Annotated in this window: 395 protein-coding genes, 3 tRNA genes, 1 other RNA gene and 4 pseudogenes (2 of these 403 only partly in view); 243 read left to right on the top strand and 160 right to left on the bottom strand. The window is 41.4% G+C overall.

The genetic code is table 11. The annotated features are described in order from the left end of the window. Positions 1–829, top strand: the 3' portion of a protein-coding gene (locus MuYL_RS15890) for a S1C family serine protease (protein ID WP_094571501.1). 272 nt of this gene lie to the left of the window's left edge; 829 of the gene's 1101 nt are visible here — the last part of the coding sequence; its start codon lies beyond the left edge, outside the window; the stop codon is at positions 827–829. Positions 830–952: 123 nt separating this feature from the next. Here the strand turns inward: MuYL_RS15890 and MuYL_RS15885 are convergent, their stop codons facing one another. The 4 genes from MuYL_RS15885 to pdxH form a co-directional block, all read right to left on the bottom strand. Then, positions 953–2077 (bottom strand): NADH-quinone oxidoreductase subunit D, encoded by a 1125-nt coding sequence (locus tag MuYL_RS15885; protein WP_094572981.1) that lies wholly within the window; start codon positions 2075–2077, stop codon positions 953–955. A 269-nt stretch (positions 2078–2346) separates the two neighbouring features. Then, on the bottom strand, positions 2347–3189 hold the full coding sequence (locus MuYL_RS15880) for a cupin-like domain-containing protein (RefSeq protein ID WP_094571500.1): 843 nt from the start codon (positions 3187–3189) through the stop codon (positions 2347–2349). Positions 3190–3387: 198 nt separating this feature from the next. Further along, positions 3388–3885, bottom strand: coding sequence for an NADH-quinone oxidoreductase subunit C (locus tag MuYL_RS15875; RefSeq protein WP_094571499.1), 498 nt, complete (start codon positions 3883–3885; stop codon positions 3388–3390). Beyond that, complete coding sequence (gene pdxH / locus MuYL_RS15870; protein ID WP_094571498.1) at positions 3882–4529, bottom strand: pyridoxamine 5'-phosphate oxidase; 648 nt, start codon at positions 4527–4529, stop codon at positions 3882–3884. The genes MuYL_RS15875 and pdxH overlap by 4 nt, the downstream gene beginning before the upstream one ends. Before the next feature lie 229 nt (positions 4530–4758). Here pdxH and MuYL_RS15865 point away from each other — a divergent pair, with 229 nt between their 5' ends. Then, complete coding sequence (locus tag MuYL_RS15865) at positions 4759–5322, top strand: YqgE/AlgH family protein (RefSeq protein WP_094571497.1); 564 nt, start codon at positions 4759–4761, stop codon at positions 5320–5322. Positions 5323–5391: 69 nt separating this feature from the next. Here the strand turns inward: MuYL_RS15865 and purE are convergent, their stop codons facing one another. From purE to MuYL_RS15850, 3 genes are all read right to left on the bottom strand, one after another. Then, complete coding sequence (gene purE, locus MuYL_RS15860; RefSeq protein WP_094571496.1) at positions 5392–5889, bottom strand: 5-(carboxyamino)imidazole ribonucleotide mutase; 498 nt, start codon at positions 5887–5889, stop codon at positions 5392–5394. 135 nt (positions 5890–6024) lie between these two features. Next, on the bottom strand, positions 6025–7164 hold the full coding sequence (locus tag MuYL_RS15855) for a 5-(carboxyamino)imidazole ribonucleotide synthase (protein WP_170309757.1): 1140 nt from the start codon (positions 7162–7164) through the stop codon (positions 6025–6027). A 66-nt stretch (positions 7165–7230) separates the two neighbouring features. After that, the gene (locus MuYL_RS15850; RefSeq protein WP_094571494.1) at positions 7231–7617 is read right to left on the bottom strand and encodes a hypothetical protein; all 387 of its coding nucleotides are present in this window, start codon (positions 7615–7617) and stop codon (positions 7231–7233) included. Positions 7618–7807: 190 nt separating this feature from the next. Between MuYL_RS15850 and MuYL_RS15845 the strand changes: the two genes are divergently transcribed. Next, entirely contained in the window at positions 7808–9271 is a 1464-nt protein-coding gene (locus tag MuYL_RS15845; protein ID WP_094571493.1) for an isocitrate/isopropylmalate family dehydrogenase, read from the top strand. Between the two features lie 116 nt (positions 9272–9387). On the opposite strand, the gene MuYL_RS15840 is transcribed toward MuYL_RS15845, so the two are convergent. Continuing rightward, positions 9388–9576, bottom strand: coding sequence for a hypothetical protein (locus MuYL_RS15840; protein ID WP_094571492.1), 189 nt, complete (start codon positions 9574–9576; stop codon positions 9388–9390). Positions 9577–9848: 272 nt separating this feature from the next. Between MuYL_RS15840 and MuYL_RS15835 the strand changes: the two genes are divergently transcribed. Together MuYL_RS15835 and MuYL_RS15830 are read left to right on the top strand one after the other, a co-directional pair. Next, a complete protein-coding gene (locus tag MuYL_RS15835; RefSeq protein WP_211710164.1) occupies positions 9849–10508 on the top strand; it encodes a fasciclin domain-containing protein in 660 nt (219 codons plus the stop codon). A gap of 71 nt (positions 10509–10579) precedes the next feature. Continuing rightward, a complete protein-coding gene (locus MuYL_RS15830; RefSeq protein WP_094571491.1) occupies positions 10580–10993 on the top strand; it encodes a hypothetical protein in 414 nt (137 codons plus the stop codon). 351 nt (positions 10994–11344) lie between these two features. Here MuYL_RS15830 and MuYL_RS15825 read toward each other — a convergent pair whose 3' ends face one another. Both MuYL_RS15825 and MuYL_RS15820 read right to left on the bottom strand, forming a co-directional pair. Then, positions 11345–11848, bottom strand: a complete 504-nt coding sequence (locus MuYL_RS15825) for a hypothetical protein (protein ID WP_157740891.1) — start codon at positions 11846–11848, stop codon at positions 11345–11347. A gap of 639 nt (positions 11849–12487) precedes the next feature. Beyond that, on the bottom strand, positions 12488–13399 hold the full coding sequence (locus MuYL_RS15820; protein ID WP_094571489.1) for an alpha/beta hydrolase: 912 nt from the start codon (positions 13397–13399) through the stop codon (positions 12488–12490). Positions 13400–13583: 184 nt separating this feature from the next. Between MuYL_RS15820 and MuYL_RS15815 the strand changes: the two genes are divergently transcribed. Together MuYL_RS15815 and MuYL_RS15810 are read left to right on the top strand one after the other, a co-directional pair. Then, on the top strand, positions 13584–14309 hold the full coding sequence (locus tag MuYL_RS15815) for a cytochrome b/b6 domain-containing protein (RefSeq protein WP_094571488.1): 726 nt from the start codon (positions 13584–13586) through the stop codon (positions 14307–14309). Positions 14310–14311: 2 nt separating this feature from the next. Beyond that, complete coding sequence (locus MuYL_RS15810) at positions 14312–15067, top strand: molybdopterin-dependent oxidoreductase (protein WP_094571487.1); 756 nt, start codon at positions 14312–14314, stop codon at positions 15065–15067. Positions 15068–15129: 62 nt separating this feature from the next. Here the strand turns inward: MuYL_RS15810 and MuYL_RS15805 are convergent, their stop codons facing one another. Together MuYL_RS15805 and MuYL_RS15800 are read right to left on the bottom strand one after the other, a co-directional pair. Beyond that, positions 15130–15660 (bottom strand): NADH-quinone oxidoreductase subunit B, encoded by a 531-nt coding sequence (locus tag MuYL_RS15805; RefSeq protein WP_094571486.1) that lies wholly within the window; start codon positions 15658–15660, stop codon positions 15130–15132. Further along, the gene (locus MuYL_RS15800; RefSeq protein WP_094571485.1) at positions 15650–16321 is read right to left on the bottom strand and encodes an NADH-quinone oxidoreductase subunit A; all 672 of its coding nucleotides are present in this window, start codon (positions 16319–16321) and stop codon (positions 15650–15652) included. The genes MuYL_RS15805 and MuYL_RS15800 overlap by 11 nt, the downstream gene beginning before the upstream one ends. On the opposite strand from MuYL_RS15800, the gene MuYL_RS15795 reads away from it, so the two are divergent. Both MuYL_RS15795 and MuYL_RS15790 read left to right on the top strand, forming a co-directional pair. After that, entirely contained in the window at positions 16320–17534 is a 1215-nt protein-coding gene (locus MuYL_RS15795; RefSeq protein WP_094571484.1) for a BaiN/RdsA family NAD(P)/FAD-dependent oxidoreductase, read from the top strand. The two genes, MuYL_RS15800 and MuYL_RS15795, sit on opposite strands and share 2 nt — an antisense overlap. A gap of 34 nt (positions 17535–17568) precedes the next feature. Continuing rightward, positions 17569–18531 (top strand): glycosyl transferase family 90, encoded by a 963-nt coding sequence (locus MuYL_RS15790; RefSeq protein WP_094571483.1) that lies wholly within the window; start codon positions 17569–17571, stop codon positions 18529–18531. On the opposite strand, the gene MuYL_RS15785 is transcribed toward MuYL_RS15790, so the two are convergent. Beyond that, entirely contained in the window at positions 18528–19193 is a 666-nt protein-coding gene (locus MuYL_RS15785) for a hypothetical protein (RefSeq protein WP_157740889.1), read from the bottom strand. The genes MuYL_RS15790 and MuYL_RS15785 overlap by 4 nt on opposite strands. 71 nt (positions 19194–19264) lie before the next feature. Between MuYL_RS15785 and MuYL_RS15780 the strand changes: the two genes are divergently transcribed. Next, on the top strand, positions 19265–20275 hold the full coding sequence (locus MuYL_RS15780) for a threonine aldolase family protein (RefSeq protein WP_094571481.1): 1011 nt from the start codon (positions 19265–19267) through the stop codon (positions 20273–20275). A 45-nt stretch (positions 20276–20320) separates the two neighbouring features. On the opposite strand, the gene MuYL_RS15775 is transcribed toward MuYL_RS15780, so the two are convergent. Further along, the gene (locus tag MuYL_RS15775; protein ID WP_094571480.1) at positions 20321–21346 is read right to left on the bottom strand and encodes an aldo/keto reductase; all 1026 of its coding nucleotides are present in this window, start codon (positions 21344–21346) and stop codon (positions 20321–20323) included. 159 nt (positions 21347–21505) lie between these two features. On the opposite strand from MuYL_RS15775, the gene MuYL_RS15770 reads away from it, so the two are divergent. Next, positions 21506–22591, top strand: coding sequence for a DNA topoisomerase IB (locus tag MuYL_RS15770; protein ID WP_094572979.1), 1086 nt, complete (start codon positions 21506–21508; stop codon positions 22589–22591). Positions 22592–22705: 114 nt separating this feature from the next. Here MuYL_RS15770 and MuYL_RS15765 read toward each other — a convergent pair whose 3' ends face one another. Beyond that, positions 22706–24604: a M56 family metallopeptidase gene (locus tag MuYL_RS15765; protein ID WP_094571479.1), complete on the bottom strand. Its 1899-nt coding sequence runs from the start codon at positions 24602–24604 to the stop codon at positions 22706–22708. Positions 24605–24609: 5 nt separating this feature from the next. Beyond that, the gene (locus MuYL_RS15760) at positions 24610–24972 is read right to left on the bottom strand and encodes a BlaI/MecI/CopY family transcriptional regulator (RefSeq protein ID WP_094571478.1); all 363 of its coding nucleotides are present in this window, start codon (positions 24970–24972) and stop codon (positions 24610–24612) included. A gap of 188 nt (positions 24973–25160) precedes the next feature. Between MuYL_RS15760 and MuYL_RS15755 the strand changes: the two genes are divergently transcribed. After that, the gene (locus MuYL_RS15755; protein WP_094571477.1) at positions 25161–25652 is read left to right on the top strand and encodes a c-type cytochrome; all 492 of its coding nucleotides are present in this window, start codon (positions 25161–25163) and stop codon (positions 25650–25652) included. A 54-nt stretch (positions 25653–25706) separates the two neighbouring features. Then, complete coding sequence (locus MuYL_RS15750; protein WP_094571476.1) at positions 25707–26225, top strand: GNAT family N-acetyltransferase; 519 nt, start codon at positions 25707–25709, stop codon at positions 26223–26225. On the opposite strand, the gene MuYL_RS23270 is transcribed toward MuYL_RS15750, so the two are convergent. After that, on the bottom strand, positions 26218–26409 hold the full coding sequence (locus tag MuYL_RS23270) for a hypothetical protein (RefSeq protein WP_157740887.1): 192 nt from the start codon (positions 26407–26409) through the stop codon (positions 26218–26220). The two genes, MuYL_RS15750 and MuYL_RS23270, sit on opposite strands and share 8 nt — an antisense overlap. Positions 26410–26606: 197 nt before the next feature. Between MuYL_RS23270 and accC the strand changes: the two genes are divergently transcribed. After that, a complete protein-coding gene (gene accC, locus MuYL_RS15745) occupies positions 26607–28082 on the top strand; it encodes an acetyl-CoA carboxylase biotin carboxylase subunit (RefSeq protein ID WP_094571475.1) in 1476 nt (491 codons plus the stop codon). Positions 28083–28113: 31 nt separating this feature from the next. Here the strand turns inward: accC and MuYL_RS15740 are convergent, their stop codons facing one another. Continuing rightward, complete coding sequence (locus MuYL_RS15740) at positions 28114–28572, bottom strand: NUDIX domain-containing protein (protein ID WP_094571474.1); 459 nt, start codon at positions 28570–28572, stop codon at positions 28114–28116. A gap of 79 nt (positions 28573–28651) precedes the next feature. On the opposite strand from MuYL_RS15740, the gene MuYL_RS15735 reads away from it, so the two are divergent. After that, complete coding sequence (locus MuYL_RS15735) at positions 28652–29149, top strand: SRPBCC family protein (protein ID WP_094571473.1); 498 nt, start codon at positions 28652–28654, stop codon at positions 29147–29149. A 44-nt stretch (positions 29150–29193) separates the two neighbouring features. Here the strand turns inward: MuYL_RS15735 and MuYL_RS15730 are convergent, their stop codons facing one another. Continuing rightward, on the bottom strand, positions 29194–30489 hold the full coding sequence (locus MuYL_RS15730) for a phenylacetate--CoA ligase family protein (RefSeq protein ID WP_094571472.1): 1296 nt from the start codon (positions 30487–30489) through the stop codon (positions 29194–29196). Positions 30490–30763: 274 nt separating this feature from the next. Between MuYL_RS15730 and MuYL_RS15725 the strand changes: the two genes are divergently transcribed. Both MuYL_RS15725 and MuYL_RS23265 read left to right on the top strand, forming a co-directional pair. Continuing rightward, positions 30764–31675 carry an alpha/beta hydrolase gene (locus tag MuYL_RS15725; protein ID WP_094571471.1) on the top strand — a complete coding sequence of 304 codons (912 nt, stop codon included), beginning with the start codon at positions 30764–30766 and terminating at the stop codon, positions 31673–31675. A 90-nt stretch (positions 31676–31765) separates the two neighbouring features. Continuing rightward, positions 31766–32008, top strand: a complete 243-nt coding sequence (locus MuYL_RS23265) for a hypothetical protein (RefSeq protein ID WP_157740885.1) — start codon at positions 31766–31768, stop codon at positions 32006–32008. Between the two features lie 57 nt (positions 32009–32065). Here the strand turns inward: MuYL_RS23265 and MuYL_RS15720 are convergent, their stop codons facing one another. From MuYL_RS15720 to MuYL_RS15700, 5 genes are all read right to left on the bottom strand, one after another. Next, complete coding sequence (locus tag MuYL_RS15720) at positions 32066–32584, bottom strand: hypothetical protein (protein ID WP_094571470.1); 519 nt, start codon at positions 32582–32584, stop codon at positions 32066–32068. A gap of 61 nt (positions 32585–32645) precedes the next feature. Continuing rightward, positions 32646–33494, bottom strand: a complete 849-nt coding sequence (locus tag MuYL_RS15715) for an SdiA-regulated domain-containing protein (RefSeq protein ID WP_094572978.1) — start codon at positions 33492–33494, stop codon at positions 32646–32648. 107 nt (positions 33495–33601) lie between these two features. Further along, on the bottom strand, positions 33602–34708 hold the full coding sequence (locus MuYL_RS15710) for a Hint domain-containing protein (protein ID WP_157740883.1): 1107 nt from the start codon (positions 34706–34708) through the stop codon (positions 33602–33604). A gap of 27 nt (positions 34709–34735) precedes the next feature. Then, entirely contained in the window at positions 34736–35908 is a 1173-nt protein-coding gene (locus MuYL_RS15705) for a pyridoxal phosphate-dependent aminotransferase (RefSeq protein WP_094571468.1), read from the bottom strand. A gap of 35 nt (positions 35909–35943) precedes the next feature. Further along, complete coding sequence (locus MuYL_RS15700) at positions 35944–37536, bottom strand: flavin monoamine oxidase family protein (protein WP_211710162.1); 1593 nt, start codon at positions 37534–37536, stop codon at positions 35944–35946. A 261-nt stretch (positions 37537–37797) separates the two neighbouring features. Here MuYL_RS15700 and MuYL_RS15695 point away from each other — a divergent pair, with 261 nt between their 5' ends. Both MuYL_RS15695 and MuYL_RS15690 read left to right on the top strand, forming a co-directional pair. Beyond that, positions 37798–39633 (top strand): M61 family metallopeptidase, encoded by a 1836-nt coding sequence (locus tag MuYL_RS15695; protein WP_094571467.1) that lies wholly within the window; start codon positions 37798–37800, stop codon positions 39631–39633. A 450-nt stretch (positions 39634–40083) separates the two neighbouring features. Next, a complete protein-coding gene (locus tag MuYL_RS15690; RefSeq protein WP_245845586.1) occupies positions 40084–42690 on the top strand; it encodes a BamA/TamA family outer membrane protein in 2607 nt (868 codons plus the stop codon). A 9-nt stretch (positions 42691–42699) separates the two neighbouring features. Here MuYL_RS15690 and MuYL_RS15685 read toward each other — a convergent pair whose 3' ends face one another. The 3 genes from MuYL_RS15685 to MuYL_RS15675 all read right to left on the bottom strand — a co-directional run bounded on the left by MuYL_RS15685 (position 42700) and on the right by MuYL_RS15675 (position 46013). Continuing rightward, entirely contained in the window at positions 42700–42993 is a 294-nt protein-coding gene (locus MuYL_RS15685) for a hypothetical protein (protein WP_157740881.1), read from the bottom strand. Between the two features lie 193 nt (positions 42994–43186). Next, a complete protein-coding gene (locus tag MuYL_RS15680) occupies positions 43187–43555 on the bottom strand; it encodes a helix-turn-helix domain-containing protein (RefSeq protein WP_094571465.1) in 369 nt (122 codons plus the stop codon). A 163-nt stretch (positions 43556–43718) separates the two neighbouring features. Beyond that, positions 43719–46013: an ATP-dependent helicase gene (locus MuYL_RS15675; RefSeq protein ID WP_094571464.1), complete on the bottom strand. Its 2295-nt coding sequence runs from the start codon at positions 46011–46013 to the stop codon at positions 43719–43721. Between the two features lie 507 nt (positions 46014–46520). Here MuYL_RS15675 and MuYL_RS15670 point away from each other — a divergent pair. The 4 genes from MuYL_RS15670 to MuYL_RS15655 all read left to right on the top strand — a co-directional run bounded on the left by MuYL_RS15670 (position 46521) and on the right by MuYL_RS15655 (position 49956). Further along, entirely contained in the window at positions 46521–47411 is an 891-nt protein-coding gene (locus tag MuYL_RS15670) for an SDR family oxidoreductase (protein ID WP_094572975.1), read from the top strand. 5 nt (positions 47412–47416) lie between these two features. Continuing rightward, positions 47417–48346 carry an NAD(P)H-binding protein gene (locus MuYL_RS15665; protein ID WP_094571463.1) on the top strand — a complete coding sequence of 310 codons (930 nt, stop codon included), beginning with the start codon at positions 47417–47419 and terminating at the stop codon, positions 48344–48346. Between the two features lie 13 nt (positions 48347–48359). Then, positions 48360–49280, top strand: a complete 921-nt coding sequence (locus tag MuYL_RS15660; RefSeq protein WP_094572974.1) for a helix-turn-helix domain-containing protein — start codon at positions 48360–48362, stop codon at positions 49278–49280. 235 nt (positions 49281–49515) lie between these two features. Continuing rightward, positions 49516–49956 (top strand): hypothetical protein, encoded by a 441-nt coding sequence (locus MuYL_RS15655; RefSeq protein ID WP_094571462.1) that lies wholly within the window; start codon positions 49516–49518, stop codon positions 49954–49956. Between the two features lie 277 nt (positions 49957–50233). Here MuYL_RS15655 and MuYL_RS15650 read toward each other — a convergent pair whose 3' ends face one another. From MuYL_RS15650 to MuYL_RS15640, 3 genes and pseudogenes are all read right to left on the bottom strand, one after another. Next, a complete protein-coding gene (locus tag MuYL_RS15650) occupies positions 50234–50668 on the bottom strand; it encodes a hypothetical protein (RefSeq protein ID WP_094571461.1) in 435 nt (144 codons plus the stop codon). A 207-nt stretch (positions 50669–50875) separates the two neighbouring features. Then, a pseudogene (locus tag MuYL_RS23890) lies at positions 50876–51171 on the bottom strand (DUF1304 domain-containing protein). A 414-nt stretch (positions 51172–51585) separates the two neighbouring features. After that, on the bottom strand, positions 51586–53550 hold the full coding sequence (locus MuYL_RS15640; RefSeq protein WP_094571460.1) for a M1 family metallopeptidase: 1965 nt from the start codon (positions 53548–53550) through the stop codon (positions 51586–51588). Between the two features lie 229 nt (positions 53551–53779). On the opposite strand from MuYL_RS15640, the gene MuYL_RS15635 reads away from it, so the two are divergent. From MuYL_RS15635 to MuYL_RS15620, 4 genes are all read left to right on the top strand, one after another. After that, a complete protein-coding gene (locus tag MuYL_RS15635; RefSeq protein WP_094571459.1) occupies positions 53780–53989 on the top strand; it encodes a DUF2683 family protein in 210 nt (69 codons plus the stop codon). After that, entirely contained in the window at positions 53986–54276 is a 291-nt protein-coding gene (locus tag MuYL_RS15630) for a type II toxin-antitoxin system RelE/ParE family toxin (RefSeq protein WP_094571458.1), read from the top strand. Before MuYL_RS15635 ends, MuYL_RS15630 begins: the two co-directional genes overlap by 4 nt. A gap of 102 nt (positions 54277–54378) precedes the next feature. Continuing rightward, a complete protein-coding gene (locus tag MuYL_RS15625) occupies positions 54379–56385 on the top strand; it encodes a thioredoxin domain-containing protein (RefSeq protein ID WP_094571457.1) in 2007 nt (668 codons plus the stop codon). A gap of 126 nt (positions 56386–56511) precedes the next feature. Further along, positions 56512–57009: an FKBP-type peptidyl-prolyl cis-trans isomerase gene (locus tag MuYL_RS15620; RefSeq protein WP_094571456.1), complete on the top strand. Its 498-nt coding sequence runs from the start codon at positions 56512–56514 to the stop codon at positions 57007–57009. 74 nt (positions 57010–57083) lie between these two features. On the opposite strand, the gene MuYL_RS15615 is transcribed toward MuYL_RS15620, so the two are convergent. Beyond that, positions 57084–58109 carry a LacI family DNA-binding transcriptional regulator gene (locus MuYL_RS15615; protein WP_094571455.1) on the bottom strand — a complete coding sequence of 342 codons (1026 nt, stop codon included), beginning with the start codon at positions 58107–58109 and terminating at the stop codon, positions 57084–57086. A gap of 121 nt (positions 58110–58230) precedes the next feature. Here MuYL_RS15615 and MuYL_RS15610 point away from each other — a divergent pair, with 121 nt between their 5' ends. The 4 genes from MuYL_RS15610 to uxuA all read left to right on the top strand — a co-directional run bounded on the left by MuYL_RS15610 (position 58231) and on the right by uxuA (position 64138). Continuing rightward, positions 58231–59709 carry a xylulokinase gene (locus MuYL_RS15610; protein WP_094571454.1) on the top strand — a complete coding sequence of 493 codons (1479 nt, stop codon included), beginning with the start codon at positions 58231–58233 and terminating at the stop codon, positions 59707–59709. 29 nt (positions 59710–59738) lie between these two features. Continuing rightward, complete coding sequence (xylA, locus tag MuYL_RS15605; protein WP_094571453.1) at positions 59739–61067, top strand: xylose isomerase; 1329 nt, start codon at positions 59739–59741, stop codon at positions 61065–61067. Positions 61068–61119: 52 nt separating this feature from the next. Then, a complete protein-coding gene (locus MuYL_RS15600) occupies positions 61120–62820 on the top strand; it encodes a sodium/sugar symporter (protein WP_094572973.1) in 1701 nt (566 codons plus the stop codon). 130 nt (positions 62821–62950) lie between these two features. Beyond that, complete coding sequence (gene uxuA / locus MuYL_RS15595) at positions 62951–64138, top strand: mannonate dehydratase (RefSeq protein WP_094571452.1); 1188 nt, start codon at positions 62951–62953, stop codon at positions 64136–64138. 31 nt (positions 64139–64169) lie between these two features. On the opposite strand, the gene MuYL_RS15590 is transcribed toward uxuA, so the two are convergent. The 4 genes from MuYL_RS15590 to MuYL_RS15575 form a co-directional block, all read right to left on the bottom strand. Then, positions 64170–64853 (bottom strand): LytR/AlgR family response regulator transcription factor, encoded by a 684-nt coding sequence (locus MuYL_RS15590; RefSeq protein ID WP_245845580.1) that lies wholly within the window; start codon positions 64851–64853, stop codon positions 64170–64172. Then, positions 64853–66352 carry a TlpA family protein disulfide reductase gene (locus MuYL_RS15585; RefSeq protein ID WP_094571451.1) on the bottom strand — a complete coding sequence of 500 codons (1500 nt, stop codon included), beginning with the start codon at positions 66350–66352 and terminating at the stop codon, positions 64853–64855. Before MuYL_RS15585 ends, MuYL_RS15590 begins: the two co-directional genes overlap by 1 nt. A gap of 4 nt (positions 66353–66356) precedes the next feature. Further along, the gene (locus tag MuYL_RS15580; protein WP_211710160.1) at positions 66357–67865 is read right to left on the bottom strand and encodes a sensor histidine kinase; all 1509 of its coding nucleotides are present in this window, start codon (positions 67863–67865) and stop codon (positions 66357–66359) included. A 139-nt stretch (positions 67866–68004) separates the two neighbouring features. Next, positions 68005–68697, bottom strand: coding sequence for a toxin-antitoxin system YwqK family antitoxin (locus tag MuYL_RS15575; protein ID WP_157740879.1), 693 nt, complete (start codon positions 68695–68697; stop codon positions 68005–68007). Positions 68698–68982: 285 nt separating this feature from the next. On the opposite strand from MuYL_RS15575, the gene MuYL_RS15570 reads away from it, so the two are divergent. The 30 genes from MuYL_RS15570 to MuYL_RS15425 all read left to right on the top strand — a co-directional run bounded on the left by MuYL_RS15570 (position 68983) and on the right by MuYL_RS15425 (position 107520). After that, on the top strand, positions 68983–70899 hold the full coding sequence (locus MuYL_RS15570; RefSeq protein WP_094571449.1) for a tetratricopeptide repeat-containing sensor histidine kinase: 1917 nt from the start codon (positions 68983–68985) through the stop codon (positions 70897–70899). Between the two features lie 253 nt (positions 70900–71152). Further along, positions 71153–72223: a fatty acid desaturase gene (locus tag MuYL_RS15565; protein ID WP_094571448.1), complete on the top strand. Its 1071-nt coding sequence runs from the start codon at positions 71153–71155 to the stop codon at positions 72221–72223. Between the two features lie 189 nt (positions 72224–72412). Continuing rightward, positions 72413–73948, top strand: coding sequence for a TolB family protein (locus MuYL_RS15560; RefSeq protein ID WP_094571447.1), 1536 nt, complete (start codon positions 72413–72415; stop codon positions 73946–73948). Positions 73949–73961: 13 nt separating this feature from the next. Beyond that, on the top strand, positions 73962–74882 hold the full coding sequence (locus MuYL_RS15555; RefSeq protein WP_094571446.1) for a sugar phosphate isomerase/epimerase family protein: 921 nt from the start codon (positions 73962–73964) through the stop codon (positions 74880–74882). A 178-nt stretch (positions 74883–75060) separates the two neighbouring features. Further along, the gene (locus MuYL_RS15550) at positions 75061–75654 is read left to right on the top strand and encodes a gluconate 2-dehydrogenase subunit 3 family protein (RefSeq protein ID WP_094571445.1); all 594 of its coding nucleotides are present in this window, start codon (positions 75061–75063) and stop codon (positions 75652–75654) included. Positions 75655–75656: 2 nt separating this feature from the next. Further along, positions 75657–77369, top strand: coding sequence for a GMC oxidoreductase (locus MuYL_RS15545; RefSeq protein ID WP_094571444.1), 1713 nt, complete (start codon positions 75657–75659; stop codon positions 77367–77369). Positions 77370–77551: 182 nt separating this feature from the next. Continuing rightward, a complete protein-coding gene (locus MuYL_RS15540) occupies positions 77552–79231 on the top strand; it encodes a GMC oxidoreductase (RefSeq protein ID WP_094571443.1) in 1680 nt (559 codons plus the stop codon). A 30-nt stretch (positions 79232–79261) separates the two neighbouring features. Further along, positions 79262–80689: a Gfo/Idh/MocA family protein gene (locus tag MuYL_RS15535; protein WP_094571442.1), complete on the top strand. Its 1428-nt coding sequence runs from the start codon at positions 79262–79264 to the stop codon at positions 80687–80689. Between the two features lie 109 nt (positions 80690–80798). Continuing rightward, positions 80799–81419 (top strand): gluconate 2-dehydrogenase subunit 3 family protein, encoded by a 621-nt coding sequence (locus tag MuYL_RS15530; protein WP_094571441.1) that lies wholly within the window; start codon positions 80799–80801, stop codon positions 81417–81419. A 140-nt stretch (positions 81420–81559) separates the two neighbouring features. Next, a complete protein-coding gene (locus MuYL_RS15525; protein WP_211710157.1) occupies positions 81560–82729 on the top strand; it encodes a Gfo/Idh/MocA family protein in 1170 nt (389 codons plus the stop codon). A 184-nt stretch (positions 82730–82913) separates the two neighbouring features. Then, on the top strand, positions 82914–83966 hold the full coding sequence (locus MuYL_RS15520) for a sugar phosphate isomerase/epimerase family protein (protein ID WP_094571440.1): 1053 nt from the start codon (positions 82914–82916) through the stop codon (positions 83964–83966). 58 nt (positions 83967–84024) lie between these two features. Next, positions 84025–85332, top strand: a complete 1308-nt coding sequence (locus tag MuYL_RS15515; RefSeq protein ID WP_094571439.1) for an MFS transporter — start codon at positions 84025–84027, stop codon at positions 85330–85332. Positions 85333–85396: 64 nt separating this feature from the next. Continuing rightward, positions 85397–85837, top strand: coding sequence for a c-type cytochrome (locus MuYL_RS15510; RefSeq protein WP_094571438.1), 441 nt, complete (start codon positions 85397–85399; stop codon positions 85835–85837). A 37-nt stretch (positions 85838–85874) separates the two neighbouring features. Continuing rightward, positions 85875–87125 (top strand): nucleoside permease, encoded by a 1251-nt coding sequence (locus MuYL_RS15505; RefSeq protein ID WP_094571437.1) that lies wholly within the window; start codon positions 85875–85877, stop codon positions 87123–87125. Between the two features lie 14 nt (positions 87126–87139). Beyond that, positions 87140–88030, top strand: coding sequence for a hydroxypyruvate isomerase family protein (locus tag MuYL_RS15500; protein ID WP_094571436.1), 891 nt, complete (start codon positions 87140–87142; stop codon positions 88028–88030). A 53-nt stretch (positions 88031–88083) separates the two neighbouring features. Continuing rightward, the gene (locus MuYL_RS15495; protein WP_094571435.1) at positions 88084–88959 is read left to right on the top strand and encodes a sugar phosphate isomerase/epimerase family protein; all 876 of its coding nucleotides are present in this window, start codon (positions 88084–88086) and stop codon (positions 88957–88959) included. Positions 88960–89014: 55 nt separating this feature from the next. Continuing rightward, positions 89015–89779, top strand: a complete 765-nt coding sequence (locus tag MuYL_RS15490) for a 3-keto-disaccharide hydrolase (RefSeq protein WP_094571434.1) — start codon at positions 89015–89017, stop codon at positions 89777–89779. 92 nt (positions 89780–89871) lie between these two features. After that, entirely contained in the window at positions 89872–92334 is a 2463-nt protein-coding gene (locus MuYL_RS15485; protein ID WP_094572969.1) for a glutaminase family protein, read from the top strand. A gap of 211 nt (positions 92335–92545) precedes the next feature. After that, positions 92546–93343 (top strand): NIPSNAP family protein, encoded by a 798-nt coding sequence (locus tag MuYL_RS15480; protein WP_094571433.1) that lies wholly within the window; start codon positions 92546–92548, stop codon positions 93341–93343. Continuing rightward, positions 93343–94788, top strand: a complete 1446-nt coding sequence (locus tag MuYL_RS15475; RefSeq protein ID WP_094571432.1) for a phytoene desaturase family protein — start codon at positions 93343–93345, stop codon at positions 94786–94788. Before MuYL_RS15480 ends, MuYL_RS15475 begins: the two co-directional genes overlap by 1 nt. 137 nt (positions 94789–94925) lie before the next feature. Beyond that, on the top strand, positions 94926–96209 hold the full coding sequence (locus MuYL_RS15470) for an efflux RND transporter periplasmic adaptor subunit (RefSeq protein ID WP_245845577.1): 1284 nt from the start codon (positions 94926–94928) through the stop codon (positions 96207–96209). 90 nt (positions 96210–96299) lie between these two features. Further along, positions 96300–97757, top strand: a complete 1458-nt coding sequence (locus MuYL_RS15465; RefSeq protein ID WP_094571431.1) for a TolC family protein — start codon at positions 96300–96302, stop codon at positions 97755–97757. Between the two features lie 128 nt (positions 97758–97885). Next, complete coding sequence (locus tag MuYL_RS15460; RefSeq protein WP_094571430.1) at positions 97886–98551, top strand: ABC transporter ATP-binding protein; 666 nt, start codon at positions 97886–97888, stop codon at positions 98549–98551. Between the two features lie 25 nt (positions 98552–98576). Continuing rightward, positions 98577–99806 carry an ABC transporter permease gene (locus MuYL_RS15455; protein ID WP_094571429.1) on the top strand — a complete coding sequence of 410 codons (1230 nt, stop codon included), beginning with the start codon at positions 98577–98579 and terminating at the stop codon, positions 99804–99806. A gap of 30 nt (positions 99807–99836) precedes the next feature. Next, a complete protein-coding gene (locus MuYL_RS15450) occupies positions 99837–101033 on the top strand; it encodes an ABC transporter permease (RefSeq protein ID WP_094571428.1) in 1197 nt (398 codons plus the stop codon). Positions 101034–101155: 122 nt separating this feature from the next. Then, a complete protein-coding gene (locus tag MuYL_RS15445; RefSeq protein WP_094571427.1) occupies positions 101156–102529 on the top strand; it encodes a sigma-54-dependent transcriptional regulator in 1374 nt (457 codons plus the stop codon). Next, positions 102510–103814 carry a sensor histidine kinase gene (locus tag MuYL_RS15440; RefSeq protein ID WP_245845574.1) on the top strand — a complete coding sequence of 435 codons (1305 nt, stop codon included), beginning with the start codon at positions 102510–102512 and terminating at the stop codon, positions 103812–103814. Before MuYL_RS15445 ends, MuYL_RS15440 begins: the two co-directional genes overlap by 20 nt. An 82-nt stretch (positions 103815–103896) precedes the next feature. After that, entirely contained in the window at positions 103897–104670 is a 774-nt protein-coding gene (gene aqpZ, locus MuYL_RS15435) for an aquaporin Z (RefSeq protein WP_094571425.1), read from the top strand. 131 nt (positions 104671–104801) lie between these two features. Beyond that, positions 104802–106472 carry an ATP-binding cassette domain-containing protein gene (locus MuYL_RS15430; protein ID WP_157740877.1) on the top strand — a complete coding sequence of 557 codons (1671 nt, stop codon included), beginning with the start codon at positions 104802–104804 and terminating at the stop codon, positions 106470–106472. Then, positions 106462–107520 carry a glycosyltransferase family 4 protein gene (locus MuYL_RS15425; protein ID WP_094571423.1) on the top strand — a complete coding sequence of 353 codons (1059 nt, stop codon included), beginning with the start codon at positions 106462–106464 and terminating at the stop codon, positions 107518–107520. Before MuYL_RS15430 ends, MuYL_RS15425 begins: the two co-directional genes overlap by 11 nt. A gap of 46 nt (positions 107521–107566) precedes the next feature. Here MuYL_RS15425 and MuYL_RS15420 read toward each other — a convergent pair whose 3' ends face one another. From MuYL_RS15420 to MuYL_RS15400, 5 genes are read right to left on the bottom strand one after another with little or no spacing between them, the layout of a single operon-like run. Further along, positions 107567–108667, bottom strand: coding sequence for a glycosyltransferase family 4 protein (locus MuYL_RS15420; RefSeq protein ID WP_094571422.1), 1101 nt, complete (start codon positions 108665–108667; stop codon positions 107567–107569). 18 nt (positions 108668–108685) lie between these two features. Continuing rightward, positions 108686–109636, bottom strand: coding sequence for a GNAT family N-acetyltransferase (locus tag MuYL_RS15415; RefSeq protein WP_094571421.1), 951 nt, complete (start codon positions 109634–109636; stop codon positions 108686–108688). Beyond that, positions 109629–110636: a polysaccharide deacetylase family protein gene (locus MuYL_RS15410; protein WP_094571420.1), complete on the bottom strand. Its 1008-nt coding sequence runs from the start codon at positions 110634–110636 to the stop codon at positions 109629–109631. Before MuYL_RS15410 ends, MuYL_RS15415 begins: the two co-directional genes overlap by 8 nt. Beyond that, positions 110633–111802: an amidohydrolase family protein gene (locus MuYL_RS15405; protein ID WP_094571419.1), complete on the bottom strand. Its 1170-nt coding sequence runs from the start codon at positions 111800–111802 to the stop codon at positions 110633–110635. Before MuYL_RS15405 ends, MuYL_RS15410 begins: the two co-directional genes overlap by 4 nt. After that, positions 111802–112491: a class I SAM-dependent methyltransferase gene (locus tag MuYL_RS15400; RefSeq protein WP_157740874.1), complete on the bottom strand. Its 690-nt coding sequence runs from the start codon at positions 112489–112491 to the stop codon at positions 111802–111804. The genes MuYL_RS15405 and MuYL_RS15400 overlap by 1 nt, the downstream gene beginning before the upstream one ends. Before the next feature lie 311 nt (positions 112492–112802). Between MuYL_RS15400 and MuYL_RS15395 the strand changes: the two genes are divergently transcribed. From MuYL_RS15395 to MuYL_RS15375, 5 genes are read left to right on the top strand one after another with little or no spacing between them, the layout of a single operon-like run. Beyond that, entirely contained in the window at positions 112803–114305 is a 1503-nt protein-coding gene (locus tag MuYL_RS15395) for a B12-binding domain-containing radical SAM protein (protein WP_094571417.1), read from the top strand. Beyond that, on the top strand, positions 114269–115057 hold the full coding sequence (locus tag MuYL_RS15390; RefSeq protein ID WP_094571416.1) for a class I SAM-dependent methyltransferase: 789 nt from the start codon (positions 114269–114271) through the stop codon (positions 115055–115057). The genes MuYL_RS15395 and MuYL_RS15390 overlap by 37 nt, the downstream gene beginning before the upstream one ends. Positions 115058–115060: 3 nt before the next feature. Beyond that, the gene (locus MuYL_RS15385; protein WP_094571415.1) at positions 115061–116107 is read left to right on the top strand and encodes a radical SAM protein; all 1047 of its coding nucleotides are present in this window, start codon (positions 115061–115063) and stop codon (positions 116105–116107) included. Between the two features lie 10 nt (positions 116108–116117). Further along, entirely contained in the window at positions 116118–117578 is a 1461-nt protein-coding gene (locus MuYL_RS15380; RefSeq protein WP_094571414.1) for a B12-binding domain-containing radical SAM protein, read from the top strand. Beyond that, entirely contained in the window at positions 117578–118399 is an 822-nt protein-coding gene (locus MuYL_RS15375; RefSeq protein WP_094571413.1) for an SAM-dependent methyltransferase, read from the top strand. Before MuYL_RS15380 ends, MuYL_RS15375 begins: the two co-directional genes overlap by 1 nt. Positions 118400–118469: 70 nt before the next feature. Here MuYL_RS15375 and MuYL_RS15370 read toward each other — a convergent pair whose 3' ends face one another. From MuYL_RS15370 to MuYL_RS15345, 6 genes are all read right to left on the bottom strand, one after another. Continuing rightward, positions 118470–119432 (bottom strand): hypothetical protein, encoded by a 963-nt coding sequence (locus tag MuYL_RS15370; protein WP_094571412.1) that lies wholly within the window; start codon positions 119430–119432, stop codon positions 118470–118472. Between the two features lie 78 nt (positions 119433–119510). Then, positions 119511–120776: an O-antigen ligase family protein gene (locus MuYL_RS15365; protein ID WP_094571411.1), complete on the bottom strand. Its 1266-nt coding sequence runs from the start codon at positions 120774–120776 to the stop codon at positions 119511–119513. Further along, a complete protein-coding gene (locus MuYL_RS15360; protein ID WP_094571410.1) occupies positions 120754–121881 on the bottom strand; it encodes a DUF1972 domain-containing protein in 1128 nt (375 codons plus the stop codon). The genes MuYL_RS15365 and MuYL_RS15360 overlap by 23 nt, the downstream gene beginning before the upstream one ends. Further along, a complete protein-coding gene (locus MuYL_RS15355; RefSeq protein WP_094571409.1) occupies positions 121878–122954 on the bottom strand; it encodes a glycosyltransferase family 4 protein in 1077 nt (358 codons plus the stop codon). Before MuYL_RS15355 ends, MuYL_RS15360 begins: the two co-directional genes overlap by 4 nt. Before the next feature lie 10 nt (positions 122955–122964). Further along, the gene (locus tag MuYL_RS15350; RefSeq protein ID WP_094571408.1) at positions 122965–123927 is read right to left on the bottom strand and encodes a glycosyltransferase; all 963 of its coding nucleotides are present in this window, start codon (positions 123925–123927) and stop codon (positions 122965–122967) included. Next, positions 123914–125554 carry a hypothetical protein gene (locus MuYL_RS15345; RefSeq protein ID WP_094571407.1) on the bottom strand — a complete coding sequence of 547 codons (1641 nt, stop codon included), beginning with the start codon at positions 125552–125554 and terminating at the stop codon, positions 123914–123916. The genes MuYL_RS15350 and MuYL_RS15345 overlap by 14 nt, the downstream gene beginning before the upstream one ends. 293 nt (positions 125555–125847) lie before the next feature. Here MuYL_RS15345 and MuYL_RS15340 point away from each other — a divergent pair, with 293 nt between their 5' ends. Beyond that, the gene (locus MuYL_RS15340; RefSeq protein WP_157740872.1) at positions 125848–127254 is read left to right on the top strand and encodes an oligosaccharide flippase family protein; all 1407 of its coding nucleotides are present in this window, start codon (positions 125848–125850) and stop codon (positions 127252–127254) included. Then, positions 127251–128459, top strand: coding sequence for a glycosyltransferase family 4 protein (locus MuYL_RS15335; RefSeq protein WP_094571405.1), 1209 nt, complete (start codon positions 127251–127253; stop codon positions 128457–128459). Before MuYL_RS15340 ends, MuYL_RS15335 begins: the two co-directional genes overlap by 4 nt. A 4-nt stretch (positions 128460–128463) precedes the next feature. Here the strand turns inward: MuYL_RS15335 and MuYL_RS15330 are convergent, their stop codons facing one another. Further along, positions 128464–129273, bottom strand: coding sequence for a glycosyltransferase family 2 protein (locus tag MuYL_RS15330; protein WP_094571404.1), 810 nt, complete (start codon positions 129271–129273; stop codon positions 128464–128466). 292 nt (positions 129274–129565) lie between these two features. Between MuYL_RS15330 and MuYL_RS15325 the strand changes: the two genes are divergently transcribed. The 7 genes and pseudogenes from MuYL_RS15325 to MuYL_RS15300 all read left to right on the top strand — a co-directional run bounded on the left by MuYL_RS15325 (position 129566) and on the right by MuYL_RS15300 (position 135987). After that, on the top strand, positions 129566–130201 hold the full coding sequence (locus MuYL_RS15325) for an RNA polymerase sigma factor (RefSeq protein ID WP_094571403.1): 636 nt from the start codon (positions 129566–129568) through the stop codon (positions 130199–130201). 2 nt (positions 130202–130203) lie between these two features. Continuing rightward, on the top strand, positions 130204–131502 hold the full coding sequence (locus MuYL_RS15320; protein WP_094571402.1) for a hypothetical protein: 1299 nt from the start codon (positions 130204–130206) through the stop codon (positions 131500–131502). Positions 131503–131505: 3 nt separating this feature from the next. Beyond that, on the top strand, positions 131506–132048 hold the full coding sequence (locus MuYL_RS15315; protein ID WP_094571401.1) for a YceI family protein: 543 nt from the start codon (positions 131506–131508) through the stop codon (positions 132046–132048). A 23-nt stretch (positions 132049–132071) separates the two neighbouring features. Next, positions 132072–133004, top strand: coding sequence for a DUF5777 family beta-barrel protein (locus MuYL_RS15310; protein WP_094571400.1), 933 nt, complete (start codon positions 132072–132074; stop codon positions 133002–133004). Between the two features lie 141 nt (positions 133005–133145). Continuing rightward, on the top strand, positions 133146–135323 hold the full coding sequence (locus tag MuYL_RS15305) for an outer membrane protein assembly factor BamB family protein (RefSeq protein ID WP_094571399.1): 2178 nt from the start codon (positions 133146–133148) through the stop codon (positions 135321–135323). A gap of 69 nt (positions 135324–135392) precedes the next feature. Further along, positions 135393–135476: pseudogene (locus tag MuYL_RS23810) on the top strand (TMEM175 family protein); the annotation flags it as partial. Positions 135477–135528: 52 nt separating this feature from the next. After that, the gene (locus MuYL_RS15300; protein ID WP_262493694.1) at positions 135529–135987 is read left to right on the top strand and encodes a TMEM175 family protein; all 459 of its coding nucleotides are present in this window, start codon (positions 135529–135531) and stop codon (positions 135985–135987) included. A gap of 168 nt (positions 135988–136155) precedes the next feature. Here MuYL_RS15300 and MuYL_RS15295 read toward each other — a convergent pair whose 3' ends face one another. The 5 genes from MuYL_RS15295 to MuYL_RS15275 all read right to left on the bottom strand — a co-directional run bounded on the left by MuYL_RS15295 (position 136156) and on the right by MuYL_RS15275 (position 143464). After that, a complete protein-coding gene (locus tag MuYL_RS15295; RefSeq protein WP_094571398.1) occupies positions 136156–136956 on the bottom strand; it encodes a hypothetical protein in 801 nt (266 codons plus the stop codon). 73 nt (positions 136957–137029) lie between these two features. Continuing rightward, positions 137030–137578 carry a hypothetical protein gene (locus MuYL_RS15290; protein WP_094571397.1) on the bottom strand — a complete coding sequence of 183 codons (549 nt, stop codon included), beginning with the start codon at positions 137576–137578 and terminating at the stop codon, positions 137030–137032. Positions 137579–137744: 166 nt separating this feature from the next. Then, positions 137745–138488, bottom strand: coding sequence for an outer membrane beta-barrel protein (locus MuYL_RS15285; protein WP_094571396.1), 744 nt, complete (start codon positions 138486–138488; stop codon positions 137745–137747). 304 nt (positions 138489–138792) lie between these two features. Then, the gene (locus MuYL_RS15280) at positions 138793–140379 is read right to left on the bottom strand and encodes a SusD/RagB family nutrient-binding outer membrane lipoprotein (RefSeq protein ID WP_157740870.1); all 1587 of its coding nucleotides are present in this window, start codon (positions 140377–140379) and stop codon (positions 138793–138795) included. Between the two features lie 34 nt (positions 140380–140413). Further along, on the bottom strand, positions 140414–143464 hold the full coding sequence (locus MuYL_RS15275) for a SusC/RagA family TonB-linked outer membrane protein (protein ID WP_157740868.1): 3051 nt from the start codon (positions 143462–143464) through the stop codon (positions 140414–140416). A 337-nt stretch (positions 143465–143801) separates the two neighbouring features. On the opposite strand from MuYL_RS15275, the gene MuYL_RS15270 reads away from it, so the two are divergent. The 25 genes and pseudogenes from MuYL_RS15270 to MuYL_RS15145 all read left to right on the top strand — a co-directional run bounded on the left by MuYL_RS15270 (position 143802) and on the right by MuYL_RS15145 (position 173815). Beyond that, on the top strand, positions 143802–144887 hold the full coding sequence (locus MuYL_RS15270) for a c-type cytochrome (RefSeq protein WP_094572967.1): 1086 nt from the start codon (positions 143802–143804) through the stop codon (positions 144885–144887). Then, complete coding sequence (locus MuYL_RS15265; RefSeq protein WP_094571393.1) at positions 144884–145339, top strand: DsrE family protein; 456 nt, start codon at positions 144884–144886, stop codon at positions 145337–145339. The genes MuYL_RS15270 and MuYL_RS15265 overlap by 4 nt, the downstream gene beginning before the upstream one ends. A gap of 250 nt (positions 145340–145589) precedes the next feature. Then, positions 145590–148964, top strand: coding sequence for a DEAD/DEAH box helicase (locus tag MuYL_RS15260; RefSeq protein WP_245845572.1), 3375 nt, complete (start codon positions 145590–145592; stop codon positions 148962–148964). 304 nt (positions 148965–149268) lie between these two features. Beyond that, positions 149269–150063: a polysaccharide biosynthesis/export family protein gene (locus MuYL_RS15255; protein WP_094571392.1), complete on the top strand. Its 795-nt coding sequence runs from the start codon at positions 149269–149271 to the stop codon at positions 150061–150063. A gap of 37 nt (positions 150064–150100) precedes the next feature. Then, positions 150101–152452, top strand: coding sequence for a GumC family protein (locus tag MuYL_RS15250; protein ID WP_094571391.1), 2352 nt, complete (start codon positions 150101–150103; stop codon positions 152450–152452). A 60-nt stretch (positions 152453–152512) separates the two neighbouring features. Further along, positions 152513–153817, top strand: coding sequence for a nucleotide sugar dehydrogenase (locus MuYL_RS15245; protein ID WP_094571390.1), 1305 nt, complete (start codon positions 152513–152515; stop codon positions 153815–153817). A gap of 159 nt (positions 153818–153976) precedes the next feature. Further along, positions 153977–154849, top strand: a complete 873-nt coding sequence (locus MuYL_RS15240; protein ID WP_094571389.1) for an N-acetylneuraminate synthase family protein — start codon at positions 153977–153979, stop codon at positions 154847–154849. After that, on the top strand, positions 154846–155997 hold the full coding sequence (locus MuYL_RS15235; RefSeq protein WP_094571388.1) for an acylneuraminate cytidylyltransferase: 1152 nt from the start codon (positions 154846–154848) through the stop codon (positions 155995–155997). Before MuYL_RS15240 ends, MuYL_RS15235 begins: the two co-directional genes overlap by 4 nt. An 11-nt stretch (positions 155998–156008) precedes the next feature. Beyond that, on the top strand, positions 156009–156506 hold the full coding sequence (locus MuYL_RS23805; protein ID WP_094571387.1) for an acyltransferase: 498 nt from the start codon (positions 156009–156011) through the stop codon (positions 156504–156506). Beyond that, positions 156507–157907 (top strand): lipopolysaccharide biosynthesis protein, encoded by a 1401-nt coding sequence (locus tag MuYL_RS15225; protein ID WP_094571386.1) that lies wholly within the window; start codon positions 156507–156509, stop codon positions 157905–157907. A gap of 4 nt (positions 157908–157911) precedes the next feature. Beyond that, positions 157912–159360: a hypothetical protein gene (locus tag MuYL_RS15220; protein ID WP_094571385.1), complete on the top strand. Its 1449-nt coding sequence runs from the start codon at positions 157912–157914 to the stop codon at positions 159358–159360. Positions 159361–159369: 9 nt separating this feature from the next. After that, positions 159370–160065, top strand: coding sequence for a CatB-related O-acetyltransferase (locus MuYL_RS15215; protein WP_094571384.1), 696 nt, complete (start codon positions 159370–159372; stop codon positions 160063–160065). A gap of 303 nt (positions 160066–160368) precedes the next feature. Continuing rightward, positions 160369–161307: a glycosyltransferase family 4 protein gene (locus MuYL_RS15210; RefSeq protein WP_157740866.1), complete on the top strand. Its 939-nt coding sequence runs from the start codon at positions 160369–160371 to the stop codon at positions 161305–161307. A 15-nt stretch (positions 161308–161322) separates the two neighbouring features. Then, a complete protein-coding gene (locus MuYL_RS23800; RefSeq protein ID WP_094571382.1) occupies positions 161323–161901 on the top strand; it encodes an acyltransferase in 579 nt (192 codons plus the stop codon). A 7-nt stretch (positions 161902–161908) separates the two neighbouring features. Beyond that, positions 161909–163072, top strand: a complete 1164-nt coding sequence (locus MuYL_RS15200) for a glycosyltransferase (protein ID WP_094571381.1) — start codon at positions 161909–161911, stop codon at positions 163070–163072. A 397-nt stretch (positions 163073–163469) separates the two neighbouring features. Next, complete coding sequence (locus tag MuYL_RS15190; RefSeq protein ID WP_157740864.1) at positions 163470–164351, top strand: hypothetical protein; 882 nt, start codon at positions 163470–163472, stop codon at positions 164349–164351. Positions 164352–164408: 57 nt separating this feature from the next. Beyond that, positions 164409–165332 carry a glycosyltransferase gene (locus tag MuYL_RS15185; protein ID WP_094571378.1) on the top strand — a complete coding sequence of 308 codons (924 nt, stop codon included), beginning with the start codon at positions 164409–164411 and terminating at the stop codon, positions 165330–165332. A gap of 437 nt (positions 165333–165769) precedes the next feature. Beyond that, positions 165770–165949, top strand: a pseudogene (locus tag MuYL_RS23885) (DapH/DapD/GlmU-related protein); the annotation flags it as partial. Beyond that, positions 165933–166550: an acyltransferase gene (locus tag MuYL_RS15175; RefSeq protein ID WP_094571376.1), complete on the top strand. Its 618-nt coding sequence runs from the start codon at positions 165933–165935 to the stop codon at positions 166548–166550. The pseudogene MuYL_RS23885 and the gene MuYL_RS15175, both read left to right, overlap by 17 nt. A 61-nt stretch (positions 166551–166611) precedes the next feature. Then, positions 166612–167550, top strand: coding sequence for a hypothetical protein (locus MuYL_RS15170; protein ID WP_094571375.1), 939 nt, complete (start codon positions 166612–166614; stop codon positions 167548–167550). Positions 167551–167732: 182 nt separating this feature from the next. Beyond that, on the top strand, positions 167733–168641 hold the full coding sequence (locus tag MuYL_RS15165; protein ID WP_094571374.1) for an NAD-dependent epimerase/dehydratase family protein: 909 nt from the start codon (positions 167733–167735) through the stop codon (positions 168639–168641). Continuing rightward, complete coding sequence (locus MuYL_RS15160) at positions 168614–169756, top strand: glycosyltransferase family 4 protein (RefSeq protein WP_094571373.1); 1143 nt, start codon at positions 168614–168616, stop codon at positions 169754–169756. Before MuYL_RS15165 ends, MuYL_RS15160 begins: the two co-directional genes overlap by 28 nt. Positions 169757–169883: 127 nt before the next feature. Next, positions 169884–170672: a glycosyltransferase family 2 protein gene (locus tag MuYL_RS15155; protein ID WP_094571372.1), complete on the top strand. Its 789-nt coding sequence runs from the start codon at positions 169884–169886 to the stop codon at positions 170670–170672. A gap of 364 nt (positions 170673–171036) precedes the next feature. Continuing rightward, complete coding sequence (locus tag MuYL_RS15150; protein WP_094571371.1) at positions 171037–172950, top strand: polysaccharide biosynthesis protein; 1914 nt, start codon at positions 171037–171039, stop codon at positions 172948–172950. Positions 172951–173095: 145 nt separating this feature from the next. Then, positions 173096–173815, top strand: a complete 720-nt coding sequence (locus MuYL_RS15145; RefSeq protein ID WP_094571370.1) for an RluA family pseudouridine synthase — start codon at positions 173096–173098, stop codon at positions 173813–173815. 69 nt (positions 173816–173884) lie between these two features. Here MuYL_RS15145 and coaD read toward each other — a convergent pair whose 3' ends face one another. Next, the gene (coaD, locus tag MuYL_RS15140) at positions 173885–174346 is read right to left on the bottom strand and encodes a pantetheine-phosphate adenylyltransferase (RefSeq protein WP_094571369.1); all 462 of its coding nucleotides are present in this window, start codon (positions 174344–174346) and stop codon (positions 173885–173887) included. Positions 174347–174527: 181 nt separating this feature from the next. On the opposite strand from coaD, the gene MuYL_RS15135 reads away from it, so the two are divergent. From MuYL_RS15135 to MuYL_RS15120, 4 genes are read left to right on the top strand one after another with little or no spacing between them, the layout of a single operon-like run. Beyond that, entirely contained in the window at positions 174528–175424 is an 897-nt protein-coding gene (locus MuYL_RS15135) for a decaprenyl-phosphate phosphoribosyltransferase (protein WP_094571368.1), read from the top strand. A gap of 56 nt (positions 175425–175480) precedes the next feature. Continuing rightward, positions 175481–176818 (top strand): FAD-binding oxidoreductase, encoded by a 1338-nt coding sequence (locus MuYL_RS15130; RefSeq protein ID WP_094571367.1) that lies wholly within the window; start codon positions 175481–175483, stop codon positions 176816–176818. Between the two features lie 5 nt (positions 176819–176823). After that, complete coding sequence (locus tag MuYL_RS15125) at positions 176824–177555, top strand: SDR family oxidoreductase (RefSeq protein ID WP_094571366.1); 732 nt, start codon at positions 176824–176826, stop codon at positions 177553–177555. Then, the gene (locus tag MuYL_RS15120; protein ID WP_094571365.1) at positions 177552–178145 is read left to right on the top strand and encodes an HAD-IB family hydrolase; all 594 of its coding nucleotides are present in this window, start codon (positions 177552–177554) and stop codon (positions 178143–178145) included. The genes MuYL_RS15125 and MuYL_RS15120 overlap by 4 nt, the downstream gene beginning before the upstream one ends. Before the next feature lie 70 nt (positions 178146–178215). On the opposite strand, the gene MuYL_RS15115 is transcribed toward MuYL_RS15120, so the two are convergent. The 4 genes from MuYL_RS15115 to MuYL_RS15100 all read right to left on the bottom strand — a co-directional run bounded on the left by MuYL_RS15115 (position 178216) and on the right by MuYL_RS15100 (position 182584). Further along, entirely contained in the window at positions 178216–179877 is a 1662-nt protein-coding gene (locus tag MuYL_RS15115) for a hypothetical protein (protein ID WP_094571364.1), read from the bottom strand. A 66-nt stretch (positions 179878–179943) separates the two neighbouring features. Further along, positions 179944–180477, bottom strand: coding sequence for a 16S rRNA (guanine(966)-N(2))-methyltransferase RsmD (gene rsmD, locus MuYL_RS15110; RefSeq protein WP_094571363.1), 534 nt, complete (start codon positions 180475–180477; stop codon positions 179944–179946). Next, complete coding sequence (locus tag MuYL_RS15105) at positions 180453–181259, bottom strand: DUF3822 family protein (protein ID WP_094571362.1); 807 nt, start codon at positions 181257–181259, stop codon at positions 180453–180455. Before MuYL_RS15105 ends, rsmD begins: the two co-directional genes overlap by 25 nt. Before the next feature lie 98 nt (positions 181260–181357). Beyond that, positions 181358–182584, bottom strand: a complete 1227-nt coding sequence (locus MuYL_RS15100) for an acyltransferase family protein (protein WP_094571361.1) — start codon at positions 182582–182584, stop codon at positions 181358–181360. Positions 182585–182858: 274 nt separating this feature from the next. Here MuYL_RS15100 and MuYL_RS15095 point away from each other — a divergent pair, with 274 nt between their 5' ends. The 4 genes from MuYL_RS15095 (at position 182859) to MuYL_RS15085 (ending at position 190432) form a co-directional block, all read left to right on the top strand. Beyond that, complete coding sequence (locus tag MuYL_RS15095; protein WP_094571360.1) at positions 182859–184283, top strand: ATP-dependent DNA helicase; 1425 nt, start codon at positions 182859–182861, stop codon at positions 184281–184283. Positions 184284–184376: 93 nt separating this feature from the next. Then, on the top strand, positions 184377–185273 hold the full coding sequence (locus tag MuYL_RS15090) for a cation diffusion facilitator family transporter (RefSeq protein WP_094571359.1): 897 nt from the start codon (positions 184377–184379) through the stop codon (positions 185271–185273). 179 nt (positions 185274–185452) lie between these two features. Beyond that, positions 185453–185608 carry a lmo0937 family membrane protein gene (locus MuYL_RS23260; RefSeq protein ID WP_157740862.1) on the top strand — a complete coding sequence of 52 codons (156 nt, stop codon included), beginning with the start codon at positions 185453–185455 and terminating at the stop codon, positions 185606–185608. A gap of 162 nt (positions 185609–185770) precedes the next feature. Continuing rightward, the gene (locus MuYL_RS15085) at positions 185771–190432 is read left to right on the top strand and encodes a DUF3320 domain-containing protein (protein WP_094571358.1); all 4662 of its coding nucleotides are present in this window, start codon (positions 185771–185773) and stop codon (positions 190430–190432) included. A 79-nt stretch (positions 190433–190511) separates the two neighbouring features. On the opposite strand, the gene MuYL_RS15080 is transcribed toward MuYL_RS15085, so the two are convergent. Further along, the gene (locus MuYL_RS15080; RefSeq protein ID WP_094571357.1) at positions 190512–191171 is read right to left on the bottom strand and encodes a flavodoxin family protein; all 660 of its coding nucleotides are present in this window, start codon (positions 191169–191171) and stop codon (positions 190512–190514) included. A 187-nt stretch (positions 191172–191358) separates the two neighbouring features. Here MuYL_RS15080 and MuYL_RS15075 point away from each other — a divergent pair, with 187 nt between their 5' ends. Further along, positions 191359–191928 carry an NADPH-dependent FMN reductase gene (locus MuYL_RS15075; RefSeq protein WP_094571356.1) on the top strand — a complete coding sequence of 190 codons (570 nt, stop codon included), beginning with the start codon at positions 191359–191361 and terminating at the stop codon, positions 191926–191928. A gap of 104 nt (positions 191929–192032) precedes the next feature. Here MuYL_RS15075 and MuYL_RS15070 read toward each other — a convergent pair whose 3' ends face one another. Further along, positions 192033–194843, bottom strand: a complete 2811-nt coding sequence (locus MuYL_RS15070) for a S9 family peptidase (RefSeq protein ID WP_094571355.1) — start codon at positions 194841–194843, stop codon at positions 192033–192035. 154 nt (positions 194844–194997) lie between these two features. Further along, positions 194998–195714 carry a DUF4397 domain-containing protein gene (locus MuYL_RS15065; protein ID WP_094571354.1) on the bottom strand — a complete coding sequence of 239 codons (717 nt, stop codon included), beginning with the start codon at positions 195712–195714 and terminating at the stop codon, positions 194998–195000. 228 nt (positions 195715–195942) lie between these two features. Between MuYL_RS15065 and MuYL_RS15060 the strand changes: the two genes are divergently transcribed. After that, entirely contained in the window at positions 195943–196488 is a 546-nt protein-coding gene (locus MuYL_RS15060; protein WP_094571353.1) for a YciE/YciF ferroxidase family protein, read from the top strand. Between the two features lie 74 nt (positions 196489–196562). On the opposite strand, the gene MuYL_RS15055 is transcribed toward MuYL_RS15060, so the two are convergent. The 4 genes from MuYL_RS15055 to MuYL_RS15045 form a co-directional block, all read right to left on the bottom strand. Next, complete coding sequence (locus tag MuYL_RS15055) at positions 196563–198122, bottom strand: M20/M25/M40 family metallo-hydrolase (RefSeq protein ID WP_245845568.1); 1560 nt, start codon at positions 198120–198122, stop codon at positions 196563–196565. A gap of 182 nt (positions 198123–198304) precedes the next feature. Next, complete coding sequence (locus tag MuYL_RS15050; protein ID WP_094571352.1) at positions 198305–198913, bottom strand: DUF2238 domain-containing protein; 609 nt, start codon at positions 198911–198913, stop codon at positions 198305–198307. A gap of 22 nt (positions 198914–198935) precedes the next feature. Continuing rightward, complete coding sequence (locus MuYL_RS23255) at positions 198936–199133, bottom strand: hypothetical protein (protein ID WP_157740860.1); 198 nt, start codon at positions 199131–199133, stop codon at positions 198936–198938. A gap of 93 nt (positions 199134–199226) precedes the next feature. Further along, positions 199227–199622, bottom strand: a complete 396-nt coding sequence (locus MuYL_RS15045; RefSeq protein WP_094571351.1) for a hypothetical protein — start codon at positions 199620–199622, stop codon at positions 199227–199229. Between the two features lie 127 nt (positions 199623–199749). Between MuYL_RS15045 and MuYL_RS15040 the strand changes: the two genes are divergently transcribed. Both MuYL_RS15040 and MuYL_RS15035 read left to right on the top strand, forming a co-directional pair. Beyond that, positions 199750–201465 (top strand): IlvD/Edd family dehydratase, encoded by a 1716-nt coding sequence (locus MuYL_RS15040; RefSeq protein ID WP_094571350.1) that lies wholly within the window; start codon positions 199750–199752, stop codon positions 201463–201465. Between the two features lie 24 nt (positions 201466–201489). Continuing rightward, complete coding sequence (locus MuYL_RS15035; RefSeq protein ID WP_094571349.1) at positions 201490–202257, top strand: SDR family NAD(P)-dependent oxidoreductase; 768 nt, start codon at positions 201490–201492, stop codon at positions 202255–202257. A gap of 50 nt (positions 202258–202307) precedes the next feature. Here MuYL_RS15035 and MuYL_RS15030 read toward each other — a convergent pair whose 3' ends face one another. The 4 genes from MuYL_RS15030 to MuYL_RS15015 form a co-directional block, all read right to left on the bottom strand. After that, on the bottom strand, positions 202308–203165 hold the full coding sequence (locus tag MuYL_RS15030) for a sigma-70 family RNA polymerase sigma factor (protein ID WP_094571348.1): 858 nt from the start codon (positions 203163–203165) through the stop codon (positions 202308–202310). Positions 203166–203319: 154 nt separating this feature from the next. Beyond that, the gene (locus tag MuYL_RS15025; RefSeq protein ID WP_094571347.1) at positions 203320–203511 is read right to left on the bottom strand and encodes a cold-shock protein; all 192 of its coding nucleotides are present in this window, start codon (positions 203509–203511) and stop codon (positions 203320–203322) included. A gap of 127 nt (positions 203512–203638) precedes the next feature. Next, positions 203639–204346, bottom strand: a complete 708-nt coding sequence (locus tag MuYL_RS15020; protein WP_094571346.1) for a DUF92 domain-containing protein — start codon at positions 204344–204346, stop codon at positions 203639–203641. 72 nt (positions 204347–204418) lie between these two features. Next, positions 204419–205189, bottom strand: a complete 771-nt coding sequence (locus tag MuYL_RS15015) for an SDR family oxidoreductase (protein WP_094571345.1) — start codon at positions 205187–205189, stop codon at positions 204419–204421. Between the two features lie 191 nt (positions 205190–205380). Here MuYL_RS15015 and MuYL_RS15010 point away from each other — a divergent pair, with 191 nt between their 5' ends. The 3 genes from MuYL_RS15010 (at position 205381) to MuYL_RS15000 (ending at position 209909) form a co-directional block, all read left to right on the top strand. Beyond that, positions 205381–205788 carry a Dabb family protein gene (locus MuYL_RS15010; RefSeq protein ID WP_094571344.1) on the top strand — a complete coding sequence of 136 codons (408 nt, stop codon included), beginning with the start codon at positions 205381–205383 and terminating at the stop codon, positions 205786–205788. Between the two features lie 14 nt (positions 205789–205802). Further along, positions 205803–207344 carry an MFS transporter gene (locus tag MuYL_RS15005; RefSeq protein ID WP_094571343.1) on the top strand — a complete coding sequence of 514 codons (1542 nt, stop codon included), beginning with the start codon at positions 205803–205805 and terminating at the stop codon, positions 207342–207344. A gap of 111 nt (positions 207345–207455) precedes the next feature. Further along, the gene (locus MuYL_RS15000) at positions 207456–209909 is read left to right on the top strand and encodes an outer membrane beta-barrel family protein (protein ID WP_157740858.1); all 2454 of its coding nucleotides are present in this window, start codon (positions 207456–207458) and stop codon (positions 209907–209909) included. A gap of 21 nt (positions 209910–209930) precedes the next feature. On the opposite strand, the gene MuYL_RS14995 is transcribed toward MuYL_RS15000, so the two are convergent. Next, complete coding sequence (locus tag MuYL_RS14995; RefSeq protein WP_094571341.1) at positions 209931–211133, bottom strand: sensor histidine kinase; 1203 nt, start codon at positions 211131–211133, stop codon at positions 209931–209933. Positions 211134–211301: 168 nt separating this feature from the next. Here MuYL_RS14995 and MuYL_RS14990 point away from each other — a divergent pair, with 168 nt between their 5' ends. After that, entirely contained in the window at positions 211302–212057 is a 756-nt protein-coding gene (locus tag MuYL_RS14990; RefSeq protein ID WP_094571340.1) for a DUF72 domain-containing protein, read from the top strand. 2 nt (positions 212058–212059) lie between these two features. On the opposite strand, the gene MuYL_RS14985 is transcribed toward MuYL_RS14990, so the two are convergent. Together MuYL_RS14985 and MuYL_RS14980 are read right to left on the bottom strand one after the other, a co-directional pair. Next, positions 212060–212953 carry a cation diffusion facilitator family transporter gene (locus tag MuYL_RS14985; RefSeq protein ID WP_094571339.1) on the bottom strand — a complete coding sequence of 298 codons (894 nt, stop codon included), beginning with the start codon at positions 212951–212953 and terminating at the stop codon, positions 212060–212062. Positions 212954–213196: 243 nt separating this feature from the next. Continuing rightward, positions 213197–215578 (bottom strand): GAF domain-containing protein, encoded by a 2382-nt coding sequence (locus tag MuYL_RS14980; protein WP_094571338.1) that lies wholly within the window; start codon positions 215576–215578, stop codon positions 213197–213199. A 366-nt stretch (positions 215579–215944) separates the two neighbouring features. Here MuYL_RS14980 and MuYL_RS14975 point away from each other — a divergent pair, with 366 nt between their 5' ends. From MuYL_RS14975 to MuYL_RS14915, 13 genes are all read left to right on the top strand, one after another. Continuing rightward, the gene (locus MuYL_RS14975) at positions 215945–217270 is read left to right on the top strand and encodes a Pycsar system effector family protein (protein ID WP_094571337.1); all 1326 of its coding nucleotides are present in this window, start codon (positions 215945–215947) and stop codon (positions 217268–217270) included. Beyond that, complete coding sequence (ppk1, locus tag MuYL_RS14970) at positions 217271–219322, top strand: polyphosphate kinase 1 (protein ID WP_094571336.1); 2052 nt, start codon at positions 217271–217273, stop codon at positions 219320–219322. A gap of 151 nt (positions 219323–219473) precedes the next feature. After that, on the top strand, positions 219474–220529 hold the full coding sequence (locus tag MuYL_RS14965; RefSeq protein WP_094571335.1) for an AAA family ATPase: 1056 nt from the start codon (positions 219474–219476) through the stop codon (positions 220527–220529). 95 nt (positions 220530–220624) lie between these two features. Then, the gene (locus tag MuYL_RS14960; RefSeq protein WP_094571334.1) at positions 220625–221506 is read left to right on the top strand and encodes a DUF58 domain-containing protein; all 882 of its coding nucleotides are present in this window, start codon (positions 220625–220627) and stop codon (positions 221504–221506) included. Then, a complete protein-coding gene (locus MuYL_RS14955; protein ID WP_245845566.1) occupies positions 221506–222480 on the top strand; it encodes a BatD family protein in 975 nt (324 codons plus the stop codon). Before MuYL_RS14960 ends, MuYL_RS14955 begins: the two co-directional genes overlap by 1 nt. Continuing rightward, positions 222473–223471: a vWA domain-containing protein gene (locus MuYL_RS14950; protein WP_094571333.1), complete on the top strand. Its 999-nt coding sequence runs from the start codon at positions 222473–222475 to the stop codon at positions 223469–223471. The genes MuYL_RS14955 and MuYL_RS14950 overlap by 8 nt, the downstream gene beginning before the upstream one ends. Before the next feature lies 1 nt (position 223472). Then, positions 223473–224513, top strand: a complete 1041-nt coding sequence (locus MuYL_RS14945) for a VWA domain-containing protein (protein WP_094571332.1) — start codon at positions 223473–223475, stop codon at positions 224511–224513. After that, positions 224510–225265, top strand: a complete 756-nt coding sequence (locus tag MuYL_RS14940; RefSeq protein WP_094571331.1) for a tetratricopeptide repeat protein — start codon at positions 224510–224512, stop codon at positions 225263–225265. Before MuYL_RS14945 ends, MuYL_RS14940 begins: the two co-directional genes overlap by 4 nt. A 48-nt stretch (positions 225266–225313) precedes the next feature. Beyond that, a complete protein-coding gene (locus tag MuYL_RS14935) occupies positions 225314–227128 on the top strand; it encodes a BatD family protein (protein ID WP_094571330.1) in 1815 nt (604 codons plus the stop codon). Between the two features lies 1 nt (position 227129). Further along, on the top strand, positions 227130–227891 hold the full coding sequence (locus MuYL_RS14930; protein ID WP_094572963.1) for a tetratricopeptide repeat protein: 762 nt from the start codon (positions 227130–227132) through the stop codon (positions 227889–227891). A gap of 161 nt (positions 227892–228052) precedes the next feature. Continuing rightward, positions 228053–229381 (top strand): MFS transporter, encoded by a 1329-nt coding sequence (locus tag MuYL_RS14925; protein ID WP_094571329.1) that lies wholly within the window; start codon positions 228053–228055, stop codon positions 229379–229381. A gap of 1 nt (position 229382) precedes the next feature. Next, positions 229383–229871 carry a cupin domain-containing protein gene (locus MuYL_RS14920; RefSeq protein ID WP_094571328.1) on the top strand — a complete coding sequence of 163 codons (489 nt, stop codon included), beginning with the start codon at positions 229383–229385 and terminating at the stop codon, positions 229869–229871. A gap of 369 nt (positions 229872–230240) precedes the next feature. Further along, the gene (locus MuYL_RS14915; RefSeq protein ID WP_094571327.1) at positions 230241–230768 is read left to right on the top strand and encodes a DinB family protein; all 528 of its coding nucleotides are present in this window, start codon (positions 230241–230243) and stop codon (positions 230766–230768) included. Positions 230769–230825: 57 nt separating this feature from the next. On the opposite strand, the gene MuYL_RS14910 is transcribed toward MuYL_RS14915, so the two are convergent. Further along, positions 230826–231260, bottom strand: a complete 435-nt coding sequence (locus tag MuYL_RS14910; protein ID WP_094571326.1) for a DUF6526 family protein — start codon at positions 231258–231260, stop codon at positions 230826–230828. Between the two features lie 136 nt (positions 231261–231396). Here MuYL_RS14910 and MuYL_RS14905 point away from each other — a divergent pair, with 136 nt between their 5' ends. Then, positions 231397–232260, top strand: coding sequence for an aldo/keto reductase (locus tag MuYL_RS14905; RefSeq protein WP_094571325.1), 864 nt, complete (start codon positions 231397–231399; stop codon positions 232258–232260). 98 nt (positions 232261–232358) lie between these two features. Here the strand turns inward: MuYL_RS14905 and MuYL_RS14900 are convergent, their stop codons facing one another. Beyond that, positions 232359–232652, bottom strand: a complete 294-nt coding sequence (locus MuYL_RS14900; RefSeq protein WP_094571324.1) for a YciI family protein — start codon at positions 232650–232652, stop codon at positions 232359–232361. Positions 232653–232811: 159 nt separating this feature from the next. Here MuYL_RS14900 and MuYL_RS14895 point away from each other — a divergent pair, with 159 nt between their 5' ends. Continuing rightward, positions 232812–233969: a galactokinase gene (locus tag MuYL_RS14895; protein ID WP_094571323.1), complete on the top strand. Its 1158-nt coding sequence runs from the start codon at positions 232812–232814 to the stop codon at positions 233967–233969. Between the two features lie 118 nt (positions 233970–234087). Then, complete coding sequence (locus MuYL_RS14890; protein WP_094571322.1) at positions 234088–234618, top strand: RNA methyltransferase; 531 nt, start codon at positions 234088–234090, stop codon at positions 234616–234618. 99 nt (positions 234619–234717) lie between these two features. Here the strand turns inward: MuYL_RS14890 and lpdA are convergent, their stop codons facing one another. Beyond that, positions 234718–236106, bottom strand: a complete 1389-nt coding sequence (gene lpdA / locus MuYL_RS14885) for a dihydrolipoyl dehydrogenase (protein ID WP_094571321.1) — start codon at positions 236104–236106, stop codon at positions 234718–234720. A 430-nt stretch (positions 236107–236536) separates the two neighbouring features. Between lpdA and MuYL_RS14880 the strand changes: the two genes are divergently transcribed. Further along, the gene (locus MuYL_RS14880) at positions 236537–239872 is read left to right on the top strand and encodes a TonB-dependent receptor (protein WP_094571320.1); all 3336 of its coding nucleotides are present in this window, start codon (positions 236537–236539) and stop codon (positions 239870–239872) included. A 110-nt stretch (positions 239873–239982) separates the two neighbouring features. Here the strand turns inward: MuYL_RS14880 and MuYL_RS23880 are convergent. Beyond that, positions 239983–240364 (bottom strand): annotated as a pseudogene (locus tag MuYL_RS23880) (sterol desaturase family protein). 314 nt (positions 240365–240678) lie between these two features. Next, the gene (locus MuYL_RS14865; protein WP_094571317.1) at positions 240679–241860 is read right to left on the bottom strand and encodes an AIR synthase related protein; all 1182 of its coding nucleotides are present in this window, start codon (positions 241858–241860) and stop codon (positions 240679–240681) included. 62 nt (positions 241861–241922) lie between these two features. Between MuYL_RS14865 and MuYL_RS14860 the strand changes: the two genes are divergently transcribed. Continuing rightward, positions 241923–243707 carry a chloride channel protein gene (locus MuYL_RS14860; RefSeq protein ID WP_094571316.1) on the top strand — a complete coding sequence of 595 codons (1785 nt, stop codon included), beginning with the start codon at positions 241923–241925 and terminating at the stop codon, positions 243705–243707. Positions 243708–243888: 181 nt separating this feature from the next. On the opposite strand, the gene MuYL_RS14855 is transcribed toward MuYL_RS14860, so the two are convergent. Next, positions 243889–246063, bottom strand: coding sequence for a glutamine synthetase III family protein (locus MuYL_RS14855; protein ID WP_094571315.1), 2175 nt, complete (start codon positions 246061–246063; stop codon positions 243889–243891). Between the two features lie 547 nt (positions 246064–246610). On the opposite strand from MuYL_RS14855, the gene MuYL_RS14850 reads away from it, so the two are divergent. The 3 genes from MuYL_RS14850 (at position 246611) to MuYL_RS14840 (ending at position 250162) form a co-directional block, all read left to right on the top strand. Beyond that, positions 246611–248230 (top strand): ammonium transporter, encoded by a 1620-nt coding sequence (locus MuYL_RS14850; protein ID WP_094571314.1) that lies wholly within the window; start codon positions 246611–246613, stop codon positions 248228–248230. Positions 248231–248444: 214 nt separating this feature from the next. Beyond that, positions 248445–249494: a porin gene (locus tag MuYL_RS14845; RefSeq protein ID WP_094571313.1), complete on the top strand. Its 1050-nt coding sequence runs from the start codon at positions 248445–248447 to the stop codon at positions 249492–249494. Positions 249495–249571: 77 nt separating this feature from the next. Further along, positions 249572–250162, top strand: a complete 591-nt coding sequence (locus MuYL_RS14840) for a DUF4468 domain-containing protein (protein ID WP_094571312.1) — start codon at positions 249572–249574, stop codon at positions 250160–250162. A 140-nt stretch (positions 250163–250302) separates the two neighbouring features. On the opposite strand, the gene MuYL_RS14835 is transcribed toward MuYL_RS14840, so the two are convergent. Next, positions 250303–251610 (bottom strand): ammonium transporter, encoded by a 1308-nt coding sequence (locus MuYL_RS14835; protein WP_094571311.1) that lies wholly within the window; start codon positions 251608–251610, stop codon positions 250303–250305. Between the two features lie 172 nt (positions 251611–251782). Between MuYL_RS14835 and MuYL_RS14825 the strand changes: the two genes are divergently transcribed. The 9 genes from MuYL_RS14825 (at position 251783) to MuYL_RS14785 (ending at position 260625) form a co-directional block, all read left to right on the top strand. Further along, a complete protein-coding gene (locus MuYL_RS14825) occupies positions 251783–252034 on the top strand; it encodes a hypothetical protein (RefSeq protein ID WP_094571309.1) in 252 nt (83 codons plus the stop codon). A gap of 596 nt (positions 252035–252630) precedes the next feature. After that, positions 252631–253452 (top strand): energy transducer TonB, encoded by an 822-nt coding sequence (locus MuYL_RS14820; RefSeq protein ID WP_094571308.1) that lies wholly within the window; start codon positions 252631–252633, stop codon positions 253450–253452. 80 nt (positions 253453–253532) lie between these two features. Next, the gene (locus MuYL_RS14815) at positions 253533–254354 is read left to right on the top strand and encodes an energy transducer TonB (protein ID WP_094571307.1); all 822 of its coding nucleotides are present in this window, start codon (positions 253533–253535) and stop codon (positions 254352–254354) included. A 99-nt stretch (positions 254355–254453) separates the two neighbouring features. Next, a complete protein-coding gene (locus tag MuYL_RS14810) occupies positions 254454–254849 on the top strand; it encodes a hypothetical protein (RefSeq protein WP_094571306.1) in 396 nt (131 codons plus the stop codon). 107 nt (positions 254850–254956) lie between these two features. Then, positions 254957–257179 carry a phosphoribosylformylglycinamidine synthase subunit PurL gene (purL, locus tag MuYL_RS14805; RefSeq protein WP_094571305.1) on the top strand — a complete coding sequence of 741 codons (2223 nt, stop codon included), beginning with the start codon at positions 254957–254959 and terminating at the stop codon, positions 257177–257179. Then, complete coding sequence (gene gloA2 / locus MuYL_RS14800; RefSeq protein WP_094571304.1) at positions 257179–257568, top strand: SMU1112c/YaeR family gloxylase I-like metalloprotein; 390 nt, start codon at positions 257179–257181, stop codon at positions 257566–257568. Before purL ends, gloA2 begins: the two co-directional genes overlap by 1 nt. A 120-nt stretch (positions 257569–257688) precedes the next feature. Next, positions 257689–259392: a GMC oxidoreductase gene (locus MuYL_RS14795; RefSeq protein ID WP_094571303.1), complete on the top strand. Its 1704-nt coding sequence runs from the start codon at positions 257689–257691 to the stop codon at positions 259390–259392. A gap of 60 nt (positions 259393–259452) precedes the next feature. After that, positions 259453–260112 (top strand): tRNA1(Val) (adenine(37)-N6)-methyltransferase, encoded by a 660-nt coding sequence (locus MuYL_RS14790; RefSeq protein WP_094571302.1) that lies wholly within the window; start codon positions 259453–259455, stop codon positions 260110–260112. 18 nt (positions 260113–260130) lie between these two features. Continuing rightward, entirely contained in the window at positions 260131–260625 is a 495-nt protein-coding gene (locus MuYL_RS14785; protein ID WP_094571301.1) for a metallophosphoesterase family protein, read from the top strand. Between the two features lie 295 nt (positions 260626–260920). Here MuYL_RS14785 and rnhA read toward each other — a convergent pair whose 3' ends face one another. Together rnhA and MuYL_RS14775 are read right to left on the bottom strand one after the other, a co-directional pair. Then, positions 260921–261391 carry a ribonuclease HI gene (gene rnhA / locus MuYL_RS14780; protein ID WP_094571300.1) on the bottom strand — a complete coding sequence of 157 codons (471 nt, stop codon included), beginning with the start codon at positions 261389–261391 and terminating at the stop codon, positions 260921–260923. A 107-nt stretch (positions 261392–261498) separates the two neighbouring features. After that, positions 261499–263592: a heavy metal translocating P-type ATPase gene (locus MuYL_RS14775; RefSeq protein WP_094571299.1), complete on the bottom strand. Its 2094-nt coding sequence runs from the start codon at positions 263590–263592 to the stop codon at positions 261499–261501. A 216-nt stretch (positions 263593–263808) separates the two neighbouring features. Here MuYL_RS14775 and MuYL_RS14770 point away from each other — a divergent pair. Continuing rightward, positions 263809–263882: transfer RNA gene (locus MuYL_RS14770), tRNA-His, on the top strand. A 493-nt stretch (positions 263883–264375) separates the two neighbouring features. After that, positions 264376–265725, top strand: coding sequence for a PhoH family protein (locus tag MuYL_RS14760; protein ID WP_094571298.1), 1350 nt, complete (start codon positions 264376–264378; stop codon positions 265723–265725). Between the two features lie 86 nt (positions 265726–265811). Here the strand turns inward: MuYL_RS14760 and MuYL_RS14755 are convergent, their stop codons facing one another. Next, a complete protein-coding gene (locus MuYL_RS14755; protein ID WP_094572962.1) occupies positions 265812–266585 on the bottom strand; it encodes an XRE family transcriptional regulator in 774 nt (257 codons plus the stop codon). Between the two features lie 86 nt (positions 266586–266671). Between MuYL_RS14755 and MuYL_RS14750 the strand changes: the two genes are divergently transcribed. Beyond that, on the top strand, positions 266672–267028 hold the full coding sequence (locus MuYL_RS14750) for a GIY-YIG nuclease family protein (protein ID WP_094571297.1): 357 nt from the start codon (positions 266672–266674) through the stop codon (positions 267026–267028). Here the strand turns inward: MuYL_RS14750 and msrB are convergent. The 4 genes from msrB to MuYL_RS14730 form a co-directional block, all read right to left on the bottom strand. Next, complete coding sequence (gene msrB, locus MuYL_RS14745; RefSeq protein WP_094571296.1) at positions 267018–267509, bottom strand: peptide-methionine (R)-S-oxide reductase MsrB; 492 nt, start codon at positions 267507–267509, stop codon at positions 267018–267020. The two genes, MuYL_RS14750 and msrB, sit on opposite strands and share 11 nt — an antisense overlap. Positions 267510–267604: 95 nt before the next feature. After that, positions 267605–268213 (bottom strand): fasciclin domain-containing protein, encoded by a 609-nt coding sequence (locus tag MuYL_RS14740; protein ID WP_094571295.1) that lies wholly within the window; start codon positions 268211–268213, stop codon positions 267605–267607. Between the two features lie 162 nt (positions 268214–268375). Beyond that, a complete protein-coding gene (locus MuYL_RS14735; RefSeq protein WP_317043850.1) occupies positions 268376–271528 on the bottom strand; it encodes a DPP IV N-terminal domain-containing protein in 3153 nt (1050 codons plus the stop codon). A gap of 186 nt (positions 271529–271714) precedes the next feature. Continuing rightward, positions 271715–274042: a transglycosylase domain-containing protein gene (locus MuYL_RS14730; RefSeq protein ID WP_094571293.1), complete on the bottom strand. Its 2328-nt coding sequence runs from the start codon at positions 274040–274042 to the stop codon at positions 271715–271717. A 221-nt stretch (positions 274043–274263) separates the two neighbouring features. Here MuYL_RS14730 and MuYL_RS14725 point away from each other — a divergent pair, with 221 nt between their 5' ends. Next, positions 274264–275145: a polyphosphate kinase 2 family protein gene (locus MuYL_RS14725; RefSeq protein ID WP_094571292.1), complete on the top strand. Its 882-nt coding sequence runs from the start codon at positions 274264–274266 to the stop codon at positions 275143–275145. A 102-nt stretch (positions 275146–275247) separates the two neighbouring features. Then, positions 275248–276495: a vanadium-dependent haloperoxidase gene (locus MuYL_RS14720; protein WP_094571291.1), complete on the top strand. Its 1248-nt coding sequence runs from the start codon at positions 275248–275250 to the stop codon at positions 276493–276495. Between the two features lie 45 nt (positions 276496–276540). Here MuYL_RS14720 and MuYL_RS14715 read toward each other — a convergent pair whose 3' ends face one another. After that, positions 276541–277134: a YdeI/OmpD-associated family protein gene (locus MuYL_RS14715; protein WP_094571290.1), complete on the bottom strand. Its 594-nt coding sequence runs from the start codon at positions 277132–277134 to the stop codon at positions 276541–276543. A gap of 137 nt (positions 277135–277271) precedes the next feature. Here MuYL_RS14715 and MuYL_RS14710 point away from each other — a divergent pair, with 137 nt between their 5' ends. From MuYL_RS14710 to MuYL_RS14700, 3 genes are all read left to right on the top strand, one after another. Then, entirely contained in the window at positions 277272–277844 is a 573-nt protein-coding gene (locus MuYL_RS14710; RefSeq protein ID WP_094571289.1) for a peptidylprolyl isomerase, read from the top strand. Positions 277845–278137: 293 nt separating this feature from the next. Next, positions 278138–278593 carry a YcxB family protein gene (locus MuYL_RS14705; RefSeq protein ID WP_245845563.1) on the top strand — a complete coding sequence of 152 codons (456 nt, stop codon included), beginning with the start codon at positions 278138–278140 and terminating at the stop codon, positions 278591–278593. Between the two features lie 76 nt (positions 278594–278669). Continuing rightward, positions 278670–279404, top strand: coding sequence for an AAA family ATPase (locus MuYL_RS14700; protein ID WP_094571288.1), 735 nt, complete (start codon positions 278670–278672; stop codon positions 279402–279404). 10 nt (positions 279405–279414) lie between these two features. On the opposite strand, the gene MuYL_RS14695 is transcribed toward MuYL_RS14700, so the two are convergent. Then, complete coding sequence (locus MuYL_RS14695; RefSeq protein WP_094571287.1) at positions 279415–280833, bottom strand: DUF3863 domain-containing protein; 1419 nt, start codon at positions 280831–280833, stop codon at positions 279415–279417. Between the two features lie 176 nt (positions 280834–281009). Here MuYL_RS14695 and MuYL_RS14690 point away from each other — a divergent pair, with 176 nt between their 5' ends. From MuYL_RS14690 to MuYL_RS14665, 6 genes are all read left to right on the top strand, one after another. Then, positions 281010–281915: a helix-turn-helix domain-containing protein gene (locus MuYL_RS14690; RefSeq protein ID WP_094571286.1), complete on the top strand. Its 906-nt coding sequence runs from the start codon at positions 281010–281012 to the stop codon at positions 281913–281915. Between the two features lie 106 nt (positions 281916–282021). Then, a complete protein-coding gene (locus tag MuYL_RS14685) occupies positions 282022–282783 on the top strand; it encodes an SDR family NAD(P)-dependent oxidoreductase (protein WP_094571285.1) in 762 nt (253 codons plus the stop codon). A gap of 109 nt (positions 282784–282892) precedes the next feature. After that, positions 282893–284722 (top strand): glycoside hydrolase family 127 protein, encoded by a 1830-nt coding sequence (locus tag MuYL_RS14680; RefSeq protein WP_094571284.1) that lies wholly within the window; start codon positions 282893–282895, stop codon positions 284720–284722. Between the two features lie 45 nt (positions 284723–284767). After that, positions 284768–285670, top strand: a complete 903-nt coding sequence (locus MuYL_RS14675) for a helix-turn-helix domain-containing protein (RefSeq protein WP_094571283.1) — start codon at positions 284768–284770, stop codon at positions 285668–285670. Between the two features lie 64 nt (positions 285671–285734). After that, positions 285735–286592 (top strand): SDR family NAD(P)-dependent oxidoreductase, encoded by an 858-nt coding sequence (locus MuYL_RS14670; protein WP_245845561.1) that lies wholly within the window; start codon positions 285735–285737, stop codon positions 286590–286592. 144 nt (positions 286593–286736) lie between these two features. Further along, a complete protein-coding gene (locus MuYL_RS14665) occupies positions 286737–287687 on the top strand; it encodes an energy transducer TonB (RefSeq protein ID WP_094571282.1) in 951 nt (316 codons plus the stop codon). Between the two features lie 59 nt (positions 287688–287746). Here MuYL_RS14665 and mdh read toward each other — a convergent pair whose 3' ends face one another. After that, entirely contained in the window at positions 287747–288685 is a 939-nt protein-coding gene (gene mdh / locus MuYL_RS14660) for a malate dehydrogenase (RefSeq protein WP_094571281.1), read from the bottom strand. Between the two features lie 627 nt (positions 288686–289312). On the opposite strand from mdh, the gene MuYL_RS14655 reads away from it, so the two are divergent. Next, entirely contained in the window at positions 289313–290323 is a 1011-nt protein-coding gene (locus tag MuYL_RS14655; protein WP_094571280.1) for a glutamine synthetase beta-grasp domain-containing protein, read from the top strand. A gap of 60 nt (positions 290324–290383) precedes the next feature. On the opposite strand, the gene MuYL_RS14650 is transcribed toward MuYL_RS14655, so the two are convergent. Next, positions 290384–290782 carry a gamma-glutamylcyclotransferase family protein gene (locus MuYL_RS14650; RefSeq protein ID WP_094571279.1) on the bottom strand — a complete coding sequence of 133 codons (399 nt, stop codon included), beginning with the start codon at positions 290780–290782 and terminating at the stop codon, positions 290384–290386. 115 nt (positions 290783–290897) lie between these two features. On the opposite strand from MuYL_RS14650, the gene MuYL_RS14645 reads away from it, so the two are divergent. The 6 genes from MuYL_RS14645 to MuYL_RS14620 all read left to right on the top strand — a co-directional run bounded on the left by MuYL_RS14645 (position 290898) and on the right by MuYL_RS14620 (position 297738). After that, positions 290898–292256, top strand: coding sequence for a glutamine synthetase family protein (locus MuYL_RS14645; RefSeq protein WP_094572959.1), 1359 nt, complete (start codon positions 290898–290900; stop codon positions 292254–292256). Positions 292257–292262: 6 nt separating this feature from the next. Further along, entirely contained in the window at positions 292263–293363 is a 1101-nt protein-coding gene (locus MuYL_RS14640) for a hypothetical protein (protein ID WP_245845559.1), read from the top strand. 81 nt (positions 293364–293444) lie between these two features. Beyond that, positions 293445–294314: a TIGR01459 family HAD-type hydrolase gene (locus tag MuYL_RS14635; protein ID WP_094571278.1), complete on the top strand. Its 870-nt coding sequence runs from the start codon at positions 293445–293447 to the stop codon at positions 294312–294314. 98 nt (positions 294315–294412) lie between these two features. After that, positions 294413–295450, top strand: a complete 1038-nt coding sequence (locus tag MuYL_RS14630; protein ID WP_094571277.1) for a glycoside hydrolase family 43 protein — start codon at positions 294413–294415, stop codon at positions 295448–295450. Between the two features lie 8 nt (positions 295451–295458). Further along, a complete protein-coding gene (locus MuYL_RS14625) occupies positions 295459–296532 on the top strand; it encodes a glycoside hydrolase 5 family protein (protein ID WP_211710156.1) in 1074 nt (357 codons plus the stop codon). Between the two features lie 33 nt (positions 296533–296565). Beyond that, positions 296566–297738 (top strand): aldose epimerase family protein, encoded by a 1173-nt coding sequence (locus MuYL_RS14620; RefSeq protein ID WP_094571276.1) that lies wholly within the window; start codon positions 296566–296568, stop codon positions 297736–297738. Between the two features lie 80 nt (positions 297739–297818). Here the strand turns inward: MuYL_RS14620 and MuYL_RS14615 are convergent, their stop codons facing one another. Continuing rightward, positions 297819–298421: a nucleotidyltransferase family protein gene (locus tag MuYL_RS14615; RefSeq protein WP_094571275.1), complete on the bottom strand. Its 603-nt coding sequence runs from the start codon at positions 298419–298421 to the stop codon at positions 297819–297821. Between the two features lie 5 nt (positions 298422–298426). After that, positions 298427–299575, bottom strand: a complete 1149-nt coding sequence (locus tag MuYL_RS14610; protein WP_094571274.1) for an XdhC family protein — start codon at positions 299573–299575, stop codon at positions 298427–298429. A gap of 224 nt (positions 299576–299799) precedes the next feature. Between MuYL_RS14610 and moaA the strand changes: the two genes are divergently transcribed. The 5 genes from moaA to MuYL_RS14585 are packed head-to-tail and all read left to right on the top strand — an operon-like array spanning position 299800 to position 304713. After that, positions 299800–300789 (top strand): GTP 3',8-cyclase MoaA, encoded by a 990-nt coding sequence (gene moaA / locus MuYL_RS14605; protein ID WP_094571273.1) that lies wholly within the window; start codon positions 299800–299802, stop codon positions 300787–300789. Positions 300790–300813: 24 nt separating this feature from the next. Further along, a complete protein-coding gene (locus MuYL_RS14600) occupies positions 300814–302010 on the top strand; it encodes a molybdopterin molybdotransferase MoeA (protein ID WP_094571272.1) in 1197 nt (398 codons plus the stop codon). 27 nt (positions 302011–302037) lie between these two features. Next, positions 302038–302508, top strand: a complete 471-nt coding sequence (gene moaC / locus MuYL_RS14595) for a cyclic pyranopterin monophosphate synthase MoaC (RefSeq protein ID WP_094571271.1) — start codon at positions 302038–302040, stop codon at positions 302506–302508. Beyond that, a complete protein-coding gene (locus tag MuYL_RS23535) occupies positions 302468–303655 on the top strand; it encodes an NTP transferase domain-containing protein (protein ID WP_211710155.1) in 1188 nt (395 codons plus the stop codon). Before moaC ends, MuYL_RS23535 begins: the two co-directional genes overlap by 41 nt. Continuing rightward, positions 303652–304713: a HesA/MoeB/ThiF family protein gene (locus tag MuYL_RS14585; protein WP_094571270.1), complete on the top strand. Its 1062-nt coding sequence runs from the start codon at positions 303652–303654 to the stop codon at positions 304711–304713. Before MuYL_RS23535 ends, MuYL_RS14585 begins: the two co-directional genes overlap by 4 nt. 43 nt (positions 304714–304756) lie before the next feature. On the opposite strand, the gene MuYL_RS14580 is transcribed toward MuYL_RS14585, so the two are convergent. Then, entirely contained in the window at positions 304757–305176 is a 420-nt protein-coding gene (locus MuYL_RS14580; protein WP_245845556.1) for a molybdenum cofactor biosynthesis protein MoaE, read from the bottom strand. A gap of 50 nt (positions 305177–305226) precedes the next feature. Further along, positions 305227–305469 (bottom strand): MoaD/ThiS family protein, encoded by a 243-nt coding sequence (locus MuYL_RS14575; RefSeq protein ID WP_094571269.1) that lies wholly within the window; start codon positions 305467–305469, stop codon positions 305227–305229. A 156-nt stretch (positions 305470–305625) separates the two neighbouring features. Here MuYL_RS14575 and fdhD point away from each other — a divergent pair, with 156 nt between their 5' ends. The 11 genes from fdhD (at position 305626) to MuYL_RS14520 (ending at position 316574) form a co-directional block, all read left to right on the top strand. Next, positions 305626–306489: a formate dehydrogenase accessory sulfurtransferase FdhD gene (gene fdhD / locus MuYL_RS14570; RefSeq protein WP_094571268.1), complete on the top strand. Its 864-nt coding sequence runs from the start codon at positions 305626–305628 to the stop codon at positions 306487–306489. Then, a complete protein-coding gene (locus tag MuYL_RS14565; protein WP_094571267.1) occupies positions 306473–306829 on the top strand; it encodes a DUF7009 family protein in 357 nt (118 codons plus the stop codon). Before fdhD ends, MuYL_RS14565 begins: the two co-directional genes overlap by 17 nt. After that, positions 306826–309144 carry an FdhF/YdeP family oxidoreductase gene (locus MuYL_RS14560; protein ID WP_094571266.1) on the top strand — a complete coding sequence of 773 codons (2319 nt, stop codon included), beginning with the start codon at positions 306826–306828 and terminating at the stop codon, positions 309142–309144. Before MuYL_RS14565 ends, MuYL_RS14560 begins: the two co-directional genes overlap by 4 nt. A 10-nt stretch (positions 309145–309154) precedes the next feature. Continuing rightward, positions 309155–309709 carry a histidine phosphatase family protein gene (locus tag MuYL_RS14555; RefSeq protein WP_211710154.1) on the top strand — a complete coding sequence of 185 codons (555 nt, stop codon included), beginning with the start codon at positions 309155–309157 and terminating at the stop codon, positions 309707–309709. A 65-nt stretch (positions 309710–309774) separates the two neighbouring features. Then, a complete protein-coding gene (locus MuYL_RS14550; RefSeq protein ID WP_094571265.1) occupies positions 309775–310089 on the top strand; it encodes a ferritin family protein in 315 nt (104 codons plus the stop codon). 161 nt (positions 310090–310250) lie between these two features. Further along, positions 310251–311114 carry a fumarylacetoacetate hydrolase family protein gene (locus tag MuYL_RS14545; RefSeq protein WP_094571264.1) on the top strand — a complete coding sequence of 288 codons (864 nt, stop codon included), beginning with the start codon at positions 310251–310253 and terminating at the stop codon, positions 311112–311114. A gap of 5 nt (positions 311115–311119) precedes the next feature. Then, on the top strand, positions 311120–312355 hold the full coding sequence (locus MuYL_RS14540; protein ID WP_094571263.1) for a DUF6786 family protein: 1236 nt from the start codon (positions 311120–311122) through the stop codon (positions 312353–312355). Positions 312356–312400: 45 nt separating this feature from the next. After that, positions 312401–313678 (top strand): L-fucose:H+ symporter permease, encoded by a 1278-nt coding sequence (gene fucP, locus MuYL_RS14535; RefSeq protein ID WP_094571262.1) that lies wholly within the window; start codon positions 312401–312403, stop codon positions 313676–313678. Positions 313679–313739: 61 nt separating this feature from the next. Further along, positions 313740–314528 carry an SDR family oxidoreductase gene (locus MuYL_RS14530; protein ID WP_094571261.1) on the top strand — a complete coding sequence of 263 codons (789 nt, stop codon included), beginning with the start codon at positions 313740–313742 and terminating at the stop codon, positions 314526–314528. 42 nt (positions 314529–314570) lie between these two features. Next, positions 314571–315401 (top strand): amidohydrolase family protein, encoded by an 831-nt coding sequence (locus MuYL_RS14525; protein ID WP_094571260.1) that lies wholly within the window; start codon positions 314571–314573, stop codon positions 315399–315401. Positions 315402–315410: 9 nt separating this feature from the next. Continuing rightward, on the top strand, positions 315411–316574 hold the full coding sequence (locus MuYL_RS14520) for a glycoside hydrolase family 172 protein (protein ID WP_094571259.1): 1164 nt from the start codon (positions 315411–315413) through the stop codon (positions 316572–316574). Between the two features lie 115 nt (positions 316575–316689). Here MuYL_RS14520 and MuYL_RS14515 read toward each other — a convergent pair whose 3' ends face one another. Then, positions 316690–318822, bottom strand: coding sequence for a tetratricopeptide repeat protein (locus MuYL_RS14515; RefSeq protein ID WP_094571258.1), 2133 nt, complete (start codon positions 318820–318822; stop codon positions 316690–316692). A 330-nt stretch (positions 318823–319152) separates the two neighbouring features. Between MuYL_RS14515 and MuYL_RS14510 the strand changes: the two genes are divergently transcribed. The 3 genes from MuYL_RS14510 to MuYL_RS14500 all read left to right on the top strand — a co-directional run bounded on the left by MuYL_RS14510 (position 319153) and on the right by MuYL_RS14500 (position 321698). Next, a complete protein-coding gene (locus tag MuYL_RS14510; RefSeq protein WP_094571257.1) occupies positions 319153–320241 on the top strand; it encodes an aromatic ring-hydroxylating oxygenase subunit alpha in 1089 nt (362 codons plus the stop codon). 200 nt (positions 320242–320441) lie between these two features. Next, positions 320442–320978, top strand: a complete 537-nt coding sequence (locus tag MuYL_RS14505; RefSeq protein ID WP_094571256.1) for a YceI family protein — start codon at positions 320442–320444, stop codon at positions 320976–320978. Between the two features lie 99 nt (positions 320979–321077). Beyond that, a complete protein-coding gene (locus tag MuYL_RS14500) occupies positions 321078–321698 on the top strand; it encodes an L-threonylcarbamoyladenylate synthase (RefSeq protein ID WP_094571255.1) in 621 nt (206 codons plus the stop codon). A gap of 35 nt (positions 321699–321733) precedes the next feature. Here the strand turns inward: MuYL_RS14500 and trpA are convergent, their stop codons facing one another. The 4 genes from trpA to trpD form a co-directional block, all read right to left on the bottom strand. After that, on the bottom strand, positions 321734–322504 hold the full coding sequence (gene trpA, locus MuYL_RS14495; RefSeq protein WP_094572953.1) for a tryptophan synthase subunit alpha: 771 nt from the start codon (positions 322502–322504) through the stop codon (positions 321734–321736). A gap of 100 nt (positions 322505–322604) precedes the next feature. After that, complete coding sequence (trpB, locus tag MuYL_RS14490) at positions 322605–323786, bottom strand: tryptophan synthase subunit beta (RefSeq protein ID WP_094571254.1); 1182 nt, start codon at positions 323784–323786, stop codon at positions 322605–322607. Continuing rightward, positions 323783–324412, bottom strand: coding sequence for a phosphoribosylanthranilate isomerase (locus MuYL_RS14485; protein WP_094571253.1), 630 nt, complete (start codon positions 324410–324412; stop codon positions 323783–323785). The genes trpB and MuYL_RS14485 overlap by 4 nt, the downstream gene beginning before the upstream one ends. Position 324413: 1 nt before the next feature. Continuing rightward, entirely contained in the window at positions 324414–325403 is a 990-nt protein-coding gene (gene trpD / locus MuYL_RS14480) for an anthranilate phosphoribosyltransferase (RefSeq protein ID WP_094571252.1), read from the bottom strand. A 295-nt stretch (positions 325404–325698) separates the two neighbouring features. On the opposite strand from trpD, the gene MuYL_RS14475 reads away from it, so the two are divergent. Both MuYL_RS14475 and MuYL_RS14470 read left to right on the top strand, forming a co-directional pair. Beyond that, positions 325699–326667 (top strand): ion channel, encoded by a 969-nt coding sequence (locus tag MuYL_RS14475; RefSeq protein ID WP_094572952.1) that lies wholly within the window; start codon positions 325699–325701, stop codon positions 326665–326667. 112 nt (positions 326668–326779) lie between these two features. After that, positions 326780–327286, top strand: coding sequence for a hypothetical protein (locus MuYL_RS14470; protein ID WP_094571251.1), 507 nt, complete (start codon positions 326780–326782; stop codon positions 327284–327286). 8 nt (positions 327287–327294) lie between these two features. Here the strand turns inward: MuYL_RS14470 and MuYL_RS14465 are convergent, their stop codons facing one another. The 3 genes from MuYL_RS14465 to recR all read right to left on the bottom strand — a co-directional run bounded on the left by MuYL_RS14465 (position 327295) and on the right by recR (position 330101). After that, positions 327295–328110 (bottom strand): SDR family oxidoreductase, encoded by an 816-nt coding sequence (locus MuYL_RS14465; RefSeq protein ID WP_094571250.1) that lies wholly within the window; start codon positions 328108–328110, stop codon positions 327295–327297. 348 nt (positions 328111–328458) lie between these two features. After that, a complete protein-coding gene (locus tag MuYL_RS14460; protein ID WP_094571249.1) occupies positions 328459–329295 on the bottom strand; it encodes a glycosyltransferase family 2 protein in 837 nt (278 codons plus the stop codon). A gap of 188 nt (positions 329296–329483) precedes the next feature. Then, positions 329484–330101, bottom strand: a complete 618-nt coding sequence (gene recR / locus MuYL_RS14455; RefSeq protein WP_094571248.1) for a recombination mediator RecR — start codon at positions 330099–330101, stop codon at positions 329484–329486. Between the two features lie 343 nt (positions 330102–330444). On the opposite strand from recR, the gene MuYL_RS14450 reads away from it, so the two are divergent. Continuing rightward, positions 330445–331950: a sodium:solute symporter gene (locus MuYL_RS14450; protein ID WP_094571247.1), complete on the top strand. Its 1506-nt coding sequence runs from the start codon at positions 330445–330447 to the stop codon at positions 331948–331950. 102 nt (positions 331951–332052) lie between these two features. Beyond that, positions 332053–332760: an LOG family protein gene (locus MuYL_RS14445; protein WP_094571246.1), complete on the top strand. Its 708-nt coding sequence runs from the start codon at positions 332053–332055 to the stop codon at positions 332758–332760. Here MuYL_RS14445 and MuYL_RS14440 read toward each other — a convergent pair whose 3' ends face one another. Next, complete coding sequence (locus MuYL_RS14440) at positions 332761–335106, bottom strand: amylo-alpha-1,6-glucosidase (RefSeq protein WP_094571245.1); 2346 nt, start codon at positions 335104–335106, stop codon at positions 332761–332763. It lies immediately after the preceding gene. A gap of 102 nt (positions 335107–335208) precedes the next feature. On the opposite strand from MuYL_RS14440, the gene MuYL_RS14435 reads away from it, so the two are divergent. Further along, complete coding sequence (locus MuYL_RS14435; RefSeq protein WP_094571244.1) at positions 335209–336444, top strand: TCR/Tet family MFS transporter; 1236 nt, start codon at positions 335209–335211, stop codon at positions 336442–336444. A 90-nt stretch (positions 336445–336534) separates the two neighbouring features. Continuing rightward, on the top strand, positions 336535–337749 hold the full coding sequence (locus tag MuYL_RS14430; RefSeq protein ID WP_094571243.1) for a TCR/Tet family MFS transporter: 1215 nt from the start codon (positions 336535–336537) through the stop codon (positions 337747–337749). Here the strand turns inward: MuYL_RS14430 and MuYL_RS14425 are convergent. Beyond that, on the bottom strand, positions 337746–338342 hold the full coding sequence (locus MuYL_RS14425) for a DUF502 domain-containing protein (protein ID WP_094571242.1): 597 nt from the start codon (positions 338340–338342) through the stop codon (positions 337746–337748). The two genes, MuYL_RS14430 and MuYL_RS14425, sit on opposite strands and share 4 nt — an antisense overlap. A gap of 13 nt (positions 338343–338355) precedes the next feature. Continuing rightward, on the bottom strand, positions 338356–340818 hold the full coding sequence (locus tag MuYL_RS14420) for a bifunctional UDP-N-acetylmuramoyl-tripeptide:D-alanyl-D-alanine ligase/alanine racemase (RefSeq protein WP_094571241.1): 2463 nt from the start codon (positions 340816–340818) through the stop codon (positions 338356–338358). Positions 340819–340876: 58 nt separating this feature from the next. Here MuYL_RS14420 and MuYL_RS14415 point away from each other — a divergent pair, with 58 nt between their 5' ends. From MuYL_RS14415 to MuYL_RS14405, 3 genes are all read left to right on the top strand, one after another. Next, entirely contained in the window at positions 340877–341359 is a 483-nt protein-coding gene (locus tag MuYL_RS14415; RefSeq protein WP_094571240.1) for a regulatory protein RecX, read from the top strand. Between the two features lie 124 nt (positions 341360–341483). Then, a tRNA-Gly gene (locus MuYL_RS14410) sits at positions 341484–341556 on the top strand. Between the two features lie 49 nt (positions 341557–341605). Then, positions 341606–341690 (top strand) — tRNA-Leu (locus tag MuYL_RS14405). A 180-nt stretch (positions 341691–341870) separates the two neighbouring features. On the opposite strand, the gene MuYL_RS14400 is transcribed toward MuYL_RS14405, so the two are convergent. After that, positions 341871–342377, bottom strand: coding sequence for a hypothetical protein (locus MuYL_RS14400; RefSeq protein ID WP_094571239.1), 507 nt, complete (start codon positions 342375–342377; stop codon positions 341871–341873). 63 nt (positions 342378–342440) lie between these two features. Then, complete coding sequence (locus MuYL_RS14395) at positions 342441–343274, bottom strand: helix-turn-helix domain-containing protein (protein WP_157740854.1); 834 nt, start codon at positions 343272–343274, stop codon at positions 342441–342443. Positions 343275–343737: 463 nt separating this feature from the next. On the opposite strand from MuYL_RS14395, the gene MuYL_RS14390 reads away from it, so the two are divergent. The 3 genes from MuYL_RS14390 to MuYL_RS14380 all read left to right on the top strand — a co-directional run bounded on the left by MuYL_RS14390 (position 343738) and on the right by MuYL_RS14380 (position 345132). Beyond that, on the top strand, positions 343738–344154 hold the full coding sequence (locus MuYL_RS14390; RefSeq protein WP_094571237.1) for a DUF4267 domain-containing protein: 417 nt from the start codon (positions 343738–343740) through the stop codon (positions 344152–344154). A gap of 13 nt (positions 344155–344167) precedes the next feature. Continuing rightward, entirely contained in the window at positions 344168–344473 is a 306-nt protein-coding gene (locus MuYL_RS14385) for an NIPSNAP family protein (protein ID WP_094571236.1), read from the top strand. 80 nt (positions 344474–344553) lie between these two features. Next, on the top strand, positions 344554–345132 hold the full coding sequence (locus MuYL_RS14380; protein WP_094571235.1) for a Crp/Fnr family transcriptional regulator: 579 nt from the start codon (positions 344554–344556) through the stop codon (positions 345130–345132). Positions 345133–345320: 188 nt separating this feature from the next. Here MuYL_RS14380 and MuYL_RS14375 read toward each other — a convergent pair whose 3' ends face one another. From MuYL_RS14375 to MuYL_RS14345, 7 genes are all read right to left on the bottom strand, one after another. Next, positions 345321–345734 (bottom strand): (R)-mandelonitrile lyase, encoded by a 414-nt coding sequence (locus MuYL_RS14375; protein WP_094571234.1) that lies wholly within the window; start codon positions 345732–345734, stop codon positions 345321–345323. A gap of 545 nt (positions 345735–346279) precedes the next feature. Beyond that, a complete protein-coding gene (locus MuYL_RS14370) occupies positions 346280–347311 on the bottom strand; it encodes a chemotaxis protein CheB (RefSeq protein WP_094571233.1) in 1032 nt (343 codons plus the stop codon). 474 nt (positions 347312–347785) lie between these two features. Beyond that, the gene (locus MuYL_RS14365; RefSeq protein ID WP_094571232.1) at positions 347786–348784 is read right to left on the bottom strand and encodes an MBL fold metallo-hydrolase; all 999 of its coding nucleotides are present in this window, start codon (positions 348782–348784) and stop codon (positions 347786–347788) included. 13 nt (positions 348785–348797) lie between these two features. Beyond that, positions 348798–349085, bottom strand: coding sequence for a hypothetical protein (locus tag MuYL_RS14360; RefSeq protein WP_094572951.1), 288 nt, complete (start codon positions 349083–349085; stop codon positions 348798–348800). A 200-nt stretch (positions 349086–349285) separates the two neighbouring features. Next, on the bottom strand, positions 349286–349714 hold the full coding sequence (locus MuYL_RS14355) for a VOC family protein (RefSeq protein WP_094571231.1): 429 nt from the start codon (positions 349712–349714) through the stop codon (positions 349286–349288). Between the two features lie 67 nt (positions 349715–349781). After that, positions 349782–350279: an SRPBCC family protein gene (locus MuYL_RS14350; protein WP_094571230.1), complete on the bottom strand. Its 498-nt coding sequence runs from the start codon at positions 350277–350279 to the stop codon at positions 349782–349784. Then, a complete protein-coding gene (locus MuYL_RS14345; RefSeq protein WP_094571229.1) occupies positions 350276–350596 on the bottom strand; it encodes an ArsR/SmtB family transcription factor in 321 nt (106 codons plus the stop codon). The genes MuYL_RS14350 and MuYL_RS14345 overlap by 4 nt, the downstream gene beginning before the upstream one ends. A 346-nt stretch (positions 350597–350942) precedes the next feature. On the opposite strand from MuYL_RS14345, the gene MuYL_RS14340 reads away from it, so the two are divergent. The 5 genes from MuYL_RS14340 (at position 350943) to MuYL_RS14320 (ending at position 358338) form a co-directional block, all read left to right on the top strand. Continuing rightward, positions 350943–351638: a phosphatase PAP2 family protein gene (locus tag MuYL_RS14340; RefSeq protein WP_245845553.1), complete on the top strand. Its 696-nt coding sequence runs from the start codon at positions 350943–350945 to the stop codon at positions 351636–351638. Positions 351639–351718: 80 nt separating this feature from the next. After that, complete coding sequence (locus tag MuYL_RS14335; protein WP_094571228.1) at positions 351719–352903, top strand: metallophosphoesterase; 1185 nt, start codon at positions 351719–351721, stop codon at positions 352901–352903. Positions 352904–353243: 340 nt separating this feature from the next. Next, positions 353244–356672 (top strand): hypothetical protein, encoded by a 3429-nt coding sequence (locus MuYL_RS14330; RefSeq protein ID WP_094571227.1) that lies wholly within the window; start codon positions 353244–353246, stop codon positions 356670–356672. Beyond that, positions 356669–357115, top strand: a complete 447-nt coding sequence (locus MuYL_RS14325) for a response regulator transcription factor (protein WP_094571226.1) — start codon at positions 356669–356671, stop codon at positions 357113–357115. Before MuYL_RS14330 ends, MuYL_RS14325 begins: the two co-directional genes overlap by 4 nt. Then, positions 357112–358338, top strand: coding sequence for a phosphorylase family protein (locus MuYL_RS14320; protein ID WP_094571225.1), 1227 nt, complete (start codon positions 357112–357114; stop codon positions 358336–358338). The genes MuYL_RS14325 and MuYL_RS14320 overlap by 4 nt, the downstream gene beginning before the upstream one ends. 653 nt (positions 358339–358991) lie before the next feature. Here the strand turns inward: MuYL_RS14320 and MuYL_RS14310 are convergent. From MuYL_RS14310 to MuYL_RS14295, 4 genes are all read right to left on the bottom strand, one after another. Continuing rightward, positions 358992–360545, bottom strand: a complete 1554-nt coding sequence (locus MuYL_RS14310) for a bifunctional GNAT family N-acetyltransferase/carbon-nitrogen hydrolase family protein (RefSeq protein ID WP_211710153.1) — start codon at positions 360543–360545, stop codon at positions 358992–358994. A 106-nt stretch (positions 360546–360651) separates the two neighbouring features. Continuing rightward, positions 360652–360843 (bottom strand): cold-shock protein, encoded by a 192-nt coding sequence (locus tag MuYL_RS14305; RefSeq protein ID WP_094571223.1) that lies wholly within the window; start codon positions 360841–360843, stop codon positions 360652–360654. 420 nt (positions 360844–361263) lie between these two features. Continuing rightward, positions 361264–361698: a hypothetical protein gene (locus tag MuYL_RS14300; RefSeq protein WP_094571222.1), complete on the bottom strand. Its 435-nt coding sequence runs from the start codon at positions 361696–361698 to the stop codon at positions 361264–361266. 71 nt (positions 361699–361769) lie between these two features. After that, complete coding sequence (locus MuYL_RS14295; protein WP_094571221.1) at positions 361770–362492, bottom strand: hypothetical protein; 723 nt, start codon at positions 362490–362492, stop codon at positions 361770–361772. A 105-nt stretch (positions 362493–362597) separates the two neighbouring features. Between MuYL_RS14295 and MuYL_RS23245 the strand changes: the two genes are divergently transcribed. After that, positions 362598–362813, top strand: a complete 216-nt coding sequence (locus MuYL_RS23245; RefSeq protein ID WP_157740852.1) for a hypothetical protein — start codon at positions 362598–362600, stop codon at positions 362811–362813. Positions 362814–362891: 78 nt separating this feature from the next. On the opposite strand, the gene MuYL_RS14290 is transcribed toward MuYL_RS23245, so the two are convergent. The 3 genes from MuYL_RS14290 to MuYL_RS14275 form a co-directional block, all read right to left on the bottom strand. After that, the gene (locus MuYL_RS14290; RefSeq protein ID WP_094571220.1) at positions 362892–364313 is read right to left on the bottom strand and encodes an AAA family ATPase; all 1422 of its coding nucleotides are present in this window, start codon (positions 364311–364313) and stop codon (positions 362892–362894) included. Positions 364314–364933: 620 nt separating this feature from the next. Next, the gene (locus MuYL_RS14280) at positions 364934–365320 is read right to left on the bottom strand and encodes an SRPBCC domain-containing protein (protein WP_094571218.1); all 387 of its coding nucleotides are present in this window, start codon (positions 365318–365320) and stop codon (positions 364934–364936) included. A 73-nt stretch (positions 365321–365393) separates the two neighbouring features. Further along, positions 365394–365972: an acetate uptake transporter gene (locus tag MuYL_RS14275; protein ID WP_094571217.1), complete on the bottom strand. Its 579-nt coding sequence runs from the start codon at positions 365970–365972 to the stop codon at positions 365394–365396. A 108-nt stretch (positions 365973–366080) separates the two neighbouring features. Between MuYL_RS14275 and gpmA the strand changes: the two genes are divergently transcribed. Then, entirely contained in the window at positions 366081–366770 is a 690-nt protein-coding gene (gene gpmA, locus MuYL_RS14270) for a 2,3-diphosphoglycerate-dependent phosphoglycerate mutase (protein ID WP_094571216.1), read from the top strand. A gap of 97 nt (positions 366771–366867) precedes the next feature. On the opposite strand, the gene MuYL_RS14265 is transcribed toward gpmA, so the two are convergent. The 3 genes from MuYL_RS14265 to argB all read right to left on the bottom strand — a co-directional run bounded on the left by MuYL_RS14265 (position 366868) and on the right by argB (position 370064). Next, entirely contained in the window at positions 366868–368244 is a 1377-nt protein-coding gene (locus MuYL_RS14265) for an aspartate kinase (protein WP_094571215.1), read from the bottom strand. A 159-nt stretch (positions 368245–368403) separates the two neighbouring features. Further along, positions 368404–369222, bottom strand: coding sequence for a pyrroline-5-carboxylate reductase (gene proC, locus MuYL_RS14260; RefSeq protein ID WP_094571214.1), 819 nt, complete (start codon positions 369220–369222; stop codon positions 368404–368406). Further along, positions 369219–370064, bottom strand: coding sequence for an acetylglutamate kinase (argB, locus tag MuYL_RS14255; protein WP_094571213.1), 846 nt, complete (start codon positions 370062–370064; stop codon positions 369219–369221). The genes proC and argB overlap by 4 nt, the downstream gene beginning before the upstream one ends. 272 nt (positions 370065–370336) lie before the next feature. Here argB and MuYL_RS14250 point away from each other — a divergent pair, with 272 nt between their 5' ends. Both MuYL_RS14250 and MuYL_RS14245 read left to right on the top strand, forming a co-directional pair. Continuing rightward, positions 370337–371653: an NAD(P)/FAD-dependent oxidoreductase gene (locus MuYL_RS14250; protein WP_094571212.1), complete on the top strand. Its 1317-nt coding sequence runs from the start codon at positions 370337–370339 to the stop codon at positions 371651–371653. Between the two features lie 61 nt (positions 371654–371714). Continuing rightward, complete coding sequence (locus tag MuYL_RS14245) at positions 371715–372965, top strand: cation:proton antiporter (protein WP_094571211.1); 1251 nt, start codon at positions 371715–371717, stop codon at positions 372963–372965. Between the two features lie 9 nt (positions 372966–372974). Here MuYL_RS14245 and MuYL_RS14240 read toward each other — a convergent pair whose 3' ends face one another. The 11 genes from MuYL_RS14240 to MuYL_RS14190 form a co-directional block, all read right to left on the bottom strand. Further along, positions 372975–373592, bottom strand: a complete 618-nt coding sequence (locus tag MuYL_RS14240; protein ID WP_094571210.1) for an FMN-binding negative transcriptional regulator — start codon at positions 373590–373592, stop codon at positions 372975–372977. A 68-nt stretch (positions 373593–373660) separates the two neighbouring features. Continuing rightward, positions 373661–374611, bottom strand: a complete 951-nt coding sequence (locus tag MuYL_RS14235) for a Rossmann-fold NAD(P)-binding domain-containing protein (RefSeq protein WP_094571209.1) — start codon at positions 374609–374611, stop codon at positions 373661–373663. Positions 374612–374631: 20 nt separating this feature from the next. Continuing rightward, complete coding sequence (locus tag MuYL_RS14230) at positions 374632–375759, bottom strand: aspartate aminotransferase family protein (RefSeq protein ID WP_094571208.1); 1128 nt, start codon at positions 375757–375759, stop codon at positions 374632–374634. Positions 375760–375805: 46 nt separating this feature from the next. Then, on the bottom strand, positions 375806–376789 hold the full coding sequence (argC, locus tag MuYL_RS14225) for an N-acetyl-gamma-glutamyl-phosphate reductase (RefSeq protein WP_094571207.1): 984 nt from the start codon (positions 376787–376789) through the stop codon (positions 375806–375808). A 3-nt stretch (positions 376790–376792) separates the two neighbouring features. Further along, positions 376793–377980: an argininosuccinate synthase gene (gene argG, locus MuYL_RS14220; protein ID WP_094571206.1), complete on the bottom strand. Its 1188-nt coding sequence runs from the start codon at positions 377978–377980 to the stop codon at positions 376793–376795. Positions 377981–378059: 79 nt separating this feature from the next. Beyond that, entirely contained in the window at positions 378060–378713 is a 654-nt protein-coding gene (locus MuYL_RS14215) for an N-acetyltransferase (protein ID WP_094571205.1), read from the bottom strand. Positions 378714–379150: 437 nt separating this feature from the next. Then, positions 379151–380107, bottom strand: coding sequence for a YpdA family putative bacillithiol disulfide reductase (locus MuYL_RS14210; protein ID WP_094571204.1), 957 nt, complete (start codon positions 380105–380107; stop codon positions 379151–379153). Positions 380108–380313: 206 nt separating this feature from the next. Beyond that, positions 380314–380412, bottom strand: an RNA gene (gene ffs / locus MuYL_RS14205) — signal recognition particle sRNA small type. 43 nt (positions 380413–380455) lie between these two features. Further along, entirely contained in the window at positions 380456–381082 is a 627-nt protein-coding gene (locus MuYL_RS14200; RefSeq protein WP_094571203.1) for a 2'-5' RNA ligase family protein, read from the bottom strand. A 206-nt stretch (positions 381083–381288) separates the two neighbouring features. After that, positions 381289–381528: a hypothetical protein gene (locus tag MuYL_RS14195; protein WP_094571202.1), complete on the bottom strand. Its 240-nt coding sequence runs from the start codon at positions 381526–381528 to the stop codon at positions 381289–381291. Between the two features lie 303 nt (positions 381529–381831). Beyond that, positions 381832–382392, bottom strand: coding sequence for a 2'-5' RNA ligase family protein (locus tag MuYL_RS14190; RefSeq protein ID WP_094571201.1), 561 nt, complete (start codon positions 382390–382392; stop codon positions 381832–381834). 74 nt (positions 382393–382466) lie between these two features. On the opposite strand from MuYL_RS14190, the gene dinB reads away from it, so the two are divergent. Further along, on the top strand, positions 382467–383651 hold the full coding sequence (gene dinB, locus MuYL_RS14185) for a DNA polymerase IV (RefSeq protein ID WP_094571200.1): 1185 nt from the start codon (positions 382467–382469) through the stop codon (positions 383649–383651). Positions 383652–383757: 106 nt separating this feature from the next. Next, positions 383758–384264: an RICIN domain-containing protein gene (locus MuYL_RS14180; protein ID WP_094571199.1), complete on the top strand. Its 507-nt coding sequence runs from the start codon at positions 383758–383760 to the stop codon at positions 384262–384264. A gap of 102 nt (positions 384265–384366) precedes the next feature. On the opposite strand, the gene MuYL_RS14175 is transcribed toward MuYL_RS14180, so the two are convergent. The 4 genes from MuYL_RS14175 to MuYL_RS14160 form a co-directional block, all read right to left on the bottom strand. Beyond that, complete coding sequence (locus MuYL_RS14175) at positions 384367–384855, bottom strand: GNAT family N-acetyltransferase (RefSeq protein WP_211710152.1); 489 nt, start codon at positions 384853–384855, stop codon at positions 384367–384369. A gap of 116 nt (positions 384856–384971) precedes the next feature. Further along, positions 384972–385562 carry a hypothetical protein gene (locus MuYL_RS14170; protein WP_094571198.1) on the bottom strand — a complete coding sequence of 197 codons (591 nt, stop codon included), beginning with the start codon at positions 385560–385562 and terminating at the stop codon, positions 384972–384974. Then, complete coding sequence (locus MuYL_RS14165) at positions 385549–386046, bottom strand: RNA polymerase sigma factor (protein ID WP_094571197.1); 498 nt, start codon at positions 386044–386046, stop codon at positions 385549–385551. Before MuYL_RS14165 ends, MuYL_RS14170 begins: the two co-directional genes overlap by 14 nt. Before the next feature lie 43 nt (positions 386047–386089). Further along, entirely contained in the window at positions 386090–386617 is a 528-nt protein-coding gene (locus tag MuYL_RS14160; protein ID WP_211710150.1) for a hypothetical protein, read from the bottom strand. 195 nt (positions 386618–386812) lie between these two features. Here MuYL_RS14160 and MuYL_RS14155 point away from each other — a divergent pair, with 195 nt between their 5' ends. The 4 genes from MuYL_RS14155 (at position 386813) to MuYL_RS14140 (ending at position 390577) form a co-directional block, all read left to right on the top strand. Next, entirely contained in the window at positions 386813–388528 is a 1716-nt protein-coding gene (locus MuYL_RS14155; protein WP_094571196.1) for a GMC oxidoreductase, read from the top strand. Between the two features lie 60 nt (positions 388529–388588). Continuing rightward, positions 388589–389584: a phosphotransferase enzyme family protein gene (locus MuYL_RS14150; protein ID WP_094571195.1), complete on the top strand. Its 996-nt coding sequence runs from the start codon at positions 388589–388591 to the stop codon at positions 389582–389584. A 17-nt stretch (positions 389585–389601) separates the two neighbouring features. After that, entirely contained in the window at positions 389602–389946 is a 345-nt protein-coding gene (locus tag MuYL_RS14145) for a winged helix-turn-helix domain-containing protein (RefSeq protein WP_094571194.1), read from the top strand. Between the two features lie 127 nt (positions 389947–390073). After that, positions 390074–390577 carry a molybdopterin-dependent oxidoreductase gene (locus MuYL_RS14140; RefSeq protein ID WP_094571193.1) on the top strand — a complete coding sequence of 168 codons (504 nt, stop codon included), beginning with the start codon at positions 390074–390076 and terminating at the stop codon, positions 390575–390577. A 7-nt stretch (positions 390578–390584) separates the two neighbouring features. Here the strand turns inward: MuYL_RS14140 and hemA are convergent, their stop codons facing one another. The 3 genes from hemA to MuYL_RS14125 all read right to left on the bottom strand — a co-directional run bounded on the left by hemA (position 390585) and on the right by MuYL_RS14125 (position 392978). After that, entirely contained in the window at positions 390585–391820 is a 1236-nt protein-coding gene (gene hemA, locus MuYL_RS14135; RefSeq protein WP_094571192.1) for a glutamyl-tRNA reductase, read from the bottom strand. A gap of 156 nt (positions 391821–391976) precedes the next feature. Beyond that, the gene (locus MuYL_RS14130) at positions 391977–392537 is read right to left on the bottom strand and encodes a globin family protein (RefSeq protein WP_094571191.1); all 561 of its coding nucleotides are present in this window, start codon (positions 392535–392537) and stop codon (positions 391977–391979) included. 18 nt (positions 392538–392555) lie between these two features. Continuing rightward, positions 392556–392978, bottom strand: a complete 423-nt coding sequence (locus MuYL_RS14125; RefSeq protein ID WP_094571190.1) for a hypothetical protein — start codon at positions 392976–392978, stop codon at positions 392556–392558. Positions 392979–393345: 367 nt separating this feature from the next. Between MuYL_RS14125 and MuYL_RS14120 the strand changes: the two genes are divergently transcribed. Further along, positions 393346–394662, top strand: a complete 1317-nt coding sequence (locus MuYL_RS14120) for a DUF3943 domain-containing protein (protein WP_170309755.1) — start codon at positions 393346–393348, stop codon at positions 394660–394662. Positions 394663–394686: 24 nt separating this feature from the next. Here MuYL_RS14120 and MuYL_RS14115 read toward each other — a convergent pair whose 3' ends face one another. After that, positions 394687–395466 carry a sensor histidine kinase gene (locus MuYL_RS14115; RefSeq protein ID WP_094571188.1) on the bottom strand — a complete coding sequence of 260 codons (780 nt, stop codon included), beginning with the start codon at positions 395464–395466 and terminating at the stop codon, positions 394687–394689. Positions 395467–395781: 315 nt separating this feature from the next. Here MuYL_RS14115 and MuYL_RS14110 point away from each other — a divergent pair, with 315 nt between their 5' ends. From MuYL_RS14110 to MuYL_RS14070, 9 genes are all read left to right on the top strand, one after another. Continuing rightward, on the top strand, positions 395782–396771 hold the full coding sequence (locus tag MuYL_RS14110; protein ID WP_094571187.1) for a glycosyl hydrolase family 18 protein: 990 nt from the start codon (positions 395782–395784) through the stop codon (positions 396769–396771). Positions 396772–396856: 85 nt separating this feature from the next. After that, positions 396857–397405 (top strand): hypothetical protein, encoded by a 549-nt coding sequence (locus MuYL_RS14105; protein ID WP_157740850.1) that lies wholly within the window; start codon positions 396857–396859, stop codon positions 397403–397405. A 179-nt stretch (positions 397406–397584) separates the two neighbouring features. Further along, on the top strand, positions 397585–398145 hold the full coding sequence (locus MuYL_RS14100; protein ID WP_094571185.1) for a carboxymuconolactone decarboxylase family protein: 561 nt from the start codon (positions 397585–397587) through the stop codon (positions 398143–398145). A gap of 25 nt (positions 398146–398170) precedes the next feature. Further along, entirely contained in the window at positions 398171–400939 is a 2769-nt protein-coding gene (locus MuYL_RS14095; protein WP_094571184.1) for a TonB-dependent receptor, read from the top strand. After that, entirely contained in the window at positions 400940–402190 is a 1251-nt protein-coding gene (locus MuYL_RS14090) for an MFS transporter (RefSeq protein ID WP_094571183.1), read from the top strand. It begins immediately after the preceding gene. Positions 402191–402265: 75 nt separating this feature from the next. Further along, a complete protein-coding gene (locus tag MuYL_RS14085; RefSeq protein ID WP_094571182.1) occupies positions 402266–402814 on the top strand; it encodes a carboxymuconolactone decarboxylase family protein in 549 nt (182 codons plus the stop codon). Positions 402815–402832: 18 nt separating this feature from the next. Then, positions 402833–403411, top strand: coding sequence for a carboxymuconolactone decarboxylase family protein (locus MuYL_RS14080; protein WP_094571181.1), 579 nt, complete (start codon positions 402833–402835; stop codon positions 403409–403411). A gap of 11 nt (positions 403412–403422) precedes the next feature. Beyond that, on the top strand, positions 403423–403962 hold the full coding sequence (locus MuYL_RS14075; protein WP_094571180.1) for a carboxymuconolactone decarboxylase family protein: 540 nt from the start codon (positions 403423–403425) through the stop codon (positions 403960–403962). A gap of 150 nt (positions 403963–404112) precedes the next feature. After that, a complete protein-coding gene (locus tag MuYL_RS14070; protein ID WP_094571179.1) occupies positions 404113–405309 on the top strand; it encodes a DUF3179 domain-containing (seleno)protein in 1197 nt (398 codons plus the stop codon). 69 nt (positions 405310–405378) lie between these two features. Here MuYL_RS14070 and MuYL_RS14065 read toward each other — a convergent pair whose 3' ends face one another. The 8 genes from MuYL_RS14065 to MuYL_RS14030 all read right to left on the bottom strand — a co-directional run bounded on the left by MuYL_RS14065 (position 405379) and on the right by MuYL_RS14030 (position 414541). Further along, entirely contained in the window at positions 405379–406353 is a 975-nt protein-coding gene (locus MuYL_RS14065) for an acyltransferase family protein (RefSeq protein WP_094571178.1), read from the bottom strand. Positions 406354–406535: 182 nt separating this feature from the next. Further along, positions 406536–407054, bottom strand: coding sequence for a PepSY-like domain-containing protein (locus MuYL_RS14060; protein WP_094571177.1), 519 nt, complete (start codon positions 407052–407054; stop codon positions 406536–406538). An 85-nt stretch (positions 407055–407139) separates the two neighbouring features. Further along, the gene (locus tag MuYL_RS14055) at positions 407140–407568 is read right to left on the bottom strand and encodes a MarR family winged helix-turn-helix transcriptional regulator (protein WP_094571176.1); all 429 of its coding nucleotides are present in this window, start codon (positions 407566–407568) and stop codon (positions 407140–407142) included. 72 nt (positions 407569–407640) lie between these two features. Continuing rightward, entirely contained in the window at positions 407641–408723 is a 1083-nt protein-coding gene (locus tag MuYL_RS14050) for an efflux RND transporter periplasmic adaptor subunit (RefSeq protein WP_094571175.1), read from the bottom strand. A gap of 1 nt (position 408724) precedes the next feature. Further along, the gene (locus tag MuYL_RS14045) at positions 408725–411961 is read right to left on the bottom strand and encodes an efflux RND transporter permease subunit (RefSeq protein WP_094572947.1); all 3237 of its coding nucleotides are present in this window, start codon (positions 411959–411961) and stop codon (positions 408725–408727) included. A 12-nt stretch (positions 411962–411973) separates the two neighbouring features. After that, on the bottom strand, positions 411974–413359 hold the full coding sequence (locus MuYL_RS14040) for a TolC family protein (RefSeq protein WP_094571174.1): 1386 nt from the start codon (positions 413357–413359) through the stop codon (positions 411974–411976). Between the two features lie 99 nt (positions 413360–413458). After that, entirely contained in the window at positions 413459–413830 is a 372-nt protein-coding gene (locus MuYL_RS14035) for a hypothetical protein (protein WP_094571173.1), read from the bottom strand. A gap of 99 nt (positions 413831–413929) precedes the next feature. Further along, positions 413930–414541, bottom strand: coding sequence for a WbqC family protein (locus tag MuYL_RS14030; RefSeq protein ID WP_094571172.1), 612 nt, complete (start codon positions 414539–414541; stop codon positions 413930–413932). A gap of 36 nt (positions 414542–414577) precedes the next feature. Here MuYL_RS14030 and MuYL_RS14025 point away from each other — a divergent pair, with 36 nt between their 5' ends. Continuing rightward, positions 414578–415462 (top strand): lysophospholipid acyltransferase family protein, encoded by an 885-nt coding sequence (locus MuYL_RS14025; protein WP_094571171.1) that lies wholly within the window; start codon positions 414578–414580, stop codon positions 415460–415462. After that, on the top strand, positions 415459–416508 hold the full coding sequence (locus tag MuYL_RS14020) for a glycosyltransferase family 2 protein (protein WP_094571170.1): 1050 nt from the start codon (positions 415459–415461) through the stop codon (positions 416506–416508). Before MuYL_RS14025 ends, MuYL_RS14020 begins: the two co-directional genes overlap by 4 nt. Here MuYL_RS14020 and MuYL_RS14015 read toward each other — a convergent pair. Beyond that, complete coding sequence (locus MuYL_RS14015; protein ID WP_157740848.1) at positions 416477–419005, bottom strand: mechanosensitive ion channel domain-containing protein; 2529 nt, start codon at positions 419003–419005, stop codon at positions 416477–416479. The two genes, MuYL_RS14020 and MuYL_RS14015, sit on opposite strands and share 32 nt — an antisense overlap. A 22-nt stretch (positions 419006–419027) precedes the next feature. Then, entirely contained in the window at positions 419028–419447 is a 420-nt protein-coding gene (gene aroQ, locus MuYL_RS14010) for a type II 3-dehydroquinate dehydratase (protein WP_094572946.1), read from the bottom strand. Positions 419448–419484: 37 nt separating this feature from the next. On the opposite strand from aroQ, the gene xerD reads away from it, so the two are divergent. Next, a complete protein-coding gene (gene xerD / locus MuYL_RS14005) occupies positions 419485–420384 on the top strand; it encodes a site-specific tyrosine recombinase XerD (protein WP_094571168.1) in 900 nt (299 codons plus the stop codon). Here xerD and prmC read toward each other — a convergent pair whose 3' ends face one another. Beyond that, the gene (gene prmC / locus MuYL_RS14000) at positions 420385–421254 is read right to left on the bottom strand and encodes a peptide chain release factor N(5)-glutamine methyltransferase (protein WP_157740846.1); all 870 of its coding nucleotides are present in this window, start codon (positions 421252–421254) and stop codon (positions 420385–420387) included. Positions 421255–421287: 33 nt separating this feature from the next. On the opposite strand from prmC, the gene ribD reads away from it, so the two are divergent. The 5 genes from ribD to bioB all read left to right on the top strand — a co-directional run bounded on the left by ribD (position 421288) and on the right by bioB (position 426371). Next, a complete protein-coding gene (gene ribD, locus MuYL_RS13995) occupies positions 421288–422343 on the top strand; it encodes a bifunctional diaminohydroxyphosphoribosylaminopyrimidine deaminase/5-amino-6-(5-phosphoribosylamino)uracil reductase RibD (RefSeq protein WP_094571166.1) in 1056 nt (351 codons plus the stop codon). A 43-nt stretch (positions 422344–422386) separates the two neighbouring features. Beyond that, positions 422387–423274, top strand: coding sequence for a transporter (locus tag MuYL_RS13990; RefSeq protein ID WP_094571165.1), 888 nt, complete (start codon positions 422387–422389; stop codon positions 423272–423274). Then, entirely contained in the window at positions 423274–423888 is a 615-nt protein-coding gene (locus MuYL_RS13985) for an IMPACT family protein (RefSeq protein ID WP_094571164.1), read from the top strand. The genes MuYL_RS13990 and MuYL_RS13985 overlap by 1 nt, the downstream gene beginning before the upstream one ends. Before the next feature lie 74 nt (positions 423889–423962). After that, on the top strand, positions 423963–425309 hold the full coding sequence (mgtE, locus tag MuYL_RS13980; RefSeq protein ID WP_094571163.1) for a magnesium transporter: 1347 nt from the start codon (positions 423963–423965) through the stop codon (positions 425307–425309). 54 nt (positions 425310–425363) lie between these two features. Continuing rightward, complete coding sequence (gene bioB / locus MuYL_RS13975; RefSeq protein WP_094571162.1) at positions 425364–426371, top strand: biotin synthase BioB; 1008 nt, start codon at positions 425364–425366, stop codon at positions 426369–426371. A gap of 73 nt (positions 426372–426444) precedes the next feature. Here bioB and MuYL_RS13970 read toward each other — a convergent pair whose 3' ends face one another. The 7 genes from MuYL_RS13970 to MuYL_RS13940 all read right to left on the bottom strand — a co-directional run bounded on the left by MuYL_RS13970 (position 426445) and on the right by MuYL_RS13940 (position 434719). Continuing rightward, positions 426445–426963, bottom strand: coding sequence for a DUF4251 domain-containing protein (locus MuYL_RS13970; protein ID WP_094571161.1), 519 nt, complete (start codon positions 426961–426963; stop codon positions 426445–426447). A 173-nt stretch (positions 426964–427136) separates the two neighbouring features. Further along, positions 427137–429020, bottom strand: a complete 1884-nt coding sequence (gene htpG, locus MuYL_RS13965) for a molecular chaperone HtpG (protein ID WP_094571160.1) — start codon at positions 429018–429020, stop codon at positions 427137–427139. A gap of 123 nt (positions 429021–429143) precedes the next feature. Then, positions 429144–429800: a PepSY-associated TM helix domain-containing protein gene (locus MuYL_RS13960; protein WP_094571159.1), complete on the bottom strand. Its 657-nt coding sequence runs from the start codon at positions 429798–429800 to the stop codon at positions 429144–429146. Then, the gene (locus MuYL_RS13955) at positions 429801–431318 is read right to left on the bottom strand and encodes a DUF2271 domain-containing protein (protein WP_094571158.1); all 1518 of its coding nucleotides are present in this window, start codon (positions 431316–431318) and stop codon (positions 429801–429803) included. 145 nt (positions 431319–431463) lie between these two features. Continuing rightward, the gene (locus MuYL_RS13950) at positions 431464–431997 is read right to left on the bottom strand and encodes an NADPH-dependent FMN reductase (RefSeq protein WP_094571157.1); all 534 of its coding nucleotides are present in this window, start codon (positions 431995–431997) and stop codon (positions 431464–431466) included. Positions 431998–432024: 27 nt separating this feature from the next. Next, positions 432025–433374, bottom strand: coding sequence for a sensor histidine kinase (locus MuYL_RS13945; RefSeq protein WP_094571156.1), 1350 nt, complete (start codon positions 433372–433374; stop codon positions 432025–432027). After that, complete coding sequence (locus MuYL_RS13940; protein WP_094571155.1) at positions 433364–434719, bottom strand: sigma-54-dependent transcriptional regulator; 1356 nt, start codon at positions 434717–434719, stop codon at positions 433364–433366. The genes MuYL_RS13945 and MuYL_RS13940 overlap by 11 nt, the downstream gene beginning before the upstream one ends. A 498-nt stretch (positions 434720–435217) precedes the next feature. On the opposite strand from MuYL_RS13940, the gene MuYL_RS13935 reads away from it, so the two are divergent. The 12 genes from MuYL_RS13935 to MuYL_RS13880 form a co-directional block, all read left to right on the top strand. Then, positions 435218–436474 carry an efflux RND transporter periplasmic adaptor subunit gene (locus tag MuYL_RS13935; RefSeq protein ID WP_094571154.1) on the top strand — a complete coding sequence of 419 codons (1257 nt, stop codon included), beginning with the start codon at positions 435218–435220 and terminating at the stop codon, positions 436472–436474. A gap of 125 nt (positions 436475–436599) precedes the next feature. After that, positions 436600–437277, top strand: a complete 678-nt coding sequence (locus MuYL_RS13930) for an ABC transporter ATP-binding protein (protein ID WP_073400366.1) — start codon at positions 436600–436602, stop codon at positions 437275–437277. Between the two features lie 440 nt (positions 437278–437717). After that, complete coding sequence (locus tag MuYL_RS13925; protein ID WP_094571153.1) at positions 437718–440105, top strand: ABC transporter permease; 2388 nt, start codon at positions 437718–437720, stop codon at positions 440103–440105. Positions 440106–440209: 104 nt separating this feature from the next. Then, positions 440210–442582 (top strand): ABC transporter permease, encoded by a 2373-nt coding sequence (locus MuYL_RS13920; RefSeq protein WP_094571152.1) that lies wholly within the window; start codon positions 440210–440212, stop codon positions 442580–442582. Positions 442583–442754: 172 nt separating this feature from the next. Next, a complete protein-coding gene (locus tag MuYL_RS13915; protein WP_317043877.1) occupies positions 442755–444851 on the top strand; it encodes an ABC transporter permease in 2097 nt (698 codons plus the stop codon). 125 nt (positions 444852–444976) lie between these two features. After that, a complete protein-coding gene (locus MuYL_RS13910; RefSeq protein WP_094571151.1) occupies positions 444977–447400 on the top strand; it encodes an ABC transporter permease in 2424 nt (807 codons plus the stop codon). A gap of 112 nt (positions 447401–447512) precedes the next feature. After that, the gene (locus MuYL_RS13905; protein ID WP_094571150.1) at positions 447513–449885 is read left to right on the top strand and encodes an ABC transporter permease; all 2373 of its coding nucleotides are present in this window, start codon (positions 447513–447515) and stop codon (positions 449883–449885) included. A gap of 76 nt (positions 449886–449961) precedes the next feature. Further along, a complete protein-coding gene (locus tag MuYL_RS13900) occupies positions 449962–452343 on the top strand; it encodes an ABC transporter permease (RefSeq protein ID WP_094571149.1) in 2382 nt (793 codons plus the stop codon). A 92-nt stretch (positions 452344–452435) separates the two neighbouring features. Further along, a complete protein-coding gene (locus MuYL_RS13895; protein WP_211710148.1) occupies positions 452436–453476 on the top strand; it encodes a DUF4097 family beta strand repeat-containing protein in 1041 nt (346 codons plus the stop codon). A gap of 555 nt (positions 453477–454031) precedes the next feature. Next, the gene (locus MuYL_RS13890; RefSeq protein WP_094571147.1) at positions 454032–456455 is read left to right on the top strand and encodes an ABC transporter permease; all 2424 of its coding nucleotides are present in this window, start codon (positions 454032–454034) and stop codon (positions 456453–456455) included. An 87-nt stretch (positions 456456–456542) separates the two neighbouring features. Then, positions 456543–458912 (top strand): ABC transporter permease, encoded by a 2370-nt coding sequence (locus MuYL_RS13885; RefSeq protein ID WP_094571146.1) that lies wholly within the window; start codon positions 456543–456545, stop codon positions 458910–458912. Between the two features lie 104 nt (positions 458913–459016). Continuing rightward, positions 459017–461373, top strand: partial view of an ABC transporter permease gene (locus tag MuYL_RS13880; RefSeq protein ID WP_094571145.1) — the 5' portion only. The gene runs 91 nt beyond the window's last position; the window shows 2357 of its 2448 coding nt (coding positions 1–2357); its start codon is at positions 459017–459019; its stop codon lies off the right edge, out of view.

Below are 461373 nucleotides of genomic sequence, written 5' to 3'. Positions count from 1 at the left end.
GCGAAACCACCATTCAAAAATTTCAGTAGCTGCTTCTATTGCCATATTTGCGGTATTGTGCACCTTGTTTTTTACCGGCTATTTAAACAACAGGGAATCAAACTACCTGCAATTAAGGGGGGAGATCAATAAGATCAACCGCGCTACCAACCAGTTGAAAACTCAGGTTAATAGCCTTAATCCGCCGCACACCAAAATGGTTAACCCGGGTAATTTTAGGGGAACAGGCTTTGCGATCTCTTCAAACGGATATATTGTTACTGATAATCATGTAATTAGCGGTGCCGACTCTGTTTACGTTCAGGGTACTGATGGTAAAGCATACCGTACTAAGGTAATTTATACCGAACCACAATCAGATATTGCTATTTTGGAGATTACCGATCCGTCTTTCAAAACATTGGGTACCATACCTTATGCATTTAAGAAAGCGGAAACCGATATCGGGGAAAATGTATTCACTATTGGTTTTCCGCGTGATGCTATGGTTTTAGGCCCTGGTTACTTAACTGCGAGCACTGGTTTTAAAGGAGATACCACACAATATCAAATATCGGCTCCTCTTGATTTTGGTCACAGTGGTGGCCCGTTGTTTGACAGTAAGGGGAATATCATTGGCATTGTTAACGCTAAACAAAGCCACGTAGAAGGTGCAGCCTTTGCTGTTAAATCAAGCTATTTACTGAAAGCGATAAAAGATATTCCTGCTGATTCGCTAAACAAAACGTTGAATATAAATAACAAAAATGTACTTGCAGGTTTAAGCCGGGTACAGCAGATTAAAAAATTGCAGAACTGCATTTTCCTTGTTAGGGTTTATAATCAATAAAGATCCCAAAAAACTATCTATATAGTTCAGGGCGCTTTGAGTAATCAAAGCGCCCTGTTTTTTTGCTCCATTTTATCTGACGGGATGATTTAAAGGGTTTTTTATATCTGCAAATTGCGGAGGCTACCTGTCTACCTCGCCCAAAACAAAGTCGATAGAGCCTACAATAGCTATCAGGTCGGCTATCATTACCCCTTTAGCAATTTCGGGCAATACAGACAGGTTATTAAAACTTGGCGCCCGTGCTTTTACCCGGGTAGGGATCTCGGAGCGTCCATCAGCCATAAAATAAAAACCAAGTTCGCCCTTTGCCCCTTCACATCTTACATAATAGTCCTGTGCTTTTGGGGTTATCTTTCTCGGCATTTTTGAGCGCGGATCAAAATCGGGGGTGCGTTTTAATTCATTTTGCAGCCGGCTGAGGCATTGTTCAATCATTTTAAGGGATTGTTCAATTTCATCAACGCGTACCTTGTAGCGGTCCCAGCAATCGCCCACGGTGCCCATAGCACCTTTGCCTACCGGTATTTCAAATTCAAGTTCGGGATAAACAGAATAATTGTCAATGCGGCGGAGGTCCCACTTAAGGCCTGATCCGCGCAGCATCGGGCCAGAGCATCCGTAGTTAATGGCTACATCGAGCGGCAGCACGCCAACATTAGCTGTACGGCTTATAAATACCTGGTTATCGGTTAAAAGCTGGTTAAGTTCAGCCATTTTGGGCTTAAAATAGGTTACAAACTCGCTGCAACGCTCTTCAAAACCAACGGGCAGATCGTAAAATAAACCCCCAACCCAAATGTAGTTGTACAGCATCCGCGATCCAGAGGCCCATTCCAGCATTCCCATAATATGCTCCCTGTCTCTAAAACACCATAAAAAAGGCGTGAACGCTCCAATATCAATACCATAAGTGCCAATAGCTATCAGGTGTGATGCAATGCGGTTCAGTTCGCACACCAGTACCCGGATGTACTCAACGCGTTTCGGAATGTCTTTATCTATTCCCATCATTCGCTCAACACCCATAACAAAAGCATGGCTGTTGTTCATCGATGCCAGGTAATCAAGCCTGTCGGTAAACGGAATGGTTTGCTGGTAGGTTAATGATTCTGCATGTTTTTCAAAGCAGCGGTGTAAATACCCAATATGCGGGATGACTTCCTTTACGATCTCGCCGTCAGTTATCAGCTCGAGCCGCAATACACCATGTGTTGACGGGTGTTGCGGCCCCATGTTCAATACCATGTCTTCGGTGGCTGCACTAGCTATCTTTTGATAGTAATTATTTAAAGCGGCGTCGTATTTTGGATGAGTGGTCAATTTAATTTCGGATGTTCGGTGTCGGATTTATTCCGGTTCCAAATTTAGGAAATTCCTATTCAAATGGTCGTATTTAATTACTGGTCGGGAACATTATTAAATAAAAAACGCCCGCAGCTATTTAACCGCGGGCGACTGATAAACTATAATTACTGACCCCGAATTGGAACTTTCGAAATCAAACTATATTATTTTTAAGCCCAGCTTTCCTTCATTTTGCTGCCCTGGGTGGCCAGCCATGCGTAACTATACATAGCAACTGCTTTTGCTTTACTCTGGCGGCTTTTAAACGTCCATACATCTTTCATAAATTCTTTATGGTTTTTGCTGTCGAGCGTATCAAAGGCCACAGATATGGTTGGCGTTAAGGAGTAGGCAGTATGCCATAACCCGAACGGAATAAACAGTGTTTCGCCGGGGCCCACCGTAAAATTAATGGGTGTGGCATGCTTATATTTTGGAAACTTTTCAAAATCAGGCTCAAAAACATTTAATTCTGAACGCCACGGATCCTCAGGACGGGGATAAAGAAACTCATCCTGCCCGCGCGGGAAAACGGTAAAGCGTTTTTCACCATATAGCTGTGTAATCCATGAATTTAAATGGTAGTAATCGATATGTAAATAAGGGAATTTACCACCCGGGCCGCCAACAAACAGTTCGGTTGCGCCGCCCCATTTGCCTATTTTGAACATCTTATTTTTTAGCCAGTTTGATGTGGCATAATTCAGGTCCAACGGATCGAGCAGTGGCATTAACTCTGGCAATGTGCCCGGAATATCAAATATTATAGGGTAGGGGGCAGGTTTTTCAACGGTGCTGGTTTCAACCATATCCATTATGTCCTTCATTTTGTAGGAGGTTCCCCTGCAATCTGTTTCCCTGTCGGGATAATTTTCTCTGAACCAATCGGGCGTAAAAAGCCCGTTAGCCTTCCAAACCTTTGACGCATTAGTAAAAACCAGCGGAATGCCCGGCTTATAATGCTCTTCCATAAATTCTTCGTAGGAAATATTATCTCTTCTTATAATTTCCATTGTGCCATATCAGTTTAGTTGATCACTAAGATTGTAATGGCTTTTACGTGAAAGAAATTAAAAGGTTATGGTTAGTTATTAGAGACCAGTGGTGAGAGATTAGGTGATAGCAGCAACGACAGCATGTTAAAGAAGGTCTGACAGCAGGGAATAACAATGTAATTATTTAACATTTATAAGCCAGCCGAAACTAATCGCTTAATCTATCTTAATTCCCTTGTAATATTCTGCTGTTTTGTAATCCTTCCGCAGGGGGAAGCCTTCCCAATCGTCGGGTAGCAGGATGCGGCGAAGGTCGGGATGGCCTTCAAAAAATATGCCGGTGAGGTCGTAAGCTTCGCGTTCATGCCAGTCGGCGGTGCGGTAAACTGACGTAATGCTTGGGAAGGTTGGCAAATCGTTCAGGTCGCGGTTGTTCTCCACACTAGCTTTAAGGGTTAACTGTGTTTGAAAGGGGATAGATGCCAGGTGATATACAACACCAAAGCGTTTAGCTTCGATACCATAGTCAACCCCGGTTAAACTGCTTAAAAAATCAAAGTAAGTGTTTGCATTGTTGCGCAGTTCCAGGCAAACCCCGGTAATTTGCCCGGGGGCAATAAGCAGGGCGGGCTGCAGCCCGCCTGTTTCTTCGCCAACAATTACTTCAGCGCCAAATTTTTCAATAAGTAATAACTTAATCTCTTCAAAGATCATGGTGCTAAACGTACTTTTTTCCAGCTTTTGCTATCCATTTTTTTGTAAACTATCCTGTCGTGCAGGCGGCTCTCGCGGCCCTGCCAAAACTCTATCACCTGGGGCTTAACAATATACCCGCCCCAAAACGAAGGCTTAGGCACTTCTTTTTCGTTATATTCTGCAGCTGTTTCTTCCCATTTTTTTTCTAAAACATCACGGCTGTCAATTTCCTGGCTTTGCGGGGAAACCACCGCACCAATCTGGCTGTTTTTTGGACGCGAATGAAAATATTTTTCAGACTCTTCCTTACTTACCTTCTCCAATGTGCCTTCAATGCGCACCTGGCGTTCCATGGAAGGCCAGAAAAATGTTAGGGCACAAACAGGGTTCTTGGTGATCTCTTTGCCTTTGCGGCTCAGGTAATTGGTGAAAAAAACGAAACCACCATTATAAACACCTTTCAGTAAAACAATCCGGGCAGAGGGGCGGCCATCATGGGTTGCCGTAGAAAGCGTCATGGCATTTTGTTCGGGAAGGTTTAATTCCTGTGCCTCGCTAAACCACGCCTCAAACTGTTTTATTGGGTCGGCTTTGGTGCTGTTTTCTGATAACGACGCGACGGTGTATTCTTCCCTCGTGTTCTGTAATTTTTCATGATCCATCACTGCAAACTTACAAATTAAAAAACAGAACAAAGTGGCAGAAAGCCGCTGTAAAAAATCATGACAATAAAATAATGTTAAGGAGAACTTTCTTTGAGAATTTATCGTTAATAAAGTTGAATTTAAACCGGATTTGTTTAAGCTTGATGATTGACTTCGCGGTTCACGCCTCTTTTTCAAACACTGAACATATTTTTGTAATAGTTGTTAAAAGAATAAATTTATAGTTATGCTAAACTCTATACCGGCTGCCGCAGGACGATTACTTATATCGGAGCCCTTTATGATGGACCCCAACTTTAAGCGGGCTGTCATTATCCTTACAGAATACTCCGCAGGCGGTGCCATGGGTTTCATTTTAAACCATGCAAGTGAATATTTACTGGGTGACATTATGCCTGAGCTATCCTACTCCGAAATTCCTGTATTTGTTGGAGGGCCGGTAGCAGGCAATACGCTGCACTTTATACACCGTTGTCCTGAGAAAATTGCGGACGGCATTGAATTAGCCGAAGGTATATTTTCGGGTGGTGATTTTGAAGCTGTGAAAGAATTGATAACCAATTACCAGCTAAACGCCGATGAAATTAGGTTCTTTACAGGCTACTCCGGCTGGACACCCGGGCAACTGGACGATGAAATTACCGGCGACAGCTGGATTGTAGCTAACAACCTAAATGTGGATACCCTGTTTTCAGACAACGAAGAAACCCTTTGGCGCGAAGTAGTGATAGGCCTGGGACAGCGATATGCACATATTGCTAATTTTCCCGAAAATCCTGCTCTTAATTAGTTGGGAATTAGAGACCAGAGCTTGGAGACTAGAGATTAGGAAAAATCTTACATAGGATTCAACAAATCTCTAGTCTCTACCCTCCATTTCTTTTGCAGACTCTTCCACCTTTTTCTTCAAATCATCTTTAAAAGCGATCAGGTTTTTGACAATCTGCTCATCGGCGGTTGAAATGATCTGCGCGGCTAAGATCCCTGCGTTTTTTGCGGCATTAAGGGCTACCGTCGCAACCGGGATGCCGTTTGGCATTTGAAGGATAGAGAGAATAGAATCCCAGCCGTCAATTGAATTGCTTGATTTTACAGGGACGCCAATAACGGGCAAATGCGTTAACGACGCCACCATGCCAGGTAAATGCGCCGCGCCGCCTGCGCCTGCTATTATTACTTTTAATCCCCGTCCTGCTGCTTCGCGGGCATAGGTAAACATCCTGTCAGGTGTGCGGTGGGCTGATACTACGGTAATTTCATAGTCAACGCCTAATTCTTTTAATACATCTGCAGCATCCTGCATAACATGAAGGTCAGACTTGCTGCCCATTATAATGCCTACTTTGGGGTGATTCATAGTTAATGGTTGATGGTTCATAGCCGAAAGTTGTGAAGTAGTCGGCCTATCACCGGTATAAATCTATTTTATTAAAAACTCTTTTGATTAATTGTGGCTATAAATTCTTACCCTGAACTATGAACCATCAACTACTTAACTTATCACTTTCAGTGTCGCCTGCACAAACCTTGCCTTTTCAATCGCTTTTTCCCTGTCGGCATCAATAATGGTTACATGCCCCATTTTGCGGAATGGTTTGGTGAGCGCTTTTCCGTATAAATGTACATAAACGCCCGGGCATTTTAGTACCTTTTCAATGCCTTCATACACGGCAGGGCCCTCATATCCGGCTTCACCTAATACGTTTACCATAATGGCATTATTAAGGCAGGCGGTATCGCCCAGGGGCTGGTTAAATATCGCCCTTAAATGCTGCTCAAATTGTGAAACTACATTACCTTCAATACTCTGGTGCCCGCTGTTGTGCGGCCTTGGCGCAAGCTCATTAACCAGTATTTTGCCGTGTTTGTCTAAAAACATCTCAACTGCCAACAAGCCTACAATTTTCAGGTCCTCTGCAATCTTAACAGCTATTTGTGCTGCATCCTGCTGTATTTCAAAAGGCAGGGTTGATGGCGAAATTAAAAATTCAACCAGGTTAACCTGTGGGTTAAATTCCATTTCAACCAGCGGGAAGGTCTTTACCTCGCCGTTTTCACTGCGGGCTACAATTATGCCTATTTCTTTTTCAAAATCAATCCAGCGTTCAATCAGGCTGGGCTCGGTAAATGCTTTTTCCAGGTATGATTCATCAATAACCTTATAAACGCCCCTGCCATCATAACCATCTCTTCTCAATTTTTGAATATATGGAAAAGGGATGTGGCTTTCTTTTAACTGCGCTGCTGATGAGATCACCTGGAACTCGGCGGTAGGGATATTGTTTTCCTTAAAAAACTGTTTCTGCAGTCCCTTATCCTGTATAAGCCTGATAACCCGGGGCTGCGGATAAACTAAAACGCCTTCTTTTTCCAGTTGTTCCAGCGCATCAACATTTACTTTTTCAATTTCAATGGTCAGCATGTCAACTTTTTTGCCAAAGTTGTACACGGTTTCATAATCATTTAGTGATCCGACTACAAATTCGTCGCAAAGTTTGCGGCAAGGAGCTTCCCGGTCGGGATCAAGCACCTTTATTGTTACGTTGTAATTTATTGCCTGCTGTATAAGCATGCGCCCAAGCTGGCCGCCGCCTAAAATTCCTAGTTTAAGGTCTCCGTAAAATGCTTTCATTATAATGGTGCAAGTTTAGCCTAAATCTTTCAAAAAGCCTAAATGATATGGTAACGGATTAATAACTTATCCATTCTTTTTAACCAGTTTATAATAGAAAATGGCGTGGATAATAAAAAAGACAACGCCGGTTAAGATATAAAATATGGTATCAACGCTGTTTAAGGGCAAAGTAAAATTGGTTAAAATAAAAGCCAATGGCCCCGAAAAGTATAAAAACAGGCGAAAAACCGGCTTCATCCAGATGGAAGGGTACGCCAGGAACAACGCGGGCAGGGCCATCATCAGTAATATACCGTTCAGGTAAAACGCGCCTACCATTATCAACTGCACAGCGTGGCCGTAGTCGGCGCCTTTGCGGGTTATGCCATAATAGGCACTGAAGATCGCTATCGAAATAATGAGCGATAAAATAAATGTTTTGAAAAGATTTAACAGGATTGTTTTACCCATAGTTGATAAAATAAAAAAACAAATTTCATGATTTTTGTTGAGGTATAAAGGGGTGGATATAAAAAATAAAATGGCGGATAGGGTATTATAAGTTTGCTGTCATCAAAGCAGTATTAAGCTGCGGTTCCGGCAACGTAAGCGGTTAGAAACCCATATATTTGCCCAGTATTAACGATAAAAGTTCTTTATAATGAAAACTAAAATAGCCGTAGCTAACGGCGATGGTATAGGGCCTGAAATAATGAAGGCCGTGCTTCGGGTTTTTGAAGCAAACAACGTTCCCCTTGAGTATGAATTTGTTGAAATGGGGAAATCATATTTTGATGCCGGACACTCCACCGGGATGACAACTGCCGCTAAAGAAACTATAGAAAACCTCGGCATCCTGTTTAAAGGGCCTATGGAGACCCCAAAAGGAAAAGGTGTTAAAAGTATAAACGTTACCGCCCGCAAGGTTTGGAATACTTATGCCAACCAGCGCGATTTCAGAACACTCAAAGGGGTTGAAACTGTTTTTTCAAAAGCCGGTATCCCTATCAATCTTACCATCATCCGCGAAAATATTGAAGATACTTATGGCGGCATAGAGCATTTGTTGACCTATGATGTTGCCGTGGGCCGGCGGATAATTACCCGGCCAGGTTCGGCACAGGTGATCCGTTATGCTTTTGAAATGGCTAAACGAAAAGGCTATACCAAACTGGCTTGCGCCCACAAGGCCAATATCATGAAACTTACCGACGGGCTTTTCCTGGAAACGTTCCTGGAAATAGCAAAAGAGTACCCGGAGATTCAATCGTCGGATATTATTGTTGACGACCTTTGTATGAAGCTGGTTACCCAGCCGCAAAATTTCCAGGCTATTGTTTTAACAAACCTGCAAGGCGATATTGTGTCAGACCTGTGCGCAGGTTTAGTTGGCGGCCTTGGTTTTGCGCCATCGGCTAATATTGGCGATAATATTTCCATTTTTGAGGCTGTACACGGTACAGCGCCCGATATTACGGGCAAAGGCATAGCTAACCCAACCGCTTTAATGCTGTCGGGCATATTGATGCTGCGTTACATGGGCTTTACAGAAAATGCTGCCACCATTGAAAATGCCTTGCTTTACACTTTGGAACAAGGGGTACATACCGGTGATTTTGGCGACAAGTTGAAACCATCGGTTGACACCAGCGGTTTTGCTGATGCGGTTATTTCGAATTTGGGCATGATCCCTGCCGACGGCGGTGTTGTAGCCCAGGCTAATATGCAGTTGAAAGCCAATGCCCATCACCACACCCTCACAAAAAATAAGCTGACGGTTACAAAAGGTATTAAGGAAGAAATGGTTGGGGTAGATGTGTTTGTGGAAGCCGGTAACCTGCAGCCTGCTGAACTGGCGGCTTTAGCCAAAAAGCGCTTAACTGATAACTTTGATGTGGTGATGATCTCTAACAGGGGTACGCAGGTTTGGCCGACAGGTTCCATATTTACAGAGCTGGTTAATGAGTACCGGGTGCGTTTTGAGAAGAAAGCGGGTAAAGAGGTTAGCCAAAAGGAGTTGCTTCACATAGCCGCCGCCTTTTCTGAAGATGTTAAGGTATGCTCAGTTGAGTTCCTGATGAAATTTGGTGGTAAGATAGGTTATACGCTGGCCCAGGGGCAATAAGCAAAATTTCCAAAATATATAAATATGCGGTTTGACGATAATTAAGATATCGTCAAACCTTTTTTTCAATGCCTTTATTATGCTGATACCCACCCGCATTTTTGCCACAGGTACGCTCAATAAAGTGTTTTTATGCTGATGATCTTATGGCATACGTTGTAAGTAAGTGCCTCAAACAGGTTGTCAGTAAAAAAATCTTCGGCACTATCGCCCAACTGCCAGCGCCGCCAGGGTATTCGCATGCCGCCAAATAACCCCCGCAGACATTTATCTAAATAGCTGGTTAATAGCTTCTTTTGAGTCATAGGATTACTACCATCAAATATTTAAGGAAATAAACCTATTTAGCCCGGATAAAAGTGGCAAAATGGGAGGTGTAATTTGCTGGTTTGGTTAAAAAAGGGAGAAATAGGTTCATTTTAACTTATTGTTTATTAATTGTTTGTACGCGTTTTTTTATTTCTTTAAAACTATACAGTGTGATTTATGGTTATAACTACTGAATTAATTAAAGCATGGCATTAATAAAGATGCCGGGTAACAATGCTAACTAATAACCATTAATAAATTATTTAACATGAAAAAATCGTTTTTAATTATAGCAGCAGCTATATCAATAGGATTGGTATCAAATAATGTATTTGCGCAAACGCAACCAACGCAGCCAAAGCCGATGCCAACACAGCCGGCTCCAACGCAACCTGCGCCTACGCAGCCCGCACCAACGCCTGCACAGCCTCCGCAAACAACTACACAGCCACCTGCAACCGCTACCCCGGGTGCAAAGGCCGATTCAGTGAAAGATATTCAGGCTACATTAGCCAACGTAGCAGACCTTTCAACATTGGTGGGTGCAATTAAGGCAGCAAATTTAGATGCTACTTTACAGGGTGCTGGCCCGTTCACAGTATTTGCGCCGGGTAATGCTGCATTTGCTGCCCTGCCTAAAGCAAAGCTTGATAGCCTGATGAAAGATCCCACTAAACTGGCAGCATTGGTAAAAGGCCATGTAATTGCCGGTAAGTTTGATAAGGCCGCAATTATTAAAGCCCTTACTAACGCTACCAAAACGGCGACATTGAAAACTGTCGACGGGCAAACCATTACCATTGCTGTAGTGGATAAAAAATTGCAGCTTAAGGATGCACAAGGCAATACTGCCGAAGTAACTTCATTTGATACGCCTGCATCCAACGGCGTAATCCATGGAATCAACGGTGTGTTGATGACTAAATAATAATTGTAAGCTTCAAAGAAAAGCCCGGTACTGTGCAACAGTCCGGGCTTTATAATTGAAACCCTATTGGTATGCTAAAATTATATTACAGGATTTGGGCTGATGCCATCATTTCTCAAAAGAAAAATAAAGCCGGGAACACCAGCTGGCAGCTTTATACGCTGGTACCTATTTCGGCACTGCAGGGAATTAATTTGCTCACGATATTTTACTGGCTGCGAATAATTGTGAGCCGCCAATTGTTGTTGGCTATGCCGGTGAATATTTTTAATGCCCATCCATTAAATAGTTTCATATCCGTATTGGTCACCTTCTTTATTCCATTTGCTATTTTGAATTACCTGGCTGTTTTTAGTAACGAAAGGTATAAGCAGGTTATAGAAACTTATGGATCACAACAGGGAAAGTTATATAAGAAGTATGCACTAATTTCAATCGGCCTGCTAATTATCCCGGTGGTAATTAAAGTGATGTTTTTCGAATGATACTATTTCATGTATGCATCGAGAAAAACAAAAATACTTTTACGAATATACGCGTGTCAAACATTGCCCTCCTGACGCTATGACGGGCCGCCTGTGCACAATGGCTAATCGTGACCTGGATGAAGCCTTTTGTTTACATTGCCTCCGGTTTAACCAACAAGATATCTATTAATCTCTAAATTTATATTTGGTACTCATTCACAATAAAAATACCGCATTGCTGGTTACCTGGCAAGCGGTATTTTGTTTTTAAAATAATATTACAACATAGCGTTTTGGCTACCTAAACGCTGGGCACGAGTAGGCCTGTACGCTTTTAGCCGACCCGTCATACTCGCGCCAGAATGCGCGCTACTTGTTAATAAATGACTTATACTTTGAATGTTTCAAAATAAATTTTCCTTTGTAGAGCCATTTGTAAAAAGGGTAAAAAAACGTATGTGATTTAATAAATTGCACGTCATTATACTTTAATAAGTACGTAATTGAAAAAATCAACTTATCCTTAAAAAAATATTCAGTAGTCTCATAATCGCCTTTTAGACAATTTAAATATATATCCTTAAAATAATTTATATCTGAATTTATATCAAAGTATAAATTATTTTCACCAACCCATAGACTGACGTGATCTTTTAAAATGTTTAAAATAACAATTGTATCTGAATCCATTTTATGAACTAAATAAATTGTCATAAGTTGCCCATCAGCTTCAACAGAACTTTCATTACTTAAGGTATTTTCATCAATCTGGTTAAGTAACATTTCAATATTGTCCAATATCCAAGATTGAAATTTGGATTTATTTGAATTTCTTTTTAATTTATCAATATCTAACATTATTTTTTCTAACAAATCTAAATGGATTAAATGAATTATCTGAATATCCTTTCCAATCTAATGGATTTAAAAAAGCGTGTAAATTGAAGGAAGATGTTGCTACGTTTATATGCGGCACTTTTTTTATAGCCCCCGCAATATTTCTTCCCCTCTGGCGCGAGTATGACGGGCCGCCTGCGCGGAATGGCTACTCGTGACCTGGATGAAGCGTTTGGTTTACATTGCCTCCGGTTTAACCAACAATATATATTAATCTCTAAATTTATATTTGGTACTCATTCGCAATAAAAATACCGCATTGCTGGTTACCTGGCAAACGGTATTTTGCTTTTAAAATCATGCTCCAACATAGCTTGTTGGCTACCTGAACGCGGGACACGAGTACGCCTTTTCGCTTTTGGCCGACCCGTCATACTCGCGCCAGAGGAGGAATATTTTTAACGCCCATCCCTTAAATAGTTTCATATCCGTACTGGTTACCTTCTTTATTCCATTCGCTATTTTGAATTACCTGTTGATTTTTAATAACGGCAGGTGTAAGCAGGTTACAGAAACTTATGGATCACAACAAGGAAAGTTATATAAGAAATATGCGTTAATTTCAATAGACCTGCTGATTATCCCGGCTATTATTAGGGCAATGTTTTTTTAACGCTATTTCATATACATATCTAAAAGCATGAAAACGCTTTTACGGATATTATCTGAATCGAACATCACCCCGTAATGGGGCGCGTCTTTAACAATTATCAATTGGTTTTTAACCCCCGCTTGTTTTAATCGGCTGCTCATCAGTTCAGATTGGGCTGGATTTACCGACTCGTCTTTTTCGCCCTGGACAATCAGGAATGGCGGATCATTTTTATCTATATAGGTTACAGGGCTTGCCGTTTTTGCCAAATCAGGGCGACTGGCAACTGTTGCTCCCAATAATAGGGTGATAGGGGACTTAGCGTCGGGGCTGTCGTTACCTTTAAGGCTTGCAAAATCAGCCGGGCCGTAAAAATCCAGGCATAGCTTTATTTTGAACTTCGGTTTTTCACCGTTAGGATAAAATTCTTTGATGTTGTTATTGTTTGAAACCGCGAGTAATGAGGCCAGGTGCCCGCCCGCAGAAAAGCCGATCAATGCGATGCGGTTTTTATCCAGGTTGTATTTAGCTGCATTATTATATAAAAACTCCACGGCCTGGTTGCAATCCCTGATCTGCGCCGGGAACACAGCTGTTGTACTGTACCGGTAGTCAATTGATGCTACGGCGTACCCACTGTCGGCAAAAGCTTTCAGGGTTTTTGTCATGTAGCCCATATCTGCATATTTATCATTCAGCATCCATGCACCGCCATGGATCCATACAATAAAAGGATAGGCTGACTTTTTAACCGGTGGCAGGTAAATATCAAGCAGATGCTTTTTTAGCGTATCATTGGCGTAGGGGATATCACCTATTAAGGTAGTGCCGGTTGGGAAGATGGCCAGTTTTGGGTTGATAGATTGAGCGAAAGAATTATCAATTAAACTGATAATACAAACCAGGACAAGAACAATATTTAATATTTTTTTCATGGCTCAAAAGTTTTTTAACCTATCAAATATAATGACTAACGGATTGAATGACTGCTGACGTTTTTTTACGAAAGCTATAAATATTAAAGGTTAAATCTTTGAAAAAAAATATTTTATCTTTAGGCTTTGATTAAGGCACATTGGGGTAGTGTATTGAAGATGAGATGGTTTTAAAGATAAAAAAATGGGAAACGGCCAGCATAAGCGTTGGGTAAAGAGCGCACATTTTATCATTACTTTAAGTTTCCTGGCGCTTACCGTTAGTGGCTATGTTATCCTGATGTCGCATCCCCGGCTTTATTGGGGCAAGGCAGGCAACGATCTTACGCCGGCATTGTTCGAACTGCCCATCAGCCGCAATTACCACCACGGCGGCTGGGAAAAGCGCATCCAGTTTAAACACCTGGCTAATTCGCAAATAAGTGCAGTGCGCACTTACAATATTTTTAACCAGAACGGCTGGGGGCGCAGTACCCATTTCCTGGCGGCATGGTTTTTAGTAATAACAGGTCTCATTTATTTATTCACCGGTATTTTCAGCGGTTATTTCCGCAGCAATCTGGCGCCACAAACCCGGGAACTTAGTTTTAGGCTCTTCTGGCAGGATTTCCTGAGCCATTTCCGCAAGCAAGCATACACCGGGGGCCAATATGGGCTGCTGCAAAAAATCACCTACCTGGCGGTTATATTTTTCCTGTTCCCGGTTGTTATCTTGACCGGCTTCACCATGTCGCCCGCTATTACCGCATCCTACCCCTTCCTGCTAAAAATATTTTTTGGCCATCAATCTGCGCGTACCATTCACTTTTTTTCTGCCAGCGCGCTGCTGTTATTTCTGTTGGTGCATGTGGTAATGGTTGTCAGATCGGGTTTTAAACGAAACGTACTTGCAATTACTTTTAGCAGCTAACCATGAAAGAAAAAAAACGCATGACCAGGCGCCGGGCCATTTTTGCAGGGATTACCTCAGCCGGCGCACTGCTTCTTTCGGGATGCTTAAAAAAGATGCCTCCCACTTATGGTAATTTGCTGCGTATGGGGGATAACCTGACCTATATGGCCCAGCGCGGCTTACTTTCGCAGCGGGCATTGGCCATGGAGTATCAAAAAAGCGATATAACTTCGTTTCCGGTTACCGATATCGGCGACCCTGCCGACCCGGCCAGCAAGGCCGCTTATAGCAAAGAATACCAGGAACTGCAACGCTATAACTTTAAAGACTGGGCGCTGTCCGTAGAGGGTTGTGTAGCCAAACCGGGCAAATATTCAATGGAGGAGTTAAAAAAACTTGGAGAGCGCACACAAATCACCCGTCATACTTGCGAAGAGGGCTGGAGCGCCATTGCCGAGTGGACCGGCGTACCACTGGGTACCCTGTTGCAGCATGCCGGTATTTTACCGGCTGCACGTTTTGTGTGTATTTATGGTTTTGATAACTATGGCGAGAGTATTGATATGTTAGACGCTTTTCACCCCCAAACTATCCTGGCGCATACGATGAACGGCGAAAGCCTTCCTGCCCGTAATGGGGCACCCGTTCGCTTACGGGTAGAGACCCAAATTGGCTATAAAAATGTTAAGTACCTGCAGCGGATTGTAGTAACCGATAAATTTGTCGACGCCGGGCCCGATATTTCCAATGGGTGGTCGTGGTATACGGGGATATGATTTTCATTACAACCTGCTGAGTTCTTTCTGTTAGTTGTGGTAAAAACCCAATCAATAGGAAGTTATACCCTTTCTTCAACTTCCGGACTTTCGGTCTTTTCCGGCTTCCGGACTCCCCCTAACAATTTCTCCCCTTCAATTTTTTTCTGCAACTCTAATATAGCGCCTATTAGTGCTTCCGGTCTGGGTGGGCAGCCCTGCACGTATACATCAACCGGGATCACCCTGTCCACGCCTTTTACTACATGGTAGCCATGCTGCCAGTAAGGCCCCCCACAGTTGGAACATGAGCCCATTGAGATTACATACTTGGGCTCGGGCATTTGCTCGTAAAGGCGTTTTATGCGTTCGGCCATTTTAAAGGTAACCGTCCCTGCGATAATAATAACATCCGCCTGGCGGGCCGACGGGCGGGGGAATACGCCATACCGGTCAAGGTCGTAGGTAGAGGCAAAAGCCCCCATAAACTCAATGGCGCAGCAGGCTATGCCGAAGCTTAAGGGCCATAAAGATGATAACCGCGACCAGTTAAGCAGGTCATTCATTTTGGTTATTATAACGCCGCCGTTCTCACTTGTCAGTTCACTGCTCATTGCCAGGTTTTTTAAAAGTTGGTTTAAACATGGGTTTTCTTATTGGCTGCGTTCCGGGTGTTCCGCTTGTTCCACCTGTTCCACTTGTTCCGGGTGTTTCATTTGTTCCTGCTGTTCCCTTTGTTAACACTGTTTCAAGTGGAACAGATGGAACAGGTGTAAGCGCAAATGCCCTTACTTTGTAAACGCTTTGTTCCGCGTTCAGCTTTTCATAAAGTGATTTCGGAATAAAAGTATCGGTTGTTGGAACGATTGGCTTCGGTTTTATCCAGTCCAGGTCGCCTTTCACCCAAACGTACACCAGCCCCAGGATCAGGATCCCTAAAAAAATAAACATTTCTGTCAATGCCAGCCATCCCCAGCGTGGCTCATAATTGTTGATCTCGTGACTGCCAAACACTGTAGCCCATGGAAAAATGAAAACCATCTCGACATCAAACAACAGGAACACCAGCGCTATCACATAAAAGCGTGAATTAAACGGCAGCCATGCGTTGCCTGTTGTTTCTTCGCCGCATTCGTACGACGTAAGCTTTTCAGGATTGGGATTATGGGGTGCAAGCAGCTTATTTATAGAAAAAGCCACGCATACCATTATTATTCCTGTAATAAGGAAGATAAGTATCTTTCCAAATTCTGATATTTGCGACACTTCAGCCATGACAGCAAATTTAACAAAACAAACAGATTTTGACGCTATAATTATTGGCGGCGGCGCCTGCGGACTAATGTGCGCCGTACAGGCCGGCTTTTTAGGCAAGCGAACGCTGGTGATTGAGAAAAATGAAAAGGTAGGTGCCAAGATCCTGATCAGCGGGGGCGGGCGGTGCAACTACACTAACCTGTATACCTCGGCGCAGCAGTTTATTTCAACTAATGAGCATTTCAGCAAATCAACACTTTCGCAATGGACGGTTGAGGATACCATCAGCTTTTTTGAAACCTATGGCATAACAGGTAAGGAGAAAACCCTTGGTCAGCTTTTCCCGGAGAGTGACAATGCCCGGGATGTGGTAAAGGTATTTACCTCGCTATGTTTAGATTTGGGGCAGGAAATCTGGACCGGTGCCGAAGTAAAAGAGATAGAACAGGCTGAAGGTGGCTTTGTTGTTTCAGTAGAACGAGACGGAAGAACGGAAAGCCTGGTGGCGCCAAAGGTGGTGATCGCCTCGGGTGGTTTGCCCATCCCCAAGATGGGTGCTACGGATTTTGGATTGCGAATGGCAAGACACTTTGGCCTGAGAATTAGTGAAACCGCACCGGCGCTGGTACCGCTTACCATAACCGGCAAAGACCAGCCCTGGTACGAGCAGCTATCTGGTAACAGTATTTTTTGCCGCGTTTGGAACGACAGGATCAGCTTTGAAGAGAATATCCTGTTTACACATTGGGGATTAAGCGGCCCGGCTATACTGCAGATTTCGTCGTATTGGCGACCTGGAGAATATATTTATATAGATTTGCTGCCTAACCACAATATAGGCGAGCTGATAAAACAGGAGCGGGAAGCAAATGGCAAAAAAATGCTGCTCGCTTATCTCGCAAACCTTTTTACCCGCAAATTTGCAGAGGCGCTGAGTGACAAATTACCCGTTGATAAAAACCTGGCATCATTAAGTAAAACCGAGATAGAAAGCATCGGCCAATTGATCCACGAGTTTAAGGTGAAACCTGCAGGAGATAAGGGTTATGATAAAGCAGAGGTGATGCGCGGCGGCGTAGCAACAGACGAACTGTCGTCAAAAACGCTCGAAGTTAAAAAGATCCCCGGCATGTATTATGGCGGAGAATGCGTGGATGTTACGGGCTGGCTGGGTGGTTATAATTTTCAATGGGCCTGGGCAAGCGGATTTGTGATAGCGCAAAATTTATAAACCTGAATCTTATAAACCGGTTGTAAACTTTAGTATGGTTTTTAAAAAAATAGTCGAAGAAATTAAAAGGAATAAAGCTGTTTATTATTCTAAAAATATTCTGCGTCAAATTATCCCGACAATATTTTACCAGCGCTCATTAAATAAAAAGTTACTATTAATCGGCAGATACGATAGTAACACAGTGCATGACCGCGTAAACTACTACAACAAACTTAAACAGCCAACGCCAATAGGGGATAACGCTACGGTATTAAAAGAGATGCAGATTTTTAAGAGCCCCAAAACCTATAATTTCGATGCTTTTGAATATCTGCGTTATTTTAAAGGAAGCCTTAGAGCTAATTTTCTTTTTGGAGATATTACTCATATCGCCAATGTGCCGTCCCTGCAAAAAAGCAGGCCCATAGCTGGCGACAATTCAAACGCCGTGTTATTGAAGCTGGATAAAAAACGCCATTTCTTTTTTGTAAAGGATAAAAAACTGTATAGCGATAAAAAGAACATGTTGATTGGCCGCGGCACTATATACCAGCCACACAGGGAAAAATTTATGGAAATGTATTTTGATAATCCGTTATGTGATTTGGGGCAGGTGAACAAAAAAGGTGGTAATTTGAAATGGCTCAAACCGCCTATTTCTATTGATCAGCACTTGCAGTATAAATTTATTTTAAGTTTGGAAGGCAATGATGTTGCTACCAACTTAAAATGGATTATGTCGTCAAATTCAATTGCGGTAATGCCAAAACCGAAATATGAAACATGGTTTATGGAAGGGCGGTTAATTCCTGGTTTCCATTACATAGAAATTAAAGACGATTATACTGATCTGATTGAAAAACTTAATTATTATGCGGGGCACATTGACGAAGCCGAGCAAATTATAAGCAATGCTAAAGCTTTTGTAACACAGTTTCTTGATCAGCAACAGGAGGCTGTTATATCCCTGCTGGTATTGCAAAAGTACTTTGCCAAAACCATGCAGCAAGTTTAATTTTTCCTGGCAGCTTTTACCTGGTTAAAATAATTGATCAATCGGTCGATATTGGCCAGCATATAAACTTTGGCATGGATTTTTTCAACCACTTCCGGTTCATCGCCCATTATATCAGTCATTACATCCTCAAAATTTTCGTTGGTTAGCCGCTTCATTTCGGCGGTGTTGGCACCATAATAGTAAATGGTCTTTTCATTTCCGCCATAGCCTCCGCCGCCAATAGGGATGGATAGCCCTCCGCTTACGCCGCTTCCATAGCCGCCTGTGCCAATGCCTATTCCGGGTTCAAAGCCAATACCCGATCCGCCGATACCGCCTTTTCTACCTTTACCTCCACGGCTCATATAAAGTTTAATCTCATCATTAATTACTACCTTAACAAAATCAAATTCATTTTTTGTCCAGGCTTCGTTTCCCGGTGCGTGTGCAACAACAAAGCTGTCCCTGCCGGTTACAAATGATTTCAGGTCGCTTGCACTTAGCTTAAAGGGGTTTGTCTTGTCATTCTCCCTAAACTCAATGAAGCCCTCGCCTTTAATGGGACCTTTGGCAGATGGGTTAACCCGGATAAAGCCGGCTTCGGTATTTCCTTTAATATCCGTGAAACGACCGGGCTGCCATTTAGCTGACTGTGATTTTGCTGATATAATTGTCAGCATCAAAAATAAAATGATTAAAATTGAGCGCATAATAATTAAAACACAAATAACGCATTTTTATAACATTTAATATGATTGTTGATCTAAGAAGCGATACTGTTACCAAACCTACTCCGGGAATGCTGGAGGCGATGTTTAATGCCAAAATAGGTGATGACGTATTTGGTGAGGATGAAACCGTAAACACACTGGAAGCAAAAGCTGCTGATATGTTCGGTATGGAAGCCGGGATCTTTTGTCCTTCAGGCACCATGACCAACCAAATCGCCATAAAATGCTTCACCCAGCCGCTTGATGAACTAATTGCGGATCAAACCGCGCACGTGTACAGGTACGAAGGTGGGGGCATTGCTTTTAATTCAAGAGTGTCAACACGCTTATTGAACGGTTACCGCGGCATTATTACTGCCGAAATGATTGAACCTGAGATCAACGCGGAGAATATCCATTACCCGCACAGCAGCCTTGTTGTGCTTGAAAATACGGTGAATAAGGGCGGGGGCAGTTGCTACGCACTTGAACAAATAAAGCCAATAGCTGAGCTTTGTGAAAGCAAGGGACTAAAGCTACATCTGGATGGTGCCCGCATTTTTAATGCATTGGCACATACGGGCGATAGTGCAATTGATTATGGCAAATATTTTGACGGAATCTCCGTGTGCCTGTCAAAGGGATTGGGTGCCCCGGTTGGTTCAGTATTTTTGGCCGATAAGGTTACTATTAAATACGCCCGCAGAATCAGGAAAGTTTTTGGCGGAGGTATGCGCCAGGCCGGTTTCCTGGCAGCGGCTGGTATTTACGCGCTCGACCATCATGTTGAGCGATTGAAAATTGATCATTCCCATGCGCAGATCCTGGCAGAGGAACTTGCCAATTGCGGTTGGGTAGCCAATGTATTACCACAGGAAACAAATATAGTGTTGTTTGATACGGTTGAACCGGCCAGCGTGATTCTGCAAAAGCTGGAAGAAAAAGGCATAAAAGCCTTGTCAACCGATAAACACCGCATCCGTTTTGTATTACATCTCGACGTACACCCGGAACAAGTGGAATATACCGTTAATGTATTGAAAAGCCTGTAAGCTGAAGTCCTGAGTTTGGCGTTACAAAGGACTTCAGATACAGCACTAAGATTTAAGCAGCCTGTCGGCCGACTGCCTTTCAACCATCCATTCAGGGTACTCTTTTGCTAACGCGCTTACCTCATCAAGTTTGGTAAGGTCATCTGCAGATAGTGTTAGCTGGGTTGATTTGACGTTTGCATTGAGCTGATCGACGTTTTTGGCGCCGATGATGGTACTGGTAACCCCTTTTTGCTGACGAACCCAGGCCAATGCAACTTCGGCGATCGAAACATTGTGTTGCTTGCCAATGGCTGTCGCCTCATCAATAATATCGTAGGTTTTATTTTTATTAATTGGAGGGAAGTCAAAAGTATCCCGTCGGCTGCCTTCGGCTTTCTCTGAATTGCGGCCATATTTGCCGCCAAGAAAGCCGCCTGCAAGCGGGCTCCACGGCATAACTGCTATGTTTTGATCAGCGGCCAATGGCAGCAATTCCCGTTCAATATCGCGGGCGGCCAGCGAGTAAAAATACTGCAGGCCAATAAATTTGTTCCAGCCATGTTTTTCGGCAATAGCAATTGCTTTCATTACCATCCAGGCCGGCCAGTTACAAATAGCTATGTATCGAACCTTACCTGTAAGCACAATGTCGTTAAGCGCACGTACAGTTTCCTCAACAGCAGTTTTGGGGTCAACACCATGCACATATAAAATGTCGATGTGGTCCATCTGTAAACGTTTCAGGCTGTCATCAACAGATTGAAAAATGTGATAGCGCGAAAGTCCCATATCGTTTACGCCTTCGCCCATACGGCCGCGCACTTTGGTAGCAATTACCAGTTCGTTGCGGTTAAGGCCAAGATCTTTTATTGACTGTCCGAGCAGCTTTTCAGATTCCCCGAACGAATAAACGTTAGCTGTGTCAATAAAGTTGATGCCAGAATCTACTACAACCTTCATTAGGTCGTTTACACCATCCTGTTGTATGGTGCCAATAGCTTCCCAATAGCCTTTACCACCAAAGGTCATGGTGCCGAAGCAAAGTTCAGACACCATCAGTCCGGTGTTTCCTAAAAAATTGTATTTCATAAGTTTGCTGATTTGTATGGAAGTAAAATTCCGCGTTTATTGGTTAAGAATGGTCAGCTGACCGTCAAAAACGAAGTCTAACCATATTCATGTTTACCAGCCTTGTTTTATTTCGTTTATGTTAACAAACTTATCATCCCGGCGGTTGTTGTACCATTAATGAACCGTTTACTAACCAAACTTGAAAAAATAGGGCGCGATCCTAAATCAACTGCTAAAGCTGTTGGCCTGCGCTATGTATCAGATGCCACGCCTGGCTATACCCGAAAAAAATCAGGCAAAGGCTGGAGTTATTATTATGCCGATGGCAGTTTGGTTAAAGACAAAGAACTGGTAACCCGTTTCAACCGGTTGGTTATTCCGCCGGCTTATACAAATGTATGGATCTCCCCTTACGACAACGGGCATTTGCAGTTTACAGGCACGGATGCAGCGGGCCGAAAACAATACCGCTATCACTCTGGCTGGAACAAAATTCGTAACCAGTCCAAATATCACCGCATGCAAACTTTTGCTGCCTATTTGCCGGCTATCCGCAAACAGGTGGACAAGGACCTTGCAAGGCAGACCCTGGACCATGATAAATTAGTGGCCCTTGTGGTACGGTTAATGGAACTCACCAGCATCAGGATAGGGAATGAAGCATACAAAAAATTATACGGCTCATTTGGCTTAACCACATTGATGAACCGCCACGTGAAAGTTGAGGGTACGCAAATAAATTTTGAATTTAAGGGAAAAAAGGGCGTTTACCACAAAGTGTCCCTGCAAAGCAGAAAGCTGTCGCGGCTGGTAAAGCAGTGTCGCGAGATGCCTGGAAAGGATCTTTTTCAATATTATAATGCTGCCGGCGAACGCTGCACCATCGGATCGGGCGAAGTGAACAATTATCTCAAGGAAATTACCGGCGAAGATTTTACAGCAAAAGACTTCCGTACCTGGGCAGGTAGCATAAGTGCCCTTTATGCCTTTAAGCAAGCCGGCGAATTTGAAACGGTTACCGAATGTAAACGGAAAATTGTAAGTGTTTTGGATGAGGTCGCGCTTAATCTTGGTAATACCCGTACGGTCTGCAAAAAGTATTATGTGCATCCCACTATTATCAAAAGCTACGAAGACGGGGCAATCTTTAAATACATTAAAAACATTGACGAGCATAAAGATGTCGATGCATCGGATTTGAATGTTGCTGAAAAAGCGCTGCTTGAGATACTGGAAAAAGAAAAACTGGCCGAAGCCAGTTAGGTTGATTAAGTTAGGTGATATAAATTGGATTGAGCTGATTTGGAGATATCATACAAGAACTATTAACTGACCTTAGTGCTGGTGCTATAACCTTATCAGCTCAATTTGAATTAATTACCTGCTCTTTCGGGTCACTATAAATACGATACCGTTTTTGGCTTTTTCACCGTAAAGTTCTTTGGTTTCATCATCTGTTTTAAGCACCATTTTGTCAATGTCAAATGCTGAAAGTTTTTTCAAATCAGATACAGATGCCATTTTACCATTGATGATCACCAGCTTATCAGAAAGGTGATTGAGGCTGAACCTGGAGTTTGAATTAGCAAACGTCAGGTTTGAATTATAATTAACAACGCCTTTAATGTTATATGGTTTTGCGTTTAAATGGCGGGTGGTCCCGGTGTCAAGAGAAAAGGTATACCTCACCTGAGAGGTGTCCCAGCTTTTACCGCTGGAATAACCCTGTACAATTACATCGTTTTTTGAGTTTTTGCGTAACGTCAATGTTGCGGGTGTAGTTCCGTTTTTAGTTACGATGTTGAAAGCCTGAACTTTGTTAGCACCGCTGTTTGACCCTGTCACTGTTATGCTATTGTCCGAATCATCATTGCCGGCTATATTGCCCGAACCTGATGAACTGCTACCAACAATCATTACCTTGGTTAAGCCATTTGGTTTTGTTCCGGTATCGCCAACACCTGCTATAACAGGGGGATTGCCACCCTTGCCATCTAATTTCTCTTTGAATTTTCTGCCTGCCTCAGAGTTAATTGTGGTGATACAAATCACCCCTTTTTTGTCATCTATGCCGGGAATGAATTTGTTAAGGTTAACACCACTGTACACTACAACGCTCTCAATTTTACCGGGGTCAAGTGCTTTCAAATCGTTGCGGGTTGCTTTAACGCCATCTATAATGTAGTTTGCAGAATCATTTTTGCCGTCAACTCTAATAAAAAATTTACCCTTTCGTATGGTATCTGTAACTTTCGCTGCGGGCATGTTTAACCAGTTGCTTTTAACCGTTAAATTAATGCTGGCTTTAGCTTTATTACCAGCAGTGCTTTTTATCGCACCTATAGTTAGCTTGTTTTCAACAGCTGCTAAACTCTTAACAACAGGGGAGGATTTTTTAATAAGTGCCGCTTTTGAAATGCTGAAAACCAATAATAGCACTACCACAGCCGGAACTAAAAATGCGTAACGGGTAAGGTTGAATTTAGAAGATCTTTTTGCGTTCATCATGATAATTCTTTTTTTTATGGTTGATATGTTAAAATGGTTTACAATCCCCTGCGGCGCGGCAGAAAAGCTAACATTTACCAGGCTATATTGATACTGCTTGCTATCTGTTCCGGTGTTCAATATCCTTCTGTCGGTTATAAACTCTATGTTTTCTCTAACTGCTTTTTTCATCAGCCAAACACCTGGATTGAACCAATAAAATATGGTGCTAAGTTCCGCCAGTAACACATCCAGCGTATGCCATTCACTAACATGGATCTGTTCGTGTAATAAGATTGACTTCAGGTCGGCCGGGTCATGCTTTGCTGGATTGATATAAATGCTTTTCCAGAAAGAAAATGGGCCGCTATCACTATTGATGAGTCTTACCTCGTGATCGTAGATCTTAGCCGCTGTTGAGCTGCGGTAAAGCTTGTACAATGAGTAAAGCTGCACCATTAAGCGTAAGGCAAACAAGGCTATACCTGTCCATAAAACCACTTCGGCCCACACCCAATAATCAGGTTTGGCTATGGGTTTAACCAACGCCTTTGCAGGTACCTGCCAGTTAAGTACTATAACCTGCACCGGTTTTGCTATTTGCTGGTGATTCTCTAAAAAACCGGAAAGGTTTATTTTAGGGTAAATGGTAGCAAATAATATTGCTGCAACCAGGTAAATACGGTTTAAAGTATAAAAGGTAAGGTGCCTTAACACCAGGTAATAACCTGCACAAAACAACAGTAGGGCAATATTTACTTTAAACAGGAAAACGAATAAAGCGGGCATAGCGTTTAGGATTTAGGGTTTTCAATAAGTTTTATGATCTCTTTCAATTCATTGGCACTGATCTTTTTTTCATTGGCAAAAAAAGTAACCAGGTTTTTGTAAGAGTTTTCAAAGTAATCGCTCACAAAGCCGTTCATGAATTTCTTTTTATAGTCCTCCTCCAGTATTACCGGGGCATAACGGAACGAGTTACCCATTTTTTCGCCCGCTACAAACCCCTTGCGCTCAAGGTTTTTTACGGTTGATGCCAGGGTGGTGTAGGGTGGTTTAGGCTCTTCCATCAGGTCAAGAAAATCTTTTATAAAACCCTTGCCGCACTGCCAAACTGCCTGCATTGCTTCTTCTTCTTGTTTTGATAACTTTTCCATCTTTTTACGATTGTTTCGTAAATCTACGACTAATTCGTAATAAACCAAATTTATTTTTATTTATTTAAAAATCAATTGGTATCAGCTGGTGTTGTAATGAAAAAGTTACGCTGTAATAGTTTATATCTTTATTCTTTGTTGGAACATTCAAAGTAATGTTATATTTTAGATGACTTAATCATGACAATATGTTGATCAACAAAAAGATTTGGGTAACATTAGGTTTAGCGTCAGTAGTTTCAATTGTAGCGCTCACTTCCATGGCCCCCGACAAGGAATTTAAAAACCTTAAAGTGCTGCCTAAGCACATTACAGACCGGCAACTTGACCAGGTAATGGATGAGTGGTCTCATTCATTGGGCGTGCATTGCAATTTTTGCCACGTACGCAACGAGGCCGAAAAGAAGATGGATTTTGCAAGTGATGCCAAACCCGAAAAGGAAATGGCCCGCAAAATGTATAAAATGATGAACAAGATCAACCAAAAATATTTTGAGGCAAAAAAGGATTCACTGGGTATGGTGATGAAAAGCGGTGTTAACTGTAACACTTGTCACCACGGCGAGTCACACCCTGAAGTAAAAGTTCCTGAACGCAGAAGAGGCCCGGGTGGCCCTCCTCCGGGTGGTGCACCTAGCCCCGGTGGCATCGGTGTTCCGCAAGGTGATCACAAACAATAAAATAACAAACACCCTTTAGCCTTAAGTTAAAGGGTGTTTTGCTTTATACCAATTATGAACAACGTAATAATTAGAGATGCACGCGAGGATGACCTGCCGGCGATGCTTGAGATTTATAATGACGTAATAGTAAACACAACTGCAGTGTATAGTGAGCAACCGCATACCCTGCAAATGCGGAAAGACTGGTACTATGACCGGGTTAACAACAACTTCCCTGTATTTGTGGCTGCTATTGATGGCAAGGTAGCCGGTTATTGCAGTTTTGGGCATTTCAGGGTTTGGCCATGTTACCGCTATACCGCTGAGTTGTCCGTGTATGTGGAAGCCTCGTTCAGAGGAAAAGGGATCAGCAAAATTATGCTGCAGTCATTAATTGACGCCGCGCTCCAAATGAATATACACGCATTGCTGGCTGGCATTAGCGCCGATAATGAAATAAGTATAAACCTCCACCGTTCATTCGGTTTTACGGAAGTAGCTCACTTTAAAGAAGTAGGGTATAAGTTTAACCGCTGGCTTGATCTTAAATTCCTGGAGTTGCTATTAACAAATGTACCGGTAACTACTTGACGGTTCTTTTGATATATTTATTATATAAATACTCTGCGTAACCCACGCTAACGTAATCAGGGAATTTCCAGTTAGGATACCTTGTTCTTTTTAAATGTTTCAGGTAGCTAAAAAACAATACTCCGATTATTAAAATAACGCCAAGTACCATAAGCACTTTCACAAAAGGAATTAGAATATTCATATAAAGGGGTTTTCCAAGTATTTTTCGATTTTTACGGAAATATCAGCCCTAAGGTTACGTGATATTTGCTGTTTGTAGTAATATTTAATTTAGCTATTTATAATAATATTTTACAATTAGTTATGGAAGAGTTGTGGAACGGCTTATTTCTTCAACGTTCATAAAATTCATTCAATTCTTCTAACTTTGAATTGTCTATGCAAAAAATCCTTGTAGCTAACCGTGGCGAAATAGCCTTAAGAATTATGCGCTCGGCGCGCGAAATGGGTATTAAAACAGTAGCTGTTTATGCAGATGCTGACCGTAATGCGCTCCATGTACGCTATGCTGATGAAGCTGTACATATAGGAGAATCACCATCAAGTAAGTCATACCTTGTAGGAAGCAAAATTATTGACGCCTGCCGCAAAACAGGGGCCGAAGCTATTCATCCCGGGTATGGTTTTTTGAGCGAAAATGCCTCATTTGCCCGCCAGGTTAGGGAGGCGGGGTTGATTTTGATCGGCCCATCGCCCGAGGCAATGGAAATAATGGGCAACAAGCTGTCGGCAAAAGCTGCGGCGCTAAAATATAATATCCCCATGGTACCGGGAACAGAGCAAGCTATTACAGATATTAATGAAGCTAAACTACGCGCTGTCGAAGTGGGGTTTCCTATATTAATAAAGGCTGCTGCCGGCGGCGGCGGAAAAGGGATGCGGGTTGTTGAAAACGTAACAGAGTTTGAAGAACAAATGCACCTGGCCGTATCAGAAGCTGTTTCAGCGTTTGGCGACGGCGCTGTATTTATTGAGCGCTATGTATCGTCGCCGCGGCATATAGAGATCCAGGTGCTGGGCGATAGTCATGGAAATATCCTGCATTTGTTTGAACGCGATTGCTCTGTGCAGCGCCGCCACCAAAAAGTAATTGAGGAAGCTCCTTCGTCGGGACTAACGCCGGCAATTAGAGAGCAGATGGGCAAATGTGCGGTTGATGTAGCAAGATCTGTTAATTACACGGGCGCGGGTACGGTGGAATTTATAATGGACGAGCAATTAAACTTCTACTTTTTAGAAATGAATACCCGCCTGCAGGTGGAACACCCAGTTACTGAGCTGATTAGCGGGGTTGACCTGGTAAAAGAACAGATAAAAATAGCAAGGGGCGAAGCCATTAGTTTTAAACAGGAGGACCTTAAAATCAACGGGCACGCTATAGAGCTGCGTGTTTATGCGGAAGACCCTGACAATAACTTTTTACCGGATATTGGTACCCTGCAAACTTATGTTACCCCAAAGGGGCCAGGGGTTAGGGTAGATGATGGCTTTGAACAGGGAATGGAAATCCCAATATATTACGATCCCATGATTGCCAAGTTGGTAAGTTATGGTAAGGACCGGGAGGAAGCCATTGAACGAATGATTCGCGCTATTGATGAATACCATATCACCGGGATAACAACAACATTGGGTTTCGGAAAGTTTGTAATGCAGCATGAAGCGTTTGTGTCAGGTAACTTTGACACCCATTTTGTAAAAAAGTATTTTACCCCCGGTAGTCTGCAAAACGATGCTGATGATGAAGCAAAGATAGCTGCCATGGTATTTGAAAGACTTTTAGGTGAGAAGAAACTAAAAATTGCTGCCGTAGCAGATGGCGAAATTTCAAATTGGGTTAAGAACAGGCGGTAGGTTTCAGCATGCATTTTTAAAAAGTTTGTAGTTAGATCAGGCTGTTTAGCTCATCAATAAACGCTGCCTGGGCACCGTTTATCTTCAGTTTTGCTTCTTCCAGATCAAACCAACCGGCCCGGTCAACCTCCGGAAACGATTGTTTTTTACCTGATTTTGGCGGCCATTCTATCTCAAAAAAATTGCTGGTTATTATATTGTGATCTATATTGCCTTCCATGGCCCAGGCAAACACGCGCTTGCCGCTTTTTAGTTTTACCGGTGTTAGCGGAATAAATTTGCCTTCGCCTACTGGCTGTCCGGTTTCTTCTTCAAATTCGCGTTTGGCGGCAGTCAATGCCGCTTCATCATCCAAAAATTCCCCTTTGGGGATCGACCAAACACCCATGTCTTTGTTTTTAAAGAATGGTCCGCCGGGATGAACCAGGAAAAGCTCCACCGCGTTACTTGTTTTTCTATAAAGCAGGATACCTGCACTTTGATTTGGCATGGGTAAGATTTGTTGTGAAGTTAATAAACACAAAAACTATTATACCTAAATTTGGATTAATATTAGTTATATTACCAATATGATAGATAATAAGTTTACCAGCTTTAAAATAGTTGGTGATTTTAATACCGATGTAAGAAGTCTTTATGAAGCCTGGGCCACCACAGCGGGAATTGAAAAATGGTTTTTACGGAAGGCTAATTTTTATACTGTTCCACGCCGCACCAGGGAGCCGGAGGAGTTTATTATGACGGAGGATACTTACGAATGGTATTGGCACGGCTATGACGACACTGCTGTTGAAAAGGGGAGTGTGCTTGAAGCCAACGGCACGGATTCATTAAAGTTTACCTTTTCGGGCGGCAGTATCGTTTCTATTTATATTTACAGCCGCAACGGGGTATCCATAGTTGAACTTACCCAAACAAACATCCCGGAAGAAGCTGATCTTTCAAAAAACCTGTATGTGCAATGCCAGATAGGGTGGACGTTTTACCTTGCCAACCTTAAATCGGTGATTGAAGGAGGTATTGACCTGAGGAACAAACGGCTTGAATTGGGTAGCAGCTTTAAATAAAATAGCTGGCCGCCGAAATAGTTTACAGGTATCTATAGTTATAATTAAGCTCTTTTGTCTATAAATTTAATAGCTTTCCGGCTGGCTTCGCTGAATTGCATTTTCAGGATCTCTTCGGTCGTAATATACTTAATGTGCGGACTAACACGCAGTCGGGCCTGTAAATATGCCCGAATGCGGTGATCACACTCTTCGGTCAGTTCGGTGGGGACTACATAAAGTGATACCTGGTCCATCCCGATGTCGTTTGTAGAAACCTCTATTACAAAATCAAGGATCTCTTCACGCTCGTTCAGCAGGTCGAACAGTGCCGGCGGATAAAGTGTTGTGCCCTTAAATTTTATCATTTGTTTTTTACGCCCCATTATAGGCGAAAGACGCAAGCTGGTGCGGCCGCAGGCGCATGGCTCGTCAAAATACATGCACATGTCCCCGGTTTTATAACGCAGCAGGGGCATTCCCTCAACGCCTAAAGTAGTAATGGTTACTTCTCCGGGGGTTCCTGGTTCCACTTGTTGGTCATTTCCGTCTAAAAGCTCCACAATAACAAGTTCAGGTTGATAATGGCCGCCTTTACCTTCGCCGCATTCTGTAAACGCAGTTTGCATTTCGGTGGATGCGTAAGTAGAATATAACTGGATATCCCAGTTTTCCGTTATTTTTTTTCCAAGGATGTTTAATGAGAAATCAGTATTCCGGATGTTCTCGCCAATGCAGATGGCTTTTTTAACCGATGTGCTGCTGATATCAATCCCTGTATCTTTTGCGTACTGAATGAGCTTCAGAATAAATGAAGGAACAGCAACAATAGCAGTTGGTTTTAACCGCTGAATGGTCTCCCACTGCAATGAGGGGACTCCGGGGCCCAGACGGATAATTCCGGCACCTATTCTGCGGATGCCGAGATAATAGGCAATCCCGGCCATAAATTGTCTGTCGAGGGTAAGCATCAGTTGGTAAGTGTCTTCAGCAGAACCGTCGGCACACAAAAAGGAATTGTATTCATTGTAAGCCAAACGGTCAAGGTCGTTTTCAGTAAGCGCTATGGTTACTGGCCGTCCCAGGGTACCGGAGGTAGAGGTATATTCGATCACTTTATTTCGCGGAACACACAAAAAATCATCATTCCGTTGCTGAAGGTCATCCTTAGCGGTGGTTGGAATTAATGACAGGTCATCCAACGTTTTTATGTCGTCAATATTAATACTATGCTTTAAAAAGAGCTCCCTATAAAATGGGGAATGGCGGTTAACATATGCCAGCAGTTCCTGCAGCTTTTGTTCCTGCATTAATGTTATTTCCGGTGCCTGTTGCTGGTTTCGTTCCTCAAAAATTGCCATTATGTATCTGATGCTAACGCTATAGCTCTTAATTTAAATAGGATGATAATATAATACTTCTGAACCTTTATAAACTAATAATGTTTGTTATGGTTTAATATCCGGGCCAATCAGCCACCAAATTTAGCAAAATGTGTGATTTTTTGCCATACGATGATAACTCTGCGGATTAACCGGGCCTGGAAAAGTCAGGTTGACTTAAATGATGGTAAGCCGTAATTGCAATACGGGTTAAAACATCTGTTTAGTACAATTGTAACGTATATAAAATAGTATGGTTAAACGTTCATTGTTAATTGCAGGAATATTAGGAGTTTCAATGTTTGTGAAAGCTCAAAATATAAAATATAAGGACTTTGTTTTTACAGAGGTAACACAAACAAATAACCTTAGTTATGCTCCGGCTGATACACCAAGGGAAAATAAAGCACATTTATTTGATCTGTATCAGCCTAAAGATGATAAATCAACGGGTAGGCCGCTGATCATCTGGATGCACGGAGGCGGCTTTAAATTCGGGTCAAAAGAGGCTAAAGGGATCAGGTTATGGAGTAAAACTTTTGCGCAGCGCGGATATGTATGTGCGGCCATTAGTTACACGCTGAGTAAAAAATTTCCGATCTTTAATTTTGATGAACTAAAACGGAGTTGTTACTATGCGGTATTGGATGCCAAGCAGGCAGTAGCTTATTTTAAGGAACATGCCAAAGAATATAACATAGACCCTGACAGGATCATCCTGGCGGGTAATTCGGCAGGTGGGATGATGGCGCTCAACGCTGCTTACAGCACGAATGCGGAACTGGCAAAATTTGCAGGTGTAACCGGTAATACCGCAACTAATAAAGAGCCGTTAAAGGTTGCGGGTGTAATAAACCTGTGGGGAGGTATTTTTAACCTTGATTGGCTAAAAAATGTACGGGTGCCAATTGTTAATATTTACGGCAGTAATGACGGCACCGTTTCACCAACACACAAAGATGCCCCTTTATATGGCGGCGCGGATGTTCATGATAAAGCGGTAGCGTTGGGGATACCTAATGACCGCAAGATTTTCGAAGGATATTCACATGAATTGCAAAAGCATTTTAATCCTGTTTTTTCAGGCGGTAAGGAAACACAGCAGCGCTGGCTGGAAGCCGGGCAGTTTGCAGCTGATTTTATGTATAAAACGCTATTTAAATAACGGCAAAATATCAAAGGTCGATAGCTGTTTTCGAAACATAATATTAACTTTAATGTTAACAGATAAACAATTAACAAAAACCGCTAAACAATGAAGTATTTAAAAATCATCTTAGTAGTAGCGTTTTTAACTTTTAGCTTGGATTTTGCGCAGGCAGAACCACTTACATTAAAGGTTGAATCAACGTTTTTACAGATCAGGAGGCCGCCACCGCCGCCGCCTCGTCCTCCACTGCCTTTTAGCAGGCGACACCGCAGGCGTCATCACCGGGCACGGATTCATATCCGCTTGCCTAAGCCGCCACCACCACCGCCGGCACCACCACATCCATAATATACCAAAGCCCTTTAATAATTTTGAAGGGCTTTATTTATACCAGTATTTATTGGTTTAAACCACGTTAACCGTTTGCCGACCGCTTTGCTTGCGCCGCTTCCACAACTTTATTAGCTGGTACAGAACGCCCGTGGTGAACAACGCCACCAAAATTAACAACCCCATTTGGATAACAGGAGCATTGGGGCCGTCAGCGATAGGCCCGCTTATTGGCAGCCGGGTAAATGTTTCCACTATGGCCGGGATAAATGAAAGGAACAAAGTAAACGACATCAGGAATACCTGGAGAAAAGCTGCTGTTTTACCAAGAAATTTAAACGAGGGTGCATATATGGCTATAGGTAATACTATTAAAATAACCACAGCAAGATTGTGTCCTGCAGTGGGGTGCCCGGTACGCATAATAGGCAAGCCTGTAAGGCAGGTAATTACCGTTAAAACGATATAAAGCTTTCCCCGATTGTTTAAAGGGTTAATCTGCCCGTCGCTAAAGAGGGCATAAAAGGCAGCAAAAATTGCAATGATACTGATTACTGTGTGAATAATTCCCAGGATTGATAAGTGATTCGGCATGATCTTGTAGTTTAAGCGTTAACAGATGCTTAAATATAACAAAATTGACACTTTATAAAAATCACTTTGTTAATTCAAATTTTAGCACATTGCCAGGTTGAACTTTATCTCCTTCGTTGGAGATATAAAGGTTGTTTGAATTATCGAACGTCATTCCCTCGGGCTGATGAAACGTGCGTGGGTTTAACGTATAAACAGCTTTAACAACCCAGTTAGGGTCGGCTACAACCAATAGTTTATTTACCGATGAAAGAATATACCACTCGCCGGTTTGCCGGTTTTTGCTCAGGGCTGAAGGGTGAAAGGTTATTTTCTTTGTTCCGGTAAGTTCTTCAATCTTCTTAACGTCTATGATGAATTTGCCGTCGCTTTGTAAAGCCCCATCTGCTGATAATTTAAAACTGAATATGGTGTTGGTCTTGCTGCTTTTCTCCATTGCACAACGTTTGCATAGCGCATAAATCAACTGGCTTGCATCATCCGCGAATAGCCCCTCATATTCGCCCTTTGGTAGTAAGCTATCCAATTCTTTAACGGCAGGCTTTGCATTTTTTACATCCAAAGGGAAAGTAAAGAGCACGCCATCGCTGCGCAGCATTACAACCTGGTTGCTGATAATAGCTAAATCTTCATAGTCACCGCTCTTTCCAAATTTTATGGCCGGCACATCTTTGCTGCCGGGTTTAAAGTAAAATAACTTGCCGTCCTCGTCCTGTTCTACAAATAAGGTGTCGGGGTTTCCTTTATTAAATGCTATTCCTGATATCTCTGTCAGATCGTCTGGCATATCGTATTTCACAGGGTTGCTGAAGTCGTAACCTTTAGGACTCCTGGCCTCTTGCTGCCCTACACAGCTAACGAAAAACAAGCAGGTAACTGATAGTATAAGAGAGATTATCGGCTTTGGCATATTGGATATATTAAAGTAGCTGGTTATAAATACCATTAACCCGGCAATTTGTTTAAATAGAAAAGGCCCTTTATAAAAGAGCCTTTTATCATAGAATTAAAATGATTTTATTTCTGCATTACCATAACGCCGTTAAGTACCAGGGTGCTACCGCCGGCTGCCTCAATGTTATAAACATTTTGCACGCCGCCTGCATGTTCCGTTTTTCTTAAAACGGTGTAGGTTTCATATTTACCGTTCTGCTCGTTAAGGCATAATACCCGCTGGCCAATAGTTACTTCACCAATTTTAAAACTGCCTTGTTTAGTTAGCATTGGGTGATTGGGTGTAGCTTTAAGCACTTTGGTATTCAGGTTAATATTGATGGCCGTTGCGGTGTTTTTTTCTTTTGCCGAGATCAGAACCAGTTCGGTGATAGCATAGTTCTTAGCCGCATGTACGGTTAGTTCTTTTACTTTAATAACGGACGATTTGTTTGTTGCCGGGTCAACGGTAATTACTTCATCGCCGCTTTTTACATCCTTGATCATTTTTTTTGCGCCGTTGCTCATGGTCACCTCTTCATCGCCGGGGAAGCAAATGTCGTTACCATAAGTTGCGGCTTCTTCTTTAAGATCTTTTCCGTTATTTAAAACCTTGTATTGCTGAAAGCTCATCTCTTTTGACAGGACGTAGGATAGTTTAAGGATATAGTTCTTTTCAATCTTGTTGATGTCGTCAATATCCTGGAAATATTTAGCCCATACTTTTGCGTCAGCTGTAAAGTCGGGCACCAGGGCCTGGTACTTTTTACCGGTTTCGCTGGTGTAAAACACCATCAGGCCAATTTCCTGCATGCCCTCTTTCGCAATTAGCTTATAAAGGTCTATGCGTTTTTTAAGGCCATCGCCGCCGGTTATAAAATAAGGTTTGCGGTTTTCATACCTGTCAAGGATGTAAGCATTATCAAACTTAACATAGGTGTCCTTGTCGAGGTCGGCAACAGTGTAAGTTAAAGCTTTGTTGTACTCGTCCAGTGTAAGCGGGCGTGGATTCACAGTAGCTTGCTGCGCTTTAGTGGTTAAAGTAATTATAAATAAAGAAATTGTAAGTAATAAATTACGCATGGTATTGAGTTGTGTTTTTTTGTCATCTGAAATGTAGCAAATGATCTTGCCGGATAATGCCAGCAGCCGTAAACGGGAGCCACGACTGCTGGTATTAAGATTTATCACTGTGTACAAAATGACAAAGTTTTATTTTTATGATAATTGTTTAAATGCATCAGCAAATGCCTCCATTTCATCCATGCGGCCAATGCTTACCCGACACCAGTCTGCTCCGTTCAGTTTCCAGTTTCTGATCCCGACTCCGCGTTTCATCATTTCGCCAACAAATTTCGCCCCATCCATTTTTAACGGGAACATTACAAAGTTTGCCGATGACGGAATGTATTCATAGCCCTCTTTCTTCAAAGTAGCGTACAAAAATTCTCTTGATGCGATGGTCTTTTTAAGAGCATCCTGTAAAAAGTCGGTTTCGCGGTAACCTGCAATTGCAGCGGCAATGGTGGTAGCCGAAAGATTGAATGCGCCGCCGGTGTAAATAGAAAGTGCATGAATAGTATCGGGCTGAGCTACAATATAGCCGCAGCGTAAACCGGCAAAACCATAAAGCTTGGAGAAAGTGCGGGCTACAATAATGTTCTGACCTGCTTTTACGCCGCCAATTAATGTAGTGGCCTGTGGATCGGGCAGGTAATCAATATAGGCCTCGTCAACAAATACCATTGTTTTTTTTGATACACGCTCACAAAAGGCTTTAAGTTTATCGGTATCAACTACGGTACCGGTTGGGTTGTTAGGGTTACAAATATAAACCAGGCCGGTATTGTCATCAACCTTAGCTTCCATAGCGTCAAGGTCTAGTTTATAATCTTTTGTTAACGGTACTTTTACCCATTTTCCGCCATTACGCAGGGCGCTGGTTGGCAGATCATCATAAGACGGATCGCCGGTGATAATGCTTTTTCCGCCTTTGCTGTAATGGATAGCAGCCGCAAGCAGCAGAGCAGAAGATCCCGAATTGAGCATGATATTACTTTGGTTGATGCCTTCATACGCCGCAATTTTTCCCGAAAGGGTTGATAGCTGCATAAATGCGTACTGATAGCTGGTATCCAAAGTTTCCTGGATAGCTTTTTTTGCCGCCGGCGATGGGCCGAAAGGATTTTCGTTGGCAAGCAGCCGGGCCTTTAACGCCGGTGCTGCATCTAAAATTACAGTTTCGTCGGTAACAGGCTTTCCGGCGAAGCCCATTTTTCGCATTACGGGCATTGCCGCTAATTTATTAATCGTTCCGGATGCTAAGGCCAGTCCCCCGGCCAGTAAAGCGCTGGACTTGATCCAGTTTCGGCGGTTAAGTGAGTTTGCCATGTCAGTTTTTTTAAATTATGAGTAAGTAAGTCAGTTTATCCTTTAGTTGTTGTTGCCGGGTATTGTACCCGCTGCTCCGTTACACGCCCATGAATTGCCGTTACCACGCTCCGTGCCGATTCAAAAGCACCTGCCATCCATGCATTTAGGTAAGTTAAATGCTCGCCGGCGAAATACACCTGTTTATCGGGCTTTAATAATACCGGGTATTGTGTTTTGCGGGTTTCGCTGCTGTAAACTGCCCATCCGCCCAAATTGTATTTTGTTTTGTGCCAGCTTACCGAAAAGGAGCTTTCAAATTCGGCATCATATTGCGGGTGAATCAGCCTTCCCTTTTGCAGGGCAAGCTTTTCGCGGTCGGCGTAGCTTAGCTCACCTGTGCGTTGTGCTTTTTCATTAAAATTATAATAGCCCAGCAGGATGCCTTTTTTGCCCATATAATCATATGAAGGGTAAAATACCTGCGTCAGATCATTGTTGGTGTGGGTGATGCCGCCGTATATATGCTCATCTTCCTCCCAAAAGCGCCTTTTAAATTGCAGGCCTATTTTCCCTGTTTGGATGTAACTTATATAATCAATGGCCCGGCTAACATCCCCCGAAAAATTATTACTTATATTACTTAAAACAGGCAAGGGGATGGTGCAGATACAAATGTCGCCCTCGATCATGTGTTCGCCCTGCGCATCTTTATAGGTAACCTTTACGCCATTGTCAATATTGGTGATATTTGTTACTTCGGCACCCAGTTTTAAATTGGGGTCAATTTTTTTCTGTAGAGCCTTCGCAATCTGGTCCATGCCACCAATAGCCTGGAACATAGTCATTTGAAGTTCGTAGGTGTATTCGGCAACGTTATAAAAATCAGGATCCATTAATCCCGACTGGATCAGTTCTGCCAGTTTATGCGGATCAGCTATTTTTCCCGGTTTATCACCGGCACCCGGATTTTCAATGTAACCCCTGCGTGCCGATGCTTTGTACAGCCTGTCAGGATCAAGGCCGCCTTCAGCCATCAGGTATTCAATTACTTTTTCTGAATCTTCTTTGCTTAGCCCGGTATCAAGGCTGCCATGGTCAATGCTTTTTGCGAGCAGTTCTGTCATATATCCCCTGATATCGTTATGCACCTCGCGAACACGGATCTTTTTATTGGATAGCGGTCCTTTTCCTTCCGCAAAATAATAAGAACCTTCGTTAACGTTGTTGTAAACCTGAAGCGGGATGCCCAGTTCCCTGCAGTAATGCATGGTAAGCTGGTGGTTATGGGGGATTCGTGAGGGGCCCGCATTAAAATACTGGCCTTCATCAAAACGGGCGGTGACGGTGGGTTTATCAGTTTCTGTGTTGACGCTGCCATTTTTAACGCTCCAACATCGGCCGCCGGCACGCTCACGCGCCTCCAGTACGGTACAATTATATCCTAATTTATTAAGTTCGTAAGCGCAGGTCATTCCGGCCAGGCCACCACCCAAAATAATAATCTTTTTTCCTTTTCCGCTGCCGGTCAAGTTAAAAGCATGGGCAGGTGCGGCCTGCAACATGCCTAGAGCAAGCATAGCCGGATAAGCGCCGCCTGCAAGCATAGCGCCTTTGCTTAGAAAATTTCTCCTGGTTATCGTCTCCAATGTTAAATAAGTGATAGTATTCGGTTGTTATAATAGGCTTAAATTTATGTTATTTTTAACAAAAACCCAATTTTGTTGATAAAATATTGAAGATATAAAATATTAATTACCCTTTTTTGAAAATATGGTGATTAACAAAGGTAATTTTCAGTTAGTGTGAGATAGGATTTGGTAAGAAGTATCACATCTTGTTAGTAATTTTATCAACCCTGAAGCTAATATCCTTTAAATTCAACTTTTATCGTTTACACCAATCTTTGTATGATGAAACTTTACTTTCTAGCCCCTAGGCAAAAAGTGTTAGCATTTGCGTTAGCCGCATTACTTAATCTCTTGCTTGTTTTTCCTGCGTCTGCCCAGCAGGCCAACCAGCAATGGCACTACACTATGGATGTTGACCCGGCAGCGAAAATTGTGCATGTAGGCTTGGAACTTAGCGGCAAACTGCCGGATACCATTATATTAAAAATGCCCACCTGGACAACCGGCTACTACCAGTTTATGAATTTTGGAAAAAGCCTGTCTGCTTTTAGTGCCACGGATAGGGCGGGCAAAGTCCTTGACTTTAAGCAGCAAGACCAAAACACGTGGAAGGTAGCTGTGCCAAAAAACAAAACGGTTGTGCTTAAATACAATATTGAAGCGATCCGAAACTTTGTTGGTGGTAATTATCTGGATACTGCACACGGCTATTTTTCGCCTGCAGGATTATTCCTGTACGCAGATAAAAATATTTTGCAGCCGGTTACGGTTACGGTTAAACAATACCCCGGCTGGACGCATATTGCAACCGGTATGGACGTAGTGGGGAAGGATTCTTCAACTTTCAAAGCACCTGATTTTGATGTGTTGTATGATAGCCCGATCTTGATGGGTAAACTGGAAAAATTACCCGGTTTTAAGGTTAACGGCATTCAGCATGATTTTATCGGCTACAAAATGGGCGAGTTTGACCGGCAGCCGTTTATGGACGACATGAAAAAGATTGTCGAAAGTGGTTCTGCTATCATAGGTGAGATCCCTTACAAGCACTACACGTTTTTAGGCGTAGGGCCGGGCGGCGGCGGCATTGAGCACCTCAACTCGGCATCGGTTGCTTTTTTTAACAAAGGATTAAAAACGCAGGCCGAAAAAATGCGCTTGTATAGTTTCCTGGCACATGAATATTTTCATACCTACAACGTAAAACGGATCCGTCCTATAGAGCTCGGCCCGTTTGATTACGAAAAAGGAAATAAAACTGAGATGTTATGGGTGTCTGAAGGGTTCACTGTGTATTATGAATATTTGATTATCCGCAGGGCGGGTCTTACCAATGCACAGGAAATGATAGGCCAATTAAGGGGTAACCTGTTGAACTATGAGAACAAACCAGGCCACCTGTTTCAGTCTGCTACACAAGCCAGTTTAGAAACCTGGAGCGATGGGCCAAATGGGCGTGTTGCCGACGAGTTTAATAAAACCATATCTTACTATGACAAAGGGCCAGTGCTGGGCCTGATGCTTGACCTTAAAATAAGGCACGAAACCCAAAACCGTAAAAGTCTTGACGATGTAATGCGTAAATTGTATTACACTTACTTTAAAAAGCTTAAACGCGGCTTTACCCCGCAGGAGTTCAGGCAGGCATGTGAAGAAGAGGCTGGCGTACCTTTAAGCGAGTTATTTGAATATGCAGCTACTGTTAAGGAGGTTAACTATCATCCATATTTTGCCTACGCCGGGCTTGATATTGATGATAACTGGAAAAAGCAGCCGGGGGCATGGAGCGGTATTACTGCAGGAATTAAAAATGATGCGATACAGGTTACCGACGTTCAATATCAATCACCGGCGTGGAACAGCGGGTTGCGGATAAATAACAAAATTGTTAGTATTGACGGACAGCCAGCCACCCTGGAAGCATTAAAGGCGATAGCTGCAAACAAGAAAGATGGCGATATAGTAACTATGGGAATCGTAAAAAATGGGCAGCCCGGCGAGGCGAAAATTACTTTAGGAACCCAAAATGCCCGTAGTTTTGAAATTAAGCCAATCGCTAATCCGGATGCTTTGCAATCGGCTATTTACAAAAGCATTTTTGAGGCTGGTAAATAGATTAGCTAGCGTTCAAATTAATTTAGGTTACACTGACAACAGTTTGACCTTTTTTGTTTTTAAGAGACTTAATATCGCTGTTGTATGGTTAAAAAACGATATATCGTGAGTGTTATACGGAGGATTGTATTTTAATTAATTGATATATAGTTATTTATGTAATGGGTAGCATTATTGTATTTCTTAATCGTCATTATAATAATCACCATTTAATATTATTTAGCTATGGAACAGTTTATCTATTTATTTACAAGAATCGCCCTGGTGGCCTGCCTGTTGGTTATTGGTTACCTTTTTGCGATCCCTGAAAAAGAGTCAGCCGAAGAGTGGGATATATGGTAGTTTAAAAGTACCCGGCAACGTATTTTAATTAATTCTGTTAAACAAACCGCGTTTTTGCTTATTTTGTTGTCAATTATTTAATCGTAAAACGGAGCTTACAAAAACCTTATGCTATTAACCGCTACCAGATCATCTGCCAAACGCATGGTAATTTTAAAATACTTGTTCATTGTTGTTCTTGGCGGAATAAGTTGCAAGGGGTTTTCCCAGCCTCAAACCAGTCCTGATAGCATCAGCGTAGCTATAGAGCCCGATTATAACAAGGTATCAAAATTGCACCGGTTTCTGCTGGGCGAGAATTACCGGAGATTATGGTCAGAAAAGGTTAAGCTTAAGATCTTTCACTTGGCGCAGGAGAAAGGCGGTTTAAAGATTCTGCAGCCGGGCGGCGGAATGCAGACCAAGTCACTCAGGCTGCAGGACTCAAGCGGACAGGAGTGGGTATTGCGCACCATTCAAAAATATCCGGAAAAAGTACTGCCCGCTAACCTGCGTCAAACAATAGCTAAAGATATCGTTCAGGATCAGATTTCAGCAGAACATCCTTTTGCCTCTTTAACAGTTCCGCCTTTGGCCCAGGCGCTCGGCATCCCGCACGCACACCCGCAAATAGTTTATGTACCTGATGACCCTGCATTGGGGAAATATCGTAAGGACTATGCCAACCAGGTTTTTTTATTTGAAGAGCGCGAACCATTGGACGTTGAAAAAACCGACAATGTTGCAAAAGTATTTGGAAAGTTAGCGGCAGACAATGATAATCGGGTGGACCAAAAAACCGTTTTAAGGGCCCGCCTGCTTGATTTTTTACTTGGCGACTGGGACCGGCACGAAGATCAGTGGAGGTTTGAACGGATTAAAGACAGTATAGGTGTTTTTTACGAGCCGGTTCCGCGAGACAGGGACCAGGTTTATAACAACTCATACGGTGTGCTGCCGTGGTTAACATCCAGGCACCTGTTTATGGCTAAGTTTCAGAGCTATGGCGATCATATCCGGTCGATAAACCGCTGGAACTTAAATGCGCGTAATTTTGACAGGTTTTTTTTGAATGGCCTAAACCAGCAGGATTGGGAAACACAAATTGCCTTTGTACAAACACAGTTAACCGACCGGGTGATAAAGGATGCGGTTAAGGCAATGCCGGCAAATATTTATGAGCTAAGCGGTGCCGAAATTACAGCTAAGCTAATTTCCCGTAGAGATATATTAAAGCAGCAGGCCTTAAAATATTACAGGTTCATTTCGGCAGTTGTCGAGATTCCCGCAACAGAAAGCAGGGAACATTTTGATATCACTAACCTGGCATACGGGCAGGTGGACGTAAAGATCAGGAAACTTAAAAGGGACGGAAGGTTAGAAAGAGTTACCTATCAGCGGGTTTTTGATCCATCGGTAACCAACGAGATCCGGCTTTATGGCATTGGCGGAAAAGATGTGTTTGCCTTGCACGGGGCAGTGTCTTCGCCAATAACCGTGCGAATGATAGGAGGGAAGGATGAGGATACTTTTACAGCAGATAGTAGTATTAATACAAAGGGAAACCGATATGTTTATGACCGCTCTGACAAAATTAATACGTTTCCAGCAGGCGCGCAGGTTCATCTGCGTACCTCAACCGACACCGGAGTTAATAACTATAATCCGCTTGGTTATAAATACAATTTTTTACAGCCGCTGATATTAGGCAGTTACAACAGTGACTATGGTGTGCAATTTCTTGCAGATTTTATTTATCAGAAGCAAGGCTTCAGAAAATCGCCTTATGCCTTCAGGCAAAGTTTAATGATCAATTACGGCTTTGGGGCAAACTCACTACTGCTGAATTACACGGGTGAGTTTAAACAGGTGATTGGTAAAACCGACCTTCTGATCAATTTATTGTCTAAAGGCCCCAATTACCAGAGCTACTTTTTTGGGCTGGGCAACCAAACACAATTTATAAACAAAGGCGAAAAGAAGAGAGCTTATTATCGTAATGTATATAGTTTTTTAAACGCTGATGTGAGGTTGAGGCATGCCTACGGTAACTGGACAGCCAGTGGAGGTGTTTTGGCGCAGTATTATAACGGCGATGAAGAAAGCAATCATAACAGGTTTTTAAACGATTACAACGCGGCGTATCCTAGCCAAAAGGTATTTGCCCCCCAGGCCAATGCAGGGCTGATTGCAGGGCTGGTTCTTGATACCCGAGATAAGGGTGTAGTGCCGCATAACGGAATCCTTTGGAACACTACAGTATCGGCGTTAAAAGGGCTCAACTCAGCGGCGCACAGTTATGGACAGGTGTCATCTGATTTTACCTTTTTTATAAACCCCGACAAGGACTCGATACTTGTGATAGGTAACCGGATTGGGGGCGGCACAACTATTGGTAATGCCTCCTACTACCAGCAACTGCAGCTTGGTGGAATTCAAAACCTAAGAGGGTTTTACGTCGGTAGGTTTACCGGAAAAAGTATGGCTTATGATAATTTCGAGGTTCGCCTTAAGTTGTTTGACTATGCATCTTACTTGCTGCCCGGCACACTCGGGCTGGTGGGTTTTAACGATATAGGAAGGGTGTGGTCACCAGGCGAAACCTCAGCCCAATGGCATGACGGGTATGGCGGAGGGTTTTATCTGATCCCGGCGCAACTGATTCTTGTACAGGCTGTTATTGGTTTTTCAAAGGATGGTGCATACCCTTATATTTCTGCCGGGTTTAGGTTTTAAAATATGCAATTACATCGACAATGGCCAGCTGCTATGGATCTGCACCTCAATCAGCCCGAGGTATAAACAATACCACGCAATCATTTGAAGGATGAGTAATTCGCGATGCTTCTTATAACCTTTGGTTTCGAACGCCAGTGTTTCATCACCAGCAGTAACAAAAAAGCGTTTTTCTCCTGAACTTGGTGTAAATCTCGATTTTAGAAGGTCAAATACCTTAATCTTTAATTTGCTTTGCGGGTCGTGGATCGTTCCGTCTTTTGCCGCTTCTGTTTTCGAAATTGATAATAGGTAGTTTTCCATGGCAGTAAATTTATCGGGAGCCATGCTGCAATTTTAACTCCAAAACCAGCCAAAAAATCATCTTTGGCTGGTTTTACGGGAGTTTATAGGGAAATTACGAGTATTTTGAGTGAAATAGACAGACATTCAATATTGAAAAACATCCCAATGTTTATACAATAGTGTCATTTTTATTGAACAATTATTTAAAAAACTAAACCATTGCAGGGATCTTATTGCGGAGTTCTTCATAAAGAAGAATAACTTTACGCTGCAGGTTTGCTATTTCAGCTTCGCGGTCAACAATTTTCTTTTGGGCAATAGTTAAATGTGAAACCTGTGGTTCAGTGCCTTCGGCATCCAAGGCTAACAGGTTAATTACGTTCACTTCGTAAATGTTGGCAATTTGCTCCAGCCTGGATAAGTTGATATCGGTAACACCGGTTTCGATCTTTGAAAACGCAGGAATTGAGATCCCAAGTCGGTTTGCTACCTCTTCCTGGCTCCAGCCACGCTGATGGCGTATAGCCCGGATGTTTTTTCCAACAGATTTGTTGGTCTTCTTTTTAGTGTTGTCTGTCATGTTAGTTTGTACAATAGTTTAATTTACAATTAGGATTGTAAATTATATAGACAAACTCTATGCCATATTAATTAATGGGCAAAATGCTTTTGCTGTAGGATTAATAATTGCATTATGCGGGAAATGTGGGGAATCTTCTCTACAGAAATTAATATAATCTTTCTTAATTGTTAACAATACGTAATTTGGCAAACTTTAAAAGCAATTGTTTTTGGCCAATTTCTTTGAAAAATATAGTTGCTTTTATATCGGGTTTGTTGCCTTCAAGGGTTAACACTTTACCATATCCAAATCTCTCATGCTCAACTTCCATACCAACTTGTAATCCAGTTGTGTCAGACGGTGCAAAACCTGCTGAAGGTACGTGTGCCTTGGCCAGTATCGAGGTGGTTTTTACCGGCGGTGCCTTAGGTTTTGAAAAGGTATCGCCACTGGCGTTCCCGCTGCTGTTCTTGCTGGTCCACGCAGTGCGCTCATCACCAAAGAACGGGTTGTTGCTGCTCGCCGGCTTGGCTGTAAAATCAAGCTCAAGATACTGTGCGTCAATTTCATCCAAAAAGCGGCTTGGCTCGCAGCTAATCAATGTTCCAAACTTAAAACGACTGGTGGCGTAACTAATGGTTAACTTACTTTCGGCGCGTGTAGTTGCAACATAAAACAGGCGACGTTCTTCTTCCAAATCGCTGCGGGAGTTGAGTGACATTTGCGAAGGGAATAAATTCTCTTCCAGACCAACCACGTAAACCTGCGGGAATTCCAGCCCTTTTGATGAGTGGATGGTCATTAATGATACCGTATCTGCATCTTTGTTCTTATCATTATCGTCATTAGTTAACAACGCTATATCCTGCATAAAAACATCCAACCCTTTTTCTTCAAGGTCCTCGCGTTCCGAAAACTCCTTAATCCCGTTCAGCAGCTCCTGTATGTTTTCATAGCGGTTAAGCCCCTCAACTGATTTATCTTCATAAAGGTCTTTCAGCAAGCCCGAATGCTGTGCAATATGCAGCGCAGCTTCATAAGCCGACAAGTTTTTGACAATTACCTGGAAGCTCTGGATCATGGTGGCAAACATGCTCACCTTGCCTGCTGTTCGCCCGTCAAGGTATTGAGAGGCGTTAATGATTACCTCAAATGGTGTAACCTGGTTTTTATCAGCACTAACAATAATATGGTCAACCGTGGTGTCTCCTATGCCGCGGCGCGGATAGTTGATCACACGTTTTATAGCTTCTTCGTCGCTAGGGTTAAAGGTGATCCTGAAATAAGCTATCAGGTCTTTTATTTCTTTTCGCTGGTAGAAGGAGAGGCCGCCATAAATCTTATACGGGATCCCCAGTTTACGCAGCGCCTCTTCCATTGAGCGCGATTGCGCATTGGTACGGTAAAGTATGGCAAAATCATGCCAGTTAAGCCCTTTGGTGCTACGTTGCTGCATTATATCTTCAGCAACCAGTTTGCCCTCTTCGTTATCGCTGAAGGCGCGCATTACCTTTATCTTATCGCCTGCTTCTTTCTCGCTAAAAACCCGCTTTTTAAGCTGGTCTTTATTATTGGCGATAATGCTGTTGGCTATATTTACAATGTTTTGGGTTGAGCGGTAGTTTTGTTCCAGTTTAAAAACCTTCAGATCCGGATAATCCTTTTCAAAATTCAGGATATTCTGAATATTGGCCCCGCGGAAGGCGTAGATACTCTGTGCGTCGTCACCAACTACGCAAATATTCTCATTAACTGCGGCCAGTTTTTTCACAATAAGATATTGCGAAAAGTTGGTATCCTGATACTCATCAACCATCAGGTATTTAAACTTGTGCTGGTATTTGTTAAGTACTTCGGGGTGCAATTTTAGCAGTTCGTTGGTTTTGTAAAGCAAATCGTCAAAATCCATGGCACCGGCGCGGTAGCATCGGGTAGCATAGTTTTGATAGATAGTGCCTAACATGGGCCGTTTGGTAGCAATATCATCCGCCTGGATCTGGTCATTCTTCTGGTATTCCATCCACGATACCAGGTTGTTCTTGGCAGCCGATATCCGGTTAAGCACCAGGTTTACTGCATACAGCTTATCATCAAGGTTCATTTCTTTAATAATGGCCCTTAATACGCTCTTGCTGTCATCAGTATCATAAATGGTGAAGTTGCTCGGATAGCCTATTTTATCGGCCTCAATGCGCAGCAGCTTTGCAAAAACAGAGTGAAAGGTACCCATCCAGATGTTTTTGGCATCGGGGCCAACTATTTTGGTGATCCTGTCACGCATCTCGCGGGCAGCCTTGTTGGTAAACGTTAGTACCAGGATGTTAAACGCGTCTACCCCTTTGTTGATCAGGTGCGCCACCCGGAAGGTGATCACCCGTGTTTTGCCCGATCCTGCACCGGCAACTATCATTACCGGTCCGTTTATTTGTTCAACTGCTGCCCTTTGTTCGGGGTTTAATCCCTGTAAGTAATCCAAATTCTGTTCCTCTTTTCTGCAAGGGCGAAATTAGGATTTTTGGCGGAAAGCGGAAAGGAAGAATTCAGGAATTTGGAACCGGGAAGCACAAAGTTGGAACTTTCCTGTTCCGCGGAACAAGTGTGTACATGTGGAACAAGTGGAACAAAGCACAGTCTTACTGAAATTGCATTTTACCCGAAATTGAGCTAAAAATAAGGTTTTCGTTAAAGTGGCAGATGTAAACGGAACAAGTGGAACAGGTGGAACAAGATTTTTTGACCTGAAATGGGAAGCTTTTTTGTACACCCCGGTCCGATTTTCATAATGGTGGAACAAAAGTGGAACAAGCTTTTTTCGGATAACGAAGTAAACTTGTTGGTTCGATATTCGATATTAAACGTTCTTTTAAATATTCCCGTGATAATAATACTTATCCGCAGTGGTTTTGGCTAAATCAAAAGCAGATCCGGCTAAATCAATGCAATGGATGACCGCGATATTTGTATCATCAAAATTGGTAAACTTATGAAAGTATTTGTTACAGGAGCCACAGGCTTCATTGGTACTGCTATTGTGCAGGAATTAATAGGTGCCGGGCACCAGGTGCTGGGCCTTGCCCGTTCGGAAGAATCGGCTGCTAAACTCAGGGCAGCGGGTGCTGAAGTGCATCGGGGCGATCTCGAAGATCTGGAGAGTTTGCGGAGCGGTGCAACTGCGGCAGATGCCGTGATCCATGCCGGTTTTATCCACGACTTTACCCGGTTCGCGGCAGTTTGCGAGGTGGATAAGCTGGCCATTGAAGCCATTGGCCAGGTGCTGGCGGGTTCCGACCGCCCTTTTATCGTTACTTCCGGTACTGCGCTGGTTAGTCCCGGAACGCTGGCTACCGAAGATATTATTCCGCCTTTTAACCCGGCCTGGCCGCGGGCGTCTGAACAAGCCGCGGATGCTTTGGCAGCCCAGGGCGTTCGTGCGGCTGCCATACGCTTATCACCATCAGTACACGGCGATGACGACAAACATGGATTTATTCCCATTCTGGTCAATCTTGCCCGCGAAAAAGGTGTTTCCGCTTATATAGGGGAAGGGCAAAACCGATGGAATGCGGTACACCGGCTGGATGCCGCCCGTTTATTCCGCCTCGCTTTGGAAAATGCTACCCCCGGCGCCCGTTTTCATGGTGCTGCCGAAGAAGCCATTACCGTTAAAACCATAGCCGAAGCCATCGCCAAACAACTCAATATGCCGGTGGTATCTATTGCCCCGGAACAGGCTGGCGAACATTTTGGTTGGTTCGCACAGATGGCCGCGGTAGATTGCCCTGCTTCCAGCAAACTCACCCGCGAAAGGTTGAACTGGCACCCAACTCACGCTACCTTACTTGCCGATATTGAACATGGCGTTTACACAAAATAATAGTTATGAAAATTATTGTAACCGGGTCGTTAGGAAATATCAGTAAGCCGCTCACAAAAATATTGCTGAGCCGGGGGCATGCGGTTACCGTCATCAGCAGCGATCCAAAAAAACAGACGGAGATAGAAGCTTTGGGTGCAACGGCAGCCATCGGTTCTATTGCCGCCGTGGACTTCCTGGCCGAAACTTTTACAGGTGCAGATGCCGTTTACGCGATGATTCCGCTGAGTTATACCGAACCTGACCTGACTGCCTATTTACGCCGAATGGCGCAAAATTATGCGCAGGCCCTTAAGCAGACCGCCGTGAAGCGCGTGGTGGTAATGAGTGGTTGGGCCGCAAACCTGGTGCAGGGTGAAAATGTTGAGGATGTTTTTGATACGCTGACCGATGCCTCCATCACTATTATGCGGCCTGCATCTTTTTATACCAACTTCTACCAGTCTATGGATCTGATCAGGGGCAAGGGGCTAATGGGTAAATTCCTGGCCCTGCGCTATTCCGGACTTTGGGCACTGCTTAAGCGCAAAACAGGCCTGCTGATGGGTAATTACGGCGGGGATGACCGGACTGTTTTCGTTTCTCCGCTTGATATTGCGGATGCCGTAGCAGAGGAATTGTTGTTAAAGCCGGACGGCAAAACCATCCGCTATGTGGGCAGCGAGGAAATGACCTGTAACGAAGCGGCGCGGATTATCGGCACTGCGGTAGGTAAACCCTGGTTAAAATGGGTATTACTTTCTGACAAGCAAATGCTGCAGGGCCTGAAAATGGCTAAGGTTCCGGAAAAGCTGGCCGAAACCCTGGTAGCAATACAGGCGGTGATGCACAGCGGAAAGACTCTGGAAAATTTTCACCGGAGCCAGCCCAAAATGGGTAAAGTAAAACTGGCAGATTTTGCCAAAGAGTTTGCCGCGGTTTATCGTAAAAAATAAGTATATTGTAATTATGAACAGCCCCCAGCCTTTACGGTTCAAAACCATTACCGAATATCACCGGGCGGCAGGATTGCCCAAGCCGGAGCACCCGCTGATCAGCCTGGTGCGGATGGATACCGTTAGGCCGCCAATCACCGAAGGTTCGTTCAGTATGATCTTTGACTTTTATTCCATCTCGCTGAAAAGGGTATATAATGCCAAATTTAAATACGGGCAGCAGGCCAGCGATTTTGATGAGGGCGTATTGTTCTTTATGGCGCCGGGACAGGTATTTGGTATCGAGCTCAGCAAAGAGACACGGCACCGGCCGGAGGGCTGGATGATCCTGATTCACCCGGATTTTATGTGGAACACAACATTGGCGAAGACCATTAAGCAATACGAATTTTTTAATTATTCGGTTAACGAAGCGCTTTATCTTTCGGATAAAGAGGAAATGATGCTCAACGGCATTGCTGACCATATTGAACAGGAATATCACGCCAATATCGATCGTTTCAGCCAAAACGTGATCATCGCGCAGCTGGAACTGCTGCTCACCTATGCGGAGCGGTTTTACCAGCGCCAGTTCATTACGCGAAAGATTGCCAACCACGAGATCCTGACCCGGATGGAAGACTTGCTTTCGGGCTATTTCAACAGCGGCGCATTGGCTAAACAAGGTTTGCCCAGCGTGGCCTACATTGCCGAAACTCTTAATATTTCGCCCGGTTACCTCAGCGGTTTACTGAAGTCGCTCACCGGGCAGAGCACCCAGCAGCACCTGCACGGCAAACTGATTGAGCTGGCCAAGGAAAAACTGTCAACCACCAACCTGTCCGTTAGCGAGATCGCTTATGAGCTGGGTTTTGAGCACCTGCAATCCTTCAGCAAACTATTTAAAACGAAAACAAGTTTGTCGCCGCTGGAGTTCAGGGCGTCTTTTAACTGAACAAGCTTCGTTTTGGTATTTTCTTAGCGAATTTTTAAACTTGTTGCCAAACGCAAAAGCTTTATCAAACAAACCCCCGGCACTTTATAAGCGTGGCTTGGTTTGTCACAAGCTTTTTGTTATTGCGGCTAAGCGACATGCTTAGCCGGACGGGGGTAATGGGAGGATTTACATTGGAAAAATAGATTATTGCGAATCTTTTTTTTAAAGAAAGTGAATAAACCAAAAATAAAAAATGGCACGATTAAACTATAACATTTATACGCATATCAGCGACGATTCCTTGATAAGCACAAGTAAAATGCTTATTCCGGTTCAATCCATTATCTATAATATTTTAAAACCTAACCGTTGGAATCAATACAACGACGTTTCAACAAGCGACGCTTTAGCCATTAATTTTCTGAAAAAAGAGTCGATATTTCGGGGAAACATAGCAATGATGTTTGATGATTTGCCGCAAAGATTAACTTTTACTTTTGGTGTAACCAAATCCTTCGACGAAAATGGGGTACGCTATTTTTTGCGCGCATATATTTTTAAGAATCAGGAATTTAGCTTTTTTGAAAACAGGGTGGAAGAGCTCACGAATTTGGCTTTAGAAAAGTACAACTCCTGGAATAATTACGAAATAAGAATGCATGGCGAAAAAATAAAACTGAGTTCTGATACTTAAATCGTGTAGCGAGGTGCGAGCATATATTTTAAATTAATTTGATCAGTTTTTTTTCACAGTTTAAATTAATCTCACGATTTTTTTTAATGAAATACCGCTCCGCAGTCGCTCGGTTGCAGCCGAGTGACAAATATTATCCGGCCTCTGGCCACCAAGCAGCGCTTGCTGTTTTTAAAAGCTGAAGTCTATGACTCTTAACGACGTTATAAACTGATTTTCAAGTGCAAAAGCTTCATTCAAGTTATTGGGGACAATGCCAACAAATGAATAAATAACCTTAATGTCTAACCCCACCCTTTCTCCCTGATTCAACGATTTGTTCCATCGACCAGCTATTATATTTTCCCAGCGCTTCATTGATAAATTTTAAGATATCACTTTCAAAAAAATCAAATCCCTTATGCTTAAATACGGCGCAAGACAAAAAATGCCTTAGATAATAGTAATCATAACTCTTTGAAACGAAAAATTCGAATGTTATGCTGTCAGGAGCATCTTCAAATAAAATCCCCAGGTTTCCCAAAAAAACAGAATCATTTATTACAAAATTAATTGTCAATCCGTCAGCTGCAATAATGGGGTCTTTCAAATTCCACCCGCTGCCTTTCAATGCTTGTTCCATTTTCAACTCGATTAAAACAAGTTTGTCTCTAATAGTTAAGTATTGAGTATCATTGATATTGGTATAAACATTGTAATTTAATTTTTTCATCTAAAAATATTAATACTTAAATATCGTAAAATCATTCCGCAGTCATCCGGCTACAGCCGGATGACAAACATTATCCGGCCCCGGGCCGCTAAGTGTGTTTGTTGTTTTTAAAATCCAAAAGCTAATCAATCTTATCGAAATTATAAGGTGATCGTCAAATGGAAAACTAATTGGTGACAACACCCGCAATCGCATATCACGGTTCATCTACATCCAAACCAAAACTGCGGCTAAAGCCAGCACAGCGGGCAGCATTTGTTTAACAAGGATAGCTTTTCCGGCTGTTAATCCGCCATACAAACCGGCAATTGTAACGCAGCCTAAAAAAATAGTGCCACATTTTTTGCCCATAACGGATCACCAATCAGTAACGACCATATAAGGCCCGCCGCCAAAAAGCCATTGTAAAGCCCCTGGTTTGCGGCAAGCGCCCGGGTGGGTTCAAATAGTTCTGCCGGGAAGGTTTTAAATGTCGTCCGGCCTTTGGTTGTCCATGCAAACATTTCTATCCATAAAATATAAATATGTTCAAGGGCAACCAATGTTATTAAAACTAAAGCGATAGGTTTCATGGCGATAAACTGGTTTTTATAAATTTATGGTAAATCTTTAATATCCTGCAAAATAAATAGCAAACACAAAAAAGACCCGCCTTTCTCAAAGCAGGTCTTCTTAATTCTATCATCCGAAATCACGCCTTTGTTGGCGTTGTCACCAACAAAACGCTAGGTTGTGGTGTGGCAGTTGCTGTACTCAGCATGCTGCTGATTCTCAAATGCAAAATCTTCATCCAACTTGTTGGTGACAACACCAACAAGGGCATAAAATAGCAAACACAAAAAGACCCGCCTTTCTCAAAGCAGGTCTTCTTAATTCTAAAAATCTGAAATCGAACTTCCGATTCCGAAATCAATCAATTATTTTCCCCAAACATTGTTCTTGCGGTCAACATCAGGCAGCTGCCTGTCCGGATCAACCTCAAGCGACTGGATGGTTACCGTTGAAGGATAAATAAATGTCCAGACACCGCCACGCTGCCAAACGTTTACCGGCAGGTGCAGGGTTTCGGTTTTGCCATTGGTTTGGATGATCTTCAGATCTACCGGCATGGCCAGTTTTTCTTTATTAACCAGGGTAATGAGTGCACCATTGGCGGCATTGCCTTTTACATAGGTAACCGATTGAATGGCCTGGTCAAGCTTGTCGGTGGTAAAGAACCAGGGTTTAAAGAACCAGTTCAGGTCTTCGCCGGATGCATCGTTCATGGCGCGGAAAAAATCATAAGGCAGCGGGTGTTTAAATGCCCAGTGCTTAATGTATTCGTTAAAAGCATAGTCAAAACGGTCGGCACCTAATACTACATTGCGCAAAATGTCCAGCCCTAATGATGTTTTGTTATAATACTGGCCATAGTCGTTAAGTCCCATTGCCTCCGGAGCAGCCATCAGCGGGTCTGTCGCCCTTGCCATAAAGCGGGCAATGCCGTTTGATGGCCTGGCTTTGGCATCAAAATATTCGCCGTTATTGAATTTTTCGGTTGAGTACTGGTTGATAAAGGTGTTAAATCCTTCATCCATCCACATGTATTTACGCTCGTTTGAGCCTACGATCATCGGGAACCAGTTGTGGCCGATCTCGTGGGTTACATCGCCCCATAGTGCGCCGTTTTTAAGATCACTTAAACAGAAGATGGCGCCAGGGTATTCCATTCCCAGCGCTACGCCTGATACGTTTACGGCAGAGTTCCACGGGTATTCAAAATATTTGGCCGAATAGATCTCGATGCTGTTTTTAAGGTACTCTGTTGAGCGGCCCCATGAATCGTTCCCGGCACTTTCGGCAGGATAGGCGCTCATGGCAATGCCTTTACGGCTCGATGGCAGGTTAACTTTTGCACCATCCCAAATAAAGGCGGTTGACGCGGCCCAGGCAATATCGCGGGTGTTCTGCATTTTATAGTGCCAGGTTAAAGTGCCTTTAAATGGATGTGTGGCAGCCTGGCCAACTTCCTCCGGCTTAATTATCATTACGGTCTTATCGCTTTTGCGCATTTCTTCGTAACGCTTTTGCTGCTGCTCGCTTAAAACCTGCGCTGCGTTTTGCAGGTCGCCTGATCCTACAACCGTCATGTTTGCAGGGGCGGTTATGTAGTAATCAAAATCGCCGTACTCGCAATAAAACTCGCCAAGGCCCATATAGGGCAGCGTGTTCCAGCCTTCTACATCGTCATAAACGCACATGCGCGGGTACCATTCGGCAATTTCGTAAACATAGCCGGCTTTAAATTTTTTGCGTCCCATCCGGTCGGCACCATAAAACGGGATTGAAAAGCTATAGTTAACCTTCACCTGGATCTTTTCACCTTTGGGCCCCATAGGGGTTTTCAGCCTGATCTGCATCCGCGCATCAGTTATCACTGGTTCTGTTTTGTAGGTCTGTCCCTTGTAAGTTACCGATACCGACTCGATACGATAACCGCCGCGGCTAAAGCCTTTAACGTCAAAACGGTCGCCGCCGATAGGAGTGGTGGCGCCACCGCGCGAATCAGGTTTAAAAAGGTTCTGGTCCAGCTGCAGCCATAAATGATCCAGGTTATCGGGGCTGTTATTGGTATATGAAATGGTTACTTCGCCGGTAACGGTAGTATCCTGTGGGGTTTCGTTAAGCGATGCCTTTATCAGGTAATCGGCACGGTTTTGCCAGTAATGTTCGCCGGGCTGCCCGCTTGCCGAGCGTGTACCGGCACCGGTTACCGGCCAGGTGATGGGGCCAAATGCATCCAGGTGGTTATATTTTATAGAGTCGGTTTGTGCCGATGCTGAGCCGGCAGCCAGCAGTATGCCCAGCGCACCGAGGCAGTGAGTTAGTGTTTTAAAACGCATTTTGTATTTTGATAATTTTGGGGCCAAATTAGGCAAATAAAATATGAATATGATAATTTGTATTGGGGATGATACAGAGGGGGGATAGTTGATTAAGTGAGTGGTTTATTGGGTTGATAGGGAATAATGAAAAATATATCACTAAAAGACGTTATGTTGTCGGTGAACTGAAAAATGTTACATTTCTTAATGGGAATTATAATGCATAAAAATTCATATTTTTGTTAATATGGAATCCATTCTGATACATCCCGAAAGTGCAGAACAGTTGAAAACTGTTAAAGCTGTCTTAAAAGCTTTAAAAGTTCAATTTGAGCCCCAGTCTAATGTTTTACCCCCGCAGGTTTTAAAAAGCATTGAAAAAGGTATTAAACAATACGAAGACGGGCAAACAATCTCTCTTCAGGAGTTTACTGAAAAACATTTTTCTAAAAAATGAACGTTGAATTAAGGTTCACGCTGGAAGCAGAAGAAACGTTCGACGCATTAGTTACTCAACTGCAAGAAAAATGGGGAGATCGTTTTGTAGTTAAATTTGAAACCAAAGTTTTAAAAGCTCTTAAAACAATAGCAAATACCCCGTTTCTTTATCCTGTAGCTGAAGAAAATACCGGAATTAGAAAATGTATTTTACACAAAAGCTGTTCAGTATTCTACAAAATAAACGAGGACAATATTGTAATTATATGTTTTTGGGATAATCGTCAGGATCCAATATTTTTCTAAACATCAATCACTTTCTCCCGTTTTGTAAAACTTTTATCAAATCCAATTGATATTAATTCAAGTGCATTTAATATTTGCAATTTAGCCGCCTAATCAACCGCTATGAATCAACTCGCCAATTCTACCTCGCCATACCTGCTGCAGCATGCCAATAACCCGGTTAACTGGTACCCCTGGGGGCCCGAAGCCTTAAAAAAGGCCAAAGCCGAAAATAAGCTTATCCTGGTAAGTATAGGCTACTCCGCCTGCCATTGGTGCCATGTAATGGAGCACGAAAGCTTTGAGGATGAAGGCGTGGCCGAGGTTATGAACCAGTATTTTGTCTGCATAAAGGTGGATAGGGAAGAACGCCCGGATGTTGACCAGGTGTACATGAGCGCTATCCAGTTGATGAGCGGCCGCGGCGGATGGCCGCTGAACTGCATTTGCCTGCCCGATCAGCGGCCTATTTATGGGGGTACCTATTTTCGAAAAAACGAATGGACCAGCCTGCTGTTTAACCTGGCCGATTTTTACAAACAAAAGCCCGAAGAAGCTGAAGACTATGCCAAAAGGTTAACGGAAGGTATAAAGCAATATGAATCCGTCCCGTTTGTAAAGGAACAGCCCGACTACACCCGGGGGGACCTGGAGCTGATCATCAAAAACTGGAAAGAATATTTTGATAAAACGGAGGGCGGCATAGGCTCGTCGCCCAAGTTCCCGATGCCCAACAACTGGCAGTGCCTGGTGCGCTATGCGCACTTAATGCAGGATGAGCAGGTGGCTAAGGCGGTGAAGCTCACCCTTCACCAAATGGCTTTCGGGGGTATTTATGACCATGTTGGGGGTGGGTTTGCCCGTTATTCGGTAGATGGCAGGTGGCACGTACCGCACTTTGAAAAAATGCTGTATGACAATGCACAACTGGTAAGCCTGTATTCGGAGGCATTTACCTGGAACCCCGATCCGCTTTACCGGGAAACGGTTGGCGAGATCGTTAATTTTTTGCAGCGGGAACTCATGTCGCCTGATTATGGCTTTTATTCGGCGCTTGATGCAGACAGCGAGGGTAAGGAAGGCAAGTTCTACATCTTTACCAAAAAAGAGATTGATGAGATTCTCGGCGGCGCTGCCGAATTATTCTGCATCTACTATAATATCACCGAAGATGGTAACTGGGAGGAAGAAAACTCCAACGTGCTGTTCAGGAAGGAAAGCGACACAGCACTGGCCGAAAAACTGGGAACGTCCGTTGACGGACTTCTCAATAAAATAACAGCGGCTAAACAACAGGTGTTTGAGGCGCGAAGCCAACGCGTACGCCCGGGCCTGGATAACAAGATCCTTGCATCATGGAACGGGTTGATGCTGAAAGGCCTTTGTGAGGCTTATCGTGCATTTAACCAACCTGAATACCTGCAACTTGCTTTAAATAATGCCGGGTTTATTTTTGAGAACCTGGTAAATGATGCTGACAGGTTGTCACGCATCTATAAAAGGGGCGAACAGAACCAGGTAGCTTTTTTGGATGATTATGCAAATGTGATTGACGGGTTGATTGCCTTGTACGAAGTTACTTTTGATGAGCAGTGGCTAGTGCGCGCAAAAAAGCTGGCTGATCAGGCTATAACGCATTATTATGATGCTGAAAAGGGGATATTTTATTATACCGCTGCCGATGATGAACAACTGATAGCCCGTAAGGCTGAAATTATGGATAGTGTTATCCCTGCATCAAATTCGGTAATGGCACGCAGCCTGAAAAAACTTGGCTTATTATTTGACAATACCGGGTATGAAGAAATAGCGGCGCAGTTATTGCGAAACATTGTACCGCATTTGGCACGTTATGGTTCAAGTTATTCAAACTGGATCATACTGCTGATGGAAGAGGTGTTCGGTATTTACGAAATTGCCATAACCGGCAATGATTTTGAAGAACGGCGCATGGAAATAGAAAAAAATTACCTCCCCAACAAAATAATGTTGGGTGGTAAAAAAGGAAGTTTACCTTTGCTGCAGGACAGGTTTGGTGCTGTTACACAAATATTTATTTGTAAAGACAAAACCTGCGGATTGCCTGCTACCGACGTAAAGTTTGCACTGGCCGGTATTAACGGATTTTAAATATAAGGTCCGGCTTACATGGCTTAATACATAAATAAGTAATCAATAAAATAACATCATAATAAACCGGAAGTGTCCTGATTTGATCCGTTAGATCTGCTGAATCCCGGTCCAAACACATTTACAATGAAAATTAACCCACAACACGTAGTGTCATTAACTTACGATCTGTATGTTGACCAGGACGGTGCTGAAGTATTGCAGGAAAGCGCAACAGAAGAGCAACCGCTTACTTTTTTATATGGAGCAGGACAAATGCTTCCAAGGTTTGAAGAAAATTTAAGTGCCCTTTCAACAGGTGATACTTATGACTTCCGTTTAACTGCCGAAGATGCTTACGGCATCTACGACGAAGAGGCTGTAGCCAATTTGCCATTAGAAATGTTCAACGAAAGCGGCGTTCCGGAAATAGGAACAGTGATTCCTTTACAGGATAACAATGGCAACCGTTTCCAGGGCCAGGTAGTATCAGTAACTGAAGATTCGGTAATTGTTGACCTTAACCACCCGATGGCAGGGCAGGAGCTTCATTTTAAAGGCAATATCCTTAATGTACGCCCGGCAACTCCCGAAGAGTTATCACATGGCCACGCACATGGTGCCGATGGTCATCACGCACACTAATTCTTAATGTAAAGGCCCAATGCTTTGTGCCCTAAAATAATTAAGTAACAGGGACATCAGATTTGATGTCCCTGTTACTTTAATGTTGACCCTCTGATAATCAATTCCGGTTTAATACTTATTGTTTTAGGGACAACCGATGCCATTGTTTGCTCCAGTTCATCAAAATATAAATTTGCTACCGCTTTACCCATATCAACGCTAAACTGATCAATAGTGGTAATTGAGGGACTGGTGATGGCTGTAAAAGCTTCATTTGAATACCCGCAGATTCCTAATTGCGATGGTACTTTTATGTGCAGGTCATTGGCAACCTCCAGTACCCCAAGGGCCGAGAAATCAGATGTTGAAGCAAAAATAGCATCCGGGGCAACCGCAAGTCTTAATAATTTCCTTGTTGCTTCGGCGCCTAATTCTTTTGTCCAGGCGTTCTCCACTATAAAAGCTTTATTGACCGGGATATTGAATTTTTGGAGCGCCCGCAAATAGCCCGTTTTCCGTTGCCTGAAGATATTCAGGTTTTGCGGCCCTTCCAGCAAAGCTATTTGGCGGTATCCCTGTTCAATTAAATGGCTTATGGCCTCAAATGCCGCTTGTTCGTTGTCGTTTATAACTTTTAACGTCTCCAGGTCGTCTGCCACGCGGTCAAACTGGATGAGCTGGATGCCCTGGTCTATCACATTTTGTAAATGATCGTAGTTGTAGCTGTCTGCCGAAACCGAAATTACAATACAGTCCACACGCTGGTTAATCAGGGTGGTAACACATTTTACTTCTTTGTCATGCTGCTCATCCGACTGGCAAATGATCAGGTTATAGCCTCTTTGGTAAGTGATGTCTTCAATTCCTGCAATTACATTGGCAAAAAAGTTTTGATTAATGCGCGGCACAACAACGCCAATGGTTTTGGTTTGCCCCATTCGTAGGTTTGATGCCAGCGTATTGCGCTTATAATTCAATTCGGTGGCTGTTTTCAGTACCAGTTGTTTGGTGGCTTCATTTACGTAGCCATTGCTGCTCAGCGCCCTTGAAACTGTAGAAGCAGTTACATTGAGCTTTTGAGCAATATCATAAATGGTTACACGTTTCTTTCGGTTCATAAATCTTTGTAAAGATGATAAAATATTTTTCTGCAATCGATTGCATATTGAAAAATTAAATTAAATTCGTTGCTTTAAACAAATTATAAACAGCCCCGCTTTGGGCTAATTCATCTTCATCATGTTATTGTTAGGGATTGATATAGGCACGTCCTCGGTAAAAGTTTCCATAGTCGATGCTTCATTACAAAAAGTATTGGCAGCTGCACAGTACCCGGATGCGGAGTCGCCAATTATAGCGTTGCAACCCGGCTGGGCCGAGCAATCGCCTGAAATGTGGTGGGAACACGCGCAGCATGCAATCCGGCTTTGCCATCAAACAGCAGCTTATAACCCGGCAGATATTGCGGCAATAGGGATAGCCTACCAGATGCATGGCTTGGTGCTGGTTGATCAACATCAGCAGGTGCTTCGCAACAGTATCATTTGGTGCGATAGCCGTGCGGTAGCCATCGGCGATAAAGCTTTTGAGGCGATAGGGCCGGAACGCTGCCTTTCGCATCTGCTCAACTCGCCCGGAAACTTTACCGCGTCAAAGCTGGCCTGGGTGAAAGCGAATGAACCGGAGATATATAGTAAGATAGATAAGATAATGCTGCCGGGTGATTTTATTGCCATGAAGCTTACCGGCGAGGTTACCACATCGGTATCAGCCTTGTCTGAAGGGGTGTTTTTTGATTTTAAAACCAATAGCATTTCAGAAGACGTTATCAATTACTTTGGTTTTGATGAGGCGCTCTTTCCTGTTATCAGGGAGGTATTCTCGCCGCATGGTAACCTTTTATCGTCAGTGGCACAAAAACTGAGTTTAAAACCGGGCATCCCGGTAACCTATAAATCGGGCGATCAGCCTAATAATGCCCTTTCATTAAATGTGCTTAACCCCGGCGAAGTTGCAGCAACAGCAGGAACATCGGGGGTGATCTATGGGGTTACAGATCAACTGGGTTATGATCAGCAGTCGCGCGTTAACACCTTCGCCCACGTAAACTACACCGAACAGCAGAAGCGCCTCGGGGTGCTGCTGTGTATCAACGGAGTTGGCAGCATGTACAGGTGGTTAAAACAGGTGTTCGGGCCGGATGAAAGCTACCTGCAAATGAATGCCGGGGCAGCCGGGGCACCATTGGGCAGCGATGGCTTGCGCGTACTGCCTTTTGGCAACGGTGCAGAGCGGATGCTGAATAACAAAATAGTTGGCGCCCATTTTCATAATATCGATCTGAATATTCACGGCCGTAACCACGTGGTAAGGGCCGTACAGGAAGGGATAGCGTTTGCCTTCAGATACGGACTGGATATTATGCGCGAAAACGGCATGAACCCAACCATTATCCGCGCCGGCAAAAACAACTTATTCCTGAGCGAATTATTTACCCAAAGCTTTGTGAATATTACCGGTGTACCGGTTGAACTGTACAAAAACGACGGAAGTGTGGGTGCAGCGCTGGGTGCGGGCATAGGGGCGCAAATCTTTTCATCGCCGAAACAGGCATTTGAACACATGCACCCGGTGCAACTGGTTCAGCCATCAACCCAACACCTTGAACCCGCTTACCAGGAATGGAAAGCCTTACTTGAAAAACAATTAACAAACTAAATAAATCGGTATAATCAATCTATAAAATCATGAGCATAATAACAGGTGAAAAAGAATTTTTTAAAGGTATAGGCCAGGTAAAATACGAAGGACAGCAATCAGATAATCCGCTGGCATTCCGCTGGTACGACGAAAATAAGGTAGTGGCCGGCAAAACGATGAAAGATCATTTGCGTTTTGCCTGCGCTTACTGGCATTCGTTTGTTGGCAATGGCGCTGATCCGTTTGGTGAGCCAACCCACGTTTTTGCATGGAATGAAAAATCTGATGCGGTTGAACGTGCAAAAGATAAAATGGATGCTGCCTTTGAGTTCATTACCAAAATGGGCATAAACTATTACTGTTTTCACGATGTTGACGTGGTTGATTATACCAACGATGTGAACGAGAACGACCGCCGTTTACAGGCATTGGTTGATTATGCCAAACAGAAACAGGCGGCCAGCGGCGTAAAATTACTTTGGGGAACTTCAAACCTGTTCAGCAACCGCCGGTATATGAACGGTGCGGCTACCAATCCTGATTTTCACGTGCTGAGCCACGCGGCAGCGCAGGTAAAAGCTGCTATTGATGCAACTATAGCCCTAGGCGGCGAGAATTATGTTTTCTGGGGCGGAAGAGAAGGTTACATGACTTTACTGAACACCGATATGAAACGCGAGCAGGAGCATTTTGCGAAATTTTTACATACAGCAAAAGACTATGCCCGTAAACAGGGTTTTAAAGGCACTTTCTTTATCGAACCAAAGCCTTGCGAACCAACCAAGCACCAATATGACTACGATGCTGCAACGGTACTGGGCTTTTTGCAGAAATACGACCTGCTTAACGATTTTAAATTAAACCTGGAAGTTAACCATGCAACCCTGGCAGGCCACACCTTCCAGCATGAACTGCAGGTAGCTGCCGATTCAGGTTTGCTGGGTTCAATTGATGCCAACCGTGGTGACAACCAGAACGGCTGGGACACGGATCAGTTTCCGAACGATATAAACGAGGTGACCGAAATTATGATGATCATACTGGAAGCAGGCGGTTTCCAGGGCGGGGGTATTAACTTCGACGCTAAGATCCGTCGTAATTCAACTGATCCTGCCGATCTATTTTACGCTCACATTGGCGGTATGGATATTTTTGCGAGGGCGTTAGTTATTGCTGATAACATCCTCCAAAAATCTGAATACCTAAAATTGCGTAAAGACAGGTACGCTTCATTTGATGCCGGTAAAGGAAAAGATTTTGAAGAAGGCAAGTTGTCATTAGAGGATTTGCGCGCCTATGCAATTGATAATGGCGAGCCAAAAACCATCAGTGGTAAACAAGAATACCTGGAAAATTTGATAAATAGATATATATAGTTTATAATTGTCAAACCAACATATAAAAACCTAATTTTAGTAAACAATGAACCTGAAAACCCTCTCGTATGGCGATTATGCTGTATTCCTGATCTACTTTATTATCGTATCCGGCTATGGCTGGTGGGTTTATAAACGTAAGCATAACGCCGATGCCACTTCTAAAGATTATTTTCTGGCAGAGGGATCACTTACCTGGTGGGCTATCGGGGCTTCATTAATAGCTTCAAATATCTCGGCTGAGCAGTTTATCGGAACAAGTGGGTCAGCCTTTAAAATGGGCCTGGCCATTTCAACTTACGAGTGGATGGCTGCTATTACGCTGATCATTGTAGCGGTATTTTTTATCCCGGTGTATCTTAAAAATAAGATTTTCACCATGCCGCAATTTCTTCACCAGCGTTATAATGGAACGGTAGCAATGGTAATGGCTATCTTTTGGCTGTTGCTGTATATCGTGGTTAATTTAATGTCTATTTTATACCTGGGCGCGCTGGCAATCAGCGGCATCTCTGGGATTGACATTCACCTTTGTATCTGGTTGCTGGCAGCGTTTTCCATTGTTATTACATTGGGCGGGATGAAAGTTATTGGTTACACAGATGTTATCCAGGTGGCTGTACTTATTTTAGGTGGACTGATGGCTACCTATCTTGCATTAACGCTTTTGAGCGAAAAAGAAGGTACCACAGGGCTGTTGAATGGATTCAAAATTCTACATTCCGAAGCTTCTGATCACTTCCACATGATCTTTAAAAAGGACAATCCAAATTATATGGACCTTCCTGGATTAACCGTATTGATAGGCGGCATGTGGATTACTAACCTTAACTATTGGGGCTGTAATCAATACATTACGCAAAGGGCGTTGGGCGCTAATCTTAAGACAGCAAGAGGCGGTATCCTGTTTGCGGCTTTCCTTAAGCTGCTAATGCCGGTTATTGTGGTATTGCCTGGTATCGCCGCTTACCTGCTTTATCAGAAAGGAATGTTCCACCAGGAGATGATGAGCTCATCAGGGGTTATCGATCCAAATAAAGCTTACCCATCATTACTAAACCTGTTGCCTACCGGCCTAAAAGGACTGTCGTTTGCGGCATTAACCGCTGCTATTGTTGCTTCGCTTGCGGGTAAGGCTAATAGTATTGCTACAATTTTTACGCTCGACATCTATAAAAAAGCCATTAACCCCGATGCTACCGACAAAAAGTTAGTGGTTTTGGGTAAATGGTCGGTAGTTGTGGCTATGGTGTTGGGTATTATTTTATCCGAACTGATAGGTAAAGCACTGATGGGCGAAGGCAAGCAGGGCTTCCAGTATATCCAGGAATATACCGGGTTCGTTTCACCTGGCATCTTCGCTATGTTTATTCTTGGCTTCTTTTGGAAAAAAGCTACCTCTAACGCAGCAATGTTTGCTACCGTGGGCGGTTTCATCTTCTCCTGCTTCTTTAAGGTATTACCCCGTTTTGCCGATCTGCGTTTCCTTTCGCCTTATGGCTTTTCAAAACTCGCATTGCAGGATGATAAGGTGACCAGCCTTTATGAGATCCCTTTCCTTGACCGTATGGGTTTTGTATTTATTATTTGCGTGGTTGGAATGTTCATCATTTCCAAAATTGATCAGGCGAGGGGTGTTACAACAAACGGGCTTGAAATTGACAGTTCAATGTTTAAAACTTCAAAAGGTTTTTTAGCGGGTGCACTTATCATCACCGGCATAGTGGTTGCTCTTTACTCCATTTTCTGGTAAAAAATACCCTTAACGCAAAGACATATAAGAGCCGGGAGATTTCAATTTTCCGGCTCTTTTTTATTTATGAGGTCTTGATTCTTGCATCTTCACGCTAATCCCTATTTTTATCGCAAATAATCATATTATCATGTTCAGTAATTTAGAACAAACTTTTCGCTGGTATGGCCCTGCTGACGCTGTTACGTTAACAAGCATCAGCCAAACAGGGGCTACCGGTGTGGTAACCGCGCTGCATCATGTTCCCAGCGGCGAAGTGTGGAGCCTTGATGAAATAGAAACCCGTAAAAGTGTGATCCAGGCTGCGGGGCTCACCTGGTCGGTGGTGGAAAGTGTTAACATTCACGAAAGCATTAAAACGGCAGCCGCCGACCGTGATCAGTACATCGAAAAATATATAGCAACACTTAAAAATCTGTATAAAGCGAACGTTAAAACAGTTTGTTACAATTTTATGCCGGTGCTTGACTGGACCCGTACCGATATTGATTATCGCCTTCCCAACGGTGCTTCGGCATTACGCTTTCATGCACCTGCGCTTGCCGCGTTTGACCTTTATATTCTTGAACGCGAAGCTGCATACATTGAGTTTAATACTGATGAACAAAAGGCTGCAAAAAAATATTTAGACGGGATTGGCAAGGATGCTAAAAAAGCGCTTGTTAAAAATGTCATGGCCGGTTTGCCCGGTACAGATAAGGTTTTGACTATAGCAGAATTTAAGGATCATCTTGAAAAATATAAGAATATTGATGCCGGAATGCTGAAACAAAACCTTGCTTATTTTCTGCAGGCAATAATTCCGGAAGCAGAGCAACTGGGGATAAAAATGTGCATCCATCCTGACGATCCGCCGTTCCCGATATTTGGCCTGCCGAGGGTGATTTCAACAGAAGCAGATCTTGAATTTGTGATAAATGCATCGCCATCGGGCAGTAATGGGCTCACGTTCTGTACGGGGTCATTAGGTGCAAGGGAGGATAACGACTTGCCGGGAATAGTTGACCGCCTGGGCAAACATATTCATTTCCTCCACTTACGTAATGTACAGCGCGAAGCTGATGGAAGCTTTTACGAAGCCAATCATTTAGCGGGGAGTACTGATATGTATGCCGTTATGAAAAACGTGATACTGGAGCAAAAGCGGCGGGCCGAAAGCGGGAGGGAGGATATTGCCATTCCGATGAGGCCTGATCATGGGCATAAGCTTCTGGATGATTTTAGCTATAATACTTTTCCCGGATATTCAGCAATCGGCAGGTTAAAAGGCCTGGCCGAGCTCCGTGGTTTAGAAATGGGGATAAAAAGAGGTTTATAGATCAAATCGTAGAGACGCAATGTTTACGTCTCTACGATGATGATAAGATGTTTCCGTCAAACGCCCCGCCAACGGGAATCACATTTTTACCAATATGCAGTTGGTGCCGCTCAATTCTGTCAACCTTTAATTTGTTAACGATGTAGGAGCGGTGTACCCTTGCGAAAAGCTCGGCCGGCAATAACGAAACCACCTCTGTAATGGTAAGCCGCGACATAATCCTGTGGCCATCATTCATAATGAAACTCATATAATTGCCGGCGCCTTCAAGGTAAAGCAAATCGTCGAATATGATCTTTATTTGCTCATAACCTGCTTTTATAAAAATACTGGCAGCAACTGTAGGCGCTTTTTGTTTAAGCAGTAATTGTTCATTCGCTTTATGGCAGGCTTTCAAAAAGCGGGTAAAGGCAAATGGCTTCAGCAGGTAATCAATGGCATTCAGTTCGTAGCTGGTTACCGCGTGCTCGGCATACGCAGTAGTGAAAATAACCAGCGGTTTTTGCTGAAGGCTTTCCATCAATTCAATGCCGGAAATATCCGGCATTTTTATATCCAAAAATATCAGGTCCACGGATTCTTTCGCCAAATAGTCTATGGCCTTAAATGCATCTGTGAAATATTCGGCCACCTGCATAAACGGTACTTTGGCAGCCAACGATTTGATCACTTCCAGCGCAAACGGTTCGTCATCTATGGCTATGGCTTTTATCATTAAAGGTATTTTTCTATTTCGGTATAAAGTTCTTCACCGTCGCTCGGTTGTTTGGTATCGGCCAGTACAAGTTTGCCGGTTTTGTCGAAAATAAAGTAGCTTGGATATAGCCGCTCCTTTTTTCCGGGCAGCAACTCTTCCCAAAACTGTTGGATCTCGCTATTGCTTTTACGCAAATGTATGCCGGTTATCCCGTTCAGCCTGATAAATTTTCTCCAGTCGGCGTCCTTTTCATCGGCGTCCATATCCAGGTACACAAATACTACATCTTTATCCTTAAAGCGCTGTTTTAGCCTCGGATTAAAGGTTAGTTCCCTTTTGCACGGGCCGCACCAGGTTCCCCAAACGTCTAAATATATTACTTTTCCCTTAAAGGTATTCACCACTTCGTAAATAGATTTTACTTTGTCATAACCTGCAAATACATCAATATTTTTAAGCTGTTCGTTTTGTCTGCCCAATAACTCAAGCGTATTTACCCTGCGCTGTAATATCGCCATATAGCTGCTGTTGGGGAAATTGGTTTTAAAGTCGTCCATCAGCGGTGTAACGTGGCTGATATCTTTTTCCCGGCACTCTTTCCAGATAGCCTGGGCAAGATATTGTTCGGCTACACTTTTGCTAAAGTACTGCTTCATCAAATACCATCGGATATAACTTTTTCCATTTCTTTTAACCACCGCAAACGCGCTGTCAAGTTCCATGTGGTAAACTTTCCGGAACGCTTCTTTGCTGCGCACATCGGTTGGTTCGTACTGCATAAAGATCTTGCTATCCAGGTAGCTAACGTAGTTTTCAACAAAATAATAGTACCAGGGGCCGGCAGGAAATGTTTTTGGGTTGGGTTGCAGACCATCAAAATTTCTGATAATAAATTCACCAACCATTTTTTTATCGGCAGGCATAACACCACGGGCAAAGTAATTGAGCTCATTATAAGCCTGGTAATATATTTCCGATTCGATCAGTTTTTTATCATTGGCGGCTATTTTGGAACCTTTTACACGCGCAATATTTTCGTCCCTGATCTTAAACCACGGCTTTACCAGTTTCTCCTGTAGTTCAGCAACCTGGAGTTTGGCATAAGGATTGGTTTTGTAATCGCCCTGCAAAAAGAAGGGTGGTTCAGTCAGTTTGGCCTGGTAAAGCAGCTTGTTTTCTTCAGCGCCCGTGCCGCTGAAGCCGGTGATCTTCCCCACCGAATCAATCAATAAACTAAGAGATTTCCCCGGGCTTAATAAAATAGTGGTCATTTTATTCTTGTAATAAAACGTGGCGAATTTTTGTGTCGTCACCATAATTTTATCAACAAACCCGCCCTTATCACTAATAGGTATCCTTGTATCATTTTCACTGAAATTGCCATAAACTAACGGGATATTTAAAGTGATTGAATCAGTGCCTTTAAAGTTTTTAATGCGCCCGCTTAGTTTAAATTGGGCAAAGCTATTGAGGCTGGCCATTAACATAATGACCATTAATGTAATTTTATTTTTCATTTTTCTAATATTTTTGGACAGATAGTGTTAGGGAAAGATGGATAAAAAACTCCTGCGTATTTTGCCGGATAACCAGTTCATGTTTGCCGGGATAAAGTAGCGCCAGCCGTTGTTTTACATTTTCAAGGCCGGTGCCGGAGTGATGGCGCTCCGGATCGTTTTCTTTTGGGGGATGAATACTGTTGTGTACATCAAGGTGCAGCATATTACCTTTTTTAAACAGGTTGACAATTATCCATGATTTGGCTTTCAGGCTAATGCCATGCTTATAAGCATTTTCAACAAACGGGATCAGCAGCATAGGTGCGATCTCATCATAGCCTGCAATATTCTCAATACTCACTTCAATATTTATATTGGGCGATGAAGCTATCCGGAGGTTTTGCAGGTCGATATAATTGTGCAGGTAGCTGATCTCGCGGCTCAATGCTATCTTATCCTGGTTGTTTTCATGCAGCATAAAACGCATCATATCGCCCAACTTCTGGATGCCCTCACCTGTTTTTTCTGCATTTTCCATCAACGCTGTACCGTAAAGGGTATTGAGGGCATTAAATAAGAAATGCGGATTGATCTGCGAACGTAAAAATTGCAGCCCCGCATTTGATGTACCCAGTTCTGTTTTTAGGTTATTAAGTTCAGCACTTCTTTCTCGTTTTACTTTATACAAATACAGGCTTATCGGAACGATTACAGCAATCTGTATCATCCAGATAAAGGAAAATAGCACTACAAAACTTAGCCCTGAGTATGACGCTCTGGCAGAATAAGCTCCATTGAAGGGAATGTTGATAGCCAGCGAGATCAACACGATCATTAACCAAAATGGCCCGTTTTCGTTCTGCTGGTAATATTTTGGAATAATGTGATAAAAACAAACAAGGTAGATTATAAAACAGCAGGGGATAATGAGCGCGAGGAAGAAAGCAAACCCCCAATAAGGCTCAAAAACAGCAATGCCAAACATGGCAATTCCCCATAGTAATAAAAACCAAATAATATCGGTAACAATAGTATTAGTTTTCCAGGAAGACTTTGCCTGTTTCAGTGTTAATGCCCAAAATACAAATTGTTTAAAAATTACGTACCCTACTATTGCCGCGTTTACGGCAACGGCTACACCTAATTCCCTGAATAGCGAGTCAGGCAGTACATTGTCGTCGTAAGGCCTGTCAAGGCAGTCTTTTAAAACAAAAAGCCCCCAGGTAACCATTATGCCCGCAATAATGGTTAAAAAAGCATTGTACCACTTTTGCGCAGTGATAAATTTGTTAGGCAGGGAGCAGGCCACCCAAATAAATGAGGCATACACAGTTACATATACTATGATAAATGGAAGCATATAGTTTACGAAGAAATTGAAATGGAGCCCCTTCTCCCTGAAACGGGCCATACCCCAGGCGTTTTCCGAATAGCGTCCGGTCCAATAGCCGTTAACTGAGCCAAATAGGCTATAAATGGCTATCAATAATAAAACAGTTGCAATGCAGATTTCTATGTTCCTGAATTTCATGATACAAGCATACCACGCACTTAGCCGTTTTTAAAATAAATGTGATTAAGGTGAAGAAAAATGTGACGAATTCAGTTAGTTTAAGTTGATAGTTCAGGCATAATGGCTGAATATCCGTTTTAATTGCGGGAATGACCAGCTAGTAAAAATCCAGACTGCCGTCGCTTTCAACAGAGCAACGGATAAAAATACGCGATAAAATAGGTTGCCGGTTTAAAGTTGCCGGCACAAATTGTTTATTTTCTTCGCTAAAAAGCGCAAGGGACAAACTTATAGTTTGGGTGTATTGATACGCTCGTGATACCAGGTGTACCTTGTAATCTGCAAGCCTGCCGCCCGGGCTTACCAATAGTTCAACAAAAGCATCAAAATAATTCATATTAACGCCTTCCGTATCAAACGGAACTTTAAATGCGTTTACAAATGGAATAAAGCCATAGTAAATTCCGCCTGGCTTAAGCGGTCGGGTAAGCCTGTCTGTAACCTTTATCTCCCCATCAAATTTAAACTGGATGTCAGTTGCTGTATCAAGCGGTGCCAGGAAAAGAAACTCGCTTTTGTCGAAATCGTATTTTTCATTTAGCCTTCCTTCTTCATCATAAAAAGTCCAGATGCCGCTGCGTACACCTTTACTATAATTGCCACTGGCTATTAATGTTCTGCGTTTATAAAACGCCGTGTAAGCACCAACTTTGGTTTTTTCATCTGTTTTTAAAACCTTGTACCGCTCAATGACCGAACCCGTTAACCAGTTTTTTTTGTTAACAGTATCCTGTGCAAAACAATTGCATACATAAAACAGGCTTATAACTAAGAAAGAGTAGTATTTCACATTATATTGGTTTCTGCCAATATAAAACAAGTGCAGCCAAATTCAAAAAATAAAAACAGACCGGTTTATTTAGTGCTGTTTTTTGCTAAAGCAGTTATACACCATATTTTAATTGCTGTATCGCTATGGCGATTTATTTAGTTGAGGTTAAATTTTGATTATAAATTTAACTTGAAAAATTAATATTATCCACTATGTTAATAGTTGAAAAAATTTGTACCTTTTGCCGTTTTTTAAACTTTTTCCACAACAACTTTTAGGCAGCATCAATCGTATTAATCCGCCATGAGGGTTTTTATACTATCGTTATCACTGCTGTTGATATTCAAAATATCCGTTGCTCAAATGGCGGCAGGTGGCCGATCACGGAGTGCCGATACGACCGCAGAATATACACAGATAGATAGCTTAAATAACACAGCCTACAATATATATCTTACAACTCCGGATGCCGCACGTAAATTGGCAGAAGATGCGCTTTTACGTTCTCAAAAAGTAGAATATGAATTAGGGAAAGGCCGCAGTTTTTATAATATAGGGCTTATCTACTGGTCGCAATCTTATTATACGGTTAGTTTATTTTATCTTAACTCGGCAATTAATCATTTGCCGGTAACCAGGCCCCTTTATCTTTCCGATTGTTTTAATGCACTTGGCCGTACCTATGCAGATTTGGGTAATTACAACGAGGCGATCGTCAATTTAGACAAAGCGTTACGCCTGTCCGGTAAAGACAGTGGCCGCCTTGCCGAAGTTTTTAGCGAAAAGGCCTACGTTTATTGTGCCCTTAAAAACTATAATAAAGCCATTGCTGATGCCCGGTATGCCCTGCAATTAAACTCAAAAATTAATGCAACGGGTAACATAGCGGTATTATATGCCCGCTTAGGTACAATTTACAGGTTAAAAAAGGACTATCCTTCAGCGCTTAAACATGATAGTATTTCATATGTGATGAGCAAAGTAATGCTTAACAACCGTTTAAGGGCTAAATTATATACGGAATATGCTGTGGTTTATAAGGAACTTAATAAATATGATCTTGCAATTAGCTACGCAAAAAGAGGGGTGAGCCTCGCGGATAGTATTGGGGTTTTCGATGCTGAAAAAGAAGGATATAAGGTTTTAGTGGGAAGCTATGAGCTGAAAAATGATTTGCGGAGCGCGTTGATTTATCAGAAAAGATACGCCGGTATTAGCGATAGCGTAACTGCGCTTGCCAGGCAAAAAACCGTCAGGTTGATCCAAAACTACCATACACTCAATTCAAAACTTAATGATATCAAGTTAATGGAGATCAGTGACAGGGAAAATAAGTCGAAAATAAAGGCCCAAAACAGGTTGATCCTAATATTATTGCTTTCATTGCTGGTTTTGGTGTCAGTGCTGTTCGTTACGTTTTATCTTTATAAACAGAAGAATTTATTAAGTAATAAGCTTAGAAAACAACACAGCGCTTTGTCGGCTCAAAAAGAACTGATTGAGGTACAAGCCGCTAATTTGCAATCTGTTAACGGGCTTAAGGACAAATTGCTTACAGTGATAGGTCACGATTTGCGCACGCCTGTTGCCAATATGGGTAATATTATTGAGATGTTTAATGATGGTTACTTAACAGCTGCTGAAGTAAGCGATTTAATGATAGAAATAGGCCCGGTTATAAAAGGGGCGGAGTTAACACTCTTAAACCTTACAGAGTGGGCGGGGAGCCAGATAAAAGGAAGGAATATAAACTCAACCAATGTTGATGTGTTTTTACTGGGAGTTGAAATGGAACAAACCTTTATGCACCAGCTGCAAATAAAAAGTATCAGCTTTGTTAATAATGCGTACGCCGGGCGGGCAGTATTGGCAGATGAGAACCATATAAAAGTTATTTTACGTAACCTGGTAAGCAATGCGATAAAGTTTACCGGCAACAACGGTAACATTACCCTGGCCACCCAATTTGAAAATAACACCATAATCATCAGTATCAGTGACACAGGCAAAGGAATGAACCTTAATGAAATTGAACGGTTGTTTTCAATCAATACCCACTTCTCCCATTCCGGTACTTCGGGAGAAAGCGGCACGGGGATAGGACTGTTATTATGTAAGGAACTTGTTGAGCTAAATGGCGGGAAATTGGCTGTGAGATCAGCTGTTGGCAAAGGCAGCACTTTTTACTTCAACCTGCCTTTAATACAAGCCTATGTTTAATTAATATAAAATAATTTATTTTTTTTGATAGATATTTTCCTGTTTGTAAAATAATTTAAAAACTTCTCAAATCATACCTCACGATATCGCCAAGGCACTTTTACAGACATTTTCATGACAATTGCAGCCTCGCTTTTGTGTTACCTATTCATTACGGTTGTGTTTTAATTGCTTCCGGTAATGAAATAATACCTACTTTACGATGTTCTATTAGTGTAACAAATATAAACAAACTCTTTTTCCCTCAGTAATAATGGCTTTTTTAAACACAGTGCTTGAACCACCTGCGTACGGGTGGAAAGACCAATTTGGCGAACTTTCGAAGCCTACAAATGGTCAAATTTTAAAGGAATTCTTTTCAAGGCTTAACGTGTTTAAATCAAAAAAGAACTGGTTATCGTTTTTAAGCTGGATGCTGATCGTGTTTTTAACACCTTTTTTAGGCTTATTCATTTTTAAGTACTTTTCAATAACCGGCCTGGTTGTGGCCTTTGTTTACAGCATGATAATTATGGGTACCCATGGCACTATATGGCACCACCGCTATTGTACCCATGGTGCATATAAATTCAAAAACAATTTTTGGCGGTTTGTAACACAAAACCTTACGCTTAAAATAATCCCTGAAGAAATTTACGCGGTTTCACACCACGTGCATCATGCGTTATCTGATCAGCCGGGCGATCCGTATAACGCACAGGGCGGTTTCCTGTACTGTTTCCTTGCCGATGTAAACCATCAGCCAATAAATCGCAGCATGAGCGAAAAGGATTACGCTAAGTGTGTTAATTTAATGAAGCACACGGGGGTTACCACCAATAGCTATAAGCAATATCAAAAATGGGGCACTTTAGTGAGCCCGCTTCGCACCATTACCGGTATTATTTTGAACTGGGGTTTTTGGTTCGCAGCGTTTTATTTAATGGGAGGCCCTGCTTTGGCTTGCGCCGTGTTTGGTTCGGCTGGTATCTGGGCCGTTGGTGTGCGTACTTTTAACTTTGAAGGCCACGGTAAGGGCGAGGATAAGCGAAGGGAAGGGGTAGATTACAATCGGAATGATATGTCAATAAACCAGATCTGGCCCGGATATGTTGCCGGCGAGTGGCACAATAATCACCACCTTTATCCTAAAAGCGCCCGTTCAGGTTTTAAGCCTTACCAGGTTGATATGGCATTTTACTACATAAAATTTTTAAGCATCATTGGGGCAGTTAGCTCATACCGCGATTCGAAAAAGGAATTTTATGCGGACCATTGCAAAGTGGTTATTGATGACAAACAAGAATATGTATCACCGCCAAAGAGTGTTTTGGTGACAGATTGATCCGTAAAAAAATATTAAATTTCAATGCGAAGCCCCTTTATGAGGGGCTTTTGCTGTTTTACAGTACAGGATATAACAATATTATTTGTTTTTTGAAAAAGTAGGCGATTGTTAAAAAAGTATTACATCAATTACAAATGGATTTTTAACTTAGTAAACCAATTAATGTAATTTAATCCTAAATAACCAATGAGACTAAAAGTGTTTTACTTTTCTGTTTTTCTTTTGGCTTGTACTTTTTCATCGCAATACGCAAGCGCCCAAAAATCAGCTTTAGGCATTTTTGATGGGCAGGGCGATGTAGGGATTGTAAAACATAAAGGCAGCGCTGCTTACGATCCCAATCAGCAGGTTTATAATCTATCCGGTTCAGGCGCCAATATCTGGGCCAAATCAGATGCTTTTCATTTTGTATGGAAGCGCTTGAAAGGCGACTTTATTTTACGCACCAATGCAGCATTTGTCGGTAAGGGCGTTGAAGCTCACCGTAAAGTTGGATTAATGGTACGCAACTCGCTTGATTCAAATTCCAGGCATGTAAACGCCGTAGTGCATGGCGATGGCTTAACCTCGCTTCAATTTCGTAAAACCGTTGGCGGCGAAACTGAAGAAATGAAGTCTGCCCTTACGCATGCGGATGTGATCCAGTTGGAGCGACGAGGTAATAAATATACCATGTCGGTAGCCCGCAAAGGCGATCTTTTTGTGGAAGAAGCGATAAGTGATATCGATTTGGGCGACGAGGTATATGTGGGTATTTTCATTTGTTCGCACAATGCCAATGTTACCGAAAAAGCAGTATTTAACAATACCCGGATAGTTGTACCCGCACCGGTAAGTCTTGTTCCATATAAGCAATATTTAGGCAGCGATATTGAAATTCTTAATTTAGAAACACAGAACAGCCGCATAGTTTACCAGTCGCCAAAATCCCTGCAGGCACCCAACTGGATGCCGGATGTGGATAAATTGCTTTATAACAGTGAAGGCTTGCTCTACACATTCAATTTAAAGACAAATAAGCCAACAGTGTTTAATACCGGTTCTGCTAAAAATAACAATAACGACCACGTGTTATCTTTTGATGGCAAATGGTTAGCTATAAGTAGCGCTGATAAAACTGGGAATTCTATTGGCTGGGTAGTGTCAACCAAAGGTGGAGAGCCGCGCCGGCTGAACGAAATTGGCCCCTCATATATGCATGGCTGGTCGCCTGACGGTAAGTATATTGTATTTTGTGGCAACAGGAATAACGAGTATGATGTTTACCGGATACCGGCTGCAGGCGGTCCCGAAGAAAGGCTAACCAATACACCAGGGCTTGATGACGGACCTGAATACTCACCAGACGGAAAGTATATTTATTTTAACTCTGTTCGCAGCGGATTAATGCAGGTTTGGCGCATGAAGGCCGACGGCAGCGAGCAAACACAATTAACCAATGATGATTATAACAACTGGTTTCCCCACGTTTCGCCCGACGGGAAATGGATACAATATATTACCTTCCTAAAGAGTGAGGTAGCCCCAGGCGATCACCCGTTTTATAAACATGTTTATTTAAGGATTATGCCCGTAGGCGGAGGCCCTTCAAAAGTTATTGCCTATCTTTATGGTGGGCAGGGAACCATTAACACCCCATCTTGGTCGCCTGATAGTAAACACCTGGCATTTGTAAGCAATACCAATTTGCTATTTCCAGTATTTCCAACAGCAACAAATTAAAACCTAAAAAACAATGAATTCATCACGCAGAGAGTTTATAAAAAACAGCGCATTGGTTGTTGCCGGTGCAGCTTTATTACCGAATGCTTTATTAGCAGAACCTAAAAAACTGGTTAGATTAGGCGTACAGCTTTACAGCGTACGGGATGCCATGGAAAAAGACCCTATGGGTACCCTTAAAAAATTGAGCGAAGGAGGGATAAAGCATGTTGAGCATGCTAATTATATCAACCGCAAATTTTACGGCTATTCAGCTAAAGAATTTAAAAAGGTATTAGACAGTCTTTCTTTACTAATGCCAAGCGGCCACACCGTAATGACTGCCCTGGATTGGGACAGTTCTAAAAATGACTTTACCGATAAGTGGAAATACACTATTGATGATGCTGCAACTGTAGGTCAAAAATATGTAATAAGCCCCTGGCTTGACGAAAGCCTGCGCACAGACATGGACGGGCTGAAAAAATTTATGGATCAGTTTAACAAATGCGGCGAGTTGTGCAAGGCACAGGGAATGAAATTTGGCTATCATAACCACGATTTTGAATTCAGTACAAAAATTGGCGATGGTAACCTGTATGATTTTATTCTTACAAATACAGATCCTTCATTGGTAGCGCAGCAATTAGATACCGGTAATATGTACGGTTTGCCCGGTGGCGATGCAATGACGATGATTAATAAATATCCTGGCAGATTTGAACTGATGCACGTAAAGGACGAAATAAAAACCACCACCAAAGGCGAAATGGGGCATGGATATGAAAGTACCGTGCTTGGCCAGGGGGTAATTAATATTAAGGATCTTGTAAAAGCTGCCCGTAAAAAAGGCGGAACATCCCAATTTATTATTGAGCAGGAGTCGTATCAGGGCAAAGATCCGGTTGATTGTGTAATAATTGATTTACAAATGATGAAAAAATGGGGTTATTAATAGTATTATTTTAACTTACAGCATCTTTTGAGGCTTCCTGTGTATTGAGATATTCGGGAAGCTTTTTATAATGGTAGCCATTACATACCCCGGGTAATTTTTACCACTGTTAATTTGCATTTTAAATTAATAAATGTTAATTATACATGATTTTTTTGCTCAACCAATTTAACCCTAAATGAACCGGCGTACCGTAATAAAAAATCTGGCTTTGGCAATTGGCGGGGCGGTATTGTTGCCGTCGTGCATACACACTAATGGTACTGTTTATTACCAGCTAAAACACGTTAATATTGATGCCGGCCAGCAAAAATTAATTGCAGATGTTGCGGAAACTATTATTCCAAAAACAGACACGCCAGGCGCGAAAGACCTGAACCTGCCTGCATTTGTTTTGAAAATGATTGACGATTGTTATGATAAAAAAGGGCAGGAAGCATTTGTTACCGGGCTGATTGCATTTAATGACATGATAAAAAAAGAACATGGCGGCGAATTTGGTGCTTTGAACAGTAAACAGCGTGAAGCCATACTTACAGGCATTGAGAAAAATGCTGCAGGTGCACCCAAGGCGCATGGCGGCAAATCCAAACCACAAAAAAATACAGGCCCTGACCCAATAACTGCTTTTTACTGGGGGGTAAAGCAGCAAACCATATTTGGCTACACCACTTCCCAATACTTTATGACCAAACAAATAGTTTACGAACTGGTTCCCGGACGATACATTGTTCATTACCCGGTTAAAAAACTTAATCTTAAGTCGGCTTAACTATGGCTAATTTAAATGTTGACAGCGTTAAGGAGCGTACGTTTGATGCCATCGTCATCGGCTCGGGCATCAGTGGGGGCTGGGCTGTTAAAGAGCTTACCGGTAATGGGTTAAAAACCCTGGTGCTTGAACGCGGTCGGGATGTAAAGCATATAAAAGATTACCCGACTACCAACAAATTTCCATGGGAATTTGAACATCACGGACAACTGCCTTCGGCGGTTTTGGAAGCCAATCCAATTGCAGGCCGCTGTTATGCTTTTGGTGAAGATTCAGCCCACTTTTTTGTTAAGGACAAAGAGCATCCCTATGTGCAGCAAAAACCTTTCGACTGGATCCGGGGATACCAGGTAGGGGGTAAATCATTGTTGTGGGCCCGCCAAACCCAGCGCTGGAGCGATTTTGATTTTGAAGGCCCGGCAAGAGACGGTTTCGCGGTTGATTGGCCAATAAGGTATAAAGATCTGGCCCCATGGTATAGCTATGTCGAGAAATTTGCAGGCATAGCCGGTAATAAGGATGGCATTCCCGAACTTCCCGATGGTGAATTTTTACCCGGATTTCCTTTAAATGATGTGGAGCAATACTTTAGTGATCACGTTAAGAAAAATTATAAAAACAGGCATGTTATTAGTGCCCGTTGCGCACATCTTTCAAAACCAAACCAAATTCATATTGACCAGGGGCGTACCCAGTGTCAAAATCGGGACCTTTGCCAGCGTGGTTGCCCGTTTGGTGGTTATTTCAGCAGCAATGCATCCACTATTCCCTGGGCACAAAAATCCGGTAACATGACCCTGCGTCCTTTTTCGGTGGTTCAGTCTATTATTTATGATGAAAAAAAGGGAAAGGCTACCGGAGTTCGTGTTGTTGATACCAACACCAAAGAGACGATTGAATATTATGCACGGGTAATATTTGTAAATGCAGCGGCTTTAAATACCAACCTTGTATTGCTAAATTCAACATCCAGCCGTTTTCCTAATGGTTTCGGTAATGATAGTGGTGTGCTCGGCAAATATGTTGCATTTCACAACTATTCTGCCAACATCAGTGCTGAATATGATGGCTTTAAAGATTGGACAGTTGATGGACGCTCGCCAACAAGTGGCTATATCCCCCGTTTCAGGAACGTTTATAAACAGGAAACTGATTTTCTGCGTGGTTATGCCGGTGGTTTTAGCGCCTACAGGTACCAGCAACATAAATATGATGGCGTTGGTGCGGGTTTAAAAGAAGGTCTGGTTAAAGGTGAGCTGAGCCCCTGGTATGTGGGTTCGCACATGATGGGCGAAACGATCCCGAAGGAAAGTAACCATGTAAGCCTTGACGCTAAACTAAAAGATGACTGGGGTGTGCCGTTGTTAAACATGTCAATTGATTACGACGACAACGACGAAAAAATGCGGAAGGATTATATAGAGCAGTTAACAGAGATGTTTACAACTGCCGGCTTTAAAAATATCCGGCCACAAACAGATCACCGTGCCCCCGGATTGGATATCCATGAAATGGGGGGAGCCCGTATGGGAAACGATCCGAAGACGTCAATACTTAATAAATGGAACCAGGTGCATGCCTGTAAAAATGTTTTCGTTACTGACGGAGCTTGCATGACGTCAACCTCATGCCAAAATCCGTCGCTCACGTACATGGCTATAACAGCACGTGCTGCAGACTATGCCGTAAGCGAAATGAAAAAAGGAGAAATATAGGATGATTTGCAACTTGCAATTGATGAAATATTTATACAAATTTACCGGAAATCGCCGTTTAAACGCAATAAACACATTATTGTGTTAAAAAAACACAATGAATATTTGTGCAGTAATTTTTTGTTCATACATTTAACAATTAACCAATTTATAAAATTCATTAACCTCTTATTTATTAATATATGTCTGCAAATACTTATGACGCCATTGTCATTGGTTCAGGGATCTCGGGCGGATGGGCTGCTAAAGAGCTGACCGAAAAAGGTTTAAAAACCATCATGTTAGAGCGGGGCCGGAACATTGAGCACATTAAAGATTACGTGAACGCCAACAAAGATCCCTGGGAGTTCCCGCACAGGGGAGGCCGCACACAGGAAATGATTAAGGACTATCCCGTTCTTAAGCGCGATTATCCGTTAAATGAGACTAACCTCGACTATTGGGCAAGTGATAAAGACAGCCCTTACACCGAAGTTAAACGCTTTGACTGGTTCAGAGGGTATCACGTAGGCGGCCGTTCGTTAATGTGGGGAAGGCAATCATACCGCTGGGCCGACATTGACTTTGAAGCTAATTTAAAAGATGGTATAGGTGTTGATTGGCCTATCCGTTATAATGATCTGGCTCCATGGTACAGCTACGTAGAGAAATTTGCAGGCATCTCAGGTAATAAGGATCACCTTGCTATTCTTCCCGACGGCGACTTTATGCCGCCTATGGATATGAATATTGTTGAAAAAGATGTTTCTAAACGTTTGATGGAACATTATAAAAATCAGCGTGCCATGGTTATTGGCCGTACGGCTAATATTACGCAGCCGCTTCAGGCTCGTACCAATTGCCAGTACCGCAACAAGTGTTGGTTGGGATGTCCGTTTGGGGCGTATTTCAGCACACAGTCATCTACATTACCTGCTGCAATGGCCACTAAAAACTTAACGGTACGTCCGTGGTCAATAGTTACCAAGATCCTTTATGACAAGGATACTAAAAAAGCAAAAGGGGTTGAGGTGTTGGATGCAGAAACAAACCAAACTTACGAGTACTTTGCTAAAATTGTATTCGTTAACGCATCAGCTTTAAACAGTGCATGGATCTTAATGAATTCAGCCACTGATATATGGCAGGATGGTTTAGGAAGCAGCAGCGGCGAGTTGGGTCACAACGTAATGGATCACCACTTAGGCGTTGGGGCTTCCGGAACTGTTGAGGGTTATGAAGATAAATATTACTTTGGCCGCAGGGCTAACGGGATCTATATACCACGCTATAGGAATCTTAATGGTGAAAAACGCGATTACATCCGCGGCTTTGGCTACCAGGGTAGTGCTGGTCGCGAAAACTGGGCTCGTGACATTGCCGAAATGAATATTGGTGGTGCATTTAAAGATGCATTGACTGAACCGGGTACATGGGGTATGGGTATAGGCGGCTTTGGTGAAACATTACCATACCACGAAAACAAAATTACCCTTGATAAAACCAAAAAGGATAAATGGGGACTGAACGTACTGTCGTTTGATGTTGAAGTTAAAGATAACGAGCGAAAGATGCGTATCGACATGGAGAACGATGCCAAAGAAATGCTGGAAGCAGCAGGTGTAAAAAATGTTCACACCTACACCAGCGAAGGCGTATTGGGCCGTGGGATCCATGAAATGGGTACCGCCCGCATGGGTCGTGATCCAAAAACTTCAGTATTAAATGAGTGGAACCAGGTTTGGGATGCAAAGAACGTATTTGTTACGGATGGCGCGGCAATGGCTTCAACAGCCTGCCAAAACCCTTCTCTAACGTATATGGCTATGACAGCCCGCGCTGCTAACTATGCTGTTGAACAGTTAAAAAAGAACAACATCTAAACCTATTAAAAACATACTAAACTGAAAACTATGGCTGAAGAAAAAGAAACTACACCAAAATCAAACCCTTCACGGAGGGAGTTTCTGAAAACCAGTACAGTAGCTGCCGCCAGCTTTATGATAGTACCCCGCTTTGTGCTGGGTGGTAAAGGCTATACCGCACCAAGCGACAGGTTGCTGATTGCCGGCGTAGGTGCCGGAGGTAAAGGGCAAAGCGATATTGCTAACTTTTACAAAAGCGGCAAAGCTGAAATAGCATTTTTGTGCGATGTGGATGATAGAAGATCGGCTAAAAGCCGTTCTGACTTCCCTAAGGCAAAGTACTATAAAGACTGGCGGGAGATGTTTGAAAAGGATTCCAAGCATTTTGACGCAGTGTCTGTTTCAACGCCCGATCATAACCACGCTATCATAGCTTACCACGCAATGCAATTGGGTAAACACGTTTACGTGCAAAAGCCTTTAACGCACGATATTTGGGAGGCCAGGATGTTGACTGACGCGGCAAAGAAGTATAAAGTTGTAACCCAAATGGGTAACCAGGGTTCATCAAATGACGGTACCCGCCAAATGTCTGAATGGTATGATGCCGGCCTGATTGGTGACGTGCATACCGTTTACTGCTGGACAAACCGCCCTGTTTGGCCGCAAGGCATAGCATGGCCACCGCCACAGCAAAATATTCCAAAAGAACTGGATTGGGATCTGTGGTTGGGTACTGCACCTAAAAAAGATTACGTTGATAAATTGGTTCCGTTTAACTGGCGCGGCTGGTGGGATTACGGAACGGGTGCACTTGGCGATATGGGTTGCCACCTTGTTGAGGCTCCGTTCAGGGTATTGGGTATCCGTTACGCTAAGGATGTACAGGCAAGTGTGGGTAGTGTTTATGTTGACGAATTTAAAGAAGGACACTTCCCTGAGAGCTGCCCTCCGTCAAGCCACATTACTTTAACTTTCCCTAAAACCGAAAAAACCCAGGGTGATGTTACATTGCACTGGATGGATGGTGGTATTCAGCCTGAAAGGCCGATAGAGCTTGGCCCTAATGAAGATTTTGGCGGCGAGCAAGGCAACGGTACCCTGTTTATAGGTACAAAAGGAAAAATGTACGCAAGTACTTATTCTGACGCTGCCACTTTATTGCCAACGGCATTAACAAAAACAGCAAAAGCGCCGCAAAAATGGGCACGTGTGCCGGGGGGGGCTGATGGACACTACGCGCAATGGGTTGAAGGTTGTATAGCCGGATATGGTAAAACTGAGCTCAGTTCATCGTTTGATAAGGCCGGTCCGCTTACTGAAGCTTTATTAATGGCAAATCTTGCGGTTCGCGGGCATGAGCTAAAAGGCGGAAGGATAAAATTGGTATGGGATAACGATGCCATGAAGATTACAAACTTTGACGCAGTTAACCAGTACGTTAAACGCCAGTACCGCGAAGGCTGGAGCATTTAATAAGTGTGAATTAGTGAGTGAGCGAATTGGTGATTTATTTTAGTCAACAGTCCAGCCGGCCACTAATTCACTGATTCATTCAATCACCAATTAAAAAAATCTAATTAAAATGAATAGAAGAGACGCCATAGGAAGAGTTGCCCTGCTAATGGGCGGTGCTGTGATAGGTGCCGAATTCTTTATTTCGGGCTGTAAGTCAGGTGCCGGAAAAGTTGAGGACCTGTTTGTTGCTGATAATGTTGCTTTTTTAAACGAAGTAGCAGATACCATTTTACCTACTACAACCTCACCGGGTGCAAAAGCTGCCAATGTTGGCCATTTTATGGCTGTAATGGTGCAGGATTGCTATACCCCCGATGATCAGAAAGTTTTTCTGGAAGGTATTTCAAAACTGAACGACGCAAGCCAGAAGAAATTCAGTAACAAGTTCATGGCCCTTACCCCACAACAGCGCACAGAGTTGCTTGTTGACCTGGATAAAGAGCAAAAAGAATACACCGCCAAAAAAGATAAAGATGCGGATGCTGATAAAGCCAGCCATAAAGGCGATAAGGACTACAAAGCTCCGGAAGTGCCAAACCATTATTTCAGGATGATGAAACAGCTTACATTGCTGGGCTACTTTACCTCTGAAATTGGTGCTACCAAAGCCCTGCGCTACATTGCCGTGCCGGGACATTATGACGGTAACTTACCTTACAAAAAAGGCGATAAAGCCTGGGCAACCTGATAAGGTAGTTGAATGGTTGATTAGGTTGAATGAGTTGATTAAGTTTTTTATAGCATACAGCTCATCCGGCCTAATCGGCCTATTCTAACCCAATCAACTTAATCTAACTCAATCAACTTTATAAACTCAAAAAACAACACATGGCTCACAGGAAACTCCGCATGGGAATGATAGGCGGGGGTAAAGACGCATTTATAGGCGCTATTCACCGGATTGCCGCTAACATGGATGGCTTAATTGAATTGGTATGTGGTGCTTTAAGCATACACAAGGAAACTGCTATAGAAAGCGGTCGCATTCTTTTTTTACCCGAGGACCGGACTTATACCAGTTACGAGGAGATGATTACGGCAGAAAGCAAATTGCCTGCGGATAAAAGAATGGATTTTGTAACCATAGTTACCCCAAATTTTGCCCACTTTGCCCCGGCTATGATGGCGCTCGATCACGGTTTTAACGTGGTTATTGAGAAGCCTATCACCTTTACCCTTGATGAGGCAAAACAGTTGAGAGAGAAACTGGAAGAAACCGGCCTTATGTTATTACTTACACACACCTACTCGGGCTACCCGATGGTGAAGGAAGCAAAACAGATTGTAAAAGGCGGTTCGCTGGGCAAAGTGAGAAAAATTTATGTGGAATACATCCAGGGCTGGCTCAGCAAACTTTCTGAGCGGGAAGGAAATGCACAGGCTGCATGGCGTACGGACCCCTCAAAATCAGGTAAAAGCGGTTGTATGGGCGATATTGGCACACATGCCGCACACCTGGCGGAGTATATCTCCGGTTTAAAAATAACCCAGTTGAACGCTTCATTAAATGTAGTTGTTGAAGGCCGGATGCTGGACGACGATGGCGCTATTTTATTGCGTTTTGAAGATAAGGCTACAGGGGTACTTACCGCATCGCAGGTTGCTGCAGGCGAAGAAAATGCGCTTAAAATTCGTGTTTATGGCGAAAACGGAAGCCTTGAATGGGCCCAGCAGGAACCAAACACGCTTACCTTAAAATGGATAGATAAACCTGCGCAAACCATACGAGCAGGCGGAAATTACGGCGACAGGGAATCAACCTATGCGGTGCACAACACCCGTACACCAGGCGGCCATCCGGAAGGCTATTTGGAAGCATTCGGTAACCTTTACAGAAACTTTGCCCTGTCATTACAAGCTAAATTAAATGGCGAACAGCCAAAGGCAGAATGGCTTGATTTTCCGGGAATTGAAGATGGCATAAGAGGTATGGCATTTATTGAGAATGTTGTAGCTTCAAATAACAGTAACGAGAAATGGACTGATTACATTGTTTAAATCTACGGATTTTGGATGTGCGGATTTCTTGAATATATGTTGATTTAATGATTTGAGAATGGTTACGCGTTACTGTTACGCAAGGACCCTGTTTCATTTACTTAATTAAACGATTATCAATACTGATCCGTCATCCACCAATGATATAATGATCAATGACGATTCTACCAACGACTAACAAAAAATGACTACAATTAAAGGACCGGCAATATTTTTAGCACAATTTATAGGTGATACGGCACCGTTTAATAGCCTGGAGGGGATTTGTAAATGGGCCGCAGGGCTTGGATATAAAGGGATCCAGATGCCAACACTTGATCCGCGTTTTATTGACCTTCAAAAAGCAGCAGAAAGCAAAGCTTACGCTGAAGAACTGAAGGGCGAGATAAAATCATACGGATTAGAGATCACAGAACTTTCAACACACTTACAGGGACAGCTGGTAGCTGTAAATCCTGTTTATGATGATCTTTTTGATGGTTTTGCGCCTGAAAACCTGAGAAAGAACCCAAAAGCAAGGCAGGAGTGGGCCGTTCAGCAACTGAAATATGCTGCTAAAGCTTCACAAAACCTTGGATTGGATGCTTCAGTAACTTTTAGCGGCGCATTACTTTGGCCCATGGTTTACCCATGGCCGCAAAGGCCTGCAGGTATAGTTGAAACGGCTTTTACCGAACTGGCTAAACGATGGGAGCCCATTTTAAATGTTTATGAAGATTGCGGCATTGATTTATGTTATGAAATTCACCCCGGTGAAGACCTGCATGACGGGATCACCTACGAAATGTTTTTAGATAAGGTGAACAATCACGCACGTGCTTGCCTGCTTTATGATCCGTCGCATTTTGTATTGCAGTGCCTGAACTACCTGGAGTATATTGATAATTATCACGAACGGATAAAAATGTTCCATGTTAAGGATGCTGAATTTAATCCTACCGGCAAGCAGGGCGTTTACGGTGGTTACCAGAACTGGATAGACCGCGCAGGGCGTTTCCGCTCATTGGGCGACGGCCAGGTTGATTTTAAAGGTATTTTTAGCAAGCTTGCCCAATATGATTACAAAGGCTGGGCTGTACTTGAATGGGAATGTGCCCTTAAGCATCCGGAGGATGGTGCGCGTGAAGGGGCCGAGTTTATTAAGAACCACATTATCCGTGTTACTGATAAAGCTTTTGATGATTTTGCCGCGTCAGGATCTGATGAAGCATTTAACAGGAAAACACTTGGTATTTAATTGATATATTCATAGCGGTAAACCAATTACTAAACTATTATAACCTCAAATTATTAAAATGCAATCTATTAACCGTGCTCAACTGTTCAGGGCTAGTTGCCTGTCGCTTTTAGTTACCTCGTTATCATTCGGTATTCGTGCCGGTATTTTGAATGACCAGGGTGTAAGATTTCACCTCAACGCATCAGAACTCGGAACAATCGCGGCCACTGCTTTCTGGGGATTTCCATTAGCTATTATTGTAGGAGGCTTTATTGTTGATATTATCGGTATGAAAAAGTTGCTGGTATCTGCATTTGTGTTTCACCTTGTGGGTATTTTGCTTACAATTTTCGCAAACGGTTACTGGACTTTATTTTTATCCACCCTTTTGATAGGTATTGCCAATGGCACGGTTGAAGCTTCCTGTAATCCACTGGTAGCATCACTTTTTACGGATAACAAAACCACTAAGCTTAATCATTTTCACCTCTGGTTTCCTGCCGGGATAGTTATAGGCACATTGTTGGTTTTTGGTTTGGATTCAACACTTGCACATGGGGTATCACCAAAACCTTACTGGATCTCCCAGGTTGAGATAGCTGCAATGCTTATTCCTACTTTAATTTATGGCTTTCTGTTCTCTAAATTGGAATTCCCGGTAACGGAGCGTGTAGCTGCAGGGGTGAGTACAAAAGATATGTATAAAGCATTAATTAATCCGTTGTTCCTGTTTATGATAATTTGCATGTTTGGCACCGCAATAACTGAATTATTTACTAACCAGTGGACGGACGTACTTTTTAAAACGGTTACTGATAATGCGATCCTCATATTAACGTTTGTGGCCTCCGTGCAGGTTTTAGGCAGGGCCTTTGCCAGTCCGATTGTTCATAAACTGGCACCACAGGGAGTTTTATTAATTTCAGCTATCCTTTCGGCTTTGGGTATTTACCTGATGATTCATTTACATGGAGATGCCATTTACTTTGCAGCCGTTGTTTTTGGACTAGGAGTCGCTTTTTTCTGGCCATGTATGATCGGGTTTGTAGCGGAAAACCTGCCGCGTACCGGAGCCGTTGGGCTTAATTTGATGGGCGGCGCAGGCATGTTCGGTGTTTCCATATATATGATTTTCATGGGGGGCTACTATGACCGGATCATGGCGCAAAAACTCCCTTCGGGCGCTAGCCTTGATGCCTACCGTTCCGCAGCAGGGGGGACCGATATGGCTAAGGCCTTTGACGCAGCCAGGTCTGCTGCGGGGCCCGAAGTATTGAACACTACGCTTATTATACCGGTAGTGCTGATTTTTGCATTTGCAGGGCTTGTAATTTACATGCGGTCAAAAAATAAAACAGAACCATTAAAAACGGCGGTTGTTTAGAAACAATAAAATATTATTATTGTAATTTATTAATCACCATAAATTAAACACTAGTACACTAACAATGAAAAAAGTTTTTGCAATACTATTTATTTGCGCAGTTATTACTGCTTGCGGAGGAAAGACAAAATCGGGAGACGGGACAGACAGTTCTGCTACAACAACTGCAGATCAATCAGCTAAAGCCCAGCAACCCAATGCGGATACAAGCGCTAACAATACCGGCGCAAGTAAAAACGCGGGTGACGCAGCACCGGCACTTAAGTTAATTGCAGCGGCTGATTGCGCTACCTGCCATAAAGAAGATGTTAAAATAGTTGGCCCTGCTTTTAAAGATATTGCAGCTAAATATCCGCCAACTGATAACAACATCAACATGCTGGCCGACAAAGTAATTAAAGGTGGCAAAGGTAACTGGGGCGATATCCCTATGACACCGCACCCTAGTCTTGCGCTTAACGACGCCAAAACCATCGTTAAATACATTTTATCCCTAAAAAAATAAGTTCCTAAAAAATTAAATTGCTAAGCAAAAACAAACCATGACCACTACGATCAGAATCAAGTTATCTACAATGATGTTCCTGGAATTTTTTATCTGGGGGGCATGGTTTGTTACTATGGGCACTTACCTAACAAAAACGTTAAGTGCAACGGGCACACAAAACGCCGGTGCTTATGCTACGCAGGCCTTAGGCGCTATAATCGCACCGTTCATCATCGGGCTTATTGCTGACAAATATTTTTCGGCGCAGAAAATACTGGGCGTTTTGCACCTGATGGGTGCAGCTTTGCTATGGTACGAAACAACTGTGCCATCATTCGATGGTTTTTACCCGGGCATATTGGCTTACATGGTAATTTATATGCCAACACTTGCATTGGTTAACTCTGTTTCATTTAAGCAAATGCAAAACCCAAGCAAGGAGTTTCCGTGGATCAGGGTTTTTGGTACATTGGGTTGGATCGTTGCCGGTGTAATTATAGGTTGGCTGGGCTGGGAGCAAAGCGGAACGCTTGTTTTAACCTTTAAAATGGCGGCTATCGCCTCTGTAGCGTTAGGCTTACTAAGTTTTACTTTGCCTGACACCCCTCCGGTAAAAAAAGGTCAAAAAACTTCTCTTGGCGATATCATCGGGTTGGACTCTATTGGCTTGCTGAAAAATAAATCTTATTTGGTATTTTTCCTTGCATCTGTGGCTATTTGTATCCCATTAGCCTTTTACTATAATTTTACTAACCCGTTTTTAAACGAGGTAGGTGTTAAACGCGCTGCCGGGATCCAAACGCTGGGCCAGGTTTCTGAATTTGCCTTCATGGTTGCCATGCCTTTCTTTTTTGTAAGGCTGGGCGTTAAAAAAATGCTCGCAATGGGTATGCTGGCCTGGGCTTTACGCTATGTGTTTTTTGCCTATGGCAATGCCGAACATAACTATTGGATGCTGATTGCGGGTATAGTTATTCATGGTGTATGTTATGATTTCTTTTTCGTTACAGGTCAAATTTATACAGATAACCTTGCTGGCGATCGTTTTAAAAGTGCCGCCCAGGGATTTATCACACTCGCAACTTACGGCGTAGGGATGTTGATCGGTTTCTATCTCTCGGGCCCTATAGTTGATCATTGGCAAACCTCTGCTACTACACATAATTGGCAAACTATCTGGCTGATTCCTGGAAGTATAGCGGCAGCTGTTTTATTACTGTTCCTTATATTTTTCAGGGATAACAACCAGCTACAAACCAAACCGGGACTGGATATTGAGGAACCTTCTGCACAAACGGAAATTTAAACTGAACCAATTATATGGCATTTACACAAAACAGGAGATCGGCGATCAAAAATATCGTCGCCGGAACCGCAGCTATCACAGCCACCGGTATGCTAACATCATTTAAAAAAGAAGAGATGCAGGAACAACTGTCTGACAAGCTTAAGGGCAATATCAATCATTCTGTTTCGCCGTGGTGCTATAATGAGCTTACGCTTGATCAGCTTTGTGTAGTTTCCAAAGAAATAGGGATTACAGGAGTTGACCTTTGCGGCCCTAAAGACTGGCCAACGCTTCAAAAGCATGGGATGCATTCACCCATGTGTAATGGTGCCGAAATTAACCTGACCGATGGTTTTGGTGATACCGAGTTTCACGAAAGATTAATAAAGCAATACACCGAGATGATTCCGCTGGTGGCCAAAAATGGGTACACCAATTTAATTTGTTTTAGCGGAAGCCGAAGGGGAAAAGATAATGAAACAGGCTGGAAAAACTGTGAAACAGGGTTAAAGCAGCTCCTTCCGTTAGCCGAAAAACATAAAGTGGTTTTGTGTATGGAATTGTTGAACAGCAAAATTGACCATAAAGACTACCAGTGTAATACCTCGGCATGGGGCGCTGAACTGGCAAAAAGGCTTGGTTCAGAAAACTTTAAATTGTTGTACGATATTTATCACATGCAGATTGATGAGGGGGATATTATCAGGAACATTACAGATCATCACCAATACATCGCCCACTTTCATACCGGGGGGATTCCCGGAAGACATGAAATTGATGATACACAGGAACTTTACTACCCTGCGGTAATGAAGGCAATTGTTGCTACCGGCTTTAAGGGTTACGTAGGGCAGGAGTTTGTTCCCAAGGCGAAAGATAAAATAGCTTCGTTAAAAAAGGCTATACAAATTTGCGACGTTTAACAGGCGATTAAACTATCCGGATTTAAAACACTCTACACTAAATAAACAACCAAATGACAACCAGGAGAAAATTTTTAACACAGGCCGGGCTGCTATCTGCCGGCTTGATGATAGCGCCGCGGTTATTATCAGCAAAAGGAACAAAGGTTGCAGGCTTGCAACTGTACAGCCTGCGCGACCAGCTGCCAAAAGATGTGAAAGGTGTAATAGCCAAAGTAGCCGCCGCAGGGTATAAAGAAGTTGAAACGTTTGGCTATTCAAAGCAAGGCGGCTTTTGGGGCCTGGATGCAAAATCATTCAGCAGCTTGCTGAAAGACCACGGCCTTACCACCCCAAGCGGGCATTTTGGGATGGACGAGTACTTTGTTCATGGCAAAACTACCGAACTTGAAAGTTATATTGAAGCGGCAAACGCTACCGGCATGACCTACGTTGTTGTACCTTCAATTAACGGCGAAGTTTTAAAGAGCGCTGAACAGTTTAAAGAGGTTGCCGCCAAATTAAACAAAGCCGCTGAGCTGTGTAAAAAATCAGGCTTGCAACTGGGTTACCATAACCACAATTTTGAGTGGAAACCAATTGATGGTACTACTTTTTACGACACCATTTTGAAGGAAACTGATCCGAAGCTGGTGCACATGGAAATGGATATATTTTGGGTGGTTCGTGCCGGGCAGGATCCGGTTAAACTATTCAGGGAGCATCCGGGCCGTTTTGCATTGTGCCATATAAAGGACAGGGATAAAAAACAAACTGACTTAAATACCGAAATAGGTAAAGGCAGTATTGATTTTAAGGGCATTTTGAGCCACGCTAAACTTGCCGGTTTAAAACATTTTATTGTTGAACAGGAAAATTATATAAACATTGATCCTTTTGTAAGCATTGCTGAAAGCGCCGCTTATGTAAAGAATGTATTGCATGTTTAAATAGTTAACAGGCTGTAAGCCTTATCGGTTCAATTTAATCCATTAAAACAAAAAAATGAAATACTCAATTTTATTCACTGCAGCATTAACGGGTAGCTTTTTTATGGCGCACGCCCAACAGGCTAAGCCTGAAGATACCGAAATATGGGAGCCAATTCCGAAGGTGGTAACACCTGGCAGCGCCTTCAGGGATGCGCCTTCTGATGCTATAAAATTGTTCGACGGTAAAAACCTGGATCAATGGGTACAGGTTGACGACCAGTCGCCGGCTAAATGGGATGTTAAAAATGACATCCTGACTGTAAACAAACATTACGGAAACATCGAAACCAAACAAAAATTTACCAATTACCAGTTACACATTGAGTGGAAAGTCCCTGCAAGTATTACAGGCTCGGGACAGGCCCGGGGTAACAGCGGGATTTTCCTGGCTTCAATAGGAAAAGGCGACGACGGTTACGAATTGCAGGTTTTGGATTCATACAACAACAAAACCTATGTTAACGGTATGGCAGGCAGTATTTACAAGCAAGCTATTCCTTTGGCTAACCCCGGAAGAATGCCCGGACAATGGCAGACTTATGATGTGATTTGGACGGCACCAACTTTTAACGAAGACGGTACTGTAAAAACAACCGCACACGTTACTGTATTCTTTAACGGCGTGTTGGTTGAAAACAACTTCGAATTAAAAGGCCCAACTAAATATATTGGCAAACCCGAATATATTAAACATGGCCCTTCTCCAATAAAACTACAAGCCCACGGCGACAAAAGCGAACCTCTTAGCTATCGCAATATTTGGGTTAGAGAGTTATAATATTTAATTCACAGTTGGCGGCTCATACTTTATATTTGTGGACCGCCGGCTGTGAATTTTTTATTTTCCCGGTAAAACATTATCTGCACATCATGAAAAAAAAACTTACAACAGCTTTATTGCTGCTGGCTTCCGCCTGTAATTTAGTTAACGGCCAGGTGAAAAAAGCGCCGGCGTATCCGCTGATTACGCACAATACTTATTTCAGCATTTGGTCTATGACGGATAGCTTAAATGCGCACCCTACGAGGCACTGGACCGGCAAAGACCAATCGTTAATAGGAATGATTAAAGTGGATAACACCACCTATCGTTTTTTAGGGAAAGATATGCCGGCCTTTACTACGGTTTTGCCAGCATCAGATGAGATGACTTATAAGTGCCAATACACAGAGACCGAACCTGCGAAGGATTGGCAGGAAGTGAAATTTGATGATGCCAAATGGAAAACAGGAACAGCTCCTTTTTCTGACGATAAGAAACAAGCGAAGACGTTGTGGGCGGGTAAAGATATTTGGGTGAGGAGAACATTCACGCTAAATGATTTGAATATAGACAGGTTATTTTTAAAACTGTACCATGACGACAATATTGAAGTTTACCTGAACGGTGAAAAGATCTTCAACACCGTGGGGTGGACCAGTGATTTTAAGATGATCCCGCTTAAAGACAAGTTTAAAGAGAAACTGCTAAAAGGTAAGAATGTATTGGCTATTCATTGCGCCAACACCGCCGGTGGCGCCTGGCTTGATGTGGGGCTTGCTAATGAACCAAAAGCGAAGTCAACAGGAGTATTGCTTGCTAAACAAAAAGATGTTACGGTAAATGCTACGCAAACCATCTATGATTTTGAATGTGTTGGTGTGGATTTGAAAGTAACATTTACCTCGCCGTTGCTGATGAATGATTTGAATATTTTCGCGAGGCCGGTTTCATACGTTAGCTATAAAGTAAAGTCAAATGACGGGAAAAATCACAAGGTAAAAGTATATTTCGGTGCATCAACCGGTATAGCCGTGAACACACCGGCGCAGGAGGTAACTACGCAGAAATACCTTACCCAATCGTTATCAATCCTTAAAGCAGGTACTGTTGCACAGCCGGTTTTGCAGAAAAAAGGTGATGACTTGCGGATTGATTGGGGGTACATGTACGTAGCTGCTCCGGCTGCAGAAAATGCGGTACAGTATGTAACGCCGCAAAGCGATGCTGTAAATTCGTTCACCGGGCAGGTTATAAATACAAGCAGCAAAGTCACCAAAGGGCGCGGGCTGGTATTAAATACAGTGCTTGATTTTGGTAATATTGGCGGCACAGCAAAAGATAAATTTGTTGAGCTGGGATATGATGACCTGTACTCTGTTCAATACTTTAAGCAAAATTTAAAACCATGGTGGAAAACTGCAGGCGCAACCATAGAGAAGGAATTAACCACGGCTGCTACTGACTACGCTGCTGTAATGCAAAAATGCGACGCCTTTAATAGAAGCATGTACAATGCAGCACTTAAAGCCGGCGGAAAAAACTATGCAGACTTATGTGTATTGGGTTATCGCCAAAGCATTGCGGCTCACCAATTGTTAAAAAGCCCGCAGGGAACCACGCTGTTCTTATCAAAAGAAAACTTCAGTAACGGCTCAATTAACACCGTTGATGTTACTTATCCATCGGCCCCGCTGTATCTTATTTATAACCCGGTATTATTGGAAGGGATGTTGAACGGGATTTTCTTTTATTGCGACAGCAAAGCCTGGGGTCGTGATTTTGCGGCGCATGACCTGGGTACGTACCCGCTGGCGAACGGGCAAACCTATGGCGAAAATATGCCTGTTGAAGAATCAGGTAATATGATAATCCTTACCGCGGCTATTGTAAAAGCAGAAGGAAACGCCTCCTATGCAAAAAAACACTGGAAAACACTGAGTACCTGGGCTAACTACTTGAGCGAAAATGGCTTTGATCCGGGGAACCAGCTGTGTACCGATGATTTTGCGGGCCATCTTGCACGGAATGCTAATTTATCAGTTAAAGCAATTGTAGCCTTAGGTGCTTATGCAGACATGGCTGATAAACTAGGCCAAAAGGCGGTAGCACAAAAATATAAAGCTATTGCTGTGGATATGGCTAACAGGTGGCAAAAACTTGCCGATGCCGGCGACCATTATTCGCTGGTATTTGAAAAGAAAGATACCTGGAGCCAAAAGTATAACCTGATATGGGACAAAGTATTGGGCTTACACTTATTCCCCGCGCAGGTATATAAAAAGGAGATCAATTACTACTTAACCAAACAAAACGAGTTTGGTTTGCCATTGGATAGCCGCAAGACCTACACTAAATCTGACTGGATTATTTGGACGGCTTCCTTAGCTGATAATCCTAAAGATTTTAAAGCGTTGGTTGACCCCGTTTATAAATTTGCAACTGAAACCACATCCCGTGTGCCGCTTAGTGATTGGCATGAAACTAAAGATGGTAAGATGGTGGGTTTCCAGGCCCGCAGTGTAGTTGGCGGTTATTTTATGAAGTTATTGGAAACCCAATGGGTTAAATAATTAGCCTGTTTTAACATTTTACAAAAAGGGATGACGAATTGATGATTTGTTATCCCTTTTTGTTTGATGCTGATAATTACCAGGGCAGTAGAAATAAAAGGCTACTAAGGAAATAATTAGTTACCGGCAGTTATAAAGTTGCCCCGGCTTTAAATAAATTTACGCCATATCCGATTATAAAATTCTTAAATTCACCCAAATTAAACTAAATATGAGTTCATCTTACGTTGCCCGGTATTATTATCTATTGATTTTTTTAACTGCGCTCCTTTGCGTTGGCACAAGCGGATCAGCCAGGGCGGCTGATGGTTATTACTACCAGTTGAAGATCTATCATTTAAAAACCCAGGCACAGGAAGACCGTTTGGACAATTACCTGCAAAATGCTTATTTGCCAGCCCTGCACCGCGTAGGGGTAAAAAGTATCGGTGTGTTTAAACTGGTTGAGGCGGATACTTCAGGCAAAAAGGTTTATGTGTTAATACCCTATAAAACGTTTGAGCAGATAAAAAAAGTCGATCAGCAATTATCTGCAGATCAGCAGTACCTTGCCGATGGCAAAGATTATATTGATGCCGCGCATAACGAAGCCCCTTTTAACCGCCTTGAAACTGTTCTTTTGAGCGCTTTCCCCAAAATGCCGGCACCTGCCGTTCCTGAACTTACGGCAAACAAAACCGACAGGGTTTATGAACTGCGCAGCTATGAAAGTGCGACAGAAAAATATAATGTGAACAAGGTAAAGATGTTTAACGATGGTAACGAAGTTGCGCTTTTTAAGCGGCTTGGATTTAATGCCGTTTTTTACGCTGAAGTATTAGCAGGAAGCCATATGCCAAACCTGATGTACATGACTACCTTTAACAACAAGGCCGACAGGGATAAACATTGGGATGCCTTTTCAAATGACCCTGAATGGAAGGTGCTTGTAGCGAAAAAGGAATTTCAAAATAATGTTTCAAAGGCTGATATCTTCTTTTTGCACCCAACGGCTTATTCTGATTTTTAATGCAACTGAAAAAGCGCGATTACGATGCTGTTGTAGTTGGATCTGGGCCTAATGGTTTGGCGGCTGCTATTTTAATGCAGCAAAACGGATTGTCGGTTTTATTGCTCGAAGGTAAACCAACGATAGGCGGCGGCTTGCGCACTGCAGAACTTACCCTACCCGGTTACCTGCACGATATTTGTTCAGCAGTTCACCCGCTTGCTGCAGCGTCGCCGTTTTTTGAAACGTTGCCATTGGCTGCGCATGGGCTCGAATATATTTATCCTGAGATAGCTGCGGCCCATCCATTAGATAATGGCACTGCTGCCATCCTGACTGGTTCTATTGAAGAGACTGGCCGGTTATTAGGGGCAGATGCTGATACGTACCTTAAATTGATGCAGCCGGTGGTGAAAGACTGGCCTGTCATAGCTGCCGATGTTTTGGGGCCCTTGCACTTTCCCATGCACCCGATAGCCATGGCGAGATTTGGCTTGCCTGCCTTAACATCGGCGAGTCACCTGGTAAAGCGTTTTAAAACACCTGAAGCGAGAGGTTTATTTGCAGGTATGGCGGCACATGCCATTCAGCCACTAAGTAATTTGGCTACCTCTGCGATTGCATTGGTTTTAATGGCCAACGGACATTTAAAGGGATGGCCTATTCCCAAAGGCGGGTCAAATCAAATAGCCAATGCTTTAGCCTCTTACTTTGTATCAATAGGCGGTAAAATAGAGACCAATACCTATATAACTTCATTAAACCAATTGCCATCTGCGCATGCCTTTTTGTTTGATGTTACGCCAAGGCAGTTGCTTAAAATTGCCGGCCACAAATTCTCGCCGTTATACAAATGGCAAATGGAGCGATACCGGTATGGGATGGGCGTTTTTAAGGTTGATTGGGCGCTGGATGCACCTATCCCGTTTAAAGCGGCTGAATGCGGTAAAGCCGGAACCATCCACATTGGAAATACATTTGAAGAAATAGAAGAAGGTGAGCAGCAGATTTGGGATGGAAAACATCCGGAAAAACCATATGTTTTGCTGGCTCAGCCCAGTATATTGGACTCATCCCGCGCTCCTCAGGGCAAACATACTGCATGGGCATATTGCCATGTGCCTAATGGGTCTGAAAAAGATATGACCGCGACAATAGAAAACCAGGTTGAGCGGTTTGCTCCCGGTTTTAAGGATACAATATTAGGCCGCCACACGATGAATACCGTTCAAATGGAAGAATATAATCCCAATTATATTGGCGGCGATATCAACGGCGGAGTAATAGATCTCGGCCAATTATTCACACGGCCTGTGCTGCGATGGTCGCCTTACAAAACATCTGCAAAAGGGATCTATATCTGTTCATCCTCAACCCCGCCCGGGGGAGGTGTACATGGTATGTGTGGTTATCATGCTGCAAAACGGGCTTTAAAGGATGTTTTCAACCGGCGATTGGTAAGCTAAACCTTCTTTTAATATTGGTCCAATTTCTATTTTTTTTTCGCTTTTTTAGTTCGGTTTTAAACTTTTTGTCCGATATCGATCACTTTTTAATTTTCATTTTGATATAAATACCTGAAAATCAGGTTTTATACTTTGGTATGGCTATTGCAAGTAACTATGCTATACAAGGTACTATAATGGATAAGGAAATTACACAGGAAGTTACATCGCAACGAAAAAGAAAAACGGTTGGTATTGTTTTAATAAGCTTAACGGTGCTTATTGCTTTAATATGGATAGTCAGAACAACATTAAAATCATCCATAAAAAAATCAGAAATAACAACCGCGGTTGTTGAAACCGGCAATATTGAAAATACGCTGAATGCCACCGGCGAGGTGTTGCCGGAGTTTGAAGAGATCCTGACCAGCCCAATAAATGCATCTATAAAAAATGTGATTATGGATGCGGGTAAAAAAGTAAATGCAGGTCAATCAATACTTACACTTGATAAATCAGCTACGCAAACCGATTTCGAGAAACTTAAATTTCAGCTGGAATCAAAACAAAATGAAATAAAAAAATTGAAGCTCGATCTGAACAAGAGCTTTTACGATATCCAGTCGAACAATGACATCAAAAAGCTGCGTATTGATAATCTTGCCGATGCAGTAGAAAATGCCAAACGTTTATTTAAAGCCGGCGGTGGTACCCGCGAAGGTATTGAGCAGGCGGAACTGAATTTAAAGGTTGCGCAACTTGAAAAGAAACAGCTTGAAAACGAAGTGAAAAACAAGCAGCAAACCATGCAGATAGAGATAAAGGAGGCCGAAATAGCAGCCGATATTTTAAGCAGCGATCTCGTGGCGCAGCAACGTAAATTAAACCTTGCAAATATTGTGGCTACCCGGGCTGGTGTGGTAACCTTCGTTAACCGTAATATAGGTGCGAACGTGCACGAAGGAGAATCATTAGCCCGGATTGCCGATCTGGGCAGCTTTAAAGTGCAGGGTAGCATCTCTGATAACTCGCTCGATCAGCTGCATACCGGCTTACCGGTTATTGTGTTGATAAACGAAGTTCAGTTACGCGGTCATGTGGTAAATGTATCCCCATCTATCCAAAACAGCATCATTTCGTTCGATATCCAGTTGGATGAGCGCAACAACAAACAGCTTCGGCCAAATATGAAAGTAGATGTTTACCTGGTGACAGCGACCCATAATCATATTATGCGCGTTGCAAATGGCCCGGCTTTTAAGGGCCCCGACTTGCAGGATATTTATGTAGTAAACAACGGCAAAGCTGAAAGGCGCACTGTTCATATAGGCCTTACCAATTTTGATTTTGTGGAGATTAAGGACGGCGTTAAACCGGGCGATGTAGTGATCAATTCGGATATGAGCGGGTATAAAAATTCAAAGGAGATAAGTATTAATTGAGGGTAGAGATTAGAGGTTAGTTAATCAGAGATTGGTTAAGCGCAAAAAAATATACAATCCTCGAATCTTAAAAATCTTAGTTCAGAAATAATGAAAATTCTATACACAATATTACTTTTAACTATCAGTCTCAACGCATTTTGCAGCGGGGAGGCTGATTCAACAAGGCTTACTTTGAAGGAGGTGGTTGCCATGGCCAAAGATAATTCTATCGCAGCCAAACAGGCCGTTACCACCCGCGAAACCAAATACTGGCAGTGGCGTACCTTTAAATCAAACTATCAGCCGCAGTTATCATTAAATGGCAATTTGCCCGCCTATAGCAAGACTAGCACCCCGGTTGTACAGCCTGATGGTACCATAATATTCCAACCAATTCATTATGATAATTCATCCCTAACATTAAACTTCAGCCAAAGCATAACAGCAACCGGTGCTACTATTTATGGGCAAACCCAAATGCAGCGCTTTGATGATTTTGACAGGAACAGCATTTTGTATAATGGCGTTCCTTATGCAATAGGTTTTAGTCAGCCGCTAGGTCAGTTCAACAGCCTGAAGTGGGATAAAAAGATCCAGCCCTTGTTATACAACGAAAGCAGGCAGGCTTATATTGAAGCGCAGGAGCAGATCTCCATAACTGTAACCGGCTACTTTTTTGATCTGCTGCTTGCCCAGGTAAACCTGCAAACAGCCGAAGCAAACCTCATAAATACCCAAAAGATCCTGAAAATAGCTAACCTGAAGTTCGACCTGGGTAAGGTGTCAAAAAATGAGATCCTGCAGTTACAGCTGGAGCAGTTGAACGCAAAAAAAGCGGTAGGCACAGCCAAACGCGATATGGAAATTGCCACCCTCAACCTTCGCAGCTACATAGGACACGAAGGCGATGAAAAAATTGTGTTACAGGTGCCCGAAACCATCAGCCAGATGAGCGTAACAGCCGACAGGGTTTTGACCGAAGCATTTGCAAACAGGTCAGATGCTATCGCTTTTATGCGGCGTATTGCCGAGGCAAAGCGAGACGTTGCCCTTGCACATGGCCAAACGGGATTAACAGCTACGTTAACGGCCAATATCGGCACGTCAAATTCAGCGAAAAATATTGTGGGGGTTTATCGGTCACCGCAGAATCAGCAACTGGTGGAATTACAGTTCTCCATTCCGGTGCTTGATTGGGGACGGTCGAAAGCTAAAATAAAGACTGCAGAAGCAAATCAAAAGTTTACTGAATACTCGGTTGAGCAGGACAAACAGACTTTTAAGCAGCAGATAGTTACCCAGGTATCGCTGTTTAACGTAATGAAAGATCAACTGGCGCTTACTGCAGAAGCTGATAGTATTGCATCAGAGAAATACAAAATAGCCAGGGAAAGATATGTCTTGGGCGACTTAAGTATAACTGACCTCAGCATTGCTTTCCAGGAAAACGACCAGGCCAAGCGCGATTATGTGCAGTCGCTCCGCGATTTTTGGAGCGCCTATTACCAGTTGCGCTATCTGTCACTTTATGACTTCGAAAAGAACGAAAAAATAACTTGTAAGTAAGGGGAAAGGTAAACGGGGAAAGGTAAAAAGCCAAGGTAATTTTTAAGATCAGAGAAATGTAGAACATTAAACAATACTTAAATCAAAGAATAAAAAGTCACTAATTCACCAATTTAATAATTAAACAAATGATAAGCTTACAAAGCATCGAAAAAGTATATCGTACCAATACGGTAGAAACACTGGCGTTAAACAGTATCAGCCTTGAGATAGCCAAAGGAGAATTTCTTTCTATTATGGGCCCTTCAGGTTGCGGTAAAAGCACGCTGCTCAATATAATGGGCCTGCTTGATTTGCCATCAAAAGGAGCCATTACGATAGCTGATCAAAAAACAGATCACCTGTCAGACAAACAGCTGGCACATTTTCGCAATCAGAAGCTCGGCTTTATCTTTCAAAGCTACCATTTGATAAACGACTTGCAGGTATTGGACAATGTTGAATTGCCATTGCTTTACCGCAATGTTTCTGCAAGGGAGCGGAGACAGCTTGCTACTGAAGCGCTTGAAAAAGTGGGCCTTTCAAATCGTGTAAAACATTTTCCTAATCAACTATCGGGAGGACAAAAACAGCGTGTAGCTATAGCGAGAGCTATAGTCGGTCGCCCGGAAATTATCCTGGCAGACGAGCCTACCGGTAACCTTGACAGCGCCATGGGTAACGAAATTATGGACATACTGATGCAGCTTAACCAAAAAGATGGAACTACTATAGTAATGGTTACGCATGATGAAAATATGGCGCACAAAACCCATCGCTTGGTTCGCTTATTTGATGGTTCACAGGTTCAGTAGTCAATCAGCCTAAAAAATTAAAATTATGCTTAAAAATTATTTCAAAATAGCCATAGCAGTTTTACGAAGGAGAAAATTCTTCACCTTTATCAGCTTGTTTGGGATCAGCTTTACGCTTACCATCCTGCTGGTATTAACCGCCTTTATTGATAAAGTGGTAGGTGACAGCTATCCTGATAAAAAGCGCGACCGCTCATTATATGTGTCCCGGATCCAGCTAAGTATGAAAGATGGAAGGAGTTCAGGTCCCGTGTCATTTTACCTTTTAGATCACTACGGCCGCGCTTTGAAAACCCCTGTTAAAGTGGGCATCTCATCGGGCTTTAGCGGCACTAATACCTATGTAAATAACAAGAAAATTGCAGTAAATTATAAATACACCAATGAAGATTATTGGGACATAATGGAATATGATTTTACCGAAGGTAACGCATTCAGCAAGCAGCAAATTGATAATGCCGATAAAGTTGCTGTAATCTCGGAAGATATGAAACGAGAATATTTTGGGGATGTGTCTTCGGTGGTAGGCAAATATATTGAGGCCGACAATGTTAAATACAGGGTAACCGGAGTGGTGAAAAATGTACCTATAACCAGCTATATGGTTTACAGCGATATATACCTGCCATACACGGTAGCAAAAACCGATTTCAGGAAAGATAAGGGTTACCAGGGCGGTTTTTTTGGCGTTTTCCTTGCAAATTCAAAAGCGGATGTCTCTAAAATGCACAACGAGTACGAGGATATGGTAAACAGGCTGCCATTGCCACGTAAGGAGGTAATTAAAATATACAGCCACGCCGATCCCTATATCCGCAGTTATCTTGACGCCGGTGATGAACAGCATTCCGGTATGACTATAGCGATTACGGCAATCAGCATTTTTGCTTTGCTGGTAATGCTGTTACCTACGCTCAACCTGGTCAACATTAATATCACCCGTATAATGGAGCGCTCTTCGGAGATTGGCGTGCGTAAGGCTTTTGGAGCATCATCACGCACGTTGGTTTACCAGTTTATTGTGGAGAATATTATACTAACGTTATTAGGGGGGCTTATAGGTGTAGTACTATCGATTATTGCATTGCAGGTGCTAAATGGTGCCAACCTGATCCCGAACCTGGTGTTAACATTAAACTTTACTGTCCTGGGCATTGGCTTGCTGATATGTTTCTGTTTTGGCCTGCTCTCCGGTGTTTACCCGGCCTGGCGCATGTCAAAACTGAACGTAGTAACCGCGCTGAAAGCGCAATGAAAATTGTCAAATCATTTAAATTAAAATATTATGTTCAAGCATTTATTTAAACTGATATGGAATAAAAAGAAACAAAACTTTTTATTAATGTCCGAGATGTTATTCTCATTCCTTGTACTCTTCGCGGTTTTTACTTTGGGAGTATATTATTATAGCAACTATAAAAAACCAATGGGTTTTGAATATAAAAACGTTTGGGTAGTAAGCTACAATAATGCCTTTAAAACCTCCAATACCGATTCGCTTGATACTTATTACGAAACGCTGAGCCAGAATTTAAGGGCATTGCCCGGCGTAAAGGAAATAAGCTTTTGCAGCGATAATGTTCCGTTTTCTCAAAATTCCTGGGAGGGCGGCGCAAACTATAATGGCAAGCAGGTAGGTGGAGTAAACCAATATACTGTTGATGACACGTATAACACCACCATGACAACGCAATTGCTGGAAGGCCGCTGGTTTAATAAGGCAGATATGGTTGCAAAAAATCAGCCCATTATTATCAGCTCAGACTTAAAGGAGAAATTTTTTGGAACCGGCCAGGCCGTAGGAAAGCTGATTGGCGACGGTGACCAACCCGGTCATGACAAGAAATTAATGAAAGTCATCGGTGTGATACAAGGAATTAAAGCAAATGGCGATTATAGGCCTGCCGGCTATGGGGTTTATCACCGGGTGGATACGGGCTCGTACCATTGGCTCGGACGTATAATGGTGCGCGTTAATGAGGGTACCACGGCTGCTTTTGAAGCGCGGCTTTACAAAATTTTGGCCAATTATATGAAAAATTCGAATGTGGAAATTGAACACCTTACCAAGAAGCGGGTAGAGGCTAATTATTTTACGGTTGTGCCAATGATAGTTCTGGGTATAGTAGGCGGGTTTTTAGTAATTAACGTGGCTTTGGGGCTGTTCGGTGTGCTTTGGTACAACATTAACAAGCGCCGTGGCGAGATTGGTTTACGCAGGGCTGTAGGCGCAACGGGTAGTTCGGTATCAACGCAACTGATAACAGAGTCAATGATTTTGGCAACGCTTTCCTTAATAATAGGGGCTTTTTTTGCAGTGCAAATGCCCTTGCTTAACGTATTTGATTTAGCGGCGGGAATTTACCTGGTAGCGATGGCTCTTTCCATTATATTTATATACCTGCTGGTATTTTTATGCTCGCTGTATCCCGGTAAGCAAGCCGCTGCTATTTATCCTGCGGTGGCGTTGCACGAGGATTAACACCTGAACCGGGATTGTGCGGACTAAGGGATTTTTTGGATGTTGTTTAGCATTCCGGGGTATCCGATAAATCGTCTGATCCGCTTAATCCCGATTCAGAATAATTATACTTGTACTAAATTATGATATTAGTAATTGACGATGATATTGCGGTAAGAACCTCATTACTCCTGTTGTTAAAAGACGAGGGTTATGATGTAGTGGACTGTGCTGAACCAGCTACGGCTATAAAAAGTATAAAGAAGAACGAGCCGCAGCTGATCATCCTTGATCTTAATTTTTCTAATGATACCTCGGGCAGGGAAGGAATGCAGTTGCTTGGCCAAATTAAAGAGCTAAATTCCTCCATTCCTATTGTTTTGATAACCGGCTGGGCAAGTATCGAGCTTGCTGTGCAGGGGATGAAGTTGGGGGCCAATGATTTTATTAATAAGCCATGGAGTAATGATCATTTGCTGCAATCGGTTAAAACGCTGCTCGACCTGAAAGAAAAAAAGACCGAACACCATACCCGTAAGCAGCTTGATAAAACCTATAACTTTCAGCACATAATTGGCGAAGACCCTAAAATGCTGAATATTTTAGAAACCATTGGCCGGGTAGCCGGCACTGATGCATCCATATTAATAATGGGAGAAAGCGGTACGGGAAAGGAGTTGATAGCCGAAGCTATTCATCAAAATAGTTTACGTAAAAACAAGCCGTTTATAAAGGTTAACCTGGGCGGCATCTCCACCTCGCTATTTGAAAGCGAAATGTTCGGCCATATGCGCGGCGCCTTTACCGATGCCCGTTTTGACCGTACCGGCAGGTTTGAAATGGCAAATAAGGGAACTATATTTTTAGATGAGATAGGCGATCTTGATGCCGGGAGCCAGGTAAAGCTGTTACGGGTTTTACAGGATAGAACCTATGAAGTATTAGGCAGCAGCCGCTCCAAAACTGTTGATGTTCGCGTAGTTTGCGCTACCAATAAAAACCTGAACGAAATGGTAAGCAGAACCACCTTTCGCGAAGACTTATTATACCGCATAAATTTAATAACCGTTTATTTGCCGGCCCTGCGTGACAGGCCAAAAGATATCCCCTTACTGGTGAATTACTTTATTGATAATTTAAAAGAAATTTACAGGCGGCCGTCACTTTCGGTAGCACCCGGTGCTATGAAATGGCTGCAGCAATTACCTTTACCCGGTAACATAAGGCAATTGAAGAATATTGTGGAACGAACTATTTTAGTGAGTAAAAACGATGAGTTGGATATCGACGATTTTCGATCGCAACTGGAGCTGTCGCCTGTTAAAAAGGGGGATATCCAGCTGCCGGGCATAGGAACGTTGACGCTGGAAGAAGTTGAGGTTGAGATGATAAAACGGGCAATGGAGTATCATAAAAATAAAATTGCAAAAGCAGCGGTATCTTTGGGCCTTACCCGCAGCGCTTTGTACCGCCGCCTGGATAAATACCAAATCCCTTATGATGAGGCTGAGGACTAAATATATTTTATTTGTTGTAATACTGCACCTGGTAGCATTAGTGCTTACCTATTTTATTTTTAATAAGGATAAGATCTGGTTTATTGTTTCAGAGGTGTTTGTAATTATTTCAATAGTTATAGCAATACAGCTGTACAGGCAGTTGATCCAGCCTTTAAAAACCCTGATGCAGGGTGTGGATGCGATAAAGGACCGTGATTTTAATGTGAAATTCCTCTCAACCGGCAAGCATGAAATTGACCAGCTAACGGATGTTTACAACCAGATGATGGATGAACTGAGAACAGAGCGTACCCGGCAGGAACAGCAGCATTTCTTTTTAGAAAAGCTAATATTTACATCGCCAACAGGGATTGTTATTTTAGATTATGACGATAAGGTGCAGCAAATCAATCCAAAAGCATTGCAAATTATAGGATCAGAAGCAAACAGGGTACTCAATTATCCTATTGATAAACTCAAACATCCATTATTTGAACAGATAAAACTTATACGATCGGGCGAAACCGTTATGGTTAAAGCTGATGGGATAAATAACTATAAACTCCAAAAATCGCATTTTATTGACCGTGGGTTTTCCCGGCATTTTATTATGATAGAGGATTTGACCGCCGAAATTGTAGCCGCCGAAAAGAATGTTTATGGTAAAGTGATCCGGATGATGGCGCATGAAGTTAATAATACCGTTGGCCCTGTAAACTCTATCATGCAGTCGGCCTTGAAAACTGATCAGCTATGGGCAGGCCACAAGTTCAACACGCTGAAGGATGCATTGCAGGTAGCTGTTGACCGCAACCAGAATCTTAATTTTTTCATGCGAAACTTTGCCGAGCTGGTAAAACTCCCCCCTGCAAATAAGCAACCCGTTAACCTGCATCATTTAATCACCTCGGTTGCAAAATTGATGGGTGTTAAAGCACAGGAAAAGCAAATCGAATTTGAGTTTGTTTTAACAGACGGTCAATTCACAATAATGGCGGATGACCAGCAGATGGAACAGGTGTTGATTAATATTGTTAAAAATGCAATTGAAGCAATTGAAACCGGAGGTCAGATTACTTTTACCACTACCGCCAACCGGAAAAGTCTGGTAATATCTGATACTGGGGCAGGTATAAGTCCGGCGCAAACGGCTAATCTTTTCTCTCCTTTTTTCAGCACCAAAAAAGACGGGCAGGGGATAGGCCTAACCCTGGTAAGAGAAATTCTGGTTAACCATGGTTTTGATTTCTCATTAAAAACTATAACTCGCGAGAAAACTGATTTTACTATAACATTTAGCTGATACTTTTATTCCCTTTAGTTTTACTGATTGATAATTAGTTTTTTATATTTATTAAATTTTAAACCTTAATCTTTGATAAATTATGGAAACTAAACCATTAACCAAGTATGTTGCTGAACTCATCGGGACATTTTGTTTGGTATTATTCGGCTGCGGTGCTGCTGTTGTTGCAGGGGCAAACGCGGATGGAATTCCCCCATCCGGAATTGGACTTTTAGGCATCTCACTGGCTTTTGGCCTTAGCGTGGTTGTAATGGCTTATGCAATCGGGCCTATATCCGGCTGTCATATTAATCCTGCCATTTCAATTTCAATGCTGGCAGCGGGTAAACTGAGTTTTAAAGATTGCGCAGGTTATGTAATAGCTCAATGTATCGGGGCGATTTGCGCCTCAGGGATCTTGTATTTATTGTTATCCGGCAAACCAGGTTTTTCAATGGGCGAATACGCGCTTGGTGCAAATGGGTGGGGCGAGACATATTTAGGTAAGTATTCTACCCAATCAGCCTTTATAGCCGAAACTGTATTTACATTTTTATTCCTTATTGTTATTTTTGGAACCACAGCAAAGCGAGCCAACCCAGCCATGGCAGGCCTAGCTATCGGCTTGTCGCTTACCTTAATTCATTTGGTAGTTATCCCTATAACCGGTACTTCTGTAAATCCGGCACGCAGCCTTGGTCCGGCATTATTATCCGGTGGTAAAGCGCTTAGCCAGCTATGGTTATTTATAGTCGCACCAATTTTGGGTGGTCTTTTAGCAGCTGGATTTTGGAAAGCCATCATGGAGGAGAAAGATACGATCGTAAGCAAAACTGTCGAAGTACACGAAGATATTTCCATCAACAGGATTTAATATTTCTTTGAACCATGATCGCATTTTTTGTGATCATGGTTCAATTTTAGCTTAAGGCAACCAATCCCATTGCGTTCGCGTACTGTAATAAGGGTATATAATCCAATCAATCACAGTACATCCTTAAGCAATTGAAGCAAATTTTAGCAGATGTTTCAGCTATTTTAAATAGCCGGGAAAAGATTAAGCTATATAGGCTTATCGTCTTCGACCTTTTTATTGGGCTGATGGATATCGCGTTTTTAGCAGCTTTGCTGGTTGTACTAAATATTTATACAAAGAATGCTATACCGGCTCAACTGTCTTTTCTACCAAATTCGTGGCTAAACCCTGGTTCTTTATGGCTCATTGCTGTTTTTTTTATTCTTTTTAGCGGCAAGAATATTTTCGCTTACATGGGGTTGAAATCGCAGCATCATTTTTTCTACGGCGTATCATCAAGGTTATCAAAAAGGAATTTGTTAAATTATTTATCGGGAGACTACGGCCGTTTTGTCGCTGTTGATTCTTCTGTTCAAATCAGGCATATCAGCCAGCAACCTATTGAGTTCAGTCATTATATCCTAACCAATATTCAGCAAATTGTATCGCAATTTATACTGATTTTTTTTACTATTTGCGCCATATCGTTTTATCATCCCACCTTATTTCTTTTGTTGTTTGTGCTTTTGCTGCCGCCGGTAGTTTTACTGGGATGGCATATTCGCCGGAAATTGAAAAGTGTACGCAGCCAGGTAAAAATCGCGAGCGAGAAAACCCTGCAACACCTGCATGAGTCATTAGCCGGTTATATTGAAAGCAATATCTACGACAAAAATGAGTTTTTTTCGGGCCGTTACGCAGCTTATCAGCAACAGCTAAATGAGAATATAGCCACCCAGCAAACCTTACAAAGTCTTCCACCACGGTTGGTGGAAATCTTCGCCGTTTTTGGCTTTTTAATATTGATAGCAATCAATAAGCTTTCGTCAAGCGCACCGCCGGTAAATATTCTTACTATAGGCGTCTTTATGGCTGCAGCTTATAAGATCATTCCCGGTATTGTGAAAATTCTGAATAGTTCGGGCCAAATAAAAACCTACCAGTTCATCTTATCAGATCTGCTGCCTGATGAGCGCAGCGCAAAGCACCATCCGGTCCAAAAAACCACCAATACAGTCAACTCCGTAAGTATTGAAAATGTTGGTTTTAAATATAAAGAGCAGGTCATTTTAAAAGGCCTGAACGTTAAAATAAATCCCGGAGATTTCATTGGGATCTCGGGGAGTTCAGGTAAAGGAAAAACAACTTTAGTTAATATTTTACTTGGCTTTTTACAAATGGATGAAGGCCGTATCTGCATCAATAATGCAGTATCAGGGGAGGAAGACAGGGTGCTTTGGCGCGACAGGATCTCATACGTTAAGCAACAACCTTTTTTAATAAACGATACCATACTTAAGAACATAAGCCTTTCAGATTATGACTATTGTCAAAAAGGACTGGAATCGGCTATCTCATGCAGCGGGGTTGACCAGTTGCTGGACAACTATCAATGGGGGCTTGATAAGATGATTACCGAGAGTGGAAAGAATATAAGCGGCGGCCAGCGGCAACGGCTAATGCTGGCAAGAGCATTATATCATGATTTCGACCTGTTAATTCTTGATGAACCGTTTAGCGAAATGGATCAGGCATCAGAAAGTGAAATCTTAAGGCGCTTGCAGTGTTTTACAAAACAGGGTAAAATGATCCTTTTTATAACCCATAATAAGACCAGCCTCGGGTTTTGTAATAAAGTAATAACATTTGATGAAGCATAAGAAGCAAACATTGGTAATTCTTAGTCCTGGCTTTCCAAAAGATAAGTCGGATACGGCTTGTTTGCCGCCGCAGCAAGTCTTTGTAAAAGCGTTGAAAGAAGTTTGTCCCGGGCTTAATATAATTGTATTAACTTTTCAGTATCCCTTTTTTGCGTCATCATACGAATGGCACGGGGTAACGGTAATTTCAATTGGGGGTAAAGACAAAGGCCGCATCTTTCGGTTATTAACGTGGCGAAAAGCATGGCTGGCGCTAAAACTACTGCACCAGCAATATCAAATAACTGGCTTACTGAGCTTTTGGCTTGGCGAATGTGCATTTGTTGGGAGTCGTTTTGCTAAAAAGCATGGTTTATTACATTACAGCTGGTTGCTGGGGCAGGACGCAAAAAAGTATAACAAGTATTTTAAATGGATAAAACCTAACGGCGAACAATTGATAGCACTTTCGGATTTTATTGTAAAGGAGCTGCAAAAAAATTATGGTGTAACACCGCTGCACGTGATTCCGGTAGGTGTCGATACCACTTTATTTAGTGCAGCGGCTACCCGGCGGCACATCGATGTTTTGGGGGCGGGGGCATTAATTCCGTTAAAACAGTACCATCTGTTTGTAGAATCAATAAGCTATTTAAAAGAATTTCATCCGGGTATTAAAGCGGTGATTTGTGGCAAAGGCCCTGATCTTGACTGGCTGCGATCATTAACGCACGCAAAAGGGCTGGATAATAATATCACATTTAAGGGGGAATTGCCGCACAAAGAAGTACTGAAGCTAATGCAGCATTCAAAAGTATTCTTACATCCGTCCAACTACGAAGGATTTGGAGCTGTATTATGCGAAGCGCTATATGGTGGGGCACAGGTGGTTTCATTTGTTAAGCCCATGGAAAAAAATTACCGGCATCACCATGTTGTGAACAGCCATGATGAAATGAATACCAGGTTGCTGTCGCTCCTTAATGATAAAAAATTAGATCATGAACCGGTTTTGATGTGCACTATACAACAAGTAGCAAAAAACATGATTAGTTTATTTGTTGATTGACGTTGCCCGGTTTTGCCGGCTATCAGGATATAAGAAAAATTAGTCTTTAAACCAACGTCTTCGCAATGTTATTGATCTTACTGGCGATGGCAGGGAAGGATAGACGGTCCCTAAAATAATTCAAACATAATTCCCGCTTTTCAGCCAAATTTAATTCCCAAATTTTATCTAAGGCATCCAGTAAACTCTTTTCGGAACCTGCTTTATACAACAAACCGCACTTACCATTGTCTGTTATCATCCGGAAAGATGGTATATCCGTTACTATGGGTATACATCCGCATGACATCGCCTCGCTCACAGCTGTACCGCTGCCCTCATAATGCGAACCGGAGATTAGAAAATCAGCGCTGTTAAACCAATATAACAACTCCTCGTGTTCAATTTTTCCAAGTAGTGTAATTGCAACTCCATTGGGGTGATCTTTAAGAATGCATTTTATGTCGGCCAGCAGTTCGTCTGTATGGTATATCATGTATAGGCGGGCGCGGGGCTGTGTTTTCATGTATTCCAAAAAGCCCTTCACCACATTTAAAGGGTCTTTATTCTGATTTAGCCGGCCCACCCATAAAAAAACAGGATTGCCGGATGCTCCGGTTTTCTGCTTAGCTAACTGTCTGTTAATAGGACGAAAATTTGAAGAAACTTCCATTACTTCGCGAATTTTTTTGGCCGATGAAATATTACCGTTTTTTACCCAATCCAATCCGATGTCCATTGATGCAAACAAATAGGCGTCGATAAAGAGGTCTGCCAATTTTTGCGCATATTTTTTAATGCCGGGCATCGGCTTTTCCGCATGATGATGGGCAATGATCTTCGTTTTGCCATTTAATATAATACCCAGTTGAATTACCTGGAGCGGATTATGTAGGCCCTGTATAATAACCACATCCGGGTTGAGTTTTTTTACCAGCTTGTTTATTTTCCGCGCGAAAAATGTTTTCCTGTCGCCAGGCTTTACAAAAAGGTTTTGTACGCCTTTGTAGCTATATTGCCCTTCATAATTTATTTGGTTGATACTATAAACGGTATTTTCTTCAGCCAAACACTCCAGTATGCCGGTGTATCCTTCAATCCTTTTTAACCAGGCCTCAGGCGAGCTAAACTCCAATGATTGTGTGTATCCGACTGAAACGTATCTCATAATATCAATTATTCGCTTTTAAAAAGTATCTATATCTGCTGATGTGAATTTAATTTTACCTGTTTGCAAATCATCACCTAAAACCTTGAATATTACCGGAAACGAAGGGGTCGAATTAAAGCGCATGGCAAATAAACCGTGCAGCGTTGTACCCGGGGACGTATGAAAATGAATTTGCCTGATGCCAAGCTTTCGGGCCAGTTTTTTTAAAGTGTAGATCATGTCATCGAAATCATCTGGCTGCACTAAAATGTCCCCAATTAAAAGTATTTCGCTAAATTTTATCCATAATAATGAATTGCCTGTTTGAAGAACGCTTGTATTTCCATAAGCTTTATATTTTAAATAGGACTCATCGCGGTAAATACCACCGTAACCGTTTTCAAATACAGAATTACTGATGCCGGTCTGTTTAGAAAAATAATGGGTCAGTGTATGTTGTTGGTATTTGGTATAAAGCTTATTTAGCAGGGGTATTTTACCCATAATCGTCTTGAATGGGAAACTCCCGGCATGGATAATGAAACAATCCATTGTATGGGCCACCTGCCAGTCAAGTTTGTTTACAAAACCGGGGAGTGAATTTTGATTAGGAAACCCAAAAAGCAGCCGGATATTTAAATCACGGCACAATTGAAAAGTAGTAAGTGCGAGTTCAATAAATAAGCCCTTATTTCGATGGTCAGGGTGAGTCATTGTATCTGCTGATTGTGCAGCCAGGATAATTTCCCCGCCACATTTTATAAAACATGGAATCACTGCATAAAAAGCTATGGGAACCCCTTGTGGGTTATACGCCATATATCCGGTGTACCCAATGCCCGTAAATGCGGTGTTGTATTTTTTTGCAAAGTAACCCGGCACAACCTGTTTATTATAAACAATGGTATAGAGTTTTTCGACTTCACTTAAATTCGAGGCATTTAACCGTTCTACTGTGTGCAGGCCATTTTCACGACGGTTACTCATAGCTGCCTTTCACTGTTGCGCACATTTGATTAAAGACGGATATAAAAGGATTTACAGTAAAACGTTCGCGCATAAAAGGATCATCCTTGTCATCCGGCGAATTAAAATCAGTAGCCAGCAGCTGTTTATATCCTGCATTCTTTGCAGCAGCAATAACCTGATGATTATAGGAGCCATAAGGGAACGCAAAGCCGGTTATATTTTTTTCAATAATATTTTCAAGGTATAGCTTTGAAAGTACCAGTTCTTCGGCAGCATCGGTGATATTTATCCGTGCCAGGTCATTGTGGTAGTAGCTATGGGCGCCAATGGTTACGAGGTCAGATGCGGCGAGTGATGCTATCTCAGCGGGTGTCATTTGCTTCCAGTAGTCCTCATCGTTTTTTCGGTTTTTAAATGGAATAATGGAATACAATTGCTTCATTATCTGTCTTTTTTTTTCAAAACCACATCCACGAAGCTCGTCAGCCAGGTTTACACCGTCCACGGTGGAAATATATTTATTAAAGCGATTTTTAACATAATGAGTGTCGCTAACGGTTATTTTTGAAGGGCCGTATTTTCCTGCCATCGCCAAAAAATCATTCCATAAAATGTCATAACCTGCGGCCTGTATCGCTGTGATAAAAAAGGTGGCAGGTATTTGATACTGTTCCAGCAACGGCAACACATACTTATGATTATTTGCAAAACCGTCATCAAATGTTAGGCAGATGTTGAATTTATCTGCACTGAATTTTTGCTGATAATAATCTGCCAGCGAAATAATATTAAAGTGTTTTTTGTAAAATTTAAGGTGGGCCTCAAAAGTTTTCCTGGTGATAAATAACGTGTTTAATTTAAGGTGGTCTTGCCTGCAAATTCCGTGATAAACCATTATCCTGCATCCGCGTGCTTTTTGGTAAAAACGCCTGTAAAATCCCAGCTTATGCCCGATATCGGTCAAAATATACCGCGCTTTTAGATGTGCTTTTGAAGCTATTTTCTGTGGCAGGTTCATATTTGCACCAATTCTTTAGCAGTGACAGGAAAGTTAGCGTCAGGACAGTAATCCCTTATGTTATTAATAAGCGCTGGTAGGTTGCCTTTAACATACTTGCAGGCACCGTCGAGATAAATTTGGCTAAATCCTTTTAAGTCTGTCTCGGGTAGCTGGGGCAATATCAACTTGTCAAACAACCTTATCCCGCCGTTGTGAATAACCATTAAAAGGTCGGTCGGGGTAGTAGAGAAAAAATTATTTAACCCTGTTTGGTTTTCCTGCTGTTTTGCAATAACCAGATCCGCAGCAAGTCCTTCAATAATGCCACCCGAATTTAATTGCCAGGTGCTTGCGGCTGTTTTATTTACACTGTGATAAAGCTCCTCATCACTCAATAATCCCGTCTTTCGCGCTAAGCTCAAGTGCTCCCAAATGTTCCAGCTGCCGGTCAATGTCGAGTCGGTTCCAAACAATATCCTGGTGTGTTTTTTTAACTCATTTATATCAGCAGTTTTGTTCAATAAAAAATAATTCGATTCGGGGCACCATACTAATGCTTCGAATTTCTCAGCCTGCTTTGCCGACATGGCTACCGCATGAACGCCCACCAGTTTTCGTCTGAATAGGTTGAATTTTATAAGCAGATCAATCTCTTCAGATGAGATAGCGTCGATCCCCTCACCGATATGAATATTTACGGGGATCGATTTTTTTACCGGGTTATTTAATTTTCGTCTCCAGTTCTTTTCAAATTGTACAGAGTGTAAACAATGGCTGTTTTCAAAAATGTTGATCAACGGGTTTTTTAAACCGGACCTTTCGCCATGATTAACTACCGTTGTAATACCACATAGCAGGTTTTTATACATGCCCCATTCAGATCGCAGCAAGGCAGGGATTTGGAGTACCGCTGCTATTTCGTTATGGTATTCAGCATGAAGATGTTTTCCCCATTCAGTATAATTATTATAACTTTTATTGCCAAGTTGCGGAAATAGGTTAAAATCCAGGTGATCATGAGAATTCACCAGGCCGGGAAATACTATAGCCTTGTCAAATGAAAATTGATTTTGTTCGTGCGGCATTCGGTCTGAATCAATAGTAATTTCAGCGATCTTACCGTGTTCAATCCGGATATTTACCGGCTTGTTGCTACCAACCATATTTACATTCCGCAGGATCATTAACCCCTCCTGAAATGGATCCCGTAAATGATTGGGAACCCCTTAAATTTATCATAAACATGTAACGCATTTTGCTGCTGGTAATAATGCTTTACCGATTCATCAACCCGCTTCTCAACCTCTGCAGCAACAACGAAATTGCATTTTAAAAGAATCTTTTTGAGGGCATCAACGGGGTGTACAAAGTTTCGTACGGCAATATGTCCGTTATGATGTTTAAAAGTACGTTGCCCGCCTGAAGCCAGCACGTTGGGGTGAAAGTCAGTTATAACGATGTCGCCGGTTGGCTTTAATAAGCGCGACCATGATTGAAGCGCCTCTTCAATGTTTTCAATATGCGCAATGGTAAGGGTAGAAAGGATGACATCGTAACTATCGCCTGGAATCTCTGAAAAACGATTATTTGTAATTGTATGCGCCTTTGCAGCAGGGAATTTTTCTTTTAATTTGTGGAGCATCCCCGGCGATACGTCAAAGCCGGTAAGACTGGCCGGATCCTGATTCAAAATAAAAGGCCAGTGCCGCCCGGTGCCACAGCCAATATCGGCTACATCTTTACCATTTACATCAGCGGAAACGAGGAGTTGGCTGAGCAGCAGTTGATCAAGGTCAAGCATAAGGTTGCCCGGCTGATGATCATAACTATCGGCCCATATATCATAAGCTTCAACTACGGGCCTTTCTTTCACTGCGGAAGGAAAGATGTTTTTTGGAAGATATTTTTTTAGAGACGCTATCAAGTTGGTTTGTGATTTAAACTGTGCCCGCAATTGTTTTGGTATAAAGAATACGTGCAATTGTTTATGATGGTTGCCCGACTATTTATTTGATAAACCAGGCAACCCGGCGTTTTAACGCGGCGTAACTACTATTGAGTAATTGTTAATTGGGGTTAAATTGATTTTGTGTGAATGATTTCTCCGTAAGGGCAATACCGGCGGGATAAAAGCCGCCGGTATTACGGAGAAAGCCCCTTGCTATAAATTGTGAAAAGTTTAAGATGAATAAAATATTATTGTTTAACCCTAAAAGCGCAATCAACAAATACCGCATCCCAAACTCCATTTTAAATATTGCGGCTTCGGTTGAGGGAAAATATGATTGGGTAATAGTTGATGGTAATTGTGAAGCCGATCCTTTAAAAAAAATAGAATCTTATTTAAACACCGGCGAATTCAAATACTTAGGGTTTACAGTAATGCCCGGCCCGCAGTTGCGGCAGGCAATTGTTGCAGCCAAAGCGGTAAAAGAAAGGTTTCCGCATACCACCATGATCTGGGGGGGGTATTTTCCTTCCAACCAGCCCAACGCGGTGCTTTACTCCGGTTATGTCGATTTTATTATCAATGGTCCGGGCGACCATGCTTTTCCTAATCTAATTAATGCCCTGGAGCATGATCAGCCTTTTGAGTTTATAAAAAACCTGATCTACAAAGCGCCTGATGGCAGTATCTCTAAAACAGCTAAGGAAGACCTTATAGACCAGGATTCCTTACCGCCCTTGCCTTATGATAAGCTGGATACCTTTTATCCGGTTACCAAATTTTTGGGAAAGACTTATTTAGGTGAAAAAACACTTGCTTATCATTCCAGTATCGGTTGTCCGTTTACTTGTTCGTTTTGTGCGGTGGTGCCAATTTATGAAGCCCGGTGGAAAGGAAAATCTGCTCAGGCAGTTTATAAAGATGTTAAATACATAAAGGACAAATGGGGTGCTGATGCTATTGAATTTCACGATAACAACTTTTTTGTGTCAGAAAAACGGGCTGTGGAGTTTTCAAGGCTGATGAAGGATGAAAACATGACCTGGTGGGGAATGGCCAGGATTGATACCATGAGCAAGTTTAAAGATTCCTCCCTGGCTGCTATCCGCGAGTCTGGCTGCAAGATCATCTTCTTTGGTGCCGAAAGTGGGAATAATGAAGTGCTGGCACAAATGGATAAAGGCGGAACGCAAACGGGCAACCAGATCATTGAATTTGCCGGGCGCCTCAAAAAATTTGATATCATTCCGGAATATTCATTTGTGTTGGGTACCCCAGCCCCAACGCCTGAAAAAGTACAGGCCCAGATTGATTTTGAGATTGATTTTATTAAGAAAGTAAAACAGGTGAACCCTAAAACCGAGATCATTATTTACACCTACAGCCCTGTGCCTACGGAGGGTTCTGAGATGTATAAACAAGTGCTGGCGAGTGGTTTCAGGTTTCCGCAAACACTTGAAGACTGGATAAGCCCGGCCTGGGAAAGTTTTGACTTGCGGAAAAATCCGCTAACGCCATGGCTTACCCCCGATATGATTGATAAAATAAGAAATTTTGAGACGGTGCTGAACGGGGTTTATCCAACAGTTACTGACATCCGGCTTAACCTGATGAAACGAAAGGCTATCCAATTGATAGCAGCCTTGCGCTACAGGATTAATCTTTATAAATATCCGTACGAAATAAAGCTGCTGCAAAAAGTTTGGAGGTACCGTCAGCCGGAAACGCAGGGATTTTAAAATACACATTAACCGTGGTTGAATATAATACACAAAAGAACGATAAGAAAGCTCCAGGTGATAATTTTGGCGAGCTGTATATTGATGTAAGGTACAAGGAAGGCCGTGTATTATCAGATGGACAGGTTATGTTTTTGCCCGATATTGAGCCAGGACATATGCATTTTAACGAATGGCAGATCAGGAAACGATCATCCCAGAAACTGGTCAATTATCTGAAAATAAAAAACAGGCCATTGGATATTTTGGAGATAGGATGTGGAAACGGCTGGCTTTCATCAAAGCTGGCATCAGTCAGTAATTCGACAGTGATTGGGTTAGATGCTAACGAGCCGGAGATTATGCAGGCAAAAAGAGTTTTTACAAATGAGCGGCTCCAATTTATCCGTAGCAACTTTGAGCCGCAATTTTTTAAAGGGCGGAAATTTGATATCATTTTGTTTGCAGCTGCCATACAGTATTTTCCTTCTTTCAAAAACGCTATTGGCGATGCACTATCATGCTTAAAAAACGGCGGCGAGATTCATATAATAGACAGTAACTTTTATAAGCCAACTGAGATGGTAAATGCTGCAAAACGTACAGCGGCATATTATGCAGAGCTTGGTTACCCGGAAATGGCAGCCCACTATTTCCAGCACTCAATTACGGCGTTACAACCATTCAATTATAAGATCCTGTTTAATCCGGCAAGCCTTGTTAACAGGATAATTAATAAAAATCCCTTTTACTGGATTTTAATCAAACACTGAGATATGAGCCGGCAGTCACTATATGAAACTTATAACAGGTATCGCACTTTAAAAACAAGTGTGATATCGGCGCTGCCGGTTGTTATTTTAATGCCCCACAGCGCCTGTAATTGCCGTTGTGTTATGTGCGATATTTGGAAAGACAACAAAAACCTGAAGCAACTCTGTGAAGCCGATATCGCAGGGTTACTTAACGCACTAAAAAAATTCGGAACACAGCAGGTGCTAATGTCCGGTGGAGAAGCTTTATTAAACGCCAACTTTTTCAGGCTGTGCGGGATACTTAAAACGCAGAAAATTAAAGTCACTTTGCTTACTACCGGCCTTACCATAAAAAAAAATGCTGATGAGTTATTGAGATGGGTGGATGACCTGATTGTTTCGCTGGATGGCGATGAGTTGCTACATGATGCTATCAGAAATATTCCAAATGCATTTTATAAACTTAAAGAGGGGGTTCAATATATTAAAGCTATAAACCCCGGTTACCGGATTACTGCCCGCACCGTCATTCATCGCCTCAATTTCAGGAATTGGGAAGCAATAATTAATGAAGCAAGGGCGATGGGAATTAACCAGGTTAGTTTTTTGCCGGCTGATGTAAGCAGTCATGCCTTTAACAGGCAGATGGCATGGGAGGAGCCGAAGCAACACGAGATCCTGGTATCAGCGAATGAATTATCCCAATTAAAGGAGGTAATAATGCGTATAATCAACAAGGACGATAATTTCACTACAGGTTTTATTGCCGAATCAAAAGAAAAAATCATGGATATTCATCGCTACTATGCAGCTTTTTACGGCTTAAACCCTTTCCCGTTTAAAAAATGTAATGCGCCCTGGGTATCAACGGTGATTGAAGCTGACGGAAATGTACGGCCTTGTTTTTTTCATGAGGTGATCGGCAATATCAGAGATTCATCGCTAGATGTAATTTTAAATAGTGAAACGGCGGTTAATTTTAGAAGAACACTGGACATGAGTAAAAATGCTGCCTGTGTTAAATGTGTATGCTCGTTAAATCTTTCGCCGTTTGCAAAACTCGCATAATTAAAAAAGTATGAAACGCATCTTATTTTCACACTCTTACTTTTTACGTTTTGATCCTAAGCAATGGGCTTTAGGGCAACCTTACCCGCCTTTGGGAACAATATATGCTGCTGCTTTAATGCGTAATAACAGTTATGACGTATCCCTTTTCGATACCATGTTTTGCAGCCATCCTGATTCAGTGAAAAACGAGTTGAGAAAAAGCAAACGGGACTTTTTTGTTTTGTACGATGATGGCTTTAACTACCTCACAAAAATGTGCCTTACCAATATGCGCGAGGCGGCATTTAGCATGTGTAAAATTGCCAAAGCCGAAGGTTGCACTATAATTGTTTCGAGTTCTGACTCAACCGACCGCTATGAGCAATATTTAAATGAAGGTGCTGATTTTGTAATAATAGGAGAGGCTGAGCATACTTTGCTGGAGCTTACGGATCATCTTTCAGCCGGTTTAAACGATTTTAATTCGATAAGAGGATTGGCCTTTATTAAAGATGGTAATATTGTTAAAACACCAGGCAGGCCTGTATTAAAGGAATTGGACCAATTACCCTTACCCGCATGGGATCTGGTGGACATAAATGCCTACCGGGAAATGTGGCTGAAACATGCGGGGTATTTTTCATTAAATATGAGCACTACCCGTGGCTGTCCTTTTAAGTGCAACTGGTGCGCCAAGCCAATTTACGGCAATCGTTACAACTCAAGGAGCCCGGAAAATGTGTTAGCTGAAATCAAGATGTTAAAAGCTAACTTCCAAATGGATCACATTTGGTTTTGTGATGATATTTTTGGACTTAAACCCGGTTGGGTACAGCAACTTGCTGTACTGCTGCAACAGGAGAATATAAAAATTAGATTCAAAATTCAGTCGCGTGCAGACCTGCTGGCGGATGAAGCGACAGTGCAGGCGCTGGCTGCATCCGGATGTGAGAATGTTTGGATCGGTGCAGAAAGCGGCTCGCAGAAGGTCCTTGATGCTATGGATAAGGGAATTATGATAGCGCAGATTCGGGAGGCTACTCAATTGATGAAAGAGAACGGTATTAAGCCTTCGTTCTTTATTCAGTTTGGCTATCCTGGTGAACTTAAAGAAGATATTCGGCTTACAATTAACATGATTAATGAACTTTTGCCTTTTGAAATAGGGATTTCTGTTTCTTATCCTTTACCCGGAACATCGTTTTATGAAAAAGTAAAGGCTGATCTGAAGAAAAAGACCAACTGGACGGATTCCGACGAAATGGCGCTGATGTTCAGTAACACATTCCCGCCGTCGTACTATAAACAGCTTCATAAATACGTACATCAGAACTATCACAAGCATCTGGCAAAGAATAGCCTTGTAAACCTGCTGAACAATCCATTTAGCGTTGATATCAAAAGCATAAGGAAAGCTGTTTCAATGCTGTATCATGCGCCTGCAACTTTAATTGAAGGGATAAAACTTAAAAAGTTGGAGGAGGCCTGATGGACAATAAAGGGGGAGCTATTATGGAACAACAGGCGTCATTGGCTTTTACTGCCCAATCGCCGGTTTTTGATGAGCTCTATTCCGGTAACACCATTATTAAATATAAACGGGAGCGCGTTAGGAGCCATGTTTTAAAGTTTTTAAAACCTGGAGGCACTATACTTGAACTAAACAGCGGTACAGGCGAGGATGCATTATTTTTTGCTGGAAACGGTTATCACGTTCATGCTACAGATATCTCCGCAGGCATGCAAAACGAGCTGAAAAGGAAAGTGGCGTTGGCCGGCCTGCAGGAGCGCATAAGCGCAGAAATATGTTCTTATACGCAACTGGATCAGTTGAAAAATAAGGGCCCGTTTGATCATGTTTTCTCTAATTTTGCGGGATTAAATTGTACGGATCAGCTGGATATAGTGTTATCGTCGTTTAACGGCCTGCTGAAACCTGGCGGGACGTTAACACTGGTTATCCTGCCCAAATTCTGCCTGTGGGAAACACTAATGGTATTTAAAGGTAAGTTTCGTACCGCTTTCCGGCGGTTTTTTAGTAACGATGGCAGCAGCGCACACATTGAAGACGTTTGTTTTAAATGCTGGTATTATAACCCATCTTTTGTTATAAATCAGTTAAGAGATCAGTTCAGCCTTTTGGGGATTGAAGGACTATGTACCATTGTGCCGCCATCATATATGGAGGGGTTTGCTGAAAAGCATCCGTCCGTTTACCGGTTCTTGAAAACAAAGGAAGATAAGCTGAAAGGCTCATGGCCATGGAAATTCATAGGCGACTACTATATCATCTCCTTAAAGAAAAGATAAACCTGTTATACTCCCCCAAATAAATATCGCGCTCAATGTCCTGCGTTAAGATGGCAATTTGTAAAGATAATTACCTTAAATGTGCAACAGTATTTTCATAGGTTTGTAAAACCTTATCCACCCTACATTGGTATCTCCCCAATAATTTATTTTGGAAGTTTTCGGGGTCAGGTTTTGCAAAATGCTTACCGGTATCCATTCCCATAATAATACCATGGCTGTTTAGTTTTTTTTGCTGCGTCTTTTTTTGCCACCTGCCACTGGTGATTTTCATTAGCATATCGTCAAGCCTGCAACCTGCTGCGTTGTTAAATAAGGCTTCCAAAAGACGTTTCAAATAAACGTATTTTACCGGTTTTGCAGAAGCAATCCTCATGGTTTTGTTAGGCAGGTAATCTCTTGTCCACGCGTTTTTTGCGTAAAATTTTTCAAATATCAAATCGCCCTGCAATGGTATTAAGGTGGCGATTTCTATTGCGGTATAAATATTTTTTTCTGCAATTTCCAGGTTATGCTCATCTATGTAATAATTCATGCAAAACAGGTGCTCTTTGTTTGCCAAAAAAGTAAGCTTTTTAAAGCAGTGCATTAAGGTACGCGCTATCCAAAGTTTGTTTTCGGCTGTAATTATAAAAAGGTCAATGTCGGAATGGTCATCTGCAAAATTCTTTGACAAAGACCCCGAAATAGCTATGCCGCGTACAAAAGGAAAACGAATCAGGAAGTTTCCAACTTTTTCGGCTGTCTTGATTAATTCGGCTGCTTTTTTGTTTCCCCCATTTCTGCGAATAACCAGGTTATGTTCGTTTTTTAGTGTGTAAAATTTATCAAACCGGTATATTATTTCGCAATTCAGCAGGGATTTTAAAGCTTCTTCAAAAACGTTAAAGTCGTACTTGTTTTTCAGGAACAGGAAGATTTCCGCGCGTGACAAAGGATAGTCAAACAGGTCAAAATAAGCGAGGGTCTCTAATATATTTTCTTTAATCACAAACAAGCTCTTGTTAATTGATGTGTAGGGATGATGTTGCATTTGCAGGTTATATTAAAAGAAAAGCTTTATAATAATGACGGGTTAATTAACGTGTTGGTTGCCAGCGTTGGCAAATATTTATAGCGATTTTAATGACTTTGAATTTAGCTTCGGTACCTGGGTAGAGAAAATAAAAAAGGCGTAAAAAAATGCGTAGTAAAAGATCCCTTTATCAACGTCGAGTAAGTTTTCTGAAAAGGAAACCGTTGTAATAATCAATAGAAAAGTGATAAAGAGGAGGTCTCTGTTCTGAAACGAAAGTTTGAGTCCGAATGCCAGTACAGCAATGTAAATAATTAAGCCTATGATGCCCGATTTGATCAGGAAACTTAAATACTGATTATGGGCGTTAAGGTTGTTAAGGAATGAATTATATAGTTTGCTGTTGAAAAACTTTTCGTGTAAAAGGGGTAGTTCAGAACCTGTTCCATGACCCTGTAGGGGGCTGCTTTCTATCAGTTTAACGATGACCTTCCATCTGGCTAACCGTGAATCTAAAACGTCATTCGGCTTTGCAGGGGATAGATCAGTGGCTAGCTCAGTAATGTAGCGTTCCCTGAACGTATTTGACAATAATATGCCCGTAAATGCCAAAAGTGAAAGCAACGCAGCCGCTAACACAAATCGACGACGTTTTATTCCTTTTAATAAAGTGAATGGAACAATGATATTAATAACAATAAGCAGTGCAACGCATACCGACTTTGAACTGAGCTGGATAATTCCGCCTGTGAGCAGAAGGCAGCAACACAAATAGACTAACTTATTGCGAAGTGCTTTTTCCTTTATCAATAATGACAGCAGGAATACCAATGATAAGGCAACCTGCATGGAGAAAAAGGTAGCATGCATATTTATCGGTTCCGAAAAATTGTGATTGGCAAAAAAACTTGAAAACAGCATAGAAACAGGTAACTTATAGTACCTGATGGTGATTAACGCATTGACATAGAGGTATAAAATAACTGCGGTACAAACCAGCGAAAAAAATAACATTAAGTTGGGTCTGTATTTTTTCAGGTCGAGCGGATTAATGCAAAATAGTATGGGAACAATAAATATGATTACACGCCGTCCCAGTTCGGTAAATGCAGGCTTGGTGTCGACGGTATAAGTAATACAGATTAGCGTTAAAAAGAACACTGATTGCAATACCAGTGTCTTTAAGGTGAATATTGACCTGATGGAATTTTTATTGAGGTGGATTAAACTGTGAATGCTAAAACTTATTAAAATAAGGTGGCTGTAAAACATGTCAAACGGCAGCGAGGCCATTAACAACAGCAGGTGATAATAGCTTATTTTATTAGTGAGTGTATCATCAATCCTGAATAATTCGTTCATAGTTTGAATTATTATGACACTCAATAATAAATTGTTCGTATTGGTCGATGATCTTCTCCCAGTTAAACTGGAATTTGATTTTATGCAGGTTATTGCTCACCATCGCCCTTTCAGGCGCTGTTCTTTGTACGGTTTCAACAATATTCCTTACTTCTTTGGCATTCGAGAAGTAAAATGCATCCGCATTTAGTACTGATTTATTAAAGGGATTGTTGTGGGCGGCAATTAGCGCCTCGCTTGCCATCGCCTCTAACAGGGAGGGGTTGGTGCCCCCAACACTGTGACCATGAAAATAAAGATAGGAGTTGTTTTGAAGGGCCCGCACTTTACCGGTATCAAAGATGGACCCCTTGAATTCAATACGCTCATCGTTTTTAAACTTGTGGGTAATGAATTTTCCAAACCTGTTTCCGGTGTCGCCTAATACTTTGAATTTTCTGTGAGAACTGCTGTTATTAAAGCCTTCCAATATGGTTTCAATATTATTTTCAGGCTCCATACGGGCCATCAATAAAAAGTAATCTTCCTTCAGGGCTTCCCTGGTATGCACTTGTTCACGCTCCGCTTCCGAAAACAGGTCGGCCCCGTAAGGAATATATTTGCTATTGATGTTGTATTTTTCGTTAAGGTATGTTTTAATCACCATTGAATCGGAGATGTAGAACTGGCTGTACTTTACTGCTAATTTTTCGGCATACTTTAAAAATTTTTGAACTTGTGGCGAGTACTTGGATCTTTTCCATTCCAGCCCGTCCATATTGGTAATAATGGTGCTTTTTGGAGGATATAATTTGCCCCAAACAGAACTGCTGGTATAACCCATTATTAAAATGGCGTCAAAATTCCTTTTTCGGGCATCCAGCAAACAATTTAAGTCGTAAACAAATTGCCCTGCCGTGCCAATCAAATACTCGGGATCAAAGCAATGCCTTATTTGAACCCCGTTCCAACTGGCTTCTTTGTACGGATGGTTATGGGAATTGTAAACGGTAACAGCATGTCCCCGTTTAACCAATCCCTCTGAAACATATTCTGAGATATGCTCAAAGCCTCCATAGTAATTTGGAACGCCCCGTGTACCTAATATTGCTATTCTAAGTTTCATGCTATAGCTGCTAATTGATATGCCTTTAATGTTTGGACTGCTGCCTGTTTCCAAGTGTAGTTATTTAGTATTCTTTCCAGTAAATCGTTATTAAAAGGTGCCACACTTGCTTCTTCCACCGCCGCCAGTAAACTTTCCGGGCTTGATGGATCGCAGTAAACTGCGTCGTTACCAAAATAGTCCCGGGTGTCGCCTTTATCAGTTATTACTATGTTACACCGCATAACGGTTGCCTCAATAGAACTTAAACCTGTAGTTTCAAACCAGCTTGGTAAAATGTGGACTTTAGCCAGCTGGTAATAGCTCAATAAAACCGGCTGCGGAATGCGATCAAGAAATATGATGTTGTCCGCCGCTGCGGTTCGGCACTGCTGGTAGTATTCCTGTTGATTGGGCGCTGGTGCGCCAATTACTACCAACTTAAAGCGGCTGTTATTTAAAGCCTTAATTAAATTAAGCTGGTTTTTGCGGCCTTCAATCCTTGCCACGCAGATTACCAGGTTGTTGTCTTTTTGCAGGTGCGGGTTAAACGGGAATTTTTCCGGGTTAATGCCGTTGGGGATAATGGTATAGTTAACCTTGCAGGGATAGCTTTGCCGGACGCGTTTATACTCTGATTCTGAATTTGGAAGCACCATATCGGCCCGCTTTAGTATTTCTATAATACTTTTTCGCTGACCTTTCCACAGGTAATCAATGCTGGATAAATGATCTTTCCCCAACAGCCAGCGTGCAACGGTTTTAAGGTACTCGACGCTATCAGCCGGCAAAAGGGTAAATAATGCTCCCAAACCTTTGCGGTTGTGTTTATAGTAATCGCCGTAAGTACACAATATGGTAGAGATTACGAATGGTTTTTTGGCCATTTTGCTGTGGTGCAGGATATCTGCCGGCCTTATCAGGTTGAAAAAATGCAAAAGATCATATTCCTCATAAGGAATTATCTCCTTTGATAGCAGGATATCAACCGTAACGCCAAGGCCCGTCAATTGGCGCGCGGTTTGTATCACCTGCACAGTATCGCCACCGGGCACGGTATATAATGTAGATCTTGCTATAAAGGCTACTTTCATTGTTATGCAATTAAAATTTGCCCTGGCTAATATTATGCAACCAGGTTATAAATCTTTCGGGGAAATAGCTTACGGTGTAAATCAAATAGTTATCCAGACGGAGCGGATGTAGACTGATGGCTCTTACAATATTTAGCCTCGCTTTTTCAGGCTGGTAATTATTGAGCAGAAATTTTTTGCCGCACAGCGCATAGTAGGCTCCATGTTTGATTTTAGCAGAGTATTGCTTCCCGCCGATCTGGTAAAGTTCATTTCCTTCGGCCTCAGTAATCATCTTGTTTTTTAATGTTGAATACTTAATTGACCGGAATTTACGAGTTCGCCATTTTTCATCAATCGTGATCGATTCAGGGTTTAAGCGTACCTTTATAAGGGCCTGCGATAAATTGCAGGCCTTTTCATTTTTTAAGATGTTTACCCATAAAAAATGGTCCTCGTAGGTATAGGCGTGTTCGTTATAACCACCATTTTTAACAACAGCATCTTTCTTGTAAAATACACTGGAGTGGATAAATGGACATATCGTGTATTTTAATTGTTGGATCTCTTCATTTAAGTGTCCTTCGGGATGGTGGGTGAAAATGTAATGGCCATCGGCATCGATATAGTCAACCGCTGAACCGATAATCGTGTACTCAGGGAAGGAAGTGATAAAATCATACTGGATTTTGAGGCGATTGGGCAGGCAAACGTCGTCGGCGTCAAACCTGGCAATGTAGTTGGCCCGGGCATGAGCGAGTCCTGTATTTAAGGCAGATGAAACGCCCAGGTTTTCCTGGCTGATCAATATAATCCGGGGATCATTGAACGAGCGGACTATTTTTTCGGTGTCGTCTGTAGATCCATCATTAATTATTAAAAACTCAAAATCTGTGAAGGACTGCTCCAAAACCGACTTGATAGCTTCGCGGATATATTTTCCGGCATTAAATGCAGGCATTAAAACGGTAACCTTCGGATTAGGCAGATCCATAATTTAATTGCGATTTGTTAGTGGTTTCTTTGATATTGAGTAACAGCAGGAGTTCAAAAAATACAATTACAGACAGTTGCTCAAACCAATAGTCGGTAAAAAACAGCATCAATAAGATCAGCAGCAATGGCAGCCCATAAGTGAGCGTTTTATAGTATTTGGCAAAAAAACCGGCATAATAAAAAGTAAATAACAGCAGGCCCAATAAACCGTATTCGGCTATTAATTGGTCATAAACTGAATAGGGGCTGTTCGTTAGTGAGCGTAGTCCGGCGGTTTTACTAAAAAAGTACAGATAGATATCAAGGTGATTTGTTAAAAAATCGTTGCTGATATAAGTATGTTTTACAGGGTATCCCCCGGCTATTCCGAAACTGGTAGTTCTGAAGGCCAGCTTGGACGAAAAATTACCGATTCCATCGCCGGTGAATATTTTAGCGGGGTGTTGTTTAAGAAATAAGGCGGTTTGTATAAAGGTGAGTATTTTACCAGGCGAAGATGGTTTATACTCCCGGGCAGATAAATGCAATTTTTCTTTGTGCTCATCAATAAAGCTTAACAATCGTCGTTGCTCAGTAGTTGTATCTGTTGCTTTTTGATAGGGTAGCAAATTTATATCAGGCGTATCAATAATTATCCTGCCCATTCCCGCTTTTGGAAGCGCGGCCAGCGCTGGTTTTAATTTAACCCTTGTTGTGGTTAAATTTCCAATACTATCCAGGTAGTGCCTTGCAAACTTTTGCCGCGTTTCTTCGAGGGAAGGAACGTTGCTACAAACTATCGGTACAGAAGTTTTAGAAAGCGCCGGATTGGGGGGGTGGATAGCGTCTTTAAATGTTTCGCCGATATAACGGTCGTTTTGAGGCGAAATCTTCGCCATAAAAACCACAAGCAGCATCACACATATTACAATAAGGCTCTTTTGATTGCGGCTGGTCCTGAAAACAAAGAGCAGTGCAAGTGTGAAAATTAACGCCATATTAATGAAGTTGCTGCCGGTAAACAGCAACACAACCATGCAAACAAAAATCATGGGGGTGTTTTTTCGCGTGAGGAAATAAATAACCCCAAAGGCATTTAAAGCCGCATTGGTGGTGGAGGTGTCAAAAGTTAAACCTTTGATATAGTCGCCGGTACCTATAAAATATTTTTGATGATCTCCCTGGTACCTGAACGGATTAATGGCACCCGTTTCGAATACAATTGCGGCGAAGTTGCCGAATGAGAAAATTGCGTTAGCAATAAAAAACACGAGGATGGTGCGGTGGATGATTTCGGTGTCATTAACCTCCACTGCCAGTTTAACCTGGTGAATAGCCAGCAAACTAAGTATCCAAAACCCCATGCCCATAAAAAAAGTAAGCAGGTAGTTTGGATTCCCATATCCCCGGTTAATTACCAGGTCAATTAGTGGTATGGCAAGTATCAGCAGGTAAAAAAGCGGTAACCTTGAATTTTTAAAGCTAAAGCCGAACTTAAAATCGAATCTAAGCAGGTAAACCAGGATGATAGCAAAAATTTTTACGCCTAATTTTACATCTAAAAACAGCATCAAAAACAATAGTAATTTCCAATCTACCTGGTTTATCACCTTTTTAAAATTAAAATCAGCAATACTGTTAAACATTCGTAATCAATTAATCAACCGGTAAAAAACAGCCAATTTTTCTGCTGCTTTATAAAAGTAATTACTGCTTTAAAATTGAAAGGGTTGCCTGTGATGAGGCATAAAAAGGCTGTTTTATTGAATAAATACAATCAGCAGTATCTTCATCTTTATGCCTTTAAAAACTATTTTAGGGTAAAGGCAGCCAAAATGGCTTATGGTACGTAACCAGTATGGATATAAGGCGGCAAGGAAAAAGATTATACTAAATTTGATTAAACCTAAAATAGATAGCATTGGTTAAGAATAGGCTCTTGGTAAAGATTTTCTCGTCGGGGTTACAGGCAATTTCAGTCCAGCTTCTTGGCGCTTTGTTCTTTTATTTTATTTCAATTTTTATTTCAAAAGATGAGTTTGGAATAATAAGCTGGACAAATGCCGCATCTGTTTTTATCACCACGTTGCTCGGTTTCGGCCTGGAGCAGGTTGTGGTACGGCGCATAGCAGCTTCACAACGATCAGACTGGGCGGCAGCAGCTTTTTTTTTGCATTCGCTTACAGCTTTCTTAATTACCTTTTTGTTCCTGTTGTTACTTAATAACATGGTTAAAAGCCATGCGGCAATTTACAGGCAATTGCCCTGGTTCTTTTTAGCGCAGGGGCTGGTGTTTTTAGGCGTACCATTGAAACAGTTTTTAAATGCAAAGGAACAATTTACCCCATACGGTATAATTGCTGTGGTAAGTAATATTTGTAAAATAGCGGCGGCCTGGCTTTTAATGATTGAAGGGGAGTTACATTTAAAAACAGTTTTAATTATACTTATTTGTACGGCTTTGTTTGAGTTGACTGGTCTGGCGATCTATCTTTTAACCAAAACGGATTTTAGTTTTAAATTTCATTTTAATGCCTATACCAAATTAGTTAAAGAGTCTGCCGCGCAATATGTTTCGGTTGTTTTTGATATCAGCCTTTCGCGGATGGATTGGATCTTGCTGGGGATAATGGCTGGCAGCAGCGTTTTGGCTGATTATAGTTTTGCATACCGGGCATACGAATTGGCCAGGCTCCCTATGCTGATTTTAGCGCCGTTGATCTTACCGCGTTTTTCCAGGTTGTTATCCTTAAATACTAAAATTGAAAGTGAATATCAACAGTATCTCAACTCGTTTTATATCGTTGAGATGTTTTTTGCTGCTGGTATTCCACTTATATTAAATATTTTGTGGGTGCCATTGCTCGGCATGTTAACCAATGGCAAATATGGGGTGTCAAATTCGTGGGAGTTTTTAATATTATCGCTTTGCATTCCCCTGCAATTCTTCATTAATATGCTTTGGTCGTTAAGTTTTGCCGCAAAAAAATATAAGGCTGTTTCGTATATCACCGTTACCTGCGCAATAACCAATATCCTTTTAAATTTAATCCTCATCAGCAAGTGGGGTGGGTTAGGGGCATCTGTCGCATTTTTCGCTACCACTGTTTTACAGGGTGGCTTATATTTCAGGCTTGTTCGCAGAGATATTATAAGCATATCCTTACGACCGATAATTGTTTTTGCCGGAGCCGCTGTAATTGTTTCTTTGGTTACAACCGGTCTTCATCTCCATTTCCTGGTTCAGTTGGCGGTTGCATTGGTTTTATACCTTGTTTTATGCGTTGCGTTAAAGTTGGTTAACAAACAGCATCTTTATAATTTTAAGCACTTACTCTCAAAATGAACATATTATACCTGTGCGATGAATACCCGCCCGGTAAACATGGCGGAATAGGAACTTACGTAAGCCTAATAGCCCGGCAAATGGTAAAACTGGGGCATAGCGTAACGGTAGCTGGTTTATACAGCCCCGGCTATGGCGGCGAAGATGAATTTGAGGACGAAGGTGTAAAGGTATACCGGTTTAGAAGGGGCTTTGACTATAAATTATTCGGTAATGAAACGTCGTTCCTGGCCCGAATTGGAATTCGCCTGTTGAAGGATTCCGGATTGATGGACCGGGATATTAAAAAAAATCTGCTCTCCTATAAAAATAAACTGGAAGCATTAATCAGCAGCCATCATATCGATATAATTGAAATGCCTGACTATAATGACTATATTAGGTTTTGCAACATTTATATCCCGTTTCCAAAGCTGCCGGTGCCAATAGTTATTAAGTTAAATGGCTCATTAACTTACTTTGCACAAGAAGCAGGTAAAAGCTTGCCGGCGCATGTTAAAGAAATGGAACAAGCCATTTTTGAGCAGGCGGCTGCAATATCCTCCGCAAGTAAATATACCGCTGAAAAAACGACTGCCTGTTTCTCTTATCCCAATAAAATCAGCGTTATTTACAATGGTATTGCAACAGATTTGCCCTATCGTAATCTTCCCAAAAAAGAGCAACAGGTTATATTTACAGGTACCCTGGTTGAAAAAAAAGGGATCTATCAGTTGGCCAAAGCCTGGAATATTGTCAATAAAAATATGCCCGACGCCAGGCTGATGATTTTGGGGAAAGGCTCAAGCCAAGAGGTAAGTTCTTACCTAAGCAATGAGGCGAAAGGTTCGGTGTCGTTTTTGGGGCATGTTGCTGCTGGCAAATTGTATGAATATTTATCGGCTTCTGTAGTAAGTGTTTTTCCATCTTATGCAGAAGCATTTTCTTTGGCGCCACTGGAAGCAATGGCATGCAGAACTGCAGTTATCAATTCAAACCGGAGTTCGGGCCCTGAACTAGTTGACGACCGGATAAACGGATTGCTTGTAAATCCGGATGATGTGGACCAGATTGCATCTGCTATAATATATCTTTTAAAAAATCCGGATGTTTGCGAAAGATTGGCAAGAGCGGGTAATGAAAAAGTTCAAGATCAATTTGAAATCACGAAGATAGCGGCTAAAACCATCCTTTTTTATGGTGAGGTATTAAACAAAAAGGAATGATTTTCTATGCGGTTTTGTATTCTACAACAAGGTCGTTTTTAACCAATTCTGTTTGGTTTACCGGAAGGTTTTCTATCTGGCTCAAAAAAAGATATTTACGCCTGGTGTTTTTCATAATAGTTGCAGCAATAACCCAGCCTGCGCGACCATCCAGAAAACCGAGGGAAAAAATATAATTCTTAAGAAACCCGAAAATAGGCGAGAAGTAAAGCTTCACTATCCCGGCCTTTTTTCCGTCCCTGAAATATTTTTCAGCACTTAGTTTTGCATAGTAGCTGCATTTAAGGTCAAATTCGCCGGCGCCTTTTGCAGAATAGTGGTGGATATGGCCTTTGATTTTTTTCTTCCGTACATATTTGGGCAAGGTTAATTTTTCGTGGATCAATGTTTCTGACCATTTTACCAGTTCGCGGTTAAACAGGCGGATATGATGGTCCCTTCCCCAGCTTCCAAAACGAATAAGTTTACCACCAAAGTGCGATCTGAATTTTATATCATAAACGACATTTTTATCCTTAAAGTTTAAATTTTGAATAGCGGATATCAGCCCATCATCAGGAACTTCGTCAGCATCGATACTTAAGATCCAGTTATACCTGGCTTCATCTGCCCCTTTGTTTTTATTGGCGCCGTAGCCTTCCCACGTTTTTTTGTAAACACGGCAACCGCTATTCGTGGCCGCGTGTAGTGTGTCTTCCTCAGGGCCATTATAAATAATTATAACATCATCAGTGATCTTCCTGGCATTTTCAATACAGCCCTCAATTATATCAGCCGTACTTTTAGCAATAATAACAACAGAAACCGGAACCATTTAGTTAAATTTAAATGCCTTTTAGCAAGTGTATCTGTAAATTATATCGCGCATTTAAATCAAATGGTTGCCTTTAGTAAAGAAATTTAATTTGGTGCCTCGAAATTGCAGTGCAAATAGCTGGTTTTAATGACTTTACAGTGGGTATTGGTGTTGTGTTTAATTAATTGATAATGAGTTGTTTATTTTGTTTGTTATTTTTTTTATACAGGCAAGGCAACCTTTTTTTTAAAATCAACGTGATAATGTTTAGGTAACGGGAATTAACAAATAATAAGAAGATATAACCCAAATGGGAGAAGAAGAGTTACATCAACTTATCGGGGGCTGTATAAAACAGGACAGAAAATGCCAGAAAATGCTTTACAAAGCTTTCTACGGTTTTTCTATGGGCATCTGTTTGCGGTATACAGGTAACCGTGACGAAGCAGCTGAAGTAATGAATCAGGGTTTTTTCAAGGTTTTTACACACATTCAAAGTTTTGATACAAGCAGGCCGTTTAAAGCCTGGCTCGGAAAAATAATGATGAATGTTTCCATTGATCATTACCGGGCAAATCTCAAAATGGCATATACAGAAGATCTGGATCAGGCCGAACATATCAGCGATGGTGATATAGCGGATAAAAACCTGAACTATAATGATCTTTTGACAATGGTTCAAAAGCTTCCCCAAGCCTACAGAACCGTATTTAACCTTTTTGCTATTGAAGGTTACTCGCACGAGGAAATTGCAACAATGCTTAACATAAATGCAGGAACGTCAAAGTCAAACTTGCATAAGGCCAGGCAAAAGCTGAAGCTAATGATATTTAAGGCGGATACGCCTGTTAACAATGCTAATTATAATAAAGGCATGGATTACACCTCGATAGTTGCTATAAAGGCAATTAACATGAATGGGGTGTTTATAAACAAAGGTATTTGAGAATGAGTACAGATAACGAAAAGAGATTAGATGATCTTTTTAAAAAGAAGTTGGAAGACCCGGTTGATGAGATCAGGTACGAGGAGGAGGATTGGGATGCCCTTGAACAAATGCTGGATAAGCCTAAAAGGAAAGGCATTATCTGGTTGTTACCTATGCTGGGTGCTGTAGCGGCCATGCTATTGCTATTTTTAGGTTGGTGGGCTTTCAGGCCTAAAACCAACACACAGCCAAACAAAGATCAAATGCATGCAGCCATCAAACAGGCAGGAGGTGATACAGCTGCAGGTAAAAGCAGTGCCCGTGGGTTGAAAAATACAGATGGGGTGTTGCAAAGGCAGGCAAATGTACAGCCAAAGCCAGCTGATACTTTATCAACTCATAAGTTAGTACAGCAAAGCGTTACACCAGGGCAAAAAAAGCTGGCTAATGCCGCTTACGCTACAAAAGTCAAAACTAATAAAACAATGCCGGGCTTACCATCACGCGGTTTGTCAGGGGACACTGCTTTTAATGAAAAAATCAATAGATATAAAGCCGGCGGAGGCGTTAATGATGAACTAATAGCAACAAATTCGGCAGCTATTTTTAGCCTTCCTTCTACCGCAGCGCAACCGGTTAGGCAAATTGATCTTCCAAGGCCGGCCTATGTGGCGCCGGCTGGAGTTTCTGCAATAAAAAGCAGTAAAAAAGGAGGTTTTCGTCCGCAATATGCTTTAAGTGTTGTAGCTGCGCCTGATATAAATGGAGTTGGCTCGTTCCAGCAAAGTAAATTGGGAACCAATATAGGTTTAATGTTTGCCGCAACAGTGTCTAAGAAGTTTACCATAAGCACAGGTGCACTATACTCCGTTAAACCATACCTTACTAATTTCAATAATTATAATACGGGTTCGGCTTATAAATTCCCTGCTAATCCGGTAAATGTTACAGCTGATTGCCGGATGCTGGATATTCCGTTAAATGTTAATTACCAGCTTTACCATAAACAACAAAATAAATTCTCTCTTGGAACAGGCTTATCATCTTACATTATGTTGCACGAAAGCTACAAGTTTAATTATAATTACGGTGCATCAGGCCCTTCAGGTTACAATGTGGCTAACCCTGGGAAATACTTTTTTGGCGTAGTCAATTTAAATGCCACCTATGAAAGGCAGCTTAATTCAAAGGTAGGGATAAGTGTACAGCCGTACCTTAAACTTCCGCTGTCAAACGTTGGCTACAGCCAGGTTAAATTACAAACAACCGGCGTAGCGGTAGGGCTTAGCTGGAACTTAAATTCGTTAACAAAACCCTAGAAAATGAAACATATCAGTATTATTTTACTTGCCTGGATGATGAATTTCCAGGCAGGGCAGGAGCTCTATGTCTGTAAAAATGCCACTATCAGCCTTTTTTCGAGCGCTCCTATTGAAGATATAAAAGCTTCAACCTCAACAGGCGTATCCGTTTTAAATACAGCAACGGGCGAATTAAATTTCAGTGTGGCTATCGCTTCGTTAAAATTTGAAAAGTCTCTAATGCAGGAACACTTTAATTCTGACTATATGGAAAGTGACAAATATCCCCGGGCGACTTTTAAAGGTAAAATTGCCGAAAAAATAGATGCCGCCCAGGATGGCACTTACCCGGTGAATGTTACCGGCGATCTGACAGTGCACAACGTCACCGCGCATAGAACTATCCCGGGCACACTTGTAATAAAGGGTGGGGTTATCAGCATGAAATCGGAGTTTATGGTGAAATGTGCTGATCACCATATTGATATTCCCAGAATTGTATTTCACAACATTGCCGAAACCATTAAGATCAATGTTTCAGCCACTTACACCGCCAATAAATAAATCACCCTATAAAAACTTCACACATGAAAAAAGGTATAATCCTGTTAAGCTTCCTGTTGGTTAGCTTTAATATAATGGCTCAAAAGGCCGAGGAATCAAAGAAAACAACCGCCGCCGATTCGCTGCTTAATGCAATGAACAGCGACGGGCAATCCGGCCCGGTTGTTATTTCCAAGTCATCCAGATATATTTTATCACAAAGCTCCGAAACCATTAAAAAGAAAAACCTGAATTTTTTGGTAATCCATCGATTTGGCGACTTTGCCGGAAAAAATGGTGGCGGGCAAACTTATTTTGGGCTGGATGCTGTTGCAGATGTTTATCTGGGGTTTGAATACGGTATTTCTGACAACCTGAACATTGATATCGGCCGCAGCACAATTGGGGGGCTTGCAGACCTTGAACTCAAGTACGCCTTATTGCATCAAACCGCCAACGGCTCATCACCGTTGGCCATAACGCTGATTGGCGAAACAGGTTTTAGGCCTTATGGTGTCAATTTTACTGCTTTTTCTGATAGGGTTTCATACTTTGCGCAGGCAATTTTCGCAAGAAAGTTTTCTCCCGGATTATCCATTCAGGTAGCGCCATCTTATGTACGTAACAATACCCCGATTCCTTTTGTGGTCGGTAATGACCTTGATTTCGTATCGCTATCAGCAACCGCCCGTATAAAAGTTACCAGGCACATGGGTTTAATAATTGATTACGCGCATCCTTTCTCCTCTTTCCAAAAAGATAAGATCAATGGGTTTTCAGACCCGCTTGGCTTCGGTGTCGAAATAGAAACAGGCGGGCACGTGTTTACCATGAATGTTAGCAATGCGCGTGCAATTAATGAAATTAATTATCTCAGTGGTACCCAATCCAGTTATGGCAGAGGGCAATATCGTTTAGGATTTACAATATCCAGGATGTTTGACTTTAACAGCCATAAGGAAACAAAAAAAGAATAATAACTTAACGAAATACAATTTGACTAAAGTGGGCCTTATTGTATGAGGCGGATATTTATTACGGTCGAAATAGATGCAGTTTTTGTTTTCAATATAATGTGTTTAGCTTAGCAGTAGCACCAAATAAGCCTAACATATTTTATGAAGACCACGCCGTTAATCTGTTTTGTATTTGCAATATGCGTTATTACTTCCTGTAAAAAAAAGATACCGGCTGCTGACAATACTGAATGGCGCACTTATGCCGGTTCGAAAGAAGGGAACAGGTATTCGTCAAACACAGAGATAACCCCGCGCAACGTTGGCCAGCTTAAAATTGCCTGGGTGTTTAGCTCTAATGATAAGGATAGCGCTAACCGGAGCCAAAATCAGTGCAACCCGGTAGTGATTGACGGTATTTTGTATGCTACCAGCCCAAAACTTAAGCTATTTGCGTTAGATGCAGCTTCGGGCGTACAAAAATGGATGTTTGACCCGGCCAAACAGGATACTTCAAAAAAGGATGATCCGCTGGCTTATTATAAAGTGTCACGTGGTGTAGTTTACTGGGCGGATGAAAACGGCGATAATAAAAGGATCTTTTACAGCGTTGGCTCAAAAACTTATGCCATTGATGCTGAAAACGGACGGCCAATCAGCAGCTTTGGTAAAAGGGGATATTTAGACCTTACAAAAGACCTTGGAAAAGAAACAAACTCTTTTGTTTCGGGCACAACACCCGGCGTTATTTATAAAGATGTTTTAATTGTAGGTACCCGTGTTGCAGAATCGGAAGATGCGGCACCGGGGCATGTACGCGCTTACGATGCTCTCACCGGTAAACTTCGTTGGATCTTCCACACCATCCCGCATCCGGGTGAAAAAGGGTATGAAACCTGGCCCGACAAAAACGCCTGGAAAAGTTTAGGCGGGGCTAATAACTGGTCGGGTATGGCGCTTGATGAAAAGAGGGGGATTGTATTTATCCCACTGGGCTCCATAGGCGGCGATTTTTACGGGGGCAACCGTAAAGGCGCAAATTTGTATGCAAATTCTTTGGTGGCACTTGATGCGGCCACCGGCAAATATATCTGGCATTACCAGGTAGTTCATCACGATCTCTGGGACCGCGATCTCCCTGCAAATCCTAACCTGGTAACCATTAAGCATGATGGTAAAACCATTGATGCGGTAGCGCAAATTACAAAGCACGGCTTTATTTTTATGTTCGACCGGACTAATGGCAAGCCCATATTCCCGATTGAAGAGAAGCCTGTACCCCAAAATGGCTTACCGGGTGAGGAGGTTTGGCCAACCCAGCCCATCCCAACCTTACCCCAGCCTTTTGCCCGCCAGCATTTCGGAGTTGAGGACGTAACCGACATCAGCCCCGAAACACATGCGCTGATGCTTGCCAAATATAAACAAGTGAAATATAATGCCATGTTCTCACCCCCGTCTAAAGATGGCGGATGGATTTTTCCTGGCTTTGACGGAGGCGGCGAATGGGGAGGGGCGGCGGTTGACTCTGAATCTAAAATTATGTATATCAGCAATTCCGAAATGCCCTGGGCACAGGTGATGATAGATGTACCAAAGAACATTAACGATCATACTATGCAGGGTATGGGGCATGCCATTTATAATAAATATTGTATTGCCTGCCATGGTGCCGGGTTAAAGGGGAACGGAACGTCGTACCCCTCATTGGTTAATATTAATAAAAAGTATAATGAAGAGCAGGTAAGCGGGATCATTGCAAACGGGCGAAACATGATGCCTTCGTTTAAACAGATCCCGGCAGATGAAAAAAAAGCACTCCTGGCTTTTGTGTTAAAGCTGCCTGAAAAGGAGCCGGCCAACCGGCAAATAGCTAAAGAGCCCGTAAGTGATAAATCGGCAAATATAGCGCCTTATGTGATGAATGGTTATAATCGCTTTTTAGATAAAGATGGCTATCCTGGCATTAAACCGCCATGGGGCTCTCTAAACGCTGTTGATCTAACCTCGGGAAAGCTTTTATGGAAAGTCCCCCTGGGTGAATACCCGGAACTTACAAAAAAGGGAATCCCGATTACTGGTACCGAGTTATATGGCGGCCCGCTGGTAACCAAAGGCGGCCTTGTTTTTATTGCTGCTACAAAAGACGAAAAGATCAGGGCGTTTGACAAACAAACCGGCAAGCAGCTGTGGGAAGCAAAGTTGCCCGCTGCAGGGTACGCCACGCCCGCCACATACGCAATAGGCGGCAGGCAATATGTTGTGATAGCTTGCGGCGGTGGAAAGATCGGCAGCAAATCAGGCGATAGCTATGTTTGTTTTGCTTTGCCCGCAAAATAGCTATGTTTTAATATTATCTTCTCAACATTCATTTGAATTTGATATTTTGTAAACTATTAAGAATGCATTATGGAGAAAGGGCGTTTAGAGGCGTTTAGCGATGGTGTTATAGCTATTATTATCACAATTATGGTTTTGGAGCTTAAGGTGCCGCACGGTGCGGATATCAAGTCGTTGTTGCCATTGTATCCTGTATTTTTAAGTTATGTGCTCAGGCTTTATTTACGTAGGGATTTACTGGAACAACCATCACCATACCTTACAGGCCGCAAAATCGGTAAACGGCGCAATTCTATGGACGAATATGTTGCTGTTGTTCTGGCTTTCATTAATTCCTTTTGTTACAGCCTGGATGGGTGAAAATCATTTTGCACAATGGCCGGTTACCTGTTATGGAATTGTGCTCATCATGTGCTCTATATCCTATGCAGTTTTTATGATGGCGCTGGTTCGTCACCACGGCCGGGACTCACTGTTGGCACATGCTATCGGTAAGGACAGGAAGGGGAGTATCTCCACCGTTATTTACGCGCTGGCAATTATTGCTTCTTTTTTTTCATCAAAAATAAGCGTCGCATTATATATTCTTGTGGCCTGTATCTGGTTTATTCCCGATAAGCGAATAGAGAAAAAGATCGTGGTAAATGAACCCGCTTGCGAATAATCATTAGCCATCACTTCGTTAAATTAACGTGAATTCGATATAATTATTGATTAAACATGCTTATTATCAGTTACTTACGGTTGTTTATCTCGTGATAAAAAGCAAATGCGCTGATAATCAGCATGTTTCACAGTGTTCCGGGTGTTCCGCATGCAAAAATGGAACGCGCTAAGCAACTTGCATATTGCTTGCCGCTTGCCAAACGCGTGACTTTGCCCCAAGGGAAAGCCAAAGCGCCAATATACAGCCATAACTACCACCGCGTTCTACCCATTCAAATATTTCATAGTGAGGGTAAAATAGTTCGCTGATCATTTTCCAGATTAAAAAAACTAAAAGTACCGGGCGTATGGGTTTTAGCAGTACCGCTACAGCGGCTGCAACCTCAAAAGCACCTATGATGTGCGCTGTGTTTACCGGATCATTAAAACCAAGCATCGCGTATTGCCCGATCAATGATTTTTTGACGATCAGGTTGAGCCAACCATGGCCCGCGAGCAGCAGGAACACCACTACCTTTAAACAGGTTATTCCCTTTGCCAGCGTACTTGCATCAGGCATAAAATCCGGATCAATTGGGGTAAATAAATTTTTAAGGTTTAACTTAATACCGCCCGAAAAAATTAAAAGCGCCAGCGGTGCACCAAAATTTCCGGCGCGTTCAATAAGTTCTGCAAATGGCTCGCCCGACAGCGGGCGTAATGATGCCGTAACTATGCCCCAGGCAACAAGCCACAGCGGGATGATTCGTAAAGGAGAAACCAGCATTATTATGCCGCATACAATATCGAAACCGCCCACCCATGGCATAAGCTGGTAAGCCATTGTTTTGCCTACCCCGAAAACCGCGAAATAGTTGCACCAGATCTCTTTGGTAATAATACCAAATGATCCGTGCCCGATAAAGCACATTGCCACCGCAAACCGCAATGTATAATGGATTTTTTGTTGAATATTAAGGTTCAGCATGTGATATATAAATATAAGCTCCGTATCCTTTTGTTACGGAGAAAAGTGATCAAAAATGTTAATTTAATGGAGTTTAACAAAACATTTTTGGAGGCTGGTGAGGGATGGTTATATAATTTTTAACGTGGTCAAAATTGCCTGTGATGCTATTGCCTTGTAAAGTAACCACAGTCGGCGAAAACCTGAACAATACAACAGGGTAATTATAATTGCCAAGGTCAATTGATTTGCCGAAGGGGACATGATCCTTTTTAGTTACCGGGATATCGGAAATCTGACTGGCGTTAATAATGTTTTGGTTAAATAACCTTGTCTTTTCGTAATTCGGAACGCACATCAGGTAAATGGTGTCCTTTGTTAATTTAAGTTTTACGTAATTGTAACAGGTATTTTTAAATTGGATCTGCCCGTTTATTTTCTCAAACGAACTCCAGTTTTGTGCTAGCGCAGTGTGTGCGGGTACTTTTATTTGTACCAGGTCATGCACGTTGTAAAGGTTTTTGCTGATCTGGTCATTGAATAATTTATCAGACCGGTAAACAAAATATTGATAAAGCACCAGATGCCCGCAAATGGTAAATATCTGCAAACCAAGTAATGCTATGGCTATCAACTTTTTCAATTAGTCAGTTCAATTGGCTATTGCTAATGTATCAGAAAATAATTAAACATTAAAAATTTATCTGCAAATAAAAACGTTCGGTAAAGCCCGGATGATTTGCCTCGAAAAACAGAAAAGGCAGCCATTTTGTGGCTGCCCTTAAATATATCAAGATAGTTATTTGCAGTTAAAAATGAACCCCAATACCAAATGTCGATTGCAGTTCGCTGATCGGCTGTTTGGTTACCAAACGGCCATTTGTTCCAAGAGCTGATACATCACCGGTAGTAGATACCTTAATACCGTCAGATTTTACGTAGTTAAGGCGTAAGCCAATGTCCCAGCCTTCAGCAAACTCCCAACGTAGGGCGGCATTGCCCCCATAAGCAAAAGCAGAACCTTTTGAGCTGTTTTGGGTAATGGTTTGTTGTGCAACATTTCCGCTGGATACATAGATAGTAAGTTGCGGAGTTGACGAGCTTTTAACTAAACCGGCATCTGCCCTAAGGTCAAGAATAAACTTACCGTATTGAAAAGAGTATTGCGGGCCACCCATGAAATTTAAATTATGGTACCTGTTAACACCCTGAACCAGTGTAGAATTTACTTTAAGCGTACTGTTATATCCATCGGCAAGGATTTGAACATCAGGAATGCTGAGTTCGCCCTGGTCCTGGAAAGAGAAGATTGCGCCAAATCCCAGGTTCTTATAAAAATAATATGCACCTTCTAATCCGAATGTTGCGCCACGCCTGGCAAAACCAGCTTTGTTGTTTTCGTAGGTCTTTTGCGCAAAATCACCCATCGGGTTTGAAATACCGCCTATAAGTGCCAGGTAGCTTTTAACGTATTGTTTGGTGTCGGTATCCTGTGCTTTCGCGTAAAAAGAGATAAGTGTAATGATTGAAATTAGTGTAAGTGTTTTTTTCATTTTATGGTGTAAGGAGCTTTTTTATTTATGATTATTTAATATTGCAAATACTGTTACATCGGTAATGCAAACGTGTAAAGGAATACAAAAGTATTCATATTAATTCTTAAAAAATGTTAAATATTGGCTGCGATACAGCCATATTTATTAAGGCGCTAAAATAATGCTAAATAATCATTCTGGCAGTAATTCTTTAAACTTCTTAAACCCGGTGCAGTTTGCAAGCAATTTCATCATTAAAAACGATCACCTTATACGTAAAAAGATGATCGTTTTTTAATGATGGCTCTATAAGCGGTAAGTTTTATTGCGCGTCCCAATACATTCGCGACGTGATTTTATCTCCCCCTGTCATGCCGGCTACCGCAGCATTGTAATTAGCCGTATTCACCTGTTTATCAACTGAAGAGTAATACATCCTTCTTGGTATGGCTCCCGGCGATTGGCTGCCTGTGTAAGTTACCGGTTTTAAAGCAGGATAGCCCGTGCGCCGATAATTGGCCCACGCTTCATACTCGTTAAAAAATGTGCATGCCCAAAATTGGGTATTGATCATTTCCAGCCCATTGGCGTCGTCATAGGGGTGAGCCTCTAAATAGGTTGTTGCATCGTCATCGCTAATCACGCCTGCATCGCCGAACGCAGCCAATTGCGTTATTGCCGCATGCACGCCATTGTTGTAATGTTCTTCCGCATTGCCAATACCCCATCGTTTGGCTGCATCAGCCAATAAAAATTCCGATTCCGCATACGTTAAAACTAAAGTCGGGGCGGTTGCGTTAAAAATAATCGGGCTTGGGCGCGAGTATAAATTTATATTACCCAGGTATGCGGGCGGGCCCAGGTAGCTTAGAATGCCATGGGGTGTGTTTCCTGCGTCATAACCATTTGGCAGCCCATTTTGGTCAGCAGGGTCAGCAGAGCCGCCGGTCGGATCGCCCCCGGCTGAAAAATCCGGCGGGTACACGTATGACAGCACTGGCAACCGTGGGTCGCTATTATCTTTCAAAAAGTCGATAAAAGTTTTGCTGATCTGCCCGGATAATTGGATATCTCCGTCTTCGCCTATGCCTCTGTAAATCCTGTTTATGGTTAGCGGATCATTTGTACCATGCGCCACAATAGCATTGTCACTGTTACTCTGCATGGTTTTGCCGGCTACCCTGGTTACATAAGCTTTTGCTGTTTCGGGCTCAACTTTAGTTAAACGCATAGCCATCCGCAGCAGCAAAGTGTTGCCGAATCTTTTCCACGCACCTATCTGGTCGTCAGCACCTGAATAGAAAAGGTCTCCTGTTGGTTTATCCGCATTTGCATCAAGACTATCCGTTGCTTGTTCCACTTCCTTTAAAAGATCAGCGTATATATCCTTTTGTTTATCATATTTGGGGAAATAAATGCCCTTATTATAAGCTTGTCCTGCCTGGAAGTAAGGGACATCACCATAAACATCCGTTATCCGCTCAAAAGCCATTGCCTTAATTATCCGGGCTATTTGGTGCAGGTTTTTGTATTGAGGTTTACCAGCTGTGATGGTATAAAGATCAACCGCGTTTTTTATGGTTGATGTATAAGTATGATCAAAAAACGATCCCCAGCCGCCACTGGTAGGTGCCCCGAGGTATTTATCGCCAAAATAATAAGGCGATGTAGAAGCCCAATGCTGTATCATGCAGCCCGCTCCCTGTATCTCTGTTTCTTCCACTTCAATAGCATTATCGGTGCTGCCGGTATAATACAGCTGCGTTGCGGTCAAAATATTATTCGGATTAAATGCATCCACAGATACCGAATTAGGATCGGTATTGGTTTTTATCAGGTCCTTCTTGCACGAAGCTAAAGTTGTTAATATAACAGCGCTTGCAAGGATATATTTGGTTTGTAATTTCATGTTAAGCAGTTTGTTAATTTTATCAATCATCATGTTAAAACTTCACATTAAGGTTAAGCCCGAAGGTCCTGGTGTAAGGTACTGTAGCCTGTTCAATACCCTGCGGCCCGTTTGAATAATTTGATTCCGGATCAATGTTGGGGGTATGTTTCATAATGGTAAGCACATTGCGGGCAACCGCGCTTAATGTGATGCCCTGTATTTTATTATTGAATACGGTGGCCGGGAACGTATAACCTAATACAATTTGTCTTAATTTAATGAAGCTGTCGTTATACAAAAACATGGATCCATTGTTACTCATTGCAGCATAATAATCTTGTGGATTAATTTGTTCGGTACCGTACTTTAGGTCACGGCCAGGTAGGGTTTGTTTCGAAAGGCCGTAGATATAGCCATAATAGTTAGTCCCTGAAAAAATCTTACCGCCAAATTTTCCATCAATAAGAACCGAAAGGTTCAGGTGTTTATACCTAAAGTCGGTAGTAATACCGGTTGTCCATGGACTTATGCCTGAACCCAGATCCTTGTAAGTAGCAAGGCTCGGATCCGGAGCTCCGGTCTCAGGATTAATTATTGGCTTGCCGCTGGCGTCTCTCGCAGGATCTAAAGCGAAAATTTGGTAGGCGGATTTTCCAACCACCTGCGACATGTAAGCTATTCCATTGCCTTCATCCTCTCCTGCACGCGAATAACCAAGCGGGTAATTTGATGATCCGTTAGAAAGTGATAATACCTTATTGTTATTATAAGTTATGTTTAGTGTCTCGGTCCAACTGAAATGCTGTGTCTTAACCGGCACGCCCGAAACCAGGAACTCAATACCCTTATTCTGTATGGTGCCAGAATTTAATAAAACAGCGTCATATCCGGAAGTTTTTGAAGTTACAGCGGGGATGACTTCTTTACTTTCCTTTTTGTTATAATATGCTATGTCAAAATGCAGCCTGCTTTTAAAAAATGAAAGTTCAGTGCCAATTTCAAACTCCTTTGCAGATGAGGGTTCTAATGCTGAATTTGGGACGGTTCCTCCGTTAGATATATTGCCTATGGCATGTCCGCTTAAGTTGCCGATGTTGTTATAGCCTAGTAATGTTTGGTAAGGGGAGTCCGCTTCGCCGCCAACATTGGCGTATCCCAGTCTCAGCTTGCCAAGGTCCATCCATTCTGCATGAAGCAGTTCAGAAAAAACGAATGAGCCGCTCAAAGACGGATAAAAGTAATTTGTTTTACCCGGTGCAAGCGTTGAATACCAGTCATTGCGGCCGGTAACCGTTAAATACAGATAGTTTTTGTATGACAGATCAAGCGTTCCGTAGAGTGATTTATTAACTACTACCGGGTTGCTTTCATACTCAGTAGGGCTGGCAAGGTTGCCAACTGTATATAAATACGGTGTTTCAAATGTATTTCCTGTTGCGTCAAGCTGGTCGACAACGGCTTTTCTGGAGTTGGCACCGATCAGTACATTGGCGTTAAAATCTTTTGTTACTTTAAAAGATTTGCCAATTATGGCGTCCATGTTCAGTTCAGTTGATTTAATGTGCTCCAGTGTCATTGCTCCATCCGGCTGATAGGCGGTGCCGTTGGGCGTTACAATGGTGTTAATATCGCCAAAATAATCTTCGCCTACTCTAAACTGCAGGTACAAGCCATTATCAAAGGTGTATTTAGCATCTGCCGAACCGATAAAACGGTTGCGATTGGTATTATTGATGAACTTATAAGCTACAAAATAAGGGTTAGTAGTGTATGCATCATCTAAAAATTGATTTTCTGAGCCATCAGCTTTGTACCCGGGATACAGCGAAGTAATGTTTACGTTTCTTGGAAGAAACATCGGGGCAAAGTTTAAACTCCCGGCGGCGTCTGACACGCTTGGGCGATTGTGTGTAAATGCATTTATATATTGAGCCTTTAACTGAAGGTCCAGGTGTTTATCTAATTTGTAATTGGTGGATAGCGAAAACGATTGTTGCTGATAACCCGCATTCGGAATAATACTGTTATTATGAAGATCGCTTGCGGAAAAGCGGAGGCTTCCATCATCACCCAGCGACTTGCTAAAAGAAACAGTGTTGGTAGCAGCACCACCATTTTTGTAAAATCGTTTCATATTGCCTGGGACATAGGAATATGGCCTTTGAACACCATCAAACTGAAAAACCGAAGAGCCATCCAGCGGAGCGCCCCAGCTGGATAGGCCCAATTCAAAAGCTTCGCTGGCATTTGCAGGTTTTAAACCTGCGGATCCCTGTCCGTACGTCGTTTGCCAGTCGGTATTGTCAATCACGCTTTCAATAACATAGTTGGAGTTGAACTCAACTCCGGTTCCTTTGGCGTTCTTACCGGATTTTGTTGTGATAAGAATAACGCCTTTGCTGCCGCGATAACCATATAAGGCAGAAGCGGCCGCACCTTTTAATACCGAGATAGTTTCTATATCATCCGGATTGATGTTGATGGTGCCGTCACCACCGTCTGCTCCGCCGTAACCGCCGCCGACGTCGGTTTGCCTGTAGTTGCTGTTTTGCATTGGGATGCCATCTATTACATACAATGGCTGGTTTGACCCGGTAATGTCTGATATACCACGAATAATGACATTGGCTGATCCGCCAGGTCCGGTAGCTACATTACTTACGTTAACACCAGCCACTTTTCCTTCCAGGCCATTAACAAAATTTGTTTCGCGGGCTTCAGTAAGCGACGACCCTTTTATTTCAGTAACTGAATACCCCAAAGCGCGTCTCTCTCTTTTAATGCCCAGAGCAGTAACCACCACATCTTTTAATTGCTCGGATGATGGCTGCAGTTTTACGTTTATTACGGCCTGGTTTGCTATAGGCACTTCTGTTCGTTTGTAACCTATGTAAGTAAATACTAATGTAGTGGAAGCGTCAGCCGCTATCGTGTAGTTTCCGCTGGCATCTGTAAATACACCTTTGGTAGTTCCTTTTACGCTTACAGTAACGCCAATAAGGGTTTCATTTGTTTGGGCATCAGTTACCTTGCCGGTAATTGTGGAAGTGGTGTTTTGCCCAAATACATTACCGCAGAAAAGCAAAATAAGTGTTGTTATCATGACTTGGTTTTGCAGGAGCAGTAAAGGTTTTTGAAAGTAAAATTTTTTTCTCATAGAGCGAGTTTTGGGGTTAAAAGCTAAATTTTTTAATTTGAGTGTAATTTATAGGTAAGAGCGACACCTAAAGTCAACATTAACCAGAGAGGTAATGATGAAAATATGGCAGGTACAGTAAATATAATGTTAAAATCAAATCAAAAAATTTCAAATCAAAAATATTTTGTACCATATTCGTTACGCGTTTATCATGTAACAATGTAATAATTGGGGTTGATTTAGGTATTTGCTTATCAGCTTTATGTTAATCTTTAATAACCTTGATAAACACACAAATATTATGCAAAATCGGGAGGAAAAAGAGCTGATAAATGCCGTTATGAAAATAGCACATTATCTTGTTTTTATCACTTCCCTGGTTGTTTGTGCTATGCTTATTATAATTACGGTGTTAGTTGCAGGCGTTTCCTCAAACACGTGGTCCTACCGTAAAGTTCCTTCCGTACCGTCAAAATCGTCGATAATAATAAAACCGTCAAACCCGGTCGCAACTGAGGTTTGGAGATCGCCCGCTCCGGGAACAATACCTGCCGGCAAAGCAGGTGACCAAATCAGGTATGGCGGTGAGCTTATAGCGCACACAGCAAATTATTTTGGGCCGAAAGGCACTATAGCGCAAATCAGCAACGGAATGAATTGCCAGAATTGTCACCTTGATGGCGGCAGCAGGTTGTTTGGAAATAATTTTGGAGGGTTTATAGCAAGTTATCCTAAAATGAGTAATCGCTCGGGCAGAGTGGAGCCGGCAGCCGAACGAATTGTTGAATGCTTTAACCGGAGTTTGGGCGGTAAAAGTCCGGATACTGATAGGAATGAAGTGCGGGCAATGCTGGCTTACATGAAATGGATGGGAGGTGGTGTTAAAAAAGGCCAAAAACTATATGGGAGTGGTACCGAAAAGTTGCCTTATTTAAACGTTCCGGCCAACGCGGTTAAAGGTAAGATAGTTTTTTTGTTGAAATGCAAAAGCTGCCACGGTGATAAAGGGGAAGGGCGATTAGCGATAGACCAAAGGTCATATCTATATCCGCCATTGTGGGGAGAACATAGTTACAATGATGGGGCGGGAATGTTTCGTGTAATTAATCTTGCCGGTTTTGTAAAAAATAACATGCCGTATGGCGCAACTTATAAAAGCCCGCAATTAACTGATCAGGAAGCTTGGGATGTTGCTGCTTTTATAAATTCACAGCCGCGCATGCACCGCAATCAGCATTCCGACTGGCCGGATATTAAAAGAAAACCGATAGATTTACCGTTTGGCCCATATGCTGATCCATTTAGTGAAAAGCAGCATAAGCTGGGGCCTTTTAAGCCAATTGAAGCATTCTATAAATCACTTACCTATAAAAATAAAAACTTATGAAAAAGTACATTTTAATAGCCGCAATATGCTCCTTACTCACACTTGTAAAATCGGCAAATGCGCAAACTGACGCAGCAGCCTTCACAGGTGCGCAACCTAAATTGGAACATTACGATGCGTTATATGTGCTGAACTCCAGCGATGAGAAGAAGATTCGGGGTACGCTTCGCAATATGGATAATGCACTGGAAGACCCACGACTTAAAGGAAAGCTGCACATTGAACTGATAGTTTTTGGGGATGGTGTTGCAGTTTACATGAAATCGGGATTGTTTGAGCAGGCTTTGAAAAGTTTACAGGCAAAAGGAGTGGTGTTAGCAGAATGCAGCAATACCGTAAGGGAACGAAAAATAGATAAAAATGACCTGTTCGATTTTATATCGTATGTGCCGAGCGGAAACGGCGAAATTATTTTGCGACATTTTGATGGATGGGCTATAGTACACCCATGATTTAAGATCGTTGTTTTTATCATGTGGTCCGATTTTTTTTCGATGATTAGTTGGCGAAACACTCCATTTGGATGATTGGCAATATCTTAAATTTGAATAACACCGATGAACGTATTAAATATATTTTCTTTTAGAGTGTTTATTACTATAGGTTATTACCCAGGTACATTGAGTGGTAAAACTTACCAAACCTTTTAATTAACTGATAATTGTTTAGATATTTACCCATTAATAGGTATAAGAAATATAATTGAGTAAGCTACGCAGAGATAAGGATAATACTTCAGGAGATCATGCAGTTATTTTTGAAGGGGTTACTATTGCAGTCCTAACCGAGACCGTTATATCAAAACACAGTATTGCAGGCATTTACACAGATCAGGTTGACAGCCGACATATATTTCCTGTTGAGCTTGCTATTAATAAGGGCGTATTTACCAATAAATACTTAAAGACTGCTTATCCGGATGTGACCGTGACCCAGGAAAGCGGTCAGCTAAATTTAGTATGTGAGTGCAGCGATAAAGGCGAACTCCTTTGTGAACACCAGGCCGCAATATTATCTGCCATAGTTAAAAGGGATGAATTACGTGTTTTCTTCGACGAAAGCCTCCGTTACGAAAAGCTTAAAAAAATTGCTGTTGATTACGGGATGGAACGGGAGGCTAGTCTTGACCGCTTTTTTAAAATAGAATATGCAAATGGTCAGCTTAATATAAGTCCATTTTCAAACTCGTTAACAGCTGTTACAAAGGAGGCACTTGGTCTTTTAACAACTATCGTTGTTCCTGCCATAGTGCCCTTAGATATAGAAGAAAGTACAGTAGTTGTGGTACTTAAGGAACATAAATATTATAAATACCTTTTTGTTGAATTGTATAAAGCGGGAATGAGTAAGGAGGGGAAAATTAAAAACCCGCTAACCGCCGTTCCGCCGCTCGATTTTATTTGGACAACAGAAGACCCCAAACAGCTGAAATTTTTCACTGGTATTCATAAATTTCAAAATCACTTGAATAAAATAGCAAGCGACGCAGATATTTTAGCATTGAGAGCGATAGTTAACAATCCAATGGAATATGATTTTTACTATCATGACAGTACGATCTCTGAAAATGTAACTGCCGGCTCTATTATGCCGGTAAAAGTGGGTTTGCTTAATGGGGACGTGAAATTAGCTGTTGAACCCCGGGAGCCGTTTTTTGAATTATCAGGCACCCTGGTGATCAATGATAAAATTTATGAAGTAAAAGACCTGAGACTAAAATTTACCTATTTTATATTTAACGGAGAAGATTTATACCTTGTAAATAACCTGCAGCAACTTAATATAATTAGCCTGTTAACAAAAAAACAGGACAATTTGTTGGTACACACTTCCAAATTTGATGAGTTCCGAAAGCAGCTGTTAGTAAAGCTGGAGGATAAGGTAGCGGTTAATTATAAGCATATCCCGCTTGCAACACCCTTACAGTTAAAGCAGCAGGGATTTAATAATGAAACGGAAAGGATTATCTACCTTTCTGATTTCGGCGCACATGTGATGATTATACCGGTTATGCGCTATGGTGAAGTGGAAATTTCAGTGAGAACCAAAAAGCAAATTTATTCTGTTGACAACGGTGGGAAACAGTTTTTGGTAAAACGTAATGATGACGATGAAATCAACTTCACAGCGTTATTGGTTAAGCAACATCCCTTTTTTGAGGAGCAACTGGATAACGACCTGGATTACTTTTATCTGCACAAAAAACGATTTTTAGATGAGGATTGGTTTTTAAATGTATTTGATGAATGGCATAATAAGAAAATAACTGTACTTGGCTTTAATGAGCTGGAAGGAAACAAACTAAATCCGCATAAAGTAAAAATTAACATAAAGGTATTAAGCGGTTTTAATTGGTTTAATGTTGCTGTAAACGTTCAGTTTGGAAAAAAAAGGGCTGCGCTCAAGCAGATTTACAGGGCAGTAAAAAATAAGACAAAGTATGTGCAACTGGATGACGGCACCACCGGTATTTTGCCTGCCGAATGGATTGAAAAATTCACTGGTTATTTCAATTCAGGAGAAGTTACTGACCAAATCCTTCAAATTGCTAAAACTAACTTTATGGCTATAGATCAACTGTTTGACGCGGCAATGCTGGACGAGAAAGTTAAGGATGAAATCAGCGTGTATCATCAAAAACTTGACAACTTTGATAATATCAAGCCCGTTGCAGTTCCTGTTGGATTTATAGGGAGTTTGCGACACTACCAGCAGCAGGGTTTGGGCTGGCTCAACTTTCTGGACGATTTTAACTTCGGTGGCTGCCTGGCTGACGATATGGGCCTGGGTAAAACTGTACAAGTTATAGCGTTTATACTTTCACAGCGGGCAAGGGTTAAACAAAATACTAACCTGGTTGTAGTGCCAACCTCATTGATCCATAACTGGCAGCAGGAGATTCAGAAATTTGCACCTTCTGTAGCAATACACACTATTTATGGTTCAGGAAGGATAAAAAGCATTGCAGATTTTGATAATTATGAGATCGTCCTAACTTCTTATGGCACCTTGCTCTCAGATGTTGTTTTCCTGAAGGATTATGCGTTTAACTATATTTTTCTTGATGAATCGCAGCAGATTAAGAACCCCGAATCGCAAAGGTATAAAGCGGCCCGCTTATTAAAATCCCGTAACAAGGTGGTTCTCACGGGTACACCTGTGGAAAATAACACCTATGATTTGTACGGTCAGTTATCATTTGCCTGCCCCGGTCTGCTTGGAAGTAAACTGTATTTTAAACAGATTTATTCATCGCCCATTGATATGTTTAAAAGTAGCAGGAGAGCGACGGAACTTCAGAATAAAATTAGCCCATTTATCCTGCGGCGAACCAAGAAACAGGTAGCGCCTGACCTTCCCGAAAAAACCGAAATGGTGCTTTATTGTGAAATGAAGCCCGAACAGCGTAACATATATGATGCTTACGAAAAGGAGTTCAGGGATTATATTTCTGCCACTACAGATGATATTTTGAAGAAGACGCCGATGAATGTTTTAAAAGGCCTTACCCGGCTCCGGCAGATCTGTGATTCTCCGCTTCTGATAGAAGGAGAAAAAGTGCCCGGGAATGCTTCCGCCAAAATTGATGCGCTAATGGAGGAGATTGAAGGTAAAATGCCGCAGCACAAAATCCTGGTGTTTTCGCAATTCGTCTCAATGCTTAACTTGATAAAAAAAGAACTGTTGGGCCGCGGTATAACTTTTACCTGCTTAACAGGCCAAACCCGAAACCGGCGCGCGGTTATAGAGGAGTTTCAAAACAATCCGGGAATAAAGGTTTTTCTGATCAGTTTAAAGGCGGGAGGGACCGGGCTAAATTTAACTGAAGCTGACTATGTTTATCTTGTTGATCCATGGTGGAACCCAGCTGTAGAGAACCAGGCCATTGACCGTTGCCACCGGATAGGGCAAGATAAAAACATAGTTGCCGTAAGGCTTATTTGCCCGAGTACAGTTGAGGAAAAGATCCAACTGATGCAGGAATCAAAACGAGACCTCGCCAATAGTCTTGTAAAAACGGACACTTCTTTTATTAATTCCTTTTCAAAAACGGAACTTTTAAATTTGTTGAATTAAATTAAAGAATTTTAAAACAAATCCATACTTATGTTTGTATTAGCAGTGCTATTTGTCTGAATAGTATTAATTTTGTGTATTTTGTGATTGGTAAATACATGAAAGTATAATAAAAAGGTAATATTGTCTGTTTTATCATGTTTATATATAGAAATACTATATTTTTTTAAGTAAACACCGTTAATTTAATGTTTAAAAAACCATTGCCGGCGGAATAAAATTTTTGAGTTACCTTAAAAATAGCTACTTTTAGCGCCGAATGCTCTTTTTAAATTGCAGCAAAATAAAAACGCAAACATCAAATATGAGAAAAAAACTATCCCCCAATATATTTTTATTTTTAGCTTTTATAATAACAATAAGTTCATGTGTTAACAGAAAACAGATAGTTTATTTTCAAAAGGGGGCTCATAAATCTGATACAATAGCCGCAATTCAGGCGTATGTTCCCAAAATACAGCCGGGAGACATTCTGGGTATCGCAGTGGCATCTTTGAACAGTACTGCAAGTGGTTTCTTTAATCCGTATTCAGCTTCTGGTGCTGATGCCTCCGGATCAGGAGGTGGAGCAGCATCGGTTGCTACTGCTGCGCCTGGTTTCTTGGTAGATTCTGCGGGCACCATAGAGTTGCCACTTATTGGGCCCTTGAAAGTAGCCGGTCTGAACACATCACAGGCCAGGGATTTAATAAAAAGTCATTTAACCACCTATCTAAAAGAACCAACCGTTAATGTGAGGTTTCTTAATTACAAAATTTCAGTATTAGGTGAAGTTGCACATCCCTCAGTTTATATAATCCCAAATGAGCGAATTACGATAACAGAAGCTATAAGTATGGCGGGGGACCTTACTATTTATGGTAAGCGCACTAATGTGATGGTGATAAGGGATGTAGATGGAAAGAAAGAATTCGGTTCTATAAATCTCAACGGACGTGAAATTTTCAATTCTCCATACTATTATTTGCATTCGGGCGATGTTTTATATGTAGAACAAGGAAAAGGTAAAATTGCAGCCAGCGACGAGGCCTTTAGAATTATACCATTAGTTCTCACTTCCCTATCGGTTATAATCCTTGCTATTTACAGGTTTAGATAATTCCTTTTTTATTAATCAATATAGAATATATTTATAAATGAACACAGACAGTGAATTTAATATTGTTAATGAAGAAGAACCGCAGATAAATTTCCGTGAAATTTTATCCAAATATCTCCATCATTGGAAATGGTTTATTCTATCCCTTGCGTTGTTTCTTGGGCTTGGCTTTTTGTATGTAAAGATCACGACTCCTTTATATCAAGTTGAAACGGACTTGTTGATAAAAGAAGACAAGAACAATTCCACATCGGGTGGAGACGATATTTTGAAAAGTTTAGATCTCTTTTCTTCTGATAAGATCATTGATAACGAGATCCAGATTTTAAAGTCTTACACTTTAATGGAGCAGGTTTTTAAAACTCTGGGTTTAGATGTGTCTTACTTTTTAAATGGCAATACAAGAAAAGTTCCAATTTATGAGCATCTGCCTTTCCATGCCGAACTTTTAAAACCTTCTCTTAGCTCGTATACGGATTTCCTGAAAATTGAGATAGTAAACGCTACTACGGTTAAAGTTAACGGAAAAAATTATTTGTTTAACCATCCCATTAAAACCGAATTAGGGATCATTTTATTGACGAGTTCCGGAGTCGATGCTAAATATTTTAATACCGAGATTGATATCCATTTTAATAAATTCTCAAGTCTTTACCAGGGCTATAGCAATAACTTAACAATAACACCAGTAAGTAAGGAAGGGACTGTATTAATTATTACTTACGAAGATGCAATTCCTAAACGGGGAGAAGACATTCTTAACAGATTGGTATATGAATATAACAATGCTGCCGTACAGGATAAAAATAAAGTAACCTCAAGTACTTTACTATTTGTTGAAGATCGTTTAAGGAAGTTGGCGGAAGAACTGGGATCGGCAGAGAAAAATGTAGAATCATACAAATCAGCCAATAAAATAACTGACATAAGTGCGCAGTCGCAAATCTTTATGCAGGGCGTTCAACAAAATGATGTTGACCAAAACAAGATAAATATTCAGCTGAGCGTTATTAGAAACCTGGAAGAATATATAAATAACTCAAAAGGACAATCGGGAAGATTGCCTTCGATGCTGGGAATTGAGGATCCCACTCTTTTGGCTTTGGTTTCTAAACTTGGCGATGCGGAGCTAAAAAAGGAAAGCTTATTACAAACCGTTCCGGAAACAAACCCTATCGTAATTTCTATCAATGACCAAATAAATTCGCTTAAGGCAACTATTGAGCAATCAGTTAAGAACCTTAAATCGGGATTGATGGTAACGCAGCAACAGCTTAAAAACCGGAATAATACCTTTGAATCCATTATAAAGCAAGTTCCGGCTAAAGAACGCGGTTTAATTGATGTGATGCGCCAGCAGGACATTAAAAATACGCTTTTCACATTTTTGCTGCAGAAACGTGAGGAGCAGGAAATGTCATTGGCTTCTAATTTACCGGATAGCCGTACCATTGATGTTGCAAGGAGCACCCCATTCCCTGTAAAGCCGGTTAAACCTTTATTAATGACCATTTTCTTTTTTATAGGACTGCTGCTACCAATTGTAGTTATTTATTTGAGAGAAGCATTAAATAATAAGATTACCAAACGATCTGACATAGAGCGCTTAACTAAAGTGCCAATTTTGGCCGAAATTGCCCATTCGGACGATTCGAGCCAGCTGATCACTGTCGATAAGCCGCGTTCAATGATATCGGAGCAAATTAGGGCATTAAGGACAAATTTGCAGTTTATAAGCGCTGAGGCCAGTCATAAGGTGTTGTTATTTACATCAGGTACAAGCGGTGAAGGTAAATCCTTCGTTTCTTTAAATTTGGGTGCAAGTTTAGCTATGTCCGGAAAAAAAGTAGTGATTTTGGAGTTTGACTTAAGGAAGCCGAAGCTTCATGTGGCGCTGCAAATGGAGAATGAGAGGGGCCTGTCTAACTACTTAATAAGTGACTATAGCTACAAGGATATTATTAAGGAAATTCCACAACAGCCGGATTATTATATCATTACAAGCGGTCCTGTTCCGCCTAATCCCGCTGAGTTACTGGCTAACGGGCGAATGGATTCTTTGATTCAGGATTTGCAAAGGGATTTTGATTTCGTAATCATTGATGCCCCTCCTGTAGGATTAGTTACAGATGCTCAAATTTTAAGTAAATATGCTAATGCAACGATGTTTATTGTGCGGCATAACTACACATTTAAAAAGCAAATTGTTTTGATTGACGATTTTTACAGAAACAAGAAATTTGCCAATATAAATATCATTTTCAATTCAATTGATTATAGCTCGGGTTATGGTTATGGCTATGGTTATGGCTACGGCTACGGTTATGGTAATGGTTATTATCATGAAGAAAAACCAAAAAAGAAATTGCTTTTTAAAAGAAAAAAATAATAACCAGTTTGGTTATAAACGCGGACAAAAAATATAAATGAGATTTGTACTCCGGCAAAAATGGTGGATTTAGATAGATTAAAATATTCGAGAATAGGTGTTGTTGGTTTAGGGTATGTTGGGTTGCCATTAGCGGTTGAGCTTTCAAAAAAATATGTTGTGGTTGGTTTTGATATTAGTGTATCAAGAATTAAGGAACTTAACAATAATTATGACCGGACGTTAGAGATTAACCGCGAGATACTTCAAATGGTTAATAATGCGTCAAATGACAGGATAACTGGATTACATTGCACTAACACTATTGAGGATATAAGAGACTGTAATATTTTTATTATTACTGTACCAACACCTGTTAATGATGACTACCGCCCCGATTTAACATTATTGTACAAAGCATGCGAGACTATTGGAAGCGTGTTAAAAAAGGGAGATATTGTTATATTCGAATCAACTGTATACCCCGGCGCGACTGAAGAAGAATGTGTGCCGATATTGCAAAAAACATCAGGATTAACTTACAACGTTGATTTTTTTGCTGGTTATTCTCCCGAAAGAATTAACCCTGGCGATAAGGAACACACCGTTTCAAAGATAATGAAGGTAACCTCCGGATCTACACCGGAAGTGGCGGAATTCGTTGATCAGCTTTATCAAACTGTAATTACAGCAGGAACATTTAAAGCAAGCAGTATTAAGGTAGCTGAAGCCTCAAAAGTAATAGAAAATACCCAGAGGGATATTAATATAGCTTTTGTAAATGAGCTAAGTAAAATATTTGGACTAATTGGAGTGGATACCAACGATGTGCTCAAAGCGGCCGGTACAAAGTGGAATTTTCTGAGGTTTAAACCCGGATTAGTAGGGGGCCATTGCATTGGAGTAGCGCCCTATTACATAGCGCAAAAAGCGATAGATGCCGGTTATAATCCGGAATTTATTCTAGCTGGCCGCAGGCTTAATAATAGCATGGGGCTTTATGTGGCCGATGAGGTTACTAAGCTAATGTTACGTAAAGGGCTGCATTTAGCAAAAAGTAAAGTTTTGATCCTGGGTTTCACATTTAAAGAAAACTGTCCGGACATCAGAAATACGAGGGTAATTGATATTATAAAACAATTGGAAACGTATCATTTGGATGTTGTTTTACATGATCCATGGGCTGACCCGGGGGAAGTACAGGAAGTTTATGGGATATCGTGCAGTAATAAACTGCCGGATGGTGAAAGATTTGACGCGGTTATTTTAGCAGTGGCTCATAAGGAATTTGAAATGATAAATATTCGTGATTACGTTAATGATGAATCTGTAGTTTACGACGTAAAGGGCGTACTATCAACTGATTTCGCCGACGCCAGGTTATAGTTAAATTGATTTGACGTTAAAAAACTATCAAGAATAAAAGGTAGCTACAAGTAGATATGCTAACAAATATTAAATACTATTTAAATAAATAATAATTAAATTAGCTCAACTAGTAAGCTGCCGAAACAAAAACAAACACACTTTAACAACAAAGACATTATGGAATATAAAAAACCAAAGGTTATTGCCGAAATAGGATGCAACCACAAAGGCGAATATGAAATAGCTATTGAACTCTTAAGTTTGGCTAAAGAGTGCGGAGCTGATGTGGCAAAGTTCCAAAAAAGGAATAATAAAGAGTTGTTAACAGAGGATCAGTATAATGCTCCACATCCAAATCCATCAAATTCATATGGAAGCACTTATGGAGAACATAGGGAGTATTTGGAGTTTTCTGTAGAACAACATAAAGGCTTGAAAGAACATTGTGATAAAATCGGGCTGGAATATTCTACGTCTGTTTGGGATGTAACATCAGCCAGGGAAATGATTTCATTTAAGCCAGGCTTGTTAAAAGTTCCATCGGCATGTAATAGCCATTTCGAGATGCTTGCCGTGTTGAGAGATGAATATGAAGGAGAAGTTCACCTTTCGTTCGGCATGACCAATAGGGATGAAGAAAGAAAAATTGTTGAATTTTTTGAAGAAACTGATCAGGCAAAGGGAAGATTGATTATTTATTCTTGCACATCAGGATACCCCGTACCTTTTAAAGATGTTTGCCTTTTGGAGATCTCGAGGTTGAAAGATGAATATGGTGATAGGGTAAAAGATATCGGATTTTCTGGTCACCATCTGGGGATTGCTATTGATAACGCCGCTTTTACTTTAGGCGCTACCTGGATTGAAAGACATTTTACCAAAGACCGTACCTGGAAGGGGACTGATCACGCTGCTTCATTAGAACCTACAGGACTTAAAAAGTTATGCAGGGATCTTAAAGCAACTTATGAGGCTTTGGGTTACAAAGGTGAAGAGATATTAGATATAGAAAAGGTACAAAGAGAGAAGTTAAAATTTAGAAAACAATGAGTACACTTGCTTTTATACCTGTAAGGGGCGGAAGCAAATCAATACCATTAAAAAATATAAAATCATTTTGTGGTAAACCGTTAGTTTACTGGACAGTTAAAGCCGCTCATGAAGCTGTAGGTATTGATGAAGTGATAGTTGCCACAGATAGTGATGAAATAGCTGAGGCTGTTTCCGGTTTTGGTTTTGAGAGCGTGAGAATTTATAAAAGATCTGCTGAAAACTCCAGCGATAACTCCTCTACTGAGAGTGTTATGCTGGAGTATATTCAGAAATTAAAGATAGATAAAAACGATACGTTCATACTCATCCAGGCCACCTCTCCTTTGTTGGTAAGCACTGATCTGGAGAAGGGCCTGGCCTTGTCTTCAAACGCCGCTTCTGTGCTGTCATGTGTTAAGAGTAAACGGTTCTACTGGACTGGCGACGCAAATCCGGTTAACTACGACTTTATGAACAGGCCGAGACGACAGGATTTTGACGGCCTTTTTATGGAGAACGGAGCCTTTTATATCAGTAAAATAAAAGATATTTTACAAACGAAAAACCGAATTTCCGGAAAAATAGCTATTTGCGAAATGCCGGAGTATACCGGTGTGGAGATAGACGAGGAGGCCGATTGGATTATTGCAGAATCGTTGATGAAACGATTTGTTTTACAAAAAGAGCGGGCGCGGTTGAAAAATATTAAGCTTTTTGTAACGGATGTTGACGGTGTTTTAACTGATGCCGGGATGTACTATTCTGAAAATGGTGATGAACTAAAAAAGTTTAATACGCACGACGGAATGGCCTTTCAACTGCTCAGAGATCAAAATATAAAAACAGCTATTGTTACTTCTGAAATTACAAAGCTTGTTGAAAAGAGGGCAGCGAAATTAAAAGTGGACCACTTATACCAGGGGAAAAAGCATGGAGGCAAATTAAGTGCTGTATTAGAAATTTGTGACAAAGAAAATATAAGCCTTTCAGAAGTTGCATACATCGGTGACGATATAAATTGTTTCCAGTTGTTGAGTGAAGTGGGGGTGGCAGCTTGCCCTAATAATGCGTTGTCAAAAATTAAGAACATCCCTGGTATCATAAAGCTAAGTTTAAACGGGGGGGAAGGTGTCGTTAGAGAATTTGCCGAATTGATTTTGGATTGAAAAATCACTATATGCTGAAGAAAATTGCACTTAAAATATTTGACAAACTTCTTGAATATCATGATGCGAACTATTATCAGTCATTAAGAAGAAAATATAATATAGCTCCAGATTTTAGGTTTAACGGGAAGCATGTCCAAATATATGGCAACGGCAAAATATCAACCGGAAAAAATAGCTATATAGGGTCATTCTCAACAATTCAATTGCATGAAGATTGCGAAGTAATCATTGGCGATAATTGTAGAATTAGTCATAACGTTAGAATATATACGTCAAGCCCTGAGCCAGATCAGGATTTTAATGACCTCACATCACTTAAAATCAAAAGAGGTGATGTGGTAATTGGAAATGGTGTTTGGATTGGTGTTAACGTTTTTATAAATCCAGGTGTTAGGATCGGAAATAACGCTGTTGTAGGAGCAAATAGTGTCGTTACAAAAGATATTGACGAAAATACAATTGCAGGTGGCGTCCCCGCTAAAGTGATAAGGGTTAAAAAAGACTAAATGCTAAAAAAGCTATTTTCACATACTGCTATATACGGACTTGCGCCACAAGTTTCAAAAATTGCCGGGTTCCTGGCTTTGCCACTAATTACTAAGCAACTTACATCTGTTGATTATGGCGTGTACGGGTTACTTACTGCTTACACCACAGCTATTTCAATTTTAGCTATTTTAGGTCTCCGTTTGGTTTTAGTTAATAGCTTTTATCATTCGCCAAAACAGTTTAAATGGTATTGGCGTCAGCTTTACGGTTTTTTAAATATTTGGAATGTTTTTTTTGGGGCTCTGCTGGGGCTCCTTATTTACGCAATTATCCCAGTTGAGGCGGCTTCGAACACCTGGAAAATAGTTTTACTTAATATCGGCCCGGTTGTGTTTTTTGGGCAAACATCTTTGTTAGGACTAACTTATTATCAGCTTAAGCAACAGCCTATGCAAATAGCCGCAAGAAGTATCTTTTTTGGCTTTTTGTCTGTTGGCCTGAATGTGCTGCTGATAGCCCACTTTAAAATGGGCTATATGGGTTGGTTTTGGAGTAATTTTATTACAGGAGTTTTAACCAATGCCTCTTATTGGTATCCGCTTAATATCCGTTTAAAATTCACGCCTATCTATAATTTTAAATGGAGGCTGATCAAGAGAGCGCTAAAGGTGAGTATGCCTGTTATACCTCATCATTATTCGTCGTATTTGCTTGATAGCTCGGACAAGGTGATTATGAACTTTTATAAAGTTACAACCGGTGATATCGGTAAATATAATGTCGCTTATAGTATTGGCAATATGTTTTCCGCCTTAGGTGTGGCGGGAGGCTATGCTATTGGCCCTTTAATGAACGAAAAATATAAAAAAGATGATGACAAAGGTGCCCGTAACCTGGTGTTTATATTACAGCTAGCTTTTTTTTACACTTCATTTATTGCCTGCATTTGGATGAAAGAGGTTTTTCATTTAATGATAAGGAATCGTGAATTAAGCCAAATGTATCCGCTGGGCATTGTGATAGCAATGTCATACAATTACAGGCCCATTTATATGGGCGCAGTAAGTAAACTTTTTTACAAGGAAAAAACAACATTCTTATGGAAACTTACTTTAACTGCCGGATTGATAAACGTAGTGCTTAACTTAATCCTGATCCCTTTTTATGGTTATCAAATCGCGGCTTACACAACTTTTGCCGCATTTATGTATATGGCTTATGCCGGTTACTATTATAAAGTTTTTAACGAAATAAATAAAGTAAAATATTACCAGGCTTACTGGTTGATTAGCACTTTAGTGCTTACTGTTGCAGCCTATTATATTGTAGAATTAAATATCTATATTAAAGCTTCGGTATCAGTTGGATATTCTGTTATAATAGGATTGCTGCTTTTAAAATTCAGCAGGGAGATTTAGCGATATGGAGTTTGATAAAAGAGAAAAATTAATTGGTTTTTTAAAAAGGATTGAAAGAACTTACCCCATAGATAAATGGACGCATAACGGCATTAATCTTTGGCCGGTTATTAAGATCAGTATATTTTTCATCAACTACAGCGCAATAAAAACTGCTAAATCGGCAACGCTTAAATCGAGAATGGTTTCAGTTTTTAAATCATTGAAGCTGGATGCACTTTATTCATTTTATTGGTTCAAAAAAATAAAGGTTAACGAAGCTAAATATGTTTTTTCAGGTTTTTCACGCCATAGAGTAATGTGGAAAGAATCCTTCTATAACAGGTATTTTGATCCAATGATGGATTATATAGATGAAGTACAGGGTGAGAAAAGCATTATTTTGGAATACGATAACAAGATAGAGAAAAGCTATTATAAACCTGAGCGGGTTCATTACCCCGTTAGGTTGTTTCACTATTTCAATTTTACTACAAAAAAAGTAAAATTTGAATATCAACAATTAGAACGTTTTGACGAATTACTGGCAGAAATAAAACAGGAAACCGATGTTGATACTGAAAAGTTAATTTCCAGGATCTCAGCTGAATTAACAGGTGTTAGTAGCTGGAAGTCGCTTTGGGCATATTTACTGGCGCAGATTAAACCCAGTTATGTATTCGTTTTATGTTATTACAATAGCCCCATGTATGGGTTGATACTGGCTGCCCGTGAGAAAGGAATAAAAACAATTGATATGCAACATGGTGGTCAGGGACCATTTCATTCTGCCTACAACTACGAGAGAATAACAGGAAATAAATGGGACCTTTTCCCGGATTATTTTTGGACATGGGATAGGTCTTCTGCCGACAATATCGAAAAATTCACTAAAAACACTTCGCATTTGTCATTCCTGGGAGGGAATCCCTGGATAGCATATCTAAGGGATCAAAATTTTGAATTAACAAAAAACGGTAAGAAAATTATAATTTACACATTACAAACTAATTTTGTTCCTGTTTTACATTCCTATATTATTGATGCTATAAAAGAATCGACCGGCGATTATGTTTGGTGGCTACGCCTGCATCCGCGTATGGCCGAAAGTGAAATAAATGAACTCCATCAAACCCTCAAAAACGAAAATATCAATGATAAAGTTGAAGTAGAGAGGGCCACAGCACTGCCGTTACCTGTAATTTTATCTAATTGTGTGGCACATGTTTCTCATTTTTCAGGAAGTGTTGTTGAGGCTGCGTTAATGAATGTGGCTGTTAATATTGTGATGGGCGACATTGGAAAGAAGTTTTTTAAAGAGGTTATTGATCAGGACGAGGCTTTATTTTTTGATACCAATGCTGACACAAACCTATTTGCATTTATAAAGGAGCATGAAAAGGCAAATTTAAAACGAGGAAACGGACGAGATGAGGAAATAAATTATAAACACGGCCTTCAGTACTTTAATTAATTTATTACGATGAAGCACTTTTTTAACAAATTGAAGTTTTATATTTATTATAAGTTTTTGCGTTTCAATATAATATCTGTTACCAAAAATTCTGTAATATCAACGTCGGCCAAGTTGAAAAAGGTGTTGATAAATGGTAATGTAACTATAGATGACGATGTGATTTTGCAGGCCGGGGTTACCATCAATTGCAGCTCCAAAATATCTATAGGTAGGTTTACCGTCATTAATGGTCCCAATACAGATTTTTATGCCGCTATAAATCCTATTAACATCGGATCGTTTTGCAGCGTCGCCAGAAATGTGTCATTTCAGGAGTTTTCACATTACACAGACAGGATTACTACACATTTAATCTTAAAACATATTTTTAAGAAGCAAAATAAGGATATCACTTCAAAAGGCGCTATTACTGTTGGTAACGACGTTTGGATAGGAGCTCATTCTGTTGTTTTATCAGGCGTAACGATTGGTAATGGAGCGGTAATAGCGAGTAATAGCGTAGTAACTAAAAATGTACCTCCTTACGCAATTGCCGGCGGCTCGCCAGCAACTGTAATACGCTACAGGTTTGACGAAGAAACAATTTCGCTTTTAGAGGGAATAAGATGGTGGGACTGGAGTATTGAAAAGATAAAAAACAACGAAGATATCTTTTCCGACTCGTTGGGGAACATAAAGGAGAGGTTAAAGCAACTAATATAACTGGTAAAAACAGACGCTAACGTAACTTTTGCTTTTTCCGATCTTAAAAGGAAATAACATAAATACTAACCCCAGGTAATGGCTAATAAAGAAAATGTAAAAACAAATATCTTATTCGTGCATCATGCAGGTGGGTTTGGAGGTGCGCCGAAAAGTATGAGTTACATTATAAAAAATTTAGATGTTAACAGGTATAATGCAACTTTAATAAATATAGTAAAAGGTCCGGTTAACGAATTTTTTGAAAATATTCCGGTTAAATTAATAGTAAACAATAAAATAAAGGCTTTTCACGGATCTACTGTGGTTGAAAAAAGCCTTAAGCTTTTTATTTATAATTGGGTGTATTTAATTCCCAGTGTGTTGCGGGCAACTAAGATAATTAACAAGTTAAAACCTGACCTTATTCATCTAAATTCGACCTGTTTATTCGCTTTTTCAATTGCAGCCAGGCTAAGCCGGGTTAATCCAAGAGTAATATGTCATGTACGTGAACCGTTAAGAAAAGGATTATGGGGAGCTCCGCTAAGGTTTTTCTGTAAAAAAAATGTGGATGGGTTTATCGGCATCAGTCAATTTGATCTCGGGTCGTTAAATATTTCAAATTCAAATTCAAATCAAAGGATTAAGACTAAATTGATCTATAATTTTGTAAATATAGATGAGTATTCCCCTGGTATTTCTAAAAATACGCTGCGTAAAAAATTAAATATAAAAGCCGGAGAAATAGTTTTTCTATACATGGCGCGCTTTGCAAAAAGTAATGGTTGGGAGTTTCTGATTGAGAGAGCTAAGGAAATGGTTATTGAACACCCAAACTTTCATTTCGTGCTTTTGGGGTCGTCTGCAAAACAGGCAGAGGAAATTGCAGCGCCAGGTAATGTTCACATAGAACAATTTACAAATGAGGTAATCGATATTCTGTGGGATGCAGATGTATTTGTTTGCCCGTTTATTGAACCGCATTTCGCGAGAGGCGTGATAGAAGCATCTGCTGTTGGGTTGCCTATTTTGGCATCACAAATAGGCGGCGTTGATGAATTGGTTAAAGATGGAGTTACTGGCTTTTTATATAACAACCCAAAGCAGTTTAATAACTATGCTATCCAATTGGGTAATAATATTGAGTTGAGGGCCCAGCTTGGTAAGAACGGGCGGTTATTTGCTGAAGAATGTTTTGAGCAGACGAAAAATTTGAAAGAGACATACGAATTCTACAATGAAATATTAACTGACAAATAGTTTGCTAAGATATTTATGGAAAGGTTAATTGATTTATTTTATAAGACTTACAACATCATAAAATTTAGGATGGCCGGCGTTTCATTTGGCAAGGCACTAAGGGTTAGTGGAAGTATGAAGTTAAGCGTTGGAAAAAACAGTGCAATTACCATTGGTGATAATTTTCAGCTAATCAGCGGCAGGATGTATAATTCAATAGGGCGAAATATTAAGAGTTGCTTAAGGGCTGATGATCAATCTAAAATAGTTATAGGCAAGGGAGTCGGTATGAGTAATGTATGCGTGTGGGCAAAGGTTAGTATAGAGATAGGTGATTATGTTAAAATAGGAGCCGATACTATTATTGTTGACTCTGATATGCATTCATTAAACTACCTGGAGCGACGAAATCAGCAAACAGATGCTGTTAATGCTAAAAAGAGACCTGTTAAAATAGGGAATGACGTTTTTATAGGCACCAGGTCGATCATTAATAAAGGGGTAACCATCGGTGACAGAGCAATAATTGCGGCAGGTAGTGTTGTTACCGCTAATGTGCCAGCTGATGAAATATGGGGCGGAAATCCAGCAGTATTTATAAGAAAGTCAGAATAGTATTGATATGAAAAAGCTTTTTTATAATCTTCGTCTTACCGGCCATCATTCAGAATATGTCGGGCATTTGATAGATTATCTAGGTCTAAATAAAGATGATAACAGATATATCTTCGTATTACACCCGGAATTTTCAAATAAATTTCCGCAAATTGCTGATAAAGCCAAACAAATTGAAAATGTAACCTGGATAACTGTCACCGCCGATGAATATAGAAGCATAGAGGGGGGGGGGATGTTAAAAAAAACCTTTTCAGAATATCAGTTAATGAATAGGTATGCTGTTGATAATAAAGTAGATGCCGTTTGTCTTTTATATTTTAACACTTTCCAGCTGGCGTGTGTTTTTTACAGACCAAGCTATAGTATAAGCGGTATATTATTTTTGCAATTTTTCAGAATGGAACAGTCCGGCTTAAGAGAGCGGATTAAATATTATAGGAAATACTTAACAACATTAGGTTATTCAATAAATCCGAAAATTAAAAGCGTGTTTATATTAAACGATGCTAAGGCGGGTAAATATCTTAACAACACTTTTAAAACCGCTATTTTCAAAATGCTGCCCGATCCTATACCAGAATTGTTACCAATGGGAAATTTCGATATTTACGCTCATTATAACATTGAGCGTGGGAGGAAAATCTTTCTTCATATTGGCGGATTATGTGACAGGAAGGGAACATTTGAAATTATAGATGCGGCTCAATTTATTACCGGCGAAAACCAGGCTAAGGTTGCAATCCTGCTGGTGGGCAAGCCGGCCAGCGACAACACGGGTGAAATAATAGCGACAAAGATAAAGGATGCTGAAAATAATACTAAAGTACAGGTTATTTGGGATAATAAATTTATTTCAAATCCAATGATGAAAAGTATTTTTGACCAATCTGCTGTTGTATTGATTCCTTATAAAAACACAGAAGCGTCCAGCGGCATCCTCGGGCATGCAATTGCAGCTAATAAAAACGTGATAGCTACCGGCAAAGGTTTAATAAAGGAGTTAATAGAAGAAAATAATTTCGGAGTGCTTATAAAAGAGGTAACTCCTGGTGAAATTGCATCTAAAATAGAATCATTTTTACCTTTACAATCAGATACCCATTTTTCATCAGCGTTTTTGAAAGCGCACACGCCACAAGAATTTGCGGAATTAGTTATCTTAAATTAAATAAATATTGGAAAATAATTTAAAAATAAAGTCCGTAGCCAAAAAGGCAAATATGCGAACAAACTTGCTGATTTTGGGCTTGTTTTTCCAGGTTTGGGCCATCAACGGGTTTTTTGTAGGCGGAAATAAGCTTAAACTAGCTTTATTGGGAATGGGGTTTATGCTAATCATAACCACAGTATTCACTTTGCCGAAAGGGGTTAAGTTTATACGGTTTACTTTTATTTCGTTTGTGTTGTTTTTGTCGTATTTGTTTATTGCCATTTTGTCCAATTCTAATACAACCGATAAATTGACGGTTGTATTCGATATAGTCTGCTTCTTTCTGCTGTTGTCGGGATATCTTATGGTAAATAATCTGAAATACTTTAGTCAGGCAAGCCCTAAAATAATAGTAATGATTACTTTGCTTACAGTGCTGGGGGTGTTTATGTACCTTAAATATCAGTCTGTTTTAAATGAAAGTAATTTAAACAGCAGATCGGTGGTCGAAACTGGGAACGACAGTGATATTAATGCCATTGGTTTGGCTTATACAAATTCAGTAATTTTCTTCATCCTTTACTATTTTTTAATTTATTACGATTTGAAAAAATGGTTGCGATGGTTTGTGATTTTAAGTATGGCCAGTACTATATTTCTGATATTTTCTACTCAATCAAGGGGAGCGCTTATCTACATCACCCTGATTTTGATTATAAATAATTTTTATCGGCTTAAGTCGATGAAAAATATTTTGAAGTTTGTAGTTTATTTCATTGGATTTATTTTTGTGGTGATAATATTCTATTTCCAGGTAGTTAAATCGATACCCGCTCTGCAAGCTAAGGTTGACGGCGCTATTGACAGATTTGGCTTATTATCAAAAGTAGCAAATAAGGGCGATGCTAAAGCCGATCAGTCAGCTTATCAGCGAACGCTTTACATCCAGGATTTTTATAACAATTTAAAAGATATTATATTTTTTGGGAAGGAAAATTATAAGCCTTACCCGCACAATCAATTCCTGGAAATTATTATGCGATGGGGAATCTTTTTTGGAATGCCATTGTTGTTTGTTTCGATTGGTTGTTTTTTTAAATCAGTCAGGGTATTAATGCGCGGAACAACAGTAAATCCTTTTATTAACATGGTAATACTGCTGTTTTCATTTGCTTTTTTACAATCCTTGAGCAGTATGTCTTTAGATGTAAACAGGATTCTTTGGTTTGGCCTCGGATTTATTGTGGGATTACCCAGTATCTACAAATTAACTAAAAAGAAGGTAGTGCTGCGTTAAAAGATTTTTTTCGTATTAACTATCATTTGATAATTATTGTTAATAAACTGTTTTATAATGAATCTGGCTCCTGTAATAGTATTTGCTTATAATCGTCCGCATTATCTTGAAGAAACATTGCTGGCTTTAAAATGCAATAAAGAAACAAAAGAAAGCGACTTGTTTATTTACTGCGACGGACCTAAAATTACGGCAGACGAGAATACGCTTGCTTTAATTAAACAAGTAAGGCAGCTTGCTCACCAAATAAGCTGGGCTAAAAATGTGTACGTCGTTGAAGCAGAGGGTAACAAAGGCTTATCCAGGTCTGTTATCACGGGGGTTACCGAAGTTGTTAATAAATACGGCAGGGTTATTGTGCTGGAAGATGATCTGGTAGTTGGGCCTCATTTTTTGCAGTATATGAATGATGCATTGGAAAAGTATGATGGGGAGACAGAAGTAGCATCAATTAGCGGGCATAACTTCCCGATAAGTAACGAATTTAATAAAGAAACGTTATTTCTTAGGTCAGCCACAACGTGGGGTTGGGCTACGTGGAAAGGGAGCTGGGATTTATTTAATCCCGATGCTGAAGAGTTAATGAATTTGATCAATGAGCAAGGTTTGGTATACGAGTTTGATTTTAATGGCACTTATCCATTCTACAGCCTGCTAAAAAAGGTAAAAAATGGGAAAATTAGTTCATGGGGCGTATGTTGGTATGCAAGCATTTTTCTGAATAAAAAGCTGACACTGTTTCCGTTTGTTTCAATGGTGAAGAATATCGGAATGGTAGGAACAAATATCAATTCAGACAGCACCAGGTTTTTAGGCGACAGTTACTATAATGGTACTATTGCGGAATTTGAACATGTGATTAAAGAAAATCCTGCTTTTAGGGCAGCATTGATAGCTCATTTTAAAGCAAACAAGGGGAAAGTATTTACACTGGTTAATTTGAAAAAAGTTTTTTCAAAACTTATTAAAAAAACTATTTGAGGATGAAGCAATTATTTTTTTTATTAAACAGGTTGATAATTAAAGGACTTTCTATAATAACCACAATTTCAAATAAAAGTCAGATAACCTATTCAGGCAAAGTAACATTTGGGCATAAGGCTAGTGTATTTAATATTCAAAAGGATAAAAGCAAAATTGAAATTGATGAAAACTCTCATATAAAAGGTGAATTAACGGTTTACAAGCATGGCGGACGGATAAAAATTGGAAAATATTGCTTTGTAGGGGAAAATACTAAAATCTGGTCAGCAAAAAATATATCAATAGGAGATCGCGTTCTTATAGCTCATAATGTTAATATTCACGATTGTAATGATCATCCTATAGATGCTAATGAAAGACATCAGCATTATAAAAGCATATTGACGACCGGGCATGCGGATGATATAGCGCTTAACGAGAAAGAGATAATTATTGGAGATGATGTATGGATTGGTTTTAATTCAACCATTTTAAAAGGGGTGACAATTGGCCAGGGAGCAATAGTTGGTGCTTGCAGCGTAGTTACAAAAGATATACCGGCTCACACCATCGTAGCAGGAAACCCTGCAAGAATTATAAAATCAATTGTCGAGCGAAATGAACAAGATAGTTAATTATTTATTAAACAGGATTTTAGGAGTTACTAAAAGATATAGCGCGGTTTTACAGGCAGGCGACAGTAAATTTTTACCTAATTTTTCGATAAATAAAAATCGATCGACCAGCTTACAAGAGCATAAAGTTGTTATCGGCGATAAATGTTTGTTGGGAGTATCGGTTTTTCTTGAAACACCGGAGGCTAAAGTTGAAATTGGAGATAGGGTTTACATGGGAAATTCGTCCATTATTGCCAAAACAGGCATTATTTTAGGTAATGATATAATGGTGGCATGGGGTGTTACGTTTTATGACCACGATTCGCATTCACTTAATTATAAAGACAGAGATATGGATATTCAACAAACTTATGCTGATTATTTAAGCGAGAAAGGGAATTATTTAAAAAATAAAAAATGGGACGTTGTTAATTCGAAACCAATTAAAATAGAAGATCATGCCTGGATAGGTGCCGAGTCAATGATTCTAAAGGGTGTTACAGTTGGTGTAGGAGCTATTGTTGGTGCCAGGAGCGTTGTTACAAAAGATGTTCCACCTTTCTGCATCGTTGCAGGTAATCCGGCTAAAATTGTCAGGCAGCTAGAAAATAATTTGTAAATTACTGCAAGAATTACAGAGATAATTTAAAAATATATTTATTCAAACAAAATCAAAAAAAATGAAATTAGTTAAAACCCCTCTTAAAAGATTAAGTTTTGTCTTGTTAAATGTCGCCGCTTTTTCACTCACTTTAAGTTGTTCAGTTAGGGCGCAAAGCAATAACCAAAAGTTATACGTTTCTATTACAGATGTTAGCCCTTCAGTTAAAACATTCTTTGATAGTAATGACATAAAAGCGGTATATACATTTAACATCGTTGGCGATAGCTATCAATCAGTTGATACTGAAAAATTAGCCACTGAAATAAAAAAACGGTATCCGAATGCTTCTGATAGTGGGATTGGTGCACTCGATTGGGAGGGCAAGCTATTGAGCTCTCTTGTAAGTTTACCTGGCGGCAGGCCGGAATTTCAATCTGCCCTTAATTCTTACATAACGATGATACAAATGGCAAAAACACTAAGACCAAATGTAAAATGGGGATATTATGCAGTGCCTTTTTCAAGGTATTACAATAGGAGTAAACTGGGTGACGATTTAAGTAAGATTGAACCTTTACTTAAAGAGTGTGATGTGTTTTTCCCTTCTTTTTATCAAAACTATAAAGACGGAAGTATTGGAAGAGATGACAATGAAAAGTTCGCTTTTGAAAATTTAAATGCTATTTTACCTGTTGCCCAACGAATGCATAAGCCTGTATTGCCATTCGTTTGGTATCGCTATCACGTTAGTAACCGAAATATTGGCTTGCAGTTAATCCCCAGCGACGAATTTGAAAAGTATTTAAATTCGATATTATCAGTTAATTACAATGGTAAAAAAGTTTCAGGGCTGGTTTGCTGGAGTGTAGATAGCTATTATTTTAAAAAGAAATCAAAACCACTGCTTGATGAGATGAGCGTAACGGGTGGTCAGGATTTTGACAGCTATCATGATGCATTAGTTACCAAATATACCAGCGGCATGTTGAGATTAATGAAAAGGAAAAATCAGTAATTCATCAGAATTGAAATTCATGTCAGCTTATATAGACAATATTTTTTTCGGGTTGTTTATATAAGTTGATATAATAAATGCAAAATATTATTGATTTTTGCTTTATTTTTGTTATTATTGAACTAATTGTTATTCGTGCCTGCGAATTTCATATTTATATGAAAACTTGATAAACATATTGAATGAAAATAATTGTTATTGGTTCCCAAGGTTTTATCGGTTCAAACGCGTGCAGATATTTCAATGAAAATGGGAATCAAACCTGGGGCTGCGGTGTGTCAGAAAATGTTGATGATCCTAATTATTTCCAGGTTGAACGCTTTTTCCCTGACTACAACAATATTTTTAAGTTACGGCAATTTGATATCTGTATTAATGCATCAGGATCACCAGGAGTGGGTTTCTCAATGGAACATCCGCAGGATGACTTTCGGATGAACGTAACAAATGTTTACGCACTGGTGAATGCAATAAGGCTCTACAACCCCGAATGCAAGCTTATTAACCTTTCAAGTGCGGCCGTTTATGGTAATGCAGAAAAGTTACCGCTTACAGAAAGAGCTGATTTGAAGCCACTTTCGCCTTATGGTTTTCATAAAATGCTCACTGAGCAGGTAGTAAATGAGTTTCACCAAATTTATGGAATTGCAACATGCTCTTTCCGTATTTTTTCCGCTTACGGGCCGGGGATAAAAAAACAATTGCTTTGGGATATATACCAAAAAGCTATTGAAAGTAAAGATGGTTATGTAAACCTTTTTGGTAAAGGAAATGAAACCAGAGATTTTATTTTTATAGAAGATTTATTAGATGCAATTAATTTGGTGATAAATAAAGGTTTATTTAATGGCGACGTGTTTAACTTGGGCTCAGGTAGCGAAACATCTGTGGAAACGGTAGCTTCTACTTTTTTAAACATCATTAATCCATCGCTACAAGTAAAATTTAATGGAATTCAAAAACACGGCGATCCATTATTTTGGAAAGCAGACATAGGCAAATTGGCGTCATTAGGTTTTATTCCGGCAACACCCCTTGAGTCCGGGCTTAAGAGATATTTTAAATGGATAGAAAAGGAAAAAAGCAAATAGGGATTTTATTAGTTTCGAATGATATTGGTGTTGTTTATTATCTATTAAGTATTGTTAAAGCTATAGGGTATTTATCGGAAGATAAGAGACCCCAAATAATATTGTTATACGCTGATAATTGTAAAAAATTTCTTGATCTGTTTCAATATGAATTTTTGGTTTATAAAGAAGTCGATTACAATAAAAATAAAAAGAGTAAATTTTTACTTTCATTTTTCTTACGGAAAAATTTATTTGTTGAATCAATAACAAAATTCCATAAGTTAGATGGTATTTTCCCTTTAATGGATATACCGGTTAGATCAAATGAATCGGAGTGTAAAGTAGTATCCTGGATTCCTGATTTTCAGCATAAATTTTATCCGCGCTTTTTCTCAAGGAAAAATCTTTTTCTACGCGAAACGCGGTTCAAGCAGATTATTGATAAATCTAATGCACTAATATTATCAAGCGAAGATGCATATAGCCATTTAAAAAAATTCTATAGCGTTGACAATAGTAAAATCAAGGTAAATGTAATGCCATTCGTTTCGATGATAAAGGATTTTGGGCTGACTGATTTCGATATCTTAAAAAAAAAATACGACATAACTACCCCATATTTTCTGGTTTCCAATCAATTTTACGCGCACAAAAATCATATCATCGTTCTTAAAGCGATAGTTGAGTTAAAGAAATTAGGAATGATCTTTACGGTTTTTTTTACCGGGAAGACAGATGATTATCGTAATCCGTTGTTTTATAGTAGTTTAACCGACTATATAGCCAGCAATGATATAGCTTCACATGCTAAAATATTAGGTGTAATTCCAAGAGAGGATCAATTAGGGTTACTCAAAAACGCCCTTGCTATTATCCAGCCAAGTAAATTTGAAGGATGGAGTACAATTATCGAAGATGCAAAAACGCTTCAAAAGCAAATCATATGTTCAAATATTGAAGTGCACTTGGAGCAGTTGGGAGAAAATGCATTTTATTTTAATCCGGATTCGGTAGAAGAGTTGTCAGAAAAAATTGTTATGTTTTTGCAAAACAAAAGCGAGTTAAAGCCTGTTTTTGACAACTACCACGAAAGAATTGAAAAATTTGCCAATGAGTTTTTGAATGCATTTTGAGATAAGATTTGCATTTTAATGTTATTCCCTACGTCCTTATTTTCGTTATTTCGCATGAGGGACTAAATGATGAGCACGATAATCATTTATTTAAAAAACAATTTTTACAGTCTTAATATATAAGCGGATGAAGGATATAAATAAATCCGACAATAATTTGAATCACAAAACAACATCTATTTCAATAATCACTGTATGTTATAATAGCGAAGCTACTATTGAGCGGACCATAAAGTCGGTACTACTGCAAGACTACACTCCAATAGAATATATTATAATTGATGGCAATTCAAAAGATGGAACACTGGAAATTATAAAAAAATATCGGAAGAACATAACCAAGGTTATTTCTGAACCTGATAAAGGGATATATGATGCCATGAATAAAGGGATTGAATTGGCAAGCGGTGAAATCATCGGAATCCTCAATTCTGATGATATTTATACTTCTGACACAATCATATCTGAAATTGTCGGGCAATTTGTTAAAAGAGATATTCAGTTACTTTATGGTAATATCACATTCTTTAAAAACAACCCCAATAAAGCTATTCGTACCTGGGTAACTAAGCCTTATTATGAAGGCTTTTTTGAGCATGGGGAGGTAGCTCCACATCCATCTCTATTTGTAAAAAAGGAAGTTTATAATAAAATCGGAACGTACCAATCTGATTTTAAAATCACATCAGACTATGAGTTCATGTTGAGGGCATTGCGGATAAATAATTATAAATCATACCATTTTAATAAATTTATAGTAAACATGCAAATGGGCGGAGAGAGTACCAAAAGTATCAAAAATATTATGCAGGGGAATAAAGAGATAACTATTTCATGGAAAATTAATGGCATCTCGCCTCCTATTTATTTTTGGCCATTGCGCATTTATAAAAAGATAAAGCAGTATTTTAGTTAAGGTGCGGAAATTCTGGTAAGCAAATTGAGGCGCAAAGAAGTAATAAGATCTAAAAATATATTTTGTTAAATTAAGTTTTTAGAATTTCTGCATATGCCACTTTCTGCAAATGGGAGGCTCACTTTATCGAAATAATTTGAACAAATAAATATAAAATATAATTAACGATAAGATATTATTTTTAATAATTAATATTTGCCGGGTATTTTGATGTTATGATATCGTAAGTAATTAGCTCGGAATGAGTTTTTCATAATAAATCAATCAGTTGTTGATGGGTTTTAAAAAAAATTAGCAAAAATCTTATATATTTCGTATTTTTATAAAAAGATAGAGTTTAATTATTTAGCTAAATAACAGTCATATGAAAAAGTATTTACTATTTAATAAAGTGGTTCCGCGCTGGGTTATAGTGATATTAGATTTCCTAATTGTTGCTGTTTCATTTTCTACATCGTACTTCATCGTATATCGTTTTGAGTTCATAAATATATTAAGGGGGTACTTTTTTATATATACCGATTTGTACTGTGTGCTTTCTTTGGCCATAATGTATTTAATGAGGATTCATACAGGGCTTATACGTTATTCAAATACCCGGGATGTGTTACGAATTTTTAGTGCTGTATTTTTGTGTTCCCTGGTTTATTTGCTTGTAGTAAATTTTTGGATTTTACCGCGCTGGCCCGTTAGTAGTGTTACCATAAACATGATAATGCTTGTAAACTTTTCAGTGTCCAGCACATTATTGATTTTATTGCGTACAGCGGTAAAGAGCGCTTATTATTTTATAAATAACTATTCAAATACAACTAAAACCGTGGTACTTATTTATGGATCAGATACAAGCGCGGTTCTAGTAAAACAGGCATTGGAGAGTAGCGTAAAAACTAATTTTTCTGTGATAGGCTTTGTTGATGATGATCCTAATAAAATCAATAAAGAAATTCAGCAGCTTAAGGTATATGATATTGATAAGCTTGATAAGTTGATAGCAAAACGTAAAGTGAATAAGCTTATAATAATGAATCATCATCTTGATGAAGAGGCCAAAAAAATCGCACTTGAGAAATGCCTCGCACTTGGCATTCAGGTGCTCACTGTGCCGCCATCTGACCAGTGGATTTACGGAAAGCTTAATATGCAGCAGATAAAGGACTTGAAAATTGAAGACCTGCTGCAGCGCAAGCCAATTCAAATTGATACTACAAAAATTTCCGAAGACTTACAAGGCAGGAGGGTTTTAGTAACCGGTGCTGCAGGGTCAATTGGTTCTGAAATAGTACAGCAGGTTTTAAGCTATAAGCCAGGTGCTATCATTTTATGTGATCAGGCTGAGTCGCCTTTGCACGAGCTTCGGCTTTTGGTAGAGGAAAATTTCCCCGATGTGCCGATAAAAATATTTATAGCTGACATCAGAAATTATGCACGTATGCGGAAGCTGTTTGTTGACTATAAGCCCGAAGTAGTATTTCATGCCGCCGCGTACAAGCATGTACCTATGATTGAAGAGAATCCGACAGAAGGGGTATTGACCAATGTAATTGGCACCAAGTATGTCGCTGATCTTTCTATCGCGTTTGGAGTTGATAAATTTGTCATGATTTCCACCGATAAAGCTGTTAATCCATCAAACGTTATGGGCGCAACAAAGCGTATTGCTGAAATTTACATCCAGTCGCTTAAAAATGATCCGGACAATAACGGACATACCCGTTTTATCACCACAAGATTTGGCAATGTACTGGGATCAAACGGCTCAGTAATTCCGCGATTTAAGGCCCAAATCCAAAAGGGCGGGCCGATAACGGTAACTCATCCCGAGATTACACGTTATTTTATGACGATACCTGAAGCTGTGCATTTGGTGTTGGAAGCGGGAACTATGGGCACCGGTGGGGAAATATTTATCTTCGATATGGGCGACCCGGTAAAAATTACAGACCTCGCTTTGAAGATGATAAAGCTTGCCGGCTTCCAGCCTGAAAGGGACATTAAAATTGTGTACTCAGGATTAAGGCCAGGCGAGAAGCTATACGAAGAATTACTAAATGATGGTGAGAACACCATGCCAACCTACCACGAGAAAATAAAGATCTCGCAGGTCATAGACTATTCTTATGATCAAGTAAACAGCGATATCAGCGAGTTAATTGCATTAAATAAGCAAAACGACGCGATGGGCGTGGTAAACAAGATGAAAGAAATTGTTCCCGAATTTATCAGTAAGAACTCCGAATACGAAGAGCTTGATAATAAAGATGTTTCGGTTGTTTAGTAATTCGGTAGGATTAAGGCGCTTAGATAAAAAAGTAAGAAAATTTTGTTGGGTATAATAACCCCCTTAACAAAACATTACAATAGCAATTTACCCATTTGCTTTGTTAGATTAATTTCATTCTTAAACCGTATTTTTGCGGGCTATGAAGTTTCCAAAATTTGCTGACCTGATATTATTTGAAGATGATGATATAATAGTGGTTAATAAGCCGCCCTTTATAAGCTCTCTGGATGAGCGTGAAGGTGGCGAAGTTAATATGCTGCGTCTCGCTAAACAATATTCGGAAGATGCACAGATATGTCACCGGTTGGATAAAGAAACCTCTGGGGCTTTAATTATAGCTAAGAATCCCGAGGCGTACCGTAATGTATCAATGCAGTTTGAAAAGCGGCAAGTAAAAAAGGTTTACCACGCCATTATTGACGGTACACATGTGTTTGAAAACTTGCTGATTGACTTGCCCATATTAAACGTTGGCAAAGGCAATGTAACTATAAGCAGGCAGGACGGCAAAAGAGCTGAAACTTGGTTCCAGTCGCTAAAGTATTTTAAACATTACACATTAGTGGAATGTCGCCCTGTTACTGGTCGAATGCACCAGATCCGTATTCACCTGGCAACACAAAGGGCTTCAATCGCAGGAGACGAAATGTATAAGGGCCAGCCAGTTTTTCTTTCAAAAATAAAGCGCAAGTATCACCTTGGTAAAGACCAGGAAGAGCATCCTATAATGAAACGGTTTGCGCTGCATGCTTATGAGGTTAGCTTTAAACTGGTCGAAGGGAAAGATATAACTATTCACGCTCCTTATCCGAAGGACTTTGAAACATTATTGAAACAGTTAGAAAAGTTTGATAGTTAGTTTCTCAGGTTGATCATATCAGGTAGTGTATTCTGAAAAACTGCTCGTCTTGATTCGTGAATCCTTTTTTTACAGGTAAGCTAATGCCTCTTTGGGGATAAACTGGCTAACATCGCCATTATAACGCATAATTTCACGTACGATACTTGAGCTTATAGACGAATACCCAGGTTTACTAACAATAAAAATACTCTCAATTTCCGGGTTTAGTGAATGGTTCATTTGCGCAATCGCTTTTTCGTATTCAAAATCCGAAACGGTGCGGATGCCGCGGATCATGTATTCTGCCCCTATGCTTTTACAAAAATTAACGGTTAAACCTTCATATGCCACAATATGAATCCTTGGATCAGTCTCGAATACAGCCCGCAGCATTTGCTCTCTTTTTTCAACACTTAATAGCCCGGCTTTTGTGCTGTTAACACCGATGCCGATATAAACCTTATCAAACAGGCTGACCGACCGCTTTACGATGTCAACATGTGCCTTAGTGATTGGATCAAATGATCCGGGAAAAAGAGCGATCTTCATTTTAGCGCTTGTTTATCAAACAAATTTATAAATCATTATCTAATATCGTCAATTAATTGCGACCAGCTAACTTAATAATACCGTTACCCAATTTCCGGATGTTTATTAGTTAGCTTACACTAAATATATCACATCGCAACTCTTAAGCGCTAAGGTGCGTAATAAGCTTAATTTACAATTGATGAAATATTATATAAAGCTTTTACGACCTAGGGACTGGGCGAAGAACTTTTTTCTTTTTGTACCATCTTTTTTTGCAAAGTATATTTTTACTTCAGAGAAAATATGGTTTCTTATAGCCGGCTTTGCTGCGTTTTGTTGTATAGCAAGCAGTATTTATATAATTAATGATTATCGCGATATCGACGATGACCGTAAACACCCTGTTAAGTCAAAACGTCCTTTAGCGTCGGGAATGGTTAAGCCGGTTTACGCAATAATTATCTTGGTACTTCTTTTAATTACCGGGATTGGATTTGCTTTCTTTGCAAATCCGTCGCTTGAGTTTTTACTGGTGCTGGCTGTGTATTTTGTGGTTAACCTGGCTTATTCTTTTGGGCTTAAGAATATTGCTATCCTTGATATTTTAATATTAGCTTCGGGTTTTGTTTTCAGGGTAAAAGCTGGCGCAATTATTACACATGTGGACTGTTCGGAGTGGCTAATTATCATGACCTTCCTGCTGGCGTTGTTTATGGCAATTGGCAAACGCCGGGATGACTTGCTATTAAAGGAAGCGTCAGGTGCTGAAATGCGAAAATCAGTAACAGGGTATAACCTTGAGTTTTTAAATACTATGCTGGGACTTTTTAGCGCCATAATTATAGTTGCTTACATAAGTTACACGCAGTCGCCAAAAACAATTAATAGGCTGGGTACCTATCGTCTTTATTATTCGAGCGTTTTTGTAATAGCTGGCATAATGCGTTACATGCAGTTGGTTTTTGTAAAACAAAATTCAGGGTCACCAACAGATATACTTTATAAAGATCGTTTTATACAAACAACTATTCTTTTATGGATAATTAGCATTTATATCATATTGTATTTATTGCCAAGCAGTCCGATTTTTAATTAATGACAAATGTATTTCAGGGAAGTTGAAGATAAATTGATAACAATATACTTAGTTCAATGAAAACAAAGATCGCCAACTGGGGAAATTACCCTGTTATAGAAAGTAAAGAAGAACGCTTTGTTTTCGCGGATCAGCTGGACACCCTTATCAAGGATCAACAGCCATTTATTGCCCGAGGTAACGGGCGGTGTTATGGTGATGCATCTTTGTCAGCAAGAACTATATCAACACTGAAATTTGACAAGGTTCTTTCCTTCAATGCTGATGCCGGTTTTTTTGAATGTCAGAGCGGTATTACTTTAGACCAAATACTCGCTGTTATTGTACCTAAAGGCTGGTTCTTGCCGGTAACGCCCGGCACTAAGTTTATTACAATTGGCGGTGCCTTGGCGAGTGACGTACACGGGAAAAATCATCACGTTGATGGTTCCATATCCAATCATGTTATCGAATTTGATATGGTGCTGGCGTCGGATGAGGTGGTCACCTGCTCACCGGTTAATAATTCGGAATTATTTGAAGCTACCTGTGGTGGTATGGGGCTAACCGGGGTTATTACCCGGGTAAAATTTAGGCTTAAGAAGATTGAAACGTCGCTTATCAGGCAAAAGCAGGTAAAGGCGGCAAATCTGCAGGAGCTGATTGAACTTTTTGATACCTATAAAGATTATACCTATTCAGTCGCTTGGATTGATTGTCTAAAAAAAGGAGCGCATTTTGGCCGCAGTATTTTGATACTGGGCGAACATGCAACAATTGCCGAAGTTAATGAAAACCAGCGCAGCAATCCATTAGCACTGCCAGTAAACAAACAAATAGTATTTCCGATAAATATGCCTGGATGGGTGCTCAACAAGTTTACCGTTAAGGCATTTAATTTTTTATACTATGCTAAAAACTTAAAAAAGGAAATAAACAATATAGTATCATACGAGCCTTTTTTTTACCCGCTTGATAAGGTTTTGCACTGGAACAGGTTATACGGTAAAAAGGGTTTTGTGCAGTATCAGTTTGTATTACCACTTAATGCCAGGCAAGGCCTAGTCGAAATTATGAACAGAATTTCTGACGAAGGCCTGGGCTCGTTCCTTGCGGTATTGAAGGTTTTTGGAAAGCAGGAAAGCATGATCTCGTTTCCGAAAGAAGGCTACACATTAGCTTTAGACTTTCCGATACGTAAAGGCCTTTTAGATTTTTTGGACGAATTGGATGAATTAGTGCTAAAATACAACGGGAGGTTGTATATGTCCAAAGATGCAAGGATGAAACCTCAGATGCTGACTGGTGGTTACCCTGAGTTGGAGAAGTTTAAATCAATCATAAAAAGATATAACCCGGATGGGAAAATTAGGTCTGTTCAGTCTGACCGCTTACTACTAACTGAAATTAAATAAAATTCATGGAAACCGTTCTTATACTGGGTGCAACTTCAGACATCGGCATAGCGATTGCAAAGAAATTTGCCGCTCAAAAATATAATATACAGTTGGCAGCAAGAAAGGCCGAACAATTAGTGGCTATTAAGAGCGATATTGAGATTCGTTACAATGTTGAATGTACCGCACATGAGTTTGATGCCATACACTATCATACCCATACTTCTTTTTTCGAAAATTTAAACCCGAAACCAGATATTACGATATCCATTTTTGGTGCAATGTATGAAGAAGATAATGCTTTTGACGAGTGGGACTTAACTCAAATGATGATAAATGTAAATTATACCGGGGTTGTTTCAATATTGAATATCGCAGCAAAGTTTTATACCGGCCGTAAAAAAGGAACTATTATAGGTATTAGCTCAGTGGCAGGCGATAGGGGGAGGGCTAGTAAACTTATTTATGGGAGTTCTAAAGCGGCGTTGTCGGCTTACCTTGATGGGTTAAGAAACAAATGTTTTAAAGATAATGTACATGTTATGACGGTTAAGCCTGGATTTGTTTATACCAGGATGACCGAAAATTTACCATTGCCAAAGGCACTTACATCAACACCTGATGAAGTGGCTGATATTATTTACAGCGCTTTCAAAAGTAAGAAGAACACCATTTACATAAAATGGTTTTGGCGATATATTATGTTGATTATAAAAAATATACCTGAATTTCAGTTTAAAAAAATGAAGTTGTGAGAAAAATTGCATTTTTTGATTTCGATGGAACTATTACTACAAAAGATACATTGTTTGAGGTAATAAAATACCAAAAGGGGAAAGCTGGTTTTTACACTGGCTTTTTGCTTAATTCACCGGTTTTAGTGGCGCTTAAATTGAAGTTGATATCAAACCAGGCCGCGAAGGAAAAAATACTAAGGTATTTTTTTAGAGGCACAGAGCTTAAAGTCTTCCAGCAGGGCTGTGATCAGTTTATTGATCATGCATTGCCATCTATGTTACGTTCAGGTGCCATGGATGAAATAAACAGGCTGAAAGCTGCCGGTTTTGAAATTGTTGTGGTGTCGGCATCGCCTTTAAACTGGATAAAAAAATGGACCGTAGCAGAAGGGTTGGGTTTAATTGCTACGAGATTGCAGGAAATAAACGGAGTGATTACCGGCAATATAGATGGCATAAACAATAATATGGAAGAAAAAGCCTCGAGGATAAGGGCCCAATTTAACCTCGCGGAATATGAGGCAATTTACTGTTACGGCGATTCAAGTGGTGATAAAGCCATGCTGGCCCTTGCCACAAAGGCATTTTACAAGCCTTTCAGAAATTGAAATATCTAGTCGGTGAATAGGTTTTAACTAAAGTGTCTATCTTGTATTTAGCTGGCTTACTTTGTCTTTTTCAAAGTTCACCAGGTAAGTTTTTTTTGTTGATCCCGAAAGACATGAGTGTGTAAGAACCATTTTTAAACAGCACTTTGTTGCTTGCAAAAGCAGGTGTTTTTAACTTTGCATAATCGCGGTTGGTCAGCAAAACTATTCTTACTTTATAAGCATTAAATAATTCAACAGCACTTGCCGGGGAACCCGAACCCAGATAATTGAGCATGGTGTTCCTATCACTTTCCCGCTGATCGTAACTGAGATATGGATTGGAGAAGTACGTCTCTACTGATACCATTTTTATAGCTGTGGGCATTACCGGAAATAGTGATAAATCATGCTCACAAAGCAAAACATTATTTAGCGGTATGTTTTTTTCAATAAAATTATAGATTTCAATTTTGTCTTTTTCGTTTCCTTTGGCAATTGATTCGGCTCGCGATTCCTTGAAATCCGTCCGGTTAATATAAATAGGAAAATAAACCATGCCGTACAGTAATACCGCAGCTATAAACAAGTTGTTTGATGATTTTAGCTTACTGAGCGCCGGAATGCTGGTGATCAGGATTTGGAAAAGATAGATAAACCCAAATGCAAAGAAAATAGATTGCAGGGACTTAAGGTAAAAAAAGTAATGAAAAGCCGGGATGGTATCAGGAAGATGGATGATATTAAGGCGGTCGAGTGTTGGTACAACCGATTCATAAACATACATGAATATCGTAATAATGAGCCAGCTGAATATAATTTGGCGAATAAGCTTGTTATCCTGTTTTTTATAGAACCATATTCCGCCAATTATAGCGATCAGCAAGCTGAAAGTAATATTTGTTTTCAACATGGTTACTGATGATTTTCTCTCAAAAATACCTGGAGCGCATTCTAATATGGCTCTGTTTACAAAGTGGAAATGATATTTTCCCCAAACGAAGTACAGAAAGGGCGAAGCACATAGTAAAAAGGGTATGGCAGCAACAATTCCCTGTAAAAGGTATGTTTTAATGGATTGATATTCCTTTTGCCTTATTGCTTTAATGATTTTTTGAAGCTGCAACGAAATCAGTATTAAAATGATTAAGATGGCTGGTGCTGAATGGCCAAGGAAGGTTATCCCAATTGATGCGCCAAGCAATACGAACCACCTAATTTGCTGCGTTGAAAAGGCCTTGTAGCAAAAGATAACATTTATGTAAAACAAAAATTGTACAAATGAGTCGGATATTAGCCACGGTGAATAGGTTGCAGCTCCCCAGCAGGGTAGATTGCCGGTTGCTAAAAAAAGAAAAGAAAGCAATGCTGCTAAAGCTGTTTTTATATCAAACAGTTTTGAAACCATTATAAAAAACGCAAGAGGGCTGATAATATTTAAAAAGGCGCCTGCGCGCGCTACAACGATATTGATAGGAAGGCCCGTAAGTTTTACTATTAGAGTTTCGGTTAAAAAAAGCAGGGGGTTGTACCACATATATTGGCCCGCGTAGTTGGCGTCCTGCCCGTAATGGCCGTTAAGAGTAGTCCGGATATAGGCAATGTCACGGTCAAAATCGGGTTCGTTGGCCCAGTGAAGGTCATGTACTGTTCTATAACACTGCACAAAGGCAGCAAGTATCATAATAATGCAGGCTAACCAATATTTTGTATTATCCTTTAACTGCATGCTTTGGGAGTCGGCTATAATCATTAGGGGGATGATTTTTTATAAATTATTATAACCTTTTATACTGCCGGTCGTGCATTTAAGTTACATTTAGTTGTCAAAAAATGAAAACGATGAATGTCCATATTTTCGCTGTTCAGTAAATGCAGTGTGATTGCTGAGATTTTGCAGCGATTGATGCTCAACTATGAGTAAGCCACCTGGCGAGAGCAGGTTTTTCTCAAATACAATTTTTGGGATCTCAGGGATCTTATTCATATCATACGGCGGGTCGGCAAATACAAGGTCGAACTGTTCCGTTTCCAGCTGCAAATATTTAAATACATCGTCTTTAAATGCTTTTATACTTGACAAACCATGTTGGCGGGCAGCATCTTTAAGATAATTTATACAGTGAATGCTGCGGTCAACAGATATTACCTGTTCTGCCCCACGCGAAGCAAACTCCATCGAAATATTTCCGGTGCCGCTGAAAAGGTCAAGCACTCTGATGCCTTCGAATTCTATTTTATTTTGCAGAATATTAAAGAGGGCTTCTTTTGCAAGGTCGGTAGTTGGCCTAACCGGGAGATTTTTGGGCGGATTAAGCCTCAATCCTTTTAAACTACCTCCGATGATCCGCATAATGATAAAGCGGCAAGTGCCAGGAATTTATGTGAAGCCATTTGACCGGGTAATTCAAGTATCTTCATACTGTTTAACTCGATTTTTGGATAAAAACTGGCCAGCCTTGCCAGATTTTTATCTCCAGGTATAACATCACCACTTATTACAAGAGTGATGAATTGTGGTTTTAAATTCAGTTCTTCGGTTACGAATGTGGTAAAGTATGCAAGTTCATCATCGCTTTTAAATTCAAAAGAGTTGTAAAAGCGCAGTGTGTTTAAAGCAAAATAAAGAAATTGTACCCTTCCGGTACTTATATCCAGGTATAAGTTATTGTTTTGGGGGATACTTTTCTCAATAGCTTTTATCCATCCTTTAGCGGTATAAACTGTATTTTTCAATCCGAATTTCTCTACTAAAGAAACCAGGTAATCATTTGTTTTATATATGATAGCGTTTACGTCGTCAAGGTTTTGAGCAAATACTTTGTCATTGTCCTTAACATCGAGAAAGCGGGCAAAACCTGAAACGTGCTCTTCTCTGAATAAACTATTAGGGATAAGGGTTAAACCCGACGCTGGCATCCCGATGATTACTTTTTTATAAGTAGCCGACAACAGGTCATTTAGCGCCATTGGTTGAACAAGTTCCTGCAAATCGCAGTTTTGGGCCGAAACCAGTAAGTTGGTTTCATTAACAACGGCGTAACTAAATGACGTTGCCTCAATTTGTAGTAATAAAGTGTAACTGTAAGCCTGGTACAGGTTAAAGTTATCGGTATAATTGTTGTTGTCGCTCATGCAGATAAGCAAAAGTAATTATTTTTTGTTATTTGCTATCTGCTATCTGTAATATTAACAACCTTATTGCTTTAGCTTAATTTATTAACCAATTGCTATTATTGACGGCCAGATTGAGTGACAGAAACTGACCTAAAGGGTAATTTTTGTTCATTTGCCGGGCTATCTGCAGCTTTATTCCTCTTAAAATAATTCATTACAGCAGGTTGCAGCCAGTTTTCAAGGGAGTAGGCTATTGCCAGGATGATAGGTAAACTAACCAGCACATACAGAAGTACATTATGAAGTAATTTAGAAAAAACGAACAAAACTGTATAATGCGTAATATATAGGGGGTATGAATATTTACCCATGATTGCGCCCGACTTAGTGATAAAATTTTTCACCCTGATTTTTAAGTTGAAAACGTCGATCAGGTAACCAATTCCCATATAAAGATATGGGAAGGTGCTGTAAATAATGGCGTTTTTTAGGGGCATATACCGAATGGTAAGTGCTGCAATAACAAATACGGTGTGAGGAACAACTAAATAGATCATTTTAATTTTCCTCCCTGCGGGTGGTAGTTGCAGGCAATACCTGAAAAAAGGGATCGCGAACAGCGAAAAAATGAAATACTTAAGCGGATCATAGAAATTTGGTGAAAACTGCATCCTTGAAATTAACGGCAGTATCCCCAGGCTAAAAAGAACGGTATATTTTTCTACATAAAAATAATCGCGGTACTGGTAAATGTAATATCCAACTATCCAAACAGAAGAGAACGCGAATATAGCAATGACGTGGGTTAGCGCATCGCGCTCTAACCTGAAGAAATAGAGCGGTATAGCTATCAATGAGAGAAGGAACCAATAAAACATTACCTTTTTTTGATTGCGGCCAATGGTTAACGCAAACAAAACGTAAAAGGCAACCTCAAAAGACAAAGACCATACCGGCAGGTTGCTTTGAATACTGGCAACAATGTAACCCATATAATCCTCCATGGTGCTTACTACAAAAAAGTTACCAATGATAGTCTTAAAAGAAGGGAATGCGGTGCTGGTAATATACAATGCGATAAATGCCAATAACATGCCAACAACAAACTGGGGGTAGATACGGATAAACCGATTTCGTATAAATTCAAACCTGGATTTGGGTTTTTTGCTTTCTGACAGATTAATAACCAGGCCAGATAACATAAAAAACATGATCAGGGCGTCGGTACCCCAATACGCGGTTAGCCTTGTCGGGTGACCTGTGGGAGCAAGAAAAGCAATATGCCAGCCTAATATAAATACAGTTGAAACTCCTCTCAGGAATTCGAGGTAAATTTTTTTCATAACGATGGTTATAGAATCCGCAAAAACCTTCCTGCATTCTTACGGATACCCGGGGATGTAGGTTGCATTTCGGGGTTTTAAATCAGTATTGCATTATTAAATGAGGTCGTTATAACCAGATGCTTGTTGCTGTGTGGTAATAGTCCGGCGGCCGGTTATCGGATTTTGAAGAACAGGCGTTGTTAACCGAACCGTAGCATATGAATGGTGGTACCCGTTAATTAATTCTTAAATTTACCCTTGTAATAAATTAACAAAATCAGCTACCCAACTAATGCCCGCCGATAATATTCAAAAAGCATTTCCGCACGAAGCCACGCAACAACAATTGGAACTGTTTGGCAAGATTGATGAGTTTTTGCTAAGCAATAATGGCTACGAATGTTTTATTTTAAAAGGGTACGCCGGTACGGGCAAAACCACTATAGTAAGTGCGCTGGTAAAGGCTTTACGCAGCTATAACTTTAAATATGTATTGCTGGCACCTACCGGGCGCGCAGCAAAGGTGATCACGGCTTATTCAGGTAGAAAGGCTTTCACCATTCATAAAAAGATCTATCGTAAAAAATCAGCGGCTAACCTTGATGAGGGTTTCTTAATTGGAGATAATATTGCAGAAAATACACTTTTTATTGTTGATGAGGCTTCAATGATATCTGACGATATTGGTATCGGCCAGAAAGCCTCGCTGTTATATGACCTGATAAATTACACCTATAATACAAAAAACTGTAAACTGATGCTGGTTGGCGATACAGCACAGTTGCCGCCCGTGGGCTCAGATGACAGCCCGGCCCTCAACCCTAAATTTATGAAAGACAGGTTTGGCCTTGATATATTTACCTATGAACTTACCGACGTGCTGCGCCAGCAAAAAGACTCGGGCATATTGTTTAATGTTACAAAGGTTAGGGATATCATTAGACGTGGCAAGGAAAAGATGCCTCAGATAATTACCAAAGGCTATAAGGATGTGTACAGCATGAGAGGGGATATGCTTGAGGAAGGGCTTAATTACGCTTATAATAAATATGGTAATGATAATACGCTGGTTATTTGCAGGTCGAACAAAAATGCGAATGCCTATAATCGGCAAATTAGGAACCGGATTTTGTACCGCGAGGAAGAGCTTACCGGGGGCGACCAGGTGATGGTGGTAAAGAATAACTATTTCTGGATGCAGGAAAAGGAAGAAAACAGTACCGGGTTTATAGCCAATGGGGATATTGCCCGCATAAAAAAGGTTCGCCGCTTTGAGGATATGTATGGTTTTCGCTTTGCCGATGTGCAGCTGGAATTTATTGATTACGCAGAAGATCCGGTTATTGACTGTAAGATAATGATGGATACCTTGTATTCAGAGGCACCTGCTTTGTTGCAGGACGATCAAAAAAGATTTTACCAGGAAGTGATGAAAGACTATGAGCATATTCCCAATAAACGAGCTAAGTGGAACGAGCTTAAGCAAAATCCTTACTATAACGCACTGCAAATAAAATTTGCCTACGCGATCACCTGTCACAAGGCGCAGGGCGGGCAATGGGATGCGGTGTTTATTGACCAGGGGTATCTAACGGAAGAAATGGTTAATACTGATTTTTTGCGTTGGTTTTACACTGCATGCACCCGTGCTGTTACGGAACTTTATTTGGTTAATTTTAACAAGCAGTTTTTTGTTAAAGGCGAAGATCCGGATTGACTTCTTTTTATTCCGGAAGTTAGATTAAAAAGGTTTAGTTAGTAATAACTTATCTATTCAACTAATTTATCAAAGGCGTGTTGTACCGCAAGGATGAAATCAAAAACTTTTATTTATGTTTCTTTGGCTGTTGATTTGCTTATTGCAACATCAAAATTTACTGCAGCTACATTTACCGGCAGTTCGTCAATGGTATCTGAAGGGGTTCATTCTATAATTGACGCTGTAAGCCAGCTTTTGATTATATGGGGGATTAAAAACAGCAGGCGTAAAGCGGATCTTAGCAGGCCGTTTGGATACGGGAAGGAGCTGTATTTCTGGTCATTTATAGTATCATTAATGATATTTGTTTTGGGCGGATGTGTGTCCGTTTACCAGGGAGTATTGCGGTTGGAGCATCCGGTACTTGATGATCACCAGGCCTGGGATTACAGTGTTTTGATTATAGCATTTATATTTACCTGTGTATCCCTTTATTTTACAGGAAAAGAATTTAACAGGCAACGCGGCAGCATTCCATTTTGGAAAGCAATAAAGCAAACCAGGGACTCATCAACAATCATCGTACTTTTAGGAGATGTAGGCGATTTGCTGGGATTGATAGTTGCTTTTTTGGGAGTCTTTTTAGGCCACCTGCTTAATAACGCTTACTATGACAGCATTGCATCAATGACTATTGGTCTGATAATGGTGTGTATTTCGGCGGTGTTAGTGCGCGAAAGCAAGAGTTTGTTGCTTGGCGAATCTACAAGCCGCAAAACGCTCCGGAAAATTATAATGCTCACCCAGTCTGACATCGCTGTTATTAAAGTAAAAAAGCATTTCAGTACTTACATGTCACCGGAAGAGGTTTTGTTGCAATTGAACACAGTTTTCAAAGATGATTTAACTACGCGCCAGATTACCGATGCTATTGAACGCATCACTAAAGCCATTCAAATGGAATTCCCTAAAATAAAACAGATCTTTATTGAGCCGGTCAGGGAGTAACAAACTCTTGGCAACGCTGCGTTTTTATACCCATTACTTCCGGGTATATCTAATATCCTGTACTCACAACCGTACGTTTTACCAAACAACTTTTACAGTCACCGTACAAATAAAAGCAGCAAATACTTTGGCACGGTTTTTAAGTGATAGGTAATACATTTAACTAAAAAAACAACACTATGAGATCACTACTTTATATCATCGCAGTCATTATGATAATTGGATGGGCGATAGGGGTATTTGCGTACTCAGCAACAGGTTTAATTCATGCATTATTGGTAATTGCTATAATTGCATTTCTTATTGGAATTATCAGGAACCCGACAACGGTCTGAAATAATTATTCATAAATAAGTTGAAAACATTGAGGGCGGTCTTTAGAGATCGCCTTTATTGTTTAATAAAATGTACTTTACTGTTATTTAATTTGACAGTATTTATCGGCCCGATGGTCGGTCACTAATAATCCGTATGTTTATAATTTCTTAAACAATACTATGCAGGAAACTATTTTATCCCGCCTGGAGGCATCGCGTAAAGAATTATTGGATCTTGGTTTACGCAATCCTTTACTTAATTACAAAACATCAAAAGCCCGCGGGTTGCACATTATACAGGAAAAGTCGGTTTTTATATATGACATACTGGCAAAGCAAAATAAAGCAATGACATTTTTGGGGCTTCCTGAAAACCCAAACGGGGAAGAGGGGACTTTGTTGCCTGTGCTTTCGCAACCCGAACTGCAGGAAGCTTACCAGGATACCAAACTTCAAACCAGTGAAAATGATGTTAAACTACAGGTAAAGCTTTTAAATACTTATTATTTTGCGCGGACAAGCATCGAAGAGCAAGGTGTCAACTCGTTATATCTTTCACTGGGAATGTTAAATTGGTATGAGGATGGTAATAACGGGGATGTAAGGCGGGCACCACTGCTGCTCGTACCTGTGTTACTGGAGCGGTCAAGTGCAAATGAACGTTTCAGGCTTAAGTACAGCGGGGTAGAAATCGGCGCTAATCTTTCGCTGCAGGCAAAAATGCTCACTGATTTTAATGTAACAATTCCTGATCTTCCCGAAACAGATGAGTTTAACATTGAACAGTATTTTGCTGATATCAAAAGTCGCATTGCCCGTTATTCCAACTGGGAAATCGAACGCGATGCCATAGAGTTAGGCTTTTTTTCATTTGGTAAGTTTATGATCTATCATGACTTGGATAGCAGTAAATGGCCGGAAAATGAACTGCCGTACAATCATCCCAACATCAGTGCCCTTTTTACAGATGGTTTTAAAGATGCCGAACCTACTGCAACCGAAGATGATTATCTGGATACGGATACTGTTGCTAACGATTTGTTCCAGGTAGTTGATGCAGACAGTTCCCAGGTGCTGGCTATGCTGGCCGTAAATGAAGGCAGAAATATGGTAATACAGGGCCCCCCGGGAACAGGGAAATCCCAAACCATTACCAATATGATAGCTAACGCGGTGGGGCAAGGAAAAAAGGTATTGTTTGTGGCCGAAAAAATGGCCGCCCTTGATGTCGTGAAAAGACGCCTGGATGCTATTAATTTGGGTGAAGCCTGCCTGGAACTTCATAGCCACAAAGCAAATAAAAAAGAACTGCACGAAGAATTAAAGCGGGTGCTTGAGCTTGGGAAACCTAATTTTGACTCAATTCAGCAGGAACTGCTTTTGCTTGAAACGTATCGAAATGAACTGAACGAATATTGCAATGCGATAAACAATGCTATTATAGGGAGCGGTTTATCTGCCCAGATGGTTATCGGGTTTTTACTTGCTATTTCTAAAGTATCGTCGCAACAGCATTTGCCAAAGATAGCCCTCGCAGAAATTGAGAAATGGAATGTGGACCGTATAAGCCGCGCGGAAGCTATGGCCGACAGGATACAGACACGCTTGACGGACATCGGTATACCTGCAAAGTTACTCTTTTGGGGGAGCCGCCTTACTATTTTATTGCCGCATGAGGAACAGGCTATCCAGCAATTACTATCAGTTGCATTACTGGCTTTAACAGAATTGCAAATGGCAGCTGAAACTATTGCGGGCCAGTTTGGCGTTGACACACCTAACAACAGGCAGGGTGCAGGTAAGCTTTTAGAATTGTGTAAGCTGGCCTACCAGCGTCCTGATCTAAAAGGGGTCAATATAGATACTGACGAATGGGTTTTAAACCAGCGTGACATAGCTGAATTATTGGAGGCAGGCAAACACTTTGCTGAACTACGCCAGCAATATAAGGATTTATTAACGCCAGAGGCATGGGCGCAAAACGTTTTAGAAATGCGCCAAAACCTTATGGCTTATGGCGATAAATGGTATAAATTCACTATAGCTGCTTATGGGGACAGTAAAAAGCAGCTCGCATCTATAAGCAAAGTACCGTTGCCGTCTGGCGCAGCCGAAAAAATTAAGATAGTTGATGCAATTTCTGAATCTCGGAGGCTGGAAAATATTTTAAACGAGCTTGAGCCGCTTGCCACAAGATTATTTGGAAAACGTTGGATGAAGCAGCGGTCAGACTGGGACGCGTTATTGAAAGTCGCCTATTATCTCGCTCAGCTACAAACGGCGATTGCCGGAGGCTCCGTTCCAAGGACAATTATTGAATACCTGTTAAAAACAGAACAAAGTAGTTCAGCAAAAGCTAGCTTCGATCAACTTTCCCTGAAACTTGATACACAAGAGCAAAGTTTGCAAGCCGTTTTGGATAAGTTACAGATCGATCCGGCGGTACGGTCACCCGGCACCTCCATAAATCAATTATTTTTTCGGGTTCAGCAGCAAACTATTGAAGACTGGATAAGCCGCTTGGCGGAGCTTCAAAAAATGATTGCCTGGAATAACCTGGCTAAGGTTGCCGGGGAGGAAGGGCTGTCAGTTTTAATTAACACTTCTTTAGAATGGGAGGCAGCCGCTGTATATTTGAAAACTGCACTGCAAAAAACCTGGTATGAATATCTTATTGAGCAAGCTTTTTCGTTTAATCCGGCGCTGGTGAAGTTTGAACGCGCCAGTCACGAGGAGGTAATAGAAAAGTTTAAAAAGCTCGATCTGCTTAACCTGCATTACAATCGTGCACGGGTGGCCCTTAAACATTGGGAAGGCGTACCACGGCAGCAAGCTGGTGGCCAGGTAAATATTTTGCGGAGCGAGTTTAATAAAAAATCGCGGTTAATGCCTATTCGTAAATTAATTTCGGAAGCTGCCCTGGCTATCCAGGCTATTAAGCCGGTTATTATGATGAGCCCAATGTCGATAGCTAACTTTTTTGCCCCGGGTAGTATTGAATTTGACCTGGTTATATTTGACGAAGCCAGCCAGGTAAGGCCTGTTGAGGCATTGGGTGCTATAGCAAGGGCTAAGCAGTTGGTAGTTGTAGGCGATTCAAAACAACTACCGCCCACAAGTTTTTTTGATAAATTAAATACTGAAATTGAAGACGAGGACAACGTAACCGCCGACCTGCAAAGTATATTGGGCATGTGTGATGCACAAGGGGCGCCACAGCGGATGTTAAGGTGGCATTATCGCAGCAGGCACGAATCGCTCATCAGTCTTTCGAACAGGGAGTTTTACGAAAATAAATTGGTGATATTTCCAAGTCCCGGTTCAAAAACACGTATGGGGCTTTCCTTCCACCACCTGGAAAATGCGGTTTATGACAGGGGAAATACCCGGACGAACCCGCTGGAGGCGGAAGCAGTTGCGGATGCCGTTATCTATCATGCTCTACACAATGCCAAACAAAGTCTTGGCGTGGTTGCTTTTAGCACTGCGCAAATGCAGGCTATTCAAAACACACTGGAAGGACGACGGAGACTCCATCCCGAATTGGAGAACTTTTTTCGCAACCATGTGCATGAACCTTTCTTTGTAAAAAATCTGGAGAATGTTCAGGGCGACGAGCGTGATGTTATTTTTATTAGTATAGGCTATGGGCGAACGGAAGAAGGTAAGGTGCCGATGAGTTTCGGCCCGTTAAACAATGAAGGCGGCGAGCGGCGGTTAAATGTATTAATAACCCGTGCAAAGTTGCGGTGCGAAGTGTTTACAAATATCACCGCTGAAGATATAAAACCAACTGAATCAACGAAATTTGGAATAAGGGCGCTGAAAAGCTTTCTTTATTTTGCACAACATGGCCGTTTTGACACGCCAGGTGAAGCAATTATCAACAGGAACCGGCCTTTTGAAGACGAGGTGGCCGACCAGCTTGCCGCCAATGGCTACACGGTAAGGAAGAAAGTAGGTTCGGAAGCTTTTTATATTGATTTGGCAATTGTTGATTCACTTAATCCGGGACGATATATTTTGGGGATTGAGTGCGATGGGGAAGCCTATGCGTCGGCAAAGTCAGCGAGCGACAGGGACCGCCTGCGTAAGCAAGTTATGGAAACGATGGGCTGGAAGATCTTTCGGATCTGGAGCACAGACTGGTTTCGAAACCCTAAACTCGAATTGAACCGATTGGTTGCTGCAATTGAAAAGGCCAAAGAACTTACTGTAAACGATGATAGTGCAGAAGAAACAGCGGGCCACGAGGTAGTACAGGTTAACCGGGAAAAGGGTGCCGAAGTTAAAAGCGGCCTTCCGCTTTACGAAATTACAACACTACCAGCCGAAGTTTCCAGGCAAGATTTACACCTCCATTCTTTCGCTCAACTTGCTGCGTGGATAACGCTGATAGCGAAAACGGAAGGGCCCGTTCATTTTGATGAGATGGTGCGCCGAATGGCAGATGCTGCTGGTGTAAAGATAAGCTCAAGGGTTAAATACACTATAAATCAGGCTGCTGATTATGCAAAGCAAACAGCAGCTGTAAAAGCTGTTGGTGATTTTATTTGGCCAAAGGGAATGGAACTGCCGCTGTTGCGCGACAGGAGCAATCTTTCATCAACTTCAAAAAAGCTGCAATATATTGCCTCTGAAGAAATTGATTTGGCTATTAAAAAAGTTGTAGCGGAAGCGATAGGAATACAACGGGAGGCTGCTGTTTCAATAGTGGCTAAAACGCTTGGGTTTAACCGGGTAACGGAAGATATAAGGAATGATTTGATGCATGCTGTTGACCTGAGCCTGGCTGCCGGGAGTATTGTAAAAGACGGAGAATTTTTAAAAATACCAGGTTGATATTTGATTATAAATGATCCGCTGGTGGAATGTAGTATTGGGTGTTATTTGGCCGGAATAGATTTAATCGTTCACTCGTTTAATCACGTTTACTTTCCTTTTTCGCCAGTTCTTTTAATGCTCTTAAATTACTATCAATGGGATTCGTTTTTAAAAGCTTCGCAAAGTAAGTTAGGTTGGCTATCATCCAGCGGAGGGTGTAATTGGTATAGAAAAATTTCTCGCCTCCTGCTTCAACATAGTCCTCGCCACCGCCGGCCATGCCTACCCAGTAAGCGTTCACATTAGGTGGTATTGTAAAGCCTAATTCCTGAAGTGCCCATAATATTTGTGCAGCACAGGCGTGGGCGCCGTCTTCATTTCCGGTTATAAGGCACCCTGCCACTTTGTTATAGGTAAAATATTGACCTGTTATTGGATCTGCAAATTCCTCATTATGAAATATTGCATCCAATCGCTCTATCATCCGCTGGGTAGTTGATGCGATATGTCCCATCCATATCGGAGTGGCGATAATTAATATATTACACTTTTTTATTTTATCTAACACAGATGGCCATTCATCACCTTTCCCCATATTTATATCGGTACCGGGTTTAATATCATAGTCAACCAGGCGGATCACTTCAGTTTGTATGCCGTTATCTTTAAACTGCTGTTCCGCCTTTTCAATTAAAGCGCCTGTATTGGAAAACTGAGGTGAGGGTTTCAGTGTGCAATTGATAAATAAAGCTTTCATTGCTAATTGATTAAAATAGTAAACTGAAAGTTTAACATGGCAACAGTCATATTGTTAGCAGAAATATGTATTTAGTTATGAACTGTCTGAAAATTATAGATAATAACCACTTAATTACTTAAAGATTACCTAAGAGATACAATAGTTGTTTAAACATGTAATATTTTTGTATCAAAAAACTATAAGTATGTATAAGCTCAAAATAATATCATCAACTGTACGGCCGGGCCGTAAAGGGCCAATAGTGGCTAATTGGATAACCGAAATAGCAAAGGAGCACGGCTTCGAAGCAGAGTTACTTGACTTGGGTGAAATTAGCCTGCCGCTGATGAATGAGGCTATTCATCCTATAATGCGCCAGTATGAACATGAGCATACCAAACAATGGAGTGAAAAAATTGATGAGGCTGATGCCTTTATATTTGTTACCGCAGAGTATGACTATAGCTACCCGGCTTCATTAAAAAATGCTTTGGAATACCTGGTACACGAGTGGGCATATAAACCTGCCGGAATAGTGAGCTACAGCGCCGGAGCGTTCGCCGGAGTGAGAGCTGTGATGAGCCTTAAGTCTGACCTGCTTTCCTTAAAGACAGTTTCTCTTAGCGAAATGGTAAACATTCCGATGCTGCACCAATTCATTAACGAAGAAAACTCGTTTGTAGCTGATGAAAGATTGAGCAAGGCAGCTACACTAATGCTTGATCAGTTGTTACGCTGGACCAAGGGGCTAAAGATGATTAAAGACGATAAGTAAAGTGAGTAGTAAACAGCGGTAGGCTATAGCTTCTGGGTGTTGTTATATACCCACATAAACCAACAAAATTGATTGACCTTGGACTATTCGCCATGGTCAATCAACTACTTCTCCAGCTCAAAGCCCCAGTCTTTGCCTTTATCTACGGCTTGAACTCCTTTATCAAGCCAAACCGGCATTGCTGCGCCTTTTAAAAAGTGATCAAAAAATTGCTGCTCGCGGATGGAGATGTCCTTTCGGTTTTGTCTTTGCACCAGGTTGTGCGCTTCGCCATTATATTGCAGCAACCAAACCGGTTTGCCCAACCTGCGCAAAGCTGTAAACATTTCAATGCCCTGGTACCAGGGTACGGCTCCGTCGGCATCATTCGACATGATCATCACCGGAGTATTTACTTTCGGTAATTGAAATAAGGGAGAATTTTCGATATAAAGCTCAGGTTTTTCCCACAGGGTTGCGCCAATTCGGCTTTGTGTTTTCTCGTATTGAAACTGGCGGTTAACGCCGCTTTCCCAACGGATACCGCCATACGCTGAGGTCATATTTGCAACAGGAGCTCCTGCCCAGGCGGCTGCGTACATGTTTGTTTGCGTTATAAGGTAAGCTACCTGGTATCCGCCCCAGCTTTGGCCCTGTATGCCTATATGGGCACCATCAACCCAGGGCTTCTTCTTTAGTGCCTCAACACCCGAATTAACAAACTCAACTGCTGATGCCCCCGGGTGGCCGTTTTGATAACTTATATCGGGCGCAAATACCAAATAGCCATTACTTACAAAATAAGAAATTGGAAGCCTTGATGGTGTAGGAGCAGGGGGGATATAATTGTATAAACCGTCCGATAATTTTTCGTAAAAGTAGGCGATCATCGGGTATTTTTTTGTTGGGTCAAAATCTTCGGGCTTGTATAAAATGCCTTTTGAATGAAAGCCTTTTGGCGTTGTCCATTCCACCAGTTCAGCGGTGCCCCAATTATATTGTGCCTGTTGCGGATTGGTATTGCTCAGGCGAATCTCATTTTTAAGATCAGTTGATGTGTACAAATCAGGCGACTGCCGATAACTGTATTTGGTGTATATAAAATTGGTGGTGTTTTTGGCTTTTTGCAGATTGCTGTATCCATTAGGCGCTATTATTACCTTTTCAAGAGCAGAAAGATTGCCGGGCTCCTTCTTGTAATATCCCCATTGTTTATTTTCTTCATTTTGGGCAATTATCCAAAGCGTGGTTTTGGCCGGAATGAATTTTTGTTCTGAATTGGTGAGGTTGTATCTGAATATGATCCTGTTTTTTCGCCCGGTACCGCCAGTTAGGTTCACCGCCTCGCCGGTTGCGGGGGCAATGCTCCAAATATCATAACGGTCATAGATCAGTACATTTTTGTCGTGTTGTTCCCATGCAGAAATCCCGTAAGGCGATGGGTCATCAGGCACATCGTTATCCTCTTCGCCCATTTTTACCCCGGTCCTGGCAGTTAAATTTGTTTTTTTTCCTGTTGCTATTGAATAACTATGCCAGTTTTGATCTTTTGAGTCGAACCAAACTACATATTTTCCATCCGGCGAAATACTATATCGCCCCTTCAAACGGTCATTTATTCTTATCCTGCCGCCTGTGCGGATGTTTATCAGGTAAGCCTCCTGATCGGCGGCGCCTTGCCATTGGCTTTGTATGCGGGCGCCGGTATCTGTTAATCCTAACACAAAGCCGGCATCGGTGTTATCGGGAACCAGAATATCCCGCATATCCGGATCGCCCAGTTGGATCAGTTTTTTATCGCCCGTCGCCGGATGAATAACAGCAAGATAACTGCGCCTTAATTCGCGCTGCAGATTTTTCAGTTGCTGGGGTTGCAAATAATCGTCCTTGTAATTCCATATATCCAGCTTCGCCAACTCAAAATCAACCAGTGTAGTATCAATAGGTTTAGGAATGGGTGCGGTGCCAAAAAATAAGTTGCCGCCAGTCTTGCTAAAATAAACTCTTCCATCGCCGCTTACCGCCCATTTGTCGGGCATCCCTAACGAGTAGGGAGCTGCAATGGCTTCCGCACTATCCTTTAACGTATTGTAATAGTAAAGTTTAAATGGCTTTACAAGCGCTTTTTCAGGGTTTTTTTCAGCGGCAAAAGCAAGTTGCCTGCCGGCATCATCAAAAACCAGGCTCCGGTAGTTGCCACGCCCGTTACTTATCGTTTTCAGCGTATCCCTGTCGATGTCATAAACAAATAACCCTGATTTTATATTTTTTGATTTTTTTGGTGCTGTAACAGCAAACGCCAGCAGCTTACCATTTTTTGTGAGCTGGTATTCAGTTACATATTCAAATGAGTGCGTTTTTCCGGTAAGTAATTGTTTTACTGACAGTTCAGAACCTTCACGTACCGGCGGGGCGATAGTATTTGCAATCGCTTTTTTTGAAGTATCGGCGGCAGCGGGTTTCTTCACAGTATCAGCCGGCGAAAGGTAAGCTATTACAGATGCTTTCTCTGCTATTTTAAACGACCGGATAGCGGGGATTTTCTCAATGTTGTTTTTACCCAGCACAATTATCCCTAGTGTATCTTTCGGAAACTCAATTGGTTTTTTCTTTTTGATCTTTGCCTGCCGGATGTCTTTAAAAAATGGTTTTATCAGCATCACAGCATACCGCGAGTCGGAAGTAAAACGGGCGGTATCAGCCCGCGGAACATGAGTCCTGCTGCTGTTTTTGTTATCGGTAATAAACAGTTCCGCGTCGCCCTCCTGTGGTTTAATAACATATAATATCCACTTCCCGTTGTCGCTTATCCGTTCGTTGTCAATGCTCTGCCATTTGTCGTAAACGGAATGATCCAGCGGCTTTTTTTTGAGTTTTTGGGCTGAAACACTACTTGCAACTATTAAAATAAATACGGGGAGTAAACATTTCTTCATAGTAAATCATTAACTAATAAATATGCTAAAATTATCCCTGCTTTACTCATTGAAGCGAAAAAGTTACACTAGGCATTTGTTTTAAGATTAAAACAAAGAAACCCGCCTGTTTTTGGCGGTTTCTGATCGGGTAACGTAGAAATAGTATTTTTGACTAATAAGGGTGGGCATTGATAATTAAATCAGCAGTTAATTTGGTCGCATCTGTTGCAGCAGCAAGCCCGCGCAGATAAATGCTGTAAACAAAACCGCTACTAATATTAACATTGTTTAACGACGCCAAAACCGTAGTAGTGCCTGCTTTCCTGATCTCAAATGAATAGGTTTTGCCTGCAATCGGCTGAAAGGTTGAGAATCCTTTAAATCCTTTGTTGGTAACTAATACCGAACCATCCTTTACAGCCAGGTCAACTGCCGGGGCATCCGGGCTTAAATTTACAAAGCGCAAACCCGCATTTCCTGTTGTTGGCTGAGAAATGGTATCGGTTAGTAACAAAAGCTGCGGCGTGGCGGCTTTGTTAACCAGAAATAATGAATAAGCCACATTCTGTTTCAGTGTTGCCGTATCACTTATAACTGTGGTTGTAGTTCCCGATTTAGAGAACGTGAAGGTTCGTTTGCCAGTGTAAGCTCTGAAATAGTCGATGTTGCTTCCGAAGTTAAGTACATAAGCATTAATACGGGTTCCATTAATGGAGAAATCCAGGCCAGGCTGGTCAGGCGAAGCTTGGGTAACCGTTAGCAAGGCTACTGGCGGGGCAGGTGTATCTGAACTGTGATCTTTTAAACACGATGACAATACTACGGATAACATACATACCGCACTAATCTTTACCATTAAGCCTTTTTGAATGTTTTTAAAGTTTTTCATAATCTCTCTAGCGAATAATTTATAATAGGCATTACGTTCTGAAAATTAATAGCGCTACACACAATTAAAAAAAACGAAACTTAATTTCGGAAAATATGTAATTGGTTAATATGTTTTTGTTTTATTGTTGTTAATTATCTTATTTATAAATAAAATAATTTAATAGTTTAAACAATGTGAGAATGTTTGATGTTATCTAATCAAATATCTATTTAAAACTAAAGTAAAATGGCAACTAAAACATCCCGCACAAAACCTGCCGGCTTAACCGGCAAAATGACAGACTCTGAATTTCATAAATTCTTTGTTGACGAATTGAAAGATATTTACTGGGCCGAAAAACACCTGGTAAAAGCTTTACCAAAAATGCAAAAAGCCGCGACAGCGAAAGAGCTTGCAGCTGCTTTTGAGAAGCACACCAATGAAACTCAAACCCATATTGAGACCCTTGAGCAAGTATTTTCCCTGCTTGATGAAAAGGCTGTAGCAAAAAAATGTGACGCTATGGAAGGCTTGCTAGCGGAAGCTGCCAGCATAATTGAAGATACCGACAAAGGAACCCATACCAGGGATGCAGGTTTAATACTTGCCGCCCAGAAAGTGGAACACTACGAGATAGCCACATACGGATCACTCAGAACCTTCGCTGAGACGATGGGCCACACAGAAGTTGCCCAATTATTGCAACAAACGCTCGAAAATGAAAAGGCAACCGATGTTGCGCTAACCGAGGCTGCTGAAAGCATGATTAATGAAGCTGCAGTTGCGGAGTAAATAAATTTAATTATTAAAAAGAAGCCGCATCATTATTAATAATGGTGCGGCTTTCTTTATAATGCTGTTTGATATTACAATCCGTCAAATACAAAGGTTTCTTTCTCCAATGGTTTTCGTGGCATCATATCAGTTCTCACGCTTGTTTGGTAAACGAATGAAGCTACTATTATGGCCGCTTGTTTTAAATCTTCAATCTGAAGGTGGTCATAATTGTCCTGATTGCTGTGGTGAGTACGGGTTTCATAATCAATAGGGTCTTGGATAAACTGGAAACCCGGGATGCCTGCCCAATCAAAAGAGAGGTGATCTGTTGAGCCTGTATTGCTCATGGTTACCGTGTTTGCTCCCAAATCGTTAAAAGGTTTAAACCACTGCTCAAATATCGGCTTAATGGCAGTGTTGCCCTGCGCGTAAATTCCCCTGATCTTTCCTGTTCCGTTATCCAGATTAAAATAAGCTGAAACTTTGGCGGCCTCGGGTTTTAACACAAGGTCGGTTCCGCGGAAATGGTTTTTCGCATATCCGTATGAACCTAATAGTCCCTGCTCTTCGCCGCCCCATAGGGCAATACGGATAGTACGTTTTGGTTTTAGGCCCAATGAATCAAGCAAGCGCACCGCTTCCAGCATCACTATGCAGCCAGCACCGTTATCTGTTGCCCCGGTTGATGAAGCCCAGGCATCCATGTGACCGCCCAGCATCACCAGCTGCGATTTTAGCTTAGGATCAGTTCCCGGGATTTCGCCTACAACATTGTAACCTTTAATATCAGCGTCATTGAATTTTGCTTTAACATTTAAGTCAAGTTCAACTTTATGTCCCGATTCAATTAACCGTTTCATCCGCTGCCCGTCTTCTGACGCGATAGATACCTTAACCGTGCTCTCAGCATTGTTGGTTTTATAGCCGGAAAAACCCTGTACAAAGGTGGTCCCGTTAATGTTTTCTCCACCTGCGGTTATTACAGCAAGCGCGCCTGAGTTTTGAAGAATATCTGCAACGCGGCTGATTGTTTTAAAGTAGCCAAGGTAACCTTCCATAACTTTTCTCGAAAGCATGTAAGTATCTTTCATATTAGCCAGTTCCTCGTCTGTAAGGCGTGTTGCTGATGGTTTAAAATCAACATCGTATGACGGCGACTTACCTGCAATCAAAATAAATTTACCTTTATAATCACCTATATGTTTAAGCAAATAGGCAGTGTCCATTGCACTTGCGGCTGGCAATAATGCCACTTCGCCATGAACCGGGCCCTTTGTGTTGCCGCTCCATGGTTCAGGATAGGCAATTAACGATTGCGAATACGGTGCTTTTAACGAAATGCTAAAATCTTCAATTTCCCATCCCTTGCCGAAATTTCCCCATGGTTCCATTGCGGTGTTCACCATTCCCCACTTTTTCATGGTTTCAACAGCCCACATTCCTGCCCGTTTGTAGCCGGGCGAGTTGGTGAGGCGAGGTCCGGCTACGTCGGTAATGTAATGTGCAATGGTTGGGATATGCGAGTTGCTCATCTCGGCTTTCCTTATTTTGGAAAATACGGCAGTATCAACAGGCTCCTGCTGTGCATACAGGCTTACGCTGCCCAGCATCAGCGCTGTGAAAATTGGTTTAAAGTAAAAGTGCTTCATTTTGTTTGATGATTTTGGTCAGTTAATTACAGATAAAACTATGATAATGCCTTTACAACTACAAGTTTATTTGTGCCGGCTAACTTTAGAATAAACCCTCGAAATAATGTTACGCTATCAATTAAAAATTTTCCGGTTCTTTTTTTAGCGGGTCGCTCAGTTTGTGGGCTGGCTTTTTGCATCTATCTGCTTGTCTGAAATGTATCAATGTTCCTGTCCTGCAGTTTTGAGAAAAATATCACCATGCAGATGGCACCTATAGTTGCAAAAAGCATATCAGATTGGGTATCCCATATGTCGCCTTGCGAACCTAAGAACGAGTCGCCGGAAGAACCTGAAACAACCGAAACAAACCATTCTAAAAATTCATAACACATGCTGATGCTCATACATACCACTACTGTTAAAAACGGGATCCATGTTTTCTTTTGAATAATCTGTTGGCGGATATAAACCTCCCTTACGATCATAGCCGGTGCAAAACCTTGAGCAAAATGGCCAAGTTTATCATAATTATTGCGGCTTTGATGAAAAAAATCTTTTATCCAATCGAATAGCGGCACCATTGCATAAGTATAGTGACCGCCAACGAATAATATGCAGCAATGGATCAGTATCATGCAGTAAGTTAAATAGGTAAATCTGAACTTCTTAAAAGTTATCAGTAAAATTATTAAACCGATTATAGCCGGGAAAACTTCCAGTATCCATGTAAAATAGTCGTGTGGCGATATCGCGGACGCAATTAGCCCGGCGAAAAATAATAAGATTAGTAAATAATACTTTTGCATGTACTAATATGTGCATTAAAAATTAGAACTTAACATCATCTGGTATTGTGTTGCCCGAAGTTGTGTTTTCCCTGGCTTCAGTTACTGATTCAGTATCTGCAAACAATTTCCTGTCTTTACTCAATATTGGCGCAACCCCAAACATACCGATACCTGCTACTGCAAGTGTCATAAATAGTACTAAAGCGCAAAGCCTTACTACCCTTTTTAGATATTTCATATCTGAATTAAAAAAAATAACCGATAATGCTGAATCTTCGTCAGCAAGCTTATAAATTGATTTTTACCGCGAATGCAGTTGAAAAGAAGGTTATTATGCCAACGGATGTTGGTCGCCAGTGTTTTGGTGTGTGATATTGTGAAAGCCGGGAAAATAAGTTTGCGCTGCAATGGTGTTGGCGCTGTTATTAAGATGGATTAATTGAACCTTAACCTTACAGGTGTGCAGATTGATTAAAGCCTTCGGAAATGTAATAAGGAAATTAAAAGCATGAACACCTTTTTGATTTAGCCTTACCGCCCTGTTATAACTTATGCTTTGGGCAACCATTTTTGGATGGCTTTGCAGCAGGGTGGTTGCTATGCCGGCCGTTTTTACCGGAGATTGAATAGCCAGACCCGAAGAAATAAAAAAACTCAGCATCAGAAGGATTGCAAACAGCCATTTTGGGCCTGAGCGTTGAATCTTATCGCTGTGAAATCTTATCATTCCGGTAAAGATACATACAATTAGTTTTATAAATCTATTTCAATCAGACGATGCCACCTGTCTCTGATGGCTTTGAAGTGAATGTAAAAAAACTAACTTTGAGATTCATAAACCTCAATTATAAACAATGGCCGGAAAAAAACTGAGAAGTGCCGAATGGTTTGGCAGAACAGGCAAGGATGGTTTTATCTATCGTTCGTGGATGAAAAATCAGGGTATTCCCGCTCATGAGTTTAAAGGTAAGCCTGTGATCGGAATCTGTAATACGTGGTCAGAACTTACGCCCTGCAATGCTCATTTCAGGGAACTGGCAGAATCAGTTAAGCACGGCGTTTATGAGGCTGGCGGGTTCCCGGTTGAGTTTCCGGTAATGTCATTAGGCGAAACACTTATTAAACCCACTGCCATGCTTTACCGTAACCTTGTAAGCATGGATGTGGAAGAATCCATCAGGGCCAATCCGTTGGATGGTGTTGTGCTGCTTTGCGGATGCGATAAAACTACACCGTCACTTATTATGGGGGCATGTAGCGTAAATATCCCAACCATCGTGGTATCAGGCGGGGCGATGCTTACGGGTAAATACCAGGGGCGGGATATAGGCACCTCTGATGTTTGGCGTTTTTCAGATGCTCAGCGTTCGGGCCGGATGTCGGAACAAGAAATGAATGTAGCCGAAGCCTGCATGTCGCGGAGCAGGGGACACTGTGCTGTGATGGGAACGGCTTCGACTATGGCCGTGATGACCGAAGCGCTGGGGCTCTCGTTACCCGAAAACGCCGCGATCCCGGCGGCAGATTCGCGTCGGAAAGTTTTGGCGCATCTTTCAGGGATGCGGATAGTAGATATGGTTAGAGATGATTTGAAATTATCTGATGTATTAACGTTGAAAGCTTTTGAAAATGCGATATTAACCAACGCGGCCATTGGCGGCTCAACTAATTTTATTATTCACCTGCTGGCTATAGCGGGGAGGATAGGTATAAACCTGACCATTGACGATTTTGACACCGCTGCAAAAGGGATTCCTTTGCTGGCAAACCTGCAGCCGTCTGGAAAATATTTTATGGAGGATCTTTATTACGCAGGTGGAATCCCGGCTGTAATGAAGGAACTGGATGCCTTTTTAAACCGGGAGACTATTACTGTTAGCGGGAAACCAATATCGGAGAATTATCAAAATAGCGAGTGCTTTAACCGGGAGGTGATAGCCACTGTAAATGAACCATTTAACCTGGCTGCAGGAATAACTGTTTTAAAAGGGAATTTATGTGCCTATGGCGCAGTTATAAAACCGTCGGCAGCAAACGCGATTTTAATGCAGCATACAGGCAAGGCGGTTGTGTTTGAAAATATTGAGGATTATAAAGCCAGAATTGATGATCCTTTGCTGGATGTAGATGCAGACAGTGTACTGGTACTTAAAAACGTTGGCCCAAAAGGGTACCCCGGTATGCCTGAGGTCGGCAATATGGCCATTCCTAAAAAACTGCTTGAAAAAGGCGTAACAGATCTGGTACGGATCTCCGACGGACGAATGAGCGGTACAGGCTTCGGTACTGTAGTTTTACACGTTTCGCCGGAAGCAGCTGTTGGCGGTACCATAGCTATTGTTCAGGATGGTGACCTCATAACCCTGGATGTCTTAAATAAAACGCTTCATGTTGAGCTCTCGGATGTTGAGATTGACGAAAGAAAAAAGCAGCTTGAACCCTTTAATGCGTTAACTAACCGGGGCTATACCTGGCTATACCAGCAAAACGTAGAGCAAGCACATTTAGGTGCCGATTTTGGTTTTTTAAAGGGTGCTAGCGGGAGCGGGGTTTTGAGAGATTCACATTGAGGCTGATTATAAACGCTAATAACGATGACAGATAAAAAATTCACCGGCCAGGTGGCGATAATAACCGGCGCAGGGCAGGGTATCGGTTTTGAGATTGCCCGGCAACTTGCGCTGGAAGGAGCCTCGGTTATTCTTAATGATATTCATGAAGCCTTAGCCATAAACGCATCAACAGAGATTCAAAAACAGGGTTGCATTTGCCATGCGGTTGCGGGGGATGTATCAAACGTTGAATTTATTCAGCATCTGGTTGATGAAGCAGTTGATAAATTCGGAAAGCTAACCATAATAATCGCCAATGCGGGGATCACCACTTTTGGTGAATTTTTAGATTATCAACCTGAATCATTAAAACAGGTAATGGATTTAAACCTGTACGGTACTTTCTTTTTAACACAAAAAGCAGCTATCCAAATAAAAAAACAGGGATTAGGCGGGAGCATGTTACTAATGTCGTCAGTAACCGGGCACCAGGCGCATAAGAACCTCGCGGCTTACGGAATGACAAAGGCCGGCCTGGAAATGCTTGCTAAAAGTTTAGTGGTAGAACTTTCGGAGTATAGTATTACGATTAACACCATTGCTCCGGGTGCTACTTTAACAGAAAGAACGCTTATGGACAGCGAATACCTTGCAACATGGTCGCGCATTACACCTTTGGGAAAGCCTGCAACAGTAGCGGATATTGCCAATGCAGCTTTGTTTTTTGTCTCGCCTGCTTCCAGGCATATCACAGGGCAAAGTTTGGTTGTAGATGGGGGGTGGACGGCGACAAGTCCGTCACCTTATTGAGAAAAATACATAGCGATGAGTTTTAGACCCATCGCTATGAAAAACTTTGTCTACAAATAAGACTGTAGTGCACCACTGCGAGAGGATTGTTTGATCCGTTGCAGGGCCTTATCTTTTATCTGGCGAACCCGTTCGCGGGTTAGGATAAATTTTTCGCCAATTTCTTCAAGTGTATGGGTATGATTGTTACCTAAGCCATAAAATAATACCAGTACTTCACGGTCTCTTTCTCCCAATTTTGACAGGGAACGGTTAAGTTCTGTAGCAAGCGAATCATGGATCAGCATACTATCGGTTGTCGGTTCGTTATTGTGCATAACGTCCAGCAAGGTACCCTCTTCCCCTTGTTGAAAAGGCGCATCAATTGATACCTGGCGACCTGAATTTCTTAGTGAATCAGCAATTTTTTCAACTGTTGTTTCAAGGCTTTCAGCCAGTTCTTCCGGTGTTGGGTCTCTTTCAAATTCCTGCTCCAGTTGTGACTGAATTTTTCTGATTTTACTTAATGTTCCGATCTGGTTTAATGGTAAACGTACAGAACGGGATTGATCAGAGATAGCGGAGATGATAGACTGCCTGATCCACCAAACGGCGTATGAAATAAATTTAAATCCTTTTGTTTCGTCAAAACGTTTGGCTGCTTTAATAAGGCCAAGGTTACCCTCGTTTATTAAGTCGCCCAGCGTAATGCCCTGGTTTTGATATTGTTTTGCAACAGATACCACAAAACGTAAATTAGCTTTTGTTAAACGCTCTAAAGCGGCCTGGTCACCATCCCTTATTTTTTGTGCAAGTATAACCTCTTCCTGTGCAGTTATCAGGTCAACTTTACCAATTTCTGTTAAATATTTATCGAGCGATTGGGTTTCGCGATTAGTTATGGACTGAGTTATCTTAAGTTGTCTCATTTAATAATAAGAGTTATGCCGTAAAGAATGGCATTCAATGGGTGATTTGATAAAAATCCTTTTCTAAGAAAAGAAGGAGAGCTGTAAACAGCTGAAGGAAATAAAAAGCATTTTCCCTATTAGGGAAAATGCTTCACGATCATTTATTATAGTTTTAAGCTATTTTTACTCTTACCGCGTTAGGGCCTTTCTTGCCTTCTTCAACCTCATACTGTACTGTGTCATTCTCGCGAATGCGGTCAATCAGTCCTGATGAATGAACAAAGACTTCTTTGCCTCCGTTACTTGGGGTGATGAATCCAAAACCCTTTTCTTCATTAAAAAATTTTACTGTTCCTTCTTGCATTATATTGATTTTTAAATAGCTACAAATGTAGCTTTAATTATTGATTAAACCCTCATATTTAAATGTTGTTTTATTTTAATTCCTTTTTTTTGCTAAAAGTGCGTTAATTGGTAAATAAAGGCTTGTTTTATAGGTAAAACAACAACAGGCATACCGCCGCTCCGATACAGGTATTCAAAAAATTTACAAGATTATTACCAATTAAATGCGCGCTTTCCAGCGTAGCGCCCAGGATGGAGTCAAAAATATTCCCAAAAGTTCCGGCAATTACAATCCATAACAGCTCATTATTCCAATCATGACCAATGGAATAAACGGATGCAATTATAAGTGATCCAACAACCCCTGTAAGTGTTCCTTCGATACTGATCACGCCATCTAACCCGCGCTCCTCTTTTTTTAACGTTATTATGTTATAAAAATTTTTACCCAGCACTGTACCGGCTTCCGACGATAAAGTGTCGGCAGTAGCTGCTGCCAAACTTCCGGCCATCATTAGTTGCATTAAATGTATCAAGGCCGGATTGTACCATGCAGCCGCACCTAATATTGCCGCAGCGCCACCATTGGCTATCACTTGTCCGGCAGTTCTCCGGCTGGTACTTTTATCTGCTGCACCAATTTCCTGTTTCTTTTTTAAGCCAAAACTTGTTGCAGTTGATCCTAAAATAAAAAATATGCCAAGTGAAATAAATCCATTGTAACCGCCTCCCTTAAAAACCAATAAGCCCATTATACTGCCCAACAAAGCGGCCCAAATAGTTAATTTACGTGTTACGATACTAAATAATACACCGGCAAACAGGAAGAAATAGATGAGGTAATTGTAAATCATACTTTAAATGATAAGTAATTTATCACGTCCTAAAGTATGAAATTCTTAGGGTATGAAACCACCAACTCACGGTTAAATGGCTAATGATCTTTCAGCGATTTTGCTCATCTGGTTAAAAATAAGTGAAGGTACCAAACGGCTTAGTAACGCCAGCAAAGAAGCTATCCCCGGGAAAATTTGAAATTGATCCTTTTTTAATCCTTTTATGGCGGCATTAACCAGCGTACCGGCATCCATTAACATTTTAGGATCTACATCGCCCGCAAACTTATCATTTAAGGGCGTTTTTGCTCCGGGCGCAACTAACTCAAACACTTTAATCCCATCCTTTTTTAACTGAACCCGTAACGACCTTGTGTATGACTGCAAACCTGATTTTGTTGCCCCGTAAATTGGTGCCAGTGGAAAAGGAACAAACGCTATCCCTGATGTTACATTCATAATGGCGGCGTTGCTTTTTGTTTGCAAATGCGGTAAAAACTGTTGCACCATTCTAACAGGTCCCGATAGATTTATTTCAATTTCGCGGGTGATGTTATTTAAGTCGAGCGATCTGTCGTGCAGGTCGAGCCTTCTCATCTCGCCTGCGTTGTTAATGAGGATGTTAAGCTCAGGGAATTGGTTAACTACCCGGTTGTATAAATTTATAATTGCATCGGGGTCGCTTACATCGCTTTTAAAGGTGTGGATTTGCGGCAGTTTCAGTTTGGTTTCATCAAGCTTAGCCTGATTGCGGCCCGTAATAATTACGGTATTACCAAGATCAATTAATTGGGTGGCAAATTCAAGGCCAAGGCCGCTTGTTCCGCCTGTTATTAAGATTGTATTATTGTTAAGTTTCATCTTTGTTTAAATTTTAACAAATATCAGTAGCTGAGTGGTTTACAGGTTGCAAACATCAATCCATTGTTTGCGAAATTCAAACCTGGCTTACTGATAGTTGAAGTTTATAAGATTCGTTAAGGTTTTTACAATGAAAAATCTGCCATCACAAATCGAATATTTCTTTAACTTAACACTTTATTACAGCAATTATGAAACCAACAAGCAGGCGAAAATTCATAGTAACTTCCGCAGCCCTTGCAGCAGGCACAGCAGCATCAGCACTTCCGTTAAAAGGATCCGGTAACAAGTACCCGGTTATCCATCACGTTTTTTTTTGGCTCAAAAACCCTGCCTCAATTGAGGATAGGGACAAGTTGGTTGCCGGGGTAAAAACACTGTCAAAAATTGAAACCGTGCGCGAATTGCGGGTTGGCGTTGTGGCTTCTACAGAGAAACGTGATGTGGTTGATAACAGCTGGGCGGTGTCTGAACTGATGTTTTTCAGCGACCTTGCCGGGCAGGCTACTTATCAAACCCACCCGGTACACCTGGAGTTCATAAAAAATTGCAGTCACCTTTGGGAAAAGGTTATTGTTTATGATGCGGTTGACGCTTAGTTAAAAATAAAGACATGACTACCGTTGCGTTAAAAAGTCCTGCCGGTAAATGGATCATGGTTTCGGCCATTATGGCTTCTGCCATGGCATTTATTGATGGTACTGCACTTAACGTGGTATTACCTGCTTTACAGAAGAGCCTGCAAGCCAGTGGCGCCGATCTGTTTTGGATCCTGAACGCTTACCTGCTGATGCTGGCCGCATTAATGCTCATCGGGGGGGCGCTCGGCGACAAACTTGGCCGTAAACGGATTTTTATGGCAGGTATTTTTATCTTTATCTGTGGTTCCGCCCTTTGCGGACTCTCGCCGGGTGTCACTTACCTGGTTGTTTTTCGGATAATACAGGGGATAGGCGGTGCACTGATGATCCCCGGCAGCCTATCGCTCATCTCATCATCCATCAATGTAAAGGAAAGGGGGAAGGCCATTGGTACATGGTCGGCGTTTACCACTTTGGTAACCATGGGTGGGCCCGTTTTGGGTGGCGCTTTGGCTGATGCAGGTTTATGGCGATATATCTTTTTTATTAATGTGCCTATTGGCCTGGCCGCATTGGTAATGTTATGGTTTAAAGTGAATGAAACTAAAGACGACGACAGCGGCCAGACGCTCGACTTCCCGGGAGCAATTACCATCGCGCTTGGTTTGGCATTGGTAACCTTCGGTTTTCTGCGTATCCCGGCGGTTGGTTTGTACAACTGGCAGGTTTTCCTTTCACTAGCTGCCGGGGTTTTACTGCTGATTGCTTTCCTTATTATTGAGAGAAAATGCAGCTATCCTATGATGCCGATGAAGTTGTTCGCCAGTGCTACCTTTAGCGGATCGAACCTGCTTACGTTTTTCCTATATGCCGGGCTAGGAGCAGGGATGTTGTTTATGTCGCTCAATATGGTGCAGGTGCAGGGGTATAGCCAGCTACAAAGCGGGTTGACTTTTTTGCCGTTTACGCTAATGATGATAGGCCTTGCTCGTTTTGCCGGGAGTATTGCTGATAAGTTTGGCCCGAGGTTGTTGCTTATTTGTGGGCCCGCAGCAGCGGGGGTGGGGTTACTAATGCTGTCGTTTATTAAACAAACCAATGGCGCGGCTGACTATTGGACAACTTTTTTTCCCGGAATTATTGTGCTCGGCCTTGGTATGTCATTTACCGTGGCACCTTTAACAGCTGCCGTAATGGGCGCGGTTAGTGATCATTTTTCGGGAACGGCATCGGGCGTGAATAATGCAGTTTCGCGGATAGCCGGCGTTTTTGCTAATGCGATATTTGGTGCTTTAGCTGTATTGTTTTTTTTCGGCGCTTTGCAAACACAGCTTAAGGGCGTAAAGTTTAGCCCGCATGACAAACAAATGGTTACTGCACAGGCTGCAAATCTGGGCAATGCTAAAGTACCCGAAGGCATAAATACTGATAAAAAAACAATAGGAAAAGCTTACCGTGATAGTTTCATCAGTGCTTATGCTAAAATTATGCGTACCTCGGCCGGTCTTGCGTTTTTAGGGGCATTAATGGGATTTGTTTTTATCCACGGGGTGAAAAAGGCGGAGCATCAGTGAGGTTTTTTTCTGCTTTCCTTATGTGCAACTGTCGGATATAAGGAACTTTGTTCGTAACTAAATTTCATTTCAAGCGTCTTTCAGGTTAAGATTACAAAAAACGTATCAAATTTGCGCCACTCATACCATATTCATCATACTAAAAAAATTATACTGCTGACCGCATTATTGCTGATGTGTGCCATGGCTTTTTGTCAGCCTAAAACAGATAACGCCCTTGATTTTTCGCTGACTGTAGTTAACGAGAGGCTGCAGCCAGCAGATGGTGCCACCGTTAAACTGTTAAAGGACGATAAACCTGTAAAAGCTGTAGTTGCCAATATTAAAGGGATTGCCTTGTTTAAAAACGTTCAGCCGGGTGCTTACGCCTTTGTTATCACCTACACCGGTTATAAGTCACAATCCACTCATGTTTATACCTTACCAGGAAAAGTAAAATCTGATTCAATAAGATTACAGCAGGCAAGTACCTTATTGCAGCAGGTAAATATTACCTCGCATGCGCCTGCCGTTGAAATGAAGCAGGGCAGAACAGTATTAAATATTGATGCATCGGTTACCAACGCCGGTTCAACCGTGCTGGAGGTTCTGGAGAAATCGCCAGGGGTAACGGTTGACAGGAATGGCGGGATCTCCCTGCAGGGTAAAGCAGGCGTGCTGGTTACTATTGATGATAAGCCAACCTACCTGAGCGGTGCTGACCTTAATAATTTATTGAGTAGCATGAGCTCGTCGCAAGTGTCGCAAATTGAACTGATAGCCAACCCAACCGCTAAGTATGATGCAAGCGGAAACGCGGGTATCATCAACATAAAAACAAAAAAGAACCGGCAGAAAGGTTTTAACGGCTCGTTTACCACAGGGGCCGCACAAGGTGTTTATCCTAAAAGCGCTAACAGTCTGGTACTAAATTACCGCACAGGCAAGATCAATACCTTTTTTAACTATAATTTGAACTATGTACAATACCTTACTGACTTGTATGCACTGCGCAAATATTACGATGCAACAGGAGCAGTTGCCGCTATGCTGCGGCAGCCTTCTTTTTTTAAGGGAACTGTCACCAATCATAGCATTAAAACAGGTATAGATTATTATATAAGCCCAAACACCACTATTGGAATGGTGCTGAGCGGTACAGCTATCCACAGAAAGGGTGATAACACGGCTACTGCTACCTGGTTAGATCCGGCAGGCCTGGCAGATTCTGCAATTTTAACCGATAACAAGAATGATAATCACTTTAAGAACGGTGCCATTAATTTAAACTTAAGGCATAATATTTCTGCAACGCAGGATCTTGCTGTTGATTTTGACTACCTGCGTTATAACCTGCAGAGCGAACAGGATTTTGATAATAAGCTGCTTGCTCCTGGCGGGTACACAGAACTATCGCGCGGCAATATCCCTACAGGTATCAATATTGCATCTGGCAAGGCCGACTATACCCTGAAGATCGGCGAAACCGGCAGCGTTCAGGCGGGTGTAAGATCATCCTACAGTAAAACCGACAACTTAGCCGCATACCAAAATTTAACAGGAGGCCAATGGGTGGATGATAACAGCAAAAGTAACCATTTTTTATATAAAGAAAATATCAACGCCGTTTATTCATCCATCGAAAGAAAGTATAATAAGTTTACCATGCAAGGCGGATTGAGGTACGAGTACACCAGCTATAAAGCCAACCAATTGGGCAATGCTGTTCAGAAAGATTCTGCTTTTTTACGAAATTACGGCGAGTTCTTCCCCAGCGGTTATGTAAGCTACCAGGCTGACTCATCAAATAATTTTACCTTAACTGCCGGCCGGCGGATAGACCGGCCTGTATTTCAGAACCTTAACCCCTTTTATTTTATCATCAACAAATACACTTATCAAACCGGTAATCCTTACCTCTTACCCCAGTTTAGCTGGAATTTCGAGTTGAGCCATCAATATAAAAACCTGCTCACTACAACATTATCCTACACCAATATTCAAAACTATTTTTCGCAGCTGTTTTTAAACGATGCGGCAAAGGGTATCCTGTTGTACACGCAAGGCAACGTTGGGCATACATACAATATCGGTGCGTCTGAGGCGGTGTCTGTATCGCCGGTGAGCTGGTGGAGTGTTACAGCACAGGCAACGTTTAACCATAAGCAGCTGCGGGGTTTTAACGGCAATAACTACACCAGCCAGGTAAATCAGCTTAACCTGAGCGCCAATAACCAATTCACCATTTTTAAAGATTATACTGCTGAGATCTCCGGTTTTTATACAACCCGCGCGCGTAACGATGTGCAGGAGTTGCTGTACCCAACTGGTCAACTATCAGCAGGCATTGCAAGGCCCGTGCTTAAAAAGAAAGGTACGCTTAAATTAAGCATTCGGGATATCTTGTATACCAATGCCATGGAGGGTTTTACGTCGTTCCCTAATGCTACCGAGTATTTTAAAATAATGCGCGACAGCCGGGTTTTTACGCTTACGTTTACTTATCGCTTTGGTAAAACCTATAAAACTGCAAAACGATCAGGTGGGAGCGCAGCAGAAGAAATGGAACGGGTAGGAAATGGCTGACGTGCACCGTTAACGGCAAGCTTACTTCTTGATCGCAATAAAAAAGGTGGTTCCTTCGCCCGGTACGGATTTTACGTAAATGCTGCCGTTTAGCACGGTAAGCAGATCCTTAACGGTTGACAGGCCAATACCCGACCCTTTTTCATTGTACCGGTCTGTGATTTTGAGGGTGAAGTTATTGGCAAAGATTTTTTCGTGGTATTGTTCTGCTATGCCGATGCCATTGTCCTCCACTTCCATCCGGTAAAAATCATCATCCTGAATAAAACGGATGGTGATGACGCTTTCGGGTTTGTTAGTGTAACGTATGGCGTTACTTAACAAGTTGATCAGGATTTGCTCAAAAGCAATTACAGAAAAATAAAGCCTATGTTGTTCCGGCGGAAGTATAATCTCCACGTTCGGCGGCACCGTAAGCATAGTTTTAACTTTGTTAATAAGGCCGTTGAGTTCAAAATGTTGTTTTTTGGCCAGTAGCAACGAAGGTGATTTTGAATAAGCCAGCATTTCTTCCACCAGTGAAAGCAGGTTTTTTGTTGCGGCGATGTTCAGATCGGCAAGGTGTATGCAGCCTTTATCCTGGAGCTTTTCCTGCCGTATTTTTAGCGCCTGAGAGGTAAGCAGGATGCTGCTTAGCGGGTTCTTGATATCATGCGCAGCCATTGAAGCAAATTTCTGGATCAGCACGTTGGAGTTCAGAAGTTCCTGGTTAGCTTTTTCAAGGTGTAATACTTTTCTTTTCAGCTCTAACTTATCAACTACTTGTTTGCCCAATATTTTCAGTGCTTCACCTTGCTCATGGGTAAGATGCTTTATTTTTTGGTCAATCACACACAGGGTGCCTAATGCATAACCATCTTCGTTTACCAGCGGTACACCAGCATAAAAATTTATTTGGGTGGGCCCGGTTACCATAGGGTTTTCAGCAAAACGGGCATCAGCACGGGCTTCCGGTACTATCAAAATATCGTCATCAGCCGCAATTGTATGGGCGCAAAAAGAATGCTCTCTTAAGTTTTCGGTAACATCTGTACCAAAATGCGATTTAAACCACTGTCGTTTTTCGTCAATAAAAGTAATGAGCGCTATAGGTACCCCGCAAATGGCGGATGCAAGCGTTGTTAGCTGGTCAAAGTCCTTTTCCTCAGCGGTGTCAAAAATATGGTATGATTGTAGTGCAGCCAGCCTGTCGGTTTCGTTTTCAGGCATCGGGATTGTTAGCATTTTTTAATTTGAAAGATAATTTGGAAGTTACAAAGATAAATTAGTTTTTCAAAAGAATGTTAAGTTAAATATAAAGTATTGATTTTCAATTATCTTTCTTAAGATCGTGCACTGCAGTTTTTTTAAACTTTTTTGTAATCGCGGTCTGCTTTTTGAATGTAATTAATTATGCAAACAGGTAAAGGTGAGTTTTATGGCGGCACCAGCGGGCTGGTTATCCCTATTTCAAAGCGTGATTTTCAGCCCCCTTTTAACAACTGCTCACGCTTGCAGTATTATGCCGCGAACCTCAACAGTATTGAGATCAACAGTTCGTTTTATAAATTGCCTATGCCTTCCACTGTATCTAAATGGGCGGATAGCGTCCCGGAAAACTTTAAGTTTACTTTTAAGCTGTGGCGAAATATTACACATAATAAACAACTGGCTTTTAATGCCAAAGATGTTACCCGCTTCATGGATGTAATTAGCCGTGGGGTGAGCAAAAAAGGCTGCATCCTGGTGCAATTCCCGCCAAAGGTAACCATAGCACAAACGGAACAGTTAACGCATTTGTTAAGCCTTTTAACACAGGCTAACAAAACACAGCAATGGCACGTAGCTGTGGAGTTCAGGCATCGGTCGTGGTATAATGATGAAGTTTATGAGCTGTTAAGCAGCTTTGATGCAGGAATGGTATTGCAGGACATGCCTGCATCACCCTCGCCGCAGGTTATTACTGCCGCTGGTTTTGTTTACCTCCGCTTTCACGGTCCGGAAGGTAACTATAAGGGAAGCTATGCCGATGAGCTGCTTTACGAATACGCGCAGTATGTAAGCGAATGGCAGGAGGAGGGCAGGGATGTGTACGTTTACTTTAACAATACCGCCGGCGATGCCTGGAATAACCTTTGTACACTGGCAGATTATGTAAGACAGCTGTAAACCTATACCGGTTCAATAAAAATATTTTTATAACGCGGCAGGCTTGTTTGTATGTTTTGCCGCAACAGGTGTATGGTATCAACAACTTCACTGTTTTGCCTGCCCTTGTCAAACTTTATTTTTAACAGCAGCACGACTTCTTCGGGGCCCATGTACATGCTAAGGTGGGTGAGTACGCTTTGCACCATGTCGTCATTTTCAACTATAGTGATGATCTGACTAAGCTCGGCAGGCGATCCTGTTTCACCCATCAGCAGGCTATGGCTCTCGCGTACCAGCAGAACAGCCACGGCGGTAAGTAACAGGCCTATCAATACGGAGGCCACGCCGTCAATGTAGGGGTTATGCAGCAACACCGCCAGCAGGATGCCAAAAAAAGCGATCAGAATGCCGATAACGTCGGCCGCATCTTCAAACAGCACTACGAAAGTTGCAGGGTCTTTGCTTTGGTGTACGGCTTTCCAGAATGGTGTATCACCGCGCTGGCGGTTAAATTCCTTCAGGGCAGTAATCAATGAATATCCGTCCAGTAAAAAAGCAATGCCCAGGATAACGTAGTTCCACATGGGGCTGGTTATAGCTTCGGGGTGCATCAGGTGCTCAATACCTTCGTAAATGGAGAAGCCGCCGCCCAGGGCAAAAAACAACAGCGATACCACAAAACTCCAAAAGTAAAGCTCTTTACCATAGCCAAAGGGGCGTTTTTCATCTGCGGGTTTTTGGCTTTTACTGATGCCCAGCAGTAGCAGGATTTCGTTACTTGTATCAACCAGCGAGTGGATGCCTTCTGAAGCCATTGCCGAACTGCCGGTGGCAGCAGCAGCCACAAGTTTTACAATTGCAATAATGGTATTGGCGGCAAAAGCCGTATAAATAGGTGTTTTATTGTGTGCCATAACAGTTGATTGTGTTTGCTAAACACTGTTTTACAGTTGAAGTTTTGATATTGTTTTTTAAAGCCCGGAAACGTTGAAAGCAGTAAATACAGCGGTATGGGGTGAAGCTATATTTTCGGACAAGAAAAGCCAATTGATTTTAAGAGGAGGGGCTGTCAAATTACAAATGCAGATAAACCACTGCGTTAACTAATCGTGTCAACATTATAATAAACTGAACAAAGGATATTATCTGTTTTCTAATTAGTTCTCCACGGCAGCAGCATTCAGTTGCTTATACGTTTCTTCGTAATCAAAAATCCCGGCGGATATTTTTGAGTTATGTATAACACTAACCCGTAGGGCTTTTAAGCCAGAAACCCCTTGCAGGTCCTCTAATTCAAATTCTTCAATTTTAGAACCCAATATACCCCTGTCTTGTAGCAGGTTAATCAGTTTCATGTATTCCGTTTCTTCTTCAGGTTTTGAGAAAATAATAGTGATCCGGTTTTGTTTGGTAATCCGTTCCTTAGTTCCTTTTATAAAAGCTTTATCAATACGTTTTTTAATAACCTCGTACCTGATGTTGTAAGCACCATCAATATCAAAATGTTTTTCGTCCATCCTGAAACGGATAGCGATAGGGGTGCTGAAAATAAGGATCAATGAAGTTACACCCAGCTGAATAGGTAAATCTTTTTTTAGGCGATATTGTTCTGCCTCCATTTCACAAAGCACCAGCAACTGCCATAAACGCAAATGTTCCAAATGTGCCGGTTCGAAAGCTTGTGTAGGCGATATAGATTTTCCTATATATAAATTGTGTTCAACACCATCAGTTTTAAATCTTTCATAATAATGAGGGAAATAAACCTGTGCTTCTGTCTGCCTGCTGTCAATTATACTGATCAGTTTTTCATTTATTAAGGTTAGCGTGGTTTCGTAATTGCGCCGGTTGGCGTAAAAATCGCCGGTTAATTTATCAGTGCGTTTAAAATATTCGTCTATCTGGTCTGAAATTTTCTTGCTTACCTTTTTGTTGTTAGTTAAAATTGGATGAATGGTCGTTTCAATATAATTTTGAATAAAATGCTCTGTATCGGCTTTCAGGCCGGCGTCCAGATCATTTAAAAACTCCTTTAACTCAATTACTTTCTCTGCTGCGTCAACAATGCAATCTTCCTGGTGCATTTGCTCAAGCAATAAAATAACTTGCTGCAGCTGGCTAATTAAATCATTTGCAACACTCAAATTACGGGTAATAGACGAATTCTTTATATCAATTTGCCCATACAGGGGATATACATCTTGAAATGCTATTTCTTTAGGATGATATGGTTTACCAGCTTCTTTATTACGGATGTATTTTAAAGCTTCGTCCCTGAATTTCCAGTTAACACTGGGATGCAATGTGGTATAATTTTGTTGTATAACAGCTTCTATCTGGTTTTGCAGTTCTGTTACCTTTCTATAAATGGTGTCGACCAGGAATGGCATAACAATTTCCAGCTTTTTTGCATTGACGCTATTGAGGTCCCTGGTCCTTTTTGAAACTAATTCTAAAATACCCAGCAATGCACCATTTTTAACAATTGGCGCTAATATGAAACTTTGAACATCCTGTGCGCTAAAATGACGTGATAATTTGCTTTCCGGGTTTGCTGAAACAAACTCCGGGAGGTCAGTAATGGCCAGCGGGGTCTGCTTTTTAATCAGATTTTGGTAGGTGTCAGCACGAAGCATCTGCTGGCAGTCAGCCTCGGTCTTTCCTTCAAGCATGTAACTTTTAATTTTTTGCCCGATAGAGGTGTTCACGAATTTATCATTTTCCTTATCGAAAGCAGTAAAACCGATATGCAAATCCGGAATCTTAAATATAGATCTGAAAATGGTTTCAAGATTTTCCTGTACCTCAGATGTGCTTTTATTGCCCAGCAAGTTGCTTTTTAAGCTTGATACAGCGTTTTCAACAGTTGCATCAAATAGCGTCATTATGCCAAACCCCTTTAATATCCAGCTATTTGGCGGAAATTTCTCTTTCCAGAGATCCAGATCATCATAGTTGTCCATTAATAGATCAATATCCTCTTTGGTTAGCATCGATGATTTTTCGGTTGGTATAATCTCTAAAAAATCAGCGTTATATAAAATACGGTAGTGTTTAATAATCCCGTCTGCTGCCGGGATATCATAAAAAAGCGGTTTGCCAAAATCTAAATGTGTTCCATAAAACTGGTTAAGGATAATGCAGCAGCTCATTACATAAAACTGGTGTTCGTCAAAATCGCGGATATTAAAGTCAAAGTTGGTGCCGGCAGCTTTGATAATGTCTTTAAAACGTTCGGTATAATTAAAAATTAAGCCCAGATAAGGAATACTTACCGCTTTAATTTCATTTTTGGAGAGGATTTCAGGAAACAGATCCTGCAATAAGTGAGCTATCACCAATTCATTATCTGCAATTTGTGAAATGCTTTCTATACCGTCTCTCAATTCAGGAAAAGGCGCCACTTCTGTCAATATTTCGGCAGCTTTTTTTGTATTTATACCAGGCTCACCTGCCGCAATTTCTTCCAGCCTTTCAATTATCTTATGAAAAGAAAGTTTTATTTGGAATGGATTTTCTGAAAATTGCGGAAATAACATAGTTAGATAATATTTATCATTGCAAATTTACCAAAAAATTGAACTTTAATGAATTACGCAAAATATCAACTATTGGGATGTTTACTGATTAACTTAATATAACCGGCATGGTTTTATTTTTTATAAACACAGCTATAAATCAAAACTGCACTTAATCAGGATAGCTATCTGCATACTTAATTTGGAAACCTGTTAATGGATTTTATTTGTTACGTTACCGTAAAGTTTTCGCTCAAAACCTTAGCATTGCTATTCAAATTAAAACATTTTGCAGATTGATTCATTACTTTTACTGTCAATATTAAATTATTGCTATTAAAATTAACAATAAAATAAAATCAAGATCGCTTCAAATTATCCGGCAATATGAACCACCAGCAACTACTTGAGCAGGCACAGGATTATGTGTTAAAATTTTACAGAACGCATGACACATCAACCCTGATTTACCATAACTTACAACATACACAGGATGTAGTAGCTGCCGCAATAAAAATAGCTAACCATTATCAATTGAACGACGACGACTTTTTTGTGGTAATGGCGGCGGTTTGGTTTCATGACCTCGGATACATGATAGACTTAAACAGTCATGAAGAAAAAGGTGCTGAATTGGCATCCGATTTTTTTGAAGAACATAACGTCAATAAAAAGCATATCGAACTGATAGTGAGCTGTATAATGGCTACCAGAATGCCGCAAGCACCCAAAACACTGCTTGAGGAAATTGTTTGCGATGCTGACTTATTTAACCTGGGAACCGATAAGTTTAAAGAGAAGGATAAGTTATTGTTAAAAGAGGTTAACCTGTTGCATAACACGAGTTTAACTAAACAACAGTGGCGTGAAAAGTCGATATCGTTTTTAGAGTCGCACAGTTACCATACCGATTATTGTAAGGTACTCCTTAATAACACCAAAGAAAAGAACCTGGAAGAAATAAAAAGCAAGTGGGAAAAAGAGCGCAAAAAGGAATTGAAGGAAGCGGAGAAAGCCCATGAAAAACAGGAAAAGAAATTAAATAAGGAGGAGATGAAATTTGATGCGACTATTGTTGAGGAAAATACGCACGCAGCCCCGGTTTTAGAATCAAAAACAGATAGTGAAAAGAAGAAAGATAAAGACAAGGATAAAGAAAAGGAAAAGCCTGAAAAGGGAATTGAAACCATGTTTCGGATCAGTTCAAGCAATCATCAACGCTTAAGCGATATGGCTGATAACAAGGCCCATATAATGATCACTGTCAATTCCATTATTTTATCGGCAATTATAAGTTTGCTGTTGCGCAGGTTAAGTGAATATGAATACCTTATAGTGCCAACTTCTATCTTATTATCGGTTAGTTTATTAGCTATGACTTTTTCTATCCTGGCGACAAGGCCATCAATTCCTGCAGGTGTTTTTAGCCGCGAGGATGTGGACAACAGGAGAGTCAACTTGTTGTTTTTTGGGAATTTTTACAAAGCCACATTGGAGGAATATAATTACGGCATGCAAAAAATGATGGAGGATAAGGACTTTTTATACGGAACACTCATCCGCGATGTGTACGCGCAGGGGGTAGTTCTCGGAAAAAAATACCGGTTGCTTCGTATTGCTTACAACATATTTATGTTCGGCCTTATAGGGTCAGTTGTTGCCTTTATTATAGCTGCTGCATTTTTTGGGTACACACCGGCTAACGTTAAATAAATGGAACAACAGCGTTATTATAACCGCGATTTAAGCTGGCTTTCTTTTAATGAACGTGTAATGGAGGAGGCAGCTAATGATGAGGTGCCGGTTTTAGAAAGGATAAAGTTCCTAAGTATATTTTCGTCAAACCTGGATGAGTTTTACCGGGTGCGGATGCCTGTTTTGCGTGCTTTAAAAAAGATTGGAGAAAAGGAAGATAGTGATATTGACGCTGAAGAGCGGTCAGAGATCTTGAAGAACGCTATTGACATGATAAATGCCCAGCAACAACGCTTTGGAGGTATTTTACGTGAACAACTGCTGCCATTGCTTAAAAGCCTGAACGTTCATCTGTTATATAATGAAGCGTTTCCTGATGCTGTAAAAAATGCCTCAGCAGATTATTTTTTATCAGAGGTGCTGGCATTTATACAGCCTGTAGCTTTAGACGGAGGCACCAAATTTTTCCCGGAAAACAATAAGCTTTATTTTATAGTGAGTTTGCCGGATGAGCAAAACGGGGAAAAGATCGTGTTGCTTAATATCCCATCTGACGAACTGCCTCGTTTTTTTACTTTTAACAACGGCGTAATTACATATATTGCTTTTTTAGACGATATTATAAAGAACAACCTGCACAGGGTATTTAAGGGTGTAACAGTAAACGGGTGCTATAGCATAAAAATAACCCGCGATGCCGAACTTGATCTTAATGATGAATACGCAGGAGATCTTGCAGGTGAGATTGAAAGTCAGTTAAAAAAACGTGATTTTGGCCTGGCGACCCGTTTCCTGCATCAATCAGGAATTCCTTTGCGTACGCTACAACTGGTAACGGCACAACTGGATCTGCAGAATGCCAACTCAACCCAAGGCGGCAGCTATCATAATCTTAAAGATTTTTTTGCGCTGCCTTTGAATTTACCCGGATCATCTTACGAAGAATGGCCCGCCGCCTGTTACCCCGGACTAGCTGATGCTGATTCCGTTGCAGCTTTTATTGCTGATAAGGATATGATAATCCATACTCCTTACCAAAGCTACCATGCGGTATTAAGATTTTTTAATGAGGCTGCTATCAATCCGGATGTTGAGGAAATTTGTATCTCGATTTACCGGGTCGCTAATGATTCGCGTATCGTAAATGCACTGATAAGTGCTGCGAAAAGTGGTAAAAATGTGCAGGTAATGGTTGAGCTTAAGGCCCGCTTTGATGAAGCGAATAATTTAAAGTGGGCTAAAAAAATGAAAAATGCCGGCGTCAAAATTGTTTACAGTGTAACTGCGCTAAAGGTACACGCAAAAATAGCCTTGGTAAAAACCAGGAAAGCAGGCCGCCTTGTTTATACGGGCTTGCTTGCTACCGGTAATTTTAATGAATCAACAGCTCGGTTTTATACTGACCACATCCTATTCACTTCCAACCCGGAGCTATTGCGTGAAATGGAGCTTGTTTTTATGTTTTTGAGTAAGCGTGAAAAGCCATCATCTAAAAATTATATAAAGTTTAAGCATTTGCTGGTTTCTCAATTTAACCTGCAAAACAGGTTTATTGAAATGATAGATCGTGAAATTGATTTTGCAAAGCATGGCTACCCCGCGGGTATTACTTTAAAAATGAACAACCTTGAAGAGCAGGTGCTGATTAATAAACTTTATGAAGCATCACAAGCCGGGGTTAAAGTTTTGCTGATCATCCGTAGTATCTGCTGCCTTATACCCGGCGTTCCCGGTATGAGCGAAAATATTACAATAAGACGGATAGTAGATCGTTACCTTGAACACGGCAGGGTATTCATTTTTAATAATAACGGGAACAAAGAAATGTTTTTGGGTTCGGCAGACTGGATGAACAGGAATGTTTATAACCGAATAGAAGTATGTTTCCCGGTGTATGATGAAACTGTAAAACAACAGATTTTGCAAATTATTGATCTGCAATTGAAAGATAACATTCAGGCAGTTAATCTCGACAATAGAATTAGAAATGTAGCTGTTGATGGGAAGGGCGAAGCAGTGCAGGCGCAGGCAGAGATATATAGCTTGCTTTCCGGGATTGCAATTAATTGAAAACCCTGTATAAATCTTTTTTAACGGAATTTTATGGGTTAAAAACGGATAAATACTATTTTTAACAAATTTTAACATTTATACCTCATATTTTTTTGGCAAAAATTTGATCATCTGTTTAAGTTTGCCTACCAAAAATAACAATCATTTAATGGAAGAAATAAATAGTAATACCGGGCATCTTTCGTCTGATGCCGTGGCCGGCGGTTCATCTTATTCAACGGATATAAGAGCGCTGAATGAAATGATCCAAAAGGAGAGCGCTTTTGTCGATCTGTTGAAAATGGAAATGGACAAAGTTATAGTTGGCCAAAAATATATGGTAGATCGGCTGCTGATAGGTTTACTGGCTGATGGACATATCCTGTTGGAAGGTGTGCCCGGACTGGCTAAAACATTAGCCATCAATACCTTGTCGAAAGCAATCCAGGCCGACTTTAGCCGGATCCAGTTCACTCCCGACCTTTTGCCTGCTGATTTACTGGGTACTATGATCTATAATCAGAAAAAAGAGGAGTTTATTGTACGCAAAGGCCCCTTGTTTTCGAACTTTATACTTGCTGATGAGATAAACCGCGCACCCGCAAAGGTGCAAAGCGCGTTGCTGGAGGCCATGCAGGAAAGACAGGTTACCATCGGCGATAATACGTTTCTGCTTCCAACACCATTTTTGGTATTGGCTACCCAAAACCCTATTGAGCAGGAAGGAACCTACCCGCTTCCGGAAGCACAGGTTGACCGTTTTATGCTAAAAGTAGTAATTGGTTATCCTAACAAGGAGGATGAAAAGAGGATTGTTCGGGCAAATATCGCTCCACAGGGGATGTTAAAGCCAAATGCTATAATTAAGCCGGATGATATCATCAGGGCCCGCAAGGTAGTAAGAGAGGTTTACATGGACGAAAAGATAGAGCAATACATTATTGATATTGTTTTTGCCACACGTTACCCTGAGCAGTATAAACTGGCTAACTATAAAAACCTCATCAGCTTTGGCGCTTCACCAAGGGCAAGTATAAACCTGGCGCTGGCTTCAAAAGCTTATGCCTTTATAAAACGCAGGGGATACGTTATTCCGGAAGATGTGAGGGCCATTTGCCATGACGTGTTAAGACACCGGATAGGGCTGACTTACGAAGCTGAAGCAGAAAACATGACATCGGAAGATATTATTACCGGGATATTGAACGCTGTAGAAGTACCATAAGGAGAACAAAAGGCTGAAAACAATTTGAGATTCGGGAATGGATTTGAAAATCAACTGATGTAGATTTTTGATACCTGTTCCTTTCATCTAAAATAATGGCAAGAGATACTAAAGAACTGCTTAAGAAAGTAAGAAAGATAGAGATTAAAACCCGGGGGTTGAGTAATCACCTGTTTTCCGGCGAATATCACTCGGCTTTTAAAGGCCGAGGTATGGCCTTTAGCGAGGTGCGCGAGTACCAGGTAGGTGATGAGATCCGCACCATTGATTGGAATGTTACCGCCCGGTTTAACCACCCTTACGTGAAAGTGTTTGACGAGGAACGTGAGCTTACGGTAATGCTGCTGATGGATGTGAGCGGATCTGAAAACTTTGGTACGCTGATGCAGCAAAAGCAGGACCTTGCAACAGAGTTATGTGCAGTGCTGGCATTTTCGGCCATTCAGAATAATGACAAGGTAGGAGTGATCTTTTTTAGTGATAAAATCGAAAAGTTTATTCCTCCTAAAAAAGGAAGAAGCCACATTTTAATGATCATAAGGGAACTAATTGATTTTACACCCGAAAACAAAGGAACAGATGTTGCCGAGGCGTTAAAATACTTTACAAGGGTGATAAAAAAGAAGTGTACGGCGTTCATCATGTCGGACTTCATGAGCCCTTCCTTTGAGAACGAACTGAAAATAGCCAATAAAAAGCACGACATAATTGCGCTTAGATTGTATGATAAACACGAGGAAGAATTTCCTGATTTGGGTTTGATCCCGGTAAAGGATGATGAGAGCGGGCAGATCAGCTGGATAAATACCGGTGACCCTAAAGTTCGTACAGCGTTTAAAGCCGATGCCTTGCGAAGAAACGCAATGCTAAAGGAAGTATTTAGCCGTTGCGGGGTGGACGCCGCCGATATCGGCACCCATGAATCATACGTTAAGCCTTTAATGACATTGTTTAAAAAACGGGAGAAGAAAAGGTAATGATGAAGAAATGTTTTTTTAATTTCCTGGTTTTAATTGCGATTTCAACCTGTTTTACTTTAAAAGCTGAAGCCCAAAATATTAGTGTTGAGGCAAAACTGGATCAACAGACTATTCGTATCGGCGATCAGACCAAATTACGCCTGATAGTCCATCAGCCCGTAAAAGAAAAAGTAAACTTTCCAAAGTTGGCTGACACTTTGATTGGGAAAGTGCAAATATTAAGCAGCCGGATCGATACCGTATTTGATAAAAAGGATCGCAATTTGGCTACAGTAACCCAAAGTTTTGTTATAACTTCTTTTGATCAGGGCACTTATGATATTCCTTCTTATTCAATAGGTTCAGGCACAGGGGTTTTAAAAACGAATCCATTGACCCTCGTAGTACAAACTGTGCAGGTAGATACAACGAAAGCAATATATGATATTAAGCAACCGCTGGCAGTTACCTACACATTTTGGGATTGGCTTAAAGACCATTGGATTTGGGTTGCGGTTGGTGTGCTTGTTGTTTTACTGGCAGGGGGCGCAATATGGTATTTTAAAAAGCAACCGAAAGTTCAAAAATTGGTGAAAGAAGTTAAGCCGGAGATTCCTGCGCACACCATTGCGTTGAATAAACTGCAGCAATTACGGGATAAAAAGCTGTGGCAACAGGATGCAGTTAAACAATACCACAGTGAACTGAGTGATATTATCCGTGAGTACCTTGAAAAACGTTATGTGATAAAAACGCAGGAAAAAACCACAGATGAAATTTTTGCTGCCTTAAAGTATATGGATATTGCCAATGAGTACAGGGTTAAGTTAAACCAGGTTTTAATATTGGCGGATTTGGTAAAGTTTGCAAAAGAAAAACCGTTGCCGGTAGATAACGAGCTAAGCATAGAAAATGCATTGAGCTTTGTGTTAAAAACCCAGCAGGCCCAGGTGCTTACACAGCATACCGAAGGAGGACGTGAGCATGTTTAAAGGAATAGAATTTGCACACCCGGTATTTTTCTGGCTGTTAATTATTATACCTGTAATAATTGTGTGGTATGTGTGGCGTGAAAGAAAGATATACGGTTACCTGAGCGTATCAGCGATTAAAGGCTTTTCGATGCCGAAAAAAAGTATTGTTCCCCAACTACGCCGCATTGGAATTGTGTTTAGGTGTTTAGCGTTAATAGCGCTTACTGTTGCGATTGCGCGGCCCCAGTCCTCATTAAGCTGGCAAAATAGTACTACCGAGGGCATAGATATTATGATTGCTTCTGATATATCAGGCAGTATGCTTGCCGAAGATTTTCAGCCCAACAGGATGGAAGCAGGTAAAAACATTGCGATTGATTTTATAAAGAACCGTCCTGATGACCGGATCGGGTTGGTGATCTTCAGTGGCGAGAGTTTTACACAATGCCCCCTAACTATTGACCATGAGGTATTGATCAATCTTTTTAAAGATATAAAAAACGGAATGATAGACGATGGTACTGCAATAGGCATGGGCCTTGCCACAGCCGTTAACCGGCTAAAGGAAAGTGATGCTAAGAGCAAAGTAATTATCCTGCTTACTGATGGTTCAAACAATGCAGGATCAATACCACCTGTTACTGCGGCTGAAATTGCCAAACAATTTAATATAAGAGTTTATACCGTTGGTTTAGGTACAAAGGGTACCGCGCCTTACCCGGTTCAAACACCAATGGGGATCCAATATCAGCGAATTCCGGTTGATGTTGATGAAGGTACTCTTACAAAAATTGCCACTATTACGGGCGGTAAATACTTCAGGGCGACTAACAACGAAACACTTAAAAATATTTATGAACAGATAGACAAGCTGGAAAAGGCCAAAATTGATGTTACGCAATATCATAAAAAAACTGAATTGTTTTTGCCCTTTGCTTTAATTGCCTTGCTGTTTTTATTGTTTGAATTTGTATTTAGAAATACTTTGCTTAAGGGGGCTTTAACTTAATATGCTACGTTTTGCACATATCGAATTGTTGTGGGGGTTGGCATTGATCCCTGTTTTTGTCTTGCTTTTTGCTGGGGTTAGCAGGTGGAAAACTAAAGCGGTGAAGTCATTGGGTGACAGGAATGTTGTAAACCTGATGATTCCCGATGTTTCATTTTCAAGGCCATGGTTAAAGTTTATTTTGTTTTCAATAGCTTTTGCCTTTTTATTAATAGCGGCAGCAGACCCGCAGATAGGGTCAAAAATGGAAGAGGAAAAACGTAAGAGTGCAGACTTAATGATCCTGCTTGATGTTTCAAACAGTATGTTGTCGCAAGACCTGGCGCCCAACCGCTTGGAGAATGCTAAACGGGCCATAGCGCAGCTTATTGAAAACTTACACGGCGACAGGATTGGGATAATTGTATTTGCCGGTGAGGCTTATGTTCAGATGCCTATCACAACTGATTACTCCGCGGCCAAGTTGTTTCTGAATACCATAAACACCAATATGGTGCCCACACAAGGTACTGCAATTGGTACTGCCATTGATCTGGGGATGAAATCATTCGATTTTAAGAACGGTACGGGTAAGGCTATGATAATTATCACAGACGGTGAAAACCACGAGGATGACGCCGTAGCAGCAGCCAAAAATGCAGCTGAAAAAGATGTTTCCGTACATGTAATTGGAGTTGGCTCGCCCGAAGGAGCACCTATACCTATTTTTGAAAACGGAAGGCAGATAGGTTTTCATACGGATAGCGCGGGTAAAAACGTAGTAAGCAAGCTTAATGAAGCAATGGGTAAGGAAATAGCAGCAGCAGGTGGCGGGTCCTATGTTAGGGCAACCAATGCAAATAGCGGGCTGGGGATCGTAATGGATCAAATCTATAAGATTCAGCGGAAAACAGTAGATACCAAAAGCTTCAAAGATTTTGAAGACCGTTTCCAAATTTTCTTAGCGATTGCGTTTTTATTGTTGGTAATAGAGTTTTTTATCTCCAATCGTAAAAGCCAAAGGCTTAGTAACTTAAAATTATTTGAAGTAAAGAAAACATGAAGCAGTTAATTTTCATCATATTATTTTTACTACAAGGCACTTTGCTTTTTGCACAACAGGAGAAAAGCTATGTACATAAAGGTAACGAGCTTTACAAGCAAAAAAAATATACTGAAGCTGAAGTGAATTATCGTAAATCGGTAGAAAAGAAGAATCAGAACACAGAGGGGAACTTTAACCTTGGCGATGCTCTTTATAAACAAAAGAAATTTTCTGAAGCCGGTGAGCAGTTTAATCGCCTTGCAGGCGAATCAAATAATAAAGCTATCGCTGCAAAAGCTTATCATAATTTGGGTAACTCATTATTAGAGAATAAAAAACTGGAGGAAAGTATCGATGCTTATAAAAAAGCGCTTATCAATAATCCTAAGGATGATGAAACCCGTTATAACCTGGCCTATGCCCAGGAAAAGTTGAAAGAACAGCAGAAGAAAGATAAGGACAACAAGGATAATAAGAAAAACGACAAGAATCAGGATAAGAAAGATCAGCAGAAGAAAGACGACAAGAATAAAGATAATAAGGATCAAAATAAAAAGGATCAGGACAAAAAAGACCAGGAAAAAAAGGATCAGGATAAAAAAGATCAGAAAGATCAGAAAGACGGTCAGCAGCCGCAGCCTAATAAGTTATCTAAAGAAGACGCGGAACGAATGCTTGATGCGTTAAATAATGATGAGAAGCAAACCCAGGATAAACTGAAGAACAAAAAATTAAAAGGTGCAAAGATGCACATTGAAAAAGATTGGTAGAATTAGTGATTCGAGGTTAGTCTTTTGACACCGGTCAAGTTAAATACAATGAAATTAAAGAACTTCATATTAACCATATTACTATTTAGCGCAGGATTATTGCACGCCCAGGAAGTGAAATTTACCGCAGGCGTGAATAGAAATCCTGTTAGTGTTGGAGACCAGTTTGAGGTGGTGTTTTCTGTTAATGGAAATGGTGAGAACTTTATTCCACCACTATGGAAAGGATTACAGGTATTGTCAGGCCCGAATGTATCAACCAGCATGGAGTCGATAAACGGTAAAACTACGGTTAGTAATTCCATTAGTTATATCCTTATGGCCACCAGCGAAGGCGAAGCTTTCATTCCTGCTGCAACCATTACGGTAAATGGGAATAGATTAACCACTAATCCCATCAAAATAAAAGTAACAAAGGGACGTCCGCTTCAGCGAAACAGCGGGCAGCAAAATGGCGCTGATAACAGCATAATTGAGGGCAATACTGCCGATCTGGCAAAATCTCTTTTTATTAAAGCCGTGGTTGATAAAAGTAACGTTTACCAGGGCGAACAGCTTACAGTGAGTTTCAGGATTTATACCCGGATTGGCATTGAAGATAGCAGGCTTGATAAAGTGCCTGACTTAACCGGGTTTTGGAACCAGGATATTAAAAACCCGCAACAACAGCAGCAGGTACAATGGCACGTTGAAACCTATAAAGGCTTGAAATATAACGCGGCTGATCTTAAACAAACTATTCTGTTTCCCGAACATTCAGGGAATATCACAATTGATCCGCTGGAGATGACTCTTTTGGTGAGGCAGCCCGTTCAATCGCACGATATTATGGATCAATTTTTTGGCGGGGCATTTAAAGAGGTAAAATATAAGGCTAAAAGTGCACCTGTTGTTATCCATGTAAAACCCCTTCCGGACGCTGGTAAGCCGGATAGTTTTGCCGGCGCCGTAGGCCGGTTTAGTATAGAGGCAAACCCCGATAAAATGGCGCTGAAAGCCAATGAGCCGCTGAACTATAAAGTGAAAGTTACGGGTGCCGGTAATATTAAATTGTTAAAAACAGTTAATACTGAATTTCCGGCTGATTTTGAAAAATATGATCCGACAATTACGGACGATATCACCGAAAGTGTAAGTGGGGTTGAAGGCAGCCGGGTTTATAACTACCTGGTGATACCAAGGCACGAAGGGGAGTTTACCATCAACCCGATCAGGTTTTCGTATTTCAATCCTTCAACAAATAAGTATGTAACAGTAACATCCAAAAGCTTCAAAATAAAGGTTGATAAAGGCGTAGCAGGAAATAATGTAACAGCATTAGCTGGCGCAGACAAGCAGGATGTTAAAGTATTGGATAAGGATATAAGATATATCAAAACAGGTAATGCCAGTTTAAACAGACCGGGGGAAGGTTTTTTTGTTTCAGCCTTATATTATTTATTACTGGCTGCCGGCCCGGTATTTTGTATTGCTGCCTATAACTACCGTAACCGGATGATAAAACTTAACAGTGATGTTGTTATGGTAAAAAACAAAAGGGCAGGCAAGGTCGCTGCTAAGCATTTAGCCAGTGCTCAGCAGCAACTGCAGGCTAATAATACAGCGGCATTTTATGAAGACGTATTTAAGGGAATGTATGGTTATTTAAGCGATAAGCTAAACATACCTTATGCTAATTTAGACAGGGAAAACATTGGATCGGCACTTAATGCAAGGTCTGTAGGCGATGAGTTGATTAACCAGGTGCTGGAAACCCTTGACCTTTGTGAAATGGCCAGGTATGCTCCGGTGACCCATATCTCCAAACAGGAAGTGTTTAATAAAGCAAAAGGGATTATAAACGATATTGAAAATAAAATTTAATATGTTGAAGCGGGCATTATATCTTTTAATAGCATTTGTTATCCCATCATTAAGTTTTGGGGCAGATGATGCGAAAACGCTGATTTTAAAGGGTAACGCCAGTTATAACAAGGGGCAGTATAATGATGCACTTGCCGATTACAAAAAAGTGCTTGATGCAGGTTATGAGTCGGCTGTACTATACTTTAATTTAGGGAACGCCAGTTATAAAAACGGGGATATACCTTCGGCTTTGCTTTACTACGGCAAAGCGCATAAACTCTCGCCCGGGGATGAAGATATTAATTTTAACATTCGCTTTGTAAACTTAAAAACCACCGATAAAATAGATGAAGCGCCTGAATTCTTCCTTACCAAATGGTGGAGAGGATTTGTTTTAAGTGTTTCGGCGGATGTTTTAGCGTGGATTAGTATTCTCTTTGTTTTATTGGCATCCGGTATTTTGGTGCTTTACTTTTTTACCATGTCCGTCGCCATTAAAAAAACTTCGTTTTACGGTGCCGTTATTTTATTTGCGATTGGCGTGTTTACCATATTTATAGCCTGCATGCAGGTAAGTTATTTTAAGGGTAATCGGGAAGCTATAATCTTTAGCCCTTCGGTTACCGTGAAAAGCGGCCCCGTAGATAAGGCCGGTAGTTTGTTTGTTATTCATGACGGAACCAAAGTGATTGTTTTGGATGAAAGTAACGGCTGGATAAAAATAAAACTATCGAACGGGAATGAAGGCTGGATAAAGACCGGGGATGCTAAGGGGATATAGAAGGAAGTATAATTGTTTATGCTGGTAACATTTTTTATAGCAGTGCATTAAGCCCACATCTGCATGTTTTTACGTGATTTAATTACCATATCACAACGATTTGGAACTCGATGTTATTTTTACACTTCCATCCTGAAAAAATATATATTTTTAACGCCTGAATGGAAGCTAAAAATAATAAGAAAACCATCTGGGCATGGTGCATGTTCGATTGGGCCAATCAATCGTATAATATGGTTATTATATCAACCATATTTCCCGCTTATTTCGTTGCCGTAACTGCCAATTCGAGTAACGGTAATATGGTGAGCTTTTTCGGACACCAATATATCAACACCGTATTATCCACCTATATTCTTGGGCTTTCGTATTTAATTGTGGTAGCCATATTGCCCGTATTAACCTCTATTGCTGATTACCGTGGTAATAAGAAATTATACCTGCAATTTTTTACCTGGTTGGGTAGCCTGGCATGTGCCGGCTTATTCTTTTTTGAAAGAGGTAAACCTTTGGAGATCCCGATGATCTGCTATGGACTGGCCTCAATAGGCTATTGCGGGGGATTCGTGTTTTATAATTCTTACCTCCCGCAAATAGCTACCGTTGATCAGCAAGACGCGGTAAGTGCAAAGGGCTTTATCTATGGCTTTATTGGCAGCATAGTAGTGCAGTTGATTTGCTTTGTAGTGATATTACAACCAAAGTTATTTGGTATTACAGAAGTTGAATACCTGCCTGCCCGGATCGCATTTTTAATCGTTTTTTTATGGTGGATAGGTTTTGCTATTATACCCTTCAGGCGCTTACCCAGGGGCGTTCCTAATGCGGGGGCGCACAACTATAATATATTTACCGGTGGCTTTAAAGAGTTGGCAAAGGTTTTTAAAAAGATAAAAACAATGCCGCTTTTGAAAAGGTTTCTCTCCGCCTTCTTTTTTTATTCAGTTGGTGTACAAACCATTTTGCTGGTGGCGGCCAATTTTGCAGCGAAGGAACTTCACATGTCTGATGAATCGTTGATCGCTATAATTCTGATCATTCAATTACTGGCGGTTGCAGGAGCTTTGATTACTGCTAAATCATCAGCCAAATATGGCAACGTTAAAACCCTGATAGCCCTTGTTGCTATCTGGACGATACTTTGCTGCGCTGTTTACTTTGTTGCTAATGCCCACCAATTTTACTTTGCTGCCGTTATAGTGGGCCTGGTAATGGGAGGGGTGCAGTCTTTGTCCCGGTCAACTTACTCCAAATATTTGCCGGTTAACATCCCCGATACCGCATCGTATTTTAGCTTCTATGACGTTACCGAAAAGCTTTCGATTGTGGTTGGTTTATTTTGTTTTGGTTTTGTTGAATCGTGGACGCATGAGATGCGAAACTCGGCACTGGCGCTTGACGGTTTTTTTGCCATCGGTTTGTTTTTATTGATCATACTGATGTTGGCCGAGAAGAAGGCGAAAAAAGATGAAATAGCTATCCCTGTTTAATATGATTAAGCAAACTGCGTCGTATTGGATCGATTACTTAGGGTTGCAGCCTCATCCGGAGGGTGGTTATTATAAAGAGATTTTTCGGTCAGAACTGGCTGTTATAACGCAAACATCTTCCAAAATAAAACAAGCCTGCACTTCCATTTATTATTTGCTGGAAGGTTCAGATTATTCAGGTTTTCACCGATTGGCTTCTGACGAGATCTGGTATTTTCATAAGGGAAGTCCATTGCATATTCATGTTATTGACTATGATGGTACCTATTCATTACTTGAGCTTTCTGACCATGATACAGGCTTTCTGTCTGTTGTTATCAAAGCAGGGTTGTGGTTTGCGGCAGAGATTCCATCGGGAGAGGGATTTACGCTGGCAAGCTGTGCCGTAGCACCCGGGTTTGATTTTGATGAATTTGAAATGGGAAATAAACACAAGATGGCAGCGCTATATCCACTGCACAACAATCTGATTAATAAATTTTGCAGGTAACTGTAAATTTGTTAAAAATGATTATTTTTAAATCATAATTAAGCTGAGTTCGATTTAAGCAAAAGTTTGCCTAACATCTAAACCTCTCTGCAACCGTGTGTAGCCATAGTTTTAGATGAGGTAAGTTTGTAAGTTCATGCCGCCAGGGCGTTCCATTTTTGCATGCGGAACACCCGGAACACAGTGAAACATGCTGATTATCAGTGCATTTGCTTTTTATAAAGAAATACTTACATGTAAGTAACTGATAATAAGCATGTTCCATTAATGTCTATATCTAATTTACGTTAATTAGCTTGCGATAACCCTGCGCAGCTTTACATTGCCACAGCAAAACCAACCGATTATCAACCAATAAAAATTAAAACCATGAAACGATTATCATTAGTACTAACTATGCTGGTAACTTTTGCCTGCAGTTCGGTTTACGCACAATTTACACAGGCGCAGCTTGTGGCGGAGTTTACCCGTGCCAGGGCATACACCAAAGCTTACCTGGATGCCATGCCGGAAGACGGGTTCGCGTTTAAACCAACGCCCGAAATGCGCTCGTTTGCGGGCCAAATGCTTCACCTTGCTGACGCCAATTACTTTTTTTGCGCAATGGCAAGCGGTAAAGCGAGCCCGCTTGGTAAAGATGTATCAGTAGAAAAAACCATTGCCCAAACAAAAGAAGCCACTACAAAAGCCGTAATGGATAGCTACGATTTTGCTATCAGTGCCCTGCAGGGCATGACCCCGGCACAATTGCAGGAAACTACAAAATTTGCCGGAAAGGACATGGCTAAGTTTGAACTATTTGGGAAAGGGTTTGAACACCAAACGCATCACCGGGGCCAAACAACTGTGTACCTGCGTTTGAAAGGCGTAACACCGCCGCCCGAAATGTTATTTTAACATATTGTGAATTATTTAAGGGCCGGTTATGTTAACTTCATAACCGGCCCTTAAATACTACATTCTGTGATGATCTGCCCGCCATTTTTTAATCTCTTTTTTTATTTCTGCAGGAGATAGACTTTCCTTCGCAGCCCTGTCTGCAAGTACAATAAACTCATCATCTGATGCAAAACGCAAAGCGATAACCTGGCTCATGGTTACACGGCTGTCAATGGCTTTGTGAGTTAAAATAAAGTGCCTTAGGTTTTCTTCGGCACGAATGGCCCTGTCCTGTGCCTTTAATGGAAACTGGCGTACATAATAGCCCGTTATAAGGCCGCAAACAAACAAAATAGTAATTAAAATAGAATTCAGCATATCATAATGTGCCGCCCATTGTAAATAAATATTTACAATAGAAGCAACCGTGCCAATGAGTAAAAAGGCGCTTAATATGATATGGTAACCTTTTACATAACGGGCATGGTGAGCACTATTTTGTTCTAACATCTTTTTTGGTTTTTTAAGCCAAGGTACTACTTATTAAATTTATTAGGAACGACCTGAAACGAAATTTTTAATCCCCGGATTTAGAACAATTAACTGGATGTAGCGTTAATGTTTTTTAATCAAAACGCAATCAGACATGAATAATTCATTGATTACATTCGAAAAGACTTTGACGATAGGCGGAGATTTAACTGTCAACAGAATGGGTTATGGCGCCATGCGGATAACCGGGAAAGGGATCTGGGGGCCGCCAAAAGATGAAGCCGAAGCTATAAAAGTATTACAACGGGCGGTAGAGCTGGGTGTGAATTTTATTGATACCGCTGACAGCTATGGTCCACATATATCTGAAGAATTAATTGCCCGGGCGTTGTATCCTTACGCCGAAGGTCTTGTTATTGGAACCAAAGGTGGTTTGCTGCGTACCGGCCCTGATGTATGGCCCATAAATGCAAAGCCCGATCATTTAAAAAAAGCGCTTGAGGGCAGCCTTAAACGATTAAAACTGGACCGGATAGATCTTTATCAATTACACCGGATAGATCCCATTGTTCCTGCAGAGCAAAGTTTTGAGTTTTTGCAGCAGGCGCAGGAGGAAGGATTGATCAGGCACATCGGTTTATCAGAAGTTGACGTAGATGTTATAAAAAAAGCACAAGAGTTTTTTCCTGTGGTATCTGTGCAAAATATGTATAGCGTAGATAACCGCAAATGGGAGCATGTGCTGCAATACTGTAAAGCACATAATATTGCATTTATTCCATGGTTTCCGCTAAATGCAGGTAACGTTGCCAGCCAGGAAAAACTGAAGCAAATAGCTGATAAGCATAGTGCTACGGTTCACCAGGTTGCTTTAAACTGGTTGCTGAACCATTCAGATAATATATTACTTATTCCCGGGACTTCCAGCGTTGATCATTTGGAAGAAAATATAAATTCGGTATCGCTTGAACTTACTCCCGATGATATCCAGGAGCTGAACGGCATCGATCCGAAATAAGCTCCAGTTATTCTTCACCCGGCCGCCAAAAGATCTTATTTTTTGGCGGCCAGGGAAAAGAGTTTTGTCTATATACCGCTGCTTTAATATAAAAGCGTTTAGCCCACACTGGCAACCTTAAAAGGTTTTACATCTACCGATTCCCAAATCCCCTGGGTAATATAGGGCTCACTTAATTTCCATGCTTCCAATTCCTCTTCAGTTTCAAATTGAAGCACCATCACTGAGCCTGTCATTTTCCCTTCATCATTTAATATGGCGCCACCTAAAATATAGTTTCCGTTTTTTTTGAGTTCGGCAGCACCATCAAGGTGGTGGGGACGTACGTTCATCCGCCGTTGCAGCGCATCAGCATCGGTAAAATCGTAACCGGTAACAAGATATTGATTCATAGGTGTGCTATTTAGTTGGTTTATATTTAGTTAACAAAATAATTTTGCGATGTTTAATTTAAAAAAAAACAGTTAACAAATCCTGAAAATAAAAAAGAATAATAACTGTTAATATTACATTTTTTGCATATTTGCTCCTACAACCAATTTAAACAATAAATGAACCACTTTCTTAGGCAGGAGTTTAATAAATTATACAATAAAGAGGCCGAAAACGCTTATTTCTGCCCGGGGCGCGTAAACCTGATAGGCGAACACATTGATTATAATGGCGGGCTGGTAATGCCCTGTGCCATCACTTTTGGTACTTATTTGCTGGTATCGCCCAATAACGATGGGGTATTCAGGTTCAGGAGTTTAAATTTTGATGATAAGCTGGATATCCCGGTTCAGGATGATTACGGTAAAACTGCAGAGTATTGGTTTAATTACCCACTTGGTGTTATTGATTATTTTTTAAAAGATGGTCACCCGGTAGTGGGGCTGGATATGCTTTTTTATGGAGATATTCCTATCAGCTCAGGCTTGTCTTCATCAGCTTCTATAGAAGTGGTTACAGCCTTTGCGTTAAATAACCTGATGAAAGGGGGATATTCAAAGCTCGACCTGGTAAAGCTATCCAAATCGGTTGAAAATAACTTCATAATGGTTAATTGCGGCATTATGGATCAGTTTGCCGTAGCCTTTGGTGAAAAGAACAAAGCCCTGATGTTAAATTGCGACACCCTTGATTACCAGGCGGTGGACAGCAACCTGGGTGAATATATCCTGGCTATTATAAATACCAACAAGCCACGTAAACTGGCCGAATCGAAATACAACGAACGGGTGCAGGAATGCCAGGCTGCTTTACAGGCCTTGCAACTGGAACTGGATATCAATAACTTGTGTGATATTGATACGGAAACTTTTAATAAGTACAGTGGTTTAATTACCAATGAGGTAATATATAAACGTGCCAAACACGTTATTGAAGAAAACGATAGGGTTAAACTAGCCGCTGTGGCCCTTAGCAAAAATGAATTAGAGGAATTCGGCAGATTGATGTATGCATCGCATGATTCGTTGCGTGATTTATATGAAGTTAGCGGGGCAGAATTAGATGCCGTAGCTGAATATTGCAAAACGGATAGCGACGTTGTTGGCGCCCGTATGACGGGTGCCGGATTTGGCGGGTGCGCCATAGCTTTGGTTAAAGAAAGTGCATTTGAAAGCTTCAGTAAAAAAGTTACTGCTTATTATACGGATAAAATCGGCTATGCGCCGTCAGTTTATAGATCGTTGATTGGCGATGGGGTAGTGGAGTTGGCGGGATAGCCGGGAGGAGTGACCCGAGACTGTAGATTAGTTTTTTTATAAGGAATTAACTAATCGCTGTTCTCCGAGGGGCTATTCTCTTTTATTATCTTTGCAACAACAACCCATACACCCATTAATGAAGAAACTAAAACTCGATGAACTGAACAGGGCTTCCGTGGCGGAGTTTAAAGCAATGGATAAATTTCCGGTTGCTGTGGTGTTGGATAATGTGCGGAGCATGCATAATATTGGTTCAATATTCCGTACTTCGGATGGGTTTGCCGTTGAGCAGGTTTGTCTTTGCGGCATAACAGCCTGCCCGCCGCACCGCGAGATAGAAAAAACGGCGTTAGGAGCCACTCAATCAGTAAGTTGGAAGTATTTTGAAACCACGTTAAGTGCAGTAGCCCAATTGCGTGAAGAAGGTTATATTATTATAGCTGTTGAGCAGGCGCATAACAGCACCATGCTGAATGAATTTTCACCGGAAAAAGATGCAAAATATGCACTGATTTTTGGAAATGAAGTAAACGGCGTAAGTGAGGAGGTAATGCAGAAAATTGACGCTTGTTTAGAGATTCCGCAGTTTGGTACCAAACACTCCTTTAATATTGTGGTATCTGCCGGGATAGTTTTGTGGGACTTTTTTTCAAAGATGTCTTTTTAGCAGTTCATTGTTCAAGGCAGGAAATCGTAAATAGAAAAATGGTTCATAGTTCACCGCTGAATTAACTCCTGCTATGAACTATGAACCATTGATAATATACTACAGATGGATCACCTCGCCGTAAGCATCAGCTGCGGCTTCCATTACAGCCTCGCTCATGGTTGGGTGCGGGTGAACAGATTTAATGATCTCATGGCCGGTTGCTTCCAGCTTGCGTGCGGTAACTACCTCGGCAATCATTTCGGTAACGTTGTGGCCTATCATGTGGGCTCCTAAAAACTCACCGTATTTAGCATCGAATATTAATTTAACAAAACCATCTTTTGCACCAGCAGCACTGGCTTTACCCGAAGCTGAGAATGGGAATTTACCAACTTTAACTTCGTAACCGGCAGCTTTTGCCGCTTTTTCAGTATAACCAACCGATGCAACTTCAGGTGAGCAATAAGTACAACCCGGGATGTTGTTATAATCCAGTGGATGCGGGTTTAATCCGGCAATCTTTTCAACACAAATAATACCTTCGGCCGATGCAACGTGTGCAAGTGCCTGGCCTTTAACTATATCACCAATAGCGTAAACACCATCAACATTGGTTTTGTAGTAATCGTCAACAACAACTTTACCCCTGTCAGTTTGGATGCCATTTTCTTCAAGTCCAATCCCTTCCAGGTTGGTTGAAATCCCCACAGCTGACAATACGATTTCCGCTTCAAGTGTTTCAGTACCGGTTGCAGTTTTTACCTGCACCTTGCAAATATCACCACTGCTATCAACCGATTCAACGTTTGAACCGGTCATAATATTAATGCCCTGCTTTTTAAGTATGCGTGATAGTTGTTTTGAAACCTCTTCGTCTTCAAGGGGTACTATATTGTCTAAAAATTCCACCACAGTAACTTTGGTACCGATAGCATTATACACATACGCAAATTCAATGCCTATAGCGCCTGAGCCAACTACAATCATTGAAGCAGGTTTTTTTGGTAATACCATAGCCTGGCGGTAGCCAATTACTTTTTTACCATCCTGCTTAAGGTTAGGTAACTCGCGCGACCGGCCTCCGGTTGCTAAGATTATATGTTTGGCGGTAATGTCCTGCGCTTCGCCGTTTGCACCGGTTACGGTAACGGTACCTTTGCTTTTCAGCTTGCCGGTACCCATAATCACGTCAATTTTATTTTTGCGCATCAGGAACTGAACGCCTTTGCTCATACCATCAGCAACACCGCGGCTTCTTTTCACCATGGCTTCAAAATCAATTTCGCTGCTGCCCACTTTTATTCCATAATCAGCCGCATGGTTAATGTATTCAAACACCTCGGCACTTTTTATTAAAGCCTTGGTTGGGATACATCCCCAGTTCAAGCAGATACCGCCAAGCGACTCTTTTTCAACTATTGCAGTTTTTAAACCAAGCTGTGAAGCACGGATAGCAGCTACATACCCACCCGGACCGGAACCTATAACAATTAAATCGTAGTTCATATTTTGATTATAACGTTTTAAAAATGACCTTTTGTTTTTTGTTTTTTTTGAGAATATAACTTATAAGCCTGGCCTTTTAACGAAAATAAATATTTTATGTTCATTTATTGAGCGGTGCTGCCGCCGGCGTTCTAAATTCGGAGCCAAAGCTAACTAAAAGGTACCAAATGTTAAAATTAACACCAAAGCTAATTGTAAACGGCAAATCATAATATCTATAAAAACCGTAGTTTAACTAAATATTAATAGTTACCATTCAAAATGCACATTTTATGAAATTTATCTCGTTCTATTTTCATTTCAATGTAAATAAGTAGTTACTGTTGAAAAATATATAATAAATATTAACATAAAATTAATATTGGCAATCGGGCGATAAAGTATCTTTGCACCAAATTAATTAATCAGGTGTTAAATTAAAAAAGATTGTATGAGGAAGTTTTTACTTTTTATTTTACTTGCCGGGATTACATTTTTCATCAGTAAAGATGTATCAGCCCAGGGTGTTACAACCGCCAGTGTTAACGGTATCGTTACCGATAACAAAGGCCCTATACCCGGAGCAACGGTTTCAATTACACATATACCAACCGGTACAGTGTATTCAACAGTAACGCGTGCCGATGGCCGTTTCAACTTACCTAACTTAAGGGTGGGTGGTCCGTACACGTTTAAAGTAACCTTTATTGGTTATAAAGACAATATCCAGGAAAATATTACGCTTTCGATCGGTCAGGATCAAAAGTTGGATACCAGACTGGAAGACAACACTACCGCACTTGGCGAAGTAGTGATCAGGGGATCACAGGGTAAAGTGATCAATTCATCGCGTACCGGTGCCCGTGAAACGATTAACCGCCAGCAGATTGAAAACCTGCCAACCATTAACCGCTCACTTGCCGATTTTACAAAGCTTACGCCTTCAGCAAACGGCTTGAGTTTTGGCGGCCGCAGCAGCAACTTTAATAACATTACTGTTGACGGTGCTTTGTTTAACAACTCTTTTGGTTTATCAGGTACATTGGGCGGACAAACCAACTCACAGCCAATTTCATTGGATGCGATTGACCAGATCCAGGTTGATATTGCCCCGTTTGACGTTAGGCAGGGTAACTTTACCGGAGCCGGTGTTAACACGGTAGTAAAATCAGGTACTAATACAATTAAAGGTACTGTATATGATTATCTGCGCAGCACTGGTTTAACCGGTTACAATGCAGCAGGCACGCAAATAACTAAAACGCCCTTTAACTATCACCAGGTTGGTGCCAGCATAGGCGGTCCGATCATTAAAAATAAATTATTTTTCTTTGTTTCAGGTGAAGAAGAACGTATCAGCCAGCCCTATTCATCTTACGTAGCTACAGGATCGGGCGCAAGCGGTAACGTTTCACTGGCCGACGCTGCTACGCTTGACGCGATCAAAAATAAATTGATCACTGATTATGGCTATAATCCGGGTGCTTACCAGGGTTATAACCTTGCTACTTACAGTAACAAGCTGACTGCTAAAATTGATTGGAATATTGACAAGAACAACGTATTAAGCGCTAAATATTTCTACCTGAAATCATATGCTGATCAACCGCCAAGTAACTCTGGTACTATTGGTGTTAATACGCCAACACGTTCTGCCGGTATAAATACGCTGCCGTTTTTTGGCGCAGGTTACCGTATTAACAATAACTTCAATATCGGCATAGTTGAGCTTGATACCCGTATAAATGACAAACTGTCGAACAGATTAACTGTTGGCTATTCAGCTTTACGCGATTTTCGTGCATCATCAGGAAGTTCTGCTATCCCAATGGTTGATATTGGTAACGGACAGTTTGACGCAACAACAGGTAAAATTTCAGCGCTAACCACCAGCTTTGGTTATGAGCTTTATACTGCCGGAAACTTGTTAAATACAAACATCGGTCAGTTCTCTGATGATTTAACCTTATACGCAGGTAAACACGAGATTACTTTCGGTACTAATGACCAGATCCAAAGCTACACCAATGGTTTTGCTCCTGATTATAACGGACAGTATACATTCAATTCATCAGCAGATTTCCTTTCAGGTGCACCGGCTGCTTCCTATGCTTACCGTTACTCAGCATTACCTAGCGGCGCATTCCCTTACGCTAAGATCAAAGCTTCTATTTTTAGCGTTTATGTACAGGATAAATACCACGTTACTGATAAATTTATCTTAACCTATGGTTTAAGAGCTGACTATGACGTATTCCCAACAAGCTTAGCCCAAAATAATAATGCAGCTGCATTAACTTTCCAGGGTGGTTATGCCAATGGTATTCATGTTGATCCTTCAAAACTGCCATCTAACAGGGTTTTGGTATCTCCACGCGTTGGTTTTAACTGGGATGTATTTGGCGACCAAACTACACAGGTGCGTGGTGGTTCAGGTATATTTGCAGGTACTGTTCCTTTTGTTTGGATCTCAAACCAGGCTTCAAATAATGGTTTATTATTTAGCTCTGGTACTATTACTAAAGGGGTGGCAAGTAACACACCAGCTCAAAATGCTCAGTTAATATTCAATCCTAATGTAAATGCAAACCGTCCGGCTCCGGGTGCAGTTGCTGCAAACACATCGTACGAATTGGATGTTGCTAATCCTAACTTAAAATACCCTGAAATCTGGAGAACTAATTTAGCGATTGACCACAGGTTACCTGGTGGAATTATAGCAACAGTGGAAGGTGCTTATACCAAGGATATCAATGCTATCTATCACCAAAACTTAGTATTGTCAAATAGTTTCACCACCCTTGCCGGTCCTGAAGGGCAAATCAGATATACATCAAAAAATATCACCCCTGCAGCGGCAGCAGCCACTGCGCAAAATCCGTCTATCACCGGGTTATATTATATGACTAACACCAGCAAAGGGTATTCATATTTTGTTACCGGTCAGTTACAGAAATCGTTTAGCAATGGTATTTATGCTAACGTAGCTTATACCCACAGCGGCGCTAAAGATGTAAACGACGGCGGTTCAACTGCATCTACTATCTGGAGCACCCGTTATGTTGCAGGTAACCCAAATGCTGATAATCTTTCAAACAGCTCTTACGTTCAGCCAAACCGTGTAATTGCTTCAGTTTTCTATAAAAAAGACTATGCAGGCCACGCTGCTACTTCAGTAGGTTTATTATTTGAAATGGCCAATAACGGTGCAGTATCTTACATCACAGGTGGTGACCCGAATAATGACGGTGCAACCAACGACCTGATGTTTGTTCCAAAATCACAAAGTGATATCATCCTGGTACCTAACAATACCGACCCTACAAAAGGTCCTATTGATACCCGTGATGCAGCAACACAATGGTCTCAGTTAAATAACTTTATTAACCAGGATAAATATTTAAGCAAACACAGAGGTGAGTTTACTGCCCGTAATGGTGTAATTTTACCATACTTTAAAAGAGTTGACTTAAAAATTGTTCAGGATTTTTATGTTAAGGTTGGTAAATCAAAGAATACCATTGAGGTTAGCTTTGATATGATCAACGTTGGCAACTTCCTTAACAAAAACTGGGGTAACTATCAAACCACCTACACAGGTGTAAACTTTGGTAGTGTAACTTTATTAAACTACAAAGGTCTTGATGCCGCTACAGGCAGGCCGACTTATTCATTCCCTTACCTGAATGCTGCTAAGGGAGTACCGGTTACCGAATCATTTGTTAACGGAACCAGTCAGTTATCACGCTGGCAAGGTCAGTTAGGTTTAAGATATATATTTAATTAATATTATCTTTAACCGCATTATTAAGCCCCGGCAATTTGCCGGGGCTTTTTTGTTTTAAATGTGCGTCTCGTCCTGAAATAGCGATACAATAAAAAAGGAGCCACGTTGTATTAGTCCTTATAGGTCTTGAATAACTTGTCCCATAAGTTAGTGTAAAAACCGAAATTGTGGTTTACGTCGACGTGATGTGTGTGATGAAAAGAAGATGTACCCAGGCATCTGAAAAGAGGCTTGTTACGGGTTTTGATAGAAAGCGGCTCAATACCTAAATGCCCGGTTATACCAAAAACGACATTTACAGTCAGATAAGATGGCATAGAAATTAAAACTGTATAGAGAGATAACAGCCAGCCATAAAATACCAAAGCTTACCGTTTCAAGAGGATGAAGCACGAATAAATCGATAGGAATTGGATGCTCATACTGGTGGTGAAACTGGTGAATTATCTTATAAAATGCCGAATGGTGGACTAGGTAGTGAAACACGTACATGGCCAGGTCCATTAGCATGAGGACCACAAAAAAATCGCTAATTACGCGCCAGTCCAGGTCAAAGCTAAATTGGATGTAATTGTGTTTCCACATCCAGAATCCTGAAAACGTTACGGCTGTATTAATCAGGTTGGTGATTATACAAATACGCCATTCCGTCCATGTAGCTTTTTTTGTTCTTTTCTTAAGCAAGCCTAGTGTAGCCCATCCCGCAAACAAAGCTATTGCTGTCACTGCAAGGTTTTCTGCCAAAAACACCGCCCATAAGGTTAACGGCGATTGTGACAAAAGCAATCGTAGCATAGCTTTTTTGTTTAATTATACACAAACTCCCCAAACTCCGAGTGGATAGTTACCTGCTTTTTATCAGCAGCTTCAACGCGCCCGATGATCTGCGCCGCTACTCCAAAATTTTGTGAGATCTTTATCAAATCTTCAGCAATTTCCTGCGGAACATACAGTTCCATGCGATGCCCCATATTAAACACTTTGTACATTTCCTGCCAGCTTGTTTTTGATTCCTGCTGAATCAGGTTAAACAACGGAGGGACAGGGAAAAGGTTATCTTTTATGATATGCAGGTTATCAATAAAGTGCAGCACCTTGGTTTGTGCGCCACCGCTGCAGTGCACCATGCCATGTATGTTATTGCGATGGGCATCCAGCATTTTTTTGATGATAGGTGCATAGGTACGGGTGGCCGATAGCACAAGTTTACCGGCTGTGATGCTTTGCCCATTGCCTAAATCAATTAAATCGGTCAGGTTTTTACTGCCTGAGAAGATCAGTTCATAAGGGATTGCGGCATCGTAGCTTTCAGGATATTTCTCCGCAATGGTTTTGTTAAAAACATCGTGCCGGGCGGATGTAAGGCCGTTTGAGCCCATTCCGCCGTTATATTCTTTTTCGTAGGTTGCCTGGCCGGATGACGCAAGCCCGACAATTACATCGCCGGGTTGGATCCGGTGATTAGAGACCACATCGTCCTGTTTCATGCGACAGGTAACTGTTGAGTCCACAATAATGGTACGCACAAGGTCACCAACATCGGCAGTTTCGCCGCCGGTGGAGTAAATGCCTATACCTGCTTGCCTAAGTTCGGCGAGGATCTCCTCGGTTCCGTTTATAATAGCGGCAATAACCTCTCCGGGGATCAGGTTTTTATTGCGGCCAATGGTTGACGATAAAAGAATGTTATCTGTGGCGCCTACACAAAGCAAGTCATCAAGGTTCATGATAATAGCATCCTGGGCAATGCCGCGCCAAACAGAAATATCACCGGTTTCTTTCCAGTAGGTATAAGCCAGTGATGATTTGGTGCCCGCGCCATCAGCGTGCATAATATTACAGTAAGCCGGGTCGTTAGTTAAAATATCGGGTACTATCTTGCAAAATGCCTTTGGAAAAATTCCCTTATCAATATTTTTTATGGCATTATGGACATCATCCTTTGAGGCCGATACACCCCGTTGGTCATACCTTTGAGAAGAATTCATGGGTCAAATATACTGTCTTGCGGCAAAAAAAACGTTACTTTGCCTATACTCTATGATAATTCATGTTAAAAAAGATTTTTTATAAAATCAAAAAATGGCGCCTGCGGCAAAACAGCCAGCGCAACTTTTTGATCTATTGCAGCGTTTTTGTTGGCTTTTTTGGAGGATTGGCAGCCGTAGCTTTAAAGTTTTTAGTTCATACGATGGAGGAGATCAGCAGAAATATATCTGCACATCTTCCATATCATATTATATATGTGTTCCTGCCTGCGCTTGGCATCTTTCTTACAGTTGCTTATCAGCACCTTATTAACAAAGACAAAATCCAAAAAGGCATCGGGAATATCCTCGCCAATATCAAACGCAACCATTCAAACATCAGGTACAACAACATTTATTCACACTTGATCACCAGTTCGCTCACCGTTGGTTTCGGCGGATCCTCCGGATTGGAGGCACCAATTGTTAGTACCGGTGCAGCCATTGGCTCAAACACCGGCAAGTTTTTTAACCTGAGCCCATACGAAAAAACAGTTTTAATAGCTGCGGGGGCCTCCGCTGGCATCGCAGCTGTTTTTAACAGCCCGATAGCGGGCGTTCTGTTTTCACTGGAAATTCTTTTAGGCGAAATTTCCATCCCAACTTTTATCCCCTTGTTAATAGCTTCTGCTACAGGCGTGGTGGTATCAAAGCTGTTATATTCAGGTCAGCTATTTCACCTTGTAACCGAAGGATGGGAATTCAGCGCGTTACCATTTTATATCGTGCTCGGTTTATTTAGCGGTTGGGTGTCTGTTTACATTTCCAAAGTTGGCGGTTTTCTTGAAAAAGGAATCCTTAAAAAGCAAAACCGGTATGTGCGCGCGCTGGCTGGCGGCTTATTTTTAGGACTTATAATAATGGTGTTCCCTGCCTTGTTTGGTGAGGGATACCACTACCTGCAGGCGATATTAAACGGTAACATTGACGCGCTGAAGGAAGAGTCTTTTTTTAGCGCATGGCTGGCGCATCCTGTTGTAATGATCGGCTTTATTGCTTGTATGGTTTTTATGAAAATAATTACTGCGGGCATAACCATAGGGGCGGGGGGCAATGGGGGTACTTTTGCTCCGACTATGTTCACCGGCGCGTTCTTGGGTTTGTTTGTGGCTTTCAGTGTAAACCAAACAGGCCTTATGCACTTAAATACCAGTAATTTCGTTGCCGTTGGAATGGCCGGGGCCTTAAGCGGCGTACTGCATGCACCGCTGACCGCTATATTCCTTATAGCGGAAATTACAGGTGGCTATGTGTTATTTATCCCGCTGATGATAGTGGCCTCCATTTCCTACATCATAGCAAGGCTGTTTAATCCGCATAACATGTACTGGCACGACCTGATCCACGAGAAAAATATCCACCCCGATCAGGATTATGACATGTTGAACGCTATAGGAATTTCCAGCCTTATCAATAAACAATTTGTAGGTATAGGTAAAAATACAACCGTAAAGGAATTTTATAAATTACTTACGGCAACCACGGTTAATATCTTTGCTGTTGTAGATGACGCGGGGATGCTTGAAGGGGTTATTTTGCTAGATCAGATCCGTAAGCACTTATTTGATACCAATATTCCTGATGAAGAGACGGTTATTGACATTATGACTATCCCGCCGGCTATTGTTGATTACGAACAGCCGGTAAGCAGCGTAATGGAGCTTTTCGATAAGCTGGACGTTTGGCAGCTTCCGGTTACTAAAAATGACCTTTTTATGGGCTTCATCTCAAAATCAACCCTGCTGGCCAAATATCGCGAGGAGTTTATAAGGCAGAATAAAGAAGCAGACCTGTTTATTAAGCACTAATACAGCAGAAACCTGATTTATAATTATACTATTTAGTATTGTTTTATGGCGATTAACGTCTCAAAGTGGTGCATTAAGCACTTAAAATGGCCCAATCCTGAACAGTGGTGTCTTTAACCAGCATATCCTCGACTGAGCCGTCTTAATAATATATTTTGTCTTATCGAGTCTGACGGTCTATTTATTTGATAAACAGCAGCTCCCTGAACTTAGGTAACGGCCATAAGGAGTCGTCAACCAGCTGCTCCAGCTTATCAACATGGTAGCGGATAGGCAGAAAGAATGGTTTTACTTTTTCATCATACTCAATGGCTTTATCACGAATATCTTCAATGGTATTTGCTTTTTTACGGGCATTAACCATTGTTTCAATATTTGATTTAATGGCGTTAACGTGTTCTGCTATTTTTGTTATGATATCAAGCTGCGCTTCATAAGTGGTCTTGTCAAGCCCGATATCTTTTAATCCCTTTACATTTTCTATAAGCCTGCTTTGGTAGGATAAAGCAGCAGGTATGATAACATTTATTCCAAGTTCGCCGATTACACGGGCCTCAATCTGTAATTTTTTGTAGAAGCTATCCAGTAAAATTTCGTGACGGGCATGTGCTTCGCGTTTGGTAAATACACCTGTATCTGAAAATAAAAAGTCTGTCTTGTCAGACAGTAATGCGTCCAGTGCTTTCGGCGTTGTTTTTATGTTGGCCAGCCCTCTCTCAGCTGCTTCAATTTCCCATTGCTCGCTGTAGCCATTGCCTTCAAAGCGGATGTTTTTTGATTCTTTGATGTATTTTTTAATAACTATCAATAAGGCAACATCCTTCTTTTCGCCTTTTTTTATCAGCTTATCAACATCATATTTAAACTTTTTAAGCTGGTCGGCAACGATCAGGTTTAAAATAGTCATCGGGCTGGCTGAGTTAGCTGATGAACCAACTGCCCTTAATTCAAATTTATTGCCGGTAAAGGCAAACGGCGAAGTACGGTTTCTGTCTGTATTATCCTTCAGGATCTGCGGGATCTTTGGAATACCCTGCCATAACAGGGCATCCTCTTTTATTTTTTTGCTGATCCGTGATGTTTCAATCTCGTCGAGGACGTCACTAAGCTGGGTGCCTAAGAATATAGATATAATAGCCGGTGGCGCCTCATTGGCACCCAAACGGTGATCGTTATTAACTGAGGCTATGGAAGCGCGCAGCAGGTCGGCATGTTCGTAAACGGCCCTGATGGTATTTACAAAAAATGTAAGGAACATCAGGTTATTTTTTGGTGTTTTGCCTGGCGATAACAAATTCTTACCGGTATTGGTAATCATTGACCAGTTATTGTGCTTACCTGAACCATTAATGCCGGCGTAAGGCTTCTCATGCAGCAATACTTTAAAGTTATGCCGTTTTGCAACCCTGTCCATCAGGTCCATCAGCAATTGGTTATGATCAATTGCCAGGTTTATTTCTTCGTAAATAGGAGCGCACTCAAATTGTGAAGGTGCTACCTCATTGTGCCTTGTTTTAAGGGGAATGCCTAATAATAAGGCTTCTGTTTCCATATCCTGCATAAAAGCATAAACCCGCTCAGGGATAGCGCCAAAATAATGATCTTCCAGTTGCTGGTTTTTTGCAGACATGTGGCCAAAGAGCGTACGACCGGTAAGATGCAGATCGGGTCTGGCATTAAACAAGGCGATATCAACCAGGAAATATTCCTGCTCAATACCCAGGGACGCATTTACTTTTTCAACGCTTTTATCAAAATAATGGCAAACATCAACTGCAGCTTTATCTAATACATTTAATGCCTTTAATAAAGGCACCTTATAATCAAGGGCCTCACCGGTATAGGAAACAAAAACTGTTGGGATACATAATGTACGTGCCATGATGAAGGCCGGAGAGGACGGATCCCACGCGGTATAGCCGCGCGCCTCAAAAGTATTGCGGATTCCGCCGCTTGGAAAACTGGAAGCATCGGGTTCCTGTTGTGCCAGTGCATCTCCCGAAAAACGCTCAATTGCACCGCCGTCTGCAGTTGGTTCAAAAAACGCATCATGCTTTTCGGCAGTTGAGCCGGTTAGGGGCTGAAACCAGTGTGTATAATGTGTGGCACCTTTACCCATTGCCCATGATTTCATGGCGGTAGCAACCTGCTCTGCCATATCGCGCGGAATTGGTTCGCCTTTTTCAATTGAGTTAATAATACCCTGGTAGGCTTCAGTTGAAAGATATTCCTTCATTTTCTTTTTATCGAAAACATTTGCCCCGAAAAAATCCGAGATTTTTTGAGAAGGAAACTTTACCTCGGGGATGCCCCTTGTGAGTACTGCCTGCAAAGCCTGGAAACGAATATTATTCATGAAATTGAATTTTATAGTGGTTTTGCTCAAAATTAAAATTATAGTTTATTATAAAGATGCTTTTTAAAATAAATATCGCAACGGGTATTAATTATTGAAAAAAAGGTGTCGATTTCTGTCTTTTTGGTGTATTTGACATCGTGTTTGTTGTAAAATTGGGTTTGTTGCTATCTGTTTAATGTTTTTTGGCCTTAAAATTCAAAAATATTAGCAAGTTGATGTGGTATTTTTTAAAAAATTGATAAATTGAAGGATATAATTTGTGTGTTTTTATTTTTGTTATTAAATATTCAAAAATAGAGGTGTTTTTTATGTTAAAATTATAATATTTATAAAAATTGTAATTTTAACGTTAATTTATTCTTTAAAAATTTGTTTTTGTTAAAATTCATCCATAATTTCATAGAAATATTTATAAAAACCCGCCAATTATTAAATATTTGATAAAAAATAAGAAAAAGTTACAGGGTTTTTAAAGCGTATTTCAAAGTATTTCGAATTCACCTTAATAATTATATCAATCAAACTAAATTAAACTAATCAAACAATGAAACAAAAATTGACAAAGGAGGGCCTGCTTAGTTCAGTCCGACAACTGACCCGGGAAAAATGGCAACTTGGAGCGACCATTTTTGCGGGGAAAATGATAGGCTTAGGGCTTATTATTATGGCAATGATGATTTTGCCGGGAATTTTTGGAACTAAAGCACACGCTGCAGCTGAGGTTTACACGGCCCACGAAACGTCATTAATAAATACCGTTAATACAGTGTGGACGCTGGTTGCTGCATTTTTGGTATTTGGTATGCAGGCAGGCTTTGTAATGCTGGAAGCCGGATTTGCCCGTAAAAGGGAAACGGTAAACGTTCTAATGGAATGTGTGTTTGATACCTGCCTTTGCGGTATTTTGTTTTATGCTGTTGGTTATGCATTTATGTTTGGTCACGGTAACGGGTTTATTGGCTGGGGCGGATTAGGTTCTGATGGAAAAACCATCACTAACTGGTTTTTCCTGCAAAATACACCTGCTACTTACGAAGCTACCGGTATTCCTCTTTTAGCACATTGGATTTTCCAATATGCTTTTGCTGATACTTGTTCAACAATAGTTTCAGGCGCTATGATCGGTCGTACAAGCTTCCGTGGCGATATTCTTTATTCAATTGGTATTACCGGCTTTATTTACCCAATTATTGGCCACTGGGCCTGGGGACCTGATGGTTTCCTTGCGCTTATGGGTACTGCAGGAAACTTCCTTCCTGGTTTAGGACAAGGTTTCCGCGATTTCGCCGGTTCAACCGTAGTACACACCATTGGTGGTATGGCTTCACTGGCTGGTGCCATTGTATTAGGCCCACGGCTAGGCAGGATATTTGCACGCGATGACAAAGCTAAAGGTGGATTGCCTCCTGGCCATAACTTATTGGTTGCTGCTGTAGGTGGCTTTATTTTATGGTTTGGCTGGTATGGTTTCAATCCGGGCAGTACACTTTCTGCAATGGATGGACAAGGTATTGGCCGTGTTGCTGCTAATACCACACTTGCTGCTTGTTCGGCTGGCTTTACTGCCATGCTTGCCGCTTTATGGTGGGGCCCAACCAAAGGTAAATTCGATTTGGCATTTACCGTTAATGGTTTCCTTGCCGGTTTGGTTGCTATTACTTGTCCATGTTACTGGGTTAGCCCGCTGGGTGCTTTATTGTTAGGTGGTGTTGCCGGATTTATCGTATTTGCCGGTGTGTATATTTTCGAGTGGTTCCGTATTGACGATCCGGTTGGCGCAGTTTCTGTACACGGATTAAACGGTATTTGGGGTACACTTTCATTAGGTTTATTTGCCAGCGGCCAGTATGGTGCTACAGGGCCCACCGGAGCCGATAATTCAGCGCCGGTTACCGGTTTGTTTTACGGCGGTGGCACACATGTGCTTGCGGCCCAGGCCATAGGTACATTCACCATAGCAATTGCTGTGTTTGTAGTAACTTTTATAATGATGTTTGTCATTAATAAATTACCAAATCCATGGAGATTACGTGTTGAAGAGCATGGCGAAGTTGGCGTTGGCGGACTTGATGTGTTTGATCACGGAATTGAAGTTTACCCTCCGCAAGACGAGGATGTTAGCTTAAGCGGGCTGTTTGAAACAGGTGCTAAGGTTACCGCTTAATCTCTTTTAATATTACCCTTATGTGGCTGGTTTAATTAAATCTGCAATTACCAACCATCATAACTGCCAGCCGCATAAGGGTTCTTTATAACTAATACTATTTCATAACAATACATGCTGAATTATAGCCTAAAATAATTCAGACGGATATTTCTATGCTTTAATTAATTAAAATCAATCAAACTAATTCAAACTATCAATTTAACTCTTTATCATGAAAAAAAAATTTTTACTCTTTTCTTTACTTGCCGCTGCTTCCCTTTTTACTTTTAAAGCACAGGCAGCCGGCATGCCGGCTGATACAGGTAAAACTGCAGCCGTTGATCCGCCGCTGGTATTTTCAGGATCTGTTGATACTTATTATAAGGCTGATTTCTCAGGTCATCCAAACATCGGTACCAGCTTTGCAAACGAAAACAACTCCGTATCAGTGGGTATGATTGATCTGGCCCTTAAGAAAAAGGTAGGCAAGGCAGCCTTTGTAGGCGAGTTGTCTTTCGGCCCCCGCAGCGATCAGTCTATCCCTACTTCAGGTTACCATATCCAAAACTTATACGTTTCATACGATGTTACCGATAAGTTTAACCTTACCGCAGGCTACATGGCAACTTTTGTGGGTTACGAAGTAATTTCACCTGCCGGTAATTTCAATTATTCTACTTCTTATTTATTTACCAACGGGCCGTTCCAGAATGCAGGCTTTAAAGCTACTTACGCTTTCAGCGATAAGGTAAGCTTAATGGCAGGTATCTTTAACAACAAATGGAACTACTACTCATCATTAAGCGCTGATAACACAACTTATGGTGATGTATCTACTTTTGGTGCCCAGTTGATGATTGCCCCGGTAAAAGGGTGGACCGCTTATCTGAACCTGGTAACCGGTTCATACTCGGGAACAGAATTTGACCTTACTACTGCCTACCAGATAACCGGTGCATTTAAACTGGGGCTTAATGCAGCTACTTTTAAAGCACCTAACAACGGTGGTGGTTTTGACGGCGTAGCGCTGTACCCGCAATTAGCGGTATCGCCTGCTGTAACCTTTGGTTTAAGAGGCGAGTACTTTAAAGTGAAAGATAATGGTGGCAATGTAAAAGGTATTACCGTTACCTCAAACATAAAAGCCGGACCGTTAACTATTATTCCTGAAGTAAGGTTTGACAGCAAGAGCAGTGATTTTGGAACTGTGTTTACTGATAGCAATGGTGCGCTTACTAACCATGCTTCGCAATTTGTACTGGCTGCTGTTTACGCTTTCTAGGCCCTGCAATCTCTATAAAAAACAAAATAATTAAAATAAGCCGCTCTCTTTTCGGGGAGCGGCTTTATATTTATAGCATGAAAAAATTGATAGCTGTATCAGTGTTGGTTTTATTAACAACCGTGGCTTTTGCACAAAAAGATTCATTGGCGGTTGATGAAAACAATAAATATATTTATTACCAGGTTGTATCGCAGCCAGGTTTGCCTTTCGATACCCTTTTTAACCGGGCGCTTTATTTTTTTAAAAAAGCTTATCCGGAATCAGCGCTTAAGCTAGAAACCGTAGATAAAGAAAAGGGAATGTTTACCGCTTCGGGCTATTTGCTTGTGTCAAAAAAAACACTGCTAACCTCGCACGAAGATGGCGCTGTAAGTTTCTCGATGCGCGTTGATGTGAAAGACAGCAAATACCGTTACTGGCTTTCTGATTTTGTATTTAATCCATACCAGCGCAATAGATTTAATACTTATGAATCTGTGCCCGGAATTTACATTCCGCTGGAAAAACCGGAACGAAAAATAGAAAAGAAGGACCTTTTGGCATACCTTGATGGCGTACTTACCGGCAGCCGTAAAATAGGTGCAACGCTAAAACAATTTATGCTTAAAACCTCCTCGTTAAAGAAAGAAGTTAAGCTCAAAAAGATTTCTACTAAAGATTGGTAGCAAGTCTTATTACCAAAGCATTAACACCCGCTACACAAAGAATTTTTTTTAATGTGTTTAAGAATATTCAATAAAAAAGCTACACTGTTAAGGTGTAGCTTTTTTATTGAATAGTAGTTAATTTGTTAGTAATAAAGATCTTATAATTCTTCGTCGTGCTGGCTTATGTCAAGGCCAATTAGTTCTTCCTGAGGTGATACCCGCAGTTTGCTGATCATATCGGTGATTTTTAAGAGTAGTAAAGATCCAAAAAACGCAAATGCCGATACGCCAACCAGCGCGATCAGGTGGATAAAGAATAAATGTGTTTCGCCATAATAAAGGCCGTTGCCGGTGGTGTTGGCTGAGTTTACGTTAACGTGCGCAAAAATGCCGGTCATTAACATGCCCACCATGCCGCCTACACCATGGCAGGGAAATACATCAAGTGTATCATCTATATTGGTTGATGACCTCCATATCACTACCAGGTTACTTACTACCGCTGCAACAATACCTACTATTAATGAGTGGGGGATGGTTACAAAACCAGCAGCCGGAGTAATAGCTACAAGGCCAACCACCGCGCCGATACAAGCGCCCATAACAGAAGGCTTTTTCCCGCGCAGCATATCGAAAAATATCCAGGCTATTGCCGCCGCTGCCGACGCCGTAGTGGTGGTGCCCAATGCCGTTGCAGCAAGTGTATTGGAGCCTAATGCCGAACCTGCATTAAAGCCAAACCAGCCAAACCAAAGCAAGCCCGTGCCTAATAATACATAGCTGATACGGGCGGGAGCGTGCGCTTTTTCTGTACGTTGTTTAAGATATAAGGCCGAAGCAAGGGCCGCCCAGCCGGCAGACATGTGGACCACTGTTCCGCCTGCAAAATCAAGTACGCCCAATTTAAATAAAAAGCCATCGGGATGCCAGGTTGAATGCGCCAATGGTGCGTAAATAACCACCATGAACAGGCAAAGGAATATAATATAAGAGTTGAAGCGAATCCGTTCGGCAAATGCGCCGGTGATGAGTGCAGGGGTAATTACCGCAAATTTTAACTGGAACATGGCAAAAAGCACCAGCGGAATTGTAGGTGCAAGTTTCCAGGTAGCGTTACCCAGCATGCCTTTCATCATAAAGAATGTACCGGGGTTTCCTATAAAGCCGCCCATGTCATCGCCAAAGGCAAGACTGAAGCCAAATATTACCCATATAATAGTGATAACACCCATGCATACAAAGCTTTGCATCATGGTTGATAATACATTTTTTTTGCTTACCATGCCGCCGTAAAAGAACGCAAGGCCGGGTGTCATAATAAGTACCAGCGCTGTACTAACAAGCAACCAGGCGGTATCTCCCGAATTTATCTGGCTGTCTTTAATGTTTACAACATCAACTGACGGAAAAACAAGGGCAAGTATAATTACAGCTATAAGTACGCCAAAAGGTATGAATTTTTTCATGTTTAAGTTTTTTTGGGAAAAGGGAAAAAAGAAAAATTGGATGAATTAATACTGCACGGAGCTCAATCAAAACTCCGGGCAGTATTAAAAACTAAATTAAAAACAATAATTCCGTTGTGTAATCAGTACAACGGCGGATGTTTCTATTCACCTTTTAACCCTACCAAAAAGCATGAAATGGAAAGAGAATGAGTTTGCGGAACCAGGAGAGCTCGCTGTTGCCCCGCCCGCAAATAAAATTGAGGTATCTTACGGCTATGTTGTAAGTATTGGGTGCGGTATAGATAAACTGCGCATAGTGAACGGTACGCCCCTGTTGCAAATTGGAGAACTGGACAGGGATACTGTTTATTATAAATTCGTAATTAAAAGGACTTCGGGGGATTTTATTTACAGATTCTTTTACAAAAAGGGTTTTTTTTAGCTTTTCCTGGCGATTATCATGCAAAAAAGCATTAGCGGACGCGGAATATCCGATAAAGCTTAAGAAAAGTATGGCTATTATTTTAAAAAGCCTGATTTGCATACTATAAAAGTAGAAAAATTTTAAATAAAATGCATATAAAATGTAAATATTTAATTTTAATTACCCTATTTATAAAATTATTTACAAAAAGCGCCCTTAAGGTTAGATTTAATGAAATACATAAGTGTATTTATGTTAATGCTTCCATTCCTCAAAAACAAGGCAAGCTAAGCAACTAAGGCTGGTAAGCAGGTGATAGTAAACACGTCGGTTGGCCAAGAATAGCAAATGCAGCTGCCTATCTGTAAATGAGAAGGTAAGCTAAATGCCCGGATTTCGTAGAAACGCGCAGAAATTATAGAAACAGCACCCTGATTTAACAGATTTTAAAATACACTAAGTTGCATTTTCTTATCATTTTTATAATTAACTATATATTTAGTTATCAAAATACACATTGTTGCATTTGTTTGTTGATAAAATCCTAAAAGTAACAATGTTGCAATACCATATATCGGCATAGCGTTATAATATAAAATTTAATTTCAATCGCTATGCTTATCTCAAAATTTGATTTGTACAAGACCGAGTGGCTCGATCTCGTATTCGATGACCGTAACAAAGCTTACGGCGCCTACAATTTAAGGCAAACCTACGCCGGTACTATGGTAAAGGCAATGGGCATCACCTTTTTTGGTGTGGCTGTGCTTTGCGCGGCCAGTATTATATTAACACGGGTTCCTGACCGGCTACAGGTTATACACGTAATAAATGATCCGTATATTCAGCCGCCGCCAATTAAGGAAATCAAAGAAGTTAAACCACCCGAAGCCCCCAGTCACACTAAACCGGAACTGGTTAAACCCATTGCTACCATTAGGGACGTTCCCCCGGTTGTAGTTGCCGACAGTAAAGCTGAAAAACCTGTAATAAATGATCAGATTAACGCAGCAATTGGGCAAACAACCAATACTGAAGGGGACAAAGGTATTGTAAACGCACCTCCGGCAGATCATCCGGTGGGAGGAGGAACCGGGGCAGCAGTTGATAATACTGTACATGATTTTAATGGACTGGAAGCGATGCCCGAACCTGTTGGCGGCAGCGCAGCATGGGCGAAGTTTTTAAATAAGAACTTGCGGTATCCCGTGGCGGCCCAGGAGGATGGATTGAGTGGTAAAGTGTTGCTAAGCTTCATTATAGAGAAAGATGGCCATTTATCAAACATAACTGTAGATGGGGCTGCCGGGCATGGTTTTGATGAGGAAGCGCTGCGTGTATTGAAATTGGCCAAAGCCTGGAAACCCGGAATGCAAAATGGACAGGCTGTGCGCGTTAAATATTCAATCCCGATTAATTTTCAGTTAGCTGAATAGGCTTCGATTATCGCCTCTTTACGAATTGTGTGCCTGAGAACCTGAAAATAAACTTTAACCTAAAATCTAAATTCATTTGTATGCTTACCTCGAAATTTGATTTGTACAAAACCGAGTGGCTCGATCTTGTATTCGATGACCGTAACAAAGCTTACGGCGCCTACAATTTAAGGCAAACTTATGCCGGCACTATGGTAAAGGCGATGGGAATTACCTTTACCGGAGTTGCTTTTTTGGCTGGCAGTACCTTTTTGTTTAAAAAACACGTAATTGTTGATCAAATACCTAAGAATGATACTACTGTGGTCCGCCTGCATCCTTATGCAGCGCCACAGGTTGAGAAGCAAAAACCCGAAGTCATAAAGCCGTTAAAAGCAGCCGATCCAATAAAAACTATACAAAACCCTCCGCCCGTTGTAGCGCCTGATATGCTTGCAAAGCAAACTGTTAAAACAGTGGATTTAAATTCTGCCGCAAGCGGTTTGCAAACCCTAAGTGGAAAAGGTGGTGATAATATAGAAGTGCCCGTAGATGAGCCAGGAAATGGTGCCGGAAAAGCTATACCTGGCCCTGATGAAACCATTCATCCGCCAATTGGGCTTGATGTTATGCCGGCACCTGTGGGCGGCGATGCAGCCTGGGCAAAGTTTTTAAGTAAAAATTTAAGGTTTCCGGTGCCTGCTCAAGAAGAGGGAATAAGCGGCAAGGTTTTTTTAAGTTTTATTATTGAGAAGGACGGCCATTTATCAAATATAACGGTAGACAGGCCTGCCGGGCATGGTTTTGATGAGGAAGCGCTGCGTGTATTGAAATTGGCCAAAGCCTGGAAACCCGGAATGCAAAATGGACAGGCGGTGCGCGTTAAATATTCAATCCCGATTAATTTTCAGCTAGCTGATTAATGGATCGGAGTCTATTACGATAAACAACTGACTTGCGATATTACCAAATGTCGCAAGTTTTAAAACTTCCATATTGGTATCTTTGGTAAGTTATTCATTATGAAAAAAGTCGCCCTCGTATTTAACTTATTGCTGTTGATTTCCCTGGAAATTAATGCCCAGGATTGCAACGGGACCAATAAACGCGAAAAAAAAGTTTTGAAATTAATTAATTCTTTACCGGAGATATTGATTGAAAATCAATTCCGCAAAAGCGCTCATTCAGCTACATTTTTGAAAGCTTATATCCAAAAGATTCCAACTAACACAGACCACAATTATTATGTTTCAATAAGCGAGGAAAAAGGTGAGCGTTTATTTACTTATGATTGGTATAAAGTTAATAGCGGTACATACGTGATTAGTTATTATGATATGATAAACAATAAAACTATGTCATTAAAAGAATGGCGAATGCATAATAAACAGCTATCCAAACACAAAACCTTATCCTGATCTGTAAACTCTTTTTCAAAGCATTAATAAAAACCTTTCGCCTTTTACCTTTATCCTTCCACCTTTTTTACTAATTTTGTGCTTCCTTTCAAAAAAACGATATTACATTGGAGCACCAGGAATTAACCACCGTTGAAACCGCCAAAGATTTAGGCTTACTACCCGAAGAATTTGAACGTATAAAAGAAATATTAGGGCGTGTGCCCAATTTTACTGAGCTGTCTATTTTCTCGGTAATGTGGAGCGAGCACTGCTCTTACAAAAACTCAATTACATGGCTGAAAACTTTACCTAAGGATGGTCCGCGAATGCTGGCTAAGGCGGGTGAAGAAAATGCAGGCCTTGTTGATTTGGGCGGCGGCGTAGGCTGTGCCTTTAAAATAGAATCACACAATCACCCCTCGGCGCTTGAGCCCTACCAGGGCGCAGCAACGGGCGTTGGCGGTATAAACCGTGATATATTTACCATGGGTGCCAGGCCGATTGCACAGTTAAACTCGCTTCGCTTTGGCGATTTAAGCCTTGACCGTACCAAATGGCTTATAAAAGGTGTTGTTAAAGGCATTAGTCACTATGGTAATGCCTTTGGGATCCCAACAGTTGGCGGTGAGCTGTTTTTTGACGAATGCTACAACGTTAACCCATTGGTTAACGCATTTTCTGCCGGAATAGTTAGGGAAGGCGAAACCGTTTCTGCAACATCATACGGTGTTGGAAACCCGGTTTATATAGTAGGATCGGCAACCGGTAAGGATGGGATCCATGGTGCGGCTTTTGCATCCAAGGATATTACTGAAGATTCAGTTAATGATCTTCCGGCCGTTCAGGTTGGTGACCCGTTCCAGGAAAAATTATTGCTGGAAGCAACACTTGAAGTTATTAAAACAGGTGCCGTTATAGGCATGCAGGATATGGGTGCAGCAGGTATTATATGTTCTAACTCCGAGATGTCGGCCAAGGGTGAACATGGTATGGTGATCTGGCTGGATAAAGTGCCAATGCGCCAGGAACACATGAAACCATACGAGATCCTGCTTTCTGAATCACAGGAGCGTATGCTGATCGTGGTTCAAAAAGGAAGGGAGAAAGACGTGGAGGCTGTATTTGATAAGTGGGATTTGAACTGCGCCATTATTGGTGAAGTAACCGATACCAAACGCCTGGTGTATTACATGAATGGCGAAATGGTTGCCGATGTGCCTGCAGACGACCTTGTGTTGGGCGGTGGTGCACCTGTTTACGAACGCGAATACCGCGAACCTGCTTATTTTAAGGAAAATCAAAAATTTAAAATTGAAGATGTTGAAGAACCTGCAGATTTGATTGCAGTTGCTGAGCATTTGATCAGTCACCCAAATATCGCTTCAAAAAGATGGGTAACTGACCAGTACGACTCAATGATAGGTACTTCAACCATGACAACCAACCGCCCCAGCGATGCGGCTGTGGTTGCTGTGAAAGATACGGACAAAGCTATTGTAATAACGGTTGATTGCCAGTCGCGCTACGTATATGCTGATCCTGAAAAGGGAACTGCTATAGCTGTTGCCGAGGCTGCGCGTAACATTACCTGTGCCGGTGGCGAGCCGGTTGCTATAACCAATTGCCTTAATTTCGGTAATCCATACAAGCCAGAGGTTTACTGGCAGTTTGTTGGCGCCATAAAGGGAATGGGTGAGGCTTGCCGTAAATTTGAAACACCGGTTACCGGTGGTAACGTAAGCTTTTACAATCAATCCACAGATGATGGCCCTGTATTCCCAACACCTACCATAGGGATGCTTGGTGTTATGGACGATTTGTCGAACCTGATGACGTCAGACTTTAAACAACCCGGCGACCTGGTTTATTTGATAGGTGAGTCGGTTAATGATATTGCATCTTCACAATACCTGGCTTCGTATCATAAAATATCGGCGGCACCCGCCCCGTATTTTGACCTTGATAAGGAATACGATATGCACCAGGTTGTTAAACAACTGATCAGGCATAAAGTCATCCAGTCTGCACATGACGTGGCCGATGGCGGTTTATACGTTACGCTGGTTGAATCGGCGATGCCAAATGGTTTAGGATTTGAAATTGAAACTGACAGCGATATCCGCAAAGATGCTTTTCTTTTTGGTGAGGCACAGGGTAGGGTAGTAGTAAGTATTGCGCCGGAAGAGCAGGAACGTTTTATTGAGTTGATGTCAACCAGCGAGGTTGATTTTAGCCTGCTTGGTACCGTGACCAACGGGTTTTTAAACGTTGATGAACAGTTGTTTGGCCACATTACGGATATCAAAATGGTTTATGACAACGTGCTGCACGAAATTTTAGGTGCATAATGTTAAAGTTAAACCGGGTACACCACATTGCTATTATTTGTTCGGATTATCAAAAATCCAAACACTTTTACAGTGAGATACTTGGTTTAAAAATAGTTCGCGAAGTTTATCGCGAAGAAAGACAATCATATAAGCTCGACCTGGAAGTGGGCGATCAATACCAGATCGAGCTTTTTTCCTTTCCCGATCCGGCCGCGCGACCCTCGCGGCCTGAAGCAGCCGGGTTACGTCATATAGCTTTTGATGTAGATGATATTGATGAAGCTGCGGCGCATATCAAAAGCGCTAATATCTCAGTGGAAGCTATCCGGACAGACGAATTTACCGGCAAGCGGTTTACCTTTTTTGCCGACCCGGATGGATTGCCTGTTGAGCTTTACGAAGTTTGATTACCAGTAAAACAAGCCTTATATTTATCGTGTTGTTAAACATTCCGAAGTCGGCCCGGGTAAAATCTTCCTGTAGAAAGATTTAACATCTGCCCCGTTAGAAGGAAATTCAAACCAATTATGTCAAACGGAAAACAAAAAAATACTTACGACGCAATCGTTATAGGCTCGGGGATCAGTGGTGGCTGGGCTGCAAAAGAGCTATGTGAGCAGGGGTTAAAGACACTTGTTTTAGAACGCGGCCGCAATGTTGAACATATTAAAGATTATCCGACGGCTACCATGCCCCCCTGGGAATTTAAACACCGGGGACGGATGACCACTGATTTCTTAAAGGAAAATCCATTAATAAGTAAAGCAGCAGGATATGGCGAGGACAACGCACATTTCTTTGTGAAAGACAAAGATCATCCATACATCCAGGAAAAACCTTTTGACTGGATCCGTGGTTACCAGGTTGGTGGTAAATCATTAACTTGGGGGCGTGCCTGTCAACGTTGGAGCCAGTTTGAATTTACCAACCCCGAAAGGTTCGGTTACGGAATAGCCTGGCCTATTGGGTACGACGATGTAGCGCCCTGGTATTCACATGTAGAGAAATTTATAGGCGTTTGCGGCAATAAAGATGGCATTGAATCCATGCCGGACGGCGAGTTTTTGCCGCCGTTTGACATGAATGCTGTTCAGGAAGTGATCAGTAAAAAAATAAGTGAAAATTATAAAGACAGGCACCTGGTACACGCCCGCTGGGCGCATTTAACAAAACCAAACCAAATTCATTTAGACCAGGGCCGGGCGCAATGCCAGGCCCGCAATTTATGTATGCGCGGCTGTCCGTTTGGGGGCTATTTCAGTTCGGTAAGCTCAACGCTGCCCTGGGCTAAACGCACCGGCAATTTAACCATCAGGCCTTTTTCTGTAGTACACTCTATTATTTATGATGAGAAACTGGGTAAGGCCACAGGCGTAAGGGTTATTGATACCAATACGAAAGAGACCACAGATTACTTCGCCCGGGTTATATTTTTAAATGCATCTGCCTTAAACAGCAACCTGGTGCTTTTAAATTCAAAATCAAACCGGTTCCCCAATGGATTAGGAAATGATAGCGGCCTGCTGGGTAAATATGTTGCTTTTCAGAATTACCGCGCATCAGTTGGCGGCGAAATGGAGGGCTATTTGGATAGCTATTATTATGGCAGGAATCCAACGGAACTGATTTTGGCAAACTATCGCAATTTGTACACCCAGGAAACGGATTACTTTGGTGGCTTCACCACTTTTATGGGTGCCAACCGGGAGCGGGGGGCGGCCGAAACGCAGCATGGCGAAATAGGTGCAGCTTACAAGGAATCGTTAACCGAACCGGGCCGCTGGACAGTTTATATGTATATGCAGGGTGAAACAGTGCCAAAAATCACCAACCATGTACGTTTAAGCGACGATCAAAAAGACCAGTGGGGCATCCCTTTACTGATAACCTCGGTTGAGTATGATGAAAATGATGAACGGATGGTTAAAGATTTCCTGGTACAGAGCAAAGAGATGCTGGAAAAAGCAGGGTGCACAAATGTATCCACCTATGAAAATAAACAGGCACCGGGGTTGGATATCCACGAAATGGGCGGCTGCCGGATGGGAAAAGATTCCAAAACCTCATTACTTAACAAATGGAACCAGTTGCACCATTGCAAAAATGTGTTTGTTACTGATGGCGCCTGTATGACCAGCACCGGGAATCAAAGTCCGTCTATCCTGTACATGGCTTTAACAGCCAGGGCGGCAACCTATGCCGTTGCTGAAATGAAGAAAGGGAATTTGTAATTGAAACCGCCACAATTATTCAGGTTTAAACAATTCAGTGTTGATCAAACAGGGTGTGCTATGAAGATTAACACCGATGGGGTGTTACTTGGTGCAATAGCAACGGTTATGAACCCTGGGCGCGTATTAGATATAGGAACCGGCACCGGCGTAATTGCATTGATGCTTGCGCAACGATTTATTAACGCCAATGTTGATGCCGTTGAAATTGATGTATCAGCAGCCGAAACTGCCGCAAAGAATTTCAAGAATTCCATTTTTAATAAAAGGCTGCTTATTATGCCCAACAGCATAGATACTTTTTTTGACGAACATCCTGGCGATAAATATGACCTGATCATATCCAATCCGCCATTCTATCTAAACTCACTGGAATCGCCAAAAGAGAAGAAAACGCTGGCGAAACATACTGATGTGGACTTTTTTGATATGTTAATGAAAGGAATAGCAGCGCATTTATCCCCTAAAGGATTATGCTGGCTGATATTGCCTGTTCAGGCTGCGGTATTGATAAAAGAACTGGCAATGCAGAATCAGCTTTACCGGCATAAAATAATAACTATCCGTTCATTTATACACGCAGAGCCGCACCGTGAAATTGTATGTTTTGGATTGGACGATGTTTTAACCGAAACGACTAATTTTACCATTTACGAAGCTATCGGCATTTATTCGGATGAATATAAAAAGCTGTTGCAGCCTTATTTTTTAAATTTTTAGCGTACACTTTTAAACTCAATGGTTAAAATAGGCCTCATATCCGACACCCACAGCTATCTTGACGATGCAGTTTTTAAGCACTTCGAAAACTGCGACGAGATCTGGCATGCCGGTGATTTCGGCAGTATCGAGGTAGCAGATCGGCTTGCTGCTTTTAAGCCTTTTAAGGGCGTTTATGGTAATATAGATGGCGCTGAGATACGAATAAGCCACCCGGAGAATCTAAGATTTAAATGTGAAAATGTAGATGTCTGGATGACGCACATCGGCGGTTATCCCGACAGGTATAGTGCGCTCGTAAAGCCGGAAATTTATACCAACCCGCCGCAATTGTTTATCTGCGGGCATTCGCACATTCTGAAAGTTATTTACGATAAAAAAATCAGCTGCCTGCATTTAAATCCCGGTGCCGCCGGTAAGCAGGGCTGGCAAAAAGTAAGGACGTTAATGCGTTTTAGCATAGATGACGATAAAATTAAGGATCTGCAGATTATTGAGTTGGGAGGGAAGTAAGTTGATTAGTTAGTCGCTTAACTTACGTAAATTCCATATAAGTATTGATGAAAAATGTTTATTATCAGGTACTTACATCTATTCGTTCCTTGATGAAAAGCAAATACGCTGATAATCAGCATGTTTCACAGTGTTCCGTGTGTTCCGCATGCAAAAATGGAACGCTTTAGCGGCGATGATATACAAATTTGACTCATCTAAAACTACAGCTGCAAGCGATTGTAGAGAGGTTTAGGTGTTAGTCGACATTTTGCTTATGTAGAACTCACATTAATTTAATGAGCTAAGCCAATTACTAAATCAACCCACCCTTAGCATTTTCCACTTCAAAAACAGAGTCAATCAGCAGGTTTTTTTGTTTGCCGGCGGTTACAGCCAAAACATCGCAGCGTTCATTTTCCGGGTGCCCGTTGTGGCCGCGAACCCATACGAACTTAACTTTATGCAGCTTGCTTACGTCAAGATAACGCAGCCAAAGATCTTTATTTTTTTTACCGGCAAATCCTTTCAGCAGCCAGCCATTTACCCATTTTTTTTCGATGGAATCAATAACATATTTTGAATCGGAGTAGATAGTAACATCCTGGTTAGGCGTTTTTAAAGCTTCCAGGCCTTTGATAACGGCAAGCAGCTCCATGCGGTTATTGGTAGTTTTACGGAAGCCTTCAGAAAGCTCTTTATAATGCTTGCCCGAACGTAAAATTACCCCATATCCCCCCGGCCCCGGATTTCCGCTTGATGCTCCGTCTGTAAATATTTCTATCATGTGTTAGTTCATAGTTGATGTTTCACGGCAGAAGGCCATTTGTAACAAACTATTTCTCCGGCGCCAAAAATAGAAAATAAATCAAGTGAGTCCATTAACAATGAACCTTAACCATCAACTTTCTTCTTTTTTAGTCTCAGCGAATTGCCAATCACTACCACATCGGAAAACGCCATGGTGAACGCGCCCAACATTGGGTTTAAAAAGCCCAATGCCGCTACAGGGATTGCAATAATGTTATAAGCGAATGCCCAAAAAAGGTTTTGCTTAATGGTGAGCAGGGTATGTTTGCTGATCTGCAGGAACTTAACTACCGAAATCAGATCTGTATTTAGTAAAACCACTCTTGCCGATTGGATGGCTACCTGGCTGGCGTCATTCATAGAAACGCCAACATCGGCCTGGGTTAGGGCAGGGGCATCATTAATGCCATCGCCTATCATGATGGTTTTCCCTTTTTGCTTGTAAATATCAATAACCTTAAGTTTTTCTTCAGGAAGTTTTTCTCCATGTACCTCATCAATCCCTATCAGTTTCGCAACTTTTAAACAACGGTTATTTTTGTCGCCGCTTAATAATACCGGCACAATATTCATTTTTTTAAGTTGAGCGACAAGTGCAGCAGCGTCCTGTTTAATTTCATCGTCAACTGCTATTTGTGCCAGCAGTTTTTGATTTTTGTAAAGCGAAATATTAAACCCGCTCTCGTCAGCCACTTTTCCTGATCCTAAAAAGTAATGATTGCCCTCAATATCTTCGGCGCGCATACCCAGCCCTTTTTCCTCCTTAGCTGATTTTAGTATTACCTTGGTTTGCGGCAATTTTTTTAACTCGTTTACCAACGATTTGGCTATAGGGTGGTTTGAGCGTTCCTCTATAGCCATTATAACGCCTCTTACCAGCTCAATACCCGTGTCGCCCTCTGCTTTAATCTCATTAATGCGGAATTTGCCGGTGGTTAGCGTTCCTGTTTTATCAAATACCACATATTTGGTATGTGCTACAGCTTCAATGGTATCACCGCCTTTAATCAGGATGCCATTCTTTGCTGCCCTGCCCAGGCCTACCATAACTGCGGTGGGCGTAGCCAAACCCATGGCACAAGGGCAGGAGATCACCAGAACAGCTATAGCGTTCATTAAAGCGGTTTGCGGGGCTGTATGCCCGAGAAAAAAAGTAAGCACAAAAGTCAGTACCGAAATCAGGATAACTGCCGGAACAAATATGGCAGCTACTTTATCGCCCAGTTTTTGCACCGGCGGCTTGGCGGCCTGTGCTTTCTTCATCAGGTCGATTATTTGGGATAGGATGGTATTTGAGCCAACTTTTGTGGCCAGCATCGTAATATTTCCATGTACAATGATAGTGCCTCCTATAACAGTATCATATTTTTCTTTTTCAACCGGCATACTTTCACCGGTGAGCATGGCTTCGTCTACAGATGCGTTCCCCGATAATATTTCGCCATCTACCGGCACCTTATCGCCCATATTTACCAGTAGGGTATCGCCGGGGCGCACTTCTTTGGCGCTTATCACTTCTACCACACCATTAACGATTCTGTTCGCATTTGACTGTTGGATTTTAATAAGATCTTTTACTGCGGAGGTTGTCTGCGTAACAGACCGTTTTTCAAAAACATTCCCCAGCAACACCAGCGTAATAATGGTGGCACAGGTTTCGTAGAACTGGTACTGCGGACCCAGGTTCTGAATGGTGCCCACCAAACTGTAGATAAAGGCCGCCGTAGATCCCGTAAATATCAGTACATCCATATTAGGCACACCGCCCCTGATAGAGTTGATGGCGCTTTTGCCAAAGTGCAGGCATCCCACCAAAAAAACGGGAATACATAATGCCAGCTGGAAAATTGGGTTGTGAAAAAAATGCCATGGCAAAACCATATGAAGCAGCAGCGGGGCTGTGAGCACAGCGCAGAAAATAAATTTATTCTCAATCTTTTCGTAAAAAGGTGTTACTTCTGTGGCCGGGTCATCAACCACTTTAAAGCCAAGCCCCTCAATATCTTTAATAATGCCTGGAATGGTGGCTGTATCGTTGTTTGAAAATTTTACTTCTTCGCTTGCAAAATCAACGAAAATATTTTTAAGCCCTTTTTTTTCCAGGAGCTTATGAATAGATAAGGCGCAGTTATTACAATGCATCCCCGTCACGTTTAATTCAACTAATTGCTCTGCCATACTACAAAAATACCCTTGTTTAAAGCCAATAGCGTAAACGCATTGTAATATTAATTTTTGGTTGCTGTAAAGGATAAATGCATTACAAATGAACTTATTTTGGGGATAACAAAAATGATAGTTAAGGCAACTATAACATTTACACCTATTTATACTTAAAATAAAAAAGACTTTGCAAATTAGCTGAAGATTCCTATTTTTGCACTCTCCAAAACGGTAGATGTAGCTCAGTTGGTTAGAGCATCGGTTTGTGGTACCGAGGGTCGTGGGTTCGAGCCCCATCATTTACCCCTTTTATAAAAGCCCCTTTACTATTGTAAAGGGGCTTTTATTTTGCCCTCGGGGCGGATTTTGATAAAAGTAATCTTAGCATTAATGATTCTGCAGACTGCGTTTGAAAAAACTGCCGGCTGTGATTTTATATCAGTGGTCGTGATAGGTATAGCCATTACGAAACCTGATAATAAAAAGAAAAGGTCGACAGCCAGTTAACAGTGATCGACGCGATTGTCTAAATGATCGGTTTGGCAATGGTTCGGTTAAGTGAAATGTTACAACGACTATAACTGCAACACTGCGAAGGCCGTTTAATATGGTGTAGTGCAGCTTGGTGGCCAGCTCATTATTGTTCATCAATAAAATTGGATATCCAGACCACGAATTAAATCCGGCACAGATTATAAAGAAAATGCATCGGTGTAATTTAAAAATTGAGAACGCTTACCCGCAACTATTCAGCCTGACCCTTTTTTTGCATCCTCAAAATGGCTAATTTAGCAGGACATGAGCAAGGAAGCTAATAGTAAGAGCAACGGAAGACCCAAAATATTTGTTTTAGATACCTCCGTTATTTTATATGATCATAACGCGTTCGAGAATTTCCAGGAGCATGATGTAGCCATACCTATACAGGTACTGGAAGAACTGGATAACATGAAAAGCGGGAATGATACCCGCAATTTTGAAGCCCGAAGCTTTATCAGGCTGATGGACGATATTTCACAAAATCACCTTATTAACCAATGGCTGCCCCTAAAAGGCGGTAACAAGGGAAGTTTCAAAGTTATTATGGACAGCAAAACCGCCACCGACGCTGAAGCGGTTTTTGGGTCGGATAAGATTGATCACCGTATCCTGAATGCGGCCTTAGGTTTACAGGAAGAGTATCCCGGAAAAAAAGTGGTTCTGGTTTCAAAAGATATCTGCCTCAGGTTAAAAGCAAAATCACTAAACCTGCATGCCGAAGATTATGAAACGGGTAAGATAAAGAACCTTGATGAACTGTACACCGGAGAAACCACGTTAAACAAGGTGTCTGAAAAGCTGATTAACCAGTTAAATAAAGCCGAAACACTTTCAGGTACTGATTTTAACCTACAACCCGATACCATTAACCATTTTTATATTCTAAACGGTAAAAAGGGTGACGCTCCCGGTTTTTACAACTCGCAGACTGCCCAACTGGAAAAAATTACGGAGCAGCCTGTATTTAATATTTTCCCTAAAAATATTGAACAGGCATTTGCCATCCATGCGTTGCTGCATCCGGATATCAAGCTGGTTACCATACAGGGTAATGCAGGTACGGGTAAAACATTATTAGCGCTTGCCAGCGCCCTGGAGCAGCGAAAGTATTACCGGCAAATTTTTGTTACCCGGCCCATTGTTCCGCTCAGCAATAAGGATGTGGGTTTTTTGCCCGGAGATATTAAATCAAAGATAGACCCTTATATGGCGCCGATCTGGGATAATCTTAAGTTTATTAAAGATCAGTTTGCAGACGACGAGAAAATGCAGGCTAAGATTGACGAATTGGTCGCCAATGAAAAAATTTCTATTGCGCCATTGGCCTTTATTCGCGGTCGTACTTTAAGTAAAATATTTTTTATTGTTGACGAGGCGCAAAACCTTACACCGCATGAGGTAAAAACCATCATCTCGCGCGCCGGCGAAAATAGCAAGTTTGTTTTTACCGGTGATATTTACCAGATAGACACACCCTATCTGGATGCTGAAAGTAATGGATTGAGCTATTTAATTGATAAGGCAAAAGGGCACCCCCTGTATGCGCATATTACTTTACAAAAAGGGGAGCGGAGCGAGCTGGCTAACCTGGCGAATGAACTGCTATAGTTAGGTACCATTCGGTTCACTTATTATAGCGCTTGATTAAGCGGAATGCTTAATCAAGCTAATGGGATTTTTTTTGAATAACTGAACTAATTATTCCCTTGCAGATTGGAGATGGAGCGTTGCATTTGTGCCATCATACCCGTAAGGCTTTCCAGTGTTGGTTCAGGAGTAGGGATAGGCATATGGGTGGATATATATGCTTTTGCTTTCCACAGCTCCAGGATATCTTCGCCGCCAATTTCGTAAGGCTCATATACCGGGTTGTCTGATACCAGCTTTAACTTTTTATTATCCTTAAATTTGTTGCCGATGCGTTTGTAAACTACGCCTTCGTTTTTTGAGATTACTACGTAAGTTTCGGCTTGTTTTACATCGCCCCAGTTTTCAACATACTCACCTATTATAATGGTGCCTGACTGCAGGGGCAGCATCGAATCGCCCTTAATTTCAAAGGCGCGATAGGTGCCCTGCTTAAACATTGGTAAATAAAACTTTGGCAACTTGGCCACATATTCAGGGTCTGCATAGCCATTCAGATAACCCGCGCTTGCTTTTAAAGGCACCAACTCAATATTTTCATTATCGTCCTTATCAACCGAAATACTCAAAACACGCAGGTTAGCAGGGTTTCCTTTAGGTTTAGGCGCCCATTTCTCGTCTATGACTTCGTTGATAAAATCATCAATAGAGATCTCAAAGAATAATGCTATTTTTTTTAGCAGATCGTATTTCGGATCAGCCCTTTCCTCTTCATAAGCGCCTACCAGTGACCTCTTTATGCCCAATTCGTCAGCAAATTGCTGCTGTGTAAGGCCTTTCTTTTTACGGAGAAATTTAATATTTGAAGGAATATTTGACATAAAATTTGGAATTGCTAAAATTATTAGTATTTTTATGCTCATAAAATTAGTAATTATTTTTTAACCAGCAAATTTTATTTATCAATATGAAACGCTTCATCTATATCATTACTGACAGAAACCGCAATAATTTACATGTAGGCCTATGTTCTGACCTGTTGAAAACTCTTGATTTTTATCGGCAGATGCCTACTTTGTTTTTTGATAATTCAAAACAGCTTAACCGTTTGGTGTATTTTGAGGAGATAAATACGGAGGAGCAAGCAATGGAGCGCTTTAAAACAGTTAGCACCTTTACAAGGCCCCAAAAAGAAAAAATGATCAGACCTGTTAACCCTGATTGGGTAGATCTGACCATTGGATTAAATTATGAGAGTGGTGTGCGGGTTAGGCCTCAGCTTCGCCCTTCCATAAGCTCAAGCAGAAAAGCAGTTACTTTTTAATGAATTTTAGCGCACCTGAGTTCATGCAATATCTTTTTCCGCCCCTGTCGGCAGGGCCGTCATCAAATACGTGACCGAGGTGTAGTCCGGTACTTTTTTCAATAACTTCGTCACGGGTTTCGCCGTAGCTGTTATCTTTTACAATTTCAATTTTTTTAGAGTCAACCGGCTTTACAAAACTTGGCCAGCCTGTACCACTATCAAATTTGTCGTCTGAGGTAAACAGCACCTCACCGGTAGCAGCGCTCACGTAAACGCCTTTCTGATGGTTGTCATGATAAGCATTTTGAAACGGCGCTTCTGTTCCGCTTTCAACCATTATATGGTATTCATTTGGGGTAAGGATCTTTTTCCATTCCGCAGGAGCTTTGCTCATCTTGCGTTTTGGGTCAAACTTTTTTAATTGTTGCCCGCTGCTCAGCTGGCAGCCCAATGTAGTAACTACCGTTAATATCAACAGCGCTAAAATTGATTTTTTCATTTATTTAGTTTTTTATTTAGTCGGATTCATTGAGATATCCTTACAAACTAAATTACGAAATATTATGAGAGCGGGTTTGTCAGCGCCAGGTCTGTTTATATATTTTTAGTTTTGGGTACCAATACAGCATTAATAATGTGCAGCATGCCATTGCTTTGCTGAATATCAAATTTGCTTATGATACACTGCCCGCCGTTATCATCTATCAAAACAATATTTCTGTTTACGTCAATTTTTGCGGTCAGCTTAGTGCCCGCGATGGTAAGGAAGCTGGCCTCACCATTATTTGAAGTTATCTTTTTTTGAATGTCCTTAACACTCAAACGGCCAACAACGGCGTGGCTGGTTATCAGGTAACTCAAATCGAACTTGTGGCTTGGCTTTAATAAAGTGTCAAGTTCGCCGGCCGGAAGGTTTTCAAACGCCTTGTTGGTTGGTGCAAAAAATGTGATGGGGCCTTTACTTTTAAACGTTTCTGTTAAACCGGCATCTGCTATAGCCCTTACAAGTAGGCTATATTCGTTTGAAAGTGCTATGTTTTCGATGATATTATTTGAGGATACCATTGCAGTACCATTCACATTTTTCACTTTACCCCACTTCGCTTTTACTGAATCAATAACCGGGCGCACAGCTGTTGTACTTTGGGCAAATAAGCTGCGGCCGCTGATAGCTATCAATAAAATTATCAACCATTTTTTCATTGCGGCAAAAGTAGGGGGAAAAGATTTAAGAAGCAAGGGCGACGGTCACATAAGCGTAAAGAGGCCGGGAGCACTAAAGAATAAATATTAAAAAAAGCAACAGCAGGCAGGAGATAGTGATTTAAGATCACTGTCTCCTGCCTGCACATTTGTAACCTTAAACTACCAGCCTGGTGTAAAGCCCAAGCCAAATACAGGTTTGGTTACGTCGGTACGGTTAAACGGTACGGCAAGGTATGGCTCCAGTACAAAGTAACCAAATATGTTAATCCTTAATGAAATACCGGCGCTTAAGGCAGGTACCCTTTGATTAGGGTTATAAATGGTTTGGCCTTTTGCATCGGTACCTATAGCATCCGGCGCCTGCTGAAATTTTATCTGGTCGCCGGCGTTCCATGCTAAGCCGGCATCAAAAAAGGCATTTAGTTCGGTAAATAAAATTTTTGATTTAAACTGCGATAGCTTTTCGGGGCCGGTAAACGGCAGCCGTACCTCAAAGTTTGCTACCGCAATACGATTTCCTGATAACTGATCAATCGTAAAACCATTGGTAGGCGTCTTTCCTTTTCCGTTATAAAAAGTCTGTGCTTCGTAGCCGCGGATCAGGAAAGGATAACCGGTATACAGCTGGTAAAGATTGCCTGTGTTACCAAAGCGGCCATAGCCATAGAAACGGGCGGCGAACGTTACCGGTGCAACGCGAAGATATTCCCTCAGGTCGATCGTTGGCGCAAAAAAGCGATAGGTACCAAAGTCGTATTCTGCCTGCAACCTGTAACGGTAACCACTTAATGGTGATGCGACGCCGAAGAACGAATTATCACCAACCAACGCCGTATTCAAGTTGAAAATCGTGAACGGCGTTAAGCTGATCCCGTTATTGGCCGGATCTGAATTATATTCAGTATTGGGCACATGGCGCTTGGTGTAGTCAAGCGCATTTCCCAGTGTATCGTAAACGGTGGTATAGCGGTCAACCCTGTAATAATAGTGCGATAACCCTGTGCCAAATTCAATCCTTGTTTTTTTTGTAATAGGGTAGGATGTAAATAAAGATACCTGATCCTGGAAAATACGGATAAGGTCATATCTTTCTTCAACCGAAGGAACGGTAGTTGTGCTGTTGGGCTTATAGGTTGAATTTACCACGCTGTAATTAGCGGTCTGGAACGGAATGTGGGATATGCTTCCGCCAATGTTCCAACGGCCGGTTTGATTAATGTAGGTAAACTGCCCTCCGAAATCATAAACAGCACCATTTACCGCAACACCGGCGTAGATCTGGTTACGGCCAAGAATATCGCTAAAAACACCCTGGACTCCGCTTGACAATCCCGCGCCAAACTGGCTTACCGATGCACCTACGCCGCTGCTGGCCAGGTAGTCCATTTTAAACTTTGGTTTATAAGGGATGGTTTTTATTGAGTCTAACGGTAGTTTGGGGTAAGCAAGGTAATTGTTTAAGTTTGAATTGATCAGGTCGACGCCTACAGACCGCGCTGGCGGAAGGATGCCGGCGCCAAAATCACTGGCCTGCATATCAACATTCGTCGGCTTAAAATCTGTTGCTTTTGCATTGTAGATGGAATACTTCTGTTTGCTGTAATAGGAATATACGATATCGTTATTAGCTGAAACACTTAATGCCGGAGAATATTCAGTAATCCCGCAAACGCCTGTAAACAGGTTGGTCATTTGTTCTACCTTACCTGTAGCCGAGGTGTACCTGTACATGTTTCGGAACCCATCGTGGTTTGACAGGAAGTAGATCTGTGACCCGTCAGACGAATACTGCGGATTTAAATTATTCGCCCCACTGAATACGTTGATATCGTTAACTTTTCCGGTAGCGAGGTCTAGCTCGGTCAGGCTGAATGTTAATTGGTAGGATAATGACTTATCGTATGTAGTTCTGTCGCTCGAGAATACGATCTTTTTTCCATCCCTCGAAAAACTTGGCTGGTAATCCGTGTATTTATCGTTTGTTAACTGTTTAACCTGTTTGGTGTCAAAGTTATACAGGTATAAATCTCCCTGACCTTCGGCAAGGCCCTGGAAAACAATGCTTTTTCCGTCGGGTGACCATGATAAGTTGCTGAACTGCTCAGCTTTACCCATGGCCACATCGTTGACAATGCTGCCCGAGGCTACGTCAACAACTACCATTCGGTTTATGCCTTTATTAAACACACTGAATGCAAATTTTTTACTATCCGGCGACCAGGCACCTGCTGATTCGATAAAATTGAACTCATCGATATGGGTATTGGATACCTTACTGGTGAGCTTTCGCATTACCCGCCCTGTCTTGGCATCGGCCAGGAACAGATCTACCGCAAATAAATTCTTTTCTGACAAAAATGCAAGGTATTTGCCGTCGGGGCTCACTGCTGGGGCCAGGTTCATTTTTCCTGAATTACGCTCGTCAATAATCCTGTTTCCCACAGGTACCTGTAAAGTGTCTTTTAAATAAGGTTTATAGGTAGCCTCAATTGAGCTTTTCCATAAGCTTGAAAGGGTTTTATCGTCGTACCCGAAGGTGCGCCTGATACCATACGCAAGGCCAAAGCGGGCTGTGTTTTTAAAGAAAGGTACGATAACTGTATCACCATAGGTCGATCCAATAAATGACCAGAATGCCTCGCCGTAACGGTAAGGAAAATATTTATTGCTTTCGGTTAGATCCCTCACCGTGGGTATGTCATGATTTAAATAAGCATCACGCATCCACATGGCGGTATATGAGTCTTTTTTTCCTAATGAAAGATATTCTGCCATACCTTCTATCATCCATAAAGGCAGATTGCCAATATTTTCGAAGGTGGTGGAGTCGCCGCCCTGTAAAGCATGGTATTGAAACGCATGCACCAACTCGTGGCCAATAACGTGGCGGGTCATTTGGTTAGTTTCCATAACCGGCATAACCACCCGGTTCTTTAGTCCTTCGGTAATACCGCCGGTCCCCACATCAATTTCGCCGTCAATTGCCGTAGTTTGTTGAAAATCAGGATGGTCAGCGTATAGAATAATTGGGTTTGGCTTTTTAAATGTATCCCTGAACACCTGTTGATGTAAAGTGTACCAAAGCTCACTTTCCTGAGCAAAACGTTTGATCATACTATCGTTTTTCAGGTAGTAATAGATCTCGAAGTGCGGGGTTTTATAAACCTGGAATTTAAGATTTTTGTACCGTACTTTATTTTGACCGAAATATTGGGCCCTGGCATGCAAGCTAAGCAGGAGCGAACCCAGCATACAAAATAATATTACGTGGTACTTTCTTATTGTAACGGGAGAAAGGAATTGTTTATTCATATGGTGACAGATAGAATAAGCGATAAAAGTAGTTAAAAGTTAGTTCAGGTGGTAGGGTTGTGTTTGTTATAAATGTTAAAAAATTGAGCACCTTCTTTTTATTAATTTGTGCCCGATTAAGCAATACACCAATCATTTTCCACACCTGCACCTCATCTGCAACACTTAAAACCGATACGCCAGGAATTAGCGATCGGTTGCTTTGTTTTCAGGAGTTGGTGCTGTTACCGGAGCAGCGGGTTGGGCCTTTAATGAATCAAGCGGCCGGAATAAGCTATCTGTCTCTGCAGAGTCAACCACCGGAATAGGAGATGGACAATCGTATTTCTTAGTGATTTTCACCCACGGTTTTGGGAAAGGGCCAGGTGTGTATCCTGATTTCGGATCGGCGTAAACTTTTTCCATAAACCTGGCAAATATCGGCAGCGCCGTATGCGAGCCTTCGCCGGTTTCTGAACTTGTGAAATGCACGCTTCGGTCATCAGCACCAACCCATACGCCTGTTACCAGGTCTTTTGTGATGCCCATGTACCAGCCGTCAACATATTTTGAAGAAGTGCCGGTTTTACCGCCAATCTGGTTGCTTGCTTTTTTCCATAAACCGGTATATTCCCACAGGGCTTGTGAAGTGCCACCCGGTTCTTCCATACCGCCGCGGAACATGTACAACATTAGCCAGGCGGTTTCTTCGCTTATTACCTGTTCTTCTTTAAGCGTAAATTCTTTTAGAACGGTGCCATCCTGCTCGGTTATTTTTGTTACCAGCAAAGGGTCAACCTTTTTGCCTTTATTCAGAAACGTACTGTAAGCGCGTACCATTTCGTAAACCGAAACATCATTTGAGCCCAATGAAACGGAAGGAATTGCTTTTAGCGGGCTCTCTATTCCCACTTTGTGTGCATACTCAACAACCTTATCCCAACCAACTTTTTCGGTCACCTGAGCGGTAATGGAATTAACTGATTTTCCCATTGCCCAACGAAGCGACATTTCCTGGTACGAGAAATGGAAATCGGCATTATTTGGTTCCCAAACCTGCGCCCTTCCTTCGTCTGTGTATTTAATAGACACCGGCTTATCAGTAAATTTATCGCAGGGACTAAAGCCATTATCCAGGGCGGTTAAATAAGCAAAGGGCTTAAATGTTGAGCCTGCCTGCCTCCGGGCCTGGTTTACGTGGTCGTAATTAAAATATTTATAATCGATACCTCCAACCCATACTTTTATTTTACCGCTGGTGGGCTCCATGGTCATCATTCCGGTATTTAAAAGCTTAGTGTAATACTTTATGGAGTCGGCGCTCGAAAACGTAGTGTCTTTTTCACCGTTCCAGGTAAAGATCTTCATGCGCTTTGGCTTTTCAAAATATGCGTTAATAAGCGTAGTGTTGCTGCTGTATTTCTTCTGCAACAGCGTATAAATTGGCAAATGCTGTTCGGCTTTTAACAAAAAGTCTTTAATTTCCACCCCGTTCAAATCCTGCCATGGGTTTTTGTTACCCCACAGGTTATTAAAACGCTTTTGAAGCATCTTCATTTTTTCGGCAACCGCTTCTTCGGCATATTGCTGCAGGCGGGGATCAATTGTGGTATATATTTTAAGGCCATCTTCATAAAGGTCATAGTCATTGTCTTTCAACCATTTTTTTAGCCAGCGGCCAACAGCCTGGCGCAGGTACGAATCGCCCTGGCCTTCGTTTTCAACATAGCTCAGGTCAAGCTTTATAGGTTTGTTAATGCTGGTGTCGTAGTCTGCCTTTTTAATATACCCATATTTAAGCATTTGCCCCAATACGGTATTGCGTCTTTCCAGCGAATGTTTCGGATTATTGATGGGGTTATAGGTGGATGTTGCCTTTAACATCCCTACAAGTGTCGCAGCTTCGGCAGGGGTAACGGCATCGGGTGTTTTATTAAAGATCTTGAGCGAGGCTGTTTTTATCCCGAAAGTATTGTTACCGAATGGCACCGTGTTTAAATACATGGTAAGAATTTCCTGCTTACTGTAAACATGTTCAATTTTAAACGCAGTAAGCCATTCCTTGCATTTATAAACAATGGTTTTAATAACCGGGATGTGCCTTATTAACCCCTGCGATTTCTTTTTACGGGTTTCGAACAGATTTTTTGCCAGTTGCTGGGTAATGGTGCTTCCGCCACGCCGCTCACCGGATGCTGTTGAAAGCATACTGGTAAAAAAGGAATAAAAATCTACCCCATTGTGGTGGTAAAACCGCACATCTTCTGTAGCGATAAGGGCGTTTATAATATTGGGGGAAATCTTATTAAATTCTACCGGCGACCGGTTCTCTTTGTAGTAGCGGCCAATTAAGGTTCCATCAGCATAATACACTTCTGAAGCGAGCGACATGCTTGGGTTTTTAATGTCATGCATATCAGGCGAATAGCCAAATAACCAAAGGAAGTTTAATTCAATTGAGCAGAAAAAAATAATAACGAAGTAGATGAATATTGAAAAATATCTCAGGTATCGGTTTTTTATACGTCTGAACATGCGGTAAAGATGGAAAATTATGGCCCTAAATCATAGCCATTTTAACAAATATTAACAACGTAAATAAATTGTGTAAATTTTATCTTAACTAAGATATAATTATTTTTCATCTATATGAGTGCTTTTGATCATTTAGCGCAAATCTTATAATGCCAAAACTTTTTTGGAAATTTAGAATTATAAGTTCAGGATGAGTTAACTTGTCTGATAAGCCTGATACTATGGGAAATATTATTAAGAAATTTAAAGTAACAGAAGCGAATAGTTTTTCGCTTAAAGATCATGATCCGGCCTATTCGGATGGTTTCAAAAAGGAGAATTCGAAAGCGGTGCTGAAAGCATTAATAGCAGAAACATCAGATGAGCAAATAAAGCTGTATGCAGCCAACAGGCTGTCGGTTCTCATTATATTCCAGGCGATGGATGCCGCAGGAAAGGATGGCGCCATAGCCCATACCATGTCCGGATTAAATCCGCAGGGCTGCGAGGTTTATAGTTTTAAACAACCCGGACCGGAAGACTATGTGCATGATTTTTTGTGGCGGCATTATAAGGCAATTCCTGAGAGCGGAAGAATAGGTATCCATAACCGGTCGCATTATGAAAACGTATTGGTTACTAAAGTACATCCCGAACTATTGCTTAAGGAGCATTTGCCAGGTATTAATAACGTAAAAAAAATTGATAAAGCATTTTGGGAACGCAGGTATGAAAGCATCCGCGATTTTGAAAAACATTTGAGTGAAAACGGAACCGTGATCATTAAGTTTTTTCTCAACCTTTCAAAAGAAGAACAGAAAAAACGTTTTTTAAAGCGGATTGACAATCCCAAAAAGAACTGGAAATTTTCTTCCGGCGATATTGAAGAGCGCAAATATTGGGACAAATATATGAGCGCGTACGAAAAGGCAATAAAGGAAACAGCTACTGAGCAATCACCCTGGTATATCGTCCCGGCCGATAAGAAATGGTTTACCCGCATAGTTATTTCAACAATTATAGTGGAAACATTAAAAAAACAGGATCTTCAATTCCCTGTGTTACCAAAGGAGGAGAAAGCTAAACTTGATGCCGCCAAGCTGGAACTAACGGGTTCAATATAAATAACGGGATTTTGGAGTCGATATTAAGAAATTATTAAATATTGTATATAAAATCTATGGATATTATATAGTTTTATATATTTGTTCGTTATTTAAATTATCATGAACAAGTCTATACTTATCACAACAATTATTGGCGCAGGTGTTTTATCCATTAACACCACCAGTGCTCAATCCTCCAAAAATATCGATGCCGACGTTATAATTCAATGGAATTTAATAACGGTTAAGTCCACAAAAATTGCAAAGCAGAATAGTAACCTTGGCAGCCGCACCGAGGCTATTGAAGCTATTGCGGTTTATGATGCAGTAAATTCAATTAAGCACATCGGCACACCATACCATTATTATGCTGCGCCTTCTGGTCCCGCTTCGGCTCAGGCGGCGGCTATCCAGGCAGCTCATGATGTATTGGTAAGCTATTTCCCTTCGCAAAAGCAGGCATTGGATTCGGCGTTGACCAATAGTTTGCAAAGCGTTGCAGACGGCCCGGTAAATGCAGGGCGTGAAATTGGCGCTGCTGCCGCTGCTGACATTATTGCGTTGCGGGCAAATGATGGCTCAAGTCCCCTTACCACTTATGCAGGCCCGGAGAAGCCGGGGGTAGGAGCATACCGGCCCACGCCAGGTAAATTCGCGCCAGGTATTGACGTAGAGTGGGGAAATGTAAAACCGTTTCTTTTAAAGGACGGAAAACAATTTTTACCAGAAGCACCGCCGGCAGTTGGCAGCACCGAATATAAAAAAGCACTTGCTGAAGTTAAAGATCTTGGCGATAACAAAAGTACCAAACGTACTGACGACCAAACCCATATCGCTCAATTTTATAAACAGGACGCTGAGCTTACCGTTAATGAAGGTGCACGGTTACTTGCTATAAGCCATGGTACCAGCCTTGAAGAAAATGCGCTGATTTTTGCTTTGGTTGATATCGCCGAGGCTGATGCGCGGATTGAGATATGGGGCGGTAAATACAAATACCTGGCCTGGAGGCCGGTAACTGCGCTAAATGCAGCGGATGATGGATCGGTGAAAGATTATAACCAATGGACGCCATTGATTAGTACCCCGGCACACCCGAGTTACCCAAGCGGCCATAGCGCGACAGTTACCGCCGGTTACGAAATATTGAAAAAATTCTTCGGCGATAAAAATCATTTGGAACTTCATACCACTACGGATGGTGAGCCTGCCCGTGTTGTTGAGTCGATAAGCCAGGTTGAGTTTGAAAACGGCTATAGCCGCATTTACGGAGGGATTCATTATGCATTTGAGAATAGCGCGGCGCAGGACGTGGGCAGAAAAGTTGCAGGCTGGGTATTAAAGAACGGGCCGCATAAGAGGCGTTAATTTTCCCGCTTAGCTGATTTATTAATTTAGCTTGAAAAAGAAATGCTAATCATTTAATCCTTTTCCATTCAAAATTTGAGGTATGGACTTTTCAACCCTTGCTTCCCTGGTTTTGGATTGTTTAGGTGCAGAAAAATGAAGCAGGTAAGCTCGTTGCCTTCCCTGCGTTAACGCGTCAAAAGCAGTTTTCAAGGCAGGGATGGCATTTAACTTATTTTGGAACTCTACAGGCATTTTGAATTCCGCAGTTTTTTTTAAATCCACCTTCAGGCCAGCCTTTTCCACTTCAATGGCTTCATGAATGTAGGCTTTGAGGATAGTTTTCATCTCAACTATTTGCAAGACATTGGTAAACCGGATCTGTCGCGCAGCCTGCACATTCTCCGTTTGTTGGATCAGGATATTATTGGCATCCCTTAATAAGGCTCCTTTAAAAAATAAAAACGCGCAATATTCTTTAAATACATGTATCAAAACGATGTTGCTTTTCTGAATCGAATAACAGGGGCAACCCCATTTTAATTCTTCGGTTAGCCCGCAGTCAAGAGCAATTGTTCTCAATTGCTCCAACTCTTCCTGCCATTTTTTTGCTTTACTAAAATAAAATTCCACTTTGGGATTCATTTCACTTCCTGCCATATCATGCTGTATTTTGAAAAATTCAGATGCTTAACGTATTACTTAAACCTTCCGCGGCATAATAACGGCGCCGTTCGGGACATACGAGAGATGAATTAAAAGTAGTAACTTTCTGAATATTTTGATACGACCTCGATATGAAAAAAATAGTCATTATTTGTTTGGTGCTAATTATGCCGTTCGCCATTTTTGCCCAGGCTCCTGTACATTGCCTTATTAAAACTTCGCTGGGCGACATAGCTATCGAATTGTACCCGTCTAAAGCGCCCGTTACGGTAGCAAACTTTATGCGCTACGCAGATAAAAAACTTTACAATGGCAGCAGCTTTTTCAGGGTATGTACACCGGCTAACGAAGCCACGCGAACAGTGAAGATCCAGGTGATCCAGGGCGGGAATGTGCCTGATGGTTCGAGCCTGGACAGTATAAAAATTGAAACCACCAGGTACACCGGCCTGCAACATAAAAACGGCACACTGTCTATGGCGCGAAGCGGCCCAAACTCCGCCACCAGTGAGTTTTTTATCTGCATCAATAACCAACCCGCTCTGGACTATGGCGGCGCCCGAAACCCCGACGGGCAGGGATTTGCAGCTTTTGGTAAAGTAACCAAAGGGATGTCCGTTGTGAAAAAAATCCAGGCGCAAAAAGATACCTCTCAATACCTGGTTAAGCCGGTGAGGATTTATAGCGTAAATAGGGTGGAGTGATCAAATACCGGCAATTATTCCAGCTTTGTTTTTTACGTTATCCACGCCGGCAAAGCGTTCCATTTTTGCACACGGAACACCCGGAACAAAGTGAAACATGTTGATTATCAGATTTTTAGTTATTTATCCATTCTTAATTTGTTATAAAGTCCTGATTATCAGGTGTTCTAAAAAAGGTGGTTTCCAGTATTACCAAAAGAGAATACTATTTACCTTATAATCTGAATGTTTTTTTAATTTTAAAAACACTTTTTGACCTTATTTACACGATGAATTTTTCCGTTACCTCAAGAATGAACACTCCAGACTATACCAGGGTTATGTTTATCGGGCTTTATAAAAAGCCTGTTTTTATCTTGTTTTCTATTTTTGGACTTTATCTTTTAACAACTGTAGCTCTTGATTATTTCGGTGTGATAAATTATTATGCCACCCAACCTTTATTGGAATTAATTAGTGGGGTGTTCCTGGTTTTCGCGCCAACGCTGATTGTAATAATGGCCGTTAGTCAATTTAAATCAAATCCAAATTTCCAAAACGATATTGCCTATTCCTTCAGTGATGACGGCATTGTAATTCAGGGAACTACTTTTAAAAGCGAAATCTCCTGGGCACATATTATAAAACAAAAGGAAATAAGCGGATTTTTAATTTTATATCACACCAAAAAGTTTGGGAATTTTATTGATAAGTCAAAGCTGTCAAACGACCAATTGCTTTTTATTAAGACAAAAATCATAAAAAAATAATTCTGGTTATAGATAAATGCACTATAACCAGTTCGGCAGAAAAGTAAGTTCGATCTAAAGAAATAAACAACAGCACATGCCATTTTTATCTCAAATATCGTTACCGCCTGTATATGATGGCAGTTACCTGCAACAGATTCCGGGCCTTAAGAATGGATTGCAACTTAAACTGAAAGATAACGTGACATTCTTTGTTGGCGAGAACGGGTCGGGGAAATCAACCTTACTGGAGGGCATTGCAGAACAGTGTGGTTTCAGCCTAAGGGGAGGCAACAGGAACCATAATTTGAATACCGGGCACAGGTTTGAAGGATACGAATCAGCCTTAGCGAAGGACTTGAAACTATTATGGACGCCACGCCGCATTAACGACGGTTTTTTTATGCGGGCAGAAAGCTTTTTCAATTTCGCCTCTTATATCGATGAACTGGCTGTGGAAGACCCGCGTATCTTTAACGCCTATGGAGGGCGGTCGCTGCATCAGCAGTCGCATGGAGAATCCTTCCTTGCCTTATTTAATAACCAGTTTGAGTCGGGAATCTACATCCTTGACGAGCCCGAGGCTGCTTTGTCGCCAGCGCGCATACTGGCTTTCATGTCAGTTATAAATGAACTTGATAAAAGTGGCAGGGCCCAGTTCCTCATCGCTACACATTCGCCAATGCTTATTTGCTACCCCGGGGCTACTATTTACCAGTTTGATGAAGCCGGCGTTCGCGAAACCGGGTATGAAGATACCGAGCATTTCTATCTTACCAAATCGTTCCTCGATAACCCGGCGCTGTACCTTCGCCATTTAATGGATGGTTAACTATAACAACTCAATCCATCAGTTTAGGATAGTAACCCGCAATCATATCCCGGTCTTTTGCGCTAAGTTCCCTGATCAATTTCGGCTTATCCCGCGGCCTTAAACCCTTTTGGTTAATCTCATTAATTAAACTCCAGTTTTTATCAGGATGTTGGGGGCTTGGGTCGGCAGGTTCTTTCGCGGCCAGGTCATAGCGTGTGAAGTCTATAACCATTTCAGGTGTGTTTTGGTGCCAGTCGCGTAAAAGGGCTAACCGGAATTCCTTGTTCATAAACCATTTGATCTCCAGGTTATTGTACGAATCGCCAAGGCCTGACCCGCGTTCTTCAAACCGGTAATTCCAATGGTCGTTATTTTTGTGCTGGTTCCGCCAGATGTTTCCGTATTCGCCAAAAGTTACAAAACGGGTATCCGGCCAGCGCTTTTTGGTACCGGTAACCCACATTTCGAGCGCGTTGCAGACAAGGTCCTTCCCAAATTCATAAACCAACTGTGCTTCCCAGATGTTGGTTACCCAGCCAAAGCCATTTAATTCATAACCTTTATCAAAATGGATAGACTGGGTATGCATAACCTCCCTGTGCCCCAGGTCAAGCCCCCAGCCAATATAGGTTTCGATAGGCCCGACACCACGGCGGCTATTGTAACCTGTTATTTCGTGGTCTGAAGCCCCGTTTCTGCGTGCGCAAATAAAATCCATTGTCCAGCCGTCCAAATTTACACAGTCAATAAAATCCTTATTGTTTTGCGCAGGTTTACAAAAATGTTCGGTAGAAGGATAAAAAGGATAGGAGGGGGATCCGTCGGCCCCGCCTCCGTCTATGTTGGACTGGCTCCATATTACCGCGTGGGCTGCATGGATCTTTTCTTTTTCTGCCAGGTATTGTAAATTATTGGCTGATAAAAATCCGCCCATTATGGCCTGCGGCCGGTAACCATTGCCCACAAAATCAGAGATGGTTTCAATTGCTTCCGTCATCTCCCGGTTTATCCTCTCGCGCGGCAAATACATTGCAGGGAAGTATCCCGGAAAATAGGAGACTTCATCGCCGTATGTTCGCTGGCATTCAGCAGCGTAGGCCCTGATCTCCAAATAGTTCTTTCGCTTATCCTCCAAAGCATTCAGCGTAAAGCCCCAGGTAAGCCTTCCGTCCGGGTTGTTTTTTGCAAAGGCCTCTCTCATCCATTTTACACCCTGCAACGTATGCCATGCAGCTTCATCCCTCGGATGCAGCTTTACATCCCTTGATACCTCCCACGGCGTAGTTCGGATCATGATACAAAAAGTAACGAACCGGTTGCCATTTAACGAAACAGGCTGCTGTTCATTTAACAGGAGCGCACCCATGCCTTTAAATAAACCAGATCCGTTTATTGCCAAACCGGCACCTGATAATGCGGAGTTTTTTACGAAAGCTCGTCTGTCCATATTTAGTTATAATTGCCCTTAAATGTATTAAATATTTTCAGCTGTGTTTGCGTGGCCAGGTATTCAATTGTTAGAAATAGGGGCGATTTTAACGTTTGGCAGGTAAGATTTTTTATAAAGCCAATTATGATTTATCTTTGCAGGATATTTGAATTTTGCAAATAAAAGGCTGACTTATGGCAATCATATCGCTCGAGGAATTTTACCGGGAAACCTCCACACTCATCCCCGAAGGGATCAATAAAGAAATAGGGCATTTTAATGTTTTTAAAGTCGATGAAATTGTTGCGCAGTACAAAAAGAAGCCAGTAATGCCTTATAACAGGCGGGCGTATTACAAAATCAGTGTAATAAGCGGCCGCAACAAAGCCGAATATGCTGATAAGGAGATTGACATTGAAAAGAATGCGCTGTTGTTTGCAACCCCTAAAATTCCATATCACTGGGTGCCGCAGGATGATGATCAATTTGGTTACTTCTGTATTTTTACGCACGACTTTTTGATCCAGAATAAAAGCGGGGTAGTATTGGATGAGCTGCCTATTTTTCAGCCGGGCGGATATCCTATCTTTCAGCTTTCGGACGAAGAGGCGGAAGATATTACCTTCATCTTTAAGAAGATGTATAAGGAGATCTCGTCTAACTACGTTTACAAATACGACCTGTTACGTAATTATGTGCTTGAACTGATCCATTATGGGCAAAAGCTGCAGCCCGCTACATCGTCGTACCCTTTACACACGGCATCTGCGCGCGTGTCTTCCTTGTTTATCGAATTGCTGGAGCGGCAGTTTCCTATTGAATCGCCACATCAAAAACTGAACCTGCGCACCGCCAAAGACTATGCTGAACGCCTTGCTGTACATGTAAATCACCTCAATAAGGTATTAAAGGAAAATACAGGTAAAACAACTACCAGCATTATCAGCAGCAGGATAGTACAGGAGGCCAAGATTCTGCTGAAACAAACAGACTGGAATATTTCTGAAATAGCCTATAGCCTGGGTTTTGAAGAAGTAGCCCATTTTTCAAATTTTTTCAGAAAGCAAACATCCCTGGCACCTTTAGCTTTTCGTTCGTAATTATCGAAAATTTGAATTTTGCAAACATTGGATTGATGTTTGCAAACACCCTCCCTGGTTTTCATGTTACCTTTACATCATTAATAAAAACTTAAAAAATAATATAATGAGTACTAACAAAATAGCACTGGTAACCGGCGGCAGCCGCGGACTTGGAAAAAACATGGCGCTTAGTCTTGCAGGCAAGGGGATAGACGTGATCCTTACCTATCATACTCAAAAGGGAGAGGCTGATGCAGTAGTAGCTGAAATTGAGCAGGCCGGGCAAAAAGCGGTTGCTTTACAGCTTAACGCCGGTGACGTTAAAAGCTTTGATGCTTTTTTTGCCGGAGTAAATGCTGCGTTAAAAAATACTTTTAATACGGATCATTTTGATTTTTTGATCAATAACGCCGGGGTTGGTTTTCATGCGCCGTTTGCCGAGACCAGCGAAGAGGCTTTTGATAATTTGCTGAATATCCATTACAAAGGGGTGTTTTTCCTGAGCCAAAAGGCCCTGCCGGTTCTTAATGACGGTGGCCGGATTATTAACATCTCAAGCGGACTGGCACGTTTTAGCTTCCCGGGCTCTTCTGCTTATGGCGCTATGAAGGGTGCCGTTGAGGTACTTAGCCGTTATATGGCAAGAGAGCTGGGTGCACGTGGTATTGCAGTAAACGTTGTTGCACCCGGTGCCATTGAAACCGACTTTAGCGGCGGTATGGTGCGTGATAACGCAGAAGTAAATAAAACCATCTCGGGGTTAACTGCCCTTGGCCGCGTTGGTTTGCCCGATGATATCGGAGGCGTGGTAGCCTTTTTGTGTACAGAAGATGCCAAATGGATAAACGGACAACGGATTGAAGTATCAGGCGGAATGATTTTATAATTCTTTCAGCTTCACATTTAAATGCAATAAAAACAGGCAGGGGCACATGTTACCCTGCCTGTTTTTTATTGCAAAAATTGCCGGTATATTTATACAAATATAAACCGGTATGGAAAAAAGATCCTGGCTGTTTTGGGTGCTGTTCATTTTATCAGTTCAAGCATGCTGTGCTAATAATGATAAGGTTTACGGGCCGATTGTTCCCAATAAGATAAATGACAGGTATGTGCCTGCGCGTTATCAAAATATCGGTGGCCTGCTGGGCTATCGCATGAATATAAATTTGGAGAAGCGATTATTGCAAATTGATTCGGCAACGCTTTTATCCGGGTTTAAAAAACGGCCCGGATCGCAAACCTGGATTGGTGAACATGTAGGTAAATTCTTATTCTCGGCGTCAAAAACATATGCCTATAACCATGACGCCAGGATAAAACACCTGATGGATGATATGGTGCAGAAATATATTGCCTGCCAAATGCCGGATGGCTACCTTGGAACTTACCTGTTAAAAGACCGCTGGACGGAATGGGACGTGTGGGCGCATAAGTATGCTATTATAGGCCTGCTGAATTATTATTCGGTTACCGGGTATAGGCCAGCCCTGCAAACCGCGGTAAAGGCCGCCGACCTTATTTGCAGAACATTTGGCGACGGGAAAGGGAAAAGAGACTTAATGACCGCCGGTGAACACAATGGATTGGCACCCGGCAGTATCCTGGAGCCCATGGTTGATTTGTACCGCTACACCGGAGAAAAGCGTTATCTTGACTTTTGTAAGTATATCTTGCGCGCTTATGAGCAGCCAACGGGTCCGAAAATCGTAAGTCAGCTTGACAAATATGGCGACGTTACCAGGGTTGGTGACGCAAAGGCCTATGAGATGTTATCCTGCTTTTTAGGGATCCTGAAATATTATAAGCTGACCGGCGAAGAAAAATATTTAAAACTTTTGCAATGTGCATGGCTTGACATAAAGAGCCATCGCCTTTATATTACAGGTACTTCAAGTGATCACGAAGTTTTTCAGCCACCAGGCGTTTTAAATGCCGGCAATGAGAATAACATGGGCGAAGGCTGTGTAACCGTCACCTGGATCCAGTTTAACCTGCAGCTGCTGCAAATAACCGGGGAGCCAAAGTATGCAGAGGAATTAGAGCGTTCGGTGTATAATCATTTATTAGCCGCCGAAAACCCTGAGACCGGCTGCGTAAGTTATTACACTGCTTTGCAGGGTGCAAAGCCCTACCGTTGCGATCAGGGCTTTTCCTGCTGCCTCTCCAGTGTACCACGCGGAATATCACTGATCCCCGAAATGATGGGCGGTAAAATAAATAGTGTTTTTACCTTGCTGATGTATGAGAACGGTGAAGCAACCACCAATATACCTGCTGCTAACGCTTCAAATATCGGCCTTAAAATAAAAATGAGCACACAATTTCCGCTTGAAGGAAAGGTTGATGTTATAGTTAACCCATCCGCAACCGCTGTTTTTACAGTGAATTTTCGCGTACCCGAATGGTCAGCAAATTTCAGTGCTAAAATAGGCGATAAAACCTATACCGGGAAGAAAGGCGAGCTGCTCAGCATCAGCCGGAAATGGAAAGCGGGTGATCATGTTGCCATTGCTTTTGATATGCCGCTGCAAATTATTCCGGGCGGCATCTCTTATCCTGACGCAATAGCATTTAAGAGAGGACCGCAGGTGTTGGCTATAGACCAGGGACTAAACCCGGTACTGGCAACATTAAATCAGCCGATTGTAATAAATGAAAAATTGCTGGTGGATAAAAAGGAATCGTTGCCGGGCAATTGGGACTGGAAAGAAGCCTATAGCATTGATATGCGCGTGAATAATAAGCTTCAAAAAGTAACGCTGGTGCCTTTTTCAGAAGCAGGACAAAGCAGTGCGAATATTGCCGTCTGGATAAAACAGTAAATTCAGTATTTGGATTGAGTGGTTTGAATTACGTAACTTTGCAACATGGCGCAAACAGAAACAATTGAGGAGTTCTACAAAAACAAGTTTAACTGGTTACCCGAAAACCTGAGCCAGGATATTGGACATTTTAACGTTTTCAGGATAGAAGACTGTCACGGGCCTAACGCAACCCCGGTAAAATATAGCCGCCGCGATTTTTATAAGGTCAGCTTATTCCGCGGGAAGACCATATATCATTATGCAGACAAAAGTATCGAGGCGGATGGCACAACCCTGATCTTTTTTAATCCGCAGGTTCCCTATACACTTGAGTCTATGTCTGATGACAGGTCGGGCTTTTTTTGCATTTTCAGGGAATCATTTTTTACGGAAATGCTCCGTAATAATATTCATGAACTGCCGATGTTTGCAATAGGGGGTAAACCTTCCTACACGCTGAACCCGGAACAGGACGCGTATGTGAGCCAGCTTTTTGAAAAAATGCTGAACGAAATTAAATCGGACTATAAGTTTAAATATGACCTGCTGCGCAATTATGTAACTGAACTGATCCATTATGCCCTTAAAGTTGCGCCTACCGAAACATTATACCGGCACCCGGATGCAAACTCACGCATAACTTCTGTTTTCACCGAGTTACTGGAACGGCAGTTTCCTATTGAATCGCCGTCACAACGGTTTACCTTGCGGTCTGCCAAAGATTTTGCCGAGCAACTGGCAGTGCATGTTAACCATCTTAACAGGGCAATCCGGCAAACAACAGGTAAAACCACCACCGATCATATCTCTGAACGGCTAACCAGCGAAGCCATCGCCCTGTTAAAACATACCAACTGGAATATCTCTGAAATAAGCTACAGCCTGGGCTTTGAAGAACCTGCGCATTTTAACAACTTTTTCAAAAAACAAACCGCTGCTACACCTTCTGTTTACAGAATTGTTTGAATTTTGTAAGTATTGGTTTGAATGATGCAAGCGGTTGCCCTTGGTTTCGCTGTAATTTTGTTTTATGAAAAACAACAAGATTATGGAAAGCAAAAAAGTATGGTTTATAACGGGTGCGTCCAAAGGGTTTGGGTTAAGCCTTGTTAAACAATTATTAGCTGCCGGCGAAAAGGTAGCCGCAACCTCCAGGTACGTAGCCAGCCTTGTTAAAGCAGTAGGAGATGTTTCTGATAATTTTTTACCCCTGTACGTTAACCTGGCCGATGATAAAAGTGTGGCAGAAGCCATACAAACTACCTATAATACCTTTAAACAAATTGATGTAGTTATTAACAACGCAGGCTATGGCATTGGCGGCAGTATTGAAGAACTAACGGATGCCGAAGCCCGTGAAGCTTTTGATATCAACGTATTCGGTACCTTGAACGTTATTCGCGCGGTGATGCCATTTATGCGGGAACAGAAATCAGGACATATCATTAATATTTCGTCAATAGCGGGGATAGCCCCGGGGATAGGCTGGGCCTTGTATGCTGCTGCTAAATTTGCGGTTGTTGGCCTGTCGGAAGTTTTGGCTGAAGATGTAAAGGCTTTAGGCATAAAAGTTACCGTTGTGGCGCCAGGCGCCTTCCGTACCAATTTTCTTACGCCTGATTCGCTGGTAATGACCAAGCATCCGATTGACGAATACCAGGATGTCAGAAGTATCCATGCCAGGTATTTGCAAATGGATGGCAAACAAGTTGGCGATCCCGAAAAAGCGGCTGCTGCAATGATCAAAATTGCCGATGAAGATAACCCTCCCGTCCATTTGTTACTGGGAGAGGATGCCTACAGCAGGGCAATGGCTAAACTTGCTTCGCTGGATAAAGAGTACCGGATGAACGAGGAACTTTCAAAATCAATGGCTTACCAGGGCTAATTTTTAATAATTTAATTAGATACAAAATGGAATCAAATAAAGGGCTCAACAATCGGGGCATATCTTTAATGTATCATCAATAGGTGAATATGACCTTGTTAATAATAGGCAAACAAGTGTTATCTTCATCCTCAAATTGTATCTATGCGTAAAGTTATACTTGCTTTATTACTTACTTTTCTGATTTTTTCCGGGGCGGATGCACAAAACGTCGGGCTTGTTTATTACCTGAAAAATAATGGTAAACTGGTTTCAACAAAGGATAGCGCAGATTACTCCATGGCTGTTTTGCCTCCGGATACAAGCATTGATAAGAACCTGTACCAGGTTTTTGAGTATTATAAAAATGGGAAGGTTAGATTGGTCACCAATTCAAAAACCAACGATCTTAACCTTCAATACCACGGACGTTACGTGGCATATTACCCAACCGGGAAGAAAAGAAAGACAGGTGAATTTGAATACGGTGTGCCAACAGGGCACCAGGTTGAATATTATCCGAACGGAAAATTTTATAATTCAACCAATTATTTTCCGGATGGGAAGGTGTTATATAACGATTGCCGGGACTCAACGGGGAAAGTTTTAGCGGAAGACGGCAAAGGCGACTGGATTCAGTTTAATGATGATTTTAGCGCCACAATTAGCCAGGGGAAAATAGACAGCGGTTTTAGGGCGGGAGAGTGGCGTGAAAGAAGCAGCGATTCAATTATGTTTATAAAGACCTATAAAAATGGATTGCTGATATCAACAAATTCGGCCGGAGGTGATAGTCAGGGTGTATTTCTTCCGGTTGACGTGGTGCCTGAATTTCCGGGTGGAATGCCGGCATTTGGAGGATTTTTAGGTAAAACTATGCATTATCCTGCAATTGCAAGAGAAAACAACATACAGGGTAAAGTAATAGTGAGTTTTGTGGTTGAGAAGGATGGAACCTTAACAGACATTAAGGTGAAAAAAGGTATCGGAAGTGTCTGTGATAATGAAGCAATAAGTGCTGTAAGGCTTTCATCACCGTGGAAACCCGCTCTTAAAAATGGCCGGCCTGTTCGTGCAGCCCATAGTGTTCCAATAACTTTTACTTTATCAAATTAAACCAACAAAAAAGGCTTTCACCGACAGGTGAAAGCCTTTTTTGTTGGTTTATAGTAATATTAAATAACGCCGGTATCAACCAAAACCTGGTTCATGTTGCGTACGGCATCAGCGCTTTTGTTAAACTCGGCCTGTTCAGCATCGCTTAATTTAAAGTCGAGGATCTTTTCAAATCCGCCCTTGCCCAATATAACCGGAACCACCAGGGAGATATCTTTTTGGCCGTATTCGCCGTCAAGTGCAACACCGCACGAGATTAGTTTTTTCTCATCGCGTACAATGCTTTCCACCATTGCAGCAGTACCAGCGCCTGGTGCATACCATGCAGATGTACCGATTAGCTTGGTTAAAGTAGCACCGCCAACCATTGTTGCTGCAACCACTTTATCCTGCTGCTCTTTGCTTAACAGTTGGGTTACAGGGATGCTGTTCCATGTAGCGTGGTTAATTAACGGGATCATGGTAGTATCACCGTGGCCACCAATAACAACAGCGTTAAGATCTGCAGGTGAACAGCCTAATTCCTGGCTCAGGTAATATTTAAACCTTGCTGAATCCAGTGCGCCGCCCATACCTAAAATACGATTTTTAGGTAAGCCTGAAGTTTTCAGGGTAAGGTAGTTCATGGTATCCATCGGGTTAGAAACTACGATGATAATGGTATTGGGAGAATATTTTAAGATATTTTCGGTAACGCTTTTAACAATATTAGCGTTGGTGCCAATAAGTTCTTCACGTGTCATTCCGGGCTTGCGCGGCAGGCCCGAAGTAATAACTACCACTTCTGAATCAGCAGTAGCGGCGTAATCATTGGTAACACCTTTAATTTTGGTATCAAAACCTAAAAGAGCAGATGTTTGCATCATATCAATAGCCTTGCCTTCAGCAAAACCTTCGCGGATGTCTAATAAAATAAGTTCTTCGGCCAATTCTTTCCTCGCGATATTATCCGCGCAGGTAGCGCCTACAGCCCCGGCACCAACAACAGTTATTTTCATAATTTTAGTTTGTTTTTAATTTGCCATTAAGCTATTATGAGCGTTGGTTTATTTGTTAGCTGCTCACAATGGTTTTCATGTATAGCTTATTTTCACGGGTGGATAAATAAACTGGCCGAAGATAGAGATTTATATTTTTTCCTGTGTAAAAAAAGTGCAATATGTGCCCTGGGTTCCTGATTTTGAAATATTGATTTCTGGTTGCAATAAACAAGTGAAAAGGCGATATAATAACAGCAAAAGGCAGTGATAATTAAAAAACACTGTTGATTGCCGTTTTTTACAATGAATACTAATGATAAGCGGATTAAAAAAGCGGGAAAATGCAGTTTTGAGCTACTAAAATAACTGAATGGTTGTTATGTTTTTATTAAAATTGCAAAAAATGAGTATTTGCAAGCTGGTTTTGCCTTTTTATATCGTTTTTTAATTCATTGTTAATAACAAAAGAAATGTTTTTTAATTTTTGTGCATTTTCGTACTATAAATGTATGTTTTCGAAAAAAATTAGAATTTTTTTAACATTTTATGATGAAATTTGTAAAAATAATTTAAATTCGCATCAATATTTGTAGAGAAAAATACAAAAAACAAGATTTCAACCCTATTTTATAAATTCATTAAACAATGGCAACTAAACTCGAGTACATCTGGCTTGATGGCTACAAACCAACACAAAGCCTGCGCAGCAAAACAAAAATTGAGAAAGATTTCAGCGGTAAATTAGAAGACTGTCCGAATTGGAGTTTTGACGGTTCATCAACCGAGCAGGCACCAGGCGGCTCGTCTGATTGTATCCTGAAACCTGTTTTTATTTGTAAAGACCCGGGAAGGCTTGATGCTTACCTGGTAATGTGTGAAGTACTTGATTCAACCGGTAAACCTCACGAGTCGAATGGCCGTGCGCTGATCCAGGATGATGACAACGATTTCTGGTTTGGTTTTGAGCAGGAATACTTTTTATGGGATCCGGAAACAAACAAACCGCTTGGTTTCCCGGCTGGTGGCTACCCAGGTCCGCAGGGTCCATACTATTGCTCAGTAGGTGCAAACAACGCTTTCGGTCGTGACATTGTTGAAGAGCATTTAGACGTTTGCCTTGAGGCTGGTTTAAACGTTGAAGGTATCAACGCAGAAGTTGCAGCAGGTCAGTGGGAGTTCCAGATCTTCGCTAAAGGTGCTAAAGAAGCCGGTGACCAAATTTGGGTTGCCCGTTATTTATTAGAAAGAATAGGTGAAGCGCATGGTGTGTCTATCAACTGGCATTGCAAACCATTGGGTGAATTAGACTGGAATGGTTCAGGCATGCACGCTAACTTCTCAAACACTACTTTAAGAACTGCAGGAAGCAAAGAAACTTACGATAAAATTTGCGAAGCTTTCCGTCCGGCTGTGGCTGAGTGTATCGCTGTCTATGGAGCGCACAATGAATTGCGTTTAACCGGTAAACACGAAACGGCTTCAATTCACGATTACAGCTACGGTGTTTCTGATCGTGGTGCATCAATCCGCATCCCGCTTTACACTGTACAAAAAGGCTGGAACGGCTACCTGGAAGATCGTCGCCCTAACTCGGCTGCTGATCCGTACAAAGTAGCTGCCGTTATTATAAAAACCGTTAAATCGGCTGTGCTTTAATTTCCTAACTAAACTAAATATGTTCTAATCCCCTGGCAGTAAAATGCCCGGGGATTTTTTTTACTGATCGAAATAATTTCCTGATACAATCTGCTTAAATTCTTCAACGGGCAAATTATACAGGTAAGTCCAGCAGCGCAATAATTCCGCTTCAACCGCTATATCTGCCAATACCCTTATAAACTCGTTTGGCTGGGGTTGTGTTTCCCCGTATCCTTCATAATCATCTAACTGCTCAAACAACGCCTGTGGTTTGTTTATCAAAAAAACTTTTCCGTGAACATAGTTTGCATCCTCAGTTTGTAAGATAGCGCCGGGGTATTCACCAATGTCATACAGTTTGCCGGTAAGTTTTCCATCTGCATAAAATGTGCAATTGTCTTTCAGGTAAATGGCAAATTTATTTTTATCATCTAAAAGGGAACCGTAAACAAATAAATAGCTGCAAATTTCTTCCATAGTTAAATTAGCTTAAACAAAGATACCGGGCCGCGCGTATAGGTAATGTGACAATTTTAATTTAAGCATTAAATTTATGTTGCTTAAATTGCCGCCATCAATTATGCTACGCCTTATGAACGAAGATCAGATCATAGCCTACCTTAAGGAAAACGATATAAAAAAGATAAAGTTTGCATTTGCTGATATCGACGGCGTTTTGCGGGGGAAGGTAATTCATCTTAAAAAATTTATGGACGGGCTGGAAGGTGGCTATGGATTTTGTGACGTGGTTTGGGGCTGGGACAGCAGCGATGCCTGTTATGATAACGTGAAACTTACCGGCTGGCACACCGGCTATCCAGATCAGCTATGCCGCATTGACCTTTCAACCTTCAGAACGGTTCCCTGGGATGAGAATATCCCGTTCTTTTTGGGTGATTTTAGTAAAGCCGATGGAAATGACCTGCCGGCCTGCGGACGGAGTCTGCTAAAACGGATTGCCAAACAATGCGATGACCTGGGTTATCACCCGGAGTTTGCGCAGGAATTTGAATGGTTCAATTTTAGTGAAACACCGCAAAGTTTAAAAGAAAAAAGCTTTACCAACCTGGAGAATCTTACACCCGGCATGTTTGGCTATTCTATATTACGTACATCTTTAAATGATGAGTTTTATAATGACCTGTTCGACCTGCTTCTGCAATTTGACGTTCCGCTGGAAGGTTTGCATACAGAAACCGGCCCTGGGGTTTATGAGGCCGCAATATTGCATGACCATGTGCTGGCAGCCGCTGATAAAGCGGTTTTATTTAAAACAGCGGTAAAAGAAATAGCTAACAAGCATGGGATAATGGCAACGTTTATGGCCAAATGGAACGAAAATTTACCCGGTTGCAGCGGACATATCCATCAAAGTCTTTGGACGAAGGATCAATCTAAAAACCTGTTTTATAGTGCTGATGATGAATACAATATGAGTGATTTGCATAAGCATTACCTTGCAGGGCAGTTACATTGCCTGCCGCAAATTTTACCGATGTATGCACCAACTATTAATAGCTACAAACGTTTGGTTGAGGGTGCCTGGGCTCCAACTACAGTAACCTGGGGTATTGATAACCGCACAACGGCGCTCAGGGTAATCCACACGTCTGAAAATTATACCCGTTTGGAAACGCGGATTCCCGGATCAGATACCAATCCGTACATTGCCATGGCAGCAGCACTGGCATCGGGGTTATATGGTATCAAAAACAAGTTACCGTTAAATATCCCGGCAACGGTTGGCAACGGTTACCAGGATACGAGAAATGGCAGCCTTTCAGCAAACCTTTATGATGCGACCAATTTAATGAAAGATTCAGCCCTGGCTAAAGAGATGTTCGGAGATGCCTTTGTTGATCATTTTACAAATACCCGTTTATGGGAATGCCGCCAGTTTGGTAAAAGCGTAACTGACTGGGAGTTAAAAAGATACTTCGAGATAATATAATTGATAATGAGTACTATACACATTGCAGAACTTGAGCAGCCGCTTAAGTCGAAAGCAAAAGCATTGACGCCGTTGGATTACACTTTTATACTAAAAAAAGCGTGGGAGGGATATGATGCGTCAAAATCAATAAGAGAAATAGAGGATATCAGCGCCATGGTTTCAACCAACCATGTGTTCAGGATAACTTTTCATGATGACGATATTGTTATAGCAAAGCTGGCTTACTTTGGGAAATATGAGCACTTTAAAGAGGATCACCGCATTATTCATGCGTTATCAAATAACCTGCTTTACCCTTTTGAGAATTTACTTTCAAAATCGTTACTTAAAAATAACCGGGTATATATTTACCGGTACAAGCAGGGAAAAACCGATGCATGGGTGGTTTTTTACAACCCCACAAGAATCCTTGACAGGTTGCCCCGCCGCCTTGAGGATCACCACATTATAAAACTGGGGCAACAGGTGGGTAAATTTCACAAAGCCTGCTCAAGGGTTAAGAATGTGCTGCCGAAATCGTCAAAGACGCTGCGGACCGATATCTTTTCGTTGCAGCGTGAACTGGAAACCAATGAGAAACAGTTTGGATCGGCCATGCAGGTTGATTTTTTGAAGTATCACTGCGAGTTGTTCCTCAAAAACAGGTCGAAATATAACATGTCTTCCTTCGAGATCATCCCTGTGTTTATTGACTGGAACATTGGTAATTTTTCAGTAACGCCTGATCTTGAACTTTACTCCCGCTGGGATTATGACTGGTTCAGGATGAGTTACCGGATCCTGGATTTTTACTTTTTTAGCCGCGTATGCTCCGACAGGGGCGACCGTACCGTTTTTAGTTATGTGATAACTACGATGATGGAAGACAGGTTTATCCTGTTTTTAAAGGAATATCATAAAGTAAATCCGATTACAGCAGACGAGATCAGATTTTTAAAGGAAGCTTACCGTTTTTTTATCTTAAATTACGTGATTAAGGATGGTAAATACTTTTTTAATGAACAGTATGCCAAAAAGCTGCAGGCAGAAGCTTTTGAAATCTATCTGCCATCAGTCGACAGGGATTTTGATGCGGAGAAAATAATTGATGCGCTAGGACTGTAGTTCATGGCTCATAGTTGATTACTCATAGAAAAAATAAGATTTAAATAACTAACCTCTGGTCTCTAACCTCTAATCTCTAACATGAAGCGCATTGAAAATTTTAAATCGATAATTGATAAATACGACATAATATTTTTTGATGCATTTGGCGTAATTAAAACTTACCAGGGCCTTGTGCCGGGCATCCATAAAACATTCGACTATCTGGAGGCCCAGGGCAAGGAATATTATATTGTTACCAACGATGCCTCGCGCAGCCCGGTACAACTGGCTGAGAGCTATCACAGGCATGGGTTAAAACATATTACCCATGACCGGATTGTTTCGTCAGGGATGCTTACTAAAGAATACCTTGACCTTAAGGTGGATGATGGAATTGTTGCCTTTTTAGGTACGCCTGAATCGTCGCACTATATTGACAGTTCGGGCTTGCATACCCTTCCTGTCAGCCAAATTAACGCGGATAATATTGATAAGGTAAATGCCCTGATTTTTTTGGATGATGAAGGTTTTAACTGGTGCGATGACCTGAATAAAACGGTCAATATCCTGCGTAAAAGGACCATTCCTGTTATTGTTGCCAATACTGACAAGGCCTACCCGGTATCATTAAGCGATGTTGGCATTGCAATAGGTGGTATAGCCGCCATGATAGAAAGTATAATAGGTAAACAGTTTATAAGGTTTGGAAAGCCCGACTCACAAATGTTTATGTTTGCTTATGACCTGATCCGCGAATACCGGCCGATCAGTAAAAAACAAATTGTGATGGTAGGGGACACGTTGCAAACTGATATTCTGGGCGGTAATAAATTCGGGCTGGATACAGTGCTGGTATTATCGGGCAACACGCTTCCCAAAGACGCTGATAACCGAATCACTTCTACCGGCATCGTACCCACTTATATTTGCGATTCGGCAGTTGTAGGCCTTGACGGGTTTGATTTTTAACAGTAAAACTGAAAATTTGCCGCAATTAAAAATAAAAACTACCTTAGCGTTCATAACCCTGAATTTCATAAACCAATTTATAGCTACGGCCTTTTTTTATGAAACAACTTTTAAATGTATTTTTAACAGTTTTATTTTTTAATGCTGCGCTGGCGCAATCTCATAAAAAAGAGTTTACTAACCCGCTATTGCCGTCGGGTGCCGATCCCTGGGTAATATATCATACCGGGTATTACTATTACACCAGTAGCAAAGGCGATAGGATAGTTTTATACAAAACCAAAAACATGGCAGATCTTAAATCTGCAAAAGAAGTAACGGTTTGGACACCGCCACCCAATACATCTTATTCCAAAGAAATATGGGCACCCGAGCTTCATTTCATAAATCATAAATGGTACCTGTATTTTGCTGCCGATGAGGGAAGCAACAATAACCACAGGATCTACGTTTTGGAAAATGCTTCCGCTGATCCGCAGCTGGGCAACTGGACATTTAAGGGCAAAATTTCAGATGCTACGAATAAGTGGGCTATTGACGCATCGGTATTTGAAAACAAAGGCAAGCTGTATATGATATGGGCCGGTTGGGAAGGCGATGAGAACGGGCAGCAAAATATTTACATAGCGCAGCTGAAAAATCCATGGACCGTTGGTACTAAACGGGTAAAGATCTCCAGTCCTACCTATAACTGGGAAAAATATGGCGATCTGCACGATAGCGGTAACCCGCCACATGTGAATGTAAATGAAGGCCCGGAAATTTTAAAACATAATAACAAGCTTTTCCTGGTTTATTCGGCAAGTGGCTGCTGGACGGATTATTATGCATTGGGAATGCTCAGTGCATCGACAGATAAAAATTTGTTAGATTCTGCTTCCTGGACAAAATCGGCTCAGCCGGTATTTAAGCAATCACCGGAAAATGGTGTTTATGCACCGGGGCACAATTCCTTTTTTAAATCTGCCGATGGTAAGGAAGATTGGATTCTATACCACGCCAATTCGCAGCCCGGGCAAGGTTGCGGTAAGGACAGATCGCCAAGAATGCAAAAGTTTAGCTGGAATGCAGACGGGACACCGGACTTTGGAACACCGGTAAAAGAGGGTATTTACATTACTGCACCATCACAATAACAATAAACATGAGATTATTCAATTTAAAGAGCCTGCTTGCAATTGGGTTATTACTAACCGTTTCTCCCGCAATATTTGCGCAGAAGAAAACCGTTTCAAATATCTGGCCGGCAGAAAAGGCAAATGCCTGGTATGCACAGCACAAATGGATAAACGGTGCTAATTTTTCGCCAAGTACGGCCATTAACCAGCTGGAAATGTGGCAGGCAGAAACCTTTGATCCGGCAACAATTGACAGGGAGCTGGGCTACGCAGAGCGCATTGGATTTAATGCGATGCGTGTTTTTTTGCATAGCGTGGTTTGGAAAGAAGACCCTAGGGGATTTAAATCAAGGATCAGCAAATATTTAGCAATTGCAGATAAACATCATATTCAAACCATTTTTGTTTTTTTTGATGATTGCTGGAATCCTAACGCCAGGCCGGGTAAACAGCCGGACCCAAAACCGGGGATTCATAATTCGGGCTGGATGCAGGACCCGGGCAGGCCGCTTACCACAGAAGCCGATTTTGCAGCACTTAAGGTTTACGTGGACGATATTTTAACCACCTTTAAGCATGACAAGCGTATTTTACTTTGGGATTTGTACAACGAGCCGGGCAATGGCGATAAAAATAAGATAGCATCAAGGCTTTTACCAAAAGTATTTGCGTGGGCGCATGCTGTAAACCCCGATCAGCCGGTAAGCTCAGGGATGTGGGACTGGAATTTGGAAGCATTAAATAAAGTGCAGCTAAAAAATTCTGATGTAATAACCTACCATTGCTATGATTCACCAGAGCTGCATCAGCGCGTAGTTCAATTACTTAAAATAAATAACCGCCCTGTTATTTGTACCGAATACATGGCGCGGCCCCGGAACAGTACATTTGAGAACACCATGCCGATGCTGAAAAAAGAAAATGTAGGAGCTATTAACTGGGGTTTTGTAAGCGGTAAAACCAATACTATTTACGCCTGGGACACCCCAATGCCTGACGGTGCCGAACCAAAAGTATGGTTTCATGACATCTTCCGTAAGGATGGCCAGCCGTATAAACAGGAAGAAGTGGATTTAATTAAAAAACTAAACGACAAATAACCAAACTAAACCAATTATTAAATTAGCCATTTTATGAAGCTTCCAAAAAAATTATCTGCAATATTATTACCGGCATGTATATTAGCTATATCAGCCTGTAATCAAACATCAACTGACAAAAAAAACACCACTATGACTGATAGTACTTCACATGCTTTGCCTGATACGGCTGCCTATGCAAAAACCATTAACGGTAAACAGACACACCTGTATATTTTGAAAAACAAACATGGTATGGAAGCCGCCATAACCAATTACGGCGGGCGCGTAGTAAGCATATTGGTTCCGGACAAGGAAGGTAAATTAACCGACGTTGTTTTAGGATTTGACAGTGTACGCGGGTTCGAGAAATCAACCGAGCGCTATTACGGCGCTACTATTGGCCGCTATGGCAATCGTATTGCAAAAGGAAAGTTTAAGATAGATGGAAAGGAATATCAGTCAAGCACCAACAACGCACCCAATATGCTGCACGGAGGCAAAAAAGGTTTCCAGGAAATGGTTTGGGATGCAAAACTTATTGATTCAGCAACGTTGGAATTGAGCTACCTGTCAAAAGATATGGAGGAAGGTTTTCCGGGTAATTTAAAGGTTAAGGTAACGTATTCGCTTACCGATGATAATTCATTTAAATGCGACTACGAAGCAACCACTGATAAGAAAACAATTGTTAACCTAACTAACCATGCGTTTTTTAACTTAAATGGCGCAGGCAGCGGTACGGTGCTGAATCATACCTTACAGGTTGATGCCGATACCTACGTGCCTGTTGACTCGACGTTGATACCTTTAGGAAAAATTGAAACCGTAGCTAACACGCCGTTTGATTTCCGCAAGCCGGTAACTATCGGCAGCCGCATTAATGATGATAATATCCAGCTTAAGAACGGAAAAGGATATGACCATAACTTTGTTCTGAATAAACACACCATTACTACTGCAGTGGCAACCGTAATTGGTGACAAAAGCGGTATAAAAATGGAGGTATTTACCGAGGAGCCTGGCCTGCAGTTTTACAGCGGGAACTTTATGAAAGGGTTAAATGTTATGAAAGCAGGTAAGAAAGACGATTACCGTACTTCGTTCGCATTGGAAACACAGCACTTTCCTGATTCGCCAAACCAGCCATCATTTCCTTCAACGATTTTAAAGCCGGGTGATGTTTATAAAACCCAGTCGAGCTATAAATTTTCGGTAGTAAAATAACCGATAAGTCTTTACAAGTTTTGTGCCTTTTCGGGAGCCGATGCAGCAATCGCGCAGCGTTTCCCGGGAAGGCATAATTATTACAAGGGTGAGCCAGGGTTGTCAGAATTACTGACCAGGTTTTCAAAGTCTTCAACTGTATCTACGTCGATACCCCCTGATGGGAAGGGGATAGTAGTAACATGGTCTCCATGTTTAAGTATCAGATTTTTAGCGCCTTCATTCCCTTTTAATAAAAGTAGTTCCGGGAAGTAGTAAGCATCAAAAAATACAGGGGGGCCTATTCCGCTGTTATAAGCGCACGCGGTAATGCTTTTTTGCGATTTTTCCTGTACCAACTGGTTTAGCAAGCGTGCATCTACAAAAGGCTGATCACAAAGCATTAAAATAACACCTGAAATTTGCGCATTCTTTTTCTGTAATTCATTTATGCCTAAATGAATAGATGATGACATACCATCTTTCCAGTTTTCGTTATAAATAATGTACACGGGGAATTTTTCAATCGTGGGTTTTATCACGTCGGCATTAGCGCCCAGCATTACTACAACAGGGTGGCAACCGGTAGCCAGCGCCGACCTTACGCTGCGTTGAAGTAAAGTTTCGCCCTGATAAACTAAATTCTGCTTTGGCTGGCCCAACCTGCTTGATGAACCGGCCGCCAGGATGATAATTCCGGTCATTTTATTTAAAGATTATTTTCAGTAACCACCGTAGTCTCACGGTTATGCACAGCAATTTTATCTCTTAAAGAATTTACTTTCCTTTTATTTAATACAGCCTGTATTTCAGCAATGATAGATAAAGCAATTTCATCAGCGTTTTCGGAGCCTATATCAATCCCAGCCGGCCCGTAAATGCTTCTTAACTGCTCAGCTGAAATAGCCAGGCCTTCATCCTGCAACTCATTCAACATTCTTTGCAGTCTTTTTTTAGGGCCAAGCGATGCCACGTAAGATAATTGCAGCGGCAACAGCTGGCGTAACATCGCCATATCGTAATTGTAATTATGGGTCATTAGCACAACAACCGTACGTTCGTCAAACCTAAGCTGCAAAAGTGCCTGGTCTGGTTTGGCTATAATGATCTTCCTGGCTAGCGGAAAACGTGCTGAAACCGCATAATTTGCGCGCCCGTCAACCAAAGTTACCTGCCAGCCCAAAACCGAAGCCATTTCAACCATTGGAATGGCATCATTGCCGGCACCAAATAATATCAGTGCAACGGCAGGTTGCAGCAGTTCAATAAAACAGGTATAGCCGTTGCCGTAAACATAGGTTTTAGTTACCGAATTGCCTTTTTTGAGCACTTCTTTTGCATCGCCAAGCACAGCTTCCTTTATCTCATCATCAGGAATTGCTCCCCGGGTTTGTTTATCTGCCTTCATCAGCAGGCAGGTGCCGGGCTGGGTTGCCTGCCTGTTATTTAATGAAAACACGGTTATCAGTACTACGGGTTGTCTTTTGCTTAAAAACAGCCGGAATAAATTGATCGGCGAATTTGGGTTTTCAGGAAACAGCGGTTCTATCAGGATGTGTATAATGCCGTTACAACCAAGCCCAACCCCCAATTTGGCGTCGTCGTCGTCCGTAGTGTCATAAGTAACCAGCATCGGTTTATTTTGTGCCATAACCAACCGTGCCTTTCGCAGCGCGTCGCCTTCCAGGCATCCGCCGCTTATTGCCCCGGTAAGCTGGCCGTCCTCGGTAACCAGCATCCGGGCGCCGGCCCGCCGGTAAGACGAGCCTTCAACCAAAACAACGGTAGCCAATGCTGTTTGCTTACCGGCACCGGCTGCTTTATCAAATGCGTTTACTATGTCCTGTAATTCTTTCAAAATTTATAATACTGTAGGTGGGTTAACAAATATAGGTCAATACCGTAAATATTTAACGGCAATTAGTGCTCATAAATTCATTGGTTTGTAAATAATGTGTGATTAATAACATAAAAAGTACAATCAAAAAACAATGTACTGATTTGTAATATTTACTTTTACACAGGCGGTATTAAGCCAGCGTGCGCTTATTGCGTTTTTTTATCATTATAAAAGTTTTTTAGTTGTTAACAGATAATCACGGACGAAAAATAAACTACCTGCGGCTTGCGGTAACTGACCGGTGCAACTTGCGTTGTTTTTATTGCATGCCCGAAGAGGGTTTAAACTGGTTAAGTCGCAAACAACTCATGACCTATGAAGAAATGCAGCAAACCTGTGCTTTGCTGGTTGAAATGGGGATTGAAAAAATAAGAATAACCGGTGGCGAACCATTTGTGCGGAAAGATATCATGAAATTATTGACAGCACTTTCTGAACTGCCGGGATTAAAGGAACTTACATTAACCACCAACGGCGTTTTAACTGCGCCGCATGTGGCGCAGTTGAAAAAGATAGGGGTAAAATCGGTTAATTTAAGTTTGGATACGCTGGATGCGGGCCGTTTTTTTAGCATTACCAAGCGGGATGAATTTTCGAATGTGATGGATACCCTTAACGGGCTTTTGGAGCACGATATTGAGGTTAAGATAAACGCGGTGGTGATGGACGGAAAAAACACGCAGGATATTATTCCGTTAGTTGAATTGACGAAAGACTTGCCTGTTAGCGTGCGCTTTATTGAAGAAATGCCCTTTAACGGCGACGGCCATGTTTATACAGGTTTAAAATGGGATTATGTGCGCATTCTTGATGAAATAAAAAACACTTACACGGATTTGAAAAAACTTGATGATCCGCAGTATTCAACTTCATACAATTACCAGGTACCGGGGCACAAAGGCAGCATTGGAATAATTGCAGCATATTCACGTACATTTTGCGGAAGCTGTAACCGGATCCGCATTACACCTGAGGGGGAATTGAAAACCTGTTTGTATGACAATGGGGTTATGAATATTAAAGACCAGCTGCGGCTGGGCGTTACTGAAAGCGATTTAAAAATGATGCTTTTAAAAACGTTTAATAGCAGGGCGAAGGATGGCTGGGAAGCGGAACACCTGAGGGCTGCAAACCAGGGTGTGCATGAATCAATGGCCACAATAGGTGGTTAATACTAATATTATAAATGCGGGTATATGATTACTGTTGAAGAAGCCGAAAAAGTAATACTGGCACAGGCTGCAGACTATGGTGCAGAAATTATTCCGTTTGAACTTTCACTGGGAAGGGTGCTGGCTGAGAACATTAAGGCCGACCGGGATTTGCCGCCATTTAACCGGGTTACCATGGACGGGATAGCAGTTAACTATAACGCTATTGAAGACGGAGTATGTACTTTTAAAATAAAGGCAACCCAGGCAGCAGGGGATGAACCTGTTGATATTGAAGAACAGGATGAGTGCATTGAGATAATGACCGGGGCCATGTTGCCAGGATCAGTTGATACGATCATTCGTTATGAAGACCTTTCGCTGCGGGCCGGTTTGGCAACGCTGGTAACCAACGAAATAAAGAGAGGACAAAATATTCACTACAAGGGGCAGGACAAAAAACATAATGAACAGGTAGCCGGCATCGGGCAGCTGATAACCCCGACGCTAATCAGTATGATTGCTTCTGTTGGCGAAACTGAACTTAGGGTCAAGAAATTACCGCGGGTGGTGATCCTTTCTTCGGGTGATGAGCTGGTGGATATTGATCAAACCCCATCACCATACCAAATCAGGCGGTCAAATAATTACACAGTTAAAGCGGTACTAACACAGCACCACATAGACGCTGATATGTTGCACCTGCCTGATGATGAGCTGGTAATAAAGAAACAATTGAAAACGTGTCTTGAAAATTATGATGTGATATTGCTTAGCGGCGGTGTATCAATGGGTAAGTTTGATCATATCCCCAAAGCACTTGAGGAATTAAAAGTTGAACAGCTTTTTTATAAGGTTCAGCAGCGGCCCGGCAAGCCTTTTTGGTTCGGTAAACACAACAAAGGGCCGTTGGTATTTGCATTTCCGGGTAATCCGGTAGCTACTTTTATGTGCCTGCACCGGTATTTTTTACCCTGGCTAAACGCCTCTATAGGGAAAAAACAAAAGCTGGCATTAAGTGCAGTTTTGAATAGCAGAATTAGCTTTCACCATCCTTTAAAATACTTTTTGCAGGTAAAACTGCAGCAAAATGAGTATTGCCAATTGGTTGCGATCCCCGTTGAGGGAAACGGATCGGGGGATTTTGCTAATTTAACCGATACAGATGCATTTATGGAACTACCTTTAGAGCGAAATGAATTTAAAAAGGGAGAAGTATTTAAAGTGTGGCCATTTGCCTGAGACCCGGCTACGCAAAACAGATAAAATATGATCACGCACTTAGATAAAAGCGGAAATCCAAAAATGGTTGATGTAACTGAGAAAACGGTAACCCACCGCACGGCAGTAGCACGCAGCATAGTATCGTTACCGGGAGAGGTGTTAACGCATTTAACAAATGGTGATCTGCAGACAAAAAAGGGTTCCGTTTTTCAAATAGCAATAATTGCCGGTATTATGGCGGCAAAAAAAACCGGTGAACTCATTCCGCTTTGTCATCCGCTTGGTTTGGACAATTGCAACATTACAATTATCCTGAATGAAAAACAGGAAGTGGTTATTGATTGTACTGCGAGTATAACAGCCAAAACAGGTGTTGAAATGGAGGCACTGGTTGGCGCTTCAATGGCAGCTTTAACGGTTTATGATATGTGCAAGGCCATGAGTCATGACATAGTTATTAAAGAAACCAAACTGATTGAAAAAACAGGAGGTAAACGTGATTTCAAAAGAGCATAAAAAACATACAGCACTTGTGCGGCCGGCGTTCGGTACCTTTAACCGGAATGAATGGGCCATTGTTGGCGGCCTCTGCACGGCTATAAAAGTGCTTGCCGACCAGGTGATCAGTGTGTTGGCAGCAGATTACAGATGTGCCTATGTCGATACGGTTCACAATGATGATATTATCCAGTTACCAGGGCGCTTGTCGGGCGGGGCATCCCTTGATTATAGCGACCAGCTAAATTATCGCCAGCTAAGTTACAGTGCAGATTTTAACTCATTTAAATTAAGGGATACTTTTTCAGAGGTTGATGTAGTAATTGCAAATGGCAACCACCACCAGTGTAAGGCACAGGTAGTGATCATCAGCGAGAAGAAAAGGGCCTCATTACAAAAACGGGCAGATCAGTTAAACAACGTTCAATTATTTTTGCTGACGGAGCACTCAACGGATGTTTTTGATTTTATACAAGAGGCTATCCCGAACTGGCACGAACTGCCGGTTTACCGGATTGAAGATGCCGAAAATATAAATGAATTTTTCAAAAAACAGCTATCGATGTCCAAACCGCCGTTAAACGGATTGGTGCTTGCCGGTGGTAAAAGCCAGCGGATGGGTTTTGACAAGGGTGCTGTAAACTGGCACGGGAAGGAACAGCGCTACCACATGGCTGATCTGCTAAAGCCTTTTTGTAATGACGTATTTATTTCATGCAGGGCCGATCAAAAAAGTGAAATTGATAAAGACTACTTAAGCCTTGCTGATACGTTTACTGACCTTGGGCCGTACGGAGCCATCTTATCAGCATTTAGAGAGCAGCCGGATAGTGCCTGGCTTGTAGTAGCCTGCGACCTGCCGCTGATGAATGAAGAAGCTTTAGATTATTTAGTGGAGGAGCGAAGGCCTTCGTCTGTTGCGACGGCTTACAGAAGCCCGGTTAATGAGTTTCCTGAACCCTTAATAACTATTTGGGAGCCTAAAAGTTACCCGTTGTTATTGTCGTTTTTGGCACAGGGATATTCGTGCCCGCGAAAGGTATTAATAAACAGCGATGTAACTTTGCTTACCGCCGCAAACCCGGCTGCGCTAACCAACGTGAACACGCGCGATGAATTTGAAGATATAAAAAGGGTTTTACATCAAAAAATAGCTGCCGAATGAAACCAGACTTTGTAAGATATAGTTGCCAGATAGCTTTGCCGGGTTTTAATGAGCACACGCAAAACCTGTTACAGAATGCGCGCGTACTGGTAGCGGGGGCCGGTGGGTTGGGTTGCCCGACTGCGCAATACCTTGCGGCAGCGGGTGTAGGTACACTGGGAATTGTTGATTTTGATACGGTATCTGACAGTAACTTGCACAGGCAGGTATTATATACACCTGCTGATTATGGACAAAAGAAGGTAACAGTAGCATGTGAGCGTTTGCAAAAACAAAACCCGGGGATAAAATTAGTTCCGCATGATGCGAGGATTACCTCGCAAAATGTAATGGAATTGATCGCTGCTTATGATATTATAGTTGACGGGACGGACAATTTTGAAACCCGCTATTTATTGAACGACGCTGCAGTAATTTCCGGCAAACCGCTGGTTTATGGAGCAATTTACCAATTTGAGGGTCAGGCGGCAGTATGGAATGTAGCCGGCGAATCAGGCGGAAGGTCGCCCAATTACCGTGATCTTTTTCCGCAGGTGGATGCCTCACAAATTCCTAATTGCACCGAGGGCGGTGTGATACCTACCCTGGCGGGAATTATTGGCTGTATACAGGCTAACGAAGTTATAAAGTATCTTACCCATACAGGCGAATTGCTGGCCGGAAAAATCTTGATATTTGATGCCCAAACCATGCAGAGCCGCGTGATAAAAATAGGCGATACTTCCCAGGCGAGAATTACGAAACTGGTTGAAACTGTAATTGTTCCCACAATTTCTGCGGTTGAGCTTAAAATAGAACTGGATCAGGATAGTGTTCAGTTGATAGATGTAAGGACGATAGAAGAACGGGAAGAATTTAATATAGGTGGTGAACATATCCCGATAGGTGTTTTACTCTCCCGCATGGATGCTATTGACAAAAACAAAAAGATAATTTTTTATTGTGCATCCGGTAAACGAAGCGCCGAAGCCGTAAAGATCATGAAACTAAAATATCCCGGTACTGCTGCGTTTTCTTTATTAGGGGGATTAAATGACTGGACGGAAGTTTTTGGTTAGCAGCAAACGCAAAGCCACATCGTAACTTAACTTATCGCCTTTACTATGGGTGTGCCGCTACCCAAACTTCACCATCTTCAAAAATTTCTTTTTTCCAGATCGGGACTGTTTGCTTCAGCGTATCAATAATATACCGGCAGGCATCGAAAGCCGCCGCCCGGTGTGCAGCAGATACGGCAATAATTACCGGGACTTCCCCAACTTCAAGCACCCCTGTACGGTGATGGACCAGCACCTTTTGCACCGGCCATTTATCGAAAGCTACTTGTGCTATCTTCTTCATTTCGGCCAATGCCATAGGCTCATAAGCCTCAAATTCAAGGCGGATTACTTTTTTGCCTTTTGTAGCATTACGCACGGTACCTATAAAAACATCAATTCCGCCTGATTCAGGCGACATGATCCAGTTGATGGCCGATTGGATTTGAAGGGCAGTATCGAAAATTTGAATGTCTGTGATCAACGTTTTAATTATTTAGCGTCTGGACGGTGGTAGTGCAATTATACCGGGTTTTAACCACCGCTTACCGGGGGGATAATAGCAATTTCATCCCTTTCGTGCAAGTTGTCGCCGGGCAAAGCATATTCATTATTTACAGCCACCATGTACGATGCCAGCTGCTTTAGTCGCGGATACTCTTGTTCGAGCAGGTATTTTAAATTATATACTGTGGCGTCATTCGCCATTTCTAAATTAACCGACGTGCTCCCGAATATATCCTTTGCTATGCCAAACGCCAGAATTTTAATCTTCATACTTCAAAATTAGGGTAAATACTGATAACTACACGTTTAGATAATGAATTATTTGAACGTATATTTAACTAAAAACAATATTAAACAAGCTTGGTTTTTATTATTGATCTTAGATAAATCGGTCGTATCTTGAATTCAATTTCTCAAATCTGTTCCATGCCTGAAATTAAAAGGATCCCTGTAACCAAAGTAACTGACGCTGAAAGTATTGAAGCAACCGATGCACTGGCGATTGAAGAGCCATTGGAGATTCGCCTGGAGTATGTACTGAACGGAGAACCAAAAATTCAGAATGTTTCTGTCACTATGCGTACCCCCGGCTGCGATGCAGAACTTGCCGCAGGGTTTTTATTTACGGAGGGTATTGTAAAGAATGCTGCCGAAATATCCAAGGTTGACTATTGCTTTATAGCATGTGCGGAGAATAAGGAAAATGTGATCCAGGTTAAGCTAAATGAAGGAGTGATACCCAATTTACAGCATTCAGAACGCAATTTTTACACCACTTCCAGTTGCGGCGTTTGCGGCAAGGGATCTATAAGTGCTATCCGTACGGTAGGTGTTTTTAATGAACAAGCCGAACAACCTATTTTTGTAAATAGCGAATTATTGTATCGGCTGCCCGGAATATTGAGGGATAGGCAGGAGGTTTTTGCAGAAACCGGTGGTTTGCATGCATCAGCGCTGTTTAGTTTGGATGGCAATTTATTACTGATTAGGGAAGATGTTGGCAGGCATAACGCGCTGGATAAGCTGATTGGAGCGGCGTTAACAAAAAACTTACTGCCTTTAAAAAACCATATCTTACTGCTTAGTGGCCGTGCCAGCTTTGAACTTATTCAAAAAGCAGTGATGGCCGGTATCAAAATAATTGCGGCGGTGGGTGCACCTTCCAGCCTGGCCGTTGAGCTGGCAGAAGAATTTGATATAACATTGGTTGGTTTTTTAAGGAACCAGCGTTTTAATATTTATACCGCGGGTTACCGCATTTTATTCCCGGTTTATGAAAATTCGAATTAAAAGCAATGCTGTCAGGTACCGGCTAACACGCACAGACGTATCAGCCCTGGTTAAAAACGGTCATTTGGAAGACAGTGTAAATTTTGGCTTACAGAAGCTGATCTATGATTTACAGGTGGTGGATGATACAAGGTTATCGGCGACATTTAACAACAATACAATTACGTTGTTTGTGCCCAAAAAGATGATCAGCGAGCTGGAACATACAGACCGGGTGGGCTTTGATAACACAGACGGTGAACTATATTTACTGGTTGAAAAAGACTTTACCTGCCTGGATAATGTGGCAGAAGACCAAAGTGATAATTACCCCAATCCTTTAGCCGAAAAAACACGATGAGCAAAGAGACAGAAAACCCCGCTGCAGAAAACCCCGAAGAATTACTGGATTTAACATTAACAGCGCCAAAAAAATGGGCAGCAGGTATTCCTGCTGTTAATGCAGCAATGGTTGATGTGATAGGCGAGGCCGGCGTGGTGCGCGGAATGGAAGCGTTGTTCCACATGAATAAAAAAGGCGGTTTTGATTGTTCCAGCTGTGCCTGGCCTGATCCGGATGATGACCGTTCGCCAATAGCTGAATATTGTGAAAATGGTGCAAAAGCATTGGCCGAAGAAGCGACAACCAAAAAATTAACGGCAGAATTCTTCGCACAGAATTCTGTAGCCGATCTTGCAAAGCTCAATGACTATGAAATAGGCAAAAAAGGCCGCATAGCACAACCGGTATATCTGCCAAAAGGAGGCACACACTACCAGGCTATCAGCTGGGACCTGGCTTTTAAAAAGATTGCAGAACAGCTAAACAGCCTTACCTCGCCAAATGAAGCTGCTTTTTATACTTCAGGCCGCACAAGTAACGAAGCGTCATTTATGTACCAGTTATTTGTAAGGGAGTTTGGTACCAACAACATGCCCGATTGTTCAAATATGTGCCATGAATCGACCAGTGCCGCGCTTGCCGAGGTGATAGGGATAGGCAAGGGAACCGTTAAGCTCGAAGATTTTTATGATACGGATGTGATCATGATCATCGGGCAAAACCCCGGTACCAATCATCCGCGAATGCTGAGCGCCCTGCAAAAGGGGAAAGAGAACGGGGCCAAAATTATAGCTGTAAACCCGCTTTTTGAAGCTGGACTAATGGGTTTTAGAAACCCGCAGCAGGTTAAGGGTGTCCTCGGTATTACCACCCAACTGGCCGATCTGTACTTACAAGTGAAAATTAACGGTGACATGGCGCTAATAAAAGCTATTGAAAAATTGCTGTATGCCGCTGAAGTTGAGCATCCGGGGACAGTGTTTGATCATGAACTCATTAAAAATAAAACTATCGGGTACACTGCGTTTTTGCATCACCTTGAAAAATATAATGTTGATGAATTGGCAGTGGAAGCCGGTGTGCCGGTACGGCAGATCAAAGAAGCTGCTGAGATGCTTAAAAATAAAAGCAGGATAATTATTTGCTGGGCTATGGGGGTCACACAGCATGTAAACGGCGTAGATACCATTAAAGAAATTGTTAACCTTACTATGCTGAAAGGCAGCATAGGCAAGCCGGGAGCGGGATTGTGCCCGGTGCGCGGCCACAGCAATGTACAGGGTAACCGCACCATGATGATTTATGACAAGCCATATGAAAAGCAGCTGGACAAGCTGAAAGAAATTTTTGGCTTTGAACCTCCCCGTAATCACGGATACGATGTGGTTGATACCATCAAAGCGATGAATGATGGAAAGCTGAAAGTTTTTTTTGCCATGGGCGGAAACTTCCTGTCTGCAACGCCGGATACGCTTTACACCGCTGAAGGGATGCGCAAAATGAAGCTTACGGTTAATATCTCTACCAAGTTAAACCGGAGTCATTTAGTGCATGGCGAGGAATCAATTATATTGCCTACCCTGGCCCGAAGCGATAAGGATATTGTGCGCGGCGAAGTGCAGCTGGTAAGCTGTGAAAACTCAATGGGGGTTATCCAGATGTCAAAAGGGGTGCTTGATCCTATTTCTGATAACTTGCTGAACGAAACCCGCATTGTTTGCGAACTGGCAAAAGCTACGTTAGGCAGCAGGTCTGTTGTTGACTGGGACAAATACGCCAAAAACTATGATGAGGTTAGGAACGTAATTGAAAGGGTTATCCCAGGGTTTGATAATTATAACAAACGGGTGCGTGAGCCGGGAGGATTTTATTTGCCCAATGCAGCGCGCGAAGGAAAATTTGAAACCGATGACTATGATAACAAAGTTCCATTTACACTTACCGAACTCCCGGAACATAAACTGGCTGATGACGAATATATGATGACTTCTATTCGCAGTCACGATCAGTTTAATACCACCATCTATGGCCTGGACGACCGTTACCGCGGTGTTCATAACGAGCGCCGGGTGATATTTATGAACCGGAAGGATATTCAAAAAGGTGGTTTTAAAGAAGGCGATCAGGTTGACCTGTTTAACTATCATGGCGGCAGGGAAAGGGTAGCGCGCTTGTTTGTAATAGTACCTTACAATATTCCGGAACGCAATACTGCTGCCTATTATCCCGAAACCAATGTTTTAGTACCGATAGATAGTGTCGCTATAAAAAGCAACACCCCCACATCAAAACTCATTTTTATTAAAATAAAAAAACACGTACCTCAAAATTAATAGCTGCACTATGAGAAACTTCCTTTCGGTATTAGCATTCATTTTTATGGCTAACCTGGCCTGCAAACCAGCTATAGCCCAGCAAAATAATTTAAAAATTGTGCTGATCAGGCATGGTGAAAAAGAAGCTGCCGGCGATAACTTAAATTGCAAAGGCCTTAACCGCGCTTTGCAGCTACCCAAAGTGTTGGTGGCAAAATTTGGTACGCCATCGGGTGTGTTTGTTCCATCTATCAATTCAAAAAAGTCAACCGGGCATGCCCGCATGTTTCAAACCGCCACCCCGCTGGCTGTTAAATACGCGTTAGAGATAAATTCTAAATACCAGGTTGATGATTATGCGTCATTGGCGCAGAAGCTGGAAACTCAAACGGGTACAGTGATAGTGGTATGGGAACACAAAGCGCTTGATAATATCTTAAAAGCGTTGAGTGTGAAGACCAACGGCTTAAAATGGGGCGACGACGATTTTGACAGTATCTGGATAATTACCTATAAAAATGGCAAACCCGTTTTAACTATGGATAAGGAAGGGATTACGCCTGCTGCGGGGTGTTCTTTTTAAGCTAAAATTAGTGGTGTTTGCACAAACAAAATTTGATCTGGCTGCTTTTATTGTAAAAATAAATTATGTCATTTGATCAATACCACGAACCCGTAAATGAACTGTCTGATGAAACCCGCACCTTCGCGCGGATGATAGTTTCATTAACAGAAGAAGCTGAAGCCATTAACTGGTATGAGCAGCGTATTTCTGTTGAAAAAAATAAGGATGCAAAGGCCATTATGGAAAATGCACAGCAGGAGGAGTTTAAGCATTTTGGAATGGATCTTGAATTCCTGCTTCGTCAAAAGCCGGTTTGGCAGGCTACCCTTAAGGAGATCCTGTTTAAGAAGGGCGATATCGTAAATTTGGGTAAAAAGGGAGAAGATGCGGCTGAATAACTACCGGCTTGTTTGTTAATACGCATCTTACACACTATTTAGTGGCTCAATAAAAGTGTATCTGTAGTGCTGGCTACTATAGATATGCTTTTGCAGGGGCGGTCCAGTTTATTTTCAAGTGTACAGCATACATTTAAAGATTTTTTTCTTTAAACTTGATCATGAAATTGTACTATACAATTAAGGGTATTGTGCTGGAGCATGATGCTGCTTTATTTGTTATTGACGAACCCTGGGATAAATTGGTAAACCGGGATAACCTGGAAAGTTATTTACTGACAAAGTTTAAAACCGCGAAACAATTAACAGCAGCTGAAAAAGCAGAATGGTTAACTGATGCCTCCTTACTGCCACCCATCAGCCGCCAGGAAGTTTGGGCCGCCGGAGTTACCTATTTAAAAAGCAGGGATGCACGGATGGAGGAGTCAGAAGGCTCAGGAGCTGCCAGTTTATATGACAAGGTGTATGATGCCGAGCGGCCGGAACTATTTTTTAAGGCTGCCGCTTCGCGTGTGTCGGGCCATGGGCAGCAGGTTTATATCCGTAAAGATTCCGCCTGGAACGTACCGGAACCTGAGCTAACGCTTTTTATCAATTCAAAAGGTATAATCCAGGGATACACCATCGGCAACGATATGAGCAGCCGGAGCATAGAGGGCGAAAATGCACTTTACCTGCCGCAGGCCAAAATATATGAAAAAAGCGCCGCAATAGGGCCATGCCTCTATGTGAGTTCATCACCTATTGGCGGCGAAACTGCAATAAAACTCAAAATTAAACGCGGGGGCATTGCCATTTATACTGAAGAAACAACGGTATCCCGCATAAAAAGATCATTTGATGAGCTGGTAACCTATTTATACAGCGAATGCGACTTCAACTATGGATGTTACCTTATGACCGGAACCTGCCTGGTACCGCCGGCCGGGTTTACTTTACAAACAGGCGATGAAATAGAGATTACTATTGATAAAATAGGTACGCTTGTAAATACCGTTGCACTAAATCCCAAACATAAATCCTGAATTAAATGAATGTTTTAAAGTATTCATCCATCGCGTTGGCTGCGCTGTGCTTAAGTACCTGTCAGCAAAATAAAGCGCCGCGGCAAATTTTCGCCGATAGTCCGTATGCAAAAGGTACTTTCGGTTACGACCTTGATTTTTTAAAGAAGAAAGACAGCGTAATCCTGTTGAACAGCACGGACGGCAGCGCGCAGATCATTGTTTCGCCCAGGTACCAGGCGAAAGTGTTTACCTCAACAGCCGATGGCGTTAATGGCAAAAGCTTTGGGTGGATCAATTATAAAACATTTGACCAGGAAAAACCGGACGAGCACATGAACGCTTATGGTGGAGAAGACAGGCTGTGGCTGGGGCCGGAGGGCGGAAAGTTTTCACTTTTCTTTAAACCGGGCACAAAAATGGAGTTTGCTAACTGGCATACCCCCGCTGCTGTTGATAACCAAAGCTGGAAACTGATTTCCAACACTGATAAAAAGGCCGTGCTGTCTAAATCAGCAAAGCTGCTTAATTATGCCGGTACTGTACTCAACCTGTATATCAGTCGGGATATTGAAATTATGGAATCTGCCGATGTTAAAAAGCTACTTGGGATTGATTTTGATGATAAAGTAAAAGCGGTTGCTTTTCACACCACCACTACTTTAACCAATACCGGCGATAAGGCCTGGGATAAGCAAACAGGGGCGCCATGCATCTGGAACCTGGATATGTTCACCCCATCGCCCAAAACCGTTATTGTTGTTCCTTATGAAGACGGCGCCACAGGCAAAGTTGCCACCACCGATTATTTTGGCGAGATTTCAAAAGACAGGATAAAATTCAATAACGGCATATTGTTATTTAAAGCTGACGGCAAATCGCGCGGAAAGCTGGGCATGCCGCCAAACCGGGCCAAAACCCTGGCCGGCAGTTATGATGCAGAAAACAATGTGCTTACCATAGCCCTTTTCGATATAAGCCCTAAAGCCACTTACCTTAACCAGGAATGGCGCACCGACCGCGACGCGTTTACTGGCGATGCCGTTAACGCATATAACGACGGCCCCTTGGCCGATAAAACACAAATGGGGCCTTTTTACGAAATTGAAAGTGTTTCGCCGGCTGCGTTCCTTAAACCCAATGAAAAGCTTGCACACAATCATAGTGTGTTCCATTTTACGGGAGATAAGGCTGAATTGAATACAATAGCATTAAAAACGCTCGGAATATCGCTCGGGGACATACAAGCTGCATTTAAATAATTATATTCAGCGCACCAATTATTATAAACCTATTAAACTGCATTCATGTCAAAAGATCAAAAGTTTGTTGCTTTAGCGTTAGTTACGTCCCTGTTTTTTATTTGGGGCTTTGCGCTTAACCTAAATCCTATATTAATAGCACACTTAAAAAAGGCCTGCCAGTTAACCGATTTTCAATCGTCGCTGGTTGACTCGGCTTCTTATTTTGCTTATTTTATTTTACCGATTCCTGCGGCGCGTTTTATGCACAGGTATGGCTATAAAGGCGGTATTTTGTTAGGACTGGTACTTTTTGCTATCGGTGCATTCCTGTTTTTTCCTGCGGCTGCGGTAAGGAGCTATGCATTCTTTTTATCCTCGTTGTTTGTGATCTTTAGCGGGGCAGCGTTTCTGGAAACAGCTGCAAACCCTTATATCACGGTATTAGGTGACCCTTCAACTGCCACGCGCCGGATCAATTTTTCGCAGTCGTTCAATGGGCTGGCTGCCGCGCTGGGCCCGTTGGCAGGTGGCGTTTTTATCTTGTCAGGTAAAACATTAACGGCTGCACAAGAGGCTGCTATGTCACCTGCACAGCTAAATGACTATTTAAACAAAGAAGCTTCATCCGTTCAAATCCCGTATTTAATAATTGGATTGGTTGTGTTGGTGGTAGCCTTTTTGATATTCAGAACCCCTTTGCCTGAAATTGTTGACGATACTGAACAATCAGTTGAGGAGGACAACAGGTCTTTGCTAAATCAAATAGGATCTTTATTAAAGATTAGCAATTTACGAAACGGAATTATCGCTCAGTTTTTTTATGTTGGCGCACAGGCAGGTATCCTGGGGTTTTTTATCCGGTATTCTGAAAGGGTAGCCGGCCTGGAAGAAAAGCCGGCTTCATTTTACCTTACAGCAGCCACATTTTGCTTTATGCTGGGGCGATTTAGTGGTACCTTCCTGATGAAGTATATAAACCCTGTGAAATTGCTTGCCTTTTATTGTGTAATGAATGTAATACTGCTCATCGTTATTTTCTTCCTGCATGGTAAATTCACGGTTATCGCCTTAATGGGGGTTACGTTCTTTATGTCGATAATGTTCCCTACTGTGTTTTCACTTAGTATAAGGGGATTGGGTCAAAAAACTAAGCTTGGGTCGTCATTAATAATAATGGGTATAGTGGGCGGTGCAACAATTCCACCAATAATGGGACTCGTTTCAGATGCAAGTAATATCAAATTTGCTTACCTGGTGCCAATTATATGTTTCTCTTACATACTCTATTTTGCTACAACTAATTTGAGAGTTAAAAAATTAGAAGTTGTAAGCGGGCATTAATTAAAAGAACGTTTTTTTTGGAAGGCGCCTGTTGAGAGGTAATAATTAAAATTAAACAAAAATGGATTTAGGATTAGTAAATAAAGTAATAGTAGTGACCGGTGGTGCGAAGGGGATTGGAGCCGGAATAGTAAAGATCCTGGCTGCGGAGGGTGCAATACCCGTAATAGTGGGGAGAAGCGCAGCCGACAACCTGTTAGTTGTTAACGAGGTGGAGGCCGCCGGTGACAAGGCGTACCAGGTTGTTGCCGAGCTTACCAGCCCGGATGCATGCGAGAAAGCTATCAATGAAATTCTGCAACATTTTGGCCGGATAGACGGTCTTGTAAACAATGCGGGCGTAAACGATGGGGTGGGGCTGGAAAACGGAAATTATGAACAGTTTATGGCATCGCTGCACAAAAATGTTGTTCATTACTACCTGATGGCTCATTTCGCTTTACCGGCTTTAAAAAAATCAAAAGGAGCTATATTGAATATTACTTCGAAAACTGCCGATACCGGGCAGGGAAATACATCGGGATATGCTGCAGCAAATGGCGGCAGAAATGCGTTAACCCGCGAATGGGCGGTTGAACTTTTAAAATACGGCATCAGAGTGAACGCTATAGTGGTTGCCGAATGCTGGACACCTCTATATGAGAACTGGATCAAAACCTTGCCAAACCCGGACGAGAAAAAGAAAGATATAGAATCAAAGATCCCGCTGGAAAACCGGATGACCACAGCCGAAGAAATAGCTAACATGACCGTTTTTCTGTTGTCGCCAAGATCAAGCCACACTACCGGGCAACTCATTTATGTGGATGGCGGCTATGTGCATTTAGACAGAGCTTTAGCAAATGCATAGCTGATGCAGTTAACAGAATTATAAGTTATAAATAAATTTGAATTGAAAATAGATGCCCACCAGCACTTTTGGAAATATGATCCTATAAGGGATAGCTGGATAGATAATTCTATGGCGGTAATACGCCGGGATTTTTATCCGCCAGACCTTGAACCTATATTAAATAAACACCACATCGATGGCTGCATAGCCGTGCAGGCTGATCAAAGCGAAAACGAAACTGAATTTCTGCTGAACCTTGCGGAAAATAATAATTTCATAAAAGGTGTTGTAGGCTGGGTTGACCTGATGGACCCGCATGTAAGGGAAAGGATAGCCCACTATAGCGGCTTCGAAAAGTTGAAAGGAGTGCGCCATGTTTTACAGGGCGAACCGGATAGGGCTTATATGCTTAACCCGCAGTTTATGAAAGGTGTAGCTGCGCTAAAAAATTATGACCTGGCCTACGATATTTTAATATTTCCTGACCAGTTGGGATATACCAATCAGTTGGTGAAACATATTTCGGGTGTGCGGTTTGTGATTGATCACATTGCCAAGCCCGACATAAAAAATAAGAATATTGAAAAATGGGCAAATAACATAAAGATAATTGCGCAGAATGAAAATGTATGGTGCAAAATATCGGGAATGGTGACGGAGGCTGACTGGCAAAACTGGAAGCCAGGCGACTTTGAGCCTTACCTGGATGTGGTATTTGAAGCCTTTGGCCCCGGGCGGGTGATGTATGGGTCTGATTGGCCCGTTTGTAACGTCGCCGGCGGATATGATAACATGATCAAAATGGTGGAGCATTATACAGCTCAGCTATCGCCGGATGAGCAAGCCCGTTTTTGGGGGCTTAACGCAGTTGAATTTTATAAACTTAATTGATTAATAGTTATGAAAAGATCAGCTTTATTTGTTTTAGCAGGGGTATTGCTTTCGTTCGCTGCTTTTGCACAGGAGAAGTTTAACGGGTTGGGTGTAAATATGGGTAACCTTTACCGGATGTCTGACGCGAGGACTAGATCCATCAGCCCTGAAAATTTTAATGGCGAAAAGGGAAAAGGCGGCATGGCCACAACGGGAACAGGTGCCGGCGCGTCGCGCGATCTGGGCCAAACCTGGAAAGTAAGCCCAAGTGTTGTTATCAAAAAGCACACCACTTATACCATTGCTGAAATTAATGAAGCGGGGGCCATCCAGCACATCTGGATGACACCTACCGGCAACTGGCGATATTCAATCATCAGGTTTTACTGGGATGATGAAGCCACTCCTTCTGTTGAAGCGCCTGTTGGTGATTTCTTTTGTATGGGCTGGGGTAAATATGCGCCGGTTACCTCGCTGGCGGTAGTTGTTAACCCCGGTAGTGGTTTAAATTGTTACTGGCCTATGCCGTTCCGCAAAAAATGCCGCATAACCATGGAAAATATAGATGACGAAGATATGGTGCTGTATTACCAGGTTGATTATACACTTACGGATGTGCCTAAAGATGCGGGTTATTTTCATGCCCAGTTCAGAAGGGTAAACCCATTGCCGTTTAAAAAGGATTTTGTATTGGTTGACAGCATTAAAGGAAAAGGGCAATATGTGGGTACTTACCTGGCCTATGGTTCAAATAAAAATGGTTGGTGGGGCGAGGGTGAGATTAAGTTTTTTATGGACGGCGATACAAAATTTCCTACAATTGCCGGGACCGGTACTGAAGACTATTTTAATGGTGCTTATGACTTTGACAGCATGCACAAAAATGCAAACGGTACTGAAACCAGTGAATATACGGAGTTTAGCGGCCCTTATACGGGTTTACCTCAAGTGTTAAGAGGGGATGGGCACTATAATGTAGCACAACGCTTTGGGTTATACCGGTGGCATATAGCCGACCCGATCCGTTTTGAAAAAGATCTTAAAGTAACGCTGCAGGATTTGGGCTGGCATCATGACGGGCGCTATATGCCACTACAAGACGACCTGGCTTCGGTGGTATTTTGGTACCAAAGCGAACCTCACGGTGTTTTCCCGGTGTTTCCTTCCCGGGATCAACTGGAGGTTAACTAAGTTTTTTTTTTGAACTATGATTGCTTTAACCGGCAATCATAGTTTGGATTATATTAGGTGGTGAAAACCAGGGTGAATTTGTCACCTCATTTCCTTAATTGCTCCCTGCCGGTCTTTACTTACAGTATTTTCGTAACTCGTCAACTGCTTCTTTTGACCCTAACTCAACTGCCTTATTTAAATCAGCGCAACCGGTTTTATCGCCCGCCTGTAATTTGGCAATTCCGCGACCCAGCCAGGTGTCATAATTATGGGGCTCCAGTTCAATCGCCTTCGCAAAGTCGCTTAGCCCTCCCTGGTAATCTTTCATAAATATTTTGGCTTTCGCACGTAAAATATAATTATTGCCATCTTTAGGGCTCAGCTTAACAGCTTGTTTAAAATCACCATTCATAGCTGCCGTATCTTTTACATAAGCTTCAGCAAGGCCACGGTAAGCATACGTTTTCAAATTTTCAGGGTTAATCAGCAACACACTAATGTAATCATACACGGCACCCTCATAGTTTTTTTGGATCATTTTTAAGTTGCCTCTTATAAAATAAGCGTCATCGTTGTTCTGGTCCTTTTCAACCGCTTTGGTTATATCTGCAGCGGCTCCGTCGTAGTCCTTAAGTCCCAGTTTAACGTTTGCCCGTCCGCTATAAGCTTGCGATATAGCATTTGAGTCGATAGCTATCGCGCGGTCAAAATCAGCCATTGCGCCTTTATTGTCTCCAAGGCCGCCCAGTGCAGCACCGCGAAGCACTAAAAGTTTCCCGTTTTTGGTGTAAGGTGTTACTCCTTTGTTAAATAATGATATAGCTTCTGCGTATTGCCTGTCGTCGAGCAATATTTTGCCCAGTCTTATATAGGCTTGTTGATTTTTAGGATCAAGCTCTACCTGGCGTTTAAAATCTTTTATGGCGCCTTGTTTATCCCCCATTCTGCTTTTGGCCAATCCGCGGTTTAAATAAGCGTCTGAATTTCCCGGGTAAGCCTCAATTGCCGTAGTAAAATCGGCAATGGCTCCTGCATAATCAAGCAACAATAATTTCATCTCGCCACGGCCAAAAAAAGCGTTTGAATTTTTGGGATTTAAGCGGGCAGCCGAATTATAATCATCAAGCGCCCCGGTAGTATCGCGCAGGGCCCTTTTTGCTTTTGCACTGGTTATATAAGCGTAGCCATCCTGGCTTTTGCCATAGTTTACAGCGTTATTTGCATCATCCAAGGCACCCTGATAATCTTTCTTTTCGATCTTTAAATCAGCCCTGTTTTGAAATGCTTCTGATAAATGCGCATCAAGTTCAATGGCTTTGTTATAGTCGGCCATTGCCGCATCTTTGTTTTCAAGTTTGCTTTCCGAAATTCCACGGTATAAATAAAGCTCAGCGTTTTTAGGGTCCAACGATATGGCCTTGTTAAAATATTCAATGGCTGTGCTGTTGTCGGCAATGTTGCTGATGGCTTTTGCAAGGTAGTAATACAGGTTTGGGATTCCCGGCTTCATTGCAGCAGCTTTTTTATAATCTTCAATAGCGCCTTTGTAATCACTTGAATTCACCTTCATGTTTGCCCTGTAAAATACAGCTTCAGCATTAGATGGGTTTAAACGTAAAGTGGTATTGTAGTCAGCAATCGCACCGTCCAGATCGGCAATGTTGCCTTTTGCGTTGGCGCGATAGTAGTACACATCGGCATTATCGGGATTTAACCTCGCGGATACCGTGTAATCTTCAATAGCACCTTTATTATCATTGATGTTCGCCTTTGCCACACCGCGGTACTCATATAATTCCGGGTTATTCGGGGTTATCGCCAGGGCCTTCGTGAAATCTTCAACTGCGCCTTTGTTGTCTCCAGAGTTTAATTTAGCGTTTGCCCGGTAATGATAAGTGTCTGCATTACGTAAGCCCAGTTCAACGGCTTTGTTATAATCGTCAATGCTGTTTTTGTATGATTTTAGATTGTTGTATGCATTAGCCCGGTAGTAATAAACATTTGCGTTACCAGGATCAGCGGCGAGCACCTTTGTGAAGTCAGCTGCTGCCTCTTCATATTGCTTGTTATTGCTGTAGGCATTCCCCCTGTAAAGATAAGCTTTGGTGTTGTTGCCATTTAACTCAATTGCCCTGGTAAATTCAGGAATAGCAGCAGCGTAATTCTTTTTACCCGATAACTCATTCGCCAGTCTCAAATGTTCATCTGATGATTGGGCAAAGGCCAGGAACGGTATAAGTGAAATAAAAATTAAAAGTCTTTTCATGATATGCTACATCAAAACTGGCAATAAATAAGCCAAATATTAACTGTGATTTAAACTGTATGACCAAACGTTTATATGGTAAGTCATTTTTAATGCCCCAAGATAGTGAAATCTGCCAAAACTTAAATTTATAAGCAAATAGCGCGATCAATGCGCAATTTTCACCCCAAAAAACGCTTGCTGGTGTATTACGCAAATATTCTGCAAATGGTTGTAATTTTAAAAATAGGGGATTAGTTTCTCATTTTGGGGTTTATAATCCCTCGTTTATATAAATACTTAGGTAGTTTATATGTAATTGCTTAATTTAACTTTCGAAACTGAACAAATATGCCCCATTACTTTGTAGATCCTGACATCGCTTTAGCAAAAACCCTACCTGCTGATTTTTATACCAGCGCAGAAGTGTTTGAACAATGCAGGGAAAAAATATTTGCTGCTTCGTGGCAGTTTATAGGCCATACCGGTTTGGTAAGCGCAAAAGGTGATGTACATCCCTTTACGCTCCTGGGAAATTACATGGATGAACCCCTGTTATTGGCGAAAGACAAAACCGGCGAAATTAATGTATTGTCGAATGTTTGCACCCACCGGGGCAACCTGGTTGTTGAAAAAGCGTGCAAGTTAAATAGTTTGCGTTGCCGCTATCACGGGCGTATGTTCGGGCTCGATGGCAGATTTATGTCGATGCCCGAATTTAAGGAAGTTAAAAATTTCCCGACGGCCGGGGATGACCTGTCGAAACCGGCGCTTTTTAGCTGGAGCAACTGGCTTTTTACTTCCCTTGAAAATAAATACCCAACAGACCTTTTTTTCAGGGACATGACAGAACGGGTAAACTGGATGCCGCTGGCTGATTTTAAATTTGAACCGGCAATGTCGCGGGTGTTCAACGTAAAAGCCAACTGGGCTTTGTATTGCGAAAATTACCTGGAAGGGTTTCATATCCCATTTGTACATGCCGGGTTAAACGCGGTAATCGACTACGGCGAATATGCCACGGAAATATTTTTCCCCTACTCAAGCTTGCAACTGGGTTTATCAAAAACAGCCGTCGATTGTTTCGATCTCCCGCCATCGTCACCTGATTATGGTAAAAACGTGGCTGCATACTATTTTTGGGTATTCCCTAATATGATGTTTAACTTTTATCCCTGGGGGCTTTCTGTTAATGTAGTTGAACCGGTGTCAGTCGGCGGGTGCAGGGTTAAATTTTTCTCCTATGTTTGGGACGAATCCAAATTGAATAAAGGGGCAGGGGCGGGCCTTGATAAGGTAGAGCAGGAGGACGAGGAGATTGTTGAAAATGTGCAGCGTGGTGTCCGGTCCAGGTTTTACAAACATGGGCGCTACTCTGTAACCAGGGAGCAGGGCACCCATCATTTTCACCGCATACTGGCCGAATTTATGAATAAATAGGAGCGTAATTCGCAATTATTGTTAGGTTATTGTGATGATATTGTAAAATGCAGTTTTAACAAAAGATAGCTGCAACAAAACCGGTTTTGAAGTGTTAGATTTAGCATTGTAAGACAATTGTAATATTGATAAAGAAATTAGATGTTTAAACATCTAATTTGTACATTTGATCTAAATAAAACAATCAAAAAAATAAAATCATGGCAACAGCAACAAAATGGGTAATAGACCCAATGCACTCAGAAGTTCAGTTTAAAGTAAAACACTTAGTTATATCAACAGTTAGCGGTTTTTTCAAAAGCTTTGAAGGCACATTGGAAACTGCAAATGATGGTTTTGAAGATGCTGATATTTCTTTTGCTTTAAATATAGATAGTATTGATACCAACCAAACGCAAAGAGATGAGCACTTAAAATCAGCTGAATTTTTTGATGCCGCTCAATATCCGCAAATTACTTTCAAATCAACCTCGTTCAAAAAAACAGGTGATGACGAATATGCGCTTACAGGCGACCTAACCGTTAAAGGTGTTACCAAATCAGTTACATTGGCTGCTGAATTTGGCGGTTCAACTGATGATTTTTACGGAAACACCAAAGCCGGATTTGAAGTTACCGGTAAAATTAACCGCAAAGATTTTGGTTTAACCTGGGATGGCGTTACCGAAGCCGGTTCAATTGTAGTAGGTGAGGATATTAAATTGTTAATCAACGTACAGTTTGCAAAACAGAAATAATTTATAAGGCTATTCCAGTCTTGTAATAAAAAGCCATTTGTTCAAAACAAATGGCTTTTTGCTTTACAACCTTTTACCGAGTATATTTGTTAAGCTATTATGTTAATCAAGATCTATCCCGAAAATCCTAATCCTAAAGCTATAGAACAGGTTGTTGAGGTGCTGCGTAAAGGCGGCCTGATTATTTACCCCACAGATACCGTTTATGGGCTTGGCTGCGATATTACCAACCATAAAGCAATAGAAGCCATTTGCAAGATCAGGAATATTAAACCGGATAAGGCTAATTTTTCGTTCATCTGCTATGACCTGAGCCATATTTCCGATTATATCAAGCCGATAGATAATGCCACTTTCAGGGTATTAAAAAAAGCATTGCCCGGTCCGTTCACCTTTATATTTAATGCCAGTCATAATGTGCCGAAGCTGTTAAGCTCCAACAAAAAAACGGTCGGGATCAGGGTGCCGGACAATAACATTGCCCGCGAGATTGTAAAGCAATTGGGGAACCCCATTCTTTCAACCTCCATTAAAGACGACGACGAGATCATTGAGTATTCAACCGATCCTGAACTGATCTATGAAAAATACCAGGATCTTGTCGATCTGGTAATTGATGGTGGCTATGGTGAAAACGTCCCGTCAACCGTTGTAGATTGTACCGGCGGCGAATTTGAAATTATCCGTGAAGGTAAGGGGGATTTGGAGTTGTATTTATAAGAATCACGAAGTTTTAAATTCGTGATCCCGGTATCTTATAGCCTGATTGATTCAATAAACCCCGGAATCTTTTCCATATACCCTTCCGTCCCTAAAAGCTTTACAAACGCACTTCCTACAATTGCGCCGCTGGCATATTCACAGGCTTTGCTGAATGATTTATTATCCGAGATGCCAAAACCTATAATCGCCGGGTTATTAAGCTCCATCGCTTTTATTCGTTTATAGTAATCCTCAATGTTAACTGACACCTGTAAGTTGCCGCCTGTTATAGCGGATGAGGATAATAAATAGATAAAACTGTTACTGAGTTTATCAATTTTGCGGATCCGCTCTTCCGAAGTTTGCGGCGTAACCAGGAAAATGTTGCTCAGGTTGTTATCCTTGAAATATCCGGCGTACAAAGTTTCATATTCGTACATGGGCAGGTCGGGCACAATTACGCCGTCAACACCAACTTCGGCTGCTTTTTTACAGAATCGCTCTACTCCGTACTGGATCATGGGGTTAGCGTAGCCCATTAGCAGAATAGGGATAGTTATCCGTTTGCGCAGGTCAGCCAGTTGCTCAAATAACAAATTAAGTGTCATCCCGCTTTCCAAAGCTTTTTCAGAGCTGTGCTGAATTGTTGGCCCGTCAGCTACCGGGTCGGAGTAGGGGAATCCCACTTCCAGGAAATCGACACCTGCTTTTTCCAGCGCTTCAGCAATATCAAGCGTGGTGTTAATTTCCGGGTATCCTGCCGTATAATAAATAGATAGCAGGTTGTTTTTTTTTGTATTGAAAAGTTGATTGAGGCGGTTCATTTTTTTTATCCAATAGTCCATGGTCAATAGTCCATGGAGGTAAAATTTATATGCATATGACAATTTACTATTGTCTATGGTCTATTGACCATAAACTTCTTCAATATCCAAAATATTTAATATAGGTATCCAAATCCTTGTCGCCCCGGCCCGAAAGGCAGATCACCACGGTATCGTCCTTTTTAAATTTCATCTTCTCCAGATAGGCAAAGGCGTGGGCCGATTCGATGGCAGGAATGATACCTTCCAGCTGGCTGCATAGTAAACCGGCCTGCAGCGCTTCGGTATCCGTAACGCTCACATATTGTGCCCTCTGTATTTTATACAGGTGCGCGTGCTGCGGGCCTATCCCGGGATAATCCAACCCGGCAGAAATGGAATAAGGTTCAATTACCTGCCCGTCATCGGTCTGCATCAATATGGTACGGCTGCCATGCAGCACGCCTTCCCGTCCCAGGAATGTTGTTGCAGCTGAATGCCCGCTGTCCACACCTTTTCCTGCTGCTTCAACGGCTACCAGTTTAACCGATTCATCGTCAAGAAAGTGGTAGAACATCCCCATTGCATTGCTGCCGCCGCCTACACAAGCCATTACATATTCCGGCAATTCCTTCCCGGTATGCTCCAGCAATTGTTTTTTGGTTTCAAATGAGATAACCGATTGAAAACGTGCAACCATATCCGGGTAAGGATAGGGGCCAACCACCGATCCGATGATGTAGTGGGTATCAACCGGGTTGCCAATCCAGTCACGCATGGCTTCATTGGTCGCATCTTTCAGCGTTTTGCTTCCCGATGTTGCCGGTACAACCGTTGCGCCAAGCATTTTCATCCGCGACACATTGGGGGCCTGCCTGGCCATATCAACTTCACCCATATACACCACACATTCAATACCCATTAAGGCACAAACAGTGGCCGTTGCAACGCCATGCTGGCCGGCGCCGGTTTCGGCGATCACACGCTTTTTGCCAAGACGCTTTGCCAAAAGGATCTGGCCTATAGCGTTATTGATCTTGTGTGAGCCGGTGTGGTTCAGGTCCTCGCGTTTGAAAAATATATTTGCGCCATATTTTTCAGAGTATCTTTTAGCGAGGTACAAAGGTGAGGGCCTGCCGACATAATCTTTTAAAAGCTGGTCGAACTCAGCCCTGAACGCATCATCATTGATGATGGTTAAATACTGCTGGCGTAATTCTTCAACGTTAGGGTACAGCATTTCGGGAATGTAGGCCCCGCCGAAATCGCCGTAATATCCTTGTTCATTAACTCCGTATTTCATTGCTCTGCGCTTTGTTTAATTATATTAAATGCTTTTTCTAATTTTTCAATGTCCTTTAAGCCGGGCGAGATCTCAAACTTGCTATTGATATCGATGCCGTAGAATTTAGGGTGATTGATGTATTTCACCTCCTCAATATTTTCAGGGCTTATGCCGCCACTTAAAAAGAAAGGGATATCCATGTCATACTTATCAAGAATGCCCCAATCAAATGTTTTACCCGAGCCGCCGTGCTGATCAGTTTTGGTATCGAACAAAAACATATCCACCTTGTTTTTATACCTGGTGAGCTGTTTGAAATCAAAATCACTGTTTACACCAAAGGCTTTGATCACGATAGCCTTATCTCTGAATGATTTACAAAACGCAGGGCTTTCATCACCATGTAGCTGGATAAAATCAAAATCATATTTGTCAATGATCGTATTAATTACCGCTGCACTTTCATTTACAAAAACTGCAGTTTTATTTATTGCTGACGGGATCTCCTGAAGTGCTTCAATAGGCAGTTCACCGGCAAACCTTGGCGACGAGCCATAAAATATGAATCCCATGTAGCCGGGTTCTAAACCGGCCACCGCTTTTATATTGTCCGGATTGCGCATGCCGCAAACTTTTATTTTCATGTTAGTTAGCCAGTAAATTTTCAAAGCTTTTTAAAGCTTTTTTTGTAATAAGCGCTTCTTCTGCTTCATAAAAGCAATCGGCAAAGCTGTTTTGGGGTTTTACGGTGTTAATAGCCAGGGCTGCATTACACAAAACAACGTTGCTTTGGGCGGCTGTCGCATTGTTATTAAGTACCGCCACAAAAATTTCAGCCGATTCGCTCACGGTATTGCCGCCTAAAATTTCCTTAGGGTCAAGCTTATCAAAACCAAGATTTTCGATGCTGTTTATTTTTTCGCCGGCGGCCGAAAATGTTTTAAAATCGCAGGTTAAGGATACTTCATCATAACCTTCCAGCGCATTAACAATGGTATATTTAATATTCGACTTCTGATACAGATACGCGTATACACGGGCAAGTTCCAAATTATACACCCCAACCAACTGGTTTTTAGGTTTAGCGGGATTAACCAGCGGCCCTAACATATTAAAGAACGTTTTTACGCCCAGCTCTCTTCGGATAGGGGCCACCGTTTTCATTGCCGGGTGAAAAAGCGGTGCGTGCAAAAAGCAGATATTTGCCTTGCCGATATTGTTTTTTAACTTATCTGTATCATTGGTAAAATTGCAGCCCAAAAACTCCATCACGTTTGACGATCCGCAGCCTGATGAAACCCCGTAATTACCATGTTTGGCTACCTTATAACCTGCACCGGCAACAACAAACGAGGCCAGGGTTGAAATATTAAACGTGTCTTTTCCGTCGCCGCCTGTGCCGCACAGGTCAATTACCTGGTCGGTTTCCAGGTCAATAGGCAGGCAAAGCTCCAGCATCGCGTCGCGAAAGCCTTCCAGTTCATTCACCGTAATGCTGCGCATACAATAGGCGGTCATAAATGCTGCCATTTGCGCATTGTTATATTTACCCTGTGCAATTGCGGTCAAAATTTCTTTCGATTGCTCGCGGGTAAATGTTTTGTGTTCAAAAAGATGATTTAAGATCTGTTTCATGCACCTGGCCCCTAAAGGGGAATTTTTAAAAGTTTATTAATACCTGTAAGCCCCTTTGCAAATCACTCCCGCTTCAGCGGGGCGGGGGCATAAAAAAAGGGCTGCCGAAAATGGCAACCCTTTTGAATATTTTGAAAAAACAAAAAATGGAATTGCCTTACGATTACTCGTTAAGCCACCACCAATTGTTGTTTATTGTTTTCATTGTTGTTTGTGCCACAAATATGGAAATAGTTTTTACTAAAAGCAAGCAGAATGATATTTTTACAACAGCATAAATGATATGCGTGCAAAAATGACATTAAAAAAGCGAAATATAAATCCTGAAGACGACCTGGGCTTTGGCCCTCAGCCGGTTTTGAAGAACCAGCCCTTAATGAATAAGGACGGTTCGCCAAACGTGAGACGCATAGGTTTGCCTTTTTTTAATACCGCCAATAACTATCACACCCTTATTACCATGAGCTGGGCAAAGTTTTGGGCTTTGGTTTTAAGCTGCTACCTGGTGGTCAATATCATATTTGCATGTATCTATATGTCATTCGGGGCAAATAGTTTGGACGGAACTTCGGGCAACAGCCAGTTTGCGCATTTTATGGATGCCCTGTTCTTTTCGGCACAAACCATTTCAACAGTGGGATATGGGCATATCAGCCCCAGGGGCATGGGGACAAATAGTGTTGCAGCGCTGGAATCAATGTTGGGTTTGCTGGCCTTTGCGCTGGCTACCGGTTTATTATACGGAAGGTTTTCGAGGCCGTCGGCGCAGATTCTTTACAGCAAAAACATCCTGGTGGCGCCATACCTGGAAAAAGGCAGGGGCGTAATGTTCAGGCTGGCCAACCTGCGCCGGAACATGCTGATAGACCTTGAAATTGAGATCATATTTTCCTACAATGAAACCACTGCTGATGGTAAAACAATCCGCAGGTTTTACCCGCTCGAGGTAGAGCGCCGCAAAGTAAGCGTACTTACCCTTAACTGGACCATTGTCCATCCGCTGGATGAGAACAGTCCGTTGATTGATATGTCCAAAGAGGATATGATCAAATCAGAAGCCGGCTTTGCTATCCTTTTGCGGGCGTTTGACGATACCTTTTCACAAACGGTGCATTCACGCACCCAATACCAGGCGCATGAAATTATTTGGGGAGCAAAATTCAAACCCGTTTTTGACCGCGATGACTCAGGCCGAATCGTGTTAGATCTGAGCAAAATCAGCGATCATACCCCATTTGACCTGGAAAAAGTGGGAGTGGATTAACGGAGCTCGATATGCGAAAAAATCATTTAGACACCCGCTGCTTCATGTTTTAATTTTACTATTTTCGCGGAAATAAGTGTCAATATTTATATTCAACAACTAAACCTGTTACATGAGTAAAAATTTATTTCCCAAATCATTTCTGCTGTTAATTATAATCATTCTTCAATCTTGCGTCTCTGCTAAAATAACTTCTAATAAAGACGCCAACTATACCAGGCAACCTAAACGCATTTATTTAATGATGAATGGGTCTAAAAAAGCAAATGACTTTTGCGTGGGATTTGTGAGAGGGTTTCAAAATAAACTTGAAGAAAAGGGAGTCAAAACAAGCCTTTACATAAGCGATTCTTTATCATTGCTTGATAACGATGATATTAATAAGAAAATTGATGAGTTCTCTCCCGAAGCGGTAATGATAATTAGTCAAAAAGAAGTCCATTCCACTAACAATATGGTTGATGGAGGCAATTTTGAATTAACACTGGTTGATCGGAATACCAAAAAAAATGTTTGGAAAGGTGAATTTGATGTTTATGGACAATATGGTATGACTGACGCTATAGATAAGAGCATAAGTGAATTAATGAAAAAACTAACGGAAGATAAAATAATCTAGTTTTATACTTATTTCAACAAAGAGTTTCTTTCCTTAGCCAGCGTATTGTAAACCAGCTTATCCAGCAGCTTCGGAAAAAATTTACTGATCAAAACGGTTAGTTTTCCCTGGCCTGTCATAATTAACGTTCGCGCCCTGTTCTCAACTCCGTTGACGATGATTTTTGCTACCTCATCGCTGGTCATCATGCTTTGTTCATTTAACGTACTTTCTCTTTGTTCGTTACCTTCTTTATCTAAAGCGGTATTTCGGATATTTGATGCCGTAAAACCGGGGCAGGCCGTTAAAATATGTACGCCCGTTTTCAGGTTTTCAACCCTTAACGCATCCAGGAAGCCATTCATCGCAAATTTTGATGCCGAATACCCCGACCGGCCGGGCAAGCCTTTATATCCCGCGATTGATGAAACCCCCACTATACTGCCCCTGGTTTTTAAGATCTCGGGCAGGGCGTATTTGGTGCAATATACTGTGCCCCAAAAATTTACGTCCATTACTGATTTTAAAACTTTAACATCGGTATCATTAAACAATGCCCGCATAGAAATCCCTGCGTTGTTTACCAGGATATCAACGCGTTCAAAAGTAACCAGCGCCTGCTTAATTAAAAGCTCACAGTCATCTTCAATGGTTACATCGCATTGTACGGCTATCGCTTTTATTTTATATTGCTGTTCAAGCTGTTGTGTTATGGTGCATAAATTCACAAAGTGCCGGGCCCCTAAAACCAGGTTTGCACCACGTTTTGCAAATTCTGCGGCAAGTGATTTACCTATTCCTGAAGAAGCACCGGTAATTATTACTACTTTATTGGTTAAGTTCATAAGTTAAAGAAATGCAGCGCTTATTGATGTTGATTGAATTGTAATAGTTCTACCTGCAAAAGTCTGCCATGTATAGCGGGTAAATAAAAAGGTGGAGTGATTTGACGGGTAATAACTATGCCCACAGCTTGCAAAATTTAAAACTGGAAAATAAGATCTGATTTTAATCTTTGTTTGTAGTTTTTTAACCAAAGCACAGGAGCGGTGTTGCAGGTATAATCGGCCTGTTGCCGGTTTGCCGTTGTTGAAATATTGAAGTGCCAAATTCACCGGCCAAATTTAAGAATTTTATTGTTTCTTAAACGGCTAAATTATGGTCACCTGCGATGAATTAAATGGATGGAATATTTATTTGACCTGGTAAGTTGACGGGAACAATTGCGGGATGCCCTTAACGTTAATTTCAGGTACCCTTACCAAATACTTAAGGGCAAATAGCAGCATAGCGCCATAATAGTACCTGACGTAATCCCAGCTAAATTTTTCCAGCTGACTGCTCTCAAAGTTAATAATGTATGTTTTAGGGAAGTAGTAGTTTTTAAAACCCGCCAGCCTTAAACGGTATGACAGATCAATATCAGCGCCGAACATAAAGAAGCGTTCATCAAAGGTTCCGATTTCACTCAAAGCCGATCTGCGCAGCATCATGCAGGCCCGGTTCAGTATATCAGTTTCCGTTACTTTAAATTCTTCCACCCAATCTTTACGGTGGCGGTCATAGAGCCTAGTTTTTGACAGGTTTTTTGCAAAGCCGATGAGTTTTAAAAATGTACCCCAGGTGCTGTTTAACCCGTGAATAGACTCCGGCAAAAAACGCCCCTGCGGACTGAGCATTCTTATCCCCATTCCACCGGCATCCGGGTGCTCGTCCATAAATGTTATCATCTTTTCAACAGCATCGCTGACGGTTATTGTATCCGCACTGACCATTAAAATATACTCCCCTGTGCAAAGCGCCAGCGCCTGGTTGTTTGCCTTTGCTATCCCAACGTTACTTTCATTGGCAATAACCTGTAATTGAGGGAAATTGTTGGCAAGCATATCAAGGGAATGATCTGTAGAGTTGTTATCTACTATAATCATCTCATAATCAATATTTTTGCAGGTGTTTATTATCGAAGCTATTGCTTGTTTAAGCAGTATGCGCGTGTTGTTATTTACAATAATTACGGATAGCTTCATCATACTTAAACAATAGATGGTGATACAAATTTGCTTGGAACCAAGTTAGCCGGGGCCAACTCAATTACCAGCACTAATGTATCCCAAAATATATGCCATATATGCAGAAAGGGGAGATGTATTGTAACTTTTACAAATCTGTGTTTAGTGACGACGATTTGTTTAAAACTGACGGCGCAGCTTACTTATTTTTACCTTGAAACAGAATTGGTGTAGGGCACCCGGGTAGCAATAGACCGCCCTAAAGTGATCTCATCTACATATTCCAGCTCGCCGCCGAAAGCTATCCCGCGGGCAATGGTAGAGATGGTGATATTAAAAGATTTTAAGCGCTTATCTAAATAAAAAATAGTGGTGTCGCCTTCCATTGTTGCGCTAAGGGCAAAAATAATTTCCTTTACATCGTTTTCTTTTAAACGGTCGAGCAATGAATCTACCTCAAGATCTGACGGGCCGATCCCATCCATAGGAGATATTAAGCCGCCCAGTACGTGATATACGCCGTTATATTGGTTCGTATTCTCAATAGCCATTACATCGCGCGTATCTTCCACTACACATATCAGGGTGTGGTCGCGTTTTGGCGATGAGCAGATCTCACATACAGGATGATCGGAGAGGTTTAAACAAACCCGGCAAAACTGGATCTCGTTGCGCAGCTTGCTAATGGTGGCGCTGAACTTTTCTACATCACTCTTATCCTGGTTAAGCAGGTGTAAAACCAGGCGTAAGGCAGTTTTTTGACCAACTCCCGGCAATTTCGCAAATTCAGCCACAGCATCTTCCAGCAACCTTGATGAAAAGTTCATGTTGCGAAGATAGGGAATAGTCCGAAAGTCCGGAAGTTTGCTGATCGGAAAGATTACCTGCAATCCGGCGAAAATAATTTATTGGATAAATTTCCTTTTGTTTAATAACTTGTCGCCATAATTTTAACAGGAACTTTTGAGGTTGTTGGATAATTGTATCCTAAAAAAATAAAACTTAATGGAACACCCCGGCTTCTTTAAAATTCATGAACGATTTGAAGAGATCCCGGTGCGGGTTTACAGCATAAAAACACCGTTAAAATATTAATGTAAATTGCACTTTAACTAATAATTCATCTTTCGGACTTCCGGATTTTCCGGACTTTCGGACTAAAACTAATATATGTCTCCCGGAATACTGCTTTCATTTATAATAGGTTATTTCCTGGTGTTGCTGGTTATATCGTGGTTAACCTCGCGTAAGTCTTCAGACAACGATACCTTTTTCGTAGCTAACCGGAACTCCAAATGGTACCTGGTAGCCTTTGGGATGATCGGTACCGCCTTAAGCGGGGTTACCTTTATATCGGTGCCCGGTAAAGTTGGTGCGGTAACCGGCGACCAGTTTGAATACTTTCAGTTTGTGTTGGGTAACGCTGCGGGTTTTATAGTGATAGCAACTGTTTTGCTTCCGCTATATTACCGGTTGAAACTCACTTCGATATACAGTTATATTGAAGGCGCACTTGGCGTATGGAGCTATAAAACGGCAGCCGGCATCTTTTTGATCAGCCGGATCATAGGCTCATCATTCAGGCTTTACCTGGTGGTTATTGTTTTACAGCGGTTTATTTTTGACAGTTACCATGTGCCATTTGTAGTCACAGGGCTGATCTGTTTGGTATTGATCTGGTCGTACACGTTTAAAGGCGGGCTAAAAACCATTATTATTACTGACAGCCTGCAAACCTTGTTCCTGGTATCATCAGTGTTTTTGTCCATCTACTTTATTTGCGATAGCCTGCATTATAATGTTTTTGAAGCCGTTGATGCGGTTAAAAGGAGCAGTTACTCAAAAATATTTTTCTTCGACAATTTTTTAACCAGCAAATTCCATTTCAGCAAGGCATTTTTAGGCGGATTATTTATAACCGTTGCTATGACTGGGCTTGACCAGGACCTGATGCAAAAAAACCTGAGCCTTAAAAATATCCGCGAAGCAAAAAAGAACATGTTCAGTTTTACCGCTGTTTTTGTGGTGATCAATATTTTCTTTTTATGCGTGGGCGCGTTACTATACATGTACGCCGAAAAATATGGGATCAAAGTTGAAAAAACGGATTATTTATACCCTACTATCGCATTAAAATACCTGGGGCTGTTGCCCGCTATGGTTTTTATGCTGGGTTTAACAGCCGCTACCTTTGCTACGACAGATTCGGCTTTAACGGCGCTTACCACGTCGTTCTGTGTGGATTTTCTCGGGTTTAATAAAAGGCAGGACGTGAACAGCAAAAAAATGGTGAATGTGCGCCATTATGTACACATTGCCTTTTCGGGTTGTATGCTGTTAACTATTATCATATTTAACGCCATAACCAATACAGCGGTTGTTAATGCCATATTTAAGGTAGCCTCCTATACTTACGGGCCATTGCTGGGCCTCTATTCGTTCGGGTTGTTTTTGGGTAACAGGCAGGTTAAGGATAAACTTGTGCCTTTTGTTTGCTTGATATCCCCCGCAATATGTTACTATTTAAGTAACAACTCCGCAAAATTATTAGGGGGTTACGTTTTTGATAACGAGTTGATAATAGTTAACGGATTTATTACGTTCGTTGGCTTATGGGTAACATCATCTGCGAAGCCCGAAGGCCGGAAAGTCCGGCAGGCGGAAAGCCTGGTTTAGCATCAGCAAAACTTAAACGACCAATTATTGTAATATTATCGTAGAAAACTAAAAACATTCCGGACTTTACCGACTTTCGGACTTCCGGACTAATAAAAGAACATGACAGGTGAAGAAAAAATAAGACAAGCTTTTGAAAATAAAAACTGGCAGGAAATTAAGGTAACAGATTCCTGGCAGATCTTCAAAATAATGGCTGAGTTTGTTGACGGCTTTGAAAAACTCGCTAAAATAGGGCCTTGCGTATCCATATTCGGTTCGGCGCGCACCCATAACGATAATAAATATTACAAGCTGGCAGAAAATGCCGCCAGGCTGCTGACCGAAAGAGGGTACGGTGTAATCTCAGGCGGCGGTCCCGGAATTATGGAGGCCGCCAATAAGGGTGCATACGAGGCCGGTGGCAAATCGGTAGGTTTAAATATCGAGTTACCTTTTGAGCAATTCCACAACAAGTATATCGACAGGGATAAGGTACTGGAGTTTGATTACTTTTTTATCCGTAAGGTAATGTTTATGAAATACTCGCAGGGCTTTATTGTTTTGCCGGGTGGTTTCGGAACGATGGACGAATCATTTGAAGCTATTACACTGATCCAAACAGGTAAGATAGCCCGTTTCCCTATTGTATTTGTTGGTGTTGACTATTGGAAAGGACTATTTGACTGGGTGGAAGAAAAAATGCTTGCACAGGAGCACAACATCCACCCGGACGATTTGATGCTTTACCGTGTAGTTGATACAGCCGAAGAAGCAGCGGAACATATCTTCCGTTTTTATGATAAATATGTGCTGAAACCGAACTTTTAATTATAAAAGAATTGTGATGGTATTGGTATTAGCGGATAACGTAAGCCCGTTGTCCGTTAATTTAACCTTATGGCCGTTCAAAGTGCAATCGCCTGAACCTGATGGTGCTTTAAATAGCAGCTTCCACGCGGCATTGCTTTGGGTTATGGTATAAGTGCGCCTGTTGCCTTTGGTTTTTATATCAATTGACAGGTTATTGTCACCCACTTTCACATTCTTAATGTTAACGTTTTTCCATGTGGACGGTAAGTTTGGCCTGATGTTTACAGTATGCTTTACTGCATCGGGCGTAACCCCAAACACATAACTAACCAACGGAACATCTATTCCGTAGTTTGTCCAGGCTTGCGTGAAGCAGCCATAGTCGGGCATCATTTCAGAAATAGATCCCGGGAGTACGCGGTTAAACGTAGCCGCTATTTTGTTCACATACCACATTGCCGAGTCGACCCGGCCATACCTGCATTCGGCTACAGCCTGCACCCCGGTTGCTATGGTCATCATATATTTCTTTTCTACTGCGGACAGGTAGGGGCCATATTCGCCGCAGTTTTCCATCCGGATTTTATCAAGCGCCATTATTGCTGTTTTATAGGGAGCAATGCCGGTTTCCATAGGTGTATTAATTACCCAGTTTTTATTTGTTAACCACCCGCGGCTGGTGTCGCGCATCAGGCTTATTTTCTTTTGTAACGCGATGTAGAAATTTTCCCGTTCGGTCTGCTGTTTGTCCGGTGCGCCGGTTTCGCCAATTTTTAGTTGCTTCAATGCACCATCCAGTGTGGACAGGGCCTGTTGTTTGGTTCCGAAAAAATCGCAATACGAAGTGCTCTCTTCGTCCCAAAAGCTTTTGTTGACCTTCAGTTGCAAGCTGGCTGCCAATGCGGCGTATTTTTCCCCTGCTTTTTTATCACCCATTATGGTTGCCATTTCGGCGGCATTTTTTAAAGCTTGCTGTGTGTAAACAGCAACATCAATCAGTTCGGCATTTAATCCGGTTACTTCCATAATGCCGTAACCCTCAGGGAACATATTATGATTGGTATCCGTGGTGGTTAATAGCCAGTTGATGCCGTCTTTTATGTAAGGGTATATTTTCTTGATAAAAGCGGTGTCGCCTGTCCATTTTAAATACGTTCCGGCACACATAATAAAATGTGCAGTTTCCTGTGTGTTCCCTTTATTATACACCTTGCCGCTGGTCGATATTTCGTGCACTATGCGGCCATTTCCGTTCACCGCTTTTGATTTATTGTACAGCAGCTCGAGGGTTGATTTTGCCAGTTTAAAATCGCCGGTGGCTAAAACACCCTGCAGGGCATAGGTATTATCACAGCCAAACCACCAGGGGTACTCCATATAACCTGCTGTAAGCCCGGTCCCGGTGCCCGGTACAGTTCTAACCAGCCAGCTGGTGTTGATTTTTACCCAGTTATAAACGTTTTGCAGCTGCGCATCGGGGATGGTTATTTGCGCGCGGGCAATCACTTCTTTATACTTGTTTATTTTAGCCTTCAGTAACTCATCGTAACTGTTTAATATGTTGCGGGAGTTTGATATGGCCGCATTTTGATTATTTTCTGCGCCTGCAATGCTAAATATAATACTGCTGGTGCTGTTCTTTGCTAACGTCAAATTATAGTCGGCGGTGTACCAAACGCCCTTGCCAATGGTTTGGTATGGAATGTCCGCTCCGGAACCTGAATGTTGGTTGCCTGCTTTTACGGACGATACCATTGCCAGGTACCAGGGTTTAGTGCTATCCCTTGCTAAAAAATAGCCGTCTTTAGCAGTTGATAATATTTTGTCCGGAAAATCCACATCAACTGTATCGGTGAACCAAACCGGCCTGATGTCTGTTTTTAAATTGAAGGAGAGCTTTATGTTTTTGCTGGCACTGCCGCTGTATTTGATAGTGTACTTTACCAGCACAGCTGTTTTACCGTCAGGGCAAAATTGAAAACGTTCAACGGTTACACCATCAACAGGTGATTTGTAAATAAATTTATTGCCGTAGGGATAAGTGATAAATTGATCTGCATTTAACCAAACTGCTTTGCCGGTACTTTTATCAGTTACGCTTACCCAAAAGCCATCGGCAAGTTTAAAGGGCGGGCACCATAATCCAGCCATTTCGCCTTCAACATGATCACCCAGATCCGGGAATTTTCCGTCCTGGGTTCCAATCAGGTAGGAGCGGTCACCGGCGGTAACGTAAGGATTGGTTTTATTTATTTTAGGATCACTGATTCCCTGCATAATATGGGCTGCGTAGGAATCAGCAGACTGCGCGTTTGCTTTGCCGATCACCATCAGCAATAAAATAAATAACGGGAGAGCCTTCATACCGGGATGAATGAAAATGGTTTATAATGGGCCAAAATACATTTTTTACGCACAGGATTTATTATTTGAAGAAGTTGCATAATAATTTTTATTTTGCAGGCTATGCACAAACCTAAAAAGCAGGCAGCACTGGGCTTCATATTTGCCACGCTGTTAATAGATGTTATTGGGCTGGGTATCATTATCCCCGTTATTCCTAAGCTAATTGAACATCTAATTCATGGCGATGTTAGCGATGCTTCCGGCTATGCAGGCTGGCTAACCGCTGCTTATGCCGGCATGCAGTTTATATTTGCGCCGCTTATTGGAAACCTGAGCGATAAATTTGGCCGGCGGCCGGTGTTGCTATGTTCGTTATTAGGGTTCAGTGTCGATTATCTTTTTTCCGCATTTGCACCTACCATAGCATGGTTGTTCGTAGGCCGCATTATCGCCGGGATCACAGGTGCCAGTTTTACAACGGCCAATGCCTACATAGCGGATATCAGCGAGCCTGAAAAAAGGGCCGCTAATTTTGGCCTGGTAGGGGTTGCCTTTGGGCTGGGCTTTATCATTGGCCCGGTGCTGGGCGGCATCCTGGGTAAATATGATGTTCATTACCCCTTTATTGCTGCTGCGCTGCTGGCGTTCCTTAACGCGGTGTATGGTTTCTTTATTTTACCGGAATCATTGTCTGTTGAAAACAGGCGTCCGCTAGATCTTAAAAGGGCCAATCCTTTTGGAACCGTGATCCAACTAAAAAAATATAAATCGGTGATCGGTTTGGCATTATCCCTGTTCCTGATCTACATAGCAGCGCAGGCCGTGCAAAGCGTTTGGACATTTTACACCATTAAAAAATTCAGCTGGAACGAGGATATGGTAGGTTATTCACTTGGCTTTGTGGGTTTAATGGTAGCCGTGGTACAGGGTGGCCTGATCAGGATCATCCTGCCGAAACTTGGTACAGAAAGAAGTATTTGGGTAGGGTTGCTCTTATATGCCGCAGGTATGGCACTTTTCGCGTTTGCAGGCAAGGGCTGGATGATGTTTGCTATACTGGTGCCTTACTGCCTGGGCGGGATAGCCGGACCTGCAATTCAGGGATACATGAGTAACAGCGTGCCTGCCAATGAACAGGGCGAATTGCAGGGAGGCTTAACCAGTTTAATCAGCATCAGCTCCATATTTGGCCCGCTGCTGATGACGGAAGTGTTTTATTATTTTACAAAACCCAATCCGTTTTTTCAATTTCCCGGCGCGCCGTTTGCAATAGGGGCTATACTGATGCTTTTAAGTGCGGTATTTGCTATCAGAAGCTTTAAAAAAAGCGGCGAAAATGTAATAGTAACTCATTAGTTTTAAAGCACCCGTTAAGCGGAAACTAAAATATTTTAAAAGCGGTAAAACTTTTTATATCCATCTGCCTTTTCACAATGAAGTAATTATATGGCAAAACCCAAACATTCAGCAGCGCTTGGATTTATTTTTATAACCATCTTTATTGATGTATTGGGGTTGGGGATCATTATCCCGGTGATGCCAAAGCTGCTGCAGACCTTAGGTCACATTGATATCAGTGTTGCATCGCAATATAGCGGCTGGCTCACTTTTGTGTACGCTTCCATGCAGCTGCTTTTCGCGTCTGTATTAGGTAATCTAAGCGACAGGTACGGACGAAGGCCTGTTTTACTGATCTCGCTTTTTGGCTTTAGTATTGATTATATGTTTATGGCCTTTGCGCCAACCATAGCCTGGCTGTTTGTAGGGCGATTTATTGCCGGGGTATCCGGTGCCAGCAACGCCACCGCTACTGCTTACATAGCCGATGTAAGCACCGGCAACAAACGAGCAGCTAATTTCGGACTGGTGGGGGCGGCATCAGGTTTCGGGTTTATTATCGGGATTGCTTTGGGGGCCTATCTTGGCGCTATCAATGTCAAGATCCCCTTTATGGCCGCAGCAGGGCTGGCTTTTTTTAACGGGATGTACGGCTTGTTTGTGCTGCCGGAGTCGTTACCGATAGAAAGCAGGCGGAAATTTGAATGGAAAAGGGCGAACCCTGTGGGTGCTTTGATACGGATTTTTACCAAAAATCCGGCGTTAACGGGATTGCTAGGTGCCATTACGCTGGTTTATATCGGGCAAAAGGCGGTGGAATACCTGTTGTCGTTTTACCTGTTCGAGAAATTTCAGTGGACCCTTAGCAGCGTGGGTACTTTGGGGATTGTTATCGGGGTATTACTGGTAGGCATCCAGGGCGGGCTCATCAGGTACACCATTCCCAAATTTGGGCAGGAAAAGAACATTGTGGCCGGGCTGGTATTTTACGCTATCGGCCTAACGCTGATTGCTTTTGCCAGCCAGGGCTGGATGATGTATGTATTTATGATTCCTTATTGTTTGGGCGGTATTTCAGGACCCGCATTGCAGGGGCTGGTTACCAGCAAAGTGCCCAAAAACGGCCAAGGCGAAATGCAGGGGGCCATCACCATTATTAACAGCCTGAGCGTAATAATAGGCCCGCTTATTTTTGGTTATGTGTTCTCCTACTTCACGCATAAAGATTCAGTGGTTTACTTTCCCGGCGGGGCTTACCTGCTGGCAGCAGCATTAATGGTGATCAGCACTTTTATAGCTGTAAGAAGTTTTAAGAAAGCTTAATGCAGCCCGCTTACGCCGCCTGATATCACAAACTTCATCATATCTGCTGCGCTTTTGTCAATCGGTTTTACCTTGCTGGCTGAGATAATAATTACCTGGCCGGCAAAGGAGTAAGATAAAGGGAAATACACCGCCACGTCGCCCGGCAGGTTTAATGCGGCAAGGTCTTTTTGTACCATAAAGCCAATTTTTTTTAACCCAAACTCGTTAATCTCCACCAGTACCGGTTCATTAAACTTCTTTTCTTCCCCAACAAAAGCCTCGGTAAGGTCCTTTATTGACGAGTACAGGAATTTGAACAGCGGCAAGCGGTTGAGCCAGCGGTTAAACCAGCGTTTTATGGGGTCGGTTACCACGTTGGTTACCAATATGCCGGCAATTAAAATGATTACCAATACATTTAAAATACCCAGCCCCGGTATGTAAACAGGTTTTCCCGTTTTCGGGTCGGTCCAAAGCATATCGCTCAGGTTAAGGGCGTTATCAATGCTTTTTACCGCCCAGAAAATTAAAAGGAACGCGGCGCCAATGGGAACTACCACCAACAATCCCTTAAAAAAATAGCGTAAAAGTGCGTTGAATATCTGCTTCATCTTAAATCAATTTCTATTCATAAAAGTACACCCTTTTAACCCTTTGCGAAACATTAGTTAATATTTCGTAAGGTATGGTGCCAATTTGGGTTGCAAGGTCGTTAATGCGCTGCTGCTCGTTAAATATAATTACCTCGTCGCCTTCCTTTACATCGATGCCGGTAACATCAATCATACACATATCCATGGTTATGTTACCCACGGTGGGCGCCAAAACTCCTTTCACCAGCATTTTGCCAACGCCGTTGCCAAAGGCACGCAAATAGCCGTCGGCATAGCCAATCCGTACGGTAGCTATTTTGCCGTCTTTTGTCAGACTGCCACTACGGCTGTAGCTGAGGGTCTCTCCGGCTTTGATTTTTTTTACCTGCGCAACGCTGGTTTTTAAGGTGGCCACAGGCTGTAAGCCGGTGTCGGGGGTTTCCATACCGGTATCAATGCCGTATAAGCCAATTCCGAGGCGCACCATGTCATAATGCGCGCCGGGCCACCTGGTAATACCTGAGGTATTGCTGATGTGCTTGATCACCTTGTAGCCAAGGGTAAGCTCTATTTGTTTGTAAGCAGTTTCAAAATTACTGATCTGCTTTTTGGTAAACTTGTCGTGCTTTGCGGCTTCGCTGGCCACCAGGTGCGAAAACACCGACTGCACCCTGATGTACCGGTTAGCTTCCAGCAGGTCGCAAAGGGTTTCAATTTCAAAGTCCTCAAAGCCAAGGCGGTGCATACCGGTATCAATTTTAAGGTGAACAGGGTAGTTCAATACATTTTTTTCCTGTGCGTAGGTAATAAATTCGTCCAGTAACCCAAAGCTGTAAATAACAGGTTCCAGGTTAAATTCTATGAGCTTGTCAAATGCAGAGGCTTCAGGGTTAAAGATCATTACGGGCAGGCTGATGCCTGTGTTGCGCAGGGATACCCCTTCGTCTATGTAGGCAACAGCAAGGTAGTCAACCTTGTTGTACTGGAGGATATTGGCTACTTCAAAGGTGCCGCTGCCGTATGAAAATGCTTTTACAATGGCCATTACTTTTACACCCTGCTTTAACCGCGACCGGTAAAAATTAAGGTTGTTTAGTAACGCATTCAAGTTTATCTCCAATATGGTTTCATGTGCCTTTTGAACCAGCGCGCGGCTGATCCGTTCAAACTCAAAACTGCGCGAACCCTTTATCAGTATGGTTTCCCCCTTAAAATTTAAGGTGCGCAGGTGCTGCAGCATGGCCTGGGTATCCGGGTAAAAGAACTTTTCGGGCATGTCAAAGTAGTCCTGTCGGGCCATCAATGCTTCGCCCACGCCGATAAATTTGTCCACCTGTTTTATTTTTATCATATCGGCAACCTGCCTGTACAGCACGTCAGCCTGCAAGCCCGACTGGTAAATATCAGAAAGAATGAGTGTCTTTTTTTGATGTTGATTTTGCTGCGTTAAAAAGTTCAAGGCTATTTCCAGCGATTGGATGTCCGAATTGTAAGAGTCGTCAATAACGGAGCAATCATTGATACCGGTTTTTAGTTCCAGCCGCATGCTTACGGCGTTTAAACGTTCTATCCGGTCGTCAGCTTCGGCAGGGGCGTAGCCCAGGGCCAGCATGGTAGCCCAGCAAACAATAGCATTCTCTACCGATGCCTCATCCAAAAATGGGATCAGGCATTCAATTTCCGCGTCTTTATACCTTGCCCTTAAATAATAGTTTTTTGATACCACCGCCTCGCTGAACACGTACAGGTCGGCCTGTTTAAAATTGGTGCTCCAGGTAAAGCGGCTTTCAACCGGGATGTTATCCTGGAAACTGATCAGCTGGTCATAATTATGGATTAGCAAGCGGCAGTTTTTAAATAGCTTCAGCTTCTCCGTAATCTTCTGGTTGCGGTTCTCAAATCCTTCATCATGCGCAGGGCCAATGTGTGTTAAAATGCCAACAGTGGGCCTGATCACGGCTTCCAGCTTTTCTATTTCACCAACTGTAGAGATGCCTGCTTCAAAAATACCCAGGTCGTTTTTTTCGTTGATTTGCCAAACCGAAAGCGGCACTCCGATTTGCGAGTTATAGCTCTTGGGGTTACGTACCACATTTTTATCGGGCGACAGCAGTTGGTACAGCCACTCTTTTACAATGGTTTTGCCGTTGCTGCCGGTTATTCCTATTACTTCGAGGTTAAAACGGTTACGGTGATAAGCAGCCAGCGTTTGCAACGCGGCCAGTACATCGTCAACCATTAAAAAGTTTGATTCGGGCGCTTTAATGTCGGTTCCGTGTTTTACCACAAAATTGCGGACACCGCCTGCATAAGCTTCCGCAATAAACTCGTGGCCGTTGCGCCGGCCGCTCAGCGCAAAGAACAAACCGCCTGCAGGATTGCTGATCCTGCGGCTGTCGGTTAATAAGGTGCTGATATTGTAATCTTTAACAATATTCCCGCCGGCATTGATGATCTGCTGTATAGCTATTATGGTATATTGATTGCTGAGCATGGTACGAAATTGCTTATATTTCTGAAGATAGAAGAATTTTTAACGATTTTTGGTTTTAATGGATGGCCCGAAAACAAATAAAATAACGGACGAAAAGGCCGGCCTGGCCAAAGCCGAAAATTATTGCGCTTACCAGGACCGCTCACAGCAGGAGGTACGCGACAAGCTGTACGAGTGGGGGCTGTGGCAGGCTGCGGTAGAAAACATTATCAGTTTGCTGATTGGCGAAGGGTTTTTGAATGAAGAAAGGTTTGCAAAAGCCTATGCGCAGGGTAAGTTTAACCAGAAAGGGTGGGGGAAGATCAAAATAAAACAGGGCCTTAAATTAAAAAGAGTGCCTGATGTTTTAATAAAGAAGGCCTTGCTGACCATTGCTGATGACGACTATTTAAGGTGCCTGGAAAGGCTTTTGGAGAAAAAAGAAAAATCAATAACCGAAAAAGACCCATATAAACGCCAATATAAACTGCAGCAGTACGCTTTTAGCCGCGGATACGAACACGATCTGATTTTAGATGTTTTGAAAGCCAGCCACTTATAAATTAATTGAAAAAAAAGTAATTTTTATCTTGCAGAATATTCATTTCTGCCTATATTTGCACTCCGCAAAACAGGAAAGATGTTCAGCAAGTGAACAACGAGTTAAGCGGAGAAAAATAACCAATGCGAAAGTAGCTCAGTTGGTAGAGCACGACCTTGCCAAGGTCGGGGTCGCGAGTTCGAATCTCGTCTTTCGCTCAAATCCCTTTCACAAGAAGGGATTTATTGTTAAAAGGTTTAATCACCTGCTCAGATGGTGGAACTGGTAGACACGCAGGACTTAAAATCCTGTTCCCGTAAACGGAGTGCGGGTTCGATTCCCGCTCTGAGTACATCTAAGAATCGACACAAAGCCTGGTATGAAAATATCGGGCTTTGTTGTTTAGGGTTCGAGCCCCATCATTTACCTAACCGCATCTGTTGAAAATTATGGGCATTTTTTGTATGCTTCATATCAGTGCGGTGATAATGCCGACAAAAGGCTGAAGGTTTTGGTTAATTCAGATAATGAATTAACCATTGGCGTGAGTTTCATAAATCCCGTCTGAACTTATAATATTCTCAATTGCTACAGGAATAAACCAATACCACAAAATAAAATCCAATAAGTAATTCGCAGAAGGGTCTGCGGAGGTGATTTTGAGACTGGTATTTCCTGATCCCGTCTTCAGTCCATATGCAAGCACGTCCTGATCGCATTGGGTGATAGCGAATTCAGCAAGCGGATTGTTTCTGAAAACCAATTTGTAGGTTTCCCGGTAAAGATCAAGCCTCATTGCATCCGCATACCATTTTTCAGCGTACACCTTTCCTATATTGTTTCCTTTGTCATCGAGAATCCCGACGCTGGTTTTCCAGAATCCTGTTTGTAATAGCTGGTATTTTTCTCCGCCGATAACGATAATAGCTTTTCTTTTTATGGTTCCAGGTTCAATTGTCATTCGCCCAATTTCTGTTTGATTTACGGTAAAAAGGTATTGACCCGGCGTTGTGGTTTTCCACGTCTTTGTGTGTTCCATGATTTTTGTTTTTTTTGATAAAGTTGAAGCTTACTACAAAAACAAAATTGTACTAAAAAGACATTATCTGATTGCCCATATTATGCCTGCCCGATCAAGAATAGTAATAGACCTAAAAAAGCTGCGCGGGTTCAAAGCTGTAAGCTTTTTAAACTCCCTTATGAAATAAGATTGGTCATAATATTCATGGGCATAGGTAATTTCAGTCAAGCTTTTTAACTCATCTGAAAGAAGCTTTGTATTTATTGAACTTCTAAAGCGGGCAATGCGTTTATATTCGCTCGGTGTACGCCCAATATTCTTCAGAAATTGCCTTTGAAAAGTTTTAAGATTCATGTTTAGCAATCGGGATATTTCTGCTATAGTAGGCTTTGATGAGTGATCCTCAAGTAGATCCAGTGCCCTGGAAAGCCAATCATCACTCGGTTTAAATAGATTGGCGAGCAAGAATTCATCAAGGATATGAATGCGGTCAGCCGTTGCTGTTTTGGTAAAAAGAGTAATTGCAAGCTGAGTCCATTCTTCAAGATCAAGAGCCTGGGAAAATTCCTTTGTAAGATCTCCGGAATTTGCCCGGATGAAAGGATTGATCCCTAAAGGCTTAAATATAACTGCGATCTCTTCAAAACTACCCCGATAATGAACAAAGACAGGTTTTAGATATTTTCCTAAGATTTCTATGTTCACTGATCCGCCATTTTCCTGTGCCTCGATTTGGATCTCGTGGTCGCCTCTGATGATACGCACATCACGAAAAAAGGAAAGCCCTGTATATATATGAGGGAATGCGATATAGCTTATATTTTCAGGTCTTTGCGCTGCAAAAACATAGTAATGTTCTACATACTTTTGCAGTTCAATAGACGCCGGTTTAAAAATTTTAAGCAATTGCTCCAACTGTTGAAATTTTCGATAGTGACATACTAAGATAATAACTTTGTGGATACGGGAAATGAAGTTAAGAACGGTAAAATTAAATGATCGTTTGATATGGTACCATTCCTCGGCATTAATTATTGCACATTGATTTCCCATTTGCGGCGCATGAGCATTGTAAGTTAAATCAATATTTACATTGGATGTAAGGTTGTTCGAATTTACACCATGAAGGTCCTTATATTCGAGCTATCTTTTGCAAATCAGCTATAAACCAGTCCGACATCTGTACCACGATCAGCTACTTTGATTATCAAATAATCAGTTCAAAGGAACGAATGTTTTTAAAAACTATGCGGCCCTGCAATAAAGCTTTTTCCCATTCGTGGAAAATTTCCACTCAATTTTGATTTGTTAACCCAAGTGCATTAATGCCGGCTGTGGGAGGGATAATTTTGTGTCATTATTTTAAAAGCAAATTATTATGACAACAAAAATTTCTTATGCAATCGCATTTTTACTGGGTATGGGGATGGTTTTCCTGGGAGCCCGATTTTTTTTCTCGCCTGAAGTAGCAACAGCCGCCTTCGGCATCCGATTTAATGCAAACGGTGATTACTCCTTTCATCACATAAAAGGTATCAGGGATATATTTTCCGGCATCTTATTGTGCGCCCTGGTGTTAATGAGAGAACGCAGGGCTTTGGGCGTAATGCTATTCGTAGCGACAATCATTCCGGTTTCCGATATGATTACAGTCCTCAGCAAGAGTTACACCAGCGTACAGCAAGCAATACCACATATTGTAGCTACTATCATTTGTTCAGTGGTCGGCACCCTGTTACTGATCGATAAACCTTCAAAAAAAGCGACATTAAAACAACAGGAAATATTAAACTGATCAAATCAACATCATGGAACAATTAAGAATTTACACGCTTGCTGATAAAGAAACAGCAGCACACTATTTTACTGTGAACTGGTCTAAGCACAGGATAAACCTTCCCAGGTTTGGCTTCGAGGTTAAAGGCGTTTGGATTGGCAACACACCCGGCATAGCAAACCAGGTAATAGCCCTCATATCTTTTCCGGACAATGCTGACGTAGAGAGGATGACGGAGCGCTACCTGAAAAGCCCGGAATTTGCTAACGATACCGCAGGCTTTGACAGAAACAAAATCACCAACGTAGAAACCAAAATATTGAGGTCAGCAGGCTAATGATTTTGCTGCACAAGAATTTAATACACAACGTGTCTGCAGGTTGTGTATTTTTGGTTTAACCCAATTCAAATGATGATATGATCAACAGCTTATTGAACAGCATACAAAGGGTTATTACGCTAAGCCCTACAGAGACAGATACGGTGACATCTTTGTTTAAGGAAAAGACTTATAAAAAGGGCGAGTTTTTTTTAGAAGAAGGACGGATTTGCAAACACGTAGGATTTGTTGCCAAGGGCTTAATGCGGTTCTATATTAACCATGACGGTGAGGAAAAAATATATGATTTCTCCCAGGAAAATGAATTTGTATGTAACTATGAAAGTTTTCTTCCTCAGGCACCTTCGTCGAAAAATATTCAGGCTTTAGAGGATAGCATCGTTTTTGTTATTTCGCATGCTGACCTGCAAGTATTTTATGAGAAAGTTCGCGGAGGGGAGCGTTTTGGCAGGGTCGCCATTGAATCGGTCTTCCTAAAATTACTTCAGGATATCAGTGCTTTATATGCCGAAACACCTGAACTACGTTATGAGCGATTTTTAAAAAACCACGCCGATCTGCAGCAAAGGATCTCGCAGTACCATATTGCGTCGTTTGTCGGGGTAAAACCGCAGTCACTGAGCCGTATCCGCAAAAGAATTTTTACCCAGTTTTGATTAGTTAATCCGGGTGCTTTTCTGTTTTTTATCCCCGCCTGTCCAGGCATTTTGCCTGAATACACAAAATTTTAAGCGTCCCGCTTAAAATTAGAAACCGAGCTATTATTTCATATTTAGTGCGAACCAGAGCGGCGCTGAAATTTGTTAATTTTAAGCGGGACGTAGGGACGGGCGGATATGCTTTTCTATTTTTTATTCGCCGCTGCATATTCTTCTTCGCTTACAGGATTTAGCCATACCACATTTTTTTCTGCTTCATAATTGGTAATGGCGATATGGATCATTTCGTTGTCTGCAGATGCGCCGTGCCAGTGCATTATATTTTCAGGAATATTGATCACATCGCCTTTTTTGATGGACTGTGCTGCTTTTCCTTTTTCCTGGTACCAGCCCGCGCCCTGGGTTATGATTAGTACCTGTCCTTTAGGATGGGTGTGCCAGTTGGTTCTTGCGCCAGGCGAGAAGGTTACGCTGCCCATCGCGAAGTTGTTGTTGGAATCTTTTGCGAGTAGCGAGGTCAGGTATGCATCGCCTGTAAAGTATTCGTTAGTTAGTTTTTCTCCTTTTGGAAAAATCTCAGTGTTATTTGCTGTAGTCATAGTATGTTATTTCATATTGCTTTACAAGCGGTTAATGATAATCCTATAAAGATTAACAATATAGGAAGTGGTTTAGTTTCCTTTTGCTAATCAATTTTTCTGCCTGTCCAAGCATTTTGCCCGGACACACAAAGTTTTAAGCGGGCGCTTGAATTAAAAACCGGCAGCGATTATTTCATATTTGGTGCTAATCTGCATGCCTTTAAAAGTTATTAATTTAAGCGGGACTTAAAATTTTGGCATTCAGCGATACGCTTGAATGGGCGGGGGAGCGGATAGGGGACAGCGTGGAGATCCGGAAGGCTTGACCATATAATTCCGTGGGCTTTAAAACGTCGATTTGTGTAATCAGATTTTAAAATCATTATTTTAAGTCAATAAATTAGCCTGGTCAAAGTGTTTAGGAATCAATTTTTTGCATTCTCGGAATGAGGTGATTAGTGGCTGCGGAATATCCAATTGCCTGACGATGGTAGTTTTGCAAAAGTCGAATCTGCGTTAATGGTAATTTTTAACATTTTAATTATTACAAATCCAATAATGATCTATATCGGCAGATCACTCTTGTTAGGCTTATCATCTGCCAACAATATAGCCCTAATGCGGTCTATATGAACCTGCGACGATTCCGCCCGCTCCGCAGTCATGCGTGAAGTTGCCCCCTTTTGTTCTTTAGCTACCGTAGTGAGCAAGTTTTTTCTTTCTTCAAACATACGCAGGGCTATCCACATCGTTTCCTCAATTTTTTGAGTTTGGGCAGCGAGTAGTGACGCAGAGGTATAAGCATGGCCGGTATGACACCGATAACGTATAAAAGACCCTTTGTCCATCTTCCAGAGTACGCCCCCACAACCGGGACAGTTAAACGGAACTTGTTCACCCAGGGAATTGACCGCAGGCAGGTCACTCAGCACTCGTTCGGCAATCTTTGCTTCTCTTTGAATGTCATCTGGTATTGTTTTTTGCCTGCCCACTTTTCTTGCCATGAGTGTAGCCAAGATACCGCCCATCTCTGCTATTGGCACGCAATAATCTGCCTTCAACTGATTTAAGGTGTTTTTAGGCATATCGGGATATTGCGCTTCTTTGGGGTCTTGTACGATACAAATGCCGCCACATCTTTGAATGGCGATCATACCGGCAGTGCCATCATCAAGGTAGCCTGTAAGAATAATACCTATCACCCGGTTGCCGAAAGCGACCGCGGCAGAACGGAACAGCGGATCAATACCGGGACGAGAGCGGTTTTCAGCCGCCCCTTTGGTAACGTGCAGTTCGCCGTTTTTTTCGAGCAGGAGATGGTGATCTGACGGCGCAAGATACACCCGCCTGGCTTTAAACAATTCACCATGTATGGCATGTCCGCATTTTAATTTTCCATGTTTAGTTAAGGCATTTAATAACACGTCGCCGGTAGCATCCGGGGAAATGTGCATCACCACCAGCACAGGCGCAGGGAAATCTTCCGGTAATTGCTGGATTAAAGCGGACAGCGCATCCAGGCCACCCGCAGAAGTACCCACGACAACGACCTGGCCGGTTTTATAATTAAAATCTTTGATTTTTGCGATCTTCATTAATTGACCAACAGCAATTTCCCCAAAAAGTTACAACTACGCTACACTATTAATAAGGATGAATATTACCACCACATTAAATTTGGGGCAAATTGCCTAATCCCTAAAATCCCCCTGCCGACTTTTGATGACCAAATCAGATAGTTATGAAGAATACCGAAGCCCGCGGCAGCGGATCAGGAAGACATGAGTTTTATAAAGTTACTGCTTGATTATTGACGTTTCTTATCCATTATTTTATCAATTGGTCATTTCTTATTCTGTTGACCGAAATTATTGATAGTTAAGAACTTTAAATTGGGCGGCAAAAAATCCGCTGTCAAATAGTAATTGTACCTGCTATCTGATAACATAAATATAATCTTGATCCAATCAAGATTAGTTGCATCAAATACCTCTTTATCAAAAGCACACACAAAGTTTTAAGCAGGCGCTTGAATGGGCGGGACGATCACTAATAAGGTGTGGCTAAATTCAATTCCGTTTTATTTGATCGAATTGTTTCAGGTAGCTTTCACCAATTTGATAAGAAAATTTATTACAATCAAATACCAGCGTGTGATTTTCGCCGGTCTTTCCTTTCTTCATCCCCGACACTATTTGATTGAAATCTTTTGCCGCTTGTATCAGGAGTGCCGGTTTGGCGATCGGGAGGTTATGTGCCGGTAAAACACGCGTTGATTTAGCCGCCAGTTGAGCCATCTTGTTTATGCTTTTTTGATAGGCTTTCAGATCTGTTTCATCAGATGACAGTAATATGGGCCCCTCGTAAAAGCTGTCGCCACACCATAAATAACCCGCTTGTTTGTCGTAAAGGCAGATCGCATCCGGTGTATGTCCGGGAGTGGAAATCACTTGTAAATTTCTCCCGCCAAGCTTGATGATATAGCCGCTTTTAATGAACCGTGATACCTTAAAAGGTTTGATATAATAATGCGCGGTATCTTCATGCGGTAAACGGGTAAGACAAAACGAGGCCGGGCTAACTTCCCATTTTACATTGTTATGAGCATATCCATTGGCTGCGTTAATCCTGGTATAACTGGTGTTCATAGCAAGTACCTGGCTAAACTCATTGTTCCCGCCAATGTGATCCGGATGGGTGTGAGAATTAAGTACAACCACAGGAAGTTTAGTTAATTCCTTCACCACTATTGAAATGGTGTCAAGCCCCATGCCGGTATCAAACAATAAAGCTTTGTCTTTACCCAATATGAGGTAAGCAATAGTTTCTTCCCAATTATAAGGTTCATCTATGGCGTAAGTGTCGTTACCGATGTCATAAACCTTAAACCAGGGTTTGGAGGTTTTGATCTCTTTAAGTTTTTCAAGTCCCGGCCGCAGCGGCTTGCTGCACCAATTGTCAACCGGCGGCGTTGCCTGGCAATAAGTGCTAGAACTAATTGCCGAGAGCATAACTGTACCCAAAAAAATGAATGCAAAAATATGATAGGGGTTTCGGGTCTTCATCATTATAAAACTCCGCTTAAAGAAATTGCACCACCAATTGTTCCCATTCCGTTTCCAGCGGAAGTTGGGGGCGCGTTTGCCGTGCTTTATTGTACCAATAATCAGCGTTGTGGCTATCGCCTTCTTTGCGGTGCAGGTAGGCATGTACCCACGCCGACGCCTGGTCGTTCAGGTGATCTACCTGTGCATGTGCCTGGTGCCAATCACCCTTACCGTCGTACCAAAGGCTTTTTAACGGTGCAGAAAGGTCGGCGGCAGGCTGGTCTGAATTTAAGGATGCTTTAAACTCGGCTAAAGTTTTCATGGCGTATGGGTTTGGTCGAAAATAAACATTTAACGGCATTTTTAAAGGATGATTATAAAGCTTTACTATCCTGTCAGTCGCTTTGAGCCATCCGTTATCAGTATTAAACAAAATAGCCCGCCTGTTCATCAAGCGGGTTATATTGCGCCGGCACGCGGAGAGGTCAAAACCTGCATGCGGCGGAGCGTTTGTAGTTTTCGTTAATTGTTCGGGTCAAATTCCACTATCCATTCAATGCCGTATTTGTCTCTGAAACAACCAAAATAGGTACCCCATGGACTATCACCGATCGGCCCTTCAATTTGTCCTCCTACAGAAAGTCCGTTAAATAATTTATCTGCTTCCTGCTTGCTTTCCGCAGTTATCACAATTTTACTCCTGTTTTCGTTTTCGTTTGTTCTTCCCATAAATTCCGGGACATCATTTGCCATCAGTGAATTGCTTTTGCCGATAGGCAGGGCAATGTGCATGATCTTGTTTTCTTCTTTCTCCGCTACCTGGAACTCAGGGCCCGCAAGGTCTTTGAAACGGATGATTTTTGAAAACTCTCCGCCAAATACTGATTTGTAAAAGTTGAATGCTTCTTCGGCATTTCCGTTGAAGTTGATGTGTGGATTGATAAGTGCCATAATTTATTTTTTTAGATTGTTTAATGGTTTGTTCTGTTAAAATTTATTCCAAATATTTTAGGCGGAACTATTTGCCGGATAAAGTGGCCAGTACCTGATCAAGATTGATAAGCGTCATGGCCATTCCTATCTTAAAGCCATCCACCAATTTCTCCAGGCGCTCAAGTGATTCATTGTAAATACTGATATTTACCGTTGTTTTTCCGTTTGCTCCGCTGAAGGTGTAATCCCATTCAGAACCGGGTAATTCAGGGTTTTCATCTTTGTCAGCAAACGCATTGTACAGTTTAAAATTAGTTTTCGGTGTTATGGACGTGTATTCCTGGATTATCCAGCGCTCCAGTCCTTCGGGGCTTACCATAGCATAAAATCTTTTACCGCCCACCTCAAAATTCAGGTATTTTGTTTTGGATGTCCATGGTTTAGGTGCCACCCATTGGTCAAGAATTTCGGCTTTGGTAAATGCATCCCACACCAGTGCTGGTTCAGCGTTAAATTCCCTGGTCATAAATAAGGTTTTGGCTGCTTTGTCAACGGTAAAGTTGAATATCGGATCGTTTGTCATTTCTGCTGTTTTTTAAGTGTTGCTAATACGTCGTCGAGTTGGTTGAAACGGGTTTCCCAAATTTGGCGGAATTGCTCCAGCCATTTATCTACTTCTTTCATTTTATTAATTTCTAGTGAAAAATACACTTCACGGCCCCGGGGTTCCTGCTTTACCAATTCACATTCGGTAAGGATCCGCAGGTGCTTGGATACGGCCTGCCGGGTGGTGTTGAAATTTTCGGCAATCGCATTAGGTGTCATTGCCTGCAATGCAATCAGGGTGATAATAGCTCTCCTTGTGGGGTCCGCTATTGCCTGGAAAATATCTCGTCTCATTTGTTCTTTTGTTTTAATTAAGAAACCATTCAGTTGCAAATATATGTGCAACTATTCGGTTTCGCAAATATTTTTGAAAATATTTTTTGCCTGGCAAGAGGGGGGGCGTATGCGGATAAATTTAGGCGGCTATTATTTAGTAATTTTAAGCGCCTGAACGGCGGAAACGGCAGTTTTGTGATCGTCCAAATCAGATTCGCAGCCCTGTAGGATGTGTTTTGCTGATTAAATAGTATTAATTGCCGACAAACTTTAACAATTTTATGGTTTTACTGTTAAGCGTTAATTGCATTTTAGCAGATACATTTGACATACTATTTATATTAAATAAGCATACCGGTATTTTATGAAGATAAACAAGGGCATAAGGGGAATCAATGCGTTATTTGTTATGCAGCTATTTGTGATGGTGGCCTTTGCAGGGAACGTTTTCGGGCAGGTAAAAACAGAAGAGCAGCCCAAAACCCCCGAGCAAACCAAAACCACTACCCAGGTAAAGGTACAGGCCGCGCAGGTAAATAACTTTGTGCAGCGGTTTGATGATAAATTTTTGATCAACCTGGCTTTGAAGCGCGAGGACAGCGAAACAAAAACAATGCTGTTTTTATCAAATTCGCTCACTTATGTTGCCTACAGCGTACCCGCCGCGTTAATGGTTGGCGGGATAGTAAGGCACGATGGCGAGATGCGCCAGAACGCCTTGTATGTGGGCAGCAGCACAGCCATAACTTTCGGGGCTACCATGCTAATGAAAGCCATTTTTAAGCGCCGCCGCCCGTTTGTGCAGAATTTGAAGATCGTGGCGGTTTACAATGCGGGCAGCACCTCGTTCCCTTCAGGGCATACCTCCACCAGTTTTGCGGTGGCAACGGCGTTGTCAAGGGCGTACCCAAAATGGTATGTGATCGTTCCTTCGTATCTGTGGGCAGGGTCGGTGGGGTACTCGCGGATGTACCTTGGCGTGCATTACCCCAGCGACGTTTTTGGCGGGGCCGTACTGGGTACTACCACCTCGTGGTTATTAAAGCCGGCTTTTAAATAATTCCACGTTTTTTAAAAATTTAAAATATTCCCGCCGCTCAATCGTCTGCATTGATATACTCGTATTGCATTCTTATTAAAATGGCTAAAAGACTTCCCTTAATTATTCTCCTCTGGTTTTGTACCGACCTTTATTTTTACAAGGCTATACACACATTAACCCGCGCTGCCGATTATTTATGGATCTATTGGGTAATCGATCTCTTGCTGATGGGCGGCCTGGCCGCGGTGATCTTTGTGCGGCGTGGTTCGCAAATGCAGCAAACGCTCATCACCTGGGTAATAGGGCTAATGCTATTGGCATTTATTCCCCGCTTATTGGCAGTTCCTGTTTTGCTCATTGAAGACCTTTCACGATTGTTTCGCGGTTTCCCGCCAAGGGAACTTTGGGTGAGTGAACTGGCATTTGGTGTTGCTGCTGTTATGTTCCTGGTGGTGCTGTTTGGCATTACGCGGGGGCGGCATTTTTACCGGTTGCGGCGCGAAACCATCTGGTTCCCGGATCTGCCGGAGGCCTTTGATGGCTTCACCATCACGCAGATCACTGACGTGCATTCCGGCAGCTTTACCAATGCAGCAGGCGTGCAAAAAGGGCTCGACCTGGTGAACGATCAGCAAAGTGACGTCATCTTATTTACCGGCGACCTGGTGAATAACAAGGCCTCGGAAATGGATCAGTGGATCCCGGCATTCGCAGGGCTAAAGGCGCCGACGGGCAAGTTTTCTATCCTGGGCAACCATGATTACGGGGATTATATCCAATGGGAAAGCGCGGAGGCCAAGCATGCAAATTTAAAGCGGTTAAAACAAGTTCATTCCGAGATCGGGTTCCGCTTGCTGCTTGACGAAGCGGTAACGCTGAAAAAAGACGATCAATCTATCGAATTGATCGGGGTGGAAAACTGGGGTAAAGGCGGCTTTCATAAGTATGGCGACCTGGAAAAAGCTACCGCCAGCGTGCCGGGTGACGCCTTCAAGGTACTTATGTCGCACGACCCTTCACACTGGGAAGGCGTAACGCTGGAACATGACCAGCACATCCACCTAACGCTGTCAGGGCATACCCATGGCATGCAGTTCGGCATTGATTTTTTAGGATTTAAGTGGAGCCCCGTCCAATATGTTTACAAGCAATGGGCCGGGCTTTACCAAAACGCAGGGCGGTACCTGTATGTTAACCGCGGATTTGGATTTTTAGGCTTGAAGGGCCGAATAGGTATGTGGCCCGAAGTTGCGGTGATCACTTTAAAACGGGGCAGCAGATAATCTGAAGCCTTTTTTTGCCGGCGGTTTATGCGTGCTGCTGAAGTTAATAAATGAGCCGGCGGGTAAAGCGGGCTACCTAAACGCGGTGTCACGAGAACTCCACCTCTTTAGGCCAGCGCGGCATTCTCGCGCCAGGAGGAGACATTCTCGCGCCAGAAGAGGAAAAAGATTTATTGAAACCTGATATTTTAAATTTATTAAACTTGTTAAGTTTGTATTAAATCTAAACATATTATTATAATTGTAAATCTCAATTTTTAAGTTACATTTATTCGTCTGGAATAATGTTCAGTTGAAATATAATTTCATTTGAAGTCATTTAACCTGTTAACCTTATTTAATGAAAGAAAAGAAAATTAAATTTCAGCAGTTCCATCCTGCCGTAAGTAGGATATTATCATCTCGAAGAAAGAATGAGGAATTAAATTTTGTAAAAAATGTTGTAGATTTTAATACATTATGCAGTATAGCTGATAACCTATCAAATACAGTTAAACCAATTCTTTTTACACTTTTTGGAAATCCACTTCCGCGGAGTATTTCTGACTTAGGTATATCCGATACTCTCTATAAACCAAAGTCTCTGATTCAAGAAATGAATTGGCTTTTTGTTTCAGTAAGAAAATATACTAAAGAACTTTCAATTTTCCTTGTTTTAAAAAAAGATTTTGAAAAAGCCTTTTTGAGAGGAATGTATGAAAAAGCTGAAAATATATTGGGAAAGATCTTAATTGAAACAGGGTATTCGTTGTGGTACTTAGAAGCAAAATTTCTTTTATTAGAATATCAAAATAGATCGGAAGAACAAAAAGAATTTTTATCGGAAATTAATATTTTAAATAAAAAAGGAAGAATCAGTACCATAGCTCAATTTTTATCATTTCGAACGGAAAGAAATTTGTCAGCTTACAAATACGACTATGATATCAATTCTGTTTTTAAAAACAATAAAAACAAATTTGAAAAGGATATTAGAGAGTACTATTTATTTCGCTTAAACTTTTATGAAAATTATTCATTAGATGATTTCAGTCATGTACTTCTTTTCGAAAATTCTAACTCAATTGTAGATCGGTATTTAGTGCTTCGGGATGTTTTAAAAGTTTTATGCATTCAAGGGGATAAGTTTACCTTTTTGCAATCAAAAGCAAAATATCTTTATAAAAAAACAAATGATGAACAATTGCTTTCTTTATTATTCGCTTTAGAACCAGAAAATAAAATTGATTTATTTTATAACAGCAATTATTTGCACATTATTGATTTGTACTATTCTGGTTTTTATAAAGAGGCGATTAATGAAATTAGAGAGTATTTTTTGAAAAATAGTGTAAATATTGATTTTATAGTTATTTATGCCAATTGCCATATTAGTTTAAACAAAGATTATACTACACTGACAAATGAAAAGAATTCTTTGTTAGATCAAATTGGAATAAAAATTTTCAATTTAATTTCCAATAGGACTGATCGCAAAGCTTTGTTGTACAGCTTATATCAAATTAATAAGAACCTTCTTTCTTTTGATGTATCTGCCGGAATTGACTATTTATTAAAGGAGGAGCAAAACTTGATAATTAATAAGAGATTGAAATTACTCTCTCTTACCTCCTTCGATCCTTACTTTTCAAATTATTACTTAAAAGAAGCTAATGCGTTAAAATTCCTTGAAGTAGGGTTGAAAAAATTCTCTAATTCTGTTGCGATAAAATTTCATAAAAGTTTTTTAAGCAATGAATTGATGTTAGATACTGAAATTAGCAAGCAAGTATATTTAATCAATAAAGCAAAGCTGGCTTATAAAAATGATTTATATTTTGAAAGTATCGAGGCGTGGGGTAATATTATCGCGATATTTTCTGATAATGCCTCCATTGTACAAACAGCGTTAAAGTTTTGGTTTAGGTGTTTGATTAAAATGGAACTTTATAATGAAGCAATCGAATTTTTTGTAAACCACTATCTGAATGAAAACAATTCGGTTTTAAGAATTGAAACCAAAGACCTTATAGATGTTTTAAGAAAAAACCGCTATAAAAACATTAAACGGGCAATAGATTTACCGATTTTTATTAGTTTGACGTCTGACGATGATATTGAAATTAGTTTCATTTTGGAGCAATTTTGTAAAATTTATGATAAAAAACGTCCATCCCAATTGTTTGATGAAGTGCTTGATGAAAATGATTTGAAAATCGAGCTATTTTATAATAACGTATGTAGAATCGAAACTTTAAAACACTCCATTCACATTAATAATACGATTGAAAGGCTAACTGAGCGAATTAATATTGTGAACCATCTTATTGAAATTGTTCCTGCCAGAAAAGATCTTTATGACGAGGAGTTAAAACTCATTACTAATGAACTAATTGTTTATGAGGGAACTCAAAAACTTGAAGAAAGTAAGATTTATGCAAATGACCAAGCGATAATAAACAATGAGTTAAACGAAATTGAGGGCTTATTTAATAGGTATAAAACTATCTATAGGCTATTTTTGAAAAATAAAACAATACTCATCATTAGTCAGAAAAGTTATGCTATGTTTCAGTATAATGGCGGTGACAAATATAATGAATCGGAGGTCAAATATACAGATAGTGCATTGGCGGAAGTATTCGCAGAGTTATTTGACTCCATACTCGACAAATATTTATTTAGTAAATTCGGTATAGTAGCTTATCTAAGCACGCGGATACGGCATGGGGTTTTACTTGGAGAAATCAGACCTGAAATCGAAAAACAAAATTTGATTCTTAATACTTTTGGTGAAAAAAATGAGTATCAAGAAAATCGATATTGGAGAAGCGCAACTTTTAATCTTTCCAGTAGTGAAATTCAAAAGCTCTACGAAATTTTATCAAAATTTTCTTTGTCTGTAGATAACATAATTGAAAAAATAATCAAAGAAAAGATTCAAATAAAAAAAGACGGTAAAAACGAGAATGGACTTTTTAATTATGAATTCGATAAATCGGAGCTTTATAACTTTGCGGTGACGCTATCAGAAGAAACAGATGCAAAGATATTCTGTCAAAAAGTAATTGATTTGATATGGTTGAGAACAGATGCAAATTTAGAAGTTATTAGGTCTTATATTGATAAACAAATAAAAGATCAATTTTCAGAAGAGCTAAATAAATTAGAAAGAAATTTAAGACAAAATTTTGCAAACGATAGACTCCCTCAAATTTTTACAAATGTTAACGAATGTAATACGATAATCGAAAATCGATTAAACAAAATAAGTTCTTGGTTTAGAAGGTCAGGATCAACTATCGATGATTTCGACGTCAATAAACTAATCAATATTGTGTGGAAAAATACTGAACGATGTTATCCCAAGGTAATGGCCGATTTCAATATTACTTTAAATATAAATCCAACTATAAAATCCTCTTTGTACATTCATTTTACTGATCTTTTTAGAATTCTCATTGATAACATGTTTAAATACGGCACGCCTCAAGATGGTTTAAGAGATTTTCAGTTTATCTGTTCAGAAGACAATGGATTTATGATTTGCGATTTCATCAGCTCAAAGACTCTTGATATAATTGATCTTCCCTTTAAACAAACTACTGATGGAAAACTTATTGTGGATGATAAAAAGTTAATATCCGAGGGTAAATCGGGAATTAGCAAAGCTATAAAAATCGTGCAATACGACTTAGAGAACGAAAGAAACCATGTTAAAATTATAAATGAATATGAAAATAAATTTCATATTCAAATTGCTATACAACTAAACCAGATTTTGGTATGAAAATCTTGATAGTAGAGGATAATCAAAAAAAGTTAGAAAAAATTAAAGGTTATTTGGAGAAAGAATTTCCAGATGTCGATCTGGAACAAAAAACGTCATATAACTCTGCCGCAAAAGAAATCGCATTAAATTACGATCAATATAATTTGATTTTATTGGATATGAGTATGCAAACTTATGATATCTCAAATGATGAATCAGGTGGTGAACCGGAACCATTAGCCGGTAAAAATATATTAAAACAAATTTATTTAAGAGAAATTCCAACAAAGGTAATCGTTGTAACAATGTATGAGAATTTTATTGATGGAACTAAAATTGACCAATTACATCAAGAGCTCAAAGAAGGATTTAGCGAAAACTATTGCGGATTTATATTCTTTTCTCATACCAATTTGGATTGGTCATTAAAACTTAAACAATTTATTAAAGAATTGACATGATTAAAATATTAATTGTTGATGATACCACAGAGAAAGCTAATATTTTGGTCGATTTTCTTGTAGAGGAGTGTCATATTTCTAAATCAGCTATAGCTCATAAAATAAATGTCAAAGAAGCACGAAAAGCTTTATATAACACATCATATGACTTACTCATTTTAGATTTGGTGCTGCCAGTTGACTCTGAATCTGAGCCTTTAGCAGAGGAGAGTATAAAGTTTCTTAATGAAATTTATTACAATAGTGAAATTCATATACCTGTACATATTATTGGTTTTTCTCAATACGATGACCTAATTGAAATTCATGCTGACAGTTTTGATGATAAGCTGTGGCATTTAATTCATTTTAGTTATAAGAATTCAAGCTGGAAAGATAAATTGAGAAGTAAAATTTCTTATTTGGTTTCTGTAAAGAATCGGTTTAGGGAAACTGTTGAACAACAAAACAAATTTGATATTTGTATTCTGTGTGCTCTTGAAAGTCCAGAATTGATTGAAGTGTTAGATCTTCCAATGAACTGGAAAAGATTTGAAACTGATAACTCTTCTTTCATCTTTCACGAAGGCAAAATATCTACTTTATACGGAAACACATATAGAGTCTTAGCTTGTTCAATTAATCGCATGGGTATGCATGCTTCTGCAACAGTTGCTTCAATGGTAATAGCCAAATTTGAGGTCGATTATTTATTTATGACCGGAATATGTGCAGGTGTAAAAGAAAGAGGACTAAATTTGGGGGACATCATTATCGCAGAAAACGCTATTGACTATGGATCAGGAAAAATGGAAGAAGATGAAAAGGCTAATTTTATATTCAAACCCGAACCACATCAACTACCAACTGATCAAGGTCTTATTTCCAAGGTTCAAAATTTTGTTAACAAAAAGAATGAAATATTGAAGATTCAAACTTGTTATAGAGGAGTAGCCCCTGTCAATTTGTTGAAAGCTGTTGTGGGGCCTATAGCTTCTGGGTCATATGTAGTGGCGAGTAAAACTTTTATGGAATCAATAGAAGATAAAAATAGGAAATTGTTAGGTGTTGATATGGAAGCATATGGTATTTATTTAGCTTCCCATTTTTTAAATAGAACCAAAGTCCTACTTGTTAAATCAGTCTGTGACTATGGAGATCAACATAAAGCCGATGGTGCTCAGGCATATGCAGCCTTTACAAGTGCACGTTTTGTATACTCATTTGTATTAAACATGTTTTAGTGTTTTTAATGAGCGCTAATCACTGTTAATTATAATTTTATTACTCCTCTATCGCGAGGATATCCGGGCAGGCAAAAGCGGTTGGCTACTCATGCTCCGCGTTCAGGTAGCCCACCTGCCGTGCAGCAAAATGCCGGGTTAGGGATAGCAGCGGATACCGGCCTTTGCGCCTAATGCCTGCAGCCGTATGAGCGGAGAGCCCGGCCACGCTTCTACCGGCGTGGAACCCTATGAAAATCAGAAGGTAGTTTTTAGTGGGCAGTTGGCAGCGGTTAGCATAACGCATTAATCATCCTCGTCATCTTCCTTACCAGAGCATCCCAACACTTAAGAGGGATCATATTGGGGTTCTCCGGTTCTTTCGGCAGGTCGCGGCATCGCGCCAAGGGGAGTGTTTTTAAGCTTGAAGGGCCAGATAGGTATGTGGCCCGAAGTTGCGGTGATCACTTTAAAACGGGGCAGCAGATAAAATGAAAGGCTGAAGGGCTTTTGTGCCCGCCGCCGGTTCAAATGTCTCAATTACAATATCGCTTTTGCGATGTAGCGGGGCTTTTTGTTTACAGACAAGCAGAATGCTTGTTATATTTTAGGTCGAAGTTGCTAAACTTCGACCCGTGAGGAGACGCTTGACCAGGCCGGGGTGCTCCGATATACTATTTCTTGCTTTTATTAACGATTTTATAAATATCCAGTCTTCTGTCTTTGAGGTTTCTAACTGCACCGAAGTTATGAAGCTCCTTTAATAAATCCACATCAACATCGGCAATCAGTGTTGTTTCAGTATTAGGTGTAGCTTCTGCTTTGATGCCATTAGTGGGGAATGAAAAATCAGAAGGCGTAAAAACGGCAGACTGCGCATATTGTATATCCATGTTATGGACTTTAGGTAAGTTACCTACACTGCCGGCTATAGCTACATAACACTCGTTTTCAATAGCCCTGGCCTGGGCGCAGCTCCTAACCCGGGTATAACCGTTTTGGGTGTCTGTCATAAAAGGTACAAACAGAATTTGCATACCCTGTTCTGCCAAAAGGCGGGGCAGTTCCGGGAATTCCACATCGTAACAAATCAATATGCCTATTTTACCGCAATCCGTGTCATAAGTAGCAATTTGATCTCCGCCAACCATTCCCCATGCACTTTGTTCAGCCGGCGTTAGGTGAATTTTGCGGTACATTTCATATGAACCGTCCCTGCGGCAAAGATACCCCACATTTTGCAGCACTCCGTTGTCCAGGTAGGGCATACTGCCCGTTATAATATTAATGTTATAACTAATGGCATACTCAATAAATTTGTCACGCAACGGAATAGTGAAATTGGCTATTTCGCGCATTGCCCCGGCTCCGCTTAAGTGATTATAGGCTGTCATCAACGGCGCGTTAAACAGTTCCGGAAATAAGACAAAATCACTTTGATAGTCGCTGATCACGTCAACAAAAAATTCGATTTGTTCGCACAACGACTCCATGCTCTCGAATGGCCGCATTTGCCATTGTACTAACCCTAACCGGATAATAGATTTTTTAGAGTTGATATGTGCCGCTTCCTCGTTGTAATAAATGTTATTCCACTCTAACAACGACGCATATTCCAACGACTGCGTATCTCCCGGCAAATAGCCTTTTAAGATCTTTCGTACGTGAAAATCATTAGCTAATTGAAATGATAGCGTAGGATCGTAGATTTCCTTACCTTTTACCTTTTCCAGGTAGGCTTTAGGCGTAAGCTTATCCGCATAATCCTTGTATTTAGGGATCCGTCCCCCTGCAATTATCGCCCGCAAGTTATGCCGTTCACAAATTTCCTTCCGCGCATCATATAACCTTCTTCCTATACGCATCCCCCGGTACTCGGGATGTACGAAAAAATCAATGCCGTATAACACATCTCCGTCTTCATCATGTGTTGAAAAGGTATAGTTACCGGTTATTTGCGCGTAGCTATGGTTGTCACCAAATTTGTCATAATCAACTATCAGCGAGAGGGCGCAGCCGGCAATTGCACCGTTAACTAAAATACAGATCTGGCCTTCAGGAAATATATTAACAAGTTGCGTGATATGTGTTTCGCCCCAATAGGATGCGCCTTCCCATTCTGAATAGGCTTCTATCATTGAAGCTTTTAAGCCCAAATAATCGTCCTTGGTGAGGGTTCGTAGTTCTATTTTAAGCTCTTCGTTCTTAATTTCTTTTTCCATTTTCATGATCAGTCCCTTCTGCAAACACAAATGTAAGTGCAGATTAGGATTTAAAGTAAAAAAAAAGCATCCTCCCGGTAAAGGAGGATGCCCACAATAATTTTTATAGGTATTAAGCTATTTGTACATTTACTGCGTTAGGTCCCTTACGGCCCTCTTCAACATCAAAGCTAACAACACTGTTCTCGCGAATGTTGTCAATCAGGCCGCTGGAGTGAACAAAAATCTCGCTTCCACCATTGTTAGGTGTAATAAATCCGAAGCCTTTTGTTTCATTAAAAAATTTTACTGTTCCTTGTTGCATTATATTATATATTAATAAGTACACAAGGTACGCATAAAACAGGAGGTATTTTCTTTTTGATAAAAATATTTAATGGATATTTAATCCCTCAGCTGTCGAAAGGGCTTTACACCACCCTCTAGCGCGTATCCGGGCAGGTAAAAGAAGTTGGCTTCTCGTGCTCCGCCTGCTAAGTGTCCCGCCTGCTATGCAGCAAAATGCCGGGTTAGGGATAGCAGCGGATACCGGCCCTGAATGAGTGGGCAGTTTGTAGTGGGCAGTTGGTGGTGATTTTGAAGCATGCTTGTGGTATGCAGAATTTGCGCCTAAGGCCCGTGCCGTATGAGCGGATAGCCCGGCCACGCTTCTACCGGCGTGGAACCCTATGAAAATAAACAGGCAGTTTTTAGCGGGTAGTTGGCAGTGGTTAGCATACGACTATCATTCATCCTCATCATCGTCCTTACCAGCCTTCCAACATTTCAGATGGATCATATTGGGGTTATCCGGCTCTTTCGGAAGGTCACGGATCTTGCCGATAAAAACCTGGCCCTTTTCATTGGCCCAAACCTCGTACTCCATTTCGCCGGGGACCTGGCCGGTGAGCACGGCGCGGGGCTGGATGTCAAAATACTGCATAATGGCCAGGATGGTGTGCCCTGTTTCGGTGAGGTCCTTAAAAGTTTTGTCGGCTTTGGCTTTGGCGGCGTGTACCTTGCGGTTATAGCTGATGATGGCGTCCAGGTCGCTCACCTTGTTTTGGCGGGTGTAGGGCGGGGCATCGTTTAACAGGTTGTTAAAATGTTGGTTGCGCGCTTCAAACAGCCGGGTGAGGTGGTAGTAATGGCTGCAATAAGTGGTGAATTCGTTGGTCATGGTGTTGGGGGTAATGGGTTTGGAAATTGTTTTTGTTGGGCGGGGTGTAAATGTCCCGGCGTATAGTGGACTCACCCGGAGGCGCTTCGCTGTCCGACCTCTCTTCCGCAAGCGGTAAAGAGGTGAGAAAAGGATTTTTTTCTTTTTTTCGACGGGAGAAAGCGGGGCGTAAATGTCCGGGCGCATAGTGGACTCACCCGGAGGCGCTTCGCTGTCCGACCTCTCTTCCGCAAGCGGTAAAGAGGTGAGAAAAGGATTTTTTTCTTTTTTTCGACGGGAGAAAGCGGGGCGTAAATGTCCCGGCGCATAGTGGACTCACCCGGAGACGCTTCGCTGTCCGACCTCTCTTCCGCAAGCGGGAAAGAGGTAAAAAAAGATTTTTTTCTTTTTTCGACGGGAGAAAGCGGGGCGTAAATGTCCCGGCGCATAGTGGACTCACCCGGAGGCGCTTCGCTGTCCGACCTCTCTTCCGCAAGCGGTAAAGAGGTGAGAAAAAAGATTTTTTTTCTTTTTTCGACGGGAGAGAGCGGGGCGTAAATGTCCCGGCGCATAGTGGACTCACCCGGAGGCGCTTCGCTGTCCGACCTCTCTTCCGCAAGCGGTAAAGAGGTGAGAAAAAGGATTTTTTTCTTTTTTTCAACGGGAGAAAGCGGGGCGTAAATGTCCCGGCGCATAGTGGACTCACCCGGAGGCGCTTCGCTGTCCGACCTCTCTTCCGCAAGCGGTAAAGAGGTGAGAAAAGATTTTTTTTCTTTTTTGACGGGAGAAAGCGGGGCGTAAATGTCCCGGCGCATAGTGGACTCACCCGGAGGCGCTTCGCTGTCCGACCTCTCTTCCGCAAGCGGTAAAGAGGTGAGAAAAGATTTTTTTCTTTTTTGACGGGAGAAAGCGGGGCGTAAATGTCCCGGCGCATAGTGGACTCACCCGGAGGCGCTTCGCTGTCCGACCTCTCTTCCGCAAGCGGTAAAGAGGTGAGAAAAAGATTTTTTTTTGTTTTTCAACGGGAGAAAGCGGGGCGGTACCAGCTTACCCGTCATTGCGAGGCTGGTTGCCTGCAACAGCTTCGAAGCAATCTCTACGGTATGCATGTACGGGAGTTAAAAGCAATGTGGTAACTGATCGGGCCTGCTGGTAGGTATCCGGGGAGTGGCTGGCTGTACGGTTACCATCGGCTTAAAGGTTCCTGATTGTCCTTAGTAGCGGTTGCTTCGTTCCTCGCAATGACGCGCGGGGAGGGGGTCCCGTTTTTCCGGGATAGTGTTTTCGCGGTTCGCCGTTCGTTTGATGTGATCCAGCAGCGCAGGGGAGAGCAGCTGATCAATTGCTGCTGCGTCCCTGATCCGCGCGGGACCTTTTATCGCAATGCCCGTTACTTTTTTGTCATTAGTTATCGGGTCATTGATCATTATGTCATTAGTCATTAAGTCATTGGTTATTGTGGTATCAGTCATTAAGTCATTGGTTATCGAGGCATTGATCATTACGTCATTTGCAGTTTCATTTTGTTCACTGTCCATAGGTTCAAAGGCATCCGAAGGACTGCTGTGGAGGAGCCTGTTTACGGTAGTCAGGCTGATGTTTAACCGGTCGGCAATGTCGCGCTGGCTGTAGCCTGCTGCGGAGAGGGCAGTTATTTTATGGGCCAGTTCGCGGCGGTCTGTGGCGGTGCGGGTAAGCAGGTGCAGGCGTTCGGGGCTGTGACCTTCGAAAGCGAAATGCAAAAACGCGCCGGGTTTTTGGATGCGGCACAGGCATACATTGTCCGCGCCGTAACGCTGCCGGGTGTTGCGCTGCTTCACCTGCTTCAGGTAACAGAGGTCCGGGTCGAGGGTGCTTTTACCGATGGCGAAGGCGCTGTCGGCAAAGTTGATGAGCAGCTTGCTGCCGTGCAGGTCGTCGGCGCTGATGGGTTGCGTGGCGTTGCGCCGTTTGGGGGTATGCGCCAGCACGAGGATAGACAGGTTGTGTTCGGTTTTTAACGCCTTGAGGCTTTTCATGAGCGCAAGGGCCACTGCCGAGTTTTCGGTGCCGCCGCGCAGGCAGGTGATGTTATCAATTATGAGCACGGACGCCTTACATTGGTTTACTTTATACTCAATGGCGGCAATCAGCAGGTCGTTTTCGTCGATATTTGGCGGCGGGTCGGCTGTGAAATTGTACTGGGCACGGAAAAAGTTCTCCGAAAACCGGTGATCGGCGTCTCCATTGCTGTACCGCAGTCCAAACTGGGCCTGGCTCAGTTCGAAATCGATGTAGAGCACCCGGGCTGGCGGTGCCTGGCAGGCAAAAGGGGCGATGTCCTGACCGCGTGCAATTGCTTCGCCAATCTGCACGGCCAGTACGGATTTGCCGATATTGGTATCGGCGAATAGCATACACAGCTCGTTCTGGTGCCAGAGCTCGCCAAGCAGCATTTTTGCTTCGGGTTCGCGCCGGGCCAGCTCCAGCCAGCGGTTGCCGTTCTCGATGGTAAACAGGCGGCGGCAGTCGTCGGGCGTGGGGCGGACGCGCCGGTTACTTTTTATTCTTTTAGCGGGGCGGAGGGGCAGTCCGCGGCTTTCGGCGCGCAGCTGTTCGATGACGGGCGGCCGTTCGGAAGTGGGGGTGATGGTCATTGGAGATAACGTTTACCACAAATTTAAGTGGTTGCAACGGCAAAAGTGCTGACACTGTTTTGTCAGTGGGTAGTTAATGTGGTTGAGGTTTTGTGCGGGGGAATGTACTGGCGTGAATGCATTGGCGGGTTGACTCACCCCGACATCGCTTCGCTCGCCGACCCTCTCTCCGCTGCGCGGAAAGAGGGTAAGCTGCGGCTTTCGTTAAGTTTTTTTGCGCGGGGTGTTTACATCAATGCATTGGCGGGTTGACTCACCCCGACATCGCTTCGCTCGCCGACCCTCTCTTCGCTGCGCGGAAAGAGGGTGAGCTGCGGTTTTTGGTTGATTTTTTGCGCGGGATGTTGAGCTAATTGCATTGGCGTGAATGCATTGGCGGTTGACTCACCCCGGCATCGCTTCGCTCGCCGACCCTCTCTTCGCTGCGCGGGCAGCGGGTGAGGCGCGGTTTTTGCTTAATTAAATCGACGAATCATTAGAAAATGCAAATCGGTATTGCTAATTGTTTGATTATCAGGTATTTGTTAATTTACTAAAAGTAAAAACGCTGATAATGAGCATGTTTCACAATGTTCCGGGTGTTCCGCCGGGATAAATGGAACGGTAAGCCCGGACTTTTATTAAAATTCTACTTCAAAAAACTCTGCCAGGGCACCAAAATAGCTGCTGTTCCAGCCATCCACCATGTCATCAAATTCTTCGTCGGGAATATTGGTATGCCTTAGTTCAACAGAGGTATCTTTTCCGTCGGGATGCAGCTTTATGGTTACCAGCGATTGCTCCGGTAGTCCGTCAAAATACCACTGCTGAACTATCTTTTTATTTTCTTCAAATTCCAGGTTTTTGCCAACAATGCTTCCTTCCCACATTGAAAACTCTGAGCCGGGCTCGGTAGTCATCTCGGCGGGTTCGCCCGTCCACAGTTCGATGGTAAGCGGGTTGGTTAACGCGGTATAAACCTCTTCGGGCGTTGCAGTAAGCTTGTAGTATTTTTTAAAGTCTTTCATTAAAATTGATCCTGCGGTTAAAAGAGCGTAAAGGTATTTAAACGCCGCTGATATCTGCCGGTAAAATTAAGCTTTATCCCAAAGGTAATACCGTTTTGCCGTAAACTTCATTTAAAACGTTAGCCATACCGGCATAAATTGCCGAAGCACCGCAGATAATACCTTCATACCCGGCAAATTTCCCTATCGCCTCGTTCCCGGTACCATGTTCGGCAGCCAGCAGAAAGAATAACACCACCAGTGTTGCAAATACAATTTGCAGGGCGCGGTTTAATTTAAGTGTACCAAAAAACAGGAACAGGGTAAATATGCCCCACATGGCCAGGTAGGCACACATGGCACCTTCAGAAGGTTTTGTCGCCCAGCCCAGCTTGGGCATCACCATCAATCCCACCAGCGATAGCCAAAAGAACCCGTAAGAGGTAAAGGCTGTCAACCCGAAGGTGTTGTTCTTTTTTGCCTCGATGATCCCGGCAATTACCTGTGCCAGTCCACCATAAAAAATGCCCATGACCAGGATCATTGAATTTATTTCGAAGAAGCCGGCGTTATGAAGATTTAGCAGCACAGTGGTCATGCCGAAGGCGCACAGGCCAAGCGGAGCAGGGTTGGCAATGCCATCCTTTACCGCAACAGGAGTTGTTGGGATCATAGTTTAAAGGTTTTTATAATTGGTTTTGATTGCAATTTAACTTTTCCGGGTACAAATACCAATTTTTTATGCAAACTGAACCGTAACTTTACGGTTAACCTTATAACTATGCAAAAACTGGTATTGTTGCGTCATGGCGAAAGCCTTTGGAATAAAGAAAACCGTTTTACCGGGTGGACCGATGTAGATTTGTCTGAAGAAGGTTTTAAACAGGCAAAAAGGGCAGGGGAGCTTTTAAAAGAACAGGGATATAACTTTGATATCGGCTTTACGTCTGTCTTAAAAAGGGCAATAAAAACATTGCATATTGTTTTGGAGGAGCTGGATCATTTATGGATCCCGGTACAAAAGTCATGGCGTTTAAATGAGCGTTTTTACGGGGCATTACAGGGGCTGAATAAAGATGAAACGATAGCTAAATATGGCCCTGAACTGGTGCAGAAGTGGCGCCGTGATCCGCATGAGCTGCCGCCGGCCATAACAAAAAACGATGACCGCTATCCCGGCAAGGATCTGCGGTATAAAGACCTTACGGAACGCGAATTGCCGCTTACTGAAAACCTGAGTGAAACGATGGATAGGGTGCTGCCATTTTGGAATGAATTTATTGTACCTGCCATGCGCAAAAATCAAAAGGTAATTGTGTGCGCGCATGGAAACAGCCTGCGCGCGCTGATCCAATACATTGACCATCTTACAGATGAAGAAGTTACAAAATTAGACCTGCCAACAGGCGTGCCATTGATTTATGAGCTTGATGAAGGGCTAAATCGGATAAAGCATTATTATTTGGTGTAAGTTTGAATTTTTTACCATAAAAAGAGCGAACATTTTTTAAAGTCGTTATTATAACTTTAAAAATGTTCGCTCTGATTGGAATGGGAAGTATTAATTTCTACCCCATAGCCTTATTGAGTGCAATAATGGCCGTATCAAAATCTTCTCTCGCTATTAAAAACTGGATATTTACTTTGCGTAAGGCAAAACCGGCACTCTTAATGTTTATATTATTTTCGGCCAGTGCGGTTGCTGATTTTGCCAACAGGCCTGGCCTGTCCATATTTGAACCAATTAAACATACCATAGCAGCCTTTTCTGAAGTTACTTTTTCAAAGTTATCTTCCAGTTCGTGAATAAGTTTTTTGTTGAAGTCCTTTTCCCAGATAACTATAGAGATGCTGTTGGCATTAGTTGCCTTGAAGCTATAACTCACATTATATTTAAAGAACATCTGCATAATTTCCAAATCGCTGCCGGGTGTTCCAACCATTGAGGGGTCGTAAATATCGATGATCATTACCTTTTCGGTACCGGTAATAACTTCAACGCGTTTATGCTCGCAGATGTAGTCCTTAGTAATCAGGGTACCTGGATGTTCAGGATCGAAGGTGTTTTTTATCCGCAAGTTTATGTTGTTGATTTCCAGTGGCTTGGATGCCTTTGGGTGAATAGCTTCCATGCCCACATCTGCCAGCTGATCGGCCACATCATAATTGGTATTACCCACCGGCGAACAATTTTCAATACCAACCAAGACCGGGTCCGCTGTACACAAGTGATACTCTTTGTGGATGATCGCCTCTTCCGGCGCAACAGCTACTGCAATTTTACTGAAAGTAACTTCAGAGTAGCCGCGGTCAAACTCGCGCATGATGCCTTCGGTGCCTTTGGCATAACCTGTTACAATACATATAGTGTTCTTAAAATCAATATGTTGCAACTCCCTCTTAATGCGTTGGTCAATGGTGTAAGAGTGATGGTCATGAAACCCGCTCAGGTCAACCAGCGTTGAATTAATACCCATGTTTTGCAGGATGTTGGCAAAATTAAATGCCGAATGGCTTTCACCTATAGAAGCCAGTATTTCGCGCGCTGCCTGTAAGATTCCTTCATTGCTCACATAACCTGATGTAAGGATGTTCGCAAGGTTCTCCAGGTAGGTCTGTGCTTCCTTTACCCGCTTCTCAATAAACTGGTCGGCTTCTTCAATATTTAAACCAAGTTCCCCGTAGCTTTCGTTGATCTGCTTTAGTTTGGTTATTAATTCATTTAAAGGTTTATGAAAGTCCCTGAAATTTGCCAGGTTATGATAAACGCCTGGTTCACCTGTTTTTTTATTTTCGAGCAGCAGGTTAGTCACGCCTGAAAATGCCGAAACAACAAAAATACGGTTGTATAAATCCTGGCCGCTGCGGTTAAAAAGGATGATGTTTTTTATTACATCTTTTAAAGCGGTCATGGAGGTACCGCCAATTTTCTCTACTGTTAACATTTTGTAAAATATACGCTTGGGCGTAAGGTGCTATTATTATGCCTGTTTAAATAAATTTCTGTTATTTATTGATTAACAGGTTATTGTGGTTTATATTTAAATTAATTATTTAATGGGTACACTATTAAATTGATAAGCTCTTATCAAAATGGAAACTGCCTATTCCGGCTTATGGTAAAGGTCGCCGGCCTTCGCGGCAGACAGTTTTATGCCCTTTATCATAGCTGAGCTGAAACCATTATGCTCCATTTCGTTAAGGCCTGCAATAGTACATCCGCTCGGTGAAGTAACCTTATCAATTTCCTGTTCGGGGTGTGAAGCGAGCTGTAATAATAAATCGGCAGCACCTTTAGCTGTCTGCGCGGCCATTTTCAGTGCGTCGTGCGCATGAAAGCCAATTTCAGTGCCGCCCTGTGAAGCTGCCCGGATAGACCTTAAAAAGAAAGCGATCCCGCAGGCACATAATGCAGTAGCGGATGTCATTAATTCCTCGTTTATCTGTATTGTCACACCAACGGTGTCAAAAAGTGACCGTACAAAATTGATGTTTTTGGGAGTACCATTATCGGTTGCAATACAGGTCATTGACTGCCCAATAGCTATTGCCGTGTTTGGCATAGCACGAACTACCTGTACATTAAGATCAAGCTGGGTACGGATGTCTCCACAACTAACGCCCGATACCACAGAGATCAGTAATTGTTTTTCTGATTTTATAGACGGCTTTATTTCATCCAGTAACTTGTTCAATTGGTGCGGCAATACGGCTAAAACCACAAAGTCAGCTTTTCTTACAGTTTTAAGGTTGTTATCGGTGGTATGATATCCTTCTTCCGCATAAGAAGATAATGCACTAACATTCCTGCGTGTTAATGAAATTTGCTGCGGTTTGCAGATTCCGGCCTTTACCAATCCTTTAGCTAACGAAATGCCTATGTTGCCGCTTCCTAAAATGGCGATATGTTGTTGTGCGTTCATTTGTTGTTGCTTAAAAGTGTTCCAAATGGTTTATTATCCTTCAATTTCCCCAAGTCATTTGAGTTGCCTATAATTACCGACGTAACCCCGCAGGCTATCGCAGTAAAGGCGTTATCCAGTTTAGGCAGCATCCCGCTATGAATTATTTGCTGTGCTTTAAGTTCTTCATATCGCTGAGGGTCAATATCCTGTATCAGCGATTCCTCATCATTAATATCTTTTAACACACCCTTTTTTTCGAAACAATAAATAAGGGTTGTTTTGTATAAGTCTGACAGTGTAACGGCTAAGGCCGATGCAATGGTATCGGCATTTGTATTTAAGAGCTGGCCCTCACCATCATGCGTTAATGCACAAAAAACAGGGGTAAATCCTGCACCGATCAAGTTTTTTAAATTTTGCGGATTGATGGAATCCTCGTCAAGATCGCCCACAAAACCGTAGTCAATTGTTTTAACAGGGCGTTTCTTCGCACGGATAAAATCTCCATCGGCGCCGGTAAGGCCAATTGCATTGGTTCCAAACCGTTGTAACTGGGCTACAATGTTTTTGTTGATAAGCCCGCCATACACCATAGTTACCACTCTCAACGTTTCAATATCTGTTATTCTCCGTCCGTCAACCAGCTTAGGCTCAATCCCTAAAGTTTCGGAAAGCTGGGTGGCCACTTTTCCCCCGCCGTGTACTAATATTTTAAAGCCATCAAGTGCGGTGAAATCCTTTAAAAAATTATGGAGGTTTTCTGAATTATCGATAACGTTTCCACCAATTTTTACAATATAAAGACTCTTATTAGTATCAACTGGTTGATCCTGACTTGAAACTTTATCAATTCTGCCCATATATTACCCCTTATTGTTAAAATGGAAGTTGAAAATCTCAGTTATTATCTATTTGCGGTTAAAAATAGCAAAAAAATGGCAAAATGTCTATATAAATGGCTTGAAAGCCCTGGTTTTATTACTAAACAATAATTACACATCGGCGCCTTTACGTTCAATAGTCATGTAATGAATAAACGTGATTGTCGGTTAAATGTATATAATTTGCGTTAAGCGATAAGTTTACACCACATTAATGAAAGATTGTGTATAATTGAGATTTATAAGAATATATGTTTACTGTTACAGCTGAAAATAAAAATAAGGGGTCAAAACCAAGAGTAGTGATTGTTGGGGGAGGATTTGGAGGATTAGCCTTAGCGCAGAAGCTAAAAAGCGCCCCTGTTGAAGTATTATTGCTTGATAAACATAATTATCATACTTTTCAGCCTCTACTGTACCAGGTAGCCATAGGGGCTATTGAGGCCGACTCCATTGGTTTTCCTATCCGCAGGATTTTTACCAAACAGGATAATTTCAGCTTTAACCTGGCCGAAGTAAAGAAAGTAAACCCGGAAACTAATTCTGTAACAACAGATATTGGCGAGATCCATTACGATTACCTGGTACTTGCCACCGGATCTAACACGAATTTTTTTGGTAATGAGCAGATAGCGCATTTTGCAATGCCGATGAAAAACATCCCGGAAGCGTTAAATATCCGCAGTCTTATTCTTCAAAACCTGGAAACTGCGTTGGTTACTACTGATATGCGCGAAAAATTCGCGCTGATGACGTTTGTGGTAGTCGGGGGCGGGCCTACCGGTGTTGAGCTTTCGGGTGCCCTGGCAGAGATGCGGCATCTGATTTTGGGCAAGGATTACCATGGTCTCAGCAAATATGACATGCGGGTTTATCTTGTAGAAGGTAAAGACCGGTTGCTTGCTGCCATGTCTCCGCAGGCATCTGAAACTGCAAAGCAGTTTTTAACCAATGCCGACGTAACTATATTTAACAGCGCCCATGTGCAAAGTTATGACGGCTTTTATTTAACAATTGATAACGGAAAAACTATAAAGACCCGTAATGTTTTGTGGGCCGCAGGAGTAAAGGGTGAAGTTCCGGATGGTATTCCTGCCGATGTTATTACGCGGGGTGCCAGGATACAGACTGACGAGATCAACAGGGTTAAAGGTTTTCAAAATATTTTCGCTATTGGCGATGTTTCCGCAATCATAACGCCTGAAACACCTAACGGTTATCCAGGCGTAGCGCCAACTGCAATACAGCAGGGGCAGTGCCTGGCTAAAAACCTGGTTAGTTTAATTAACAATCAGCCCACCACGCCGTTTAAGTATAAAGATAAAGGGTCACTTGCTACCATCGGCCGCAACCAGGCCGTTGCTGATTTGGGCAAGCTGCATTTTCGTGGTTTTTTTGCGTGGCTCCTGTGGGGATTTGTACATCTCTTGTCGCTAGCTGGCTTTGCAAACAAGGGGATAATATTTATCAGCTGGTTTTTAAACTATTTTACTAAAAATAGCGATAACAGGTTGATAGTTAGGGGTTTTAATCCGGTAACCCGAAAGCTGTATGACTCATCAGAATAGAAACTGAAGCAGATAACAAACATTGTTCTGTTAATTGCATTATTAAGGTAATTTATTGCTAATGGGACTGTTTTTAATTATTGCCCTGCTGATAATCGTCAGCGCTTTTTATTCATATATTAACGCCCGCTTTATTAAATTGCCGGGAACCATTGGTATTATCACAATAGCCATTATTGTATCTGTTATCACTATTGTTATTGATAAACTAGACCCGTCGGTAGCACGCTATCTTACATTATTAGCTAAGAATATAAATTTTTCAGGTACTGTTTTAAATATAATGCTGGGGTTCCTGCTTTTTGCGGGTTCATTTAACTCAAATACCAAGCGGCTTAAGCGTGAACTGCGACCAGTATTTGTTTTAAGCACACTTAGTGTAATCCTATCCACCGCTGCCTTTGGCGTACTGTTTTATTATGGTACAATGCTGTTTAATATTCACATGTCTTTTGTTTATTGTCTCTTATTTGGTGCGCTGATCTCGCCTACAGACCCGGTTGCAGTGGGGGCTATAATTAAAAATTCAAAATTGCCTTCAAATATTGCAACCATTATTTCGGGCGAATCATTATTTAATGATGGGGTAGGCCTTGTCCTTTTTATAACTATCCTTGAGGCTATAAACTCAGGAGTTGATAACGTGAGTTTTACGCAAACAGCGCTGTTGTTTTTAAGAGAAGTTCTTGGTGGTGTTGTGCTTGGGGTGATATTAGGTTTTATCGCGTTCAGGTTAATGAAATCTATCAATGATTTTCAAACAATCGTATTGGTTTCATTATCGGTGGTTATGAGTGCTTCAGTTATCGCGTCATACCTGAACTTATCTATTCCCTTGTCGGTGGTTTCGGCAGGATTGTTTATGGGGAACCGCACAATTAATAGCGATGAAAAGGAACGGTCGCACGAAGCACTGGAAAAATTCTGGCAACTTATCGACGAGATGCTGAACACCATTTTATTTGTTATGATAGGTCTTCAAATGGTGAATCTCCCGTATATCACCAATTACTGGCTAACCGGCGGAATAGCTATTGTGCTGATATTGATAGCCCGATGGCTCAGTATTATATTACCGCTCACATTTCTTCGCCGCAGTTTGGATGTTAACTACAAAAGTATCAATATCTTAACCTGGGCCGGGGTAAGAGGAGGGATTTCCATTGCGCTTGCGTTATCATTGCCGTTTAGTCCGTATAGGCATGTTATTTTATGCGGTAGTTATTTTATTGTTATATTTTCAATTGTAGTGCAAGGGTTGACGTTGAACAAACTCATTGATTCATCGTTGAAGGAAAAAGGGACGAATTAAAAATATGCTTTAGTGTTTTTTGTCAAGCGATTTCATATACTCCGCTATTTCCTTTTCGCTGGTATTGCTTGAATCTTCCAGTTGTTCTATAATATTTTCCCGTTCCTTTTCCGTTCTGTTTTGGCTGAGTTTCTTTTTAGCCTGCAAATCGTCCACAATAATTTGAAAGCCCACAATGCCTTTCATCATTTTTAGCTTGTAATCATCAGGCAGGCTCTCATATTGTTTTAAATAGCCAACCTCGTAATTGCTGATGGTGTTTTTTAACAGCTCCGCTTTTTCTGCCTCACCCTCTAATAAAAAACAATTACCGTACGCATGAACCGCTAAGTAGTTCCATGTAGGTACATTCAGATCTTTTTCATAGTTCGCAGTGGAAATGTAGGCATGTGGCTCTGTAAATATCACCAGGGCCCGGTTATTTATGATGTCTGCAGATTGTGGATTTGCCTTTGCAAAATGAGAAAATAAAATTAATTGGCCGTCAATTTCTGTTACAAGGAATGGCAAATGTGTCGCGGAAGGAATCCCATCCTTAACCGTAATAATTGCAGCGAAACTGTACCGCTGCATAAAAATTATGGCTTCCTGATTATTGGAAAATTTGTTGAAAGATGGTATATACACGCTTGTAGTTTTAAAAATAGGTGTAAAGGTTTAGATTACCGAACAGTTAACTCTTGCTTTCAGCCTTGTTAACTCAGTCCTTCCAGCATTCGTTTCAGCACTGCTTGCGCCGCCCAAACCCGGTTAGCCGCCTCATGCACCACTACAGAGCTTGCTCCGTCTAAGATTTCATCAGATAGCTCTAAATTACGCCTCACCGGCAGGCAGTGCATAACTTTTGCGTTATTAGTAATCTTCAGTTTTTCGTTGGTAAGCATCCAATCCTGGTTGCCCGGTAAAATTTTGCCGTAAGGTTCATAAGCCGACCAGTTTTTTACATAAATGAAGTCTGCATCAGCCAAAGCCTCATCCTGGTTATGAGTTATTTTAGCACCGTTTGTAAAATCGCCACAAAGTTCGTATCCGGCCGGATGGGCTATAGTAAAATCAACATCAGCCTTGCACATCCATTCGGCAAATGAATTCGGTACAGCCTGAGGCAGCGGTTTTATATGCGGAGCCCAGGTTAATACCACCCTTGGTTTGCTGCGGGTTTTTAATTCTTCAATAGTAACCAGGTCGGCCAGGCTCTGCAGCGGATGGCGGGTAGCTGATTCAAGACTAACTACAGGCACGCCGCAAAACTCAACAAACTTGTTGAAAATCATCTCGCTATAATCTTCCTCACGGTTTTTTAAACCCGGGAACGAGCGCACCCCAATGATATCAGCATATTGCCCCATAACCGCCGCTGCTTCACGGATATGTTCAACAGTATTCCCGTTCATTATTACATTATCGCGCAATTCCAAAGCCCAACCCTCTTTATCCATATTCAGCACCATTACGTTCATGCCCAGGTTAAGCGCCGCTTTTTGGGTGCTCATACGGGTACGCAGGCTGGGGTTTAAAAAAACAAGCGCCATAGTTTTGTTCTCGCCAAGGCTTTTATGTGCATAAGGGAACTGCTTAAGCTTTAATGCTTCTTTAACAAGAGCATTAACGTCATCAACGTCGTTTACAGAAGAAAATAGTTTCATGGCGGGAAGAAATTGTGCTGTTATTGATTTAATACGGTAGTAAATGCTTCTAAAAATCTGTCGGCATATGCTTTTGTTAAGTTAAGCGCAGGTAGTAACCTTACTACGTTTGGTTTAGCTTCACCGGTAAATATATGGTGCTTAAATAAAAGTTCTTTACGTACGTGCGCAAATTCGGCAGGCAACTCAATTCCTATCATCAACCCGCGGCCCCTAACTTCACTAACCTGTTTGAATTTTTTAAGCTCACTTATCAAATAGCCGCCAACAGTAGCTGCGTTTTGCACCAGGTTATCCTGCTCCATCACCTCCAGCACTGCTAACCCAGCTGCACATGCTAAATGATTGCCACCAAAGGTGGTTCCAAGCATGCCATAAGCGGGTTGAATTTTTGGAGATATAATGATGCCTCCTACTGGAAAGCCATTGCCCATGCCTTTTGCCATGGTATAAATATCAGCGTTAACGCCGGCAAAATCATGTGAAAAAAACTTACCGGTTCGGCCATAACCACATTGTACACTATCCGCAATAAAAACAGCATTGTGGGTATCACATAGCGATCTTATTTTTTGAAGAAAGCTTTCAGGCGCTACCTGGATCCCGCCTACACCCTGAATTCCTTCAATGATAACCGATGAGATCTCATGTTCAGCAAAAGCCTGCGCCAATGCGGCTTCGTCTTTCCAGGGCAGAAAGATGGCATTATCCGTTTCATTAACGGGCGCTATGATTTTTGGGTTATCGGTAACCGCAACGGCCAAAGACGTACGCCCGTGAAAGGCACCCTTAAAAGTAATTACTTTCTTTTTGCCGTTATAAAACGACGCCAGCTTTAATGCATTTTCGTTTGCTTCCGCGCCTGAATTGCATAAAAACAACTGGTAATCTTCTTTTCCCGAAACGTGCCCAAGTTTTTCAGCCAGTTCTTTCTGAATCGGTATTTCTATGGAGTTTGAGTAAAATCCGATCTTATGTAGCTGATCCTCAAGTCGTTTTACATAATGTGGATTAGTGTGCCCAATAGAGATAACGGCATGTCCGCCATAAAGATCAAGGTATTCGGTTCCTTTATCATCATAAACTAAACTGCCTTGTCCTTTAACTATATTAATCGGATTGACAGGATAAACGTCAAATAATTTCATATGCCCTAAACCCCTTAAGGGGCTTTAAAAAGTTAAATAATATTGGTTAAAAGCCTGTTGCTTTCAGCTTTAGTCCGGCTTTTTCATCAAGGCCAAACATCAGGTTCATATTCTGCACTGCCTGGCCGGATGCTCCTTTAAGCAGATTATCTAAAATACTTATAATCAATAGTTTATTTCCATGTTTCTTTACCTGGATAAAACATTTGTTGGTATTCACAATTTGTTTCAGGTCGATATCGCGGCTGGTTACATGCGTAAATGGATGTGCATCATAATATTGATGATACAGCTTTAATGCATCTGCTTCTGACAGGTCTGTATCAAGGTACGTTGACGCAATTATGCCGCGCGTAAAATCGCCGCGATAGGGAATAAAGTTTATTGCCTTACCAAAAGCTGGTTGTAATTGTTTCAACGACTGGCCAATCTCATTTAAATGCTGATGTTCAAATGCCTTGTAAACCGAAAGGTTATCATTGCGCCAGGTAAAATGCGTAGTGGCCGACGGGCTTTGTCCGGCACCGGTTGATCCTGTGGTGGCGGTAATATGTACCTCGCTGTTTAATAACCCCTTTGACGCTAATGGTATCAGCCCTAACTGTAAGCATGTGGCAAAGCAACCCGGGTTAGCAATATTTCCTGCTTGTTTAATAGCTTCCCGGTTTAATTCAGGCAAGCCGTAAATGAAATTTTTTGTTTTCAGTTTTGCATTCGGCAACAGCCTGAAGTCCTGGCTGAGGTCTATTATTTTAATGTGATCAGGAATAGGATTGGCTTCTAAGAACTTCCTGGCGTCTCCGTGCCCTACACATAAAAAGAGCACATCAATATTATAAGCCAGTTCTGCAGCAAATTTCAGATCGGTATCGCCAAACAGATCGGTATGTACGTCGTAAACATGGTTGCCGGCATTGCTGCTGCTGTGTACGAACGATATCTCCACGTTCGGGTGGTTGATCAGGATCCGCAGCATTTCGCCACCAGTATAACCCGCTCCTCCAACTATACCTGCTCTTACTTTTTCCATGAGTTATGAATTAACTTTATGATAGATCATTACCTGGTTGCCAAAAATCTTTGAGAAGCCTTTAACATCTTCACCGCTCCACGAATTGTTCATTTCGCCATAGCTGCCAAATTTATTTGACATTAAATCATGCGCCGACTCGATACCAATAACCTGGAACCGATAAGGGTGCAGTTGCACAAATACCTTGCCTGTCACATTGTGCTGGGTATCTGTTAAAAATGCCTCTATATTGCGCATAATTGGATCATGGAACTGGCCTTCATGCAACCAGTTGCCATAGAACGAAGACAATTGATCTTTCCATGACAGTTGCCATTTGGTAAGTACGTGTTTTTCAAGGGTGTGGTGCGCCTTTATGATGATCATTGGTGCAGCAGCCTCAAAGCCTACGCGGCCTTTGATTCCAATAATGGTATCACCTACATGTATATCCCTGCCTATGCCGTAAGGCTGTGCAATGGCCTGTAGTGCCTGGATAGCTTTTGTTGGGTGATCGTATCTTTCATTATCAATCCCCACCAATTCGCCTTTTTCAAAAATCAACTCCAGGTTTTTTACCCCGGTTGAGGTAACTTGCGTAGGCCATGCTTCCTCCGGTAATCCTAGGTTTGATGTAAGGGTTTCTTTACCACCTACAGAAGTGCCCCAGATGCCTTTATTAATAGAGTATTTGGCCTTTTCAAAGTTCATTTCCACACCATGCTCTTTCAGATACTGGATCTCCGCTTCGCGGCTCAGTTTTAAGTCGCGGATAGGGGTGATGATCTGCACTTCAGGAACAAGGATATTGAAGATCATATCAAAACGGACCTGGTCGTTACCGGCGCCGGTGCTGCCGTGTGCTACAAATTCTGCACCTATTTCTTTGGCATAATTTGCAATAGCCGTTGCCTGGCTAACGCGCTCGGCACTTACTGAAAGGGGATAAGTATTGTTTTTTAAAACATTACCATAGATCAAAAAGCGAACACAGGTATTGTAAAAGTTTTCTGTTTCGTCAACCACATGGTGCGACGTAACGCCCATTTTGTAAGCGCGTTCTTCTACGCTTTTAAGTTCTTCGTCGTTGAAGCCACCGGTATTTACTATTACCGAATGAACCTCATAACCTAAATCCTGAGTTAAGTAAATGCAACAGAATGAGGTATCCAAACCTCCGCTATAAGCCAAAACAACCTTTTTTTTCATTGATTTATGTTTGTGTGCAGACGCAATACTTTACGTCCTGGTAATTTATTCATATTCTGAAACGCAAAGTATTGCGGTTCTAAGTAGTGCTGTACGTAAACTTCTCTATTCGTTTTTTAATCGCATTTTCAATGCGCTCCAGCAAAGTTGCTTTGTGGGTTATCTTCTTCATCTTGTCCTCGTATTCCTTCTGTTTTTCAGCAGGGTCAAACAACATTGCTGTGCACATACAGTTTTTGCGGCCCTTGCTCATCAGAATGTCGTAGTTTACACAGCTTTTACAGCCAGCCCAAAAATCCTCGTCCTGGGTAAGCTCAGAATAAGTGACTGGTTCATAACCCAATTCTGAATTTATCTTCATTACCGCTAGGCCCGTTGTTAAGCCAAAAATCTTTGCATTGGGGTATTTTGTGCGCGACAGATTGAAGATGCTTTCTTTAATTGCCTTTGCCAGGCCTTCTTTCCTAAATTGGGGACTAACAATCAAACCGGAGTTAGCCACAAAATCGCCATGGCTCCAGGTTTCTATGTAGCAGAAACCTGCCCATGTACCATCTTTATGAAAAGCAATAACTGCTTTGCCTTCGAGCATTTTATTAGCAACGTATTCAGGCGAGCGCTGGGCTATGCCTGTACCGCGAGCTTTTGCAGATTCAGCCATCTCATCGCAGATCTGCGGTGCAAAGTCTGCGTGCTGCGCGGTTGCTACCTGTATATCAAAATCTTTAATCATTGAAATAGAAAAATTACCGTTAAATTATTGGCTTATTACAGCATTAATAATTAGATGATCTTTTGCGGAAGAAGTTTAATAACAAACTTCATTGGGTTCAGGAAGGGAAATAAATCAAACCCGGGGCATGTACGGCCTTCGTCGAGAAGGCGAGAATAAAAAAACAGTTGAAACCAAAGCAGCTGAAACCGGAGCAAAGGTGGCTCTGGTTATTGGCTTATTTAAGCTTTGTTGATTCATTTTATTTGTTGTTTTATTGTTTTTTAAATTTTGTGCAAAGTATTGCATTAATTTTTATTTATGCAAGAAAAAAACAATTATTGTTAGTTTAAAAATGTAATGGTGTTTTTAAGCCTGACAATTATAAATGCTGTCCCAGTTTAGCGTTTTAATTTAAAATATACTAAAAGGCATAAAAAAATAAGAGGCAATATTTTTCAGCGCTTTGAAATTATGTCATCTATTATCATTTCTGCATGCACCCTTGAGTTTTCAATGAACCACAAATGGGTATCAAGTCCCCCGCAAACTACGCCTGCAAGGTAAAGCCCAGGCTGGTTAGTTTCCATAGTTTCAAGGTTGTAACTCGGGATAAACTTGTCTTCAGTAAGGTTGATGCCCAGTTTTTTTAGAAAAGCAAAATTGGGTTTATAGCCGGTCATCGCCATAACAAAATCATTCGGAATCGTAACTGATCCATCAGGCGTTTCAATATCCACTTCATTTTCACGGATAGCATTTAAATGGGAGTTAAAATAAGCTCTGATACTGCCTTCTTTAATCCTGTTGATGATGTCCGGACGTACCCAGTACTTCACTCTGTCGCTAACTTCTGCACCCCTTATCACGAGCGTTACTTCCGCACCTTTTCGGTAGGTTTCCAAGGCTACGTCAATAGCGGAGTTGCTTGATCCCACTACAACCACTTTTTGCATAGCATAATAGTGAGGATCTTTATAATAGTGTTTAACTTTTAGCAGGTTTTCGCCGGGGATGTCCAGCTTTACAGGAATGTCATAAAACCCGGTAGAAAGAATGATTTTTTTTGCATGGTAAGTTCCCTTGCTGGTAGTAACGGTAAAATTATCATCCTGCTTTGCAAGTCCGGTAACTTCCTCAAATAAGTTTACAGGCAATTGATTGGACGTTGACACCCTGCGGTAATATTCCAACGCTTCAGAACGGGTAGGTTTGTTATTTACTGTTACAAAGGGAATGCCGCCAATCTCCAGCTTCTCGGAGGTGGAGAAAAACGTCATGGTAGAGGGGTAATTATATAATGAATTAACCAGGCAGCCTTTTTCAATAATTAAAAAGCTTAAACCGGCTTTTTGAGCTTTGAGTCCGCATGCTAATCCGATGGGGCCGCCGCCTATAATGAGAATATCAAGCATTGTAGAGAAGATGTTTTGGCGAAGATAATGATTTTAGAAATGGGCAGCCGGCATTGATGGGCTGATTAATGCTCCAAAAATCAAAAAAAGGCAGGCTGATGACAAATATGGCTTACGTTATTTCTTGAATAACCGCTACTAAAAGATTGGAACCCCGGCTACAACAAACTAATGATTTACCCGTAAACCGAAAAAAAAGGCACAAAAAAGGGTAAGCTACTTTTATCGCGCCGCTCAACTCTCTACCCTTGCTGTGTTCCCACCCTGGGGGAGTTCAAGAGGAGCTGGCCGTAAAAGACTTACCCCGGCGCAAAGATAGGAAAAGGTTTGTTTTTGGTTAATAAATTGTTAAAAAAGGCTAAATTGCTGTGTATTAACAGGTTTTTCTGTTGTAACAGGCGTTTTTACCTTTGATTGGGTGTAATTATAAAAATCCAGGCGACGGTTAAACGGTAATTCCCGGTATATTTTATAGCTTTTATCATGACCGATGGTATCTCTTCTTAGTATGGTTAGTTTATCTATCTTAAATTCTTCGTTCCATTCCTGTTTGCTCAGGTAGGGCCATAGTTTTTTAAATGCCGGCGCAGGGATACTTCGGGCAATCGTGATATGCGGAACAAAGCTGCCGCCACTAAAAAACCTTTTCAGTTGTTTGTACCAAATAGCTGTTAAAGCTGTTTGATCCATCCGCGCATAAATGGTGGGATTGTCCTCGTGATGGAAAAAATCGAAGCCCTTAATATTAACAACAAGCGGAGGAAGGCTTAATAGCTCGCGTTCCAGTTTGGGCATCATTGCGTCTATCCATACCGGCTTTTTACGCGGCCATTGCTGAATGCTGATGTGACCTTTTGAATAATGACTGTCATATTCGCCAATAATGGCGGCGCTGTCGTCTTTATATCTTTTTATCTTTTTTTTGATGCTATCCGGAGGAGATAACACTATTAAATAATCCTGGTAACCTGTCATAACCGTTTGATTTACAAAACAAATATTACTAATATTTTTAGCAATTGCAAATTGTTTTGTAAAATTATTTCACAGATTTTAGATTTTAATATAGGGGGGACTGGCATTAATAATCATGCCTGCAGAAGCGAATTACATCTGGAAATTAAAACGGGCAATTCGTTAAAAAAATATTATTGAGTTAACGTGCAGAAAGTTAGTATTTGTTAGTGGTGTGTGCTTAAAATCTGGTCTTTAAGCCGGTAGTACTGATATGAAACGGTAATTAAAAAATGATAAAGTTCCGTGTCATGCTCTATATGACTATCTAAATAATTATTTAATAAAGTCAGGTTTTGCTCAATAGACGGAAGGTATTTGGAGAGGTTTTTATCTAAATACTGGTCTGCTACAATAGGCGCCATGTCCGAAACAATTTGTTCGATTCTTTCTTTGTCGATCTGCATATTTAATTAGGGTGGTTTAAATATAACATTAATCTTATTAAAAATATTGTGACACTTTTGTAATTAATTTAAAAAGATTGACAGCATGAAGATGAATTTCATTAAATTTTCAAATTTTTTACTCTTTCTTTTTTAATTTAATTTACAGCTTTTTTAATGTAATTGCCAATTAATAATGTTAATTACGGGTAAGACGAAGTGCTGGATTTAGTTATTAACTTTTTTTTAACATTTTTCAACGTTATTGATTTCTTTCGTAATTGGAAGCCCGAAGTAGCTTCTTCGTAATAATACGGCCCTCACTTAAAACGCGGATAGCTTATTACCAAAGCTTAACTCACGGTAAACTCTCCATTCGTCATGTTCTGTAAACGTATCTTTGTGTAAAATAGTGAGGCTGTTCACGGTAAACGGGTATTTAAACTTCCGGTTATGAAAATTGGGCCAAAGCTTATTAAACGTGGTTGCCGGGATATTTTTAACGATGGTAACGTTCGGGGTAAAATCCTTTAGTTTTATACCCATTTGCATGGCTAACAATTTAAACCAATTTTCATTTCGTTGCGTTGGTTCAATTTGTGCGTATATGGTTTTGGCAGCGCTGCCGTGGCTAAAATAACCAAAGCCGTTCAAGTAGAGTTCAGCGGGTGGCAGGCTACTAATTCTTTGCTCCATGCGCGCTATTGCAGGCTGTGCCAAAAATGGCTTGCACCGTACCTGATGGGTTATGGTGATATAAGCCGGTGTGTGCATCGCCTCGAAATGACCTATTGCATTTACCGACGCCTGCTTATACCTGCTGATTTCCTTAACCAGTTCGGATGGCAAGCAAATAATCATCAAATAATCAACATAGGTCGTCATATAAAACAATGAAATTTAGGACGCTAAAATGCTAATAATTTTAGTAATTTCAATTAATTTTCTACTTTTGTTATATGATTGCGAAACGCACCGTAATGCACATTGATCTTGATTCTTTCTTTGTCTCTGTTGAGCGAAAGTTTGATCCTTCGCTTATTGGCAAAGCGGTAATTATAGGAGGATCGGCGGATAGGGGTGTAGTGGCCAGCTGCAGCTACGAGGCGCGTATGTTTGGAGTACACTCAGCAATGCCTACGCGGCAGGCGCTTAAGCTATGCCCGCATGCAATTGTGTTAAGGGGCTCGCACGGTCGTTATGGTGAGGCCAGCAGGGAGGTTACTGAGATTATCCACAACGCAGTGCCGCTGTATATGAAAACATCAATTGATGAGTTTTACATTGATTATACAGGTATGGACAGGTTTCATAACTGCTATAAGCATGCCGGTGAGCTTCGGCAAAAGATAATGCGCGAAACCGGCCTGCCCATCTCGTTTGGGATGTCGTCAGGGAAAACGGTTTCAAAAATGGCCACTAACCAGGCTAAGCCTAACGGGCAGTTATATATCCCTCACGGAAAGGAGAAAGATTTTCTGGCACCGCTTGCAATTGGTAAAATTCCCGGGCTTGGCGAGAGTACCGCCAGTAAGCTGCACCAATATGGGATTGAAAGGATAGGACAGCTTCAAAAAACAGATGTACGTTTTTTAGAATCTGTTTTTGGCCGGATGGGCAAATATATTTGGGAAAAGGCCAATGGCATTGACGACAGCGAAATTGTGCCCCACAGCGATCGCAAGTCGATCTCAACCGAACATACTTTTAATACAAACATTAGCGATTTACAAGCTATTGAAACCATATTGGTATCAATGACGGAGGAGTTGGCATCAAAGCTGAGGAAGGAAAACAAGGTAGCATCATGCCTTTCCATTAAAGTTCGTTATGCTAATTTTGAAACGCATACGCAGCAGGAAAAGATCTCTTTAACGGCTGCCGAGCATATCCTGATCCCCGGCGTTAAAAACCTGTTGAGAAAGGCCTGGAACCAGCACCGCCCGATTAGGTTGATAGGGGTTAGGCTTAGTAATCTTTGCAGGGGAAGCTACCAGATAAACCTGTTTGACGATAATGAAGAGCGGATAAAGCTTTACCAGGCCCTCGATAAGATCAATTTTAAATTTGGCGAGAAAACTGTTTGCCGGGCTGCGGGGATGGAGATTGGGACAAGAAACTTTAATCCTTTTATGCGGGGATGATAGCATAAAGGACGAAATCAGCAAGTTTATATGCCGGTGATAAGTAGCTAAAAAACTAAATCGTTATTTAATGGTTAGTTTTACGAACCCCAAATTTTATAGCGATATGAAAAAACCATCCGGCTTATTTTGTTTTTGCTTAATGCTAATGATGTCGTTTTTAGCTTCGGCGCAAACCATTAAAGGGAATTATGCTATTAAAAATGTGCAAACAGGTATGCTTTTACGTGTAAAGGATGCGCATGCTGAAAATGGCACTCCGCTGGTTTCTTATTACCCTGAAAACTGGAAATGCATGACCTGGAACTTTAAGCATATTACCGGCAATACCTATCAATTGCAAAACCTGCTTACCAATAAGACTTTTCAACCCGTTGGCGAGCCTGGAAGTGGGGTTAACTTAGAGGAGCAGCCGCTTAATCCAAACGGAGGAGGACAACAATATGAATTTGAGCCGGTTGATACCAATACTTTTATGATAAAATTAAAAGGGACCGATCTGTTTCTCACCGCCGACAAAAAGGGCAGCGTAAATTCGCGGGTAGTATTGACTAAGAAAGGCAATAGTAAAGAGCAGTATTGGACTATTTATGAGCAAGTACCTACCATGTAAGATTAGCGTGTTTGCATTTTAATTTATCGCCCACTAATTAAAAGGTGGCTGACTATATGCTGAAACCGTCGTCTCTCAGAAAAGTAAATTTAAAGGGTTGTTTTATAACACCCGCTTCATCAATAAATCCGTTTGCAAATCATCACCTAAAGTAAACTCATGGCTGCTAAATACTTCAAACCCGTTGTGGCTGTAAAAACCTATTGCGTTGGTATTATGTTCCCAAACGCCCAGCCAAATATATTTAAGCTGCCTTTGAAATGCTACATTAACAGCAAAGTTTAGTAGGTTCTTACCTATGTTTTTTTTGTGGTGGTTCCGGGATACATAGATTCGTTCTATTTCCATTGCATTTGCATCATGGAATTCGGTTTGAGTATTGTTAAAGTTTAGCTTCAAATAACCCACAATTTCGTCAGCGAGCATGGCGAAATAAAATTCAGAGTTGGACTCAATTAACTCAGACAGTATTTTTTGTGAAGTAAATGCTACCGCAGCATATGCTTCCATATTGGCAGCATCGTTTAACGGGCCAAAAAAATCAAAGAAAGTTGTTTTACTGAAATCCAGCAGCGCTGCTGCATCGGTCATTTCAGCTTTAATGATTTGAAAATGTGTCAATTTGATGATTTGAAAATTTGATAATTTAAACGACGAATGTTGACCAGCGAATTTAAAATCTTCAAATCAACAAATCTTAAAATTAATTAATCAAACTGTTCCTGAAGCCTGATCAGCCTGTCAATCATAAGATTTAGTTTCTCTTCCTCGTTTTTAAACATCCGTGGCTTCAGGTAAAATGTGATAAATAAAAACCAGATAATGATGGATCCGTAGGTTACCAGTTTAAAATAGGCGGGCGCATCTTCGAGCACTTCAATAAAATATAAAGTGAGGCCCACGCTGATCATCAGCATAAATACGTAGTAAAACCAGCCTATTACTTTGCTGCGGTTTTTTTGGTATGCTTTAAGGGTATTGAGATATTCTGTTGGGTTTTGGGTAAGATCATGTTTGTTGAGGATATGGTAATGACGTACAATAAGCGATAAGTACATCAGCATAGTAACTAAAATGATCAATATGCCTGCGATAGTGGCCGGCGAGCGGAAGGCAAAAAAGAACGTAATAATAAAGGCACAAACAATCAATGCAATCATTGCGACAATACCCCAGTATAATTTGCTGGTGATGCCCCTGATTCCCTTCTTTACTTGCTTAAGCGCCTCGTCCACCGAAAGCTTGTCTGGTTTTGGCTGTCCCTGCCAAACCGACATTAAGTGCTCAAACTCTTTCATAGTGGTTATACAATTCTGTTAGTTTCTGTTTAATTCGATATATTTTCACCCTCAGATTTCCTTCCGAAATTCCGGACACCTCTGCAATTTCCGGATATGGCACCTCATCAAGCACCAGTGTAATTATAATTCTCTCTGACTCTTCCAATTTCGATATACACTTATAAAGCAGGGATACCTGCTCGTTCTTTTCAGATAATTCTTCTTTTTTTGTTTCAGCAATTAAAGGTGTAAGTTCGTCTTTTGCCTGTCGTTTTTCTGAGCGCAGGTAGGTAAGACAGGTATTAACAGCAATACGATAGATCCAGGTAGAGATCATTGCCTGGTTACGGAATTTATCAAGGTTTTGCCAAACTTTTAAAAATGTTTCCTGCAAAAGGTCGCTCGCAGCATCATCATCACCGGTATAACCATAACACAAATGGTAGATCTTTTTTGAATTGGCTTCGTAAATTTTCTTAAAAGCTGCCTCTTTTTCTGCCACTATCAGTTAATTTTATTGGTTAGATTTTAAAACCCCAAATATGTTACAACAAATGGTCATTCTTGTAAAACCATGTGAATTTATTTTCAGCTTCGTCAATTAACCGGTTATACTCCTGGCTGTAGTCAAACTGGAGGTCCTCATGCAATTTCTTAATATTGGTGTTTGTCTTTTGTATTTGCCTAACCAATATCATTCTCAGCGGTTTGTATGAAGTGTTACGATTAATATATTGCAGATAATTAAAACAGAAATTTAAAAGTAATTCTATTTCTGCCGGTTTTGAGGCAATAAACTTTACATATTTACTAATGAGCCTTAATACCTTGCGAACACTTTTTGATGCCAGGTAACTGTGCGAAGGCAACTGGCTCATCATAAAACCAACTTCGGCTTTTACCTTTTCAACAAAAGCATGCTCATCATTCGCTTCAAAAAGCAGGTAAGCCAGCAGTTCTTTATTCTCCTTCTTATACCGCACCAGCCGCAGGCAAAGCTCGGCTAATTGCTCGTGCGGCAAATGCTGGACTTCCTTTTTTATATCCTGTAAACCATAGGCAGGTATGCTCATATTTGAACTAATAAGGGTGCAATTTACTAAATTATGGACTTATGTTTAACGTATCCTTGCGGCATCATTAATAAAAACAATACCGATATAATTGTTTACAATACAATTAATATCTTGTTATAGTTAATACATTTCTATATAATTGTGTACCAATTATTCACTGCGTTCCGGATTTTAAACCAATAAACATAAATTATGTTAGCAGATTCCATAAATATTAACGGCAAGGCCAAAATTAACAACACTTACGATGCTATTGTTATCGGATCGGGCATTAGCGGCGGATGGGCAGCTAAAGAGCTTACCGGCAGGGGCCTGAAAACTATTATGCTTGAGCGCGGTCGTAATTTTGAGCACCTGAAAGATTACAAATCAGCAGCTAAAGATCCGTGGGAATTTGATCACCGTGGAAATGTTACGCAGGAGCAGCGCCAGGTTAGGCCGGTAATTTCGCGCGGCTGGGGGGCTGTTGAACCTATTATGGATTATTGGGTAAATGAACAGGATGCTCCCTACACAGAAATAAAGCCTTTTAACTGGTGGCGTTCCTACCAGATGGGCGGGCGTTCCATTTTATGGGGAAGGCAAAGCTACCGCTGGAGCGACTTTGATTTTGAGGCCAATGCCAAAGACGGATGGGCAATTGACTGGCCTATCAGGTACAAGGACCTGGCACCCTGGTATGACCACGTAGAGAAATTTGCGGGCGTAAATGGTTCAAAGGAAGGTTTACCTCAATTGCCGGATGGTCACTTTTTGAAGCCCATGGATTTGAATATTGTGGAGAAAGATGTGGCTGAACGCTTGAAAAAACACTATAAAAATACTCGGCACATGATTATTGGCCGCAGCGCCAACCTCACCGAGGCGATCCCCGATAGAAACGCCTGCCACTTCAGGAACCGTTGCTGGGAGGGGTGCCCTTTTGGTGGGTACTTTAGCACCCAGTCATCTACTTTGCCTGCGGCTGTTGCTACAGGTAATTTAACGGTACGTCCATTTTCAATTGTAACCAAAATTATTTACGATAAAAACACGCAGAAAGCTACCGGCGTTGAAATATTGGATGCTGAGACACACCAAACTTACGAGTATCACGCAAAAATCGTATTTGTAAATGCTTCTGCCTTAAACAGTGCCTGGGTGTTGATGAACTCTGCAACTGATATTTGGCCGGGTGGCTTAGGAAGCAGCAGCGGAGAACTTGGCCATAATATTATGGATCATCATTACAACCTGGGTGCATCTGGCACGGTAGAGGGGTATGAGGATAAGTATTATTTCGGCAGAAGGCCCAACGGTATTTATGTGGTAAGATTTGCTAATTTATTTGACGATAAACGTGATTATTTGCGTGGATTTGGCTATCAGGGTGCCGCGAGCCGCGAAGGCTGGAGCCGGAACGTTGCCGAATTGAATGTTGGCGCTGCATTTAAGGATGCTATAACCGAGCCGGGCCAATGGACTATCGGGATTGGCGGCTTTGGGGAGTTACTTCCTTATCATGAAAATAAAATAACGCTCGACCCCAACCGGAAAGACAAATGGGGGCTGCCTGTTTTGGCGATGGATGCCGAAATAAAAGACAACGAGAAAAAGATGCGGGTTGATATTGTAAAAGAAGCACGTGAAATGCTGGAAAATGCCGGCGTCAAAAACATAACCTCATGGGATAGGGGGCATAATGTGGGCGATGGAATCCATGAAATGGGTACCGCCCGGATGGGACGCGATCCTAAAACTTCGGTTTTGAATGGCAATAACCAGGTTTGGGATGCGAAAAACGTTTTTGTAACAGACGGCGCCGCCATGGTTTCATCGGCATGTCAAAACCCTTCATTAACCTATATGGCATTAACTGCGCGCGCCGCAAATTTTGCCGCTGATGAATTAAAGAAAGGAAATATTTAGAGAAAAGGGAAAAATCTAAAGACCAAAAGCTTTCTTTGCACAATAACAATAGCTATTTGCATGGATATTTTCCCAACGCAGTACTCTACACTTTCATCAAAAGCTTTAAACGATTTTATTTCAAATCGTTATGAATTGAGCGATACCCAATGCCGATTACTCATCCGCAATGTTAGTGACACCTATGTAGTTGAAAGCCTGACGAACAAATATATTTTTAAGATCTATCGTGACGCACACCGCAAACTTGAGGAAATAAAAGGCGAGGTTGAACTACTTACCATTTTAACCAACAGCGGCGCAAAGGTTTCGTACCCGTTGAAGGATTTGAATGGCAATAGCATACAGGCCTTTAATGCCGCCGAGGGTACCCGTTACGGGGTGTTGTTTACTTATGCAAAAGGCGGAGTAGTAAATAAAATGAGCGATCAACAACTAGCTGTGCTGGGGAGGGAAATGGCAGCGGTACACAACGTAACTGCTGAAATTGAACTGACACACAAAAGGCATACGTTTGATATTCACAGCACCATTATTGATCCGCTTGAACGTATCAAGAGTGTTTTTGACGAGTTGCCGCTGGAGTATGCCTGGTTAAACCAAACAGCTAAGACCGTGATCGCAGCAATGGGGACTATTGATTATCGCCACTTTAGCCATGGCTATTGCCACTACGACTTTTTGCCTAAGAATTTTCATTTTGATGAGGGCAATAACCTTACCTTTTTTGATTTTGACTTTGCGGGAAAGGGTTACCTGGTGAATGACATTACTTCTTTATACATTCATTATTTTTTGGATGCTACCTTAGGAAGGTTGCCGCGTGAAGAAGCCGACAAGGCATTCCATATTTTTGTTGAACACTATCGCAGTACTAGGCCTTTACATGATGAAGAACTTAAAGCCATGCCATACTTTGGCTTTGCATTTTGGGTATTTTATCTTGGTTTTCAGTTTGATAATTTTGACGACTGGTCTAGCATTTTTTTTAATAAGAAATTTTTAATCGACAGGGTTGCCCTTATTAAAAAGTGGATGGACTATTTCGAAAAATAAGTTAACTATAAATTGGCATGAAAGATTCAAAGTTTACGCTTAATGGCCGTGTGTGGATGGAAACGTCCGGTGAGAAAATTTTAGGACATGGCAGGGTCGAGTTGCTGGAACGAATAAAGGAATCGGGATCCATCCGTCAGGCGGCGCTGCAAATGAAGATGTCATACAAACAGGCATGGGACCTTATTAATCACATGAATACGCATTTCAGTTCGCCGCTGGTAATATCGCACCGTGGCGGCAAAGGCGGGGGCAATGCCGTGGTTACTGAATATGGTTTGCACGTTATCAGCAATTTTCATTCACTGCAGGATAAGTTCAGTGTTTTTCTGTCAGAGAACAAGAATTTAACGGATCTGTAATTTTTTAGCCATTCTCCATATTTCATTGTATTTTAGTAAATATAACGATGGCATAATTGCATATTGCCTGTTAGCAGTTTAAGCCGCTAAAAAACATACTGCAAGCCACCAACTAAAAATCCATACAATGAAAAACAAGTTGATATTTTCTACTTTATTAATCTTATTAACAATTACTTATCAGTCTTTTGCTCAATCTTTAGTTTCCCAAAGCTCGGTAAAAATAACAGGGGAGCTGACTAGTCCGCTTGATTTAAAAATATCCGACCTTGACCAGTATGCGCAGACCGAGGTGATGAGAACAGATAAAGATGGTAAGGAGCACAGGTATTCAGGGGTAGTACTTTCAGCAATATTGCAAAAGGCTGGTGTTACTTTGGGAAGCGAGCTGAAAGGTAAAAACCTTACCAAATATGTAGAGGTTACAGCGGCCGACGGTTACCAGGTTGTTTTTGCGCTCGCAGAGTTAGATAAGAATTTTACTGATCGCCTGGTCATTCTTGCAAATAAGGCTGATGGTAAACCTTTGCTGCCTTCCGAAGGACCCTTCCGGATCATTGTACAGGATGAGAAGAAACCTGCAAGATGTGTTAGACAGGTAACCGGAATAAGGGTTTTAATTAGTAAGTAGTTAATTATCAAATAGCTATGCTGAAGAATTCATTTATTGCTTCAATATATTGGCAACCGTATTGATTGGTCGATCGCATTTTAAACGCTGCCCCATTTACCACTTTTTGGATTTTTTGCTGGATGATTACACACGGATAATCAAGATTTTTACTTGCCGAAAGTTGCTGATTAACAGATAACAGGCCTAAGGTGGTTTTGATAGCGTTTAAAGCCGGAGCATTTTTACGCATGTTATACCATTCCATAAAACTGTCAGTTTGTTCAGCAATTATTTGTTTTGCCTTTGGTATTTCACCTTTTCTTTTGCTCAGCGTTTCATCATTAAGTTTTGACAGGGTATCAACGTTAATTAGCTGTATATTAACTAATTTTTGGGCTGATTCCTCTACATTATAGGGAATTGAAAGGTCGATGATTAACTTATTGCCAGCGTTTTTAAGATGTGATGTCAAGATAACCGGCTCTGGCGAATTTGAAGCAACCAGGATAATATCGGATGAACAAATCTCATCCTCTAATTGGTTTAAAGGCGCATGTTTTAACCCTAATTCTTCCGCCAGTTCTTTCGCTTTTTCTACCGACCTGTTAATGAGGGTAATGTTGTTGGTTTTTAAATAATCGACCAGATTTTTGCAAGTATTACGTCCGATTTTTCCTGTACCAACAAGTAAAATCTTAACATCAGCGTTAATAATGACATGGCTTTTTATGTATTGTATAGCGGAAAATGAAACGGAAACTGTACCGCCGCTTAATGTGGTTTGATTTTTTATAACTTTTGAAGACTGCAGAACATAGTTAAATAATCGCTCTAAAAAACAGTTGATAAAACCGCGTTCTTTTGAAAACTTTACGGCTTGCTTTAGTTGGGAAATTATTTCATAATCACCCAGGATTTGAGAATCCAGCCCTGCACCAACATTAAACAGGTGTTCAATTGCGCAGGTCCCGTTTTTGATGTAACACAGTTCTTTAAAAGTTTCTTTTGAACCTTTTGTTTCGGTACAAAGCAGGTCAATAAGGTGCTCTGGATTGGTTGCAAAACCGTAAATTTCGGTTCGGTTACAGGTAGATAAAATAAACATGCTATTCACCTGACGGGAATTTGCAAGCTGCAGGATCCGGCTATTGCTTTCATTGTTAACAGCGTATTGACCCCTGATATTTGCTTCAGATTTTTTATAATTTATGCCGATGGCGTAAAATTGTGAAATATCAATTGGATTAATTAAATGCTGCATTGATTTGATTTTTAATTAATTACGTATTTTTTTACCGGTTGGTTTCTATTGTTAATGCTAATTTGTCATTCAATTGTCAACAAGATTTCTTGTTAATTATCCAACAAAAAACCCGGATTATTTCCGGGCTTTTGTGTTAGACAGAGAGGGCAAATATTATTTCTGAACCACTTGTGATTTCAGGCTAACGATGATTTTACCAAGTGAACCAATCAAATTAGCCGGTAGCTTATTTTTGTTGGCGCCTTTAACAACGTCGTCAACAAATGCGTCAAAATCTGCGCTTGATGCTTTACCATTCATACGGTTATTTTGCGCCGGATCATGAGCTGCTACCATGTCCATCCCCTGGTATTTGTAATCTTTTGCGCCAGTGGCTACCGCAACAAATGTTGTAAGGTTGTCACTTAGTTCGCTAAAGCCTGAAAGATCGCCCTTGGTTACTTCTGCCAATAAAACAGTAAAGTGACCGTTGATCCTTGAGTCGCCGGCAATAACAAAAATAGTACTGTCAATAACTGAGCGGATGCCTAAACGACCGGTTTCAATCATTGTTCCTGGTTTTGCAGGGTCCGCTACCAGTGCTGTTCCGCCTAATGAGTCGTACAATGTCGCTTTTACAGGGGTAACATTGTTTGATTTGTTGCTGCACGATTCTATCGCCAATACGGATACTAATGCTGCAGCAGCTAAAAATAAATTTGATAAGTTTTTCATGTTTATGATTTTTAAGAGTTATATGATTTGGGAAATTAATTTGTAAACTTTATAAGTGTAAGAAGTTGCTGCTACAGGGCAGCCGCTTTTAAGGTCATTTTGTGTAGGGACAAATCTTTCGGCTTCCAGGTTAAACTTTGTCTTAAAGTCTTCTGCAATTTTGTCGCCTGTGGTTTTTACCGGGAAAAAGGTAAATACTACAATATTATTTTGAGGATTGATCATAACATGGTCAATGCCTTTTTGATGTGACATCCATGTAGAGATGTTGTTGGCCTCATCCTGTGTCACCGGTTGTTTAATGTCAATACGTGCCATCACCCTTGTGTTTGCGTTAGGGGCAGGACGGTAAACATAGTAGATGTGAACGGCCAATACCACTACCAGGAAGAGGAAGGTAGCTGAGGCATAAAGCAGAACTTTTTTGATGGTCTTTTTCATGTTGATGTTTTTAATTGTTAGCGGATCAGGATTAATTATTTGAATGATAAAAAATTACATTTCAGTTACACTTACGGTAATTTCGTTACGCCTGGTTTTAATTTTTTTTTAAAAAATAATCTTTGTTTACTAAAAGGTAGTTTGAAGGGATGGTTTTTGGTATCAACATGGTAAAGGTTATGCCTTATTAAAGCGCGGTTAGTTAAGATAAACTCAGTACTTTTATAGCGGCGCAAAACTTTAAGGAATGAGTTTAATATTTTTAATGTCTAAAAAGTTGAAGTGCAAGCCAAGTATCTTTTGCGGGCTGTTTTTTTTAATAGCATTATTATTACCTGGGGCCGTTTTGTCGCAACTTCGGGTAAAAATGCGGCATCCTCCTGATAGTGTGCTCCGTTTGACAACCCGGCCAGACGAGATCTCCCGTCATAAAAATTTTGGAAATGCAGCACTGGATTTTGGCCTGGCAGAACTAATTCCATGGACATTTGACCGCTATGTAGCAAACAAGGACTACGCCAGGATCTCGTGGAAAGTTATAGGGAATAATATCAAACCTTCCAGTTGGGAATTTGATAATGATGGTTTTCAAACCAACCAGTTTGGGCATCCTTATCATGGCAGTAATTTTTACAGCGCTTTCAGGGTTAATGGTTATTCTTTCTGGCAGGCAGCGCCGGCTACTTTTGCCGGAAGTTATTTATGGGAAACTTTTGCCGAAAATCAGCCCCCATCGCCCAACGATTTTATAAACACAAGTTATGGCGGAATAATACTGGGAGAGATGACCTACCGGCTGGCAAACAAGATAATTAATAATCATACCAGGGGAGCTAAAAGGCAGATTGAGGAAGTGGCGGGTTTTTTAGTGAATCCTATGAACGGATTAAAACGAATAACCACTGGTAAATGGGGTAAGGTTTATGGAAATTCAACCGAACGTGACTCTTCTCATATATATGCTGAATTTGATTTAGGAGCCAGAACTTTCAATACCGGTAATAAGGATAAGAAAACTGGTTGGTATGGGCACATCAGACTGCTATACGGCACTCCTTATGAAAACTATAGAACACCCTTTAGCAATATTGCTGTTAATGCCGAATTTGGAAAAGATGATAGTACCCTGGTAAACGTTTTAAGCGTACACGGCTCATTGGCCGGTTGGGAAATCAGCTCGACTGAAAGCCATCAGCACCTGGCAATTTTGTCGGCCAATTACGATTACATCAGGAATGTGGCTTTCTTTTTCGGTGCACAAAGCCTGCGGCTTAACATCGTGTCGGAATATGATATTTCGAAGAATGTGATCATTAATACATCATTAGGTGGCAGTGTTTTGATATTGGGCGCTGTGCCTGATAAATATCCCATCCGGGGTCGTAATTACGATTATGGTTCCGGCGCCGGCATAAATCTCTCAGGGGGAATAAGCATCGCCGATAAATTAAGCTACAATATTAATTATCGCGGCGGCTGGCTGGTAACTTTAAACGGTAATGCCTCGCATTATTTTTTACACACTTTATCAACGGAGTTTAGCTATAAAATTTTGAAAAATCTGGCAATTAATGCTGAACCCGGATATTTAACCCTTAGCGGATATTATAAACATTTTGATAATGTAAACAGCAGGTATCCTTATTTCAGGACATCGATAAGATACGCGGTAAACTTTCAATAATTACAGCGAAAATGCCGCTAATATTTAAGCCAGGCCGGGCAATTCAACATAAAAAACTGTTCCTTTATTTCCATTGTTTTCAAACCAGATCTTTCCATTATGCAAATCGATGATCTTTTTCGAGATGGATAAACCAAGACCAAAAGGCTGTTCGCCAAACGTTCCGTTTTTTTTTGCCGGGGTAAACATTTCAAAAACAGCGTCTTTCTGATCATCAGGGATACCAATCCCGTTGTCGGCAACTGAGATACTGATTCGGTTATTTTCTTCTTTAATATTTACTTTGATAATTCCACCCTGATAACTAAATTTAATAGCGTTTACTATTAAATTATTTATAACCCGCCATATCTTTTCATAATTAACGTCTGCCATTATCGGAAAGTCATTATTATCAAAAATTATTTGCTGATGCTTGCCCTTCGCCTGGAACTGGAGCAATTCAACAGAATCGCGCATCATTGATTTTAAATCAATACGCTGTTTTACCAAATGCTCATTTTCATTGGCAAGTCCTGTTTTTAACAACTCGTTTATCATTTCCAATGAATGAATTCCAGTTGTTTCTATCAACTTAACCATGGTTTTACTATCTTCGGAAAGCTCATCCTCAACCATCAGCATCGCTGCTAGTCCGGTTATGCCTGAGATGGGGTTCCGGAGATCGTGAGCCATTACACGCATAATACGCAGGTAGTTTTTATTAATTCGTTCCATTTCATCTAATGAACGTTGTAACTGCTTGTTTTGCAATATAAGTTGCTGGTGGCTCAATCTGTTTTGTTTGATGGCGTTACTTATCATTTAAAATTGTGAATAATATAAATTTAAAGGGCTTCAGCTGGACTATAAATTTTTAATACCTGGCTAATTTTGCAACATTAACCGTTAAAAGCTAATTAAACCTAAAATAGTTTTCTTAAAAGTAAAAAAAATGTCATAAATTCCTCCAAAGGGTATTAAAGTTAGATTGAACTTGTTATACGTCAAATTTTATTAAAGTGTTGTTTAAGCTATAATAAATTGCACCTATCTAACTAATTACCGTTACCAAACTAAAAAGAGTCTGTTTAACGGATACATTGTATATTACCAGCAAAAATTACGCTTATAACACAAATGAATATAAATAGACTTTTTGGGGCTTTATTGTTGTTGGCGCTTTTATCAGTACATAAAAAAAGTAGCGCCCAGGTAAAAGTAAATGGAGCGGCAGATAACGCAGTTTTCAGGGTTGTTGGCTACCTCACGCTACACAGTATAGAAAGTGGGGCGACTAATGGTTTTGACTTTGACAGGATAAATTATCTTAACATAGCATTTATCAACCCGGATGCGGGCGCTAAATTTTCTGCCATACCTGCTTTAAGTAAAATAGTAACCTCGGCCCATGAAAAAAATACAAAAGTTTTAATATCAATAGGTGGCGGATCTGCACCTGCGTATTATTCTTCACTTTTATCGGATACCTTACGCGCCACTTTAATAACGAACCTTGTTAAACTGGTTGCCGATAACAACCTGGATGGCATTGACGTAGACCTTGAAGGCGAGCGGATTGATAATAACTATCAATCTTTTGTAACGGAGTTGTCTGCTGCTTTAAAACAGGCGAAAAAGTTACTTACAGCGGCTGTTGCTACGGCTTACAAGTCACAATATACTGATAAAGCGCTGGCTGAATATGACTTCATAAACATCATGTCGTACGATAAAACTGGCCCGTGGCGGCCCTCGAATCCGGGTCAGCATGCGCCATTTGACATGGCCGTTTCTGATTTGGATTACTGGACTAACACCCGGGGAATTGCCAAAAGAAAGCTCAGTCTTGGGGTTCCCTTTTATGGTTATGGTTTCGGTTCCGGTGCTCCGGCAGATATAAATTTCAATGCCCTGGTAACGCAGTACCCTGGAGCTGAAAACATGGATGAACTTGCTGTTGCAGGTGGTGGAATTATTTATTACAACGGCATTGCAACCATTAAAAACAAAGTAAAGCTTGCGCTTGAAAATGCAGGTGGTGTGATGATATGGCAATTGATGGGCGATGGTACAGGAAGCAAATCATTGCTAAACGTAATAAATGAAGCGATAAAGGCAGGCAGGTAACATTGTTTCTTTGATAATAAAAAAATAATTTTGAAATATGGTCTTTTAAGCGCAAATTTAAAAAGCCAAATAACCTGATAAAATATTGAGACGATTTATCGCCATCACGTTGCTTTCATTTCACCTGTTTAATATCGGAGGGTATTTGCTATTGCACCAATATTTTACCTACAAGGCCGAACGATTTTTCGATGAACAAACCAGCAAGAATAAGTATAATGTTCATGACCTGACCGAGATCAGGGTGCCTGTGAATATGCCTGGTATAACTGAATGGGCATCATACGAAAATGTGAGCGGTCATATCCAGTTTGAGAGCGCTAGTTATAACTATGTAAAGATGAAAATAACTCGCACCGCCATTTACCTGATGTGCGTTCCGAACTATGAAACAACACAGCTTTCCGGCGAAAACATAATAACAGCAAAGCATATAAAGGATATCCCGGTACCTAAAAAGGAGCATGTTCCTTTTAGCAAATTAAACACAATAGAGAAGTTTCAGTTCAATTTTGTGCAATTTGCGTTTAATGCGACTATCAAAAGTGTAAAAATCTATACCATACAACCATTTCAGCAGTTGTTGTCAAATTTTCTTGATATTCCGGAGCAACCACCCAAATATTTCTGCTAAACTCAGTTAGCTTATACCGGAATAGCATCCTAACTTATTTGTTTCCCGATATTACTGCATCCTCATTTTTGATGGCAACAGCTTATATGATTTGTTGTTCGTCCGGCTGCATTAATTATTTGTGCAATAAATAGCCCGTCCTGCTTTCCGGCCATTCATCAATTTTATTTAATCAAATTATGCCACATATTGCAGTTGAAGAACACCTGCCGGGTATTACCGGCTTATTGGAATTTCGTAAAGATACCGCTCAGCCTATTCGCGAGCTAACCCAAATCTTATTACGCGGTACATCAACACTTACGGAAGGTGAGCGTGAATTAATAGCTACAGTTGTATCGAACGGTAACAACTGTAAGTTTTGCACTGCAGCGCATACTGCCGCTGCCGACCTGTTTCTAGGCGAAAGCGAAACCGCCGGAATGGTAAAAACAGATATCGCTGCGGCCCCTGTTAGCGAAAAAATGAAAACGCTCTTAACTATCGCCGATAGCGTAAGAGAAAGCGGAAAATTGGTAACCACAACCCATATAGAAAAAGCAAAAGCCGAAGGCGCAACCGATCTGGAAATACATGACACCGTTTTAATAGCGGCGCTTTTTTGTCTTTATAACAGGTATGTGGATGGCTTAGGCACTGCTTTACCGGCTGATCCCGGATATTTTGATGTCCTGGCGGAAAGGCTGATCAATAACGGCTATATGCGCCTTCCGCAGGGATATGACCATTTAAAAAAATAATTATAACCAGTCAACTTTAATCACAATGAAAAAACTTTTCCTAATAATTTTACTATTAAGCTGCGCAAAAATTTACGCGCAGCAAGTCCGGATAAGCGGAACCATAACGGATACTTTAAGCAATCAGCCCATTAACGGAGCCAGCATCACCGTTAAAGGAAAAATAGCGGGCACCATTACTGATAGCAGGGGGCATTACACCCTTAATGCTGATCACTTAAAATTTCCGGTTACGCTTGAAATTACTACTGTCGGCTACGGCAATAAGGAAATTATCGTTAATAGCGCAACCGGCAATAATAATGTTAGCCTTAAACAATTAGCTGTAGTACTTAATGAGGTAGTAACAGCTGCAACAAGGGTTAATCAAACTAGCCTTAATTCACCGGTAAGTATTGAGAAGATGAATCAAAAGGCCGTCAGGGAAAACCCATCATTTACATTTTACGACGGGCTTCAAAATATGAAAGGAATAGAGGCGGTAACCAGCAGCCTTACTTATAAACAGGTGAACACGCGTGGTTTTAACGATACAGGTAACCCGCGCTTTTTACAGCTTGTTGATGGGGTTGATAACCAAACTCCGGGCCTGAACTTTGCAGTGGGTAATTTATTCGGTGCGTCAGACATTGATATAGAGAGTGTTGAGGTAATTCCCGGCGCAGCTTCGGCACTATACGGGCCGGTGGCATTTAACGGGGCGATGCTGCTACATACTAAAGATGCATTTGAATACCAGGGCTTAACACTACAGGCTAAGTCAGGGATCAATCACATAGGCGAAACCGGCGTTGGCGCTAAAGGACTTTATGATTTTGCCCTGCGATATGCAAAGGCTTTTAACAACAAGTTTGCCTTTAAGATAAACGCATCATACCTGACAGGGAAAGATTGGTATGCCGATAACTACACAGATATTAGTGCACAAACGGCTCCTTCAATGCGGGGGCCTAATAATCCGGGACGGGATGCGCTCAATATTTATGGCGATGAGGTTTCACAAACACTGCCGGGTATTGGCCTGGTTTCAAGGACGGGTTACGAAGAGAAAGACCTCATGAATTACAATGTTTATAGTTTAAAACTAAACGGTGCGCTGGAATATAAATTTAATAATAACCTTGAAGCTATTTACCAGTATAATTATGGACGAGGAACTGCAAGCTACACGGGTAGCAGCAGGTATGATCTGAACAATTTTGTGTTAGAAACGCATCGCCTTGAATTAAAGGGTAGTAACTTCTTTTTAAGAAGCTATGCTGTTATCGAAAATTCACATGATTCCTATAACACCCGTTCGCTGGCACAATTCATTAACCGTGATTGGGTACAGGACCTGAATGGCAATACCGTAACACCTGACAAAGCTGATGCCATGTGGTTCACCAGGTACCAGGATGCTTTTAACGGGAGTATAAGTGGTGTTGCCGCGCACGATAATAACACAGCTCGCGCGTTTGCCGATCAGGGCAGGCTGATTCCCGGAACGGCGGCCTTTAACCAGGCTAAAGATGTATCAATTCATAATTATGGATTAAGTGGTGCAGGTGTGTTTAGCAACAGCAAGTTTTATCATACCGAAGGTCAATATGATTTTAGCAGTGCTATTAAAATATTTGATTTGCAGGCAGGAGGCAACATACGTCATTATAGCATGTTTACCAACGGAAGTCTGTTTGATGATAAAGAACACCGGATAACAATTGATGAATACGGGGCTTTTGTGCAGGCGGGTAAAAAACTATTTGATAACAAACTGGGACTGCTGGCTTCGGTGCGTTATGACAAGAATGAGAATTTTAAAGGTAGTTTTACACCCAGATTTTCAGCTGTTTATAGTGTTGATCATAATAACAACTTTAGGGCGTCCTATCAAACAGGCTTTCGCAATCCAACGCCGGTTGATCAATATATTAACCTGAATGTTGGGCCCATCACCATTTTGGGTGGCGCACCTGCCAACAGCAAAAACTTAACTGTATATCAAAATTCATTTACTGCGGCATCCGTGAGTGCTTTTGGTGGTGCGTTCGGTGCTGACGTTGCCAACGGAAAGCCCTTCCCACAAGCTGTTGCAGATAATAAAGACCTGCTGAAGAAGTCAAATGTAGCCTATATAAAACCTGAACAACAAAAAGCATTTGAACTGGGTTACAAAGGCTTAATAGCAGATAAGCTATTAATAGATATAAATTATTATTACAGTAGCTACACCGACTTTATATTAAATACGGTTGTTATAGCACCGCAGGATAACGTAATCGGTAACGATGGTGAAATTAACCCGGCAGCAGCCAGCGATATTCTTAATGGTAAGATTCATGCGTTCCAGCTATATACCAATGCTTCTGATAAAGTTTCTGAGCAGGGAGCCGGAGCGGGGTTAACTTATTTAATACCGAAAGGATATTCAGCAGGTGCTAATGTTACCCTTGCAACATTTGATTTGGGTAAAGCCAATCAAAATAACGTAGCGGCTTTCAATACACCAAAGTGGAGCGGCAATATGATGTTTGCTAATAGCAATGTTTCAAATGGTTATGGGTTTAATGTGAACTGGCATTGGCAAAGCGCGTTTGACTGGTACGGGACATTTAATGCTGAGAGACCGGGCCGGATAAACGCTTATTCACTTGTTGATTTGCAGGTTAATAAAAAACTTCCTAAAGCTAACGCAACCGTTAAACTGGGCGCGAGCAATATATTTAATAACCATGTTTACCAGGCTTATGGTTCGCCGTCAATTGGTGCAATTTATTACGTGGCAATAACTTTCGATAATTTATTAAGATAGATGGAAACATTAAGTATAAACGCGTTGCAAAAGCCGCAGTTAACCTCCGCTAAACTTGCCGCACTATTTACAATTTGTTTTGTGAGCAGTGCTTTTGGCGGGGCGGTATCAACTTTAATGTCTGTTTATTTGCCTGTTGTGGTGAAAGAAATGCAGGGAGATAAGAGCCCGGAGCAGCTTAATTATTTAAGCGGCTCCATCAATTCCCTGTTTATTTTCGGTTGGGCGATAGGTGGATTTCTATGGGGAATCATTAGCGACAGGATAGGCAGAAAAAAGGCCTTGTTACTTGCAGTTGCGAGTTACGGCGTATTTACCATTTTAACTGGTTTTATGACCAACTGGTACGGTATTATGGCCTGTCGTTTTTTTAGCGGTTTTGGCGTAGGGGGAGACCTTGTAATTGCTTTTACATTATTAAGCGAAGTTTGGCCGCAAAAGAGTAAAGCTGTTTATACAGGTATCTTGTCTATTTCTTTCCCGGTAGGCATATTTTCAGCCGGCGCAATTAATTATTTTGTTACCTCGTGGCGCCAGGGATTCTTTATCGGCGCTGTGCCTGTCTTGCTCGCGTTGCTGGGTTGTTGGTTTATCAATGAATCGGCAGTATGGATTAAGCACAAGTATGAAAAATTAAGTCTACCTGCGGCAACGCAACAGCTATTCTCGGCGCAAAACAGGAAAGCCCTTTTAATAGGCTCGCTAATTTTTGGAACGATGCTGATAGGTTTATGGGCCATATTCTCATGGATGCCCACCTGGATCCAAAGCCTGATCACAGGCGACGCACATAAAGAGCGTGGATTGAGCATGATGTGCCTTGGCATGGGGGGCTTAACCGGTGGGTTTTTCTCAGGTTGGCTGGTTAATCTGATGGGCTTAAGACGGTCATTAATTACGTCATTTACGGTATGTACGATAATGGCATTTGTGCTTTTTAAAACTAACCTGTCATTTTCTGTCGGTATTTATGCGGAAATCGCCGTACTCGCGCTGTTTTTCGGAGCCAGCCAGGGAATCCTTTCAGTCTATATTCCGCAATTGTTTCCAACAGCAGTGAGGGCATCAGCCACCGGTATTTGTTTTAATGCGGGGCGATTGTTTACAGCTGCCGCCGTATTGTTTGTGGGCATCCTTGTAACAACACTGGGCGGTTATGGAAATGCATTGTTCGTTTTTTCACTGGTGTTTTTGTTGGGCCTATTTGTTGTTTTGTTCGCACGGAATATTCAACCGTCAGATTATCAATAAAGCCGGAAATTGAAATTAGGACGAATATTAAAATTTAAAATACTTAGCTAAATTATCTACATAAAAATTAAAATTATGGCACATATAGAATTCGGAAATGATTTACCAGGCATTCGCGGGCCGATGGCTTACCGCCCTGAAACTGCGAAACCGTTAAATGCTTTAGCAGAGGTTTTGTTGCGGGATGATAATAACACGCTAACGCGTGGCGAGCGGGAACTCATAGGTACTTATGTATCTTACCTCAATGATTGCTTTTTTTGTCAGAATGTACATGGGGCCTTGGCTGGGCATTATCTGAAATGTGATACAGGCCAAATAGATGATATCAAGAGAAATTTCAGTTCAGCCGAAATATCAGCTAAAATGAAGGCTTTGCTCGGCATCTCCGGAAGCGTTCAAAAAGGAGGGAAGCAAGTGACAGTTCCGCAAATAGCAGCAGCAAAAGCGGCAGGTGCAACAGATGCAGAAATACATGATACGGTTTTAATTGCTGCAGCGTTCTGCATGTTCAATCGTTATGTTGATGGGTTAGACACCTGGGCGCCGCAGGACAGGCTATTTTATGTGGAAAGAGCCCCACGGCGTGCCGAAGAAGGTTATCAATCGAGTGTCTACAAATAAATCATTAATCAACTGTTTATGCCACATATTAATTTGTCAAATGACTTCCCGGGCATCCGGAGTTTATTTATGTACAGGCCAGTTACCGCTGCACCTTTAAATAACTTAGTGCAGGTATTACTTCATAACCCGCATTCTTCGCTTAGCGCGGGAGAAAGGGAATTGATCGCTACCTATACGTCAAACCTGAATGCTTGCTTTTATTGTACTAATATTCATGGTGCTATTGCTAAACATCAATTGGGTAATGACGCTGAAGTCGTTAAACAGGTATTGGATAACCCTGAAAACGCACCCATCAGCAATAAATTAAAGGCTTTATTAAGAATTGCAGCAAAAGTGCAGGTTGCCGGTAAAAATGTAACTACCGCCGATGTAGTGTTGGCCCGCAGCCAAGGCGCAACAGATATTGAGATACATGATACAGTTTTGATAGCAGCAGCTTTTTGCATGTATAACCGATACGTGGACGGACTCGCCACCTGGCAACCTGATAATGACGAGTTATATGATAAGATGGGGGAGCAACGCGCCCGCGAGGGATACCTGACTCCTCCGCCCAAAGTAAGTGAAATAGTATTAACCGAAAAAATTTAAAAAATGAAATTATGGCACATATTAAATTAAAAAATGAAGAATTACCCGGTATTGTAGGGTTATTAAACTACAGGCCGGAAACTGCAAAACCACTACTTGACCTGGCGGAAACATTATTACGTGGACCATCGGAGCTGAACAGCGGCGAAAGGGAGATTATTGCAGCATCGGTATCATGGTGGAACCAATGCCATTTTTGTCACACATCTCACGCAGCGGCGGCGGCGGCCCACCTGAACAGTGGACTTAATTTAATTGACGATATTAAGGCCGGATTGCCAAATACCCCGGTGTCAGAAAAATTAAGGGCTTTACTACATATCGCGCATCAGGTACAAAAGGGGGGTGAAAATGTATCGGAGGCTGATGTGGCAGCAGCCCGCGAAAAGGGTGCTGTTGATAGCGAGATTCACGACACCGTATTGATTGCTGCAGCATTTTGCATGTTTAACCGGTACGTTGACGGGTTAGGGACCTGGGCGCCTGAACCTAACGAGGCCTATAAAGAAATGGGCGAACGCATGGCCTTCGTTGGCTATGGAAAGTATTAGTTTCAGGATATAGAGTCAAAGAGTCAGGAAACCAGGAGTAAAGATTAGACATCGGCTATCCTGGTTTCCTGATTCTTTTTCTCAAGATAAATTTGACAAAGTATTATTATTATTATCTATATTCAATCCGCCAATTAACCTGATATTTAAATGATAGAGAATAAAACCAGTCCCTGGATTTTTTGGATAGGGTTCTGCTTATTACTGATTCCGGGACTTGTACATGCTTACCTTTTAATGCCGTTCCCGGGCAGCCAGGACCTCAACGCTATAACCGTATCCTATTATCTTGAAAAAATCATAACCCCGTTGCGCATAGCCGGTGCTATAATGGTGCTTTTTTATATTGTAAAGTATTTTACGGCAAATACACTTAAAAATAAGGTGATTAAAGTAGCGGCATTAGTATTTTACCTGGGTACCTTTTATGTGAGCGATGTTTTGTATAAAGCTGAAACCATGTTTGAAGAACCCAAAACAGTAAGTTTCGCTAATGCGGTACATAACCATGTACCAGAGAGTCTTGTGATATTAGGTGTGGTTAATAATGGTGTTGCAAAGGCTTATCCGCTGGTTTATCTGGGGTACCATCATAAGGTACAGGACAATGTTGGCGGCGAACCTGTGCTGGTTACTTATTGTACCATGTGCCGCACCGGACGTGTATTTAGTCCGGTTGTTAATGGCAAAAGGCAGGATTTTCGCCTGGTAGGCGCAAGGCACTATAACGCAGTAATTGAGGACGCTGCAACCAAAAGTTGGTGGTACCAGGCTACCGGTATTGCCGCCGCGGGGCCACTTAAGGGGAGCCATTTAAAAGAGTTGTATTACGAGCAATCAACGCTGGGGGCATGGCTGGCCAAATATCCGGGTTCACTTATTTTACAGCCGGACAGCCATTATTTAACGGATTACAATGATTTAAAAAATTACGACCGGATCCAGGCCATAGATAAAGACAGTACGATCAAAAATAAAGATACCCTTGTAAGAAAAAGCTGGATAGTGGGTGTAATTGTAGATAAGCAGGCTAAGGCATATAATTGGCGTAATCTTGTGAAAAAACGACTGCTTAATGACAAATTAGCTAATACGCCACTTATGGTTAGCCTTGAAAAAGACAGTCTTACCTATCATGTTTGGAACAGGATGGTGAACGGCAAAGAGCTTCATTTTAACCTTGATCCTGCCGGATTGTTAACCGATCAGGAAACAGTATCAACCTGGAATTGGGATGGTTTATGTACTGCCGGCGTAAATAAAGGAGCGCAACTGGGTAAAATTCAGGCCTACCAGGAATATCTGCATTCATGGAGGCACTTTCATCCAGGTACCTCATTTCAGTAACACTAATGCAGGCTTATAAAGATTAGTTTCTTAAATGTTGAAGTTCGTTAGCATAATTTAAAACATCCACTAAACCATTCCGAACACATACTTGTTGATTAGTTTAATCTTTGTGATCTGCATCATCACAAAAAGAAAAGCTAGTTCCGTGGCGATTGTTACGGTGTAAAATAGTGGTAAATTCCCTGTGCCCAAAAGCCGTTCAAGAATATTGATAGGCAAAACATGCCATAAATAGATACCTAATGAATTTTTACCGATCCACTCTAACTTATCAGAATGAGGAAATGTGTTTTTCTGTGCAGCATCTGTTAAAATAATTAATAGCAAAGCATTAAAAACAAATAACAAAACGATGCTCAATATAATACTATTGAAAAAAAACATTAAAATTATTCCGGCTAAACTGCTAATGGCTGCAATTTTTATAGCAGCCATGTTAAAGGAAAAATGGTGTGACTTTAAATAGTTGCCAAATACAAAGAACACTAAATAATAGGGTTTAAAAGTATGCAGGATGATTATTATAGTGCTGTTAACAGGAGTTTGGTGATATAGCTCCGGGTAATAATTAAAAATGAGCGCTACGATGGAGATAATTGCGCTAATGATCAAAAAGTACACGTCAGAGATTTTAAGCTTTTTTGCTACCCATGTTATAAGTACCCAACTCAAAAAGCCGGGAATAAACCAAAGGTGATAAAATGGGCTCAAAAAAGAATGCTCTATAAAATGAATTTCCTTATTAATGCCACCAAAATGTGGATTCAGTATAAGTGCATAAACTATTACGGCAATTATCCACGGTACAATTATTCTGAGCCAATATTTATTAATTAAACCTAAGATAGAAAGATTGGAATTTTTTGTACTGTTGAAAAGATAACCGCTAATGCCGATAAAAACAGGCATATGAAAACTATATATAATATATCTTAAAAAATTTTGTTGGACCGGCCCCTGTAAAACATGGCCCGCGATAACAAGAATTATTAACACACCTTTTAAAAAATCAATATTTCCGAGTCTTGATGCTTTTTCCATTTTTTAATAATCGTAACACGAGTTTAGTGGTATAAAGTTATCTGCAATATCCGAATTACAAATAACCAGAAAAAAAAGTAGTTTTTATGTGCTAATTTACTGTACATTATATACTTGAGTAAATAAAAAGCAGACCGCCTGATTTGCCGGGGTTAAAGAAGGTAGGTGTAAGTAAGTTTTCTTTATTTATATCCTTTGGAAGTTGCATTATCAAGTCGTTTTTTTTCAGTAAGGTCTCCGTTAGTATTAAATTCTATTACCCAATTTTCAATGAAGATATTCTCATGAAATGCATCTATTTGTAAATTTCCGTTATCAATAAATAGTTGAAAAAAATGTCCTGAACAATCCCATAGTTCTTTTATTTCGTCAACGGTCCAGTCTGAATACTTGCTGTGTTTAACAGCGTTTTGTACCGGTTTGGGTAAATCCCATGTCCAGTTAATTTTGCGTACTGTTTGAATCCAGTTACCTTCCTGATCGTAACTGGAGATGTATTTTTGTTTATCCATGGTAAATTTTACAGTGTATTCATTAGTTTCTGATTTCCAGTTTTTAACCGCTCCTTTTGGATATTTTGTTTTAAATGCTTCAATAACATTCTGCGGAATTACTTTTAAACTTGCCTGAGCTAAGCTATTGCTGGAAGCAAACAAGGAAAGGGCGATAAGTAAAACGCCGGGTAGTCTGATAATTTTCATCTCTTTAGGATTTTAATAATGCTGGTTATGGGAATTTATAAAGAGCTGTTTTAAAACTTAATCACTTTTATGTGAACTGTGATAGTTATAAGGCAGTTAACAGGTTGTTTTCAACCATTGACAGCACGGTCATAAAACTATCAAACTCATTTTCGGTAATGCCCGCTCTTAATAATAAATTATTTTTTAAAACGGCGCTCTTTATAAGCGGGATAATATCTTCTCCTTTGTTAGAAAGGAATACAAAGTGCTCTCTTCTGTCCAGCTTATTTTGTTCAACATAAGTATAACCTTTCTGGGTTAAATAATAAATGATATTCACCATGCGTGATTTATCTATGTGCAACAACATTGATAATTTTTTTTGAGTCAGAAATTCTTTTTGGTCATACAAGGTGAGCAAAACCTCGTAGTAACCATTGATTTTCAGGTTGGTGAGGTCAACCGACAGGCGCCTGGTATATAACCTGGCTATGCGCTTTAACTGGCTCGAAATAGATTCGTTCACATTCATATCAAAGTGCTATTAATCGTACAACACAAATGTTAAAGCCGGAATGAACAGTCATTCATTCCGGCAGTTCAATTAATTTAGCTGGTCGCCTTGTTTAATTTCATCCGAGGCATGAAGTAAAACCTTGTCGTTAGCTTTAAGATTTCCAAACACTTCGGTACTGTTATTACTTGCAAGCCCTTCCTTAACATCTACAAGGTCGGCTTTACCGTTGCTATCTCTAATGATGTATTCTTTTTCAGTAGAGCGGATAATTGCATCATTAGGGACAAGCAGCGATTTTGCGCCTGATAGCATAGGGATGTTTACTTCAGCATACATTCCCGGCTTCAGTGCACCGTTTTTATTTAATACATCAATTTCAATAGCTTCTGAACGCATACTTCCCAATGCATTTGCCGAACGGCTTATTTTTGCCGTTTGCTGCTGGCCAGGCATTGCATTAAAAGTAAATGACACAGGTTTACTTAAATCTACCTTGTCAACATAATCTTCAGGAATCTGTACCTCAAGGCGCATTTTATGAATATCCTGTAATATCAGCATCGGTTGATCTGTGGCTTTTCCCGGCGCAACCAGTGCACCCGGGGATACGTTACGCTGAACAATCATCCCGTCAAAAGGCGCATAAATGTGCAGGTAGCCTTGCATTGTTCTAACAGATGCGACATTTGAATACTCCGATTGCGCCATAGCCTCATCAGCTTTCATTTTAGCAGCTGCGTTATCAAGGTCTAACGGGGAAACTGACCCAGGTTCTTTAGCTGCGTCTTTCAGGCGCTGATACTTTTCTTTACTGGCCTGTGCAGTCTCTTTCTGCTGTAAATAGCGCGAATTGGCTGCCTGGAGCTGGGATTCCATTTCGGGCGCTTCAAGAATCACAAGCAGTTGTCCTTTTTTAACAATTGATCCCCGGTCAACAAATAGCTGTTTTACAAACCCGTTAACTTTTGGAAATATGTTAACCTCATTAAAAGGGATAAGCTGCCCGGGCAATCGTGCCGAACTGGAAAGAGCTTTTTCGGTTACTGTACAAAAATTATACTTTGCTGTAGTCTTTTTTGAGTCTTTAGTTATATCAACCGGTTTTTGATTGCCTGAACATGCAGCAAAAAAACAGGTAACCGCTATTAATAAATAGGCTTTTGATTTCATTTTATTTTGTGTTTAAAGATGTGGTTGTTGTTAGTTCTTCAGGCATCAGTGATGGCTCGTCGTAGGTTGTCTTATTTTGCACCCACGCAAAAACCATTGGTAAAATAAACAACGCTGCCAGGGTAGAAGCGAAGAGACCGCCAATTACAGCACGGCCAAGCGGAGCCGATTGCTCTCCTGCTTCGCCCATTCCCGATGCCATGGGGATCATACCAGCTATCATAGCGAGGCTTGTCATTAAAATTGGCCTTAAGCGGATAGATGCACTTGTAATAGCAGCCTTTGTTGCGTCTTTATAATCAAGCCTTAGTTTTTCGGCATTAGTTACAATAAGGATCGCGTTTGCAACAGATACACCTGTCGACATGATCATTCCCATGTACGATTGTAAATTAAGGGTTGAGCCCGTTAATAAGAGCGCGGTTATTGAACCCAGGATTACTGCCGGAATTGTTGATAAAACAGTAAGAGAAACTTTGAACGACTGGTAATTTGCAGCCAGCAGCAAAAAGATAACCAAGATGGCAAATCCAAGTCCGTTTTGTAAGCTGGTTAGTGTTTCTGTTAACAGGCCTGACATACCTCCAATTTCCGCAATCAGCCCTTTTGGCGGGGTTCCGATTGATTTTACCGCTTTTTGAACAGCAGTTGTTGCGCTGCCAAGATCCTTTTTATAAATATTGGCGCTTATGGTTATAAACCTTCTGGGGCCGGTACGATCATATTCTCCGGGAGCTGTTGTTTGTTTAAAAGTAGCAACATCAGCAAGGGTAGGGCTGCTTTGACCTTTTACCAAAGGAATTTCCTTCAATTCATCCATACTGTTCATTACATACTCCGGTATTTGCGCTTGTACCTGGTAGGTGTAAGCATTCTTTTCATCAAGCCACAGGTTTTTTAATGTAAAGCGGCTCGAAGACGTACTTGCAGTAACTGAGCGCGCTACATCACTCACATTTAAACCTAATTGTGAAATCTTTAAACGGTCAAGCGTAATTGCTATAATAGGGTATTTCAAAGGTTGGTTTATCTGGACATCGCGCAAATAAGGGATTTGCTTCAATTTTGCTAATACCTTGTTTCCATAACCTTCAATCTGATTAATGTCCTTTCCGGCTACCTGAACTTCAATTGGCGTATTCGCACCCTGGCTCATGATCTTTTCAGTCATGTCGATGGGTTCAAAAGTGATTGTCATTTCTGGCAATACATGTGATATGTTCTTGCGCAGCGCATCCTTAAGCTCATCCATATTCACCTTATAATCTTCGTCCAGATTTACCTGTAACACGGCCTCGTGTGTGCCGGTATTAAAAACATAAAGGTTGCTGCTTCCAAAACTGCTCGGGACTAAACCTATATAGCCTGAGGTTATTTTTACGTGGTTGTTTACTGTTTGGTCAATAATATGAAGTACCTGCTTAAACTTATCTTCCGTGCGTTCCAGGCGCGTGCCCTGCGGTTCTTTTAGCCGGATCTGGAATTGTCCATTATTTAGTTTGGGCATCATATCCTTGCCTATCACCACAAATCCAATTCCTGCAAGCAGTAACACAGCGGCGAGGTAAATGGGCACAAGCAGTTTTTTACGGGGCATTAAATGGGTTATAATTTTTATAAAACGCATTTTCACCTTTTCAAAAAGATCGTTTTCTTCCGGATGCTCTTCTTCCTGTTGCTGATGCATTTTTACCTGTTGCTGTTCGCTGCTATCTAATGATTCGCCGGCATGAGCATGTATTTTACCATGGTGATAAGTTTGGTAACGTTCTGCTTTTATCATCCAGTTACATAGAATGGGTACTAACGTTTGCGCTATGATATACGAAACGATCATGGTTAAGCCTATTGACATGGACAGTGGCAGGAACATGGCCTTGGGTACCCCATTCATCATGAAGGAAGGCGCGAAAACGGCAAGGATACATAATAAGATAAGCAATAGCGGGAACGCTATTTCTTCGCAGGCATCGTAAATTGCCAGTTTTTTTGATTTTCCCATCTCCAGGTGCTGGTGTATATTTTCAATAGTAACCGTTGCCTGGTCAACCAGGATACCTATCGCCAACGCAAGCCCGCTTAAGGTCATAATATTGATGGTTTGGCCAAACATACCAAGCAGTAATACCCCAATTAATATAGAAACCGGGATGGTTATAACTACAATTAAACTGCTTCGCCAGTCCCGTAAAAACAACAGCACCATTAAACCGGTAAGCAGCGCACCCATCCCACCTTCGGTCATTAAGCTTTTTACCGCATTTACCACAAAGACCGACTGGTCAAACTCATAAGAGATCTTTACATCGTTTGGCAGTAAATTCTGCATTTCAGGCAGCTTGCTTTTCAGGTTTTGAACTACTGACCATGTAGATGCAGACGCCGTTTTAACCACGGGGATATAAACAGAACGTTTGCCGTTTATTAGTGCGTAATCAACCGTAACATCGGCAGCATCGGTAACCCGGGCAATATCTTTTATATAAATAGGCACTCCATTTTTTGTAAGAATGGGAATGTTTCCAAAGTTCTCAGAATTTTTAACCAGTGTGTTCATGGTAGTTAAAAACATGGTGTTATCTACCCTGAGGTTTCCTGACGGGGACATCACATTGTATTTTGCCAATGCTTCCACAACCTGGTCGGGCGTGAGGTTAAAACTCCGTAATTTATTCGGATCAATGCTGAAAACAATCGTTCTGGCATTTGAACCAAATGGCGGAGGGGCCGATAACCCGGGTATGGTTGAAAACATTGGGCGGATGCGCGTGGCAGCAAGGTCATAAATATCTTTTAAACTCTCGGACTTACTATCCAGCACCAGCTCACCAACAGGTAATGATGATGCATCATATCGCACTACCTGGGGAGGCAGCGCACCAGGAGGGAAAAAGCTCTGGGCCCGGTTAACCTGTAAGGCAACCTGGGCCGAAGCTTCTGCCATGTTAGTGGTTTCGTAAAATGATATTTTTATTATGGTTAGCCCCTGGATGCTTTTGCTGCTGATGTTTTTTACGCCGTCAACATATAAAAACTGATTTTGCAGGCCTGTAGCGAAAAAGCCTTCCATTTGCTGCGGCGACATACCGCCGTACGATTCAATAACATAAATAGTGGGAAGGTTTAATTTAGGGAAGATATCTATAGGTATATTTATTGCACTTAGCACGGCAAATATCAAAAGGCTCATGGTTATTACTATTATAGTAATAGGCCTTTTTAGTGCAGATGTGACCATTGACATAGTTGGTTATTTTAAAAAGTTTAAAACTGTATTTACCTGGTTTTGAGTAATGGCTTTTTGGAAAAGCGCATTGGCATAGTTGTATTTAGCCTGCATGAAATCCGTTTCGGCACGGTATAGAATATTCAAGGCTGCGTCAAGATCAACAATATCTGTTAATCCATTTTTGTATAATGATAGTTTTTGCCTGTAACCGTCATTTGCCGCCTTTAACTGGTTTGGGATTTCTTTTAACCTTTCGAGCGAAGTTTGCATTTCAACATCGGCCTGGCTGGCACTTACAGCAAGAAGTTGCTGTTCCTCTTCAAGTTTCTTTAAGGCATAATTGGTACTTGCTTTTTGCGTACGGAGTTTTAGCTGCCTTCTTCTTAAATCAAAAAGATTATAGGATATGCCTAAGCCAACCAGGTAATTTCCTCTTTGAAAACCATAACCACTTGAAACATCGTTGTACTGACCACTTGTATTTACACTTGAGCCACGACCCCAGGCAGCCGCCTCCAGTGAGATCTTCGGGTTATAAAGCTTTTTAACCAGGGTCTCTCTTTGCAGGTTGTTTTGGTAAACAGACCTGTAAAAATTAATCAGTGGATGATTCGAGGTATCGGGGTTAAATAAATATGCGGATGGTTGATTGATGAGCGTTGCCTCAACAGTAGTATCGGGTACAATTGACTGGTAAGGTAAGCCTGTTACCACCGACAACTGTAATTGTTGCTGTTTAAACTGGTTCTTTAATTCGATATAGTTTAAACGCGCTTTTGATAGTTCGGCCTCTGCAATACTGGTGTCAACACCGGCGCGTACACCGCTTTTAGCAAGCGACTCTATTGATCGCCTGATTTGCTGGTTACGCTGAATATTACGGTATTGGATATTTAAGAAATCCTGCAATCGTAATAATTGTAAATAATTACTTATTGTAAAGGCTTGTAACTGAAACTTTGATTGTGCAAACTGGTTTTGTTCAACTTTTATATCTGAGTTGGCCACTTTATTTTCGGCGCCATATTTACCAAAATTATAGATCTCCCAGTCAAGAGCAGCAATGCCGAGGTTGTCGCCTACTGCTGTTGTTACACTGGTATTGTGGATTCCTCCTGAACTTGATGGAATAATACCAAAGCCGAAATAGGGGCCCGTAGTGTTATTACTGGTGCCAATATCTGCCTGATAATTCAATCTTAAGTTAGGGAGCCAGTTACTGCGGGTTTCGGCCGCCTGAGATTGGCGGATAAGAATAGCTGCGGAATCTGTAAGCAGTTCGGGCGCTTTTTTATCTGCCAGGTTTAATAATTCTTTTAAAGTTATTGGGGTTGATTGCTGGGCATTTGATGCTGCTGCAAAAAAAAGAAACAGCAAAATGCTTAAGCATCTTTTAAAACTTAACATTTTAGTTCGGAAAATTAATGATGAAATTTAAATACCGGAAAACAGCAGCATGATAAGCCTGCTGTTATAAAACATTGCGGGAAGCAATCAATTTAAAAATCAAATAATCAACGAGCTGTTGAGCAGATAGGAGTGTTCGTACAAGGTGTGGCTTAAATTCAGTCTTCGTAAAATTCGGTTACTGATATTGTTTTCTGTACCAAAAACAAAAGGTAATATTATCCCTAAAAGAAAAGAAAAAAGCAGAAAAAATTGATCAACAGGATCAGCGAGCTTTTTTTGAATGTAAGTTATATCAAGGCTGCTGTTTTCAATAAATTCCTGTTTACGTTTAGTAAAAGCTTTTACACAAATATTTAAGTGTTTAAGATGATGCATCTGTGAGAAGGCATTAAAACCGATAAAAGGTTTTGCAACCAGCATTATAACAGCAAAGCAAATAAATATTAATACTGATTTAAACAGGGGCATTATTTTTATCACGTTTTAATAACTTCAAAAATAAGTACAAAATTGTGATGATTTTGTCCAGGTATGTTAAAGTAACATTAATGTTGCATTAATTGGTTGTCATAAATAATTGACCGAATTGGGCCCCTGGTTAAACAGCAGGTCAACAATACTGAGGTTCTTTAAAAATCCTTTTCTTTCTTCAAATACCTGGAAATAGGGCTTTTGCTGAAATTCAGATTCACGTTTCGGATTTATACTACTTCTGTAATCTGCCAGGCCGGGGTATGCTGTTTCATAACTTTCCGTGTATTTAACTTCAAGCTTTATCTTCATAGCCTTTAGTATAAACAGCAAAAGCTGCTCATTGTAATCAAAAAGATAATCGAATTTTTTTTCATAGAATGAAATAAACTCGTCTTCATAATATTCAAAGTATGCCGAACGGCGATAGCATGCCTGAAGGCTCAACCAATGCAGACGCTGCCATTCAAAATCATAGCTTATTTTAACATCTTTTATTTTGGTGTGATTTTTTGAGCCTTTCATAACGGGCACTGTTAGGGTTAACGCACCATCCGGTGTGTACACGCTGGCCCTGTTTCTATAGGTTTGTTTAGGGAAGTTTTCCTGGCTTTCTATCAGTATATCAGGCTTATAACTATTTAACCTTAAAAAATACTCTACAGGTGGAAGATAAAACATAGGTAACACAGCGCCTTTTTCAATCATATATTTTATGTTTGTAGCAAAAACCGGACGAAAATAATGATAAAAAAAGGGCTTTCAAGATTAGGGACATTCTTTTTGTACCTGCTTTCGTTACTTCCTTTTTGGTTTCTGTACCTTATTGCCGATCTCCTTTTTGTAATTCTTTATTATATAACAGGTTATCGCCGAAAGGTTGTACAGGAAAATCTGCGTAATTCATTCCCTGAAAAAACAGCGGAGGAGCGTAAATTAATAGAGAGAAAATACTTCAAGTACATGGCCGACCTGATGATGGAAACCATTAAATCGGTTAGTATGTCTGAAAAACAGGTGCGGAAAAGGATGATTCCGACGAACCCGGAATTGGTTGATCATTATTTCAAAAATGGGAAAAGCATTTTGGCTGCCGCCGGGCATTATTGCAACTGGGAGATGGCCTGTTTAAGTTTTGGCTTTTTGACCGATAAAAAGCGGCTGATCGTGTACAAGCCACAGTCGAACGAAGTATTTACAGATTTTTTTAACCGTATCCGTTCACGTTTTGGCGCAACTATGATTTCTATGAAGCAAACGCTTCGTAAAATGATAGAATACAAAAATGAACTTACCTTTACCGTACTGGCGTCAGACCAAACACCGGTAAAGCACGAAATAAATTACTTTACTACTTTTCTTAACCAGCCAACGGCAGTATTTTTAGGAATTGAAAAGTTAACAAAAGTGGTAGATTGCGTGGTGATATTTTACCGGATAGATTTAGTAAAAAGAGGGTACTATACCTATACCTTTGTACCTTTGGTAGAAGAGCCGAAGCTTACCAAACCATACGAGATCACTGAGGTTCATGTAAAATACCTTGAATCATTAATAAGAGAGAAACCCGAATACTGGCTTTGGTCGCACCGCAGATGGAAAGTTAAGCCCGAGGATATACAAAAATGAGTTATACACCAAAAGTTGCCGTAGTTATATTAAATTGGAACGGCATTAAATACCTTCGCCAGTTTCTTCCTTCTGTATTATCTTCTACATATCCTAATCTCGATATTATTGTTGGCGACAATGCGTCAACGGATGGCTCTGTTGATTTTATAAAAAGCGAATATCCCGGCATAAAGATTATCCAGAATGACGATAATTATGGTTTTACCGGGGGGTATAACCGGGTTTTAGAACAGGTAGAGGCTGATTATTATATCCTGCTTAATTCAGATGTCGAAGTGTCGCCCGGGTGGATAGCACCTGTTATAAACCTTATGGAGAGCGATCCGCTTATTGCTGCCGCCGCTCCCAAGATCCTCGCCTATAATCAAAAAGATCATTTTGAACACGCGGGTGCTGCCGGGGGCTATATCGATAGCTATGGGTATCCTTTTTGCCAGGGCCGGATGTTTTATGAGATTGAGGAGGATAAAGGGCAATATCAGCAATCGAAGGAAGTTTTTTGGGCTACCGGTGCCGCCTTGTTTATAAAAAAAGATCGGTGGCATGAAGCGGGTGGCTTCGATGATCGTTTTTTTGCTCACATGGAGGAAATAGACTTGTGCTGGCGGTTAAAAAACATGGGATACAAGGTAATGTATTGTGCCGAGTCAGCAGTGTTCCATTTAGGCGGCGGTACACTGAATGTTGAAAACCCCTTTAAAACGTATCTTAATTTTAGGAATAATTTACTGCTGCTGCAAAATAATCTTCCATTTTGGCGGGCTGTTTTTGTAATAGGTGTTCGCATTTGGATGGACCTGCTTGCATTACTTCGATTTTTAAGCGAGGGTAAGCGTAAAGATGCCTGGGCGGTTAGCCGCGCACATCAGAATTTTGTTTTCGGTCTTTTTAAAGGAAAAAAATCAAAAGCAAAAAATAAGGCCAACTGCCAACTACCAACAGCCAATTGCGCTAAGGGGATGTACAAAGGCAGCCTCGTATGGGCTTTCTTTGTAAAAAAGAGAAAACACTTTACTGATCTTGACCAGGATCGTTTTTATTAATCTCTTTTTTAATCACTTTTTCATCCCCGGCTTCTTCTATTAAATTTTGCGGAGGCACCCCATCCGGAAAATGCAGATAGAGGTCTTTTTTAGATGATGGTAATGAAATTCCTTCATTACTTAGCACTTGGTGTATATCCGCTAATACCTTACTTTTTAGCTCAAGCGTAGTACTGATATCATCGGCCCAGAAAAAAATTCTGAACTCTACGGCACTTTCGCTAATACCATTTAAAAAAACGGAAGGGCCGGGCGTTTTCATAATATCCTCGCGGTTACCAAGCAGTGTTTTTAAAAGGGTTTTAACCTTATCAATATCACTGCCATACATTACCGCGACAATCAGTTCAACTCTCCGGTTACTGTTACTAAGCGTCCAGTTTACCACATGGCGTGAAATTAGATCGCCGTTAGGAATGATAACTTCCGAACCTTCGCTCGTTAAAATCTTGCTTGACCGGATACCGATTTCTTTCATTGTTCCCGAGCGGTTATCTACTTCAATAATGTCGCCAATCTGGATTGGTTTTTCAAACGCCAGTATTAAACCGGATACCAGATTGTTTACAATGTTTTGTAAACCAAAGCCAATGCCTATACCGAACGCGCTTATAATAATAGTTAGTTTCTCTAATGGAAATCCGGACGCGGCAACAGCCAGCAGGAACCCTATCGAGAAAACTCCGAGCCTGATCAAAAGGGTAGAAGTTCGGTTTTTCTTTTTCGCAATAGACAGATCAGTTACGCGCTGTGCAGAAACATCATAAAAATAACTGATGATTTTTGAGACGATAGACGATAACCAGATAACCGCTATAAAAATAACAAAGCCGCCAAAGGTAAATGAAGCCCCACCAACGCTTCGCGACTCACCCAATATATCGCTTACATTATCAGTAATCCAATCATCAATATTTAGATTTTGCAAAAGCGTAAAAAGCCATAATAAAGACGCTATGGTAACGAGAACGTTCCGGAATTTCTTTTGTAAAATGTTATAATCGAGCCAGTTTATAATACTGTTTCCTTCTTTCTTTACCTGGAACTGTAAAAATAAGGCCTGGACAATTATTTGCACCACAAAGAAAAGGATCACCAGTAACCATAAATTAAATACGGCTGTAACTCCAACTATTTTAGCCAGGCTAAACCGCCCTGTTACATTTAACAGGAACGCCAAAAATTGCATGGCGATAAAGATCTTTAAGGCAAGGCCTGTATAAGGCAGGTGATCATTGGGTGATTGTTTAACTTTTTTATAAAATATTAAACCCGTTACAAACGAAGCGATACTCAACAATAAAACTACGTATCTGTCGATGTTTGAAATTTGTATAAACAGGTTACTTATTCCATAAATGATCGTTAGCCCAAATAACCGTTTAAGAAAGCTGTATGATAGCTGCGAGAAGTTATTTTTAACAAGTACCAGCGAGAATATCATCGATACCAGGAAAAGTGTTTCTAAAAATACTACCGGGGGATGGCTATAGAAATAGGGAATAATTGCAGTTGCAACAAGCAGCGCAGCGATTACAGGCTTTTTATTTATAAAGTTGGCCTGATCAAGAATAGTTTGAGGATTTTCGTGATAGTGTAATGTTTTAGAACGGGTAAATATGATCCATATAAAAATCAGCGCCAGAAAAAGAACGCTAACGTAATGTGTAACAGTTTCACTTTTAATAAAGTAGTAGAACAGTACCTTATTAAGTTTTATAGTGCTCTTTAAAGCAGCCTTAAAATCATCAACCTGAATAGCAGCGAACCAAATATATTCAGATTCGCCTGCCATAGCTTTAATGGCAAACCGTTTAATTTTTAAATCTATCTGGTCTGTCTCGTCAAGTACCTTTGTGTATGCAATAGATAATTTATCCTGTAAAACGTTGACCTTTGACAGGCTCGCCCTGTTCACAGAATCCGTACTGCGAAATAACTGCCGTACAGATCTTCGCTGTTCAAAATAACTAATTCTTAAAGCACTGTCGGCGGGTACAAACCTTAACGTCGTATCTTTGAAAAATTTAATAAGCTCCGTCTGGTTTTGGATTAATTTGGTGCTGACATCTTCAAGATCAGCTTGCCAGCCTTCTAACTTATCCTGGATACGATCTAAATTATCACGTAAAACAAACAGGTAGCGTAAGGTGCTTGATTTATGGGTGTTTGTAAGGCTATCGATTTTATTTAGCCTCTTTACCACTGGCGGCAGGCCCTGGCATACTTCTGCTGTATCTAACCCTTCTGATAAGCTGTTATTTATCTGGTTAAACGTTGTAGTGTATTGCTCAACCCTTTGCAGCAAACTGTTTATGGAGGTATCTGATTTGTTTAACGACCGCAGTAGCGAATCGCGTGAGCGCATTTTGTGCCTTTGTACTTCACGCAGTACAGTTTGTGGTTTTTTCTTCTTCTCCTGTGCAAAATTTTTAAAAGGAGTTAATGTCGCCAGTAAAAGGATAATTAGCGGGGTTGTTTTAATTATTCTGAGCATTAATAGCGATTTATAATATTTCTTAAACATTTATCAGGTTTTCCACAGCTAACCGGTATGAATCCATTCCAAATCCTGCAATTACACCCTTGCAACTGGCAGCCAGCATGGAATGGTGCCTGAATTCTTCACGCTTATAGACGTTAGAGATATGAACTTCAATCACAGGAGATTTTATAGCAGCAATAGCATCCGCTATAGCTATCGACGTGTGCGTGTAAGCGCCTGCATTTATAACTATACCATCACTGGTAAAGCCAACTTCATGAATTTTATTTATAATTTCGCCTTCCACGTTACTTTGGTAATAATCAATTTCAACAGCAGGATAACGGTGGCGAAGGTCATTAAGGTATGTATCAAAATCAGTATTTCCGTAAATTGATTTTTCGCGCACGCCGAGCAGATTTAAATTAGGCCCGTTTATAATTTGTATCTTCATTAGTTCAAACTTAACTAAAAACATTAAAAAAAATCAATTGGATTGGCATTCAGCAATAAAAGGCTTTCAATCATACTTGAAATTAGAGAAATCTTTGTCAGTAAACTCCATTGAGGCTTACAGCAGGGACATAGAAAAGCTGCACCAGTTTTCTGACAGAGAAGGATTTAAGATAAATCCGGAACGTATTTCATTGGCTGATCTGCGTTTGTTTATTGTTTGGGCGGCTGAACTGGGCATGATCCCATCTTCGCAGGCGCGGATTTTATCGGGAATAAAAGCTTTTTATAAATATCTTTTAATGGAGGATCTGATAAAGATTGATCCTTCCGAATTGCTGGAGTCTCCGAAAATTCAGCGTAAACTGCCCGATACGCTAAGTTATGAAGAGATCAACAAAATGATTGATGCGGTTGATTTGTCCAAACCGGAAGGCGGGCGAAATAAAGCCGTATTGGAAGTGCTATATGGTTGCGGATTGCGGGTGTCGGAATTAACCGAACTTAAATTGTCGAATCTTTATTTAGATATAGAATTTATTAAAGTAACAGGCAAGGGCAGCAAAGAAAGACTGGTACCGATTGGCGGATCGGCGATAAAAGCCCTGAAAATTTGGATAGAACTTATACGCGTACATATCCCGGTAAAGAAGGGCGAGGAAGACCTTGTATTCTTAAACCGGAGAGGAGCAAGGTTAAGCCGCGTATATATTTTTATGATCATTAAACAGCTGGCTGAGGTTGCAGGCATCAAAAAAAATATCAGTCCCCATACATTCAGGCATTCCTTCGCCACGCACCTGGTGGAAGGGGGGGCCGATCTTCGCGCTGTGCAGGAAATGCTGGGTCACGAAAGTATAACTACCACGGAGATCTACACTCATCTAGACCGGGAATATTTAAAGGGAACTATTATTCAGTTTCATCCCCGGAGTTAGTTATCGGGGGATAAGCTCACATTTGATCATTCTATCCCTTCCGCTCATGTCTTTTCTTAGCTCAATGTTGTTAAAGCCTTTAACCCTTAATAATTCAACCGTTTGGCTGCCGTAACTTTCGTTTATCTCCAAAAATAATAATCCGCCGGATGTCAGGCGGGTAAAGGCATAATCCGCAATTGCTTTATAAAATATCAATGGATCGTTCTCGGGAACAAACAAGGCGGAGTGGGGTTCAAAATCTGTTACGTTGCTATGCATCTGTGCTTTATCATGCAGGGTAACATAGGGCGGGTTGCTGATTATAATTTCAAATTTAGGAGCCTTGGTTTCGGGTTTGAAATTTAAGATGTCGGCCTCTACAAATTCAACATCAACCGTATTAAGTTCCGCATTAGAGACCGCTGTTTTTAATGCGCTTATCGAAATATCTATGGCAGATACAGTAAACCCAGGTAAATTTTTCTTTAAACTGATGGCGATGCAGCCGCTTCCGGTACCAATATCCAACATACTGCCCGCTGTCCACTGCTTACTGCTAACTGAATTAATAACCCACTCCACCAACTCTTCGGTTTCAGGACGCGGGATAAGTACTGATGGGTTTACATTAAATGGCAGGCCATAAAATTCGGTATTTCCTAAAATATACTGAATCGGTTTTCCTGTTTTTAGCTCCAAGAGGATGTTTTTTAATTTCAGAGATTGACCGGCGGATATTTCAAACTCGGGGAAAGCTTTGATTTTGGCTGTAGATAGTTCGCATACATTGTTGATTGTCAGTGAGGTTATCGCGTTCACTTCATTCACATCGTACATCTTGACAAGATTCAACCGGTAGTTTTCAAAAACATCCTTTATAGTTTTCATGCAACAAAGTAACATAAAAGCTACTTTTGCACCATGGTGCAACATGAAAAATATATGCAGCGTTGTATTGAACTTGCGGAATTGGGTGCGCCTGCCGTAAGTCCTAACCCAATGGTTGGCTCCGTTGTGGTAGTCAATGATCAAATAATAGGTGAAGGCTATCATCAAAAATATGGCGGGCCCCATGCCGAAGTCAATGCTATTAACAGTGTATTTGAAAAGTTTCCGGACGCAGCTGCTTTATTGAAAAAGGCAACGATATACGTTTCGCTGGAACCATGTGCACACTATGGTAAAACACCCCCCTGTGCTGATCTGATCATTAAACACCAGATCGCTAGAGTGGTTGTTGGCTGCCGCGATCCGTTTACGCAGGTGGACGGTAAAGGAATTGAGAAACTAAAGGATGCAGGTATTGACGTGATGGTTGGGGTATTAGAAGAAGAATGCAGGTGGTTAAACCGCCGTTTTTTTACCCGGATCCAAAAACAAAGGCCCTATATTATTTTGAAATGGGCACAAACTGCGGATGCCTTTTTTGCTCCGGCCGATAATAGCCAGTACTGGATATCAGGTACGGAGGCAAAAAAATTAGTACATAAGTGGCGCAGCGAGGAGGATGCTGTGTTGGTAGGTAAAAATACAGCCGCGATTGATAACCCGCAACTAAATGTAAGGTATTTTAACGGCCGGTCTCCTAAACGGGTAGTTATTGACAGGAAGCTTGAGTTAAATCCAAATCTGAATTTATTTGATCAAACAGTTGAAACATTGATATTTAATGAAATAAAAACAGATGTTGACGGCAAAAACAAGTATATTGCCCTTGAAGATTTTGATCGTTACGTACCCCAGTATATATTATTTCAGCTATATCTTCAGGATATCCAGTCAGTAATTATTGAAGGTGGAGCCAGTACGTTAAATAGTTTTATTGAAGCTGGCTTGTGGGATGAATGCCGTGTTTTTACCAGCGAAAAGGAATTGAAGACGGGCATAAAGGCCCCATTAATATACGGAAAAACTGTTGACGGATATGCCATTGGAAAAGACAAACTTGTGATCATGATTAATACCCCTCAGAATTAAACTTTACTATCATCAACCCTTGTCAACTTAATCAACTCACAAAATGCTCTACGTTTTCTTAAGTATTTGCTGCAGTGTATTTGTTTCCATAATGCTAAAGCTGGCTAAACGATACCATATAGACGTTTACCAGGCTATCACATGGAATTATAGTATAGCTATCGTTTTAACCTGGCTATTTTTAAAGCCACAATTAAATAACATCGGTAATGCTCCATTTTATTTGTACGGCTTACTGGGTTTATTACTGCCAATTTTATTTGTAATATTAGGTGCTTCAGTAAAAACAACGGGCATTGTGCGCACGGATGCCGCGCAGCGTTTGTCATTGTTTATTCCAGTAGCAGCAGCTTTTTTATTTTTCAATGAAACACCGGATGTAACCAGGGTAGCAGGGTTAATTATTGGCCTTGCAGCCATTATCTGCCTTATTCCATGGCAAAAACAATCGCGGCCTGATAAGGCTTTTAACAACTCCTGGATCTACCTGGTTATCGTTTTTTTCGGAATGGGAGTTATTGATATTTTATTTAAGCAAGTTGCACTGGTCAAACAAATTTCAACAGGCACATCTTTATTCATCGTTTATTCGCTGGCATTTGTGGTAGCCATTATCGGGTTATTTTACCAGGTTATAAACAAAACCATGCGATTTTCATGGCCTCATATTTTTATTGGCTGGGTGTTAGGCATTGCTAATTTCGGCAATATCCTGTTTTATATCAAAGCGCATCAAACTTTGTCTAAAAACCCTTCAATAGTTTTTTCATCCATGAATATCGGGGTTATCATATTCGGTACACTGTTGGGGTTTTTTGTATTCAGGGAAAAGCTTAGCGCGCTTAACAAGGCAGGGATCTTATTAGCGATAATTGCTATTGTCATCATATATAATCCTCAATTTTTCAATCACCTGTTTTCTCATTCTTAATGCTTTTCGACGATACTTACCGCACGATTGAAAAAACTTCAGAGGGGCTGTTTCGTGATCGCGGCAGCAAGTTTTTGGCCTTTGCTTACCCGCTAACCAGTGAAACAGAAATAAAGAATTATGTTGTCGGGTTAAAGGCTGAGCACCCAAAGGCAAATCACCATTGCTGGGCCATGCGGCTAACTATTGACAGGTCGGTTTTTCGCGTTAACGATGACGGCGAGCCATCTGGTACTGCAGGAAGGCCAATACTAAACACATTATTATCGCATGATATAACCAATGTCCTGGTTGTGGTAGTACGCTATTTTGGCGGTACTTTGCTTGGTGTACCGGGGTTGATAAATGCCTATAAAATGGCTACTGAAGAAGCCCTGAAGCAAGCAACTATTGTTCAGAAAACCGTAAACGATTTTTACGCCATTGAGTTTGATTACCTGCTGATGAACGATGTAATGCGGGTAATTAAAGATGATGCTTTAACGGTGATCAGCCAGGACTTTGATAACAATTGCAGTATCCGGGTCTCTATTCGTAAAATGCAGGTAAATCAAACACTGGCAAAATTCAACAAACTAAGTGGAATAACCGCAAGGTACCTTTATAGCCTTTAACTGTAAATTTAGCGCGTAAAATCGAGCTATTTTTATTCCCTGTTTTGCACTATAAATATGTATTTTAGTCGCATATGCAATCTTTTGAAATAGATAAGTCAGATCTTTTACGCATTGAAACCGCGCTTGCGGGTGATGATGCTGAATTAGAGCGGGTTCTGAAAGAATACCACGCATCTGAGATTGCCTTGCTATTTGAAAAACTTCCGCAGGAAGCAAAAGAAAGAATTATCAATATCCTCCCCACTGATATTGCATCAGAGGTAATTTCTGAAATGCACGAGGAGCAGGATCCGGGGGAGTTGCTGATCGGGCTTCATCCTGAAAAACGTTCCGAGATCATTGAGGAACTGGATTATGATGATGCGACAGACATTATTTCGCAGCTTGACGAAGACGAGCAGCAGGAGATACTTGAAGATCTGGATCAGGAAGACGCTGACAGTATCCGTGCCTTATTAAAGTATGACGAGGACACAGCGGGCGGACTAATGAACTCCGAAATTATCAAGGTGAATATCAACCTTGACAAGAAAGACGCGTTGGATGAAATTATTCGCCAATCTGAAGAAATGGAGGAGTTTTATACCATTTATGTGGTTGACGATGCCGATATTTTGCAGGGAATACTATCTGTTAAATCTATATTAAAGGCCCGGCCCGACGCATTTGTACGTGATTTGGTGAACACTGATTTTGTTTACGTTAAAGCAGACCTTGACCAGGAAGATGTGGCAGGCTTGATCTCGCAATATAACCTCACCACTATTCCGGTTGTTGACGATGATATGAAGCTGCTTGGCCGTGTTACGGTTGATGATATCATCGACGTAATGGAGCAGGAGAGTACGGAGGACATTTTGAAGATCTCCGGTGTATCAGAAGATGAGGAATTAAGCGGTAACTGGAAAGAGGCTGTTAAAAGCCGTTTACCATGGCTGGTAATTAACCTTGGCACGGCTTACCTTGCAGCATCTGTTATCAGGCATTTCGACTCCACGGTTGAACGATTGCCCGCTATTGCTGCATATATGACTATTATAGCAGGCATGGGCGGGAATGCCGCTACCCAGGCGCTAGCGGTAACCGTAAGGCGTATCTCGCTAAGTGACCTTAGCGATAAGCAGGCCTATAATGCGGTAATAAAAGAATTTTTGGTTGGGATGCTTAACGGCGCAGCTAACGGATTAATCGTTTTCTTTGTAGCCATGTTTTATGACGCCAGCCCGAAACTCGGATTGGTGTTATTTTTAGCGATGACGGGAAACCTTATCATTGCCGGTTTAACCGGTGCATCCATACCTTTGGTTTTAAAAAGGGTGGGGATAGATCCGGCCGTGGCATCGTCCATAATTATTACCACTTTTACAGATTGCGCGGGCTTTCTATTGCCCCTGTGGTTTGCAACCAAACTGTTATAAATTTTTAAGATTACAAACTAGCAACAATACGAATACATTTAAAAAAAGCAAATAATGACTGAAGTAAGATACAACTGGACAAAAGAAGAAATTGCTGAAATATATCACAAGCCTTTATTAGATCTTGTTTATGAAGCAGCGTCTGTGCATCGTGAAAATAAGGATTACTCAGAAGTACAGATCAGTTCGCTGATATCCATTAAAACCGGCGGCTGCCCTGAAGACTGCGCATATTGCCCCCAGGCGGCGCGATACAATACTGGTGTTGATGTACACGCCATAATGCCAAAAGAAGAAGTTATAGCTGTTGCGCAAAACGCCAAAGATGGCGGCGCTTCAAGATTATGTATGGGAGCCGCCTGGCGCGAAGTACGTGATAACCGCGATTTTGATAAAGTGATTGATATGGTGAAGGCTGTTAACGAGCTTGATATGGAAGTTTGCTGTACCCTGGGGATGCTTACCGAGTCGCAGGCGCAACGATTAGCAGACGCAGGCTTGTATGCCTATAACCATAACCTGGATACATCTGAAGATGATTACAAACGGATCATCACCACACGTACCTATGACGAAAGGTTAAAAACACTGGAACATGTGCGAAAAGCGAAGATTACCGTTTGCAGCGGTGGCATCATAGGGTTAGGCGAAACGGTAGCAGATCGTATTTCGATGCTTAAAACATTATCAAACCTGCCTAAACACCCGGAGTCAGTTCCAATTAATGCTTTGGTACCTGTTAAGGGAACTCCGCTGGCAAATCAGCCAAGGGTGTCTGTTTGGGATATGGTTCGGATGATTGCAACTACCCGTATCATTATGCCTAAAACAGTGGTTCGTCTTTCTGCCGGTCGTACAGAAATGAGCGAGGTGGAACAGGCTTTTTGCTTTATGGCCGGCGCTAACTCTATTTTTGCAGGCGAAAAACTCTTAACTACACCAAATCCATCTTTTGATACCGATATGGCCATGTTTGAGTTGCTGGGACTAAAACCAAGAAAGGCTTTCAAGAACGGAAGGCCGGCTAAGGCCGAAGCGGTTAACGAGGTTGTAGAAAATTAAATGGTTTTATAATTGTAAGCGTTAAAGTACGCTCAGTATTTTAACGCTTACAATATTTATAGCCTTTATTTATTTATTTATTTATTTTTCGCTCTTCTATTTCGCCGTTGTACGATATTGGGTCGCGGTTATTGCTTATAACCTGTAACGATGCATAACCATTATAAGACACATTTAAACGTAAATACCTGACATCTTTTGAACCCTGCGTGTTCCCGTCTTTAGGGGTTATCGTAATATCATAGCCATTGTTAGCAGGCTCACTTTTATAATCAAAGTTGGTTGAGGTGAATTTTACGCCACCGTCGCTCGGATCAGCAGGAGCAAGGGTCACCCGCCCGTAATAAGGTAAATAGGCGGTTACCGTGTCTTTTGAAACCACTACGTCGTATCCGTAAGTTATTGACCTGGCGTTTCCGCGTTGCGGGATAACGTAGGTTGCATTAAAAATATAGCTCTGCGCGTCCAGCATTTCTTTCACTTTCGCGGCTTTAGCTGCCTTTTTTTGAATTTTTGAGTTTTGGGCTGTTACCAGCTGACAACAGGATAGTATCATTGCCGATACGATCATTAATTTTTTTAATGTTTTCATCTTTTATTATTTAAGTAAATACGTGTATGTAACTATTGGATAAGATGCAAGGCGCTGGCTGATTCCACAAAAATGTTCAACGAATAATCGGATTAAGTTGATATGGATGTATAAAATTAAAAAAAGCCGCTCAGTAATGAGCAGCTTTTCCTGATTATTTAAGAAACTTTATATTATATCAAGTTAACGCTACGGTTAACAAATTCTGTAAGTTCAGCGCCGGTCAATAATCCCTGTGATAATAAAGCAAGATCAAACGCTTGTTTTGAAAGCGCGCTTTGTACTTCCTCGTTTTCTTCGTTCAAAATACGGCTTATTAATTTATGGTTACCGTTTACAATTACTTTGTAATTGTCAGGCATGCTTCCGTAAAAGCCCATTCCTCCGCCCATTGCTGCCATTTCCTTCATCCGGCGCATAAACTCATCCATCGTTACTGTTACCGGCAATTCGTCGGGGTTCAGGCTTTCCAGTTCCACTTTATAAGCCGGTTTGTTTATCGCTTTGTCGAAAATTCCTTTTACTTTGGTGGCTTGTTCTTCAGTAAGCACATGCTCCAAAGCATCTTCCTTTTTAATCAACTTATCGGCAACATCCGCATCTACACGCTTAAATGAAGTCTTCTCCAGTTTCTGCTCTAACTGGCCTATAAAATGATTGTCTATAGGGGAGTTCATTAGCAATATATCATAACCCTTTTTATTGGCCGACTGGATAAACGCGTCCTGCTTAGCGGGGTCGTTGGTATAGATATAAACCAGCTGTCCGTCTTTATCGGTCTGTTCTGGCGTTACCTTATCTTTATACTCGCTTAAAGTAAAGTTTTCATTTTTGGTGTTGCTCAACAGAACAAAGTCTTTTGCTTTATCATAAAACTTTTCTTCGCTAACCATTCCGTATTTTACAAACAGGCCAATGTCGGTCCATTTTTCTTCATAAGCTTTCCGGTCAGCTTTAAACAGTTCTGCCAATTTATCAGCTACTTTTTTAGTGATGTAGCTGTTGATCTTTTTAACGCTGCTGTCGGCCTGCAAAAAGCTACGCGATACATTTAACGGGATATCCGGTGAGTCGATAACACCATGTAGCAGCATTAAAAATTCAGGTACGATATCTTTAACTTCGTCAGTAATAAATACCTGGCGGGAAAACAATTTGATCTTATTTCTCTGAATCTCAAAATCGTTTTTGAGTTTTGGGAAATAAAGAACACCGGTTAAGTTAAACGGATAATCAACATTTAAATGGATCCAGAATAAAGGATCTTCTGAAAATGGATAAAGCTGCTTGTAAAAGTTAAGATAGTCCTCGTCTTTTAAATCTGCAGGTGCTTTAGTCCAGATCGGGTTTGTGTCATTGATGATGTTATCAACCTCAATAGTTTTGTATTTTGGTTTACCTTCTTCATCCTCACCATCATCTTCAGTTTCGGTTTTTGTGCCGAATTTGATAGGTACCGGTAAAAACTTACAATACTTATCCAATATTTCCTGCAGGCGCTGCTGGCTTAAAAATTCTTCTGAATCTTTGTTAATGTGCAGGGTTATTTCTGTACCTCTTTCTGCAAGGCTGCCTTCGCTAATTTCAAACTCTGTACTGCCGTCGCATGTCCAATGTGCAGGTTCAGCGCCTTCCTGGTAAGATAAGGTTTCTATTTCAACCCTGTCAGCAACCATAAATGCAGAGTAAAAGCCCAGGCCAAAACGTCCGATGATCTCGTTGGCATCTTTGGCTTCTTTAAATTTCTCAACAAATTCTGTGGCTCCTGAAAAAGCTATCTGGTTAATGTATTTTTTGATCTCTTCAGCGGTCATACCCAAGCCATTGTCAGAAATGGTGATGGTTTTAGCTTTTTCATCAAATGAAACTTCAACGCGCAAATCGCCAAGTTCGCCATTATATTGCCCCAGTGAGCTTAATCTTTTTATTTTTTGAGTAGCGTCAATGGCATTTGAAACCAGCTCCCGCAAAAAAATCTCGGTATCAGAGTATAGAAATTTCTTAATTATCGGGAAAATGTTCTCGGTATGGATCGAAATCGTGCCTTTTTCTTGCATAATCTTTTATTGTTTAAATTAGTTGTATTTAACTAACGTGCACATATCAAGGCTCGTTCCAAAGTGTTTTTTTTGTCAAATTGGCAGTAAGGGGGAATTGAGAAAGTCTGGCTTCAGACGAGATTACTTTACTAAAAATATATACAACAGGTAAACCACTACAAACCCAAGTACGCCTAACAGCAAACCGTTTGATCGCTTTTTCTTGATGAAACACATCATGATTATCCCGGTAAGCGAAACTAAGATCATGAATAGCGCTACTAAATCTATCGTCACGCTCCAGCCTTTCCCGGTGTCCCGGCCTTTGTGCAGGTCGTTTAAGATGGCTACCAGCCCAAGCCGGGTTTCTGTAATTTTATAACCACCATTATCCCGGTCAATAAATACATCAGCCGCGTAGCCTGGCCCGTTAAATGAAACAGATACGTCGTTATTCTCAATTCTTAAATCGCTGACTGAGCCTTTTAAACCGTTCGTCCGGCGCAAAAACTCAACTATATCAAGTTTATCTACTGACGCGGTATCCTTTGTTTTTACCCATTTGGCGTTAAGCACACCTGTATATTTTTTTATAACGGGTTTATTGCTAAACCAATCCGCATGGTTAAGGGTAAACCCGGTAGCGGCAAAAAATAGCACCACAATAAAACTGATCATTGAAAGATAAGTGTGCAGCCAGCGCGACCAGGATGCAGTTTGCTTTTTCCACCCGTTCTTATTGTGTTTTGTTGCTCTCCTTTTGTCGGGAGCGCTGCTATTGGTTGTTTGCTCCGTCATTTATTGTTTTTTACGGTAATCCAATGACGCAGCAGCTATCTCGGTGTTCCCATTTAAATTAACCTGCTTTGGCTTTCCTTTAAAATCCATTTCTTGTTGCATTAACTGGTAGGTGCCATGTTCGCGCGCAGCCTCAATAAAGATGGTGTAAGTTCCCTGGCTAACTAATTTACCCTTGTCATCTTTACCGTCCCATTTTAGTGTGTATTTTCCGGGAGAGCGGGTTGCACTGGAGGTGGAACTGATATTGTTATTTTCTGCCATAAATGTTTGGTAATAAGTATCGTACCAGGCATGCATATCATCAAGGTAACGTGTTTTATTAAACCATAATGCAATGCTGCGCACAGGTTTCTTGTTTTTATCAACTACCCAAACAGCTACATACGGACGATGTACCCTAAAGCCCTGTATTTCGGCCAATTCAAGGTTTATAAGTAATTCATAATTCGGATCCCATGTGGAACCAGCTGACACCAGATTATTGTTATTTGACTCATCTTTATCCGCAGACTTTGTTTCTATATTTTTCCAGCCTTTGCTTTCAATGCGTTCACCGCTGCGGGTGATGATAAGATATTCGGTACCGGGAACGGCAGACGCAAGCCTGGCACTTTCCGATGGAGTAAGAACAGAGAATGCAGTGGCAAGCGCTCCTGCATCAGTTGCATTAGGCGCAACAACGGTAGAGCTGATCACGTTGTCAGCCGGCATACCCGTGCGCGGATCAACAATATGCGAATACCATTTTCCATCGATCATTTCGCCGCGACGGTAGTTTCCGCTTGTGGCAATCGCTTTGTCATTAAGCGTTACCGTTGATATCGGTGCCTCGTTTTCTGCATCGGCTTTGGGGTCGCTAATTTGTACCTGTTCCTTATGATCACCTTTTATCACGATATCTCCACCAATGTTCAATACAATAGCGTCTATTTTTCCCGAAGATACCGCAGCATCACAGGCCTTGTTAATGATAAAACTTTTTGCAAAAGAATTGAGCATTAAAGGTGCGTTGTCCAATCTTTCGGCGGTATGGTTAACAGCATTCAGTTTGTAATGCGTTTGCTTCACCAAAGCAACAGCTTGTTCTATTTCTGCTTTTGTTGGAATTTGGTTATGACTGGCAGACACTTTCCACAACTTACCAATTACCTCTGCCGAAGCATCCAAAGCGCCATCGGTTCGCGTACGCCATTCATCAAACAGGCTTAATACCTCAAATAATTCGGGTGAAACAACCACCGGCTTTCCCGTAGTTTTCATCCATCTGCTAAATTCGCTTTGTTGATTATATCCGCTAAGTATTTTATCTAAGCGGTCTATCTCATTCATAGCGGTGGTTTCAGCGATTGCTGCGTTTCCTGCCGACGAACTAAATACCTTGACCTGCAGAGATGTGCCCAGTACATTTTCATAATTATTAACAAAGGCTTGCGTGTTTTTTGAGGGTTTTTTGTTTTCGCTGCTGCACAAAACAAATACCAGGCATCCTGTTACTATCGTAGTAATAAATTTCATTCTTTTCTGGGTTAATATTTAATTAGCTCTCAAACAATAATCGTTAATAGTTACCTTAATTGATGGAAAAATACAATGGAAATTTGAAGGAAAACTGGAATTGAAGACTTTTATTCCTGAACAAGGTTTAATGAAGAATGTTAATTTATTTAATACGCAGTAAAAGCGCTTCAAATACCGCATTTAATTTTTCTGCTGTCTCAGCGTCAGTGATGTTTCCTGAAGCATCCATTTTTGAACGAATGAAAGAGATAAGCAGGGTGGTACTTTCTGAAAGATCCGCATCTAAAGCGCCCAAAACCTTTAACAACGCGGGATGGGCATTTTCTCCTCCTGTTGAGGCCGTAATTAGGGCTGTGGGCTTACCTGAAAATGATCCGCTTGATACCGTCCAGTCCAAAGCATTTTTGAGCTGGCCTGGTATGCCGAAAGCATATTCCGGTGTGCAGATGATAATCCCATCCGCTTTTTCAATTAAATTACGCAGTTCAAAAACCGCGCCTGCTGCTGATTCATTGTCAAAACTGGGATCAAAAGGTGGTATTTGTACAAGCTGGTCGTAAATAAAATATTCAATATTGCCCGGTGCTAACTTTTCAAATAATCGAAGGATATTATAATTGGATGAGCCCTGACGAAGACTGCCTGAAATAGCTAAGATTCTTTTAGATACTTTCATTTTATGACAAAGAAGATTAGTAAAACGCTACGGATTAAACTGCAATATAAATGTAGACCCCAACCCGTCAGTTGATTGTACCTGGATGTTTCCCTTATGTAAAAGCATGATCTGTTTGCATAGGCTCAATCCAATTCCGCTGCCGGTTTTACGGGTGCTAAAAAACGGGATGAATATTTTGTCCAGTAGTTCGGGTGGCATGCCCAGGCCATTGTCAGCAACTTTCACTAACGTTTTACCATTTCCCAGCAGTTCGGCTGAAAGCGTTAGTAACGGCTGTTCCCTGTCTTTTACAGCTTCAATGGCATTTACCAGCAAGTTGATCAGTACCTGTTCAAGCAGGTTCAAGTCGGCTTCTATCGATAGGGCTGGATCCCGTAATATGATTTCCAGTTCAATATGTTTCTTTTCAAGCGTGGGGCGCATCAACCGGTTTAACGACTCAAAAAGATTCCTAACCATGATCTTGGTCAGATCAAGCTTGGTTATCTTGTTCAGGCTCCGGTAGCTTTCTGTAAATTTAAGTAACCCTTCGCTTCGTCGTTTAATGGTATCAATACCCAGCTCAAGATCTTCCAGTTGGCTGCTTACAGGGCTGTTGGCTATTTCAGGGCTTTGTAAACGGTTTTTCAGCGTATCGGCCAGTGACGATATTGGCGCTACTGAATTCATGATCTCGTGTGTCATTACATTCAGCAGTTTCTGCCAGGCTTTTGATTCTGTTTCATCCAACGCTTCGCTAACGTTTTGAAAAGCAATCAGTTTATAAATTTTCTCCTCACTGCGCATTACACTGGCTGTAACCAAAATTTTCACCAGTTGCTGGTTGCGGGTGATCGTTAATATTTTGCTGTCGCCGGGTTTAAGTTTAACTATTTCAGCGTATAAAACCTCCTCGCGTTTTTCAAGTGAATGAATGGTTTTAAGATAGGGAACACCGATCAGGTTTTTAAAAGCTTCATTGATCCAGCCAGTTTCGCCGCTTTCCTGTTCGTAAGAAATTATCCCCGTATCAACCAGTTCGAGGATCTTTTGCAGGTAATGGTACTGGGTTTCCCGTTCGCGGCTGATGAGTTTAAATGTTGTGTTAATATCATTAAAACCTTTACGCAGCGGCTTCAGTTCGTTTGGCGCTTTACGAACATCAAAATGGCGTGAAAAATCCCGGTAATGGATAGACTCAACAAACTGGCTAACCTCGTCCTGTGCCTTTTTCTGGAATTTTATCAAATCAACTACTTCGTAAACACAAAGCGGCAGGGTTATCACCAAAAATAATGGTTGCCCGCTTGTTACCAGCACCGAGGTTACAGTAAGGGTTATAAACATAACTATAACTCGGAGCACCAGCCGCCATTCGTAACGGTTAAATATCATATTTGCTAAGTCTGCGATACAGCGCCGTACGGGTTAAACCCAATTCTTTTGCTGCACGTGTTATATTACCATTGTGCTTATCAATAACGCGCAAAATGGCGTTTTTTTCAAGCGTGCTTAACGGGATGTTATCATCATCAACCACTGTTTCGCCCGGGGTTTCCAATATAGAAAATATCAGGTCATCAGGTTTCAACAGCTGGTCATCCGCCATAATTACGGCGCGCTCAATGGTATATTGAAGTTCCCTGACGTTACCGGGGTAATTGTATGATTTTAATTTCTGCATAGCTGCCGCATCAAAATCCATGGCAGGTTTCAGGTACTTACCGGCATAAAGTTTGGCGAAGTGCCGGGCAAGTACAATAATATCGTCATTGCGTTTGCGCAATGGCGGCATGTTAATCTCAACGGTATTAATGCGATAGATCAAATCTTTTCTGAAACGGGTCTCGTTAGCCAGTTCAGATAAAGGAAGGTTAGTTGCGCAGATCAGCCTGATGTCAATATCAACTGCTTTGTTGGTTCCCAACCTGGTAACCTGCCGGTTTTGCAGCACGGTTAACAACTTGGCCTGCTGTTGTAGCGAAATGTTCCCAATTTCATCCAAAAACAACGTTCCGCCCTGCGCATCCTCAAACCTGCCCGTCCTGTCTTCGCGGGCATCAGTGTAGGCACCCTTTTTATGCCCGAAAAGTTCGCTTTCAAATAAAGTATCCGTCAGCGCGCCTACATCCACTTTAATAAAAGGCTTGTCGGCCCGTAGTGACCGCTCATGGATAGCCTTAGCCATCAAATCCTTACCTGTACCATTTTCGCCCAGTAACAATATATTGGCATCAGTAGGGGCTATTTTATTAACCTTATAAAAGATGTCCTGCATCACATCCGAGTCACCTAAAATTGATGTATCACCGGCGGTGCTTTTTGCTGATGATTTAACGGTTTTTACCCCTTCTTTTTTATCAAGCAGATCCTTGATGGTGTCAATCAGCTTTTCGTTATGCCATGGTTTAACAATAAAGTCATTGGCGCCTTCTTTTAAAGACCGTACTGCAAGGTCGATATCGCCATAAGCGGTTATCATAATAACGCAAACAGCAGGCTTCCATTCCTTTATTTTACGCAACCAGTATAATCCTTCGTTACCGGTATTAATGGCGCTGTTGAAATTCATATCCAATAACACCAAATCAACCTGGTTCCGCTGCAACAGCCAGTTAAGGTTTTCCGGATTTTTTTCTGTAATAATTTCCTGTGCCTCAGTTTTGAGCAGCAATTTAACCGCTGTAAGCACATCGGGGTCATCATCAACAATTAATACGGTAGCTTTTTTTAGTATCATTTATTTAGTTCAATTATCTATTGGTTCATTGGTGTACAACGGGTTGTTATTGCTTATCAGCCTAACTATGCCGGTTAATTTACCAATAATACTATATTTATCATTTATTGTTCAATGGTTATTAATTTAATTAGTGAAATTAAGCTGGTCAGGAGGTTGCGCAGTCACCACAATTAATTATAAATAATTCTTATCAATTTTTATGCTAAAGCAGGTAATGCCTGCAAATTGGGCAGGATGGATGGTTTTACAATTTGCTATGTAACAGTAATAGCCTGTAAACCAACTAACCTGTATAAAAACAGGCGAATTGAACAGCCGCCCGGTATGCATACAACTGGTAAATACAAAAAATGCATTGTATCATAACCGAACAGTTGCTGTAACAGAAGCGTACGCCCTGATCTGCTATTTTAGGTTTAAATAACTGAAAAACAGTAACTTAATTTGTGGCATGTATTTTTGTAACTAATAACAAAATATAAATTTATAAATACAGTGGACAGAGTAATTGAAAAAAAGACCTGGAATACCAAAAGGATACTAACCATTGCCGGAATTACAGGCATTGTTTTGCTAATTGGCGGCAGCATTTATTTTACCTCGGGTAAAAGTAAACTTGACGTTGACACCGAACGACTAACTATAAGTGAAATAAAAAAAGGGCCATTCCAGGAGTTTATTCCTGTTAATGGTGTGGTAATGCCGCTTTCAACCATTTACCTGGATGCTTCTGATGGCGGACGTGTTGAAGAGAAATATGTTGAGGATGGTGCCATATTAAAAAAAGGTGACCCGATTTTAAGAATGTCTAATACGGATCTTGAGCTTAATTTAGCAACACAGGAAACCAATGTGTACGCACAGCAAATTCAGATGCAGATCTCACATACCCAACTGCAGTCGGCAACTATTAATAAGTTGAACAATATGGCGGATGTGGATGTAGCATTTAAGGAAGCTGAAAGGATTTACAAACTGGATAAGGACCTTTATAACAAAAAAGCAATTGGATCGCAGGAGTTTCAAACCGCCCAAAACCAATACCAGTACCAGCTAAGCCGTAAAAAATTAGCGTCGCAAATACTGGTGCAGGATACCGTAATGGTTAGCCAGCAGGATAGGCAGACAAAGGAGCAAATAGCCCAAATGAAAAGTGCGCTGGATATGATGCGTAAAAAAGTGAGTGATCTTACTTTGAGAGCACCGCTTGATGGCCAATTAACCTCCTTTGATGCCGAAATAGGACAAAGTAAAAATAAAGGGGAACATCTTGGTCAAATCGACGTCTTATCAGGTTTTAAGGTAAGAGTGAATATTGAAGAGCATTACTTATCCAGGGTATTTGTGGGTCTTAAAGGTGATTTTCAATTTGCTGATAAAACTTATAACCTGGTGATTAAAAAGGTGTTTATTTCTGTTGGAAAGGACGGTCAGTTCCAGGTTGATATGGCTTTTGTTGGCCCGGTACCTACAGGTATAAGGAAAGGACAAACATTGCAGGTGCGTTTGGCATTGAGCGATCAGACAACTGCTCTGTTGCTACCTAAAGGTGGTTTTTACCAGCAAACAGGCGGTAACTGGATCTTTAAAGTTAGCGAAGACGGAAAAAAGGCCTATAAAGTTCCTATCCAGATAAACAGGCAGAGCCCGGACTATTATGAGTTGACCAATGGTTTACAGCCTGGTGATAAGGTAATAACATCAAGTTATGAAACCTATGGCGACATACAGGAATTAGTGCTGAAGAAGTAGTGATAAACAGACGAAAAGAACCTTAAGACATATATTTAAACAAATAATAAAGGCAACTAATTAATTTAAGCTATACAAATCAAATTTAAACTTATATGAACAAGAACGAATTAGGGGGCAGCATTATGATAAAGATCACCAACCTGGAGAAATTTTATCGTACGGAAGAAGTAGAAACCATTGCTTTGAACAAACTGTCAATTGAAGTAAAAACCGGCGAGTTTGTAGCCATAATGGGGCCGTCTGGCTGCGGAAAATCAACTTTGCTTAACATTTTAGGAATGCTTGACGATCCGGATGAAGGCAGCTATGTTTTCAACGGAATTGAAGTTGCGCATTTTACAGAGCGTAAACGGGCCGATCTGCGTAAGCACAATATTGGTTTCGTATTTCAAAGCTTTAACTTAATTGACGAGTTAACCGTATTTGAAAATGTTGAGCTCCCTTTAATTTACACTGGCGTACCGTCAGCAGAGCGCGTAAAAAGGGTAGAAGAAGTGCTTGATAAAATGCAGATCATGCACCGCCGCAACCACTATCCGCAACAATTATCAGGTGGTCAGCAACAACGTGTGGCCATTGCCCGCGCAGTGGTTAACAAACCAAAACTGATTCTGGCGGATGAGCCTACCGGTAACCTTGACTCAAGCAATGGTAACGATGTGATGGAACTGCTTACAGATCTTAACGAACAGGGTACCACAATTATAATGGTTACCCACTCTGAACATGATGCCCGCTACAGCCACAGGATCATCCGCTTATTGGATGGACAAAGTGTAGTGGAAAACATTATGGTATAAAAAAACTGGCAGCCTAACCAGTCACAATAAAAGTTTATATAAGTTAATAAGTGCCTCTGCTATCCCCTCCTAAATGGAGGGGTGGCTTGAGTGTTGCCTGGTTTTAAAGAATTAATAAATTAATAAGCTGCTGAAATTTAAATAGTTATACTGATTTTGTTAATTAAGGGTTAGGGATATGATGATAAGTTTTCTACAAATAAATAAACTGAATTCGATATAAATATTGATGAAACATCCTTGCTATCAGATACTTATCTCTATCAATTACCTTGTAAAAATATAATGCGCTTATAATCAGCATGTTTCACTTTGTTCCGGGTGTTCCGTGTGCAAAAATGGAACGCCGGCGGCGTGAATACAAAAAATCTATTAGTTGAGAAGTTAAATAATTACGGAATTAAGCATAAACAGTTAATTGAAAAAATTAAACCTGCACAATGATATTTAACTACCTGAAAATCGCCTGGCGTAACCTTTTAAAACAACGGTTATTCAGCCTTATTAACATCACCGGACTGGCTGTTGGCTTGGCTGTTTGTATGACTATAATGATGTATGTAGCTCATGAAACAAGTTATGATAGTTTTCATAAAAATGCAGGCAGGATATTTAACCCGCATGCGTCGATTAAAGTAGGCGGCAACACCATGAATATGGCCTTTATGAGTTATGCAGCTGCATCAATTATTAAGGACAAGCAGCCCATTGTTAAGGATTACATGCGCACAATGGCTTATTTTAAGCCGGTAGTTGTCAGTAATCCCGACAAACCGGATGCAAAATTTTCTGAAAAGAACCTGTTGTTTGCCGATGCAGGTTTTTTTAATTTCTTTTCCTTTAAGCTATTATCAGGACAGGCCGAAAATGTACTCAATAAGCCTTTTACCGTTGTGTTATCGCGCGATATGGCTGCAAAATATTTTGGTACGGAAAATCCAATCGGCAAAACCATTGTGTTGAAAACCGATAGCGCTTTTACTTATATGGTTACCGGAGTTGCCGAAAATTGCCCCTCAAACTCATCCATTGCGTTTAATTTCGTAACCTCTAATTTGAGCTTGCTAAAAATGAAGGAAGCGTCAGACTATGTAGGAACAAAAGAAATCAGCTTTGGTAATTTTGGAATCTACCTTTTATTAAATCATGCATCGGATAGTTCAGCGCTAAGAAAAAACCTTGACCTGATGGCCAAAAGTGATAAAACTTTTGACAACGTAAATTATTCGCTTGCGCCGCTAGCGGATACGCACCTCAAGAACAATTTTGGTGATTCATCAAATACCAAATATCTAAAGATCTTTCCTTTGGTGGCCATCCTGATACTGTTACTCGCGCTGGTTAATTATATGAGCCTTTCAACAGCCCGGGCTACCCTAAGGGCAAAAGAAGTTGGTGTGCGGAAAGTATCAGGCGCGAGCCGTAAAACCATCGCTATGCAGTTTTATGTGGAGTCCACCTTGTTTGCAACGCTGTCTTTTGTGATTGGCTATCTTTTATGTTATGCTTTTAAACGGTGGTTTTTAAATGTGCTGCAGTTGAAAATTGACAATTCATTTTTATATAGCTCCCAGGTGCTTTTATTATTGTCTTCGTTACTTATAATAACTATCCTCATAGCGGGTAGCTACCCTTCACTGGTGCTTTCCGCATTTAATCCGGTTACAACACTAAAAGGGAAAATGAGTAAAAAAGCAGGCGGTATAACCGTTCGGAAAATTTTCACAACGCTTCAATTTACCATTTCGGTAGTGTTAATTATTTGCGGAATTGTCATCGACAGGCAGTTGTATTTCTTCAGGCACGCAGATACCGGCATTAATCGGGAAAACGTGATAATGATCCCGGTGAGCAATAGTTTTGGGACCAATTATCCGGCGTTTAAAAAGGATATCCAGTCCCTTTCAGAAATAGAAAACGCCGCTACTTCGCGTTATGGCATGTTCCAGGGTTTCGATATGAACTCTATCAATGGCAAAACAAAAGACGACTACACCATGATATCATCACTTGCAGTAGATGACCGTTTTGTTAATACAGTGGGTTTGAAGTGGAAAATTGCCCCAACTCAACCGCTCGCCGGTATGAACCAGGTCGCAATAAATGAGAAAGCTATTGAGAAACTTCATTTGTCTGCAAATCCGGTGGGTACCTATATTGCCTCAGGCGAACAGAAATTTAAAATAATAGGGGTGGTAAAAGACTTTAATTATAGTTCCATGCAGTCGGAAATAACTGCCTTGGGGCTTTTCATAGTTCCGGGTAATACACCATTTTGGAGTAAAGTAGGGTGTAATTTATTTGCCCGAATAAAGCCGCACACCAATCTGCCAACCTTGCTGAATAAAATGCAGGGTATCTACAAAAAATACGACCAGGACACCCCTTTTAATTATACTTTTATGGATGATGCTTTTAACCAGCAATACAAAGCCGAAGATCGGCTGGCATCCATATTTAGTGTGTTTACTTATATAACCATTATACTGGCCACGCTTGGGTTATTTGGTTTGGCTGCGTTTACTATTGAGCAGCGTACTAAAGAAATTGGCGTTCGTAAAGTTTTAGGAGCAAGCCTTGCATCAATCAATACACTATTATCAGTTGATTTTTTGAAATTGGTGTTATTAGCTATTGTAATTGCTTCGCCAATTGCATGGTGGGCTATGCACGGATGGCTGCAGGATTTTGCCTACCGGATAACTATTTCCTGGTGGATGTTTGCAGCAGCTGGCTTCATTGCAATTATAACAGCAGTTGTGACAGTAAGCTATCATGCCATAAAAGCTGGAATAGCTAACCCTGTGGATAGCCTGAGAAGTGAGTAGGCTGGCAGGCAAAATAATGGAACAATAGACTATTTAAGTGCAACTTCCTGAATAGTTTAACCATCATACAATAAGAGTTTTAATAGCTATCACAACATAGAATCATGATACGGAATTATATTAGAACCATGTGGCGGAGCCTGTCAAAGAACAAGGGCTACAGCTTTCTGAATATCGGCGGGTTGGCTACCGGGATAGCCTGTGCTTCACTTATTTTTTTATGGGTAGAGGATGAAATTAATTTTGATTCAGTAAATGTAAAAAAAGACAGGCTTTACCTGGTAGAGGAAAATCAGAAGTACGATACCTATGTCTTCACAGAATCGTCAACACCTGGGTTAATGGCTGATGCGATGAAAGCGGAACTTCCGGCTGTTGAAAATGCAGGCCGTACAACCGAGGGAACTACATCTTTGCTGTTTTCAAAAGGTGATAAATCAGTTTTTGCCGGTGGTAAATATGCAGATCCGGCAATCTTGAAAATGTTTACCCTATCTTTTTTACAGGGAAACCCTTCAAACCCGTTTCCCCAGCTGCATTCCGTTGTTATTACCCAAAAAACAGCTACCAAGTTTTTTGGGCGTGACAATAATGTTGTTGGGCAAACCATAAAGGTTGATAATAAACAAGATTATGTTGTTTCAGGAGTTGTAAAAGACATTCCTGAAAATTCTTCATTTCAATTCGAATGGTTGATGCCATATCAAATTTACTTTGATCAAAGCCCGTGGCTAAAAAGCTGGGGCAATCAATCAACAAACACTTACGTTGAGCTAAAGCCCGGTGTGGGCCCGGAGGTAGTTAATAAACAACTTTACGGTTATATTCAAAAGCGCGAACCTACAGCGCTGGGGCACGCATTTTTATTTGCAATGAACGACTGGCATCTTTATGATGACTTTAAAGACGGTAAGAAAACGGGCGGCGGCCAAATTGAATACGTTCACTTATTTACAGCCATAGCATGGATAATATTATTTATAGCCTGCATAAACTTCATGAACCTGGCCACCGCACGTAGTGAAAAACGTGCACGGGAGGTTGGCGTTCGTAAGGTAATGGGCGCCGGCAAAACTTCGTTAATGATGCAATTTGTGGGTGAAGCTATATTTATGGCCTTTGTATCCGGCGTAGTTGCTATGGTGATTGTAGCATTGGTATTGTCGGCATTTAATACGTTGGTGCAAAAACAGCTTGCCATGGAATTGAGCAACCCTTATCACCTATTAGCGGTTACCCTAATAACATTGGCCTGCGGGCTTATTGCGGGCAGCTATCCGGCTTTGTACCTGTCGTCGTTTAACCCCGTATCGGTATTAAAAGGGTTTAAACTTAAAGATAGCGGCGCAGCATATATTCGTAAAGGTTTAGTTGTGCTTCAATTTACGGCTTCAATAGTATTGATCATCAGTACTATAGTGGTTTATCAGCAAATACAGCATGTTAAAGACCGGCAATTAGGGTTTAATAAAAATAACCTGATCGAACTGGATCTGCAGGGCGACATGGCTAAAAATTTCAACCCTGTAAAGCAGGAATTTTTGAACACCGGTTATGTATCGAATGTAGCACTTGCTGATCACGCTATAATTTATGGTGGCAATAATACTTCCGGGCTTACCTGGGAGGGAAAACCTGCCGGTTCAAAAGTGCTGATATCGCAACGATACATTACTCCTGAATTTATAGAAACATCGGGGTTGAAGATTATAGATGGGCGTGGTCTTACCGTTCAGGACACAGCGAAACCAATTCGCATGCTTATTACGCAATCAATGGCAAAGTTGATGGGTAAGGGAACCGCGATAGGCAAAAAGGTACATGGCGAAGGAGATACCACTTCAGCTACCGTTGTTGGCGTGGTGAACGATTATGTATATGGTAATATGTATGGTAACCCTGATCCTGTTATGTTTTTTAGTACGCAGCCCAAATATGCTACGGTGATGTACATACGGCTCAAGTCACAAAATAATTATGAAAAATCACTGGCTGGCATACAAGCGGTTTTAAAAAAATATAACCCGGCTTACCCATTTGATTACAGATTTGTTGATGACCAGTTTAACCGGATGTTTTTATCAGAAATGCTGGTAAGTAAACTGTCGCGCGTATTTGCCTCCCTGGCCATTGTTATATCATGCCTTGGATTATTTGGACTTGCGGCTTATACTGCCGAGCGCCGCACGAAAGAAATCGGCATCCGGAAAGTGTTAGGCGCGAGCGTACCTGGTTTGGCGCGTTTACTTTCGCTTGAGTTTTTACAGTTGGTTGTTTTATCGTGCCTTGTTGCATTTCCTTTGGCTTATTGGGCGCTTCAAAACTGGCTTAAGACCTATCAATACCGGATTGATATTAATTGGTGGGTGTTTGCTGTTGCAGGTATTGCCGCAATGATAATTGCAGTGGTTACCATAAGCTATCAATCAGTTAAGGCAGCGCTGGCTAACCCGGTAAAGAGCCTCCGTTCTGAATAATTATACACACGACCACAATTTGAACCAATCATGATAAAAAACTATTTTAAAATAGCGTTTAGAAACCTTTGGAGGCACAAAAGCTTTTCATTAATAAACATTATTGGCCTTGCTGTAGGTATGACAGCTTGCTTCCTTATTTTCATGTATGTAAGGTTTGAGTTGAGTTACGATAATTTCAACCAGAATTTTACCGGGATTTATCGTCTTAAAATTCCAGGAAAATAACATCAGCTTTACAGATCCTGCCATATTCAGAATTTTTACCTTCCCGTTTATAAACGGGAACCCTGAAACTGCACTTAAGGATCCATTTAGCATTGTAATTACTGAAACAATGGCTAAAAAATATTTTGGCAATACCGAAGCCATAGGAAAAATATTGCGGTTGAATGCCAAACAGCCCGTTACAGTTACCGGGGTTATTAAAGATGTTCCGCTAAACTCGCATTTTAGCTTTGATATGCTTATGTCAGCTTCAACAATGGAAAAAATGAAGCTGATAGACATGAATGAGTGGGGTAATTTCAGCAATTTCACCTACTTGCTGATTCCCAACGCAAATGCAGCCGCAAATCTTAAATCGAAGCTTCCGGGTTTCCTGATAAAGCATATTAGCGAGGATAAACGAAAGAAGGGTTATAATTATGAGTTGTTTGTTGAGCCGTTAAAAGACATTTATATGGACACCTATCGGGGAGCTCCTGTTAATGGCAACATGAGTAATGTTTATACATTCTCTATAATTGCCATATTCATCTTGCTTATTGCCTGTATCAATTTTATAAATCTTACCACGGCAAGGGCTACAGAAAGGGCCAAAGAGGTAGGAATCCGTAAAGTAGTAGGGGCTTTAAAAAACCAGCTTACCGTTCAATTTCTGGGCGAATCCATAATCATTTGTTTAATCTCCTTTTTTGTATCCGTATTATTGAGTATGCTATTGCTTCCGCTGTTTAATCAGCTGGCAGGCAAAATTATCAGCCATAGCATTATTGAACATGGTTATATTTTTATCCTTTTCGCAATATCGGTTGCTATTGGTTTTATAGCTGGTGTTTATCCGGCTTTGGTGCTAACCAATTTTAGCATTACTTCAATTCTTAAAGGCAAATTCAGCACGTCAGCTAAGGGGATTTTTTTAAGGAAAGGGCTGGTTGTTGTGCAGTTTACTATATCTATTGTGCTTATAGTAGGTACCATTATTGTTTACAACCAGCTAAATTTCATGCGTAGCCAGTCGCTTGGTTTTCAAAAGGATCAAATGTTGATCGTTGATTTTAATGGCGACTCTGTTGTCCAGAGCATGAGCGAAACGTTGAAAAATGAGCTAAAGCAAATTCAGGGTGTGGTTTCTGTATCAGGTTCCGGGACAACGCCGGGCAATGGAAATAGCGTAGCTTATTCTGAAGTTGAAAGCCGTTCAGGCAGTCTGCTTTCAATGAACATGAATTTGTACGACGTGGATTTTGATTTTATGCAGCAATATGGAATGAAAATGGTCGCCGGTCGTTCATTTTCAAAAGAATTTGCTACCGATACTACCCAGGCATTTGTTGTGAATCAAACTGCGGCAAAAAATCTTGGTTATGCATCTCCTAATGATGCCATAGGTAAAAAGTTTAATCAGTGGGGACGTAAAGGACAGATCATAGGCGTGGTTCAGGATTTTCATTTCGAATCGCTGCAGCAAAACGTAAAGCCCCTGAACCTGCGGATAAACCCGAGAAATATAAATGTGTTTACGCTTAAAATTAGGGGAGGGGAAATCCCCAATACTATAGCCGCGGTCGAAAGTAAATGGAAAACACTAGTTCCGCAACGGCCCTTTAACTACTATTTTTTAGATCAGAACTTCAATAAACAATACGCAACCGAAGACAGGTTTGGTAAGTTGTTTATGTACTTTGCAGTACTGGCTATTATGATTTCGTGCCTAGGTCTTTTAGGGCTGGCATCTTATAGCACCCTGCAGCGTACCCGCGAAATAGGAATAAGAAAAGTGTTGGGAGCCAGTGTTCCGGGTATCGTAAATATGTTATCGAAAGAGTTTATGTTGCTGGTGCTTATCGCCGCAGTTATAGCCTTCCCGCTGGCGTGGTTTGGGATGCATAGCTGGCTTAAAGATTTTGCGTATAAGGTTAACATTGGATGGTGGGTATTTGCAGTTGCCGGGGCATTAGCCATGATGATAGCCATTACCACAGTAAGTTTCCAGGCGGTTAAGGCAGCACTGGCTAACCCGGTAAAAAGTTTGAGAAGCGAGTAGGGGTAAGTGATGAATTAATTGTATCAATTATAATTAATTAAAGTAAAACAGGTGCAACCTAATAAGTTGATACGGCGTCCTATTAAGGGTTGTAAAAACTTTCTGTTCACCTAAAACAAACCATCATGATAAAGAACTACATTAAAACCGCTTTCAGGGGCTTGATGAAAAACAAAGGCTTCACTTTTATTAATGTGTTTGGCCTCGCATTGGGTTTAGCTACCTGCCTGCTTATTGTATTTTATGTATTTGACGAATTGAGCTATGACCTGTTTAATACAAAAGCAGACAGAATTTTCCGGGTAAACAACGATATAAAATTCGGCGGGAACGAGAATTCGTATGCTGTTGCGCCGCCGCCAACTGCTGCTGCGTTAAAGGCGGATTTTCCAGAAATTGAACAGGTAGTGCGATTTAGGGAACGGGGTGGAAACCAGGTAAAAAAAGGAAAACAGAATATTATTGAAGAAAGGATGGTATATGCCGATAATTCCATCTTCAGTATTTTTACTTTACCTATGATTACAGGTAGCACCGGAAATGCTTTAACAGAGCCGCACACGGTGGTAATTACAGAAAAAATGGCGAAGAAATATTTCGACAGAACGAATGTAGCAGGCCAAACGCTAACTTTTAACGATACTTCTTTCTACAAAATAACGGCAGTTATCAAAGATATTCCCAGGCAATCACATTTTAATTTTGATTTTTTTATAGCGATGCCGGGATTGGCTGAAAGTAAAGAAGATACATGGTTCAGTAATAATTTCAACACCTATATTTTATTAAAACCAGGAGCCGATGTCAATAAACTTGAAGCAAAACTTCCCGGTTTTTTACAAAAACATGCAGGGCCACAGTTAAAGGCCATACTACACTTAACCTTTAATGAGCTTGAAAAAAGCGGTAATTATTTTAAATTAAGTTTAATCCCTTTAAAAAAGATCCATTTACAGTCAGCCAGCGTGGCCGAACTGGATGCAAATGGCGACATAAAGTATGTTTACATATTTTCGGCTATTGCTGTATTTATATTACTGATTGCGTGTGTTAATTTTATGAATCTTTCAACTGCACGTTCTTCAGGCAGGGCGAGGGAAGTTGGTGTGCGAAAAGTATTAGGATCACCACGCAAATATTTAATTGCACAGTTTTTAACCGAATCTATCTTAGTAACCCTGGTAGCCACTATTATAGCATTGTTGCTTGCCTGGGCTTTCCTTGGTCAGTTCAATAAAATGTCCGGAAAAGAACTGGTTATAACCTGGCAAATTATTTCATGGTTAATTCCTGTACTACTGCTGATAATCATTGTGATAGGTTGTTTGGCAGGATCGTATCCGGCATTGTACCTCTCGGCGTTTCAACCTATTCAGGTGTTGAAAGGAAAAATTGCGGCAGGCTTCAAAGGAGGCGTGTTCCGAAGCTTTTTAGTTGTCTTTCAATTTTCAATATCCATTTTTCTGATCATCGGAACCTTAGTGATTTATAACCAGCTCAAATATATTCAAAGTAAAGATCTGGGTTACAATCGCGATCACGTAATGATAGTGAGGAATGTTTGGTCGTTGGGTAATAATGCCAGGGTGTTTAAGCACGAGGTGCAGGGCCTGGCCGGTGTTCAAAATGCTTCGCTTAGCGGCGCATTACCCACTGGCGGGTATGGTAATAGCTCAACAATGTTTAAAGATCCGGTTGTTGATCAAAAACGCGCCATATTGGCCCAGATCTGGCCGGTTGACGAAGACTATCTGCCCACTTTGGGAATTAAAATGGCGGCCGGAAGAAATTTCTCCAAACAAATGCTTACCGATTCCGTAGGTCTGGTGGTCAATGAAGCTGCGGCAAGAATGCTTAATTTCTCAGACCCAATCACTCAGCCACTTTATGCACCTAACGATAATATGGTAAAAACGATGAAGAAGTATCATATTATCGGTGTAATGAAAAATTTTAATTTCAGGTCGCTAAAGGATAATATAACACCCTTAATATTTACGTTGAACGAAGATAGGGGAGCTGTTAGCGTTCGTATCCGGTCAGCTAACATTCCCAGTATCATCCAGCAGATAAAAAATAAGTATAACTCGTTTTCGCCTACCCAGGAGTTTAACTACACCTTTATGGATGAGGATTTTGACGCTATTTATCGTGCCGAGCAGCGAATAGGCACAATTTCAGTTGCTTTTACTACCCTGGCCATAATAATAGCCTGTTTGGGACTCTTTGGCCTGGCCGCTTACGCAGCCGAACAGCGTACCAAGGAAATTGGTGTTCGGAAAGTGTTGGGAGCCAGCATCTCAACCATCGTAGGAATGCTTTCAAAGGATTTTATAAAACTCGTACTTTTTTCAATAGTACTGGCTGCCCCGCTGGCCTGGTGGGCAATGCATAGCTGGTTGCAGGGGTTTGCTTATCGCCAGAATATCCAATGGTGGATAATTGTGCTGGCAGGTGCGGGAGCAATATTTATTGCTTTTGTTACCATAAGTTTTCAATCGGTTAAAGCGGCGTTGACTAATCCCGTTAAGAGTTTAAAAAGTGAATAGGGCGATAAAGAGAAATAAATTAAAACTATTGTGAAAATATTTTCAGGTGGATGCAACCCACAGAGAAAATTTAATGTCTTGTAGAAACTACTATACAACTTAACCTTTCTTTATGCTTAAAAATTATTTTAAAATAACCTGGAGAAACCTGTTAAGGCATAAAGCCTTTTCGTCTATCAATATTTTAGGTTTAGCCATAGGTATGGCCAGCTCTGCGCTCATCCTTTTGTGGATCCAAAACGAAGTAAGCTATGACCAGTTTCATGAAAAAAAAGACAGGTTATATGAAGTATATAATAGGTCGGTTTTTGATGGTAAGCTTTGGTGTTGGGGCACCACTCCAAAGGTTATGGCTAAAACACTAAAGCAGAACTACCCGCAGATTGAGGAAACAGCGCGTACTACTGACAATACGTTCCTTTTTATAATTGGCGATAAGCACCTGAATGTTCAGGGCAATTTCACTGATCCTGGATTCCTAACCATGTTTAGCTTTCCATTACTAAAAGGAGATCCCAAAACAGCATTGAATAATATCCACAGCATTGTAATTACCGAAAAGCTATCAAAAAAACTTTTTGGTGATGATAACGCAATGGGTAAGACCATTAAGATTGACAGCAACGCTTATTTTAATGTTACCGGCGTTATGAAGGATCTGCCTAATAATACCCGTTTTCAATTTGAATACCTGTTGCCATGGTCGTACATGAAAAAGATTGGATGGGATGATGAATACTGGGGCAATAATTCCATACAAACCTGGGTGTTATTAAAACCCGGCGTTACCGAGGCGCAGGCTGATGCGGCTATTGTTAACGTAACCAAATCACATTCCGACACTAAGGATATCTATCAGTTTTTGCATCCTGCAAGCAAATGGAGACTTTATTCTAAATTTGATGATAAAGGTAAAGTATCGGGCGGGCGGATAGAAACCATCAGGATATTTTCAATAATTGCTGCCTTTATTTTATTAATAGCCTGTATTAATTTTATGAACCTGAGCACCGCCCGCAGCGAGAAGCGCGCCCGAGAGGTAGGGATTCGTAAAGTTGTAGGCGCTTTGAGAAATTCCCTGATCTTCCAGTTTTTAGGCGAATCTGTATTAATCGCCTTTATAGCAGGCATTATCGCATTGGCGGCTGTTCAGATAAGTATTTCTGGCTTTAATACGCTAACAGATAAACAGCTGTTTGTTCCCTATGGGAATCCATATTTCTGGCTGGTTTTCCTTGGATTTGTATTATTTACCGGTGTTATTTCAGGGAGTTATCCGGCGTTGTATTTATCTTCATTTAAGCCGGTGAGTGTTCTTAAGGGGACTTTCAAGGCGGCTAATGCGTTAATAACGCCACGCAAATTGTTGGTAGTTATACAGTTTACCTTTGCTGTAGTGCTTATTGTTTGTACCATTATAATCAGGCAGCAGCTTAAATATGCCCAGGACAGAGACTCGGGTTATAAGAAGGACAACCTGGTGTATGTAATGATGAAGGGAACCATACAAAAAAATTATGCAGCTATTAAGAATGAATTAATTAGTAGCGGAGTGGCGTCTGCTGTAACCAAGACAAGTTCACCAATAACCCAGGGTTGGAGCGATAGCTGGGGCTACAATTGGAATGGAAGGGTTGCAGGAGGCGAAAAAATAGACTTCAATATTTTTAATACCGACGGAGACTTTGTTAAAACCATGGGGCTTAAAGTTATAGCTGGTCGTGACATTGATATAGTAAATTACCCCTCTGATTCTTCAGCAATGTTACTGAACGAAGCTTCGGTTAAAATTATGGGTTTTAAGAACCCGGTGGGCCAGATAGTAAGAAACGGTGATGGCAAGGACTCACAGCAATGGCACGTGGTAGGTGTAGTGAAGGATTTTATATTACAGTCGCCGTATGAGCCTGTAAAGCATATGCTTATCCAGGGGCCTAAAGCATGGTTTAATGTTATCCATTTTAAACTTAACAATGCACACACCACTACCGAGAACTTGAAGCGTGCCGAGCAGGTATTTAAAAAATATAACCCGGAGTACCCGTTTGAATATAATTTTGTTGATCAGGAATATGCCCGCAAATTTGGAGACGAACAAAGAATAGGCACGCTTGCCAGTCTTTTTGCGGGCCTTACCATTATTATTTCATGCCTGGGCTTGTTTGGTCTTGCGGCTTATATGGCGCAAAACCGGATTAAGGAAATCGGTATCCGCAAGGTGCTGGGCGCTTCGGTAGCAGGCGTTACAACCATGCTGTCAAAAGATTTCCTAAAACTTGTGATGATTTCCTTTACAATTGCTACGCCAATTGCCTGGTGGGCAATGTATGAGTGGCTTAAAGGGTATTCATATCGCATAACTATCAGTATTTGGGTGTTTGTGGTAGCAGCTCTTATTACGGTAATAATATCGTTAATAACCGTTAGTTTCCAGGCGGTAAAGGCCGCATTAACCAACCCGGTGAAAAGTTTAAAAGGTGAGTAGTTTAATTGTTAACTGGCTTTTAGTTGCAAATTAGTTAAACCGCTTAATAAATGATTGACGAATTAATAGACAAACTATGTTAAAAAACTATTTCAAAATTGCCTGGAGAAATCTTAAGAAAAACAGGCTTTATGCTTTTGTAAACATTACCGGCTTAACTGTTGGTATAGTTAGCTGTTTATTAATCGGCATATACATTAAAAACGAATTAGGATATGATCGTTTTAATGAAAATGCTGACAGGATAGTTAGGGTAACAATGGATTACGGCCATGGTGAAGCGCCACAAAAAGTAGCAGTTACCGGCACTAAAGTCGGGCCGCAATTTAAAAGAACATTCCCTGAAGTAGTTGATTTTGTACGATTGGAGAAACGAGGGGGTGTAATAACTTATAATAACCAGGTGTTTGAAGAGACGAGCATTCTTTATGCCGATCCGTCTTTTTTAAAAATATTTTCGTTTAATCTTGTTAGCGGTGATGCATCTGCAATAAGTTCGCCTGATAAAATAATTGTTACCGAAAAAACAGCCAAAAAATATTTTGACAAAGAAAACCCAATAGGGAAAATGTTAAAAATTGGCGATCAGAATTTTATCGTGTCGGGTGTTGCTGCTGATGCGCCGGAAAATTCACAGGTGAAATTTGATTTTATTGTATCATTTAATAATCTTAATGCTTCCAAAACTGAAAAATGGTGGGAGGCCAATTATATTACCTATTTGTTGTTAAAGGACAAAGATCAAGTTCAGCCTCTACAAAGACAGGTTTCTGCTTATATGAGCGGTGTGAGCAGAAATGAACTAAAAATGACCGGCAGCCAATATTTAACCTACCACCTGGAGCCTTTAACAAGTGTGCATCTGCATTCAAGCCTCCCAAGTTCCCTGGAGCCCAATGGCAGTATTACGTATATATACATAATGGTTGTAGTGGCCATATTGATATTGATAATTGCATGTGTAAACTATGTGAACCTTTCCATAGCGCAATCCGCAGGGCGTGGTGCCGAGATTGGTATTCGGAAAGTAATGGGCGCTGCAAAAAGCCAATTGTTCAGGCAGTTTATTGGCGAGTCGCTTTTTGTTACTGCTATCGGCGTATTATTGGCAATTGGTTTTGCTTTTATATTGCTGCCATCGTTCAATCACATATCGGGTAAAGACCTTCAGCTTAGCGCGTTGCTTGATCCTGTTATATTGGGCAGCTTAGTTTTGCTTGGGCTTGCAATTGGCTTTGCGGCGGGGGCTTACCCAGCTTTATTGTTGTCAAGTGTTAAACTGGCAAAAATCCTTAAATCGGGCTTTTCATTTACTTCAGGGCAGGGGGTGCGAAAATCATTAATTGTATTCCAGTTTATCATTTCAATTTTCCTGATCATCACTACCGTAGTTATACTGCAGCAACTGTCGTATATCCGTAATAAGGATATCGGGTATAACAAAAGTAACGTGGTAGTTTTGCCCGTGAACTGGAAAATGCTTGCAAAGGTTGAGGGGTTAAAAAAAGCTATTAGCAACGTTCCGGGTGTAGAGGGTGTTGCAGCAGCAAATAATGAACCTATTAATGTGCAATGGGGCGATGGTATAACTACTGCCGATGGCAAGAATATTTCGGTAAATGCACTGCCAATGGATGAAGATTTCATAAAAACAATGCAGCTAAAAATAATTGCGGGGAGCGATTATAATCAAACGGATGTTTTACAGATAGATACAACCAACCAGGGCAAAAACTTTCATTATTCATTTATGATAAATGAGGAAGCGGCCAGGCAATTGGGCTGGACACCCGAACAAGCCATTGGAAAGGAAATTTCAAAAGGCGTAACCGGGAAAATAAAAGGGGTTGTTAAAGATTTCAACTTTAAATCGTTCCATGATCCGATTGGGCCGCTATTGATATTTTTAGATCATTTTCAAACACAGGCATTATTTGTTCGCATAAATCACAACAACACAACATCAGCTATTCAAAGCCTCGAAAAGATCTGGAAAGAACGTGTGCCTGAAAGACCTTTTTCCTATAAGTTTTTAGATGATGACTATGATGCCATGTACCGGTCTGAACAACGTACAGCAGGGGTATTCACTACATTTTCTGCTTTGGCTATATTACTGGCATGCCTCGGCTTGTTTGCAGTGACTGCGTATGCGGTAGTACAGCGCACAAAAGAGATCGGGATCCGAAAAGTGCTTGGCGCCACAGTTTCCAGCATTATTGTACTTATTTCAAAAGACTTTTTGGGTTTAATAGTTATTGCTACGGTAATAGCGTCGCCAATAGCATGGTTTATAGCGCATGCCTGGCTGCAGGATTTTGCTTACCGGATAAATATACATTGGTGGATCTTTGTTGCTGCGGGTGCGGTATGCTTATTGGTAGCGGCTGTAACGGTTAGCATCCAGGCTATAAAGGCAGCTCTTGCTAACCCGGTTAAGAGCCTGAAAAGTGAGTAGTTGTTTTAAGTAAGCGGTTTACCCAAACTTATTTTCAACCGGGTGCAACGTAAATAAATAAATGGTCGTCTAATAGGTAAATAAACTTAAAAATGATGAAAACTTACCTTGCACTGTTGTTAATTGCCTGCTCAAGCTCAGTTGCTCTTGCCCAGGGCAATTGGGATAAAACCCCATATCAAACAAAATCATTAGCAAATGATGCTATCAAAGATGTATTTGTAAACACATCCGGCGGAAGCATTTCAGTTAGTGGAGCCGCCGGCGAGTCTGCACGGATTGAAATTTATGTGCGCGGAAACAATAACCAGGAACTTTCAAAAGAAGAAATTCAGAAACGGCTGGATAAAGATTATGATTTACAAGTTACCGTGAACAATCATGAAGTTCATGCGGTAGCAAAAAGGAAAAAGAACTTTAATATTGATTGGAAAAGGCCATTGAGCATATCTTTTAAAATTTATGTTCCGAGAGAAGTTGCTACACATTTAAATACCAGCGGCGGGAGCATTCATTTGGATAACTTAATTGGCGCACAGGAATTTAGCACCAGTGGCGGCAGTTTGCACATGGATAATCTTGCCGGCAGAATAAAAGGTGAAACATCAGGCGGAAGCATCCAGGTAAATAATTCAAAAGATATTATTGACCTTGAAACAAGCGGCGGAAGCATAAATGCTAAAAACTGCCAGGGCAAAATCAGGCTTGAAACATCGGGCGGTTCACTTCATCTTGAAGCATTAGAGGGATCAATTACCGCCAATACCAGCGGGGGCAGTATCCAGGCCAACAATATAAAAGGTGAATTAGTTACCGGGACAAGCGGCGGCAGTGTTAATTTATCAGCAATGGCCTGTAGCCTTAACGCATCAACCAGCGGCGGCAGCATGCATGTGGATATGCGTCAATTAGGAAAATATGTTAAACTTGACGTTAGCGGGGGTCACGTCGATCTTACACTCCCTGCCAATCAGGGCATGAATCTCAATTTATCCGCAAGTAAAATCAGGTCATCAAATGTTAGCAAATTTACCGGGGAATGGGAAAAAGACCATGTAAAGGGTACGCTGAATGGCGGTGGCATCCCTGTAAGTGTTGAAGCAAGTGATAATTTGAATATAGTCTTTAATTAATAGTATTAAATAGTTTTTAAGGCGGTCCTGATATGCTATAAATAGTGTGTCAGGGCCGTTTTAGTTTTAGTCTCACCCTCGATATTAACTCAACGTGAGTTCGATATAAGCAACGGTCACCTCAGTCCAAACCCTTCTCCAACAGCGTTGAGGCGGGGGGTAAGTTTGTGTATCTACGCAGGAAAGCGTTCCATTTTTATAGCGGAACGGGTGGAACAAAGTGAAATATGTTGATTATCAATAGTTTAATCACTTGTAAAGAATTAAGCAGGTGCAAGTTTCTGATAATCAAGATGTTTCATCCGCCTTGTTCCGAACTTACGTTAACTTAAACAACTCCGAAATTGGAATTCCGAAATCAAAACTACTGTTCGCAGGCGTAACACTATGTGTTCGCTATTGATACAGTTATAATTAAAATTAAAATATAAATAACTGATTAATAGATAATTATATAATTGGTATGTATTTTAAACATGTTAACAAAAAAGCACAACACTTACAAAAAAGATGCACCGATAGTTGTTAGCAATTTTATACCCATAAATTAATAAGATGATCAAAAACTTTATAATAACAGCATGGCGAAATTTGAGTAGAAACAAAGTATTCTCCCTTATAAACGTTTTTGGGTTAGCCGTCGGATTAGCGTGTTGTATGCTTATCAGCGCTTATTTATATCAGGAGTTAACATATGATACTTACTCCGCAAATGCTAAACAGCTTTATAGGGTTGCGCTTCACTCAAACGGCAACAATACCGCAGCCGATTTTCCAAATGTCGACGTTGCAGTAGGGCAGGGCATAAAAAATGCGTTTCCGCAAGTATTGGATTTTACCCGTTTATCTCAACGGGAGCCGGTGTTTGTTAAATACAATGAAAAGCAGTTTAAGGAAAACAAGATCGTGATAACCGATCCTAATTTCTTTCAGCTATTTTCAATACCTTTTGTTGAGGGGGACAGTAAATCGGCACTTATTGAGCCAAATACCATGGTTATTACGAAACCATTCGCGAAGAAATATTTTGGTAATTCTCCGGCGCTTGGTAGAATGGTGAATGTTGGCCCCAACCTTTTAAAAATAACAGGCATAATTGACGAAATTCCAGGTAATTCTCATTTTCACGCGGATGCGTTTATAAGCATGACAACATTTGTTACTGCTACCACGAGGCAAACATGGAGTAATGTTGGCTATTTTACCTATCTTCTGCTTGATAAAAATGCCGACCCAAAAAAGCTGGAAGCTGGTTTTCAGAAACTAGTCGCAAAAAATGTTGTCCCCGAGATTCAGCACGATATGGGAGTAAGCCTTGCCGAGGCTCAAAAATCTGTAAACTCTTTCCTGTTCTTTTTACAACCTATAACTGATATACATTTACATTCTGCCACAAAATATGAATTTGAAGCTAATGGCGACATCCATTACATATACATATTTGGCGCCCTCGCATCCTTTATTCTGTTGCTGGCCTGTATAAATTTTACCAATCTGTCAACAGCAAGCTCATCAAACCGGTCAAAGGAAATTGGGATCAGAAAGGTATTGGGATCAGAAAAAAACAAGCTTGTTTGGCAGTTTCTTACTGAATCAGTAATGCTTACGGCGCTTGCAATGCTTTTTGCGTTAGGTCTTATTTACCTTTTGTTACCCTATTTTAATAACCTTGCCGGCAAGCACATTGATATGTTGTTTTTCCTGAATTTCAAGGCACTGAGTTTACAAATCGCCCTGATCCTGTTTGTTGGACTTATTGCAGGTATTTACCCGGCATTTTTCTTATCTTCATTTAAAATTCTGGCTGTTTTAAAAGGGAACAGTACAGCGCAAACTACAGGCAAAGGTGGCTTACGCAGCAGTTTGATCGTATGCCAGTTTGCTATCTCAACAGCACTGATCATATCAACCTTTGTAGTTTACCAACAATTGCATTTTATGCAGAACAAAAAGCTTGGTTATGATAAAAACCAGGTGCTGGTAATAAATGATACTTATACGCTGGGCAATAACATAGTAGCTTTTAAGCAACAGCTTTTAAATGATCATCGCGTAGTAAACGCCAGCATTTCAAGCAACATACCGGGCTTTAATAATATGGGGGGTACTGAAATTTATGCTAAAGACCTGGCAGACAAAGGTGCCCGTACCCAGATCCAGACCGGTATTTATTGGATAGAGGATTCATATATTCCAACATTGGGGATCCAAATTGTCAAAGGGCGAAACTTTTACCCGTCGTCGCCTGCCGATTCAATTTCAGTTATAGTTAATGAAGCTGCTGTGCGCGACCTCGGCTTTGGAAATACTGATCCGATAGGAAAAACCATCGTACGCTCGGGGCAGCGCCATTATAATATAGTTGGTGTGGTTAAAGATTTTCATTACACATCGGCAAAACAAAAGATAGCGCCTTTAATGATGCTTCCGTCTATTAATAGTCGGGGTTCAATAATAGCGAGGATAAAAACTGCAGATGTGCAGCCCTTGTTAACAGATATAAAGCGTCAGTGGGATTTATACAATCCCGGCACACCTTTTAGCTATTCTTTTTTGGATGAGCAATATCAATCCCTATACAATACAGAAGAACGTACGGGGCAAATATTTACCTCATTTGCTGTTATAGCGGTTATAATAGCCAGCCTTGGCCTGTTTGGTTTGGCTGCATTTATGATCCGCCAGCGGGTTAAAGAAATTGGCATCAGGAAAGTTTTGGGTGCAACATCCGGCAGCATAACGGTTATGCTGTCAAAAGAATTTTTAAAGCTGATAGTGATAGCATCGCTGATTGCTTTTCCGGTAACCTGGTATGCGATGAGCAAATGGCTGCAGGATTTTGCTTACCGCATCGATATTCAATGGTGGGTATTTGTACTGGCTGCGGGCATTGCGTTACTGGTAGCAGCAGCTACAATTAGCTTTCAATCAATCAAGGCTGCACTGGCAAACCCAGTGAAAAGTCTGCGTTCGGAATAGTCATTGATCATTGGTCATTAGTGACTGATGCAAACCAATGACTAATGACAGCGCAGCGAATGACACAATGACTAATGACTAAATAAAATGATAAAAAACTATTTCAAAACCGCGTGGCGGAACCTGATAAAAAACAAATTTTATTCAGTTATAAATATTGCAGGGCTTACATTGGGACTTGCAATAGGTATGCTTATTTTATTATGGGTACAGGATGAGTTAAGCTTTGACTCTTTTCATACAAAAACAAAAAACATATATCGCGTTAATTCATACCTGGGAAGCGGCAGCACCAAAAGAATTTGGGATAATGCACAGGCGCCGGTAGCAACTTATGCTTTAAAAGAAGTGCCTGGTGTTAAAAATGCGGTACGTATAACGCATGCTTACAATAGCGTTTTTGGTTACAAGGATAAGTTGTTAAAAGAAGAGAATGCAGCATATACCGATCCTTCACTTTTTAGGATGTTTGATTTTAGATGGATAAAAGGAGATGCTACAAATCCATTCCCTAATGACCAGTCTGTAATCATCACACAATCTACAGCTAAAAAGTATTTTGGGGAAGAAGACGCTGTTGGGAAAGTGTTACAGCAGGATCATAAGGACAATTATACCGTGAGCGGTGTAATAGCTGATTTTCCGGATAATTCGAGCATAAATTATGATATGCTGTTCTCAATGAACCTGGTGGCCAGGGAATATAACGGCAAGGGTTTCTGGAAATCACTTGATAGCAATTGGGGCAATTTTGGATATACTACTTTCTTTGAAATTCAACCCGGAACACCGATAAAGCCCATTGGGGAAAAACTGATCCGGATCCAGGCAAAAAACGCACCATGGATAAAGGTAAATTTAAAGGAGAATGCCTATCAGTTACAACCACTTTCAACTATTCACCTATATCAGGCAGATGGCACAGCATCAGGAATGCAAACGGTTAATATATTTTTAATTGTTGCTGTTTTAATATTGCTGATTGCCTGCATCAACTATGTTAACCTTTCAACCGCCCGGTCAATGATCCGTGCAAAAGAGGTAAGCATCCGTAAAATTGTAGGCGCTCAAAAAACGCAACTGTTTGCACAGTTTATTATTGAAACAGTTCTGTTTTTTGGTATCGCACTGGTATTTGCATTTGTCTTGATTACCCTGATAATGCCATATTATAACCAGATCTCGGGAAAACACATGCACCTTAACCTTACCGATCCCGCAGTATGGAAAATAGTTTCAGTTACTATTATTGGCACATTGCTCGCATCATCTGTCTATCCTTCTATATTGTTATCATCTTTTGAACCATTAAAGGCATTAAAAGGGAAAATAACATTAGGCGTGGGTAATGTTACTTTCAGGAAGATATTGGTTACCACCCAGTTTGTTTTTTCAGTTACCCTGATCATTGTTACCCTGGTAATTGGCAGACAATTGAAATATATCCGCGAAAAAGATCCGGGTTATGACCGTTCGCAGGTTTTCTCTTTCCAAATGGGCGAAATGCAAAAACACCAGGATGTGGTTAAAGCAGAGTTAAGAAACCAACCAGGAGTTGAAGCCGTAACATCATCGGATAACAAACTGGTAAACAACAGGAATACTACTGCCGGCGTAGATTGGGATGGTAAAGACGCTAATTCGAGCTTTATTATTCACCACCTGGGGATAGATGAGAAGTTTATCCCGCTGATGAAAATTAAATTGCTGGCTGGTAATAACTTTTCGGGTGTAAAATCCGACTCGGCCCATTTTATCTTAAACGAAACAGCCGTTAAATTGACAGGGATAAAAAAACCCATTGGTAAACGCCTGAAGTTACAGGAAACCGAAGGAACCATCATAGGAGTTGTTAAAGATTTTAATACCGCATCGTTAAAAGAAAGAATTGAACCTACTGTAATTTACTATGAGCCTAAAGGTTATTTATTATATGTAAAAACCACGGGAAGAAACGCAGCCAAAGCTGTTGCGGCAGCTACCCGCCTTTGGAATCAATACAATCCCGGCTTTCCGTTTGAGTATAATTTTATGGATGAAGAATACGGCAACTTGTATAAAACCGAGCAGCGAACCGGTGTTTTATTTAATATTTTCTCTGCTATTGCAATTATTATTTCATGCCTTGGCCTTTTAGGTTTAGCAACCTATACCGCTCAGATCATGACCAAAGAGATTGGTATCCGTAAAGTATTGGGTGCAAGTGTAAGCAGCATTGTAACACTGGTGTCGAAGGATTTTTTAAAGCTGGTGTTGCTCTCAATAATAATTGGTTCGCCAATAGCCTGGTATGCCATGAATAAGTGGCTGCAAAGTTTTGTTTACCGGATTGATATTAACTGGGTAATATTTCTTTTAGCAGGCTTGATTTCCGTCGGAATTGCGCTGATAACGATCAGTTTCCAGTCAATCAAAGCAGCGGTGGCAAATCCGGTGAAAAGCCTTAGAAGTGAGTAGGCAGTGGGTGGTAGCAGTTTGCGGCTGAAAAATAAAGATATTGAACCGTCAGGCAAATTTCTAATGACAGCGCAGCGAATGACACAATGACTAATGATTAAAACATGATAAAAAACTACTTCAAAACCGCGTGGCGGAACATTACCCGTAACAAGGTATATGCCGCTATTAACATACTGGGCCTTTCGCTTGGAATTTGCGCCTGCCTGGTTATTTATCTTATAACCAGCTTTGAGCTAAGCTATGATACTTTTCATCCCGATGGTGACCGGATTTACAGGATAACAGGGAGTATTAAACATGCCGAAGATCAAAAGCGCGACCTGGCCACAATTATGGGCCCGATGCCCACGGCAATGCGAAGTGAACTTAGCGGATTTGAAAGTGTCACTACTTTTTTTAATTATTTCGCAAAGGTTAGCATCCCCAACGGTAAAGAACTGAAAAAGTTTGATGCCCCAAGGCAGGGAGAAGATCACTCGGACCTGATTGTGGCCGAGCCACAGTATTTCGACCTGTTTAAATATCATTGGCTGGCGGGCAAAGCGGCGACAGCTTTAAATGAACCCTTTAAAGTTGTGATATCTGAAAGCGCATCACATAAATATTTTGGTAATGAGACTCCTGATAATGTTATGGGCCGTGAAATTATTTATAATGATTCGTTAAGGCTTACTGTATCAGGAATTGTAAAGGATTGGAGCGGGAATACCGATTTTAAGTTTAAGGAATTCATTTCGTTTGCCACAATTAAAAGCAGTTTTCTGAAAAACGACATCGATGTTACCAATTGGGGCTTTTGGGATTATAACACCCAGGGCTTTGTAAAGCTGGCAAAGGGAGTTACACTGGCACAGGTAGAAAAACAGTTTCCGGCGTTTGTGAAAAGCCATGTTAAAACAGGCCCGGGTAGTAAAGCTTCATTGTCATTACAGCCCCTTGCCGATATTCACTTTAACTCAGCTTATGATGATGCCTATTCGCGGCAGGCACATCTGCCTACACTTTATGCGCTAATGGGGATTGCTGTATTTATTTTAATTATCGCGGCCATTAATTTTATTAACCTTTCAACCGCACAATCATTGCGCAGGGCTAAAGAGGTTGGCGTACGTAAGGTATTGGGGAGCAGTAAATCAAACTTAACCGTTCAGTTTTTAACCGAAACGCTTTTAATAACCACGGTTGCGGTTATTGTTGCGCTGCTTATTACGGGTCCGGTTATCTCATCTTTGCAATCTATTATACCACAGGGCGTGGCTTTAAACTTATACAACCCGGCAACAAGTATATTTTTATTGCTGATAACAATAATTACCGCATTGCTTGCAGGCTTTTACCCGGCCAGGATCTTATCATCTTATTTACCTGTATTAAGTTTAAAAGGGCAGGGGTCAACAACGCTGAACCAAAAAAGTTACCTGCGTAAAGTTCTTATCGTATTTCAATTTACCGTATCGCTGGTATTTATAATAGGTACGCTGGTTATTGGCAATCAGATCCATTATGTACTAAATACTGACCTTGGTTTTAAAAAGGATGCCATTATTACCATGCATACCGCTTATAGCAATCCAATTGACCAGGTTGGTGTTTTTGCCGAAAAAGTTAAACAGATCCCCGGAGTACAATTAGTTAGCCAGCACCATCAAACCCCGGCGGCTAAAGGACACATGGGTACTTATATAAGTTATGCAGCTAACAAAGCTAAAATAGATGCATCTTTTGACATGAGTGATGAAAATTATGTGCCTTTATTCGGACTTAATTTGGTTGCGGGGCGAAATCTTCTGCACGCTGATACAATAAAAGAATTCCTGGTAAATGAAACCTGTGCCAAAGCATTAGGCTTTACAAAACCATTGGATGCTATTGGGAAAATTGTTGAGATAGGAATGAACAATGGAAAAGCACCTATTGTAGGTGTGATAAGAGATTTTCATTCACAATCATTACATGACCCGATTACTCCATTTTTTATAGCGTCATTAAAAAAGGGTGAACGCACCGTCAGCATAAAATTAACCACACGGGGCAAGCAAGCTGATGATTTTAAAAATACCATAGCAAAGGTTAAGAAGGCATGGGATGAAGTTTATCCTAATGATAAGTTTGAGTACGCATTTTTTGATCAAACAATTGCCAAACTATATGAAAAGGAGCAAAAAACAGCCCGCCTGATGAATATAGCTATGTCTATCGCTATACTTATTTCATGCATGGGGCTTTTTGGCCTGGCAACATTTACTGCACAGCAGCGCTTTAAAGAAATCGGTATCCGCAAAATTTTAGGTGCAAGCGCTGCGCGTATTGTATCAATGCTAAGCAAAGATTTTTTAATACTGGTTGTCATAGCCATATTCATAGCATCGCCTGTAGCTTATTATTTTATGCATTTATGGTTGCAGGATTTTGCCTACCGGGTAAATATCAGCTGGTGGATCTTCCTGTTATCAGGGGT

It is taken from the genome of Mucilaginibacter xinganensis (genome assembly GCF_002257585.1).
GTDB classification, from domain to species: domain Bacteria; phylum Bacteroidota; class Bacteroidia; order Sphingobacteriales; family Sphingobacteriaceae; genus Mucilaginibacter; species Mucilaginibacter xinganensis.
The sequence above is the reverse complement of the archived record's forward strand: the minus strand, read 5'-3'. Positions and strand labels throughout refer to the sequence as shown.

Excerpts from the sequence above, each read along its gene's own strand:
- MuYL_RS15885 (WP_094572981.1), bottom strand. The coding sequence starts at position 2,077 with ATGGTATTGAACATGGGGCCGCAACACCCGTCAACACATGGTGTATTG.
- MuYL_RS15880 (WP_094571500.1), bottom strand. The coding sequence starts at position 3,189 with ATGGAAATTATAAGAAGAGATAATATTTCCTACGAAGAATTTATGGAA.
- MuYL_RS15875 (WP_094571499.1), bottom strand. The coding sequence starts at position 3,885 with ATGATCTTTGAAGAGATTAAGTTATTACTTATTGAAAAATTTGGCGCT.
- pdxH (WP_094571498.1), bottom strand. The coding sequence starts at position 4,529 with ATGGATCATGAAAAATTACAGAACACGAGGGAAGAATACACCGTCGCG.
- MuYL_RS15865 (WP_094571497.1), top strand. The coding sequence starts at position 4,759 with ATGCTAAACTCTATACCGGCTGCCGCAGGACGATTACTTATATCGGAG.
- purE (WP_094571496.1), bottom strand. The coding sequence starts at position 5,889 with ATGAATCACCCCAAAGTAGGCATTATAATGGGCAGCAAGTCTGACCTT.
- MuYL_RS15855 (WP_170309757.1), bottom strand. The coding sequence starts at position 7,164 with ATGAAAGCATTTTACGGAGACCTTAAACTAGGAATTTTAGGCGGCGGC.
- MuYL_RS15850 (WP_094571494.1), bottom strand. The coding sequence starts at position 7,617 with ATGGGTAAAACAATCCTGTTAAATCTTTTCAAAACATTTATTTTATCG.
- MuYL_RS15845 (WP_094571493.1), top strand. The coding sequence starts at position 7,808 with ATGAAAACTAAAATAGCCGTAGCTAACGGCGATGGTATAGGGCCTGAA.
- MuYL_RS15840 (WP_094571492.1), bottom strand. The coding sequence starts at position 9,576 with ATGACTCAAAAGAAGCTATTAACCAGCTATTTAGATAAATGTCTGCGG.
- MuYL_RS15835 (WP_211710164.1), top strand. The coding sequence starts at position 9,849 with ATGAAAAAATCGTTTTTAATTATAGCAGCAGCTATATCAATAGGATTG.
- MuYL_RS15830 (WP_094571491.1), top strand. The coding sequence starts at position 10,580 with ATGCTAAAATTATATTACAGGATTTGGGCTGATGCCATCATTTCTCAA.
- MuYL_RS15820 (WP_094571489.1), bottom strand. The coding sequence starts at position 13,399 with ATGAAAAAAATATTAAATATTGTTCTTGTCCTGGTTTGTATTATCAGT.
- MuYL_RS15815 (WP_094571488.1), top strand. The coding sequence starts at position 13,584 with ATGGGAAACGGCCAGCATAAGCGTTGGGTAAAGAGCGCACATTTTATC.
- MuYL_RS15810 (WP_094571487.1), top strand. The coding sequence starts at position 14,312 with ATGAAAGAAAAAAAACGCATGACCAGGCGCCGGGCCATTTTTGCAGGG.
- MuYL_RS15805 (WP_094571486.1), bottom strand. The coding sequence starts at position 15,660 with ATGAGCAGTGAACTGACAAGTGAGAACGGCGGCGTTATAATAACCAAA.
- MuYL_RS15795 (WP_094571484.1), top strand. The coding sequence starts at position 16,320 with ATGACAGCAAATTTAACAAAACAAACAGATTTTGACGCTATAATTATT.
- MuYL_RS15800 (WP_094571485.1), bottom strand. The coding sequence starts at position 16,321 with ATGGCTGAAGTGTCGCAAATATCAGAATTTGGAAAGATACTTATCTTC.
- MuYL_RS15790 (WP_094571483.1), top strand. The coding sequence starts at position 17,569 with ATGGTTTTTAAAAAAATAGTCGAAGAAATTAAAAGGAATAAAGCTGTT.
- MuYL_RS15785 (WP_157740889.1), bottom strand. The coding sequence starts at position 19,193 with ATGCTGACAATTATATCAGCAAAATCACAGTCAGCTAAATGGCAGCCC.
- MuYL_RS15780 (WP_094571481.1), top strand. The coding sequence starts at position 19,265 with ATGATTGTTGATCTAAGAAGCGATACTGTTACCAAACCTACTCCGGGA.
- MuYL_RS15775 (WP_094571480.1), bottom strand. The coding sequence starts at position 21,346 with ATGAAATACAATTTTTTAGGAAACACCGGACTGATGGTGTCTGAACTT.
- MuYL_RS15770 (WP_094572979.1), top strand. The coding sequence starts at position 21,506 with ATGAACCGTTTACTAACCAAACTTGAAAAAATAGGGCGCGATCCTAAA.
- MuYL_RS15765 (WP_094571479.1), bottom strand. The coding sequence starts at position 24,604 with ATGCCCGCTTTATTCGTTTTCCTGTTTAAAGTAAATATTGCCCTACTG.
- MuYL_RS15760 (WP_094571478.1), bottom strand. The coding sequence starts at position 24,972 with ATGGAAAAGTTATCAAAACAAGAAGAAGAAGCAATGCAGGCAGTTTGG.
- MuYL_RS15755 (WP_094571477.1), top strand. The coding sequence starts at position 25,161 with ATGTTGATCAACAAAAAGATTTGGGTAACATTAGGTTTAGCGTCAGTA.
- MuYL_RS15750 (WP_094571476.1), top strand. The coding sequence starts at position 25,707 with ATGAACAACGTAATAATTAGAGATGCACGCGAGGATGACCTGCCGGCG.
- MuYL_RS23270 (WP_157740887.1), bottom strand. The coding sequence starts at position 26,409 with ATGAATATTCTAATTCCTTTTGTGAAAGTGCTTATGGTACTTGGCGTT.
- accC (WP_094571475.1), top strand. The coding sequence starts at position 26,607 with ATGCAAAAAATCCTTGTAGCTAACCGTGGCGAAATAGCCTTAAGAATT.
- MuYL_RS15740 (WP_094571474.1), bottom strand. The coding sequence starts at position 28,572 with ATGCCAAATCAAAGTGCAGGTATCCTGCTTTATAGAAAAACAAGTAAC.
- MuYL_RS15735 (WP_094571473.1), top strand. The coding sequence starts at position 28,652 with ATGATAGATAATAAGTTTACCAGCTTTAAAATAGTTGGTGATTTTAAT.
- MuYL_RS15730 (WP_094571472.1), bottom strand. The coding sequence starts at position 30,489 with ATGGCAATTTTTGAGGAACGAAACCAGCAACAGGCACCGGAAATAACA.
- MuYL_RS15725 (WP_094571471.1), top strand. The coding sequence starts at position 30,764 with ATGGTTAAACGTTCATTGTTAATTGCAGGAATATTAGGAGTTTCAATG.
- MuYL_RS23265 (WP_157740885.1), top strand. The coding sequence starts at position 31,766 with ATGAAGTATTTAAAAATCATCTTAGTAGTAGCGTTTTTAACTTTTAGC.
- MuYL_RS15720 (WP_094571470.1), bottom strand. The coding sequence starts at position 32,584 with ATGCCGAATCACTTATCAATCCTGGGAATTATTCACACAGTAATCAGT.
- MuYL_RS15715 (WP_094572978.1), bottom strand. The coding sequence starts at position 33,494 with ATGCCAAAGCCGATAATCTCTCTTATACTATCAGTTACCTGCTTGTTT.
- MuYL_RS15705 (WP_094571468.1), bottom strand. The coding sequence starts at position 35,908 with ATGGCAAACTCACTTAACCGCCGAAACTGGATCAAGTCCAGCGCTTTA.
- MuYL_RS15695 (WP_094571467.1), top strand. The coding sequence starts at position 37,798 with ATGATGAAACTTTACTTTCTAGCCCCTAGGCAAAAAGTGTTAGCATTT.
- MuYL_RS15690 (WP_245845586.1), top strand. The coding sequence starts at position 40,084 with ATGCTATTAACCGCTACCAGATCATCTGCCAAACGCATGGTAATTTTA.
- MuYL_RS15685 (WP_157740881.1), bottom strand. The coding sequence starts at position 42,993 with ATGGAAAACTACCTATTATCAATTTCGAAAACAGAAGCGGCAAAAGAC.
- MuYL_RS15680 (WP_094571465.1), bottom strand. The coding sequence starts at position 43,555 with ATGACAGACAACACTAAAAAGAAGACCAACAAATCTGTTGGAAAAAAC.
- MuYL_RS15670 (WP_094572975.1), top strand. The coding sequence starts at position 46,521 with ATGAAAGTATTTGTTACAGGAGCCACAGGCTTCATTGGTACTGCTATT.
- MuYL_RS15665 (WP_094571463.1), top strand. The coding sequence starts at position 47,417 with ATGAAAATTATTGTAACCGGGTCGTTAGGAAATATCAGTAAGCCGCTC.
- MuYL_RS15660 (WP_094572974.1), top strand. The coding sequence starts at position 48,360 with ATGAACAGCCCCCAGCCTTTACGGTTCAAAACCATTACCGAATATCAC.
- MuYL_RS15655 (WP_094571462.1), top strand. The coding sequence starts at position 49,516 with ATGGCACGATTAAACTATAACATTTATACGCATATCAGCGACGATTCC.
- MuYL_RS15650 (WP_094571461.1), bottom strand. The coding sequence starts at position 50,668 with ATGAAAAAATTAAATTACAATGTTTATACCAATATCAATGATACTCAA.
- MuYL_RS15640 (WP_094571460.1), bottom strand. The coding sequence starts at position 53,550 with ATGCGTTTTAAAACACTAACTCACTGCCTCGGTGCGCTGGGCATACTG.
- MuYL_RS15635 (WP_094571459.1), top strand. The coding sequence starts at position 53,780 with ATGGAATCCATTCTGATACATCCCGAAAGTGCAGAACAGTTGAAAACT.
- MuYL_RS15630 (WP_094571458.1), top strand. The coding sequence starts at position 53,986 with ATGAACGTTGAATTAAGGTTCACGCTGGAAGCAGAAGAAACGTTCGAC.
- MuYL_RS15625 (WP_094571457.1), top strand. The coding sequence starts at position 54,379 with ATGAATCAACTCGCCAATTCTACCTCGCCATACCTGCTGCAGCATGCC.
- MuYL_RS15620 (WP_094571456.1), top strand. The coding sequence starts at position 56,512 with ATGAAAATTAACCCACAACACGTAGTGTCATTAACTTACGATCTGTAT.
- MuYL_RS15615 (WP_094571455.1), bottom strand. The coding sequence starts at position 58,109 with ATGAACCGAAAGAAACGTGTAACCATTTATGATATTGCTCAAAAGCTC.
- MuYL_RS15610 (WP_094571454.1), top strand. The coding sequence starts at position 58,231 with ATGTTATTGTTAGGGATTGATATAGGCACGTCCTCGGTAAAAGTTTCC.
- xylA (WP_094571453.1), top strand. The coding sequence starts at position 59,739 with ATGAGCATAATAACAGGTGAAAAAGAATTTTTTAAAGGTATAGGCCAG.
- uxuA (WP_094571452.1), top strand. The coding sequence starts at position 62,951 with ATGTTCAGTAATTTAGAACAAACTTTTCGCTGGTATGGCCCTGCTGAC.
- MuYL_RS15590 (WP_245845580.1), bottom strand. The coding sequence starts at position 64,853 with ATGATAAAAGCCATAGCCATAGATGACGAACCGTTTGCGCTGGAAGTG.
- MuYL_RS15585 (WP_094571451.1), bottom strand. The coding sequence starts at position 66,352 with ATGAAAAATAAAATTACATTAATGGTCATTATGTTAATGGCCAGCCTC.
- MuYL_RS15580 (WP_211710160.1), bottom strand. The coding sequence starts at position 67,865 with ATGAAATTCAGGAACATAGAAATCTGCATTGCAACTGTTTTATTATTG.
- MuYL_RS15570 (WP_094571449.1), top strand. The coding sequence starts at position 68,983 with ATGAGGGTTTTTATACTATCGTTATCACTGCTGTTGATATTCAAAATA.
- MuYL_RS15565 (WP_094571448.1), top strand. The coding sequence starts at position 71,153 with ATGGCTTTTTTAAACACAGTGCTTGAACCACCTGCGTACGGGTGGAAA.
- MuYL_RS15560 (WP_094571447.1), top strand. The coding sequence starts at position 72,413 with ATGAGACTAAAAGTGTTTTACTTTTCTGTTTTTCTTTTGGCTTGTACT.
- MuYL_RS15555 (WP_094571446.1), top strand. The coding sequence starts at position 73,962 with ATGAATTCATCACGCAGAGAGTTTATAAAAAACAGCGCATTGGTTGTT.
- MuYL_RS15550 (WP_094571445.1), top strand. The coding sequence starts at position 75,061 with ATGAACCGGCGTACCGTAATAAAAAATCTGGCTTTGGCAATTGGCGGG.
- MuYL_RS15545 (WP_094571444.1), top strand. The coding sequence starts at position 75,657 with ATGGCTAATTTAAATGTTGACAGCGTTAAGGAGCGTACGTTTGATGCC.
- MuYL_RS15540 (WP_094571443.1), top strand. The coding sequence starts at position 77,552 with ATGTCTGCAAATACTTATGACGCCATTGTCATTGGTTCAGGGATCTCG.
- MuYL_RS15535 (WP_094571442.1), top strand. The coding sequence starts at position 79,262 with ATGGCTGAAGAAAAAGAAACTACACCAAAATCAAACCCTTCACGGAGG.
- MuYL_RS15530 (WP_094571441.1), top strand. The coding sequence starts at position 80,799 with ATGAATAGAAGAGACGCCATAGGAAGAGTTGCCCTGCTAATGGGCGGT.
- MuYL_RS15525 (WP_211710157.1), top strand. The coding sequence starts at position 81,560 with ATGGCTCACAGGAAACTCCGCATGGGAATGATAGGCGGGGGTAAAGAC.
- MuYL_RS15520 (WP_094571440.1), top strand. The coding sequence starts at position 82,914 with ATGACTACAATTAAAGGACCGGCAATATTTTTAGCACAATTTATAGGT.
- MuYL_RS15515 (WP_094571439.1), top strand. The coding sequence starts at position 84,025 with ATGCAATCTATTAACCGTGCTCAACTGTTCAGGGCTAGTTGCCTGTCG.
- MuYL_RS15510 (WP_094571438.1), top strand. The coding sequence starts at position 85,397 with ATGAAAAAAGTTTTTGCAATACTATTTATTTGCGCAGTTATTACTGCT.
- MuYL_RS15505 (WP_094571437.1), top strand. The coding sequence starts at position 85,875 with ATGACCACTACGATCAGAATCAAGTTATCTACAATGATGTTCCTGGAA.
- MuYL_RS15500 (WP_094571436.1), top strand. The coding sequence starts at position 87,140 with ATGGCATTTACACAAAACAGGAGATCGGCGATCAAAAATATCGTCGCC.
- MuYL_RS15495 (WP_094571435.1), top strand. The coding sequence starts at position 88,084 with ATGACAACCAGGAGAAAATTTTTAACACAGGCCGGGCTGCTATCTGCC.
- MuYL_RS15490 (WP_094571434.1), top strand. The coding sequence starts at position 89,015 with ATGAAATACTCAATTTTATTCACTGCAGCATTAACGGGTAGCTTTTTT.
- MuYL_RS15485 (WP_094572969.1), top strand. The coding sequence starts at position 89,872 with ATGAAAAAAAAACTTACAACAGCTTTATTGCTGCTGGCTTCCGCCTGT.
- MuYL_RS15480 (WP_094571433.1), top strand. The coding sequence starts at position 92,546 with ATGAGTTCATCTTACGTTGCCCGGTATTATTATCTATTGATTTTTTTA.
- MuYL_RS15475 (WP_094571432.1), top strand. The coding sequence starts at position 93,343 with ATGCAACTGAAAAAGCGCGATTACGATGCTGTTGTAGTTGGATCTGGG.
- MuYL_RS15470 (WP_245845577.1), top strand. The coding sequence starts at position 94,926 with ATGGCTATTGCAAGTAACTATGCTATACAAGGTACTATAATGGATAAG.
- MuYL_RS15465 (WP_094571431.1), top strand. The coding sequence starts at position 96,300 with ATGAAAATTCTATACACAATATTACTTTTAACTATCAGTCTCAACGCA.
- MuYL_RS15460 (WP_094571430.1), top strand. The coding sequence starts at position 97,886 with ATGATAAGCTTACAAAGCATCGAAAAAGTATATCGTACCAATACGGTA.
- MuYL_RS15455 (WP_094571429.1), top strand. The coding sequence starts at position 98,577 with ATGCTTAAAAATTATTTCAAAATAGCCATAGCAGTTTTACGAAGGAGA.
- MuYL_RS15450 (WP_094571428.1), top strand. The coding sequence starts at position 99,837 with ATGTTCAAGCATTTATTTAAACTGATATGGAATAAAAAGAAACAAAAC.
- MuYL_RS15445 (WP_094571427.1), top strand. The coding sequence starts at position 101,156 with ATGATATTAGTAATTGACGATGATATTGCGGTAAGAACCTCATTACTC.
- MuYL_RS15440 (WP_245845574.1), top strand. The coding sequence starts at position 102,510 with ATGATGAGGCTGAGGACTAAATATATTTTATTTGTTGTAATACTGCAC.
- aqpZ (WP_094571425.1), top strand. The coding sequence starts at position 103,897 with ATGGAAACTAAACCATTAACCAAGTATGTTGCTGAACTCATCGGGACA.
- MuYL_RS15425 (WP_094571423.1), top strand. The coding sequence starts at position 106,462 with ATGAAGCATAAGAAGCAAACATTGGTAATTCTTAGTCCTGGCTTTCCA.
- MuYL_RS15420 (WP_094571422.1), bottom strand. The coding sequence starts at position 108,667 with ATGAGATACGTTTCAGTCGGATACACACAATCATTGGAGTTTAGCTCG.
- MuYL_RS15415 (WP_094571421.1), bottom strand. The coding sequence starts at position 109,636 with ATGAGTAACCGTCGTGAAAATGGCCTGCACACAGTAGAACGGTTAAAT.
- MuYL_RS15410 (WP_094571420.1), bottom strand. The coding sequence starts at position 110,636 with ATGAACCTGCCACAGAAAATAGCTTCAAAAGCACATCTAAAAGCGCGG.
- MuYL_RS15405 (WP_094571419.1), bottom strand. The coding sequence starts at position 111,802 with ATGATCCTGCGGAATGTAAATATGGTTGGTAGCAACAAGCCGGTAAAT.
- MuYL_RS15395 (WP_094571417.1), top strand. The coding sequence starts at position 112,803 with ATGAATAAAATATTATTGTTTAACCCTAAAAGCGCAATCAACAAATAC.
- MuYL_RS15385 (WP_094571415.1), top strand. The coding sequence starts at position 115,061 with ATGAGCCGGCAGTCACTATATGAAACTTATAACAGGTATCGCACTTTA.
- MuYL_RS15380 (WP_094571414.1), top strand. The coding sequence starts at position 116,118 with ATGAAACGCATCTTATTTTCACACTCTTACTTTTTACGTTTTGATCCT.
- MuYL_RS15375 (WP_094571413.1), top strand. The coding sequence starts at position 117,578 with ATGGACAATAAAGGGGGAGCTATTATGGAACAACAGGCGTCATTGGCT.
- MuYL_RS15370 (WP_094571412.1), bottom strand. The coding sequence starts at position 119,432 with ATGCAACATCATCCCTACACATCAATTAACAAGAGCTTGTTTGTGATT.
- MuYL_RS15365 (WP_094571411.1), bottom strand. The coding sequence starts at position 120,776 with ATGAACGAATTATTCAGGATTGATGATACACTCACTAATAAAATAAGC.
- MuYL_RS15360 (WP_094571410.1), bottom strand. The coding sequence starts at position 121,881 with ATGAAACTTAGAATAGCAATATTAGGTACACGGGGCGTTCCAAATTAC.
- MuYL_RS15355 (WP_094571409.1), bottom strand. The coding sequence starts at position 122,954 with ATGAAAGTAGCCTTTATAGCAAGATCTACATTATATACCGTGCCCGGT.
- MuYL_RS15350 (WP_094571408.1), bottom strand. The coding sequence starts at position 123,927 with ATGGATCTGCCTAATCCGAAGGTTACCGTTTTAATGCCTGCATTTAAT.
- MuYL_RS15345 (WP_094571407.1), bottom strand. The coding sequence starts at position 125,554 with ATGTTTAACAGTATTGCTGATTTTAATTTTAAAAAGGTGATAAACCAG.
- MuYL_RS15335 (WP_094571405.1), top strand. The coding sequence starts at position 127,251 with ATGAACATATTATACCTGTGCGATGAATACCCGCCCGGTAAACATGGC.
- MuYL_RS15330 (WP_094571404.1), bottom strand. The coding sequence starts at position 129,273 with ATGGTTCCGGTTTCTGTTGTTATTATTGCTAAAAGTACGGCTGATATA.
- MuYL_RS15325 (WP_094571403.1), top strand. The coding sequence starts at position 129,566 with ATGGGAGAAGAAGAGTTACATCAACTTATCGGGGGCTGTATAAAACAG.
- MuYL_RS15320 (WP_094571402.1), top strand. The coding sequence starts at position 130,204 with ATGAGTACAGATAACGAAAAGAGATTAGATGATCTTTTTAAAAAGAAG.
- MuYL_RS15315 (WP_094571401.1), top strand. The coding sequence starts at position 131,506 with ATGAAACATATCAGTATTATTTTACTTGCCTGGATGATGAATTTCCAG.
- MuYL_RS15310 (WP_094571400.1), top strand. The coding sequence starts at position 132,072 with ATGAAAAAAGGTATAATCCTGTTAAGCTTCCTGTTGGTTAGCTTTAAT.
- MuYL_RS15305 (WP_094571399.1), top strand. The coding sequence starts at position 133,146 with ATGAAGACCACGCCGTTAATCTGTTTTGTATTTGCAATATGCGTTATT.
- MuYL_RS15300 (WP_262493694.1), top strand. The coding sequence starts at position 135,529 with ATGTGCTCAGGCTTTATTTACGTAGGGATTTACTGGAACAACCATCAC.
- MuYL_RS15295 (WP_094571398.1), bottom strand. The coding sequence starts at position 136,956 with ATGCTGAACCTTAATATTCAACAAAAAATCCATTATACATTGCGGTTT.
- MuYL_RS15285 (WP_094571396.1), bottom strand. The coding sequence starts at position 138,488 with ATGAAAAAAACACTTACACTAATTTCAATCATTACACTTATCTCTTTT.
- MuYL_RS15280 (WP_157740870.1), bottom strand. The coding sequence starts at position 140,379 with ATGAAATTACAAACCAAATATATCCTTGCAAGCGCTGTTATATTAACA.
- MuYL_RS15275 (WP_157740868.1), bottom strand. The coding sequence starts at position 143,464 with ATGATAACAACACTTATTTTGCTTTTCTGCGGTAATGTATTTGGGCAA.
- MuYL_RS15270 (WP_094572967.1), top strand. The coding sequence starts at position 143,802 with ATGCAAAATCGGGAGGAAAAAGAGCTGATAAATGCCGTTATGAAAATA.
- MuYL_RS15265 (WP_094571393.1), top strand. The coding sequence starts at position 144,884 with ATGAAAAAGTACATTTTAATAGCCGCAATATGCTCCTTACTCACACTT.
- MuYL_RS15255 (WP_094571392.1), top strand. The coding sequence starts at position 149,269 with ATGAGAAAAAAACTATCCCCCAATATATTTTTATTTTTAGCTTTTATA.
- MuYL_RS15250 (WP_094571391.1), top strand. The coding sequence starts at position 150,101 with ATGAACACAGACAGTGAATTTAATATTGTTAATGAAGAAGAACCGCAG.
- MuYL_RS15245 (WP_094571390.1), top strand. The coding sequence starts at position 152,513 with ATGGTGGATTTAGATAGATTAAAATATTCGAGAATAGGTGTTGTTGGT.
- MuYL_RS15240 (WP_094571389.1), top strand. The coding sequence starts at position 153,977 with ATGGAATATAAAAAACCAAAGGTTATTGCCGAAATAGGATGCAACCAC.
- MuYL_RS15235 (WP_094571388.1), top strand. The coding sequence starts at position 154,846 with ATGAGTACACTTGCTTTTATACCTGTAAGGGGCGGAAGCAAATCAATA.
- MuYL_RS23805 (WP_094571387.1), top strand. The coding sequence starts at position 156,009 with ATGCTGAAGAAAATTGCACTTAAAATATTTGACAAACTTCTTGAATAT.
- MuYL_RS15225 (WP_094571386.1), top strand. The coding sequence starts at position 156,507 with ATGCTAAAAAAGCTATTTTCACATACTGCTATATACGGACTTGCGCCA.
- MuYL_RS15220 (WP_094571385.1), top strand. The coding sequence starts at position 157,912 with ATGGAGTTTGATAAAAGAGAAAAATTAATTGGTTTTTTAAAAAGGATT.
- MuYL_RS15215 (WP_094571384.1), top strand. The coding sequence starts at position 159,370 with ATGAAGCACTTTTTTAACAAATTGAAGTTTTATATTTATTATAAGTTT.
- MuYL_RS23800 (WP_094571382.1), top strand. The coding sequence starts at position 161,323 with ATGGAAAGGTTAATTGATTTATTTTATAAGACTTACAACATCATAAAA.
- MuYL_RS15200 (WP_094571381.1), top strand. The coding sequence starts at position 161,909 with ATGAAAAAGCTTTTTTATAATCTTCGTCTTACCGGCCATCATTCAGAA.
- MuYL_RS15190 (WP_157740864.1), top strand. The coding sequence starts at position 163,470 with ATGATTACTTTGCTTACAGTGCTGGGGGTGTTTATGTACCTTAAATAT.
- MuYL_RS15185 (WP_094571378.1), top strand. The coding sequence starts at position 164,409 with ATGAATCTGGCTCCTGTAATAGTATTTGCTTATAATCGTCCGCATTAT.
- MuYL_RS15175 (WP_094571376.1), top strand. The coding sequence starts at position 165,933 with ATGAACAAGATAGTTAATTATTTATTAAACAGGATTTTAGGAGTTACT.
- MuYL_RS15170 (WP_094571375.1), top strand. The coding sequence starts at position 166,612 with ATGAAATTAGTTAAAACCCCTCTTAAAAGATTAAGTTTTGTCTTGTTA.
- MuYL_RS15165 (WP_094571374.1), top strand. The coding sequence starts at position 167,733 with ATGAAAATAATTGTTATTGGTTCCCAAGGTTTTATCGGTTCAAACGCG.
- MuYL_RS15160 (WP_094571373.1), top strand. The coding sequence starts at position 168,614 with ATGGATAGAAAAGGAAAAAAGCAAATAGGGATTTTATTAGTTTCGAAT.
- MuYL_RS15155 (WP_094571372.1), top strand. The coding sequence starts at position 169,884 with ATGAAGGATATAAATAAATCCGACAATAATTTGAATCACAAAACAACA.
- MuYL_RS15150 (WP_094571371.1), top strand. The coding sequence starts at position 171,037 with ATGAAAAAGTATTTACTATTTAATAAAGTGGTTCCGCGCTGGGTTATA.
- MuYL_RS15145 (WP_094571370.1), top strand. The coding sequence starts at position 173,096 with ATGAAGTTTCCAAAATTTGCTGACCTGATATTATTTGAAGATGATGAT.
- coaD (WP_094571369.1), bottom strand. The coding sequence starts at position 174,346 with ATGAAGATCGCTCTTTTTCCCGGATCATTTGATCCAATCACTAAGGCA.
- MuYL_RS15135 (WP_094571368.1), top strand. The coding sequence starts at position 174,528 with ATGAAATATTATATAAAGCTTTTACGACCTAGGGACTGGGCGAAGAAC.
- MuYL_RS15130 (WP_094571367.1), top strand. The coding sequence starts at position 175,481 with ATGAAAACAAAGATCGCCAACTGGGGAAATTACCCTGTTATAGAAAGT.
- MuYL_RS15125 (WP_094571366.1), top strand. The coding sequence starts at position 176,824 with ATGGAAACCGTTCTTATACTGGGTGCAACTTCAGACATCGGCATAGCG.
- MuYL_RS15115 (WP_094571364.1), bottom strand. The coding sequence starts at position 179,877 with ATGATTATAGCCGACTCCCAAAGCATGCAGTTAAAGGATAATACAAAA.
- rsmD (WP_094571363.1), bottom strand. The coding sequence starts at position 180,477 with ATGCGGATCATCGGAGGTAGTTTAAAAGGATTGAGGCTTAATCCGCCC.
- MuYL_RS15105 (WP_094571362.1), bottom strand. The coding sequence starts at position 181,259 with ATGAGCGACAACAACAATTATACCGATAACTTTAACCTGTACCAGGCT.
- MuYL_RS15100 (WP_094571361.1), bottom strand. The coding sequence starts at position 182,584 with ATGAAAAAAATTTACCTCGAATTCCTGAGAGGAGTTTCAACTGTATTT.
- MuYL_RS15095 (WP_094571360.1), top strand. The coding sequence starts at position 182,859 with ATGCCCGCCGATAATATTCAAAAAGCATTTCCGCACGAAGCCACGCAA.
- MuYL_RS15090 (WP_094571359.1), top strand. The coding sequence starts at position 184,377 with ATGAAATCAAAAACTTTTATTTATGTTTCTTTGGCTGTTGATTTGCTT.
- MuYL_RS23260 (WP_157740862.1), top strand. The coding sequence starts at position 185,453 with ATGAGATCACTACTTTATATCATCGCAGTCATTATGATAATTGGATGG.
- MuYL_RS15085 (WP_094571358.1), top strand. The coding sequence starts at position 185,771 with ATGCAGGAAACTATTTTATCCCGCCTGGAGGCATCGCGTAAAGAATTA.
- MuYL_RS15080 (WP_094571357.1), bottom strand. The coding sequence starts at position 191,171 with ATGAAAGCTTTATTTATCAATTGCACACTGAAACCCTCACCTCAGTTT.
- MuYL_RS15075 (WP_094571356.1), top strand. The coding sequence starts at position 191,359 with ATGTATAAGCTCAAAATAATATCATCAACTGTACGGCCGGGCCGTAAA.
- MuYL_RS15070 (WP_094571355.1), bottom strand. The coding sequence starts at position 194,843 with ATGAAGAAATGTTTACTCCCCGTATTTATTTTAATAGTTGCAAGTAGT.
- MuYL_RS15065 (WP_094571354.1), bottom strand. The coding sequence starts at position 195,714 with ATGAAAAACTTTAAAAACATTCAAAAAGGCTTAATGGTAAAGATTAGT.
- MuYL_RS15060 (WP_094571353.1), top strand. The coding sequence starts at position 195,943 with ATGGCAACTAAAACATCCCGCACAAAACCTGCCGGCTTAACCGGCAAA.
- MuYL_RS15055 (WP_245845568.1), bottom strand. The coding sequence starts at position 198,122 with ATGAAGCACTTTTACTTTAAACCAATTTTCACAGCGCTGATGCTGGGC.
- MuYL_RS15050 (WP_094571352.1), bottom strand. The coding sequence starts at position 198,913 with ATGCAAAAGTATTATTTACTAATCTTATTATTTTTCGCCGGGCTAATT.
- MuYL_RS23255 (WP_157740860.1), bottom strand. The coding sequence starts at position 199,133 with ATGAAATATCTAAAAAGGGTAGTAAGGCTTTGCGCTTTAGTACTATTT.
- MuYL_RS15045 (WP_094571351.1), bottom strand. The coding sequence starts at position 199,622 with ATGATAAGATTTCACAGCGATAAGATTCAACGCTCAGGCCCAAAATGG.
- MuYL_RS15040 (WP_094571350.1), top strand. The coding sequence starts at position 199,750 with ATGGCCGGAAAAAAACTGAGAAGTGCCGAATGGTTTGGCAGAACAGGC.
- MuYL_RS15035 (WP_094571349.1), top strand. The coding sequence starts at position 201,490 with ATGACAGATAAAAAATTCACCGGCCAGGTGGCGATAATAACCGGCGCA.
- MuYL_RS15030 (WP_094571348.1), bottom strand. The coding sequence starts at position 203,165 with ATGAGACAACTTAAGATAACTCAGTCCATAACTAATCGCGAAACCCAA.
- MuYL_RS15025 (WP_094571347.1), bottom strand. The coding sequence starts at position 203,511 with ATGCAAGAAGGAACAGTAAAATTTTTTAATGAAGAAAAGGGTTTTGGA.
- MuYL_RS15020 (WP_094571346.1), bottom strand. The coding sequence starts at position 204,346 with ATGATTTACAATTACCTCATCTATTTCTTCCTGTTTGCCGGTGTATTA.
- MuYL_RS15015 (WP_094571345.1), bottom strand. The coding sequence starts at position 205,189 with ATGAAACTTAACAATAATACAATCTTAATAACAGGCGGAACAAGCGGC.
- MuYL_RS15010 (WP_094571344.1), top strand. The coding sequence starts at position 205,381 with ATGAAACCAACAAGCAGGCGAAAATTCATAGTAACTTCCGCAGCCCTT.
- MuYL_RS15005 (WP_094571343.1), top strand. The coding sequence starts at position 205,803 with ATGACTACCGTTGCGTTAAAAAGTCCTGCCGGTAAATGGATCATGGTT.
- MuYL_RS14995 (WP_094571341.1), bottom strand. The coding sequence starts at position 211,133 with ATGCTAACAATCCCGATGCCTGAAAACGAAACCGACAGGCTGGCTGCA.
- MuYL_RS14990 (WP_094571340.1), top strand. The coding sequence starts at position 211,302 with ATGCAAACAGGTAAAGGTGAGTTTTATGGCGGCACCAGCGGGCTGGTT.
- MuYL_RS14985 (WP_094571339.1), bottom strand. The coding sequence starts at position 212,953 with ATGGCACACAATAAAACACCTATTTATACGGCTTTTGCCGCCAATACC.
- MuYL_RS14980 (WP_094571338.1), bottom strand. The coding sequence starts at position 215,578 with ATGTTATTTCCGCAATTTTCAGAAAATCCATTCCAAATAAAACTTTCT.
- MuYL_RS14975 (WP_094571337.1), top strand. The coding sequence starts at position 215,945 with ATGAACCACCAGCAACTACTTGAGCAGGCACAGGATTATGTGTTAAAA.
- ppk1 (WP_094571336.1), top strand. The coding sequence starts at position 217,271 with ATGGAACAACAGCGTTATTATAACCGCGATTTAAGCTGGCTTTCTTTT.
- MuYL_RS14965 (WP_094571335.1), top strand. The coding sequence starts at position 219,474 with ATGGAAGAAATAAATAGTAATACCGGGCATCTTTCGTCTGATGCCGTG.
- MuYL_RS14960 (WP_094571334.1), top strand. The coding sequence starts at position 220,625 with ATGGCAAGAGATACTAAAGAACTGCTTAAGAAAGTAAGAAAGATAGAG.
- MuYL_RS14955 (WP_245845566.1), top strand. The coding sequence starts at position 221,506 with ATGATGAAGAAATGTTTTTTTAATTTCCTGGTTTTAATTGCGATTTCA.
- MuYL_RS14950 (WP_094571333.1), top strand. The coding sequence starts at position 222,473 with ATGTTTAAAGGAATAGAATTTGCACACCCGGTATTTTTCTGGCTGTTA.
- MuYL_RS14945 (WP_094571332.1), top strand. The coding sequence starts at position 223,473 with ATGCTACGTTTTGCACATATCGAATTGTTGTGGGGGTTGGCATTGATC.
- MuYL_RS14940 (WP_094571331.1), top strand. The coding sequence starts at position 224,510 with ATGAAGCAGTTAATTTTCATCATATTATTTTTACTACAAGGCACTTTG.
- MuYL_RS14935 (WP_094571330.1), top strand. The coding sequence starts at position 225,314 with ATGAAATTAAAGAACTTCATATTAACCATATTACTATTTAGCGCAGGA.
- MuYL_RS14930 (WP_094572963.1), top strand. The coding sequence starts at position 227,130 with ATGTTGAAGCGGGCATTATATCTTTTAATAGCATTTGTTATCCCATCA.
- MuYL_RS14925 (WP_094571329.1), top strand. The coding sequence starts at position 228,053 with ATGGAAGCTAAAAATAATAAGAAAACCATCTGGGCATGGTGCATGTTC.
- MuYL_RS14920 (WP_094571328.1), top strand. The coding sequence starts at position 229,383 with ATGATTAAGCAAACTGCGTCGTATTGGATCGATTACTTAGGGTTGCAG.
- MuYL_RS14915 (WP_094571327.1), top strand. The coding sequence starts at position 230,241 with ATGAAACGATTATCATTAGTACTAACTATGCTGGTAACTTTTGCCTGC.
- MuYL_RS14910 (WP_094571326.1), bottom strand. The coding sequence starts at position 231,260 with ATGTTAGAACAAAATAGTGCTCACCATGCCCGTTATGTAAAAGGTTAC.
- MuYL_RS14905 (WP_094571325.1), top strand. The coding sequence starts at position 231,397 with ATGAATAATTCATTGATTACATTCGAAAAGACTTTGACGATAGGCGGA.
- MuYL_RS14900 (WP_094571324.1), bottom strand. The coding sequence starts at position 232,652 with ATGAATCAATATCTTGTTACCGGTTACGATTTTACCGATGCTGATGCG.
- MuYL_RS14895 (WP_094571323.1), top strand. The coding sequence starts at position 232,812 with ATGAACCACTTTCTTAGGCAGGAGTTTAATAAATTATACAATAAAGAG.
- MuYL_RS14890 (WP_094571322.1), top strand. The coding sequence starts at position 234,088 with ATGAAGAAACTAAAACTCGATGAACTGAACAGGGCTTCCGTGGCGGAG.
- lpdA (WP_094571321.1), bottom strand. The coding sequence starts at position 236,106 with ATGAACTACGATTTAATTGTTATAGGTTCCGGTCCGGGTGGGTATGTA.
- MuYL_RS14880 (WP_094571320.1), top strand. The coding sequence starts at position 236,537 with ATGAGGAAGTTTTTACTTTTTATTTTACTTGCCGGGATTACATTTTTC.
- MuYL_RS14865 (WP_094571317.1), bottom strand. The coding sequence starts at position 241,860 with ATGAATTCTTCTCAAAGGTATGACCAACGGGGTGTATCGGCCTCAAAG.
- MuYL_RS14860 (WP_094571316.1), top strand. The coding sequence starts at position 241,923 with ATGTTAAAAAAGATTTTTTATAAAATCAAAAAATGGCGCCTGCGGCAA.
- MuYL_RS14855 (WP_094571315.1), bottom strand. The coding sequence starts at position 246,063 with ATGAATAATATTCGTTTCCAGGCTTTGCAGGCAGTACTCACAAGGGGC.
- MuYL_RS14850 (WP_094571314.1), top strand. The coding sequence starts at position 246,611 with ATGAAACAAAAATTGACAAAGGAGGGCCTGCTTAGTTCAGTCCGACAA.
- MuYL_RS14845 (WP_094571313.1), top strand. The coding sequence starts at position 248,445 with ATGAAAAAAAAATTTTTACTCTTTTCTTTACTTGCCGCTGCTTCCCTT.
- MuYL_RS14840 (WP_094571312.1), top strand. The coding sequence starts at position 249,572 with ATGAAAAAATTGATAGCTGTATCAGTGTTGGTTTTATTAACAACCGTG.
- MuYL_RS14835 (WP_094571311.1), bottom strand. The coding sequence starts at position 251,610 with ATGAAAAAATTCATACCTTTTGGCGTACTTATAGCTGTAATTATACTT.
- MuYL_RS14825 (WP_094571309.1), top strand. The coding sequence starts at position 251,783 with ATGAAATGGAAAGAGAATGAGTTTGCGGAACCAGGAGAGCTCGCTGTT.
- MuYL_RS14820 (WP_094571308.1), top strand. The coding sequence starts at position 252,631 with ATGCTTATCTCAAAATTTGATTTGTACAAGACCGAGTGGCTCGATCTC.
- MuYL_RS14815 (WP_094571307.1), top strand. The coding sequence starts at position 253,533 with ATGCTTACCTCGAAATTTGATTTGTACAAAACCGAGTGGCTCGATCTT.
- MuYL_RS14810 (WP_094571306.1), top strand. The coding sequence starts at position 254,454 with ATGAAAAAAGTCGCCCTCGTATTTAACTTATTGCTGTTGATTTCCCTG.
- gloA2 (WP_094571304.1), top strand. The coding sequence starts at position 257,179 with ATGTTAAAGTTAAACCGGGTACACCACATTGCTATTATTTGTTCGGAT.
- MuYL_RS14795 (WP_094571303.1), top strand. The coding sequence starts at position 257,689 with ATGTCAAACGGAAAACAAAAAAATACTTACGACGCAATCGTTATAGGC.
- MuYL_RS14790 (WP_094571302.1), top strand. The coding sequence starts at position 259,453 with ATGAAGATTAACACCGATGGGGTGTTACTTGGTGCAATAGCAACGGTT.
- MuYL_RS14785 (WP_094571301.1), top strand. The coding sequence starts at position 260,131 with ATGGTTAAAATAGGCCTCATATCCGACACCCACAGCTATCTTGACGAT.
- rnhA (WP_094571300.1), bottom strand. The coding sequence starts at position 261,391 with ATGATAGAAATATTTACAGACGGAGCATCAAGCGGAAATCCGGGGCCG.
- MuYL_RS14775 (WP_094571299.1), bottom strand. The coding sequence starts at position 263,592 with ATGGCAGAGCAATTAGTTGAATTAAACGTGACGGGGATGCATTGTAAT.
- MuYL_RS14760 (WP_094571298.1), top strand. The coding sequence starts at position 264,376 with ATGAGCAAGGAAGCTAATAGTAAGAGCAACGGAAGACCCAAAATATTT.
- MuYL_RS14755 (WP_094572962.1), bottom strand. The coding sequence starts at position 266,585 with ATGTCAAATATTCCTTCAAATATTAAATTTCTCCGTAAAAAGAAAGGC.
- MuYL_RS14750 (WP_094571297.1), top strand. The coding sequence starts at position 266,672 with ATGAAACGCTTCATCTATATCATTACTGACAGAAACCGCAATAATTTA.
- msrB (WP_094571296.1), bottom strand. The coding sequence starts at position 267,509 with ATGAAAAAATCAATTTTAGCGCTGTTGATATTAACGGTAGTTACTACA.
- MuYL_RS14740 (WP_094571295.1), bottom strand. The coding sequence starts at position 268,213 with ATGAAAAAATGGTTGATAATTTTATTGATAGCTATCAGCGGCCGCAGC.
- MuYL_RS14735 (WP_317043850.1), bottom strand. The coding sequence starts at position 271,528 with ATGAATAAACAATTCCTTTCTCCCGTTACAATAAGAAAGTACCACGTA.
- MuYL_RS14730 (WP_094571293.1), bottom strand. The coding sequence starts at position 274,042 with ATGTTCAGACGTATAAAAAACCGATACCTGAGATATTTTTCAATATTC.
- MuYL_RS14725 (WP_094571292.1), top strand. The coding sequence starts at position 274,264 with ATGGGAAATATTATTAAGAAATTTAAAGTAACAGAAGCGAATAGTTTT.
- MuYL_RS14720 (WP_094571291.1), top strand. The coding sequence starts at position 275,248 with ATGAACAAGTCTATACTTATCACAACAATTATTGGCGCAGGTGTTTTA.
- MuYL_RS14715 (WP_094571290.1), bottom strand. The coding sequence starts at position 277,134 with ATGGCAGGAAGTGAAATGAATCCCAAAGTGGAATTTTATTTTAGTAAA.
- MuYL_RS14710 (WP_094571289.1), top strand. The coding sequence starts at position 277,272 with ATGAAAAAAATAGTCATTATTTGTTTGGTGCTAATTATGCCGTTCGCC.
- MuYL_RS14705 (WP_245845563.1), top strand. The coding sequence starts at position 278,138 with ATGAACACTCCAGACTATACCAGGGTTATGTTTATCGGGCTTTATAAA.
- MuYL_RS14700 (WP_094571288.1), top strand. The coding sequence starts at position 278,670 with ATGCCATTTTTATCTCAAATATCGTTACCGCCTGTATATGATGGCAGT.
- MuYL_RS14695 (WP_094571287.1), bottom strand. The coding sequence starts at position 280,833 with ATGGACAGACGAGCTTTCGTAAAAAACTCCGCATTATCAGGTGCCGGT.
- MuYL_RS14690 (WP_094571286.1), top strand. The coding sequence starts at position 281,010 with ATGGCAATCATATCGCTCGAGGAATTTTACCGGGAAACCTCCACACTC.
- MuYL_RS14685 (WP_094571285.1), top strand. The coding sequence starts at position 282,022 with ATGAGTACTAACAAAATAGCACTGGTAACCGGCGGCAGCCGCGGACTT.
- MuYL_RS14680 (WP_094571284.1), top strand. The coding sequence starts at position 282,893 with ATGGAAAAAAGATCCTGGCTGTTTTGGGTGCTGTTCATTTTATCAGTT.
- MuYL_RS14675 (WP_094571283.1), top strand. The coding sequence starts at position 284,768 with ATGGCGCAAACAGAAACAATTGAGGAGTTCTACAAAAACAAGTTTAAC.
- MuYL_RS14670 (WP_245845561.1), top strand. The coding sequence starts at position 285,735 with ATGAAAAACAACAAGATTATGGAAAGCAAAAAAGTATGGTTTATAACG.
- MuYL_RS14665 (WP_094571282.1), top strand. The coding sequence starts at position 286,737 with ATGCGTAAAGTTATACTTGCTTTATTACTTACTTTTCTGATTTTTTCC.
- mdh (WP_094571281.1), bottom strand. The coding sequence starts at position 288,685 with ATGAAAATAACTGTTGTTGGTGCCGGGGCTGTAGGCGCTACCTGCGCG.
- MuYL_RS14655 (WP_094571280.1), top strand. The coding sequence starts at position 289,313 with ATGGCAACTAAACTCGAGTACATCTGGCTTGATGGCTACAAACCAACA.
- MuYL_RS14650 (WP_094571279.1), bottom strand. The coding sequence starts at position 290,782 with ATGGAAGAAATTTGCAGCTATTTATTTGTTTACGGTTCCCTTTTAGAT.
- MuYL_RS14645 (WP_094572959.1), top strand. The coding sequence starts at position 290,898 with ATGAACGAAGATCAGATCATAGCCTACCTTAAGGAAAACGATATAAAA.
- MuYL_RS14640 (WP_245845559.1), top strand. The coding sequence starts at position 292,263 with ATGAGTACTATACACATTGCAGAACTTGAGCAGCCGCTTAAGTCGAAA.
- MuYL_RS14635 (WP_094571278.1), top strand. The coding sequence starts at position 293,445 with ATGAAGCGCATTGAAAATTTTAAATCGATAATTGATAAATACGACATA.
- MuYL_RS14630 (WP_094571277.1), top strand. The coding sequence starts at position 294,413 with ATGAAACAACTTTTAAATGTATTTTTAACAGTTTTATTTTTTAATGCT.
- MuYL_RS14625 (WP_211710156.1), top strand. The coding sequence starts at position 295,459 with ATGAGATTATTCAATTTAAAGAGCCTGCTTGCAATTGGGTTATTACTA.
- MuYL_RS14620 (WP_094571276.1), top strand. The coding sequence starts at position 296,566 with ATGAAGCTTCCAAAAAAATTATCTGCAATATTATTACCGGCATGTATA.
- MuYL_RS14615 (WP_094571275.1), bottom strand. The coding sequence starts at position 298,421 with ATGACCGGAATTATCATCCTGGCGGCCGGTTCATCAAGCAGGTTGGGC.
- MuYL_RS14600 (WP_094571272.1), top strand. The coding sequence starts at position 300,814 with ATGATTACTGTTGAAGAAGCCGAAAAAGTAATACTGGCACAGGCTGCA.
- moaC (WP_094571271.1), top strand. The coding sequence starts at position 302,038 with ATGATCACGCACTTAGATAAAAGCGGAAATCCAAAAATGGTTGATGTA.
- MuYL_RS14585 (WP_094571270.1), top strand. The coding sequence starts at position 303,652 with ATGAAACCAGACTTTGTAAGATATAGTTGCCAGATAGCTTTGCCGGGT.
- MuYL_RS14575 (WP_094571269.1), bottom strand. The coding sequence starts at position 305,469 with ATGAAGATTAAAATTCTGGCGTTTGGCATAGCAAAGGATATATTCGGG.
- fdhD (WP_094571268.1), top strand. The coding sequence starts at position 305,626 with ATGCCTGAAATTAAAAGGATCCCTGTAACCAAAGTAACTGACGCTGAA.
- MuYL_RS14565 (WP_094571267.1), top strand. The coding sequence starts at position 306,473 with ATGAAAATTCGAATTAAAAGCAATGCTGTCAGGTACCGGCTAACACGC.
- MuYL_RS14560 (WP_094571266.1), top strand. The coding sequence starts at position 306,826 with ATGAGCAAAGAGACAGAAAACCCCGCTGCAGAAAACCCCGAAGAATTA.
- MuYL_RS14555 (WP_211710154.1), top strand. The coding sequence starts at position 309,155 with ATGAGAAACTTCCTTTCGGTATTAGCATTCATTTTTATGGCTAACCTG.
- MuYL_RS14550 (WP_094571265.1), top strand. The coding sequence starts at position 309,775 with ATGTCATTTGATCAATACCACGAACCCGTAAATGAACTGTCTGATGAA.
- MuYL_RS14545 (WP_094571264.1), top strand. The coding sequence starts at position 310,251 with ATGAAATTGTACTATACAATTAAGGGTATTGTGCTGGAGCATGATGCT.
- MuYL_RS14540 (WP_094571263.1), top strand. The coding sequence starts at position 311,120 with ATGAATGTTTTAAAGTATTCATCCATCGCGTTGGCTGCGCTGTGCTTA.
- fucP (WP_094571262.1), top strand. The coding sequence starts at position 312,401 with ATGTCAAAAGATCAAAAGTTTGTTGCTTTAGCGTTAGTTACGTCCCTG.
- MuYL_RS14530 (WP_094571261.1), top strand. The coding sequence starts at position 313,740 with ATGGATTTAGGATTAGTAAATAAAGTAATAGTAGTGACCGGTGGTGCG.
- MuYL_RS14520 (WP_094571259.1), top strand. The coding sequence starts at position 315,411 with ATGAAAAGATCAGCTTTATTTGTTTTAGCAGGGGTATTGCTTTCGTTC.
- MuYL_RS14515 (WP_094571258.1), bottom strand. The coding sequence starts at position 318,822 with ATGAAAAGACTTTTAATTTTTATTTCACTTATACCGTTCCTGGCCTTT.
- MuYL_RS14510 (WP_094571257.1), top strand. The coding sequence starts at position 319,153 with ATGCCCCATTACTTTGTAGATCCTGACATCGCTTTAGCAAAAACCCTA.
- MuYL_RS14505 (WP_094571256.1), top strand. The coding sequence starts at position 320,442 with ATGGCAACAGCAACAAAATGGGTAATAGACCCAATGCACTCAGAAGTT.
- MuYL_RS14500 (WP_094571255.1), top strand. The coding sequence starts at position 321,078 with ATGTTAATCAAGATCTATCCCGAAAATCCTAATCCTAAAGCTATAGAA.
- trpA (WP_094572953.1), bottom strand. The coding sequence starts at position 322,504 with ATGAACCGCCTCAATCAACTTTTCAATACAAAAAAAAACAACCTGCTA.
- trpB (WP_094571254.1), bottom strand. The coding sequence starts at position 323,786 with ATGAAATACGGAGTTAATGAACAAGGATATTACGGCGATTTCGGCGGG.
- MuYL_RS14485 (WP_094571253.1), bottom strand. The coding sequence starts at position 324,412 with ATGAAAATAAAAGTTTGCGGCATGCGCAATCCGGACAATATAAAAGCG.
- trpD (WP_094571252.1), bottom strand. The coding sequence starts at position 325,403 with ATGAAACAGATCTTAAATCATCTTTTTGAACACAAAACATTTACCCGC.
- MuYL_RS14475 (WP_094572952.1), top strand. The coding sequence starts at position 325,699 with ATGACATTAAAAAAGCGAAATATAAATCCTGAAGACGACCTGGGCTTT.
- MuYL_RS14470 (WP_094571251.1), top strand. The coding sequence starts at position 326,780 with ATGAGTAAAAATTTATTTCCCAAATCATTTCTGCTGTTAATTATAATC.
- MuYL_RS14465 (WP_094571250.1), bottom strand. The coding sequence starts at position 328,110 with ATGAACTTAACCAATAAAGTAGTAATAATTACCGGTGCTTCTTCAGGA.
- MuYL_RS14460 (WP_094571249.1), bottom strand. The coding sequence starts at position 329,295 with ATGATGAAGCTATCCGTAATTATTGTAAATAACAACACGCGCATACTG.
- recR (WP_094571248.1), bottom strand. The coding sequence starts at position 330,101 with ATGAACTTTTCATCAAGGTTGCTGGAAGATGCTGTGGCTGAATTTGCG.
- MuYL_RS14450 (WP_094571247.1), top strand. The coding sequence starts at position 330,445 with ATGTCTCCCGGAATACTGCTTTCATTTATAATAGGTTATTTCCTGGTG.
- MuYL_RS14445 (WP_094571246.1), top strand. The coding sequence starts at position 332,053 with ATGACAGGTGAAGAAAAAATAAGACAAGCTTTTGAAAATAAAAACTGG.
- MuYL_RS14440 (WP_094571245.1), bottom strand. The coding sequence starts at position 335,106 with ATGAAGGCTCTCCCGTTATTTATTTTATTGCTGATGGTGATCGGCAAA.
- MuYL_RS14435 (WP_094571244.1), top strand. The coding sequence starts at position 335,209 with ATGCACAAACCTAAAAAGCAGGCAGCACTGGGCTTCATATTTGCCACG.
- MuYL_RS14430 (WP_094571243.1), top strand. The coding sequence starts at position 336,535 with ATGGCAAAACCCAAACATTCAGCAGCGCTTGGATTTATTTTTATAACC.
- MuYL_RS14425 (WP_094571242.1), bottom strand. The coding sequence starts at position 338,342 with ATGAAGCAGATATTCAACGCACTTTTACGCTATTTTTTTAAGGGATTG.
- MuYL_RS14420 (WP_094571241.1), bottom strand. The coding sequence starts at position 340,818 with ATGCTCAGCAATCAATATACCATAATAGCTATACAGCAGATCATCAAT.
- MuYL_RS14415 (WP_094571240.1), top strand. The coding sequence starts at position 340,877 with ATGGATGGCCCGAAAACAAATAAAATAACGGACGAAAAGGCCGGCCTG.
- MuYL_RS14400 (WP_094571239.1), bottom strand. The coding sequence starts at position 342,377 with ATGGAACACACAAAGACGTGGAAAACCACAACGCCGGGTCAATACCTT.
- MuYL_RS14390 (WP_094571237.1), top strand. The coding sequence starts at position 343,738 with ATGACAACAAAAATTTCTTATGCAATCGCATTTTTACTGGGTATGGGG.
- MuYL_RS14385 (WP_094571236.1), top strand. The coding sequence starts at position 344,168 with ATGGAACAATTAAGAATTTACACGCTTGCTGATAAAGAAACAGCAGCA.
- MuYL_RS14380 (WP_094571235.1), top strand. The coding sequence starts at position 344,554 with ATGATCAACAGCTTATTGAACAGCATACAAAGGGTTATTACGCTAAGC.
- MuYL_RS14375 (WP_094571234.1), bottom strand. The coding sequence starts at position 345,734 with ATGACTACAGCAAATAACACTGAGATTTTTCCAAAAGGAGAAAAACTA.
- MuYL_RS14370 (WP_094571233.1), bottom strand. The coding sequence starts at position 347,311 with ATGAAGATCGCAAAAATCAAAGATTTTAATTATAAAACCGGCCAGGTC.
- MuYL_RS14365 (WP_094571232.1), bottom strand. The coding sequence starts at position 348,784 with ATGATGAAGACCCGAAACCCCTATCATATTTTTGCATTCATTTTTTTG.
- MuYL_RS14360 (WP_094572951.1), bottom strand. The coding sequence starts at position 349,085 with ATGAAAACTTTAGCCGAGTTTAAAGCATCCTTAAATTCAGACCAGCCT.
- MuYL_RS14355 (WP_094571231.1), bottom strand. The coding sequence starts at position 349,714 with ATGGCACTTATCAATCCACACATCAACTTCAACGGAAATGCCGAAGAA.
- MuYL_RS14350 (WP_094571230.1), bottom strand. The coding sequence starts at position 350,279 with ATGACAAACGATCCGATATTCAACTTTACCGTTGACAAAGCAGCCAAA.
- MuYL_RS14345 (WP_094571229.1), bottom strand. The coding sequence starts at position 350,596 with ATGAGACGAGATATTTTCCAGGCAATAGCGGACCCCACAAGGAGAGCT.
- MuYL_RS14340 (WP_245845553.1), top strand. The coding sequence starts at position 350,943 with ATGAAGATAAACAAGGGCATAAGGGGAATCAATGCGTTATTTGTTATG.
- MuYL_RS14335 (WP_094571228.1), top strand. The coding sequence starts at position 351,719 with ATGGCTAAAAGACTTCCCTTAATTATTCTCCTCTGGTTTTGTACCGAC.
- MuYL_RS14330 (WP_094571227.1), top strand. The coding sequence starts at position 353,244 with ATGAAAGAAAAGAAAATTAAATTTCAGCAGTTCCATCCTGCCGTAAGT.
- MuYL_RS14325 (WP_094571226.1), top strand. The coding sequence starts at position 356,669 with ATGAAAATCTTGATAGTAGAGGATAATCAAAAAAAGTTAGAAAAAATT.
- MuYL_RS14320 (WP_094571225.1), top strand. The coding sequence starts at position 357,112 with ATGATTAAAATATTAATTGTTGATGATACCACAGAGAAAGCTAATATT.
- MuYL_RS14310 (WP_211710153.1), bottom strand. The coding sequence starts at position 360,545 with ATGAAAATGGAAAAAGAAATTAAGAACGAAGAGCTTAAAATAGAACTA.
- MuYL_RS14305 (WP_094571223.1), bottom strand. The coding sequence starts at position 360,843 with ATGCAACAAGGAACAGTAAAATTTTTTAATGAAACAAAAGGCTTCGGA.
- MuYL_RS14300 (WP_094571222.1), bottom strand. The coding sequence starts at position 361,698 with ATGACCAACGAATTCACCACTTATTGCAGCCATTACTACCACCTCACC.
- MuYL_RS14295 (WP_094571221.1), bottom strand. The coding sequence starts at position 362,492 with ATGCGCCGGGACATTTACGCCCCGCTTTCTCCCGTCAAAAAAGAAAAA.
- MuYL_RS23245 (WP_157740852.1), top strand. The coding sequence starts at position 362,598 with ATGTCCCGGCGCATAGTGGACTCACCCGGAGGCGCTTCGCTGTCCGAC.
- MuYL_RS14290 (WP_094571220.1), bottom strand. The coding sequence starts at position 364,313 with ATGACCATCACCCCCACTTCCGAACGGCCGCCCGTCATCGAACAGCTG.
- MuYL_RS14280 (WP_094571218.1), bottom strand. The coding sequence starts at position 365,320 with ATGAAAGACTTTAAAAAATACTACAAGCTTACTGCAACGCCCGAAGAG.
- MuYL_RS14275 (WP_094571217.1), bottom strand. The coding sequence starts at position 365,972 with ATGATCCCAACAACTCCTGTTGCGGTAAAGGATGGCATTGCCAACCCT.
- gpmA (WP_094571216.1), top strand. The coding sequence starts at position 366,081 with ATGCAAAAACTGGTATTGTTGCGTCATGGCGAAAGCCTTTGGAATAAA.
- MuYL_RS14265 (WP_094571215.1), bottom strand. The coding sequence starts at position 368,244 with ATGTTAACAGTAGAGAAAATTGGCGGTACCTCCATGACCGCTTTAAAA.
- proC (WP_094571214.1), bottom strand. The coding sequence starts at position 369,222 with ATGAACGCACAACAACATATCGCCATTTTAGGAAGCGGCAACATAGGC.
- argB (WP_094571213.1), bottom strand. The coding sequence starts at position 370,064 with ATGGGCAGAATTGATAAAGTTTCAAGTCAGGATCAACCAGTTGATACT.
- MuYL_RS14250 (WP_094571212.1), top strand. The coding sequence starts at position 370,337 with ATGTTTACTGTTACAGCTGAAAATAAAAATAAGGGGTCAAAACCAAGA.
- MuYL_RS14245 (WP_094571211.1), top strand. The coding sequence starts at position 371,715 with ATGGGACTGTTTTTAATTATTGCCCTGCTGATAATCGTCAGCGCTTTT.
- MuYL_RS14235 (WP_094571209.1), bottom strand. The coding sequence starts at position 374,611 with ATGAAACTATTTTCTTCTGTAAACGACGTTGATGACGTTAATGCTCTT.
- MuYL_RS14230 (WP_094571208.1), bottom strand. The coding sequence starts at position 375,759 with ATGAAATTATTTGACGTTTATCCTGTCAATCCGATTAATATAGTTAAA.
- argC (WP_094571207.1), bottom strand. The coding sequence starts at position 376,789 with ATGGAAAAAGTAAGAGCAGGTATAGTTGGAGGAGCGGGTTATACTGGT.
- argG (WP_094571206.1), bottom strand. The coding sequence starts at position 377,980 with ATGAAAAAAAAGGTTGTTTTGGCTTATAGCGGAGGTTTGGATACCTCA.
- MuYL_RS14215 (WP_094571205.1), bottom strand. The coding sequence starts at position 378,713 with ATGATTAAAGATTTTGATATACAGGTAGCAACCGCGCAGCACGCAGAC.
- MuYL_RS14210 (WP_094571204.1), bottom strand. The coding sequence starts at position 380,107 with ATGCTTGATATTCTCATTATAGGCGGCGGCCCCATCGGATTAGCATGC.
- MuYL_RS14200 (WP_094571203.1), bottom strand. The coding sequence starts at position 381,082 with ATGACAGGTTACCAGGATTATTTAATAGTGTTATCTCCTCCGGATAGC.
- MuYL_RS14195 (WP_094571202.1), bottom strand. The coding sequence starts at position 381,528 with ATGCAGATCGACAAAGAAAGAATCGAACAAATTGTTTCGGACATGGCG.
- MuYL_RS14190 (WP_094571201.1), bottom strand. The coding sequence starts at position 382,392 with ATGACGACCTATGTTGATTATTTGATGATTATTTGCTTGCCATCCGAA.
- dinB (WP_094571200.1), top strand. The coding sequence starts at position 382,467 with ATGATTGCGAAACGCACCGTAATGCACATTGATCTTGATTCTTTCTTT.
- MuYL_RS14180 (WP_094571199.1), top strand. The coding sequence starts at position 383,758 with ATGAAAAAACCATCCGGCTTATTTTGTTTTTGCTTAATGCTAATGATG.
- MuYL_RS14175 (WP_211710152.1), bottom strand. The coding sequence starts at position 384,855 with ATGACCGATGCAGCAGCGCTGCTGGATTTCAGTAAAACAACTTTCTTT.
- MuYL_RS14170 (WP_094571198.1), bottom strand. The coding sequence starts at position 385,562 with ATGAAAGAGTTTGAGCACTTAATGTCGGTTTGGCAGGGACAGCCAAAA.
- MuYL_RS14160 (WP_211710150.1), bottom strand. The coding sequence starts at position 386,617 with ATGAGCATACCTGCCTATGGTTTACAGGATATAAAAAAGGAAGTCCAG.
- MuYL_RS14155 (WP_094571196.1), top strand. The coding sequence starts at position 386,813 with ATGTTAGCAGATTCCATAAATATTAACGGCAAGGCCAAAATTAACAAC.
- MuYL_RS14150 (WP_094571195.1), top strand. The coding sequence starts at position 388,589 with ATGGATATTTTCCCAACGCAGTACTCTACACTTTCATCAAAAGCTTTA.
- MuYL_RS14145 (WP_094571194.1), top strand. The coding sequence starts at position 389,602 with ATGAAAGATTCAAAGTTTACGCTTAATGGCCGTGTGTGGATGGAAACG.
- MuYL_RS14140 (WP_094571193.1), top strand. The coding sequence starts at position 390,074 with ATGAAAAACAAGTTGATATTTTCTACTTTATTAATCTTATTAACAATT.
- hemA (WP_094571192.1), bottom strand. The coding sequence starts at position 391,820 with ATGCAGCATTTAATTAATCCAATTGATATTTCACAATTTTACGCCATC.
- MuYL_RS14130 (WP_094571191.1), bottom strand. The coding sequence starts at position 392,537 with ATGAAAAACTTATCAAATTTATTTTTAGCTGCTGCAGCATTAGTATCC.
- MuYL_RS14125 (WP_094571190.1), bottom strand. The coding sequence starts at position 392,978 with ATGAAAAAGACCATCAAAAAAGTTCTGCTTTATGCCTCAGCTACCTTC.
- MuYL_RS14120 (WP_170309755.1), top strand. The coding sequence starts at position 393,346 with ATGCGGCATCCTCCTGATAGTGTGCTCCGTTTGACAACCCGGCCAGAC.
- MuYL_RS14115 (WP_094571188.1), bottom strand. The coding sequence starts at position 395,466 with ATGATAAGTAACGCCATCAAACAAAACAGATTGAGCCACCAGCAACTT.
- MuYL_RS14110 (WP_094571187.1), top strand. The coding sequence starts at position 395,782 with ATGAATATAAATAGACTTTTTGGGGCTTTATTGTTGTTGGCGCTTTTA.
- MuYL_RS14100 (WP_094571185.1), top strand. The coding sequence starts at position 397,585 with ATGCCACATATTGCAGTTGAAGAACACCTGCCGGGTATTACCGGCTTA.
- MuYL_RS14095 (WP_094571184.1), top strand. The coding sequence starts at position 398,171 with ATGAAAAAACTTTTCCTAATAATTTTACTATTAAGCTGCGCAAAAATT.
- MuYL_RS14090 (WP_094571183.1), top strand. The coding sequence starts at position 400,940 with ATGGAAACATTAAGTATAAACGCGTTGCAAAAGCCGCAGTTAACCTCC.
- MuYL_RS14085 (WP_094571182.1), top strand. The coding sequence starts at position 402,266 with ATGGCACATATAGAATTCGGAAATGATTTACCAGGCATTCGCGGGCCG.
- MuYL_RS14080 (WP_094571181.1), top strand. The coding sequence starts at position 402,833 with ATGCCACATATTAATTTGTCAAATGACTTCCCGGGCATCCGGAGTTTA.
- MuYL_RS14075 (WP_094571180.1), top strand. The coding sequence starts at position 403,423 with ATGGCACATATTAAATTAAAAAATGAAGAATTACCCGGTATTGTAGGG.
- MuYL_RS14070 (WP_094571179.1), top strand. The coding sequence starts at position 404,113 with ATGATAGAGAATAAAACCAGTCCCTGGATTTTTTGGATAGGGTTCTGC.
- MuYL_RS14065 (WP_094571178.1), bottom strand. The coding sequence starts at position 406,353 with ATGGAAAAAGCATCAAGACTCGGAAATATTGATTTTTTAAAAGGTGTG.
- MuYL_RS14060 (WP_094571177.1), bottom strand. The coding sequence starts at position 407,054 with ATGAAAATTATCAGACTACCCGGCGTTTTACTTATCGCCCTTTCCTTG.
- MuYL_RS14055 (WP_094571176.1), bottom strand. The coding sequence starts at position 407,568 with ATGAATGTGAACGAATCTATTTCGAGCCAGTTAAAGCGCATAGCCAGG.
- MuYL_RS14050 (WP_094571175.1), bottom strand. The coding sequence starts at position 408,723 with ATGAAATCAAAAGCCTATTTATTAATAGCGGTTACCTGTTTTTTTGCT.
- MuYL_RS14045 (WP_094572947.1), bottom strand. The coding sequence starts at position 411,961 with ATGGTCACATCTGCACTAAAAAGGCCTATTACTATAATAGTAATAACC.
- MuYL_RS14040 (WP_094571174.1), bottom strand. The coding sequence starts at position 413,359 with ATGTTAAGTTTTAAAAGATGCTTAAGCATTTTGCTGTTTCTTTTTTTT.
- MuYL_RS14035 (WP_094571173.1), bottom strand. The coding sequence starts at position 413,830 with ATGCCCCTGTTTAAATCAGTATTAATATTTATTTGCTTTGCTGTTATA.
- MuYL_RS14030 (WP_094571172.1), bottom strand. The coding sequence starts at position 414,541 with ATGATTGAAAAAGGCGCTGTGTTACCTATGTTTTATCTTCCACCTGTA.
- MuYL_RS14025 (WP_094571171.1), top strand. The coding sequence starts at position 414,578 with ATGATAAAAAAAGGGCTTTCAAGATTAGGGACATTCTTTTTGTACCTG.
- MuYL_RS14020 (WP_094571170.1), top strand. The coding sequence starts at position 415,459 with ATGAGTTATACACCAAAAGTTGCCGTAGTTATATTAAATTGGAACGGC.
- MuYL_RS14015 (WP_157740848.1), bottom strand. The coding sequence starts at position 419,005 with ATGCTCAGAATAATTAAAACAACCCCGCTAATTATCCTTTTACTGGCG.
- aroQ (WP_094572946.1), bottom strand. The coding sequence starts at position 419,447 with ATGAAGATACAAATTATAAACGGGCCTAATTTAAATCTGCTCGGCGTG.
- prmC (WP_157740846.1), bottom strand. The coding sequence starts at position 421,254 with ATGAAAACTATAAAGGATGTTTTTGAAAACTACCGGTTGAATCTTGTC.
- ribD (WP_094571166.1), top strand. The coding sequence starts at position 421,288 with ATGGTGCAACATGAAAAATATATGCAGCGTTGTATTGAACTTGCGGAA.
- MuYL_RS13990 (WP_094571165.1), top strand. The coding sequence starts at position 422,387 with ATGCTCTACGTTTTCTTAAGTATTTGCTGCAGTGTATTTGTTTCCATA.
- MuYL_RS13985 (WP_094571164.1), top strand. The coding sequence starts at position 423,274 with ATGCTTTTCGACGATACTTACCGCACGATTGAAAAAACTTCAGAGGGG.
- mgtE (WP_094571163.1), top strand. The coding sequence starts at position 423,963 with ATGCAATCTTTTGAAATAGATAAGTCAGATCTTTTACGCATTGAAACC.
- bioB (WP_094571162.1), top strand. The coding sequence starts at position 425,364 with ATGACTGAAGTAAGATACAACTGGACAAAAGAAGAAATTGCTGAAATA.
- MuYL_RS13970 (WP_094571161.1), bottom strand. The coding sequence starts at position 426,963 with ATGAAAACATTAAAAAAATTAATGATCGTATCGGCAATGATACTATCC.
- htpG (WP_094571160.1), bottom strand. The coding sequence starts at position 429,020 with ATGCAAGAAAAAGGCACGATTTCGATCCATACCGAGAACATTTTCCCG.
- MuYL_RS13960 (WP_094571159.1), bottom strand. The coding sequence starts at position 429,800 with ATGACGGAGCAAACAACCAATAGCAGCGCTCCCGACAAAAGGAGAGCA.
- MuYL_RS13955 (WP_094571158.1), bottom strand. The coding sequence starts at position 431,318 with ATGAAATTTATTACTACGATAGTAACAGGATGCCTGGTATTTGTTTTG.
- MuYL_RS13950 (WP_094571157.1), bottom strand. The coding sequence starts at position 431,997 with ATGAAAGTATCTAAAAGAATCTTAGCTATTTCAGGCAGTCTTCGTCAG.
- MuYL_RS13945 (WP_094571156.1), bottom strand. The coding sequence starts at position 433,374 with ATGATATTTAACCGTTACGAATGGCGGCTGGTGCTCCGAGTTATAGTT.
- MuYL_RS13940 (WP_094571155.1), bottom strand. The coding sequence starts at position 434,719 with ATGATACTAAAAAAAGCTACCGTATTAATTGTTGATGATGACCCCGAT.
- MuYL_RS13930 (WP_073400366.1), top strand. The coding sequence starts at position 436,600 with ATGATAAAGATCACCAACCTGGAGAAATTTTATCGTACGGAAGAAGTA.
- MuYL_RS13925 (WP_094571153.1), top strand. The coding sequence starts at position 437,718 with ATGATATTTAACTACCTGAAAATCGCCTGGCGTAACCTTTTAAAACAA.
- MuYL_RS13920 (WP_094571152.1), top strand. The coding sequence starts at position 440,210 with ATGATACGGAATTATATTAGAACCATGTGGCGGAGCCTGTCAAAGAAC.
- MuYL_RS13910 (WP_094571151.1), top strand. The coding sequence starts at position 444,977 with ATGATAAAGAACTACATTAAAACCGCTTTCAGGGGCTTGATGAAAAAC.
- MuYL_RS13905 (WP_094571150.1), top strand. The coding sequence starts at position 447,513 with ATGCTTAAAAATTATTTTAAAATAACCTGGAGAAACCTGTTAAGGCAT.
- MuYL_RS13900 (WP_094571149.1), top strand. The coding sequence starts at position 449,962 with ATGTTAAAAAACTATTTCAAAATTGCCTGGAGAAATCTTAAGAAAAAC.
- MuYL_RS13895 (WP_211710148.1), top strand. The coding sequence starts at position 452,436 with ATGATGAAAACTTACCTTGCACTGTTGTTAATTGCCTGCTCAAGCTCA.
- MuYL_RS13890 (WP_094571147.1), top strand. The coding sequence starts at position 454,032 with ATGATCAAAAACTTTATAATAACAGCATGGCGAAATTTGAGTAGAAAC.
- MuYL_RS13885 (WP_094571146.1), top strand. The coding sequence starts at position 456,543 with ATGATAAAAAACTATTTCAAAACCGCGTGGCGGAACCTGATAAAAAAC.